The sequence below is a fragment of the Klebsiella oxytoca genome, from assembly GCF_009707385.1.
Classification (GTDB): domain Bacteria; phylum Pseudomonadota; class Gammaproteobacteria; order Enterobacterales; family Enterobacteriaceae; genus Klebsiella; species Klebsiella oxytoca_C.
The window spans coordinates 2,761,074-3,217,245 of sequence record NZ_CP046115.1 but is presented as its reverse complement, the minus strand read 5'-3'; the positions used below and the strand labels follow the sequence as shown (position 1 = coordinate 3,217,245).

Here is a 456,172-nt window from a genome sequence, read left to right as displayed (position 1 = left end):
AAAGTGGTTAGCATTGGTGATATCAACGTAGCAAACGACCTGCCATTCGTTCTGTTTGGCGGCATGAACGTGCTGGAATCCCGCGATCTGGCGATGCGCATCTGCGAACATTACGTGACCGTCACGCAGAAGCTTGGTATTCCTTACGTGTTCAAAGCCTCTTTTGATAAAGCTAACCGTTCTTCCATCCACTCCTATCGCGGGCCAGGTCTGGAAGAAGGGATGAAGATTTTCCAGGAGCTGAAACAGACTTTCGGCGTGAAAATCATCACCGACGTTCACGAAGCCAGCCAGGCTCAGCCGGTTGCCGATGTGGTTGACGTTATTCAGCTGCCAGCGTTCCTTGCTCGCCAGACCGATCTGGTTGAAGCAATGGCGAAAACCGGTGCGGTTATCAACGTGAAAAAACCACAGTTCGTGAGCCCAGGCCAGATGGGCAATATCGTCGACAAGTTTATTGAAGGCGGCAACGACAAAGTGATTCTTTGCGATCGCGGCGCGAACTTCGGCTACGATAACCTGGTTGTCGATATGCTTGGCTTTGGCGTGATGAAGAAAGCTTCTAACAACTCGCCGGTCATCTTCGACGTGACCCACGCCCTGCAGTGCCGCGACCCGTTTGGTGCCGCCTCCGGCGGTCGTCGCGCGCAGGTTGCTGAACTGGCGCGCGCCGGTATGGCCGTCGGTATCGCAGGCCTGTTTATTGAAGCGCATCCGGATCCGGATCACGCGAAGTGCGACGGTCCTTCCGCGCTGCCGCTGGATAAACTGGAACCGTTCCTCAAGCAGATGAAAGCTATCGACGATCTGGTTAAAGGCTTTGATGAGCTGGATACCAGCAAGTAATCGCTTCTGAAATGAAAAAGCCTGCCCGTTGCAAAACCGGCAGGCTTTTTTTACCTCTCCGCCAGGCGGGAGAGGGTCAGGCGAATATGGTCATCAGATAGGCGGCGAACAGTGCCAGGTGCGCCGCGCCGTTCAGCACGTTAGTGCGCCCGGTTGAGAACGATATCTGACACAGCAACAGCGAGGCGACCATCACGACCATTTCCGGTGCGCCAAGACCAAATCGCAGTTCGTTGCCGGTGAGGAAAGCGATAAGCGTGACTACCGGAACGGTCAAAGAAATCGTTGCCAGTACCGAGCCGAAAAACAGGTTCATCGCTCGCTGCACCTGATTGTTCAATACCGCTTTTAGCGCACCAAGGCCTTCAGGCGAGAGGATCAGCAGCGCGACCAGGAAGCCGGTAAAGGCGACGGGAGCGTTCATGCTGGTCAGTAATGTTTCCAGCGGATTCGCGTTCATTTTGGTCACTGCAATAACCGCAATCAGGTGGATCAGCAGCCAGGCGGTGTGCCATTTGCTGCTATGCGCCGACGGTTTGCCGTGATGCGGATCGTCGTCGTCGCCGTCATCCTCATGTTCATAAACAAACAGGCTCTGGTGCGTCTTCGTTTGAATCAGCAGGAACACGCCATACATAGCGGCGGAAATCAGCGCCACCAGCAGCGCCTGGCCGGTAGTAAAGTTCGCGCCGGGCAGCGCCATCGGGAAAACCAGAACGATAATCGCCAGCGGAAAGAGGGCAATAAGGTACTGTTTAATACCGAACAAATTCATATACTGGGTGGCGAATTTTCGTCCGCCCAGCAGTAAAGAGAAGCCAACCAGTCCGCCGGTAACAATCATAATGATTGAATAAAGGGTATCACGCATCAGCGTTGGCGCGGCGTCGCCGGTGGCCATTAATGCGGAAATCAGGCTAACTTCGAGAATAACTACTGAAAGGCTTAAAATTAACGAGCCGTAGGGTTCGCCGAGTCGGTGTGCCAGAACGTCGGCGTGACGAACGACGCTGAATGCGCTACTCAAAATCCCTACCAGCGCCAAAATATTAATAGCGACTACCACTGGCAGTGACTGGCTGCTTCCCCAGAAAAACAGCACCGCCAGCGCCAGAACCGGAAAGGCGAGGGAGGTCTCCTTGTGGCGGGTTTTCACCGCCTCATGTGCTTCGGTCATGAACCATCTCCAATTGTACAGGTGTTATAATTATAGATACCGTAAGTTAATAAAATAACAGACATTGATTAAATAAATTTGTTTTTTTACTTAAATTTACCACTCTGACCCTGTAAAAGGGGTAGAGCGCCATAAACTGTGGTTACCATTGTTTTGTATTTAGTATTCAGATAATTACTAAAACATCTTTCTCATTTATCTATCGCCTTGCCAGCCAGTTAATCCCCTACCAGACTTACTATTCACGCTAAAACTGGAGGTCGTAATGCCCTATAGCAGCAAAAGTGAATTACCCGACAGCGTTCAGCACGTTCTGCCCGCACATGCCCAGGAGATTTATAAAGAAGCGTTTAACAGCGCCTGGGAGCAGTATAAGCATAAAGAAGACCGGCGGGATGATGCCAGCCGTGAAGAAACGGCACATAAAGTGGCATGGGCCGCGGTGAAAAATGATTATGAAAAAGGGGAAGATGATAAGTGGCATAAGAAGAAATAATCGCTTTTGCTACGCTATCTACCGCCTTAATTCTTGCCCGCAGCTCGTTCATTGCTTATTGTCAAATAAAGCTGGATAATAATTCAGCAATACTTTAGGGATGGTGTCAGATAATCGCCGGGAAGCGGGCAGTGGCGGAGGTAGTAGACAGTGTTAACTCGTGATTTCTTACTGAATGCGGATTGTAAAACAGCGTTTGGCGCTATTGAGGAATCGCTTCTTTGGTCGGCAGAGCAACGGGCCGCCTCTTTGGCGGCGACCCTGGCCTGCCGTCCGGATGATGGCTCGGTATGGATTTTTGGCTACGGTTCGCTGATGTGGAACCCGGCACTTGAATATCGGGAATCCTGCACCGGTACCCTACCGGGCTGGCACCGCGCGTTTTGCCTGCGGCTCACGGCAGGACGCGGGAGCGCAAATCAGCCCGGCCGCATGCTGGCGCTGAAGGAGGGCGGGCGAACCACCGGTGTTGCCTACCGCCTGCCCGATGAAACCCTGGAAGAAGAGCTGACCCTGCTGTGGAAACGGGAGATGATCACCGGCTGCTACCTGCCGACGTGGTGCAAGCTGGAGCTTGACGATGGCCGCACCGTCAGCGCGCTGGTCTTTATTATGGATCCGCGCCATCCGCTGTTTGAGGCGGACACCAGCGCCCAGGTCATTGCGCCGCTGATAGCACGCGCCAGCGGCCCGCTCGGTACTAACGCTCAGTATCTTTTCTCGCTCGATCAGGAGCTGCGAAAGCTCGGCATGCATGATGCCTGTCTCGATGATTTAGTCGGCAAGGTGCGCCATCTGCTGGGGGAAAACAGCCAGCCTGGGCTGGCTTGAGAAGAAATCGCCCGGGGAGACCGGGCGTTTGCTATCAGGCGGGAACGTAGCTGATTGAGTGCTCCAGCGACTGGCTGTGGCTGTCGATGAGCACGTTCCAGGTACCGCTATACGGCACCGTCAGATACGCGCTGTCTCTGTCCTGCACGCTCAGAACATCCGCGTGGCTATCACCAGAAACTTTGGCGCTCATCAGGTGAATATGGCAGCGTTCGGAACAACGCACCACTAAAGTATCACCGCCAAATAACGTTAAACTTGCTTTTACCATTGCCATTTAATCTCAACCCCGTTTCAGTCTAAAGCGTCCTGCTGCCCATTTCCATGCGTGATATTGTTCACACTTTGGTCTACGCATAACACCAAAGGGGAGGGCGGCAGATGATGATTTTGATCAAAAAAAAGAATAAAGATTAAACAAAAATGACGTTGTGCCTGAAAGCTTTCAGCTCACGTTGTTTTCGGTTAAAAAATGCTGCCAGCCTGATATTTAATCCCGTTATACCCGCCATACTTCAGATTGCCTGTCGGCTGGTCACGCTCGTTCGCCCGAATCGCTTACCCAAGTAAGCTCATCGGGGTTTTCCATTGCCGCGTGACTCGGCGCCAGCGCAAGCGCAGTTTAAAACGGGAAACCGTTTTGTCCTGCAACTCGAATTATTTGGGAGCCAAAGCGCGTTTAAAAGGTCAGGACTTTATCTGCTGCCAGCGTCCATTGCGCCAGCTCAACGAGGGTGCCAATTTCCACGCCATCAATCAGCGGCAGCGCGCTGATCCCCCGGCCATCGGTACAGGTTTTGCATAGCTTCACCGGCACGTTTTGCGCGGTGAGGATCTCCAGCATTTGCTGAATGTTGTAGCCTTCCGCAGGTTTCTGTCCGCGCAGGCCGGCGGTGACCGCATCGGACATTAAAAACAGCCTGAGTTCGAGGTCGGACTGCTGCTCACGCAGAGCGATTGCCAGACGCAGGCTATTGAACAGAGATTCGCTGCCGTAGGCGGCACCGTTAGCGATAATCACAATACGTTGCATAAGGACTCCTTGTATAAGGTACGGTTATTGCCTGACTGAAGTATAAAGCGTTAACTCATTAGAGAGTGACGAATAATACGCCTTCTGCTTAGCGAACCAACTGAGATTCGGCTAAAGCCTGCCGCTGCAGGGGCAGTCTGGCGCAGGCTGAGATTCAGCATATTCCTGGAATCGTCCTGAAAGCTGCGGGGGAGGGCAAAAAGCGATAAACTTAAACTTTGCCGCTATCACTTCGTGAGTAGACGTAACCGATTTGAGCTTTCTGTCGTTCCGCATCACCCCATATATACCGCTTATCCTGCTGCTGACAGGTCTGCCCGCGCGCGCGTTACAGGATAATCAGGCGTTCTCGGGAGGGGCTGAAACCTTACCCGACCTCGGCCTGGCGCCGCAGGCCGATGATGACGCAAAGCATTTTGCCGAGATGGCGAAAAAATTTGGCGAAGCCAGTATGAGCGATAATGGGCTGACAACCGGCGAGCAGGCGCGTGTATTTGCCATCAGTAAGCTGGGAAGCGAGGTCAGCCATCAGCTGGAGAGCTGGCTTTCGCCGTGGGGTAACGCCAATGTCGATTTGCTGGTCGATAAAGAGGGCAATTTTACCGGCAGCAAGGGAAGCTGGTTCGTCCCTCTGCAGGATAACGGCGACTATCTTACCTGGAATCAGTACTCCGTTACCCAGCGGGATAACGGCCTGGTTGGTAATATTGGCCTGGGCCAGCGCTGGCGGATGGGGACCTGGCTGCTGGGCTACAACTCATTCTACGATAAAGTACTGGATGACCGCCTGGCGCGCGGCAGCGTTGGTGCTGAAGCCTGGGGCGAGTCGATGCGTCTGTCGGCTAACTACTACATCCCGCTCGGCGGCTGGCAGCAGGGGAGTAGCCTGACTCAGCAGCAGCGTATGGCGAGCGGCTACGATGTGACGGCTCAGGCGCGGTTGCCTTTTTATCAGCATATTAATACCAGCGTCAGCGTGGAGCAGTATTTTGGCGATAACGTCGACCTGTTCCATTCGGGGACCGGCTACCATAACCCGGTCGCGGTGTCGGTGGGGCTGAATTACACCCCCGTACCGTTGGTTACGGTCACCGCTAAGCATAAGCAGGGCGAAAGCGGCGTCAGCCAAAATGATGTCGGGTTGAAGCTGAATTATCGCTTTGGCGTGCCTTTAAAACAGCAGCTGGCGGCCGATGAAGTGGCGGTTAGCCGATCGCTGCGCGGTAGCCGCTACGATAGTCCGGAGCGCGATAATCTGCCGGTAGTTGAATATCGCCAGCGCAAAACGCTTTCGGTTTATCTGGCGACTCCGCCCTGGGATCTTCAGCCCGGGGAGACGGTGCAGTTGAAACTACAAATCCGTAGCCTGCATGGGATTAAGTCGCTGAGCTGGCAGGGGGATACCCGGGCTTTAAGCCTCACCTCGCCGATAGAGGCCAACGGTACCGAAGGCTGGAGCGTGATTATGCCACGCTGGAGCAGCGAAGCCGGGGCGAGCAACCGCTGGCATCTTTCGCTGGTGGTGGAGGATAAAACGGGTCAGCGCGTCTCATCCAATGAGATCGCACTGGCGCTGACCGAGCCGTTAGTACGGGTGCCGGCCGATGGCGTTTCGTGGTAGGCATCACCTTAGAATACGCGTTCCTGATGGACCCAGACTGCCGCCTCCACCCGTGATTTTAGCTTCATTTTTTTCAGCATATGCTTGACGTGCACTTTGACGGTGCTTTCGGTGATATCCAGACGGCGGGCGATCATTTTGTTCGGCAGGCCCTGGGCAATCAGCTTGAGAATATCTCTCTCACGCGGGGTCAGCTGGCTGATGTCGCGGTCGGAGGTGGCGCGGTTGGCGCGCAGGCTGGCCGCCAGCACCGGAGTTAACGCTTCGCTGAGGACCATCTCGCCAGCCGCCGCCTGCTGCAGCGCTTTCAGCAGATCTTCCGGCTCCATATCCTTCAACAGATAGCCATCGGCGCCGCGTTTCAGGGCGGTAACCACATCCTCTTCATGATTGGAGACGCTGAACACCACCACGCGCCCGGAAAGCGACTTCTCGCGCAGCTTGTCGAGGGTTTCCAGGCCGTTCATACCCGGCATATTGAGATCCAGCAGAATTAAGTCCGGATCTAAGGATTCCGCCATGGCGATACCCTGCTCGCCGTTGCTGGCTTCGCCGATGACCTGGATATCCGATGCCATGCTGACCAGCTGTTTGACGCCGGTGCGCAGCATCGGATGATCGTCAATGAGAAGGATGGTTGCCCGTTCCTGTTGACTCATGGGGTTCTCCTTATTGGATTGAAAACGATTTTTCGGGGATAAAAGTGACCAGTACTTCGGTACCGCCGGTTTCCCTGCGCCGGACCTGACAGTCCCCGCGCAGGCTCTGCGCTCGATCGCGCATAATAATCAGGCCGTAGTGGTTGCTGCGTTCCGCGTGATCCGGGACGCCGCGGCCGTTATCGGCCACCACCAGCCGGACCTGATTGTCCCGCAGCGTCACGGAGACGCTAACGTCAGTGGCATTTGCGTGCTTTAACGCGTTGCTGAGCGCTTCACGGGCGATTTGCAGTAGGTGAATTGCCTGATGCGACGGGACAAAACGCGGCGGCAGCTGATAATCCAGGCGTACCGTAAAACCAAAGTGGGCGCTGTATTCCTGACAGCTGGCCTCAAGGGCCGGGCGTAATCCCGGTTCGGTAAGCTGCAGACGGAAGGTAGTCAGCAGCTCGCGCAGCTGCGCCCAGGACGTATTCAGTTCATTACGGATTTGCCCCAACAGCTGGCGACTGGCTTCCGGCAGATCGTCGCCCTGCATCTGCAGGCAGCTGACCTGCATCTTCATACAGGAGAGCGACTGGGCGATGGAGTCATGAAGTTCGCGGGCGATGGTGGCGCGTTCCTCCATGACGATAAGCTGCTGCTGGTGCTCCTGATGACGGTCAAGCGCGAGGGTGCCGGTAAGTTGCTCAACCAAAGTATCAACCAACTGCTGCTGATCGTGGCTCAGATGGCGCCCGGCGGGCAGGGTCGCCAGCAGAATACCGTACTGGTTATGGGCATCAGAGAGTCGCCATTTTAGGGTGGTTCCGCTATCGGGCAGCGGCGGTAGATCGCGTGGACACAGGTAGCAGCCCTTATCATCACACTGTATATCAGAGTGGCAGGTGAACTCCTGATGATTGTCTTCGTCCTCAAGATCGTAAACGCGGACTTCGATATCGCGCAGCAGAGTTAAGCCCTGTAGACCGTTAAGGACGGGAGAGATGCGCTCGCAGAGCGGAGCGTTAGAGTGCAGTCGGCGGTTGGCCTGCCAGAGAAAAGCGAGGATCTCGTTTTTTTGCTCCAGACCGGCGGTTTTTTCCTGTACCCGGCGTTCAAGCACCGAATAGCTCTCCGCCAGCTCTTCTGACATGTTGTTCAGCGCCATGCCGAGCGTCGCCATCTCGTTGCGCCCGCTAATCTGAGCCCGTTGGGTAAAATCGCGACGGCTTACCGCGCGTGCCATAGCCAGCAGTTGTTTCCAGGGACGGAGTAAACGCGCGCGCAGCCAGACGATGGTGAATACCAGCAGCAACGCCATTCCTACGGCCATAATGCGCTGGATCCAGACAACGTGCTTAATCCGCTCTTCGGTGGTGTGATCGAAAGCGGTCACCAGCTGGTCTATACGGTCGACAAAACCGGCGACATCCGTTGCTACCGCGGCCTGACTCTGCGCCTTACGCATGCCTGGCGCCAGCTCCAGCTGCCAGTAATGCTGTAGCCCCTGGAGCTGTTTTTGCTGATCGTCGTGGCGAGCGGCGTACTGCAGTTCCGGGCTAAAAACGGTTGCGGTCATTTCATCCAGCAGCCTTTGATCGCTGTCGTGCAGCGGCACTGCCGCCAGTAATCGGTAGCTCTGCATGCGCAGTGAGCCAGCTTTATTAATGGCGTGCGCGCTGCCCTGAACGCCGTGAACCAGGCGAGAAGATATCGCCATTCCGGCGACGCCAATTACCGTCGCCAGTAGAACGATCAAGGCGAGTTGATTAACCAGCGTCAGCGGCGTAAAAAGACGTTTCAACATGGGCTATAGGGCTCCTGACCGGCAAATTATCCGGGAGTGGCGCTTATTCTCGGACATCCCCCGGAGTATACCCATACCCCTAAAGGATTACCCCTTAATTGTCAGCGCTTCCAGGGCTGGTGGCAGGCATTCGGGTAATGACAGCAGTGACGTGAAAAACCACACTTTTTTGCGCAGAAAGCGCTACTCACTTCGGGTAATGAGCATTTTTTCGCCAGATTAATGCCAACTTTTCCTTTGATTTATATCAACTTACCGCTGCCTGTAACCCATAAGGTAGCCATGGTTAATACCAATAATCAGAGGTGTCTATGAGTCACTCTTCTATCCCGGAGAAGACTAACAGCTCAGTCATTAGCGACTGGCGTCCTGAGGATCCTGAATTCTGGCAGCAGCGCGGTCACCGCGTCGCCAGCCGCAATCTGTGGATCTCCGTTCCGTGTCTTTTGCTGGCATTCTGCGTCTGGATGTTGTTTAGCGCCGTCGCCGTAAACCTGAATAAGGTTGGCTTTCAGTTCACTACCGACCAGCTGTTTATGCTGACCGCGCTGCCGGCGCTGTCCGGTGCTCTGCTGCGCGTACCCTACGCGTTTATGGTGCCGCTGTTTGGCGGCCGTCGCTGGACCGCTTTCAGTACCGGGATCATGATCGTACCCTGCGTCTGGTTGGGTTTCGCGGTGCAGGATACCTCAACGCCATTCAGCGTTTTCGTGATTATTTCCCTGCTGTGCGGCTTTGCCGGGGCCAACTTTGCTTCCAGTATGGCTAACATCAGTTTCTTTTTCCCGAAACAGAAGCAGGGCGGTGCTCTGGGCGTCAACGGCGGCCTTGGTAATATGGGCGTTAGCGTAATGCAGCTGGTTGCTCCTCTGGTGGTATCTGTGTCGATTTTCGCGGTCTTCGGCGGAACCGGCAGCGAACAGTCGGATGGTTCCATGCTGTACCTGGAAAACGCCGCGTGGATCTGGGTACCGTTCCTGATTATCTTCACCCTGGCGGCATGGTTCTTTATGAACGATCTGTCGGCATCGAAGGCATCGCTGAGCGAGCAGTTACCGGTACTGAAACGCGCACATCTGTGGATCATGGCGTTGCTTTATCTTGCCACCTTTGGCTCATTTATTGGTTTCTCGGCAGGTTTCGCGATGCTGTCGAAGACCCAGTTCCCGGATGTTCAAATCCTGCACTATGCGTTCTTCGGGCCGTTTATCGGCGCACTGGCGCGTTCTACCGGCGGGGCTATCTCCGACCGTCTGGGCGGGACTCGCGTGACGCTGGTGAACTTTATCGTAATGGCTATCTTCTGCGGTCTGCTGTTCCTGACGTTGCCAACCCGCGGTGAGGGGGGGAACTTTATTGCCTTCTTCGCGGTATTTATGGTGCTGTTCCTGACAGCCGGTCTGGGGAGCGCCTCTACCTTCCAGATGATTTCGGTTATCTTCCGTAAAATGACCATGGATCGCGTGAAGGCGCAGGGCGGCAGCGAAGCGCAGGCGATGCGCGAAGCGGCGACCGATACGGCGGCGGCGCTGGGCTTTATTTCAGCGATTGGCGCTATTGGCGGCTTCTTTATTCCGAAAGCGTTCGGTATTTCGCTGGATCTGACAGGCTCGCCTGCCGGAGCAATGAAAATCTTCCTGATATTCTATATCGCCTGCGTAGTGATTACCTGGGCGGTTTATGGACGTAAGCAAAAATAAGCTTCATTGAGCTGGTATAAGAGAGCGCAGAACTATTTGCGCTCTTTTTTTATTTATAATTTAGTTACAACATACTATTGATTTGGATTATTTCAAAAGGTGCCTTAAGTCACAGAAAAAATTACTCCAGGAGCATCTACCCCTTAATACCATGGCAAATAACAACTCCTGATTGCTCACTGTAATTTATTAAAAAAATTCTTATTAATCATATAAATAAAAAATTAAACTTAATACCACTTTGGTGGTAAATCGCCTTTGAGCTCGTTTTTATAAGCCATATCGTCTTGATCGTTATCAATTCTCGCCCTCTTTCATGGCGTTACCTTCGCTGCAAATCCAGCAATGTCGATTTATCAGAGAGCCGTCAGGCTCCACACAGGAGAAACCCGATGAGTAAATTCCTGGACCGGTTTCGCTACTTCAAACAGAAGGGTGAAACCTTTGCCGATGGGCATGGCCAGCTTCTAAAAACCAACCGGGATTGGGAGGATGGATACCGTCAACGTTGGCAGCACGATAAAGTTGTGCGCTCCACCCACGGTGTAAACTGCACCGGCTCATGCAGCTGGAAGATTTATGTCAAAAATGGCCTCGTCACCTGGGAAACCCAGCAGACCGATTATCCGCGCACCCGTCCGGATATGCCGAACCACGAACCTCGCGGCTGCCCACGCGGCGCCAGCTACTCGTGGTATCTCTACAGCGCCAACCGCCTGAAATATCCACTGATGCGCAAGCGCCTGATGAAAATGTGGCGTGAAGCGAAGGTTCAGCACAGCGATCCGGTGGATGCATGGGCTTCGATTATTGAAGACGCCGACAAAGCGAAAAACTTTAAACAAGCGCGCGGCCGCGGCGGTTTCGTGCGCTCGTCCTGGCAAGAGGTGAACGAGCTGATTGCCGCCTCTAACGTCTATACCGTCAAAACCTACGGCCCGGACCGCGTAGCCGGCTTCTCGCCGATTCCGGCGATGTCGATGGTCTCCTATGCCTCTGGCGCGCGCTATCTGTCGCTGATCGGCGGGACCTGCCTGAGCTTCTATGACTGGTACTGCGACCTGCCGCCGGCATCACCGCAGACCTGGGGTGAACAGACCGATGTGCCGGAATCCGCCGACTGGTATAACTCCAGCTATATTATCGCGTGGGGCTCCAACGTTCCGCAGACCCGTACTCCGGATGCCCACTTCTTTACCGAAGTTCGCTACAAGGGCACCAAAACCGTAGCTATCACCCCTGACTACGCCGAAATCGCCAAGCTTTGCGATCTGTGGCTGGCGCCGAAGCAGGGGACCGATGCGGCGATGGCGCTGGCGATGGGCCACGTGATGCTGCGCGAGTTCCATCTTGATAAGCCAAGCCAGTATTTCACCGATTACGTCCGTCGCTATACCGACATGCCGATGCTGGTGATGCTCGAAGAGCGCGATGGCTATTACGCCGCGGGCCGCATGCTGCGCGCGGCTGACCTGGTTGATGCGTTAGGTCAGGAAACGAATCCAGAATGGAAAACCGTCGCCTTTGATGAGAAGGGCGAAATCACCGTGCCGAACGGTTCCATCGGTTTCCGCTGGGGCGATAAGGGCAAATGGAATCTTGAACAGCGCGACGGCAAAACCGGAGAAGATGTAGAGCTGCGCCTGAGCCTGCTGGGCGGCCACGATGAGATCGCGAACGTCGGTTTCCCTTATTTTGGCGGCGAAGGTACCGAGCACTTTAATAAGGTTGAGCTGGAAAACGTGCTGCTGCACAAACTGCCGGTAAAACGCCTGCAAAAAGCCGACGGCTCTACCGTCCTGGTCACCACCGTATACGACCTCACCCTGGCGAACTACGGCCTGGATCGCGGCCTCGGCGATGAAAACTGCGCCGGCAGCTACGATGATGTTAAAGCGTATACCCCGGCATGGGCGGAGAAAATCACCGGCGTTTCCCGGGCGCAGATTATCCGCACCGCGCGCGAATTTGCCGATAACGCCGATAAGACCCACGGCCGTTCGATGATTATCGTCGGCGCCGGTCTGAACCACTGGTTCCACCTCGATATGAACTATCGCGGCCTGATTAATATGCTGATCTTCTGCGGCTGCGTCGGTCAGAGCGGCGGCGGCTGGGCGCACTATGTCGGCCAGGAAAAACTGCGTCCGCAGACCGGCTGGCAGCCGCTGGCGTTTGCCCTCGACTGGCAGCGTCCGGCGCGTCACATGAACAGTACGTCGTACTTTTATAACCACTCCAGCCAGTGGCGCTATGAAAGCGTAACCGCCCAGGAACTGCTGTCGCCGTTAGCGGATAAATCCCGCTACAGCGGCCACCTGATCGACTTCAACGTGCGCGCTGAACGTATGGGCTGGCTGCCGTCGGCGCCGCAGCTGGGCACTAACCCGCTGCGTATCGCGGAAGAGGCGAAGAAAGCGGGCATGACGCCGGTCGACTACACCGTCAAGTCGCTGAAAGAGGGCTCAATTCGTTTTGCCGCCGAGCAGCCGGAAAATGGCAAGAACCATCCGCGCAACCTGTTTATCTGGCGTTCTAACCTGTTGGGGTCTTCAGGTAAAGGCCATGAATACATGCTGAAATATCTGCTGGGTACGGAAAACGGTATTCAGGGCAAAGATCTTGGCAAGCAGGGCGGCGTGAAGCCGGAAGAAGTGGAATGGAAAGATAACGGTCTCGACGGCAAGCTGGATCTGGTGGTGACTCTGGACTTCCGTCTGTCGAGCACCTGCCTGTACTCCGATATCGTGCTGCCAACCGCGACCTGGTATGAAAAAGACGATATGAATACCTCGGATATGCATCCGTTTATTCATCCGCTTTCTGCCGCAGTGGATCCGGCCTGGGAATCGAAAAGCGACTGGGATATCTACAAAGGTATTGCGAAGACGTTCTCCGAAGTGTGCGTGGGTCACCTGGGTCAGGAAACCGATGTAGTAACGCTGCCTATCCAGCACGATTCCGCCGCCGAACTGGCGCAGCCGCTGGACGTTAAGGACTGGAAAAAAGGCGAATGCGACCTGATTCCAGGCAAAACCGCGCCGCATATTCTGACCGTTGAACGCGACTATCCGGCGACATACGAACGCTTCACTTCCATTGGCCCGCTGATGGAGAAAATCGGCAACGGCGGGAAAGGTATTGCCTGGAATACCCAGAGCGAAATGGACCTGCTGCGCAAGCTCAACTACACCAAAGCGGATGGTCCGGCGAAAGGTCAGCCGATGCTTAATACCGCAATTGACGCGGCGGAAATGATCCTGACCCTTGCCCCGGAAACTAACGGCCACGTGGCGGTGAAAGCCTGGGCGGCGCTCAGCGAGTTTACCGGTCGTGACCATACGCACCTGGCGAAGAATAAAGAGGAAGAGAAAATTCGCTTCCGCGATATTCAGGCCCAGCCGCGCAAAATTATCTCCAGCCCGACCTGGTCCGGCCTCGAAGATGAGCACGTTTCCTATAACGCCGGTTATACCAACGTTCATGAGCTGATCCCGTGGCGCACGCTTTCCGGCCGCCAGCAGCTGTATCAGGATCACCAGTGGATGCGTGACTTCGGCGAAAGCCTGCTGGTTTATCGTCCACCGATTGACACCCGTTCGGTGAAAGCCGTTATGGGGGCGAAATCGAACGGCAACCCGGAGAAGGCGCTGAACTTCCTGACGCCGCACCAGAAGTGGGGGATCCACTCCACCTACAGCGACAACCTGCTGATGCTGACGCTGTCGCGCGGTGGTCCGATTGTGTGGATGAGCGAAGCGGACGCTAAAGATCTGGGTATTGAAGATAACGACTGGATCGAAGTGTTTAACAGCAACGGTGCCCTGACCGCGCGTGCGGTGGTGAGCCAGCGTGTTCCCGCCGGGATGACCATGATGTACCACGCGCAGGAGCGTATCGTGAACCTGCCGGGTTCAGAGGTCACCGAACAGCGCGGCGGTATACATAACTCCGTGACCCGTATTACGCCGAAGCCGACCCATATGATCGGCGGCTATGCGCAGCTGGCCTACGGCTTTAACTATTACGGCACGGTCGGTTCTAACCGCGATGAATTCGTGGTGGTTCGTAAAATGAAGAATATTAACTGGTTAGATGGCGAAGGTAATGACCAGGTACAGGAGAGCGTAAAATGAAAATTCGTTCACAAGTCGGCATGGTGCTGAATCTCGATAAGTGCATCGGCTGTCATACCTGCTCAGTCACCTGTAAAAACGTCTGGACCAGCCGCGAGGGGATGGAGTACGCGTGGTTTAACAACGTTGAAAGTAAACCGGGCGTCGGTTTCCCGAATGATTGGGAAAACCAGGAAAAGTGGAAGGGCGGCTGGATCCGTAAGATCAACGGCAAGCTGCAGCCGCGCATGGGCAACCGCGCGCTGCTGCTGGGTAAAATCTTCGCCAACCCGCATCTGCCGGGCATCGACGATTACTACGAGCCGTTTGATTACGACTATCAAAACCTGCATAACGCGCCGGAAAGCAAACACCAGCCGATCGCGCGTCCGCGCTCGCTGATTACCGGTCAGCGGATGGATAAAATCACCCGTGGTCCGAACTGGGAAGATGATCTGGGCGGTGAGTTTGAGAAGCTGTCGAAAGACCAGAACTTCGAAAACATGCAGAAGGCGATGTATGGCCAGTTTGAAAACACCTTTATGATGTATCTGCCGCGCCTGTGCGAACACTGCCTCAACCCGGCGTGCGTCGCGACCTGCCCGAGCGGCGCCATCTACAAGCGTGAAGAAGACGGCATCGTGCTGATCGACCAGGACAAGTGCCGCGGCTGGCGGATGTGCATCACCGGCTGCCCGTACAAGAAAATCTACTTCAACTGGAAGAGCGGCAAATCTGAGAAGTGTATCTTCTGCTATCCGCGGATCGAATCCGGAATGCCGACGGTCTGCTCGGAGACCTGCGTGGGGCGTATTCGCTACCTCGGCGTGCTGCTGTATGACGCGGATGCCATTGAAAATGCCGCCAGCACGGAGAATGAGACAGACCTGTATCAGCGTCAGCTGGACGTGTTCCTCAACCCGAACGACCCGAAAGTGATTGAGCAGGCGCTGAAAGACGGCGTGCCGCAGGGCGTTATCGAAGCCGCCCAGCAGTCGCCGGTGTACAAAATGGCGATGGACTGGAAGCTGGCGCTGCCGCTGCATCCGGAATATCGCACCCTGCCAATGGTCTGGTACGTGCCGCCTCTGTCACCGATTCAGTCAGCCGCTGATGCGGGGGAACTCGGCAGCAACGGTATTCTGCCGGATGTAGAAAGCCTGCGTATCCCGGTTCAGTATCTGGCAAACCTGCTGACCGCGGGCGATACCCAGCCGGTGTTGCTGGCGCTGAAACGTATGCTGGCGATGCGCCACTTCAAACGCGCGGAAACCGTTGATGGCGTTGTCGATACCCGGGCGCTGGAAGAGGTTGGCCTCACTGAAGCCCAGGCGCAGGAGATGTATCGTTATCTGGCTATCGCCAACTACGAAGACCGTTTCGTGGTGCCGAGCAGCCATCGCGAACAGGCCCGCGACGCTTTCCCGGAGAAAAACGGTTGCGGCTTCACCTTCGGCGACGGCTGCCACGGTTCTGACAGCCAGTTTAATCTGTTTAATAGCCGCCGTATCGATGCTATCGACGTCACCAGCAAAACGGAGCCGCACCCATGATTGAACTCGTAATTGTGTCGCGTCTTCTCGAGTACCCTGACGCTGCCTTATGGCAGCATCAGCAGGAGCTGTTCGACGCGATCGCCTCTTCGGAAAAGCTCGCGCCGGAGGATGCCCATAAGCTGAGCGTTTTCCTGCGCGATCTGACCACCCTTGATCTACTGGATGCCCAGTCTCGCTATAGCGAGCTGTTCGATCGCGGGCGCGCGACCTCGCTGCTGCTGTTTGAGCACGTGCACGGCGAATCCCGCGATCGCGGCCAGGCGATGGTCGACCTGATGACGCAGTATGAGCGCCACGGTCTGCAGCTCGATAGTCGCGAATTACCGGATCATCTGCCGCTGTATCTTGAGTATCTGGCGCAGCTGCCGGAAGCGGAAGCGCTCGGCGGATTGCAGGATGTCGCACCGATTCTTGGCCTGCTCAGCGCTCGTCTGCAGCAGCGCGAAAGCGGCTACGCGGTGCTGTTTGAATTGCTGCTCAAGCTGGCGAACGCCCGGGTCGATAGCCAGAAAGTGGCGGAAAAAATCGCCGATGAAGCTCGTGACGATACGCCGCAGGCGCTGGATGCCGTCTGGGAAGAAGAGCAGGTGAAATTCTTTGCCGATCGGGGTTGCGGCGAGTCGGAGATCGCCGCACACCAGCGTCGTTTTGCCGGAGCCGTTGCCCCGCAATATTTGAATATCTCTAACGGAGGACAGCAATAATGCACTTCCTGAATATGCTCTTCTTTGACATCTATCCGTATATTGCCGGTACGGTATTCCTGGTCGGCAGCTGGCTGCGCTACGACTATGGGCAGTACACCTGGCGTGCGGGTTCCAGCCAGATGCTGGATCGTAAGGGGATGAATCTGGCATCAAATCTGTTTCATATCGGTATTCTGGGGATCTTTGCCGGGCACTTTCTCGGCATGCTGACTCCGCACTGGATGTACGAGTCCTTCCTGCCGATCGACGTGAAGCAGAAGATGGCAATGCTTGCGGGCGGCGCCTGCGGCGTGATGACGCTGGTGGGCGGCCTGCTGCTGCTCAAGCGTCGTCTGTTGAGCCCGCGCGTTCGTGCAACCACCACTAAAGCGGATATTCTGATCCTTACCTTGCTGATGGTGCAGTGCGCTCTGGGTCTGCTGACTATTCCGTTCTCCGCTCAGCATATGGACGGTAGCGAAATGATGAAGCTGGTGGGCTGGGCGCAGTCGGTGGTGACCTTCCACGGCGGCGCTTCGCAGCATCTCGACGGCGTGGCGTTTATTTTCCGCGTACACCTGGTGCTGGGGATGACGCTGTTTGTGCTGTTCCCGTTCTCCCGTCTGGTGCATATCTGGAGCGCGCCGGTCGAGTACCTGACGCGCAAATACCAGATTGTTCGCGCCCGTCGCTAATTCGCTGTTTTGATACCTACCCCGCATTCGCGGGGTTTTTTTTCGCCCCAGCCAAGGTTGTTGCCCGCCGCGGCAAACAGGATCAGCGCGCCGCCCGCCAGCTGCGTAAGATTCAGCGAGTGTCCGAATACCAGATTATCGACAATAATTGCCACTACCGGATAGATAAACGACAGCGAGCCGGTAATGGGCGTAGGCAGCTTCTGAATCGCGCTATAGAGCAGTTGATACATAATGCCGGTATGGACGATGCCCAGCGTTAGCAAGATAGACCATGGAAAATCACCGGAAAATGACGGCATGCGGGCAAGCGGCAGAAGCATCACTACGCCAGTCAGCACCTGAATAAAGGCGATATGCTGCGCCGCGATGGATTTAAGCCTGTGGGCGATCATCGCCGTTAGCGCGTAGAAGAAGGCGGCTCCCAGCGCCAGACCGATACCGGCGAGCCATCCGGCGCGATGTGAGCCCGTCAGCTCGCCGGATAGCAAGATGACCACGCCGGCAAACGCGAGAACCAGCCAGCCCCATTTCATCAGGCTAACGCGTTCACCTAAAAGCATTCCCATCATCACCAGCATAAACGGCTGGGTGTTATACACCACGGTAGAAAGACCAATCGAGAGTCGTTCGTAGGCGGCAAACAACAACAGCCAGTTCACCACCAGAGCTATGCCGCCGAGAATAGCCAGCACCAGGGTGGCGGGAGAGAACGGGCTGAAAGGCTGTTTACTGAACCGAATAAAAATAAACAACGCCATCGCCCCAATCAGACAGCGCCAGAATACAACCTCCGTCACAGGCAGGCCGGAGAGTAAAACAAACGCGCCAATCGAGCCGGAAATTAACATCGCCAGGCACATTTGCCAGACGCCATTTTGTTTTTCACGCATTGCACACCTCCTGAGTGAGAGGTGCTATTTTCGGAAAAGAGTGTCGGGTTTTACAGTACTGAGATAAGGTTGAATGGCTAAATCTCTTATTAAAATTAGGTGAAAGTGATGGATTACCTTATCGATGATATCGACCGACAAATTTTAGCCTGTCTGGTGGAGGATGCTCGCGTATCGCTGAAGGTGCTGAGCGGTCGTATCGGCCTGACATCTCCCAGTACGGCGGAGCGTCTTAAAAGGCTTGAGGAGCGGGGCGTGGTTCAGGGGTACGGTGCGCGCGTGAATCTGGCGGCGCTGGGGTACACCCTCCAGGCGCTGGTGCGCGTGCGTCCGCTGCCCGGGCTGCTGCATAAAGTGGATAAATACATTCAGGCGATGCCGGAGTGTAATGAGAGCGACAAAGTGACCGGAGAGGACTGTTTTGTGATCAGGCTGGTGGTACGTTCGATAGAGCAGTTGGATAGCCTGCTGGACGGTCTGGCGGAGCATGCCCAGTGTAATACCTCTATCGTAAAGAGCTCGCCGGTGAAGCGTCGGCTGCGGCCGATGTAGTTGTGCGCCGCCGGGAAGCTGCCCGCAGTCTGCTGCGGTTATTTCGCCGGGCCGTGCTTCGGGATGAGCCGTTTTGTGGCCCCGATAAACGCGGCGCTATACGGGAAAAAAGCGCTCGAATCGAACCTGGTCGAAGCTTCTCATCCTTCCCCGTACCGGAAGAATATATGGCAGTGTGCTTTGAATGGAAGAGTGTGCAACAGAGAAGTGATGGTGGTGGGGGAAGGATTATTCGTCGCTTCGCTCCTCACCCTTCGGGTCGTTGCCTGCGGCAACGCTTTCTCGCTGGCGCTCGAATCGAACCTTGGTCGAAGTTTCTCATCCTTCCCTGCATCGGAAGAATATAAGGCAATGTACCTATGTGAGAGTCGGTGCGTTCTGGAAGTGATGGTGGTGGGGGAAGGATTATTCGTCGCTTCGCTCCTCACCCTTCGGGTCGTTGCCTGCGGCAACGCTTTCTCGCTGGCGCTCGAATCGAACCTTAGTCGAAGCTTCTCATCCTTCCCTGTACCGGAAGAATATATGGCAGTGTGCTTTGAATGGAAGAGTGTGCAACAGAGAAGCGATGGTGGTGGGGGAAGGATTCGAACCTTCGAAGTCGATGACGGCAGATTTACAGTCTGCTCCCTTTGGCCGCTCGGGAACCCCACCAGGGGTAATTCATATTGTATAGGTAAAGCCTGAAATGGTGGTGGGGGAAGGATTCGAACCTTCGAAGTCGATGACGGCAGATTTACAGTCTGCTCCCTTTGGCCGCTCGGGAACCCCACCACGGGGTAATACTTTGTACAGGCCGGCTTCCTGGTGGAAGCGGGGCGCATCATATCAAATGAGACGCCCCTGTAAAGTATTCCTTTGATAAAAATAAACCGGTTGCCTGATTTTTATGCGCAAAGATGCAAAGCTAACCAGTTAATTTTATTATCGATTAAAGAATAATCGTCCGGTTGCCGTAAACAAATACCCGCTGTGCAAGAACCTGATACAGCGCGCGGCTCAGGACATTCTTCTCGACGTCACGGCCCGCGCGCATCATATCCTCAGCGGTATAGGTATGATCGACGTGAATAACGTCCTGCATAATAATCGGGCCTTCATCCAGATTATCGTTCACGTAGTGGGCGGTGGCGCCAATAATCTTCACCCCGCGGTCGTATGCCTGGTGATACGGGCGCGCGCCGATAAAGGCTGGCAGGAATGAATGGTGAATATTAATAATCTTATTCGGGAAGCGAGAAACAAACTCAGGGGTTAATACCCGCATATATTTCGCCAGCACCACGTAATCCGGCTCATGGGCGGCAATAGCGTCTCCCATTTGTTTATCATGCTCTTCGCGAGTTAAACCCTCATGGCTTACCAGCTGGAAGGGGATATCAAAACGTTCAACCAGCGAGCGCAGCGTTTCGTGATTGCCGATGACGGCGGCAATTTCTACATCCAGTCCGCCATAGTTGGCTTTCATCAGCAGATCGCCGAGGCAGTGCGCCTCTTTGGTTACCAGAATGACTACCCGGCGGCGTCCCGCTGGATTGAGCTCACGGATTGAACCCTCCGGCAGCGCGCTGTCGAGGTCGGCCAGCAGAACAGAGTCATTAAAAATACCCTCAAGCTCGGTGCGCATAAAGAAACGGCCGGTCCGATGGTCAACAAACTCATTGTTTTGCACGATATTCAGTTCATGCTTGTAGCAGATATTAGTGATACGCGCGATGAGGCCTTTCTGATCAGGGCAAATGGTGCGTAGTACTTTTCGTTGTAGTGAGTGCATCGCGGGGAAAATCCTGTAGTGTTTGCTATTCCTGCTGCTGGCTTACTGGCCGCAGCATTTTTTAAATTTTTTACCTGAACCGCAAGGGCAGGGATCGTTACGACCGATTAGCGGTCGCGTGCCGTCAATATAATACCACTGTCCGTTTTCTTTTAAGAATCTGGATCGTTCAATAATGGCCCCGGAGCGGTTATCGTCAGCGTAACGAGCGATAAAACTGACGAAGCCTTCATCAGGGTTCTTGCCCTTATCGGCGGCGAAGACGGTAAGACCATGCCATTGAGTGCGAATAAAACCGTTTTCAAGGTCTGCGCGAAACCGCTGCGCCTGACAGGATGGGTGCCAGGTTTTAATCAGATAGTCGGCGTCCTGCATAACAAATGCGCTATAGCGGGAGCGCATCAGCTGTGAAGGGTCCGGTGCCAGCTGCGCACCCGTCAGATAACGCTGACAACATGAGCTATAATCCAGAGCGCTGCCACAGGGGCATAATGGTGACAAAACGGCCTCCATGGGAAAAAGAAAGACGGCCCTACGCCGCCAGAGCGCAATATGTTAACTGAGGTATGACGATGACGCCATGCCCGGAGTGGAAGGATATGTTTCGGTAATAATGAGAAAGCTCAAAATCGGTCTGGCGTTAGGAGCTGGAGCCGCCCGCGGGTGGTCCCATATCGGCGTGATTAATGCGTTACAGCGAGCGGGCATTGAGGTTGATGTCATCGCAGGATGCTCCATAGGATCGCTGGTGGGGGCGGCCTACGCCTGCAATCGGCTTCCGGCGCTGGAGAAATGGGTATGCTCATTCAGTAACTGGGATGTACTGAAGTTAATGGATCTCTCCTGGCAGCGAGGCGGCCTGCTGCGCGGCGAACGAGTGTTCAGCCAATATCGCAAACTGCTGCCTGTCACCGAGATTGAACGCTGTGAGCGTCGATTTGCCGCAGTGACAACAAATTTAAGTACCGGTCGTGAGCTTTGGTTTACGCAGGGGGATTTGCATCTGGCAATACGCGCCTCTTGCAGTATGCCTGGCCTGATGTCACCGGTGATGCATAATGGTTACTGGCTGGTGGATGGCGCGGTGGTTAATCCCGTGCCAGTGTCTCTGGCCCGCGCGATGGGTGCTGATATCGTCATTGCCGTTGATTTGCAGCACGATGCGCATCTGATGCAGCAGGATTTGTTATCGATGGAGATGCCGCGTCCGGAGAATGATGAAGACTTCTCGTGGCATTCACGCTTGCGTTCCCGTCTGGCGCGCATGACCGCTCGTCGGGCGACAAGAGTGCCAACCGCTATGGAAATTATGTCGACCTCGATTCAGGTTCTGGAGAATCGCCTTAAGCGAAATCGTATGGCGGGAGACCCACCGGATATTCTGATTCAGCCCTTTTGCCCGCAAATATCCACTCTGGATTTTCATCGCGCTGGCGAAGCGATAGCCGCCGGAAATCTGGCAGTTGAAAAGAGAATGGATGAACTATTACCTCTGGTGCGTACCTCCGTGTAGCGCATTTGATGCATACTTAACATACTTAAGTTAATTCTGACAGGCGGTAGAGCGAATAGCATGCCACTATTAAATTATCGTCAGTCAGGGGAGAGATCATGACGCAGCCATTGGCGGGAAAACAGATTCTGATAGTTGAAGACGAACCCGTTTTCCGCTCTCTTATGCATGCCTGGTTATCTTCGCTTGGGGCGACCATCGTCCAGGCGGAAGATGGCGTGGATGCCCTGCAAAAAATGGCCGAGTCAAAACCCGATTTGATGATTTGCGATATCTCAATGCCGCGAATGAACGGACTTGAGCTGGTGGAACACGTACGTAATCAGGGCGAACAGCTGCCGATTCTGATGATTTCAGCTACGGAAAACATGGCGGATATTGCTAAAGCTTTACGTCTTGGGGTCCAGGATATCCTGCTTAAACCGGTAAAAGATTTCGATCGGCTGAGAGAAACGGTTTATGCCTGCCTCTATCCCAATATGTTCAACTCGCGTGTCGAAGAAGAAGAACGCCTGTTTGAGGACTGGGATGCGCTGGTAAGCGATCCGACGGCGGCGTCAAGGCTGCTACAGGAGCTTCAGCCTCCGGTCCAGCAGGAAATGTCGCGTTGTCGCATTCACTATCGCCAGCTTGTCTCGGCCGATAAGCCCGGACTGGTGCTCGATATTGCTCCGCTATCAGAAAATGATTTGGCGTTTTATTGCCTGGACGTCACTCGGGCTGGTGATAATGGGGTTCTTGCGGCCTTATTGCTGCGCGCGCTGTTCAATGGGCTGCTGCAGGAGCAGCTCGCCCATCAGGGACAACGATTGCCGGAAATGGGGAGCCTGCTAAAACAGGTCAATCAATTACTGCGTCAGGCTAACCTGCCTGGGCAATTTCCATTACTGGTCGGCTATTACCATAGTGGCTTGAAAAATTTAATTTTAGTCTCTGCGGGTTTGAACGGCACGCTGAATACGGGAGAACACCAAATTCAGATTAGTAATGGCGTTCCGCTAGGGACATTAGGTAATGCATATCTCAACCAAATAAGTCAACGCTGTTCATCATGGCAGTGCCAAATTTGGGGGGCTGGTGGACGTTTACGCCTTATGTTGTCTGCGGAATGAACGATTATTCTTATTTTTATGCACGCGGGATTACCACGCGATCTTTTGTGGTGATACTATCCTGGGGTTTAATGCGTAAAATTCCTAATTCGAAGATATCCAATCCTTTTCGGAACAGGTTTGACTGAGCAGGCTGATATACTCGAAACTATATTATTAACGAGAAGTTTAAAAAACGAACAGTCCAGGAGATTTCAATGGCTGCGCTTAATTCTAAAGTAAGAAAAGCTGTCATCCCGGTTGCGGGATTAGGCACTAGGATGTTGCCCGCTACTAAGGCTATTCCGAAAGAAATGTTGCCGCTGGTTGATAAGCCATTAATTCAATACGTTGTTAACGAATGTATCGCTGCCGGGATTACTGAAATTGTGCTGGTTACGCACTCTTCAAAAAATTCTATTGAAAACCATTTCGATACCAGTTTTGAACTGGAAGCAATGCTGGAAAAACGTGTTAAACGCCAGCTTCTGGAAGAAGTTCAATCTATTTGTCCGCCACACGTCACTATTATGCAAGTGCGTCAGGGGCTGGCTAAAGGTCTTGGCCACGCTGTGCTTTGCGCTCACCCGGTTGTTGGTGATGAGCCGGTGGCGGTTATTTTACCGGACGTCATTCTGGATGAATATGAATCCGATCTGTCCCGCGATAACCTGGCGGAAATGATCGCTCGCTTCGATGAGACCGGCGCGAGCCAGATAATGGTTGAACCGGTCGAAGATGTGACCGCGTACGGCGTTGTCGATTGTAAGGGGCAGCCTCTGCTGCCGGGTGAGAGCGTGCCGATGGTTGGCGTGGTTGAGAAACCGAAGGCGGACGTTGCACCATCTAATCTGGCGGTTGTCGGTCGTTATGTGCTGAGCGCGGATATTTGGCCGCTGCTGGCAAAAACGCCTCCGGGAGCTGGTGATGAAATTCAGCTGACCGATGCCATTGATATGCTGATCGAAAAAGAAACGGTTGAAGCCTATCATATGAAAGGTAAAAGCCATGACTGCGGCAATAAGCTGGGCTATATGCAGGCTTTTGTTGAATATGGCGTACGTCATAAATCGTTGGGCGCAGAATTTAAAGACTGGCTGGAAAAAGCCGTAGCGAAGTAATCATCCGCTACGCAGTGAAAGGCCGGGGGCGAAATTCGTTTCCCGGCTTTTTTATGCCTGTACGGTGCGGAGTCGATTAACAGATAAAAAAAATCCCGCCGAAGCGGGATTTTTAAACGGATACGATAGCTTATTACAGCAGGAAATCGTCCAGAGATTTACCCTGCTCATCCATCGCTTTCTTGATCACTGCCGGAGTACGGCCCTGACCAGTCCAGGTTTTAGTTTCGCCGTTTTCGTCAACGTAGCTGTATTTAGCCGGACGTGCAGCGCGCTTGGTTTTAGTTCCTGCTTTAACTGCCGCCATGGTGCTCAGCAGTTCATTCGGATCGATACCGTCAGCAATCAGCATTTCACGGTATTGCTGCAGTTTACGAGTACGTTCTTCAATTTCTGCAGCAGCAGCGCTTTCTTCTTCACGACGTTCGTTAACCACAACTTCTAATTTTTCCAGCATTTCTTCGAGCGTTTCAAGGGTGCATTCTCTTGCCTGCGCACGAAGAGTACGGATGTTGTTCAAAATTTTAAGTGCTTCGCTCATTGTAGTAATCTCAAACTTATATTGTGGGGTGGTTTGTTGGACTAATAATAGAGCGATAAATTCAGATGTGCAATAGGGGAGAATGTAAGGAAGTCAAAATAACTTGTTATTTGTCTCGGGAATTAATTCATTTAACTTAAATTTTATGTGCGGGTTCACATCTTTCTCGCTTATACGGAGGTGAGCGACATAAGCTAAAACCCTGAGATAGTATGCTTTTTCCGATGCGTGCTGAGAAAAATTATACTTTGCATGGATAAATATGATTGTCGGTATTAGCACAATGGTCATGATGATGTTTAATATAAAACACTTGTCCGCAGTGGTTATAGCTATCAGAAAAATGCCAGGTAGGCACAAAAGGACAATACTGATGTAAGAAAGCTCCGCTTTGGTCGTACGAATAGCAGGCATTGTGATTGTATTAAGATTCTTAATCTTTCAGGTATCCACAGCCTGAACATTCTTCGCAATACCCATACCGAGAAGGCTGATAGCAGGAGAATATATGATACAATTTTACCGCGAAAAAACACATTGATTGGGGTTACGCGGCCGATGGCACAACTTTATTTCTACTATTCAGCAATGAATGCAGGCAAGTCTACCGCTCTGTTACAGTCTTCATACAATTACCAGGAGCGAGGGATGCGTACCGTGGTTTATACCGCAGAGATCGACGATCGCTTTGGTTCGGGGAAAGTGAGCTCAAGGATTGGCCTCTCTTCGCCTGCCCGGTTATATAATACCCAAACTGCGTTATTTACTGACATTGCCGATGAACATAAGCGCCAACCAATTCACTGCGTGTTAGTTGATGAGAGCCAATTTTTAACTCGTGAACAGGTGCGTGAGCTGTCTGAGGTTGTGGACCAGCTTGATATTCCCGTGTTGTGTTACGGTCTGCGTACAGATTTTCGCGGCGAACTTTTTACCGGCAGTCAATATTTGCTCGCATGGTCCGATAAGCTGGTTGAATTAAAGACTATCTGTTTTTGCGGCCGTAAGGCAAGTATGGTGCTGCGTCTCGATCAGGAGGGGCGCCCTTACAATGAGGGTGAACAGGTAGTGATTGGCGGTAATGAACGTTATGTTTCCGTGTGTCGTAAGCATTATAAAGAGGCGTTAAGCGAAGGTTCACTGGCCTTTGTGCAGAACAAACAGCGCTCCTGCTAATACCTCCCGTTAAATCTTCCCAGGCGCTCTACCGCGCCTTTTTTCCTGGTCACCGTCTCTTCCCCATTGATTACACATTTCGTCCGCCTGAGGTGATTTTTAGGCCGCTGAGCGACAGATATAAAAAAGCCCCATCAAAAGATGGGGCTCATTGTAACGGTGTTAGTTAAGAGCAGATTACGCGGATTTTTTCGCTTTTTTCTCAGCTTTAACCGGGGCTGCGTCTTTTTTCTCTTCCACAGCGCCTTCAACGTAGTTACGTCCGTAGTAGGTATCCAGCAGAATCTGCTTCAGTTCGGCAATCAGCGGGTAGCGCGGGTTAGCGCCGGTGCACTGGTCATCGAATGCATCTTCAGACAGTTTATCTACATGGGCCAGGAAGTCAGCTTCCTGCACGCCAGCTTCGCGGATAGACTTAGGAATACCCAGTTCAGCTTTAATTTCGTCCAGCCAGCCAAGCAGTTTTTCAATTTTAGCTGCGGTACGGTCGCCAGGAGCAGTCAGACCCAGATGGTCAGCGATCTCAGCGTAGCGACGACGGGCCTGCGGGCGGTCGTACTGGCTGAATGCTGTCTGCTTGGTCGGGTTGTCGTTGGCGTTATAGCGAATAACGTTGCTGATCAACAGGGCGTTCGCCAGACCGTGAGGAATGTGGAACTGAGAACCCAGTTTGTGCGCCATTGAGTGACATACGCCGAGGAAGGCGTTTGCAAACGCGATACCGGCGATAGTTGCGGCACTGTGTACACGCTCACGCGCTACCGGGTTTTTAGAACCTTCATGGTAGGACGCCGGCAGGTTTTCTTTCAGCAGTTTCAGCGCCTGCAGAGCCTGACCGTCAGAAAACTCGGAAGCCAGGACGGAAACGTAAGCTTCCAGAGCATGCGTCACCGCATCAAGACCACCAAAAGCGCACAGTGACTTCGGCATTTCCATGACCAGGTTAGCGTCAACAATCGCCATGTCCGGGGTCAGCGCGTAGTCAGCCAGCGGGTATTTCTGACCAGTTGCATCATCGGTAACAACCGCGAATGGCGTAACTTCAGAGCCAGTACCGGAAGTCGTGGTGATTGCCACCATTTTGGCTTTAACGCCCATTTTCGGGAACTTGTAGATACGTTTACGGATATCCATAAAGCGCAGCGCCAGTTCTTCGAAGTGGGTTTCCGGATGCTCATACATCACCCACATAATTTTTGCAGCATCCATCGGGGAGCCGCCGCCCAGCGCGATAATCACGTCTGGTTTGAAAGAGTTGGCCAGCTCAGCGCCTTTACGCACGATGGTCAGAGTCGGGTCAGCTTCTACTTCAAAGAAAACTTCAGTTTCTACGCCAGCAGCTTTCAGCACAGAGGTGATCTGGTCTGCATAGCCGTTGTTGAACAGGAAGCGGTCAGTCACGATCAGCGCGCGTTTGTGACCATCAGTAATCACTTCATCCAGTGCGATTGGCAGTGAGCCACGACGGAAGTAGATAGATTTCGGAAGTTTGTGCCACAACATGTTTTCAGCTCGCTTAGCAACGGTTTTCTTGTTGATCAGGTGCTTAGGACCAACGTTTTCCGAGATGGAGTTACCACCCCATGAACCACAACCCAGAGTCAGGGAAGGTGCGAGTTTGAAGTTATACAGGTCACCGATACCACCCTGAGAAGCAGGGGTGTTGATCAGGATACGCGCGGTTTTCATCAGTTGACCGAAGTAAGCAACGCGCTCTGGCTGGTTATCCTGGTCGGTATACAGGCAGGAGGTATGGCCGATACCGCCCATAGCAACCAGTTTTTCAGCTTTATCAACAGCGTCTTCGAAATTCTTCGCGCGATACATCGCCAGCGTCGGAGACAGTTTTTCGTGTGCGAACGGTTCGCTTTCATCAACGTCAGTCACTTCACCAATCAGAATCTTGGTGGAGACGGGTACGGTGAAGCCAGCCAGCTCAGCGATTTTATACGCCGGTTGACCAACGATAGCCGCGTTCAGGGCACCGTTTTTCAGAATGATATCCTGAACCGCTTTCAGCTCTTTGCCCTGCAGCAGGTAGCCGCCGTGGCTTGCGAAACGTTCGCGAACGGCGTCGTATACTGAGTCAACAACCACAACGGACTGCTCAGAAGCACAAATTACGCCGTTATCGAAGGTTTTAGACATCAGCACGGAAGCAACGGCACGTTTGATATCAGCGGTTTCGTCGATAACAACCGGGGTGTTACCTGCACCTACGCCGATGGCTGGTTTACCGGAGCTGTATGCTGCTTTAACCATGCCCGGACCGCCGGTCGCAAGGATCAGGTTGATATCCGGGTGATGCATCAGCGCATTTGACAGTTCTACAGAAGGCTGGTCAATCCAGCCAATCAGATCTTTCGGCGCACCGGCAGCGATTGCGGCCTGCAGTACGATATCTGCAGCTTTATTGGTCGCATCTTTAGCACGCGGATGCGGAGAGAAGATGATAGCGTTACGGGTCTTCAGGCTAATCAGAGACTTAAAGATAGCGGTTGAAGTCGGGTTAGTTGTTGGCACGATACCGCAAATAATACCAATCGGTTCAGCGATAGTAATGGTACCGAAGGTGTCGTCTTCAGACAGGACGCCACAGGTCTTTTCATCTTTATAAGCGTTATAGATGTATTCAGAAGCAAAGTGGTTTTTGATCACTTTATCTTCGACGATACCCATGCCGGATTCGGCAACGGCCATCTTTGCGAGAGGGATTCGAGCATCTGCGGCGGCCAGAGCGGCGGCGCGGAAGATTTTATCAACTTGTTCTTGAGTGAAACTGGCATATTCACGCTGGGCTTTTTTTACGCGCTCTACGAGTGCGTTAAGTTCAGCGACATTAGTAACAGCCATAATGCTCTCCTGATAATGTTAAACTTTTTTAGTGAATCAGTAGCTCGATTCGACAGTATAGACAGTGTGTTAACGGCTTGCATGTAAATGTTAACGTAAAGAATTTTGTGCTTCTGACTTCACCGATTGACTAAAAAAGCTTTTATTTTTTCGTTCAGGTACCGCTGTTTTTCCTCCCCGTTGTGTGTAAACAAGGTTACTCACTTCTGAGTACAATTTATGTGATCTAAATCAATAATCGTCGAAGCTGATACCTTTCAGCAGGTCATTTTTTGACCTCTTTGATAAAGTGTAATGATTCGGTATGCTAATTAAATGACTAAATAGCATTAAGGAAACAAATAAATAACATCCAGCGCTTATTATGAACCCAAACATGAATAGAGATGAATTATGCTATCAAACAGCGTATCTTCTCGCGGATATTTTATGCTGGTAGCTGTCAACAGCCGTTTTTAATGAAGCCGCGGAGCGCATAGTGACTCAATCGTTGTTTGATTTTTCAGCTTATTTCAAATTTTTCATTGGCTTGTTCGCACTGGTAAACCCCGTCGGTATTATTCCTGTCTTTATTAGTATGACCAGCTATCAAACGGCGGCGGTGCGCAACAAAACCAATCTGACGGCTAACCTGTCAGTCGCCATTATCCTGCTAACGTCTCTGTTTTTAGGTGACGGCATTTTGCAGATCTTTGGTATCTCTATCGATTCTTTCCGAATTGCTGGCGGAATTCTGGTTGTCACTATTGCCATGTCGATGATTAGCGGCAAGCTTGGTGAAGATAAACAGAACAAGCAGGAAAAATCAGAAACGGCAATCCGCGAGAGTATTGGCGTTGTGCCCCTGGCGCTGCCTCTGATGGCGGGGCCTGGCGCCATTAGTTCAACCATTGTCTGGGGAACCCGATATCATAGCGTCGCTCATTTTTTAGGGTTTGCCGTTGCCATTGCTCTTTTCGCTCTGTGCTGTTGGGGAATTTTCCGTATGGCCCCCTGGCTGGTTCGCCTGCTTGGGCAAACGGGTATTAACGTAATCACTCGTATTATGGGGCTGCTGCTGATGGCTCTTGGTATTGAGTTTATTGTTACCGGGATAAAGGCGCTTTTTCCGGGTCTGGTGAATTAAACTCTGCTCCGCGCGCGGGACAGCCTGTTCCGCGTTTGCTCATTATCAGCAAAACCTATTAATAAAAATGATGTATCCGCCAGTGATAATATTTTTCAATATTATGGTATTTCCCTTTATTATCAGATTGTTATGATTTCTCTTCGCGATGTCCTGCGCTTTTTGCCCATCTTAATGACTGTTATTTTCTTCACATCATTCTCTGGCGCTTGCCGTCAGATAATCGAAATGATATTAGTAATTTCTCCAGTGAAGCAGATGAATGTGCTAAATAATAGTCAATTGTTAATTTTTCGTACAAAAAAGCACCGCTTCAGCATTGTCTGGCTCCTGACGGGAGAGAACTGATGTATCTATATGATAAAAAAGATTTTAATCGTTTACGGTTGACGGGGAGGGGACAAATCCTCATCAATTTGAAGGCCACAAAAGAGAAACCGGTAACATATTTGCAAATTGCATTGGCGGATAATAAAGCGTTTTGGTACTTTCCGGCGTTATCTTAAGCCGTATAAACAGGCAAATGAGAATTTTTATTAAATAGCTCTTCGCAATTTAATATCGCCTCCGGACAGGGGGGAAGAATCGACGTCAAGGCTGCCGTCTGAGCGGTCGTAATAAATAAGTCGGTGATAGCAAGCAGTACTCTCTGGCAGCGGCATAAACTCCTGCCCTGTGCAGAATCCAGAAAAGAGAAACAGGCTGGTTAAATAGCCAGTAATTATAATGATTGGAGTAACAAACACATGACCATCATCACGAAAAAAAGCCTGGTAGCTGCAGGAGTCATTTCTGCGCTAATGACTATTAATACCGCCGTGGCGGCAGATGTACCAGCAGGGGTACAGCTAGCGGATAAACAAACGTTAGTTCGTAACAATGGCTCAGAAGTTCAGTCGCTTGACCCGCATAAAATTGAAGGCGTGCCAGAATCCAATATCAGTCGTGATTTATTTGAAGGGCTGCTGGTGAGCGACCTTGACGGCCATCCGGTAGCGGGCGTTGCTGAAAAGTGGGACAACAAAGATTTTAAAGTCTGGACTTTCCATCTGCGTAAAGATGCAAAGTGGTCCGATGGTACGCCGGTCACGGCACAAGATTTTGTTTATAGCTGGCAACGTCTGGCGGATCCGAAAACCGCTTCTCCCTATGCGAGCTATCTGCAGTATGGTCATCTCGCCAACGTTGACGACATCATCAGCGGTAAAAAACCAGCAACGGACCTGGGCGTAAAAGCGCTGGACGATCATACTTTTGAAGTTACTCTCAGCGAGCCGGTGCCATATTTCTATAAACTCCTCGTTCATCCATCGGTTTCTCCGGTTCCTAAATCCGCTATTGAAAAATTTGGTGAGAAGTGGACTCAGCCCGCGAATATCGTCAACAACGGTGCGTATAAACTAAAAGATTGGGTCGTCAACGAGCGCATTGTACTGGAACGTAATACTAACTATTGGGATAACGCTAAAACCGTAATTAATCAGGTCACCTATCTGCCGATTTCTTCTGAAGTCACTGACGTCAACCGCTACCGCAGCGGTGAAATCGATATGACCTATAACAATATGCCGATTGAACTGTTCCAAAAACTGAAAAAAGAGATCCCGCAGGAAGTTCACGTCGATCCGTATCTGTGCACCTATTACTACGAAATCAATAACCAAAAAGCACCGTTTACCGACGTTCGCGTGCGTACTGCACTGAAGATGGCCCTGGACCGCGATATTATCGTTAATAAAGTGAAAAATCAGGGTGACCTGCCGGCCTACAGCTACACTCCACCATATACCGATGGCATGAAACTGATTGAGCCTGAGTGGTTTAAGTGGTCACAGGAAAAACGTAATGAAGAAGCGAAAAAGCTGCTGACCGAAGCGGGGTATACAGCTGATAAGCCGCTGACCTTCAATCTGCTCTATAACACCTCCGATTTACATAAAAAACTGGCCATCGCCGTGGCGTCTATCTGGAAGAAAAACCTGGGCGCAAACGTGAAGCTGGAAAATCAGGAATGGAAAACCTTCCTGGATAATCGCCATCAGGGTACCTTTGATGTCGCGCGCGCAGGTTGGTGTGCCGACTACAATGAACCGACCTCCTTCCTTAACACCATGCTGAGCGGTAGCTCAAACAATACCTCGCATTATAAGAGCCCGGCATTTGATAAAATCATTGCTGAAACGCTGAAAACCAGCGACGAAGCGAAACGTGCAGACCTGTATGCCCAATCTGAGCAGCAGCTGGATAAAGACTCGGTCATCGTTCCGGTCTTCTATTATGTTAACGCCCGTCTGGTTAAGCCGTGGGTAGGTGGATATACCGGCAAAGATCCGCTGGATAATACCTACACAAGAAACATGTACATTGTGAAGCACTAATGGCAATACGTGGGGCAGGCATTATCGCCTGCCTCACGGTGTCTATTTCATCGCACTATTGAAGGCACACGCCAGAAGGTACGGGCAATGTTAAAATTTATCTTTCGTCGCTGTCTGGAAGCGATTCCGACGCTATTTATTCTAATTACCATCTCCTTCTTTATGATGCGTCTTGCGCCTGGTAGCCCTTTTACCGGCGAGCGTACGCTGCCGCCGGAAGTGATGGCGAATATTGAAGCAAAATACCATTTAAACGACCCTATCATGACCCAGTACTTCAATTATCTGAAGCAGCTGGCGCACGGTGATTTCGGTCCTTCCTTTAAGTATAAAGACTATTCAGTTAACGATCTGGTGGCCTCAAGTTTCCCGGTATCTGCCAAATTAGGCATGGCGGCGTTTTTTCTGGCCGTGGTACTCGGCGTGACCGCCGGCGTTATTGCGGCATTGAAGCAAAACACTAAATGGGACTTCGTGGTGATGGGGGTGGCAATGACCGGGGTTGTCATACCCAGTTTCGTCGTCGCACCTTTGCTGGTCATGATTTTTGCAATCACGCTGCACTGGCTACCGGGCGGAGGATGGAACGGCGGGGCGCTGCAGTATATGATTTTGCCGATGGTAGCTCTGTCGCTGGCCTACATCGCCAGCATCGCGCGTATTACCCGCGGCTCCATGATTGAAGTCCTGCACTCCAACTTCATTCGCACAGCACGCGCAAAAGGCTTGCCGATGCGCCGCATCATTCTGCGCCACGCTTTAAAACCCGCGCTGTTGCCGGTGCTGTCCTATATGGGACCCGCTTTTGTCGGCATTATTACCGGCTCGATGGTTATCGAAACCATTTACGGCCTGCCGGGAATTGGTCAACTGTTCGTCAACGGCGCGCTGAACCGTGATTACTCGCTGGTACTCAGTCTGACCATTCTGGTTGGCGCATTGACCATTCTGTTTAACGCGATTGTTGACGTGCTGTATGCCGTTATCGATCCGAAGATCCGTTACTGACGCTGGGGCTCGCCATGATGTTAAGTAAGAAAAACAACGAGGCGCTGGAAAACTTCAGTGAAAAACTGGAAGTCGAGGGACGCAGTCTTTGGCAGGATGCCCGCCGCCGCTTTATGCATAACCGCGCCGCGGTTGCCAGCCTGATAGTGCTGGTGATCATTGCGCTGTTTGTCACCATCGCGCCGATGGTTTCGCAGTTCTCCTATTACGATACCGATTGGGGCATGATGTCCAGCGCGCCTGATATGGAGTCCGCGCATTACTTTGGTACCGATTCTTCAGGACGTGACCTGCTGGTGCGTGTGGCCATTGGCGGGCGTATCTCATTAATGGTCGGCGTAGCTGCTGCGCTGGTGGCGGTGGTGCTGGGGACGCTGTACGGCTCGCTTTCTGGTTATCTCGGCGGCAAAGTGGATTCGGTGATGATGCGTCTGCTGGAAATCCTCAACTCGTTTCCCTTCATGTTCTTCGTCATTCTGCTGGTAACCTTCTTTGGCCAGAACATCTTGTTAATTTTTGTCGCGATTGGGATGGTCTCCTGGCTGGACATGGCGCGTATCGTTCGCGGTCAGACTCTGAGCCTGAAACGTAAGGAATTTATTGAAGCCGCACAGGTCGGTGGCGTTTCAACGGGCAATATCGTGATCCGCCATATCGTACCTAACGTGCTTGGAGTGGTTGTAGTGTACGCCTCACTGCTGGTCCCGAGCATGATTCTGTTCGAGTCTTTCTTAAGCTTCCTCGGCCTGGGTACTCAGGAGCCGTTAAGCAGCTGGGGGGCGCTACTCAGCGATGGCGCGAACTCGATGGAAGTATCGCCGTGGCTGCTGTTATTCCCTGCCGGTTTCCTGGTGGTAACGCTGTTTTGTTTTAACTTTATCGGCGATGGCCTGCGTGATGCCCTCGACCCGAAAGACCGCTAAGGAGCGCCGTCATGACTACGATTGAAACGGCGAAAGCGCCGCAGACAGTACAGCAATCCGGGCTACTTCTGGATGTGAAAGATCTCCGCGTTACCTTTGCCACCCCCGATGGTGATGTGACCGCGGTAAACGATCTCAATTTTAATTTACGGGCTGGGGAAACCCTGGGCATCGTGGGTGAGTCCGGCTCAGGAAAGTCGCAGACCGCTTTTGCGCTGATGGGGTTGCTGGCGGCAAACGGCCGCATCGGCGGATCCGCGACGTTTAACGGCAAAGAGATCCTGAATCTTCCGGAACGTGAACTGAATAAGCTGCGTGCCGAGCAGATCTCCATGATTTTTCAGGACCCGATGACGTCGCTTAACCCCTATATGCGGGTAGGCGAGCAGCTGATGGAAGTCCTGATGCTGCATAAAGCACTGAGTAAAGCCGAAGCCTTCGAAGAGTCGGTGAAAATGCTGGATGCGGTTAAAATGCCGGAAGCGCGCAAGCGGATGAGAATGTATCCGCACGAGTTTTCTGGCGGGATGCGCCAGCGCGTCATGATTGCTATGGCGCTGCTGTGCCGGCCTAAGCTGCTGATCGCTGATGAGCCGACAACCGCGCTGGACGTGACCGTGCAGGCGCAAATTATGACGCTTCTGAATGAACTGAAGCGTGAATTCAATACGGCGATCATTATGATTACCCACGATCTCGGCGTCGTCGCCGGCATCTGCGATAAGGTGCTGGTGATGTACGCCGGGCGTACTATGGAGTATGGCCAGGCGCGCGATGTTTTTTATCATCCGTCGCACCCGTACTCTATTGGTCTGCTTAATGCGGTACCGCGTCTTGATGCGGAAGGGGATGCTCTGTTAACGATTCCAGGCAATCCGCCAAATCTTCTGCGCTTGCCGAAGGGATGTCCGTTCCAGCCGCGCTGTCCGCACGCGATGGAGATTTGCAATAGTGCTCCACCCCTGGAGGAGTTTGCTCCGGGTCGTCTGCGCGCCTGCTTTCAACCGGTGGGGGATTTGCTATGAACGCCGTTACGGAACAAAGAAAAGTCCTGCTCGAAATCGCCGATCTGAAAGTGCACTTTGACATTAAAGACGGTAAACAGTGGTTCTGGCAGCCGTCGAAAACGCTGAAGGCAGTGGATGGCGTGACTCTGCGTCTTTATGAAGGGGAGACGTTGGGGGTCGTCGGGGAGTCCGGATGCGGGAAATCGACATTTGCGCGGGCGATCATCGGTCTGGTGAAAGCCACCGATGGTAAAGTCGCCTGGTTAGGTAAAGATTTACTGGGCATGAAGGCCGAAGAATGGCGCGATGTACGTAGTGATATACAGATGATCTTTCAGGATCCGCTGGCGTCGCTAAACCCGCGCATGACTATCGGGGAAATTATCGCCGAGCCGCTGCGCACCTATCATCCTAAAATGCCGCGTCAGGAAGTTCGCGATCGCGTTAAAGCGATGATGATGAAAGTCGGTCTGTTGCCAAACCTGATTAACCGTTACCCGCATGAGTTTTCCGGCGGCCAGTGTCAGCGAATTGGTATTGCGCGGGCGCTGATCCTCGAACCGAAGCTCATTATCTGTGATGAGCCGGTTTCGGCGCTGGACGTATCTATTCAGGCGCAGGTCGTGAATCTGCTGCAGCAGCTGCAGCGTGAAATGGGGCTGTCGCTAATTTTCATCGCCCACGACCTGGCGGTAGTGAAGCATATTTCCGACCGTGTGCTGGTGATGTACCTTGGGCACGCCGTGGAGCTGGGAACCTACGATGAGGTGTACCATAATCCCCTGCACCCCTACACCAAAGCGCTGATGTCGGCGGTACCGGTTCCGGATCCCGATAAGGAAAGAAACAAAACTATCCAGCTACTGGAGGGGGAATTACCCTCGCCGATTAATCCACCGTCGGGCTGCGTATTCCGTACGCGGTGCCCTATTGCCGGGCCGGAGTGCGCGAAAACGCGACCGGTTCTGGAGGGCAGCTTCCGGCATGCGGTTTCCTGCCTGAAGGTAGACCCGTTATAATCTCCTGGGCTGGCGCGTAAGCCAGCCCTTTTTTTAGCGAGGTTAAGGTGGTTTTAAATATTCATGCCGCTCGTTTGCGGCTGTATCATTTACTCTTCGATCAGAACCGGCGCTCTGGTCGCCATTTCGAAGGGCTGTGCGGCGTTTTTGCACTGCTTAGCGTTCTGGTGATATTTATCGAGTCCGGGCTGGGTACGCAATATCACCTGACCGTCGATGAATGGCATATTTTCGTCTGGCTGGAACTGGTGATTACCGCGGTTTTTACCGTCGAATATTTTTTGCGCATTATCAGCTGGCCTAATCCGCTAAAGTATATTTTCAGCTTTTGGGGAATTATTGACCTGGCGACTATTTTACCGCTTTATGTTATGTGGCTGTGGCCGGAAATCAGTCTTGATTATGTCTTCGCCTGGCGGGCAATGCGCGCCATCCGCGCGTTGCGTATTCTTAAACTACTGCGTTTTATGCCGTCGCTGAATGTTTTCTGGGCCGCTATCGTCAGCGCTCGCCATCAGCTGATCCTTTTCTATTCTTTTATTGCCATCGTGATGGTGATTTTCGGGGCGCTGATGTATCTGGTCGAGGGGCCGCAATATGGTTTTACTACGCTTAATGCGTCGGTGTACTGGGCGATTGTGACGATAACAACAGTGGGATATGGCGATATCACGCCGCATACGCCGCTGGGGCGAATACTGGCCTCGATACTTATCTTAATCGGCTACTCAATTATTGCGATTCCGACCGGCCTGATTACCACCCATATGACCACAGCGTTTCAGAATCGCCGTACTCAGCGTGTATGCCCGAATTGCCAGCATCATTCTCATGAAAAAGACGCTCGTTACTGCAACGCCTGCGGCAGCGTTCTGCCTGAGTAAATAAAAAAGCCTGCCCTGGTTAAAACAGGCAGGCTTCATTTGTCCGACTCTTTACGGCAAAAGACTTATTCGCGCCACAGGATATGGCAGAGCTTGTGGTCTTTTTCGCGGCATAGCAGTACGCGAGCAAAAATATCGTTTATCTCTCCACCATCTTCATCGGCCAGGCCAATAACGACTTCAGCGAAGAAATCAGGGTTTAAATCGAAGTCAACGTGCTCTTCCCAGTCCGGAGCCGGGTCAAACAGTTCAGCGCCGCCGCGTTCTTCAAACTGCAGATTGAACAGAATGACATCTGCCGGGTCGAGGTTGTCGACTGCCAGCTCGAGAAAAATGTCGTATGCCTGTTCAAGCGTTTCGTCTTCGGTCAGGCGATTGTTTAAATCCATATCCATGATTGTTACCCATTAAACATCTGATTGGCACGTTTTACAGCAACGGACTGAAGAAGTAAAACAGTCGCTCGGCGATCCGCTGCCACAGCGGACGTTTTAACCACAGTCTGGCGTCCAGCAGCCGCGAGCGGGAGATATAATCGTCCTGCACAGCCGCCAGATCGCTACCAAATCCGGCATCGTCAATCACCAGCGTAATTTCAAAGTTGAGCCACAGGCTACGCATATCGAGGTTAACGGTTCCCACCAGGCTGAGTTCTCCGTCAACCAGTACACTTTTTGTATGCAACAGGCCACCTTCAAACTGGTAAATTTTCACCCCGGCCGCCAGCAGTTCGGTAAAGAAAGCGCGGCTGGCCCAGCCAACCAGCAGCGAGTCGTTCTTGCGCGGCAAAATAATGCTGACATCGACACCGCGCTGGGCTGCCGTGCAGATAGCATGCAGGAGGTCGTCGCTGGGGACAAAGTAGGGGGTCGTCATGATCAAATGCTCTTTAGCTGCATAGGCGGCAGTTAACAGAGCCTGATGAATCAGATCTTCCGGGAATCCCGGGCCCGAGGCGATGGTATGAATCGTATGCCCGCTGGCCTCTTCGAATGGCATAATGTTCGCGTCCGGAGGTGGCGGCAAAATACGTTTCCCGGTTTCAATCTCCCAGTCGCAGGAGTAGACAATTCCCATCGCGGTCGCGACCGGGCCTTCCATTCGCGCCATCACGTCAACCCACTGCCCAACGCCGGAGTCCTGCTTAAAGAAACGCGGATCGACCAGATTCATACTGCCGGTATAGGCAATATAGTTATCGATCATGACCATTTTGCGATGCTGACGCAGGTCCATGCGGCGCAGGAAGACGCGCATCAGGTTTACCTTTAAAGCCTCGACGACTTCAATTCCGGCATTGCGCATCATGGCGGCCCAGGGGCTGCGGAAGAAGGCTACGCTACCGGCAGAATCGAGCATCAGGCGGCAATGCACGCCGCGCCTGGCCGCTGCCATCAATGACTCGGCGACTTTATCGGCCATCCCTCCGGGCTGCCAGATATAAAACACCATCTCAATATTGTGGCGCGCGAGCTGAATGTCGCGAATGAGCGCCTGCATGACGTCATCGGATTCGGTGAGTAACTGAAGCTGGTTACCTTTGACTCCGCCTATTCCCTGACGGCGTTCGCACAGCTGGAACAATGATTCCGCCACCGGGCTATTTTCATCGGCAAAGATATGCTTACAGGCTTTGAGATCCTTTAACCACTTGGCCGTGGAGGGCCACATTGCTCGCGCACGTTCCGCCCGACGCTTACCCAGATGCAGTTCGCCAAAGGAGAGATAGGCGATAATCCCCACCAGAGGAAGGATATAAATGATTAACAACCACGCCATCGCTGAGGGGACGGCGCGTCTTTTCATTAATATGCGTAATGTTACACCGGCGATAAGTAGCCAGTAACCGAGTATGACCAGCCAGTTCACCACCGTGTAAAAGGTTGTCATAGATGAAAAATCCTTTTGAATGTCTTTATGAGATGAGTTTACGCATCAACATCCATCTGGCAAATAAAAACGCAGCGAAAGCGTTGGTTAGCCAGATTCATCGGTCTATAATGCAGGCTGTTTTCACTCGTAGAGTAGTAGCAATGAAGCGTAGTAGAACGGAAGTAGGGCGCTGGCGCATGCTTAGACAGGTGAGTCGCCGTAAAGCACGCTGGCTCGAAGGGCAATCGCGTCGCAATATGCGCATCCTCTCCATCAGAAAGGGGCTGGTTAAGCGGCAACGTCACTCTCTGCTGTTCACCTTTTCAGAGTTTTGAGAGTCGAAACAAAAGGCACCGCTCGCGGTGCCTCTGCTTTTATGCCAACAATTCGTTTTTAGAATACTTTTTTGAAAGGTTTTACAGATACTTTCTGATAAACCCCAGCGGCAATATACGGGTCGTCATTAGCCCAGGATTGTGCCGCTTCCAGTGATTCAAACTCCGCAATAACCGTTGAACCGGTAAAGCCAGCCGCGCCGGGCTCATTACTGTCTACCGCAGGCATAGGGCCAGCGGTCAGTAAGCGACCTTCATCATGTAATAATTGCAAACGCGCAAGGTGGGCGGGACGTACCGACGTCCGTTTTTCCAGAGAGTCGGCGATATCTTCAGCGTAGATAACGTAAAGCACGGCATGGCTCCTTATCAATAAATTGGCGAATCACGTTAAGTGAAACCGTTGTTGACTGCAATGCAAAGATGCTCACTATCCTCAGCATGCCACGTCCCGAAGGCTTTTTGTCAGAAAAGAGAGCAAATTTTGATACAGGCTAACAACCCTAGTTGAATATGATTGCTATTTGCATTTAAAATCGGGGCATCATTTTTCAACAGAAACGACTATGAGCGCAATGACCTTTGATTTACCTCGCCGCTTTCCGTGGCCTACGCTACTGTCCGTGGTTATTCACGGCGGTGTTGTCGCGGCGTTGCTCTATACATCGGTACATCAGGTTATTGAACGGCCTTCACCATCGCAGCCCATTGAAATTACAATGGTAGCCCCGGCAGATTTGGAACCGCCGCAGGCGGCACAGCCGGTAGTTGAACCCGTTGTTGAACCGGAACCAGAACCTGAGCCGGAAGTGCTCCCGGAACCGCCAAAAGAGGCGCCGGTTGTTATCCACAAACCGAAACCCAAACCGAAGCCAAAGCCTAAACCGAAGCCGGAAAAAAAGGTTGAACAACCGAAGCGTGATGTGAAACCGGCGGAAACGCGCCCGGCTTCGCCGTTTGAAAATTCAAATACCGCCCCCGCGCGCACTGCGCCCACGACTTCGACCGCTACCGCCAGACCAACCGTGACGGCACCCAGCGGGCCTCGGGCGTTAAGTCGCGGAGAGCCGACCTATCCGGCTCGTGCGCAGGCGCTACGTATTGAGGGAAGTGTGCGGGTCAGGTTTGATGTTACGCCAGAGGGGCGCGTGGATAACGTGCAGATCCTCTCTGCCCAGCCTGCCAATATGTTTGAGCGTGAAGTGAAAAGCGCCTTACGTAAATGGCGTTATGAAGCGGGTAAACCGGGGACCGGGATCACTATGACCATTCAGTTCCGTATGAAGGGCGTACAAATCAGCTAATGAGCAAAAGCGAGGCCCCTTACGGGGCCTTCTCCATTAACACATCATCAAGCGCTTTCTGTGCTGTTACCAGGTGTTGCCCACCAAACAATATTGCCCGATTCAACAACGTATATAGTTGGTAAATGGGCTGTCGTTCGAGAAAACCGGCAGGCAGTGGTGAAACCGACTGATAACCATCATAGATTTGCGGCGGCTGTTCCGGATGAAGCGGAAGCATGGCCAGATCGCACTCGCGATCTCCCCAGTAGCAGGCCGGGTCGAAAATGTAAGGCCCTTTTGGCCCGAGAGCGCAGTTTCCCGACCATAAATCACCGTGGAGCAGCGATGGCTGCGGCTGATGGTTGCTCAGTAACTGCTGTACGGTGTCGACAATGCTATCTATATCTCCAAAATGCAGCCCTTTCTCAGCGGCGAGTTCCAGCTGCCAGCCTATACGCTGCTCGGCAAAAAACGTGGACCAGCGTCGCTGCCAGGCATTGGGCTGGGGAGTGGTGGAAAGGTCGTTGTCAAAGTCCAGACCAAACTGCGGTTGATCGCTCCACTGATGCAAATGGGCTATTTGCTGTCCTAGCAAGAAAGCGCTATGCGCATCCAGCGGACGAGGGGGAAGATATTCCATGACCAGAAAACTGTAATCCCGATCGCTACCTACGGCAAAAACCTGGGGTACATTCACAGTCTTGCTTCGTGACAGTAGTTCAAGCTGGTCTGCCTCGGCTGTGAAGATGGGTAAAAGTTCGCGTTCATCGCATTTTACGAAGTAATCCCGCCCGCCATAACGTAAATGCCAGGCCGCGTGGATCTCCCCACCAGGGAGTTCGTTTCGCAGTTCGATTTCAGCGGCTTCGGTATGCCACTCGCTTAACAAATTGCTGATAGCTTGCCACATGCTGTCTCTCCCCATGTTTTCCAACATTTCATAAGGTTAGCGCATAATGCCGGCGTAAAACTCGAACTGACGCACAACTGGAACGTTTTACGTAGCGCTAATCGCACTTATTGAGCGTTTACCCACTCACTGAATCTGCTGACGCTGACTTCGACGGGTCTTCCCAGCGCGGTTTCAGCTAAACCTGTGCTTAAGGCTTTAACTTCTTCTGCATTATGCACAGAAAGAAGACCAAAAGTATTGGTTCCGAGTTCATGGGGAGTCCCTTCGTCGTCATTTAACACAAGGGTAAATCCAGCGCGAGTGAGGTGATTACTGAGTTCGTTAATTTCTGTTAACGTTTCTTCATGAAAACTAACCGTGACGACCCAGGCATTAATTTCGCTACTCATTTTTCACCCCATTGTTATCCATGGCATTTTCAGCATAGACCATCAGGCTGATTTGGCGACTCCCTCTGGAGAGGCAGAGGGAGTGAAGGGGATTAACCACCACGCAGGTAATCGTAAATTTTTTGCGTATTTTCCAGCGAACAAAGGCGGGTGCCCTGGTTTATTGTCGCCGCGCTTCCCGCAGCAACCCCAAAGCGAACCATATCTTCAAGCGAAGCATTTTCCGCCAGCCTTAAGGTCATTGCACCGACCATGCTGTCCCCGGCGCCGACGGTACTCTGACTTTTCATCGGCGGAGGTACGACCTGGATACTGCCACCGGCGTCAACGCCAAGCGCACCCTGGGCGCCCAGGGAGACGACGACGCGCTGGACTTTGCCTGAACGAATTAACTCTTGTGCGGCGCGACGTACATCATTCGGTTGGCTCAGCTCTCTCTTTACCAGCGCACTTAGCTCTTTCTGGTTTGGTTTTACCAGTTCGATATTTCCTACATCAAGCGCAGCGGCGAGAGCATCTCCGGAACTATCAACGATACAGCGTAATCCATGCTGCTGGGCGTTTTTGACCAGCTTTGTCAGGTTATTGACGCTAATGCCCGGCGGCAGGCTTCCGCTAATAACCAGCAACGAGCCGGAGGGGAGGGCGAGGACTTTTTTCTCAAGCAGAAGGAATTCTTCCTGAGTTAAAGCGGCGCCCGGCATAACGAAACGATATTGCTCGCCGCTGGCGTTAACATGAACGTGTAGATTTTGCCGAGTCCAGTCATGGGTCTCTACTGTTTCTACCGGAACATGTTCTTCCGTTAGTAGTGACGTCAGATGTTCACCCGTCGCGCCGCCGACGGGAAATATAGCAGTGGCGCTGCCGCCAAGAAAAGTAATGGCACGCGCGACGTTAATGCCGCCTCCGCCGGGCTCAAATACCGGGGCGCTACAGCGTAGTTTCCCTTCCGGATAGATTTGCGGAGTCTGCGTCGCGCTGTCGAGTGAAGGGGCTAACGTAAGCGTATAGATTTTGGTCATCCAGTTTCCTCCATAATTCGAGTTTAGCTGCTCTGATTTTAAGCATGGCACTTAAAGGTGGGCAGGGGAAGCCGTGAGTAATATTTGCACAGATGTATCTTTATGAAATAAAGATTGTTTTGAGAAGCGTCTTATACAAAAAATGAAATAGTAATTGATTGCTAAGTTATTCGTGCTTTTTTATAATTCACCTCCTTTCCAGGAGCGGCTGTCTGCATTCCTTGCGAAAGCTCCCGGGACTGTCCCGGTCTCCTTTTATGTTGTACGGACTTAAAATTAAATGAAGCTTTTGAAGACAGTACCCGCAGCGGTTATGCTGGCGGGGGGGCTTTTTGCGTCTGCATGCGCAATGGCCGATGATTCCGTTTTTACTGTCATGGATGACCCTTCTTCTGCAAAAAAACCTTTCGAAGGTACTGTTAACGCCGGCTATCTGGCGCAGTCCGGCAATACGAAAAGTTCTTCGATGACCGCTGACTCCACGTTGACCTGGTACGGTAATACAACCGCGTGGTCACTATGGGGAAATGCCAGTAATACGTCATCAAACGATCAGCGATCTTCGGAAAAGTACGCGGTAGGCGGACGCAGTCGTTATAATCTGACCGACCAGAATTATCTTTTTGGTCAGGCGAGCTGGCTGACGGATCGTTACAATGGTTATCAGCAGCGTGATGTTTTCACGGCGGGTTATGGTCGGCAGGTTATGAACGGGCCAGTACACAGCCTGCGTTTTGAATTTGGTCCCGGCGTTCGCTATGACGAGTATACCGATGGGGACAATGACACTCAGCCGTTAGGCTATGCTTCCGGTACCTATGCGTGGCAGATGACCGACAACGCTAAATTCACGCAGGGCGTCTCGGTATTTGGCGCTGAAGATACTACGCTGAACTCAGAAAGTGCGTTAAATGTCGCGATTAATGCGCATTTTGCTCTCAAGGTGGCTTACAACCTGACGTGGAACTCAGAACCGCCGTCATCGGCGCCTGAACATACCGATCGCCGTACTACGCTATCGCTCGGATATAAAATGTAATATTTTCAGGCCGGATATACCGGCCTGATTGTTTTAAATTTAGCAATAAGTGACATTATTATTTTTGGCCTGTCGTTTTGTTTTTTATAAAAAGAAATAGCCTCCATAATTTCCTCATAATTGCTATTTTGCTGACAAATATGCAGTTAATTTGACACGAAATGATAAATATTAAGTCGGACAAAAATGTGATCTGGATCTATACTGTTCAGCACCGGCGGAAGTAACGATTCCGTTCAGTTACCTGAAACAAATAAAGAGAATGACTATTATGAGAAATAGCAAAATCGCACTCGCAGCCGTAATGCTGTGCACGCTGTCTTCTGGCGCATTTGCTGCCGCCTCCGCACCGCAACCGGGCCATAGCGATCGTACGCAAATTGGTATCGCTAAAGCGACCGATGTTGAAGCGGGATCGAACATAGCTCCGGGTTCGCAATCTACCGGGCAATCAATGAACGATGCTTTTGATGTTCATAAACTTGTTGCCGGTGAATGGTCCTGATATTTCAGGGTCATTAATAATTTCTATTTAATTATTATGCAAAGCAGCAAGCCGGGTAATGTTGTACCGGTTTTGCTTAGAGCATTTTTTGTTAAACTTGCCTTGTTTATGTGAAGTTACAAATATTCTTATACGCGTCTTGTCGCGTCGTTAACGTTTCCTTTCCCGTAGAGCGTTGAAGCAATTACGCTGCGTTGTTATCGCATCATCATTTTTCCCCCATTAACAATAACCATTTAGTCTCATGTGACTTTTATCACGCAGTAATGATGTGTAAACTAACAGACGGTGTTATCAACAGGCGGCTGCAGGTGGGCAGGCTTCGGTGAACGGGCGTGCACATATTTTCGCAGAGTGAAGCGGGAACTGGGTCTGAACTTGTTGATAATTATGATTATATTGTTTTGTATGTGCTCTTTCGTGCGGGGCACCACTGCAAATAAGGACATGAAATGCCTGTAATTACGCTTCCTGATGGCAGCCAACGCCATTTTGATCATGCTGTGAGCCCGATGGATGTCGCTCTGGATATTGGCCCCGGTCTGGCGAAAGCTACCATCGCTGGCCGCGTCAACGGTGAGCTGGTCGACGCCTGTGACTTAATTGAAAACGACGCGACGCTCTCTATCATCACCGCGAAAGATGAAGATGGTCTTGAGATTATTCGCCACTCCTGTGCGCACCTTTTGGGACATGCAATTAAACAGCTGTGGCCAAATACCAAAATGGCGATCGGCCCGGTTGTCGACAATGGTTTTTACTATGATGTCGATCTGGACCATACCCTGACCCAGGAAGATATCGACGCGCTCGAAAAACGTATGCACGAGCTCGCCGAAAAGAACTACGACGTCATTAAGAAGAAAGTCAGCTGGCACGAAGCGCGTGAAACCTTCGTGAAGCGCGGTGAAAGCTATAAAGTTTCCATTCTTGATGAAAACATTGCCCATGATGACAAACCCGGTTTGTACCATCATGAAGAATATGTCGACATGTGCCGCGGGCCGCACGTGCCGAATATGCGTTTCTGTCATCACTTCAAACTGATGAAGACCGCTGGCGCCTACTGGCGTGGCGATAGCAACAATAAAATGCTGCAGCGTATTTATGGTACCGCATGGGCGGATAAAAAAGCGCTGAACGCCTATCTGCAGCGTCTGGAAGAAGCCGCTAAGCGCGATCACCGCAAAATCGGTAAACAGCTCGACCTGTATCATATGCAGGAAGAGGCGCCGGGCATGGTATTCTGGCATAACGATGGCTGGACTATCTTCCGCGAACTGGAAACTTTTGTGCGTTCAAAGCTGAAAGAGTACCAGTATCAGGAAGTGAAAGGCCCGTTCATGATGGACCGTGTGCTGTGGGAAAAAACCGGCCACTGGGACAACTATAAAGATGCGATGTTTACCACTTCTTCCGAGAACCGTGAATACTGCATCAAGCCGATGAACTGCCCGGGACACGTGCAGATCTTCAACCAGGGTCTGAAATCTTACCGCGATCTGCCATTACGTATGGCTGAATTCGGTAGCTGTCATCGTAATGAGCCGTCAGGCGCGCTGCATGGCCTGATGCGCGTACGCGGCTTTACTCAGGATGATGCCCATATTTTCTGTACTGAAGATCAGGTTCGCGATGAAGTGAACGCCTGTATTCGTATGGTCTACGATATGTACAGCACCTTTGGCTTCGAGAAAATCGTCGTCAAACTGTCTACTCGCCCGGAAAAACGCATCGGTAGCGATGAGACCTGGGATCGTGCTGAAGCGGATCTGGCCGTTGCGCTGGAAGAGAACAACATCCCGTTTGAGTATCAGCTGGGTGAAGGCGCGTTCTACGGTCCGAAAATTGAATTTACCCTGTATGACTGCCTCGATCGTGCATGGCAGTGCGGTACTGTACAGCTGGACTTCTCTCTGCCGCAGCGTTTAAGCGCCTCCTATGTAGGCGAAAATAACGAACGGCAGGTTCCGGTAATGATTCACCGCGCAATTCTTGGTTCGCTGGAGCGCTTTATTGGCATCCTGACCGAAGAGTTTGCGGGCTTCTTCCCGAGCTGGCTTGCGCCAGTGCAGGTTGTGGTCATGAATATTACTGATTCTCAGGCTGAATACGTTAACGAATTGACGCGTAAACTACAAAATGCGGGCATTCGCGTAAAAGCAGACTTGAGAAATGAGAAGATAGGCTTTAAAATCCGCGAGCACACTTTACGTCGTGTCCCTTACATGTTGGTCTGTGGCGACAAAGAGGTAGAAGCCGGCAAAGTTGCCGTGCGTACCCGTCGTGGCAAAGACTTGGGCAGCCTGGACGTAAATGAAGTTATCGAGAAGCTGCAACAAGAGATTCGCAGCCGCAGTCTAAAACAACTGGAGGAATAAGGTATTAAAGGCGGAAAACGAGTTCAAACGGCACGTCCGAATCGTATTAATGGCGAGATTCGCGCCCTGGAAGTTCGCTTAACTGGTCTGGAAGGCGAAGCTTTGGGTATTGTGAGTCTGAGAGAAGCAATCGAAAAAGCTGAAGAAGCTGGAGTAGATTTAGTTGAAATCAGCCCTAACGCCGAACCGCCAGTTTGTCGTATCATGGACTACGGCAAGTTCCTTTATGAAAAGAGTAAGTCTTCTAAGGAACAGAAGAAAAAGCAAAAAGTTATCCAGGTTAAGGAAATTAAATTCCGCCCCGGTACCGACGATGGCGATTATCAGGTAAAACTCCGCAGCCTGATTCGCTTTCTGGAAGATGGCGATAAGGCCAAGATCACGCTGCGTTTCCGCGGTCGTGAGATGGCCCACCAACAGATCGGTATGGAAGTGCTTACGCGCGTTCGTGACGATCTGAGTGAACTGGCAGTAGTCGAATCCTTCCCAACGAAGATCGAAGGCCGCCAGATGATCATGGTGCTCGCTCCTAAGAAGAAACAGTAAGGCCTTCAAGTAGCAATGTCTGGGGAGCCTGTGGGTTCCACAGATATTGTTCGCCTACGTTTCGTTTATTAACAATGCGAAGTGGAAGTTATTAAAATGCCAAAAATTAAGACCGTACGCGGTGCTGCTAAGCGCTTCAAAAAAACCGGTAAAGGTGGTTTTAAGCACAAGCACGCTAACCTGCGTCACATTCTGACCAAAAAAGCTACTAAGCGTAAACGTCACCTGCGTCCGAAAGCCATGGTTTCCAAAGGCGATCTGGGCCTGGTAATCGCGTGCCTGCCGTACGCATAAGTCGTTAACCCTTTTAACTTTTTAATTAGAATAGATACAGGAGAGCACATATGGCTCGCGTAAAACGTGGTGTAGTTGCCCGTGCACGTCACAAGAAAATTTTGAAACAAGCTAAAGGCTACTACGGTGCGCGTTCTCGCGTATACCGCGTTGCCTTCCAGGCTGTTATCAAAGCTGGTCAGTACGCTTATCGTGACCGTCGTCAGAAAAAGCGTCAGTTCCGTCAACTGTGGATTGCGCGTATCAACGCAGCAGCACGTCAGAACGGTATTTCTTACAGCAAATTCATCAACGGCCTGAAAAAAGCCTCTGTTGAAATCGACCGTAAGATCCTGGCTGACATCGCAGTATTCGACAAATTAGCGTTCACCGCGCTGGTCGAAAAAGCGAAAGCAGCACTGGCATAAGCCAGTTGAAAGAGGGAGCTAGTCTCCCTCTTTTCGTTTCAACACTATCAATACATTGACTTTTATTCGCGTAAGCTTTTCAATATTGTCCTTACGTTTTATACCAGACAAGGTAATGCAAGCATGAATGCTGCTATTTTCCGCTTCTTTTTTTACTTTAGCACCTGAACTCAGGAGGCTAGCGCGTGAAAGAAGAAACGGAAAACAGCGCCAGAAAGCCTCCCACTGTGGAGGCTTTTTTTGTATCTGAACTGGCTCGTTCTATTTCAAGCTCCAGACGAGTGGCTTGACCTGGACATTCCGACAAAGGGCGGATTTCCTGCCGTCTGCGGCTCGAAATAGTGAGAGCAAAATAATAACCATAACCGGTGTCTGCACCGACATAATGAGGAAAACCATGTCACATCTCGCAGAGCTGGTTGCCAGTGCCAAGGCAGCCATTAACGAGGCATCAGATGTTGCTGCGCTGGACAACGTCCGCGTGGAATACCTGGGTAAAAAAGGGCTCCTGACCCTTCAGATGACGACCCTGCGTGAGCTGCCTGCTGAAGAGCGCCCGGCAGCCGGCGCGGTTATCAACGAAGCCAAAGAGCAGGTCCAGCAGGCGCTTAACGCGCGTAAGACCGAGCTCGAAAGCGCAGCGCTTAACGCTCGTCTGGCCTCTGAAACTATTGATGTCTCTCTGCCTGGACGTCGCATCGAGAACGGCGGCCTGCATCCGGTGACCCGTACCATCGACCGTATCGAAAGTTTCTTCGGTGAGCTCGGCTTTACCGTCGCGACCGGCCCGGAAATCGAAGATGACTATCACAACTTCGACGCGCTGAATATTCCTGGCCACCATCCGGCACGCGCTGACCACGACACTTTCTGGTTTGATGCCACGCGCCTCCTGCGTACGCAAACTTCAGGGGTGCAGATCCGCACCATGGCTAACCAGCAACCACCGATCCGTATTATTGCGCCGGGCCGCGTGTATCGTAACGACTACGATCAGACTCACACCCCAATGTTCCACCAGATGGAAGGCCTGATAGTTGATACCAACATCAGCTTCACCAACCTGAAGGGAACCCTGCACGATTTTCTGCGTAACTTCTTTGAAGAAGATCTGCAGATTCGTTTTCGTCCGTCCTATTTCCCGTTCACCGAGCCGTCTGCAGAAGTTGACGTTATGGGGAAAAACGGTAAATGGCTGGAAGTGCTCGGCTGCGGTATGGTGCATCCAAACGTTTTGCGTAACGTGGGTATCGATCCGGAAATCTATTCCGGTTTTGCCTTCGGTATGGGCATGGAGCGTCTCACCATGCTGCGCTACGGCGTGACCGACTTACGCGCATTCTTCGAAAACGATCTGCGTTTCCTCAAACAGTTTAAATAAGGGCAGGACAGAACAATGAAATTCAGTGAACTGTGGTTACGCGAGTGGGTTAACCCGGCTATCGATAGCGAAGCGCTATCGGACCAGATCACCATGGCTGGCCTTGAGGTTGACGGCGTTGAGCCGGTCGCGGGAAGCTTCAACGGTGTTGTCGTGGGTGAAGTCGTAGAGTGCGCTCAGCATCCTAATGCCGACAAACTGCGCGTCACGAAAATCAACATCGGCGGCGAACGCCTGCTCGACATCGTCTGCGGCGCGCCGAACTGCCGCCAGGGCCTGAAAGTTGCGGTTGCAACTATCGGCGCCGTTCTGCCGGGCGATTTTAAAATTAAAGCGGCAAAGCTGCGCGGTGAACCGTCGGAAGGGATGCTGTGTTCTTTCTCTGAACTGGGTATTTCCGACGATCATAGCGGCATTATTGAACTGCCCGCTGACGCGCCGCTGGGTACCGACATCCGTGAATATCTGAAGCTTGACGATAACACCATTGAAATCAGCGTCACGCCGAACCGTGCCGACTGCCTGGGTATTATCGGCGTGGCCCGCGATGTTGCCGTGCTCAATAAGGCTGAACTGAAGGTGCCGGAAATGACCCCGGTTGCCGCGACCATCAATGACGTCCTGCCGATTCAGGTTGATGCGCCGGAAGCCTGCCCGCGCTACCTGGGCCGCGTGGTAAAAGGCATTAATGTTAAAGCGCCGACGCCGCTATGGATGAAAGAGAAGCTGCGTCGCTGCGGTATTCGCTCTATCGACGCGGTGGTTGATGTGACTAACTACGTGCTGCTCGAGCTGGGTCAGCCGATGCACGCATTCGACAAAGACCGCATTGAAGGCGGGATTGTCGTGCGTATGGCCCATGAAGGTGAAACGCTGGTCCTGCTCGACGGCTCCGAGGCGAAGCTGGACACCGATACTCTGGTTATTGCCGATCACCAGAAAGCGCTGGCGATGGGCGGTATTTTCGGCGGCGAGCACTCCGGCGTAAACGATGAAACGCAAAACGTTCTGCTGGAGTGTGCCTTCTTCAGCCCGCTGTCCATTACCGGCCGCGCACGTCGTCATGGCCTGCATACCGATGCTTCTCATCGCTACGAGCGCGGCGTGGACTCAGCGTTGCAGTATCAGGCGATGGAGCGTGCCACTCGACTGCTGATGGATATTTGCGGCGGTGAAGCTGGCCCGATCATTGACGTTACCAACGAAGCGACCCTGCCGAAGCCTGCGACCATTGTGCTTCGCCGCAGCAAACTGGATCGCCTGATTGGCCATCACGTTGAGGATGCGCAGGTTAGCGACATTCTGCGTCGTCTGGGCTGTGACGTTACCGAAGGTCAGGACGAATGGCAGGCCGTGGCGCCGAGCTGGCGTTTCGACATGGAGATCGAAGAAGACCTGGTCGAAGAGGTTGCCCGCGTCTATGGCTATAACAATATCCCTGATGAGCCGGTACAAGCGGGCCTGATTATGGGTTCCCACCGCGAAGCGGATCTGTCGCTTAAGCGCGTAAAAACGCTGCTTAATGATAAAGGCTATCAGGAAGTTATTACCTACAGCTTTGTTGATCCGAAAGTACAGCAGTGGATCCACGCTGGTGAAGAGGCGTTAATTCTGCCGAGCCCAATTTCCAGCGAAATGTCGGCGATGCGCCTGTCGCTGTGGACTGGCCTGCTGGGTACGGTAGTTTACAACCAGAATCGCCAGCAGAGTCGCGTACGTATCTTTGAGAGCGGTTTACGCTTTGTACCAGATACTCAGGCTCCGCTGGGCATTCGTCAGGATCTCATGCTGGCTGGCGTGATTTGCGGTAACCGCTATGATGAACACTGGAACCTGGCAAAAGAGACCGTCGATTTCTATGATTTAAAAGGCGATCTTGAGTCAGTTCTTGACCTGACCGGCAAGCTTTCCGACATCGAATTCCGTATCGAAGCCAATAATGCGCTTCATCCGGGCCAGTCGGCTGCGATTTATCTGAAAGGTGAACGCATTGGTTTTATTGGGGTTGTTCATCCGGAGCTGGAACGTAAACTGGATCTTAATGGTCGCACTTTGGTATTTGAACTGGAGTGGAACAAGCTTGCAGACCGCGTGGTGCCTCAGGCGCGTGAAGTTTCTCGCTTCCCGGCGAACCGTCGCGACATCGCCGTTGTCGTTGCAGAAAACGTTCCCGCAGCCGATGTTTTAGCCGAGTGTAAGAAAGTTGGCGTAAATCAGGTAGTTGGCGTAAACTTATTTGACGTGTACCGCGGTAAAGGCGTGGCGGAAGGCTTCAAGAGCCTTGCGATTAGTCTAATCCTTCAGGATACCAGCCGTACACTCGAAGAAGAGGAGATTGCCGCTACCGTCGCCAAATGTGTAGAGGCATTGAAAGAGCGATTCCAGGCATCATTGAGGGATTGAACCTATGGCGCTTACAAAAGCTGAAATGTCAGAATATCTGTTTGATAAGCTTGGGCTTAGCAAGCGGGATGCCAAAGAGCTGGTAGAGTTGTTTTTCGAAGAGGTCCGTCGCGCTCTGGAAAACGGAGAGCAGGTAAAACTCTCCGGGTTCGGCAACTTCGATTTGCGTGACAAGAACCAACGCCCGGGCCGTAACCCGAAAACGGGAGAGGATATCCCTATTACAGCCCGGCGAGTAGTGACTTTCAGACCAGGCCAGAAGCTAAAAAGCCGTGTCGAAAATGCGTCACCCAAAGATAAATAATCTGAACTAACTAAAAAGGCCGCTATGCGGCCTTTTTTCTTTTCTTTGCCGAATACCGTAAAATCAATGATATCCCTTTCCCGGACTCAGGAATCTATGCTGACCTTTGCTCAAATTCAACGACGTCGTAGCCGGCGCTGGCTGGCGGTATTAACGTTGCTGTTGCTGATCACCTCGACTATCAGCCTGTGCGCTGGCGACCAGTGGATTGGCCCAACAGAATGGTTTAGCGCTAAAGGTGAGCTTTTTATCTGGCAGATTCGGCTGCCGCGCACCCTGGCCGTGCTGCTGGTGGGGGCCGCGCTGGCGCTTTCCGGGGCGATTATGCAGGCGTTGTTTGAAAATCCGCTGGCGGAACCCGGGCTGCTGGGGGTCTCAAACGGCGCTGGAGTCGGCCTGATTGCTGCCGTATTGCTGGGAAAAGGGCTGCTTCCTGGCTGGGCGCTGGGGCTCTGCGCAATCGCTGGCGCGCTGGTCATTACCTTTATTTTGCTACGCTTTGCCCGGCGGCATCTGTCTACCAGCCGTCTGCTGCTGGCGGGCGTGGCGCTCGGTATCATTTGTAGCGCGCTGATGACCTGGGCGGTCTATTTCTCTACCTCTTTCGATCTCCGTCAGCTGATGTACTGGATGATGGGCGGCTTTGGCGGCGTAGACTGGCAGCAGCTGTGGTTGATGCTGGCGCTGTTGCCGGTGCTGGCCTGGGTCTGCCTGCAGTCGCAGCCGCTCAATCTGCTGGCGCTGGGAGAGGTTTCAGCGCGCCAGTTGGGGTTGCCGCTGTGGTTATGGCGAAAAGTGCTGGTGGTCGCTACCGGTTGGCTGGTGGGGGTCAGCGTGGCGCTGGCCGGAGCAATTGGCTTTATCGGCCTGGTTATCCCGCATATTTTGCGTTTATATGGCTTGAGCGATCACCGCGTGCTGCTTCCTGCCTGCCTGTTAGCGGGGGCCAGCGCTCTGCTGGGAGCGGATATCGTCGCGCGTCTGGCGCTCTCGGCGGCTGAATTACCGATTGGGGTAGTTACCGCCACCCTGGGCGCGCCGGTATTTATCTGGTTATTATTGAGATCAGGCCGCCCGCAATGACGGGCGGCTGTAAATGGTCACTGTATTACCAGCCCTTAATCGCATCGCCTTTGTAGACTTCCGCGGCCTTATCGGCAACCTCTTTAGTCTGGAAGGCGTCTTTAAGTTCCTGAACCTTTTTACTGTCTTTATTGTCTTCGCGAGAAACAATAGCGTTGACGTATGGAGAGTCAGGGCCTTCCATAAATAAGCCATCGCGAGCCGCTGACAAACCGGCCTGAGCAGAAAAATTGGTGTTAATGATAGACAGCGCGACATTCGGATCGTCAAGCGTACGGGTCAGCTGCGGAGTGTCGACTTCGACAATTTTCAGCTGTTTCGGGTTATCGATGATATCCAGCGTCGTTGGCAGATAGCCGGTACCATCTTTCAGTTTGATTAAGCCTTGCGCCTGTAGCAGCAGCAGGCTGCGGCCAAGGGTTGTCGTTTCGTTAGAGATAGAAACCGTCGCACCGTCAGGGAGTTCGCTGATATTTTTGATTTTCTTAGAGTAGGCGGCAATCGGGAAGACAAAGGTTTTACCAACGATGGCAAACTTATAGCCGCGCTCTTTTGACTGAGCCTCAAGGTAGGGCAGGGTCTGAAACGCGTTCGCATCAACGTCTTTATTGTTTAAGGCTTCGTTCGGCAGAACATAATCATTAAATGAGATAACCTCTACGTTGAGGTTATATTTCTCTTTGGCCACCTGTTCTACGACTTTCCAGATAGCCTCGTCCGGGCCGGTATTAATCGCGACCTTAATTTTATTATCTTCATCCGGCGAGCACGCTGACAGCAGCGCGACGGAGGCGGCAATTAATACCGTGCTAAACATCTTCTTCATCAATAAAACTCTCTCAGATTAACAATTAACGAAACACTATTACATCCACTCACCACTGTACACTGAATTACCCCGTCCCGGTGTTGAGATGAATTCATGTTGCGCAGTCTGTTACATCAAGAGACACTCCTGGTTGATTCAAAGTACAATGACCCGGTGTGAATCCGCTACAGTAGATAGGGATCACCTGAAGCAGAAACCGGTTTTATTCACTGAGGGAAGGCTATGCAACACGATATTCTCAATACTGAAGTCACCACTATCGAGGGTGAAAAAACGACGCTTGCACCCTGGGCGGGGAAAGTGCTGTTAATTGTTAACGTCGCTTCAAAATGCGGTCTGACGCCGCAATATGAGCAGCTGGAAGCGTTGCAAAAAGATCTCGAAGGCGAAGGTTTCAGCGTACTTGGCTTTCCGTGCAACCAGTTTCTTGGACAGGAGCCCGGCAGCGAAGAAGAGATTAAAACCTTCTGCAGCACCACCTACGGCGTAACCTTCCCTCTGTTCAGCAAAATTGATGTCAACGGTGAACATCGCGCGCCTTTGTATCAAAAGCTGGTTGATGCCGCGCCGCAGGCCGTCGCTCCTGAGGGCAGCGGTTTCTATGAGCGCATGGCCAGTAAAGGCCGCGCGCCGCTGTATGTTGACGACATTTTATGGAACTTTGAAAAATTCCTGATTGGCCGCGACGGCCAGGTTATCGGCCGCTTCTCCCCGGATATGACGCCGGATGATCCGCAGCTGGTGGCCGCAATTAAAGGAGCCTTAGCGCAATAATGCCGTTTTTGATGCAGCTACAGGATGTAGAAGAAGCTGGAAGGCTGGCGCCGTTTTCAGCAGATATCCGGCCGGGAGAGATTATTCATCTGGTGGGGCCAAACGGCGCGGGGAAAAGCACGCTGCTGACGCGTATGGCGGGACTCTCTGGCGGTCCGGGGCTTGTGACGCTGAATGAACGTTCCCTGAGCGACTGGCCGGCGCAGGAGCTGGCGCGCCATCGTGCCTATTTGTGCCAGCACCAGATGCCGCCTTTTGCCATGCCGGTCTGGCATTACCTGTTGCTGCATCTGCAGAATGATGAACAAAACGGACTGTTGAAGAACATCGCGGAGAAACTGGGCCTCGGGGATAAGCTTGGGCGTCAGGTAAACCACATCTCTGGCGGGGAGTGGCAGCGCGTACGCCTGGCGGCGGTGATCCTGCAGATTCATCGCCGGGCGAATCCAGCCGGGCAATTACTTCTGCTGGACGAGCCGATGAATAGCCTTGACGTGGCGCAGCAGGCCGCGCTCGATCGATTATTGAGCGAACTCTGTGCATCCGGAATTGCCATCGTGATGAGCAGCCACGACCTGAATCATACTTTGCGACATGCCCATTGCTCCTGGCTTATCTGTCAGGGAAAGACCGTCGCTTGCGGCAGCACCGTTGAGGTACTGAGTGAAGAGAACTTAACCGCCGCCTACGGGATGGACTTTCAGAGAGTCGAGGTGGCGGGTCATCTTATGCTCGTTGCGTCACAGTAGCACGCAGCAAGCTTGTCAGTGAATTGATAAACAAGCTAAATTATGCTGATAACAGGATAGGGAACAGAGGATTCGTCTGAGATGCGTTTCTGGTTCGTTTTGGTTGTAGCGTTATTTCTCGCAGGATGCAGCAGCCATCGGGCACCGCCGCCAAATCCGCGGCTTGCTGATTCGATTACCGTTGTTGCCAACCTGCATGAGCAATTAAGGAACTGGCGGGGAGCGCCGTACCGCTATGGCGGGATGTCGCCACGCGGCGTTGATTGCTCAGGTTTTGTACTGATGACCTTCCGCGATAAGTTTGCGTTGCAGCTGCCGCGCGAAACCCGCGAGCAGGCGGAAATTGGCACGAAAATCGATAAGAGCGAACTGCTGCCGGGCGATCTGGTGTTTTTCAAGACCGGTTCCGGAGAGAGCGGTCTGCACGTCGGTATTTACGACACTGATAACCAGTTTATTCACGCTTCAACCAGCCAGGGCGTGACGCGTTCATCGCTGAACAATGTGTACTGGCGTAAAAACTTCTGGCAGGCGAGAAGGATCTAGTCCGGCATTTTCTCAGGCGAGGCCTGATATCGAGGCCCGGTCAGGCATTAGTCGCCACCGGGCACCCTTTATTCCCACCGGCTTTTATAGTAATCCCCCTGAAATTCCTCCGTGTTAATAACTTGTTGAAAGCACTACACTGAAGGCAGGAGGAACCATGACCCTGTCTTTTACTACCCACTGGCGTGATGAACTGCCGGATTTTTACACTGCATTAGCCCCCACGCCGCTGGAGAACGCGCGCCTTGCCTGGCATAACGCGTCGCTGGCGCAAGAGCTGGGCATTCCCGAGTCGTTGTTTAACCTCGACAAGGGCGCTGGCGTTTGGGGCGGTGAAACGCTGCTGCCGGGCATGTCGCCGCTGGCGCAGGTCTACAGCGGTCACCAGTTCGGCTCGTGGGCCGGGCAGCTTGGCGATGGACGCGGCATTTTGCTGGGCGAACAGCAGCTGGCGGATGGACGCCGCTTCGACTGGCATCTGAAAGGAGCCGGGCTGACTCCCTATTCGCGAATGGGAGACGGTAGGGCGGTGCTGCGTTCGACCATTCGCGAAGCTCTGGCCTCGGAAGCGATGCATGCGTTGGGTATTCCCACCACTCGCGCGCTGTCGATAGTCGTCAGCGATACGCCGGTATACCGTGAAACCGTTGAACGTGGGGCGATGCTGATGCGCCTCGCGGAAAGCCACGTACGTTTCGGCCATTTTGAGCACTTTTACTACCGCCGTGAGCCGAAAAAGGTACAGGAGCTGGCGGACTATGTAATTCGTCACCATTGGTCGCATCTGCAAGACGAAGCGGATAAATATATTTTATGGTTCAGTGACGTCGTCAAACGAACGGCCGGGATGATTGCCAGCTGGCAAACGGTCGGTTTTGCCCACGGCGTAATGAACACCGATAATATGTCGATCCTTGGGCTGACGATGGACTACGGACCGTACGGTTTTCTCGATGATTTCCAGCCGGGATTTATCTGTAACCATTCTGATTATCAGGGGCGCTACAGCTTTGATAATCAGCCAGCGGTGGGATTGTGGAACCTGCAACGTCTGGCGCAGACCCTCTCGCCTTTTATCAGCGCTGAGGCACTGAACGGCGCGCTGGATAGTTACCAGCATGCGCTGCTGACGGCGTATGGCCGCCGTATGCGCGACAAGCTGGGGCTGTTCACGCAGCGGCAAGGAGATAACGAGCTACTGGACGGCCTGTTTGCTTTGATGGAGCGTGAAGGCTGCGACTACACGCGGACGTTCCGGATGCTGAGCGCCAGCGAGCAGGAGAGCGCCGCCACGCCGTTACGCGATGAATTTATTGACCGCGACACGTTCGATCGCTGGTTTGCCGACTATCGCGCACGCCTGCGTGATGAACAGGTCGACGATGCGCACAGGCAGTCACATATGCGCAGCGTGAATCCGGCGATCGTGCTGCGTAACTGGCTGGCACAGCGGGCGATTGAGCAGGCGGAGCAGGGAGATATGAGCGAGCTGGAGCGTCTGCATAACGCATTATCTCAGCCTTTTGCCGATCGGACGGATGATTATAGTCACCGTCCTCCTGACTGGGGAAGGCGTCTTGAAGTGAGCTGCTCAAGCTAATGATAATGCTCCCTGCCTTTATCGGCGGGGAGCATTATTTGGTCAGGATCAGCTTCCCTGAATGGGTCTGACGCAGCAGATAGCGCTGTCCGCCGTGTTCAATTACCACCCGTCCTTCGCTGCCTAATAACGTTCGGCTGCTTATCTCTTTGTCCGTCGGGACAGGATACGGAGCATTGTCTTTAGTTTTTTCTGCTGTGGCAGTGTTATCCATACGCGTCATAGCACTAAAAATAAAAATCAAGGTAACAATGATAATCATTATCAATAATGTTGTTTTTCACAGCAAGCATTATTTATCGAAATACCAGATTTAGCGGGGGGCGTTAGGACAGTCGGGAAATACCCCCGCCGCTGTTTCGGCGGGGAAGGGAACTACAGGCGGGTGGCGGTTGCGGCGGCTAATTCGTCCAGCAGGCGTTCGCTGTCTTTCCAGCTGAGGCAGGGATCGGTAATCGATTGTCCCCATGTTAACGGCTGGCCTGCGACGACTTTTTGCGTGCCTTCCTCGAGGAAGCTCTCTGCCATAATCCCGGCGATGGCGGTTGAGCCTGCGCGGATCTGCTGGCAGATATCGGCGCAAACATCCAGCTGACGGCGATGCTGTTTTTGGCAATTGCCGTGACTGAAATCAACCACCAGCTGTTCAGGAAGGTCAAACTCAGCCAGTGCGTCCCCGGCAGCCGCGATATCGGCAGCGTGGTAATTCGGCTTTTTACCTCCGCGCATAATAATATGGCCGTATGGGTTACCGCTGGTCTGATAGATAGTCATTTGTCCCTGTTTATCCGGAGACAGGAACATATGGCTGGCGCGGGATGCGCGGATAGCGTCAACGGCAATGCGCGTATTGCCATCGGTACCGTTCTTGAAGCCCACCGGACAGGAGAGCGCGGAGGCCATTTCGCGATGGATTTGGCTTTCTGTGGTGCGCGCGCCGATGGCGCCCCAGCTTATCAGGTCAGCAATAAACTGCCCGGTCACCATATCGAGAAACTCGGTGGCGGTCGGTACGCCAAGCTGGTTCACCTGCAGCAGCAGGCTTCGCGCCAGCTCAAGGCCGTGATTCACCCGATAGCTACCGTTGAGGTCCGGGTCGGAGATTAGCCCCTTCCAGCCGACCACGGTACGCGGCTTCTCAAAATAGGTGCGCATCACGATTTCCAGCTGCGGCTGATAGCGTTCGCGCATTCCCTGCAGGCGGTGCGCATATTCCATCGCCGCATCAATGTCGTGAATGGAACATGGACCGATCACTACCAGCAGGCGGCGATCTTCTCCGTTGAGTATTTTCTCGATTCGGCGGCGTGAGGCGGAGACATGTGCTGCAACATCGGCAGACACAGGGTGGCGTTGCGCCAGTTCCGCAGGCGTTACCAGGCTTTCAATGCGCGCGGTACGCAATTCGTCTGTTCTATTCATTAGGGTCTCAAAAATCTGTTTCTTCCGCGGCGAAAATGCCGGGAAGTGATGCGCATCACGATAAACCAATCCCTGCTTATTGCAAGAGCAGGGCATGATCCTGTAAAGGCCACGGGTGATAGCATAAACAAATTTTTGATATCGTACTAGTGTGTTAGTACATTCTGCGGCTTAATCCCATTATATCCATGATTTTAGTGGCGATCTCTTCGACGGAATAATTGGTGCTGTTCAGGCAGGGTATCTTGTTTTTACGATACAGCGCTTCAACTTCGGTCACTTCCATCCGGCACTGGCGCATGGAAGCGTAGCGGCTGTTTTCCCGTCGTTCTTCGCGGATGGCCGCCAGTCGTTCTGGATTGATAGTTAAGCCGAATAATTTGTGCTGTAGCGGTTTAAGCGATGCCGGAAGAATCAGATTGTCCATATCATCGGCGATAAACGGATAGTTGGCGGCGCGGATCCCATACTGCATCGCCAGGTACAGGCTGGTGGGCGTTTTACCGCAGCGTGAAACGCCGAGCAGGATCACCTGAGCCTGATCGAGGTTACGCAGCGAAATTCCGTCATCGTGGGCAAGGGTGTAATCGATAGCGGCGATGCGCGCGTCGTATTTGTTCAGGTTACCCGGCGTCAGGCCGTGGGTGCGGTGAGCAATAGGCGTCGGATCGAGGCGTAGCTCCTGCTGCAGAGGGGCCACCAGCGCCTGGACGATATCCTGACAAAAGCCCTCGCTTTGTACGATGATATCGCGGATTTCCGGCAGAACGATGGAATAGAACACTAGCGGGCGAATACCGGTTTGCTGGAAAATCGCGTCAATTTGCTCCTTCACGGCGCGCGCGCGGCTGATATTTTCTACAAACGGCAGGGTTACGCTGCTGGTGGCAACCGGGAATTGCGACATGACCGCATGGCCCAGAACCTCTGCCGTAATAGCGGTACCGTCGGATATATAAAATACGTGGCGATCTACAGCACTTTCCATTTTGACCATCCGGTATAATGAGTTTAATTGTCTGAAAGCTGATATTAAATTTAAGCATATCGCTCCAGGCTTTGTCTCAAATTTAAAAAATGAAACGCTATTTTTATTTTTAATGAAAAGGTCAGTTCATTTTTAGCAACTGCGTATCTTTTGTATCAAATTCCAGCAGATTTTAGAAGAATCATTAGCTTAGCTATATCCGGAAAAGAATCCTAAAAAAGAAAAAATAATTTGCTTGAACGATTCACCGTTTCTTTCAGCTGGATAAATATGTCAGGATAAATCTTGTAGTCGATCGTGAATTATTTATCACTGGTATTAAATCACAAAAGGATTGTCTCGATGTCCAACAATGGCTCGTCACCGCTGGTGCTTTGGTATAACCAACTCGGCATGAATGATGTAGACAGGGTTGGGGGCAAAAATGCCTCCCTTGGTGAAATGATTACAAATCTGTCGGGTATGGGTGTTTCCGTACCGAACGGATTTGCCACCACCGCTGATGCCTTTAATCAGTTTTTGGACCAAAGCGGCGTAAACCAGCGCATTTATGAACTGCTGGATGAAACCGACATTGACGACGTTTCCGCATTAGCGAAAGCGGGCGCGCAGATCCGTCAGTGGATCATAGATACGCCGTTCCAGAGCGAACTGGAAAATGCGATTCGCGATGCGTATAACCAGCTGTCGGCCGACGACGCTGAGGCCTCCTTTGCCGTGCGCTCCTCCGCGACGGCGGAAGATATGCCGGACGCCTCCTTCGCCGGTCAGCAAGAGACATTCCTTAACGTGCAGGGCTATGACGCCGTGCTCGTCGCGGTGAAGCACGTGTTTGCTTCGCTGTTTAACGATCGCGCAATTTCCTACCGCGTGCATCAAGGATACGATCACCGCGGCGTGGCGTTATCCGCCGGGGTGCAGCGGATGGTGCGCTCCGATCTGGCATCGTCAGGCGTGATGTTCTCCATCGATACCGAATCCGGTTTTGATCAGGTGGTGTTTATTACCTCCGCCTGGGGCCTCGGCGAGATGGTGGTGCAGGGCGCGGTGAACCCCGATGAGTTCTACGTCCATAAACCGACGCTGGCAGCGGGTCGTCCGGCTATCGTGCGCCGCACCATGGGGTCGAAAAAGATCCGCATGGTTTACGCGCCAACCCAGGAACACGGCAAGCAGGTGCAGATTGAAGATGTGCCGCAGGCGCAGCGTGACGTTTTCTCGTTAACCGATGCGGAAGTGCAGGAGCTGGCTAAGCAAGCGGTACAAATCGAGAAACACTACAAACGCCCGATGGATATCGAATGGGCGAAAGATGGCCATACCGGTAAACTGTTTATTGTGCAGGCGCGTCCGGAAACCGTGCGTTCGCGCGGCCAGGTCATGGAGCGTTATACCCTCCATGCGCAAGGACAGATTATCTCCGAAGGGCGTGCTATCGGTCATCGCATTGGCGCGGGGCCGGTGAAAGTTATTCACGATATCAGCGAAATGAACCGCATTGAACCAGGCGACGTACTGGTTACCGACATGACCGACCCGGACTGGGAACCGATCATGAAGAAAGCGGCGGCGATCGTCACCAACCGCGGCGGGCGTACCTGCCATGCGGCGATTATCGCGCGTGAGCTGGGGATCCCGGCGGTGGTTGGCTGCGGTAACGCAACCGATCGCATCCAGGAAAACCAGAACGTGACCGTCTCCTGCGCCGAGGGCGATACCGGCTACGTATATGCCGAAATCCTCGACTTCAGCGTTAAGAGCTCCACCGTTGGCGATATGCCGGAGCTGCCGCTGAAGATCATGATGAACGTCGGTAACCCGGATCGCGCTTTCGACTTTGCCTGCCTGCCGAACGAAGGTGTGGGCCTGGCGCGCCTGGAGTTCATCATTAACCGCATGATCGGCGTACACCCGCGCGCGTTACTGGAGTTCGACGATCAGGAGCCGGGCTTGCAGAACGAAATTCGCGAGCTGATGAAAGGCTACGACTCGCCGAGAGAGTTTTACGTCGGTCGCCTTACTGAAGGGATCTCAACCCTGGGGGCGGCATTCTTCCCGAAACGGGTGATTGTTCGTCTGTCCGACTTTAAATCGAACGAATACGCCAATCTGGTTGGCGGCGAACGTTATGAGCCGGAAGAAGAGAACCCGATGCTGGGCTTCCGCGGCGCCGGACGCTATGTTTCGGAAAGCTTCCGCGACTGTTTCGCGCTGGAGTGCGAAGCGGTTAAGCGGGTGCGTAACGACATGGGGCTAACTAACGTCGAAATCATGGTGCCGTTTGTCCGTACCGTGGCGCAGGCCAAAGCGGTGGTTGAGGAGCTGGAACGCCAGGGTCTCAAGCGCGGCGAAAACGGCCTGAAGCTGATTATGATGTGTGAAATCCCATCGAATGCGCTGCTGGCTGACCAGTTCCTCGAATACTTCGACGGTTTCTCTATTGGTTCCAACGATATGACTCAGCTGGCGCTGGGGCTGGATCGCGACTCCGGCGTAGTTTCCGAACTGTTCGATGAGCGTAACGAAGCGGTGAAAGCGCTGCTGTCGATGGCTATCCGCGCGGCGAAGAAACAGGGCAAGTACGTGGGTATCTGCGGACAGGGCCCGTCGGACCACGAAGATTTTGCCGCCTGGCTGATGGAAGAGGGGATCGATAGCCTTTCCCTGAACCCGGATACCGTGGTGCAAACCTGGCTGGGTCTGGCGGAACTGAATAAGTAAGTTTTCGCCTAAAAATATTTCATCCCCGTCAGCAGTGGCGGGGATTTTTTGTTTTTGGGGAGGCCGATTTCGGGCAAAAAAAAGCCCATCGTGGGAGATGGGCAAAGACTACACACAGCAATTCGTTGTTTCACTCAGGGGATTTCCATGCTTATAAATCAAGGCGTTGATTTATAACCGTGAGGTAATACTAGGCACTGAGGCTTTTTGCGTCGATCGGATTCCTCTCAATAGTTAAATTGAGGTAAAGAATCTGCGAAGGAAATGTGGTTTCCACCAGCAAGGAAAGGGAGGCATAGTGGAAAATATATTAGTTTTGTTTAAGTGTATGCGGGCCTTCCGTGATAGCGTGCCGTTTGTGCGAAGCGAATAACCTAACTCAATGAAATTGCAGTGTTTGTAGACTAAGCCAGATGCTGGCCGCCTTGCGGCTTTAGCTGGAGCGCAATGTTAAAGGCGGGTTTCCCCGCCTTCTCTTTTACTTCTCCAGCGGGGCTCGGTTATTCAGCTCTCTGAGTTCCTCAAGCACCAGATCGGGATCTTTTGGCGGCGGCGGGGCTTCATTCACCCACGCGTCGTACAGGCGCCACGACACGGCCAGCAGGACCGGACCAATGAACAGCCCAATCATGCCGAATGCCACCAGGCCGCCGATAACGCCGGACAGGATCAGAATCATCGGCAGGTCAGCGCCCATCCGAATCAGCAACGGGCGGATAAAGTTATCCATAGTACCCACCACGCAGCTCCAGACCAGCAGTATGGTCCCCCAGGTCGTGTCGCCGCTCCAGTACAGCCAGATAATCGACGGTACCAGCACCAGTAAAGGCCCCAGCTGGACGAGGCAGGTGAAGATCATCACTACGGTGAGCAGCGCCGCGTAGGGTACGCCGCTGACCGCAAGACCAATACCGCCCAGCACCGCCTGGGCCAGGGCGGTGACGACTACCCCCAGCGCCACGGCGCGAATCGCCTGGCCGGCGAGGATCACCGCCGCGTCGCCGCGTTTGGCAGCCAGACGGGTGGCGAAATGGCGGAACCCGTAGGCAACCTGTTCGCCGCGCCAGTACAGCAGGGCGCTAAATAGCAGCATCAGGCCGCAGTAGACCAGCAGCTTACCGATATGGGCCGCCTGACCAACAAACCAGGTTGTGGTGGTGCCAAGATAGGGGCGAATTTTGGTCATAATTGCCGTTCCGCCCATCTCCAGCAAATTATGCCAGCCGGTATAAAGCTTATCGCCGATTAGCGGAATGGTGTTTAACCACGCCAGATCCGGCGGCGTGAAGTTGCCGCTGGTAATCACTTTTATCAATGGCACGCTATTATCGACCAGGCTGTTGACCAGCAGCGCAATGGGGATGACGAAGAGTAAAAACAGCAGCAGCGTCATCACCAGCACGGCCAGCGCCCGCTTACCAAAAAGCAGGCGCTGCAGGCGCAAAAGTACCGGCCAGGTTGCGATAACAACGGTGCCGGCCCAGGCAAATGACAGGATAAATGGCTGCACAACCCACAGGCAGGAAATAATAATCAGGGACAAAAACAGCACCGACAGCAGAACTTGCGGTATGTCCCGGGGCTGATTGGGGTTAATCATAGTGAAATTTTACCTTTGCAATCGCGTCAAAAGGCTGACGCAGCGTAATTCCATGTACTGATAATAATATCAATAAGTTCGCGCGCCTGATTTTGCGCTTAATTCTGGCGGGCGCATATGAAAAAAATGTGATAAAAAGTTGAGTGCGTCACGCAAACGATTAATCACTTACAACACAACATAGTCAGGCAGGGTCGAGCCTCATGATCCCACAGATTTCTCAAGCGCCAGGTGTCGTTCAGCTGGTGCTGAATTTTTTGCAGGTACTGGAGCAACAGGGTTTTACCGGCGATACCGCCACCAGCTACGCCGACAGGCTGACGATGGCCACTGATAACAGTGTATATCAGCTGCTGCCGGATGCGATTGTATTCCCCCGTTCCACGGCAGATGTGGCTCTGCTGGCAAGACTGGCGGCGGAAGAGCGTTTTAAAACGCTGATCTTTACCCCGCGCGGGGGCGGTACTGGCACTAACGGTCAGGCGCTGAACGCCGGGATCATCGTTGATATGTCCCGCTATATGAACCGCATTATTGAAATCAACCCGGAAGAAGGGTGGGTGCGGGTGGAAGCGGGGGTTATTAAGGATCAGCTCAATCAGTTTCTTAAACCTTACGGCTACTTTTTCGCGCCGGAACTTTCCACCAGTAACCGCGCTACCCTAGGCGGGATGATCAACACCGACGCCTCCGGGCAGGGCTCACTGGTGTATGGTAAAACCTCCGATCACGTACTGGGCGTGCGCTCGGTACTGATCGGCGGCGATATTCTTGATACCCAGCCGATCCCGGCGGCGCTGGCGGAAACGCTTGGCGCAGAGCAGTCGGCCATTGGGCGGATTTACCGCACGGTCTATCAGCGCTGCAAAGCGCAGCGGCAGTTGGTTATCGATAAATTCCCTAAACTTAACCGCTTCCTGACGGGCTACGATATGCGTCACGTCTTTAACGACGAGATGAGCCAGTTCGACCTGACCCGTATCCTTACCGGCTCAGAAGGAACGCTGGCGTTTATCACCGAGGCGCGGCTGGATATCACGCCTTTGCCGAAAGTGCGCCGTCTGGTCAACGTTAAGTACGATTCATTTAACTCCGCGCTGCGCAACGCGCCGTTTATGGTTGAGGCGAAGGCGCTTTCTGTTGAGACCGTCGACTCGAAAGTGTTGAATCTGGCGCGAGAAGATATTGTCTGGCACTCGGTGAGCGAACTTATTACCGACGTTGCGGATAAAGAGATGTTGGGCCTGAATATCGTCGAATTTGCCGGGGACGACGCCGGGCTGATAGACGGTCAGGTGGCGACGCTGTGTCAGCGCCTGGACGAACTGATGTCGCGCAACGAAGCGGGCGTTATCGGCTGGCAGGTATGTAGCGAGCTGGACGGCGTTGAGCGCATTTATGCGATGCGTAAAAAGGCCGTGGGCCTGCTGGGTAATGCCAAAGGCGCTGCCAAGCCGATACCTTTCGCCGAAGATACCTGCGTGCCGCCGGAGCATCTGGCCGACTATATTGTGGAGTTCCGCGCGCTGCTCGACGGCCACGGTCTGAGCTACGGCATGTTTGGCCATGTTGATGCCGGGGTGCTGCACGTACGCCCGGCGCTGGATATGTGCGACCCGCAGCAAGAGATGCTGATGAAGCGCATTTCCGATGAGGTGGTGGCGTTAACCGCTAAGTACGGCGGCCTGCTGTGGGGAGAACACGGCAAGGGATTCCGTGCGGAGTACAGCCCGGCGTTCTTCGGTGAGGAGCTATTTGGCGAACTGCGTAAAATTAAAGCCGCGTTCGACCCTGATAATCGCCTGAATCCGGGCAAAATATGCCCGCCGGAGGGCGTTGATGCCCCGATGATGAAGGTGGATGCGGTGAAGCGCGGAACCTTCGATCGGCAGATCCCTATCGCCGTGCGCAATTCATGGCGCGGCGCGATGGAGTGTAACGGTAACGGTCTGTGCTTTAACTTTGATGCGAAAAGCCCGATGTGCCCTTCAATGAAGGTCAGCAACCACCGTATTCATTCGCCAAAAGGCCGGGCCACGCTGGTGCGAGAGTGGCTACGTCTGCTGGCGGATCGCGGCATCGACCCTAATCAGCTGGAAAAAGATTTGCCGGAAAAACGCGCCAGCCTGCGTACCCTGGTGGAACGTACCCGCAATAGCTGGCACGCGCGTAAGGGAGAGTACGATTTCTCCCATGAGGTCAAAGAAGCGATGTCCGGCTGCCTGGCCTGTAAAGCCTGTTCGACACAGTGCCCGATAAAAATTGACGTGCCGGAGTTCCGTTCGCGTTTCCTCCAGCTCTACCATAGCCGCTATCTGCGGCCGGTTCGTGACCATCTGGTAGCAACGGTTGAATCCTACGCGCCGCTGATGGCGCATGCGCCCAGGACCTTCAACTTCTTTATTAATCAGCCATGGATGCGCAAGCTGTCGGAAAAGCATATCGGTATGGTCGACTTACCGCTGCTCTCGGTTCCATCGCTGAAGCAGCAGATGGTTGGCCACCGTTCCGCCAACACCACGCTGGAGCAGCTGGAAGAGCTGAGCGATGAGCAGAAATCGAAGACGGTGCTGGTGGTTCAGGATCCGTTTACCAGCTACTACGATGCGCAGGTTGTTGCCGATTTTGTTCGCCTGATAGAAAAATTGGGCTATCAGCCGGTTCTGCTGCCATTCTCGCCAAACGGCAAGGCGCAGCATATTAAGGGGTTCCTGACGCGATTTGCGCGCACCGCGCAGAAAACCGCAGATTTTCTTAACCGGGTGGCCCAGCTCGGCATGCCGCTGGTGGGCGTCGATCCGGCGCTGGTGCTCTGCTACCGTGATGAATACAACCAGGTGCTCGGCAACAAGCGCGGCGATTTCCGCGTGATGCTGGTGCACGAATGGCTGCCGCAGGCTTTATCGCAGACCGCTGCGCAGGATAAAGGCGGCGAGTCGTGGTATCTGTTTGGCCACTGTACCGAGGTGACGGCGCTTCCCGCTTCCACCAAACAGTGGGCGGATATTTTCGCTCGTTTTGGCGCGAAGCTGGAGAATATCAACGTGGGCTGCTGCGGCATGGCCGGAACCTATGGTCATGAGGTGAAGAACCACGCCAACTCGCTGGCCATCTACGCGCTTTCCTGGCAGCAGGCGATGCAGCGTTTGCCGCGCAATCGCTGCCTGGTCACCGGCTACTCCTGCCGCAGCCAGGTGAAGCGTATTGAAGGCAGCGGCGTACGCCACCCGCTGCAGGCGCTACTGGAGATTATTGGATGATTTGGAAACGTCACAGCACGCTGGAACAGCTGAATGCAATGGGCGATGGTAATATGGTCGGCCTGCTCGATATTCAGTTTGAGGCAATAACCGGCGATACGATTGAAGCTACCATGCCTGTGGATGGCCGTACCCATCAACCGTTTGGCCTGTTGCACGGCGGCGCATCGGTGGTACTGGCGGAAACGTTAGGTTCAGTGGCCGGTTATCTGTGCAGCGAAGGTGAGCAGAAGGTGGTGGGGCTGGAGGTTAACGCTAACCATATACGCTCGGTGCGCAGCGGCAGAGTTCGCGGCGTGTGCCGGGCGCTACACGTTGGTTCCCGTCATCAGGTGTGGCAGATTGACATCTCTGATGAACAGGGGCGTCTTTGCTGTTCGTCGCGGCTGACGACGGCGGTAATCTAAGTTTACTCAGGGGGAATATCTCCCCCTGAGCGCTATTTAAACCTTATAGCTAATCCTGGCAATAACTTTCTCTGATTAATCACCCAGGCCGTTTTGCAGCGATATCTGGCGCTTATTTGTCCTTTGCGCACTCCGGGTTGACGTTATCTGTTTCCGGGAAATGTTATTGTTTGTCACTCTGGACCGCAGGGCTTTAATAGCCTCATTGATCTTTTGCTTATTAAATAAACTCTCCGGGGCCGTAGACTATTATTGCTAATATGACAAGAGTTTTGCTGTTAAATATAAATTTAGCAATCACCGTTCATATTTATGCTAATCTTTTAAATACCAGAGGTTTACAAGGTAACAAGAGGACGGAGCTAGCTATGGGTATCATTTCATGGATCATTTTTGGGCTTATTGCCGGTATTTTAGCCAAGTGGATTATGCCGGGGAAAGACGGCGGCGGATTTATCGTTACCGTAATTCTGGGTGTTATCGGTGCAGTTGTCGGGGGCTGGATTAGTACTTTCTTCGGCTTTGGCCGCGTTGACGGTTTTAATTTCGGCAGCTTTGTTGTAGCGGTGATTGGTGCGCTGGTAGTACTGTTTATCTACAGGAAGATTAGGAGCTAATACGCTCTGCGCCACAGCTATGGCATAACTGCGATGGCATAAATGAAGAGGCTACCGATATTGTCGGTAGCCTTTTTAATTTATTTAAGCCTGATTGAGCAATTTCGCATCTGTGTCTTAATGGAGGCGAAAGCCCGTTCGACCGCGCGAAGTTCAAGGATTGCGAAGGAGGAGGTGGTTAATCGAGCAAAACGCTAATAATTAACAATACGACCATACACATCGACATGACATCTGTTTCTATATCCATAATTCAGTACTACACACGTTCCCGAACGGCCGCCGCGCGGCATGGCGTTTAAAGATGAAAGAAATCTAGCAGCGCATTTTACATGAGCCAGTCAGCGGTGAATAAATCTTTATTTCTGTGAAATGAACGCACTTATAATGAAAATGAATAGAATTTGTTGCATGAATGCATTCAGCGCAGGAGAAGGGGGTTCTGCCCCTCCCGATGCCCGCCAAAGAGGGGCTCAGGAAGAGAGCAAGCCAGCGCCACAAGACGTTAAGAAGGCGATGCTGAAGATATAGATCCCCGGGATGCCTTATTTGCGTCATGTATCAATGCGCATGCCCGGCATATTGATTGTCGCTGCTGTGGCTGGTGTATTTAGCGAGATTGTCGGGCCGACCGGTGTTCAATGCGCTCGCTCAGGCGCGATGTACACGGGGTCGACCCTCTTAAGACATATAGAAGTAATTGAGAATGGTTTTATCTGCTTAGTCGGTGCGTTTATCTTTGGCGGCGTCCAGTTGATCGACTGCTGCTTGATTGATTTTATCCTCATGGGTATGAATCAATTGAGTGAGCGCAATTTGCTCCTGAAATTTTGCCAGCAAGAGCTCCGCGTCGGATTTAAGCATATCCTCGGATGATTCCAGCACCGAGTTTATCGCTTTTGTGACATTCCCAACCAACTCGGCGACGCCTCCTTCCTCACCCACGGCGAGCATTAATGCGCTTATCAGCAATGACTGCGCTTCAACCTGTGCGGCAAGCTGCTTGTTTTCTGCGTCCATAGAGGAAATTTTCGCAATAATGCTGAGAATGACATTATTCATGATGTTCCTTAAATCAATAAGTTAAGCCGAATTTTATGCTGGCTATCTTCGTTGCAGGATCAGCGAAATATCCATTGATAGTCAATATGCCAGAAAATATATCATCAGCGGTAGTAGGGGATTCTCTATATCTGACGATGGTTGAAAATAGCTGATTATTGACCTGCTTGCGCCGTTGGCCGCGTTTATCCCGTATTGCACATGCCCTCTGGGCGTAACTCGTTGAAAGCTCAGACAAGTAGATCGAAAGTGCTATTTTCGCTGCCTATCTTATAAATCGGTATTTTCGATGCATCTTTTCCATTGCTCCTAACAGCCCGCTATGAAAGAAAATAACTTATTATTTTTCAAAATATTAAAGCATGAATCTGCGGGCTGAAATGACGATAAACAGGGTCTATGCTTATAAAAAGAGCAATAAATGAGCCTGAGGGGAGAATACCCCTTCTCCGGATGGGTTGAAGTGATAATCATTATCACTAACATAACGAGTAAGCCCTGATGGCATCAACCTATGAGGTAGAGCGATGGATTCACAAACAGGAACTTTTAATCCCGACGATTTTAGCTGGCGCGGCCTGGCGATGACCCCTGCCGCCGCCGCCCATATTCGCGAGCTGGTCCACAAGCAGCCTGACATGCAGGGGCTGCGTTTAGGCGTTAAAACCAGCGGCTGCGCCGGTTTTGGCTACGTCCTTGAACTTATTGCCGAACCGGCAAAAGACGATCTGCTCTTTGAGCGCGATGGCGCGAAGCTATGGGCGCCGCTGCAGGCCATGCCGTTTATCGATGGTACCGAGCTCGATTATGTACGCGAAGGCTTAAATCAAATTTTTAAGTTTCATAACCCTAAAGCTCAGCACGAATGCGGCTGCGGCGAGAGTTTTGGCGTTCAGGCGGAGTAACTATGTCTCGTAATACTGAAGCAACTGACGATGTCAAAACCTGGAGCGGCGGGCCACTCAACTATAAAGAGGGCTTTTTCACCCAGCTACAGACCGATGAGCTGGCGAAAGGCATAAACGAAGAGGTGGTTCGGGCGATTTCCGCACGCCGTAATGAGCCAGAATGGATGCTCGAATTTCGTCTGAACGCCTTTAAAGCCTGGCAGGCGATGGAAGAGCCGCACTGGCTGAAGGCGCACTACGACAAGCTAAACTATCAGGATTACAGCTATTACTCAGCGCCCTCCTGCGGCAACTGCGATGATACCTGCGCCTCTGAGCCCGGAGCGCTGCAGCAAACCGGTTCCAGCGCGTTTCTGACCAGTGAAGTTGAAGAGGCATTTAACCTTCTCGGCGTGCCGGTGCGTGAAGGGCGGGAAGTCGCCGTTGATGCCATCTTTGACTCGGTTTCCGTGGCGACCACCTATCGTGAAAAGCTGGCGGAGCAGGGAATTATTTTCTGTTCCTTCGGTGAAGCGATTCACGATCATCCGGAACTGGTGAAGAAATACCTCGGCACCGTGGTACCGGGCAATGATAACTTCTTTGCCGCTCTTAACGCGGCGGTAGCCTCCGACGGCACCTTTATCTATGTGCCCAAAGGCGTGCGCTGCCCGATGGAGCTGTCGACCTATTTCCGCATTAATGCGGAAAAAACCGGCCAGTTTGAACGCACCATTCTGATCGCCGACGAAGGCAGCTACGTGAGCTACATTGAAGGCTGCTCGGCACCGGTGCGCGATAGCTACCAGCTGCACGCGGCGGTAGTCGAAGTGATCATTCATAAAGACGCCGAGGTGAAATACTCCACGGTGCAAAACTGGTTTCCCGGTGACAACAACACCGGCGGGATCCTCAACTTCGTCACCAAGCGCGCCCTCTGCGAAGGCGAGAACAGCAAAATGTCGTGGACCCAGTCGGAAACCGGCTCGGCGATTACCTGGAAGTATCCAAGCTGCATCCTGCGCGGGGATAACTCCATCGGTGAGTTCTTCTCGGTAGCGCTGACCAGCGGCCACCAGCAGGCGGACACCGGCACCAAAATGATTCATATCGGCAAAAACACGCGGTCGACGATTATTTCGAAGGGAATTTCCGCCGGTCACAGCCAGAACAGCTATCGCGGTCTGGTCAAAATCATGCCGACCGCGACCAACGCGCGCAACTTCACCCAGTGTGATTCCATGCTGATTGGCCCGGACAGCGGGGCGCATACCTTTCCGTATGTGGAGTGTCGTAATAACAGCGCTCAGCTGGAACACGAAGCGACCACCTCACGTATTGGTGAAGATCAGCTGTTTTACTGCCTGCAGCGAGGGATCAGCGAAGACGATGCCATTTCAATGATCGTCAACGGTTTCTGTAAAGACGTTTTCTCCGAGCTGCCGCTGGAGTTCGCCGTAGAAGCGCAGAAATTACTGGCGATTAGCCTTGAACACAGCGTCGGCTGATAACAAAGGAAATAAGATGTTAAGTATAAAAAATTTGCAGGTCGCCGTTGAAGACAAAGAGATCCTGCGCGGGCTGAATCTGGAGGTTCGCCCCGGCGAAGTGCACGCCATCATGGGGCCGAACGGCTCCGGGAAAAGTACGCTCTCTGCCACGCTTGCCGGGCGCGAAGACTATGAAGTGACCGGCGGCAGCGTGGAATTCAAAGGCAAAGATCTGCTGGAGCTGGCTCCGGAAGATCGCGCCGGTGAAGGCATCTTTATGGCCTTCCAGTATCCGGTGGAAATTCCCGGCGTCAGCAATCAGTTTTTCCTGCAAACCGCGCTGAATGCCGTTCGCAGCTACCGCGGCCAGGAGCAGCTTGACCGTTTTGACTTCCAGGATCTGATGGAGGACAAAATTAAGCTGCTGAAGATGCCCGAAGATCTGTTGACCCGCTCGGTTAACGTCGGCTTCTCCGGCGGTGAGAAAAAGCGCAACGATATCCTGCAGATGGCGGTGCTGGAGCCCGAGCTGTGCATTCTGGACGAGTCGGACTCCGGGCTGGATATCGACGCGCTGAAGATTGTTTCTGACGGCGTCAACTCGCTGCGCGACGGCAAGCGCTCATTTATTATCGTCACCCACTATCAGCGCATTCTTGACTATATCAAACCTGATTACGTCCACGTGCTGTATCAGGGGCGGATCGTCAAATCCGGCGATTTTACTCTGGTCAAACAACTGGAGGAGCAGGGCTATGGCTGGCTTACCGAACAGCAGTAACGCGCTGCAGCAGTGGCACCATCTGTTTGAGTCGCAAAGCGGTCAGCGCAGTCCGCAGGCGCACCAGCACCTGCAGCAGCTGTTGCGCCTGGGACTGCCGACGCGTAAGCATGAAAACTGGAAATATACGCCGCTGGATGCGTTGCTGAACCAGAGGTTTGTTGTCGCGGAGCCGCAGACGCTGACGGCGGAACAACGCGATGCGCTGGCGCTGAAGCTGGAGGCATGGCGGCTGGTCTTTATTGACGGGCAATATAGCGCAAACCTGAGCGACGATCTGACCTCCAGCGGCTATGAAGTGCGGGTGGATAATGGGCGTCAGCAGCTGCCGGAGGCCGTTCAGCCCGAAGTGTTTCTGCATTTGACGGAAAGCCTTGCCGCCAGCGTCACCCATATTAAGGTCGGGCGTAATCAGCGCCCTGAAAAACCGTTGCTGATTGTTCACATGACGCGCGGGCTGACGAGCGATGAAATGAATACCGCTCACTATCGCCATCATCTGGAGCTGGAGAGCGGCGCAGAGGCAACGATCGTCGAACATTATCTGAGCCTTAACGATGAGCGCCACTTTACCGGCGCAAGGCTGACGATGAGCGTGGCGGATAACGCGCATCTGCAGCATACTAAGCTGGCGTTTGAAAATGCGCAGAGCTACCACTTTGCCCATAACGATCTGGCGCTCGGGCGCGATGCTTCGGCGTTCAGCAGCAGTTTTCTGCTCGGAAGCGCGGTGCTGCGTCACCACACCAGCGCGCAGCTGAACGGTGAAAACAGTAACCTGCGGATTAACTCGCTGGCGATGCCGGTCAACAACGAAGTGTGCGACAGCCGCACCTGGCTCGATCACAAGGTTGGATACTGTAACAGCCGCCAGCTACATAAAACTATCGTCAACGACAAAGGACGTGCGGTGTTTAATGGTCTGATTAACGTCGCGCAACATGCGATCAAAACCGATGGCCAGATGACCAACAACAACCTGCTGCTGGGCCGCTTATCCGAAGTGGATACCAAACCGCAGCTGGAGATTTACGCCGACGACGTTAAGTGCAGCCACGGCGCGACCATCGGGCGCATCGATGATGAGCAGCTGTTTTATCTGCGCTCGCGTGGGATCGCGCAGCAGGCGGCGCAGCACATGATCCTATACGCCTTTGCCGCGGAGCTTACGGAAGCTATCGGCGATGAGGCGCTCAGGCAGCAGATCCTGGCGCGTATCGGCCAGCGTTTGCCGGGAGGTAAAGCATGACATTTTCTGTGGAACGCGTGCGCGCGGATTTTCCGGTTCTCAACCGCGAAGTAAACGGCCAGCCGCTGGCCTACCTCGATAGCGCCGCCAGCGCGCAGAAGCCGGAAGCGGTCATTAACGCCGAGGCGGAGTTTTATCGCCACGGCTATGCGGCGGTACATCGCGGTATTCATACCCTTAGCGCGGAAGCTACGGCGCGCATGGAGCAGGTGCGCCAGCAGGGGGCGACCTTCCTCAATGCCCGTTCGGCGGAGGAGCTGGTTTTTGTTCGCGGCACCACCGAAGGAATCAACCTTGTGGCGAACAGCTGGGGAAACGCTAACGTCGGCGCAGGCGACAACATTATCGTCAGCGCGATGGAGCATCATGCCAATATCGTTCCCTGGCAAATGCTGTGCGCCAGAGTAGGGGCACAGCTGCGGGTGATCCCGCTGAATCAGGACGGTACCCTACAGTTGGATGCGATTCCCGGTCTGTTTGACGAGCGCACTCGTCTGCTGGCTATCACTCAGGTTTCTAACGTACTGGGTACGGAAAACCCAATCGCCGCTCTGGTTGCCTTAGCCCATCAGCATGGCGCAAAAGTGCTGGTGGATGGCGCGCAGGCGGTGATGCACCATCCAGTGGACGTGCAGGCTCTGGACTGCGATTTTTACGCGTTTTCCGCGCACAAGCTGTATGGCCCCACCGGGATCGGCGTGCTCTACGTTAAACAGGAAATCCTGCAGGAGATGGCGCCGTGGGAAGGGGGCGGGTCGATGATCGCCACGGTCAGCCTGACCGCAGGTACGACCTGGGCCAAGGCACCGTGGCGCTTTGAGGCGGGAACGCCAAATACCGGCGGCATTATCGGTTTCGGGGCGGCGCTGGATTACGTTAGCGCGCTGGGGCTGACGCACATCGCGGAATATGAACAAACCCTGATGCGCTATGCGTTACAGGCGCTGGAAAGCGTGGAGGATTTAACCCTTTACGGCCCGCAAAATCGCCTGGGGGTAATCGCGTTTAACCTTGGCAAACATCATGCCTACGATGTCGGTAGCTTCCTTGACAACTACGGTATTGCGGTACGGACCGGGCACCACTGCGCCATGCCGCTCATGGAGTTCTACGGCGTCCCTGCCATGTGTCGGGCATCACTGGCGATGTACAATACCACGGAAGAGGTGGACCGGCTGGTGGCTGGGCTACAGCGGATCCATAAATTATTAAGCTAAGGGAGCGACTATGGCGGCGTTACCGGACAAAGATAAACTGCTGCGCAACTTTAGCCGTTGTGCGAACTGGGAAGAAAAATATCTCTACATTATTGAGCTCGGTCAGCGCCTGGCACCGCTGAGTCCGGAGGAGCATATTGCGGAAAACATCATTCAGGGTTGCCAGAGCCAGGTGTGGATCGTCATGTCGCAGGACCAGAGCGGCGCTATTGCGCTGCGCGGCGACAGCGATGCGGCCATCGTTAAGGGACTTATCGCGGTGGTATTTATCCTTTATGACCGCATGACGGCCAAAGATATCACCGCTTTTGACGTGCGCCCATGGTTTGAAAAAATGGCCCTCACTCAGCATCTCACCCCCTCGCGTTCCCAAGGACTGGAAGCAATGATCCGCGCAATTCGCGCGAAAGCAGCAAATCTTAGCTAGAATAAAACAGTAGATTTCATTCTGTTATGCGCGACGGGAGGTGAGCTTCTCGTCGCGCATAACAGGCCTGGCGTTTTATCAGCGAAAGAAGGAATCTCAGTATGAAACGCGCGTCTCTTTTTACTCTGGCTCTTCTGAGCGCCCTCAGCGCGTCACATGCAGCCTTAGCCGTCGACTACCCGCTTCCCCCTGCCAACAGCCGTCTGATTGGTGAAAACCAGTTTTGGACGGTACAGGAGAGCGACCGCAACCTGCAGGCGATAGCCCGTCGTTTTGATACGGCGGCGATGCTGATCCTTGAGGCTAACGATACCATTGCGCCGGTCCAGCCTAAACCGGGTACCCGGGTGCTGATACCCTCGCAGATGTTGCTCCCGGACGTACCGCGCGAGGGGATCGTCGTTAACCTGGCTGAATTACGCCTTTACTACTTTCCGCCGGGTATGAACCAGGTGCAGGTTTACCCTTTGGGGATTGGTCAGCAGGGGCTTGAAACGCCGGAGATGACCACGCGTATCGGGCAGAAAATCCCTAATCCGACCTGGACGCCGACGGCGGGGATCCGCGCCCGCTCGCTGGAGAAGGGAATTAAGCTGCCGCCGGTGGTGCCCGCAGGGCCAAACAACCCTTTAGGACGCTATGCGCTGCGTCTGGCATACGGTAACGGTGAATATCTCATTCACGGCACCAGTGCGCCCGACAGCGTCGGACTGCGCGTCAGCTCTGGCTGTATGCGCATGAATGCGGCGGATATCCAGGCCTTATTCAATCAGGTGAAAAGCGGAACGCCGGTGAGGATTATCAACCAGCCGGTCAAATTCGCGGTGGAGCCGGACGGCAAACGCTATGTTGAAGTTCATCGTCCGCTGACGTCGGATGAGACCAGCAATGCGCAGACGATGGCCTATACGCTTCCTGCTGAGTTTCACCAGTTTGCCGGTGATAAAGCGGTTGATGAGGCGCTGCTGAAACGCGCGTTGACCAGACGGGCGGGCTATCCGGTTGCGATATCTGCTGGCGGCAGCGCCGGGTCGGATCTGTCGGTGCAGAACACGCCGGTAGATGAAGCGAAAAGAGTACAGTAGGCGGGAGAAGTCAGAGGCAAAAAAAATGGCGCACATTGTGCGCCATTTTTATTACACAGATACTATTACTTACGGTATTTAGTAGCTGCGTTGTCCAGACGCTGGTTAGCGCGAGCTGCGTCATCTTTAGCAGCCTGAACGTCGGAACGCATTGCGTTCACGTCGTTGCTCAGCTGGTCAACTTTAGCGTTCAGAGTCTGAACGTCAGAAGACAGCTGATCGATTTTAGCATTGCTGGAGCAACCAGCCAGCAGAGTAGAACCCAGGATTACCGCGCCCAGTACCAGTTTAGTACGATTCATTATTAATACCCTCTAGATTGAGTTAATCTCCATGTAGCGTTACAAGTATTACACAAACTTTTTTGTGATGAGAATATTTTTTTACCTGAATACGCTTATTTTTGATCGTTCGCTCAAAGAAGCATCGAAATCATCACATAACGTTAAAAAGGCGAGTGAAAACAGCGCGCTTCCATCGGATTCATCTTAGATAATCCTCGCGTTAAATAGTAAATTCCGATTTGCATTTTTATTAATAGTGGCTAGTGCTGGAATAAAAAAAAGCGCTCCGAAGAGCGCTTTTAAAGGAAATTCTAATTAACCTGTAAATTATTACAGCACGTGTACGGAAGCGGTATTGGTGGTTCCGCTCGGTACTAAAGCGCCGGAAACCATAACAACCACATCGCCTTTACGCGCCAGGCCGCTTTGCAGCGCCAGCTCTTTACCCTGGATATAGAACGCATCGGTAGAGGAGATTTCATCGACCAGCTGCGCGACTACGCCTTTGGTCAGCACCAGCTGACGCGCGGTAGTTTCATTGGTCGTCAGTGCCAGGATGGTCGCATCCGGGAAGTATTTACGAACGGCGCGCGCGGATTTACCGCCCTGGGTGGCGACAACGATCAGCGGCGCTTCCAGTTTTTCGGCAGTCTCAACGGCACCGCGGCAAACTGCTTCGGTGATACGCAGCTTACGGTTGTCATTGTTGTACTCGAGACGGCTGGTCATTACGCGGTCGGTACGTTCGCAGATGGTCGCCATGATGGTGACCGCTTCCAGCGGATATTTACCTTTTGCGGATTCGCCGGACAGCATGACTGCGTCGGTGCCGTCGAGGATGGCGTTAGCCACGTCGCCTGCTTCCGCACGGGTCGGACGCGGGTTTTTGATCATGGAATCCAGCATCTGAGTCGCGGTGATAACCACTTTACGCGCGCGGATACATTTTTCGATCATCATCTTCTGCGCGAAGATAACTTCTTCAACCGGGATTTCAACGCCCAGGTCGCCACGCGCAACCATGATGCCGTCAGAGGCTTCGAGGATTTCGTCGAAGTTGTTCAGGCCTTCCTGGTTTTCGATTTTGGAGATGATCTGGATCTTCTCGCCGCCGTGGGCTTTCAGGTGTTCACGGATTTCAACAACGTCGGAACGCTTACGAATAAAGGAAGCCGCCACAAAGTCAACGCCCTGTTCGCAACCGAAGATCAGGTCCTGTTTATCTTTCTCAGCCAGCGCCGGCAGAGCGATAGAAACGCCCGGCAGGTTAACGCCTTTGTTTTCGCCGAGGTCGCCGTTGTTCAGCACTTTACAAACGACTTTATTGCCTTCGATAGCGGTGACTTCCATACCGATCAGGCCATCGTCAACCAGTACCGTGTTGCCAACGCTCAGGTCGCTGGTGAAGCCTTCATAGGTCACCGCAACGATTTCATTATTACCTACCACGGATTTGTCGGTGGTGAAGGTGAAGGTCTGGCCCGCTTTCAGAGAAACGTCGTTGCCGCCTTCCAGCTTGATGGTACGGATTTCCGGACCTTTGGTATCGAGAAGGATTGCCGCTTTCTTACCGGTTTTACTCATCACATTGCGCAGATTCTGGATGCGCTGACCGTGTTCCGCATAGTCACCGTGAGAGAAGTTCAGACGCATAACGTTCATGCCAGCGTCGAGCATTTTGGTCAACATCTCTTCGGATTCGGTTTTAGGACCGATGGTGCATACAATTTTGGTCTTTTTCATGACAGTTTAATCTTTAAGTTGTGAAGGATAGGGATGGGGAATCTGACTTCGCGGGCGCACTGCCGCAAAGTTAAACCTGTATTACGAAAGTTGCTTTGCCACGCTCTAAGGATAGGTGACAACAAAAGAGCGTGCAGAAGAATGTGTGCTGGCGGTTCAGCCCATGAAAAGAGGCAGTGTGTAATGCGTTTAGTCATGCAATCCAATGCGCTGAAACCATTCAATAAGAATTTGCTGGGCATTATACGTTGCCCAATCCAAAAAAGAAAATGAAAACCATGTTTCATTTCTATAGATATATACGTAACAAAATGCAAACTAATCCTATGCTTATGCGCAACACAAATTTTCACCAGCTGACAACATAAAGAGGGCGGGAACGCGGAGTTATTCACAACTTTTGCAGTAAAAAGACGCCACTGAAGCATAAAACGCGCGCTGGTTTGCTATCAGCGAGAAATATACCAATAATAAATTGATTGATAATGAAAAATTAAGAGCCAAATATTATGGGAAATACAGCTAAAGATGAGGCGTTATATCAGGAAATGTGCCGCGTAGTGGGGAAAGTGGTGCTTGAGATGCGCGATCTGGGTCAGGAACCAAAACATATTGTTATCGCCGGCGTTGTGCGTACCGCTCTGGCAAACCCTAAAATCCAGCGTTCCGCGCTGACGCAGGAAGCGATGGAAAAAGTTGTCCATGCGCTTTCCGGAAACTAGCCGCTCCTGAACATGAGTTCAGGCATCAGGAAATGACGAAACGAATAACCGCTTTGACGGCGATATCGCAGTGGTGAGCAACCATGGCTTCATCATCAATTTCTGGCATCGGGTCGTCCAGGTACAGGCTGCTGAAGGTATAAAAGTTTGATACCTGGTAGAAGCTAAAGCTGCTGATCAGTCGGTGTACATCGCGCGCTTCCAGCCCCGCCTGAAACACCCCTTGCCGCTGCCCGCGCTGCAGAATATCTTCCAGGATAGACAGGGCGGTACGGTTTAACGGTTTTAGCTGACCTGAATTTTTCAGCCACTTCCCGCGCTGCATGTTTTCCATACAGATAACCCGCATATAGTCCGCGTGCGTGGCGTGATAGCGCACGCTCCACTTTACCAGCTGCACCAGCGCTTCTACCGGCGGCACGTTTTCCAGTCCCAGCTGCTGCTCGGTTTCACGGATCCGGGCGTAGACGTGCTGAAGCACGGCCTGATAAAGCTGCTCTTTGGTCTTGAAGTAGTAGACCACCATCCTTTTAGTGGTCTGCGCCTCGGTGGCGATTTGCTCCATCCGCGCGCCCGACAGTCCATGCTCGGCAAAAACGGTAATGGCGGCGGCGAAGATCCGCTCTTTCAGAGACTGCGCTTCATCGTGAGCAACGACGGACATAACGACTCCTTTTCTTGAGATGCAAAAAATACACATATTGATCACAATTTTGCAACCAGTCATGGCGCAATTGAACCAATTGATACATATTCAGGTCACTACGTCAGCAAATGACACGAGGATACTATGCTGCGCTCCATCGCCACCGTTTCGATCTCCGGCACCTTACCCGAAAAGCTTCATGCCATTGCCGCTGCGGGCTATCAGGGCGTCGAAATTTTCGAAAACGATCTGCTCTATTATACCGGTACACCGGCCGATATCCGTCATCTGGCGACAGATTTAGGGCTAAAAATCACGCTTTTTCAACCATTTCGTGATTTTGAAGGCGCCAGCCGCAGTCAGTTCGCGGCGAATATGGAACGCGCCAGGCGCAAATTTGCGCTCATGCATGAACTGGGCTGCGACACCATGCTGCTGTGCAGTAACGTCCAGCCGGACTGTTCCGCCGATGTTGAACTGCAGGTCGCCGACCTGCGCGCCCTGGCTGAACTGGCGGAGCAGGAACGCATCACTATCGGCTACGAGGCGCTGGCGTGGGGTACCCACGTTAACCGCTGGCACCAGGCCTGGGAGCGAGTCAAAAGCGTCAACAGTCCTGCGCTGGGCATCGTGCTTGATAGTTTCCACATTCTGGCGCGCGGCGATACCCTGCAGCGGCTGGCGGACGTTCCGCTGGAGAAAATCACTTTTGTCCAGATGGCCGACGCGCCGCTGATGAAAATGGATATCCTCGAATGGAGCCGGCATTTTCGCTGTTTTCCAGGGCAGGGGCAGCTGCCGCTGGTGGATTTTGCCAGCGAACTGACGCGCCGCGGCTATCGCGGGCCATGGTCGCTGGAAATCTTTAACGACAGTTTCCGCGCCTCACCCAACGGAGCGACCGCGAAAGACGGCTATCGCTCGCTGCTGTGGCTGGAAGAGCAGGTCCGTCAGCGGCTGCCGGAAAGCGGCGCGCCGCTGTTTAACCCCGCGCAGCTGCCCGTCTGCGCCGGTCTGGAATTTATCGAGTTTGCCGCCAGTCCGGCGCAAGCCAGCGAGCTTGGGCAAAGACTGACGCAGCTCGGCTTTGCCGAGGAGGGAACGCATCGCACAAAACGCGTTTCACTCTGGCGCAACGGTGGAGCGCGCGTGGTGGTTAACGCCCAGCCGCACAGCTGGGCCGACCATTTTCACCAGCGCCACGGTGTTTCACTCTGCGCCATGGCGCTGCGCGTCAGCCAGAGCGCGGCGATTGTAGAACGCGCCCGCGCATACGGCTACGCCACCTGGCAGGGAGATGCCGGGCCGAACGAAAGCCCAATCCCGGCGATTTGCGCGCCTGACGGCAGCCTTATCTATCTGATTGAGACAGGCGACGATATCTACACCCGCGATTTTAATCTGCGCCCCGATTGTACGCCGCGTGAAGATTATTGGGGAGTCGATCATCTGGCCCTCGGCATGGAAGCGGATAGCCGCGATAACTGGATTATTTTTTTCCGTACCGTATTTGGCTTTACGCTTGAGCATGAGCAAACGCTGCCCGATCCGTATGGGCTGGTGCGCAGCCTGGCGGTACGCAGCCCGCAGGGAGATATTCGCCTCGCGCTCAATATTTCACAAAGTCGCGCCACGCAAATTGCCCGCTCGGTAGCCTGTTACCAGGGGGCCGGTTTACAGCACGCGGCTTTTGCCTGTCACCATTTGCCTTCCGTTGTTGAAAGCCTGCCGCAGGTTGCCGTCGACGCGCTGCCGATCCCGGCGAACTATTATGACGATTTGCTGGCACGTTTTGGCGACGCCGATAGCGTCAATCTGCTGAAAAGTCACCAAATCCTTTACGATCGTGACGGAAACGGCGGTGAGTTCCTGCACCTCTATACCCGGCCATTCTCGGCGGGCCGCTTTTTCTTTGAGTTAACCGAGCGACGCAACGGTTACGCACTTTATGGTGCTGTAAATGCAGCTGTACGCTTGTCAGCAATGCAGTACACCTTGTAATGTAGCAGATGGTTCACAACGCAACGGCGCAATCACAATAACAACGCTTATCTGTACCCTATGACAGGAAACGACTATGAACTCTTATAGCCATAACCAGACGACGGCGGGCGCCGCGTCCGGAGTGCGGCCATCCCGGCGGCGTATCGGTATACTTGCGCTACTGGCCGTCGGCACAATGATCAACTATCTCGACCGTACGGTGCTGGGTATCGCCGCGCCGCAGCTGACCGCTGAGCTGGGGATTGATGCTGCTGTAATGGGCATCGTCTTCTCCGCTTTTGCATGGACCTATGCTCTGGCGCAGATCCCCGGAGGCATCTTTCTTGACCGCTTTGGCAATAAAGTCACCTATTTTCTGGCGCTGACCCTGTGGTCGCTATTTACCATGTTCCACGGGATGGCGGTTGGCCTGAAATCTCTGCTGCTGTGCCGTTTTGGCCTCGGGGTCAGCGAAGCGCCATGTTTCCCGGTGAACAGCAGGGTGGTTAGCGCCTGGTTCCCGCAGCAGGAGCGCGCGAAGGCGACGGCGGTCTATACCGTGGGTGAATATCTCGGACTGGCCTGCTTTTCACCGCTGCTGTTCTGGATAATGGGCAGCTTTGGCTGGCGCGCGCTGTTTATTAGCGTCGGCGCAGCCGGAGTGCTGTTTGCTATCGTCTGGTGGCGCTGCTATCGCGAGCCGCATGAGGATCGGCAGCTCAATCAGCTGGAGCGCGAGCACATTATTAACGGCGGCGGGATGTCGACCGGCGCGGAGCAGCATACCGCCTTTAGCTGGCCGCTGATTCGCCAGCTGCTGGCCAAACGGCAGATCCTCGGCGCCAGCATCGGACAGTTTGCCGGTAATACGGTGCTGGTCTTCTTTCTCACCTGGTTCCCGACCTATCTGGCCACCGAGCGCCATATGCCGTGGATTAAAGTCGGCTTCTTCGCCATTATGCCGTTTCTCGCGGCGGCGGGCGGGGTGATGTTTGGCGGCTGGGTTTCCGATAAGCTGCTGAAAGCCACCGGCTCAGCGAACCTCGGGCGTAAGCTGCCGATTATCGCCGGTCTGCTGATGGCGAGTACGATTATCTCCGCCAACTGGCTGACCAGCGATCTGGCGGTGATTATGGTGATGTCGTTCGCCTTCTTCGGGCAGGGGATGGTGGGTCTGGGCTGGACGTTAATCTCCGATATCGCGCCGAAAGGCCTGGGCGGTCTGACCGGCGGCTTATTCAACTTCTGCGCTAACCTTGCCGGGATCCTGACGCCGCTAATCATTGGTTTCATCGTCGCGGCCTCCGGCAACTTCTTCTATGCGCTTGTTTATATCGGCGGCGCAGCCCTGCTGGGCGTGGCGGCATATGTGTTCATTTTGGGCGACGTAAAGCGTATCGAGCTTTCGCAGTAACAAGGAGCTGGGAATGGTGATTAGTGGGAACACGCGGCTGATAGCGCATCTTGGCTACCCGACCGCAAAATTTAAAGCGCCGATGATCTATAACCCGTGGTTTGTTCATCGGCAGGTGGATGCCAAGGTGGTGCCGATGGGCGTGAAGCCTGAGGATTACGCCACCTTTGTGCCGATGCTGTTTAAGATGACCAATATTATCGGCGCCCTGGTTACCATGCCGCACAAAATCGCCACCTGCGGGCTGGTGCAGCATATTAGTCCGACGGCGGCGATTGCGGGCGCCTGTAACGCAATTCGCCCTGAAGCCGATGGCTCATTAAGCGGCGATATGTTTGACGGCGAAGGTTTTGTCCTTGGGATTAAGCGTAAAGGTTTCGATACACACGGCGCGCGAGCGCTGGTAGTGGGCAGCGGCGGCGTTGGATCGGCCATTGCCGCTTCGCTGGCAGCGGCGGGCGTTAGCGCGCTGACGCTATACGATACCTGCTCACAGACGGCTGAAGCGCTGGCCGGGCGTTTGCTTCAACACTACCCACGACTGAATATCACCCTGATGCAACGCGACCCGCAGGGGCACGATCTGGTCGTCAACGCGACGCCGCTGGGGATGAAAGAGGGCGATCCGCTGCCGCTGGACCCTCAACGCCTGACGCCAGGAACCTTTGTCGGCGAAGTGGTGATGGCTCAGGAGTACACTCCCTTACTGCTGGCGGCACAGGCGGCGGGCTGCCCCATTCAACGCGGTACCGATATGCTGTTTGAAATGATCCCGGCCTACCTGCGTTTCTTTAATCTGCCGGTGGCGACCCCTGAACAGCTACGCGAACTGGCGGAAATTCGCTACTGAGGCGTCCTGGGTCCGGGTCATCGAACGCTATATTGATCGGTTGGTAGCGATTATTTTTATAACCCCTTCTTTTAGCGCTGCTGCGTAGTTTCAGCATCACACCGGGATCCTGGATTGGGGTTCTGCGGGATCGTCGCCGTGGCGCATCGTAGGTGATGAACGCCACGGTCAGCCACCTGTTTACAGGGCTATTCGTAAAAAACCTCTTCGTCAGCCATGCGCTCTTCAAGCTGGCTGGCGACTTTTTGCAGCGAGGCGAGATACTTTTGTACGGCCTGGTCGATGCTCATCGCTTTAGCCATATACACCAGGTTCAGGCAGCCGATAACCCTCTGCTGGCGGCGTACCGGGACGGCGATAGAGGCAATTTTCTCCTCCTGCTGCCAGCCGCGAAAGTTTTCACCGTAGCCATTATGTCGGGTACGTTCGAGGATGGCGGCCAGCTTTTCCGGTTCTCGCGCCAGCTGATACTCCGCTTCCGGCCGCGCGGCCAGCATCTCAATGAGTGAGTTGCGTTCATGTTCTGGGGCGAAGGCCAGCCAGGTTAAACCGCAGGCGGTCAGCAGCAGCGGCAGGCGGCGGCCGACCATCGCCCGGTGGAAGGAGAGACGGCTGAAGCGGTGGGTAGTTTCGCGCACCACCATGGCATCCACATCAAGAGTCGTGATGTCGGTAGGCCACAAAACCTCCCGCAAGAGCTCGCCAAGCAGCGGGGTGGCGAGGGCAGAAATCCAATGTTCGTCACGAAATCCCTCACTTAACTGACGAACTTTAATCGTCAATCGAAAGCTGTCATCCGAGCGGCTGCGGCGTACGTATCCCTCATCCTGCAGCGTTTCCAGTAGCCGCCTGACCGTCGTGCGATGCAGGCCGCTAAACTCGGCCAGAGTCCCAACCGTCGCGCCTCCGTCGAATTTATTTAACAGATTTAATAACATTAAGCCCCGGCTTAACCCACGCACGCTTTTATAATCTGCCGTCCTGTTCGCGTCCATTTTCCCTCGGTAAAAAGTAGTCTAAACAACCATGTGCACCTGGTGCACATTCGATGATGTTTTGATTGTAGCGCAAATTAGCAACTCTATACTGACCTCACTATAAAAATATATTCACATTTAGTTAACAACTGGCCGTATTGAGATTTCCCCATCACGGCAGTTGTCCGCAGCGTGAGGTTTTGAAAATGACAACATCTAATCCTGATATCCAACCCGCCGTACAGCACACCGCTCAGGTCGCGATTGCCGGAGCAGGTCCGGTAGGCCTGACGATTGCCAACTATCTCGGACAGATGGGCGTAAGCGTGCTGTTGATTGAAAAGCTGGAGTCGCTGATCGATTATCCTCGCGCCATCGGGATCGATGATGAAGCGCTGCGGGCGATGCAGGCGGTAGGGCTGGTGGATAACGTGCTGCCGCACACTACGCCGTGGCACGCGATGCGCTTCCTCACTCCGAAAGGGCGCTGTTTTGCCGATATCCAGCCGATGACCGACGAGTTTGGCTGGTCGCGCCGTAACGCGTTCATTCAGCCCCAGGTTGATGGGGTGCTGTACGAAGGCCTTAGCCGCTTCCCCAACGTGCGCTGCCTGTTTTCCCGTGAAGTGGAAGCCTTTACCCAGAGCGGTGACAACGTCACGTTAAACCTTAAAGGTAGCGACGGTGAACATGAAACCGTACGCGCCGACTGGCTGGTGGCCTGCGACGGCGGAGCGAGCCTGATTCGCCGCACGCTGAATATTCCCTTCGAAGGTAAAACCGCGCCGAACCAGTGGATCGTTATCGATATCGCCAACGACCCGCTCGCCACCCCGCACGTCTACCTGTGCTGCGACCCGGTGCGCCCGTATGTCTCCGCCGCGCTGCCGCACGGCGTACGTCGCTTTGAATTTATGGTCATGCCCGGCGAAACCGAGGCCCAGCTTAGCGAGCCGCACAATATGCGCCAGCTGTTGAGCAAAGTGTTGCCGGACCCGGATAACGTCGAGCTGATCCGTCAGCGCGTCTACACCCATAACGCGCGTATCGCCGAACGTTTCCGCGTCGATCGCGTTCTGCTGGCGGGCGACGCCGCGCACATTATGCCGGTCTGGCAGGGACAGGGTTACAACAGCGGCATGCGCGATGCCTTCAACCTGGCGTGGAAACTGGCGCTGGTGGTGAACGGCAAAGCCGGAGAGGGGCTGCTGGACAGCTATCAGCAGGAGCGGCGCGATCATGCTAAAGCGATGATTGATCTGTCGGTGACCGCCGGCAACGTTCTTGCGCCGCCGAAACGCTGGCACGGCGCGGTGCGCGACGGTATCTCATGGATGCTCAACTATCTGCCGCCGGTTAAACGCTACTTCCTTGAAATGCGCTTTAAGCCGATGCCGCAGTACCGCGAGGGCGCGCTGCTGGCGGAAGGAGAAAGCAAAACCTCGCCGGTAGGCAAAATGTTTATTCAGCCGAAGGTCACGCTTGAGAACGGCCGGGTCACGCTGCTGGATGAGGTAATTGGCGCTAATTTTGCCATTATCGCCTGGGGCTGCAATCCGAAGTGGGGACTCAACGATGAGCAGATCGCCCGCTGGAGCGCCGTCGGGGTGCGGTTTATTCAGGTGGTACCGGAGGTACAAATTCATTGCGACCAGGACAACGTGCCTGGGGTGATCCGCGTCGGCGATACGCAAAACCGCCTGAAAAGCTGGTTTGCTCAGCACGATACCGCCATTGCCGTGGTGCGTCCGGACCGTTTCGTCGCCACCGTGGCAATTCCGCAGACGCTGAGCAAAAAGCTCGACGCCCTGGCAAGCAAGATGCAGCTGGCCTCCGCGCAAGTCGCAGAAACTATTGAACAGGTGGCTTGATATGAATGCTTATCTTCATTGTCTCTCGCATACCCCGCTGGTGGGATACGTTGACCCGGAGCAGGCGGTGCTGGACGAAGTTAACGGCACCATCGCCGACGCGCGGGCGCGCATTGCCGCCTTCGACCCGGAGCTGGTGGTGCTGTTCGCTCCAGACCACTACAACGGCTTTTTCTACGACGTGATGCCGTCATTCTGTTTAGGCATCGGGGCGACCTCTATTGGCGACTTCAGCAGCGCCAGCGGCGTTCTGCCGGTGCCGACGGCGCTGGCAGAGGCCTGCGCCCATGCGGTAATGAAGGATGGCATCGATCTGGCGGTTTCTTACTGCATGCAGGTGGACCACGGCTTTGCGCAGCCGCTGGAGTTCCTGCTCGGTGGGCTGGATAAGCTGCCGGTTCTGCCGGTATTTATCAACAGCGTCGCGCTGCCGCTGCCGGGCTTTCAGCGTACCCGCATGCTGGGTGAAGCCATCGGCCGCTTCCTTAGCACCCTCAATAAGCGGGTCTTAATTCTTGGCTCCGGCGGGCTATCGCATCAGCCGCCGGTACCAGAGCTGGCGAAGGCCGATGCGCATATGCGCGACCGGCTGTTGGGCAGCGGCAAACAGCTGCCGCCGGACGAACGCGAACTTCGTCAACAGCGGGTGATTAACGCGGCGAAGCTGTTTACCGAAGACCAGAATTCGCTCTATCCGCTCAACCCCGTCTGGGACAACCGCTTTATGAGCCTGCTGGAGCAGGGGCGGCTGGCGGAGCTGGACGCCGTCAGTAACGAAGAGCTATCGGCAATGGCCGGTAAATCAACGCACGAAATTAAAACCTGGGTGGCCGCCTTTGCCGCGCTATCCGCTTTTGGCAGCTGGCGCTGCGAAGGCCGCTATTACCGACCTATCCCCGAGTGGATCGCCGGATTTGGCTCGCTGAGCGCCGCCTCGCAAAACTGAATAAAAGGGAGAACACAATGAGCTATCAACCACAAACCGAAGCTGCTACCAGCCGTTTTCTCAACGTTGAGGAGAACGGAGAGACATTACGTATCCACTTTAATGACTGCGGCCAGGGTGAGGAAACCGTAGTCATGCTGCACGGTTCAGGTCCCGGCGCGACGGGCTGGGCCAACTTTAGCCGCAATATCGACCCGCTGGTGGAGGCGGGTTATCGGGTTATTCTGCTGGACTGCCCCGGCTGGGGGAAAAGCGATTCTATCGTCAATAGCGGCTCACGTTCCGACCTGAACGCCCGGGTGCTGAAAAGCGTCGTCGACCAGCTGGATATCAGCAAAGTACATCTGCTGGGCAACTCCATGGGCGGTCACAGCGCGGTGGCTTTCACCCTGACCTGGCCGGAGCGCGTCGGCAAACTGGTGCTGATGGGCGGCGGAACCGGCGGTATGAGTCTGTTCACGCCAATGCCGACGGAAGGCATCAAGCTGCTGAACGCTCTGTACCGTGAACCAACCATCGAAAACCTGAAGAAGATGATGAATATCTTTGTTTTCGATACCAGCGATCTGACCGAAGCCCTGTTCGAAGCGCGTCTCAACAATATGTTGTCGCGCCAGGATCACCTGGATAACTTCGTTAAAAGTCTTGAAGCGAACCCGAAACAGTTCCCGGATTTTAGTCCGCGTCTCGGCGAAATCCGCGCCCAAACGCTGATTGTCTGGGGGCGTAACGATCGCTTTGTACCAATGGATACCGGGCTGCGCCTGCTGGCGGGCATTAACGGTTCCGAACTGCATATCTATCGCGACTGCGGCCACTGGGCGCAGTGGGAACACGCGGAGAGCTTCAACCAGCTGGTGCTCGATTTTCTGGCGCGTACCTGAGGAATTACGATGACGACGTTATCTCATGAACAACTGGCACAGCGTCTGCGTGAAGCGGAAGCTGCAGGCCAGGCAATAGAACCGCTGCGCGATATTCTCGGCATTGATAACGCGGAAGCGGCCTACGCTATCCAGCGGATTAACGTGCAGCACCACGTGGCGCATGGTCGCCGGGTGGTAGGGCGTAAGGTGGGGCTGACCCATCCTAAAGTGCAGAAGCAGCTGGGCGTTGACCAGCCGGACTTCGGCACTCTGTTTGCCGATATGTGCTACGGCGATAATGCCGATGTGCCGTTCTCCCGGGTGCTGCAGCCTAAGGTTGAGGCTGAAATCGCGCTAGTGCTTAAACACGATCTGCCGCATGCCGATACCACCTTTGATGAACTGTACGCCGCTATCGACTGGGTGCTGCCCGCGCTGGAGGTTGTCGGCAGCCGTATTCGCGACTGGTCGATTGGCTTTGTCGATACGGTAGCCGATAACGCTTCCTGCGGCGTATACGTGCTTGGTAGTCCGGCGCTGCGTCCGGAGGGGCTGGATCTGAAAAACTGCACCATGCGTATGACCCGTAACCAGGAAGAGGTTTCCAGCGGGCGCGGCAGCGAATGCCTTGGCCATCCGCTGAACGCGGCGGTGTGGCTGGCGCGCAAAATGGCCAGCCTCGGCGAACCGCTGCGGGCGGGCGATATCGTGCTGACCGGGGCGTTAGGCCCAATGGTGGCGATTAACGCCGGCGATCGTTTTGAAGCCCATATCGATGGGTTAGGTTCAGTGGCGGCGACGTTTGTTGCCCAGGGAGAAGGCAGTCATGAGTAAACGTAAAGTCGCCATTATCGGCTCCGGCAATATCGGCACCGATTTAATGATCAAAATTCTGCGCCACGGTCAGCATCTGGAGATGGCGGTAATGGTCGGTATCGACCCTGAATCCGACGGGCTGGCCCGCGCACGGCGCATGGGCGTTGCCACCACTCACGAAGGCGTTGGCGGCCTGATGCAGATGGCCGAATTCGCCGATATCGATTTTGTTTTTGACGCCACCAGCGCCGGGGCGCATGTGAAAAACGACGCCGCGCTGCGCGAAGCTAAACCGGGGATCCGCGTTATTGACCTGACCCCGGCGGCCATCGGTCCGTACTGTGTCCCGGTAGTCAATCTGGAGGCTAACCTTGCCCAGGGCAACGTCAATATGGTGACCTGCGGCGGCCAGGCGACGATCCCGATGGTGGCGGCGGTCTCTCGAGTCGCGAAAGTACACTACGCGGAAATTATCGCCTCGATTGCCAGCAAATCCGCCGGCCCGGGAACGCGCGCCAACATCGATGAGTTCACCGAAACTACCTCGCAGGCTATTGAGAAAGTGGGCGGGGCGGAAAAAGGCAAAGCGATTATTGTGCTCAACCCGGCAGAACCGCCGCTGATGATGCGTGATACCGTTTATGTTCTGAGCGAAGCAGCCTCACAGCAGGAAATTACCGCTTCGATAGAGGAGATGGCGGCGGCGGTGCAGGCCTACGTGCCGGGATATCGCCTGAAACAGCAGGTGCAGTTTGAAGTGATTCCGCAAGATAAACCGGTGAATCTGCCGGGCGTTGGCCGTTTTTCCGGCCTGAAAACGGCGATTTACCTTGAGGTCGAAGGGGCGGCGCACTATCTGCCAGCCTATGCCGGCAACCTCGATATTATGACTTCGGCGGCGCTGGCGACGGCGGAGAAAATGGCCCAGGCGATGAACGGTACGGCGGGAGAAGCAGCATGAACGGCAAAAAACTCTATATCTCAGACGTGACCCTGCGTGACGGGATGCACGCGATTCGCCACCAGTACTCGCTCGACAATGTGCGCCAGATAGCCCGCGCGCTGGACAGCGCTGGCGTCGACTCAATAGAAGTGGCCCACGGCGATGGCCTGCAAGGTTCCAGCTTTAACTACGGCTTCGGCGCGCACAGCGATCTGGAGTGGATTGAAGCGGCGGCGGAGTCGGTCAGCCAGGCGAAAATCGCCACGTTACTGTTGCCCGGCATCGGTACTCTGCACGACCTGAAAAATGCGTATCAGGCCGGGGCGCGGGTAGTGCGGGTGGCGACCCACTGCACCGAGGCGGATGTTTCCGCTCAGCATATTGCCTTTGCCCGCGAGCTGGGAATGAACACCGTTGGCTTCCTGATGATGAGCCATATGACCACCTCTGAACAGCTGGCGCAGCAGGCGCTGAAGATGGAGTCCTACGGCGCGACCTGTATCTACGTGGTCGATTCCGGCGGAGCGATGAATATGAACGATATTCGCGATCGTTTCCGCGCTCTCAAAGCGGTGCTTAAGCCGGAAACCGCCACCGGGATGCACGCGCACCATAACCTGAGCCTCGGCGTTGCCAACTCTATCGCCGCGGTGGAAGAGGGCTGCGACCGTATCGACGCCAGCCTGGCGGGAATGGGGGCCGGTGCGGGCAACGCACCGCTGGAGGTGTTCATCGCCGCCGCTGACAAACTAGGCTGGAACCATGGCACCGACCTTTATGCTCTGATGAACGCCGCCGATGAGCTGGTGCGGCCGCTGCAGGATCGCCCGGTGCGGGTTGACCGTGAAACGCTGGCGCTGGGTTATGCCGGGGTTTACTCCAGCTTCCTCCGTCACAGCGAAGTGGCCGCGGAGCGCTACGGCCTGAGCGCGGTAGATATTCTTGTCGAACTGGGCAAGCGGCGGATGGTTGGGGGTCAGGAGGATATGATCGTCGACGTTGCGCTGGACCTGCTGAATCGTAATAAATAAATCAAAGAAACGCGCGGCTGGCAATGAATCAGCCGCCATTCACCTGCTCCGTTTGTCCGGATATCGCAAAGGTACCCTATGACTAAGACAACTACTGCAAGCAATTCGCGCCTGATGTTAACCGTCGGGCTCTGTTTTATGGTGGCCCTGATGGAAGGGCTGGATCTACAGGCGGCGGGCATCGCCGCCGTCGGCATGGCGCAGGCGTTCGCGCTCGATAAAATGCAGATGGGCTGGATTTTCAGCGCCGGGATCCTCGGCCTGCTGCCCGGTGCGCTGGTGGGCGGCATCCTGGCGGATCGCTACGGGCGCAAGCGTATTCTGCTGGGCTCGGTGATGCTCTTCGGCCTGTTTTCAATTGCCACCGCCCTGGCGTGGAACTACCCGACGCTGCTGCTGGCGCGTCTGCTAACCGGCGTCGGCCTGGGCGCGGCGCTGCCGAATTTGATTGCCTTAACCTCTGAGGCCGCTGGCCATCGCTTTCGCGGCAGGGCGGTGAGCCTGATGTACTGCGGCGTCCCTATCGGCGCGGCGCTGGCGGCGGCGCTGGGATTTTTCGGTCTGGCTACGGCCTGGCAAACGGTGTTCTGGGTCGGCGGTATCGTTCCGCTGCTGCTTGTACCGTTGCTGATGCGCTGGCTGCCGGAATCGCAGGTTTTTCAGCGCAGCGCGCAGGCCGTGCCGCTGCGTATGCTCCTTGCGCCGGGCAACGCTACCGCCACTCTGCTGCTGTGGGTGTGCTACTTCTTCACGCTGCTGGTGGTATATATGCTGATTAACTGGCTGCCGATGCTACTCGTCGGCCAGGGATTCAGCTCCAGCGAGGCGGCGGGAGTGATGTTTGTCCTGCAGTTTGGCGCCGCCTGCGGCACGCTGATGCTGGGTTCCCTGATGGATAAGCTCAGCCCGCTCTGGATGTCGCTGCTGATCTACAGCGGTATGCTGGCGTCTTTGCTGGCGTTAGGCACCGCGACATCGCTGACTACAATGCTCTTCTCCGGCTTTGTCGCCGGGCTGTTTGCCACCGGCGGACAGAGCGTGCTTTATGCGCTGGCCCCGCTGTTCTACCGCACTGAAATCCGCGCTACGGGGGTGGGGACCGCCGTAGCGATTGGTCGTCTCGGCGCGATGAGCGGACCGCTGCTGGCCGGAAAAATGCTGGCGCTGGGCACCGGCACGGTTGGCGTGATGGCCGCTTCCGCGCCCGGCATTTTGCTGGCAGGCGTGGCGGTGTTCTGGCTGATGAACCGCCAAAAGCGCGCCGCGCTGGCCTGAGCATTTTCGTCTATTCCCGGGGGCGGCGCGGTAAACCCGCGCCTTGCCCGGGCTACCGGCCCGCTGGGGATGGAGGCAAATTGTAGCCCGGCTAAGCGCAGCGCGAGCCGGGGAGCCGCCTTGCGCATCTCTCCACTTTGGCATAGGTTAAATCATCATCCACTGATTCTTCCGGGCATCATGTCTTTTACCTCCCGTTTATTAAGCGATATCCCCGGCATCCGCTATGCCTTCCTCGACGTGCATGAAACCGCCGCCTTTCCCTATAGCGAAATGGCGCCGGTTAAACTGGTTCACAGCAACATCGTGCATGAATATCGGGCGCTGCAGGCGGAACGACCCCACGCCGATGCGATGTTTACTGCGATCCGCGGGCAGAAAATGGGCGTGGTGACCGCCGACTGTCTGCCGCTGCTGATGGCTTCGCGGGACGGACGCTATATCTGCAGCGTCCACGCCGGCTGGCGCGGTGCGGCTAGCGGGATCATTGAAAATAGCCTCGCGCTGTTTCAGCGTTATCACGTCGCCCCGCAAGACCTGGTGGTGGTGAGCGGGCCGCATATTCACCCCTGCTGCTATGAAGTCTCCAGCGATTTTTATCATTCACTGCTGGCGATGCCCGCGGGCGAGCTAGTAAAACGCCATCGGGAACAGCTTTTCCTGCCCCGTCAGGCGGCGTCGCAGGGGGAGCAAGCGCAAGCGAGCGGGGGCGACAATGTCTGGTTCGATCTGCGGGCCTTTGCCCATCTCCTGCTGCGCAGCGCGGGGGTGCCGGAGGAAAACATGGAGTGACTGGGGAGCTGCACCTACTGCACGCCGCAGCTGCTGGGGTCTTTTCGCCGGCGTACGCATTTCCCGGCGCCAAAGTCGTTTCAGTACTCATGGATTATGCGCGAGCCTGATGGGCGGACCGATGAGGCGAAATGATGTTTGATGATGTGTAACATCGCCGGGCGCCTGCTATCTCTGCACTCCTTCAAACAAGGAGGAGTGCAAAATGAAATTGAACCCGTTCGCTTTAACTCTCGCGCCGCTGCTGGCTGCCGGCGCGTTTTCAGCTCATGCCGGCCCGCAGGCCCACGTGGTCTGCGCTTATCACCATACGTTGGGCGATGACGCCATTATGATGTTCGGCAAGCCGAATCAGGCTATGTGGCATGATTTTTTTGGCAATACCCATACCGACGCGGTGTCCACCTATCAGACGCTGCGCGACCAGCCGGAAACGACCTGCGATAATAAAGCCGACAGCTCCGCCTACTGGGCTCCGTCGATGAGGTTGCCGGATGGGCAGGTGGTGACACCGGCTTATCAGAAAACCTACTATCAGACGAGCAGCGTGGAGCAGTATCCGCTGCATCCGTTCCCGGCTGGCCTTGAACTGCTGGCGGGCGACCATCACGGCTCGGCTCCCGGCTCGCGGATTACGTTTTTGTGCGCTAACGGCAAGGGCTACACCAATAAAGCCGGCGAAGTCTGCGGAGTGCGTAAAGCGGGAGATGCGGTGCAGTTTAATATCGGTATTCAGTTCCCCGACTGCTGGGATGGCGTCAATCTGAAACCTGGTCACGGACATAGCAACGCGACGTACGATGTGAACGGCGCCTGTCCGGCTGATTATCCGGTAAAAGTTCCAACGGTGAATATGAACATCGCTTACGTTCTGCCGCAGATTCAGTCGTTGGATACCGCGAAAGTTCAGCTGTCGATGGACCCGGTAATGAACGGCGGTGTACGCGAGGAGCGCTGGGGCAGTATCTATACCGCCCATGCGGATTTTATGAATGGCTGGACGGTCGACGGTGCGCGCTATATGACCGAGCGCTGCATGAATAAAGGGATCGACTGCGGTAGCGCGGTACCGTATGGCTTCACAACGGTTGAGGAGAACGCGCTGGTGGACAGCGCCGAGCCGACGGTGACCCATGCCGCCCCGGAAAACCTGACGGTGAGCGACAACTGGAAAAACGGCGGGCGCACGCATAACCCGGAAACCATGACGCTGGTGAAATTCCCGATCCCGCCGCTGCCGCAGGGACAGGACGCTTCGCTGTTTAAATACCAGCTGCGGATCTACGGTGGAAAAGTGGAAACCAACGGCGCGGATCAGATTTTTTTCTACCCGGCGAACAACGACTGGAGCGCCAGCAGCGTGACCTGGAATCATCGTCCGTCCTGCAGCTACAGCGCGGATGCATCGCTATACCTCAACTACAAGCGGGAATACCGGATGGTCGACGTCGATAAAGCAGTACGTAAAGCGCTGGCTGAAGGTAAAACCGAGATTTCGTGGTATATCGGCGGCGACCGCCAGGGTAACCGCTATCATTTCGACCCGGCGGGCACGGCGCAGGAGCCGATGCTGATGCTGATGGGCTTTAAAACCACTCCGGAGCTCTGATTCCGCAGGTGCCGAGAAATTCCCGGGGGCGGCGCGATAAAGCCGCGCCTTGCCCGGGCTACCGGCCCACAAACGGCGGTTATCCTGTAGCCCCGCTAAGCGCAGCGCAAGCGGGGAGTCCTGGTCCGGCACGGTGCCATCCCGGCCCGCAATCGGCGGTGATCCTGTAGCCCCGCTAAGCGCAGCGCAAGCGGGGAGCCCTGGTCCGGCACGGTGCCATCCCGGCCCGCAAACGGCGGTGCTCCTGTAGCCTCGCTAAGCGCAGCGCGAGCGGGGGGAAATCACAATACTTTAAACCCGTGGGTGCCATCGCGCTTCAGCTGTTCAACCAGGCCGAATTCCCAGTCGAGGTAGGCCTGCATTGCCGCCGGAGAGTTATTGGTGCCCTCATACGGACGCTGATAGCGATCGCTGCGCGGCGTCGCCAGATGCGTTTCGCCATGCTCCAGCGCCAGCCCGGCGTCAATCCATGCCAGCGTGCCGCCGCTCAGCAGCTGCACCGGTTTACCGGTTAATGCCGCCACTTCAGGTACCGCGTAGCGGGCCAGCAGGCTGCTGCCGCAGGTGACAACGTAACGTTTGGCGGAGGGAATAACCTCCAGCGCCTCGCGCAGCTGCGAACGTATCAGCCAGTAAGCGCCCGGTATATGCCGGGCGACATAGTTGGCGCTGGTGGTAAAGTCCAGCACCACGGTACCCGCTTCCCGCAGCTGTTCCGCCAGCTGCTGCGCAGATATCTCCTCCACCTGTGGACCCGGCGGTACGCGGCCTGCGGGAGTACCGCGCTCGCTAAAATCTTCCAGGCGCGCGTCGCGCAAAACCGCTACCTCCCAGCCCATCTGCGCCAGCCAGGACGCCGTTATCGGCGCGCGTATCTCGTCATCGGCAATCAGCACGATGCGCGCGCCGCGCACGCTGGCGAAATGGTCGGTTTCCTGCACCAGCTGCCCGCCGGGGGCGCTGACGCTCTGCGGCAGATGGCCTGCGGCGTACTCCTCCGGGCTGCGGACGTCGAACAGGTAAGTGGTGCGTGCGGGCTGCCGCAGCCAGCGCTGAAGGGTCTGGCTATCTATAAAGGCGACGCCGGCGCGCTCCGCCAGCTGTCTCACCGCCGCCGTGCGTTCGGCCGAGGCGCGAGAATCGGCGTCGTAGCGCCGCTGCTGGCCGTGCTCAAGGTCAAGCCCGGCTAAGGTCCAGCCGATGGTGCCGTTGCGCAATGCATAGACCGGATTGGGCAAACCGGCGTTGCGCAGCGACTGCGTGCCGATAATACTGCGCGTGCGCCCCGCGCAGTTGACGATCGCCGGGGTCTGTGGCGAAGGGAGCAGACTCTCAATACGCAGCGCCAGCTCCCCGCCGGGCACGCTGATGCTGCCGGGAATATTCATGGTGTGATACTCATCGAAGCGCCGCGCGTCGACGATAACCACTTCCTGTGGGCTATCGAGCAGCGTCTTCACTTCCTCGGCGCTCAGCGAGGGGGTATGTCGTTCGCTCTCTACCAGCTCGCCGAAGGCTTTGCTCGGCGAATTCACATCCTGAAACAGTTCCCCGCCGCTGCGCTGCCAACCTGAGAGGCCACCTTCCAGCAGCGCGACATCCTGATAACCCCAGCTCAGCAGGCGCTTGACGGCCAGTTCCGCCAGACCTTCGCCGCCGTCATAGACGGTAATCGGCGTCGTCAGGCGCGGTACGCGGCGAAAAATATCCAGCTCCAGCTTGCTGAGCGGCAGATTGGCGGCAAACAGCGGATGGCTGCGGGCAAATTCGGCCTCTTCGCGAACGTCGATCAGCGCCAGCTCCGCGCCGTCGAGCAGCGCCTGGCGCAGCTGGGCGGCAGGGCGATAAGAACAGGTGGGCATATTAATTATCCTTTGAGAGATCCCAGATATTGGGTAAGTGGCGATTGGAGTAGCCGGAGACAAAAGGTTTGACGAGGCCTTCCGGGGTATAAACCGCGCGCCTGACACCGCCGATATTGCCGCCGTAAACGTGAATACTGATTGAGACGCTATCCGCGAGGGCGTTGCTCACCCGGTGAATATCGCCGTCGCGGGAAGAGATTTTTTCCACTTCGCCGGGGGAGAGGCGTTCGGCAACGCCGCTGACCACCGGCTGGCCGCGATCGTCCAGGCGGTAGCGCTGATTCTCCTCCGCGCCGCGCAGCATGCCGATGGCGCCCCACACCCGATGATCGTGAATCGGCGTCGATTGCCCCGGCCCCCAGACGAAGCTGACAATGGAGAATCGCTGTCCGGAATCGGCATGCAGCAGGTACTGCTGATAGTGGTGGGGATGCGGCAGGGTGTACTCCTCCGGCAGCCAGTCATCTTTTTTCACCAGCTCGGCCAGGCGCAGGGTCACGGCATCGAGCAGGGCTGGCTCTTCGGCAAATTCGCGATGCAGGGCATCAAGATCGTGAATAAACTGACGTAATTTTGCCACTCGCGGTACAGTCATGGTCGCTTCCTGTTGTCGGGACTGGTCTTTACGCTAGCAAAGGCGTTAATATAATTAAAATGCAATTTCCGCATATATTAATATGCAAAAATCACATTAAGGATTATATGCGTATCGACGATATCGACGCCCTGCTGGCCACCGTGCAGTTCTCCTCGCTTAATCAGGCGGCAGAATATCTCGGCATCACCCAATCGGCGATAACCCGCCGACTTCAGCGGCTGGAGCAAACCCTCAACGTGACGCTGCTTGAGCGTCAGACCCGGCCGCTCACCCTGACCGCCGCCGGGCATCGGGTTTACGAGCAGTGTCTGAGCATCAAGCGGGAAACCAAAAAGTTATATGGCCTGCTAGATCCTGAGGCGGAGCCGCACGGCATCCTGCGTCTTGGGGTGCCGCAGAGCGTGGCGGAAATTGCGCTACAGCCGGCGCTGGCCGCGCTGCGCCAGCAGTTTCCCTCCCTCCAGCCGCAGGTGACCTGTGGCTGGAGCAGTCTGCTGCAAAAGCGTCTTGAGAGCGTCGAGCTGGACGGCGTGCTGGCGATGGGACCTGAGCTGCAACGCTTTGCTGAGGGCTATAGCGGTCGGCTGCTGTGCCCGCTGGATATCGTGGTGATTGCGGCCAAAAGCTGGCGTCTGCGCGCCGGGGCGCTGCGCGACTGCGCGGAAAAAGGCTGGGTGCTTAATCCCGACGGCTGCGGCCTGCGCGCCGGGCTGATTCGCGAGCTGCAGTCCCAGGGGCTGCGTTTAGCTCTGAACGTTGAGACCGCCGGCGCTCAGCTGCAAATCAGCCTCGTGGCGCAGGGGCTGGGGCTTGGCCTGGTGCCGCGCGCCGCGCTGGCCGCCAGCCCGTGGCGCGATGAGGTGACGGAATTGTCGCTGACGGATTTTCAACCCGCGGTGCATCTGTGGCTGGTTCACGCGCAGAATCTGGCTAATCTAAGCCAGCCGCTGACTTTTTTCGCCGGCAAAGTCGTTCAGCAGCTAAACGTATCTAACTGAAAGAACTAGATAATATTGATAAATGCTAATCTTGCATATTAAGATATGATAAAAATGCATTTTGTTCATTAAGGGCCCGTGTATAGGGTAATGAAAACGCGCCGCCGCGGCGGCCCACTCATTATCCTGCTACAAGGAGTTCTGCATGAGCATTCAGTTTCTCGGCATGATCGGCCACCGCCTGTCGTCGGAAACCATCGCCCCGGTCGGCCCAATTTTTGACCGCGATTACATCGTCCGTTTTGCGCAAACCCACCAGGCCGCCGGGTTTGACCGCCTGCTGGTAGGCCACTGGTCCGATCAACCCGACGGATTTCTGGTAACCGCGCTGGCCGGGCTGTCAACGCAACGTATTAGTTTCCTGCTGGCCCACCGTCCCGGTTTTGTCTCGCCAACTCTCGCCGCGCGTAAGTTCGCCACCCTTGAACATCTGCTGGGGGGACGGCTGGCGGTGCATATCATCAGCGGCGGCAATGACGCCGAGCAGCGCCGCGACGGCGATTATCTCGATCACGACCAGCGCTATGCACGCACCGACGCTTTTCTCGATACCATCCGTAAGATCTGGACCGCCGAACAGCCGGTAGATATCGACAATGATTTTTATCAGGCGCAGCAGGCGTGGTCGGCGATACGCCCGCTGCAAAAACCGCATATCCCTCTCTATTTCGGCGGCTCGTCGGAAGCGGCGATTACGGTTGCCGGTAAACACGCTAACGTCTTCGCGCTATGGGGGGAATCGCTGGCACAGACCGCGGAAACCATCCAGCGCGTGCGGGCCGAGGCGGCGAAACATCAGCGCGAAATCGACTTCAGCGTCTCGTTCCGGCCGATTATCGCCGCCACCGAAGCGGAGGCCTGGGAAAAAGCCGAGCATATCCTGCACGTTGCCACCGAACGGGCGGCGCAGAGCGGAGACGGTTTCAAAGCCAAGCCCGACAGCGTCGGGGCGCAGCGTCTGCAGGCCACCGCAGCGCAGGGCAAGGTGGTAGATAAACGTCTGTGGACCGGAATTGCGCAGCTGGTAGGCGGCGGCCACAACTCTACCGCGCTGGTAGGCACCCCGGAACAGGTTGCCGACGCGCTGCTCGATTATTACGACCTCGGCGTACGCAACTTCCTGATCCGCGGTTTCGATCCGCTCAATGATGCTCAGGAGTACGGGAAAGCGCTGCTGCCGATCGCCCGTGAAAAAGCCACCCTGCGCGCCGCGGCGGAGCGCGTATCGTGACCGAGCCAGCTACCGATGATTGGGCGCGTCGTCTCGCGGATATTCGCCAGCTGATGGCGGAGCAGGCGGCCGGTCTCGACGCCAGCGGCGACTTTCCCCGCGACAATATCGACCGTCTGCGCCAGCGCGGCTTTTTAAGCCTCGCCGTGCCGCAGCAGTACGGCGGGGCGGGGGCCGATCTTCCCAGGCTCCAGCAGGCGATTGCCGCTATTGCCTGGGGCGAACCGGCGACGGCGCTGATTGTCTGCATGCAGTATCTCCACCACCTGCGGCTGGCGGAAAACGAGCGCTGGGCCGAGCCGCTGCGCCAGCGGGTTTTTCAGGATGCGGTGGACAGGGGAGGCTTGATCAACAGCCTGCGCGTGGAGCCGGAACTGGGCTCCCCGGCGCGCGGCGGTCTGCCGCAAACGGTGGCGACCCGCGGCGCGGAAGGGTGGCAGATTAACGGCCATAAAATTTATACCACCGGTATTGAGGGGCTGAGCTGGCTGGCCATCTGGGGCCGTAGCGACGATAGCCCGCCGCTGGTCGGTACCTGGCTGGTTCCTGCCGACAGCGATGGCGTCAGCGTGGTGAAAAGCTGGGAGCACCTGGGGATGCGGGCAACCGGCAGCCATGAAGTGGTGCTCAACAACGTGCAGGTGGCCGCTGATCACGCGGTGGACGTATGGCCCGCTGATGCGCCGCCCGCGCCGGATGCCGAACAGTTTCGCCTGTTTGCTAACCGCCACACGGCGCTGCTGGCGACAATTTACGACAGCATCGCGCGCGCGGCCCGCGACTGGCTGGTGTCGTGGCTGGCTACGCGTATTCCGGGAAACCTTGGACAACCGCTTTCCAGCCTGCCGCGGGTGCAGGAAAAAGTCGGTCAGATTGACGGATGGCTACTGGTCAACCGCAGTCTGCTGGAAAACGCCGCGGCTCTGGGCTTTTCCACCAATGAGGCGAATCTCGCGAAAGTCACGATTACCGACAACGCCATTCAGGCGGTAAACCAGGCGCTGGAGCTGACCGGCAACCATGGCCTGAGTCGACAAAATCCTCTGGAGCGCCACTATCGAAACGTGCTGTGCGGAAGGGTACACACCCCGCAGAACGACAGCGCGTGGCTGGCGGCCGGCAAACACGCTTTTCAAAAATAAGGATAATTCATATGCGCAGACTTCATATTTCCGCTTTAGCCGGGACAGTTTTGCTGCTGGCCCTCAGCGGCTATGCGGCGGCTCAGGAGCGAATCACCCTGCGAATCGCCGATCAAAAAGGCGGTATGCGTTCGCAGCTGGAGGCCGCTAATGCCCTGCAGGATCTCCCTTACGAGATTAAATGGGCCGAGTTTCCGGCCGCCGCGCCGCTGGCGGAAGCGCTCAACGCCGGGGCGGTGGATGCGGGGATCATCGGCGATGCGCCGCTGCTGTTCGCGCTGGCTAACGGCGCGCCGGTCAAAGCCATCGCCGTTGATAAAAGCAATCCGGCCGGTACCGCAGTGCTGGTCTCGCCCGGCAGCGCGTTAAAAAGCGCGGCGGATTTAAAAGGCAAACGCATCGCTACCGGTAAAGGATCGATTGGCCACTTTGTGGCGCTGAAAGCGCTGGAGCAGGCGGGCATTTCGCCAAAGGATGTGCAGTGGGTGTTTCTCGGTCCGGTGGACGCCAAAGTGGCGCTGCTCAACGGTTCGGTTGATGCCTGGGCGACCTGGGAGCCGTACACCACGCAGCTGGTGAAGACCGCCGAGGGGCAGATCCTGGTCAGCGGCAAAGGGTTGCTGCCGGGCAACACCTTCCTGGCGGCAACCGATGATGCCCTGAAAGACCCGCAGAAGCGCGCGGCGCTGCAGGATTACCTCAATCGGCTGGCCGGCGCCGAGCGCTGGGCGTATGCCAATCTCGATAGCTACGGTAAAACCCTGGGGGAGATTATTCGCTTTCCGGCGGATATCGCCCGCGCGCAGTTTGCCAATCGCCAGTCGCAGTGGCAGCCTTTGAACGCGAAGACGGTCGTCCAGCAGCAGTCGACGGCGGATTTTTATCTCGCCAACGGGCTTATCCGCGCGAAGCTGGACGTGACGCCGACCTTTGATAACGGCTTTAGCGTGCCTGCCGCGCAGGCCCATACGGAGGCGACGCCATGATAACCTCCGCTTTTTCCCGTCGTCGTTTCTTACGCTTAACCGGCAGCCTTGCGCTGGCCAGCGCATCCCTGCCGCTTTGGGCTCACGATATGGCGGCCATGACGAGCGGGGAGGAACATCCGGCCCTGCGCCTGGCGCAGCCGTACAAAATCAAGCTGGCGATCAATAAAAGCGCGGTGTGCCTCGCGCCGGTCGCCGTCGCCGAGCAGCAGAAGATCTTCAGTAAATACAATCTCGACGTCGAGTTCGTTAATTTCGGCAACTCGACGGACGTGCTGCTGGAGGCGATTGCCACCGGCAAGGCCGGCGCCGGGGTGGGAATGGCGCTGCGCTGGCTGAAGGCGCTGGAGCAGGGCTTTGACGTCAAGCTGACCGCCGGTACCCACGGCGGCTGTCTGAACCTGCTGACGGCGAAAAATTCGCCGTTCGGCGGCCTGGAGAGCCTGAAAGGGCAAACCATCGGTGTTACCGACATGGCCGGTCCGGATAAAAACTTTTTTGCCATCCTGCTTAAGCGCCACGGCATCGATCCCATCAGCGATGTGCAGTGGAAAGTCTATCCGGCGGATCTGCTCAGCGTGGCGCTGGATAAAGGCGAAATTGCCGCTATTAGCGGCAGCGAACCCTTTAGCTATCGCCTGCTGGAAACCGGTAAGTACCAGCTTATCGCCAGCAATATGACCGGCGATTACGCTAACCTGAGCTGCTGCGTGCTGGGGGTCAGCGGTAGCCTGGCTCGCGATCATAAACCGGCCGCCGCCGCGCTCACTCAGGCGATTCTGGAGGCGCACAGCTATGCCGCCGCGCATCCGGAAAGCGTGGCGCAATCTTTCCTCGCCCATGCGCTGAATACCAATGAGGCTGAAGTGAGCGGCATTCTCCACGGCCAGGGGCACGGCCATCACGCGGTGGGCGAGGCGTTCGTAAAAGAACTGACCCAGTACGCGGTGGATCTTCAGCGGGTGCAGGTCATTAAACCGGGAACCGATCCCCATCAGTTTGCGGAGAGCATTTATGTCAACGTATTCGCCTGACCGGGTGCTGACGCGCCCGACAAGCGGCAAACCTCGATGGATGGAAGGCTGGCTGGCCGCCGCGCTGTGGCTGCTGAGTGGCCTGTATACGCTGGCCTGGCCCGATGCCGGGCGGCGCTGGCCGTTTAGCGAAGGCTGGGCGCTGGCGCAGTTGACTATCGGCGGCGGACTATTGCTGCTGGCGCTGAGCTACCGCTACTGGCGGCAGCGGGGCGCGCGGTTGCAACATGCCGGGAAATGGCTGGCGCTGCTGCCGGTGCTGTTTGCTATATGGGAAGGGCTGACGGCAAAGACGGCGTTTCTGCCGGTGCCGTTTTTCGCGCCGCCGCAGGCACTGATTGAAGTGCTGCACGATGACTGGCCGCGCCTGCTCGATAGTCTTCTGCATTCGCTGGGGCTGCTCGGGCTCGGGGTGCTGCTGGGCACCAGCTGTGGTTTTATCAGCGGGCTGGCGATCGGCTGGTCCCAGCGCATCGGCTACTGGGTGCATCCGGTGTTGCGTCTGCTGGGGCCGGTGCCGTCCACCGCACTGCTGCCGCTGTGCCTGTTTATCTTCCCGTCAAGCTTCGGCGCCAGCGTCTTTTTGATTGCACTCAGCACCTGGTTCCCGGTCACGGTACTGACCTGGTCCGGGGTTATCGGCATCGATAAAGCGTGGTATGACGTGGCGCGCACCCTGGGAGCCAGCCAGCGTTTCCTGATCCTGCGCGTGGCGATCCCCGCCGCGCTGCCGAACGTCTTTGTCGGCCTGTTTATGGGGCTGGGGGCGTCTTTTTCGGTGCTGATCGTCGCCGAAATGGTCGGCGTAAAATCCGGTATTGGTTTTTATCTGCAGTGGGCGCAGGGATGGGCGGCCTATCCCAATATGTACGCGGCGCTGCTGGTGATGGCGCTGCTCTGCTCCGGCCTGATTAGCGGGCTGTTTATGGTCCGCGACCGGCTGCTGAGCTGGCAGCGGGGAGGGATGCAATGGTAACCGCGAACGCCACTTCTCAGGCGGCATCGACCGGCGCAGCGGTGTCGATAAGCCATCTGCATCATGCTTTTGCTCTTGGTAAACAGGCGGTACCGGTGCTGGAGAATATCAGCCTGCAGCTGCGGCCCGGAGAAAGCGTCGCGCTGCTCGGCCCCTCGGGATGCGGTAAATCCACTCTGCTGCGGCTGCTGGCGGGGCTGGAGCCGCAGCAGGCCGGGCAAATTCAGATTGATGGGGCGGCAATGGGTGGGCCGGGGCCCAAACGGATTCTGGTGTTTCAGGATCCAACGCTTTATCCGTGGCTGACGGTACGGCAAAACGTGCTGCTGGGGCCGCAGGCGCAGGGGAAAAAGGGGCTTGAGCCAAAGGCCGATGCGTTGATTTCGCGCATTGGGCTACAGGCGTTTAGCGAGGCGTGGCCGCGCCAGCTTTCCGGCGGCATGGCGCAGCGTGCGGCGCTGGCGCGGGCGCTGCTGAACGAGCCGCGTCTGCTGCTGCTTGACGAGCCGCTGGGTAAGCTGGATTCGCTTACCCGCATCAGCATGCAGCGGGAGCTGATCGCCCTGTGGCAGCAGCAGGGCTATACCAGCCTGCTGGTCACCCACGATATTGAAGAAGCGCTGCTGCTGTGCGAGAAGGTACTGGTGATGTCGCCGCGTCCGGGGCGGATTATCGTCGAGTTTGCGCTGCCGCTGGCGTTTCCTCGCCATCGGGATAACCCGCTGCTGCTGCAGCATCGTCAGGATATTCTGCGTATTCTTGGCCAGGAAGAGGATTGGTAAGCAAAGCGCGTTATCCAGACATTCCCCCGCTCGCGCTGCGCTTCGCGGGGCTACCGGAGCAGAGTAGTCCGACGTGCTGTAGCCCGGATAAGGCGCGGCGCGCCGCGATCCGGGTTGGGGTGGGGTTTAAAAATCCATCTTCAGCGTAAACTGCACTTCACGCGGGTCGCCGATCTGGTTACCGAGATTATTGGTGCCGATAGATGATGTGTAATACGTCTTATCGAACAGGTTCTTCACGTTGACTTGTAGCGTGACCGGATATTGCAGCTTCATTTTATAGGCCGCAAATATATCCGCCACCGCATAGCCCTGCAGATAATAGTCCGCGCCGTTGGTCCCGGAACGTTTGCTCACCGCGCGACCGCCGCCGCCCACCGTCAGCGTATTGCTGTCGTAGACGTTATGAATGTCATAGCTCAGGAACAGCGAACCGGTGTGTTTCGGCACGTTCGGCAGCGGTTTGCCTTTGTAATCCGGATCGTCGGTGACCTTCGCATCGGTATAGCCGTAGCTGGCGATGACGCTCAGGTTATCGGTCAAGGATCCGGCCAAGTCGACTTCGACGCCGCGAGAGCGCACCTTACCGGCGGTTTTCGCCACGGTTTCATCACCCACGGATTCCGTGTAGAGAACGTTGCGCTTATCAATATCAAACAGCGCAATATTGGCGGTGACGCCGTTGAACAGCTCAAACTTTGCGCCCAGCTCGTACGCCGTGGACTCTTCCGGCGGTAGGTTGCCGATATAACTGGCGATCGAGGACTGCGGCATAAACGACCGCGCCACGTTACCGAACAGCGAAACGGACGGCGTCAGCTTATACACCAGGCCCACTTTTGGCGTCCATTTCCGGTCGCTGCTGTCGGTATTGACGTTAAACGGGCGGCCTTTACCCGCGTACTGGGTGTAATACTGGTAGCGTACCCCGGCAACGGCAATCCAGTTATCGGTAAGATAGAGCGCGTCCTGCACGTAGCCCGCGTAGCTCTCCTGTTCAATACGCTGATCGCTGTCGGATGCCGAAACGCTGGAACATTTGCCAACCGTGCCGTAGACCGGATTATAGATATTGAATCCCTTCACGTTTTTACAGCGGATCATATCGGTACGCAGCAGATCGTAATTCTCATAGGCCAGACCGGTGAGGATCTCGTTGTAGAAGCCGCCAATAACCACGTTACCCTGTAAATCCGCTCGCGAAGAGTGCATTTTCTGGGTTGAACCGTGGGTGGCGTCGACGCGGCGGGTCAGGCCTCCAGTCGCCGAATCATAAGCCATCACGCGAGCCTGATTATCATTGTAGTGATCCTGGCTGTAGCTGTAATCAAAGCGGGCGGTCCACGCGTCATTGAGGCGGTATTCGGCATTCAGCTGCGCGAGATCGGAATAACCGTCGGTAATGTTGAACGGTTCATCAAAACGGGTTTTACGATCGACGTTCACCGCATGACCGGTATGCAGATCGAAGATGGTGCCGCGATCGAACGGGGTGCTGTAGTTACGGTGTGAATACGAAACGTTTACCGTCGCCCGCTCGCCGAACCAGCTCAGGGAGGGGTTAATAAAGCTGCTCTTCTCTTTGCCGAAATTACGCCAGTAGTCTTCATGCTGATATTCGCCAATCACCCGGTACGCCAGATGTGTTCCTTCGACTGGGCCGATAACGTCAAACCGGCCGCTGCCGCCGCCAAAGCTGGTGGAGGTGGCGGAGACGGAGCCGCCGAAGCTGCGCTCCGGGCGTTTGGTCACCACGTTGATTAATCCGCCGGGGTCGAGAATACCGTACAGCGTTGAGGCCGGACCTTTAAGCACTTCGACGCGTTCGGCGGCGGCGGTAAAGCTGCGCGGCAGTACGGTACGCAGGCCGTTGGTCATGATTGAGCCGTCGCGGTTAGCGCCAAAGCCGCGGCGGGTGAAGGCGTCCTGGGTTCCGCCGAGGGTATTGGTTTGCACCACGTTGGCGACGTTATACAACGCTTCATCGAGGTTCGTCGCGTGCTGATCCTCGAGCACCTGCTCGCTGACGGTATTGACCACCTGCGGAATATCCAGCAGCGGCATGGAGGTCAACGTGGCGGTCGAAGAATTGAGCGGCTGATAGCCGTTGGTGGCGTTTTGCTGACTGCCGTCGGCCACCACCGTCATGGTTTCATCTGCGCTTTTCTTTGCGCTATCGGCGCTATTTTCCGCAGCCAGCAATCCCGGTGAGGTGAAAAAAATCAGTGAAAAAAGCGCACGCCCTTTTAATGCCGAAAAAGGGACATTTAATGGAATCATTTTTGTTTCTCGTGAACGAACCTCGCCTTTGCGGGAGGTAAAGCCAATAAAATCATTGCCCTGAAAAATAAATCTATCTGTTTTTTACGCCAGAAGGCGCGCAGATATGTAATTGAGAATCATTCAATCACGAAGAAATGTAGTAGTAAACGTTATGTAAGCTAAAAAATCGGCGAGATAAATAATCAAATAATTAGCGCGGAACAGGCAGCGGATTAAGTATCTATTTAATTGTTTTTATTAATGATTAAATCTATTTCAAATTATCCGGTCTTTAGTGGCAGACCGCTAAAACTTACGCAGTGGCGGGGTATTGACTACTACATTCATCCACCGCATGATCAAAAGAGAATGAGATTTATTTTTGTTTGAGTGCGGAACGCGCGGGCATGCAGCCACGCCGTTGCGGCGCGGGAGCGAGTTATGCCACAGCGGGTGTTGCCTGCAGAGCAGGGGATCGTCCTTGATTCCCTGTCGGCCGGATATGGCCAGACGCTAATTGTCGACAATATTCATCTGACTATCCCCCACGGGAAAATGACGGTGCTGGCCGGTGCCAACGGTTCGGGTAAATCGACGCTGCTGTCGACCATCGCCCGGATGCTCAAGCCGCTGGGCGGCTGCGTACGCCTGGACGGTGAAGTGATACATCAGATGCCGACCCGGGAGGTTTCCCGGCGGCTGGGCATTCTGCCGCAATCGCCGCTAACGCCGGAAGGGCTGACGGTGTTTGAACTGGTTTCACGCGGGCGCTACCCGTGGCAGGGGCTGATGCGGCAATGGTCCGAAGCCGATGAACAGGCGGTAGAAGAGGCGCTACGACTCACCGGTACCGCCGAATTTGCCCATTTACCGGTGGATAGCCTCTCCGGCGGCCAGCGCCAGCGCTGTTGGATCGCCATGGCCCTCGCTCAGCAAACGGCGACGATTCTGCTCGATGAACCCACTACATGGCTCGATCTGCGCTATCAGGTCGACATTCTTGAACTGCTGCAAACCCTGACTCGCGATCACGGCCGCACCGTGGTGACCGTCCTGCATGACCTGAACTTCGCGGTGAACTATGCCGACCTGCTGGTGTTTCTCAAAAAAGGACGGATTGCCGGGGTGATTAATGAACAGCAAATTTGCACCCCGGAGTTGATTAAAACCGTCTTTGACGTGGACGTACAGATGTCGCTTAACCCGCAGACCGGCAAGCCCTTTTTTATGCCGTTCCGCGCCCGCGAGGAGAAAGCTTTATGAGCGCCTCCGCGCTGCTGCTGCCGCGCCGACAATCCCGGCCACGGCTGGCGCTGGTACTGTTGAGTTTACTGCTGCTTGGCGGCTCGCTGGTGCATCTTGGTCTTGGCGCGCGCTGGATTGCCCCGCAAACGGTGCTTCAGGCGCTGCTCCATTACGATCCGCGTAACTTCGATCACCGCATTATCGTTGATTTACGTCTGGTACGCCTGGCGGCGGCGCTGCTCACCGGGGCGGCGCTCGGCGTAGCGGGCCTGCTGCTGCAAACGGTGATCCGCAATCCGCTGGGCGAACCGCATATTCTTGGTCTTAACGCCGGCGCTTCGCTGGCGGTGGTGGCGACATCGGCGCTGGGCATTAGCCTCGGCGGCGTGGCGTTAGCCAGACCGCTGACCGCCGCCTGCGGTGCGGCGCTGTTGTTTGGCGGCGTGATGCTGCTGTCGTCATCCGGTCGCGGCGGCGTAACCCCGCTGCGTATTACCCTGTGCGGGGTGGCGCTGTCGGCGTTTGCCTCGGCGGTGACGGCGGCGATTCTGATCCTTGATGAACAAACGCTGCTGGCGATGCGTACCTGGCTGGCGGGCGATCTGGCCGGACTGAACTGGCAAACGCTGCGCGCTGCGCTGGTTCCGGCGCTGGCGGGGCTGACGATCGCGCTGATCATTGCGCCGCGTCTGAACGTGCTGGCGCTGGGCGATAAGGTCGCGCTGGGGCTGGGGGTGAAAATCGTTCAGACCCGCCTGCTGGGGCTGGCCGCCATTGCGCTATTGTGCGGCTCCGCGGTGGCGGTGGCCGGGCCGATCGGCTTTGTCGGTCTGGTGGTCCCCCACGCGGTGCGTCGACTGATTAGCGAAGATATTCGTCTGGCGCTGCCGCTGGCCGCGCCGGTTGGCGCCCTGGTGCTGGTACTGGCGGACATCGCCGCCCGCACCCTGGTGGCACCTCAGGAGCTGGCGACCGGCGCGATGACCGCGCTGGTGGGGGCGCCGGTGTTTATTTTTATCGCCGCGAGATTTTTTAAATGAAAAGCGCCGTTCGTCGCGCCGGTTTTCGCCCGTTTGCCTGCGGCGGTCGGCATCTTTTGCTGCGGCCAGCGGCGTTAAAAATCGCTGCCGGCATGTTGCTCGTTATCCTGCTGCTGGCGCTGTTTAGCCTGACCCGCGGCAGCTTCCCGCTGCCTTCCGGCACTTTATTCCATGCGCTGCTGGGTGGGCAAAACGTGGACGAACAGCAGCGATTTATTCTGTTTGATATCCGCCTGCCGAGGCTGTGTATGGCGCTGCTGTGCGGGGCGATGCTCGGCCTGGCCGGCGCGGCGATGCAGAGCATTACCCGCAACGGTCTGGCGGATCCCGGGCTTATCGGCGTGAAGGAGGGCGCCAGCATTGTCGTCCTGGCGCTGGTGCTGTTCTTCCCGGCGGTGGGCCTGGTCTGGCGGCCGCTGGCGGGAATGCTCGGCGGCGTGCTGGTGGCGCTGATGGTTCTGGCGCTGGCCCGCGATTGTTCGCGCCCGCGCTTTATTCTCATTGGCATCGGCGTGTCGTGGACGCTGGCGGCGGCGGTCGGTATTTTTATGACCACCGCCGACGTGCGCGATGTACAAACGGCGATGATCTGGCTGGCGGGAAGTTTGCACGCGGCGACCTGGCCGCTGCTGGCCGTCGCCTTCTGCTGGGCGCTGCCCGGGGCGCTGATCCTTTTTTTGACCGCCAGGGCCGCCGATGCGGCGCTGCTCGGCGACCGCACGGCCATCGGCCTCGGGGTACGTCTGCAGCAGCTCACCCTGTTGCGCTTTTTCGCGCCGGTGCTGCTCACCTCCGCCAGCGTCTCCTGCGTCGGTAGCCTCGGCTTCGTTGGCCTGATGGCGCCGCATATGGCGCGTTTTCTGCTGCGCGGCGGCCAGGTGGCGCTGCTCTGCGGCAGCGCGTTGATTGGCGCGCTGCTGGTGTTAGTCACCGATACCATTGGCCGACTGGCGTTCGCGCCGCTGCAGATCCCGGCAGGGATCGTCATTGCTCTGGTCGGTTGTCCGTTTTTTATCGTTCTGCTGTGGCGTCGTCGTGACGCCCTGTAAATCAAAAAGGATCGCTATGCGTTGGTTCATTTCTCTGCTGGTGCTGCTGGCGGGCGTCGCCTCGGCCGCCGATACGCAAACCTTTACCGACGACTTAGGTCGCACGGTAACCGTTCCGCTACACCCGCAGCGCATTGTGTCAATGCACGACCTGGATATCACCATTCCGCTGATCGAGCTTGGCGTCCCGCCGGTAGCCAGCCATGGCCGGACCCGCCCGGACGGCAGCCACTTTTTACGCGCCAGCGCGCAGCTAACCGGCGTTGATTTCGATAATAGCTCGATTCAGTTTATCGGCACGGCGGATATCGACCTCGAAGCGGTGGCCGCCGCGAAACCGGATCTGATTATTACCGAGCCCAGCCGCCACGTTTCGGTGGAGCAGCTGGAGAAGATTGCGCCAACGGTCAGCATCGACCACCTGCAGGGTAGCGCGCCGCGCATCTATAGCAAGCTGGCGCAGCTCACCGGCACCCAGCCGCGGCTATTGATTCTCGAACGCCGCTATCAGGCGCAGATAGCCCAACTGAAGTCGATGGTGGACACGCAAAAAATCGTTGTTTCGGTGATTCAGGCCAACAACGGCAAGGTTACCGTGCATCACGCCTATCATGCGCTGGGCCGCGTGCTGCGCGATGCCGGATTTCGTTTTCCGCCGCTGATCGACAACATCCCCGATGGCCAGCGTATTGACGTCAGCGCCGAGCAGCTGCCGGCGCTGGACGCCGATTTCGTGTTTGCCACCTGGCGTTCCGATACCGGCGGCAGGCCGCAGGATGAGCTGCAGGCGATGGAGGGCGTGATGCCCGGCTGGTGCGACTTTATGCGCGCCTGCCGCACCGGGCGCTATATTTTGCTGCCGCGCGAGGAGGTTATCTCTAACTCCTACGCCGCGCTGTCGCTGATGGTCGCCCAGGTGCAGTCGCATATTGCCGGTCGGCCTTTGCCCGAGGGGCTGAAATGAAAACGGTGATCAAAAGAGAGAAGGGGCGGGTTGACCTGTTCGGCGAACGTTTTCGCGCCCGCGCGCACCAGCTGTCGCCGCGTTTGCTGGCGGTGGTGACCTATATCAATGATAACCGCGAAGCGGTGCTGGAGCGTACGGCTATGGAGATAGCGAACGCGACCAATACTTCGGACGCCACGGTGGTACGCGCAATCCAGGCGCTCGGTTTCGCCGGACTACGTGAACTGAAGCAGACTATGGAGCGCTGGTTTGGCCCGTCGGTGACTTCGTCGGAAAAGATGATCTCGACGGTTGGTGCGCTCTCCAGCGATGTCGATTCGAGCATCAATTTCGTGCTTGAAGGGCACCAGCGCGCCTGCGAAGTGCTGTCGCGCCCCGACAACCGCGCGGCGGTGGCCCAGGCGGTGGCGCTGCTCACCGACGCCCGTCAGGTGGGGATTTTCGGGATCGGCGCCTCGGGTATTCTGGCGGAATATACCGCCAGGCTGCTGAACCGCATCGGCCTCCCTTCGTACGTAATGAATCGCACCGGCTTTAGCCTCGCCGAGCAGCTGATTGGCCTGCAGCGCGGCGATGTGCTGATTATGATGGGGCAAAAGTCGCCGCACCGGGAGGGAATGACCACCTTACGCGAGGCCCGGCGTCTGGGGATCCCGGCGATTTTGCTCACGCAGGCGCTGGACTCTCGCTTTAGCCAGGAGGCGCAGGTGGTGATAAACGTGCCGCGCGGCGGCGATAACGGGCGGGTGCCGCTGCACGGGACGGTGCTGGTTTGCCTGGAGATGATCGTGCTGTCGGTGGCCTCCACCGCGCCGCAAAAAACGGTGAAATCGATGAAGCGGATCGATGAATTACATCGGGCTATTGGTAAGTCAGGCGGTAAAAGAAGCTAAACGGCAGATAATTTACCGACGGAACGGTTTCCGGTTGCATGCTATGCTGACTGTGTGTATTTTTATGCAAAATTAATGCATAAAACGGAGTTGTCATGGTTAAGAATTTGATGAAAGCATGCTGCCTGGTCGCGGCAATGATCGGCACCGCCCACGCGGCACAACAAACTTACGTGGTGGGCTCCGGCGGAACCTATCGCCCGTTTGAGTTCGAGAACAGCCAGAAACAGCTGGAAGGTTTTGATATCGATATCATCAAAGCGATCGCTAAAGCGGAAAACTTTGATATCAAACTGGTTAATACCCCGTGGGAAGGGATTTTCGCCACCCTCGGCACCGGCGATCGCGACATTATTATCTCCGGGATCACCATCACCGATAAACGTAAGCAAATGGTTGACTTCTCTGCCCCTTATTTCCCGGCCGAACAGTCAATTGTCGTGCCGGCGGATTCGAAAGTGGCCTCTCTTGAAGCGCTGAAAAGCGAGAAAGTCGGCGTGGTGAACTCCAGCACCGGCGATATTGTGGTTTCCGAGGTGCTCGGCAAGAACAGCACCTCAATCAAGCGTTTTGATAATACCCCGCTGATGCTGCAGGAGCTGTTTGAAGACGGCGTGAGCGCGGCGGTAGGCGACGTCGGCGTGGTGAAATATTACATCAAGCAGCACCCGGAGAAGCAGTTCAAGCTGGTGCCGGATGCCAAATTTGAGCGTCAGTATTTCGGTATTGCGGTCGCCAAAGGCAACAGCGAACTACAGGCGAAAATCAACGCCGGGTTACAGAAAATCATCGCTGACGGCACCTACGCCAAAATCTATAAAACCTGGTTTGACGAGAACGTCCCGACGCTGCCAGCGCAGTAATTCGCATTGTTGTTTACATCACGGCTATCGACTCTGACGATAGCCGTATTTTTTAGGGAAGGGCTATGACGGGATTCCGTTGGGAGATCATTGAGGAGTACGGTCCGCTGTTTATGGACGGTGCCCTGATGACCATTAAATGTACCATTATCTGCGTGATCCTTGGCACCCTGTGGGGGTTAACCCTCGGGCTGGGGCGAATGGCGAAAGCCGAGCACGGGGTATGGAAATACGTTCTGCGTTACCTGGTACAGTTTCCGGTGCGCTTTTACGTCAGCGCGTTCCGCGGCACGCCGCTGTTCGTGCAAATTATGGTGGTGCACTTTGCGCTGGTGCCGCTGTTTATCAACCCCCGCGACGGACTGCTGGTCACCAGCGGCATGATGAGCGCCGATTTTGCCCGCGAGCTGCGCTCTAACTACGGCGCGTTTCTCTCCTGCATCGTGGCGATTACGCTGAACGCCGGGGCCTACGTATCGGAGATTTTCCGCGCCGGGATCCAGTCGATCGATAAGGGGCAAATGGAAGCCTCCCGCGCGCTGGGAATGCCGTGGTGGAAAACCATGCGTCAGGTGATTCTGCCGCAGGCGTTTCGCCGCATTCTGCCGCCGCTGGGCAACAACGCTATCGCCATCGTTAAAGATTCCTCGCTGGCGTCGGCCATCGGCCTGGCGGACCTGGCCTACGCCGCGCGCACCGTTTCCGGCGCTTATGCCACCTACTGGGAACCCTACCTGACCATCTCTCTGGTGTACTGGGTTATTACTTTCCTGCTGGCGCAGCTGGTTAACCGTCTGGAAAAGAGGTTTGGCAAAAGTGATTCACATTAACAATCTGCACAAGCGCTTCGGCGACAGCCACGTTCTGCGCGGCATCAGCTGCGACATCAAGCCGCAGGAAGTGGTTTGCATTATTGGCCCGTCCGGTTCCGGAAAAAGCACCTTTCTGCGCTGCATGAACGCGCTGGAAACCGTCAGCGAAGGCGAGGTTGAGGTGAACGGCTTTGCCGTCCACGATCGCGCCACCAACCTTAATAAGATGCGGGAAAGCGTCGGTATGGTTTTTCAGCGTTTTAATCTGTTTCCGCATAAAACGGTGCTGGAAAACCTGATTATGGCCCCGATGAGCCTGCGCGGTATGCCGCGAGCGGAGGCGACGCATCTGGCGGAAGAGCTGCTGGCGAAGGTTGGGCTGAGCGACAAGCGTGACGCCTGGCCCTCCAGCCTCTCAGGCGGCCAGCAGCAGCGCGTGGCCATCGCGCGGGCGCTGGCGATGAAGCCATCGATTATGCTGTTCGATGAGCCCACCTCGGCGCTCGATCCTGAGCTGGTGGGCGACGTGCTGGAGGTGATGAAAAATCTCGCCAGCGAAGGGATGACGATGGTTATTGTGACCCACGAAATGGGCTTTGCCCGCGAAGTGGCCGACCGGGTTATTTTTATCGACCAGGGCATCATTCAGGAAGAGGGTAAACCGGCGCAGATCTTTGGCGCGCCGACTAACCCGCGTACCGCCGAGTTTTTGAGTAAAGTGCTGTAATCGACAACGACCCCGGCGCGCGGCTGCGCCGCCGGGGAGAAGATCTTACGGAAGGTGAAAGCGCTTTCGTCCTCTTAAAGCGTGACTACCGGACCCTTAAGCGCTACTGCGCCGCCTCGCTAATATCGTCCATCTCTTCTTCGCGCTCGCGTTCGTTGGCCAGCAGCGCTTTTTCGTTTTTACCCAGGCACTGAATCAGCAGGAACAGCGCGCCGCTGGCAAACAGCGTAATCAGCAGGCCGTCATAGCCCGAAACGCTGATTAGCAAACCGCTGACCACCGGGCCAGCCACGCTGCCCGCAGACCAAAAGAACCCCAGCAGGGCGTTGATCATAATCAGCTTCTGCCCGGAGAAGGTTTTCCCGGCGCGAACCAGCGACAGAGTATAGAGCGCCCCCGCCGCGGCGCCGAGAAGCAGGCAGCCGACAATCAGCTGGATATGCGACGCCAGTAGAAACGGCAGGGCCAGCAGGGCGAGGCAGAAGACCACCGCGCAGGTCAGATGTACGCGGCGGATGCCGAAGCGGTCGGCAATCCAGCCCAGCGGCGCCTGGAATACGGCGTCGCCGGTCAATACCACCGTTACCAGCAGCACCGCCGTGACTTCACTTAGCCCTTTATCCATCCCATACAACGGCAGCAGCGCCAGAATGCTGGCATCAAAAAAGGCAAAACAGAAGACGCCGGAAGCCAGCACCGGTAAAAAGGCGCCGAGGCTGCGCCAGCTGGCGCGCTCAGCAAGCCGCTCGCGGCTGCCGGAAGGCAGATGACGCAGCATCAGCAGGCAGGCGAGGGTCACCAGCCCGACAAGCAGCAGGGTCCAGGATTGATACGCCTCTCCGGCGGAGATCAGCAGCGGCCCCGCCAGCTGGCAGCCGGTAAAGGCGGAAGCATAAATACCGGTCAGCGTTGCCCGATTCTTACCCGCCGCGCCGCCGGTAATCCAGCTTTCGTCAATAACAATAATCATCCCCGAAGCCAGGCCGGTAACCAGACGCGGTAGCAGGAGATGAATCATATCAAACGACAGGCAGGAGGCGATCGTAGCCGCCGCCAGCGCCACCAGGCTAACGGAGAGCAGAAGCCCCATCTCGAAGCGCCGGCACAGCGCAGGTGAGAGGAAGGAGGAGATCATCATCCCCGCTGGCGGTAGCGCGGCCAGCAGGCCGACGTAAATGGTATCTATTTGCTGTTGGGCCAGCTCAAGACTGATTAAAGGCACCGTGTATCCGGTGATAAATCCCACTAATGAAGCCGCCATGATCATCGCCAGCGTGGGGGCAAGGCGATTCTGCTCTGGGTTGAACATTTTATTTCCGGTTAAGGAGGTCTGAAGAGTGAATTGTTCGGCAAAATGCCAGTATAGCTGCATAATAATTAATCGCACGCCTTATGTCACCGTTGATATGACTACAAAAAAACGCAGTGCAGGCGGGATGCCGCGCGCGGGCGCGCTGGCGCTGGGTTTGGCGGAAGTTGTCAGCGAGCGGGCGACAGGATATAACCAATAGGCTAGCGGGTTACCCGTAGTGCCAAAGAATTGCATAAAACACTGGTTCAGCGCTGATGCTGTGCAGGAAAGGAGTAAGACATGGCAGTATCCTCTTCACTGATCGCTGAGGCCATTCGCTGGCGACGTGATTTTCATGCTTGCCCTGAGCTGGGGTATCAGGAACAGGAAACCTCGCGCCGGGTGGCTGAGCTGCTCGCCTCATTTGGGCTTCCGGTGTATCGCGGGCTGGCGGGTACCGGGGTGGTGGCGACGCTGGAGAACGGCCCAGGTCCGGTGATTGGCCTGCGGGCCGATATGGACGCGCTGCCGATAACTGAACTGGGCGATGTCAGCTATAAATCGCGAAATCCGGGCGTGATGCACGCCTGCGGCCATGATGGTCACAGCGCGATGCTGCTGGCGACAGCGGCGCATCTGGCACAAACCCGCCGCTTTCGCGGCACCGTTCACTTTATCTTTCAGCCCGCCGAGGAGAACCTGGGCGGCGCGCGCAAAATGGTGGAGGACGGGCTGTTTGAGCGCTTCCCGATGGATGCCATTTACGCGCTGCATAACTGGCCGGGTATGCCGCTGGGCCAGGTGGCGATTAACAGCGGGGCAATGATGGCCTCTCTCGATGCGTTTGAAATCACTCTGACCGGCAAGAGCTGCCACGCGGCGATGCCGGAGCGCGGAGCCGATCCGATTGTCGCCGCGGCGCAGCTGATTATGGCGTTGCAAACCATACCTTCCCGCCGCCTGTCGCCGCAGGAGTCAACGGTGGTGAGCATTACCCAGATTGTCGGCGGCGAGGCGATTAACGTGCTGCCGGACAAAGTCGTGCTGCGCGGAACCTTCCGCTGCCTCAACAACCAGGTGCGGGATCGGGTGAGGGGGCTTATTGAGAGCTATGTCGCCGCCCAGCCGCAGGTGTCGGACGTGGAAGGCAAAATCTCCTGGTATCCCGGTTATCCGGTGACCACTAACCACCCGGCAGAAGCGCAAAAGGTTCGCGACGTGGCGCGCGAGCTGCTGGGTGAGTCGGCGGTGATATGGAACGGTAATCCGTCCATGGCGTCGGAAGATTTCGCCTGCATGCTGGAGGTCTGCCCGGGCGCCTATTTCTGGATCGGCACCGATGGCGAGACGCCTTCAAAGCCGCTGCATAATGCTGGCTATGATTTTAACGATGAACTGATTCCGCACGGCGTGGCGCTGTGGACGGCGCTGGTGGAAAAGCTGCTGGCGTAAGAGACCGATCCCGGAGGCGATGCTGCGCATCTGTCCGGACTACCGATCCGCAGACGGCACTGAACCTGTAGCCCGGGCAAGGCGCGTTGAGCGCCGCCCCCGGGAGCCGCGCGCAGAGTGGCAGAGTTTCCCGGAGGCGATGCTGCGCATCTGTCCGGGCTACCGACCCGCAGACGGCGATGAACCGAGCCCGGGCAAGGCGCGTTGAGCACCGCCGCCGGGAGCAGCGCGCAGAGTGGGTGAATTTCCCGGAGGCGATGTTGCGCATCTGTCCGGGCTACCGGCCCGCAGACGGCGGTGAAACTGAGCCCGGGCAAGGCGCGTTGAGCGCCGCCGCCGGGAGCAGCGCGCAGAGTGGGTGAATTTCCCGGAGGCGATGCTGCGCATCTGTCCGGGCTACCGGCCCGCAGACGGCACTGAACCTGTAGCCCGGGCAAGGCGCGTTAAGCGCCGCCCTCGGAAGCAGCGCGAAGAGTGGGGGAATTTCCCGGAGGCGATGCTGCGCATCTGTCCGGGCTACCGGCCCGCAGACGGCGATGAACCGAGCCCGGGCAAGGCGCGTTGAGCGCCGCCCCCGGGAGCAAAAGTGGATAGGGAGGGAGACGCGCGCATCTCCCTCCGGTGTTTTACCCGTGCACCGCCGCTTTCAGGCGGGCTTTCATCTCGCTGTAGCTGTTCCACGCGTACTGCTCGGCCCAGCGCTGATCGGCAATCGCCTCTACCTTCACCGCGCAGTATTTGGTTTCCGGCGTTTTTGAAATCGGATCGAGGTTATCCTGCGTCAGCTCGTTACAGGCGCCTATCCACCACTGATAGGTCATATACACTGCGCCTGGGTTAATACGATCGCTGATGTCGGCTCGGCTGATCACCTTCCCGCGCCGCGAGCTGACCCACACCAGCTGCTGGTCGGCGATACCGAGGCGCTGCGCGTCGGTACGATTGATTTGCACCCGGCCCGGTTCATCGGCCAGCGACTGCAGAGCCGCGCAGTTACCGGTCATTGAACGACACGAGTAGTGGCCGACTTCGCGCACGGTACACAGCACCAGCGGATACGTCTCATCCGGCATTTCGGCCTGCGCGCGCCACGGGGCGGCGAACAGCTGGCCTTTGCCGGTCGGCGTGTCGAAGAGATTATCTTTATACAGCCACGGGGTACCGGGATGATCCAGCGTCGGACACGGCCACTGTACGTGGTTCATATCGCCCATTTTTTCATAAGTGACGCCGTAGAACAGCGGGCAGAGCTCGCGCATTTCGTCCCAGATCTGCTGGTTGTTGTCGTAATGCATCGGATAGCCCATCTCGCTGGCCAGCAGGCTGATGATTTCCCAGTCGCGCTTAACGTTGCCGGTAGCGATAACCGCCTGTTCGAAGCGCTGGAATCCGCGGTCGGCGCAGGTAAACACGCCGCCGTGTTCGCCCCAGGAGGTGGCGGGCAGCAGCACATCGGCGATTTCTGCGGTTTTGGTCATAAAGATATCCTGCACCACCACAAAATCGAGCGCTGCTATTCCCTTGCGCACCAGGCCAAGGTCAGCTTCGGTCTGCAGCGGATCTTCGCCCATAATGTAGTAGGCTTTGATCTCGCCGCTCAGCGCTTTATGCGGCACTTCGGTGATGCGGGTTCCGACCTTGTCGTCCATAAGCGCCGGGTCAATGCCCCAGGCTTTGGCGAATTTGGCGCGTACGCTGGCGTCGGTGACGTCCTGGTAGCCGGGGAACATATTCGGCAGCACGCCCATATCGCAGGCGCCCTGGACGTTGTTTTGCCCGCGCACCGGGCCGACGCCGACGTTGGCGCGTCCCAGATTGCCGGTTAACAGCGCCAGACTTGCCAGCCCTCTGACCACATCCACCGCCTGACCGAACTGGGTCACCCCCATGCCCCACATAATGGTGGCGGAAGGCGCGGCGGCAAACATGCGCATCGCCTGGCGAATTTCAGCGGCCGGCACGCCGACTATCTCTTCGACGGCTTCCGGCGCATAGTCTTTAACCATCTCACGATAGGCATCCAGCCCTTCGGTAAAGCGCTCGACGTAAGCGTGGTTATATAATTCTTCCTCCAGCAGGACGTGGGCGAAGGCGTTGACCAGCGCCATATTGCTGCCGTTGTTGAGCTGTAAATGGCGATCGGCGATGCGGGCGGTTTCGATACGGCGCGGATCGCAGACGATGATTTTCGCGCCGTTTTCCCGGGCTTTAATCACCCGGCGGGCAACGATAGGGTGGGAGTCGGCGCAGTTATAGCCGAAGACCAGCAGGCATTTTGAGTTTTCAATATCGCTAATCGAGTTGCTCATCGCGCCGTTACCAAGCGTCAGCTGCAGACCGGCCACCGACGGGCCGTGGCAGACGCGGGCGCAGCAGTCGACGTTATTGGTGTGGAGCACGCCGCGAGCGAACTTCTGCATCACATAGTTGGTTTCATTGCCGGTGCCGCGGGATGAACCGGTGGTCATAATGGCGCGCGGGCCATATTTCTCCTTTATTTCACGCAGTTTTTTCGCCGTATAGCGGATAGCTTCATCCCAGCTGACCGGGGTGAATTTACCGCCTTTCTGATAGCGAATCATCGGTTGCCGCAGGCGGGGCGTCAGCAACTGGGTGTCGTTGAGAAAATCCCAGCCGTAATAGCCTTTCAGACACAGCTGATTCTGGTTGGTGACGCCATCAGCGGCTTCGGCACGAATAATTTTATTGTTCTCAACGACCAGCTTAAGTTTGCAACCGGCCCCGCAATAAGGGCAAACGCTCGTGATTTTTTTCATCAGTAACAGACCTGTTAACAGAGGATAAACAACAACGGACAGGCCGGACGCGGCCCGCCTTTGTCAGGGCGTCATAAGCCAGCGTACCGGCAGATGACGGGAGCGTAATGCACAGGCTGTGCCAAAAAAACAACTCTTTGAATTGGAAGTGAATATTGATCCGGAAACCGCGAGCGGCAGGGATATCGACACTATTGACGATGACATGACGCCCGGGCGGGCGTCATCAAGAGAAAATCAGGCCAGCTTATGGCGAAGCTGCGCGAGGGTGTCGGCGGGCAGGCCCACCTCCTCGGCGGCGGCGCAAATCGCCTGCCAGCTTCCGGCGTCCAGCGGTATGCCCTCCGCCAGACGCTGCTGACGGTTAGCCTCCTCCCACTCACCCGGGGCGAGGATCGGCGCGTCCGGCTCGTGCGGCGACTGTTTGCACCATTCGATAAACGCTTCGGTCTCGCGCTGCATATCCGGCGCGTCGAACGCTTCCGGGCTAAGAATAATGGTGGTCATACAGTTGAAAATGGCGTCAACGCTGCCCTGCAGAGTCTCTTTGTGGGAGGTTTTCCCGCCGGATACCGCGCCGCCGATAACTTCGCACAGCGCCGCCAGCGCGTAGCCTTTGTGTTCAGCAAAGGTCAGCAGCGCGCCCAGCGGTGAAGTCTGCATCACCGCTGGATCGGTGGTGGGGACGCCGTGAGCGTCGATCAGCGAACCCGGCGGTACCGGGACGCCTTTGTGCCAGGCGACGCGGGTTTTACCGAAAGCGATGGCGCTGGTAGCGTAATCCAGCAGCAGCGGCGGATGGCCTGCGCGCGGGAAAACCACGCATAGCGGGTTAGTACCGAAGCGGCTGTCTTTACCGCGGAACGGGGCGACCATAAGGTTGCCGACGACGTTAACGAAGTGGATAGAGATCATCCCGGCGGCGGCACATTGTTCCGCCCAGTAGCCGATGCGGCCAATATGGTGCGCATTGCGCAGCGCGACGGCGGCCATACCGTGCTGTTTCGCTTTCTCGATGCCTGTCTGCATCGCTTCATGGGCCACAACCTGGCCGAATCCGCCGTTGCCGTCGAGGGTCACTACCGCTCCGGCGTCCTTCATCACCGTGGCGTGCTGGTTAAGCTGGAGGTAGCCGAGGGCGTGAGAGCGGACGTAGCTTGGGATCATGCCGACGCCGTGGGAATCGTGTCCGGCCAGGTTGGCGGCAATCAGATGGTCGGCGATAAGCGACGCTTCGGTGGGAGAACTTCCCATATGGGTAAAAAGAGTTTTAACAAATTGATGCAGATCCGTGGCCTGGAAGCGATGTCCTGTTTGCACTGATTCTCTCCTGTTATTGGGTTGCGATTTATTGTTGTAGTGTGTTTGCGTTTCCATGCTGCTCCGGGCAACGAAGAAGATCAAGGCTTTGCACTATACATGTAAGGTTTTTCTCTGGCGGCCACGGCGATGAGGCGCAGTAAAAGAAGATCTTGAAGCCGGAGCAATGTGGGTGATGTGATGATGGTCCAGGCCCGGCGTTTGCGAATTAAATTAAACGCGATATACCGCTCTTTTCAGGCAGTCTTTTTTATATTTGTATTAAATCACCGCCGTTATTCAGCGAATCCTGAGTCCGAAAAACTTAATCTTTTCTTAATATTTCCGCGCGCCAACGTTTATCACTTTGGCTTTATCTCACCAATCTCCATTTAAATTACGCCAGCGTCACAAAAGCCGTAAAAAAACCAACCTCCGGCGTTGCAAGGCTCCGTCGTCCCGCTATATGTTAAATTTACGTTTAATAATTGATGCTAAAAGGTTGATTTTATGTGTATGAAAATTAATGGTCTGGTGATTTCACTGACGGCATTATTCTCCGGTCAGGCCTTTGCTGCGGTTCCTCAGGGCTATCCGGCGGATTATCAAAAAGTGGTGGACGCCGGGATTAAAGAGGGCAAAGTCGTTATCTATTCAACGACTGATACCAAGGCCGCAGGCCTGTTAATTAAAGGCTTCGAAGAGCAATATCCCGGCATTAAAGTTGAATATAACGATATGAACAGTACTGAATTGTACAACCGTTATATCAGCGAGCAGGCTGCGGGCGGCGGTAGCGGCGATGTGGTCTGGAGTTCTTCCATGGATACGGCGCTGAAGCTTGCCACCGACTACGCTGAGGAGTACGCCTCGCCGGAGATGGATAAGCTGCCGAAATGGGCGGTCTGGCAGCAAAAAGCCTACGGTACCACCTATGAGCCGGTGGTCTTTATCTACAATAAACGACTGATCCCGCAGGGGGATGTGCCGGATTCCCATACTGCGCTGGCGAAGCTTATCACCGGCCAGGCCGATAAGTTTAAAGGTAAGGTCACCACCTACGATATCGAAAAATCGGGGCTGGGGTTTATGCTGGCGGTACAGGACAGCAAAGCCGATGCCAACTACTTTACCGATTTAGCTGGAATAGCTAAAGGCGGGCTGACCGTGCAATCGTCTACCGGGACCATGATGGAACGCGTCTCCTCCGGTGAAAACCTGATTGGTTACAACATTCTCGGCTCATACGCCGAAGCGCGGGCAAAAAACGATCCTTCGCTCGGGATCTCCTATCCGAAGGATTATGTGCTGGTGCTCTCAAGGGTCTCTTTCATTACCGCAGAAGCCGGACATCTGAATGCGGCGAAGCTGTGGTTGGATTACGTGTTGTCGGAAAAGGGGCAAAGTATCCTGGCAAATCAGGCCGATATTCCCTCGCTGCGTAATGATATCGAAGGGAAAAATGATATCGACGGTATGACCAAAATGCTCGGTAGCGCGCTGAAGCCAATTCCGGTCGATGAAACGCTGCTGGAATATCTTGAGCCGAAACAGCGTCTGGAATTTATCAAACAGTGGCGCACAGCCGCGGCGAAATAACCTTTTGACGCTGTGCATCCGGGGATGCGCAGCGCTTTTCATGCCCGGCAGGTTTACAGGGATCGCTTATGAATGTTTTGCGTCGAAAATGGCAGGGTTTGCCGCGCGGTATCGTGGTATTGATTACGGCGCTGGCGATATATGTCCCGCTGTTATTTATTGTGGTGCAGAGTTTTCTCTCGGCACCTTTTTTTGCCCGCTCGAAGTCATTCAGCCTTGAAGCCTTCGAATTTATTTTTACCGATCCGGATTTTTATCTGGCGCTAAAGTCCGGCTTTATTCTCGCCTTCGGGTTGGTGGCGATTGCCATTCCCCTCGGTGGGATCCTCGCTTTTTTGATGGTGCGCACCGACTTACCGGGACGGCGGTTTATTGAGCCGCTGATTCTGGTGCCGATTTTTGTTTCGCCGATGGTACTGGGCTTTGGTTATGTGGTGGCTGCGGGGCCGGTGGGCTTCTTTTCACAATGGGCTGAACAGCTGATCGGTTTTGTGCCATGGAATATCTATTCGATGTTCAGCATCGTGGTCATTGCCGGACTGACGCACGTCCCTCATGCCTATCTCTATATCTCTTCCGCGCTGCGCAGCGTCGGATCCGATGTCGAGGAGGCGGCGCGGACGGTGGGCGCATCGCCGCTGCAGGTGATGACGTCGGTAAGTCTGCCGATGGTGCGTCCATCAATACTCTATGCCTGCGTGCTGCTGTTTTTCCTCGGTCTGGAAGTATTTGGCCTGATGCTGGTGCTGGGGGATCCGGAAGGCAATATGGTGCTGGCGACCTACCTTTATAAACTCACCAACAAGCTGGGTACGCCTTCCTATCACCTGATGGCGGCGGTGGCGGTAGTACTGATTTGCATCACCATTCCGCTGGTGATGCTCCAGCGTCGTCTGATGCGCACCGCAAACCGGTTTGTCACCATGAAGGGTAAAGCATCCCAGGCCCGGGCGCTGCCGCTGGGGAAATGGCGCTGGGTGGCCGGGCTAGTTGTGGTGGCATGGTTAACCGTTACCATCGGCGTGCCGCTGATTGGCGTAGCGCTGCGGGCTTTTATTTCGAACTGGGGGGTGGGCGTTCCGCTGTGGGATGAGCTTTCGCTGGCGACGTTCCGCAACATCTGGCAGCAGCCGAATTTGCTGCGCGCTATCGTCAACTCCATGGCGATCGGGGTGATAGGCGGCGCGCTGGCGGTGGTCTGCTATCTGTTCGTGGGTATCGCAATGCATCGCAAGCCGGACAACGTCACGCGCTTTCTTGACTACAGCGTGCTGGTACCGCGCGCGGTACCGGGACTGCTGGCCGGGCTGGCGTTTTTGTGGGTGTTTCTGTTTTTGCCGATGTGGCTGGATCAGTCGCTGAAAAACGGCTGGCTCTCGGCGCTGCCGGTAGCCGACTGGCTGCGTGAGCATCTGATTGTTCAGCTGCGCGCGCTGCGCAATACCATTTTTAGCGTCTGGCTGGCCTATACCGTGGTGTGGATGGCCTACGGCCTGCGGCTTATCTCCTCGACGCTGCTGCAGGTGGCGCCGGAGCTGGAGGAAGCCGCGCGCAGTACCGGCGCATCGCGAGGGCAGATAACCCGCCATGTTACGGTGCCGCTGTCGCGCTACGGCCTGATTGGTTCATGGCTGCTGATGTTTCTTATCTTCGAGCGCGAATATTCCACCGGGGTGTATCTGCTCTCACCGGGAACGGAAACGATCGGTTCGATGCTGGTGTCGCTGTGGGCGGCGGGGGCTATCGATATCGTTGCCGCGCTCTCTTTTATCAATATCCTGCTGGTGGTCGTCGGCCTGGGTATCGCCCTGCGCTTTGGAGTGAAATTACATGATTGAATTAGCGGTAGAAAACCTGCATCTGACCTACGGGGACAATCCGGTGCTGAAGGGCGTTTCCATGGAGCTCCGGCGCGGAGAAGTGGTTTCGCTGCTCGGGCCGTCGGGCAGCGGAAAAACCACGCTGCTGCGGGCGGTCGCCGGTCTGGAGAAGCCGACCAGCGGCAATATCACCATTGGCAAAACCCGCGTTTATGACGGCAATCCGCGTAGCGAAATTCCGGCGGAGGAGCGCAACCTGGGGCTGGTGTTTCAATCCTATGCGCTGTGGCCGCATAAAACGGTATTTGATAACGTCGCTTACCCGCTGAAGCTGCGCAATGTTGCCTCCGCGGAGATTAAGCAGCGGGTGCAGACCGTACTTGACCAACTGGGGCTGGGACACCTTGGCAATCGCCATCCGCACCAGCTCTCCGGCGGGCAGCAGCAGCGCGTGGCCATCGGTCGGGCGCTGGTTTATAACCCGCCGGTGATTCTGCTGGATGAGCCGCTGTCGAACCTTGATGCTAAGCTGCGGGAAGAGGCGCGGGTCTTTTTGCGCGAGCTGATCGTTAAGCTGGGGCTGTCGGCGCTGATGGTGACGCACGATCAGAATGAAGCGATGGCGATTTCCGACCGCATTCTGCTGCTCAATAACGGGGTGATTGAACAGCAGGGAACGCCGCAGGAGATGTACGGCAGCCCGAGAACGCTGTTCGCCGCCGAGTTTATGGGCAGTAATAATCGTCTGCATGGTACCGTGACTACCCTGGAGAACGGTCGGGCGCGAATAGAAGGTGCCAGCTGGGCGCTGTGGGGAATGGCCGGGGAAGGGGTCAGCGTAGGGGAAGAGGCGACGGCGGTGATCCGCGTTGAACGCCTGCGTCTGGCGACCTCGCCCGATGACAATACGCTGGAGCTACCGCTGCTGACCAGTATGTACCTTGGCGACCGCTGGGAATACCTGTTCCGCACCAAAGGCGATGATTTCGCCATTCGCGCGTACGGCAGCGCGCTGCGCGATGCTGAACATTGCTATCTTTCATTACCCGTCAGCGATCTGTGGATCTTCCCTAAACGCTAAAAAAAAGCCCCGGCGTCAAGGCCGGGGCAAACCATGTCAGAGCTTATCTATTATTTGTTTCTTAGTTAAAAACCATGCCGCCATCGATCAGCAGCGATTGGCCGGTCATATAGTTGGAATCGGGACTGGCGAGATAAGAGACGCAGGCCGCGACATCTTCCGGCTTGGAAAGCCGTCCCAGGGTAATGCGTTTAGCGAACTCCTGCGTTCCGTAGCCCAGCGGTTTACCCGCCGCTTCGGACACCTGACGGTCGATTTCCGCCCACATAGGCGTTTTGACGATCCCCGGGCAGTAGCCGTTAACGGTTATCCCCAGATGAGCCAGATCGCGGGCGGCGGTTTGCGTCAGGCCGCGGACGGCAAATTTACTCGAGCTGTAGACCGCCAGCTCCGGGTTACCTACATGGCCGGCCTGGGAGCAGGCGTTGATAATTTTGCCGCCGTGGCCCTCTTTCCTGAATGCCTCTACCGCGGCCTGAATGCCCCAGATAACGCCTTTGACGTTGATATTGTAAACTTTATCGATGACCTCCTCGCGAATCTCTTCGATAGGCGTGGAGGGCGCGACCCCGGCGTTGTTAACGATCACGTCAAAACCGCCTAGGCCCTGACGCGCCCGTTCAACGGCGGCAAAAACCTGATCGCGTTTTGACACATCGACCTTCACCGCCAGCGCCTTGCCGCCGTGCTGGTTAATTTCGTCAGCGACCGCCTGGGCGGTGACGTCGTTATAATCGGCGATAGCCACGGCAAAACCATCTTTTACCAGGCGAAGGGCGATAGCTTTACCGATGCCCTGGCCCGCGCCGGTGACGAGTGCGACTTTTTTCATTTTCTGGATCCCTTTTGTGATGAATTAAAGTATTTGGCTGAGATGGAGCTGGCCCATCAGCAGCGGGTTATCGCGGTAATCCACGGGGATGGCGACCACGGCGGGGCCATCGACGTCCATCGCCGCCCGCAGCGTTGGCTCAAGGGCAGCGGCGCTCTCTACCGCAAAACCTTTCGCGCCAAAGGCCTCGGCGTAGACTTTAAAATCCACCGGGCCGAACTCGACGCCGGATAGCCGCTGGTATTTTTTCTCCTCCTGAATCGCCACCATGTTGTAGCCGTTATCGACCCAGATGATATGCAGGACGTTCGCTTTCAGCCGTACGGCGGTTTCCAGCTCCATGCTGGATTGCAAAAAACCGCCGTCGCCGGAAACGGAAACCACTTTGCGCTGCGGGTTGACCAGCCAGGCGCCAATCGCCCACGGCAGCGCCACGCCCATGGTCTGCTGACCGTTGGAGATCATCACCTGACGGGCGCGGAAGCTGTAGAGATAGCGGGCGATCCAGATGTGAAAACTCCCCATATCGACGGTCAGGGTTACGTCGCTATTGACGATATCCTGCATGGCGCGAACGATGCGCAGCGGATGGAGCGCAAACTGATTCAACTGCGAGCCGCGGCGATCGAGCAGTTCCCGCTGATGCTGGCGGTCAACAAGGATCTCGGCGGCCTGCGGCGACAGCACCAGCTGATGGTCAATACGCTGAGAGAGTTTGTTCAGAGTGGCGGCAATATTGCCGACCAGCTCGATGTCGGGGGTATAGTTACGCTCTTCGTAAGCGGGCAGCACGTCAATATGCACCAGCGTGGCGTTGCCGTTATTCCACATCGCCGGTTCGTACTCCACCGGGCTGTAGCCAATGCAGATAACCAGGTCAGCGAGATGCAGCAGCCGATCTCCGGCCTGGTTATTGAACAGCCCAACCCGCCCGGCGAAGCGGGTAAAGTGGTCCTGATTCACCGCGCCAGCGGCCTGATAGGTGCTGGTGACCGGGATATGGCTTTTTTTCAGTAATTCACGCAGCGCCGCGCTGTTTTCCGTCTGGCTGGCCATCAGACCGAGCAGGAATACCGGGTTTTTCGCTCGGGCAATCATCTTCGCCACTCGCTCGATGGCTTCGTCCGGCGCCGCGCCGGTCTGCGGCGCTTCGCTTGCGGGCAGTACTCTGGCGTGCACCGGTTCATCGACCACATCCTGCGGCAGGCTGACGAATGCGCTCCCCGGGCGCCCCTGTTCGGCGGCGCGAAACGCGTTAGAGACCACTTCCGCCAGCGCATCTGCGGCGGTCACTTCTACCGAATATTTGGTCACGGGGCTAAACATGGCCACCGTATCCATACTCTGATGCACCTGTTTGGCTTTATCGGCCCGTTTTACCGCGCCGCCCAGCGCCACCACCGGATCGCCTTCGCTGTTGGCGGTGGCCATGCCGGTAATCAGGTTGGAGCAGCCGGGGCCGGAGGTGACCAGCGCGACCCCCGCTTTACCGGTGATACGGCCAACCGCGGCGGCCATAAAGGCAGCGTTGGCTTCGTGGCGCACCGGGATAATACGAATGGTTGAATCGAGCAGCGAATCGAAGACTTTATCGATTTTTGCCCCCGGAATGCCGAACACCTGGCGGACGCCCTGAGCTTCTAGCTGGCTGACTATTAAATCGGCGCCGTGCGCCCACTGGCGCGGTTGATGTTGATTATCCAAGAGAATCTCCTTAGTTTTCCACTGAGCGAATGGCGGCATCAAGATTATCCGGATGCAAATTGGCCTGCAGAAAAGCGCTATCGGCCGGCAGGTCAATCATCAGTTTGTGGATCTCGCCAAAGGTCAGCACGCCGTGGTCGAGCTGGTAATCCAGCAGATGACCGCCGCCCTGACGGTCATCGGTGATGAAGTGTTCGTGGTAGCCGGCGACGTTAATGCCCTGCATATGCTGCGGCGTTCTGAACCCCACCAGCACGCCTTCGCGCTGGTTAAAACGGAAAACCGGCTGATCGTCGAGCACATCGGTCATCGCCCGATAGGGGGGCGCCTGGCGCGGTACGGTACGAGTGTGGGCATGGCGAAAATGACCGTTAATGTGCAGGGCGCAGAACAGGTTATCGGAAGGGATTTGCCGGTCGATTATCGCGTGTAGCTGCTCGCGGCTGACCGGCTTATCAAATGTCTTGCGGTACTGCGGCTGAAACCAGGTCATCACCGCGAACGGCGTACGCTGATCCATTCGGGCTTTACGGGCGCTACCGTCGGCGCGCAGCTGGTAAACCTCGCTGCTAAACGCGATCATCTCGCCGTCGAGTTCATTAAAGGTTCCAAGGCCGAAATCACCGTGGGTGAGTAAATCGGCGATGGTCGTGTTGCCTTCATAAACGCCGCTTAACAGCGCGCTCATCAGAGAGGTCTGATAGATGACGCTATCGGGATGTTGCGCGGAAAATCCTCGTAGCGTTTCGCACAGGCTCTCTTCACAAGAGCATTCAGCAGAATGGTTCATTACCCGCTTCCTCGTTCAACAAATATCAGAAAGGTTAAATTAATGTTGACGCGATTCAGCTCACAGTTCCAATATAGAAACCATGTCTGTTTGAGACGTATTCGATATGGAACTTCGCTATCTGCGTTACTTTGTCGCCGTCGCCGAGGCGCGACACTTTACTAAAGCGGCAAAAGAGCTTGGCATGTCGCAACCACCATTAAGCCAGCAAATTCAGCGGCTTGAACGGGAGATTGGTACGCCTCTTTTCCGCCGTTTAACCCGGGGCGTTGAGCTGACGGAAGCGGGGGAGTCGTTTTACGAGGATGCCTGTCAGATCCTGGCGTTAAGCGATGCGGCGTTAGAAAAAACCAAAGGGATTGCCCGCGGGGTGAACGGCCGGCTATCGCTGGGCATCACCAGTTCTGATGCTTTTCACCCGCAGATCTTTAGCCTGCTGCGGCAGTTTCAGCAGAGCTACCCGGCGGTAACCTTGCATCAGGTCGAGGGCAATATGGCGACGCTGATGGGGGCGCTTGGCGAAGCGGAGCTGGATATCGCTTTTGTACGTCTGCCCTGTGAGAGCAGTAAAGCGTTCAACCTGAGGATTATCGATCAAGAGCCGATGGTGATTGCGCTGGCGCGTACGCATCCGCTGTCGTCACGTAGCGAGCTAGCCCTTGAACAGCTTAGCGACGTGGCGCCGATCCTGTTCCCACGCGAAGTCGCGCCTGGACTGTATGAACTGGTCTATAACAGCTATCTGCGCGCCGGTATTGACGTGCAGCAAGCCAGGCAGTCATCGCAAATATCATCGTCGCTCAGTATGGTGGAGGCCGGATTCGGCTTTGCGCTGGTGCCGCAGTCGATGACCTGCATCACTCTGCCTAATGTTAGCTATCACCCCTTGCAGGGCACGCCGTTAAAAACCGACATTGCTATCGCCTGGCGGCGCTATGAGCGCTCGCGCACGGTGAAGCATTTTCTGGCGATGTTTTAAGCCCCGGGATGCTGCGATGAAGCAATATTCGGAGTTTTTTGATCTTTTTAAGAAAGATAGACGTTGGCGGCGGTGGGGCCACGTAGTCCATTTACCCGACGAAATTCTACGCGGATTCCGGGGCTGATTGTGCTGGGTTCACCGGGGGATAATGCGGAAATATGCACCTGAACATCTTTACGGCCATCGGAGGGAATTATCAGGCCTTTGCCTGTTTTATTATCAAATGTTTTGACAATACCTGTCATTTTTTGGAACAAATAAATACCTTTTAAATATAAAAACCGCTTCGACTATACAGTAAGCGGGCGGGAAGTCTATTCAAATCGAAATAAAACCCGCGCAGGCGGGCTTTTCCTGGTCAGAAAAACCATCGGCGTTAGCCGACTATTGCTCACAGAGGTGGGCAATCGGTATCTGGCAAGTGATAATTAAGCTGCGGAGCGTGACGAAGACTGGAAAAGTTTATGGCAGTAGGGGCAAATGAGTTGCGCACCTTTTTGGACCCGGCTGAAGCTGTGTTCTGAATCCTGAGAGCAGTTAGGGCAGGAACATTTTACGAGATAATTACGGCGAGTTTTAGCGTCTTTGCGTTCTGACATATGATATTTCCTGATTTAAGGGCTTATGACCATACAGCATTCCGCAACAAATAGCTCGAACTCATTTACCGAAGATTATTTTCCAAAGATGGTGGCCGGGTGGTTTGCGGGCGAAATCCGAAGATCGTCTTTAACGAACGCCGCAAAAGAGTCATTTTTCCCCAGAGTTTTGTGATTCACATTACCCATTTAAAATGAAATCTTTATTAGTCAATCATGAAGGTTTTGCTGATTAATTCAGAGAATAGTTTTCTCCATAAATAGCCAGATATTTTTTTTGCTATCAAACGACGTTTTGCCGGTTTTTTTATTAAACCGCCTGGCTAACTCTGTCAATAAAAATCACGGCATTTTACGCTTGATAATAGTTTGAGTGCACCCTGTGAAAACCAGGAATATAGATTTTTTCACCCAGGCTATTCATGCAGGAAATTAATGTGGCCCGGTAAATAACACTATATTTAACCCGGTCGTCATTGCCTGCTCGTCTATCCAACCCTTGCTAAAGAACAGGCTATGACTACCACAGCGAGGGACGAAAGCGTCTTATGAAAATAGAGGAGGGGCGCAAGGTTAAAAAAAACCGGCGCAGTCGCCGGTTTGGTCATTAGATTTTACATGCGTCGCCGCAATCATCATCGGCAACGATGGCCTGCGCTTTTTTATCGGCATCTTCAAGGCGTTCAGCGTTGCGCTCCTGCGCTTCTTCCAGCCCGCTAAAAACCAGATTATCGAGATCAATTTCCATGAGTTACCCATTTAAGTTCTGTTTTGACCGACAACAAGTATAGGCAAAACGCCAGGGGGATGCATCCGGCATGAGCCCGGTTAGCACATAGCGATAAGCGGGAAGAGAGGTTCAAACCGTTTATCATCAGCTTAGCCAGCTCCGGGCAGGCGTTAAACCGCATGACAGGCGACGTAATGACCGTCGGCAGCTTCTCTTAAAAGCGGAATATCGCGATGGCAGCGGTCGCTGGCCTGCGGGCAACGGGAGGAAAAGCGGCACCCGGAAGGCGGCCGGGACGGGTCGGGGATTTCACCTTGTACTACAGCTACCGGTTCGCTGTTCGGGTCGAGGGTTGGTACCGCCGCCAGCAGTGCCCGGGTGTAAGGATGCAGAGGCCGACTGAATAGCGCATCGCGGCTGGCGGTCTCCACCAGCTGCCCGAGATACATCACCGCTACGTCATCGCACAGATGCTCTACCACGCCAAGGTCGTGGGAGATAAACAAAAACGTTACCCCGTGGTCGTCGCGCAGGTCGGAAAACAGATTAATAATCTGCGCCTGAATCGACACATCGAGGGCCGAAATCGGCTCATCGGCAATAATAAAATCCGGGTTTAAGATAAGCGCCCGGGCAATACCGATGCGTTGACGCTGGCCGCCGGAAAACTCGTGCGGGAAGCGGTTGTAATGCTGTGGCGACAGCCCGCAGATGCGCATCACCTCAATGGTTTTGTCATACAGCTCTGCCCGGCGGCAGAGCTTGTGCTCCAGCATCGCCTCGCCGATGGCGTCACCGATGCGGATACGCGGGTTTAACGAACTGTAGGGATCCTGAAAGACCAGCTGCATTTTCGGGCGCAGCGCGCGCATCGCCTGCGGCGACAGTTCAGCAAGCTCCTGACCGCAAAATTTTACGCTGCCTGCGGTTTTCTCGTACAGCCCCAGCAGCGTGCGGCCAACGGTGGTCTTACCGCTGCCGGATTCGCCCACCAGGCCAAAAATCGTTCCCCGGCGGATCTTAAAACTCACGCCATCCACCGCCCGCAGCTCGCCGGTCTGCTGGCCGAATAGCCCATCGCGCAGCGGGAAATGTTTTTTCAGCCCATCCACTTCAATCACGTATTCATGACTCATACTCTCGACTCCGCGAGTTCACTGTAAAAGCAGGCTGCCTGCTGGATTTGTCCCACCAGTGGCGGAACACTCTGGCGGCAGCGCGCGGTCGCTTTTGCGCAGCGCCCGGCGAAGGCGCATCCGGCGGGCAGGGCGGCGAGGTCCGGTACCTGACCGGGGATCGAGTAAAGGCGTCGGCGGCGTTCCCCCGCTACCGGACGCGAGGCAATCAGCCCCTGGGTGTAGGGATGCTGCGGGTTGCGCAGAATAGCGGCGGTCGCGCCCTGTTCGACGATGCGTCCGGCGTACATCACCACAACGCGTTCGGCCATCTGCGCGATAACCCCGAGATCGTGGGTTATCAACATCAGCGCCATCCGGTGGGCCCGCGCTCGTTCGCGCAGCAGGCGCAGGATCTGCGCCTGCACGGTGACGTCCAGGGCGGTGGTCGGCTCGTCGGCAATCAGCAGCTTCGGCCGGCAGCTCAGCGCCATGGCGATCATTACCCGCTGCAGCATGCCGCCGGAAAGCTGATGCGGATAGCTGGTCATCAGGCTTTCCGCCCGCGCCAGCCCGACATGGGTGATTAACTGGATAGCGTGCTGCCATGCGGCCCTCGGCGATTCACCGCGGTGGCGAATCAGCGGTTCGCACAGCTGCTCGCCGACGGTGAGTACCGGATTGAGGGCGGTCATCGGCTCCTGGAAAATCATCGCCAGCTGATTGCCGCGCAGATCCGCCATACGGGCGTTGTTCAGCCGCAGGAGGTTCTGTCCTTCGAAAAGAATTTCCCCGCCGTCAATGCGCGCCGCCTGCGGCGGCAGAAGGCCCATTAACGACATGGCGGTGACGCTTTTACCGCAGCCGGACTCGCCGACCACGCCAACGGTCTGCCCGGCGTGGATAGTGAACGATACCTCCTGTACCGCGCGTACCCGGCTTTTTTCGGCGGCAAAAGAGACCGAAAGCTGATTAAACGTGATTAACGGGCTGCTCATTTCAGCCTCTGCTTCATTTTGGGATCCATGGCGTCGCGCAGGCCGTCGCCCAGCACGTTAATGGCAATGACGGTGATAAAAATGGCGATCCCCGGCGGCATCCACAGCCAGGGTCGGCGTTGAAAATCGATCAGGCTGTTGGCGGCGTCCATCATATTGCCCCACGATGGCGTCGGCGGCACGACCCCAAGCCCGAGGTAGCTGAGCGCCGACTCGCTGAGGATGGCGTTAGCGACCGCCATAGTCGCCATCACCACCAGAATCGGTATGGTGTTGGGCAGCAGATGACCAAACAGGCGTCGTCGCGCCGACAGTCCCAGCACCTGGGTCGCCAGCATAAAGTCGCGCTCGCGCAGGGAGAGACACTGCCCGCGCACCAGCCGCGCCAGCTTCGGCCACTCCAGCAGGCTCAGCATGATTACCACCATATAAATGCGTGAATCCGGAGAAAAATCGAGCTCTGAGAGCATCGCGCCCGCCACTATCAGCAGCGGCAGGCCGGGAATGGTCATCACCAGAGCGGCAAAACGCATAATGAGTTTATCGGTCAGGCCGCCTGCGTACCCCGCCAGCGCCCCGAGCAGATAGCCAAGGGCGACCGACAGCAGCATGGTCAGCAGACCAATAATCAGCGAAATACGTCCGGCCAGCAGCAGGCGGGTATAGATATCGCGGCCGAGAAAATCGGTGCCCAGCCAGTGCTCCGCGCCGGGCGGTTTGTTGATCATTAGCGCATCGGTGGCATCGTCTTGCCACGGCGACCACAGCGGACCCAGTACGCACCACAGCGCCATCGCTGACAGCAGCAGCAGGCACAGCATCGCCAGACGGTTGCGGCGCAGCGCCCGCCAGGCCTGATGCCAGGGGGACGGGGTCACTTGGGCCAGCGCCGGGATTTCCGCCTTGCGCAGGCGTCGGCTGGAAGAAAACAGAGAGCTGAGCATCAGGACCTCACGCGAATGCGCGGGTCGGCCCACGCGTAGAGCACATCGGCAATCAGGTTGCCAAGAATGGTCAGCACCGCCAGAAACAGGGTGAAGCCCATTAAAACCGGGTAGTCGCGGGCGGCCAGCGAATCAATGTGAATATGTCCGGCGCCCGGCCAGTTAAACACTTTTTCAGTGATGATCGCCCCGGAGAACAGACCCGGCAGCTCGAAGCCAAGCAGGGTAATTATCGGCAGTAGGGCGTTACGCAGTGCGTGCTTCAGGATAACCGTGCGTTCGCGCAAACCTTTGGCGCGTGCGGTACGGATGAAGTCCATTTTCACCACATCGAGCATGCTGGCGCGAAAATAGCGGGTCAGGCTACCCGCCTGCAGCATCACCAGCGCCAGAACCGGTAGCACCAGATGGGCGGCGACCTGCAATACATAATTCCAGCCGCTATCGTCGCTGCCGGTATTGGTCATGCCGCCCACCGGCAGCCAGTGCAGATCGACGGCGAACCACTTGATCAGCAGCAGACAAAGGAAAAAGGTCGGGAACGACATGGCGGCGAAAACCGCGACGCTCACCAGATGATCGAACAGCGAGTCAGGCTTCAGCGCCGAGACCACGCCCACCGTCAGGCCAATCCCCCAGTAGAACACCAGCGCCACGCTTGCCAGCAGAAAGGAGTTCCAGATGTACTGGTTGAGCAGCTGGCTGACGGGGATCTGGTACTGCAGCGAGAACCCGAGATCGCCGCGCAGCAGCTGGCCAAGCCAGCGGAAATAGCGGGTGAGCAGCGGCTGATCCAGACCGTAAATCGCTTTCAGCTCGGCGGCGCGGGCGGCGGTCAGATTGATATTACCGTCGATAAAGTCGCCCGGCGTTTTGGCGAACAGCATAAAAATAATAAAGGAAGCCAGCAGCAGCATCGGCAGCGTTTGCAGCAGCCTTCTCAGGATGAAATTTCTCATGACATTCTCGCGTCAGCCGCCGGGAGACCCGGCGGCCGGGGATTTACTTAACGATTTTGACATCCGGCAGGCTGCCGGTCAGGCCGTTGTAGATATCCGGTTTGAAGCCGGTGACCCGGGCGCTGCTGGCGGAGAGAATTTCGCGATAGCCGAGCAGGATAACCGGTGGGTCCTGCGCCAGCACCTGATACAGCTGATGATAGATAGGCTTACGTTTCTCGACGTCGAGCACCGAGTTGCCTTCGGTAATCAGCTTATCGACCTGCGGATTGCTATAGCCGGACTCTTTCGCTTCCGTACTGTAAAAATCCCAGACGCCATCGTGCGGGTCGTTAAGGGTGCTGGTGCTGAACGACGCCAGGTCGTAATTACCTGATTTACGCTGCGCCATCAGGGCGTTGAAATCGACGACCTGCGGCTTTAACAGGACGCCAATCTGCTGCCAGTTCTCTTTGGCGATGGGGATCAGCGCATCGTTGAGCACTTTCTTGCTGGCCAGCAGGGTTAACTCCAGACGTTTGCCATCTTTGACACGGATACCGTCCGGCCCCGGTTTCCAGCCGGCTTCGTCAAGCAGCTTTTTCGCCTGCTCCGGGTCATATTTATACGGGTTCACCCCGTCGGGGTTGTAAGCCCAGGAGATCGGCGCGATAGGCTCGATCGCCACTTTACCGTAGCCCTGGTAGACCACATCAATCAGCTTCTGGCGATCGAGGCCGTATATCAGCGCCTGGCGCACCTTTACGTCCTGTAATGCCGGGCGGCGGACGTTGAATTCGACCTGGCTGTAGTCGCTGGAGCCGTAGAGGTTGATGTTGGCAAAACCGAGCATTTTTAGCTGTTCAATATCATCAGGACGCGAGGTAAAGGCGTCGTAGTCGGTTTCACCCGTCTGGAATAGCTGAAAGTTAGTCGACGGATTCGTCACGCGATAAATAAAGCGCGGAGTGGGCGGGGTTCCGCGATAAAAATGGCTATTGGCGTGGAAACGAATCTCCTGACCGGGAATATATTTGTCGTAAACGTAAGGGCCGTTGCCCAGCGGTTTACCGTGCAGGGTGCGCAGATAGTCAAGATTGCCGCGCTGGTAGCCTTTACCGTAATAGGCTCTGGAGAGGACCGGACCGCCAATTTTTGCCAGCGTCGTCGCGCCCGGCTGGCTGGTGGTGACCTGCAGCGTTAAGGGGTCAAGCACTTTCAGACCGCTGACGCTATCGGCTTTTCCCGCTTTGTACTCCGCGCCGCCGGCGATATTGGCGAGGGTGATATCGGTATCGCCGTCGTATTTCGGGTCCAGCAGCACGGTGAGGGTAAAGGCGACATCCTCGGCGGTCAGCGGCGAACCGTCGCTAAAGGTCAGGTTGGGGCGCAGCCTGATGGTGTATACCTTGTAGTCCGGGCTCACCGTCCAGCTTTCGGCGAGGCCCGGCACCAGTTTGCCATGGCTGTCCCAGTCGATCAGGCGTGAGAAAATCACGTTGGTGACGTTCTCATCCCAGCCGTTGACGAAAAAGTAAGGGTTAAAAATACCCTGCGGCTCGGAAATACCTGCCACAACGGTATCTTTACGCAGCTTCGCGGCCGCGGGGATCTGGCTGGCATCGCTGGCCGGGGTAATCCCCTCCTTTAAAATATCGTCGGCGATGGCGACGGAAGAAAATGCCACCGCGCCGCCGAGAAACGCGATTTTCAGAGCAAGCGCGAACCGCGTTTGTTTGGTTTTTAACCCGTGCAGTAGTCTGGACAAAAGTGCTCCCTCATCAAATGATTGCGTGAGATATTTACAAATCATGACGCAAGATAAGAGGCGCATCGCGGCCTGTCTAACACCGAAAGGCTATGGCTTATAGCGATTTAGCATTAGTAATAATCCAGCATTAATCTGCCATTTTTGTGCTAAGCGCCAGCATTCTCTGCTGTGCGCTCGTCGGATAAGGTTAAGCGGTCCGCCACCCAGCCGGATTGCTGCTGGAGGCCGGGGTCAGCCAGCGGTTTCGCGAGGCGTACCCGCAGTTGACCGATAACCCGTCCCTGAATCTGCTCGCAGCTACCGTACAGCAGTCGCGCGTCGTCGCCCAGCAGGGCGGCGATATGCTGTAAGTTGGGTTCATGCCCGCTGCTGCCGTCAAAATGCAGCGTGACCAGCTGCTGACTGCCGGTTAGCGGCGAACGCTCATCCGCGCGATCGTGATGCAGCGTGCCGAGCATACTTTGCGTGACTTCATGCCGGGGATGGCCAAATACGCGCCACACCTCGCCCTGTTCGATAATTTCTCCGCGCTCGAGCACGGCGACCCGATCGCAGAGGGTGCGAATGACGTCCATCTCGTGGGTGATCAGTACGATAGTGAGTCCGAGGCGCTGATTAATCTCTTTCAGCAGCTTCAGCACCGCCAGGGTATTTTCCGGGTCGAGGGCGGAAGTGGCTTCGTCACACAGCAGGATCTCCGGCTGTGTGACCAGCGCGCGGGCGATGCCGGTACGCTGCTTCTGACCGCCGGAAAGCTTCGCCGGCCAGCTGTCGCGCAGGGCGTTGAGTCCGACCAGTTCGAGGATCTCCGCAACCCGTTTCTGCCTTTCCGCACGCGGCACTCCGGCCATTTTCAGCGGCAGTTCAACGTTTTGCGCCACCGTTTTGGTGGCCATTAAATTAAAGTGCTGGAAAATCATCGCCACCCGGCGGCGCAGATCGCGAAGATGGCTGCGGGAGTAGCGCCGCGTGGGTTCGCCGTGAATGATAATCTCGCCGCTATCGGCGTTTTCCAGGCGATTGAACAGGCGCAGCAGGGTTGATTTTCCGGCGCCGCTGCGCCCGATAATGCCAAAGATCTCTCCCTGATTGATCTCGAGGTTAATATTGCGTAGCGCCTGCACGCCGTTGGGGTAGGCTTTACTTATCTGGCTTAACTGTATATGCGTTCTGGCGGTGAGTTTTTGCGTCACGGTAGCGTACCCGGTTAACGGAATTAAACGGCAGCCCGAAAGCTGCCAACGGAGAGTGAACGGTTAAAAACCGGGCAAAATTTTGCCTTTATAGCGGGTGAGGATGAAGTTACGCACGCTATCTGAATGCAGGGCTTTCGCCAGTTTCTGAATGCCTGGGTCGTTGATGTTGTCCGGGCGCGCCACCAGATACTCGACGTAAAGATCGCTGCCTTTTTCCACCAGCAGCGCCTTGTCGGTATCAATCCCGGCCTCCAGCGCATAGTTGGCGAAGATAAACGCCAGATCGACCTGATTTACCGCCCGCGCCAGCATCGCCCCTTCCAGTTCGCGAATTTTAAAATGGTGCGGATTGGCAATAATATCTTTGGTCGCCGACTGCGGATCCTGCGGGTTTTTCAGGGTAATCAGCCCGGCGTTGCTGAGCATTACCAGCGCGCGTCCGGTATTCACCGGATCGTTCGGAATAGCAACGGTAGCGCCATCCGGCACCTCTTTGATGCTGTTATATTTACCCGAATAAGCGCCAAAGGGTTCAATATGCACGCCGACCACCGGCAGCAGAGTGGTGTGGCGGGTCTGGTTGTAGTTATCGAGGAACGGGCGGTACTGGTAGTAGTTGGCATCAAGGTTTTTTTCCGCCAGCTGCTGGTTTGGCTGGATAAAGTCGTTGAAGACTTTGATTTTCAGGTCGACCCCCTGTTTCGCCAGCTCCGGCTTCACAAATTCGAGAATTTCGGCATGGGGAACCGGCGTTGCGCCCACGGTCAGCGTCTCGCTGGCGCTGACGGATAAAGAGAAGAGGGCCAGAAGCCCGGCTGCGATAGTCGTTTTTTTCATTGTCTTATTCCTGAATCTGTCGTTATTTACGGCTCATCGCCTTTACCAGACGATCGCCGCTCATTTGTAGTATCTGCACCAGCGCAACCAGCAGCAGGACGGTTATCACCATCACATCCGTTTGAAAGCGCTGATAGCCAAAGCGAATGGCCAGGTCGCCCAGTCCGCCGCCGCCGATCACTCCGGCCATTGAGGTGTAATCAACCAGTAAAATCGCGGTCACGGTAACGGCGGCAATGAGCCCGGAGCGGGATTCCGGCAGCAGGGTGTGCCAGATGAGCTGCCAGGTATTACCGCCCATCGACCAGCTGGCCTCTACCAGCCCGTGCTCTACTTCCCGCAGCGCGGTTTCCACCAGCCGGGCAAAGAAGGGCGCGCAGCCAACCACCAGCGGCGGAATGGTGCCTTCAACCCCGAGCGAGGTACCGGTAATCAGCGTTGTCACCGGGATCATCACGATTAATAAAATGATAAACGGCAGCGAGCGCAGAACGTTGACTCCCAGCGACAGCAGGCGATAGAGGCGCGGAGCGTGCAGTAGACGCGGCTGGCCGCTGAGATAGAGCACGATCCCCAGCGGCAGACCAATCAATACGGTAAAGCTCAGCGACCAGCCCAGCATAGTGAGGGTGTCGAGGCTGGCCTGCGCCACGTCCTCCCAGTCAATATCAGCGAAAAAAGCCAGCGCGCTGTTCATCTCAGTTCCAGTCATGACGTTGCGGAGGAATGCCGTTAAGTACCCAGTTGCCCAGCAGCTGATATTTCCAGCGCACCGGATCGTGCAGGGTATGGACGCGCCCGTTGCGCCAGTGGCGATCGAGGTTCAGGCTGTTGCTGGTTGAGCGGGTGCCGCTAAGTTCGAACAGGCGGCTGGCGGCCTCCAGCGCCGCTTCGGTGGTAAAGACCTTAGCGCGCGCCACGGCGACAGACGCCTGCGCGACGTTCTCCTCGCTCAGATCGTATTTGTAGCGATCGAGCACTTTTCCGGCCCGCTCCAGCAGCGCATCGGCGGCGGCCAGTCGGCTATCGAGCTGGCCGATGTGATAGATAGTCAGCGGGTCTTCGCTGGCGCGCTCGACGCCGGCATCAATCCACGGGCGGGCGAATTCGCTGACAAAGCTCACCGTGTCGTTAAGCGCCGCCCGGGCGATACCCAGATCGATGGCGGCGGTAGTGAGCTGGGCAAATGGCCCGGCAAGGGTTGGGGTGGCGTAGGATTTCCACGTCGGGAACAGATGAAAAGGCTGCACGGCAAGATCTTCCGCCAGTACCGTCCCGCTGGCGGTGGTACGCTGCCCGAGGCAGGCCCAGTCATCGACCACGGTAAGCCCGGCGGAGTCGCGCGGAACAAACGCCAGCTGGGCGTTATTCTCAGCATCCAGCGCCAGAATGCCAATCCAGTGGGCATAGAGTGAACCGGTGCAATAGCCCTTACGACCGGAGATCCGCAGACCTCGGTCGCTGGCCTCAAGACGAGTGCGAATATCGAGCACCGTCTTGCCGCCGGTTTCCGAAAGCGCGTTGGCAAAGCGATAGCCTTTCAGCACCTGAGCGAAGAAGAATGCCTGCTGCTCCTGGCTCCCCTGCAGACGAATATCCTCCAGCAGGCAGTAATGGTTCTGCGGTATCTGTCCCAGCGACGGGTCGGCGGCGGAAATAATTGCAATCACCTGGGCCAGCGTCGCGGCGGAAACTTCGGCTCCGCCCCATTGCCTCGGGACGGTGATCCCCCACAGGCCGCTGTTGGAATAGGTGTCGATAATTTCCGCCGGTACGATGCCGCTGCGATCGCGTTGTGCCGCGCCGGGCTGCAGCACCGCGGCAATCTCATGGGCGATAGCGATAGCTTCGTCATCGCTGCGAATAACGTGCGCCTTTGGAAGCTGGCGGGTGTAATGAATGATTGGTTTATCGTCGGGCATAGTCACTTCTCATGGTTAAACAAACGGCATATGCAAAAATTAGCTAACTAAATACTTAATGATTCCAGTGGGTTATATGACAGCTGAAGCAAAGGCTATGCCAGAACGTTTTTGAGATTTAAAATTTTAATAATCAATGAGATAGGTTTTTATCTTGGCTGAGATGCTGCTGCAATTGCAACCTGAATTCACCAGGGTGTTGGATTTGCAACAGCGTGGAAATGAGGGGCGCGCCTATCGCCCCGGAAGACCGGGGCAGGATGTGGATGAAAGAGGAAGTGATGCCGTGCTGGCGTAAGCGGTTTGTCTAGCGCGAATGCCAGAGGGTATCGGGCTCGGCAAAAGCCTCTTCGACGAGGGCGAAAAAGCGGCTGGCGTGCAGGCCATCGACAAAGGCATGATTAAATTTCCCGGCAACCGGGACAATACCGTTTTTAAGCTTGCCCCAGGTGAGCGCAGGTACCGCTGCGCCGACGAAATATTCGGCGTGGGTGATCGCGCTGAAGTGCAGCCACGGCAGGCAGCTGGCGCAGATAAAATTTTCGCCGTCGACGATCAGCGGCGCCGGCGCGGTGCGTTTTGCCGCTTCAATATTTGGCGTAGCGGCACGGCTAAAGGCGGCAAAATCGGCGGCATTGTCGCACCAGACCTGGCGAAAACCTTCCTGCCCGGTCATCACCGGCGTCATCACCGCCAGCTGGTCATATTCGATAATATCGTCATCCAGCAGCCGCTGTTTAAGCTGCGGCACGCCGTTAGCCGCGCGAACCAGCGCATAGAGCGCCAGCTGGAAAAAAGAGACATCGCGGTCCTTCGCACATTCGTATAGCCGCTGCGCTTCTATGGGAACGCAAAGATTAAAGCTGGGGTTGGCAAAACCGCGATAGAAATCAAAATGATCTTTTCGCGGCCAGTTTTGTTTATCGATTACGCGATAGTTGGCCACCGGTGTCTCCTGTCTACAGAATTTCTTTAACTATGCGATGATTTCAACCAGGTTGCCATCCGGGTCTTTAATCACCGCCTCATAGTAGCCGTCTCCGCTGGTTCGCGGCGGAGAAACCAGAATCCCCTGCGCAGCGGCGCGTTTCGCCAGCATATCCACGTTTTCAGCGCCACCAACCGCGATCGCCAGATGAACCCAGCCAGTATGGTTATTATCCACCGTCTGGTCGACAAGTCCCGGTTTGGTCATCAGCTCAATGGAAATGTCCTCGCCAATTTTGACAAAAAAGGACTCAAAGCCGGGGTTGTTTTTGCTGCAGTACTTTTCATTAATTTCGCCGTCGAAAAACGAAACCCAAAAACGGGCCTGCAGGTCAAGCTGGCGGGTCCACAGGGCGATGTGACCAATTTTCATAGTAAACCTCTTCATATTCATAGGGTATGTTGACAGTCAGGGTAATAATGCACGATTATGCACTTTGTTGCTCGTTGAAGATTTCATCAGGAGTTATTTGTGCTCGATTATGCAGCTTTCCCCAAACAACGACAAGCGCTTATTTGCCAGATCTTGCAGGAGAACGGCAGAGTGGTTTGCGCAGAACTGGCCAGCCGTCTGAACGTCTCTGAGCATACGATTCGTCGTGATTTACATGAGCTTAGCCGCGAAGGCTACTGCAAAAAGGTCTACGGTGGCGCGGTGATGACCCTGCCTGAGGCGGGTGACTACAGCGCGCGGAAAGAGAAGAATACGGCGACAAAAAGCAGAATCGCGCAGAAATGCGCAAAGCTGGTGAAGCCCGGCGGCTGCATTTTTATCGACACCGGTACCACCAACCTGGCGATGGCGGAGGCGCTGCCAACCGAGCTGGCGTTAACGGTGGTAACCAATTCCCCCGAGATTGCCGCGGTATTGTTAAAAAAGCCGCTCTATGACGTGGTGATGCTTGGCGGCCAGATCCAGCGTGGCAGCGGCGGCTGCGTGGGAGCCTCGGCCGTCGCGCAGATTCAGGGCATGCTCTTCGATCAGGGCTTTATCGGCGGCTGTGCGATGGCGCCGGAATCCGGGCTGACGGGGTTCGACTATCCCGACTGCGAATTTAAAAAAGCGGTGATAAAACAGTGCAGCGAGATTATTGTTGGTCTGACTTCCGATAAGATCCCGGCGGTGGCGCGCTTCGTGGTGGTCGACAGCAGCGCCATTGATGTGCTGGTGGTTGAGGAGAACATCAGTCGGGAATATCGCGACGCTTTTAGCGAACACGATATTCGTATTTATACCGTTTAGCGGGGAAATCAGAGCCGTGGGCTTACTTTGACCACGATGTGAAAATCAGGCGCAGGCCGAGCGCGCCAAGCACCGTGGCGGTGACGATATCAATCTTATGCTTCATGCGCAGATAAACGCTACGCGGTCTGGCGGAAGAGAGCACCAGGGCCACCAGCGAATACCAGCTGACATCAATCAGAAAGCTCATCAGCGGCACGATATAGTAGAAGGACAGCGGAATGCGTTCCGGCAGCAGAGCGGTAAAAATTGAGGCGAACACCAGCGCCGTTTTGGGGTTGCTGAGCTGGGTATAGAGGCCATCGCGGAACGTTTTGAATAGCGAATGTTCCGCCGCCATGCCGCCTGCGGCAAAATCCATCGGCTGCGCCGCGCCGCGATAAATTTTATAGCCCAGCCATAACAGATACAGGCCGCCTGCGACCTTCAGGCCGATAAACATCTCCGGCACCGCCGTCAGGATTTTTTGCAACCCCATCATCGCCATGATTGAAAAAATGGCGGCCCCCATACCGGTTCCCAGAGCGGTGACCAGGCCATGGAGCCTTGAGCGCGCGACGGCATTGCGGGCGACGTAAATAAAGCTCGGGCCGGGACTGATAACGCCCATAATGAGTACTGCGGCAATAGCCATCAGGCTGGATAAGTACATAAACGCTCCTGGTTGATGTTGAGCGCTAAGTCGTCTCTGGCTCCCGCTCATGATGGTTTTCTCAAGCAAAAAATAAACAATATTGAACGCTCTGTCACCTGGCTTTGTGGGGCGATGGTTAAGCTGATATTCGAATAACGATTCCCATTTCGCGCGTCGGTGATAAACTGGCTAAATGTGATCTTTGTCATATCGTCATTAAAACAGAGAAAAGAGACACTGCTATGCAACATATCATTGAGGGTTTCCTCAACTTCCAGAAAGAGATCTTCCCGCAACGTAAAGAGCTCTTCCGCAGCCTCGCATCCAGCCAGAACCCCAAAGCGCTGTTTATCTCTTGTTCAGATAGCCGCCTGGTGCCGGAACTGGTGACCCAGCAGGAGCCGGGACAGCTGTTTGTTATTCGTAACGCCGGGAATATCGTGCCCTCTTTTGGCCCAGAGCCGGGCGGGGTTTCCGCAACCATTGAGTACGCCGTTGTCGCCCTCGGCGTGAGCGATATCGTGATTTGCGGCCACTCAAACTGCGGCGCGATGAAAGCGATTGCTACCTGCCAGTGTCTGGATCCGATGCCTGCCGTTTCCCACTGGCTGCGCTACGCTGATGCGGCGAAGGCTGTCGTTGAGAAGAAAACCTGGGCCAACGAGACCGACAAAGTAAACGGCATGGTGCAGGAGAACGTCATCGCCCAGCTCAATAATATCAAAACCCACCCGTCGGTGGCGGTTGGCCTGCGCGATAGCACGTTGCGTCTGCACGGCTGGTTCTACGATATTGAAAGCGGTGATATTCGCGCGCTGGATAAAAACAGCAAAACCTTCGTGTCGCTGTCGGAAAACCCGGACGTCTATTTCGAATAACCCTCTTTCAGGGCACGGAAGCCCTGCGAATTTCCTCCTTTCTGCCATACATCTCTTATCTGCCATACTCATGACTCCCGCATAATCGATTTCTGAAGGAGAAGTGATGATTAAGCTGTGCGCAACCTGCGGTACTTCATATGCTGACGATAATAAAACCGCTGGAGAGTGTAAGATTTGTCAGGATGAACGCCAGTACGTGCCGGTCAGCGGCCAGATATGGATGGAATTAGAGGCTCTGGTTCGCACCCATGTGAATAAATGGCAGCAGCATGACCGCCAGCTATTAAGTATCAAAACGGTACCGAAATTTGCCATCGATCAGCGTGCATTTCTGCTGCTCACTCCGCAGGGCAACATTTTATGGGACTGCATCGCTAATCTTGATGCGGCCACAAAAACGCTGATAACCGCGCTGGGTGGGATAAAGGCGATTGCTATCTCCCATCCACATTACTACTCGACCATGCAGGATTGGGCGGAAGCCTTCAATGCGCCAGTTTATCTCCACGCCAGCGATCGCGAATGGATTATGCGCGACAGTCCGGCGATTACGCTGTGGGAAGGGGATGAGCTGGAGATCCTGCCAGAGGTGCGGCTGCTGAGGCTTGGCGGACACTTTGCCGGGGGAACCGTGCTGCACTGGGCAAAAGATGAAGGCATTATTCTGGCGGGCGATATCATCCAGGTGACTCCTGGCGCGAACGCCGTCTCGTTTATGTGGAGCTATCCGAATATGCTGCCGTTGGCTGCCGCCAGCGTGGAGAAAATCGTTGACCGCCTGGAGGACGTCCGTTTTGAGAAGCTGTACGGCGCTTTCGAGGGGCTGAATATTACCGAAAATGCCCGGCAGATAGTGATGAGTTCGGCGCAGAAATATCTTTCCTGTCTGAAGACGACGGCGGGCCGCTAAGGCGTACCGCATCATGTGGTTTAAAGCACGCTGTCGTCGGAGCACCAGGCCTGGCCGCGTCCCGTTAAAAGCATAAGATTAGTTGGTGAGGCAGCTTCTCCGGGTTACTGACGAATGGGTGAACGGATTTAAGTTTTTAATTGCCAATATTTAACTGCCATTTTCCCGATAATTAACTGCTTTCCGGGAGTCTTTTTTGCAATACATAGGTGAGTAAGCTCCGCGTACTTCAGGACTATTCTATCGCTATCGAACGGGTATATTCCGGAGCGTGTTAACTCTGCGCAGCGGGAGTATTTATGCTTTTACTTAGCGGCAGCGGAAATAATTTCTCGGAGAATTCGTAAACGATCGCGCTTGTGAAAGTAAGCATCCGCAACCAGACTTATTATAACCACAGAAGAATTTTCCGGAGGTGTTGATGAAAAAGCTACTGCTTTGTATTTTCTGTTCCTTGATGGTCCCCGGGGTATATGCCGCGGATGAAGGGGGCTTTCAAAAAGATGCCGCACCGCCTCCGCCGCACAAGATTGATGACGGCTATCGCGGGACCGAAGATGCCCGCATCATGACCGTACGCCAGGCTCAGGAAATGCACGACGGCGCAACCATTTCACTACGCGGTAATCTTATTGAACAGCACGGCGAAGATCGCTATCGCTTTCGCGATAAAACCGGCACCATTTCAGTCATTATTCCCGCCGCGGTATTTAATGGCCGGGAAGTGAAGCCCGATCGGATGATCGGTATTAACGGTAGTCTGGACAAAAAAATGACGCCGCCGGTGGTGCGGGTGGACAGAATAGAAAAATAACCGCTGACTGAGGAGGAAACTATGTCCGTAAACAATCCCGCTGACCCGGATAAACGTGGGCGTCATCCCTCGAAAGAGGACCCGCGTGAGCAGGGCGAAGTCCCGAGAAAAAGAGACGACAGTGAAGACCATAAACAAGATCCCTGGCACCCGCAGCCGCAAAAACGCTAGAAACGCCGCCCGTCAGGGCGGCGCAGGCTTAGAGGTCGAGCGGCGATAAACGTCTGCGGGAGCGGCTCGCCGGCTGGGTTATCGCTCTGGCTATCGCGGTGCCAATTTCCGCGCAGGCGGTGATCCCCTGCACAAACGGCTGGTCATGCATCAGCCATGGGATCGCGGCAAAAGCGATGCGTCCACGTACTTCAGAAGGCTCCAGCAACGTATAGTCATCCCCGACCTCCGGAATGTCTTCGCCTGTCGCCAGCAGCTGCTCTTTGAGATGCGGGAAGGGCAGGTCCTTATTTTTCAGCGGTTTTTGCCCTCGGGCATCAATAAACACGTCAAACGTATATTGATTCTCCTGATTGCGAATCACCGTTCTGGCCTCCTGAACGTCCATCTCATAATCATGGCCTAAAGCGAGAATGCTTATAACCCCGGCTTCGCGCAGCGCCAGCAACCGGCGAATAGACTCAGAGGGAATAGCGGCGTAGCAATCGATAAATACCCGGGCAAGGCCGCCTTTAAAACGCTCCCGGTCAACGTCGTTAAAGTGGGGAACCGCTGCCTGCACGGCTTCATGTAGCCGCAGAATGACGTAGCGCCATGCAATCGTATATTGTGCGCGTTTGTTACGCTCCACTTCCTCAAGGTTAGCCAGCGCCCAGTGGAAAGGGTTGTGCTGCTGGCGTTTGCGAAACCACGCCTCGCTGAAGCTGTCGGCATTAAGGTTACGAAGGGCAATGTTTTCGCTCCATCTGGGGTCGGCGAGCTCGATTTCTTGCGCCACCAAATCGAATATCCGGTCAAGGAGGCCGTCGCTCCCTTCGACGATGGCTTTTTCCACCGCGCTTTCGGTGACGATGCTGAGCGGCTCCCAGGGAATAGGGCAGTAAAAATCGGCTTCGGGAAGGATGCCGGAGCGCGACATCAGCACTATTTTTAGCGCCTTGCTGGCATCGTCCAGCTCAAAGGCGAGCGCGTCGTCGTCAGAGCCGATAAAACGGCCGTGCTGAACGGCGACCGCCATTGCGGCGTCAATTCCGCTCAGCGAGGTACCCATAATACCCACCCGGCAGGGTGGGATTCTGGCCTCCATCAGACCTGACCACGGGCTGGGAAACCAGGTCCGGGTAGACTCCTCTTCATCAGGCCAGACGTGACCGGTGGCGATGACCGCGAGGTTAAAGGCTTTCGCTATCGGTTCATCTTCTACCCACAGTCTGACGCCTTCTTCGGTGGCCTGCAGGTCGGTGACCCGGCATGACTCATTGACCTGTATCTGAAAGCCCTTGGCTTTAGCTCGGGCGACCAGCTGCTGAAAACGATCGCGAAAATATTCCCCCAGCAGAATGCGCGGCAAAAACTGGCGATCGTGTAAAGCGTCATAATCCACCCCGTAGCGCGCAAGATGCGCCGGGCTCTGGGTTTTTAGCCAATCGAGATAGGTACACAGAAGGGGAGGAATTTCAATGCTGGCGATGTTTGCCAGCATCATGCGTGAATTTTCTTCGTCGCTATAAGGCATCCCTACGCCGGCTTCCGCGGCCTGCTCGTAAATTGACACGTCCAGCGGTTCTCCATGCTGAAGTAGTGAGAACAGGGTATAAATCCCGGTTGGACCTGCGCCGATAATGGCAATTTTCTTCATTTAGACTGACCCGCCGTTGTTGTTATCACCTTTGTTGTCGGAGGTCTTCCGCCAGTTGAGAAGCTCCACGATAAATCATTTCCGGGTTAGGGAAATCTGGCACAGTAATTGTGGTTCAAAATGGCGAAGTGGGCCAATCGCTGGCGTCCATCTTTCAGGTGTTGTCGATAGAAGCGTGGTCTTTACATCTGATTACCCGCCGGGCGCGCCAAAATATCCGCCGCCTGTTGCGCCTTACGAGCAATACCCGATCGAAATAATCAGCGGCGATATGGCGGGGTGGTACAGGTGCTGGAAAGCGTCCCGGGTGGTCATAGCAGAAGAGATTCGCTTTATTAAATAGCCGGGCAGATATGAATTTGACATCTTAGGTACCGTCTGGTTCGCATGGAACTTTCGCGGTGAAATCGGCGCGCATAAGGTGCTATTTTCCGGCGAGTGTCAGGATGTGGTCGAAAAAGCGGTGCGTTATTCGCTGGCGCTTCTCCTGGAGAAGCTGCCTGGCTGGAAGAGTGGATAATCCCCCCTTAACAGCAGACAACCCTAATTCAGATTACCCTGCGTGGGCCAGCTGCAGCAACTCTCAGGGTTCGGTCTGGAGCTTATATAGTTGTCATTTTTTTGCTTCAACGCCCGCGGTATCAGAGCGCAGGAGGAACTGCTCCGTGGTTTGCGGGATATGCTTCAGCAGCCAGTCGGCCATGGCTCGTTCCTCTGCCAGAATCGATTCGATAGCGGGGATTGCGGCGCTGTCGCCAGCTTGATTTGCGGCGGCCAGCAGAGAGGTATAGCAGGCAATTTCAAATTGCTCGAAAACATAGCCGCTGATGGACCCTTTAACGATTTCATCAGAAGGAAACATGCCGCCAATGGATTGACCTAATGCGGCTATCTTGCTCATCGAATCCTTCAGTACCGAGCGGGAAATATGGTTACGGTCGAGTATTTCTTCCAGTACCGTAATCTGGCGTTTCGTTTCACTAAGATGTTGTTCAATTCTGCTGCGCAGGTCAGGGTAGTTATCAATTCGACCCGCCATGGATTCCAGCATAGATTCTGCCTGCTTTTCCATAGCATGCGCATCGCGCAGCCAGTCGTGATAATGTTCAACATGAGTCATTATGGGCTCCTCAATATTAGATTATTTTCTGGCTATTTATTTTGTGCGTTTTGATTAATATTACCTGACGCCAGATCGGTTAATTTAAGATCGGTGGCTTTTTCTTCCTCTAACGTTGCCGCTAAAATTTTTACCGCTTTTTTATATCCAAGCTGTTCTGCGAGCGAGGCGAGCGTGCCATAGCTGGCGATTTCATAATGTTCAACTTTTTGCGCCGCGGCAATCAACGCAACATCACGCACTTCATTTTTCTCAGTACTCTCAATGACCTCGTTAGCTTCTTCAATAAGACCCTCCATGGCCACGCATTTTATGCGTTTAATTTTTATATTTTCCTCTTGCTCCACAATTTGGTCGATACGCTCAATTTGTCCGTGGGTCTCCTCCAGGTGGGCCCTGAACGCAGCGCTAAGCTTTTCGCTTGATGCCGCTCTGGCCAACTTAGCCAGTCCGCGGATTAATTGTTTTTCCGCACTATATGTATCCGATAGCAGATGAATAAAAACGTCTTCTATGCTCTTCATATTCATATAAAACACCTTTACAAAAGAAAATAACTGCGAGCCCGCAGACCCGCAGGATATTCATTTTTTAATGACCCGAGATTAAAGCAATTAATAATCAGGAGTTGTCAGATTTACGTCCGCCGCCATGACTATTTTGGCCGCCTTTTTTTCCGGCCTCAGATGCACGTTGCGGATCGTTTTTAAAGTTCCCGCCGCTGTGCTGGCCGCCTTTACGTCCAGCTTCAGATGCTTTATCACGGTCTTCAGCGAAATTACCGGAACCACCACGATGTTCTGCCATATTTAACACCTCTGTTGTTGCGTTAATGTCAGGGAGATACGATTTAATTACGTATCCGTTGTCGTTCAGAAATTAAATTTAGTCGTTATTTTTGAACAGTCAAAGCGGTTTGTATTGATATTTTTTGAAATACTTTTCTTAATGCCATCGTTGCCGTTTCGCTTATCTTTAATGAAATGCAGAGGTAACGGGTTATTATCTAACGAAAGATTTTTACAAATGAGAGAATATAATTCAGAGCACTGCGTTAATAAAATAACAGAAAAGAGAGAGGGGAGATTTACTTCAATTTACATAACCAGCAGAAGTCATTTACTGCGCGGCGGAGTCAGAACGCAAAGAGCAGCAATGTACCTGACAGAATTAAATAGCGCTGAGGGTGATTTTCGGATATTTCAACAGGAAAGGTAAACCGGCACCAAATCACGAGGCTGTGAAATGGTGCGTCCGAGTGGACTCGAACCACCGACCCCCACCATGTCAAGGTGGTGCTCTAACCAACTGAGCTACGGACGCATTATGGTGCGTTTAATTGGACTCGAACCAACGACCCCCACCATGTCAAGGTGGTGCTCTAACCAACTGAGCTATAAACGCATTATGGTGCGTTCAATTGGACTCGAACCAACGACCCCCACCATGTCAAGGTGGTGCTCTAACCAACTGAGCTATGAACGCAATGTTGCAGCGGCAACGGGGACGCATATTAGCGGCAGGGAGGGTTTGTGGCAAGAGGCAAACGTCACTTTTCTTTCAGTTTTCTCGCAATCGCAGAAGTTTTATCCATATTGCTTATATTTTACTGATGCAAAAGAATATTTCTTCATCATCAATAGATAACGGCGCTTAATCAGCGCCGTTGGATCGTTAAAAAACCTCTGTGCTTACTAGCGAGCCGCCCGTTGCAAAATAATGCTGGAAGGCTGGCGCTGGAGGAATCGCATGCGCAGCATCATCATAATAGCCGCGGAGGTCAGGCCGATAATAAATCCGCACCAGAAACCGGCGGGCCCCATGCGCGGGACCACAATATCGGTAAGAGCCAGCAGATAGCCGCTCGGCAATCCCAGTACCCAATAGGCGGTAAAGGTAATAAAAAAGATAGAGCGCGTATCCTTATAGCCGCGCAGGATCCCGCTGCCGATAACCTGGATGGAATCCGAAATCTGGTAGATAGCCGCGAGCAGCATCAGCTGCGACGCCAGCGTCACCACCTCGGGGTTGTCGTTGTACAGTAGCGCGATTTGCTTGCGCATCAGAATAGTGAAAACCGCGGTGATAACGGCCATACAAACTCCGACGCCCACGCCGGTTCTGGCTGAGGTTTGCGCTTCCAGGGTCGACCCCTGACCGAGACGGAAACCGACGCGAATCGTCACCGCAGCCGCCAGAGAGAGCGGCAACACGAACATCAGCGAGCTGAAGTTGAGAGCGATCTGGTGGCCAGCTACGTCGACGATCCCCAAAGGGGAGACCAGCAGCGCCACGACGGCGAACAGAGTCACCTCAAAAAACAGCGCCAGCGCAATGGGCAGGCCCAGCTGTACCAGGCGCTGGATGACGGCAAAATCCGGTTTGCTGAAGCGTTGAGTATGATGAATATCGCGCATCGAGCGCGCGTGGCGAACCCAGTAGAGCATGCTGAAAAACATGACCCAATAAACCGCTGCCGTTGCCACGCCGCAGCCAATTCCCCCGAGCTCCGGCATTCCGAAGTGACCGTAGATAAAAATGTAGTTCACCGGAATATTGACCAGCAGGCCAATAAATCCCATTACCATTCCTGGCTTGGTTTTCGCGAGGCCTTCACACTGGTTGCGGGCTACCTGGAAGAAGAGGTAGCCAGGGGCGCCCCACAGCAGCGCACGCAGGTAGCCAACGGCTTTATCGGCCATTGCCGGATCGATGTTATGCATTGAGCTGATGATGTAACCGGCGTTCCACAGGACGACCATCACCAGGATGGAAACGAAGCCAGCCAGCCAGAATCCCTGACGCACCTGATGGGCAATACGGTCGCGACGGCCGGAACCATTCAATTGGGCAATAACCGGCGTCAGAGCCAACAGCAGGCCGTGGCCAAAAAGGATGGCCGGTAGCCAGATGGAGGTGCCGATAGCGACCGCCGCCATATCCGTGGCGCTGTAGCCTCCCGCCATCACGGTATCGACGAAGCCCATGGCAGTTTGGGCGACCTGGGCGAGAATAACCGGTATAGCCAGTGCTAATAACTGACGCGCTTCAATAAAATACTTCTGCACGTGAACACCTATATATTGTTGTTATTTGGGGACTAAAAAAGCCGCCATCTTTAGCAGCAAGAAGAAAAAGCAGAGGGATTTGCCAGACTATTGTAGCGAGGATTGGCTATTTAGCCAGTGAAAAAAATCCACTGCACGTTGTGCGCTGGCAACCTGTTTTGCCAGCTGTTATTGTTCGTCATAGCCTAAAACGGTACTGATACCGTCACGAATTCATACAGGAGCAAAATATGTTTACCGGTATTGTGCAGGGGACCGCGAAAGTGGTGTCTATTGATGAAAAACCCAATTTTCGCACCCACGTCGTGGAACTGCCTGAGCATATGCTGGCGGGTCTTGAAACCGGGGCTTCGGTAGCGCACAACGGCTGCTGTTTAACCGTCACGGATATCGATGGCGCGCGAGTGAGTTTTGACTTGATGAAAGAGACCTTGCGCATAACCAATCTGGGCGCGCTTCGCGAGGGCGATAGCGTTAACGTCGAGCGTGCGGCGAAATTCAGCGATGAAATTGGCGGACACCTGATGTCAGGCCACATCATGACTACCGCCGAAGTGGTGAAGATCCTCACCTCGGAAAATAATCGCCAGATTTGGTTTAAGGTTCAGGACGCGACGCTGATGAAATATATCCTTTATAAAGGCTATATCGGCGTGGATGGCATCAGCCTGACGGTGGGTGAAGTGACGCCAACCCGGTTTTGCGTCCATTTAATCCCGGAAACGCTGCAGCGCACCACGCTTGGCGGGAAAAAACTGGGCGACCGGGTCAATATTGAAATCGATCCGCAGACTCAGGCGGTTATTGACACCGTCGAACGTGTCCTGGCGGCGAAAGAAGCGGAAGCGGCGTTGAAAAAAGCGGCTGAATAAAAATATCCCCCGCCGAAGCGGGGGATATTTTTAGCGGGCGACGCGCAGACCGTGTTCGGCCCCGCGGGAAAAAACCACCTGCCAGAGCTGAATATCACGCGCGCGGAAAGCGCCAGCGCAGGCATTCAAATAGTAGCTAAACATACGTTTGAAGCGCTCTGAATAGTTGTCGGCAATTTCCGGCCAGCTATTAAGAAAACGCTCATACCAGGCCATAAGCGTAGTATCGTAGTCGGCCCCAAAATTATGCCAGTCTTCCATAACAAAATGCGCTTCGCTGGACTCGGCAATATGACGCACCGACGGCAGACAGCCGTTAGGGAAGATATATTTGTTGATCCACGGGTCGACGCTAACATCGGTTTTATTAGAACCAATGGTATGCAGCAGGAAACGACCATCCGCCTTGAGGTTACGATCGACCACGTCAAAATAAGTCGCGTAATTTTTCGGTCCGACGTGTTCAAACATACCTACAGAGACGATACGGTCGAAGCTCTCGTGCAGGTCGCGATAGTCCTGGAGCAGGATCGTGACGTCGAGATCGGCGCAACGCTGCTGCGCCATTTTCTGCTGCTCAGCTGAAATCGTGACGCCTACAACGCTGACCTGATAATTTTTGGCCATATAGTAAGCCAGCCCGCCCCAGCCGCAGCCAATATCCAGTACCCGCATGCCGGGCTCAAGCTGAAGTTTGCGGCAGATGAGGTCCAATTTTGCCCGCTGTGCTTCTTCAAGATTCTGCGCGTCTTTCCAGTAAGCGCAGGAGTACTGCATAAAAGGGTCGAGCATCCGGCTGAACAGATCGTTACCTAAATCGTAGTGTTCTTTACCGACTATCCAGGAGCGTTTTTTACTTTGCAGATTGAATAAGCGAGCGCTGGCGATACGCAGGGTATCTTTGAAATGATGGGGGAGTTGATTTTCCAGACCTGCGCGCAGAACTTTATGGAAAAATATATCCAGCCGTTCGCAATCCCACCAGCCGTCCATATAACTCTCACCTAACCCCAGCGACCCTTCCTGCAACACGCGCTTAAAAAAGTGGGGGTTTTTGATCCGCAGATCGGAGGGCGCAGGGCCATTAATTTGAATGCCCGCGCGGCTTAATAATTCAGCTGCAATTCGGTACCAGTCATCATTCGGTACACTGACTTCTTCTATACACGATGAACTCATAGCTTCTCCATCACGCCCAAGTGATCAGAACCTTAAAACAGCGTAGACGCTTTTTTGGCTTTGTGAGAAATCTCACGGATAATCCGTGAGGCTGCTATCCGACGTAGAACAGAGGAAGGGAGATAACCCTTGCCGAAAGGCCTTCCATGGGGAAACGGGATGCATCCTGCTCCCGTTAAAATCAACTAATCCTTCTAATTATGTGATGCGGGATCCAGTATAGGCCGCTAAAAACAGGCTTTCAATAAAAATATCTTAGCAAGCTAATTACTGGATCTTAACACCAATGCGTAGTTTACCTTATGCGTGTGACGATTCTGTTGTCACCGAACCTGCCCGATACTGCATGCGGTAGCCAATTCCGGCCAGCACAATGGAGACAAGCATCGCGCTGGTGGTGGTTTGCAGCGGAGTGGCAATCAGCGCGGAAACCACCAGACTGGTGAGGAAGCACAGGCCGAGCTGTAAGGTATTTTGTAACGCTGCGGCGCGGCCGGTTGCCTGTGGGAACGGCTTCAGCGCCTGGGCGACGACGATAGGATAAATACCGCCATTCACGGTTGCCATTGCGCAGAACGGAATCATTAAGCCAACGAGCGATGCATTCTCCTGCAGACCAACCAGCCAGGTGGCGGCTACGCTGATGGCGAAAATCACCAGTAGCCAGGGAAGAATTTGCTGTCCCTGCCATTTTTGCAGCGCCGCGCGGCAACCATAACCGCCCACCAGAAACGCGATAGTTTGCGGCACGTAGCTCAGGCCGATAACGGTAGGACCATAGCCCATCTCATGCAGAATAAACGGCGAGCCGGTCAGCCATGCAAAAAAGCTGGCGGAGCAGGCGGCGTATATCAGGACGTTACCGCTATATTCGCGCGAACGCAGCAGCGTAAAGAACGTCAGCTTTTGCTGCACGTCAGCAATCGGCTTATTTGCCGGTTTCAGTCGCAGCGCGGGCAGCATCAGCAGCAGAGTAATGGCGAACAGAACGGCAAAAATAGCCTGCCATTCGAAGTGGACCAGCAGCCAGCTGCCGAGCAGCGGCGCCAGCGCCGGGGATAAACCTACCAGCGGCATAATGGCGGCGAAAATTCGGTTGGTTTTTTGCGCAGGATAATAATCGGTTACCATCGCCTGCCAGGTCACCGCGGCGGCACAAACCCCCAGGGCCTGAATAAAACGCAGCGCCAGCATCAGCGTGGCATCGCGAACCCATAGCATCCCCAGACAGCCAATAGCGAATATGGCCAGGCCGCTCAACAGCACCGGTTTACGACCATAACGATCGGAGAGCGGTCCCCAGAAAAGCTGCCCAAGCGCAAAGCCCGCAAGGAATAAGCTCAGGCTGGCGCTGATGGAGGCGGCGGAAGTATTCAGATCCTGCTGCATGGCGGCGAATGCCGGTAAATACATATCGGTTGCCAGAAAGCCCAGCACGCTCAATCCGGCCAGCCAGACTAAAAATCCTTTTCGAGGTTGTTGCATAATCTTCTCTTTTTAGTGATGCAGGTACGATGGCGCAGAGTGTAGGGAGTGCATAACGTCTTGTGAAACGCTAATATTTGTCAGGTGAATTCAAAAATTTTGCAGGCAGAAAATGTGGTCTGAATACTCTCTTGAAGTTGTCGATGCTGTCGCCCGCAACGGCAGCTTTAGCGCCGCCGCGCAGGAGCTGCACCGCGTCCCCTCGGCGGTCAGCTATACCGTACGCCAGCTGGAGGAGTGGCTGGCGGTACCGCTATTTGAACGTCGCCACCGGGATGTGGAATTAACGCCTGCCGGGGTCTGGTTTTTACAAGAGGGGCGCTCTGTTATCAAAAAAATGCAGATCACCCGCCAGCAGTGCCAGCAGATAGCTAACGGCTGGCGCGGGCAGCTCTCTATCGCGGTGGATAACATCGTCAAGCCCACGCGTATGCGCCAGATGATCGTTGATTTCTATCGTCATTTTGATGACGTAGAACTGATCGTTTTTCAGGAGGTGTTTAACGGCGTCTGGGATGCGTTGGCCGACGGGCGCGTGGAGTTAGCCATCGGCGCGACGCGCTCAATTCCGGTCGGTGGACGCTATGCCTTTCGCGATATGGGGATGCTGAGCTGGGACTGCGTTGTCGCGAGCCACCATCCTCTGGCAAAAATGGCCGGGCCACTGAGCGATGATCTGTTGCGCAACTGGCCGTCGTTGGTGAGAGAGGATACTTCACGCTCGCTGCCGAAGCGAACCACCTGGCTGTTGGATAACCAGAAGAGGGTGGTTGTGCCGGACTGGGATGCCTCCGAGACCTGCCTCTCCGCCGGACTGTGCATCGGAATGGTGCCCGGGCATTTAGCGCGTCCGTGGCTTGATAGCGGCGAATGGACGGCTCTGGAACTGGAAAATCCTTTCCCGGATGCCGCGTGCTGCCTGACGTGGCAGCAAAGCGATGCCTCTCCGGCTCTATTATGGTTGCTGGATTATCTTGGTGATAGCGAAACGTTAAATCGGGAGTGGCTGCGGGCGCCGGAATAACCGGCGCCGCGGGAAGGACTAACGGCGGTAATCAACAAACGGACCATCGGCCACAGAACGGCGCTCGACCAGACGCGGATGAACCTCAATCGACTGAGAAACTTCACGCTTATTGACGATTCTGTCCAGCAGCATATTGAAGGCCGCTTCGCCCAGAGAGTCTTTAGGCTGATGGATAGTGGTCAGCGCCGGGCTGAAGTAGCGGGCGTTGCGCACGTTATCATACCCGATCAGCGAAATATCCTGCGGTACGCGCAGACCCATTTCATCCGCCGCGCAGATTGCGCCCATCGCCATGATATCCCCGCCGCAGAAAATTGCCGTAGGGCGATGATGCTGGCTGAGAATTTGCTGCATGGCGCGGTAGCCGGATTCCGGTTCAAAATCACCCTGTACAATCCAGTGCTCCGGGATCTTAATCTGCGCTTCTTCCATCGCTTTCATAAAGCCGGCCAGTCGACCTGCGCCGGTATTACGTTCCAGAGGTCCAGGAATGGCGCCGATCTCGCGATGTCCGCGCTCAACAAGGTAGCGACCGGCGATATAGCCGCCTTCAAAGGCGTTATCAATCACCGCATCGGTAAAGTCGGCTTTCGCTTCGCCCCAGTCCATGACGACCATCGGAATGTGGCGATACTCTTCCAGCATGCTTAACACCGATTCCGGGTACTCGGAACACATCACCAGCAGGCCATCTACGCGTTTTTGCGCCATCATTGAAAGGTAAGCGCGCTGTTTCTCCGGATCGTTCCAGGCATTGCCAAGAATCAGGGTATAACCCTTCTGAAAGCAGCTTTTCTCAACGGATTCAATTATTTCAGCAAAATAGGCCGCTTCGCTGCTGGTCGCCAGCAGGCCAATAGATTTGGTGTGATTCACCTTCAGGCTGCGGGCGACGGCGCTGGGGGAGTAATGCAGCTCTTTGATTGCCGCCCATACCGCATTGCGCGTCTCTTCCGCAACGAATCGGGTTTTGTTAATCACATGTGACACTGTTGTAGTGGAAACGTTTGCGCGTTTCGCTACATCTTTAATAGTTGCCATTACTTCTCACTCCAGACCTTGACCTGAACGTCTGTTTATCGGTACGTAAACGTTTGCCTGTACACACCCTGACGCCAAAATTATTCATGGCATCACGTCGGGAAAACGACACAGAACGACAGGAAGGGGTCAATGGCCGATACGCTTTCAAATTAGCGTGGGATTTTGTCCGATCTTGGGGCAAAGGGGAAGAGCAAAAATGTGCATCACCCTAAATCCAGGAAGATTTTTACGCTAATCTGTGTAAAAATGAGCAAGCTCACTTTTCATGTGGGGATAATCAGGGGGAAAAATTGATGGATACAGATTTAAAGTTTTCGCTGACAACAACGATTATTGTTCTGGGTTTGATTGTCGCTTCAGGTTTGGTCGCCGTACTGCACTAATTTCACAATAAGGGAGAGGTCGCTCTCCCTTTTTCATTGCGCATTATTATCAATTTCGCAAAAATCTTTTGCCATTTCGTTTACTTTTGTTTTTCTGTGATTGATGTCATGCTTTTGACTTCTGATGAGATGCCGTCGCGAAAGGCGGCCTGATGGAGTTCTTGCATGAAAATCAATTTTCCCCTGCTCGCGCTGGCGGTCGGTGCTTTTGGCATCGGTACGACCGAGTTCTCCCCGATGGGGTTATTACCGGTTATCGCAAAAGGCGTGGATGTTTCAATTCCGGCCGCGGGAATGCTGATCAGCGCCTATGCAATCGGTGTCATGGTTGGCGCGCCGCTGATGACTCTGCTGCTCTCCCACCGCGCCCGCAGAAATGCGCTGATCTTTTTGATGGCGATTTTTACTCTCGGCAATGTGCTCTCTTCAATCGCACCTGATTACACCACGCTACTGCTGTCGCGTATCATTACCAGCCTTAATCACGGCGCATTCTTCGGCTTAGGATCGGTGGTTGCGGCAAGCGTGGTGCCAAAACATAAGCAGGCCAGCGCCGTGGCAACGATGTTTATGGGGCTGACCATTGCTAATATCGGCGGCGTTCCCGCAGCGACCTGGCTTGGCGAAACTATCGGCTGGCGCATGTCGTTTCTCGCAACCGCGGGGCTGGGCGTAGTGGCAATGATCGGCCTTTGGTTCTCTTTACCGAAGGGCAGCGCCGGCGAGCGCCCGAACGTGAAACAGGAGCTGTCGGTGCTGATGCGCCCGCAGGTACTGTCGGCGCTGCTGACGACCGTGCTGGGGGCAGGGGCGATGTTCACGCTGTATACCTACATTTCCCCCGTACTGCATACAATCACTCATGCCTCGCCGCTGTTTGTTACCGCGATGCTGGTGCTGATTGGCGTAGGCTTCTCGCTGGGTAACTACCTTGGCGGCAAGTTTGCCGACCGTTCCGTTTCCGGCACGCTGAAGGGCTTTCTTCTGCTTTTGATGGTTATCATGCTGGCGATACCGCTGTTAGCTCAGTCACAGGCGGGCGCGGCCATCAGCATGGTTGTGTGGGGCGCGGCGACCTTTGCGGTAGTTCCGCCTTTGCAGATGCGCGTGATGCGCGTCGCTCATGAAGCGCCGGGGCTCTCATCTTCGGTGAATATCGGCGCTTTCAATCTTGGGAACGCGCTGGGCGCGGCAGCGGGAGGAGCGGTAATTTCCGGAGGACTGGGATATGCGTTTGTGCCGGTGATGGGGGCGATAATTGCCGGCGTGGCGCTGCTGCTGGTGTTGTTCAGCGGCCGGTCGCAGCCGAAAGAGGCGTTCGCCAATCAATAATATTCTAAGGTGAGAAAAATAACCGCAGAAGCAGCAATGCCTCTGCGGTTCGCTTTTATGCTGCCAGATTAGCCGCCACAAACTTCCAGTTTACCAGCGCCCAGAAGTGCTCCAGATAGTTTGGACGAGCGTTGCGGTAGTCGATGTAGTAGGCATGCTCCCAGACATCCACGGTCAGCAGCGGAGTAGCGTCGCTGGTCAGCGGCGTGCCCGCGTTGCTGGTGGAGACAATCGCCAGGCTGCCATCGGCATTTTTCACCAGCCAGGTCCAGCCAGCGCCGAAGTTTTTTGCTGCCGCATCGGTAAATTTGGCTTTGAAATCAGCAAAGCTGCCGAAGGATTTAGCGATAGCTGCCGCCAGTTCACCTTGCGGCTCGCCGCCCGCGTTTGGCGCGAGGCAGTTCCAGTAGAAAGTGTGGTTCCAGACCTGTGCGGCGTTATTGAAGATACCACCGTCAGAGGAACGCACGATCTCTTCTAAGGTTTTACCTTCAAACGCGGTGCCTTTGATCAGGTTATTCAGGTTGGTGACATATGCCTGGTGGTGTTTACCGTAATGGTATTCCAGGGTTTCTGCGGAAATGTGCGGCGCCAGGGCGTCTTTTGCATATGGTAATGCAGGTAATTCGAACGACATTGCTACTCTCCTTTTTATCGTTATACCCGTCATATTTCCTGCTGCATCCTGGTCGGCTGTCTGCGCTTATCCGGTCTACCGGTTGGGCGTGCAGGCGCCGTTCCAGGCGCAAGAGCGCCTTGTGATGCGGCGGAATGATTTTGGGCATAGTACGCGCAATAACCCTGTATTGCGCAAGGTAATAGTAGCAAATTAAAAGATGTGGTAAAAGAGAGAGTTACCCTGTCGCCAAAGCAACAGGGCGCGATTAGCGAATGGTTTTCGGCGTCATGACCCGGCGCGCGCCGACGTAGTGGCGAACCCAGTAGTCTTCACTTAAGGAAGTTATCTGAATATCGCGGCCGGTGCGCGGCGACTGGATAAACTTGCCGTTGCCGACATAGACGCCAACGTGATCGGCGGTACCGCGGCCGCGGGTACGGAAGAAGACCAAATCACCGCTTTGCAGTTCGCCGCGATCGACAGGACGGGCGTCGCGCAGGTGATACATCTCATTCGCCGTGCGCGGAATACGAATTTTGACCAGATCTTTATAGGCGTAATAAACCAGACCGCTGCAATCGAAGCCGGTGCGCGGGGAGGTGCCACCCCAGCGATAAGGCTTGCCAATCTGATCCATCAGCTTCGACATGGCGGTCGTTTGCGCTTTTTGTACCCTGGCCTTATGCGCATCGGCGATGGTCAGCAGAGGTTCGTCGACAACAGGTTTGCAGCGGGTTTTATAGCCTTTACGCACCACGCACTTTTTCTGCACGCTCGCCGTTGCCATCCTGCTTTCCGCTATCGACTTTGTCGAGCTGGCGCACAGCTTTTTATAGCCCTTACGCAGGACGCATTTTTTGGCGGCGCTGGCGGTCTGGCGTGACGCGGTTAATTTAGTGCGGCTGGAGGTCGACGTTTTCTTGCTGGCGGTTTTGGCGGTGGTTTTGCTTTTGGAACTGACTGCTTTTTTCTTCCGCTCTGCGGTAGTGCCCTTAGCTGGATGCGCTTTAGGCTTAGAAGAAGCGTGCGTATGCCCTGTAGCATGCGCTAATGGCGGAAGTGAAATAGTTGTAAAAAGTAATGCACAGAGCGAAATCGCAATTTTGTTAAGACGCGCCACTGAGCAATCCCCTGATTAAATTACAGACATATACCTATGCCTGACGATGATTGACAAAACGCATCGATTCTAAAGCATAAAAACGCGGAGAGTTAATACTCTTTTGTATCAAAAGACTCGTTTGGTTAACATTTGCAAAAAAATGCGTCCGCGAGCCGTTTCCGTGTATGAAAAATGCGCAACGCGTTGCTGCGTATAATAATGAAATGATATTTTTGAGGCAACTTTTGCCTACAGAAGATAAAATGTGGCAAGTGAAAAAAATGTTATTATCGGTCCTGCGTTCAGAGCGCTACAATGACAAATAACTGCCGTAGAGATGTTTAAGGAAGCACGACAATGAGCACCACTTTAGAAAAAATCCAACGTCAAATCGCTGAAAACCCAATCCTGCTGTATATGAAAGGGTCTCCAAAACTGCCGAGCTGCGGTTTCTCCGCTCAGGCCGTTCAGGCGCTCTCCGCCTGTGGCGAACGTTTTGCCTACGTCGATATCCTGCAAAACCCGGACATCCGCGCAGAGCTGCCGAAATACGCTAACTGGCCGACCTTTCCGCAGCTGTGGGTTGACGGCGAGCTGGTCGGCGGCTGTGACATCGTGATTGAAATGTATCAGCGCGGCGAGCTGCAGCAGCTGATCAAAGAAACGGCGGCGAAGTATAATACTGACGAGCCGAAAGCAGAGTAATTTTGCTTCCCATAAAAAAGCGACTTCAGATGAAGTCGCTTTTTTTTATCTCTTATTCTTCGGCTACGGGCAGCGGCCAGCCGCCAAGACGCTTCCAGCGGTTGACAATTTCGCAGAACAGCTGGGCGGTTTGTTCGGTATCGTAAAGGGCCGAATGTGCCTGCGTACCATCAAATTCCATCCCTGCGGCAATGCAGGCTTTTGAAAGCACCGTTTGACCGAGCGCAAGTCCGCTCAGGGCAGCGGTATCGAAAGTAACGAACGGATGGAATGGATTGCGTTTCAGACCGGCGCGCTCGGCCGCCGCCATCGTAAAGCCGTGATCGAACGTGGCGTTATGCGCGACCATAATAGCGCGGCTGCAGTCGCTCTCTTTCATTCCCTTACGCACCATTTTGAATATCGCGTGCAGCGCATCGTATTCGCTTACCGCGCCGCGCTCGGGATCGTTGGGATTAATACCGTTAAAAGCCAGGGCTTCAGGCTGCAGGTTTGCGCCTTCAAAAGGTTCAACATGAAAATGCAGCGTTTCGTCCAGCATCAGCCAGCCTTCCTCGTCCATTTTCAACGTAATAGCGGCGATCTCCAGCAGGGCGTCGGTTTTGGCATTAAATCCGGCAGTTTCAACATCAATTACCACTGGATAAAAACCGCGAAAACGGTCGCACAGACCATTAAGTTGAGCGTTCTCGGACATCAGATTCTCTTAGCTGGAAAAAAGTAGCGCGCATTATGGCAAATTTTACCGCGCCTTGCAGCAGGCAGGGGGGATAAAACAGCGGGCACCGCAGGTGCCCGAAGCGGATTAGTTGCCGAGGCCTTTACCGGCGTCTTTCTCTTCAATCAGTTCGATTTTATAGCCATCCGGATCTTCGACGAAAGCGATGACCGTGGTACCGCCTTTGACCGGACCTGCTTCACGCGTCACGTTACCGCCGTTCTGGCGGATGCGCTCGCAGGCTTCAGCAGCGTTTTCAACGCTCAGCGCGATATGGCCATAGGCGCTGCCGAGGTCGTACTTATCAACGCCCCAGTTGTAGGTCAGCTCAATAACGGCGGTATCGCTTTCTTCGCCGTAACCCACGAATGCCAGCGAGTATTTATACTCAGTGTTTTCGCTGGTGCGCAGCAGTTTCATGCCCAGCACGTTGGTGTAAAACTCGATAGAACGTTGCAGGTCGCCGACGCGCAGCATGGTGTGAAGTAAGCGCATAATGTCCCCTATGCAGTTTATTTTGATACATCAGAGCGTTGAGTATAGCGGCGATAACCCGCCGCTATCAATGGAGGGATTACAGCGTTGGGTAGTCGGTATAGCCTTCAGCACCGCCGCCGTAGAAGCTTTCCGGACGCTGCGGGTTGAGTGGGGCCTTTTTCTGCAGGCGCGCCACCAGATCCGGGTTGGCAATATAGTCGCGACCGAAGGCAACGGCATCAATCAGCCCTTTACCAATCAGGTCATTTGCCTTTTCGACCGTATAGGCGCCAGCGCCGATAATCGCTCCAGGGAAACGGTCGCGCACTTTCTGGCGGAACTCATCGCTATACGGCTGGCCGCCAGCCCAGTCCGGTTCAGACATGTGCAGATAGGCGATCCCGCGTTTGGCCAGCTGTTCGATCAAATAGAGCGCATCGGCTTCTTCATTCGGACCATTATCGACGTTCTGGAAGCTGCCGATTGGCGAAACGCGAATACCGATACGGTCGGCGCTCCACTCTTTACTTACCGCATCAACCACTTCCAGCACGAGGCGGGCGCGATTTTCCACGCTGCCGCCGTACTCATCGGTACGATGGTTAGAAGAAGGGGACAGGAACTGGTGCAGCAGGTAGCCGTGCGCGGAGTGCAGTTCGACGAGGTCGAATCCAGCATCGCGAGCGTTGCCTACCGCCTGACGGAAATCGTCAACGATCCCCGGGATCTCTTCGGTTTCGAGCGCGCGCGGCATCGACGTATCGACGCGAATAGCATGGCCGTTTTCATCGCGCAGCGAGGTGCGGGTACCTGCGCTTATCGCCGATGGCGCAACCGGTGCGGCACCGCCGGGCTGGAGGCTGCTATGGGAAATACGCCCGGTGTGCCACAGCTGAACGGCAATACGCCCGTTTTCCGCATGAACGCCAGCGGTGATTTTTTGCCACGCGGCAATCTGTTCCGGGCTGTGCAGGCCAGGCGCTCCCGCGTAGCCTTTAGCCTGAGCGGAAATCTGCGTGGCTTCGGTAATAATCAGGCCGGAGCTGGCGCGCTGACGATAGTATTCGCCCATCAGCGGAGTAGGAATATCGCCCGGCTCAATGCTGCGCAGACGGGTCAGCGGAGCCATAAACACGCGATTCGGTACGGTTACCGCACCCACTTTCAACGGGGTAAACAACTTTGATTCTGACATACTGACTCCTGAGTAGACCGGTCGTCTTGTGGCTGGTGAAATAAAAACGCCTGTTAAACGGCAGGCGCGGCAATAATATTTTTAACATGAGCAAGGGCGCTTTCCAGCGGCGCGGCGTTACGCGTGATCTTGGCCTGCAGATTGGCCCCGAGCCACAGGGAGTAAAGCACCTGGGAGAGCGTTAATGCGTCGCCGTCAAATGCCAGGCAGCCTTCTTGCCGGCCCTTTTCAAGAGCGTCGCCGAGCAGGATGATAATCTGGCTGGCGCCTTTATCCATTGCGGTGCGCATATCTTCCGACAAATCGCACACCTCGGCCGACAGCTTAACCGTCAGGCAACCGCTGATAATACCCCGCTGGCAAAACTGCGTCAGCGTATGCTGATAGTAGGCTAACAGGCGATCGCGATAGTTTCCTTCGCCGTGTTCAAAATGCTCCACCAGGCGCTGAAGATATCCGGCGTAATGATGGTCGAGCAGCTCAACGCCGAAGGCCTCTTTAGAGCGAAAGTAGTGATAAAAAGAACCTTTCGGCACTTCCGCTGTTTTCAGCAGTTCGCTCAGACCCATACCGGTAAATCCCCGATGCATGCAGAGCTTCTCGCCGGTGGCAAGGATATGTTCGCGGGTGTTGCATTCACTGTGCTTGTTCATGGCGCCCACTGTAATAGACCGATTGGTCTAATGCAAGTCATAATTAAAAATGCTGCCTGGCGCAGAGGGTGATGAACAAAATTTGCTTACGGCGAGTGAAACGTCTTCAATAAAGAAAGAGATCGGTGCAGGAGAGGCGAAGTGGCTGAACAACTTGAGTTCTTCCCGGTACAAAGTCCGTGCCGGGGAATTTGTCAGTCTGATGAACGCGGCTACTGCCGGGGTTGCTTGCGTAGTCGCGACGAACGTTTTAACTGGCAGAAAATGAGCGATGCGCAAAAGCAGGAGGTTCTGCGTCTGTGCCGCCAGCGGCTGCTGCGTAAATTACGCGCAGCTAAACAGGAGAGTCCGGAAGAACCGCAGCAACCTTCACTGTTTTAAGCATAAAATTGCGTATACTCAGGACACTTTTTTGTTGAGGAAGCTGTTATGGTTCAGCGTATTGCTATGGCTCCGCAGGGGCCGGAATTCTCTCGTTTTGTGATGGGCTACTGGCGTCTGATGGACTGGAATATGTCCGCTCAAGAGCTGGTGAGCTTTGTTGAGCAGCACCTGGATCTGGGCGTTACCACCGTCGATCATGCCGACATCTATGGCGATTATCGCTGTGAAGCGACGTTTGGTGAAGCGCTGAAGCTGGCGCCGCACCTGCGCAGCCGTATGGAAATTGTAACCAAATGCGGGATTGCGACCAAAGCACGGCGTGAAAATACCATAGGCCACTATATTACCGACCGCGACCACATTGTGCAGAGCGCGGAGCAGTCGCTGCGTAATCTGGCCACCGATCGTCTTGACCTGCTGCTGATTCATCGCCCGGACCCGCTGATGGATGCTGATGAAGTCGCGGAAGCTTTTATGGCGTTACATCACAGCGGCAAAGTGCGCCACTTCGGCGTATCTAACTTCACGCCTGCTCAGTTTACTCTGCTGCAGTCGCGTCTGCCGTTTACCCTCGCGACCAACCAGGTGGAAATTTCCCCGGTCCATCAGCCGCTGCTGCTTGACGGCACGCTCGATCAGCTTCAGCAGCTACGTATTCGCCCGATGGCCTGGTCCTGCCTCGGCGGTGGTCGTTTGTTTAATGACGACAGCTTCCAGCCGCTGCGCGATGAACTGGCCCGCATCGCTCAGGAGCTGAATGCCGAGAGCATTGAGCAGGTGGTATACGCGTGGATCCTGCGTCTGCCTTCGCGGCCGCTGCCCATTATCGGCTCTGGTAAAATTGAGCGCGTGCGCTCCGCGGTTGTGGCTGAGAAGCTGAACATGTCCCGCCAGCAGTGGTTCCGAATTCGCAAAGCGGCTTTAGGGTACGACGTTCCGTAACCCTTCATCGCCTCCTTAATGGCCTACACTTAGTAGCGATAGAGCCATTAAGGAGGTGCTATGCAACGATGTATTCTTGCCATATTTACCCTTACCGTATGCGCCGGCGCACAGGCGGCAAGCGAAAGTGTTGATATCAATCTGGTGACCAATCAGAGCGTTGGTCAGCACATAGGTAGCGTTAAAATCAGTGAAACCGCTAAAGGTCTGGAGTTTACCCCTGATCTGAAAGCGCTTCCTCCTGGTGAACACGGCTTTCATATTCATGCCAACGGCAGCTGCCAGCCGGCCATTAAAGAAGGCAAAGCCGTCGCCGCTGGCGCAGCCGGCGGGCATTATGATCCACATAACACCGGAAAACATGCAGGGCCTGACGGTGCCGGTCACCTCGGCGATCTGCCATTTCTGGTGGTCAATAACGACGGTAAAGCCACCCAGCCGGTGGTGGCTCCACGTTTAAAAAACCTGGATGAGATTAAAGGGAAAGCGCTGATGATTCACGTGGGGGGCGATAATATGTCCGACAGCCCTCAGCCTCTGGGAGGCGGCGGCGAGCGGTTCGCCTGCGGCGTGATTAAGTAGTCCTTTCGGTCAGCGTTCCGGCAATCGGCGCTTGTTCCAGCTGCGACAGCGCGCACCACAGTCGCCAGATGACCGCCGCCAGCTCTTTGGCCGCGGGCTGGTGATGGTGATTAAGCGTGTCGCAGATTCGCTGCAGCTCCTGCAAAGTCGAGGCGAGAGGGCGCTGCTGTACGCCGCGCTCGCTCATGACGTCCCGCAGCAGGCTAATACATAGATCCCGTACCTGTGAGAGCGGGTCGGAGCGGGTTTCCCATTCCCGCAGCTGCCACACCACATGGGAGCAATTGAGCAACACCACGCCCCAGCGCAGCAGCCAGCGGCGAGCCTGCGCATCCTGACTATTACTTAACTGACTAATATGGTGATAAACCAGCGATTCAAATTCGTGCTCGCTGTGCTGCGGACGACGGCTGAGCTGGTCGACAAAGTGACGCCGTAACGCCCGGATGTGACGGCGGCTTTTGCGGGCGTCTGAACCCGGGCTAATAATAGCGAATGCCAGCCATGCAAGGCCTACACCAATGATTTTCCCCAAATTGTCGTTCAGGAACGAGGCGTAATCATAGACCGGAGGATTGGTGACCGATATAAATGACCCCATAAATACAATCAGCTGTCCCCACAGTCCGGCCAGCTTAGGCATTTGCAGTTTGAGCAGCTGCATGGTGGTCAGCAGGGGAAAAAGGAACAGTAAAAACTGCCACAGATCGGTTATCTGCACCATCAGGCCAAACTTCACCACAAAGCTAAATAGGGAAAGCAGGATCAGGGTGCGCATCAACAGCGTTAACGACTTGAACGGTGAGGATGAGATTGAATAGAGCACGCAGCAGATTGCCGCCAGAGTCAGCGCCGCCGCGCAGGACTGCCATTGGGTGCTAATTCCCCAGGCACCGAGCATTACCAGCGCGCAAAAGGCGCGTACGCCGTTCCACAAGGCTTCGGTCTGGTCTGTATGGCGGGCCAGCGCGGGGGCTGAAGGCACGTTAAATTCCGTTATCGCAGAAGCGTTTTCGATGCGTTTGATCCAGCGGCTATTGTCCAGATAGAGACGACAAAAGTAGCGCAGGCGCTTCCAGAAGGCGATGTATCGGTAGTCCGCATCCGATGGTGGAGCCAGCGGAGCGATAATGCGGGCCACGCTCCAGACGTCAGCGTTTGACTTGGCTAATTCGCTGAGCAAAGACTCCAGTATTTCGCGGGTATTGGCGGGCGCGGTGGGCCAGTTGAGCAGCATTCTCCGCAGGCTTGAAATCACGCTGGTCATTCGCAGCTGCTGGTGAAGCAGGTAGTTCAGCAGCGGGTTTTGCCGACGAAAGCGATAGTGGCTCCAGAAGGCCTGGATGCGCAGCAGATTCATGGTCAGGATCTGCCCAATCACGCTTTCGTGTGCGGAACGGATTGCATCGGTAGTTTCCGGTACCCACAGCAGGCTGGCGTGTTCCAGCAGGCGCGCATGCATGTTTTTCAGCGCAGTTAGCAGCGTGGCACCATCGGAGGTACTCGGTAAGATCATCATCATTAGCCCGCCGCACAAGATGCCGACGATGACTTCGCAGACCCGCGACTGCGCAATGGTCCACAGTTCGTTAGCGTCAGTGATGTTGATAACCGGGAAAGCAATAATCGCACAGGTGTAGCCTGCCAGCTGGAAAGCGTAGGCGACATTGTTGGTGAACATCGCGCAGGCCCAGGTGCAGAGCGCTATCCACGCTGAAATACTGAAAAGAAACAGCCACGGATCGTTAAGCGTGTGCCCGGCCAGCAGCAGCGCCGCGCAGGCGCCAAGCAGGCTACCGGCAATACGTCCGAAGCTTTTGCTGATGACGCCGCCGACGGTAGGAAAACTGACCACCGCGGCAGAGGTCATCGCCCAGTAGGGTTCATCAAGATTCAGCCAGTAGGCGACGCTTAGCGCGAGGCACATCGCAATCCCATTGCGCAGGGCATAGCGCCACTGCGGACGGCTGGCCTTAATCCAGGGGAGTGAACGCCAGGTCAGGGCCTGCAGCTTCATCACTGAGGGCCAATGGCAACGGTGCAGGTGGTACCGGAGACCAGCGTGACATCCGGCGGCAGATTGTCAAACTCAATGCGTACCGGTACGCGCTGGGCAAGACGTACCCATGGAATATTGGGTTTAATATTGGCGACCAGCTCGCCGCCGCCCTCTACGCTCTGGTCAACGATCGCACGTCCAATGCTGCCTACGTGACCCTGTAACTTTTGCTTGCTGCTGTACAGGATTATTTGTGCGCTATCGCCGGGGCGGATATTGCGCAGTTTAGTTTCTTCGAAATAACCCACCACGTAAAACGAGTGGCTGTCGACAAGAGCAAAAACCGGATGACCGACGGCAGCGTAGTCGCCAACTCGGGTGGAGAGATTGGTGACCCAGCCGTCAACCGGCGCTTTGATCTCCGTTTGCGTCAGCTGCCACTGGGCATGAGCGAGGGTGGCCTGCGCCGCGCCAACTACCGCCTTTGCGGCTTCAAGATTAGTATTTGCGGTATTAAGCGCGGTATTGGCGCTTTCCAGGTCTTCAGCGGAAATGAAGTTTTGCGAAAGACTGCGCCTGCGGCTGGCATCGCTGGCGGCTTTTTTCTGTTCTGCCTGCGATCGGGCTACTTCAGCTTTGGCTCTGGCGAGCTGCGCCTGAGCGTTGAGCAGGGCAATTTTATAAGGCGTATCATCAATGCGGAACAGCACATCCCCGGCCTTGACTAACTGATTATCGCGAACGTTGAGCTCCAGGATGCTGCCGGAAACCTGCGGCGTAACGCCAACCTGTTCGGCGCGTACCTTACCGTCGCGGGTCCATGGAGATTGAGTGTAGTAATTCCAGACCAGCCAGGCGGCAATAATGGCCAGCGCGGCAACCAGCAGCGTGGATAAGTATTTTAGTTTCTTCATGAAATGAACATTACCAGATAGTCAGTAAAGCCAGCGCCAGACAGACGGAGAGCGCAAACAACGACAGGTCCATCAGCAGGGGATGCCAGATCTCCCCCGCGTACATCCAGTCCCGAAGCTGACGATGAACGATTAGCCAGATAAAAAAGCCTAACAGGACGGCTTTAAAGATAGGAGGGAAATAGACAGACGCGCCGAACACCAGGTCCTGAAGCGACAATCCGGCAGTGTTAAGACTCAGTTTCACAAGCAAAAATCCTCTGCCGTTGCAGGAAGAATGTTCAGGTGATGCAATTATTCACATTGTAAATCATTGTCTTGATTTTAGTGAATCAGGTAATTCATTTGTTTTGGTAATTTAAATGCTGCACACTATTCTAAAATCAGTATAATAACTTAGCAAGCTAATTATAAGGAGATGAAATTGGAATCGCCACTTGGTTCTGATCTGGCACGTTTGGTGCGCGTATGGCGCGCGCTAATCGACCATCGCCTGAAACCTCTGGAGTTAACGCAGACGCACTGGGTCACGCTGCATAACATTCACCAGCTGCCGCCTGAACAGTCGCAGATTCAGCTGGCGAAAGCCATTGGTATTGAGCAGCCTTCGCTGGTACGCACGCTCGACCAACTGGAGGAGAAAGGGCTTATTTCTCGCCAGACCTGTGCAAACGACCGGCGAGCAAAACGTATCAAGCTTACGGAAAAAGCCGAGCCCCTGATCAATGAAATGGAAGAGGTTATCGGCAAAACGCGTGATGAGATTCTGGCAGGCGTTTCTAAAGAAGAGGTGGAAACTCTGCTTAATTTGATTCGTAAACTTGAACACAACATCCTCGATCTCCAGGCAAAAGATTGACCTTCCTGAGGCCCCGGATATTCCCGGGGCCTCTTTTTAACTTACTCCTGCCAGACCACCACGCGATTACGACCGGTATTTTTGGCTTCGTACATCGCTGCATCCGCGCGCTTCACGCACTCTTCTGCAGAAACATGCGCATCGTGAGTGGTAAACACGCCCATACTGATAGTCATTCTTTCGGGCAGTCCTTCCTCTCGATCGCTCACGGTAAGGCGAACACGTTCGGCGATTGCCAGCGCTTCTTTTGCTCCAATGTTGACCAGCAGCAAGGCAAACTCTTCACCGCCGATACGCGCTGCCGCGTCGTCCTGGCGCACATTGCTTTGTAACACGCTGGCGGCGAACTGAATCACCTTATCGCCCTGTACGTGGCCGTAGGTGTCGTTTATACGCTTAAAGCGATCGAGGTCGCAGACAATCACCGACAGCGGCTGTGAGGCAGACACCTTCGGCAATTGTTCATTCAAAGCGTCATAAAAATAGCTGCGGTTATACAGCCGGGTAAGGGGATCGCGTATGGAGTTTTGGTAAGAGTGGACGTACTTGTTGTGCGATTCACGGTAGAGCATAAAAACGTCGCAAAGTAGTACTAAAACCAAAAACAGGGTGCTCAGCGTTTCAAAGAGCCGAGCCTGGTTCCAGGCGCGTCCGCTATCATTACCCGCGAAGAGCAGAACCATCAGCGTAAATATATAGGCCGTACAAAAAAAAGCGCCGCTGTACCAGAATATATTGCGCAGCTTAGTCAGGCTAATAAGTAAGATTAGCGTCAATGACCAGATGGTAATTAATAACCAGCCAACTCGGTTATGCCATAACGGAGTAAAAGTAAACGTTAAGTTGTCAATAAATTCAATGCTTAACCATGGAGAATTGCTGGAATGAATCCACGATAATATGAGTATTGCCGTGATGAAAATAAAACAGCTGGACAGCACCGCGCCGTGGATTTTCCATGCGCTAATAGTACTATGGCGAATGCGATATAAAATTATCGAAGTCATAAATAAAATAGCCATCATGACGTTACGGAAAAAATAAAAAATAAACGCGTCATTCTGATTGATGACGCGGCCCTGACCGCACATCAGCCAGTCCGGGTAGCTGCTGATAGTCCCCAGCATCAGCAGGGCTGAACAGGCAAATGCGAAGGCAATCGGCGCCAGGTACAGCCTTTTTTTATCACACAGATACTTCATTCCCATAAAGCAGGCGACCATGATATGGAAGCCCATCAGGGAAATAGTCAACACCGGAAAAAGCATAGATGACGTTGCAGAAATACGATGAATTAATGAGCCGCTAAGGAAATTAATCGTAACAATAGAAAAACCGCATACGGTAACGTAAAGAAATATCCGGTGGAGTAAGCATTTAAGATTTAAAAACATAGTCAGCATCCCTCAATAAAAGGGCAAAAGTAAAACGACGCAAACGTCGTAAATGATTTGGGTATTACTGACTGAAGACTACTTGATGATGATGGGGAGAATATTGCGCAGGCGCAAATAGTAGACGCGCGAGAGCGAATTTAAATATATTTGGATTATCTATTTATATTACTGAGTAATACATATTTTATATAAATAAGCGGCCCGTGAGGGCCGCATCAATAAGGTTTAGCGAGGGGATACCGTCACCTGGCTGCCGCTGCCGGCAATGGCCACGCGCTGGCCAACAGAGAACGGCGTGCTGCCCTGTTTCTGCACAACCATAATGGTGTTGCCGTCATCTTTGCGGATTTCCAGCTCAACGCCCTGGGTTTTGTTCATCGCACCCTGTACGCCCTGGCCGGCTACGCCACCTGCAACTGCGCCTGCCGCGGTTGCCAGTGAGCGACCGGTGCCACCGCCGATGGTGTTGCCCAGGAAGCCGCCGAGTACCGCGCCGCCGATGGCGCCGATAGCGTTGCTGTCATCGCCGCCCTGAATCTGAACCGCACGGGTATGGACAATGGTGCCGTAGGTCACGCTTTGGACCTGTTTGGCTTCAGATGCGGAGTAAACATCGCCGGACAGGCCGCTGCTGCTGACGCATCCTGCAAGCGTAAAACCAATCATCGAGACAGCCAAAACACGTAAAATCATTTATGAATCTCCTGTTCACCAAGAAGCGTTCTATTGAACTTCCTTGTAGCCAATTATATGGCATTTAAGCGTCTACTGGCATAGTAGATGCTGTGACTATACTAAAAATAATAATCAGAGTCGTCTCAACCTAAACTAAACACAATTTCTTTACGCTAAGCAGGCTAGTGCTGCTTGTATTGTTAAAAAGTATTATAGCAGCATAGCATTGCCCCCTCGTTTATGATGGAGTGTGGGGATATACGAGAGTCATGGAATGAAGGAAAGCGTATGAAATCAGGTCGCTTTATCGGCGTAATGTCCGGCACCAGCCTCGATGGTGTCGATGTTGTTCTCGCAACTATTAATGAAACGATGGTCGCTCAGCAGGCCAGCCTGACATTCCCCATCCCCATTGCTATTAAAGAAGAGATTCTGGCTATTTGTCAGGGGCAACAGCTCACGCTGGCGCAGCTGGGGAGGCTTGATACACGTCTGGGGCGGCTGTTTGCCGATGCGGTTCTGGCGCTGATGGCGCAGGAGAAGCTACAGGCATCAGAAATCGTGGCCATCGGCTGCCATGGCCAAACGGTCTGGCATGAGCCTGCGGGCGATGCGCCGCATACCATGCAGATTGGCGACAATAACCAGATTGCCGCGCGCACCGGCGTAACGGTGGTCGGTGATTTTCGCCGTCGCGATATGGCGCTCGGTGGTCAAGGCGCGCCGCTGGTTCCGGCGTTCCACCATGCGCTGCTGGCGCATCCTGTTGAACGTCGAATGATTCTCAATATTGGCGGCATAGCCAACCTCTCGTTGCTGGTGCCGGGTCAGCCGGTGCGCGGCTACGATACCGGGCCTGGTAACATGCTGATGGATGCGTGGATCTGGCGTCAGTGCGGCAAACCCTATGATAAAGACGCCCGTTGGGCCAGCGAGGGCAAAGTTGTGCTGCCGCTGCTGCAGGATATGTTAAGCGACCCGTGGTTTGCGCTACCCGCGCCGAAGAGCACCGGTCGTGAGTACTTTAACTACGGCTGGCTGGCGCAGCATCTGGCGCGTTATCCGGGGCTACGCGCCCAGGACGTGCAGGCAACGCTGACCGAACTGACCGCCGTCAGCATCAGCGAACAGGTGTTGCTGAGCGGCGGCTGTGAACGTTTGCTGGTATGCGGCGGCGGCGCGCGTAACCCGCTGGTGATGGCGCGTCTGGCGGCTCTGCTGCCGGGGACGGAAGTGTCGACCACCGATGAGGCCGGTATCAGCGGCGACGATATGGAGGCGCTGGCGTTTGCATGGCTGGCGTGGCGTACGCTCGCGGGACTACCGGGAAATCTTCCGTCGGTCACCGGTGCCTCAGAGGCTTCGGTGCTGGGGGCGATTTTCCCGGCAAATCCGCGGCAAAATCAGAGTTAACTGAAATCACCCGCGCTGGTTTATCCGTAAACTGGACATCGTTGAGGGAGGGCGTAAGGCCTTCCCGGACCGGGAAAGTCGAAGGCAAACCGATGAAAAAAATTCTTATTCTTGCTGTACCTTTTATGCTCGCTGGCTGTAGCTACTACAACCAGTTCGTCGAGCGGATGAATACTGACACGCTGGAATACCAGTGTGACCAGAAACCGTTGACCGTCCATCTTAATAATACTCGCCAGCAGGTCAGCTTTATTTACGATAACCAACAGCTTAACTTGTCGCAGGGACTTTCGGCATCTGGTGCTCGTTATACCGACGGCGTTTATGTTTTCTGGTCAAAAGGCGACAGCGCCACCGTCTATAAACGCGACCGTATTGTGCTGGAAAACTGTCAGCTGCAAACCGCCAAACGTTGAGATTTCAGTCATGGGGGCGCACAATAACGCTACCCTTTGCTTATTTTCTCTAATGCCATGTCTGATAACGACGAATTGCAGCAAATCGCGCATCTGCGCCGTGAGTATACCCGTGGTGGCCTGCGCCGCCACGATCTTCCCGCCGAACCTCTGGCATTATTCGAACGCTGGCTGCGTCAGGCCTGTGACGCCAAGCTCGCTGACCCAACGGCGATGGTCGTCGCCACCGTCGATGAAAACTCGCAGCCTTACCAGCGCATCGTTCTGCTCAAGCATTACGATGAGAAAGGCCTGGTGTTTTATACCAATCTCGGCAGCCGTAAGGCCCATCAGATAGAAAAAAATCCTCGCATCAGCCTGCTGTTCCCATGGCATATGCTGGAGCGCCAGGTAATGGTTATCGGTAAAGCGGAACGCCTTTCGACGCTGGAGGTCGTGAAGTATTTCCATAGCCGACCGCGCGATAGCCAGATTGGCGCCTGGGTATCACAGCAATCCAGCCGCATCTCGGCTCGCGGTATTCTTGAAAGTAAGTTCCTTGAGCTAAAGCAAAAATTCCAGCAGGGCGAAGTTCCGCTGCCGAGCTTCTGGGGCGGATTCCGCGTCAGCATTGAACAGATGGAGTTCTGGCAGGGCGGTGAGCACCGTCTGCACGATCGGTTTCTCTATCAGCGGCAAAACAGCGGCTGGCAAATCGACCGCCTCGCGCCATAAAGGACATAAAAATGTTGCGTTAAGCGCTGGTGCATCGTGGCCCGGCGCTTTATTCTATATGCTTCATTTTTCAAGCTGCATCTTAGTTAGCTGCGCCTGCCTGGCTCTGTTGCACATCTGAGTAAATTTCCGGGGCTTTTACATGCTTGCCGCCGCGATGCAGTTTGAATAATTTTTGCGTAGATATTTTTTCGCGTCTGGCGAAAAGTCGTGTACCGGCAGAGGTGCAGTCGTTTTATAGATGGAGAATTTGATGGCAAGCAGTAACTTGATTAAACAATTGCAGGAGCGGGGGCTGGTAGCCCAGGTGACGGACGAGGAAGCGTTAGCAGAGCGACTGGCGCAAGGCCCGATCGCGCTCTATTGCGGCTTCGACCCTACCGCCGACAGCTTGCACTTGGGGCATCTTGTTCCATTGTTATGCCTGAAACGCTTTCAGCAGGCAGGCCACAAACCTGTTGCGCTGGTAGGCGGCGCGACGGGGTTGATTGGCGATCCGAGCTTTAAAGCCGCTGAGCGTAAACTGAACACCGAAGATACCGTGCAGGAGTGGGTAGATAAAATTCGCAAACAGGTCGCGCCTTTCCTCGACTTTGATTGCGGCGACAACTCTGCCATTGCCGCGAATAATTACGACTGGTTCGGCGGTATGAACGTGCTGACCTTCCTGCGTGATATCGGCAAGCACTTCTCTGTAAACCAGATGATTAACAAAGAAGCGGTGAAGCAGCGCCTGAACCGCGACGATCAGGGCATCTCTTTTACCGAGTTCTCCTATAACCTGCTGCAGGGTTACGATTTTGCCTGCCTGAACAAACTGCACGGCGTCGCGCTGCAAATCGGCGGTTCTGACCAGTGGGGTAACATTACTTCCGGTATCGATCTGACCCGTCGTTTGCATCAGAACCAGGTCTTCGGCCTGACCGTCCCGCTGATAACCAAAGCCGATGGTACGAAATTTGGTAAAACCGAGGGTGGCGCAGTATGGCTGGATCCGAAGAAAACCAGTCCGTACAAGTTCTACCAGTTCTGGATCAACACCGCCGATGCCGACGTATATCGTTTCCTGAAGTTCTTCACCTTTATGGATATTGCGGAAATCAATGCCCTGGAAGAAGAAGACAAAAATAGCGGTAAGGCGCCTCGCGCCCAGTATGTGCTCGCCGAGCAGGTGACCCGTCTGGTTCACGGTGAGGAAGGCCTGGTAGCAGCTAAACGTATCACCGAGAGTCTGTTCAACGGCAATTTAAGCGATCTGAGCGAGGCTGATTTTGAACAGCTGGCGCAGGATGGCGTGCCGATGATTGAAATGGAAAAGGGCGCCGATCTGATGCAGGCGCTGGTGGATTCCGAGCTGCAGCCGTCACGCGGCCAGGCGCGTAAAACCATCGCTTCCAATGCGGTGACCATCAACGGCGAAAAACAGTCCGATCCGGAATACGTATTTGTCGATGCCGACCGCCTCTTCGGTCGCTACACCTTACTGCGTCGCGGTAAGAAAAATTACTGTCTGGTCTGCTGGAAGTAATTGCGTAAAGGCAGGGGCGTGGGAAACCACGCCCCTTATTTTTTGCTCTCAGGTAATCAAGATGAAGAATATCCTCGCCATCCAGTCCCACGTTGTGTTTGGCCATGCGGGCAATAGCGCCGCTGAGTTTCCAATGCGCCGTCTTGGCGCCAACGTCTGGCCGCTTAACACCGTACAATTCTCCAATCATACTCAATACGGAAAATGGACCGGTTGCGTCATGCCGCCTGCGCATCTCACGGAAATCGTTCAGGGGATTGCCGATATTAATCAGCTACAGCGCTGTGATGCAGTGTTAAGCGGATACCTGGGGTCGGCTGAACAGGGCGAACATATTCTTGGTATTGTGCGCCAGGTTAAAGCCGCTAATCCGGCAGCGAAATATTTCTGCGACCCGGTGATGGGACACCCTGAAAAAGGATGCATCGTTGCGCCTGGCGTTGCAGAGTTTCATGTGCGCTATGCGCTGCCGGCGAGCGATATTATTGCGCCAAATCTGGTTGAGCTGGAAATCCTCTGCGGGCATCCGGTAGCCAACGTTAACGAAGCGGTATTAGCCGCGCGGGAGCTGATTGAGCAGGGGCCTGAAGTGGTGCTGGTTAAGCATCTATCGCGCGCCGGGCTTAGCATGGACCGTTTTGAGATGCTGCTGGTTACCGCGCAAGAAGCCTGGCATATCAGCCGTCCGCTGGTGGATTTTGGCATGCGCCAGCCGGTGGGCGTCGGTGATGTTACCAGCGGCCTGCTGTTGGTTAAGCTGCTGCAGGGCGCGACTCTGCGCGATGCGCTGGAGCACGTTACCGCTGCGGTATATGAAATCATGCTGGCGACAAAAAATATGCAGGAGTATGAGCTACAGGTTGTCGCGGCTCAGGATCGTATTGCACAGCCGGAGCACTATTTCAGCGCCACTCAGCTTTAGAAGATGTTCACGCTTGCCCGACAGCCGCCGGGCAAGCGTCAGCCTTACTTAAGCCCTTCGGCCTCAAGAGCGGCAGCGACCGCAGGACGGGCGGCAACGTGCTTCATCCAGGCCGCAATATTGTTATAGCCTTCCATATCCAGCTTCACGGCGTAGGCCCAGCGCAGCACGGTGAACAGATAGCCATCGGCGATGGTGAAACGGTGCCCGTTCAGCCACTCTTTATCCTGCAGACACGCATCGACATACTGCATTTTTTTATCCAGCTGCGCGCGAGCAATAGGTTTGAAATCCTCCGGCGTGTCCGGGCGGAACAGTGGAGTAAAGCCTTTATGTAGCTCTGTCGCCACGTAGTTTAGCCATTCCAGCGTCTGATAGCGGGCGATGCTTCCCACCGGAGCCAGCAGCTGGCGATCGGGCACGAGATCGGCGATATATTGCATAATGGCCACACCTTCCGTCAGCAGCACATCATCATCCAGCAGCAGCGCCGGTACCTGGCCCTTCGGGTTGATCGGCAGATAATCATCCCCGTTTTCGAGGCGTTTTTTCATTACGTCAACGCCTTGTAGGGTGAAGTCCAGCCCGCTTTCGCGTAGCGCAATATGCGAAGCAAGTGAACAAGCGCCGGATTTGTAGAACAGTTTCATCGATAACTCCTCGTGGCTGCGGTTTTCTGTATGTTAGTCCGCCCCGGGGCAAAAAAAAACCGCTAACAGAACGTTAGCGGTTTAAATTTATGGGTTTTCCCGAAGAGCTTAAGCCGTTGCGGTATCGCTGGCTTTTGCTGCTTTATCATCGTCCTGGGTCATGCGGTTCAGCTTCGGCGCCGTCAGCAGCATCAGGATGGCGATAACGCCGGTGGCAATACCGATGTTGAGGAAGACGCGACCGTAGACTTCCAGCGACATCAGCGGGTCTGTTACGTTTTCTGGTACTGCCATCATATTCGCAACATAGCCGCCGATCAGGTTAGCGCCAGCGGTGGTCAGGAACCAGCTGCCCATGATGAAGCCCATCAGTCGCTGAGGAACCAGCTGAGCAACCATTGCCAGGCCCAGACCAGAGATCATCAGTTCGCCAATGCTCTGCAGGCCATAGCTCATAACCAGCCAGCTCACGTTCACAATACCGGCATCGCTGGCGAACTTAGCGCCCAGCGGTAGTACGAGAAACGCGCCTGAACACAGAACCATACCAATAGCGAACTTCATCGGCATCGGCAGAGTATCGCCCATTTTGTTATAAATGGCGGCGAGAATCGGGCTACCGATAATGATCCAGAACGGGTTCAGCGCCTGATACTGCTCGGGTTCGAAAGCAATGCCCAGCAGAGAGTGTTCAACGTTGCGAATAGCAAAGAAGTTCAACGAGGTTGGCATCTGGCTATACAGTACGAAGAAGATAATCGCCTGCAGCATCAGAATGAACGCTACGATCATTTTACGACGCGCAGCGCCCTGCATCGCAAAGGCTTCTTTAGCGAAAATAATGATGATACCTAGCGCCACTACGCCCAGCGCCATGCGTGCGATGCCCTGGTTGTGCAGCAGCCAGGTGGCAATTGCTATCAGAACCACTACGCCGACGATAGTGGCCAGCAGTTTGCCGACATGCACCGGTGCGAAGTCTGGTTTGGAACCGTACTGTTTAACCCAGCGCTGGCAGAAAGCAAAGTTGACGATGGTGATCAGCAGGCCGACAAAGCTCAGCGCGAACGCCACGCTCCAGCCGAATTTGGCGGCCAGCCACGGCGTAGCCAGCATTGAGAAGAATGAGCCGATATTGACGGACATGTAGTACATGGTAAATGCACCGTCCAGACGCGGATCGTTCTTTTCATAGCAGGTTGAGAGCAGAGAAGAGGGGTTTGCCTTAAAAAGGCCGTTACCGACGGCGATAGTCGCCATACCCATATACACGATGCCCGCATCGTGACCGGACCACGCTACCAGAGCATAGCCGATAGCAAGGACGATGGCGCCGAGCATAATAACGCGTTTGGTACCCAGCACCTTGTCGCCCAGCCAGCCGCCAATCGCTACAAGACCGTAAACCAGGGCGCTGAAGGAAGAGAACAGGGTGATAGAGTCCGCTTCTGACATACCCAGCTGTTTAACCAGGTAAACGGCCATAATCCCTTGCAGGCCGTAGAAACCAAAACGTTCCCAGAGCTCAATAGAGAAGATGAGATAGAACGAACGTGGTTGTTTGAAAGCGTTCAAACTGACGCTTTCTGTTGGTTTATTGTTTGCAGTCGACACAAATACCTCTTTTTTTACATCCCATATTAACGGGGAGTGCTCGGGGCGCAATCTTCTCAGACCGCTGCCTTTATAGTTATTCTGGAGGGAAAACGGCAGGTAATGTTCACTATCCTGCCCCTTCAGGCAATAGCTTTGTAATAATCTGTTACACATATTCGGTGCGTTATAATACACCGCTCTTTCAAATGTTATGCAGAGTTAAATTTCAATGTTTGTTAAATGGAAGAATTTTTATCTGCCAGAATCCGAATTTTTACGCATAATGGCAATATGTTCTGCTGTTTGCGCTTGAATCCAGTGATATAGCCCATAATCCTAAAAATTGATGGGGTATTGTTTTGGTATTTAAAGCAGGGGTATTTGAATGAGCGGATTTACGTATTAATACATTAACAATAAATCAACAAGAAATAGACTGAGTGATCTAGCTCACAAATGTATAGAAAATTTATCTCTGAAAAAAATGAATAACCTGACTGGTGGTTATATAACCGAATAATCACCCGCCTTAAGGCCGATAATATGGCGTTAACGTCGGGAGAGAAGGGGATTAAACAGAGCCATGATCCTGCATAAGACGATGGCTCTGAATTTTGTCAGGAGTAGACCTTCTCTTTGAACTCGCAGAGGTCTTCAATCAGGCAGGAGCCGCAGCGCGGTTTGCGGGCAATACAGGTATAACGACCGTGCAGGATTAGCCAGTGATGGCAATCCACTTTAAATTCGGCGGGAACGACCTTTAACAGCTTTTCTTCGACCTGTTCAACGTTCTTGCCGGGGGCAAATTGCGTCCGGTTACACACGCGGAAAATATGCGTATCAACGGCGATGGTTGGCCAGCCGAAGGCCGTATTCAGCACCACGTTAGCGGTTTTGCGACCGACGCCGGGAAGCGCCTCAAGGGCAGCCCTGTCCTCCGGGACCTCGCCATTGTGCTGTTCTAGCAGGATCCGGCAGGTCTTAATGACATTTTCAGCTTTGCTGTTAAACAGGCCGATGGTTTTAATATATGACTTCACGCCTTCAACGCCCAGCTCCAGCATGGCGGCAGGGGTGTTGGCTACCGGGTAGAGCTTCGCCGTGGCTTTGTTGACGCTGACGTCGGTTGCCTGCGCCGAGAGCAGTACGGCGATTAATAACTCAAACGGTGAGTTAAAATTCAGTTCCGTGGTGGGGTGCGGGTCGTTATCCCTGAGCCTGGTGAGGATCTCCAGGCGTTTACTTTTATTCATCCTATGCTTTTCCCGTCACATCAGAGGGCGCAATGATATCGGCTTGCGCCGCTTTGGCTTTGCGCTGTTTGCTACGTTCATCAATCAGGTATTTTACCGCTAACATCATGCCGAGGCCAATAAATGCGCCGGGCGGCAGCATGGCCAGCAGGAACGGCGTATCGGTATGGAAAACTTCTATTCGCAGAACTTTCGCCCAGCTGCCGAGCAGGCTGTCGGCGCCATCAAACAGGGTGCCGTTACCGAGAATTTCACGCATCGAACCGAGGACAAACATCGCGCATGTCGCCCCCATACCGATGGAAAACCCGTCCAGCGCCGAAAGCGCCGGGCCTTTTTTAGCAGCGAAAGCTTCCGCGCGGCCAACCACGATGCAGTTGGTAACGATCAGCGGGATAAAAATACCCAGAGACTGATAAAGACCAAAAGCGTAGGCGTTGATCAGCATCTGCACGACGCTGACGACCGATGCAATGATCATCACGTAAATCGGGATACGGATTTCCGCAGGGGTCCAGCGTCGCAGGCTGGAAATGGTCAGGTTAGTTAGGGTGAGTACCAGCGTCGTCGCCAGCCCAAGCCCAAGGGCATTGGTGGCGGTTGAGGTTACGGCGAGCAGGGGACACATCCCCAGCAGCTGAACCAGCGCGGAGTTGTTTTTCCACAACCCCTGAACTATGACATCTTTTACTTCGCTCATGGTCTAGCCTCCACAGGGAGTGAATGCGGAAATCTGCGCGGGCAGCGTTTGTGCGTACAGGCCCGCACGCTTGACGGCATTGACCACCGCGCGCGGGGTAATCGTAGCGCCGGTAAACTGGTCGAAATCTCCGCCGTCTTTTTTCACCGCCCAGCCGCTGTCGCTTTGTCCGTGAATAACTTTACCGGCAAAGAGGGTGATCCAGTCAGAAATTCTGAGCTCAATTTTGTCACCCAGTCCGGGCGTTTCATGATGTTCGGTGACGCGGGTGCCCAGTACGGTTCCTTTAAAATCAGCGGCGACAAGCAGGTGAATAGCCCCGGAATAACCGTCCGGCGCGGTGACTTCCATCACGGCGGCCACCGGGCTCTCCTGGTTTTGCGCAATCCATACCTTATGCGGGCCTTGACCCAGCGCCGGGGCGTTAACCAGATAACAGTTTTTCAGCAAATCATTATTATAGAGATTCGCGGGCATAACCTGGTCGAATAGGGCTTTTTGCTGCAGGGCGGCCTGGTCTTCAATGGTGCTTTTGGTCAGTTCGTTGATCGCTGCCGTCAGGCCGGTAGAACCCGCAGCAAAGAGTGCCAGCGTGATGCCGTGTTTGCGCATGCTTTGTAACATCTTCGGGTCCTCAGCGGTGGCCGTACGCGCGCGGGCGCGTGTAGTAATCGATCAACGGAACGGTAATGTTGGCCAGCAGGACGGCAAAGGCCACACCATCCGGATAACCGCCGAAGCTGCGAATTAACCATACCAGTAAGCCCGCCAGCGCGCCGAAGATCAGGCGACCTCGGTTGGTAGTGGAAGCGGTCACCGGATCCGTCAGGATAAAGAAGGCTCCCAGCATGGTCGCGCCGGAAAACAGATGAATCTGCGGTGAGGCGAGGGTTGCCGGGGCCAATATCCAGCCGAGGGTGGCGCAAACGGCAAGGCTCAGCAGGAAGCTGACCGGGATATGCCAGCGAATGGTCTTTTGCCACAGCAGGAACAGACCGCCTGCCAGATAAGCTACGTTGACCCACTGCCAGCCGAGGCCGGCGAGTTCGCCGCCGTAAACAGGATACCGCAGGATCTCTTCTACCGAATGACCAGCATGAAGCGAGGTTTTAAAGGTATCCAGCGGCGTTGCCTGGCTGACACCGTCAATGCCGATCCGCAGGCTATTCATATCGCCACCGGTAGCGGTATGGCCGCTAAAAATGACCTGTAGCGCATCGCTGAAGCCGGGTACCGTGGCGGCTATCTCATGCGGCGGGAGCCAGGAAGTCATCTGAACCGGGAAGGAGATCAGCAGCACCACGTAGCCAATCATCGCCGGGTTGAAAGGGTTATGGCCCAGACCACCGTAAAGCTGTTTAGCAATAATGACGGCGAAAGCGGTACCTGACACCACCATCCACCATGGGGCGAAAGGCGGAATACTGATGGCTAACAGCAGACCGGTTAACAGCGCTGAGTTATCGGCGAGGGTTGCGGGAATATTCTGTTTGCGCAGTTTAAGGATAGCCGCTTCGGCTCCCCATGCCGTGAAGGCGGCAAGGGCTATTTGCACCACGGTACCCCAGCCGAAAAACCAGCTCTGAACCACGATGCCGGGTACGGCGGCGAGCAGTACCAGCAGCATAATCCGTGAAGTCTGGCGCTGATTATGGGTATAGGGGGAACTTGCGATTCTGAAAACCATTTAATCCTCGTTAACTGCCTGCCGGGATGCTTTCCGGGCCTGAACGCGGGCGATTGCTTCAGCGACTGCCGCTTTGCGGGCGTCGTCATTGGCTGCCGACGGGGGAACTGTTGGTTGCTGCTGAGTTTTACGCGCTTTTGCCCGGGCGATCGCCGCTTCGACGGCGGCTTTGCGCGGGTCAACGGCTGCGGGCTGCTCTGCGGCGGCAGCTTCAGCCGGGGCGCTCTGCTGTTCGGCTTTACGCGCTTTTGCTCGGGCGATCGCGGCTTCGACGGCGGCTTTGCGCGGGTCAACGGCTGCGGGCTGCTCTGCGGCGGCAGCTTCAGCCGGGGCGCTCTGCTGTTCGGCTTTGCGCGCTTTCGCCCGGCCAATCGCGGCTTCGACGGCGGCTTTGCGCGGGTCAACGGCTGCGGGCTGTTCTGCGGCGACAGTTTCAGCCGGGGCGCTCTGCTGTTCGGCTTTACGCGCTTTCGCCCGGGCGATCGCGGCCTCCACGGCGGCTTTGCGCGGGTCTGCGCTAATTTCAGCTGGTTGTCCGGCGGCGTTGTTTTCCGCTGTTTGCTCCGCCTTACGCGCTCGCGCCTCGGCTTTACGCGCCTCACGAGCGGCGATAGCCTCACTGTTGTCAGGTTTTGCGCCTGCGAGCACGATAATTGGCTGCGCGGCCTCACGCTGTTTCTCACGTACCCGGGCAAGCGCGGCGTTAATAGCGTCCTGATCTTTCGCCGCTGGCTGTACCGCAGCCTGCTTATGGCGTTCCAGACGAGCGGCTTTATCGCGCTCCAGTCGAGCCTGACGCGCCTCAAAGCGAACTTTAGCTTCCGCGGCGCGTTTCTCTTCTTGCGCAATAGCGTAAATCTCGGCTTTCTCCTGGCGGAAGTACTGCACCAGCGGGATATTGCTTGGGCAGACCCAGGCGCAGGCTCCGCACTCTATACAATCGGCGAGGTTATGGCTGGTAGCTTTGTCGTGCTGCTGTCCTTTGCTGAACCAATAAAGCTGCTGCGGCAGGAGATCGGCCGGGCAGGCGTCGGCGCAGGCGCTACAGCGGATACAACCTTTTTCTTCTTCAGGCTCGCCCATTTCGCTCGCCGATGGTGCCAGCAGGCAGTTAGTGATTTTGACTACCGGCACATCAAGCCATGGCAGGGTGAAGCCCATCAGCGGGCCGCCCATAATCACCATCGGCTCTGCGCCGGGGCAGAAACCGGCATCCTTCAGCAGATGGTTTACCGGCGTACCGAGCCGGGCCCAGACGTTACCCGGACGCGCGACCGCTTCGCCAGTCAGGGTTACGACGCGCTCCGTCAGCGGCTCACCGTCAATTACCGCGCGTTTTACCGCATAGGCAGTACCCACGTTTTGCATTAAGACGCCGATATCCGATGAGCGGCCATCGTGAGGCACCTGCTTGCCGGTGAGGATTTGCGTTAACTGTTTCGCGCCGCCGGAGGGATATTTCGTGGGGATTACGCGCAGCGAAATACCGTGCGTACCGGCTAATACCGCACGCAGCATTGAAATTGCCTGCGGTTTATTATCCTCGATGCCGATCAGTACCTGTTCAGGCTGCAGAATGTGGGCAAGGATACGAATACCTTCCACAATTTGCGCCGCGCAATCCTGCATCAGCCGGTCATCGGCGGTGATATAGGGTTCGCACTCTGCCGCGTTGATAATCAATGTTTCGATTTTATCCCCGCCGCCGCGCAGTTTGCTTCCGGTCGGGAAACCCGCGCCGCCCAGTCCGGCCACGCCGAACTGGTGGATACGTTCGATCAGCTCTTCGCGTGATTTGTTGTGGTAATCGCTCCAGCCATCGCGTTCTATCCAGCGATCTTCACCATCGGCATCAATAATGACGCTCATTTCCGCCAGCGCGGATGGATGTGCGGTGGAATGGGGGGCGATGGCCGTCACGATGCCGGAGGTTGGCGCGTGCACTGGCAGCATTCTGCCCCAGCCGCGGGTCAGCGGCTGGCCGCGCAGAACGCGATCGCCCGGCTTAACGCAGAGTTCACCTTCAGCGCCGATATGCTGTTTTAGCGGGATGACAAAACGCTGCGGCAGTGAAACCTGGCGCAGCGGGGTACCGTTGGACTGGGTTTTCATTTCTGGCGGATGAATACCGCCGTTGAAGTCCCAGACTTTGTCTTTGCGAAAAGCGGAAAATAACTTAAACATGTTGTTCCACGGGAATAATGCGTACCGGGATGGTTTGAAGATCCCACTTCCAGGTTGCTGTCGTTGTCGCCACCGGGCGTAGCTCAATACATTGCGTCGGGCAAGGCGCGACGCAAAGATTACAGCCGGTACACAGATCGCTTATGACCGTGTGCATCGCACGGGTTGCCCCTACGATGGCGTCGACCGGACAGGCCTGAATGCACTTGGTGCAGCCAATGCAGTTCGCTTCATCGATTATTGCCAGCATCCGCACCGGCTCCGCCTCTTGCGGATCGCCATCTACCGGCTGGGGATCGACGTTTAACAGCTCGGCGATTTTAAGCATTACTGCCTCACCGCCGGGGGCGCAGCAGTTGATTTTCTCTCCCTGGATTCCTACCGCTTCCGCGTACGGACGGCAGCCAGGATAGCCGCACTGGCCGCACTGGCTTTGGGGAAGCAGGGCATCAATTTTTTCCACCACCGGGTCGTCTTCCACCTCAAAACGGCGGGAGGCATACCCCAGAATTAAGCCGAATATCAGCCCCAACAGGCTAATGGCGACTACGGCTATCCAGACAGCGTTCATTACAACTTCACCAAACCACTAAAGCCCATGAAGGCAAGAGACATTAAACCTGCGGTGACCAGCGCAATAGCGTTCCCGCGAAACGGCGCCGGAACATCCGCTACGACCAGACGCTCACGAATGGAGGCGAAAAGCACCATCACTAACGAAAAACCGACCGCGGCGGCAAAACCGTACAGGGCGGATTGCAGGAAATTGTGCCCGAGGTTTATGTTCAACAGCGCTACGCCCAGCACCGCGCAGTTGGTGGTAATCAGCGGCAGAAAGATACCCAGCAGGCGATACAGCGCCGGGCTGGTTTTACGCACCACCATTTCGGTAAATTGCACCACTACGGCGATGACCAGGATAAAGGCCAGCGTACGTAAATAGACGAGGTCCAGCGGGATGAGGATCCAGGTATCAATCAGCCAGGCGCAGATAGAGGCTAGCGTCATCACAAAAGTGGTCGCGAGCCCCATCCCCATTGCGGCTTCCAGCTTTTTGGAAACCCCCATAAACGGGCACAGTCCAAGAAACTTCACCAGCACGAAGTTGTTAACAAGAACGGTGCCAACAAAGAGCAGTAAATAATCAGCCATCATTCGACCTGAAATAGAAAAAGCCGTCTATTATCGAATAAATCGATACCGGCGACAACAGGTTAACTGTGTGGTTATTACGGATTCACAAAGGTCCGTTTTACCCGCTCAGAACGCCTGAAGTAGGGCGCAAACAGGGCTGCTGCGAGAAGTGGGAACAGAAGCTGGCGCAGCGCCAGCGCGTCTGAAATGGGGGAAAAGGCAAAAGCTTTTACCGCCAGCAGAAGCGTAATCAGCAGCCAGATAATGTAGTGTTTTGGTACGCCTTTGCGCCGCTTAAAAAAGGCGATAGTCAACCATAGCGTGTAGTACCACATGGCGACGGCGAAGGCCAGAGAAGCAATCCACAGGGCGAGATGACCGGCACTCATATTGCTCAGCAATGTATAGGTCTGCGAAGACATCAGGGCATCAGCAAAAAACAGTAGCGACAATGAGGCGCTAAGCAGGGCTACGAGGAGCCATGCCAGCGGCGCCAGAAGCCATCCGCCAATACGTTCCACAGAGTCAGAGGACATTATTACTCCTGAATTCAACGCCAGTTATAAATAAAAACAGGGCGGAAGTATAAGCAACTGGCGTGAATGATTACAGTATTTATTGCACGTAGCGCCAGACCGATTTAGGAACTTCGCCGATGTTGAACAATTTCCCGCCAGACACCAGCTCCGCCCGGCGATGATCCGCGGCTCGATACATGTTGACGATCTCTTCGTTATCGGTCAGGGAATAGTTGAGGTGATCAAAAAGTTTTTCCAGCGTTTCCAGCGAACTGATTTTACGAAATTTTAATAAGTAGTCCTGAACGGTCATTTGCGTATCCATTTTATAATCGGAATAAATTGAGTTGAATATACCAATTCTTAGTAAACCTGTTCTCAACCAGCAGTTACTTTTTGGGAACAACTGTATGGAATTATTTCGGTTGTAAATACTTAATACAAGAACAGATGATGTTTCCGCTCCGGTAAAAAGAAATTTAAGAATATTCCAGAGCTTAATCAGGCGCCGGCTGGCGCCTGGGAGAGAAGATTAACGCTGTTCGCCTCGGCTGGCAATAACGTTTTGGTACCAGAAAAAACTCTTTTTACGTTTTCGCGCCAGATTTCGCTGGTGATCAACATAAACAAACCCGTATTGTTTTTTATATCCATTAAGCCAGCTTAAAAGATCAATAAAAGACCACGGGTAATAGCCGCGAACGTCAGCGCCCAGTTCCAGCGCTTTTTCCAGAGCAGTAATATGACTACTGAGATAGTCAATGCGCGGATCGTCGATAATTTCGCCATCGATAATCGGGTCTACTGCCCCCAGTCCGTTTTCGGTGATATAGATCGGAATATCACCATAGCGCTCTTTAATCATCATAATCCCATCAGTTAACCCCTGAGGCCAAATTTCCCAGCCCCATTCGGTGTAGGTACTCTGCGGATTACGCACGAAGTAAAAGAGCCCCTCAACCCCCGGCTCACCCCCGGTCGGTATCTCAGGCGGCAGCGCCGATACGGTTTCGCGACGGTAGTAGTTCAGGCCGATAAAATCACAGCGATTCTCGCGCAGTAGCGCATCGTCGCCTTCGGCAAAAACCGGAACTCCCCACAGCGCTTGCGTCTGCTGCAATAGCTCTTCGGGATAGCCGCTTTTTAACACCGGATCGTAAAGCCAGTGGGTGTGGATTGCGTCCGCCATCTCCGTAGCGCGCCTGTCTTCCGGGCTGTCGGTCAATGGGGTATGCGGCTGAAGGACGTTAACAAAGCCAATCTTTCCTTCGATGCCCATTTCACGAAACGTTTTCACCGCCAGAGCGTGGGCGATGAAGACGTGATGGCAGGCTTGAATGGCGCGAGCAGGGTCGCGCACCGCCGGTGGATGAATGCCGCTAATGTATCCATGCCCAATAAAGACAATAGTTTCATTAAAGGTTGCCCACAGTTTGACGCGAGAACCAAAACGTTGATAACAAAGTCGTGCGTATTCAGCGAAGGCTTCGGCCGTGGTGCGCGCCTCCCAACCGCCTTCATCCTGTAGCGCCTGCGGGAGGTCCCAGTGGTAGAGGGTTATCATCGGTTCAATATTATGCGCCAGCAGTTCATCGATCAGGTCGCTATAGAATTGAATACCCGCTTCGTTCACTTCGCCGCGGCCATTCGGCAGCAGACGAGGCCATGAAATAGAAAAGCGATAGCTTTGCAGGCCCATTTCCGCCATCAAGGCTACGTCTTCGCGAAAACGATGGTAATGATCAACGGCGATATCACCGGTTGTGCCCTGATAGGTGGTGCCTGGGAGGTGAGAATAAATATCCCAGATGGAAGGGCCTTTACCGTCGGCATCGTGTCCGCCTTCAACCTGCCAGGCGGCAGTAGCGGCTCCCCATAAAAAGTGCTGTGGAAATCCGGACATGAAGAAACTCCTTATCAATTGATAAGGTGAGTGTAATAAAAGTATGAGCAACCATGCAACCGGTTTCAGAAACCGGTTGCATGGTTGCGAAGCAGGTCACTGTTTATTTCGACAGCGGCTTCGTCTTAACAACATCAATGGAGGGCGGCGACTGGTAGTTATCAATATGATGAGCGATAACTAAAAGCAGGGCCGAAACGCCCAAAACAATCCAGCCAATAAGTTCTACAATACGATTAAAAACGTTTTCCATAACTCTACTGCAAATTGTGAAACCAGACTGAAATGGTACTTAACGATTGAGGTAACGCAAGTATTACCTGGCGTGAGTTGCGCAACTGGCGTAATGCTGAGCAATTATGCACGGGAAAACTCGTGGAGGGGCAGAGAAATGAGTGACGCTATCCGGGTAGGGCTAATTGGCTACGGCTATGCCAGTAAAACTTTTCATGCGCCGCTAATTAGCGGTACGCCGGGGATGACCCTGGCCGCAGTGGCGAGCAGCGATGAGAATAAAGTGCTGAGCGACTGGCCTGCGATGAAAGTAGTTCCGCAGCCTGAGCCGCTTTTTAACGACCCGAACATCGATCTGATTGTGATCCCAACCCCGAACGATACCCATTACCCGCTGGCAAAAGCCGCGCTGGAAGCGGGTAAACATGTGGTGGTGGATAAACCCTTTACCGTGACGCTAGCGCAGGCGCGCGAGCTGGAAGCGATAGCGAAAAGCACGGGGCGTCTGTTATCCGTATTCCATAACCGACGCTGGGACAGCGATTTTCTCACCGTAAAATCGTTGATTAATGAAGGAGTACTGGGCGAGGTCGGCTATTTTGAGTCGCACTTCGATCGCTATCGACCGCAGGTTCGTCATCGCTGGCGTGAACAAGGTGGGCCGGGTAGCGGTATCTGGTACGATCTTGGCCCGCATCTGCTCGACCAGGTAGTCAACCTCTTTGGATTACCGGTCAGCATGCACGTCGATCTGGCGCAACTTCGTCCAGGCTCGCAGGCCATCGACTATTTCCATGCGGTTTTAGCTTATCCGCAGCGTCGCGTAGTGCTGCACGGCACGCTGCTGGCCGTTGCGGAAACGGCGCGCTTTATTATCCACGGCTCGCGGGCAAGCTATGTGAAATATGGTCTTGACCCGCAGGAGGAGCGGCTAAAAAGCGGCGCACGTTTGCCGCAGGAGGACTGGGGATATGATATGCGTGACGGGCTGCTGACGCGGGCCGATGGTGAAGCGATCGCTGAAGAGTCGTGGCTCACTCAGCCGGGTAACTATCCAGCCTATTATGCCGCCATTCGCGATGCGCTCAACGGCGCTGGAGATAACCCGGTTCCGGCAAGTCAGGCGATTCAAATAATGGAACTAATTGAACTTGGGCTGGAGTCGGCCAGGCATCGGGCGACGCTGTGCGTTAATTAGAACGAGCTGGCACTGTTTCGGTTTAATAAAACCCCCGTTTATCACGGGGGGAGATGGTTAAGCCTGCTGAACGCGCTGTATTAGCGCGGCTTTATCCTGAGCGTTTAAAAAGGCGAGTTCGAGGCCATTTATCTGCGCCTGACGAATTTGTTCGCGGCTCAAGCCGGCAGCCGGGGCGGCAACGGTATATTCGTGAATAATATCCACGCCCTGAACGGCGGGATCGTCGGTATTGATACAGGCCATTACGCCGTGCTCGAGGAAGGTTTTCAGCGGATGCTGATCCAGCGATGGCACGGTGCTGGTCTGAATGTTAGAGGTCAGGCAGGACTCAATGCCAATACGGTTGGCCGCAAGATAATCCATCAATGCAGGATCCTGTACCGCCTTCACGCCGTGACCGATACGTTCCGCTCCCAGTTCGCGGATCGCCTGCCAGATGCTTTCCGGGCCAGCGGCTTCACCCGCATGTACCGTGATGCGCCAGCCTGCATCGCGCGCGCGGGTGAAGTGCTCCATAAACAGCTCCCCCGGGAAACCGAGCTCATCTCCGGCCAGGTCAAGAGCGGTGATGCCGTCACGATGAGCGAGCAGGGCCTCCAGCTCTTCTGTGCAGGCCGCTTCACCAAAGGTACGGCTCAGTATACCGATCAAACGAGCCTCAACGTTAAAGTCGCGGCTGCCTTCTTTCACTCCGGCGATTACCGCTTCGACAACTCCGGCGACCGGCAATTGATGAGTCATCGCCATATAACGCGGAGAAAAACGGAGTTCAACGTAATGCAGGCCGTTTCGTGCCGCATCTTCGAGATTTTCGTAAGCGACGCGGCGGCAGGCTTCGAGTGAGGCCAGCACTTTTACCCCCCAATCGAGCTTTGAAAGGAAGCTGACCAGATCAGGTTCATTGCTGGTGACCTGGACGTGCGGGCGCAGGGTTTCCAGGGTGTCTGCCGGAAGCGCAAGATTGAACTGGCGGCCAAGATCGAGAATAGTTTGGGCCCGGATATTACCATCCAGGTGGCGATGGATGTCTGTTAATGGCAGCGTTATATCAATCATGGTCGCACTCATTTTTTAGCTAAAGTGCGCGTCATTGTACATCAGAACGATAAATGGTTAAAAGAGGATAAAAATACCGAACAATACAATGGAAATGAGGGATGCGACGGCGGATTCCCCTTCAGCTGGTCGAACGAAAAACGCTCATAGCAAAACGCTATTAATCATAGTGAATCAGTATTTAATTTCGAACGGGTGATTTTCTATAGTCTCTGGTGCTGATTTTCCTGCGATGAATGGCAGGCTATTTTAAAAAGGACCCTGGGAAATGGTATTTACGTTAAAAAAATTCGCTGTACCGCTGGTTGTCGTGGGCTCACTGCTGCTGGCGGCGTGTAAACCTGGAGAGCAGGACCCCAATCACATTAAGGTGGGTATTAGCGCAGGTGTCGATCAGGACGTGTGGGCGGTAGCGCAAAAAGTGGCCAAGGAGAAGTACAACCTCGACGTGGAGGTGGTGACATTTAATGATTTCGTTCTGCCCAACGAGGCGCTGAACAACGGCGATCTTGATGCCAACGCATTCCAGCACAGACCTTATCTGGACAAACAGATTCAGGAGCGTGGCTACAAGCTGGTTCAGGTTGGCACGACATTCGTCTATCCGATAGCGGCCTATTCGAAGAAAATTAGCTCGGTGGCACAACTGCCTGACGGGGCTCAGGTTGCGGTTCCGAACGATCCGACTAACCTTGGCCGCTCGCTGCTGCTGTTACAAAAACAGGGGCTGATTACCCTGAAGGATGGCGTTGGTTTGCTGCCAACTTCGCTGGATATTATCAATAACCCGAAACATCTAAAAATCGTCGAGATCGAAGCGCCGCAGCTTACCCGCGCGCTGGACGACCAGCAGATAACCATGGCGATTATCAATACCACTTTCTCAAGCCAGGTGGGGCTGTCGCCATCGCGTAACGGCCTGTTTGTTGAAAGCAAAGATTCTCCTTACGTTAATATTTTCGCCAGTCGTATCGAGAACCAGGATAGCGAAAAGGTGAAAAATCTGGTCAAGGCTTATCAGAGCGACGAAGTCGCCGCTGCGGCAGAAGAACTGTATAAAGGCGATGCGGTGAAGGGCTGGTAGTCGGTAAAAAAGTCCCGGTCCGCAGTTGGGGTCGATTTCTTCGCGCGAAGTTGCGGTTATTGCAGCCGGTAGCTCATCACTACCGGCTTTCACTTAGCTATTTTTGGATCAAATAGCGGATGGTTGGCCCATCCTGCTGAATGTCGAGCACGGTGTAACCGTGATTTTTGGCATCCAGCGGGATATTGTTAATCGACTGCGGACAGTCGCTGACCACTTCAAGAATCTCGCCTTTCTTCAGTGAAGGCATCGCTTCAAGCGTAGCGATGGCCGGATAGGGGCAGGGTTCGCCAACCATATCGAGGCGATAATCGGGAACGAGATTTTTCATGCGCTTTCCTTAACGGGCGTGGTGGCGAGAGATTTGCGGCGGAAAAAGCGTTTTTCCCACGCAATAACCAGGGCCAGCGCCAGCAGCAGCAGGAGATAGGTCACCAGCAGGCCACCGAAAGGTCCAAACGTTGCCAGCAGGTTGATCTTGTCCCAGCTGGTGGCGAGGGCAGGAGAAAGGTCATCCCAGTACCACGCAAGGATGGTGGAACCAATAACGTTACCCAGGCCAACCCACCAGTAGTGCACCTGACCTTCTACCGCCCGGTACATCCAGCCGGTTTCACAACCGCCCGCCAGTACGATGCCAAAGCCAAATAGCAGTCCGCCAATAACCGCGTTAGGCCCCGCCCACATAATTTTCGGCTCCATACCCAGCTGCACATAGCTGAAAATCCCAATGGCGCTGACGGCCATGCCGAAAATTATCGCTTTTGCCATATTGGTGCGCCCGGTGATCCACATATCGCGAAAGGCAGAGGTAAAGCAAATTTGCGCGCGTTCGATAAGCAGACCGAATCCCACGCCAAACAGCAGCGCCATGCCAAGCTTTGGCTGGTTAGCCGCGGTGAGCAGACCCCAGGCTATCATTGCGAAAAAGACGATCATTCCCAGACGGAAACGGCGCTTTGCCTGGTCAGGTTTTTGCGTGAGCGGCGACGCCTGCGACACTTTCTCCATTTTTACCGGAATTCGGAAGACAGGCAGTAAGGTAAAGCGCGCGCCGAACCATGTACCGATAGCGGTAGCGATGGCAAAGAACCAGGCATGCAGAGAGAACTGCGGGATACCGGTGAAGAACGCCGCCAGATTGCAGCCCATCGCCAGCCGCGCGCCGAAACCGGCAATAATTCCCCCGGTGATGGCCTGAAGTATGCGGATTCGGCTCCGGGGAAAACGTAGCTTAACGTTATTGGCCCACAGCGCGGCGGCGAAACAGCCGCCGAACATGCCGATAATCATCATGCCGTCGATGCGGGTGAGCGGAGAGCCGTCGAGATGAATCAGTTTATAATAACCCCACTCTTCGCTGTGGACGCCGACCAGCTGCAGCAGTTGCCCTCCCCAGCGGGTAAACTCGCCGGTGACGGCCCAGAAGGTGCCGGTGATTCCGAAGTAGTAGGTTGAGAGAATGCCCGCAGCGATAACGGCGGGAACGGGGGACCAGAATTTAATCAGCCACGTTTGTTTGAACTGTTGCCATGTCATGAAGATGCCTCTGAACTCAGAAGGTATTTAACCCGTCACGGGTTGGAAGGGCGCGATAATACACCGCTAATAAACTGAAAACGCTCGGTGGGATCAAATTGAACGAGTAACAAAATCCGAAAGGCCACATTTTGGTGGCCTTTCACTAGCCGCTCATTCGCGGTCTGAGGTCGGTAAATATTGTTGAGACTAGTTAAAGCCGAGACGAATAAGGTTCAGTGGGCAATATAGCCTTTGCTGTCCGTCTATTTCCACACAATCAGCACGGCGGGTCTGTTCTGCCGTTTTACCGTCAGCATGGATGGCTTTAATGACGCCCGTCGCGCCGGTGTCTGCCACCATAACCATGCTGCCGGTAGAGATAGCGTTGCGGTTACGATCGTAGGTTTTCATGTTTTGTCCTCCAGATTAATGCTTTGACGGGAATTTAAAACGGCCTTTAAATACATCTTTGTAGGGCATTATTTTTTGAGCATAATCAAAATAATGTCTATTTATCCTCAGAGAACGGATGGAAGCTCGGGCGCGAAGTTTTCGAAGATGAGATGCGGCGATAATTAAGTCTGATGCTATTCGGGGCGCAGGGGGATCAATGTTAACGGTAGCGGACCTGCCGCTACCGGGTTCTTGGCTTGCGCCGTCTTTAGCGCAACGAGGTCAGGGCGGCAATTAATCCTTGTACACCCTTTTCCAGCTTCTCGCGCGGACAACCGGCGTTCAGACGGATAAAACCGTTCCCTTCTTCGCCGTAGGTATAGCCGGGCATAATGGCGACCTTCTGCTCCTCGATTAACGCTTTTTGCAGGGCGCGGTCATCAACGCCCAGCGGCCGCAGGTCAATCCATGCAAGGTAAGTTGCCTGCGGCGGCTGCCAGTTGAGTTCGGGAAATGCCTGGTTTAGCTCGCGAGCGATATAGCGCATATTGTCCTGCAGATATTTGCGCAGGGCATCCAGCCAGGGGGCGCCATCTCGATAGGCAGCAATATGCGCAACCAGGGCGGGTACCGAAGGGGAAGAGAGGCCGTCGCGGCTCTTGAGCGCATGCAAATAGCTTTCACGTGCGGCGGCGTTGTCAATAAGCCCATATGCCCCGGTAAACGCCGGAATGTTGAAGCTTTTTGACCCGGAGGTAAAGAGCGCCCACGGGCTGCGGGCCACGTCACACCACGGCGTGTGCCGATACTCGTCCCACACCATATCCATATGGATCTCGTCGCTGATCACCTTCACGCCGTGCTTCTCACACAATTTCGACATGGTTTCCAGCTCTTCGCGGGTCCACACCTTGCCGGTGGGGTTGTGTGGGCTACACAGCAGCAAAACGGTATTGCGCGGGTGAGCCAGTACCTGTTCAAGCTGCGCCATATCGCAGCGCCACTGGTTATCGTTGAGGGTGAGTGGAACCGGAGCGACGCGCCGTTGATTGCCTTCGATGGTTTTAAAAAAGGCATCGTAGGCCGGAGTGTGTACCACGATGCCGTCACCCGTAGCCGACCACTGGCGAATCATCTCCGCTACCATATAGATAACCGATGGCCCATAAACAATGGATTCTCTGTCTATCTGGCTGTGAAAACGGCTGGCGAACCAGTGGCTCACCGCGCCGAGAAACTCATCATTTTTCCAGCGGCTATAGCCAAAAACGCCGTGCGTCAGGCGTTGGCTGACGGCGTCCAGAATGCAGGGCGCGGTGGCGAAATCCATATCTGAGATTGTAAAAGGCAGCAGATCGGCTGCGCCAAAGCGGTCGGCAACGTAATCCCACTGCGTACACCAGGTGCCATGGCGATCGATCGGCGTTGAAAAATTAAACATCTATACTTCCTTAATCATGCCCCCTCCAGAACGGAGGGGGAGCGGAGCTTATGCCTCAACGGTATTCATCAGTACGGCCATTTCATCTTTCACCGACTGTACCTGCGGGCCAATCACCACCTGCAGGTTGTGCTGGTTGAGCTGAACCACGCCGATGGCGCGGTTGGCTTTCAGCGCGGCGCTATCGACTTTGCTCATGTCGTTAACCGACAGGCGCAGGCGGGTAATGCAGTTATCGAGCGAAACGATATTTTCCGCACCGCCGAGTGCCGCCAGAATCGCCGGAACGTTATAACCCGATTTTCCGGTAACGCCGGTGACGGCTTTCTCAAATGCGGTATTGGTTTCAATATCGCGTCCCGGGGTTTTCAGGTTAAAGCGCGTAATTGCGAAACGGAAAATAGCGTAGTAAACCGCAAACCAGATTGCCGCGACTACCGGCACCATGTACCACTTGGTGGACAGGCCGTGCAGAATACCGAATACCACAAAGTCGATAACGTTACCGTCGGTGTTGCCGATGGTCACCCCGAGGATAGCCATCACGGTGAAGCCCAGACCGGTCAGTAAAGCGTGGATAACGTACAGCACCGGCGCGACGAACAGGAACAGGAATTCCAGCGGCTCCGTGGTGCCGCCGACCACGCAGGCGATAACGCCGGAAATCAACAGCCCTTTAATTTTATGGCGATTTTCCGGACGGGCACAGTGATACATCGCCAGCGCCGCACCCGGCAGGCCGCCGAGAAACGCCGGCATTTTGCCCTGCGAAAGGAAACGGGTCGCGCTTTCAGAGAAGCCGTGGGTGGTCGGGCAGCTAAGCTGGGCCTGGAAAATAGTCAGCGCGCCGCTGACGCTATGACCGCAAACGTCCATGGTACCGCCCGCTTCGGTAAAGCGGATCAGCGCAACCAGAATATGGTGCAGGCCGAAAGGCAGCAGCAGGCGCTCTCCGGTGCCGAAAATCATCGGTCCGAAATCCCCTGCGCTATTAATGACATGACCGAGGGCATTAATACCCATAGCGAAAACTGGCCATATCAGCGGGATAACCAGGCCGACCAGGCCGAGAACCACAGTCGTGATGATCGGTACAAAACGGGTGCCGCCAAAAAACGCCAGCGCATCAGGTAGACGGATATTGTGAAAACGCTCATGTAGCATCCAGACAACAATCCCGGCGATCACTGCGCCGAGGATCCCGGTGTCGATGGATTGAATGCCGATAACGTTCTGAATGTTATTCGCTTTGAGGACCGCGGCATCGGTGGTTGGCAAAATACCTTTTGCCGTCAGCCAGAAATTGACCGCCAGATTCATTACCGCGTAACCCACGAAACCGGCAAACGCGGCGACGCCTTTATTTTCACGCGCCAGCCCTAACGGGATGGCGATACAAAACATCACCGGCAGGAAGCTGAAGGCAAAGGAGCCGACTTTGCCCATCCAGACGAAAACGGCCTGCAGCAGCGGCACGTCCAGCCAGGGCAGGAGAGTAAGGACATCATGGCTGCTTAGAGAACTGCCGATTCCCAGCATGATCCCACAAAAGGAGAGTAACGCTACAGGTAACATGAAGGTTTTCCCTAACTGCTGGAAAAACTCCCACAAGGTAATTTTGGTTGCTGTTTTCGCCGTCATAACACGAATCCTGGTTCTTTAAGTTATCGGTAGGATGTAACGCCACGGAAAGATAAAACGTTTTATCAAATTTTAGTGCGATAAAAATCACATATTCGGGCGATAATAAGGTTTATAAATAGGGCACCTTGATAAATCGTTTTATCGAAAGCCAAAGGGAGTCGGCCTGCAGTTATGGCTATCGCGAAAAAAATAACCATTAATGATGTCGCGCAGGCGGCGGGAGTTTCGGTCAGCACGGTATCGCTGGTGCTGAGCGGCAAAGGGCGCATTTCGTCGGCAACCGGCGAGAGAGTCAATCACGCAATCGAGCAACTGGGCTTTGTGCGTAACCGCCAGGCGGCGTCTCTGCGCGGCGGTCAGAGCGGGGTCATTGGTCTGATTGTCAGCGACTTATCGAAGCCATTCTACGCGGAAATGACCGCCGGATTGACCGATGCGCTGGAGTCGCAGGGCAGAATGGTATTCCTGACCCAGGGGGGACACAGCGGTGAAAAAATGCTCCAGCGTTTTGATACCCTGATTGCGCAAGGGGTCGATGGCGTGGTGATTGCCGGAGCGATCGACCAGGGAGCAGAGCTGCGCGATCGCGCTGCGCAGGCCGGAATGCCGCTGGTTTTTGCTTCCCGCGCCAGCTATCTCGACGATGTCGACCTGATCCGTCCGGATAATATGCAGGCGGCGCAGATTGTCACCGAACACCTTATCCGCCGCGGCCATCAGCGCATCGCCTGGCTGGGAGGGCAGAGCTCGTCCCTCACGCGCGCTGAACGGGTCGGCGGCTACTGCGCCACCTTGCTGAAATATGGCCTGCCGTTCCATAGCGAATGGGTGCTGGAGTGCGAGTCGAGCCAGAAACAGGCGGCAGAGGCAATGACCGCTCTGCTGCGGCAAAACCCAACGATTAGCGCCGTTCTGTGCTACAACAGCGTGATTGCCACCGGCGCCTGGTTTGGCCTGATGCGCGCCGGGCGGCAGAGCGGGGAAGATGGCGTGGAAAGCTACTTTGAGCAGCGGGTAGCGCTGGCGGCGTTTGCTGAATTACCTGAAGATGCGCTGGACGATCTGCCTTTGACCTGGGTGACGACACCGGCCCGGGAGATGGGGCAAAGCCTGGCGGACTGCATTTTACGCCGGATGGAAGAGGGCCAGGGCGCGGCGAGAAACCAGATAATTTCTCCCCGGCTGATTACCCGAAAATAGCCCCCTGGCAGGGGCTATTATCGTTTACTGCTGCGGAGCGGCTGGCGGAACCACCTCCTGCGGCGTGGTTTCTTGCGGCAGAGTTTCCTGCGGCGCTGCGGGTTCAGCGACGTCCGGAAGCGCTAAACCGAACATACCGGCAAACTCGTCCAGCGGCATTTTCTGCCCGTTCAGCGTTACCTGGCCGTCAGCATACTGCAGGCTGGAGGTAATGGCGTTTTCTTCCATGGTGGTAATACGGAACATTTGCCCCATTGCCGCCAGCCCTTTCACCTGCTGATCCGCCAGCTTAGCGGCGTCTTCGGGCTGGTAGCCTTCAAGCGCGGCGATCTGGGTCATAAACGCCGTCGCCATATCAACCGGGATCACCAGCTTGCCGTCGAGAGATTTGACGCTGCGATCGACCTCATCCGCCAGGGTTTGCGGCGGGGTAGTGGTCAGCGACGGATCTTTCAGCAGAATCGACAGATTAAAGGTGGTTTCGCCTTTCGCATTGCGCCAGCTCAGCGGCGAGATGGTCAGGGACGGGCTGCCTTTCAGCATCACTGGCAGCGAGCTGAAGAAGGTTTGCGTCAGCGCCTGCTGATAGAGCTCGGGGTTTTGCGCCAGCTGCGGATCGGCCATCAGCGCCTGCGCTTCGGCATTGTATTTTTGACTGAACTGATGGAAGGCTTCGCCATCAATATTATCCAGCTTCAGCGTTAGTCGGCCGCTGCCGATATCCTGATTTTGCAGTTTCACGCTGTTGACGGTGTAGTCCAGCTGGCTATTAATGCCTTTACCGTCGGCGGTCAGCGCAGAATTACCATCGATTTTCATTCCTTCAAACAGCGCCAGCTCTTTACCTTCAACGCCAATCGACATTTTCTCCAGCGAGATAGCCTGTTTGCCGATTCGCTCGTTGAAGCTGGCCATTTCGGTTGAACCATCGGTTTTCAGGTTATCAAAGGTGAGCTGAACTTTCTGATTATACTGGTTGACCGCGTTAACCTGCCCGCTACCCGCTTCGCCGGTCAGGCTCAGGGTTTTCCCCTCGCGATCGGCGTTGAGCTGAAACTGACCGCCGCTGAAGGTTACTTTCTCATCGCCTTTAGCGTAATCAAGCGGATTGAGCACAATAGCGGACTGATTATCGCCGCTATAAGCGATACGGGTATCAATAGTAAATGGCGCTTCGCCTTTCGCTATTTCGAATAGCGCCTTACTGGCATCATTATTGACCAGGATGGTTTTGACGGACGCCATGGCGGGGGCGAGGTTAAAGGATTTCAGCGACGCCAGCGGGAAAGGGCCGTGATCGACAACTTCATCAAAGACCAAAGATTGTCCGGCGGCAAGCCAGCGGGGCGCTTTACCGGCGATGGGTTTCACCACCAGCTGCAAATGGCTGCTAAACAGACCACGCTGATAGTCCTGATACGTCAGCTCCACGCCAGCCTGCGGCGCGCTGCTTTGCAGCTGAGCATTCGCCTGCTGCACCATATCGGCAATGCGGCTTTCCAGCTGCTTCCCTGTGTACCAGGCGCCGCCTGTCCAGACGACGCCCAGCGCGATGATAACTCCTGCTGCGACCAGCGATTTTTTCATAGCATTTGTCCATAAATGAAACCAGGCGGATTGGGCCGCCTGGTTGTGTTGTCATGATGGGTGAAAGTCTAGCAACTGTCGCTAAAAAGTTCAGTAAGTTACTGGGCCTTATTAAAAACGCGCGCGATACGACCTTTACCGCTTACCTGTACCGGAGATTCATTACAGCCGATAAACGCTGATTCTCCGGGCTGCAGTGTCAGACTCTGCGCACCTTTGTTAATCACCGCTTCGCCCTCGACGCAGAACAGAATCGCCGCGCTATCCTGGGCGATAGTTGATGCCTGCGCTGACAGATCGTGCAGGGAGAAGGCAAAATCATCAACCGGGATCGGGAAGTCCAGCTCGGCGCCGTTAATCACCGGCTGGGTCAGCAGTTCACCCGCGGGTTTTGGTTCAAATTTGACGTTCGCCACCAGCTCAGGAATATCAATGTACTTCGGCGTCAGGCCCGCGCGAAGAACGTTGTCCGAGTTGGCCATGACTTCCAGCGCCACCCCTTGCAGATAAGCGTGCGGGGTTTCGGCAAACAGGAACATCGCTTCGCCCGGATTCAGTTTTACCACATTAAGCAGCAGCGGAGAAAAGAGTCCGCTATCGTCCGGATAGAACTCGGCTATCAGGCGGATTGTCTGCCACGGTTCGCCCTGCTCGCTGTTCAGCGCCGACTGCAGAACGCTTAAGGCATGCGCTTTTTCATCGCCCTTCATATTCAGCAGGCTGGCAAACAGCTGGCTCAGATGCGCGCCGTTCGGCTGTGCGAGAAATTGCGCAATCGCCGGATGGGCATCGGCGACCGGCCGCAGCAGGTTGACGATATCGGTGAACTCGCGGAAGGCGTTCATCGCGAGGAACGGCGTTAGCGCGAACACCAGCTCCGGCTTGTGGTTCGGATCTTTATAGTTACGTTCAGCGGCATCAAGCGGGATCCCGGCAGCATTCTCTTTGGCAAAACCGATTTCTGAAGCCTGCTTGTTCGGGTGAACCTGGATAGACAGCGGCTGCGCGGCGCACAGCACTTTGAACAGGAACGGCAGTTCACCGAAACGCTCGGCAACTTTCGCGCCAAGCAGGTTGGTTTTATCGCTGTCAATAGCGTCGCGCAGAGAACGCGGCGCTCCGTCATTATCCAGAATCTGCGAGCTGCTCTTCGGATGGGCGCCCATCCACAGCTCCGCCATCGGCAGGTTGTTCGGGTTGGCAATCCCATAAAGTTCGGTTAAAGCAGTATGACTTCCCCAGGCGTAGTTCTGCACTGAGTTAATGAGCTTTTGCATTCTCAATCCCTGTTTCCACTTGATAGTAATGGCACTATTAAACCAGCAATCGACCGATAAGCAACCGGCGCGAAGAAAAAGTCGTCCTTGTCTCAGTTTTTGTTAAAAAATTGTGTAAAATCGATCGACTCGCTTTTCCACGGGCAAATGGAGTGTCTGCCTGAAATATAATCAGCTAAGCAGTAAGTGAGAGCACAATGTCGAATAAACCGTTTGTATATCAGGATCCTTTTCCACTAAAAAAGGATGATACCGAGTATTACCTCCTCAGCAGTGATTACGTCTCCGTCGCCGAATTCGCCGGCCAGGAAGTTCTGAAAGTTGAACCTCAGGCGCTAACTTTACTGGCACAACACGCTTTCCACGACGCCTCCTTTATGCTTCGCCCGGCGCACCAGCAGCAGGTCGCCGATATCCTCAACGATCCGGAAGCCAGCGAAAACGACAAATACGTCGCGCTGCAGTTCCTGCGTAACTCCGACATCGCCGCCAAAGGCGTGCTGCCGACCTGTCAGGATACCGGTACCGCGATTATCACCGGTAAAAAAGGCCAGCGCGTGTGGACCGGCGGCGGCGATGAGGCCGCGCTGGCGCAGGGCGTTTATAACACTTATATCCAGGATAACCTGCGCTATTCGCAAAACGCGCCGCTGGATATGTATAAAGAGGTCAATACCGGCACTAACCTGCCAGCGCAAATTGACCTCTACGCCACCGACGGCGAGGAGTACAAATTCCTCTGCATCGCCAAGGGCGGCGGCTCGGCGAATAAAACCTATCTGTACCAGGAAACCAAAGCGCTAATTACTCCGGCGAAGCTGAAAAACTATCTCGTCGAGAAGATGCGCACCCTGGGTACCGCCGCCTGCCCGCCGTACCATATTGCTTTCGTCATTGGCGGCACTTCGGCGGAATCAACCCTGAAAACCGTTAAGCTGGCCTCAACCAAGTACTACGACGGTCTGCCGACCGAAGGTAACGAGCACGGTCAGGCCTTCCGCGATATTCAGCTCGAACAGGAGCTGCTGCTGGAGGCGCAAAATCTCGGCCTCGGCGCGCAGTTCGGCGGCAAATACTTCGCTCATGATATCCGCGTTGTTCGTCTGCCGCGCCACGGCGCATCGTGCCCGGTGGGCATGGGCGTCTCCTGCTCGGCGGATCGTAATATCAAAGCGAAGATCAACCGCGAAGGGATCTGGCTGGAGAAACTGGAGAGCAACCCGGGCAAGTATATTCCCGAGCATCTGCGCCAGGCCGGTGAGGGCGAGGCGGTCAAGGTCAATCTCAACCAGCCGATGAGCGATATTCTGGCGCTGCTGTCGCAGTACCCGGTGTCGACCCGCCTGTCGCTGAGCGGCACAATTATCGTGGCGCGCGATATCGCCCACGCGAAGCTGAAAGAGCTAATTGATAGCGGTGAAGAATTGCCGCAGTACGTCAAAGATCACCCGATCTACTACGCGGGTCCGGCAAAAACGCCTGACGGCTACGCTTCCGGTTCTCTCGGCCCAACTACCGCGGGTCGTATGGACTCCTACGTTGACCTGCTGCAGGCGCACGGGGCGAGTAAAATCATGTTAGCCAAAGGCAACCGCAGCCAGCAGGTGACCGACGCCTGCCATAAGCACGGCGGTTTCTATCTCGGCAGCATCGGTGGCCCGGCGGCGGTACTGGCGCAGCAAAGCATCCGTAGCCTGGAGTGCGTGGCGTACCCGGAACTGGGGATGGAGGCTATCTGGAAAATTGAAGTAGAGGACTTCCCGGCGTTTATCCTCGTGGATGACAAAGGCAACGATTTCTTCCAACAAATCCAAAGCTCACAATGCGCCCGCTGCGTGAAATAACATCAGCCGCCCTCCGGGGCGGTTTTTTTTGCCCCTTAGCGGCACGATCGACTAAAACAACTTATCAATCTGGCCAATACTTAACGCTTTTAAGCAGGTGAGCTTTGTCGCTGTTACGCACTTTGAATCTAGGGGAGACAGTAATGACAACGCATCGCAGTGAAAAAGACTCTATGGGCGCAATCGATGTGCCTGCTGACAAGCTATGGGGCGCGCAAACCCAGCGCTCGCTGGAACACTTCCGCATCTCGACGGAAAAAATGCCGGTTGAACTCATCCACGCGCTGGCGCTGACCAAGCGTGCGGCGGCGCAGGTGAATAACGATCTCGGCCTGCTGACCGCCGAGAAAGCGCAGGCGATTATCCAGGCTGCGGATGAAGTGCTGGCCGGTAAACATCCGCACGAGTTTCCGCTGGCTATCTGGCAAACCGGCTCCGGCACGCAAAGTAATATGAATATGAACGAGGTGCTGGCGAACCGCTCCAGTGAACTGCTGGGCGGGGTACGCGGGATGGAACGTAAGGTTCATCCTAACGATGATGTCAACAAGAGCCAGAGCTCTAACGACGTTTTCCCGACGGCGATGCACGTAGCTGCGGTTATTGCCCTGCGGGAAAAGCTGATTCCACAGCTTGAGGTACTGAAAAAGACCCTTAATGATAAGTCCGCTGCCTTCAGGGATATCGTTAAAATCGGCCGCACCCACCTGCAGGACGCAACGCCGCTGACGCTCGGCCAGGAGATCTCCGGCTGGGTGGCAATGCTTGAGCATAATCTCAAACATATTGACCATAGCCTGCCGCATCTGGCGGAGCTGGCGCTGGGCGGCACGGCGGTGGGCACCGGGCTGAACACGCATCCGGAATACGCGGTGCGCGTCGCCGCCGAGCTGGCGGCCCTTAGCGGCCAGCCGTTTGTTACCGCGCCGAATAAGTTTGAAGCGCTGGCCACCGTTGATGCTCTGGTACACGCGCACGGGGCGCTAAAAGGACTGGCCGCTTCGTTAATGAAAATCGCCAACGATGTGCGCTGGCTGGCTTCCGGACCGCGCTGCGGGATAGGCGAAATCGCGATCCCGGAAAACGAACCCGGTTCGTCGATTATGCCCGGTAAGGTCAATCCGACCCAGTGCGAAGCCCTGACCATGCTGTGCTGTCAGATCATGGGTAACGATGTGGCGATAAATATCGGCGGCGCGTCGGGTAACTTTGAGCTTAACGTCTATCGTCCGATGGTGATCCACAATTTCCTGCAGTCGGTGCGGCTGCTGGCTGACGGAATGGAGAGCTTTAACGAGCACTGCGCGGTGGGGATTGAACCGAATCGTGAACGCATCAGCCAGCTGCTCAATGAGTCGCTGATGCTGGTCACCGCGCTGAATACCCATATTGGCTATGACAAAGCGGCGGAAATTGCCAAAAAGGCGCATAAAGAGGGGCTAACCCTGAAGGCGTCCGCGCTGGCTCTCGGCTACCTGACGGAAGCCGAGTTTGACAGCTGGGTACGCCCGGAAGAGATGGTGGGCAGTATGGCTACTCGCTAGCCAGCCAAAGGTGCAGCCGCGGGATCAGAAGCCTGAGCGACTGCGCCTGTGGTTTATATCGATACTGTACGTTTTCGGCGTCATAGTTCAGCAACTCGCCGATATCCGGTACGCTAACGCCTTTCGTACCGGATATCAGCGCAATCATCGGTCCCGGGCAGGCGTACTGCACCTGTTTCTGCTCCCCGCTGTACCAGACCCTGGCAATAGGCTGCACTTTTACCGGCCGCTTAATCTTCAGCTTTGCCCGCTGCGGCAGGGCGGCAATATCCTGATACTCTCGCTCCAGCTTGCTCTGCCACTGTTCGCGCGTCCATGGCGGAACCGCGCGCGGCGACTGAAGGCTTTTTTCCAGCTGCATCAGCACCTGGTCGCGGGTAAGATTTTTTATCACATGCTTATTGGCCCAGCCGAAGCGGATGGTGCTCGGGTCAAACAGCGGCGTCAGCGTGCGATAGGCGCTAAGAGTAATCAGTCCAGGCAGATGGCGATGAACCCACTCAAACCGCGCGGCGGCAGGCAGGCCGGAATCGACGGTAATAATCTTCTCAAAGGTCGCTTTGAGGGCATTAATATGGGCAATTTTGCCTGATAATGCAGTTTGCTCTTTAGCGTCGGCCTGCAAACAAATTGCGCCCGGTAAACGCACGGCGGCTTTACTGCTACGGGTCTCCGACTGCTGCTGGATAAACAGATGACTGTAGTGCTTCAGCGCCATTTCCAGCGCGGTTTTGCCGGTATGCTGCACCACATTAATGCTGTCCAGCGGCTGATGTTCGGCATCCTTATTGACCGGCGGCAGCTCAAATACCCGAGCGGCCAGCAGACGGCATTGGCTCAGGGCGCGTTTCAGCTCTTGCAGTTCATGCTCGAGCTGGCGAAAGGTGTCGTTCAGACGTTCAACGAGGTCATAGCTGGCCATATTTCTCCGCCTTAGTTACAACATACTTATGGTTTTTTAAACTATACGCAGACCTCAACATCTGCGCAAGAGCTCATCAGGACGAGGTAAAACTCGGCAGCTGATGATAAACAGGCCAGCTAAAACAAAAACAGGCACCGCCCAGTGAACTCTCTTCGCAATGGACTTCTCCGGCCATCGCCTGAGCGATGCTGTGGACGATAGCCAGGCCAAGACCGCAGCCGCCGGTGGCGCGATCGCGGCTGGGATCGAGGCGGACGAAAGGCTCGAAAATGCGTTCGCGTTCGTCAGGGGCAATTCCCGGGCCATCGTCTTCAACCCGCAGCGTCGCGCGTGAGCCCTGCAGCGTCAGGCCTATCTGAATGCGCTGGTTACTGTAGCGCAGAGCGTTATTCACCAGATTATCCAGCACGCGCTCCATTAAGCGCATATCGAGCGCGCCGTAATTACCGGTTACGACTTCACCTGGCGCTACCTCGCGCTGAGGATTCACCGCCTGGATATCTTCCACATGGTCGCTGATCCACGCCGGAAAATTGGGCGTCGTCAGCTTAAGTTCATTCTGCGGGCGGTCAAGTCGCGCGTAGGTCAGCAGCTCTTCAATCAGCGCTTCCAGCTGGCTGATATCGCGATTTAACGCCTGTGTTTCAGCTTCGGTAAGATTCTCGCTCATTTCCAGCCGATAGCGCAGGCGAACCAGCGGTGTACGCAGCTCATGGGCGATACCGTCAATCAGCTGTTTTTTGCTGGCGATAAGCGCGTTGATATTATCGGCCATCTGATTAAACGCTATCCCCAGCCGCTCAAAGCTGGACGTGCTGTCGAAATGAATGCGTTCGGTAAGATGTCCGTCGCCGAAACGCTGGGCGGCGGTCTCAATACGCAGCATGTCCTGCCAGTGCGGACGCATCCAGATAAATACCGGGAAGGCCAGCGAGATGGCGATAAACGCCATCAGCGCCAGATCGAGCAGGCGCATCTCATGCAAAAAATAGAGATACGGCACCGGGCCGACGGAAAGGACGTAGTGGCTGCGCGGGATCCGCTGGATAAAGGTGTACTGATCGTCGAGAGCGACAATATCCCCGGCACGCAGATGCTGCATCGAGTTTTCTGAGAGTTTGAATTTACCGATCGGTTCGATATGCAGATCGAAAGAAAGGTTAAGGTCCAGCTCTTTGAGCGTCTTACTCCAGTCGCGCGGCGGGATCTCCCGCAGTTCGCTGCGCATCAGATAAAGCGAACTTTTCATTAAATCGTCCAGAGACTGACGCCCTGCGCGTTCGGCGGTGAATTTGTATACCAGACCCACCATCATAGTCATGACCAGAAAACAGACGAACAGCAGCAGGTAGAACTGGACAAACAGCTTTTTCATATACACCACCGAAACGACAATAAGTTATCTACGCTGCGTTATCGCGCAGGGGTAAAAAAGTTGGTGTTGTCATCGTCAATCTTCTGGTGCAAAGGATAACGGGACCCATAGAGCGTCTGTATCCGGGTAGAAAGAACGAGATCAATCATAACTACCTTTAATACCTTGTTCAGGTTGCTATGAAAGCAGGGTTTGCTCCCGCTAACAACTACGTCAGGCGCTTATATTTTTAGCGTCGGGAGCGGGCAGGCCGCAAGGCGTGCGTAACGGAGCGTGTCGCAAAAGTACCCGTGAAATAATATAAAGTTAATGGGGTATTGGTGGTGAGTATCTTTGAGCGCCACATTTGCCCGTCGTCGGGGGGCTGTTTCATCAAGTCTGCTTTGTGCAACAAACAGACCCGATGACTGGCGTCCTGTCTCTGTGCTGGCGTGGCGATTTTCCTGTCAGCTTTGGCCTGACGTACCGTTTCGTCCAGCCGAGTATGAGCACATAAACACCTCTATTGCGTGCGTTACCCGGCGTTCAATTTCCCGATCGGTTAATGTCTGCCTCGCCCCGAGTTTTATCTCAATACTTGTCATCCCTAACCAGAGACCGGCCAGATCGTCTGCGGCTTCACGGGGATCGCATGGCTTTAAAGCCCCTGCGGCGATAGCTTCAGTAATGATCGCTTCCAGCATTTGCTGGGCCCTGCCCGGGCCGGCAGCATAAAATCGTCGCGGTAAATCCGGATGACGAATTGAGGCGGATGCAATCAATCGATCCCAGCCGGTTAGCTCGCGCTGGTTGATGAAACGGACAAATCGATTGCCAAAGGCCGTCAGAACTTCAGTCAGCGGCAGCCGGTGACGTTCAGAAAAATCACGATCGCTGATTGTTAAATCCGATTCCTGACGCAAAACCGCCTCAATAAGCAGCTCCTTATCAGCAAAATTGGAGTAGAGCGTTGCTTTTGCTACCCCGGCGACGCGGGCAATCTCTTCGGTTGTGACCTCCAGACCTTTTTCGAGAAATAATTTACGGGCGGCCTGTAGTATCGCCTGCTCTTTGAGCGGATCTTTAGGCCGACCCTTCCGCCGGATATTATCCTTCATCGTTTATAGCCCGAAAGAATAGCGCTCATCATTAATCCTCCAACCACGGTAATATGCTCAAGAACGATGTGGAATTCTTTTGTACGTTCCGGCTCGCTAAATGCCCAGAAGGGATGCCCCAGCGGAATAGTGAGTAATGTAAACACAATCAGCATTATCGATCCAATCCATCCTGACCCTGCAAAGTTGAATATGACTACAGCCGATCCTGTGAGCTGGCATAAGATTGTCCCGATAGCGAATAAAACAGGCCATGGCAGACCAACGGCCATCATTTCGTCAACGATGACATTAAAATTAAAAATACCAAACAGACCTGCCATCCAGAAGAAAAAAGTCAGAAAAACACGGGATAAACATAGAGTTATAAAAAGAGACTTTTGGGTTAGCATTTGATTTTTCACCAGCTTATTAAACAGACTGGCAAGTCTACATATAATTAGTAGACTATCAAGTCTACTAATTGTGCGGATATTAATATGCCCTTTAATACCCATGAAGTCAGAGTGGTTAAAGGATCCTGGATAAAGGCAGGAGTTTTAGCTTTTAGCAACAATGAATTAGCGAGTAAAGCAGGAGAAACTGACCACTCGTATTTAAGATCAGCTGACTTTTATTTAGTCACCTCCTGTTTTTACAAAGATTATCTTTAACAGGAGGTTGCGTTTATTTTGCTGGTTAAACCCGCGCTGGCGATTTTTTCAACGACAGAGTGATTAATTAATTGTCCCAGGCGTGCGGGGCAAACAGATAGCCTTTGTTACGTACCGTCTTAATACGGTAAGGTTCTGTTGCGTTATCGAGAAGCTTCTTGCGCAGGCGGGAAATGGCAACATCGACGCTGCGATCCATACCATCGTAGCTGACGCCGCGCAGATTTTTTAATAAAGCATCCCGATCCATAATCTGACCGGCATGGGTTGCTAACTCCCAGAGCAGGTCGAAATCCGCCGTGGACAGCGCAATGCTTTCACCGCTAAGCATTACCTGCCGATTAACCGGATCGATGCTCAGGGAGCCAAAGGTTATCGCTTTATGCGGTGTGAGTGAGGAGGGGGTAGCGCTGCCAGGAACCGCATTATGCTGGCGCAGATGCAAACGCAAACGAGCTAACAGTACCGCAGGCGGCGTCGTTTTCAGGATATAGTCGCTGGCGCCCATTTCAAGGGACAGAATATGGTTCATGTCGCTGTCCAGGGAGGTCAGCAGCACGATAGGACCCTGCCACTGACCGCGTAAATCCCGACACAGCGTCATACCATCTTTACCCGGTAACATGATATCCAGCAGCACCAGATCGGGTTTCTCGCGTGCAATAACTTCCTCAGCCCGATCGCCGCGCGGTTCGACGACAACGTCCATATCGTGTTTACCAAGATAGGCCGCAATCAGAGCACCGACCTCCGCATCATCCTCAACGAAAACAATTTTATTCATATCGTGTATGCTTGCACCCATCTATAACCGTTTGAAACGCCTGATCAGGATCGTGGCTTATACCGCGCATGAGGGCAGGAGCCAATGTATACGCTGTTGGCATTGTAAACCATTCGGGCATTAATATGAGCTATGAGTTAGCCAGTAAATTCGCCATCCATTTGCGCGATGGAGAGGCGGGGAGAAGACCGGTGTTTTGCATAAACCGACATTGGATTCAGATATGCTCAGGAGCGTTGCGCGCTACGGGCACAGGAACAATATGATGTGGGCCAGATCCGCCGGAACAGACTCTGCCCGCAGAGAAACGGGCGACCGAGTATAAAGCGCAAATCAGAGAGCACTTATTCAAGACTCTTGTGCCTCGCGCCATACGGGCATAAGGCGAATTTGCAGATATTTCTTCGATTGCAGATCGCCAACATTGGATTCTGATTACCCGGACATTGAATATACCTGGCAAGCATTGACCATAAACTCTCCGTGTAGGGGAAGGCATGAATGATCTGCAGCTCTCCAGGCTCACCGTTAAGCAGAGTTTCACGTTGTGAGATGTTAATAACCGAGCCGATGTTCAAAAAATAATCACCATTATACCAGATGATTAATTTCAGATTTCTCGCACTAGACGCAACGGAAAATCCGGTTCCTGTTACAGGACATACAAGACTATTTTCGATATTCCACTCCATGCTTGATGCTCTCCATAAATTTATGCACATGCGACAACTGATAAATATTTTTCGACCAGGTTCGGATGATTTGAGGGTGAGGGGAAGGCAGGCTTGAACATTAAATTTCCTTTAGCTTTTTCTTATACAGAATAATATCGATGCTTACGAAGGTATGAGTACCTAACACTGCTAATGATAATAGCAACAAGTTAATGATTCGAAAAACACACTGGCAATGAACTAATGAACTGCATTGGCATTAATTAACAGAATAAAACACTGAAATTAACAATTGGTTTAGATCGAAAGATCGCGAAATCAGATAATTACGATCATATTCACTGGCATGCATTTAATTACTGGCAAAGTATGCTTTCGGATGAAATCGGTTTTATATTGATTTCAATCAAAAAATAACGCCTTATTGTACTTTTTTCCTAAGAAAGTTCTATGCCTTTTTATTTTTGTGCTACTCAGGGAAATAATATAAAAATAATTAAAAAAGGCAATAATGTGTCTAAATCAATAATCAGTATTCTCAAGAACGATCCAGGTATTGATTTGTATCATTTCTCCAGATTCAATAGTCATATTTTTTATAAAATATAAATAAACTATTTTTTAAATGCTGATTAATAGCTTATATCCATGGCGGGTTTTATTTATAAATTTGCTGTTCTTGTTTGCAGAGTAAATATATTGAACTGATTTTTGTGCAAAAGTGCGATAAATCGTAAGTTATACGTATAACCGGAAAATAACCAATGCGCGTCTCTTCCGGTTGTGAAAAAAAAGCAGGGTTCGAGGAGCCGTTAGCCGGGCCTGAAACAGCGCGTTGCGTTGGCCTGGCAGGATATTCTCATAGCAAAAACTAACCGGCGCTCCTTGCAGGGAGAGCAGTCTCAGGAGGTGTGGAAAATCTGTCGTTGCGGCTATGCCAGTTTGCCATTTTTACGCATTTATAAATATCGGCTGTTCCGCTATGCTGCGGGCTCTGGTTGTTCAAATGTTAAGGCAAAAGGAATGGGGCTGTTGATAAAAGCGCTGCTTGGGGCGCTGGTAGTTGTCCTGATTGGCGTGCTGTCCAAAACGAAAAATTACTATATCGCCGGATTAATTCCGCTCTTTCCCACCTTCGCGCTGATTGCGCACTACATCGTTGCCAGCGAACGGGGTATCGAAGCGCTGCGGACTACCATCGTCTTCGGTATGTGGTCGATCATACCGTACTTTATCTATTTGCTTTCGCTATGGTATTTCACCGGAATCATGCGCCTGCCGTTTGCCCTGGCAGGCGCAGTGGTGTGCTGGAGCTTATGCGCGTGGCTGCTGATTATTGGCTGGAGTCGTTTCCATTAACGCAGGTGGCGGCCGCCATCGACGGCAAATGAGCGACCGGTCACGTAGTGACTGCTGAACAGATATTCAATCAGCTCAATAATCTCTTTTTCACCTGGGGCGATTTTCATCAGCGATTTATCGAGCGCCTGCCTGCGGTACTCTGCGTCATCGCCTTCATTAAATATGATCAGCGATGGGGCAATGGCGTTGACCTTAATTTCCGGCGCCAGCTTGCGGGCAAACGATCGGCTCATATTATCCAGTGCCGCCTTACTGGCGGCGTAGGCAATATGCTTATCGCTGCCGCGCTCAACCACGTAGTCGGTAATATGGATAATGTCGCTGGCGGCGTGGCCGTGGCCGCGCAGCAGGCTTTCCAGCGCATGGTTGAGCAGGTAGGGGGCGTTGACGTGAATTTGCATCATGCTGGCAAGTACGGTGGTTAACGGAATACCCGGCTTTTCCGCCATCCAGCCGCTGGCGTTATGGATGATTGCGCGCAGGCCATTGCCGGCTTGCGTTTTAACCTCTTCGGCAAATGCCAGAATGCTGTCGTCCGTACTGAAATCCGCATGCAGGCAGACGGCGCCCGCTTCTCGCAACGCGTCGATGGAGGGATACCAGGTGCGGTAGCTGATGATAACGGGCTGCCGCTGCGCCAGAAAATGGCGGGCCAGGGCGAGTCCGATACGACGGCCCCCGCCGGTAATCAGGATCGGATGAGGCTGGATGTCAGCCATGGGTATCTCCTTTGAGTTCAGCGGTAGGGCAACCGCTTACCCTACCAACATCCACGTTGCCGGTACGGCGGCAACCAGCAAAAAACCAATTAATGCCAGATCACGGCGTTTGAGCGGGCGGTCGTGCTGGTGTGTACGACGGGCATACAGAAAAACCAGCAGACCTGGAGCGTAAAGTATCACTGACAATAATAAATGCACAGGGCCGGAAGCATATAATAACCATAAGCCATAAATGCAGGCTCCGACACCTACCGCCTTGTGCAGCGGCTTCCGGGCAATTTTCAACAGAAATGCGCCGACCAGGAAGTACGGGACCAGAATCATCTCCGAGGCGATGGTCAGCAGCGTGTTGTAATCTGAGCCGGTAAGCCAGATCAGCACCAGTGAAGCCTGCACGCTGATATTGGTGAGCCATAGAGAAGACGAAGGGGCATTGTTTTTATTTGTTCGCGCGAACAGACGGGGGAATGCTTTGTGCGTCGCGGCCAGATAAGGTACTTCGGCCGCCATAATCGTCCAGCTCAGGTATGCGCCGCAAACGGAGATAATCAGCCCGGCGGCGATAACGATTTCGCCCCAGGAACCCATCATTTTGACCATCAGCCCGGCCATTGACGGGTTTCGTATTTCCGCCAGTTCGCTTCGCGGGACGACGCCTAAAGAGAGCAGCGTCACCAGCAGATAGACCGCCAGCGCAGAGAGTACCGCCAGCAGCGTCGCGCGCCCTACGTCCCGTTTATGGCGCGCGCGGGCGGAAACAACGACCGCCCCCTCGACGCCGATAAATACCCATAGGGTGATCAGCATGGTGTTTTTCACCTGCTCCCATACCGGCACGCCCAGCGCCAGGCCGCTGAAATCCAGGCGGAATGTCTCCATGCGAAACGCAACGGCGGCCAGTGCGACGAACGCGCCAAGCGGCAGCAGCTTCGCAAGCGTCGCTGCAAGGTTGATACCCGCCGCCGTTTGTACGCCGCGCAAAACCAGAAAGTGCACAATCCACAACAGCACGGATGCGCCAACGATGGATTGCCAGGTGTTACCGTCGCCAAACAGGCGCAGCTCAGGGGTATCGGTAAAGAAACTCAGCGCCGAGAACACGATCACCAGATAGGAGACATTGGCGATAACCGCGCACAGCCAGTAGCCCCAGGCCGAGCAGAAACCAATCAGCTCGCCGAAGCCTTCCCGGGCGTAGGTAAAAATACCGCCGTCGAGCTCCGGACGAATACGGGTGAGCAGCAGCATGGCAAAGGCGAGGAACAGGATCCCTACGCCGGTGATGCCCCAGCCGATAAGCAGTGCGGAAGGGCTGGCGACGGCGGCCATGTTTTGCGGCAGACTGAATACACCGGCACCCAGCATTGAGCTGAGTACCAGCGCGGTCAGGGCGCTAAGCCCCAATTTCTTTTCCATTGCATTCCCGAGGTGACAATGAGCAAACAAAGAATATTTATTTTGCGAAATCGCATAAAAATGGAAGATTGCGCTAAGGCGCGGGATTTTACGGAGTGTTTTGTAGGCATGCAATGGCGGAAATGAAAAAAAGAAAAAAGGCGGCAAATCGCCGCCTTTTTGTTCAGCTTAAAGGCTGTTATTTATACAGATCCGCGCTGATAGTGATGTTGCCACCGCGCTCTTGCCACTGACGGGTAATGTGATAGTACTTCGCGCCTTTTTTAGCGGCGCGCTTAGCCGTCTGGTAGGAGATTTCCGTCATGTTACCGTAGTTACCGGTAAACTTGATGCTGTCGTAAGGAACCATCTGCGCGGCGGTGATTTTATTCACTTCCTCAACTTTTGTGCCGTCCGGAAGAGTGACAGTGTAACGTCCGCCTTTAGACGATTGCGTTTCGAAGAATCGACCTACGCCAGTACCGGATCCAACAGCGGCAGTGGTCGCAACCCCTGGAATTTCAACTTTTTTGGCCGCTTCTCCGCCTTCAGCCAGCGCCGCGCGACCGGCTTCTGAATCAGCAGGTATAGCGTCAGGGCTTTGCAGAACGCGTTTTTTGGCATCCGCTTTGTAGATATAGGCGGTGATTCGCTGGTTGCCGCCCTGGTTGGCATCAACCTGGCGCACGATAAAGAAAGAGGCTGCGCCCTTGGTCCTTGCCGCTTTAGTGATGGCGTCGTTAACTTCCGGCTGGCTGCGGAAGAAACCCTGGACGGTGACGGTATCGAAAGGTTCCAGCTCAACGGCCTGGTCTTTCGGTAATTCCATTATGCCGTTGATAATACGATTTTTCGGCGCGTCTGCCTGCGGGGCGTTTTCTTTATAAAAGTCGGCCGTTACGCGCAAGTTGCCGCCGCTGCCAAAATCAGACGTGTCGACAACATAAAAGGAAGCCGCGCCTTCTTTGTCTGCTTTACGGGAAACTGCCTGCACCGCGTCGCCAATGGCGTTAAAACGCCCGGTGACCACCACGCGATCGTAGGGCTTCAGCGCTGCCGCCTGCTCCGGAGTCAGCTCTTTAGCTGCATGGGCAGACAACGCGGTGGTAGCCAGAAGAGCAGACGCGAGGAGTGAGTTCTTAAGCTTCATAAAAATAATCCTTTGCCTTGCGCAAACCATGTACTGGTATTGTTGTTGACTGAAAACGTTTGATTATTGCATTTATCGTGAGTGACTGTCTGCGTCAATTTTCAGTTGTCGCCCTAATCGTATACTACGGAAATATAGCATTTTTCGATATGTTGAAAAAACAGCCGCTTGACCAGCAAAATCGATAATCGATATCACTTTCATAAGTTAACGTAATGTTAATTTAATGATCCGGACGGCGATAAATGGTGAATTAACCTATCAGCCAAGCGGATTATCAGGCGCTGGCAGAAAAATCAGGTAAATATTGCTGCCTGACGCGGTTGGCCGTGCATTTTACCAATAAAATCAAAATTTCTGTTTTATTGCTGTAGATCACAATCGGTATTTTCAGTAGGTTATAAAAAGTTTGTTACTGTTTTATTTTTTCAGACACATGTTGGAGGCGTGTTCATCCGCCTGCACGACGATTGTTTGTAAGAAAAGTAAACCATCATCAAAAACCGATGGAAGGGAAAACTATGCGTATTGGTGTACCAAAAGAGAGACTAGCCCTGGAAACCCGGGCTGCTGCCACGCCGAAGACGGTGGAGCAGCTGCTGAAACTCGGGTTCAGCGTCGCGGTAGAGAGCGGTGCGGGTAAGCTGGCCAGTTTCGACGACGAAGCCTTCGTTGAGGCTGGAGCGGAGATCGTTAGCGGTAATGACGTATGGCAGTCTGATGTCATTCTGAAAGTCAACGCGCCCGATGACGATGAAATCCAGCTGCTTAACCCGGGCACGACCCTGATCAGTTTTATCTGGCCGGCGCAAAATCCGCAGCTGATGGAAAAGCTGGCGGCACGTAACATTAACGTGATGGCGATGGATTCGGTGCCTCGTATTTCGCGCGCCCAGTCGCTGGATGCGTTAAGTTCGATGGCTAACATCGCCGGCTATCGCGCGATCGTTGAGGCCGCACACGAATTCGGCCGCTTCTTTACCGGCCAGATCACCGCGGCAGGTAAAGTTCCACCGGCGAAGGTGATGGTTATTGGGGCTGGGGTTGCCGGTCTGGCGGCCATCGGCGCGGCGAACAGCCTCGGCGCGATCGTCCGCGCGTTCGACACCCGCCCGGAAGTTAAAGAACAGGTGCAGAGTATGGGCGCCGAGTTCCTTGAGCTTGACTTTAAAGAGGAAGCGGGCAGCGGCGACGGCTATGCCAAAGTCATGTCTGAAGCCTTCATCAAAGCCGAGATGGCGCTGTTCGCGGCGCAGGCTAAAGATGTCGATATTATCGTCACCACGGCTCTGATCCCGGGTAAACCGGCGCCGAAGCTGATTACTCGCGAAATGGTCGACTCCATGAAGCCTGGCAGCGTGGTGGTGGATCTGGCGGCGCAAAACGGCGGCAACTGTGAATACACCGTGCCGGGTGAGGTTGTCACCACCTCAAACGGCGTGAAGATTATCGGTTATACCGACCTGCCAGGTCGTCTGCCAACGCAGTCCTCGCAGCTGTATGGCACCAACCTGGTCAACCTGCTTAAACTGCTGTGCAAAGAGAAAGACGGCAATGTCGTTATCGATTTTGATGATGTCGTTATCCGCGGCGTTACCGTGGTTCGCGAAGGGGAAATCACCTGGCCCGCTCCACCCATTCAGGTTTCTGCTCAGCCGCAGGCGGCAGCGAAAAAGGTTGAAGCGCCAAAAGCAGAAGCGAAACCGAGCTCGCCGCTGCGCAAATATGCGCTGATGGCGCTGGCGATTATTCTGTTCGGCTGGCTGGCAAGCGTGGCGCCGAAAGAGTTCCTCGGCCACTTTACCGTCTTTGCGCTCTCCTGCGTGGTGGGCTACTACGTCGTATGGAACGTATCCCATGCGCTGCATACGCCGCTGATGTCGGTGACTAACGCTATTTCCGGCATTATCGTGGTAGGGGCATTGTTACAGATAGGTCACGGTGGCTGGGTTAGCTTCCTGAGCTTTATCGCGGTGCTGATCGCCAGCATTAATATTTTTGGTGGTTTCACCGTCACTCAGCGCATGCTGAAAATGTTCCGCAAAGGATAAGGGGTAACAAATGTCTGGTGGATTAGTTACAGCTGCATACATTGTTGCCGCGATTCTGTTTATTTTTAGCCTGGCGGGGCTTTCCAAACACGAGACCTCCCAGCAGGGCAACTACTACGGTATTGCCGGGATGGCGATTGCGCTGGTGGCGACCATTCTGGGGCCGGATAGCAGCAACGTCGCGTGGATCCTGCTGGCGATGGTGATCGGCGGCGCTATCGGTATTCGTCTGGCGAAGAAAGTTGAAATGACCGAGATGCCGGAGCTGGTGGCGATTCTGCACAGCTTCGTGGGTCTGGCGGCGGTGCTGGTTGGCTTTAACAGCTACCTGCAGCATGAAACCGGTATGGAACAGATTCTGGTCAATATTCATCTGACCGAAGTGTTCCTCGGCATCTTCATCGGTGCGGTCACCTTCACGGGTTCCGTGGTGGCGTTTGGTAAACTGTGCGGCAAAATGTCCTCTAAGCCGCTGATGCTGCCGAACCGCCACAAGCTGAACCTGGCGGCGCTGGTCGTATCCTTCCTGCTGATGATCGTGTTTGTTCGTACCGATAGCATCGGTATGCAGGTGCTTTGCCTGCTGGTGATGACCGTTATTGCCCTGGCGTTTGGCTGGCATCTGGTGGCCTCAATCGGCGGCGCGGATATGCCGGTCGTGGTATCAATGCTGAACTCCTATTCAGGTTGGGCGGCGGCGGCGGCGGGCTTTATGCTCAGCAACGATCTGTTGATCGTGACCGGTGCGCTGGTGGGTTCTTCCGGTGCGATTCTGTCCTACATCATGTGTAAGGCGATGAACCGTTCGTTCTTCAGCGTTATTGCCGGTGGTTTTGGTAGCGACGGTACGGCTTCCACGGGCGATGAAGAAGTTGGCGAGCATCGCGAAATCAGCGCTGAAGAAACCGCTGAAATGCTGAAAAGCTCTCAGTCGGTCATCATCACCCCGGGCTACGGCATGGCGGTTGCGCAGGCGCAGTATCCGGTCGCAGAAATCACTGAGAGACTGCGCGCGCGCGGCATCAAGGTGCGTTTCGGCATTCACCCGGTTGCCGGGCGTCTGCCGGGCCATATGAACGTCCTGCTGGCGGAGGCGAAAGTGCCTTATGACATCGTGCTGGAGATGGATGAGATCAACGATGATTTCTCCGATACCGACACCGTACTGGTCATCGGCGCTAATGATACCGTTAACCCGGCCGCACAGGACGATCCGGGCAGCCCGATCGCCGGTATGCCGGTACTGGAAGTGTGGAAAGCGCAGAACGTCATCGTATTCAAGCGTTCGATGAACACCGGTTATGCTGGTGTACAGAACCCGCTGTTCTTCAAAGAGAACACCCACATGCTGTTTGGCGATGCTAAAGCCAGCGTCGATGCTATTCTGAAAGCCTTATAAGGTTGATTGTTTAAAACCTTTACTTCTTAAGCCGTCTCTTCTGAGACGGCTTTTTTATATATCCAGTGAAGTCATCATTTGCTCATAAAATCATCAGTTCAGGGTGTTATAATACGTACGTTTTTCACCCAAACAGAGGATATTATGGATACCGAGTTAACCCCCACGCAACTGGCCATCGAATTTCTGCGCCGTGACCCCGCTGCTTTAACCCCCGCGCAGTATCTGAAAAAGCTGAAACTGCTGGAACTTGAGTTCGCTGATTTAATGGCGCTCTCCTCCATGGAGCTTAGAGAAGAGATCGATCACGCCTGGCGTTTAGGTATCCACTAACGTTTTAGTCACGATAAACCGTTGCAGCAGGGCCGAATGGCCCTTTATTTTTACTAAATTGAAAATAAAAAAATCCCCCGCACGGGCAGGGGATTTTGTACAGCGGATGCGGGAGAGCGACGCTAATCGTCTTCTTCGTCATCCAGCTCCACCGGCGTCTGATACTCATCCGGCTTCAGCGCCAGCAGGTCGCAGCGCAGGTGATCGATAACCTGCTCGGCGGTATTGCCGAGGAAGGCCGCCGACAGGCCGGTACGACCGATAGTCCCCAGCACCACGATCCCCGCCTGCAGATGCTCTGACAGGTCCGGAATGACCTCTTCAGGTAATCCTTTTTCGACATGCGTCCGGTTTTCATCAATACCGAATTTCTGCCGCAGGGCTTTCATCGCCAGCAGATGCTGACCGCGAATGGCATCGTTGTAAACGCTGGGGTCAAAATCAGGTAGCTCAATCGCGATATTGATGGGCGTTACCGGATAAGCGCCTACCAGATGAACCTCGGTGTGGTTTACCTGCTCCGCCAGCTCAATGGTTTCGCGTACCAGTTTCTCATTGAGGGCGTTATGGTAGTTTTCTTCACTGGCGAGATTAACCGCCACCAGCGCTTTACCGCCTTCCGGCCACGGCTGATCTTTGACCATCCATACCGGGCAGGGACACTTACGCAGCAGGTGCCAGTCCGTAGGCGTGAAAATGACCGCTTCCAGCTTGTCGTGCTGGTGTGCCATCTTCAGGACTAAATCATGCTTTTCGCTGATGATTTCCTGGATAATGGCTTCGAAGGGACGATTGTGCCACACCACTTTAATATCAATGGGCACGCCGGATTCAAGGTAAAATTTAGCCTGCTCGCGGATCCAGGCGGTACGCTGTCCGATGACGCCCTGGCGCATGGCCGTGCGCTCATCGGGCGAGAGCAGAGTGGTCATTTCATAGGAAAAATCATAGATCGGCAAAAAGGCTTTGATGCGGCCACCAATCCTTTGGTGCAGATACACCGCGCGCCGCAATGCAGGCTGGTCGTCCTGATTGGGGTCGATTACTACCAGCATGTTCTGATACTTCGCCATACAGGGTCTCCTTACAACTGTAACTACAGTTTGTAATTAAAAAGATAACCTATATGGATGAAATGAAACAGGGGAGGAGCCTGGCCAGATCAACAAATTAGAAAAAAATTCGCGATCTGGCCGGATAATGAAGTGCTATCAGGCGACGTTACGGGCCTGACCAGCAAGCTGCGCCAGCAGGTCGCTGTTTTCGATAGTGATATATTTACCTTTAACCGCCAGCATACCGCTTTTCTGGAAACGACCCAGCAGGCGGCTGATGGTTTCAACCGTCAGACCAAGATAGTTGCCGATATCGCCGCGAGTCATGGTGAGGCGGAACTCGCGCGGGGAGAAACCGCGCTGCGCAAAACGGCGGGACAGGTTGTAAATAAAGGCCGCCAGACGCTCTTCTGCGTTCTTTTTGGAAAGCAGTAGAATCATATCCTGATCGCCTTTAATCTCACCGCTCATCAGACGCATCATCTGCTGACGCAGATTCGGCATCTTGCCGGAAAGATCGTCCAGCGTTTCAAACGGAATTTCGCAGACCATTGAAGTTTCCAGCGCCTGAGCAAAGCTCGGGTGGTGGCCGGTACCAATGGCGTCAAAGCCAACCAGGTCGCCCGCCAGATGAAAACCGGTGATTTGCTCATCGCCCTGTTCGGTGATGGTGTAACTTTTAATGGTGCCAGAACGAATGGCATACAGCGATTTCAGTTCATCACCGGCTTTGAACAAGGTTTGGCCTTTCTGGATAGGCTTTTTCCGCTCGATGATATTATCAAGCTGATCAAGCTCATGCTCGTTCAGAGTGAAAGGGATGCAAAGCTGGCTAATGCTGCAATCCTGGCAATGGATTGCACAACCGCCAGACTGAATGCGTCGTATAATTCGCTTTTCCGGGATCATAAGTCTGCTCAGGCTTTAATTGATATTGGTCAATTTTAACATCTTTTTGGTGCGCAGGTAAGCCTCGAACCTCTGAAACACGTAATATTAAGAGGGTAAATCAGTTACCCTCTTTATCTGATTGATTGTGAATGATTTATCGGGTGGGATTCGATTGTAAAATTACCGGAAGATTCCAAAAAAGCACATACAGTCAAAGAAGAAGATACCCCTCGTGACGCAAGAGCCACTCTTTTCGCTGCACGCCTCCGGCATAGCCAGTCATCGTACCGTTGCGGCCGATTACGCGGTGGCAGGGCACGACAATACTGAGCGGGTTTGAACCATTGGCTGCCCCCACCGCACGCGCTGCGCCGGGTCGCCCCAGCATTTGTGCCAGCTGACCGTAGTGCATGACCTGACCGCAGGGGATTGTGCGCAGCGTTTTCCAGACTTCTCGTTGGAACGGCGTGCCCGCGGTTGCGGTGGGGAGGGTATCGATAATGGCGAGATCGCCGGCGAAGTAATCTTTGAGCTTACTGCTTAATTTACCCGGATCGCGGGAATCAACCCGTTGGTAACCTTCACGCCGATAATGAACATTCAGCAGTTGCTCCATGCGGTCGCGGTGCTGATCCCACTCAACGGCCCGCAGGTTAAACTGCTCATCACAAATCACCCACAGTGGCCCCAGCGGTGTGTCAATTTTATCTTGCAGCAGCGTCAGCATCGGTAATCCTTCATCGAGATTTTGGCAGGGCATCACCATAGCACGACGCGATGCCGGCAAACTATACCCCGAAAAGATCATCAAATAAGCTCAGCTCCGACTATTCATTATGGCTTTATTTTCGCCTTCACCGGCCAGCCGCGCTAACGCTTTTATGGCCTTCCCTGGCCAACCTTGATGTTAAGGTAATCGCGGATAAATACCCGGTCCGATGGGGAGCCCTGCGAGGTACCAGCCCACCAGCAACAGTAGCCAGACGGCAAGGAATATTAATGGATAAGGCAAGACCAGCGAGTAGTAGGTCCCCAGTTTAGCCTCGGGCCGGTAGCGCTGTAAGAAGCCGAGAAATAGCGGCACAAACGGCGATACCGGCGCCAGCGGCAGCACCGATGAGTCGGCAATGCGAAACAGAATCTGCGCGAATGCCGGGTGAAAGCCCAGTAGCATAAACATCGGCACGAATATCGGCGCCAGAATTGACCAGATTGCCGAACCGCTGGCGATAAACATACATAAAAAGGCGGAGAGCAGCGCCAGGCCGACAAACGCCGGAACGCCATTCATTCCCGCGCTCTCCAGCAGGTCCGTTAAACCGACGGCCATAAATTTCCCCATATTGCTCCAGTTAAACATGGCGACGAACTGGGCCAACGGGAAGACCATCACGATAAAACCTGCCATCTCTTTCATCGGCTCAATCATCAGCGGAGGCAGGTCGGCCTGACGGCGAATTTTGCCGGTGGCAATGCCGTAAGCCAGGGAAACAACGAAGAAGAAAAAGATGATTAACGGTACGATCCCTTTTATAAACGGTGAAGGCATCACGGTATGCTTGATGGGATCGCGCAGGATACCGTTTTCCGGTATGACCATCAGCGCGATGACCGCCACGAATATCAGCGCAGCAACACCGGCCACGCGCAGGCCGAAACGCTGTTCGGGCGTCAGCGACTTAAGCGTTTCATCGCTCTTGCCCTGCCATTGACCCAACCGCGGTTCAACCAGTTTATCGGTAATCAAGCCGCCAACCAGAGTGAGAACGATCACCGAGGTTGCCATAAAGTACCAGTTATCAATCACGCTGACGTGTAGTGAGGCGTCAATGGTTTTTGCCGCTTCGGTACTGATTCCTGAGAGCAGGACATCGGTGGTAACGATGAGCAGATTGGCAGTGAAGCCGCAGCCGACGCCGGCGATTGCCGCCAGCAGTCCAGCAACCGGGTGGCGGCCAACGGCGAGAAACATCAGGGCGCCTAACGGCGGCATAATTACCAGCGCGGCATCGGAAGAGATATGGCTAAAGAAGGCGATAAACAACACCATATAGCTGGCGTAACGGGCGCTTACGTGTGATGACATTTTCGCCATCAGCGAAGGCAGCAGGCCGACCCGTTCAGCAAATCCTGCCCCCAGCACCAGAGCCAGAATGGCCCCCAGCGGCGCGAAACCGCTAAAGTTCTTAATCACGTTCGGCAAAAACCAGTGTAACCCCTCAACGCTGAGCAGGTTTTTCACCACGACTCGCGAGCCGTCGGTGGGGTTCTGTACGCCGACGTTCAGCGCCGACAGGATGGCGGTGGCGACCATCAACACCACGATCAGATAGATAAACAGTAAAAACGGATGTGGAACCTTGTTACCAATTTTTTCAACCCAGCCATAGAGCTTACCGGTGGGGGAAGGCGACGGTATGGAAGACATACTCATGGGCGTTCCTCAGTTGTCATTGTTGTGTTTGTTGTCTTTCTACCCCAGGCTGTGTCAGCAGTTGTTTTTTAGCGATTACCGCGTTGCTGTACTCCATCCGAAGGGCTTTTTATTATTTTAAAATTGAAGGCTCGACGCCCTGTGGGATCGGGCACCGGTAGGGCCTTTCGGCTAAGACCTGTGCCAGCTCCTGCTGGCTGGTGGTAAGTAACGACCTGTCGCTGAACAAACGAATGGCCGTCGCCCCCAGTACTTTTCCTGCCAGAAGCATCCCTTTATGGGCAATGGAGGTTCTGCCCTGGCTGACCAGTTGCCAGGTGTGCAACGGCGTCCCGACGGCAAAGCAGGGGCTGAAGCACTGGGCTACGGGGGTTTTCCAGCTCACGTCGCCGACGTCGGTAGAGCCCGCAAGGATATTATCGGTAGCCGCCCACGGTGCCACCTCGTCGATAAGGATCGTCTCGCGGTGGCGGCGGGCGAATGCTTTTCCCTCGTCGCCGCTGGTGCCGGCAATGTTTTTCAGGCTGTTATTAATATCGTTCTCGCTTAAGGTCGCGCGAATTTCGGCGGCGAAAGCGCGCTCTTCTGCGCTCCAGTGCGGCGTGCCGTAATGGCATACCGCCTGATACATTGCCGCTTCCAGCGTGCGGTTGGGCAGATAGCTGGAACAGGCTTTTTCGAAGCGGCAACTGACGCTGGTCTGGGTCATCAACGCGGCACCCTGGGCGATTTTCTCGATCCGCGCGAAGATTTGCTGCGCGTCGGCCATTTCCGGCGCGCGAATGAGATACAGCACCTCCGCCTGCGCCTGAACTACATTGGGGGAGACGCCGCCGGTATCGGTGATGGCGTAGTGCACCCGCGCCTTTTCGATAATGTGTTCGTTAAGGAAGTTGCTGCCGGTGGTCATCAGCGTCACGGCGTCCAGCGCGCTGCGGCCAAGATGCGGCGAGTTTGCCGCATGCGCCGCGGTGCCGGTAAACCGCCACGCCGCCTGAATGTTGGCAAGGGTGCTGGTGCTGAACATCCCGGCCCAGGCTTCCGGGTGCCAGGTCAGGGCGGCATCGACGTCATCGAACAAACCCTCACGGACCATAAAGGTCTTTCCGGAACCGCCTTCCTCGCCGGGACAGCCATAAAAGCGTAGGGTACCGGTGCCGCCTTGCTGCTGCAGCCAGTTCCTGGCGGCGACCGCGGCGGCGAAAGCCGCCGTACCAAGCAGATTATGCCCGCACCCATGGCCGTTTTCCCCCGGCGTTGAAGACGCGGGCGCTGCGCAGTGTGCCTGTTGGCTGAGCCCCGCCAGGGCGTCAAATTCACCGAGCACGGCAATCACCGGTTGGCCTTCGCCATAGCTGGCGATAAAGGCGTTGGGGATCCCACCCGCATTGCGGGTCAATTGAAAACCTTCCGCTTCCAGCGCATCGGCCAGACGCGCAGCGGACCAGAACTCCTGAAAGCGGGTTTCCGGATGATCCCAGATATCATCGGCTATGGCGCAAAAATCGTTGCGTCGCCCCTCAATGACGTCATCGACAAATTGATAAACCTGTTCCATCACACACCTCGCTGCCAGGGAAAGTTCAGGGCGACGCGTGCTAACGTGGCGACGGCCAGGGTCATCACGCTTTCGTCGAAATCGAATTTTTCGTTGTGGTGGCCAGCGCTTAGTTCCGTGCCGAATATCATGTATGAGGCGAGACCGCCGCGCTCCTGGACCCGGGCCATCATCAGGGTGGCATCCTCGGAACCCGCCGGGGCTGCAATACGATCGACGGCCTGTTTAACACCGGGGACCTGCGTTGTCTGCTGACGCAGATAGTCCACCCACGCCGGCGAGGGGGCGCTGGAGGTGGCCGCGCCCATCAGCTGTAACTGATAGCTGGCTTCATACATCATCGCCGCGCCGGCGATCGCCTGTTTGGCCCGCTCAAATACGTACTGGTTAATGGCTTCGGTTTCGCCACGGGTTTCGATTTTTAAGAGGGCGGAAGAGGGCACGACGTTACGCCCGGTACCGGCCTGCATGACGCCGACGTTAACCCTTGACGCCCCGGCGCTATGTGGCGCGATGGCATGTAAGGCAAGGGTGGCCTGGGCCGCCGCCAGCAGCGCATTACGGCCATCTTCGGGTTTTCCGCCGGCGTGGGCGGCGACGCCGCTGAACTGCACATCGAATTTGGTGGTGGCCATAAAGTTATCGCCACCGCAAACGACGGTGCCGGAAGGGACGCCGGTACCGATATGAATGGCGGTGAAATAGTCCACGTTATCCACCACGCCCGCCGCTACCATGGCGCGCGCGCCGCGGGTACCTTCTTCCGCCGGTTGGAAAATCAGCTTGATCGTTCCGTTGAGCTGCTCGGCGTATTCCTTCAGCACGTGCGCCAGCCCCAGACCGATTGCGGTATGACCGTCATGGCCGCAGGCATGCATCATGCCTTCGTTGCAGGAGGCAAAACGATCGCGGTGCGGGCGGTGACTATCATCGTGCTGCTCGTTGAGATCGAGCGCATCCATATCGACGCGAAACGCCAGCGTCGGCCCCGGCCGTCCTGTGTCGAGGGTTGCCACTACTCCGGCGAAGCCGCCTTCAAACGCCGGCAGCCAGCGTTCCGGCGCACCCTGTGAGCGGGCGCGCTGGAATGCCTGCGCCAGCGTCTCTTCATCAGGCAGACCCATACGGCTCTCGGCGTCGATAACGTCTCGCCCCAGCGCCAGCTGATAGCCCAGACCGTCTAAGACCTCCGCCACCTTGCTGGCGGTGCGGAACTCCAGCCAGCCGGATTCTGCATGCAGGTGAAAATCGCGACGCCAATCGGCCATTTTGGGCGCCAGCTGGTTGATGAAATCATAAAGTTGCGGCATAACCTTTCCTGTCATAATCAAAAACTGTGATGGCGTTCACGAAGTGATAGTGTTTGCTTATCGCCAACCCCTTTCATGCACTCTCATCCTTAACCTGCCACAGGATGATCGATTACAGTAGATGTCATTTTCTTCTGTCTGATACATATTGGTTATCACTTGCGAGATGTCATTCCAGATTAAATTTCATCAGATTCGCGCCTTCGTTGAGGTCGCGCGCCAGGGAAGTATTCGCGGCGCCAGCCGGACGCTGGCGATTTCACAACCGGCGTTGACCAAAGCGATTAAAGAGCTGGAAGAAGGGCTCTCTACGCAGCTGTTTGTGCGCCGTAGCCGGGGGGTGGCGCTGACCGAAAGCGGCGAAAGCTTCTATCAGCATGCGAGCCTGATCCTGGAAGAGCTGCGGGCGGCGCAGGATGAATTGCTACAACGTCAGGGTGCGCAGGCCGGGCAGATAAATATCGGCCTTGGCGCCAGCGTAGCGCGTTCGCTGATGCCTTCGGTCATTTGCCGCTTTCATCAGCAGCATCCGCTGGTGAAGGTGCGAATTATGGAAGGTCAGCTGCTGGCGATGATTAACGAACTGCGGCAGGGTGAGCTGGATTTCACCATCAATACTTACTATCCCGGCCCGTACGATCATGAATTCAGCTTTGAGAAGCTATTTGAGAAACCCTTTGCGGTATTCGCCCGCGCCGGTCATCCGGCGGCACAAGCCACTTCACTTCAGGCGTTGCTCGAACATCACTGGACGATGCCGACGCCGCGCGGCAGCTACTTCAAACAGCTGCAGGAGATGTTTAATCAGGCTGGACTGGCACTCAAGGTGGATATCGTCTGTGAGACCTTCTCTTCGTGCATTAGCCTGGTAGTGAAAAGCGATTTTCTCAGCATTCTGCCGGTCGAGCTTGGCAACGATCCGATGATGGCGGATAAGCTGGTGATGCTCCCTATCCGTGAAGCGCTACCTAAAGCCACCTATTATCTGATTCAGCGCCGCGATACGCGGCAGACACCCTTAACGGCGTCATTAATCACGCTGTTTCGTCGTCAAAGCCGCCAGCTGTTTCCCTAGGTCAATTTACCCGCAGAGGTGTTTAAACGCGTTGAGGAGGCGTCGCGAGGCGGCTATAGTACCTTCCCAGTAGTAGCTGGAGGAACGCGCATGAACCTTGACGACAAATCCCTTTTTCTTGGCGCCATGGAGGACGTTCAACCGCTGAAGCGCAATAACGACGTTCTCTGGCACCCCGAGCGCAATACCCGCGCCGTGCAGCGAATTGACACCCTGCAGCTTGATAACTTTCTGACCACCGGCTATCTCGATATCGTACCGCTGGAGACCGCGCTGGAGTTTAAGCGCGAAGGTTTGCAAAGCGGCGTGCTGGAAAAGCTCCGTCGCGGCAAGTACAGCCAGCAGGCCAGCCTCAATCTGCTGCGCCAGCCGGTGGAAAAGTGCCGACAAATGCTGTTTGCTTTTGTCGTAGAGGCGCAACAGCAGGGGCTGCGTAATCTGCTGATCGTTCATGGTAAGGGGCGCGACGACGACGCGCACGCCAATATTATTCGTAGCTACCTGGCGCGCTGGCTGGTGGAACTCCCGGAGGTGCAGGCGTTCTGTGCTGCGTTACCGCACCACGGCGGCAGCGGAGCCTGCTACGTGGCGCTGCGAAAATCGGCTGAAGCTAAGCAGGAAAACTGGGAACGCCACGCTAAACATAGCCGTTAGCGCATCAGAAGCGTTAATTCCCGGGCTGCTTTCTGTAGCTCTGGTAGCACCCGCTCCAGCATTTCGTGTGCGGAAACCTGCCCGGCGTGCACGCCGACGTTAAGCGCCGCCTGAATCTGTCCCTGAGGATTAAACAGCGGGACCGCCAGGGAGCGCAATCCCATCTCCAGCTCCTGATCGTTAAGCGCGTAACCCTGCTGATGCACCCGTTTGAGCTCGGCGCGCAGCTTCGCGACCGAATCAACGGTTTGCGGGGTATAGCGAATCATCGTTACCCGACCCAGCATATCGTTCAGCTTCTCTTCCGGCTGATAGCTCAGTAACACGCGCCCCATTGATGTCGCCCAGGCGGGCAGGCGGCTGCCAATATCCAGATCGATGGTCATAATTCGTGAACTGGAGGCGCGGGCGATATAGAGAATATCGTCGCCGTCGAGAGTCGCAATTGAGCATGACTCGTTAAGCATTTCGCTTAAATGTTTCAGCACAGGCTGCGCCGAGCGCGCCAGCGGCGTCGATGCCAGCCAGGCGTGGCCCAGTGACAGAATACGCGGACGTAGCTGGAAATTTTTACCATCCTCGGCATAAACAAACCCCAGTTTGCTCAGCGTATAGAGACAGCGGCGCACCGCCGCGCGCGGAATACCGGTCTTCTGGCTGATTTGCGAAATAGAGAGCAGCGGGCGCTGCGGAGTAAAGGCCTGGATCACCTCCAGTCCGCGCGCCAGCGAGGCCATAAAGTTGGGATCGCCCTTAAACGCATCGCTTTCGCCCGTCAGTAAATCGTCTGGATGTTTCTCCATTTTTTTCTCCGTATTTGCCATCGATCACATTCTTTCGTTAAACATACATGATGTTCGATTATCGCACCATATTTCGATTATCGCCCTTGACCAGCATCGTTAAGCGGGTCACATTTTGTGCGAACAACGAATAAAAGTGCGATTACCGCACATACAGGAGCGACCTGATGATTGATAAAAGCGTATCGACGCTAAATGATGCCATCGCTGGGATTCACGACGGGGCGACCATTATGATTGGCGGATTTGGTCCCGCCGGGCAGCCGACGTATCTGATAGATGCTCTGATAGAACAGGGGGCTCGTGATTTAACCATTATTAACAACAATGCAGGCAATGGTGAAGTGGGTCTGGCGGCGCTGCTGAAAGCCGGACGGGTGCGCAAAATGATCTGTTCGTTCCCGCGTCAGGTCGACTCACAGATTTTTGACGACCTCTACCGTCGCGGCAAAGTTGAACTGGAGCTGGTGCCGCAGGGGAATCTCGCCGCACGTATCCAGGCGGCAGGCGCCGGCCTCGGCGCGGTATTCACGCCAACCGGCTACGGTACGCCGCTGGCCGAGGGAAAAGAGACTCGCGAAATCGACGGGCGTCATTACGTTCTTGAATATCCCATCAAGGCCGACTTTGCGTTGATCAAAGCTCACCAGGGCGATCGCTGGGGAAATCTGGTTTATCGCAAAGCGGCGCGCAATTTCGGCCCGATTATGGCCACTGCCGCGAAAACAACCATTGTAGAAGTCTCGCAGCTGGTGGCTCTTGGCGACCTTGACCCGGAAAATATTATTACCCCGGGCATTTTTGTGCAGCGCGTCTACTCCCTGGAAAACCTGACTGCCGCTAAGAGCGCCTGAGGAAACCGTAATGCAAAAACTGACACGTGATGAAATGGCCCAGCGCGTAGCCCGCGATATCCCCGAAGGCGCTTACGTCAACCTGGGGATCGGTTTACCTACCCGTATCGCCAACTATCTTCCTGCGGATAAGGAAATTTTTCTGCACAGCGAAAATGGCCTGCTGGGGATGGGGCCGAAACCGCTGCCGGGGGAAGAGGATCCGGAATTGATTAACGCCGGGAAAGAGTATGTGACTTTGCTTGAGGGCGGCTGCTATTTCCATCACGGCGACTCTTTCGCCATGATGCGCGGCGGTCATCTTGATATCTGCGTGCTGGGAGCCTATCAGGTTTCCGCCAGCGGCGACCTGGCAAACTGGAGTACCGGCGCGCCCGATGCCATCCCGGCAGTCGGCGGAGCGATGGATCTGGCCATCGGCGCTCGTCAGGTATTTGTGATGATGGATCACCTGACCCGCGACGGCGAATGCAAGCTGGTCGAGCACTGCACCTATCCGCTGACCGGCGTCGCCTGCGTGAGCCGGATTTATACCGATCTGGCGGTCATCGATATTAGCGAAAGCGGCCCGGTGGTGCGGGAAATCTTCAACGGCCTCTCTTTTGAGGAACTGCAGCGTATCACTCCGGTGGCGCTGACTTTCGAACAACTGGCGGAAAGCGCGTAAGGAACCTATGATGAATCAGGCATTTATCTGTGATGCGGTACGTACCCCGTTCGGTCGTTTTGGCGGAACCCTGGCGACTATGCGCGCCGACGATCTGGCAGCGCTGCCGCTGAAAGCGCTGCTGGAGCGTAATCCGGGTCTCGATCCGGCGCGTATTGACGATGTGATTTACGGCTGCGCCAACCAGGCGGGGGAAGATAACCGCAACGTCGCGCGAATGGCGCTGCTGCTGGCTGGTTTGCCGGAAAGCGTGCCGGGCAGTACCGTTAATCGCCTGTGCGGTTCCAGCCTTGATGCGATCGGCATCGCAGCGCGCGCGATTAAAAGCGGCGAAACTGAACTGATGATTGCCGGCGGCGTGGAAAGCATGTCGCGCGCGCCCTTTGTGATGGGCAAGGCTGAAAGCGCCTTTAGCCGCACGATGAAGATGGAAGATACGACCATTGGCTGGCGTTTTATCAATCCGCAAATGAAAGCGCTGTACGGCGTTGATTCGATGCCGGAAACGGCGGAAAACGTGGCGGGGGATTTTACCGTGTCGCGCGCCGACCAGGATGCGTTTGCGCTGCGCAGCCAGCAGCGTACGGCGGCGGCGCAGGAGGCAGGACGTTTTGCCGACGAGCTGATCGCCGTTTCGGTGCCGCAGCGTAAGGGCGAAGCGCTGCTCTTTACCCGCGATGAGCATCCGCGCAGCACGACGGCGGAAGCGCTGGCGAAGCTACGCGGCGTGGTGCGTGCTGATGGCACGGTTACCGCGGGTAATGCTTCCGGGGTTAACGACGGCGCTTGCGCCCTGTTGTTAGCCAGCGAGCAGGCGCTGGCCGTCAATGATTTACAGCCGCTGGCCCGCGTAGTGGGTGTCGCCACGGCAGGCGTTGCGCCGCGTATTATGGGATTTGGCCCGGCGCCGGCGGTACGTAAGGTGCTGGCGCAAACCGGGCTGACGCTTGGGCAAATGGACGTTATTGAACTGAATGAAGCCTTTGCCGCCCAGGCGCTGGCGGTAACGCGCGATCTTGGACTGCCCGACGATGCGGCGCACGTCAATCCTAACGGCGGCGCGATTGCCCTCGGTCATCCGCTGGGGGCCTCCGGCGGGCGTCTGGCAATGACCGCGGCCTATCAGCTGCGTCGTACCGGAGGACGCTATGCGCTGTGCACCATGTGCATTGGCGTGGGTCAGGGGATCGCGCTAATTATTGAACGCGTTTAAGGAGCCACGATGAGTTTGTTGACCCCGATGATGCGCACCAGTCCGCTGACCGCCTGGTTCAGCGATGCGCAGCGGGTACAGGGGATGCTGGATTTTGAAGCCGGGCTGGTTCGCGCTCAGGTCGAATGCGGCCTGGTGCCGCAGGCGGCGCTCAATCCCATCGTCGAGGCCTGCCAGCATGAAAAAATCGACTTTACCACGCTGGGGCAGGCCGCTACCAGCGCGGGGAATCTGGCTATCCCGCTGGTAAAACAGCTGACTGCGCAAGTTAAACAACGCGACGAAGCGGCGGCGCGCTATGTTCATTGGGGGGCGACCAGCCAGGATGCCATCGATAGCGGATTTATCCTGCAGCTACGCGGCGCGTTAACGGATACAGAGTCATTACTGCAGGGGGTACTCGACGCTTTGGCCGCTCAGGCCGAGCGCCACCAGGATACGGTGATGCCTGGCCGCACCTGGATGCAGCATGCGCTGCCGGTGACCTTTGGCCTTAAGCTTGCCGGGACGCTGGATGCGCTACTGCGCTGGCAGGCGCGTCTGCGCGAGATGCGCCCAAGAATCCTGGCGCTGCAGTTTGGCGGCGCAGCGGGGACTCTTGATTCGCTCAAGTCGCAGGCTCCGCAGGTTGCCATCGCGCTGGCGAAAACGCTCGAACTGCAGCTTCCTGACACGCCGTGGCACAGCCAGCGCGACCGCATGCTGGAGGTGGGGGCGTGGTACGCTGGGGTTTGCGGTACTCTTGGCAAATTCGCCAATGATTTTTCTCTGCTGATGCAAACCGAAGTCGCGGAGGTGGCAGAACCTATTGCTGAAGGGCGCGGCGGTTCGTCAACCATGCCGCACAAGCGTAACCCCATCTCCTGCGCCGCTATTTTAACCGCCGCTCAGCGAACGCCGGGGCTGGTGGCGACGCTTTACGCCGGCCAGATCCAGCAGCATGAGCGGGCCCTGGGCGGCTGGCAGGCAGAGTGGGAAACCCTGCCGGAGCTGATTACTCTCGTTGGTGGCGCGCTGGCGCAGAGCGAAGCGCTGGTGCGCGACATGCAGGTATTCCCGCATAAGATGCGCGCCGACCTGGATATCACCCATGGCCTGATTATGGCAGAGGCCGTTACCCTGGCGCTGGCGGAATTTATCGGTAAGGCCGAGGCTCATCACCGGATTGAGGCGCTGTGTCGTCAGGCGCTGGATACCTCAAGTTCGCTGCTGAGCGTGCTGGAAAGCGATCCGCTGGTCAGCGGGCATCTTTCCGCCAGCCGCTTAACCCAACTGCTGGATCCGACAACGGCGACCGGCAGTTCAGCACTCTTCGTGCGCCAGGTTGTGGCGCGCTATAAGGAGCAACGTCATGAATGTTGATTATAAGATTGATGGACCGCAAGATGCGCCGGTCATTGTTCTCTCCAACTCGCTGGGGACCACCCGGGCGATGTGGCAGCCGCAGATTGAAGCGTTAACGCAGCATTTTCGCGTCCTGCGCTACGATACCCATGGTCATGGAGCCACTCATAAAAGCGGCAAAGTCACCCTGACTCAGCTCGGCGAGGATGTGATTGCGCTGCTCGATCATCTTAATATCGCCAAAGCCTGGTTCTGCGGAATTTCAATGGGCGGGCTTACCGGCCTGTGGCTGGGGCGTTTTGCCCCTGAGCGCTTTTACGGTCTGATCGTCGCCAACACCGCGGCGCGGATTGGCGACCAGGCGGGCTGGCTGTCGCGCGCCCGTACGGTTCGTCAGGAAGGGATGGATGTGGTCGCCGCGGGCGCGGCGGATCGCTGGTTCACCCACGGTTTTCGTCAGAAGTCTCCGGAAGCGGTGGAAGCGTTATGCCATCAGCTGACCCACAGCGACGCTGAAGGTTATGCCGCCTGCTGCGAAGCGCTGGCGGCTGCCGACCTGCGCGCGGAAGTCGCGCAGATCCCGGTTCCGGTGCTGATTATTGCCGGTGAAAGTGACCCTGTCACTACCGTTGCGGACGCTGACTTTCTGCAACAGCAGATCCCCGCCTCAGAAGTCGTGGTACTGGCTGCCTCTCATTTATCGAATATCGAAGCGCCGCAGGCGTTTAACGCGGCGCTACTGGACTTCGCTCAAGGAGAGAACCATGGAGGATAAACAGCGTTATCAGCAAGGAATGGCGGTACGGCGCAAGGTACTTGGCGACGACCACGTCGATAAAACTCTGCAAAAGCTGACGCCGCTTAACGAAGAATTTCAGGACTTTATCACCCGCTACGCCTGGGGAGAGACCTGGACTCGTCCGGGGCTCAGTCACCATACCCGCAGCATGATAACTATTGCCATGCTGATCGCCCTCAATCGCGAAGCTGAGCTGAAAATGCATCTGCGCGCGGCGTTTAATAACGGCGTCACCCGCGATGAACTCAAAGAGCTGATCATGCACTCCGCGCTCTATTGCGGCCTGCCTGCCGCTAACGCCACGATGCATCTGGCGCAGCAGGTGTTTGACGAAATGGAAGGATAAATTCCCGGTAGGGTGTGTGCTACCGGGAGTGGGCGTTAATTTACCGGTGCCGGGCGCGCGTCAGCGTTCGGCTCATCGGCTGTGGCCTCTGAGCTCTGGCGGCGCAGCGCCAGTAGCCGACAAATCTCCGCGTGCTTGTCTTCGGTGAAGGTGAAGCGCGACATGCAGAGCAGGCGAATCAACGATCCTATAGCCGGAAGCAGACAGATGCCAAAAAACAGGCCGCTCAGTACGCCATCGCTCTGGCTTTGCGCCTGTGGAACGTAGCCTACCATCGTTAACCAGATGCCAATCAGCCCACCGCCCACGGCGACTGACATTTTACCGGTGAACGTCTGTCCGGAGAAGGTGATGGCCGCGCAGCGACGATGCGTGTGGTATTCGGCATACTCAATGGTATCGGCAATCATCGACGACGTCAGGATATTGCTCATCATGACAAACAGCGTACTCAGACCCAGCAGCAGGAACAGCACCGCTACGTGTTGATAGCCGATAAACCACATCAGCAGACGAACCACGATATCCAGCGCGCACAGGATCATAAACAGCCGGCGTTTCTGCATATGCCGGGTAAGAAGCGGGGCAATCAGGCAGATAACGGCGGCGACGATCCCCATTATGCCGATCGCCATCTGCAGGCTGGCGTCGCCAAGGTTGTAGATAAAGAAGTAGATATAAATGCCGTTCGCCACGTTGTGAAAGACGCAAAAGAAAAACGACAGCAGGATAATAAACAACGGCTTATTGTGGCGCAGATTGCGGAAAGTATCGCGAATGGTGACTTTTTCCGGGCTGGGCGGCACGCGCTCTTTAATCTGTATAAATCCGTTGAGCATTAGCGGCAATCCCACCAGCATCATCACCAGCGCGGCCATAAAATAGCCTTTATCATCACTATACTGGGCGAAAAAGGCCGCCAGTTTAGGGAAAAATATATTGGCGCAGGCTATACCGGCGTTAACCCCGAGCATCGCCGCGGTTACCGCGCGGGTACGCTGGCCAGAGTCGTTGGTCATTACCGATGACATTGACCAGAAAGGAATATCGGAAATCGCGTACAGAGTGCCCCACAGAATATAGGTGACTCCGGCATAAAGTATTTTCGTGGTGAGATCGGCCTCAATTTTGTAAAACGCCAGGAGCGTGACGCCGGTGATCAGCAGCGGCGCGATCAGCAGAAAGTGGCGAAACTTACCGAAACGGCTGTTCAGGGTATCCATAATACTGGCGAAGAGCGGGTCGTGGATCGCGTCCCAGGCGCGGGCGATCAAAAAGATGGTGCTCGCCGCCAGGGCGGAGATCCCCAGCACATCGGTATAAAAATAGTTGATAAACGAACCCACTAAACCAAAGCTAAAACACTGACCTAAACCATAGCCAAAATAGGACCATAACTCGCGAGAAGGTATTTTCATGGTGCTTGCCATCGTGTGTTCCCTCAAGCTCCGACCGTGTCCGGTCGGAGCATCTGTAGAGATAATGTTTTTATGCGTTAGTGGGGTGCAGGCCAATCTGGCTTAATTTACGCACCAGCGCCATTTCGCTTTTAGCAAACGGAATGCCGTTTTCATCAAATACGTCGTGAAACCACAGGCGGCAGTAATCCGGAGCGTTTTTCATAATCACCGGCCAGGGCAGCCAGGTCTGGGTTTTGCCGCGTACCAGCCCCCACTGGTAAGGCGCGACGTTGGCGGCATGCATCAGCGGAAGCTGTTCCTCAATCAGGCTGCCGACATGGCGCGCCAGCCACTCGGTACAGAATAAAGGCCGCCCAAGCTGCTGAAGCTGATGGATAATGGCGACCATCCGGGCGGTATTGGTGTAGGCGTGAAAGCTAATGACATCGGAGAGCGCCAGCGCCGCCTGATCTAAGGGATGCTGATAGAACACTTCGTTTGCCGTTTCTTCAGGTAATTTCCACGCGCAAACGGTTAGCGGCTGCGTCGGATCCTCTTCGCGTACCCAGCGAAACGCCGACTTCATCAGCTCCAGGGCATAGTGCTCCAGCTTTTCGTCGTACAGCACTTCAACGGTGCCGCTGGAAAAGATGCCGCGATTGCCCGGTTCGTTATACAGGTCCCAGAGCAGCACGCGGCGATCGTCGCGGAACTGACGCACGATATCGCGTAGATAGCGCTCAACCTCCGGCCAGGCGTCGCGGTTGCAGACGATTTCCCTGCCCGGACTGGCGGCAGCCTGGCTGTTGTGTTTTCCCGGGACCGGCGCTTTTTGCGCTCCGAGATAGGGCTCATCGCCGGAGAATCCACAATCATCCATCAGCGTCAGCATTGTGCGAAAACCGCGGTTATCGGCCAGAGTCAGAAACTGGTCGATACGGGCGATTAGCCCATCGCGATCGTGCTGCCAGACAATAAACGGCAGGTTGATACGCAAGGAGTTGTAGCCAACCTCTGCCGCCCAGCCAAGTTCGCGGTCGATCGTTTGCGCATCAAAGGTTTCCGCCTGCCAGATATCGGTCCAGTTCACCGCCGTTGACGGAAGGTAGTTAAAGCCGCATAGCCATCCCTGCTGTTGGTACCACGTTTGCGCCTGTTCTGATGTCCACTGCTGTTTCATGGTTCTCTCTCCAGCTGATAATAATTAGCTAATAAATATTAGTTGGCGTATATATGAGCAAATGGTGAAGCGGAAAAAAGCGAAGAAGGTCACAATCCTGGCGGCAGTAAAGCAAAGAAATGTGAGCAAGGGCGCGAGCGTAGCAAACTGCGGTTATGATGTGGGTTCCTCGAGCGAAGGGAAGTGATGATGAAACGTAAAACCAAAGTGACAATGAACGATATTGCCAGAGCCGCGGGGGTCTCGCAGGCGACGGTGTCGCTGGTGCTGAATCAGTCACGTAATATTAAACTCAGCGAAGAGACGCGCCAGAGAGTCATCGAGGTGGCGACAACGCTGGGTTATGACCGTTTGCCCGCCATCCATTCGCCGCGTAATCAGCAAGAGATTGCCTTGTTGATTAGCTCCTTACAGAGCTACGATCCGTTTATCGACGCTATCAGCCAGGCCCGCGAGGCGGCGTGGCGCAATGAAATTCTGTTGACGGTCTATGAATATGGCGATGATGCAGAGCTGGCGATCAACATCATTCGTCAGCTGGAAAAGCGTAACTGTGTGGGAATAATTCTGGCTTCGCCGGTGACGACCATTAGCGATATGTCGCAGTTTCGCGATTGTACCGAGCTGCCGCTGGTGCTGCTCAACCAGCGCGATCCGGATTCGCCGCTGCTACCGTCTTTTGTTCCGGATGACTATGCCAACGCCTTCCAGGTTACCCGCCATCTGATACAGCAGGGCGCGAGCCGGGTGGCGCATATTACCGGCGAAACGTGGATGGAAGCCACCAGGCAGCGTCTGGCAGGGTGGCGCGCGGCGCTGGAGCAGGCGGAAATCACCGTGCAGGAGGAGTGGGTTTATGAGACCAACTGGCAGTTTAGCGAGTCCCATCAGGCCACGGTAAAGCTGCTCACGCTGGAGCCGCGTCCCGATGCTATTTTTTGCGCCAGCGACTGGCTGACGATTGGCTGCTATCAGGCGCTGGCGATGCACGGCCTCGCGATCCCTGACGATATTCTGGTGGCGGGCTACGACGATCAAAAGATTTCTGAGCAGCTTACGCCGCCGTTGACCAGTATCCAGCTCCCGTACAGCGAGCTGGGCAGGCTGGCGGTTGAGTATCTGTGCAATGAAGAAGATGCGGCCACCCACGTGACGCTTGCCGGACGGCTGCAAACGCGCAAATCGAGCCAGCGGTGATAAAAAAAGGCCGCCATTCGGCGGCCCTGAGGGTCAGGCCGATCTTTTATTAGCGCTGCGAACAGCCTGCGCACTGCTTATTCTGGATCTGCTGGAAGAAATCGTTACCTTTGTCATCTACCAGAATAAACGCCGGGAAGTTTTCCACCTCAATTTTCCAGATAGCTTCCATCCCCAGTTCCGGGTACGCCACGCACTCCAGGCTCTTGATGCTCTGCTGCGCCAGTACCGCCGCCGGGCCGCCGATGCTGCCAAGATAGAAACCGCCGTGCTTATGACAGGCGTCGGTGACCTGCTGGCTGCGGTTGCCTTTAGCCAGCATCACCATGCTTGCGCCGTGGGATTGCAGCAGATCGACGTAAGAATCCATGCGGCCAGCGGTCGTAGGACCAAGGGAGCCTGACGCATAGCCCTCCGGGGTTTTCGCCGGACCCGCGTAGTAGATCGGATGATCTTTGACGTACTGCGGCAGTTCCTCTCCGCTATCGATCAGCTCTTTGAGTTTCGCATGGGCGATATCGCGCGCCACGATAATGGTGCCGTTGAGGGTCAGGCGCGTTGATACAGGGTGGGCGGAAAGCTGAGCCAGAATCTCGTTCATCGGCTGATTCAGGTTAATGCTAACCACATTACCTTCACCCTGCTGGCGCAGATACTCGGGAATATACTGGCCCGGATTGCTCTCCAGTTTCTCAATCCAGATGCCGTGGCGGTTGATTTTAGCTTTGATATTACGATCCGCCGAGCAGGAGACGCCCATGCCCACCGGGCACGATGCGCCGTGGCGCGGCAGGCGGATGACGCGAATATCGTGAGCGAAGTATTTGCCGCCGAACTGGGCGCCGAGGCCAAGGTTTTGCGCCTCAAGCTGCAGCTCCTGTTCCAGCTGAAGATCGCGGAAGGCCTGACCGTGCTCGTTGCCTTCGGTCGGCAGACCGTCATAGTAGTGGGTTGAGGCCAGCTTGACCGTTTTCAGGGTCGCTTCTGCCGAGGTACCACCAATCACAAAGGCGATATGGTACGGCGGGCAGGCGGCGGTGCCGAGAGTGCGCATCTTCTCGACAAGATAGTTTTTCAGCTTCGCCGGGGTGATTAACGCTTTGGTTTCCTGGTACAGATAGGTTTTATTCGCCGAGCCGCCGCCTTTGGCCATGCACAAAAACTTATATTCGTCGCCGTCGACGCTGTACAGGTCGATTTGAGCGGGCAGGTTGGTGCCGGTATTGACCTCTTTATACATATCCAGCGCGGCGTTCTGCGAATAGCGCAGATTGTCTTCGGTATAGGCGTTATAGACGCCGCGGGCGAGGGCGGCTTCATCGCCGCCGCCGGTCCACACGCGCTGGCCTTTCTTACCCATAATAATCGCCGTACCGGTGTCCTGACAGGTGGGCAGCACGCCTTTGGCGGCGATGTCGGAGTTACGCAGGAACTGCAGCGCCACGTATTTATCGTTGTCGCTGGCCTCTGGATCGAGAAGGATCTGCGCGACCTGTTTCTGGTGGGATACGCGCAGCATAAACGCTGCGTCGTGAAACGCCTGCTGCGCCAGCAGAGTCAGAGCCTGTGGTTCCACTTTGAGGATCTCCTGGCCTTCGAATTCAGCCATCGAGACGTACTCTTTGCTCAGCAGATAGTATTCAGTTTCATCTTTCGCTAACGGAAATGCTTCCTGATAGACAAACGGTTTAGTCGACATTGCTTTGCTCCCTAAGAGTAAAACCGCCGGGGTTTAACGCCCGACGGTTATGAATCAGAACATCATGGACATCCACGGATAGCCAATCAGCAGCAGGGCGGCCAGGAAGATGGCGCCGAAGATAGTACCGAGACGCCAGTAGTCTTTGGTCGGCAGATAGCCGCTGCCGTAGTAAATTGGGCTGGGGCCGGTACCGTAGGGGGTGATAATCCCCATCACGCCGAGCGAGGTCACCATCAGCAGTACGAACACCTGCATATTCATCCCCGGAATGGTGGAGGCGATAGTCAGCATCGCCGGCAGCAGCGCGGTGGTGTGCGCAGTGGTGCTGGCAAACAGATAGTGCAGCAGATAGAACGCCAGCAGCAGTACCACGGTGGCAACGCCCGGGGAGATACCGCTCATCAGCGCGCCGCCTTCTTTACCCAGCCAGGCGATAAAACCGGTGGAGGAGAGGCCGTCGGCCAGCGCCACCAGGGTGGCGAACCAGGCGAAGGTGTTCCACGCCGCTTTGTTGCTGGTGATATCGTTCCACGAGAGGACGCCGGTCCACAGCATCAGCACGATGACCAGCAGTGCGGCCAGCGCCGGTTCAATCCATTCGGCGGCGAAGATCCACATCATCAGCGCGAAGCAGACAAAGACCAGCAGCAGAATTTCGTTACGTGACAGGCGGCCAAGTTTTTCCAGCTCGCGCGCGGCCCACAGCGGCACTTCATCGTTTACTTTCACTTCCGGCGGATAGAGCCAGTAGGCCAGCAGCGGCATGGCCAGAATCAACAGAATACCCAGCGGCAGGAAGGCAATAAACCAGGTGCCCCAGGAGATATTAATGCCGACGATGCTTTTCACCAGCGCCAGAGCCAGCAGGTTTGGCGCGAGGGCGGAAAGGAACATGGAGCTGGTGATACAGGCCGCGGTGATCGCCACCCACATCAGATAAGAGCCAATGCGGCGCGCGCTTGGGTCGTTAGGTTTAGAACCGTACAGCGGCGGCAGGTTTGCGATGATCGGGTAGATGGTCCCCCCGCTGCGCGCGGTATTGGATGGCGTAAACGGCGCCAGCAGCAGGTCGGCGAAGGTGATAGCGTAGCCCAGCGTCAGGCTGCGGCGGCCGAGATATTTCACCAGAATCAGCGCCAGACGGCGGCCGAACTGGGTTTTATCGTAACCGGCGGCAAACATGAAAGCGCCGAAGATAAGCCACACGGTCGAGTTACCAAAACCGCTCACCGCCCATTTAAAAGAGGCGCCGGCAAGCCTGAAGTTTGGCGCGGACAGCTGTTCAGGACTGAAGAGGAGCCATTGGCTGCACAAGGCAATGACCACAACGCCGGTGAGCCCAATCACTGCCCCCGGCAGCGGTTCGAAGATCAGACCGACGATCACGCCGACGAAAATAGCAAAGTAGTGCCAGGCGTAAGGGGGCAGGCCATCGGGCACCGGGACAAATAGCAGGAGTACGGCGACGATAATGGGCATCGCCATCATCAGCAGACGTTTAGAAGCAGCCTTTGTTGCTGCACCGGCAGGCGGTATGGTTGTCTTTTTCTCTTTCATAATGAGTATCTGCAAGTAGTTAAAAATAGAGTTTTGTCGCCGAATAGCCGTCCGGTTTTTTTAGTTGCAAAACTTTCTTTAATTATTAATTACCGGCTCTGGTTATTACGCTGACAGTTAATTAACGCTTTTCTTTGGGCGTTAAAATAAAATATTGGGTTATTTATATATTGCGCTTTCATACGCCGTTGCAATTGATTGAGATCAAGAAAAACGGCTTGCCGGTCACTTTTTTTATCAATCATAATAACCCTAAAGGATGTGGTTTTTATTTGGTAGAAATACGTATAAATGTTAAATTTAAAATTCACCCTGGCTTTTAATTTGTTTTTAAATACATGATTTTAATTTTATTTTTTATTTATATGATTAATATTTGACCTTAACAAAGGTTTCCGTTTTGTTATCGTTTATCTCGATTGTGTGAAAGAATTATTTTTATTTAATAATACAATGGAGGTATGGATGTTATTGTTGGTATTAAATAGTTTTTTAACTAATGTAATTTCTTTAGTAACTAAAAATAGCGCTATATTATTACCATGACTTAAGGGGTTACCAACGACAATAAAAATAATCCTGTCACCCAATTCTGAATTTTATATTTAAAGTCTGGAGCGTCATTATGACCAGTAACCAACGAATTCTGCGTCCTTTTACTTTACCCAACGGTACTGAACTGAAAAACCGCCTGTTAATGGCGCCGATGACCACCTGCACGGGTTATTTTGACGGTACCGTGACCAGTGAGCTGGTGGAGTACTACCGCGCTCGCGCCGGCAGTATCGGCGCCATCATCGTGGAGTGCTGCTTTGTCGATAATTACGGTCTGGCGTTTCCGGGCGCTATCGGTATCGATAACGACGAAAAAATAGCCGGCCTGGCGAAAATCGCCGCGGCTATCAAAGCGGAAGGCTCTAAAGCAATTCTGCAGATTTATCACGGTGGCCGGATGGTCGACCCGCAGCTGATTGGCGGACGCCAGCCGGTCGCCCCCAGCGCAATTGCCGCACCGCGCGATGGCGCCGCGACGCCGCGTGCGCTGAGCGGGGAAGAAGTTGAAGGTATGATCGCGAAGTTTGGTGAAGGCGTACGCCGCGCTATTCAGGCGGGTTTCGACGGCGTTGAAATTCACGGCGCGAACACCTACCTGATCCAACAATTTTATTCGCCAAACTCTAACCAGCGCGACGACGAGTGGGGCGGTAGCCGGGATAACCGCGCAAAATTTCCGCTGGCGGTGCTGGATATCACGCACAAAATGGCTCGTCAGTACGCCGATGACGCTTTCATTATTGGCTATCGTTTCTCTCCTGAAGAGATGGAAGTCCCCGGTATCCGTTTTGCTGACACCATGTATCTGCTGGAAAAACTGGCCGCCCGCGGCGTGGACTATCTGCACTTTTCAGTTGGCGCCACGCTGCGTCCCTCAATTGTCGATACCCGCGATCCAACGCCGCTGATTGAAAAATATTGCGCTATGCGCTCTGAAACCTTAGCTCAGGTACCGGTGATGGGCGTGGGCGGCGTGGTTAACGCGGCCGATGCCGAACAGGGACTGGATCACGGCTACGATCTGCTGGCGGTGGGGCGCGCCTGTATCGCTTATCCTGACTGGACGGCGCGCATCGCCGCCGGCGAAGAGCTGGAGCTGTTCATCGACAGCACCCAGCGAGAAGCGCTGAACATTCCGGAACCGCTGTGGCGCTTCTCGCTGGTAGAAGCGATGATCCGCGATATGAGCATGGGCGACGCGAAATTTAAACCGGGTATGTTCGTCGAAACCGTTCAGGAAGACGCTAACGAGCTGGTTATCAACGTTAGCCTGGAAAACGACCGCATTGCCGATATCGCACTGGCGGCAGGCCCGGTGCAGACCGTCGAGTTCACCACCAGCTTTGAAGAGATCCGCGAACGTATTCTCAGCGCCAACACTCCGCACGTGGATGCGATTTCCGGGGCGACCAGCCAGAGCGAAGCGGTGAAAAAAGCGGTCTCTAAAGCGATGCTGAAGTCCAGCAAAGCGCTGGCCGCCGAAGAGGGCGAAGGCGATGCCGGGCCGAAAAGCTACGATGTGGTGGTGGTCGGCAGCGGCGGTGCCGGTCTGGCGGCAGCGATCCAGGCGCACGATGAAGGAGCGAGCGTGCTGATCGTTGAAAAAATGCCAACTATCGGCGGCAACACGATCAAAGCCTCTGCCGGGATGAACGCCGCGGAGACGCGCTTCCAGCGCGCGAAAGGCATTGAGGACAGCAAAGAGCTGTTCTATCAAGAAACGCTGAAAGGCGGTAAGAACAAAAACAACCCGCAGCTGCTGCGCTGCTTCGTGGAGAATGCGCCGGAGGCCATTGAGTGGCTGGCGCGTCGCGGCATTATGCTCAACGATATCACCACCACCGGCGGGATGAGCATTGACCGCACCCACCGTCCGCGCGACGGGTCGGCGGTAGGTGGCTACCTGATCAGCGGCCTGGTACGTAATATCACCAAACGCGGCATTGATGTCCTGCTGGATACATCGGTTGAAGAGATCCTGATGACCAACGATGAGGTAAGCGGCGTACGTCTGCTTAACGATGAACAAGAAACCGTTGTGGTACAGACGAAGAGTATTGTGGTGGCTACCGGCGGTTTCAGCGCCAACAGCGCGATGGTAGTGAAATACCGCCCGGATCTGGCGGGCTTTGTGACCACCAACCATAAAGGAGCGACCGGCGGCGGTATCGCGCTGTTGGAACATATCGGCGCGGGCACGGTTGATATGGGCGAAATCCAGATTCACCCGACCGTCGAACAGCAGACCTCGTATCTTATTTCCGAGTCGATCCGCGGCGGCGGGGCGATTCTGGTGAATCAGCAGGGCAACCGCTTCTTCAACGAGATGGAAACCCGCGATAAAGTTTCGGCATCGATTATTGCGCTACCGGAGCACTTCGCTTATATCGTCTTTGACGAGCACGTGAGAGCGAAAAACAAAGCCGCCGACGAGTACATCGCCAAAGGTTTTGTCACCAGCGCCAGCTCGCCGCGCGAACTGGCGGACAAACTGGGGATGGATTACCATGCTTTCCTCAATACGCTGGAGCGCTACAACGGCTTTGTTGAAAAACAGCATGACGCTGTCTTCGGCCGTACGACCGCGCTGCGCGCGCCGATTAATGAGGGCCCGTACCATGCGATTCGTATCGCGCCGGGGATTCACCACACCATGGGTGGCGTGACCATCAATACGGACACCGCGGTGCTGAACGCCAGCGAACAGGTGATTCCGGGCGCTTTTGCCGCGGGGGAAGTGGTCGGCGGCATTCACGGCGGTAACCGCATCGGCGGCAACGCGGTGGCCGACATTATCATCTTCGGCACCCTCGCAGGCCATCAGGCGGCGACACGTGCCAGAGGTTAATGCGTAAGCAATCCCGCCGGGCAGGCCAATATGCGGCCCGGCGTATTTACCTCTCTTTGGGAGTGCGTTATGTCCGACAACCGCGTCTACAGCTACTCCGCCGTGCTGATGGGATCCCCCATCCTGCTTAAGCTCTATGTTCACGATGAACCTCTCGCGTCCCGCGTTTTTCAACTGATTAAAGGCTATGAAGATCTTTTCACCGTTAACCGCGCGCACTCTCAGGTGATGGATATCAACCAGGCCGCCGGGCGGCATCCGGTGACGGTAAGCCGTCCGGTCTACGCGCTGATCAAATGCGCCAAAGCCGCCAGCATGGTGCGCGACAGCGCGTTTAACCTCGCGATTGGTCCGCTGGTGAAGCTGTGGCGCATTGGCTTTCAGGGCCATCGCGTACCCGCAGCGCAGGATATTGCCGCCCGGCTGACGCTAACGCGACCGCAGGATGTGATCCTCGATGACGCCGCCTGCAGCGTCTATCTCGCCCAGGCGGGAATGGAGATCGATCTTGGTGCCATCGCCAAAGGATATATCGCCGATCGGGTGCGTGACTATCTGCAGCAGCAGGGGATTAACGCCGCGCTGATTAACCTTGGCGGTAACGTCCACATCCTCGGCGAGTGGTCCATAGGGCTGAAAAAACCGTACTCCGCGGCGGATGCGCTGATTGGCAGTATTGAAGTGGTGGGGCAGTCGGTGGTGACCTCGGGCATTTACGAGCGTTATTTCGAGCAGGATGGTAAACGCTGGCACCATATTCTCGACCCGCGCAGCGGCTATCCGCTGGATAATGAACTGGAGAGCGTAACGATTATTTCCGCCGACTCGCTGGACGGCGATATCTGGAGCACCCTGATTTACGGCCTTGGCGTGGAGAAAGGCTGCGCGGCGCTGCGCCAGCGCGAGGATATCGAAGCGATTTTGGTCACCAAAAACCGCGACGTTATCCTCTCTTCCCGGCGCCGTTTCCGCTTTCAGCTGCTGGATGACGGCTACCGGCTTACTGGCAGTACTGCTTAAGCAGCCCGTACTGCTCGGCTATCAGGTGATAGCGATACACCGGACGTCCGGTGGCGCCGTAATGAATGCTGGTGTAAAGAATGTTAATTTGCGCCAGCCAAATTAAATATTTACGGCAAGATACCCGGGAGATATTTACCGCCGCCGCCAGTTCGTCGGTTGAGAACTCGATGTCCGGATGGGCATCAATCCACTGGCAAAGAGTGCGCAGCGTCTGTGGGGTTAAGCCTTTCGGCAGTTTGCGTGAATCAGCGGTCTCCGGCACGCCGCCGTGCAAAAGCCGGTCGACGTCCGCTTGTTCATAATAGGGCTGACCGGTCATCAGCTTACGTTTTTCGCGCCAGGCGGTCAGCGCCTCTTCAAACCGCGGGAACTGGAAGGGTTTAATCAAATAATCCACCACGCCGTAGCGCATAGAGGCCTGAACCGTCGCGGCGTCGGCGGCAGAAGTGATCATAATGACGTCGATGGCCCGCCCGGAAGCGCGAATGGCAGGCAGCAGATCCAGACCGCTATCCTGCTGCATATAGACATCCAGCAGGACCAGATCTATCTCCAGACCCTTATCGTTAATCATCTCCCTGGCTTTACTCAGCGTAGACGCCGTGCCGCTACAGCGGAAGCCGCTGACGCGCGCCACGTACAGGCGGTTCAGTTCGGCAACCATGGCATCATCGTCAACAATTAAGACATTTATCACGTACTTTTCCTTTTACTATCCCAGGGGAGATGAACAAAAAATTGGGTAAACACGCCGGGTTCGGACTCGACGGACAGCGACCCGCCCAGCTCGCGAAGCTGCTGGCTGGCGAGAAATAGCCCGACGCCGCGATTTTCGCCTTTAGTGGAAAATCCTTTATTAAAAATATCATCGATGAACGCTTCCGGGATCCCGGGACCATCATCGCTGACTTCACCGCTCAGCCAGCCGTTCTGATAATGCAGTAGCAGGCTGACTTCGCCTTCAGCCTGGCCGTTCATGGCATCCAGCGCGTTCTCGATTAAATTGCCCAGTACCGTGACCAGTATGGTGACCTGCTTTTCGTTCGGGCAGTCCGGAACCTGGCTCTCTTCCGCGAGGGTAAGGGTAAAACCGCGCTCCCTGGCATGCTGAATTTTGCCGATTAAAAAGCCCGCCACTACCGGTGATTTAATTCGGTGCTGGATCTCGCCGATATCCGCCTGATAAGTGTGGGCGGTCTGTAAGACGTACGCTTCAAGCTGGCTGTAGCTTTTCATATTCAACAGGCCGAGGATCACGTGCAGCTTGTTCATGAATTCATGGGAGGTGGTGCGCAGGGCGTCGACATAGTTCACCATTCCGTCGAGCCGCTGTAGCAGCTGGCTGACTTCCGTTTTATCCCGGAAGGTGCTGATCGCGCCAACCACGTCATCCTGGCTGCGGACGGGAACCGTATTGCTAATAAGCAAAAGACCGTTGCAGCCCAGCTCCCGATCGTAAATCGGCTCTCCGGTGTGCAGAACTTCCTGCAAATCCGCCAGGAGCGGGGTTTGCGCGATGTCGTTATCGGGCCCGCTAAACAGCATATCGCGCGCGGCGGGGTTAATCAGCGTCACCTGCCCGTCGGCATCTACCGCCACGACGCCTTCTTTTAAGGAATGCAGCATCGCCTGGCGCTGCTGGAACTGAGTTGAGATCTCCTGCGGCTCAAGGCCCAGCAGGACGCGTTTGAGGCCGCGAACCAGGCTCCAGGTGCCAACAGCGCAAACGACGGCGCTGAACAGCACGGTCAGAATCACATCCCAGCGGCTGGCGGCGATCTGGGTATCCACTTTGCTTAACGAAATGCCAATCGCCACCACGCCGATTTGCCGGCGATTATCGTCAAAAACCGGAGTAAATATCCGCAGGGCCTGGGCCAGCACGCCGTGGTTGACGGCAACGTTCTCTTTGCCCTGCAGCGTCGGCTGAATATCGTCGCCAATAAAGGGTTTACCGATAATCTGACTGTTGGGATGCGAAAACCGAATGCCGTCCATATTGGTAACGACCGCAAACAGCAGGCCATTGCGTTTGGCGGCGGCCAGCGCCAACGGCTGAATAATACCGCTGTCCGGCGGCAGCGTCAGACCGCGCTTGACTTCCGGGGTGTCGGCGAGCGTTCGTGCTACCGCCAGGGCTGTATCTTTCACGCCCTCGCGGGTGGCGCTGCCGATCTGCATAAACCACAGGGCATAAACCAGAATCAGTACCGAGCCGATGACGCTGCCAATCATCAAGGTGACGGCGGTACTTAGCTTCATACTCATCGGGCGTTTACGCGCGGGGGACGCCTGCGGCGCTAATTGCTTCATACCAATCCCAGAAAAAACTCATAGATATGTATTATCGCTGAATGGGCGGCTTTCATAAAGCCGTGTAAAAAAAGCAAATAAGACGGATGAAAAGCCGTCTTAACTGCTGTTTTTTTATCTGCCGCAGGGACCGGTAAGCGACGCGTCACAATATGCCTCATGCAAGTTTCGTAGGGCTAATGCATATACTGCCTGAATAACGACCAATAGACAGCTGAATGGCTTCAGGGGGCGAAAACTGTGACTTCCGTGGCGGTAAACCGCGTCATTAAAGCTTTACACTGCTATTAATAAACGTGGTCAATGAAAGGGTTTTCCTCACGCTAGCGCTTTCGCCCCTGTAGGTTCTTTCGGTTTTAAATGGAGGTTTTTATGAGCTGTAAGCCAACCGCTTCAATGATGGAACGACGCCACCCCGAAACCACCCATATCGATAGTCTCGCCACTCTCGATATGCTGACGCTGCTGCATAAGGATGATAAGCAGATTGCCGAAGCCGTTGGGGCCTGTTTACCGGAAATAGCACGACTGCTTGATAACGCGACGGCGACGCTGAGTCGGGGAGGACGGCTGGTGATTATCGGCGCCGGTGCGTCAGGCCGCGCCGCCGTGCAGACGGTGAGCGAGTTTACCCCCGATGGCAAGCATTCACTGGTCGCGCTTATCGCCGGAGGGCCAGCCGCCGCGCTGCAGGAGATGGAAACCGCAGCGAGTAATTACGATCTTGGGGCGTTTGAACTGGAGGCGTTGCAGTTCAGTAATCAGGATATGCTACTGGCGTTGACGGTAAGCGGCAAAACGCCGTGGGTCTGGGGAGCGATGCGTCACGCGTGGTCGCTTGGCGCGCCAATTGCGGTGCTTACCCAGCAGACCAGCAGTGAAGCCGCGCAGCTGGCGGATATCATTATTGCCCCGCCAACAGGCCCGGAGGCGGTGGCGGGCTTTGGTAATCCAAAAGCACAAATTGCCCAGCGGCAGATCCTCAATATGCTGACTACCGGACTGGCTATTCGCGCAGGGCGGGTGTATGAAAATCTGCGCGTCGATCTGCAGGCCAGTACCCCGCGCTGGGCCGAGCGGCAGATAGCTATCGTAATGGCGGCGACGGAGTGTTCGCGTAGCGAGGCCAAAGCGGCGTTGGCCAACTGCAACCAGCACTGCCGGACGGCGATATTAATGATCCTCAGCGGGCTTGATGCCTGGCAGGCGCGCGAGCTGCTGGCGGAGCACAACGACCATCTGCGGATTGCGCTGCGTGCGGCGCAGCCGGTTGCCTGAAGTTAACCCTGGGGCGCGTATTTCCGCGATACGCGCCGTATAATTTGAAATATCCCGCAGGTAAATATTTTAGTTATTCCATACGGTTTAGCTGCTTTTTCAGGGTGTTATTTATTCTGCCGTTAAATATTCATCATAGGTTTATTTCTTCGCTGCAGATTTATTTTACTTTTTTAAGTTAAAAAACCAGGTTAATGATAATTAGCTGCCTGTGCGAAAGTGTAAATGATATTTTAAAATAAAGTAAAAGTGCGTTAATATGCAGGCTCTTAATACACTTGTGCTATGTGATATTTCTATTATGCCTGCAATTAAAAATACGATTATATCTATGACCGCATTAGCGATGTTCGTCAGTACGGCGACCTTCGCAAATGACGATGCCGCGAAAAAAACCGATTTCCTGCTGATTGGCGGCGGTATTATGAGCGCGTCGCTGGGGACCTGGCTGCATGAACTACAGCCGGACTGGAAACAGGTAATGGTTGAGAAACTCGATGGCGTCGCGCTGGAGTCCTCCAACGGCTGGAACAACGCCGGAACCGGACACTCCGCTAATATGGAGCTGAACTACACGCCGGAACGCCCGGACGGCACCATCGACGTCAGCAAGGCGCTGGATATAAACGAACAATTTATGATCTCCCGCCAGTTCTGGACGGCGCAGGTCAAACGCGGCGTGTTGCACGATCCGCACTCCTTTATTAATTCCACCCCGCATATGAGTTTTGTCTGGGGTGATAACGTCGATTATCTGCAAAAGCGTTATACCGCGCTGCAGCAAACGACCTTATTCCAGGGCATGAAATTCTCTACCGATCACCAGCAAATAAAACAGTGGGCTCCGCTGGTGATGGAAGGACGCGATCCGCAGCAGCGCGTTGCGGCGACCTGGACGCCGGTGGGTACTGACGTTAACTATGGGGAAATAACCCGCCAGCTGATTGCCAGCCTGAAGAAAAATAATAACTTCACGCTGCAAACTTCTTCTGAAGTGACCGATTTTAAACGTAACGCCGATAATTCCTGGCACGTGACGATTAAAAACGTTAATAGCGGCGAAGAGCAGGCGATCGATGCGAAATACGTATTTATCGGCGCCGGCGGTGGTGCCCTGAAATTACTGCAAAAAACCGGTATTCCTGAAGCGGATAACTACGCCGGATTCCCGGTTGGCGGCTCCTTCCTGATGACCGAAAACCCGGCGGTGACCAACGAGCATCAGCAAAAAGTTTACGGTCAGGCCTCGGTGGGCGCACCGCCGATGTCGGTACCGCACCTGGATGCCCGTTACCTTGACGGCAAGCGCGTGGTACTGTTTGGGCCATTTGCGACCTTCTCGACTAAGTTCCTCAAAAATGGTTCATTCCTCGACCTGCTGAGCACCACGACTACCAGCAACGTGCTGCCGATGACCCACGTTGGTCTGGATAACTTTGACCTGGTGAAATACCTCATCAGCCAGGTCATGCTCAGCGACGATGACCGCTTTGCGGCGTTGAAAGAGTATTACCCGGGCGCGCGTAAAGAGGACTGGAAGCTGATTCAGGCCGGACAGCGCGTACAGATCATCAAAAAAGATGCCGAGAAGGGCGGCGTACTGAAGCTGGGCACCGAAGTCGTTGTTGACCAGCAGAAAACTATCTCCGCGCTGCTTGGCGCTTCGCCGGGTGCTTCCACCGCCGCGCCTATTACGCTCAACGTGATTAAGCAGATGTTCCCTGAACAGTTTAACTCGCCGCAATGGCAGAGCCGCATTCACGAGATCGTACCGAGCTATGGCCAGAAGCTGAACGGCAACGTCGCGCTGACCCAGCAGGTTTGGGATGATACCGCGGCTGCGCTCCAGCTCACCAAACCGCCGGTGATTGAGATGAACGCCTCCGCTCCGGTTATGACCGCCAAACCGGCAGAGCCGAAGGCGGAAGCTTCGCCGCAGCACGATATGGCGCTATAAGTTCACACCCGATGAAATTGCCCGGTGGCGGCTGACGCCTCACCGGGTCTACTGGCCTCTGTTCGCTGCCTGGCGAAAACGCTAAATTGCTAAAATCTCTTCCCCCCGGCGATATCCCCCTTCCGGCCAATCCTTCACTCGTTGATTATGGTTATACTGTCTTGAAATCCCGAAAGAAAATGCTAATCAAGACCGAAATGCGGAGCGCAGGGCCATGAAAGACGACATTAATCAGGACATCACCTTCCGCAAGCTGTCGGTATTTATGATGTTTATGGCGAAGGGCAATATCGCCAGAACCGCAGAGGCAATGCAGCTAAGCGGCGTTAGCGTCCACCGCGCCCTGCATACGCTGGAAGAGGGGGTCGGCTGCCCGCTGTTTATTCATAAAGGGCGTAATCTGCTGCCGCTGCCGGCGGCGTGGACGCTGCTGGAGTACTGTCAGGACGTCATGAGCCTGATGACACGCGGGCTGGAGGCGACGCGCAAAGTAGCGGGCGTCGGGCAGGGGCGGCTGCGCATCGGTACGCTTTACTCCCTGACCCTTGAAACCGTGCCGCGTATTATCATGGGTATGAAGCTGCGCCGTCCTGAACTGGAGCTGGATCTCACCATGGGCTCCAATCAGATGCTGCTGGATATGCTCGAAGATGACGTGCTGGATGCGATTCTGATCGCCACCAATGAAGGTGAATTCAATGATTCCTCTTTCGATGTGGTTCCGCTGTTTGAGGATGATATTTTTCTTGCCGCCCCGGCTGCGGAGCGGCTGGAGGCCAGCAAACCTGCTGAACTACGCGATTATGCCGATCGCAAATTTGTTTCGCTGGCGGAAGGGTTCGCTACCTATGCGGGCTTTCAGGATGCGTTTCAGATAGCCGGTTTTCAGCCGGAGATCGTCACCCGGGTTAACGATATCTTTTCGATGATTAGCCTGGTACAGGCGGGGGTGGGCTTTGCGCTGCTGCCGGGACGAATGAAAAAGGTGTATGAAAACGATGTACAGCTGTTGAAGCTGGCGGAGCCTTATCAGATGCGCCAGCTGATCTCTATTGTCTATTCGCACCATCGCGAGCGCGACGCCGACCTGCTGGCGCTGGCGGCAGAAGGGCGGATGTACGCCCGTAGCCTTAATCGATAAGTCGGGAAGCCAGGTGGCGTGCGACGTCGATACCGCTGCGTTCCAGCGAAATAGACTCTCCCTGCCAGCCTGCCTGGCGGGTGAGGCAGGTCAGGACGCCGCCGGGCGGCATTTCGATTGCCAGCCGCGCCTCCCGCTCGTCGGCGGCGATCATCGCTTCCTGCCAGCGCACGGTGCGCGCCATATTCAGCGCCAGGTCGTCGGCTATTCTTATCGGGTCCCATAACACCCGCGCCGTGGAGCCGCTCAGATACGCGCGGCGCGGCCGTTGGAGCGTGACGCCCGCGAAGGCTTTTGCCAGCTCCGCAGCGGGTTTATTCAAAAGCGCGCAGTGCGAAGGGACGCTAACCGCCAGCCGCTGCGCTTTGCTGGCGCCAGCGGAGAGCGCCAGCTGCGCCACGCGGGCCATTTCGTCATCGCGCCCGGCAATGACAATCTGCGTTTCCGCGTTGAGGTTGGCAATATAGAGGTCGCTGTCGGCAATCAGCTTCTCCACGCGGTCGAGCGTCAGGCCCATAATCGCGGTAAGCCCATAGCCGTGAGGATAGGCCCGCTCCATTAAATCGCCGCGTAGCGCTACCAGCCGCAGCGCGTCGGCGAAGTCCAGCGCGCCGGCAATGACCGCCGCCGGGAAAGCCCCTATCGACAGGCCGCTGACCATATCCGGAGTCACCCCCTGACGCTCCAGCTCCCGCGCCCAGGCGACGCCGGCGATTAGCAGGCACAGCTGCACCGCACGGGTGTGTTTTAACGCCGCGGCGGTATCTAAATGGTCGACTTCATCGCCGAGCACGGTCCGCGCCTCGGCAAGGATGTTCTGGCGGTCGGGAAGGTCGGCGAGCATATCCGGCCGCTGGTTTCCCTGACCGGGAAAGGTAAAAAGAATTTTCATGCTTCCTCCCTGAGCCACGGTTCGGCGGTTAGGCGCGGGCCGCGGGACGTTTTCAGCAGGACGCGACCATCGCGCAGCCACTCGTTTAGCGCGAAAGCCCCGGTGGGGGTTTCAATCTGGGTGTCCGCCCGGCAGGGTAGCTGCGCGACCCGGGTCTGCCAGGCGAGCAGCGCTTCGCGGGCAAGCGGCTGCGGGGCGCGGATCAGCAGATCCAGATCGCTGTTGGCGTGCAGCACGGGGATTTCGGTGGCCAGCGCGTAGCCGGTGCTGCCGGTAATGCCCCAGCGCCACGGCCAGTCGTGCAAGGTCAGTGATATAGCCGCCTGTACCGGCGGCTGAGAGACAAACGGCGATCGCAGAAGCTGCTGACGATCGGCGAGCGTTTCCGGAGTAATGGCACGGACGATATTCTCCATCCGTACCCAGCCCGCGGCGCGCTGCTCGCGCTTCATGCCCCGCACGCCCACTGGAATGCGGGCGCAGGCGTCAACGTCGCGTCGTACCACCACCGGCAGGCTGGTGCGCCAGTGCCGGGCGACCCAATGTTCCTCAATCGCCTCCAGCGCGGCGGCACTATTCAACCAGACTAAATCGTGAGGACGCGGCGTTGATAGCATCGTTAGATCCCTGAAGTTAAAGTGATAAACAGCGGCAGCGACAGGATACACAGAACCGAGCTTAACAGCAGCACCGCTTCCGCATCCGGCGACTGTACGCCAAAGCGGTTACCGAAGACCACGCCGAAGAAACCGGCCGCCAGGGCAATCATCAGAATGGCGGTAATGGCGATAGAACCGTGCAGTCCCAGCAGCATCACCAGACCCCAGGCGATAAACGGCTGTACCAGCAGTTTAGCGATGGTAGATGTGGCAATCAGCGCATTGAGCTGCAGCTTACGCGCTGACAGAATCACACCGGTCAGGAACAGCGCCGCAGCGGTCGCCGCCAGGCCCAGCGGTTTGATAGAGGCCAGCAGCAGATCCGGCATTTTGATACCGATTGCCGAAAGCACAACCCCCAGCAGCGGTCCCCAGACGATCGGTTTTTTCACCGAACGCCACATCAGTACCGGCAGCATCGCCAGCGTCGAGCCGCTGTTCTCACCGGAGGCGAGCGCTTTTTCACGTTCCAGAATCAGCAGGCAGAACGGCGTCATCAGTACCGAGCCGCAGGCAATGGAGACAGCCACGGAGAGAGGGGTCGATGCGCCTTCGCCGAGCACGCTGCCCAGAATCGGCAGTCCGAGAGCGGCGTAGTTAGGCAACGCTACGGTCAGGGTCAGCACGGCGGCATCCTGCGGTGAACGCTTAAACACGCGGGTGGCGAGAAAGTAGATGGCCGCATAGGTAATCCACATCGCCCCGGTCAGTACCAGCACCAGCGGCGATTGGGCGACGATACCGTTCCATGGAGTTTGCACCGTGGCGCTAAACAGCGTCGCGGGCAGGGCAAAATCCATCACGAAGATGTTGAGTAAAGAGACGTTCTTGTTATCGACCATTTTGGCCTTACCGGCCCAGAAGCCCAGCAGCATGATGACAAAAATCGGGGCGAGAGCATGGATAATCACATAAGTCATAAATCACCTGTAAATGAGAAAGAGTACTGACGCGATTGTTATTATTTCTAAAAGCGGTTCCTTCCCGGGGCGCTTGATGGCGCCCCGGGTGGCCGCTTCCGGCAGGTTTTCTTCTGGTTAGGGACTGACTACCAGCTGGCGCGCATGCGATCGCGTACCAGTTGGGAACTACGGCGGTTCTCCGCGCCAAGGCGGCATTTCAGTGAGGCATCCCGGCGGGCGTCAGCGATGGCGTCGCGCAGGGTGTCGGTGACCAGCGTCAGGTCATGGGCGCTCGGCGCATCAGGATTACTGATATCCAGCAGGGCGGAGAGCAGGCCGAGCGTCGCGTAGTTGCTGACGTCATAGGCCATCGGCGGAATGGTTGCCGCCAGTTTCTCCAGCGCCTCAACGGTGCGCAGGGTGATCCGCGCGGCGGACTCTTTACCCATCGCATGCACCAGTACCCCGGCGTCGTTAAACGCGATCAGACGATTGGCCTGGTAGCCGTGGGCGAGAAACGCCCCGGACATCGCTTTGCCAACGATCAGGCCAATCACCGGGTGCCCGGCAAGACGCGCCTTCGTGTATGCGCCTGCCGCCCCGGCCAGCGCCTGATGAATACCAAACGCTTCTTCGCGACGGCCATAGGCCTGGCTGGGGACATCGATAACCGCGATAATCGGGCGCTTCACCGTCTTATCGGCATCGGCGTCAATGGTTTCGTTGACCACTTTTGCCAGCGTCCAGCCTTCCAGCAGGCCGACTTCACCCTGAGCGGCGCGTGGGTAATGGTTATTAGCATCCGGTACCACGGCGATAAAACGGGCGCTTTCACCGTTAAAATCGGCGTCGGCAACCTGCACCGATGGGCACAGACCGGTCATTAGCGGGGCGTTTGGCGCCAGCTGATTTAGCCACAGCGCGGCGCGATTAGTGAACTGGCTCATTATTTCACCTCCCGGGCGAATAGCTGTTTGATCTGCGCGGTGTCCGCCTGCTGGCGGGTATCGAATCGGGTCAAACGGGTCAGGAAATCCTCATATTTGTCGCTGCGATGCTGTGCGGGTACGCCTTTGGCAATCGCGTCGTTCATCGCGGTTTTTACGGCGCTGATGCCGTCGCCCACCAGGGCGTCCACCAGGCCGCTGGCGTAGCGAATTTCGCCGCCGGTCATGCTCCAGATAAACGGACGGTCGCGGGAATCGTACTCTTCTATCCCCGCTTCCTGCTCGATAACCTGCGGTCCGTTAAGGCCCAGACGCGCTTCGCGGGTGACAATCAGGTAGCTGCACAGCGCCGCGGCGATGGACATGCCGCCGAAGCAGCCGACGGTACCGGCGACAATGCCGATCACCGGAGTGTATTGGCGCAGGTCGACAATCGCGGCATGAATATCGGCGATGGCGGCAAGGCCCAGATTGGCTTCCTGCAGGCGCACGCCGCCGGTTTCCAGGCACAGCACCGCCTGGGTTGGAATACCGTTGCGGTTATCTTCCGCCGCCAGTTCAAGGGCGGCGGCCATTTTCGCGCCGGAGACCTCACCCATGCTGCCGCCCTGGAAGGTACCTTCAATGGCAATCACCACCGCCGGCTGGCCGTTAATGGTGCCTTTTGCGACCACCATACCGTCATCGGACTGCGGAACGATGCCCTGCGCGCCCAGCCAAGGCGACATAATGCCTTCGAACGGATCCAACAGTTCGCGATAGCTGCCGTCATCCAGCAGCATGCGGGCGCGTTCACGAGCGCGGAGTTCAATAAAGCTGCGATCGTTACGCATGGGCCACCTCCTCAAAAACCTGTTCAATACGGATCCGCGCGACGCCGGGCGTGGCGCCGAAGTCGTGAATAATCAACTGACCGCCGGGCAGGCCGTTAATCAGGCTCAGCCGTTCGAACAGCGCGTTCCAGCGCGCCTGGCTGTTATCCACCGAGGTGGTGATTTCTACGTTGAGCGTATCGCTCTGCCCGGCGGTATACAGCACTTCCATATCGCCGGAGCCTACAACGCCTGCCAGCGCTTTGCCGCTGAGGCCGCGAGTGGCAGGGAATGACAATTTAATCTGTTCCATAACATCCTCTGAATGCGTTAAGCGGAAACCCGGTCGAGAAACAGGGTGGCGGCAAGAAGATCCGCCGCGCCACCCGGCGAGGCGTTATGCGCCAGCATCTGCGCATCAAGACGCGCCAGCGCGGCGCGTCCTCTGGCTGTCGCACATCCTCCTGCCGCCAGCACCTCGCCAGCGCCTTGCCGCATCGCTTCAAGGCCCGCCATTCCGGCGCGGGAGAGCACGCAGGTATCGCTAAGCGACGTCATAATCGCCATCAGCGCGTCGAGCCGGGCCTGTTCTTCGCTGGCTCCCTCGGCCCGGCTGCGCAACAGCTGCGGCAGCGCCAGAGTGGTGACGTGCGGAAAAGCGCGCTGCGCTTCTTCCCGCGCGCCCGGAACCTGCCAGCGGCGGCTGGCGCGCAGACCTTTACTAAAGGTCCTGGGCGCGCAGGCGTCCGGCAGACGGGCGAGGGCGGCGGCGGTTTCCGTAATCTTCTGTGCATGACTTTCTCCCCCCAGCATCGCCGTCGCGCTGACCAGCAGGCCCAACGCCCAGATAGCGCCGCGATGGGTGTTGACCCCCTCGGTCGCCAGCATCATCCGCGCTTCGCCTTCGCGACCCAGACGGCCGACGGTTTCGCGCAGGGCGATATCGGCTGGACGCCGCCAGCTCTGCAGGGCCAGCGCGTGAAACGTTGGCTGCAGGCTGCGGGCAGAGCGCTCCATCAGCGCCAGACTCAAATCGTGATGCGCGCCGCTGCCGCGGCTGTCGACCAGCCCCGGCTTGGGGCTCAGCCGCGCTTCGTCAATCAGGCAGGCGCTGGCGGTCTGGGCCAGCCAGCGGCCCCGGCTTTCAGCAAATTGGGGGGAGAGTTTTTTCATTACCAGCTCCGGAATTTTGCCGGTGGGTTGTACAGACCGTCGGACCACTCAACCAGGTCGGCTACGCTGCCGGCGGCGAGCAGGGAACGGGTGGCGTCGCTGCGGCGAATACCGATATCTTCCGGATACACGACTTTGCCGCTTTGACGCAGTGCGGCCACGCGCCTGGCGTCGACGCCGAGACCAATATCGGTGATCCCGGCTACGGCAGCTACCATTGCCCGGCGTTCTTCAAGGCTTTCTGCCCGATAGAGATAGGCGATGCCTTCTTCGGTCAGCACGTGGGTGACGTCATCGCCGTAAATCATCACCGGCGCCAGCGGCATCCCGGAGGTTTTGGCGACTTCAACGGCGTCGAGTTTCTCCACGAAGGTCGGTTTAACGCCCGCCTGGAAGGTTTCCACCATCTGTACCACCAGCTTTTTACCGCGCTGCATCGGGTCCGGTTCGGTAATCATGTTAAGCCATGCCGGCGTGGCGTGGCGGCGACCGTGCGGGTCGTGACCCATATTCGGCGCGCCGCCGAAGCCGGAGAGGCGGCCGCGGGTTACCGTCGAGGAGTTGGCCAGACCATCAACCTGTAGGGTCGAACCGATAAACATATCTACCGCATACTGGCCCGCCAGCTGGCAGAAGGCGCGGTTGGAGCGCATGGAGCCGTCGGCGCCGGTAAAGAAGATATCCGGACGCGCGCGAATGTACTCTTCCATCCCCAGCTCGCCGCCGAAGCAGTGCACGCTCTCTACCCAGCCGCTTTCAATCGCCGGAATCAGAGTGGGATGCGGGTTCAGCGTCCAGTGTTTACAGATCTTACCCTTCAGACCGAGCTGTTCGCCGTAGGTCGGTAGCAGCAGTTCGATGGCGGCGGTATTAAAACCGATCCCGTGGTTGAGGGATTGCACCTGATGCTCGGCGTAGATGCCTTTAATCGCCATCATCGCCATCAGGATATGCTCCTGTTTAATCAGGCGCGGATCGCGGGTAAACAGCGGCTCGATAAAGAACGGCTTGTCTGCGACAACAATATAGTCAATCCACGAGCCGGGGATATCCACGCGCGGCAGATCGCATTCGTCATCAACCAGTTCGTTAACCTGGGCAATAACGATGCCGTCATGAAACGCGGCGGCTTCCACCAGCGCCGGAGTGTCTTCGGTACTTGGCCCGGTGTACAGGTTGCCCTTGCGGTCGGCCTTATAACCGGCGATCAGCGCGACGTTCGGCGACAGGTCAACGTAAAGGCGAGAGTAAAGCTCGATGTAGGTGTGGATAGCGCCGATTTCCAGCAGGCCATCTTCCAGCAGCTGCGAAATACGCAGGCTCTGGGTGCCGGAGAAGGAGAAATCGAGCTTGCGGGCGATACCTTTTTCGAAGAGGTCCAGGTGCTCGCTTCGCCCGACGCTCGGCATAATCATATGCAGGTCGTGAATTTTTTGCGGATTAACTTCCGCCAGCATCCGCGAAAGGAAATCGGCCTGTTTCTGGTTGTTGCCTTCCAGCACCACGCGGTCGCCGGGGGCCAGCAGCTGCTCAAGAACCGCAACCAGCCGGTCGGTGGGGATTACTTTGCCTGAGACTTTGGCCTCGGCCAGTCGCCGCTGTTTTTCCGTACGGCGACGGTTCCAGACGCGTCCCGTCGTTTGTTCGGCACTCATTATTAACCTCCTGATTCGACGAATCGTTTTGATTGTCCTGGTGTGGGAATAAGTGTGCGTCTGAGCGAGCCGGGCATCAATTAAGGCAGGTGATGAATTGTTAGCATAAGAGTAATAATTAGCAGGCTAGATATGTGATGGCGATCAATAATGAAGGTGAATGATTGGTCTACAAGGAGGCGACGTAGATATAAAAGTGACAAGTGGGGGAATTTTCCGGTGGCGCAGCTTCTCCCCGGCTCGCACTGCATTTAGCCGGGCTACGGGTTCACAGCTGTTTGTAGGTGGTAGTCCGGACAGATGCGTCAGCATCACCTCCGGGAAGTTTTGCCACTCCGCACTCAGTCCCCCGGGGGGGTGCAAAGCGCCTGCCCGGGCTACAGGTTAACAGCCGTCTGCGAACAAGTAGCCCGGACAAGGCGCATCATGCGCCGCCTCCGGGAGAACCGCGCGCAATGTCGTTAGTTTTTACTCAAATCGCTAAGCAGAAAGGCGATACTTTGCCCGGCAACCGTCTGTTCGAGGGCGATTTTGACGATAATCGTCAACGGAACTGAGAGCAGCATGCCAACCGGGCCCAGCAGCCAGCCCCAGAAAATTAATGACAGAAACACCACCAGCGTCGATAGCCCCAGGCCGCGGCCCATAATGCGCGGTTCAAGGATGTTGCCAAACACCAGGTTAACGAGCAGATAGCCCGCCAGAACCACCAGCGCTTCGTACAAACCGCCAAACACCAGCACCTGCAGAATCGGCGGGATGGCGGCGAGAACCGAGCCGATATTGGGAATATAGTTGAGCGCAAAAGCCAGCAGCCCCCACATAAAGGCAAAGCGAACGTCCAGCACCACCAGCATTCCCCAAACCACCAGCCCGGTCACCAGGCTGATGGCGGTTTTTAACACCAGGTAATGAGAGACGCTATCCAGCGCGCGCTGAATCGCGCCCATGCCTTCAACCGGCCGCGACATCAGCTGCTGCAGCTTTGCCGGAAGCTGCGGCACTTCAAGCAGCATAAACACCACCGTGAGCAGCAGCAGGAAGATGGAGGACATGGCGTTTGAAAGCTGGGTGAGCAGGCTGGTCACCATCGTCATCACCGCGTTGGGGTCTATATATTTATTCAGCTCAACCACCGACACGGTGAAGCCGAAACGCTGTAACCACGGCGCAACGGTTTGCATCGGTTCATACAGGTAATTGCGATATTGCGGCAGGGTACGCGCGAGTTCGTTGAGCGAGGTGCCCAGCGAGGCCAGAAGTATTACGGCCAGCAGGACAATAACGCCCACCAGCAGCGAAATGGCCAGCACCCGCGGCACCCGGCAGCGTACCATCAGCTGAACCAGCGGGTTAATCACTACCGCCAGGAAAAGCGCCAATATGAAAGGAACGATAATATCCGCCGCGAAGCGAATGCCCGTAAGGATGATAACCATCATGCCGAGCATGATGACTATTTTTAAGCCGTTAAGCGTGATAATGGGTTTGGCCATACCGCTCCCTGCGAGAAAGCACTGAGTCTGTTGTGAGTTCATTGTAGACGCTGGCAAAGTCGGCGTCTCAACGCTGCGTGTCTGCTAAAAAGAAAAATGCCCGTTTATTTATAATTGACGAAGTGAAATCATAATGGCAATCGCGATTGGAAAAAGCTAATCCAAATCAAATATTAGAGGTAAAGAACTGCAAAGGCTTTGAGTTAAATGTGGCGTTATGGTACAAATCTGCTGGTGTATAACTACAGAGGACAATTTTCATCCGCAAATGACGAGAAGCAATACCGCGGATAATTGTAATTTTATGGACAATCGGTTCAGGATGTATATTTCTCATCACCCTGCAGTATCCCACTTAAACTCCCGCTTCCTTGGCGAGCAGCACTGGCGCTCGGCGCTTTAGTCTTCTTCTCTCTGCCTGAGCTGGCGCGCTGCGCACGGCTAAAATAACGTCAGAATTTTTCCGGTTTATCTTACGGTAAGCCGCGGTGGATTATATTCTCAAGCAGGAGAAGGGATCATGTTTTATTGGATTTTATTAGCTCTAGCTATCGTTGCCGAAATTACCGGCACTCTGTCGATGAAATGGGCAAGCGTAAGCGGCGGCCAGACTGGCTTTATTTTAATGCTGGTGATGATCGCGCTTTCATATATTTTTCTGGCATTCGCAGTGAAAAAAATTGCCCTCGGCGTCGCCTACGCCTTGTGGGAAGGGATCGGCATTTTACTGATCACCATCTTCAGCGTCCTGCTGTTTGACGAGACGCTGTCGACGATAAAAATTGCCGGGCTGGTTACCCTGGTTGCCGGGATTGTACTGATCAAATCCGGGACGCAGAAAGCGGCAAAATCAGGTAAGGAGAGCGCTCATGCAACAGTTTGAGTGGGTCCATGCCGCATGGCTGGCGCTGGCTATCGTGCTGGAAATCGTCGCTAACGTTTTTTTGAAGTTTTCCGATGGTTTTCGACGGAAGTTTTTCGGCGTGATGTCGCTGGCTGCGGTTCTTGGCGCCTTCAGCGCGCTCTCGCAGGCGGTGAAAGGAATTGACCTGTCAGTGGCCTATGCGCTGTGGGGCGGTTTCGGTATCGCCGCGACCATGGCCGCCGGCTGGGTGCTGTTTGGCCAGCGTTTGAACTATAAAGGGTGGGCCGGGCTGCTCCTGCTGGTGGCAGGCATGGTGTTAATAAAACTCGCTTAATATGATGCCGCCGGCGAACGCGGGCGGCAAATTCTGTGTCAGCGAGCCTGGGCCCGTCGCATTATTGCCGCTACGCCAGCAGCAGGGCAGACCGCTTACTGAGCGGCCAGCGCTTCCAGCTTATCGCGAAAACCGGTCACCGATATGGCGCGGTTGTCCGCCCGCCAGCGATCTTGTGGGCCAGGAGCTGAACTTTGTACCGCTATCACCTGCCAGCCATTATCGGTTTTTAGCAGCAGCGGGGAGCCGCTATCGCCCGGCAGTGTATCGCATTGATGGGAGAGCACCGAGGTTTGCGCCCAGCCGGTAACCACGCAATCTTCGTGAGTGTAGAGGTTATCCAGATGATCTTCCGGATAGCCTGACTGGGTTACTTTGCGCTCTGCGGTTTTAAGCGCCGCGGTCAGGTCGGCTTTACTGCCGCTGAAAATGGGCACCGGCGCGATCCCTGAGGGGGCATAGCGCAGAACGATAAGACCAAAATCCCACGGTGCAGCGGCGCTCGGAACAATCCAGCCGTCGCCGTCGGCCTTGAGCCGTTTCCCCAGCGAAGGATCAACGCGGCCTTCAATACCGTGGATTTCATACACCCAGCTGCCTTTGCGCGAGATAAAGCGTAGCGCGACGGGTTTATCCGGCTTGCCCTTGGGCGGCATAAGCAGACAGTGTCCGGCGGTGAGCGCCAGATTGGGGGTGATTAGCGTCGCGGTGCAAAGATTGCCGCTGGCGGTTTCCAGCTGCCCGATGGCATCCCAGGGGGCTTCTGTGGGATTGCTTACTGGTTTACGGTCATCATGACCAAAAAACAGCGTCTTAATATCCCTGGCGCTCATACCTTCATCATCGGCATGGACAAGCGCAGGAAAAAGATAAATGGAACACAGTAATAACAATACGTCTCTACGCATATCACTCTCTGGGGAGATAATTATGTATATTGAAAGTAGCAGCAGATTTAAGTTTATGAAAGTTAACAATAATTTTAATTAAGCCAGACGGCAGGCAAAACCGAGCCAAAACGCTGGTTACCGGCGGATGAATGGCGTGAATTCAATGCCTTAACGCCGTTTTCCTGCGGCGCTATTTCCGCAGAAAAAAGCGACGGAAGCAACATAAATCGTGTATCCGAACGTACATCGGAATGATGCGATAAATTGCTTTTCATTTTTGCGCTTCGCCAATATTGCTCTTCGGATAAAACCACCAATATCGGCGAAAATTGAGAAATCATCACAGGAAAAACGCACTTCTTTACCTGATTATTACTTATTTTCAAAGCGAAACATTTTCTCACCGTAAACGTTGTTATTGCTACTACCTTGTTGAGCAAATAGAGATGTTATCCCGGCAATGATATCTGCAATTTCTAACACCCGATGTATGGGAGGGGCTATGTCTAAACAAGGTATTCGCGCATTAGTTTATGTGTCGCTGGTTTCTGCGCTGATCTGGGGCGCTACGGGCTATCTGCTGGTGACTGCAGTCCATATTCTGTAATACAGGTTTCTCTTCCCGCAGGACGATTCCAACGGCAAGCGAAGCGGAAACAGTCAGGTTAAACAATATCAAGTAGGGCGATGGGCTATGGCAGAAGAACGTTTTTCGGTCAGAGCTGATAATCATCGCTGGTTCCGACGACCAGCTAAAGGGTAATGCTAAAAGCCCCGCACGGAACGCGGGCGGCTTTCGCAGGCGAGCGGAATGATGACCGTGCTGGTGACGGTTAAGCCATCTCCAGAATATTTTCTTTTTTCCGCAGATTATTCATATTCCTGACGGCCTCAGGTTGAATCCGGGACTATTCATAGCGACGTGAGCGAGCTTTCGTTTTATATCCCGGCGGTTGGTTGCGGGATAACGGTGCGGTACGCCCAAAAAATTGGCGACAATCCCGGCGCTTTTTCTGACGATTTACGGCCCGGGCTTAACATCTGGCAGCGAAGTTTTTAGTAGAGGAAAAAGCGGCTGGCGACCAGCGCGCAGATTATCAGCAGGATCAGGATGAGCTCAAAACGATAGCGCCGCAGCATGGTGCTCTCCAGAAAAAAACGGCGCTGAATCCAGCGCCGGTATCATATTAAACAGCCTTAACCGGGGAGATTAAGCAGCCGGTTGTGCAGCTGGTTTAGCGGTATGATGCTTTGTGGTTTTATGGTGTTTTTTAGCAGCCTGCGCTTTTTGAGCTACTGGTTTAGTGGCTGCTTTTTTGTGTTTCTTAGCGGCCTGCGCCTTCTGGGCTGCGGCTGGTTTAGCTTCAGCTTTTTTGTGTTTCTTGGCGGCCTGAGCCTTCTGGGCTACAGCCGTTTTAGCGGCCGATTTTTTGTGCTTTTTAGCCGCCTGAGCTTTCTGCTCTGCGGCCGGTTTGGCAGCGGCAGCATGATGTTTCTTGTGGTGGGTCGCTTTAGCGGTGGTGCTGTGAGTTGCCGCAGCCGGAGTGGTAGTCGCGGCAGCATCGGCTGCGAAAGCAACAGAAGACAGACCCATAGCAGCGGCAACGACCAGAGCTAATACTTTTTTCATTCTGATATCCTCGAAAAGGTTTCTTGTTTCAACCCCACTGCGGGGCCGTTGAAAGAACTATATGCTGGTCTTCTCGAGGTTTCCGTGAGTGTTTGGTATCGGCGTGTAACCGTATGTACAACGGATAAATACAAAGCAGGACAGGGCGTCGGGCAGGCCCGACGCCGGTGATTTACAGATAACGCGAGGTCAGGTGCTGGCGGAAAAAGTCGCTGTTAAGGTCTTCCCCGGTCGCGTGCTGAATCAGCTGCGAGGTAGGGAAACGGCTGCCGTGCTGCCAGATATTCTGCCGCAGCCAGTCGAACAGGGCGCTGAAGTTACCGCCAGCGATGTCGCTTTCTAACTGCGGTAGCGCTCTTCTGGCGGAAGCCATCAGCTGAGCCGCGTACATTGCGCCCAGCGTGTAGGATGGAAAATAGCCAAACCCGCCGTCGGTCCAGTGGATATCCTGCATACAGCCGTCGCGGTAGTTACCGGTAGTGGAAAGTCCCAACCAGAGCTGCATTTTTTCGTCCCACAGCGCCGGAATATCATCGACCTCAATATCGCCATCAATCAGCGCGCGTTCAATCTCGTAGCGCAGAATTACGTGAGCCGGATAGCTCACTTCGTCAGCATCGACGCGGATAAAGCCCGGTTTGACGCGCTGATTCCATGCGATAAAGTTTTCGTGGCTGAATGCCGGCTGATCGCCAAAGTACTGGCGTATCGTCGGCAACAGGCGCTGTAGAAATGCGTCGCTGCGGCCAAGCTGCATTTCGAAAAACAGGCTTTGCGACTCGTGGATTGCCGTTGAACGGGCGAGGGCGACGGGCTGATCCAGCCAGTTACGCGGTAAATTTTGCTCGTAGCGCGCGTGGCCGGTTTCATGAATCACGCCAAACAGCGCGCTGAGCAGGTCGTTTTCGTTATAGCGTGTGGTGATACGAACATCCTGAGGCACGCCGCCGCAGAACGGATGGGCGCTGATATCCAGACGCCCGCCGTCGAAATCAAAACCCAGCACGCGCATCGCTTCCAGACCCAGTTCGCGCTGAGCGGCAATTGGAAACGGCCCCTGAGGTTCAATAAGCGGCGACCGGGACTGTTTTTCAACGACTTTCTCCAGCAGAGCGGGAAGCCATGACTTTAGATCGGCGAATAGCACGTCCAGACGCGCGCTGGTCATATCGGGTTCAAAAATATCCAGCAGGGCATCATAGCGGGAGCAGCCTTTTGCCGCCGCCCGGATCTGCGCCTCTTCGCGGCTCAGTTTGACCACTTCCCGCAGATTTTCGGCAAACCCCAGCCAGTCATTGGCGGGCCTCTGGCTGCGCCAGGCGTGTTCGCAACGGCTTCCTGCCAGTGATTTAGCTTCCACCAGGCTTTCCGGCAGCAGCGCCGCCTGCTCATACTGGCGGGCCATTTCGCGCAGGTTGGCCTGCTCAACATCGTTCAGCTCTTCCTGAAGAGCATTGCGCAGCCATTCCCCCACTTTTTTATCGGTCAGAATTTGATGCTGCAGAACGCCGAGCTCCGCCAGGGCTTCACCGCGTGCGGCGCTGCCGCCGGGGGGCATCATGGCGAACATATCCCAGCCGGCGATGGCGGAGAGATGCGAAAAGCGGGACAGACGCTGGAAGGTGCGGGTAAGCTGATGATAGTTCTTGTTTTCCGTCATGATTACGCTCTGGCTGTTGCAAGTGAACAAAAGTGCTATTCGTGGTCCCTACACTAACCTGATACGCCGTTGGGGTCGAGGAGTGCGATTTTTTCGCCGCATAAATCTTCTCGCCGCTTGTGCAGACAGCCGCTCGGCGTATCAGAACCCTTCATTAGCATAATGTAGTGGTTAATCGATTGCGTATTTTATGTTTAGCTCGAAATAATCCAGATGTGCGCAAAGTAGCAGATTCTTTCTCTGCGCGGCGGCTAAACTCAATACAAGAACAGGCCGCGATGCGAGGTGAATTATGAATCCGTTTACCTGGCTGTTTTTTGCTCTACTTTCTCTTGATGCCGTCAGAGAACTGATGGGAATGTCGTCGGTATTAGGGATGTGGTGAATGAATAACGTGGCCTGCAACAGGCCACGTTAACTGCGTTATTTCAGACGCTTGTGCAGACAAGCGCCGGTGAGCAGTGCCGCTATTAACAACAGAGCGATAAACCCGCCTACGCCGTTCCAGCCGTAGTTATGCCAGAAAATACCGCCAAATGTTCCCGCCATGCTCGAACCCAGGTAGTAACTGAATAAATAGAGCGACGAGGCCTGGCCGCGTGCGCGACGGGCTCGTGGGCCAATCCAACTGCTGGCTACCGAGTGTGCCGCGAAAAAACCCGCCGAGAACAGCAGCATGCCGAGAAAAATCAGCCACAGCGAAGAGAACAGGGTCAACAGGAGGCCGCCGAGCATCACCGCCGTCGAGAACAGCATCACCGGACCGCGTCCGTAGCGAACGGTCATCGCGCCGGCTTTTGGCGAACTCCAGGTTCCGGTCAAATAGGCTACCGAAAGCAGGCCGACCACCGCCTGGCTAAGCGACCACGGCGAGAGCATCAGACGATAACCGATATAGTTAAACAGAGTGACGAATGCCCCCATTAACAAAAAACCTTCGAGAAACAGCAACGGCAGTCCGCGATCGCGCCAGTGCAGGCGAAAGTTGATCAGCAACGATTTTGGCCGCAGCGAGGTCGGACGAAAGTGGCGCGATTCCGGCAAAATACGCCAGAACATCAGCGCTGCGGCGAGGGCAAAGCCGCTAATGACCGCCAGCGCAATTCGCCAGCCGAAAAAATCAGTGAATACCCCGGTCAGCAGACGGCCGCTCATACCGCCAATAGAGTTACCGCTGATATACAGCCCCATGGAGAAAGCCACTACGCTGGGGTGGATCTCTTCGCTCAGGTAGGTCATACCGACCGCCGCCACGCCGCTTAATGACAGGCCAATCAGGGCTCGCATAATCAGGATCCCATGCCAGCTGGACATCATCGTCGACAGCAGGGAGCAGCAGGAAGCCAGCATTAGCGCGGTAACCATCACCTGCTTGCGGCCAATAGCGTCGGATAATGGCCCGGTAAACAGCAGGCCCACCGCCAGCATGGCCGTGGAAATCGACAGGGAAATACTACTGCTGGCCGGTGAGACGCCAAATTCGCTGGAGAGCACCGGCAGGATCGGCTGCACACAATAAAGCAGCGCGAAGGTCGCCAGTCCGGCAGAAAAGAGGGCGAGAGTAACGCGAATAAATTGCGGAGTACCGCGTTTAATAAACTGATTTGGCTGCGGTGCAATCATGTCGCTGATGTCGTGTGCCGGGACGGTATCAGCGGTAGTTGTACGACTCACGGAAAATCCTTGCTGTTTAACAGAGAGTTGAGCGGCGCATTGGCCCCTTATTCAGAGTATGAAAAGGTAAATATTCTGTCTAATATATTAATAATCTCAAATAAGATGTTTTAAATATGAATATTGAACTGCGCCATCTGCGTTACTTTATTGCGGTAGCTGAAGAGCTGCATTTCGGCCATGCGGCGGCGCGGCTGAACATCTCTCAGCCGCCGCTCAGCCAGCAGATTCAAATCCTCGAACAGCAAATTGGCGCCCGTCTTTTTGCCCGAACTAACCGTAGCGTCAGCCTGACCGAGGCAGGAAGGCAGTTTTTGGCCGACAGCCGACAGATCCTCGCTCAGGTAGACGATGCCGCCGCGCGCGCCGCGCGTCTGCATCAGGGGGAAACCGGCGAGCTGCGCATCGGGTTTACCTCTTCGGCGCCCTTTATCAAGGCGGTATCTGACACGCTGTCGACTTTTCGCCGCCGTTACCCTGATGTGCATATTCAGACTCGGGAAACCAATACCCGTGAGCAAATCGTCCCGCTGAACGAAGGCGCGCTGGATCTGGGGCTAATGCGTAATACGCAACTGCCGGATACGCTGCTCTGGGAGAGAGTGCTGCGTGAGCCGCTGCTGGCGATGGTACCGAGGGATCACCCGCTGGCGACTCAGCCTGCCGTTAGCCTGCGAGAACTGGCGCGGGAGCCGTTCGTGTTTTTCGATCCCCATGTCGGTACCGGCCTGTATGACGATATTCTGGGCTTGATGCGCCGCTACGGGCTGACGCCGGTCATTACTCAGGAGGTGGGGGAAGCGATGACTATCATCGGCCTGGTTGCCGCCGGGCTGGGGGTGTCGATATTGCCGGCGTCGTTCAGGCGGGTTCAGCTGTCGGATATGTGTTGGCTGCCCATCGAAGAACAGGACGCGATATCGGAAATGTGGCTGGTGTGGTCTAAGCATCGCGAACAGGGGCAGGCGGCCCGACGTTTTCGTGAATCGCTGCTTGCCAGCGTTACGTGAGATTTTTAAGACAAATAAGGGCTAAAAATGTGCGGTAAATCACAAGGCTAAGCAAAAATTTGACGAGTACCGTTGAAGTGTTTCACCATAGCCCTCAGTTTATTTCGAAGCGCGAAAATAAAGGGAGTCAACGGTGGTAGCGGACAGTCAGCCAGGCCATATCGATCAAATAAAGCAGACCAACGCGGGCGCGGTTTATCGCCTGATTGATCAGCTTGGCCCGGTATCGCGCATCGACCTTTCGCGCTTCGCGCAGCTGGCCCCCGCCAGTATCACCAAAATTGTCCGCGAAATGCTGGAAGCTCATCTGGTCCAGGAAACGGAAATACAGGAACCCGGAAGCCGGGGACGACCTGCCGTTGGGTTAATGGTGGAAACCGAAGCCTGGCATTATCTCTCTGTGCGTATCAGCCGCGGCGAAATCCATCTCGCGCTTCGGGATTTAAGCAGCGCGCTGGTAGTGGAAGAGCAGCTGGAACTGGAAATACAGCACGTTCAGCCTTTCGCGACCCGCTTGCTCGATCACGTTGATCAGTTTTTTATTCGTCACCAAAAGAAGCTGGAACGTTTAACCGCCATCGCCGTCACCATGCCGGGGATTATTGATACTGAGAACGGTATCATTCATCGGATGCCTTTTTATGAAGACGTTAAGGATATGCCGCTTGGCGAGATTTTAGCTAACCATACCGGCGTGTCGGTTTACATTCAGCACGATATCAGCGCGTGGACCATGGCCGAATCGTTGTTTGGCGCGTCAAGAGGCGCGCGGGACGTGGTTCAGGTGGTGATTGACCATAACGTGGGCGCAGGCGTGATCACCGATGGACGCCTGCTGCATGCCGGCAGCAGTAGCCTGGTGGAAATTGGACACACCCAGGTCGATCCTTATGGTAAGCGCTGTTACTGTGGCAACCACGGCTGTCTGGAGACCATCGCCAGCGTGGAGAGCGTGCTGGAGCTGGCGCAGGTGCGAATGGCTAAATCGATGAGTTCGATGCTGCACCAGCAGCCGCTAAGCGTGGAGTGGCTGTGTCAGGCCGCGCTGCAGGGAGATTTACTGGCGCGCGACATTATCAGCGGCGTAGGGAACCATGTCGGGCGAATTCTGGCAATTATGGTGAACCTCTTCAATCCGCAAAAAATCCTCATTGGCTCTCCTTTTAACCAGGCGTCGGACATCCTGTTTCCGGCAATATCTGATTGTATTCGGCAACAATCGTTACCGGCTTACAGCCGACATATCGCGGTAGAAAGCACTCAATTTTCTAACCGGGGAACGATGGCTGGCGCGGCCTTAGTCAAGGATGCCCTCTATAACGGATCGCTGCTGATACGACTGTTACAGGGTTAACATTTTTTCGTATTCACACCAAAAATTGCGCTATCTCAAGCCGGCCTTGGGCCGCTTCGCGTAGACTTTTTCCACAGTTGATTATTTCTCTCCCGTATATTTCATCAACATAACTGTGGGGTTAGTGATGTTTAAGCGTTTCTTCATAACAGGTACTGACACTGCTGTCGGAAAGACAGTGGTTTCCCGTGCGCTGTTGCAGGCACTGGCTGCCAGCGGCAAAAGCGTCGCCGGGTACAAGCCTGTGGCGAAGGGTAGTAAAGAGACGCCTGACGGACTGCGGAACAAAGATGCGCTGGTCTTACAGAGCGTGTCTTCGCTGGTGTTACCGTATGATGCTGTCAATCCCATCGCGTTAAGCGAAGATGAAAGCAGCGTGGCGCACAGCTGCCCGATCAACTACGGACTGCTTTCGGATGGCCTGCAGCGTCTCAGCGGCCAGGTGGAACATGTGGTGGTTGAAGGCACCGGCGGCTGGCGTAGCCTGATGAACGACCTGCGTCCGCTTTCAGAATGGGTGGTGCAGGAACAGCTGCCGGTATTAATGGTGGTTGGTATTCAGGAGGGCTGTATCAACCATGCCCTGCTTACCGCGCAGGCGATTGCCAACGATGGCCTGCCGCTGATTGGCTGGGTAGCTAACCGCATTAACCCGGGTCTGGCGCACTACGCTGAAATCATCGATGTGCTGAGTAAAAAATTGCCGGCGCCGCTTATCGGCGAATTACCCTATTTACCGCGCGCAGAACAGCGTGAGCTGAGCCAGTATATCGACTTATCGATGCTCGGCGAGATGATGGCGGTAGATCGAATCCCGGCGTAACGTCCGCGATATCACCGATGCCAGCACGCTGGCAATCAGTAAACCGGGCAGTAAAACGTACTGTCCGGTCATTTCACAAATCATCAGCGTTGACATAATCGGCGCATGGGTTGTGGCAGCCAGAAATGCCGCCATCCCGGTTAATCCCATCATTATCGCAATCCCCTGATAATCAGGCAGCCATAGCCCCGTCAGGTTCGCGAATAGCATACCGACGCCGAGACCGACAAATAGCGTTGGCGTAAACACGCCGCCCGGGGCGCCGGAGCCGCTGCTGGCCAGTACAGCGAATAGCTTGCAGACAAACACCATAAATACTGAGCTAAACAGGGGCGGCGACAGAAGATAGCTTTGTACAACGCTATAGCCATTTCCCCATACTGCCGGAACCATCAGCGACAGCAGGCCGACGATAAGGCCGCCGAGGGCCAGCTGCCACGGCGATGAAAGTTGGAGCCGGACAAAGCACCGATGGCTATAGCCCATCAGCCAGATAAATAACGGGCCGCATAGCCCGGCCAGCAGAGCCGTAGCCAGCATCAGCGCATAGTGCATTGCGCCCATGGTTTCGTGAAATTCAACGTGGTAGAGCGGAGCTGAGCCGCCGTTGAGCAAATTGGTCAGCAGCAGGGCGACCACCGCGGCAATCACCACCGGGCCAAGCGAGGCCAGCATCAGGGTGCCAAATAAGATCTCAGCAATAAACAGACTTCCGGCAAGCGGAGCGTGATAGGCGCTGGCCATACCGGCAGCGGCTCCGCAGGCGACCCACAGTTTCCACTCGTTTTTCGGCGTAAAGCGGCGGGCAAACCATGATGCTGCCAGCGCGGCCAGCAGGATCATCGCTCCCTCGCGGCCAATGGCGCTGCCTGTTGTCACCACCAACAGAGAAGCCAGTGATTTAACGAGGCTGGCGGGCGTATCAAACATGCCGTCGCCAGTCTCAAGGGCCTCCATATAATCTGTTGCCGCTCGCGGACGTTCGTTCATGCGGCACTGCCAGATCCAAAGCAGCCCCCCCGCCGCCAGGCCGCCAAGCGCGGGCGTTAGCAAGCGACGCCACCCTGGCATCGATGCGGCGGCATTGACCAGGCTGCCGCTGGTATTGCTGAGAAACAGGATTTCCAGGCCGGTCATCGCATGACGAAAGAGGGCGACCGCGAGAGCGGCGAAGATGCCGACCAGTATAGCGATTGCCAGGCGGCGAAACATAACCTGAAGATCGGGATAAGCATGAAGTTGATGCATCTGCGGATACGGTGGCGTAAAGAAGAGCCTTATTTTCACCCGGAATAAAGATATGCGCAAAAGCGATAAGTGCGAATGATTACAGAGGTGACGTTGTCACAAAAAGATTATGCCCGACCAGCGGGCATAATTAAGAGGATTAACGGTAGAGAGGTTTTTCGACGACCGCACAGGGCAGCAGTGCCTGCCATTGCGCCAGCGTCCCCTGCGCCAGCTCACCCAGCGCCTGATAAAAAGGGTTGCCGGCGTCGGCGATAAATACGCTCAGGAAGCGGCCTGACCACGGCAGAAGATGCCAGGCCAGAAGCTGGTTGAATGCCTCATCCTGGCCGGACTCGCAGAGCCATGCCGCCAGTAGCAGCAGAGTACCGAAGTGGTCTTCCGGCTCAGCGCGCTGCTCAGACAGCGCGATGCCGTTTGCCCGCATCCATTCGCGCAGCGCCAGCGTCGAGTCGCCGAACAGCACGCTTTCTTTATCCAGCCAGACGGAGCCCCACGGCGGCGCAGGGAGAGCCCATGGCCCGATAAACAACCGCTGCCAGGCCTCAGGTAAGGGTTCATCACTATCGGTGGCGAACCGTGCCGCCAGGCCATCAGCTATCGGCCAGGGCCACTGGCTTTGCCAGCTACCATCGCGCAGGGCCGCAACCAGCGGAGCGGCCTGCTCGCTGTGTGGCGAAAAAGAAAACAGAGCGCCCAGCGTACGGGCGCTGAGTGCGATGGCGTCGCGTTCTTGCGGTTGCATCATACCTATTCCTTAGAGCACAGGGTGCGAGGCACCCCTACATACATTAACCGGCAATCGCCGTACCAACGGTCATATGGAGACCATAAAACAGTCCGCGACCAATAAACTCGCCGAAAAATACCAGCAGCAGGCCGAGCAGCAAGCTGGCGATATGCGGGTTTTGCTTTCTTGCCAACGGGCAGATCCAGCAGCCAAGCCCCAGCGTTAAAAGTACCAGGCGCAGGATTTGTAGCCAGCCATAGTTTGGCAGCAGGGTGCTGGCCTGCTGAACGGAGCTGTGGATCTCCGCCAGTTCACTATTCTGCAAAATGACTACCGCCAGGCTTGCCAGGAGTGCAAGTACGCTCATCGAGGCGAAGACTCTGCCTTTAAAAGGCACATTGGCGATACGCAGCAGCAGGGCGGCGAAAAGCGGCCCGCACAGCACCATAGTCAGGAAAAAGGCGGCGGTGGTGTAGACATTGTACCAGGTCGGTACGGTATCGATTTGATATACAAAGGTCATCTCGAGGACGAACAGGCAGCCGAGAAGCATGGTGAGCAGGAGCCAGGCTTTCGCCAGAATCCGCGGCATTTTGCCGAGAAACGTGATGAGCCACCAGAAACCGCCGACGGTGAAAAATAGTGCGCCGCTGGCGATTTCATTACTTAACGCCGATGATCCTATCCGATTGAGGGAGTTAAATGCCCGCAGCGGCGAGCCAAGGTGGATGATTGATGCCAGAAAACCGACTCCCATTACCAGCCAGACAAAAAACATGCAACGCACCAGACGTTGTCGGGCTTCGGAGTTGTTATTCAGCGAAAGCCAGCCGAGCCCGCTGACGATAATCGCTCCTGCAACGCTTTGGCCCAGTACCGTAAACAGTACCAGCGGCCATTCATGCCATCCATTTCCCATTTTATACCTCCTTCGGATTGGCCAGATAGCCGGTGGTATCGCCGCACGGACGTGCGTTAGCGTTCGGTTTGATTACGATACTCGGCCTGGTAAAGTGCGCTGACGGCAGCGGCGCGACGGCGGCAAGCTGCCCGTGCTTTTCGCGAAGCTCTTCGATGGGGCCAAAGTCCAGCGCCCGCAGCGGGCAGGACTCGACGCAAATCGGTTTTTTACCCTCAGCAACGCGGTCGTAGCAGCCGTCGCACTTGGTCATATGGCCTTTTGCCGCGTTGTACTGCGGGGCGCCGTACGGGCAGGCCATATGGCAGTATCGGCAACCGATGCAGACCTCTTCGTCTACCACCACGAAACCATCTTCGCGCTTGTGCATTGCGCCACTGGGGCACACTTTAGTACAGGCCGGATCTGCGCAGTGGTTACAGGCGATGGACAGATAGTAGGCGAAGACGTTTTGATTCCAGACGCCGTTATCCTCCTGCCAGTCTCCGCCGGCGTATTCGTAAATACGGCGAAAGCTGACGTCAGGCGTTAAGTTTTTATAGTCTTTACAGGCCAGCTCGCAGGTTTTACAGCCGGTGCAGCGGGCGGAATCGATAAAAAATCCATACTGAGCGCTCATGGTTTACTCCTTAAACCTTCTCGATTTCAACCAGATTGGTGTGCTGCGGATTGCCTTTCGCCAGCGGTGAAGGGCGATGCGTGGTCAACGTATTGATACAGGCGCCGTGATCGACGCGATCGCCGTTCATATTCGCGTCATGCCAGGCGCCCTGGCCCATCGCCGATACGCCTGGCATGATACGCGGAGTCACCCTGGCCGCAATGCGTAGCTCACCGCGGGCGTTAAATACGCGCACCATATCGCCGTTTTTAATCCCGCGTTTCCCGGCATCCACAGGGTTAATCCACACCTCCTGACGGCAGGCCGCCTGCAAAACATCAACGTTGCCGTAGGTTGAATGGGTGCGAGCCTTATAGTGGAAACCGAACATTTGCAGCGGGTATTGATCGCGCAGAGGATCGTCCCAGCCTTCGAAAGTCGAAGCATAAACCGGTAATGGGCTGATGGTTTCGTCTTTTTCCAGCTGCCATGTTGCCGCAATGTCGGCCAGACGGCTGGAGTATATTTCAATTTTACCCGACGGAGTTTTTAACGGATTGGCGAGTGGATCTTCGCGGAAGTCACGATAGGCGACAAAGTGGCCGTTGGGGTCTTTACGCTTATAGATCCCCATCTTTTTCAGTTCGTCATAACTCGGCAGCGCCGGATCTTTCGCCAGCATTTTCGCGTACAGATGCTGTAGCCACTGTTCCTGGGTACGGCCTTCGGTAAACTTCTGATGAACATCATCGCCAAGGCGTTTTGCCACTTCGCTGAGGATCCAGTAGATAGGCTTGCGTTCGAATTTAGCGGAGGTGACCGGTTGAATAAAAATGAGATATCCCATATTGCCGGCGTAGTCGTTGGGAATGATATCTTCCTGCTCGACGGTCATCAGGTCCGGCAGCAGAATGTCGGCATATTTGGCCGATGAGGTCATAAAGTTTTCGATAACCACGATCATTTCGCACTTGCTGTCGTCCTGCAGGATTTCGTGGGTTTTATTGATATCGGAGTGCTGATTGATGATGGTATTACCGGCATAGTTCCAGAAGAATTTAATCGGCACATCCAGCTTCTCTTTGCCGCGTACGCCGTCGCGGGTGGCGGTCATTTCCGGGCCGAGAGCGATGGCGTCGGTCCAGCTAAAGCAGGAGATGGCGGTTTTTACCGGGTTGGTTAACACCGGCAGGCGTTCAATGGTGATGGTATAGGTAGATTCGCGCGCGCCGCTGTTGCCGCCGCTGATGCCGACGTTACCGGTAAGTATTGGCAGCATAGCGATAGCGCGCGCCGCCAGTTCGCCATTAGCCTGGCGCTGCGGCCCCCATCCCTGGCAAATATAAGCGGGTTTGGTACTGCCGATTTCCCGGGCCAGCTTGATAATGCGATCGACGGGAATGCCCGTAATCCGCGAGGCCCACTGTGGCGTTTTAGCCGTGCCGTCATCGCCCTGGCCAAGAATATAGGCTTTATAATGGCCGTTTGCCGGGGCATCCGGCGGGAGCGTTTTTTCATCGTAACCGACGCAATACTTATCAAGAAACGCCTGATCGACCAGGTTTTCGTTAATTAATACCCAGGCGATACCCGCGACCAGAGCGGCGTCAGTGCCGGGACGAATAGGGAGCCACTCATCTTCACGCCCGGCTGCGGTATCGGTGTAGCGCGGGTCGATAACGATCATCCGCGCATTGGAGCGCTCGCGCGCCTGCTCCAGGTAATAAGTAATGCCGCCACCGCTCATACGGGTTTCCGCCGGGTTATTGCCGAACATCACCACCAGCTTGCTGTTTTCAATATCGGAGGTGCTGTTACCGTCATTGCTGCCGTAGGTATAAGGCATAGCGCAGGCGATTTGCGCGGTGCTATAGGTTCCATATTGATTTAACGAACCGCCGTAGCAGTTCATCAGGCGCATAACCGGTGAGGCGGTAGGCGATGAGCGGGTCATGTTGCCGCCGACAATCCCGGAGGAGTAGTTAATGTAAACAGCTTCATTGCCGTAATCTTTGACGATTCTTTTGAGATTGTCGGCAATCGTATCCAGCGCTTCTTCCCAGCTAATGCGGACAAATTTGCCTTCGCCGCGTTTGCCGACGCGTTTCATGGGGTAATTCAGGCGGTCGGGATGATTAATGCGTCGGCGTATGGAGCGGCCGCGCAGGCAGGCGCGCACCTGGTGGTCGCCATAAATATCCGCGCCGGTATTGTCGGTTTCGACCCAGACCACTTCGTCGTCGCGCACGTGAGAGCGCAGAGCGCAACGGCTGCCGCAGTTGACCGAGCAGGCGCCCCAGACAATACGTTCCTCGCCCTGAGTGGCTTCTTGCACTGCGGCGGCGGCATGACGCAGGCTAAAGGGTAACGATAACCCGCCGGCCGCGAGGGCCAGAGAGCCTAGAGCGGAAGATTTGATTAGCGTTCGACGGCTAAGACCGCCAGGATGTTCCTGGTTAGACATTGCTCACCCCATGATTTTGTTATAATAACGTAATGCCGACGCCAGCTTAATAACGGCGCGGAGAGTGAGAAATAATACTTAAAGCGGGGTAGAGAGATCTTATCCCCGGTCAACCGAGGGATAAGACGTCTCTCTAAAGTGGCGAGATTACTGCGCTTCGCTGTCGCGCGTGTAGATTATCTTAAAGGTGTCGTTGGCGCAGTGGCCGACAACCTGTGCGCCGGGCCGATCCGGCTGATCGTTCGGGACGATGGTCAGGCTAAAGCCCGATTCGGGAACGCCGTTGTTAATGATTTTTTGCTGAATATCGCTTTTAACCCGCTCGCAAGAGTCGGGCGCGGCTAAAGCGGATACCGAACCCAGCAGCAGAGCGGTGCTTAGCCAGGGTAATAGTTTCATCATAAACTCCTTATTGACGTTATCCAGAGTTAAGCATAGCAGAAGTGGTGTAAACAATTGTATTTGCTAATATGATTGCACTATGCACAAAAGGAATCGGGTGTGAAAAAACTGTTTTTGCTGATATTGGCAGTAGGAGGACTTAGCGCTTGTGATGAAAAGGGTGCGCCGCAGGCTTATACGCCGGAAATGGCGAGTTTCTCCAACGAATTTGAGTTCGATCCGCTGCGTGGGCCAGTGAAGGAGTTTAGCCAGACGCTGTATGATGAGCACGATGAAGTGGTGAAGTGGGTTAAAGGACGTTTGTCCAGCGAAGGGTGCTTTGACCTGCTGGCATTTGAGGATCTGGAGAACAAAACCGGCGCGGCTTTGGTTCTGGACGCTAACTATTATCTCGATGCGCAAAGTCACGAAAAGCGCCTGCGTTTACAGGGAAAATGCCAGCTGGCGGAGATGCCCTCAACGGGCGTGTCGTGGGAGACCGATGATAACGGATTTGTCGTCACCGCCCGCGGTAAGGAGAGCACCGCTACCTACCGCTACGATAGCGAAGGCTATCCGCTTGGCAAAACGACGACCGCTAAAGGTGAACGTTTTACGGTGAGCTCAACGCCATCAGCGGATCCACGCAAAAAAATGGACTATACCGCCGTGAGCATCTTCAACGACCGCACGCTGGGCAACGTAAGTCAGACCTGCGATTACGATAGCCATGATAACCCGGTTAGCTGCGAGCTACAGGTGGTCGACGACAGCGTGCAGCCTTCGCTGACGCGCCACTACACTATTAAAAGCACCATCGAGTATTACTGAGCCGTTGGTTTTAATAGCGTCTGGCCCGGCGTTTTATGCTCGGCCAGATACTGGTGCTGGAACAGGCACATGCGGATGGTATTGCGGTATTCGCCGTTAATAAAGAATTCATGAATCAGCTCGCCCTCAACCATAAAACCAAGCTTGCGGTAGATGTGAATCGCTTTTTCGTTGTCTTTATCAACAATCAGGTACAGCTTATAAAGGTTGAGTACCATAAAGCCGTAGTCCATCGCGAGCTTAGCCGCACGGGTTGCCAGGCCTTTTCCCTGGTAATCAGGGGAGATAATTATCTGAAACTCAGCGCGGCGGTGCACGTGGTTGATTTCAACGAGCTCAACCAGCCCGGCCTTTTCTTCATTGTATTCGACAACAAAGCGGCGTTCGCTCTGATCGTGAATATGTTTGTCGTACAGGTCGGAAAGTTCGACAAAGGCTTCGTAGGGTTCTTCAAACCAGTAGCGCATGACGTTGGCGTTGTTGTCCAGCTGGTGCACAAAGCGTAGATCTTCGCGCTCAAGCGGGCGAAGTTTGACGTGAGAAGCGTCAGTCATGGAAATACCTGTGAGTTATTGCGGAGGTTTAGTGATTGTGGCGCCCGCAGGCGCCATATATTACGGAGTAATGGTACGGCCGGTACGGCGGTCAAGGCAGCGCAGGGTGTTAGGTTCCCAGTAAGCGTTGACGTTCGCGCTCTTCTGGCAGTTATCCTGGGCATCAAATGCCACATCGGCTTTATCCCACTCTTTTTCGGCCCGCTTATTGACCTTCTGGCGTAAAGAGCGGGTATCGTTCCACTGCTCTTTTTCCATCGCGGCGTGCTGACGGCTCTGGGCGCTGTCGCCGGACTCGATCACCAGCCGGTCAGTTTTAGCAAATGACGATGCGGTAAAGACCATCGCGCTCAGCGCCAGCAGAGCGGTCAGGCACCAGCGTTTATTCAGTGTTGTATTCATCACGATTTCCTTTAAGTGATCTCCCTGATTTGAGTTTACTACATCTCCTTACGGCGTCATACCCGACAAAACAGAGTAAACGGCGTCCATTATTGCGTAGAATGAGTTAACGCTTGCTCAACTCACGATATTTGGGATGTTAAAAACAACGCTGCTTTTTTTTGCTACCGCGCTGTGTGAAATCATTGGTTGCTACTTACCCTGGCTGTGGCTAAAGCGTGGGGCGACGCCTTTATTATTGATCCCCACGGGCATTGCTTTGGCGCTTTTTGTCTGGCTACTGACGCTGCACCCGGAGGCCAGCGGGCGGGTATATGCCGCTTACGGTGGGGTTTATGTTTGTACCGCGCTGCTCTGGCTGCGCTTCGTCGATGGGGTAAAACTTACCCACTATGATTGGGCCGGGGCGCTGATTGCGCTGTGCGGCATGCTGATTATTGTCGCTGGCTGGGGGCGCGCTTAGCCCCTCTTAACCGCGATGAAAGGTACAGGCGATGCCATTCCGGCACCGTTCTGTACTGATTTTCTTACCGCTTTTTCTCATTAATTCCCCATTTTCCCCGTTGCAATAATGTGATCTTTAGCGTCTTTTTCGATCATTATACTTGTATGGTAGTAGGTCTGATGTTTTAATTTTCTGCACTAACCGCCTGGAAGTAAGGAATAAGAAATGAAGATCGTTGCCGCTGAAGTTTTCGTCTGCTGTCCTGGACGTAACTTTGTCACTCTTAAGATCACCACTGATGACGGTATTGTCGGTTTAGGTGACGCTACGCTGAACGGGCGCGAACTGTCCGTCGCATCGTATTTGCGGGATCACCTTTGCCCGCAGCTGATTGGCCGTGACGCCCATCGCATTGAGGATATCTGGCAATTTTTTTACAAGGGCGCCTACTGGCGCCGCGGCCCGGTAACGATGTCGGCTATTTCTGCCATCGATATGGCGCTATGGGATATCAAGGCGAAAGCGGCGGGCATGCCGCTGTACCAGCTGCTGGGCGGGGCGTCGCGAGAAGGGGTGATGGTTTATTGCCATACCACCGGCCATTCCATTGATGAAGTGCTGGAAGATTACGCTCGTCATAAAGAGATGGGATTTAAAGCGATTCGCGTGCAGTGCGGCGTGCCGGGCATGAAAACCACCTACGGGATGGCGAAAGGAAAAGGCCAGGCCTACGAACCGGCAACGAAAGGCCAGTGGCCGGAGGAGCAGCTCTGGTCCACCGAAAAATATCTTGATTTTACTCCGCAGCTGTTTGCCGCCGTGCGTGAAAAATTTGGCTTTGAGGAACATCTGCTGCACGACATGCACCACCGCCTGACGCCGATTGAAGCGGCGCGTTTTGGCAAGAGCATTGAAGATTACCGTCTGTTCTGGATGGAAGATCCTACCCCGGCGGAAAATCAAGAGTGCTTCCGCCTGATTCGTCAGCATACCGTCACGCCGATTGCGGTCGGTGAAGTGTTTAACAGCATTTGGGACTGTAAGCAGCTTATCGAAGAGCAGCTGATTGACTATATCCGCACCACCATCACCCACGCGGGCGGAATTACGGGGATGCGTCGTATCGCTGACTTTGCCGCGCTTTACCAGGTTCGTACTGGTTCACACGGCCCCTCCGATCTCTCTCCGGTCTGCATGGCTGCCGCTTTGCATTTTGACCTGTGGGTGCCGAATTTCGGCGTGCAGGAATATATGGGTTATTCCGGGCAGATGCTGGAGGTTTTCCCCCATAGCTGGACGTTCGATAACGGCTATATGCACCCGGGCGATAAACCGGGCCTGGGAATTGAGTTTGATGAAAAACTGGCCGCGAAATATCCCTATGAACCGGCCTATTTGCCTGTCGCACGTCTGGAAGACGGCACGCTGTGGAACTGGTAAGGAAGGAGACAAAAATGAAAAGCATTGTGATTCAGCAGCCCGATGAGCTGGTGATTGAAGAGCGTTCGCTCCCGCAACCTGCTGCGGGAGAAGTGCGGGTTAAAGTGAAGCTGGCGGGAATATGCGGTTCCGATAGCCATATCTATCGCGGGCACAATCCGTTTGCCAAATATCCGCGCGTGATTGGGCATGAGTTTTTCGGCGTCATCGACGCCGTAGGTGAGGGGGTGACGGACAAAACCGTTGGCCAGCGCGTTAGCGTTGATCCGGTGATTAGCTGCGGTCATTGCTACCCCTGTTCCGTGGGTAAGCCAAACGTTTGTACCTCTTTAGTCGTCCTTGGCGTGCATCGGGACGGCGGGTTTAGCGAGTATGCGGTGGTGCCCGCTAAAAATGCCTGGACGGTTCCTGACAACGTTTCAGACAGGCATGCGGTCATGATTGAACCTTTTACCATCGCGGCTAACGTTACCGGGCAGGTCTCGCCAACCGAGCAGGATATTGCGCTGGTATACGGCGCCGGGCCGATGGGGCTGACGACGATTCAGGTGCTGAAACGGGTATATCGCGTGAAGCAGGTGATAGTGGTCGATCGCATTGATGAACGTCTGCAGATGGCCCAACGTAACGGCGCTGACTGGATCATCAACAACGGCGACCAACCGCTGGCAGAGATTCTGAAGGAGAAAGGAATATTACCGACGCTGATCGTTGATGCCGCCTGCCATCCTTCTATTTTGCAAGAAGCGGTAACCCTGGCTTCGCCGGCGGCGAGAATTGTCTTGATGGGATTCTCGACGGAGCCATCCCAGGTGATACAGCAGGGGATTACGGGTAAGGAGCTGTCCATTTTTTCCTCGCGACTTAACGCTAATAAATTCCCCGTGGTTATCGCCTGGTTAGAGCAAGGGTTAATTAATCCGGATGAATTGATTACTCACCAATTTGCCTGGCAACAGGTTGCTGATGCTCTTGAACTTTTTGAAAATGACAGAAAACGTTGCTGTAAGGTTTTATTAACCTTCGGGCAATAATAACAAGTGCGGACTTTGTACCCTACAATTAGAGATAATCATTATGACTACCGTTAAAAATGAGAGAACGACTACCGATCTCATTCGCGCAGCCGTATCTGGTTGGTTAGGAACTGCGCTGGAGTTTATGGATTTCCAGCTTTATTCGCTGGGCGCAGCGCTGGTTTTTCATGAGATATTTTTCCCGGAACAATCTGCCGCCATGGCGCTTATATTAGCGATGGGGACCTACGGTGCGGGGTATATAGCACGAATCGTCGGTGCCTTTATTTTCGGCAAGATGGGGGACAGTATCGGGCGTAAAAAAGTTCTGTTTATTACTATTACGATGATGGGGATTTGTACCACGCTCATTGGCGTTTTGCCGACCTATGCTCAGGTGGGCATTTTAGCGCCGGTGTTACTTGTCACATTACGTATTATTCAGGGACTGGGCGCAGGTGCAGAGATATCTGGAGCCGGCACCATGCTGGCGGAATACGCGCCGAAAGGTAAACGCGGCATCATTTCTTCGCTGGTGGCGATGGGAACCAACTGCGGTACTTTAAGCGCCACGGCTATCTGGGCGGTAATGTTTTTCGTGCTGGACCGCGAGCAGCTGGTTGCGTGGGGATGGCGTATTCCGTTCCTCGCCAGCGTAGTCGTAATGATTTTTGCCATCTGGCTGCGCCTCAACCTGAAAGAGAGCCCTGTATTTGAAAAGGTAAGCGAAGACGACAGCCTGCAGCAAGAAATTGCCACCCAGGAAGGCACCTTCAGCTCAATGTTGAAAAGCAAATCCTTCTGGCTGGCGACAGGGCTACGCTTCGGGCAGGCCGGCAACTCAGGGCTATTGCAAACGTTCCTTGCGGGCTATCTGGTTCAAACCTTAATGTTTGATAAAGGTATACCCACCGATGCGCTCATGATCAGCTCCGTTATTGGCTTTATCACTATTCCATTCCTCGGATGGTTGTCGGATAAAGTGGGACGGCGTATACCTTATATTATCATTAATATTTCCGCTATTATTCTGGCTTATCCGATGCTGTCGATAATTGTGGATAAGAGCCACAGCGCGAGCACCATTATGGCGTCATTAATTGTCATTCATAATATTGCGGTGTTAGGGCTGTTTGCGCTGGAAAATATCACCATGGCTGAAATTTTTGGTTCACGTAACCGCTTCACCCGCATGGCAATCTCAAAAGAGGCAGGGGGCTTAGTTGCCGTAGGTTTTGGTCCCGTGCTGGCCGGTATTTTCTGTAATATGACTGGTTCATGGATGCCGATTGTTATTATGCTGGTGTGCTATTCAATCATAGGCTTAATTTCTGCCATTCTGATGCCTGAAGTCCGCGACCGCGACCTGAGCTTGCTTAATGATGCCGCAGATTGCGTACCGCAGAATAAAGCAGTGGGTAACGGGCAATATATTTAAAGATCTAAAGTCCGCACCTTATGATGATAGCCATAAATCACTATCTGCCGGGCTTATAGCCCGGCATTTTTAAATCCTTTAATACCTGAAGCGGCGAAAATATAACCGTTCAGTGTTCTTGTATGGTAGTTGATGAAAGTCAAAGATGTCATACTAATTGCATGAGATGGTTTACATCGCCGCGCATTCTCACGCACCGTGGGGATACAGAAATCAAAAATATGAGAGCTAACATGGAAAACATGCTTTTAACCGCTAACGCCACGCGACCATCTTACGATCGTCACCGTCTTGTGCCACGTATCGTCCATCTGGGCTTTGGCGCATTTCATCGCGCCCATCAGGCAGTATATGCCGATATTCTGGCGACAGAACACGGCAGCGACTGGGGTTATACCGAGGTGAACCTGATTGGCGGTGAACAGCAAATCGCCGATTTACAGCAGCAGGATTTACTTTACACCGTTGCCGAAATGTCGGCAGATGCCTGGACCGCCCGCGTCGTCGGAGTGGTTAAGCAGGCGATGCATGCCCAGGTGGATGGTCTGGAAAGCGTGCTGGCAAAAATGTGCGAGCCTCAGGTGGCGATTGTTTCCTTGACCATTACCGAGAAGGGCTACTGCCACTCTCCGGCCAGCGGTGAGCTGCAGCTGGATCATCCGTTAATTGTTGCCGATTTACAAAATCCCCATCAGCCAAAATCTGCTCCGGGCGTAGTGGTAGAAGCGCTTGCGCGGCGCAAGGCAGCAGGGCTGCCGGCATTCAGCGTAATGTCCTGCGACAATATGCCGGAAAACGGTCACGTTATGCGTAATGTCGTTTGCGCCTACGCACGTGAAGTTGATGCTGATTTAGCCGAGTGGATTGCGGGTAATGTGACTTTCCCGTCCACCATGGTTGATCGTATCGTACCGGCGGTGACTACCGATACGCTGGACAAGATAGAACAGCTCACCGGCGTTCGCGATCCGGCGGGCGTTGCCTGCGAGCCGTTCCGTCAGTGGGTTATTGAAGATAACTTTGTCGCTGGCCGCCCGGAATGGGAAAAGGCGGGGGCAGAGCTGGTTGCCGACGTGCTGCCGTTTGAAGAGATGAAGCTGCGTATGCTGAACGGCAGCCACTCTTTCCTGGCTTATCTGGGCTATCTGGCTGGATACCAGCATATCAATGACTGTATGCAGGACGAGAACTATCGCCGCGCCGCACACGCGCTGATGCTGGAGGAACAGGCGCCGACGCTGAGCGTGCAGGGCGTTGATTTTGGTCGCTATGCCGGGCTTCTGATCGAGCGCTACAGTAATCCGGCGCTGAAGCACCGGACCTGGCAAATCGCTATGGACGGTAGCCAGAAGCTGCCCCAGAGAATGCTGGATTCTATCCGCTGGCACCTGGCGCATAACAGCAGCTTTCCTCTGCTGGCTATGGGGGTTGCCGGTTGGATGCGCTATGTCAGCGGGACGGACGATCGGGGGCAGGCAATTGAAATTTCAGATCCTCTGCTGCCGGTGATTACGCAAACCGTACAGAGCAGTAAAGACGGCGAAGAACGAGTGAGGGCGCTGCTGGGTATTGAAGCTATTTTCGGCTTGAATCTGCCGCAGGAAAAGTGCTTTGTCGATGCGGTAGTTGGCGCTTATTTGTCACTGCAAGAGCACGGTGCAAAAGCCACCGTTGCCGCCTGGGCTCGGGCGAACTAATTGCATCGTTAACGCGTGCCGCCGATACCTGGCGGCATGATTATCTCACTTGATTCCCAAACGATATTTCCGCTTTAAAAATATTTCTGACATGTATGAAATTTTGATCCAGATCGTTGAATATACATAACTTTATCTTACAACAGTTAAATATAAATTAGTGGTATTTATTTTAATAGATTAAATATTTATCTGCGTGATTATTCATTCTCCTGCTGAAGTAAATATGGCATGATGAGTTAACTTATTAAGTTTCTTCAAAAAAAGGAGAACGGACTATGTACAAAAAAATTTTGCTACCCGTAGACGTTTTTGACATGGATTTAAGTGACAAAGCGGTTCGCCATGCTGAGTTTCTGGCATCGGCGGATGAAGGGGAGATAACTTTGCTTAACGTTCTGCCAAACAGCAGCAGCTCGGTGTTACGCGGTTTTGCGGAGGATATACGCAAGTTTGAGGCCTATATGCGGGAGGAGTCAGAGAAAAAAATGAAGACGATATCGCGTCTGTTCTCAATTCCCGCCGAACGTATTCACGCCAGGGTTGTTTTCGGCAACGTGCGTGATGAAATTCTGGCCGTAAGCGGTAATGAGAATTTTGACGTTATTGTTATTGGCTCCCGTAAACCGGGTATTACTACTCATCTTCTTGGTTCTAACGCTGAGTCGGTTTTACGTCATGCCAAAATACCGGTTCTGGTTGTCAGATAATCCTCATAGAAAATATATCGCGGCAGAGAATCCATTCTGCCGCGACTTATTTACTCTTCGCTGAACCAGTCGCTGTTTTCCTGGCGCACGAGCAGCACGGATTCACTTATTTCTTGCAGATGTAAGCTCATCGCTTTTTCCACGGCATCCGGGTTACGGGCGACCAGAGGCTGGAAAATATCATAATGCTGGCGCAGCATCATATCGGGGGGAGTCACATGATCGAGACTCATATAGCGCACCCGGTCAATGGTCGCTTTTATGTTTTCGACGGTGTCCCAGGCCAGCTGACAGTCGGCAATTTGCGAAAGCTTCTGGTGAAATTCATCATCCAGCTGGAAAAAATCAGTTAACTGCTGGCGCTCGACCGCCGTTCGCTGCTGATTCAGGTTTTGCTCAAGCAGGTAGAGCTGTTCATCATTCACCATCCCGGCTGCGCGTCGCACTACGGCGCATTCAATGGCCTGGCGGACAAAACAACCGTTACGTACCTGAGAAAGCGAAATCTTATTCACGTAGCTGCCGCGCTGCGGCCGGATTTGGATCAAACCGTTCTCGGCCAGTTTAATAAAAGCTTCGCGAACCGGCTGACGAGAAACGTCAAAGCGCACGGAAACTTCTTTCTCTGAAAGGGGGGTACCAGGCGGAATCAGACAATGGACGATATCCCGACGAAGGATACGATAGATTTGCTGATTTACGGGCTGTGTCGGATTCAGTTGCGGTTCTGCGGCCATTGATGATTACTTTTTATGAGGTATTTGCGCCATTTTACGTGTTTTTTACCTTCCAGCCCAGACCCGGCCAGCTGGCCGGGTCACTGAGCTTAGCCCTGGCGATGAACGTTCAGCCCGGCAAAACTTTGGCTGACCGGCATCATTTCCAGCGTGTTGATATTGACGTGTTCTGGCAGAGTCGCGACCCACCAGACCGCTTCGGTGACGTCTTCCGGCGTCAGGGCCTGAGTATTCTCGTAGGTTTTACCCGCTTTAGCGTCGTCGCCTTTAAAGCGCACGTTAGAGAATTCGGTTCCGCCAACCAGACCCGGTTCAATATCGGTCACGCGGAGGGCTGTACCATGAAGGTCGGAGCGCAGGTTAAGGCTGAACTGGCGTACAAAGGCTTTGGTTGCCCCGTAGACGTTGCCGCCGGCATAAGGCCAGGCGCCGGCAACTGAACCAATATTAATGATGTGGCCGCGATTACGTTCAACCATACCCGGCAGGACGGCGCGAGTCATATACACCAGCCCTTTATTATTGGTATCAATCATATCTTCCCAGTCTTCAACGCTGGCCTTGTGCGCGGGTTCAAGACCCAGCGCAAGCCCGGCATTATTGACCAGAATATCAATTGCTTGCCATTCGGCGGGCAGTCCGGCAATCATCTCTTCAATGGCCGCGCGATTGCGCACGTCCAGCTGTGCGGTATAAAGGTTTTCACCCAGTTCATCTTTCAACGTTTTCAGGCGTTCTTCGCGACGCCCGGTGGCAATCACTTTGTGACCGTTAGCGACAAAACGGCGAGTAATACTTTCACCAAAACCTGCTGTTGCTCCGGTAACCAGGATAATCATCTTACTGTTCCTCAACGCTTTTTGTGTCTTCATAACATAGCACGCGATTCCGACGACGGGTAATGGAAATCGTCAGACAAATATTGTCGGTCGCGGCGGTAAACAGAGTATTCATTGCTATCAATCAATGAGTTGCCTAATCTTACAGGATAATCGTGTTCAGGAGATGAAGATGTCGGTAAACAATCCTCTTTTAAGCGTTAGCCTGTTGCCCTATCAGGCGCCGCCTTTCGATCTCATCGACGTGAATCATTACCGTCCCGCCTTTGATGAAGGCGTACGGCGTCAGCGTGAAGAGATTGCCGCAATTGTGAATAATCCGCAGCCGGCGGATTTTGCCAATACGCTGGTGGCTCTGGAACAGAGCGGTCAGCTGCTGGCACGGGTAACCAATATCTTTTTCGCAATGGCAGGGGCGGATACCAACCCAACCATTCAGGTGCTTGATGAGCAATTCTCCGCCGAGCTGGCTGAACTGGCTAATGATATCTGGCTCAATGATGCCTTGTTTCAGCGGGTGAAACAGGTGTGGGAGCAGCGTGAATCGCTGGCTCTGGACGACGAGTCACAGCGTTTGCTGGAGGTAACCTGGCAACGGTTTACCCTCGCTGGCGCGGTGCTCGACGGCGAGCAAAAAACGGCGCTTCGCACGCTGAACACCGAAGCGGCATCGCTACAAAGCCAGTTTCAGCAGCGCCTGCTGGCAGCGGTAAAATCGGGCGGTCTGGTGGTGGATTATGCGCACCAGCTCGCTGGTCTCAGCGACGATGAGATAAGCGCGGCGGCAGAAGCCGCGCAGGAGAAGGGATTAAGCGATCGCTGGCTGCTCTCTTTACTCAATACCACCCAGCAGTCCGCGCTGCTTGCGTTGCAGGATCGGCAGACGCGAGAAAATCTGTTTGCTGCCGGCTGGACGCGAAATCAGAAAGGCGATGCTAACGACACCCGCGAGCTGGTGCTGCGGTTAGCGGAAATTCGCGCACGCAAAGCGCAGCTGTTGGGCGCCGATGACTTTGCCAGCTGGTCGATGGCCGATCAGATGGCGGGGGCCCCGGCGGAGGCGTTTGCGTTTATGCGGCGCATCGCCCCGGCGGCGCGGACTCGCGCCGAGCAGGAGCTGGCCGACATTCAGCAGGTTATTGATAGTGAAGGCGGGGATTTCCGTGCGCAGGCGTGGGACTGGCTCTATTATGCTGAACAGGTGCGCAGGGCGAAATTTGCCATTGATGAAGCACAGTTAAAACCCTATTTTGCCCTCGATCGAGTTCTGCGCGATGGCGTGTTCTGGACCGCAACGCAGCTGTTTGGTATTCGTTTTGTCGAGCGATTTGATATTCCGGTTTATCATCCTGACGTACGGGTGTGGGAAATTATCGACGCCAACGGAGAGGGTATTGCGCTGTTTTATGGCGACTATTTTTCGCGCGATAGCAAAAGCGGCGGAGCATGGATGGGGGTATTTGTCGAGCAATCCACCCTGCGTGCGCAGCATCCGGTTATCTACAACGTGTGTAACTATCAGAAACCGAAAGCCGGGCACAGCGCGTTGCTTTCCTGGGATGAAGTTATCACTTTATTTCACGAGTTTGGCCATACCCTGCACGGTCTGTTTGCCAGCCAGAAGTACGCCAGCCTGTCGGGAACCAATACGCCACGCGATTTTGTTGAGTTTCCTTCGCAGATTTATGAGCACTGGGCCAGCGAGCCGCAGGTGTTTGCCCACTATGCGCGGCATCATGTCACCGGCGAGGCCATGCCGGAAGCGCTGCGCGATAGTATGTTCCGCGCATCGAAGTTTAATAAAGGCTACGACATGAGCGAGCTGCTCGCGGCGGCGCTCCTCGATATGCACTGGCATAGCGTCAAGGTGGATAAACTGCCGCAGGACGTTGATGCTTTTGAAGCTGCGGCCCTGCGTGCTGAGAGGATGGATCTTGCCGCGGTGCCGCCGCGCTATCGTAGCAGCTATTTCTCGCATATTTTCGGCGGCGGCTATGCCGCAGGATATTACGCCTATCTGTGGACGCAGATGCTGGCGGACGACGGCTACCAGTGGTTCGTCGAACAGGGCGGTTTAACCCGTAAAAACGGCCAGCGCTTCCGTGAGGCGATTTTATCTCGCGGCAATAGCACTGATTTAGCAGAACTTTATCGCCAGTGGCGCGGACACGATCCGAAGATTGAGCCGATGCTGGAAAACCGTGGGCTGAGCGAGTAGAGCGATTGTAACGGACGAGAGGACCGGGCGCAGAGCCCGGTTTTTTGTCCGGTTTTTCTTCCCCAAAAGTCTGCGTCAGCTGTGTATTTGTCCCGATAACCAAACCTGGATCTTCGTTCTTCTTGTAGAAGCCAGAGTTTTAGCCCGCAGTGCCAACTGGCGGACAGGTTACTAAGGGAAACTTTGCGCTCTCTGGGTCGTCAATAAAGAGCCAATCATGATAGCTGAAATGGATGAGGCATCTGTCATAGGATGACTCAGTAATGAACTCATCGTGCAAGAAATTATTCCACACCGGTGGAGTGGTGGTGATGAGATAGAACAGTGCATTTCCGGTCATTTCAGTGAGCTCATCACTAAAAACGGCTAGTAGATGCAGCTTGAGCTGCTGGCACCCGGCCGCCATCCGGAATTCCTGATCCGCTATGAGCGAAGAGCGGCAGTTGGCGCTATGTAGTGAGCAACAGGTGAGGCGCCCTCCCTGAAAACAGAACCTCTCGTTTCATTAACGTGCTTCCTCAATACCAATTTCAGACCCGCGCCCTCTGTATCAAGGGGAACCAGATTCTTTTTCAAGCTCGATCATGCTCGATTTTGCAGTTTACAGGTTTAATCATTGCTCGATAATGGTACCTTATGAGAAGTACAATATGAGCTGGCCGTAGTTTCATGATTAGGAAGCTGGTCACTTCGCAGGATATGTTCTGGCCTACTGGTATGAAGCGCTTGTTCACAAAGCACTGCTCGTCGAGGCAGAAATTCACAGCAGAAGCATGCTAACAGTGCAACATTCAGCATGACGGGACCGGTAAAAAGAACAATACACGTTGAATTCAGAGGAAACAGAATTAATGATCGAAAAATTATCCCCCCGCACTGACACTGGCCTTGAACGAGTGCATCTAAAAGACGGGGAGTATTTTTTCCCTTCCGAGCCAGCTATAAAAGCGGATTCTCTGCGGACAAAATCGCTCCTTCATCGTTTTAACCACACCGATCCTGCTGATACTGATTCCCGACTGCAACTGATGAAAGCGTTGTTGCCTGAATGTGGGGAAGGTGTATCTGTCACCACGCCTTTCCATTGCAGCAGAGGGTATAACATCCGGGCGGGTAAGAATTTTTACTGTAACTTTGACTGCGTTATCCTTGATCTCACTGACGTTATCATCGGGAATGATGTTCAGTTGGGTCCGCAGGTGAATATATATACCGTCAGCCATCCCGTTGATCCCGGTCAGCGGAGTACCGGGATCGAATATGTCCGACCGGTCACCATCGGTGACCGCGTCTGGATAGGAGGTAAATCGGTCATACTGCCGGGGGTAAAGATCGGCAGTGATGTTGTTATTGCTGCCGGGAGCGTCGTGACCCGTGATATTCCGGACAGGGTTGTAGCCGGTGGGGTGCCTGCCAGAGTGTTAAAACAGATTAAGTAAAGGGAAGTAACTAAAATGAACCATTCACATGCTGGAAAAATTATTCTCGACGAATCCACAATCGCGGAAGGTGTCAATCTTGTTGCCGACAGGCTAAATTCTGACTTCAGCAATGCGGTGATTATTACCGTCGTACCGGGCGGTATATTTTTCACCGCAGACTTAACCAGAAAGCTGAACTTTGATGTTGAAATGGATTATATTTCTTGTCCGCACACACCTGGTGAACGCAATAACGCGTCAGAGATTGTCTTCCATAATAACATTGGCATTGAGGGACGACATGTGATTATTATCGATGATGCCATTGAGTCTGGGGGGACAATGAAACGACTGGTGGAACATCTTATCGAAAAATATAACCCACGGTCAGTCTCGGTTTCCGTCCTTTTCGTTAAGCCCGGACGCGTATCCATTCCGGCACACTGTTATTACGCTTATGAAATGGAGAATGACGATCTGCTGATAGGGTACGGCATGCCCTGGCAGAACAAGTTCCGCAATTTACCCTGTGTGTCTCAGTTGATCAAAGGCAGCTGACCGGCTTCAGGTTAAAAACGAGCGTTCTCCGCTTCTGGCAAGAGCAGGCGAGCTAACTGAGCTAAAGGGGCGCTGAGAGCGAGGAATGGCCGCCCCGTTCAGCGAAGAACGTAAAAAAAACGCCTCACGGCGGTTTAGCTGTCCAGTCAGGAAGTTGCGTTTGCGAGTCGTGCTGCAAATCCAATGAAGAACATACCTACCAGCGCGTTTCCAATGGTTGATAACCTACGGTTGCCTTTCAGACGGCTGAGCAAATAAGAGCCGCAGAAAACGAGGAAGCCGAAATAAACGAGAGTAATTGCGAACATTACTGCAGCAAGAATGATGAACGCCATCCAGGAGTGTTCAGCCTGAACATTGATGAACTGGGCGAAGAAAGAGATATAGAATAGCAGCGTCTTTGGATTGAGTAGAGTAACCAGCATTCCGCGCCCGATGATCCCCCTGGCGTCAGCTGAAGATTTCTTTTCCTCACTCGTTTCAACTGTTGGTTTAAAGATAGCGCGTATCGTCTGGACACCGAGATAGAAAAGATAGGCAGCACCTGCGTATTTGATGGCGTTAAACAAGGCAGGGGTTGAGCTTATGACCGCAGCCAGCCCACACCATGCCAGCAGGACCAGAAGTACGTCACTCAAGAGAATGGAAAATATTGCAGCAAAGCCTCGTTTGATGCCGCTCGTAATGCTTGTTTTAATCACGAACTTGGTTTCAGGGCCAGGAGCAAGGACTATCAGTGTCGCACCAATCAGATACGTCCAGAAATTCACGATACCAAAATCAGCAAACATTTTTACTCCAGTTCTCTCGTTTTCAACGTGGCTATTCTAACGTAACCAGCGTTAATGAAAACACATCACGGTCGCCTCTATTCAGCCTATGTCCGCTTCTGGCACAGAGCGGACGAACCCACTGAGTTTAAGATCCAGTCTGAGCGAGAAGCGGACACCGGGTTTACCGGTTCTGTATAACTTAACGGGCAGATTTCGATACTATGCCGGACCCGCTAAACAACATGCGGATACCCAGGCCAATCATGACAACGCCTGTAAATCGTTCCTGCCATTTGATAACGCCTGGGTGTTTACCTAGCCAGTTTCCAAATGTCCCTGATGCCATCGCGACTGACCCCAGGGAAACAATTCCAGCCAGCTTTTGGATACAGCCCAGGACAAGTAATTGCAGCCAGACAGGACCAGCGGCAGGATCGACAAACTGAGGAAGAAAAGCAAACATGAACAGCAGGGATTTTGGGTTAGTCAGGCTGTTCAGAGCGCCTTCCTTAACGGCATTCCAGTCAGAAATTTTTGCCGTTTTTCGCAGTCGCGTATCAGTGCCTGAAGTCGCAATCATTTTTATGCCCAACCACATCAGATAAGCCGCACCAGCCCACCTTAGCAGATCCAGCGCTACTGGCCAGGCATGAACAACGGTTACCAGCCCCAGGACAAGAAAAGAAACTTGCACAAAACCAGCTACAAATACATTACCCAGTACCGTAAGCAGCGCAATACGTCTTCCCTGGCCGACTCCTCGGGCGATAGTCAGCATCATGTCTGGCCCCGGAGAAATCTCCAGAAGCGTCAGCGCCAGAAGGAAAGTCATAAACGTTTCGATGGAAGGCATTCAGGTAGAGTCCGGAAAAATATTTCCGTTACGTTACCTCAGTCCGATTCGAGCCGAAAGCGGAATGTACTGCAACGTCCGTTCCTGGCATAGAGCTTGCAAGCTAATTGAGCAAAAGGTCCGCCATGAGTAATGAGCGGGCGTCGTGCTTAAATCATGATGGCTCAGGCAGAATGGGCCTTGAATAATTGAAAATTAACGACTAATCCAGGTGGCGTAAATGTGTAGCGATCCCCCATCTGAGAGTGGAGCACCTTCCATTAATCAGGTCGAAAACGGAGTAACTCGCGTTAGGTTGTGCATACCTGGGGAAATCATCGACAGCTCCACTTTTTAGAATCGAAAGAACGCCCTGAGTGACGTGCCCGTGAGATACAAGACATATTGTTTGATGATGTCGTTTTTTTTCCAGATTGTATAAAAAATGCATCATTCGCTGAGAAGCATGAGAGAGAGACTCTCCTCCAGGGGGACAATACTCTGCATCTGATTTGAATAACGCCTTTGCAGCGTCCGGAGAGTGCTGCAGGAGCTGTGCTGTTGTCATGCCTTCAAACTGACCAAATGCCTGCTCTTTCAGGGCAGGTACAGCTATTAGTGAGCAACAAAAGCTCTCAGCCAGACTCTGTCCCATTTGCCAGGCGCGGCCAAGTGGGGAAGCGTAAACACATTCTACCCGCAAATCACTCTCTGCAAACGCTGCAAGCAAGGCTGATGTTTGGCGCTCTCCTCGAGGGGTCCACGCGCTATCACTATGTCCCTGAATAATACCTCTTACATTCCACTCTGTTTCCGCGTGTCTAACAAGTATCACTTGCATCATTAAAGGGCCATATATGTTATTGATTTAAATACTACAGACAAAATATATCCCTTAACGATGGGATGCTTTCTACTCTGGACAAAAAACCGAAACAAGTGTAGCTGAACATTGTTATGTTCAGTCTCAGAAGTGATGCATTGAACATAGTTAACATTCGTTTCGGGCACGAAACGAACGACTTAAATGAACTGAAGGTCCGCGGTGAGCGAAAAATGGACCTTCAGACTATTTATTCAACATCAGTATGGGGATAGGTAATCGCCCGCACTTATAGTAACTGTCAAGTACTTCCAGCCATTGACTCGACGTAAAAAGCTGATACTCGTTCTTATAAAAATTTTAAGGGAAGTTATTATGCTTCCCCTAATACACACTTTAAAAAGTTGCAAACTATTCATATAAAATATATATGAATTTTATTCAATAGGTAAATTGTGTTGTTTTAAGAAAGATAGCTTATCCCAATAGCCTCTTTGAAAAATAATTTTATTATTTACTATTTGAAAAAAACCGCAACCCCTCAAACCTAATGGGGCACGCCACTCTAAAATTGCCCATTGTCCATCTTCGAAAATGTTTTCAACGATACAAACCATTTCTGGAATAGAAAAATCTTGTTCAAACATTTTCTTTATAGCCTCTTTCCCAATAACTGGCTCATTGGCTACCTGATGGTTTATTGCATTATCATCATATAATTCTGAAATAGTTTCTACATCTGCATTATTAAATGCGTCAACCCATTGGCAAAGTATTTCTTTTGGCTTCATATAAATTACCTCCAGACCTGTAAATATTTCCTTTCCACAGCATAACATCAAAATCTTATCAAGCTCAAAATTTATTTAAAGCATAGGAAAACTTTTAAAGTGCAATAATAACTCTGACCTGCTCCCCACAAAATGATGCAAACGTCAGCTTCTGGCACAGTGCGGACTTTACTTCCATAGATGATGAGTCAGGCTGCTAGTCACAAAAGTTGTAACAGGCGCTAATTCTTAAGGACTGCAAATAAACATCGTATGACATCACCCGTCCCGAAAGCCACCAGCTCACCACCACCATTCTTGCGAATGACATAAAAGGCGAATATATCTGGAAGAGTAACCGGAGACCGTTTTCCGGTCAGTTTCATCTGCTGAGGCCAGCGAAAGTAGAAAGGTCAAAAATAACCTTGTCGTACAATAGCTTTCGATGTCCAGACTGACCTCTTAATCAGTTCGGTGCATGGCAGACCGCCTCAATATTATGGCCATCAGGCGCAATGACAAATGCGGCATAGTAGTTTTTACTGTAGGAACGTAAGCCAGGTGCTCCGTTATCCCGGGCACCCGCACGCAAAGCAGCATTGTAAAATTCATCAACTTGCTGCCGGGTTTTCGCGACAAATGCCAGATGCAGAGGAGCCGGTTTGTCAGTCGTTTGGAACAGGCAAAGTGAAACATCGTCGGAACTCATTTCCAGACCGTAGGTTGGTGTGCCTTCATCGATGAGTTTCACGCCAAGCGGCTGAAGCGCGTTAAGGAAGAAAGTTTTACTTTTTTCGTAATCACTTACGCCGAATTTCACATGATCGAACATTATTTATTCCTTTAAAGATATGAACAAATAAAGAGTATAGTTGATGTCCGGATGCTTGCGTGTCGACAACGTCCTGAATGATATTGAGTCGGTTAACCGCGTCCAAAGGGAAAAAACCGCCGTATGAGTTGTCACCAGATTCCCTCGATGATGAGTCCAGATGACGGATATCTCAATTTAGCTACCAGAACAGGGCTGCCGGTTTTCTGCTGCAACCTCGTTGCTCTGCTTGAAACAGAGCGGCCATATGCAACATCAGATACTTTATGTTTTACCAGGCGCAGCCTCGTAGCTTATTGTTCCGGGCCATCTTGAAGAGAGCCAAATCGCGCGTCTTACCTTCCGGTTCAAGCTTGATTCGGATCTCCCAAATATGAGATATCTGTTTTGCTCAGGTGAGTTCTTGTATCCGTTCTGACCCCCCGATTCTGCACTTGTGTTACCTGCCTGGCGGGAAACAGGGGGGCGATGTGCACACAGCACTCTCTAGAATTTATAATTACCCGCTGTGTTTAAGCCTTAGTCAATCCAAGAAGCCAGTCCAGCAGTCCGGCTTGTGGGCTGTTGGGTAAGAAGGGTTGTGGTGATAACAAGTAATAGCATGAGCCGTCCTCTTTAAAGCCCAGCGGAGCCGCAAGTACACCGCTATTGAGATCATCACAAACCTGATACCAGGAGCCGATAGCCACGCCAAGGCCGGCAACAGCAGCCTGTAGACTGAAGTAAAAATGGTCGAAAATTTGCCCGCTGCTATTGATAGTTTTCACCCCTGCGGCATTGGCCCATTCCGTCCAGGCGCCGGGACGTGTACGCGTGTGCAAACATTCTGCCTTTTGAGAAAGTTGCAAACCGGATTCTGTGCTGATAAACCACTGGGAAATTTTGTCGGGGCGGCACACCGGCCCGACCTTTTCTCTAAATAAGGGTTCGGCATAGTAGTTATCTGGCCAGTCAAAATCGTCACGACGGATAGCCAGATCAACGCCACTCGCAAATGAGAATTCCCCGCCTCCAGCGGCCAGATGTATTTCCGGGCCAGAATATTGCGTCTGGAAACCAGGCCAGCGTGGTATCAGCCAGCGCATGAGTAGGGTGGGTTCGCAAGAGAGAATCAGCCGCTGGCGCTGACGTGCGCTGACGCGCAGGTCATTAACGGCTTTCTGCATTATATGCAGCCCCTCACCAACCGCTCTGGCAAGAGTCTGTCCGGCGTCAGTAAGAAAGACGCGCCGGTTGCGTCTCTCAAACAAAATAACGTCCAGCTCGTTTTCCAGCTGCCGCACAGCCCGGCTGACGGCGCCATGGGTGATATGTAACTCATCGGCTGCGCGGCTAAAGTTCTCTAAGCGAGCTGCCGCTTCAAAGCTGCGTAGCGCAAGTAACGAGGGTAATCGTGAAGAAATTAACTGTGACTTTAATTCACTAATTTTGTCAGAAAACATCGTTATTAACCTTCCCATACTGAATTTAAAATCAAGGGGAATTATTGAATAATACAGGATGTTATTATGACTGAATTGTTAGCTGTGATCACCATTACTCTACTTGCAGTTATCAGTCCCGGGCCCGATTTTGCGCTGGTCTCGCGCAACAGCCTGGTGCTGTCGCGTCGTGCCGGGCTGCTTACTGCCTGCGGTATTGGATTAGGTGTTATTGTTCATGTTTCCTATACATTGCTCGGTCTGGGATTGTTGCTCCAGCAGTCGCTTTGGCTATTCAATGGCATAAAGTTTATCGGGGCGGTGTATTTGATTTATCTGGGTATTAAGATGTTACGCACCAGGGGCGGGGAAGCGATTTCTTACAACGGTGTATCACCTCTGTCAGATTTAGCTGCTCTGCGAGCGGGGTTTCTGACAAATGTGCTCAATCCTAAAACGTTAATTTTCATTGTCAGCTTGTTTATGCAGGTGATAAAGCCCGAAACGAGCCTGATAATACAGATCTGTTATGGACTCATTATCTCGCTGGCTCATATAGTCTGGTTTACTCTGATCGCAGTTTTTTTCTCCTCAGGAGTTATACGAGCGCGATTCCTTTCGATGAGGCACTGGATAGACAGAACTTGCGGCAGCATGTTGATTATCTTTGGTGCGTTACTCGCCGCATCTGGTCGGGCGCGTTGATATTCGCTGCCGTTGAGTCTGGTTTAATAAGACTACCGATCACGCGCATAACTCAAGTGAACGGGGCCGAGACTGAAAACCCTGGGCTGAGTGAACAGAAGAGGTTATCGAATAAAAAACCGGGCGCAGAGCCCGGCTATTTATTTTCAATATCTTGCGACCACCGTTTCAAACCTTAAGCAGTTTCACCGTGGCGTCGATGTCTATCTCATCTTCGGAGAAAATTAGCGTGGTGCCCTGGAAAGTGGTGATAGCCAACTTTTTCACCGAGCGCATTTCACCGGGCTTAGCCGTAGATTTTGGTCTGATATTGCCCATTAACAGGCCCACGGAAAGTACCGCATTCTCTTTATCGATGCGGGCATCAGCAGGTTCTTCCTCGCTGTATACCAGGAAAGATTTGATCGACGTGAGCTTAATTCGTTCGCCGGCGATATAAATATATTTGCTCTCAGGCAGGACCTTTACCGCATAAGCCGACAGGCCCTTGTTATTGGTGGTAGGTTCGAAAGTGACTGCCGCATCTTTTTTAATCAGTTCAGGGTTGGCAACCTTAATCACATGAAAATAGCGATTATCGCCATTTTCATCTTTGATAAAGCCAAAACCTTTATCCTTAAACCATGTTGTGATCGTTCCGTTCATCGCCGTTACCGCCTGGTTAATCGTTTATCTACTCAATTTTTGCCGCGCGCAGTATAAAGCCCGTTCTCCGCGCAGACTACGTCTGGATATCAGGTCTGCGGGGAAGGCTTACCACATCAAATCATCGGGCACTTTAAAATCAGCATACGGATCGTCTTCATCCTGCTCTTCGGCGCTCAGGGCGCTGTTTAAGACGATGCTGCTGGCATCCCGTTGGGCGATTTTATCGGCGACGCTCGCCGGGATAATCGCATATTTACTCTCGCCGTCATTATCGCCAGCCAGACGCGCAATCGCGAGACGACCGCTAATTAGCTGAGCCTGAGTCAGCTTATCCACGGCGATTTTTTTAATGAAATTATTATCCGTGAAGTTAAAATCAATATTGCCTTTTGAAATATCGATTTTATTCATCTCAATAAGCTGCTTGACCTGCGCTTTGTACTCTTTTGATAAAGCCGCTTGTTTTTGCTGTTCGCTTAGCTGCTTGTCCCGTTCCAGCTGCGCCTTTTTATTCTCTTCTACCGCTTCTCTGGCTTCACGAGCCTGAATGCGTGACTTTTTCGCCGTTCTCTGAACTTTAGCCATTTTTTTGCTGGTCACTAGCCCGGCTTTTAGCATCTGCTCTTGTAAGGTGAGTTTTGTCATTTTGCTGTCTGAATCCGCTGAATAATGGATGCGATTATACCTATAAATGTCGGTGATGTACCAGGCGGTATGGCCACGTTGATCTTTCTTGCATAAAAAATCACTTCTGTTGGGTTTAATTTGCTATAAATGCATTATTAGTGATTTTTTATTGGGGTTGATGATGATAGTCAGAACATGGCATGGTTGTGTGCCCGTAGAGTTTGGTGAGGCATTTGCGGTTCATCTGCAGAATACCGGGGTTAAACATTCGCAGAGCATTGCCGGAAACGCGGGAGCGTTTGTCAGGCGAGAAACGCAGGGGCAATGGGAACACTTCTTTCTGGCAACGTACTGGCACGATCTGGAGGCCGTCATCGCTTTCGCCGGTGAAGACTACCATGTCGCAGTGACCTATGCGGATGATGAGCAATTCCAGCTGCTGTCAGACCCGTACGTTTTTCAGTTTGAAGTTGCGGCGGTAGTGGGTATCTGAGTGAGATGGACTGAACGTTTCCAGACCAGGCAAAAAATTAAGGCCCGAAGGGCCTTATCATTATTTTCGTCCTGCCAGCAGGCCAATAACCAACCCGATGGCACCGGCTGCCAGTAACCCGGTCAGCGGATTTTCTCTGACGCGCTCTGAGACCTCTGACACCGCATCTGAAGCCTGAGCGGCGTATTTACGGGCTGCGCCTTTGAGCTGGTGTTTTGGCGAATCTACCGCGTCACCAAACTGCTGCTGGGCTTCCCCGGCAAATTCATTGACTTTATTACCGATTTTATCCGCCAGGTTCTGCGCGTCGTTTTCATAATCTTGTGATGACATGGGAGTCTCCTTTCGTTTGACTCATTTAAGTCTAGTGGCTGACAGGCGAAGTACAAATTCTCACCCTGTAGTGAACGCCACTCCAGGATTTTTCCACATCGCCTCGGATATAAACCAGACGGTTGTTTCTGCCTTAAGAACGGTAAGCATCTTGCGTAAAAAACAGGTCGGGATAGTGGATATTCCTGTTATTTCAATTGATTAAGACAGGGGCAGGATATAAGATCCTGCCGGTGCTGTAGCGTACGGCGCGGCGATGTATAAATAAGAGCTATTGATATTCACAATTGCTCTTTTTTCCTTCATCATTTGTCAGCTTTTGCTACTAATAATCAGCGCTTAGCTCAGCATAAGAAATAAATTTTTTACTCAAGGCCGGTATGAACTATAAGAATGTACTGAAGAAAACGTTACTGCTTGCCCCTGTGGCGCTCCTGAGTCTGCAAATGCCCGCCTGGGGCACGGAAGTAACGAAAGCGGCAACCTGTCAGAAAGCCCCGCCGGCGGTGGATAAAGACGGCGTGCCGTTACCGCCCGTTGTTGGCAAAGAGGGAGCTCAGCCGGTTTCGGCTAATGGCAAGAGCAGCCATGGTGACGTAATCGCTGACTGTCTGCCTGTGGCCAGCGAAAATTAATCATTGACCTCAACCCGGGAGGGACATGGTGCACCCATTCATTAAGGTGATGCTGGTAGGGGGAAAGGGCGACGGCCTGATGGTCAGCGTTGCCGATAACGCCACGGAAGTTTCTGTTACCCCAGCACAATATGGCGCGAAATCCGGTCAGCCACTGCACTACAGAATTGTGTCCCGGACGATTGACGATGAGCGCTATTTTTTCGGCGTCTTCAACGACAGCCATGAGGACACGGATAAACTTAAAAGGGTCGCGCTGACCCGTGGCATGAAAAAATTCTTCAGTTAATCTGCGTCCGGGCGGCTCTCTGTCGCCCGGTCAGTTAATTTTCGTTTTCTTCCCGCCTCCGATACAGTAGGGCAAAACGTTTTGTCAGTTGCGGGAATCTATGATCAACCATATCCGGATAAAGAACTTCAGATCGGTCAGAGATCTTGAGCTGGAGCTCGGGGCGCTGAATATTGTCTTCGGCCCCAACGGCTGCGGTAAGTCTAATATCTATAAAGCCATCCATCTGCTAACCGCCTGCGCCGATGGCAAGTTCTCGGGCTATATCAGCGATGAGGGCGGCCTGGAAAATATCATGTGGTCCGGAGCGAGCGCGCCGACCGATCGCTTTCCGCGTCGCCTGCAGATTGCCTGCCTGACCGATGAGTTTGACTACCAGCTGCAGGTCGGCTTTCCGGAAAAACTGCCTTATCCCACTCAGTTCCAGCTGGATCCGCTAGTGAAAGAAGAGTCTATCTGGCTGGCGGGATTTTCCCGTCGTCCTTCATCGAGAGTACTGGAGCGAAAAAATCAGACAGCGTTCCTGGTTGACGTCAATGGCGAAAGAAGCACCTTTACCGATACCATCTATGAGAACGAATCGATTTTTGGTCAACTCGGCGAACCGCATCGCTTTCCGGAAGTCTCCAGGGTCAGGGAAACCATGCGGCACTGGCGCTTTTATCACGAATTTAACATTGGCAGGCACTCGCCCCTGCGGTATCCCACGGTAGGCTACCGTTCACCGGTGCTGGACAGCGATGGGCACAACCTTGCCGCCGCTTTTCAGACTATCGTCGAGATTGGTGCCGAAGAACTGCTGCATGAAATCCTCGCGGAGGCGTTTCCGGCCTGTACATTTTACTGTGAAAACGAAAACTCGCGCTTTTCGATGAAAATGCGCCGCAACGGCGTCTGGCGGCCTTTGCTGGCTGCGGAAATGTCCGACGGTACGCTACGCTTCCTGTGCCTGGCGGTAGCGTTGCTGAGCCCACGCCCTCCGGCTTTTCTGGCTATTAACGAGCCGGAAAACAGCCTGCATCGCCAGATGTTTCCCGCGCTTGCCCGGCTTATTGTTGAAGCGTCACGCTATAGCCAAATCTGGTTAACCAGTCATTCGGCCGAGCTGGCTGAGCTTATTTCGTCGATGGCAGAAGCACGAATTTATGGGCTGGAAAATAGCGATGGGGAAACGCGGATTATCAGCTAAAAGCCGTCGCTTACGCTGGCCGGAGTCTTTCTCATCGTCAAAATAATCTGATGAGAAGCCGAGCTAAGCCGCCGGATTGTTGCCGGCGGCATGGCTTTATGCCGCCGCCGGGAGCAGCGTTTTGCTGCCTTTCAAAGTGAACAGCGAGAGCAGGGTAAAGCTCAGGGTAATACTGCCCAGGATCAGATAGGCCTGATGAAAGCCGACGGTATCATACATCCGTCCAACCCACGCTGAGAGCACAACGCCCGATAGCTGTTTTGATAAATTAAAACCAATCAGGAACAGAGTAGCCGAAAGCTTCGGGTTAAACGCTGAGGAGATATATTTGAAGGTGCCGACCAGCAGGAACGGGATCTCAAACATATGCAGCATTTTTAATATGATGACTTCCAGCGCCGAGCCAGCGAAAGATGAACCTAAAATACGCACTGACATAATCATCCCGGCGATTAACAGGGCATTCTTAGCGCCAATTCGGTTAACTATTGCCGGCGCGCAGAACATGATTAGCGCATTGAGTAATTCCCCTCCGGTAGTGACGAAGCCAAAGACTTCGGTTCCGCGCTGCGGGCTGGAAAAGAAGCCTTTAAAGAAGTTGGCGAACTGCTGGTCAAAAACATCATAGACGCTGGCGACGCCAACGACATAGATAATAAAGCCCCAGAAGCGCGGCATTCGCAAAAGCTCGGCGGCGGTGCGCATCGAGAAAGCCTGACGGTTGGCGCCGAGGGCATCAATCACTTCTGCGCTATTACTGCTTTCCGGCTTTGATACCCACAGCAGTACTCCGAGGATCAGGGCAAAACCGGAGGCGATCCAGAAGGTGATATTAGGGTTGATGCTAAATAAAATACCGGTAATGGAGGCGCACAGCGCCCAGCCGATACATCCGGAGACGCGAACTTTACCGTATTCAAAACGGTTGGCGCGACTGACGCGCTCAATATAGGCTTCCACCGCCCCGGAGCCGCTGGAAAAAACGATCCCCAGATAGATCCCACCGACCAGCGCGCCGGCGATAATATTCATCTGTAGCAGCGGCGAAAAAACGAAAATAAAGAAGGGGGCAAACAGGATTAACAGGATTGTAATGGTCCACAGCAGGTGTTTGCGCAGCCCAAGCTTATCGGAAATCAGACCAAAAACGGGCTGGAAGATTATCGCGAATAGCGAAATCGAGGAGAAAACGATCCCCGTCTCGGTTTTGGTTAAATGATTAACTTCCGCCAGCCAGACCGGGAAGAAGGGGAAGTAGGCTGACATAATGAAATAGTAGAAGAAAAAGAACAGCATGAAATAAATAAAATTATGCCGTTCTCGTGGTGAGAGTTCAGAGAGTTTCATTGTGAATATTCCCTATTATACACGCCACCATTCAGGTCATCTCTGTGCAGGCTGAGGCCAGCCTGCGAATGACAAATTCGTTGCCGATGAGTTTGTCATTCGCTTACCGCCGTCAGGTGGCCGGAATGATATTGTGTACTGGTTTATTTTTAAGGGCTTACGCCGCCAATTATTATTGGAAGTAAATCGTTAATCGATATTGCCACTGTGTCTCAAGCAACAGCCATTGCTGCAGGACGCTGGGTGTCCAGGAGTCATCGCCGCCGATGCCCATGTGCCGGCCATCGAGGGTGATCCAGACGCCATTTTCCGGCTTCATCCAGTGCCAGTGGTCGGTCTCCGTTAACTGCGTGGTGCTATAGGGTTGAACTGAGAAGTGGAAGTCACCCGCCACGTGCCAGCGCCCCCAGTCCAGCGCTTTGTTATCGCAGCGCAGGCCGTTCTCCGTCGGGAATATGTACGGGGTGGTCATCTCGTCCATTGGCAGCTGCCAGCGGGAGAAACAGGCGCTGGTACGGCGGTCCGGATAGTTTTCATGCGGGCCGAAACCAAGCCATGAGATTGGTTGATGCTGATCCGGTACCTGGAAATGCAGCCCGATGCGCGGCAGCGGCGGCAGGGTACCCGCGCGCTCGCCATTAATCGCCAGATTCAGCTTACCTTCGCTATCAAACGTCATCCGCCAGTGGCTGACAATTACCGCTTCGTCGCCGCGCAGATAGTGCCAGCGACTATCGATAACGACCTCATGGGCGAGGCGCTGAGCGTCGCACTGTACGCAGCGGGCGTCGAGGTTGTAGAGCCCGGCGCTTTTCCAGCGTTCAACCCAGGCGTTAGGATCGATGCGCTCCACTTCGCTGACGCCAATATCGTTATCCAGCGGCGCACGTACAAACTGATCGCGCAGCGGCGTTAGCAGCTGTTCCACGCCGTCCACCTGCCAGTGGGTAAGAAGACCGCTTTCACGGTCGATGATCCATTGCTGTGAACCGCTGCGGACGGTCCAGGCGCTGTCGCTGCTTTCCAGTACCGGTGCGGCGCCGGCGGGCGCGGGATTGCGCAGAGCCAGCGGAGCGGCGAGGGGAAACTGCTGCCAGGCAACGCGGTGTCCGGCCTCAGACCAGGCGGTGGCCAGCGGCTGAATAACCTCCAGCGTTAGCCACACCTCCTCAGCACCGGCGGGCAGCACCAGCGCTTCGCATAGCGTTAATTCGCACCGACCTTCAGGGCGAAGCGCAAGCTTCAGGCTTCCTTCGGCAAAGGTTTCACCGGCGGCCTGAACCTGCCAGCGCAGCTCTTCGTTATCGGTAGCGCGGAACAGATATTCGCTGGTGATGCTGATACGTAACGGTGATTGCGCAAGCAGGGCAAACTGGAAATACTGCTGAGCGTGTTTAGCCTCGATCAATGAAGGGTGAGCGCGACGGTCGGGAAAGACCAGACCGTTCATACAGAACTGGCGATCGTTAGGCTTATCGCCGAAATCACCGCCATAGGCCCAGCCAACGCTGCCGTCGTCGAAGGTTTTTGTAATAGCCTGATCCGCCCAGTCCCAGATAAACCCGCCCTGCAGGCGAGGATAGTCGCGAAATGCCTGCCAGTAATCAGCAAAATTACCGAGACTGTTGCCCATCGCATGGGCGTACTCGCAGAGGATCAGCGGTCGTTGTTCGCCCGGCATACTGATCCACTTTTTGATCCCCCATTTCGGTACCGCCGGAATGAGCTGGTCGCGCTCTACGCGGGCGTACATCGGGCAGATAATATCGGTGGTGGTGCTGTCGCCGCCGCCGCCCTCATACTGCACCGGGCGCGAAGGATCGTTGCGCTTGAGCCAGTGATACATGGCTTCATGGTTGCCGCCGCCGCCGGATTCATTCCCCAGCGACCAGATAATAATCGACGGATGGTTGCGGTTGCTTTGCAGCATTCGGCTGACGCGGGCGCTGAAAGCCGGTAGCCAGGCCGGATCGTCGGAAATACGATTCATGGGCACCATACCGTGGGTTTCAATATTGGCTTCGTCGACAACGTACAGACCATAGCGGTTGCATAGCTCGTACCAGCGCGGGGCGTTAGGGTAGTGGGAGCAGCGCGCGGCGTTAAAGTTGTTCTGCTTCATCAGCAGAATGTCCTGCACCATATCCTCTTCGGTGACCACCTGGCCGCGCAGGTGATGATGCTCATGGCGATTGACGCCGCGGATCAGCAGCGGTTTACCGTTCAGCAGCAGCAGGCCGTTTTTAATTTCAACGCGGCGAAAGCCAATATCCCAGGCTTCAGCTTCGATCGTTTCATCGCCGCGCCACAAGGAGACTACAGCCCGGTAGCAGTTTGGCGTTTCGGCGCTCCACAGCGCCGGTTTTTCTACCGGCAGACGAATCATCGCGCGCTCGGCATAGTTTCCGCGCTCGTCAATAATCGGCGAACCTGGCGCCTGCTGGTGACTGGCTACCAGGGTCTCCCCATCCCACAGCTCAACTTTTACCGCCAGCTCCTCCAGCAGCTCCGCCGGGGCGGCGACGCTTAAATTCACCAGCAGTTCACCATCGCGGTAGAGCGCATCCAGCTGCGGCGTCAGCTGGACGTCGCAGAGGTGCAGCGTCGGTTTATTCAACAGCCAGACCGAGCGGAAGATCCCGCTCATTCGCCACATATCCTGATCTTCAAGCCAGGTTCCCGCGCTCCAGCGCATCACCATCACGCAAATTCGGTTATCGCCCGGCTGAAGACAGGAGGTGAGATCGAAGGCCGCGGGCAGGCGGCTGTCCTGCGAGTAGCCGACCCATTTACCGTTGCACCACAGATGAAACGCGGAGTTAACGCCATCAAAAATAATCTGCGTCTCGCCGTCGGCCTGCCACTCCTCATCGACGCTAAAGGTCAGCGAGTAGCAGCCGGTTGGGTTCTCCTCAGGGACGCGCGGCGGCGTGGTGTCGATAGGGTAGCGAACGTTGGTATAGACAGGGGCGTCGTAACCCTCCATTTGCCAGTTTGATGGTACCGGCGTACTGCGGCTGTCCGGCAGATCGTCCTCCAGCCAGCGGGCATCAACGTCAAACGGACTGCGGGCGTATGAAAACCGCCACTGGCCGTCAAGAAGACGACGGTAGGGTGAAGGCTGGTTTTCCCGAGCGGCGGCGGTATCGCGCCAGCTGGCAAACGTCGGATGAGCCGGTAAACGGTTGAGATGGGTAATAGTCTGGTTTTGCCAGTCTTCGCGGGCGAGAACTTGCAGAAAATTCGCTTCTGCGGCAGAGAGAGAGTCGTGTTGTTGCATACGCATACCTGACGGATAAGTGGAAAATGTCATTCGTTAGACAATATAATTTTGTTATCAGGTATTTTCTTTTAAGCCGCAATATTCAAGAAAATGAAACCCATCTACGATCACGAAAAGCTGTAAAAACGGCTGATCTTTGTCGTGATTTAAACATAAAATGTTAGCGGACGACATTGACGTTATTGATAGTGAAGGAGAGGGCTATGCCGCGCCGTTTGGCAACGTTAGAAGATGTGGCTCGTGAAGCTGGAGTGTCTCAGCAAACGGTCTCCCGGGTGCTGAATAACCCGGACGTGGTGTCTGAACGAACCCGCGATAAAGTCATCCGTGCGATGCAAACGCTGCGCTATGTGCCAAACCGCTCCGCTCAGCTGCTGGCGGGTAAGTCCGCGCCGTCGATTGGGCTGATTACCGCCTCGCTTACTCTGCACGCGCCTTCGCAAATCGCGGCGGCGGTGAAAAGCTACGCCGGTTTGCACCAGCTTGAGGTGTCGATTGCGATGCCGGCGCAGGTCGACTATTCATCGCTGCAGGCCAGGTTAAATGAATTCCGCGCCCAGCATATTCGCGGGGCGATTATCAGTTTACCGCTGGAAAGCAGCCTCGCGGAGCGGCTGGTGGTGGAGAACCCCGATATTGCCTGTATGTTTCTTGATGTCTCTCCGGAGGCCGATGTGTGCTGCGTGCGTTTCGATCATCGCGACGGCTGCGGGGCATGTATACGCCACCTCTGGGAGGCAGGGCATCGCGAGTTTGGATTACTGGCCGGGCCGGAGAGCTCCGTCTCTGCCCGTCTGCGGTTGAGCAGCTGGCGCGAGGCGCTGCACCGGCTGGGGGTGAGTAATGCGGTGACGGTCTTTGGTGACTGGAGCGCCGCCAGCGGCTGGAGCAAAACTTTCGAACTTTTGCATCAACATCCGCGTATTAGCGCGATCGTGGTGGCAAATGACCAGATGGCGCTCGGCGTGCTTAGCGCGCTGGCGCAGCTTAATCGCAGCGGTAGCCAGGCTATCTCTGTCACCGGATATGACGATACGGCGGACAGCCTCTACTTCCAGCCGCCGTTAACCACCGTTGCCCAGGATTTTAATGTGTTGGGGAAAAGGGCGGTTGAGCTGCTGATCCGGCTTATGGCGGCGCCACAGATAAAAATTCGAGAGCTGTTGCCCACGCGCCTGATTATCCGCCAGTCCACCTGGCCCTGTACGGGGGCCCGAGATAATGATAACGGCGAATTAATTGCGCAGCTCAAAGCGCTGGTGGAAAAACTATGAGCAACGCGGTCGTTTAGCTTTCATTTATGTTTCGTGTGCTAGCGTAATGTACAGACGTAGATAGGGTTGTTATACCCTCGACGTAAAAATGCAAAATACAATCTATCCATGCAAGCATTAATTCACCGCCAGTCATATGGCGGTTTTTTTTGCTCTTAGTTTTACCAAACGGGAATAGTGTTATTTTATTTAATTCTGCTATCCGGGCGTTTAATCGCCTGGTGATAGCATGAATGCTCTGTTTTCCTGGCTGCGTGTCAAAAAATTTCCCGAGGTTATACTTTTTGAAGCAGCATAAAATGCTGCGAGGCAGCCGACATCATAACACCTCTTTTTTACATCATCGCTTATGCTCTGAGTTAACGCTGACGAGTCGGAGGCCATGTCATGATGGTATTAAAAGATAAAGAGTATATAGATTCCGTGGGCTGGCAGAGGGTTGCGGAGATCGTTGCTGATGCAGGACTCAATCAGCGTGATGTGGTGCTGATTGAGCGTGCATTTCGTCATAGTACTTTTTGCTGGTTTGGCTATGAAAACGGTCAGCTTGTCGCCGTTGCTCGCGCGATTAGCGACCTGACCTGGTGCAGCTATCTGGCGGATGTTGCGGTGGCTCCGCATTGTCAGGGCAAAGGTTACGGGCAGCAGCTGATGCAGGCGGTCAGCGAGCAGTTACGGCCGTTCGGTAAAACCTTTATCTATTCCGTTGCAGATAAAATAGATTTCTATCGCCGCTTTGGTTTTGAACTGCTGGCAACGGGGATGGTGTGTACCAGCCAGGAGGGGATGGTACGTATGCGTGAGCAGGGATATATTCGCAATGAAAGCCTGAACCGCAATGAGTAAAAATGCGTTGTCAGGTTTTTATTAAGGGATTTATTCATTATGCCAGATTAGCTTATTTAACGAATATGTTTGTGGAATATAAGGCGCGGAGATAAATATAATAAATAAGCTGTGTTTAAACGTGAAAATGTGTTACATAGTGTCTTTTTTACCGGTAACAATCTGGACGGGTTTATGCTGACCACCCTGATTTACAGAAGTCAGATACATTTAACTCATGAAGCTAATCTCCCGCTACTGGTTGAAAAAGCGAATGCCTATAACATGGTGCATGAAGTTTCAGGTATTCTGCTTTTAAAAGATAATTTTATTCTTCAGATACTTGAAGGTGATGAAAGCGTTCTTGAGCAGCTTTTCAGTAAGATAAAACTCGACCCTCGTCATTTTGGGGTCGTAGAACTGATGCGTGATTATGCCCCGCGCAGGCGTTTCGAAAACGTTGGAATGATGTATTTTAACCTTAATCAGTTAGAAGGTGACACTGTGCTGAAAGCCGTCCGCCAGCTTAGCCAGCTGAAAGGATATCTTTCTACGGAAGAGCGCATCTATAAATTCATTCATACTTTTATAACGCAAAAGCGACATATTCCGGTTTCACACCGCTTCCAGCCTGAAAAATGGTCTGTTATCCCGCAAAATGCTCCATTTCATCAGCCACAAATATCCGCCATAGAGGGGCGGTGCTGCCAGTTTGCTTTCCAGCCAATAATCGAGCCGCTGGCCGGTAAAATAACTTCGCTGGAGGCGCTTATTCGCGATAAAGATGGCGGAAGCCCGGCGAGCTTTTTTGCTTCCATTCCGCCAGATAAACGTTATGAAATGGATCTAAAGTCTAAGTCCGTTGCTTTTGCCCTGGCGAAAGACATTAATATCGGTGACCATAAAATATCTATTAATATTCTTCCAATGTCCCTGGTTGTTATCCCTGAGGCCGTTGAATTTCTACTGCAGGAGATAAAAAAACAGGGGCTGGAGCCTGAACAGGTTATCGTTGAGGTGACCGAAGATGAAATGATCTCCGGTTTTAGTCAGTTCCGCAGCGCGATAAAAAAGCTGCGCGTCTCAGGTATGGGGCTGGCGATTGATGATTTTGGCGCCGGGTATGCTGGACTTTCGTTGTTAACAAAAATTCAGCCCGATAAAGTAAAAATCGATCGCGAGATTATTACCAATATCCACCTGAGTGGCCCTAAACAGGCAGTGGTACGTTCTATCATCGGCTGCTGCCAGGAGCTTGAGATTGCGGTGGTTGCCGAGGGGATTGAACGTCTTGAAGAGTGGTGTTGGCTGGAGTCCGCAGGCATTAAGCGTTTCCAGGGATTTTTGTTTGCATTACCTCAGCTGAATGGTGTAGGTGAAATTCGCTGGCCGAGGGAAAGTGCCTGATAACCGCTTACAGGCGTAAAGTTTTGCTATAACCGGATGTTTCCCTGCCTGCCGTTAATTTTCGCGGCAGGTCACTTGCGCAGACGATAAGCGCTTTCCTCTCTTCAACGAGACACCTCCACGGATACACGCTACGAATCTGGTTGATTGCCTTCCCACTGCGTCAGCAAATCCAGCTCTGCGTAAGATCATGAAAATGACTCATGTCGCGATGAAATTAAGTCGCTTTCACTCATTCCCGGGCTCTGGCATAAATTAGTCAAAATTAACTTATTGGCAACATGAAGACGATTGTAGAGCACACCGTTTAATGCTGTATGCCAGCACCGCGCTCAGTTTTCATTGCAAAATCAGGATGCAAGATCGCCATGAATACAGATTTTACATTTACTATTAAACGCACTCTTTTTGATGAAAACTATAACCCTTCGGAAAGCACGCGTATTACCACGAACTTTGCAAATCTCGCCCGCGGGAAAAATCGCCAGCAAAATTTGCGTAACACCCTGGCCATGATTGATAACCGTTTCAATAATCTGGCACATTGGGATAACCCGAACAGCGCGCGCTATTCCGTTACGCTGGAAATTATTACCGTGGAAATGAAAATTGAGGCTACCGGCGATACTTTCCCGGTAATTGAGATATTGCAAACCAGCATTATTGACAAAAAAATCAATAAGCGTATTGAAGGGATCGTCGGCAATAATTTCTCCTCATATGTTCGGGACTATGATTTTAGCGTGCTGTTGCCAGAGCACAATAAACAACGTGCAGGCTTCAGCATTCCAGACGATTTTGGCGGTTTACATGGCAATATATTCAAACATTTTGTGAACTCTGCGGAATACCAGGCCCATTTCAAAAAATCACCGGTAATCTGCCTTAGTGTATCCAGCAAAGACACCTATCATCAGACCGGGAATCAGCATCCGGTATTGGGCATCGAATACCGGCCAAATGCTTCATCTTTGACTGAGCAATATTTTGGCAAAATGGGCCTGCAGGTTCGCTATTTTATGCCGAAAAACAGCGTAGCGCCTTTGGCATTTTATTTTACCGGTGATTTACTCAGCGACTACACCAGCCTTGAATTGATAAGCACCATCAGCACGATGGAGACGTTCCAGAAGATCTACCGCCCAGAGATCTACAATGCGAACTCTGCCGCCGGACTCTGCTATCAGCCCGATCTTAATCATCAGGATCATTCGTTGACAAAAATCGTTTATGACCGGGAAGAGCGCAGCCAGTTGGCTATTGAGCAGGGTAAATTTACTGAAGAGCACTTTATTAAACCGTATAAAAATATTCTTGCGCAATGGTCGGCTCAGAACGCTCTTTAATACATCGCATATACAAGGCTATCTATTATGAAAAAATTATTACCGACATCAACGGCTGGCAGTTTACCTAAACCATCCTGGCTTGCCGAACCAGAGAAACTATGGTCCCCCTGGAAACTCGAGAACGACGAATTAATTGAGGGGAAACGGGATGCGCTGAGTTTATCCTTATTCGATCAGCTACGCGCCGGTATTGATATTGTCAGCGATGGTGAGCAAACCCGTCAGCACTTTGTTACGACTTTTATTGAGCACCTTAGCGGCGTTGATTTTGCAAAGCGTGAGGTGGTGAAAATACGCAATCGTTATGAAGCGAGCGTCCCTACCGTCGTCGGTGCCGTTGAGCGTCAAAAACCAGTGTTCGTCGAAGATGCCCGTTTTTTACGCCAGCTCACCAGACAGCCTATTAAGTGGGCTCTGCCGGGTCCGATGACCATGATTGATACGCTTTATGACGCTCACTACAAAAGTCGCGAAAAACTGGCGTGGGAATTTGCGAAAATACTTAATCAGGAAGCCAGAGAGTTAGAGGCGGCCGGCGTCGATATTATTCAGTTTGATGAACCGGCTTTTAACGTATTTTTCGATGAGGTCAATGATTGGGGTATCGCGGCGCTAGAGAGAGCCATTGAAGGACTCAAATGCGAAACTGCGGTTCATATCTGTTATGGATATGGCATTAAAGCCAATACCGACTGGAAAAAAACGTTGGGCACAGAGTGGCGCCAATATGAGGAAGCGTTTCCCAAACTGCAAACCTCGAATATCGATATCATCTCGCTGGAATGCCATAACTCGCGCGTGCCGATGGATTTGCTGGAACTGATTCGCGGTAAAAAAGTAATGGTCGGAGCTATCGATGTAGCGACCAATACGATCGAAACGCCGGAGGAAGTCGCCGCGACTTTACGTAAAGCGCTGCAGTTTGTTGATGCCGATAAGCTTTATCCTTCAACCAACTGCGGCATGGCTCCATTATCTCGCCGGGTGGCAACGGGTAAGCTTAACGCGTTAAGCGCCGGGGCAGAGCTTATCCGCCAGGAGTTGCAGGCTAAGTAAAGCGAGTTATTCATTATGGCTCCTGGGGGCAATAAACTCCAGGGGCGACGTTTTTTCAGAATCTTCCCCTGACTACATTTCAATTCCCGAACAATGTCAAATTCCCCCCTCTAAAACACTTTCAGAATATTAGCAAACCTCCGGCTGGCGGCCGTTGTTGAGTAAAGCAACCAAACCGCAAGCGGAGAGGTTTCTTCAAATTACGGCTGTTAATGTCTGGTACAACTATCAAACAACCTTGAAAAATAAATGGACATTTAATTACATATCATTACATTAAATTTCACAACATTTCAGAAAATGGAGTTTTTGATGTCGTGTTTGTCTTGTCTCAGGCATGGATTTCTGTTGACTGGCTTTTTATCAACCGCTGTGTCGGGAGCGCCACTTAGCCCTGTCGATCAGAATGTCATTGAGCAACAGCAAAAGGCGTTACTGGAAAATTCGCAGCAGCAGCGCGATATACTCCGCAATTCCACGCCAGCACCATTACTTCCCGAAACTCTCCTTCCTGAATCGACAGGGCAATGCTTTAAAGTCCAACACATCCAGCTAGAAAACGTCACGGTTCTCCCGCTATCCGCGCAGCGAAAATTAACGACAATCCCAATGGAAGGGTGCATGACTCTCCAGCAAATAGAGCTGCGGGTACGGGATATTACTCAGGATTACCTTTCCCGAGGATTTATAACCTCACGCGCCTGGTTGCCGGAACAGGATATTTCAGCAGGGAACCTGATCATCGCCGTAACTGAAGGGAAGGTGGAGACCATCACTCTGGATGGTTCTCAGGAAAATGCTCTGAAAATGGCTTTTCCGCAGGTTGAAGGGCAGATACTGAATCTCCGCGACATTGAACAGGGGCTGGAACAGCTGAATCGCCTGAATTCTCGTTCGCTGACAGTTGATATTGTGCCGGGACAAAGGGAGGGATATTCCCGTTTAGAACTGGTATCGCTCAGCCGGCGTTTTCCCGCGAGCCTGGATGTTAGCGCCGATAACAGCGGGCAGAAAAGTACCGGCAGCGGACAGATGAATACACGCCTGATTGTGGATAATCCACTCAGGCTGGCAGAACAATGGACGCTGTCAGCAGGAAGGGATAGCGAGTTTCATCACGACAGGCGCAGCCGCAGCATTCAGGGTGGCGTATCGGTTCCTTACGGATATTGGTTGTTCAGCGCACAGTATGCGTGGTCTGATTTTTATCAGACCCTGTCTGTCGGAGATACCGCCCTCCGCTGGCGATATGAAGGTCATGTGCAGTCACACCAACTGGCCGCCAGCCGGACATTGCTGCGAGATGGTAAACAACGCCTGGCGCTGGATATGGCTCTTTCCCGCAGGGAGACAGAAAATCGGCTTGGGGGCGTGCTCCTTGACGTTAGTAGTCCGACCCTCAGCAGCGTGGCTGTCGGTTTAAGCTATAGCCGGAATATTGGCGGCGGCTATCTTACAGTCGGTCCGTCTTTAACACATGGACTCTCTTTAGCCGGAGCAACACGAGATGACCCTGCTCACCCCGATCTGCCCTGCAGCGAATTTCGCCGCTTCAGCGCCAGTACAAGCTGGTTTTACCCACTGAATCCCTCACTGTACTGGCTCACATCCGCCTATGGGCAGACCACTTCAGACAACCTTTATGCCAGTGAACGATTGTCAGTCGGTGGACAGTATTCGGTCAGGGGTTTTAAAGAGCAGTATCTGTCAGGTAATCGGGGAGGTTACTGGCGGAATGAACTAACTAGCCAGTTGCTTACGCTGCCGTTTACAGGTGGAAAGCTGTCAGCGACGGGGGCCCTGGATATCGGTCATGTAGTGCGTCAGAGAGGAATAACCGAAGGTGGCACGCTGACTGGGACATCGATTGGGCTGGAGCTCACGGACAAATGGTTCTCTCAGTCATTGACTGTAGGTGTCCCGTTGTCCTGGCCGGACTCCATTACTCCGGATAAACACGTGGTTTACTGGCAGGCCACGGTTTCACTTTAACTGCCAGCACACAGCAGGGGCCATGACGGCCCCGTCATACAGGATGTTCAGATATGGATAAACTTGCTCATCCGCTGGCCCGAGGGGCCAGCTGGCTATTGATATACCTCACAGCCGTTCAGCCTTTGCATCCCGCTATTGCGGCGGGTATTACCGCTGCTAATGGAAATACTCAAGTGGTGATTAAACCGGGAAATGTTCCGGTGGTGAATATCGCCACGCCCAACGCAGCTGGAATATCACACAACACCTATAAGGATTTTAATATTGGCGCCCCTGGTGCGATATTAAATAACGCAACGCAAGGTGGGAAGACCCAGTCAGGGGTGACCCTTGATAACGGTAATTCCAGACTCAAGGGAAAACCGGCCGAACTCATTATTAACGAGGTGACCAGCGGTAACCGTTCTGAACTGAAAGGAAAGCTGGAAGTTTTTGGCAACAAAGCCGGCGTGATGATTGCCAATCCAAACGGTATTACCTGCGACGGTTGCGGTTTCATCAATACTCCTTCAGTGACTCTGACAACCGGCAAGCCGCAGTTTAACAAAAAAGGAGCGCTTGAGGCGCTCGATGTTAAAAAAGGCGCGGTGATTATCGGCGGCAACGGTCTCGACGGAACCCGAGCGGAATATGTTGATGTTATCAGTCGGGCAACCGAACTGAATGGCAAAATTAACGCTAAAACGCTTACCCTGACCCAGGGAGCGAACCGGGTTAGCTTTAAAGATGGCACGATAAAGACCATTACCGGCGATGGAGCAAAACCTCAGCTTGCCGTTGACACTAAGGCTCTGGGCGGCATGTATGCCGGTAAAATCCGCCTTGTTGCCACCGAGGCTGGAGTAGGAGTTAACCTGAAAAACGTTACCTCTACCCAGCGTGATATTTCCCTGACGACTGCCGGAAAAATCACCCTCAGTAACGTCAAAGCGCAAACCGATCTTAATGTCAGTGGGAAGGAAATTGTCACGCCCGCCGGAAGCAGCGTGCGTGCAGAACGTGATATGACGCTGGCAGCCACAACCGTGGACAACAGAAGTAGTACCACTTCCCGCGGGGATATGCGAGTTTTCGCTTCCACGGTGCGCAATACTGGTAATGGTGCGGCGCTGCATAGTAATAATAATCTTTGGATTCAGAAAGATGCTCAGGGTAATAAAGCCACCCTGGTGGAGAATCGTTCTGCGCGTATTCAGACCAATACTGGTGATCTGGTAATACGTGCAGAACGGCTGGAAAATACTATCAATAAGGCTAACACCAAGATCATTACAGAGCGCCCCAAGACAGCACTGGTATCAAACTCCCGCTTGGGTTGGCATCCTGTGTTTGTGGGAAATCTTGGTCAGGGAATAGGGCATGTCGTAGGTGAGATGGATAAGGGGGAACCAGATAAGTGGTTCGGTAGTGTTGATTTCAAAAAAATGACCTTCCTGCAGACAGAAAAGCAACATTATACCGTGCTTATTGAAGGTACCCGTCCAGTTATTAATGCGGGTAACAATCTTTATATTAATGCTGGAGAGCTGATTAATCGTTTGGGAGATATTTCAGCAGGCCGCAATGCAGTGCTTACCGGTCGTAGATTTATTAATGAAAATCGTTTTGAAGGTACAATGGGTAAGTATTTTATCTATGAAAAAAATCCCTATGTTGATAGCCTCGCCCCGGAGCCTGAGGGCGGAGTGTCAGGTGGTGGGGCGTTTCACCGCAAGGAAGTGCTGAAATTCCGCCATACCGGAGAGACAACAGACTGGACGCCAGGCCGATTGCTGGTTTCTCGACTTAATGCTGTCGGGAATCTGGTCGCTGATTTTTCAGAGCGAATAGAAAGTAATGAGCCATGGGTCACAAATGTGCCCTATTCCAGTGTCGCAGCCCGACCGGATACAATTACGGCCAAAAATATTCTGCTGAGAGCAGGAAGTATTATTAGCACCGATGTGATGAAAGCTGCTGGAGATATTACGCTTCAGACAGATTCGTTCGCTACATTGTCTCTGGCAATGATGAACGCCGGGAAAGATATTTCAGTGCTAGCTGGAGGTAATATCGATTTCTGGCAGAGCGAACTGAAGGGACAGGATATTACGCTTGTAAGTCGTACAGGTGAAATAAAAGTGCACTCCAGCGAGCGGCCTAATTATTATCACACTGATGGCGTTCGGTGGCTCGGGAAGCTACAAGCCTCTCGTGACCTTGCATTAACCTCAGGCAGCGCCATTACGCTGAATAATATCTTACTGGCACCACAGAGTCGCAATATCAGTCTGACATCTTCTGGCAGCATTTCGATAAACAGGACTGATACCATCCTTACGCGTCACCGTCCGGGAGAAAATCTTTCGGCAGATCAGCAGATGAAATATTTCAGTAATCTGCTCCATGCTGGTGCTCTAAACGCGACGGATTCCGTCACGTTGAGCAGCGGTGGCTATCTTGCGTTGCATGGCATCAGGATTAATGCGGGCAAAGATATCACCCTGTTAGCCGGTCACAATGTTGACCTGAATTACAGAGCGTTGGACCTTAATTATGGCCATCCGTTTGCTGGCTCCCGGACTCCGGAGCTTGGAAGTCAGGTACATGCGGGCGGTAATCTTCTGATCAACTCTGCCCGTGACGTAGGGACACAGGGCGGAACGCTTTCCGCAAAAGGAAATATCAATCTTCTGCCGGGCAGAATCTTTGGTTATCAAATGTAGCTTACTCCACAATCGATAATGCCAATGATAATAACAAGGACGACCGTCATGCAGTGACGACACTCACTGCCGGGAAAAATCTGACTGCTGCAGCTAACAATCAGCTACTAACCTACGGATCAAAATTTTCCTCCGGCGGTAACATGGTCCTGAGTTCAGGGCGGGATATGCGATTCGAAGCTGTGCGAAATCACACTTACCGTGAAGGCGGTAACGCATTTACCGAAACTGTGACCCAGCAGGGCACTGTGTTTAATGCTGGCGGTCTGATGACCCTTGTATCAGGCGGTAGTATTCTTTTTCAGGCATCTCGCCTGCTAGCGAAGGGGTCAATGGATGTGGCGGCCAAAGGGAGTTGGCTCTATGCCCAGGCAATGGAGGAAACAAGCCATTATGAGAAAAAAAACACGAAGAGGAAATGGTGGGGTAAAAAAACCACTATCAAACAAACAAAACACAGCACTACCAATCGGGTAACCGAGTTTATCGCGGGAGGGAACCTCAGCCTGCTGAGCCGCGATGATAGTACCTATGAAGCCAGTAAAATCGAGGCGAAAAAGAACGCCAAGCTGACCAGTACAAACGGAAAAATCAATTTCCGTGCTGTAAAAAATACCACCTTCGAGCAGACTGTCAGCACCTCGAAAGGTTTCTATATCAAACAGGCAAATAAGGGCTACAGCGAAGGGAAATGGGTGCTTCCATCTGTTTATGCCGGTGGAAAATTGACAGTTAATGCCGCGAGTGGCATCAGCGCCGATGTTAAAACGAAAAATAGTCAGGCTTTGAAGGGGGCGGTCACTGCTCTGGGTGCACTCCCAGGTACGGAGTGGTTAAAGGGACTGAACACACGCAGCGATGTTCAGTGGAATACGGTTAAGGATGCTTACGACAGCTGGAATTATAAAAGTCAGAGCCTGAATCCGGCAGTGGCGGCGGTAATCGCTATAGCTGCTGCTGCGGCCACGGCAGGTAGCTCACTGTCGGCGACAGTTGCATCTTCAGTAACTTCTTCCGTTGGTGGTGGCGCAGTAACGACCGGTGCAGTCACCGCCGGGATGTCTTCGCTGGCGGCACAGGCCGCCGTGGCTTTGGTTGAAAATCAGGGAAATCTGTCAAAAACGTTGTCGGCACTGGGAAGCAGTAGCTCGGTTAAATCGCTGGCAACCTCTATGGTCATCGGCGGTGCTCTGGCGGGCTTTGATAAAGTCATGAATATTGATGTTCCGCCCGATAAAGCAAGATTGCCAGCTCTGGTCAGAAACGAAGGATGGGGAAAAATTGTCCAGCGCGTGGCCGGTCAGTCGGTTATCAGCTCCAGTCTGAATACCACCATCAATGGCGGCAGTTTTAAGAACAACCTGACTAACGCTTTGTTGGCGAATATTGGCAACCAGATTAATGCCGAAGGGGCCGGGCTGATTGGCGATAACGGTGAGGTACTGGGTATACCGGGTAAATTACTGAGTCATGCTGTAGTTGCGGGTATCAGCGCAGAAATTGGTCGTGGTGACGGGAAAGGGGCCGCTGCCGGAGCTCTGGCTGCAGAGCTGGCAGGGGTCATTATGCAAAGCTCGATGTTTGAACCAGCTAATCTGAATGAACGGGAACGTCAGCTAGTACGGTTGCAGGAGGCCTTAAATGGTAACGCAGCAAAAGAGCAGACGGCACGCGTTATTGGCGCGTTGACTGGTGCGCTGATTACGCACACACCAGAAGGTGTATACAGCGGTGCGGATAGTGCTCAGAACGTATACCGCTACAACATGACGGAACATATGTTGCAGCAGTATGCACTGGACAATCAGCGGGATATTCTGGCGGCAGATAAAGGGGATAAGGAAGCAGCTAAACGTGTTCAAGCCCGGCGGGAAGCGGCGATTATTGTGGCTGCTGCCAGCGGCGGAGGGATGGCGCTGACGGCAGGTGGTATGACTCTGGTTGGTGCGGCACCCGAGCTGGTTCTGGCGGCAAAACTGGTTATCGCAGGTTGTAAAACAAATCCTGCGCTCTGCCTGAATCAGGCGGGTATTTATGCGGCAGATATTGTGGCACCAGAAGCACTTATCGGTACCGGGGCCATTACCACTACCAGTACGCTGATTGTCGGGAAAACCGCAGACAGCGTGAAGAAGCTTTCACAGCAGTTGGTGAAGGCCTATGATGAGCTGAATATAACAAAGACATTAAACCTTCAGCCTGTTGCTGGTTTTATTAAAGGCGAAACAGCAGCTGGAGCTAATTTGTCGACGAAAACGGCCGATTATGTCAAAAGCCTACAGAAAGATAACATTGACAAATTAGTAAGTATTTTTAACAAACAAAACCCTAAAGCTGAACTAAATGTTTTTGGGAAACCTTTGCAACAAGTTTTGGGGCCTGGAGGTAGTGATACCAGAGGTAAAACTAAAGTTTTTGCTGCAGAAAAGTTAACTGAAGATGAAATTATTAGCTTTGCTACCTCTCTAACTGGTGGTGTACCATTTAAAGAGCAGATTCTTCCAGACGGAAGACTGATGTATGCAAAAATAAATGATAATCAAACAATCAATCTTCGAAATTTTTCCGCTTCAGCAGAGAAAACCGGAGCAAGGTGGACAATTGAAATTATTGGGAACGCCGATATTAAAGCTGCCTCCAAAACATCATTAAATAGATTTGAAGTAAAATTTAGATAGTAGAAGAGGTGAGTGATGTATTTAACCGAAAAACAATATCAGGAAAGGAAAGAGTTTCTTCGAGGGGCTTCTACTACCATGTTATGGAAAAATATCGACCCAGCAAGTGTAGATGGTATCTATAAGCTATCTTATAAAGAAGAGAAAGCGCTTTATATCTGGTTTATTGGGCGTTTGCTAGAGGATGGTGAGATAAAACTTGCTCGCCATGGTAAGTTTCTTTCAGGAAGCATCGACGAGCAGATAGAGGCTTTTGAAGTAGCATTTCCCAAAAATGAAGATGATATGGACTGTGATGCTTTTGAAGGGTTTTGGTTTTTAAGTGAAGCTTGCCCGGCAGGTATTGTCTGGGTGAAGAGAGATGGAAGCCTTGACTGGACCTGATCGAACCTGCTGAAACTTCATTCACAAATGAAGGTTTCAGGAGTCTTGTGAGGTTTGATCAGTAGGCCAAAATAGAACGCCCCCTGGTGCATCTGCAGCAGGGGGCGTTTACGGGTGGGGATTAGCGTCGTTCATCAGTCATCCCATTTGTGGCTTAGATACGCGGCAAGAAATCCAAAGAACACGATGGTTCCCAGAACTGCCATAAATACATGCATATTTCCCAGCATGATTAACCTCCATTAGTTTTGCTATGCGCTATGTTGTCCTCATTGAACAGGTTTACGGTTGTTGGATAGATTTTAACTCGAGAAATCTAAACAAATGCTTAACAAATTGCCTGAAGTGATTATTTATCTGATCAATTACACCGCGTTTTTATCAACCTGCATTCTCTTGCGATACTGCAACGGACTAAGCGCAAACTGCTGGCGAAAGTGGTGGCGCAGGGTGCTGGCGTTTGAGAAACCGCAAAGCTCGGCAATCTGCTCAACGCTCAGTCGGCTATGGATTAAGTGCTGAGTAGCGCGCAGCAGGCGCTCATCAAGCAGCCAGCGGGCGGGAGTTTTGCCGGTGGCGTCTTCAAAACGGCGCAAAAACGTCCGTGGCCCCATGCCGGCTCTTGCCGCCAGCGATGCGACGGTGTGGCTGGCGGCGAGGTTCTGGTGCAGAAAATCAAATAATTGCCCCAGCCGCTGGCTCTCCCGCGCTTTGGCCACCGGGCGAACAATCTGCTGCGCCTGAGCGCCGTCGCGATGGGGGGAAACCACTAAACGCCTGGCGACGAGATTCGCCGCGTCGATACCGAAGTCCTCACGCACCAGATGCAGGCATAAATCGATGCCTGCCGCGCTGCCCGCGGAGGTCATCACGCCTCCGGCACCGACGTACAGCACATCATCAATCACTTCTATCAGCGGAAACCGCACCCGTAGCTGGTCGGTATAGCGCCAGTGGGTTGTTGCCTGGCGACCGTTCAGCAGCCCGGCGGCAGCAAGTACGAACACTCCGGAACAGATAGATATTATCCGGCAGCCTCGCGCATGTGCGGCAACGAGCGCTTCGCAAAGCGCAGGGGGCACAGGAGAGTCAATACCGCGCCAGCCGGGCACCACGATGGTATCCGCTTCTTGTAACAACGCCATACCACCGTCGGTCATCAAACGGATCCCGCCGGTTGCCTGCAGTTCGCCTTCATCGACGGCGGCCACCGCAAAGTGATACCAGCGGTCGCCCATTTCCGGACGCGGCAGGCCGAAAATCTCCACGGCGACGCCAAATTCAAAAGTACAGAGGCCATCATAGGCGAGGGCGATGACCCGGTGTCGCGGCAGCGTCACGGATGAAATTGTCATCATTTCAGCGTTTTCAGTCATGGTTATCGGCAGATGTTGTGCAGGCGGTTAATTAAAGTAGTGGTATCACAGACAAGGAGAAGATGCCATGAGTGTTGTAACCACAATTGCCCCCGCCAGTTCATCCGACGCTGCCGCCTGGTTCCGTCATAAGCTCAGCCTCGAGACCGACTGCGCCGATGTGTACAGCGCAATGCGTGAAGGGGACACAGATTTCGTTCTGCTGCACGTCGTCGGTAGTGAAGAAACTTTTGCCCGTCGTCATATTCCGGGAGCCCTGCATTTACCGCATCGGCAAATAGATGAAGCCAGAATGGCGCAGTGGCCTCTGGATACGCTGTTTGTTGTTTACTGCGCCGGGCCGCACTGCAATGGAGCGGACGTTGCCGCGATGAAGCTAGCCCTGCTTGGACGGCCGGTAAAAATGATGCTCGGCGGTCTGACCGGCTGGGAAGATGAAGGATTGCCTTTCGCAAAATGAATTTATTTCATATGCCATGAAATATTCTCGTTTGCCGATGCATCGTCTGCATGACAATATCTGGATATATAGCCATCCAGAAGTCTAAAAATTCAAATAATGAACTATCACGGTGGGCAATTAACCTTGCCCGCCGCTAAGGAGACACCATGCAACGTCATCAGGCCCCGTTCCGCGCAGATATCGTCGGCAGTTTTTTACGTCCGGACGCCATAAAACAGGCCCGTCAGCAGCTGGCCGCAGGCGCTATTGACGCGCAGCAGCTGCGGCAGATAGAAAATGAGGCGATACGTCATCTGGTCCAGCAGCAGTGCGAATGCGGACTACACGTGGTGACCGACGGGGAATTTCGCCGCGCCTGGTGGCACTTTGATTTCTTTGATGGTTTGCAGGGCGTAGAACGCTACGACTCTGAAAAGGGTATTCAATTCAACGGAGTACAGACTAAAGCGCACGGAGTTCGCGTCACCGGCAAACTGGCCTTTGGCGATCATCCGATGCTGGAAGATTTCCGCTATCTGAAGAGCATCAGCGGTAATGCGCAGCCGAAAATGACCATTCCCAGCCCGAGCGTGCTGCACTTCCGCGGCGGGCGGAAAGATATCGATGCGACCGTTTATCCAGACCTTGCCGACTATTTCGATGATCTCGCGACCACATGGCGCGATACCATCCGTGCCTTCTACGATGCAGGCTGCCGCTATTTACAGCTGGATGATACCGTCTGGGCCTATCTGTGTTCCGATGAACAGCGCCAGCAGGTGCGCGATCGCGGCGAAGATCCGGATGAGCTGGCGCGCATTTATGCCAGCGTGCTGAATAAAGCCCTTGAAGGGAAACCGAACGATCTGACCGTCGGCCTGCACGTTTGCCGCGGCAACTTCCGCTCAACCTGGATATCCGAAGGCGGCTACGAGCCGGTCGCTGAAGTCCTGTTCGGCGGCGTTAATGTCGATGCGTTCTTCCTCGAATATGATAACGACCGCTCCGGCGACTTCGCGCCGCTGCGCTTTATTCGCCCCGGTCAGCAGCAGGTAGTACTGGGTCTGATCACCACCAAAAATGGCGAGCTGGAAAACCCGGAAGGCGTGAAGGCGCGTCTGCTGGAGGCGGCGCAGTACGTTCCGCTGGCGCAAATTTGCCTCAGCCCGCAGTGCGGTTTTGCCTCCACCGAAGAGGGGAACTCGCTGACGGAAGCCCAGCAGTGGGATAAAGTCCGTCTGGTCACCGGCATCGCCGCCCAGGTCTGGTAATTCTTTATAGCGCAGCGTTGCACTATTTTAAGGCAACGCTGCGCGCGACCCTTTCGTTCTCTCGTATCCCATCGCGCTTTCAGGCTACTTTGCAACCTGGCACCGTTTTTGCCTTATCACTTCCGGTTAGTCGTTAATTCATTTTTGTTTTTGCGCTATTCAGGAGTGACACACATGCAGCGTCGAACACTATTAAAAGCTTTTGCTCTCTCCGCCTCTGTCATCAGCATGGGCTTCTCCTTGCCGGTTTATGCCGCCGATACCATTAAAGTCGGGATTATGCATTCACTTTCCGGAACGATGGCGATTTCCGAAACCCCGCTCAAAGATGTCGCCCTGATGGCTATCGACGATATCAACGCCAAAGGCGGTGTGCTGGGTAAAAAACTCGAGCCGGTGGTGGTGGACCCGGCCTCAAACTGGCCGCTGTTTGCCGAAAAAGCGCGTCAGCTGCTGACGCAGGATAAAGTCGCGGCGGTGTTCGGCTGCTGGACTTCGGTGTCGCGAAAATCGGTTCTCCCGGTATTCGAAGAGTTAAACGGTCTGCTGTTCTATCCGGTGCAGTATGAAGGTGAAGAGATGTCGCCCAACGTTTTCTACACCGGCGCGGCGCCAAACCAGCAGGCGATCCCGGCGGTGGAATATCTGCTGAGCGAAGACGGTGGCGGGGCGAAACGCTTCTTCCTGCTGGGCACCGATTATGTCTACCCGCGCACTACCAACAAAATTCTCCGCGCTTTCCTGCACGGCAAAGGCATTCAGGACAAAGACATCGAAGAGGTTTACACCCCATTCGGCTATAGCGACTACCAGACTATCGTCGCTAACATCAAGAAATTCTCCGCAGGTGGCAAAACGGCGGTGGTTTCCACCATTAACGGCGATTCCAACGTCCCCTTCTATAAGGAGCTGGCCAACCAGGGCCTGAAGGCAACCGATGTACCGGTGGTGGCATTCTCCGTCGGTGAGGAAGAGCTGCGCGGTATTGATACGAAACCGCTGGTCGGCAATCTGGCGGCGTGGAACTACTTTGAATCCGTTGATAACCCAACCAACCAACAGTTTGTCGCCGATTATCGCGCGTACGCCAAAGCCCACAAGCTACCGAATGCCGATACCGTGGTGACCAATGACCCGATGGAAGCCACCTGGGTTGGCCTGCATATGTGGGCGCAGGCGGTGACTAAAGCGGGCACCACCGACGTTGACAAGGTGCGCGCAGCGATGGCCGGGCAGACCTTTAAAGCGCCGTCGGGCTTTACCCTGACGATGGATGCGACTAACCATCATCTGCACAAGCCGGTAATGATCGGCGAAATCGAAAACAACGGTCAGTTCAACGTGGTCTGGCAGACCGAAGAGCCGGTACGCGCCCAGCCGTGGAGCCCGTGGATTGCCGGTAACGACAAAAAACCGGATAGCCCGGTAAAAACCGCCAGTAACTAAGCGTTATCCCCGGCATAGCGCCGGGGCTATTGATTCTGTCTTGCGGGCCCAGGGCCCGAATTTCCCTGAAAAGGAGAACGACCATGAACGCATTGCGCCTCATGTGTTATTTCGCGCTGTTAATGGTATTGATGCCGTGGCGAGCGCAGGCAGCGGACGCCGACGATTTCGTGGCCGCCAGCCGCAGCCAGCAGGCTCAGCTGCTTGAGCAGTGGGCCAGCGCGCCCCAGGCGTCGCGTTTACCGCTGCTGCGGGCGCTAAAAGATGAAACATTACAATTGGATAACGGCGGTCATGCCTTCAGCAAGCAGGGTGAAAATTTGCTGGCGCTGGGGGCGGTTTCGGCACCTGAAGGGGGGACAAAACCGGTGCGCCTGACCAATCGCCTGCGCAACCTGGCGGCAGGCGCGCTGGCAAGTCATCTGCTTTTAAGTGACAACGTCACGGAAAGGGCCGCGGCGGCGAAAACGCTCCAGAGGGAAGCGACGCCGGAGATGGCGGGCCTGCTACAGCAGCGGCTGGCGGAGGAGAACGACGACGCGGTGAAATCACAGCTGGAAATTGCGCTTGCTCGCCTGCAGCTCGCCAGTCCCCGGCCCGCACAGCGGCTGGCGGCCATAGAACTGCTCGGTCATTCCGCCGAGCCGGCAACGCAGGCGCTGCTGTCGCCCTATACCGATGCGCAACATGAGCCGGATCCGGCGATCCGTGCCGCGGCCCGGGAGAGCCTGAACAAAATTGAACACCGACTCCGGCTGGGTGAGCTTCTTGGCCAGGCGTTTACGGGGCTATCGCTCGGCTCCGTCCTGTTGCTTGCCGCGCTTGGTCTGGCAATTACCTACGGTCTGTTAGGCGTTATCAATATGGCCCACGGCGAGATGCTGATGATCGGCGCCTACAGCTGCTGGATGGTTCAGCAGGCGCTGGCGCAGCTGGCTCCGCAGTGGCTGGCTTTCTACCCGCTGATTGCGCTGCCTGTGGCGTTTCTGATAACCGGCGGCATCGGTATGGCGCTGGAGCGCACCGTGATTCGTCATCTCTATGGCCGTCCGCTGGAGACGCTGCTGGCGACCTGGGGCATCAGCCTGATGCTGATCCAGCTGGTGCGGATGCTGTTTGGCGCACAGAACGTTGAGGTGGCCAATCCGGCATGGCTCTCCGGCGGCGTGCAGGTCCTGCCGAATCTTATTCTGCCGTGGAACCGTCTGGCGGTGCTGGCCTTTGTGCTGCTGGTGCTGCTTTTCACCTGGCTGACGCTGAACAAAACCCGCCTGGGGATGAACGTGCGGGCGGTGACGCAAAACCGCGCGATGGCCGCCTGCTGCGGCGTTCCTACCGGGCGGGTCGATATGCTGGCATTTGGTCTTGGCTCCGGGATTGCCGGACTCGGCGGCGTCGCGCTGTCGCAGCTCGGCAACGTCGGTCCGGAACTGGGCCAGGGCTACATCATCGACTCCTTCCTCGTGGTGGTACTGGGCGGCGTCGGTCAGCTGGCCGGCAGCGTGGCGGCGGCGTTTGGTCTCGGCATTTTTAACAAAATTCTTGAACCGCAAATGGGGGCCGTGCTGGGCAAGATCCTTATCCTGGTGCTGATTATCCTGTTTATTCAGAAACGTCCCCAGGGACTGTTCGCTCTCAAAGGGAGGGTTATTGACTGATGAGCCAGCCCATTACCTTAACGCTGGCGCGTAAAGCGCCGCGTCCGCTGCAGTGGCTCGGCGTCCTGCTGCTGCTCGCTCTATTGAGTATGCCGTTTCTGGCGCTCCTGCCCGCCACGCATCCGCTGGCGGTCTCCGCCTGGCTGCTGACGCTCATCGGCAAGATCCTTTGCTACGCCATTGTTGCCGTGGCGCTGGATCTGGTCTGGGGGTATGCCGGGATGCTCTCGCTCGGCCACGGGATATTTTTTGCCCTCGGCGGCTACGCCATGGGCATGTACCTGATGCGTCAGGCGGCGGGAGATGGGCTACCGGCCTTTATGTCGTTTCTGTCGTGGAGCGAGCTGCCCTGGTTCTGGTGGGGCACCCAGCATTTCGCCTGGGCGATGCTGCTGGTGGTGCTGGTGCCCGGTCTGCTGGCGCTGTTTTTCGGTTGGTTCGCTTTCCGCTCGAAAATCAAAGGCGTCTATTTTTCGATTATGACCCAGGCGCTGACCTACGCCGGCATGCTGCTGTTTTTCCGCAACGAAACCGGCTTTGGCGGTAACAACGGATTTACCGGCTTTACCACGCTGCTCGGTTTCCCCGTTACCGCTATTGGCACGCGTGCGGCGCTGTTTATGGCAACGGTGCTGCTGCTGTTGCTTACTCTGTGGATTGGCTATTTTCTGGCGCAAAGTAAATTTGGCCGCGTGCTGACGGCGGTGCGTGATGCTGAAAACCGCCTGATGTTCTGCGGCTACGATCCGCGTGGATTTAAGCTGCTGGTCTGGACGCTTTCCGCCGTGCTGTGCGGCCTGGCGGGGGCGCTGTACGTGCCGCAGGTCGGGATTATCAACCCCAGCGAAATGTCGCCGACCAACTCTATCGAAGCGGCAATCTGGGTGGCGCTGGGCGGTCGTGGAACCCTAATCGGCCCGGTGCTTGGCGCGGGTCTGGTCAACGGCGCGAAAAGCTACTTTACCATGGCTATGCCGGAATACTGGCAGCTGTTTCTCGGGCTGATCTTTATCATCGTGACGCTGTTTTTACCGCGAGGGGTTATCGGCCTGCTGCGTAAGGGAGATCGCTGATGCAACCGAATGAAGAACTCTTTACCCGTCAGCTGCCCACGGACCGTTTTCGCGAGCAGACCGACCCGGTGCTGCAGCTGGAGGAAATTAACGTTAATTTTGACGGTTTTCAGGCGCTGACCAATCTGTCGTTGCAGATTGGCGTCGGCGAACTGCGCTGCGTGATTGGCCCCAACGGCGCCGGTAAAACCACCCTGATGGATGTCATTACCGGCAAAACCCGGCCGCAGAGCGGCAGGGCGCTTTACGATCAGTCGGTAGACTTAATGACCCTGGATCCCATCGCCATCGCCCGGCAGGGTATCGGGCGCAAGTTTCAAAAACCAACGGTATTTGAGGCGCTGACGGTAACGGAAAATCTCGAACTGGCGATGAAAGGCGATAAGTCGGTGTGGGCCAGCCTGCGGGCGCGCCTCAACGGCGAGCAAACCGACCGAATTAGTGAAATCCTGCTCCTGCTGCGGCTGGAGGCTGAGCGTTATCGTCCGGCTGGGCTTCTCTCGCATGGGCAAAAGCAGTTTCTGGAAATCGGTATGCTGCTGGTGCAGGAGCCGCACCTGCTGCTGCTGGACGAGCCCGCCGCCGGAATGACCGACGCTGAAACGGAGTACACCGCCGAGCTGTTTCGCACCCTGGCCGGGCGGCATTCGCTGATGGTGGTCGAGCATGATATGGGATTTGTCGAGACCATCGCCGACCGGGTAACGGTGCTGCATCAGGGGCAGGTGCTGGCGGAAGGATCGTTGCGTGAGGTGCAGGCCAATGAGCAGGTGATTGAAGTTTATCTCGGACGCTAAGGAGCGCGGATGCTACAGGTTAATCAGTTACATCAATACTATGGCGGCAGCCACATTCTGCGCGGGGTGGATTTTACCGCCCGCCAGGGGGAGGTCACCTGTCTGCTCGGGCGCAATGGGGTGGGCAAAACCACCTTACTGAAATGTCTGATGGGGCTTATTCCGGCGCGCAGCGGCAAGGTGCTGTGGCAGGAGAAGAATATCACGCATCGTAAGCCGCACCAGCGGGTGCAGTCGGGGATTGCCTACGTGCCGCAGGGGCGCGAAATTTTTCCCCGGCTGACGGTCGAGGAGAATCTGCTGATGGGGCTGTCGCGCTTTCCCGCCCGCGACGCGCGGTCGGTGCCGGAGGAGATTTATCAGCTGTTTCCGGTGCTGAAAACCATGAAGCAGCGGCGCGGGGGCGATCTTTCCGGTGGGCAACAGCAGCAGCTGGCGATCGGCCGCGCGCTGGCCAGCCGTCCGCAGCTGTTGATTCTTGATGAGCCGACGGAGGGGATCCAGCCGTCGGTGATTAAAGAGATTGGCGAGGTTATTCGTCAGCTGGCGAACCGCGGAGATATGGCGATCCTGCTGGTCGAGCAGTTCTATGATTTTGCCGCCGGGCTGGCGGACCGCTACCTGGTGATGTCGCGCGGCGCGATTATTCAGCAGGGCAGCGGGGGTGATATGGAAGCCGAAGGGGTCCGCGGGATGGTCGCCATATAAGCCCTTCCCGGATGGCGGCCTCTCCCCGGCTCGCGCTGCGCTTAGCCGGGCTACAGGTCCCGTCCGGGCTACCGCTCGCAGACGGCAATGGATCCGTAGCCCGGGCAAGGCGCTTTGCGCCGCCCCCGGGAGAAGCGCGCACCATAGTTCAGCGGATTACTTGCGCAGCAGCCGCTGCAGGCGCGCCTGACGCCAGCTATTGATCCATTCGCCAAACACAAACAAGCGCAATCCCTTAACCGCCAGCAGCGCTCCCCAGATAATCGCCACCCAGACGGACCAGTAGCTCCCGGAACCGGTCAGCCAGTTCAGCACTGCCAGCAGGGCGCAAACCACTACGGCCACGGACAAAGAACGGAAAAAACGGCTTTCTTGTTCGACGCGCGCTTTGGCCTGCTCAATGCGTAAATCCAGCGACTCTTCATGACCCTCCGGTGAATCGCCGCTAATCTCAGCGACGTTAACTTCAAACACCGCCGCCAGCGCGCTAAGCGTCTCCAGGGCAGGCCGGTCGCCATTTTCAATGCGCTGAATGGTCCGCACGCTCACGCCCGCCAGTTCGGCCAGCTGTTCCTGCGACCAGGCGCGCTGTAAACGTAATTGTTTAACCTGATTACTACTGTTCATTGTTTCTCTCTCCGGGTAAAACCTGAGATCGAGTATTACTTCACTGGCTGTCAGGCACCACGATCGAAACCCGACAGGGAGACGACAGCAGCCTGACAGCCATACGGCGCCCGGGCTCAGGCACGGACGACCGCCCCATCATTCCACGGACGAACGTTCATTCCACGGAAAATCATCAGCCATGCGGCAATAATAGCCAGCATCAGTATCACAAACAGCGACCAGTGCGGCAGATGGGTCAAAATCGTTCCGGTCAGCATCGGGTTAAACGCCGCCCCCAGCCAGCCCAGCGACTGGGCGGAAAAGTAGCTGGCCTTCATGCCAGGCGGCGCTATGTTATCGATCAGCATGTATTCACCCGGTGCGTAGATAACCTCTCCGAGGGTAAAGATTGCGGCGGAAACGCCCCACAGCAGCAGGCTATTATCGGAAATAACGAAACCGCCCAGCCCCAGCACGAAGCAAACTGTTCCGAAGGTCATCAGTGGCCGAATATTGCGCGCGGTAAGACGACGACCGACGGCGTACTGCAGCGCCACCACCACGGCGGCGTTGACCGGCAGCACCACCGCAACCACTTTCTCGGCAAAATCGCTATCGGCCACTACCAGCACGTACTGGGAAATACAGGATGCAAAAGAGCCGCCGACAAAGGAGGCCAGCAGGCCGGAGAGGGTAAACCACAGCAGTGCGCGATCGCGAAGCAGCACCGAAGGCGACCACTGAACAGCGTTATCCTGAGCAATCGCGGCGCTGGTACGTTGCACAAACAGCTGAATAAATACCAGCGGCAGCGCGGCGCAGCCGGCCGCCAGCCAGAACGGCAGGTTAATGCTGTGCATCACCAGCAGGGTGCCGAGAGGCGGCCCGACGGTCCAGCCAATATTGAGAAAGGTATAATTGAGGGAAAATATCTGCGCCTTCTTTTCAGGTGTCAGCACGTCGGCGAACCACGCTTTCAGTACGGTTGAGAACACCGAATAGGCGCAGTTAATCAGGGCGAAGAAAAACACCACCAGCGCGACGCTATTAACCAGCGGAATAGCGATAAAACCGCCAATAAACGCCAGCACGGCGAGGGTCATATAGCGCTTTTTGTCGAACTTATCGGCGAGAATGCCAAAACCCATGCTGAACAGTACGCCAACGATCAGCGCCGCCGACAGGGCGTAGCCGATTTTATCCACCTCCAGCTGGTACTGGCGGGTGAGGTAGATAGTCATAAATGGCAATGTTGCGCCACGGCCAATAGTTAACAGCAACGACGAAGCCAGCAGCGCTGCGGTTGAGCGCCTGAGTGTCGGTATCATTTTTTCCTTGCCTGATGTGATGTTATTTTTGTTGTCCCGATCACAAATAGCACGCTATTCAGGCCTTGTATAGCTCCCGTCGGTGATGAAATGGGGCTGCATGCCCTACTGAAAATAGTGATCTCTATCCTGAATAATTCGAGTCTCAGGGCAAGGCACCGTGTCCTGAACCGCGCTTGCGCTGCCCCCGCAGGAGCGAGGCTCTGGGATGAGCTGAGTAAGAACGTCAACGCAGATGCAACTTGAAGTAAGGCGGGGATAGGCGTCAGGCGAATTATTCGGTATGTTGATTTTGTTCACAAAAATTCTAATAACAACCGAGGCAGGGTATGACGCGTAAAGATGGGCTGCTGGCATTGCTGGTAGTAGTTGTATGGGGGCTGAATTTTGTCGTCATCAAGGTGGGATTACATAATATGCCACCGTTGATGCTCGCCGGGCTGCGTTTTTTACTGGTGGCTTTTCCGGCGCTGCTCTTCGTGGCGCGGCCAAAAATTCCGCTAAGCCTGCTGCTGGGGTACGGCCTGACGATTAGCTTCGGGCAATTTGCGTTTCTGTTTTGCGCCATAAGTCTGGGGATGCCCGCAGGCCTGGCCTCGCTGGTTCTCCAGGCCCAGGCCTTTTTCACTATTATCCTCGGGGCGTTTATCTTCGGCGAGCGTTTACAGGGTAAACAGCTGGCCGGGATCGCCCTGGCTATCTTTGGCGTAGTGGTGCTGGTGGAAGCCAGCCTCGGCGGTCAGCATGTGCCGCTGGTGGGCTTTATGCTGACGCTGGCGGCGGCGCTTAGCTGGGCATGCGGAAATATCTTTAATAAGAAAATCATGTCGCATGCGAGCCAGCCGCCGATTATGTCTCTGGTCGTGTGGAGCGCGCTGATCCCGGTGTTGCCGTTTATGCTGGCGTCGTGGATCCTCGACGGTCCGCAGGCTATGGCGGCCAGTTTACGGGATATCGATTTGCTGACGATCCTGTCGCTACTGTATCTGGCTTTTGTTGCCACCATTGTTGGCTATGGGATTTGGGGGACGCTGCTGGGACGCTATGAGACATGGCGCGTGGCGCCGCTATCGCTGCTGGTTCCGGTCGTCGGAATGGCCAGCGCCGCTCTGTTGCTGGGCGAAACGCTAAATAGCCTGCAGCTGCTGGGGGCGGTCCTGATTATGGCCGGGCTGTATATCAACGTATTTGGCCTGAAGCTTGTACGTCCCGGCATGGCGCGGGGATAAAAAAGCCCCGGTGACGGGGCTAAAGGGAATATTACAGGTCTTGCTGGTTGTAATACGGCACACCGAGTTCATCTGATTTATCACTGCCCGAAGCCATGTGATTGAAATCAAACGGCGAATCATTATGTTCGGAAGGAATAATCATCGCATCCCGGTTATTGTGACGAACCGGAGTGGTGGGTTGCTCCGCGTAACTCTGGCCAGAGACCAGCGCCAATAGCACGATGGCGGCGGAAGCGAATTGTTTCATGATTTCCTCAATACGTCTTTTGCAGGCGATTAACAACAGTTGTTCAGTGGGAGCAGGTAGCGCGACTCGCCCGGCACGTTAGTAATGCGGTACTGGTGCGGCGGAACATCGAAGTAGTTTTTGAACGTTCGAGTCAGCGTTTGCTGTGATTCAAAACCATAGCGCTCGGCCAGGTATAAAATAGGTTCATTACTCTGCTTTAGCTTTTGCGCGATCTCGGTCAGCTTGCGGCTGCGAATATATTGTCCCAGCGAGTGACCGGTCTCTTTCTTGAACATTCTTTGCAGGTGCCACTTGGAATAACCTGAGCGTTCTGAAACCTTCTCCAGCGACAGCGGCGATTCCAGGTTATCCTCGATCCACGACAAAATACTATGGATAGTGATGGCGTCATTATTACGTCTGGACATCATCTTACCTCTTCTTATTACGACAGAACTTTTTTGAGTAAACACTCAAGAGTGCCTACTTCATCCGTCGACAGGTTTTTTGTTAATTCCTGGTGCAGTTTCTGACCCACAACCTGGTGACATTGCTCGCAAAGGGCTGCGCCGTCCGGTGTTAGCTGCACCAGTACGCCACGCTTGTCAGTCGGGTTGGGTAACCGTTCAATCCAGCCTTTACAGACCAGACGGTCGAGCATGCGCGTCATTGCGCCCGGGTCGACCGAAAGCACGGTTTTCAGCTCAACGGGGGTAATACACACTTCGCAACGAATAGAACAGAGCACCCGAAACTGGGTGGAAGTAATGTCCATCGGTGAGAGGTAGTCGTTGAGCAGGCGATCTTTTTTCTGGTTAACCATCTGGATCAGGCGACCAAGAGGGATCATTTCGTTAAACAGGTCGCTGGTGTTTTTCACAGTGGTTGCCCAGGCAATGACTTAGTTGCGGGAGATATTATTGCCTAGGCAAATATAAGTCAACCTGATGAATTTGCCGATGACACGATTTGCTAAAACGAATTGTTGTGATGCAGGTCACTCTATTTCGCTTTCTTGTCTTATGATTTGACTGAATGATGAATGCATCAGGCGGGGAACGGGTACAATCCGGCCACAGACGATATGCTCCGCGTGCGTTATTTTTTTGATAATCCAATATTTACAGGACCTTAACTCATTATGATGGATCTTTTAAAAGCGATTGGCCTGGGTCTGGTGGTCATTCTGCCGCTGGCTAACCCGCTGACTACCGTGGCGCTGTTCCTTGGCCTTGCCGGCAACATGAACAACGCCGAGCGTAACCGCCAGTCGTTGATGGCCTCGGTCTATGTCTTTGCCATCCTGATGGTCGCGTGGTATGCGGGTCAGGTGGTGATGAACACCTTTGGCATATCGATTCCCGGCCTGCGTATCGCAGGGGGGCTGATCGTCGCCTTTATCGGCTTCCGCATGCTCTTTCCGCAGCAAAAAGCCCATGATTCGATGGAAGCTAAGCTGAAATCAGAGGAGCTTGAGGATGAACCGACGGCCAATATCGCATTCGTTCCCCTGGCGATGCCCAGCACCGCAGGGCCGGGAACGATCGCGATGATTATCAGCTCCGCCTCGACGGTAAAGCACAGCGCGAGCTTTCCTGAGTGGGTGATACTGGTTGCACCGCCGATTATTTTTGCCCTGGTCGGAATTATTCTGTGGGGCTGTCTGCGCAGCTCCGGGGCGATTATGCGTCTGGTCGGCAAGGGCGGCATTGAAGCAATTTCACGGCTGATGGGTTTTCTGCTGGTCTGTATGGGCGTGCAGTTTATTATTAACGGCGTGCTGGAGATCATTTCTACCTATCACGCCTGACCTGAAATATGATGTAAAAAAGCCTGCCGATCTCTCGACCGGCAGGCTTTTTTCGAACGATCAGGAGTGATGCGGCTGCTGATCCTCCAGGGAACCAGGCCAGCGGCGAAAAATCATCACCGCCCACATTAGCGCGACGACGGCAGGAATGGCGCCGACATAGCCAATAGACGCCATCGAAAGATGGGTGCTGACCTGGCTGCCGACCAGCGCGCCCGCGCCGATACCGATATTAAATATCCCTGAGAATAACGACATCGCCACGTCGGTGGCGTCCGGCGCCAGCGCCAGCACTTTCACCTGCATGCCGAGCCCGATAATCATGATGGCTATGCCCCAGAAGACGCTCAGCAGCATCAGGTGGTTGGCGTTATGCGAGGCAGGCAACAGCAGCAGTAAACACGCCAGCAGCAGGCCAATGGCGGCGTTAATTAAGCCAGAGGCATGAAGGTTGCCGAGCCTACCGAACAGGATGCTGCCGACGATACCCGCGCCGCCCAGGGTCAGCAGCAGCAAGGTGGCAAAGTTGCCGCTCAGCCCGGCCACCGTCTGTACGAACGGCTCAATATAGCTGTAGGCGGTATAGTGCGCGGTCACCACAATCACCGTCAGCAAATAGATGCTCAGCAGCGCCGGACGGCGGAACAGCACCGGCAGGCTTTTTAACGAACCTGAGTGTTCGCTCGGGAGCTTCGGCAGCAGTTTGATCAGGCAAACCATAGTGATCAGCGCGCCGAGACCAATGACCAGGAAAGTAGTGCGCCAGCCAAAATATTGCCCGACGATACGGCCAATCGGGATCCCGAAGACCATCGCCAGCGCGGTACCGGTGGCAATCAGGCTCAGCGCCTGGGCGCGTTTACCCGGAGGCGCCATCCGAATAGCCAGCGCCGAGGTGATTGACCAGAACACCGCATGGGCGAAAGCGATGCCGATGCGGCTGATCACCAGCACGTTGAAGTTCCAGGCCAGGAATGACAGCACGTGGCTGGCGATAAACAGAATAAACAGTCCCACCAGCAGGCGCCGGCGTTCCATCTTGCTGGTCAGCAGCATAAAGGGCAGCGACATCAGGGCGACAACCCAGGCGTAGATTGTCAGCATGATCCCGACCTGCGCGGTTTCCATGCCAAAGCTGTCGGCGATGTCCGACAGCAGGCCTACGGGCGCAAATTCGGTGGTGTTAAAGATAAATGCCGCAATCGCAAGCGTGACTACGCGCAGCCACGCGACCTTGCGTGAAACCGTATTTGTCATCATAAGTTCAGGGCTGGTTAAAAAGAGGAAAGAAGTGGGACGATCTTAAAACGATTGCTGCTGAAAATACAATCGTTTTGTGATCTGCATCTCATTTTTGTTTAGGCTGGGTTTGAGTAACTAACTGATTAATTTTCCAGTTAAACGTGTGCATTTATCGTCTTTATGTCATGTTATCGATAAGTAAAGGAAATAGAAGGGCAGAACTATGCTGGAAATTGACTTTTATCTGGTAGACGCATTCAGCGATCGTAACTTCGGCGGCAACACGGCGGCTGTTTGCCCGCTCACTGAATGGCTACCTGACGAAACGCTGCTGAAAATGGCCCAGCAGCATAATCAGTCAGAGACGGCGTTTTTCGTGCGCACGGATGAAGGATATGAGCTGCGTTGGTTTACCACGCTTGCTGAGATAAACCTTTGCGGTCACGCGACGCTGGCGGCTTCGCACGTCATTTTTGAATACTTCGATCATCCCTCATCGACGATCGTATTTAGTACCCGCTTCGTCGGCGAGCTTCGCGTCACGCGCAGCGGCGACTGGCTGACCCTGGATTTACCGGCGTGGGAAACGAGGAGCATTGAGCAGCCGCCTGCGGAGCTGCTTGCCGGGCTCGGGGTGAGCGAAGCGGTGGAGGTTCGCATGGCGCGCGATTATCTGGTGGTATTAAGGGATCGCCGCCAGGTGGAAGCCGTGCGTCCGGATATGCATATGCTCCAGCGCCTTGGCAAAATGATCTGTATCAGCGCAGCGGATGAAGAGTATGACTTTGTCAGCCGCTTCTTCTGCCCGGGCGAGCCGGTAGCGGAAGATCCGGTCACCGGATCTACCCACAGCATGCTGATCCCCTACTGGGGCGCAAAGTTCGGCAAAACGGAGATGCGGGCGCGACAGCTTTCGTCCCGCGGCGGCGAGCTGCTCTGCCGCTGGCGGGGTGAGCGAATTCTTATTGGCGGTCAGGCAACGACCTATTTGATTGGCACAATTACGTTACGTTAAGGAGTCCCGGTGACTGAAATTCCTGTGTATCTGGTGGCGGCTTTTAGCGACCAGCCTTTTGCCGGTAATCCGGCGGCGGTTTGCCTTCTCAAAGAATGGTTACCGGATGAAGTACTGCTCAAAATGGCCCAGCAGCACAACCAGTCGGAAACCGCATTTGTGGTGCCTGAGAGCGATGGCTTTGCTTTGCGCTGGTTTACCACCTGCAACGAGGTCAATCTCTGCGGTCACGCCACGCTTGCCAGCGCGCACGTCATTTTTCATCACCTGGATTTCCCCGAGGCGGTGATTCACTTTGCCACCGCTTCCGGCAGGCTGAGCGTGAGCCGCGAAGGCGACTGGCTGACGCTGGATTTTCCTGTCGGGGAAACCGAAGAGTGCGAACCGCCTGCGGCGATGCTTTCCGCGCTGGGAATCGATAGCTATCTGCATGTCCGTAAGGGGCGCGCCTGGCTTATCGAACTGGCAACTCGTGACCAGGTCGAAGCCGTGCGGCCCAATATTTCTGCGATGAATCCAGGCGAGCATAAAGTCACCATTACTGCCGCAGGCCAGGGTGAATATGACTTTGTCAGCCGCTTTTTTTCACCCGGAGAAGCCGTCTGGGAAGATCCGGTAACCGGTTCGGCACATACCATGCTGATCCCTTACTGGAGCGCAAAGCTCGGCAAAAACCGTATGCTGGCACGGCAGGTTTCCGCGCGCGGAGGCGATATTCGCTGTGAGCTGAAGGGAGAAAGAGTATTGATGAGCGGCCAGGCGGTGACCTATTTAAATGGCGTAATAATGCTGCGCGACACCACGTCTGGCGAGTAAGCAAAATAAAGAGGGAGCGGCAATCAAACTGCGCTCCCTGATATGTTGTGCACTCTACGAACAGCCGGGAACTCAAGGTATAAATTAATACTATGGCGGAGCTGTCTGAGCTCCGCGCTACAGTAGGCTCAAAAAGGAGCCTGTATATGTACACCATTGCCGCCACCCCGCCAGACCATCCGGAACTGACCGCTTTAATTGCCCAGCTGGATGCTTATCAGCAGACGCTTTATCCGGCAGAAAGTAATCATTTGCTTGACCTCGGCGCGCTAGCGGAAAATTCGGTCATCGCGCTGCTGATCCGCGATGCGCGGCAGCAGGCCGTCGGCTGTGGGGCGATAGTGCTCACAGAGGAGGGGATTGGCGAGATGAAAAGAGTGTTTATTCTCCCGGCGCATCGCGGCCAGCAGCTGGGAGAAAAACTGCTGGCGGCGCTGGAGAGAGAAGCATTGCGCCGTGACTGTCATACCGTGCGCCTGGAAACCGGCATCCATCAACACGCCGCCGTTGCGCTCTATACCCGCAATGGCTACCAGACCCGCAGCGCCTTTGCGCCGTATCAGCCGGATCCGTTAAGCATCTTCATGGAGAAGATGCTGCTTGCCGATCTTCGTTCAGCAGCGCTATAAATGCATCAAGCTGGCGGGTTTTCGCCCCGCGCCGCCAGACCAGCCAGGTAGTCAGCCAGCACCACTCTTCCGCCAGCGGCCAAGCGGAAACCTGTTGATGACCCGGCATGCTCTCCAGCATGCTGCGCGGGATTAGCGCCAGCCCGGCACCGGCAATCACGCAGGCCAGCATTCCATGGTAGGACTCCATCTCATGGATCCGCCCCGGCGTGGCACGATCGGCGTGGAACCAGCTCTCAAAGTGACGACGGTAGGAACAGTTGGCGCGAAATGCGTAGACGCTGGCGCCGTTCACTTCGCTGGCGCGCGCAATGGGCGGGTGGCCAAAGGGCGCGACGATCATCATCTCTTCCGGGAAGACCGGTAACCCCTCAAGTCCCGGATGCACTATCGGGCCGTCAACGAATGCTGCGCTCAGATTGCCCTCGAGTACGCCGTCGATCATGGTGCCGGAAGGGCCGGTGGAGAGGGCCAGATGAATCTTCGGATAGCGCTGATTAAAATGCGCCAGGGTAGGGGAAATCCTCACGGCGGCAGTACTCTCCAGCGAGCCGAGCGAAAACAGCCCCTGAGGCTCATCACCCGCGACGACCATGCGCGCTTCGTCGACAAGGGCCAGGATCTGCTGGCTATAGCGTAAAAAACTGTGTCCGGCGGGCGACAGGCGCAGGCGCTGGTTTTCACGAATAAACAGCTCCACGCCGAGATCCGCCTCCAGCTGGCGAATACGCGTGGTCAGGTTCGACGGCACCCGATGCACCTTTTGTGCGGCCTGGGTAATACTGCCGGTGCTGGCGACGGCGTTAAACATCTCAAGCTGGGTCAAATCCATAGTGTTCTTCTTTTGTGAAAAGGTTGCTTAATATTATTCATTTTTAATGAAGGGTAGGGTAAGCCAGAATAAGCTCACTTCGCAATCAACACAGAGAGAAAAACGATGAATTTATCTGCTACTCATGCGGTTTCCGTGAACCCGACCACAGGTGAAACGCTGTCATCTCTGGCCTGGGCGAGCGAACAACAGGTCGATTCTGCCATCGCCCTCGCAGAACAGGGCTATCGCCAGTGGCGCAACGTTAGCGTGGCTGACCGCGCGGCGGCGTTGCGTAACGTTGGTAGCGCGATGCGCGCCCGTGGTGAAGAGCTGGCGCAGATGATCAGCCTTGAGATGGGCAAACCAATTGCTCAGGCGCGCGGCGAAGTGGCTAAATCAGCCAATCTTTGCGACTGGTATGCCGAGCACGGTCCGGCGATGCTGAATACCGAAGCGACTCTGGTTGAAGATAATAAAGCGGTGATTGAGTACCGCCCGATGGGCGCGATCCTCGCCATCATGCCGTGGAATTTCCCGGTGTGGCAGGTGCTGCGCGGAGCGGTGCCGATTCTGCTGGCGGGAAACAGCTATCTGCTTAAACATGCGCCAAACGTACTGGGCAGCGCGGCGATGATTGGCGAAATTTTTGCCGCTGCGGGCGTGCCGGCCGGCGTGTTCGGCTGGGTTAACGCCACTAACGACGGCGTTTCGCAAATTATTAACGATTCACGCATCGCTGCGGTGACCGTCACCGGTAGCGTGCGCGCCGGAAAGGCGATTGGCGCACAGGCGGGCGCGGCGTTGAAAAAATGCGTGCTGGAGCTGGGCGGTTCCGATCCGTTTATTGTTCTTAACGATGCTGACCTCGATGAGGCCGTCAAGGCGGCAGTAATTGGCCGTTATCAGAATACCGGGCAGGTGTGCGCCGCCGCGAAGCGTTTTATCGTTGAGGCGGGCATTGCCGATGCCTTTACGCACAAGTTTGTTGCCGCGGTGGCCGCGCTGAAAATGGGCGATCCGCGCGATGAACAGAACTACATCGGTCCGATGGCGCGTTTCGACCTGCGCGATGAGCTACACGAGCAGGTGCTGGCAACCTTAAAAGAGGGGGCAACCCTGCTGCTGGGCGCGGAAAAAATCGAAGGCGTGGGCAACTATTATGCGCCGACGGTACTGGGCAACGTTACCGCTGAGATGACCGGTTTCCGCCAGGAACTGTTTGGCCCGGTGGCGACAATAACCCGGGCCCGCGATGCTGAGCATGCGCTGGCGCTGGCTAACGATAGCGAGTTTGGCCTTTCCGCGACGGTTTATACCACCAGCGAAGAGCAGGCCCGTCGTTTCGCCAATGAACTGGAGTGCGGCGGGGTATTCATCAACGGCTACTGCGCCAGCGACGCTCGCGTGGCGTTCGGCGGCGTGAAGAAAAGCGGATTTGGCCGCGAGCTGTCTCACTTCGGCCTGCATGAATTCTGCAACGTACAGACCGTCTGGAAAGATCGCCGCTAGGCTGCGCAAAATCCCCGGGCTGCGGGTTCACAACCGTCTGTGGGCCGGGTAGCCCGGGCAAGGCGCAACGCGCCGCCCCCAAGAAATGTGCCGGGGCGGAGGCGTCGGCGCTGCCGCTTCCCGGCTCGCGCTGCGCTTAGCCGGGCATCATCATCTGCGATCGAGTAGCCCGGAAAAGGCGCGTCAGGCGCCGCCTCCGGGATGGTCCCATGAGGCAATAAATTTTGCCGGCACCGCTGCTGTTAACCAAACCCCATTATCCGCCTGATAGAACGCAATATTCTGCTCGTGCATTAATAAGGCATTAATTTTCAACACCACGGGCTTACCGTAGCGTTTTCCCACTTCAGCCGCGGTTGTCTCGTTGTCCGATAAATGCACGTATTGCCTCGATCCTGGGAGCAAACCCTGCTCCTGGATCGCCGCAATAAAGCGCGTTGCGGTTCCATGGAATAAAAACTCAGGCGGCGCTGTGGCGATAAACGCGATGTCAACCTGCCGGGAAGAGTGCCCCTGAACGGCACGGATTCGCTGGCCATCGGCCGAGATGGCAAAACGTTTTTTATCGCTACTCGCAACCACTGACTGAATCAGCGGCCTGTCGAGCGCGACGCCTTCTCCTCCCGCGCAGGCCATCAATTCATCGATATCTGCCCAGCCTTCGCTATCGAGTACCAGACCGATGGCCTCTGGCTGGTGGCGCAGGACATAGCTTAAAAATTTGCTGACTTCCGTAGGCGATTTACCCATTAAATTTACCCTTTGCTTCCTTGTTAAGGTTGAGTTCTCTCCGTGCTTTTATATCACTCATAACGCTGACCCAGCGTACTTTTTATTCAGGGGTAGCAGAAGAGATTGAAATGGGCTGTTGCTTATCATGGAGGGCGCCTATAATTACCGCCCGAATTTTGTTGTTGGCAAGGAGCCTCGCGTGGCGACGGTAATTAATAACGCAATGCTCGATGCCATTTTGGCTGAAGTCAGGCCGCTGATTGGGCGCGGTAAGGTGGCGGATTATATACCGGCGCTGGCCAGCGTCAGCGGTGATAAGCTCGGCGTTGCCATCTGTACGGTGGACGGCCAGCACTACAGCGCTGGCGACGCGCACGAGCGTTTCTCTATTCAATCTATTTCGAAAGTCCTCAGTCTGGTGGTGGCGATGAACCACTATCAGGAAGAGGAGATCTGGCTGCGGGTGGGGAAAGATCCCTCCGGACAGCCTTTTAACTCGCTACTGCAGCTGGAAATTGAACAAGGCAAGCCGCGCAACCCGTTTATTAACGCCGGGGCGCTGGTGGTCTGCGATATGCTGCAAAGCCGTCTTAGCGCGCCCCGCCAGCGAATGCTGGAAATCGTACGGCGCCTCAGCGGAGTCGGCGATATCGCTTACGATCCGGTGGTTGCCCGTTCAGAGTTCGAGCATTCCGCGCGTAACGCCGCAATCGCCTGGCTGATGAAATCTTTCGGTAACTTTCATAACGATGTCGCCACGGTGCTGCAAAACTATTTCCACTACTGTTCGCTGGAGATGAGCTGCGTAGAGCTGGCGCGTACTTTTCTGTTCCTGGCCGACAGAGGTATCGCTCCGCACCTTGAGACGCAGGTTATCGCGCCGATTCAGTCACGGCAGGTTAATGCTCTGATGATGACCAGCGGCATGTACCAGAACGCCGGAGAATTTGCATGGCGCGTCGGCTTACCGGCAAAATCCGGCGTTGGCGGCGGGATTGTGGCTATTGTTCCGCAGGAGATGGCGATTGCGTTATGGAGCCCGGAGCTTGATGAAGCGGGAAACTCGCTGGCCGGAATCGCTTTACTGGAAAAACTTACCCAGAAATTGGGAAGGTCGGTGTTCTGATGGTGCCAATAGAAAACCTGTTCGCCCGCCTGCGGCGCTCTACTTTTCGCTCGCGGTTTCACCTCGGCGTTAAAGAGAGGCAGTACTGTTATGACAAGGGGGCGGAAGTTATCGACCAGCATGCGGCTGATTTTATCGCCAGGCGGCTGGCTCCTGCGCAAATTCCTAACGATGGTAAACAGACGCCGATGCGCGGGCATCCGGTGTTTATCGCGCAGCATGCGACGGCAACCTGCTGCCGCGGCTGCCTGGAAAAGTGGCATGCCATCCCCCGCGGGCGCGGGCTGAGCGAAGAAGAGCAGCGTTACGTGGTGCAGGTCATTCACCACTGGCTGGTTATTGAGATGAATACGCCGAACCGCAGCCGACCGTAATTCATCAGGCGGCGGTATATGCCTGATAATTATTCTCATGATATGATGAACTGCTAACTAATTATTAACATAATAATTACCTGAAACAATTAGACGGATAATCATGAATGTCTTCACTGTCGATTCGGTCATTCTCGCTGTTTCGTGAGGAACATCCCGTGCGCGATGCGCTGGTGTTGTTCACTTTAACGCTATTGCTGCATTTTCTGGGCGCGATGCTGCGCCTGGTGCAGGAACTGTCGTTTTTCTGGCCGCTTAATGCGGTGATGGCAGGGGTTTTTGCGCGTTATGTCTGGCTAAATCGCAGTTATTTTTATGCCGTCTGTTTTGCCGCTATGCTGGTTTATGACGGATTAACTTCGCGTTGGGGAATGGGGTTTGCCTCCTTCCTGATTAATTTCTCCAATATTGTTTTTATCGTGACCCTGGCGCAGCTTATTTTGTGGGATAAGCGCCGGACGGATTCGATGCCGGGACCGATTAACGCCCTGAGTCTGTTTTGCTACTGCCTGCTGGCGGCGCTGCTGTGCGCAGCCGTAGGCGCGCTGGGATCGGTAGACGTTGAACGCGCTACCTTTGTTTCCCAACTGGCTGACTGGTTCAGCGAACAGTTCTCGACCGCGGTGCTGATCCTGCCGTTTATTTTGACCCTGACGCTCCCTTCGGCGTTCGGGCGTTTCCGTCTGCGTCAGCTATTACCGGCCATTGCATTAGTGCTGTCGCTTGTGCTCGGGGTGGCGGTTGGCGGAGCCGGAAGCATCACGTTTCCTTTACCGGCGCTGATCTGGTGCGCGATTCGTTATCCGCTACCGCTCACCTGCCTGTTGACCTTTATTACCGGAATTAGCGAAATACTGCTGGTGGCCAACTCGCTTATCCACCTCACGACCGATGTCCGGATGCAGTCGTGGCAGCTGTTTTCAACGCGTCTGGGGATTGCCGCGATGCTGATAAGCCCAATCATCGTCGCTTCCAGCGTTGAGGCGATAAATAACCTCGTTAAACAGCTGGCGCTGCGGGCTGATTTCGACTTCCAGACTCGGGTTTATTCGCGCTCGGGGCTAAGCGAAGCCCTGAAACGTCAGACGTTCGAGGATGAAAAATGGTTGACGGTTATGGTACTGGATATCGACGGCTTTAAGCAGGTTAATGACCGCTGGGGCCATGAGTGCGGTGACAGCGTTCTGGTTCAGTTTGCGCAGCAGGTGCGCCAGCTGGTGGGCGACGAGGGGATGGTGGCTCGTATCGGCGGGGAAGAGTTTGCCGTCGCGGCGCTGAGCGCATCAGAGCAGGACGGACAGGCGCTGGCGGAAAAAATTCGCCAGGGCATTGAATCCCAGACCTTCAGCTGGGGACAAAACCACATTCAGCTGACTATCAGTATGGGGCTGGAGAGCCAACCGCTCGGCGCGGTAAGAGTCACCGATCTGTTTAATCAGCTGCTGATGGAGGCCGACGATTATATGATCCAGGCCAAGAAAGCGGGCCGCAATCGTATTTTTACGCAAAGACTGGCCTGAAGCGTGACATAAGAAAACGCGATGATAATTTTGCTTGTGTTAAATTTAAGTTAAAAACATAGTGATGTGGTCAAGCTACGGAGTTACCTATGACCACATCATTTTCTCTGCGCACGCTCTCGCGCGACGATATTCTTGAACACTTGCCACAATTAACCGACATCCTCGTCAGCTGCGTCAACGGCGGGGCATCGGTGAGTTTTATGCAGCCCTTTGCACCGGAAACCGCGACGGCATTCTGGCGGCGAATGGCGCAAAGCGTTGCCGCCGGGGAACGCGTGATCCTTGCCGCGGCGGATGCGCAGCAGCGGCTGGTTGGTACGGTGCAGCTGGTTATCGACCAGCCGGAAAACCAACCGCACCGGGCTGACGTTGCCAAGCTTCTGGTTCACCAAAATGCGCGTCGTCAGGGACTGGCAAATGCGCTGATGACCAGGCTGGAAGAGATTGCGCGCGAGCAGGGTAAAAGCGTTCTGGTGCTGGATACGGCGACCGGCAGCGGAGCGGAAAACTTCTACGTCCAGTGCGGCTGGGAAAAGGCCGGAGAAATCCCGCGCTATGCCCTGATGCCGGACGGCGAGCTGACCGCGACATCTCTGTTCTATAAATTCCTCTGATATCCCCGTCATACTGCAGGCCGCAGCGGCGGTGGCTTTCTTAGCCTGGTTATCCAGTAGCCACGCCGTTAGCTGCCGTTGCTTAATGGCGCCTGAATCCGTTGCGGATCGTCCCCGGTCATTCTGCTGAACAGGCGACTGGGGATTACCCGTTTGCCGCGAAATTTACGTCTTCAGAGTCAGCGCCAGGCGTTGTTCAACCGTTTAATGGTCTGTCCCGCAGCTGGAATTATTTTGGCTACAAATTTGATATTGCATACAGCTTTGATCAAAACAGGGTTTCACCTGGCTAAAAAGCTGATAACTTATTGGACCAATCAATCAGGTTGTATGACTACTCTATGAGGGAACCTTTGTGAAAACATTAAACCGTCGCGATTTCCCGGGCGCGCAGTACCCTGAACGCATCATTCAGTTTGGTGAAGGCAACTTCCTGCGCGCGTTTATCGACTGGCAGATCGATCTCCTTAACGAGCATACCGACCTGAATTCCGGGGTGGTGATCGTGCGTCCGATTGAGAGTGCTTTTCCGCCGTCGCTCAGCACCCAGGATGGTCTCTATACCACGATAATTCGCGGTCTGAATGAGAAGGGCGAAGCGGTCAGCGACGCGCGCCTGATTCGCTCCGTTAATCGCGAAATCAGCGCCTATGCAGATTACGCTGAGCTGCTGCGTCTGGCGCATAATCCGGATATGCGGTTTGTGTTTTCCAATACCACCGAAGCCGGGATTAGTTATCACGCGGGAGATCGTTTCGACGATGCGCCTGCGGTAAGCTATCCGGCCAAATTGACCCGCCTGCTGTTTGAACGCTACAGCCATTTTTCTGGCGCGGCGGATAAAGGTTGGGTCATCGTTCCCTGCGAGCTGATTGATTATAACGGTGAAGCGCTACGTGAACTGGTCCTGCGCTATGCGCAGGAGTGGGCGCTTCCGCAAGCCTTTATCACCTGGCTGGATGAGGCCAACGCCTTCTGCTCCACGCTGGTAGACCGGATAGTCACCGGCTATCCGCGCGATGAAGCCGCGCAGATTGAAGAACAGTTAGGCTATAAAGATGGTTTCCTCGATACCGCAGAACACTTCTACCTGTTTGTTATTCAGGGGCCAAAATCTCTGGCCACCGAGCTGCGTCTCGACAGATTCCCGCTTAACGTGCTAATCGTTGACGATATTAAGCCGTATAAAGAGCGCAAAGTGGCGATTCTGAACGGGGCGCACACCGCGCTGGTGCCGGTAGCTTTTCAGGCGGGCCTGGACACCGTGGGTGAGGCGATGAACGATGCGGAAATCTGTTCTTTTGTTGAAAAGGCGATTTATGAAGAGATTATTCCGGTACTCGATCTGCCGCGAGATGAGCTTGAATCTTTCGCCAGCGCGGTAACCGGCCGTTTCCGTAACCCGTATATCAAGCATCAGCTGCTGTCTATTGCCCTGAACGGTATGACTAAATACCGTACCCGCATTCTCCCGCAGCTGCTGGCGGGGCAGAAAAAAGAGGGCCGGCTTCCGCCGCGCCTGACCTTTGCCCTGGCGGCGTTGATTGCGTTTTATCGCGGGGAGCGTAACGGCGAGAGCTATCCGGTACAGGATGACGCCGAATGGATGGAGAGCTATCAGGCGCTGTGGGCCCGGCATCGGGATGCGCAAATCAGTACCAGCGAACTGGTAAAAGCGGTGCTGTCCGTGGAGTCCCACTGGGAGCAGGACCTGACCAAAGTCTCCGGCCTGGTGGAACAGGTGACGCTGGATCTGGACGCAATCCTGCACGACGGCATGCGCGCTGCCGTTAAGCCGTTGTGCTGATATCCTGAATCCCGCCTCTGGACGGTAGATATCAAGAGTAACCCGACATTCAGCCGGGTACTCTTTGCCCCTTAATTAGTTACAACATACTTATTTTTTTTTCCAATCACGCAGGTCTGTAAGAACCTGCCAATGGCGTCCATCAGTAAAAAAAGGGCAATTGTGAGAAAACGATGAATTGTGTCCTGGTCGCTTGAACAAATTATCTCACCGGAAAATAATGGCTTATCCAAATGAGGAGTTGGACCAATGGTCATTGAAATTCGTGAAGTGAGTCTGCAGGACAAAGCGCAGTGGCTACAGCTTTGGGAAGGCTATACCCATTTCTACGATAGCCCGCAGCTGCCGGACGTCACCGAACATACCTGGCAACGCATGCTTGATTCCGCATCGCCCGTATTAGGCCGCGTGGCCCTTGCAGATGGCAATGTGGCGGGGTTTGCGATTTGCGTGCTCCATGAAGGAACGTGGGTCAAGACGCCTGTTTGCTATCTGGAGGATCTGTTTGTCGACCCCCAGGTTCGGGGGCGGGGCATCGCCAGAACATTAATGCAGGCGCTCCAGAGGGAAGGGAAAGAGAAAGGGTGGTCGCGCATGTACTGGCATACCCGGACTGACAACCCGGCGCGACGTCTCTATGATGAATTTACGCCCGCTGATGACTATGTTCGTTACCGCGTGACGCTCTGACAGTCTGAGATTAAGAAGTTGTTAAGATTTTCCCTGTAAACCTGGGGAAACGACTCAGGAGAAATAAAATGGAAAAACGCATAGAGACGGTTGTAAATGTCATCATGTTTCTTTCGCTGTTGGCTACCGCGTGGGATCTTTCTCTGGTCCATCATCTTTCCTGGTAAATCAGACCATACGGCGTCGGTTTACGGCGCCGCCGCTAGTCAACTCCCCTCGGATTAACGACGTGCGACGATAAACAGACGCGGAAATAGTAATAATACCTTTCCGTTACACTGTAACGGATAGTGCTGTTTTAGCCGTTCCAGATAACATGCAAGAAACGTTTCACGCTGTTGTGCATCAAGCCGTTGTAAATATGGCCGCAGCCCGGTGGACTGTAGCCATTCAATAATGGCCTGATGCGATGCCAGCGGGTGATAGTAGGTTGTGCGCCAGATGTCCACCTCACAGCCGCTGGCGGTCAGAATATCGTAGTACTCCTGCGCCTGCGGTAAAGGATGCCGCCCGCTGGCAGGGTGCCCCAGTTCTTCCGCGATCTGACGCATCAGGGTATGAGAAGGCTCCTGCCAGTTATCGGGCATTTGCACAGCCAGAACGCCATTTGCCGCGAGATTGCTTATCAGACGAGGAAATAGCCGCTGATGGTTCGTTAGCCATTGCAGCGATGCATTAGCGTAAATTAAGTCAACCGGCCGCTCAGGGCGGTATTCGGCGATATCCGCTTCGATAAACCGGCAGTCCGGTAGCGTCTGTGCGGCCTCTTCGAGCATCGCGGGAGAGTTATCAACACCCATTATCGTCGCTTCAGGCCAGGCATCACGTAGCAGAGCGGTACTGTTGCCGGGACCACAGCCTAAATCAACGGCCAGGGTTACAGGATGATGGGCGACGCGGGAGAGAAGCTCGGCGGCGGGCCGCGTGCGCTCAGCGCCAAATTTCATATACAGGGAAGGATTCCAGTCTGCCATAGTGCGCTCCGATTATGAGAAACCTGCCCATCATCATAGATGGCAATGTTTATCTGGCAAAGGACGAGAGCCTTTTGTCGGGCTTTAAGTGACAACGTCACGTTTTTAGTTGAGGATTGGTCACGGCATGCCTGCCGGGTTTGGGTTAGAGTAGACGAGGTATTTATTTGCTAATGGAAATAAAATGGCTTTACTCGTTAAGGTATTGCTCGAAAACCGCCTCGGCGAGGGACAGGATAACACGCTGAAGGTCAAACCCGGTTTAAGCCTGCTTTTAGAGGATGAAACCAGCCGCGTGCTATTTGATACAGGTCCTGACGACAGCTTTATGCAAAATGCGCGGCGGATGGGCGTTTCGTTAAGCGACCTGACCGCTACGGTGCTCTCACACGGTCATTACGATCACTGCGGCGGCGTGTCATGGCTGCCGGATAATAGCCGTATTATTTGCCATCCACAGGTCGGACAAAGCCGTTACTCGGCGCTAACCGCTGTCGGGCGCAGCTGGAAAATCAAAAAGCTATCGCGAGAAATTGACTATTCCCGCCACCGCATGGAGTACAGCCGCCAGCCGCTGATAATCGGCGAACGGTTCATGTGGTCCGGTGAGATAGACGTGGCTCACCCGCGAGCATATGGCGTTCTTGAGGGGGAGCGTCAGCAGACGGATTATATTGCCGATGAAGGCGTGTTGATTTACCGCTCGCCGCGAGGATTAGTTATCATTTGCGGATGCGGGCATCGCGGACTCATCGACACCATCAGCCATTGCCAAAAGATAACCGGCGTCCGCCAGATACACGCCATAATCGGCGGCCTTCATCTGCGTACCGCGCCCCCTTGGGAGATACGTCGCCTCAAGCAGTTTTTACACCAGCAGAAAGTGGAAAAAGTGCTGGCCTGTCACTGTACTGGTTCGTGGGGGCGCTGGTGGTTGTCTGCAGATTCGGCTCCGGCAACCGGCGATACGATAGTGCTGGAATAACAGTAGATTTGATTTCTGAAATTACATATAAATAACATTTTTGCTATTTATTAAATACATTGGCTTTCTCTATACACCTTCCCCCAGGGGGAAGGTCAAATCATTATTTAGCCATACGGTGTAAATATTTATAGAGAAACTTCATTCTATTTAACTTGTGGTTTTCTGTTTGCAATATCGTTTAATTCTGCTGATGAGTGTGATTTAATTCAGCGGTCTTTTCATTGTGAATATCTCTATGACTCGGTCACTACAGGCATTTTTTAAACAAGTCACCCGGCGCCGTTTGCGGATCCGCGCCGGGCTTGTTGTCGCCTGTTGGTTACTGCTCAACCTGCAGCTGGCCGTTGCCGCGCACCACGGCGGCCAGCAGCAGCCGGTTACATCCCAGGTCCAGATTCATCATATTGTCGATGGCATGATGAGCATGCCCGGTATGGAAAACGTCGGCCAGAAAGCAATCTGCGAGAAGCACTGCGATCCGGATACCGCGCAGCCGAACCCATCTACTTCTTTACAGCTAAATGCGCTTCCTTCCGAAACCACGCTATTAGTGGTTTCCCCGCAGCAGGAGAACTGCGCTGAACGTATGGACTGGCACACGCCGCCGGTCACCGGTCCGCCGGCTGAAATACGCTTCTGTCGTTTCAGAGAATAAAACGCCGTTAAAAACATTCATCAGACCTGCCCGGTTTGCGGGCGACTTTATGTTTTTTTCGGAGATTTTATTATGCGTTCGACCTCTATTTTTCTGCTTATTACCAGCCTTCTGACCTTTGCCTTCGCTTCATTTAACGCCAGCGCTGAAGATGGCGCTATGCATCACCATAATATGTCCAGCATGGCAGCAATGCCGGAAATGAATCAGCCGGATGATTCCGCCACGCTTTATTCGGCCAGCGGCGTGATTAAGGCCTGGCGCGATAATGCTGTCGTAATTGCCCACGATCCGATAGCCCGGCTGAGCTGGCCGGCGATGACTATGAGTTTTGCGCTCGGTAATAACCAGGAGAGAAAGCTGGCGGTAGGGCAAAAGGTCGATTTTACCTTCCGCCAGACGGATTCCGGCTACGCGCTCGTTTCTATAACCGCGCAATAACTCCGGAGTCATTATGCACATTTTAAACAAGGCGGCCTGCGGGCTGCCGCTCTTGCTGTCGCTGGTTTCCACCCACGGTTGGGCGACAACGTTGGCTGAGGCCTTGTCGGCTGCGGAAAGCTATTCTGCCGAGCTCTCCGCCAACGACCATCAGGTTAATGCATTAAAAAACATGGCGGACTCCGCTATGCAGCTGCCCGATCCGAAGCTGAAATTTGGTATCGAAAACGTCCCTCTGGGTGGGAATAACGCCAGACGCCTGACCCGCGAGGGAATGACCATGCAACGGGTTGGCGTGATGCAGGACTATGTCAGCAGCACCAAGCGCGAACGTAAGGCCGACTCGATAACCGCCGAGGCGCGCCGTACAGCCGCCAGTACCGATGTTATTCGCGCCCGATTACAGCGGGAAACCGCCCAGGCGTGGCTGGCGCTGGCGGTGGCGCAGAAATCGCTGCGTTCGGTACAGGCGTTGATTAGCGAAACCTCCCGACACATCGGCGTACAGACGGCGGGCATCAGCAGCGCCAGCGCCAGTCCCGGCAGCGTGCTTGACGTTCAGCTGGCGCTGAATGCCATGAAAAATGAACAGGATAATGCCCGCCGCGATGTTCAGGTCGCTCAGGCGCGTCTGATGCAGCTTACCGGTAAGGATGTCGAGGATATCTCCGGACCGCTGCCGCGAATTGAACGTTTGCCGGCCGACGAAGCCGCCTTGATTGAGGGAATAAAGCTACATCCGGAAGTGATTCAGGCCGCGCGCGAGGCGGATCTGGCAAAAGCGAAATCAGGCCAGTCGGCGGTGGCGGCGATCCCGGACGTTGGCGTCGAGGTCTATTACGCCAGGCGCGGGGATGATTACGACGACATGGTCGGGGTCATGTTTACCGTCGATATGCCCGTTTTTCAGGGCAAACGTCAGGATAAAGACCACGCGGCCGATGTTTCACGTAGCTATGAAGCTAACGATCGGCTGACGTTATTGATGCGCGAGCATCAGGCGCAGCAGTATCAGCTGATCTCGCAATATAACGCCGCGAAAGCCATTTATGACCGCCAGCAGGACGAGGTTCTGCCGCTGCTGCGCAAAAAGGTGAGCCTCGTCAACGCCCAGTATCGTGCCGGCAGCTCTGCTCTGGCGGAGCTGCTCTCTGCCCGCCGCGACCTGCTGAGCGGAGAAATTGCCCGCAACAATGCTGAAAAAGCCCTCGCCGACGCGTGGGTCGCCATTCGCTACCTTATTCCACAGGATGTTAAATAATGAAGCTTAAAACTGCTTTTTCCCTTGTGGTGCTGGCTGTCGCCCTTGCCGCCGCGGGCGGATACTGGCTGGGCACGCGCCATGCATCGACGCTCTCCGCTGGCGAAGCGCAGGCGGAACCCGGCGGCAAAGTGCTGTACTGGTACGATCCGATGGTCCCCGGCACCCGTTTTGATAAACCGGGAAAATCGCCGTTTATGGATATGGAGCTGGTGCCGCGCTACGCCGATGAAGGCGCGAACGACGATGCCGGGGGCGTACAAATTAGCGCCCGTCAGCAGCAAAATCTGGGCGTACGCACCGCCGAGGTCACCCGGCAGACGCTGGCGCAGACGGTCAGCGCTTTTGGCACCGTCGCCGCAGACGAGCGTCAAGTAGAAACGGTTCCGGCGCTGGCCAACGGCCTGATTGAGAAACTTTACGTTAACGCTTCTCAGCAATTTGTGAAAAAGAATGAGGCGCTGGCAGAACTATGGCTCCCGCAGTGGGCGGCGGCGCAGCAGGAGTATCTGGCGGTGAGGGGGCTGGGCGATAGCGGGCTGACCGCCGCCGCCCGCGCCCGTCTGCAGCTGCAGTTTATGCCGGAGTCGATTATCCGCAGCGTCGAGCGTAGCGGTAAACCACAAACTCGTATGACGGTGCGCGCCCCTCATGACGGCTATGTCAGTAAGCTGGACGTGCGTACCGGCGCGCAGGTGACGGCTACCCAGCCGCTGTTCGAGCTGGCCAGCCTCGATCCGGTATGGATAGTGATTGATTATCCGCAAAGCCAGGCCAGCCTGCTGCACGTAGGCAGTCCCGTGACGGCGACCACCAGCAGCTGGCCGGGTAGCGAATTTCAGGGGACCGTCAGCGAGCTGCTTGCCGATCTCGACGCGACAACTCGTACGCTAAAAGCCCGCGTGGTGCTGAATAATCCGCAGCATCAGCTCAGGCCAGGGATGTATTTGAACGTGCAGCTGGCTGAGGCAGGCCAGAGGAATTCGGTTCTGACCATTCCGGAAGAGGCGCTGATCGCGACGGGTGCCAGCAATCGCGTGCTGATTGCTGACGGTGCGGGCTATTTCCGTCCGGTTGAAGTGGTCGCAGGGCGTACGCAAAATGGCCTGGTCGAGATTAAATCCGGGCTTGAAGAGGGCCAGAAGGTGGTGACTTCTGGACAGTTCCTGATTGACTCTGAAGCCAGCCTGCGCAGCGCGCTGCCGCAAATCGCCGGCCAGCAAGAAGAGATAAAAAGCTACTCGGCCCATGGCGTCATTAAGGCGGTGAGCGATGAGGCGGTGACCATCGCGCATCAGCCGGTCCCGGAGCTGAAGTGGCCGGCAATGATCATGGACTTCGCCATTAGCTCGCAGCAGCGGCAACAAATGCGACCCGGGGAGTCGGTCATGTTTAGTTTCGTCCTGACCGACGAAGGGGCGCGCGTCACCTCTGTAGTGCCGATGAACGGCGCTAAGGAGCAGCCATGATTGCCGCCGTTATCCGCTGGTCGTTGCGCAACCGCCTGCTGGTGCTGTTGGCAACGCTAATTATGGCCGCCTGGGGCGTCTGGTCGATACAGCAGGCGCCGCTCGATGCGCTGCCGGATCTCTCCGATACCCAGGTGATTATTCGCGTGAGCTATCCGGGCAAAGCGCCGCAGATTGTTGAAGATCAGGTGACCTACCCGCTAACCACTACCATGCTGTCGGTGCCGGGGGCAAAAACCGTGCGCGGCTTTTCCATGTTCGGCGATTCCTACGTTTACGTACTGTTCGATGACGATACCGACCCTTACTGGGCGCGCTCCCGGGTGCTGGAGTACCTGAGTCAGATCCAGAGCAGCCTGCCGCCGGAGGCGAAAGCTTCGCTGGGCCCGGATGCCACCGGCGTCGGCTGGGTGTTTGAATATGTGCTCACTGATAAAAGCGGCCAGCATAGCCTCGGCGACCTGCGGGCGATTCAGGACTGGATCCTCAAATATGAACTGAAAACCGTGGCGGATGTTTCAGAGGTCGCCAGCGTCGGCGGGATGGTGAAAGAGTATCAGATTGTCCTTAATCCTGACCGGCTGCGGGCGCTGAACGTGACTCACGAACAGGTGATTAGCGCGATTCAGAGCGCTAACCAGGAAGGGGGCGGCTCGGTGCTTGAGCTGGGCGAAGCCGAATATATGGTGCGCACCACCGGCTACCTGAAGTCTATTGAGGACTTTAATCAGGTCGTTATCGCTGCGCGCAGCGGCGTGCCGGTACTGCTTTCCGATGTCGCCAGCGTGCGACGCGGCCCGGCAATCCGGCGCGGCGTCGCCGAGCTGAACGGCGAAGGAGAAGTGGCGGGTGGGATTATCATTATGCGCTCGGGTAAAAACGCCCTGACCACGATTAATGCGGTGAAGACCAAACTGGCGGAAGTGCAAAAAAGTCTGCCCGCCGGGGTAGAGATTGTCCCGGTCTATGACCGTTCGCAGCTGATAAAAAACTCGGTCGAAACCCTGAGTCATAAACTTATTGAGGAGTTTATCGTCGTTGCGGTGGTCTGCTCGCTATTTCTGTTCCACTTCCGCAGCGCGCTGGTGGCGATGATCACGCTGCCGCTGGGTATCCTCGGCGCCTTTATCGTGATGCACTATCAGGGCGTCAGCGCCAATATGATGTCGCTCGGCGGGATTGCGATTGCCATCGGGGCGATGGTCGATGCGGCGATCGTGATGATTGAAAATATGCACAAGGTACTGGAGCAGTGGCGGCATGAGCATCCCGAGCGCCAGCCATCCTCCGCCGATTACTGGCAGATAACCCAGCACGCGGCGTCGGAAGTGGGGCCCGCGCTGTTTTGCAGCCTGCTGATTATCACCCTGTCGTTTATCCCGGTCTTCACCCTTGAAGCGCAGGAAGGCAAGATGTTCTCGCCGCTGGCCTTCACCAAAACCTGGTCGATGGCGGTGGCCGCTGGTCTTGGAATTACGCTGGTTCCAGTACTGATGGGCTACTTTATTCGCGGAAAAATTCCCGATGAAACCGCCAATCCCCTTAACCGCTGGCTGATTCGCGCCTACGAACCGCTGCTGGATAAGGTTCTGCAGTGGCCGAAGGCGACGTTGGCGGCGGCAGGCCTGCTGCTGGTCGCCACGCTGTGGCCGCTGGCGCAGCTCGGCAGCGAATTTTTGCCGCAAATTGACGAAGGCGACCTGCTGTATATGCCGTCCACGCTACCAGGGATCTCCAGCCGTGAAGCCGGACGTCTGCTGCAGCAGACCGATCGTCTGATTAAGACCATCCCTGAAGTACAAAGCGTGTTCGGTAAGGCCGGGCGGGCGGAGAGCGCCACCGACCCGGCACCGCTGACGATGCTGGAAACCACCATCAGGTTCAAACCGAAAAGTCAATGGCGGCCCGGCATGACCATGGATAAGCTTATCAGCGAACTGGACAATGCGGTGAAAGTGCCGGGGATTGCCAACGTCTGGGTACCGCCGATTCGTAACCGCCTGGATATGCTGGCGACCGGTATCAAAAGCCCGGTCGGCATCAAAGTGAACGGTAACAATCTGGCGGAGATTGAAAAAACCGCCGGGGAAATTGAACGTATCGTGCGTAACGTACCGGGCGTGACGTCGGCGCTGGCGGAACGTCTCGATGGCGGCCGCTATATTGATATCACTATCGATCGGGTGAAAGCCGCTCGTTACGGCGTGTCGGTGAAGGAACTGCAGTCGGTAGTCGCCAGCGTCGTCGGCGGCGATAACATTGGCGAAACCATTGAGGGGCGCGAACGCTACCCGATAAGCGTTCGCTATCCGCGCGAAATGCGCGATTCGCTGCAAAAGCTGCGTGAACTGCCGGTGGTGACCAGCAGCGGGGCGCAGGTGGCGCTGTCCGAGCTGGCGGATATCGCCATTACCGACGGCCCGCCGATGCTTAAAAGCGAAAATGCGCGCCTGTCTGACTGGATCTACGTGGATATTCGCGGGCGCGACCTGAAGTCCGCGGTTGATGAAATGCAGAGCGAAGTCAACAAACAGGTCAAGCTGCCGGAAGGTATCTCACTGACTTGGTCAGGGCAGTATGAGTACCTGGAACGCGCGACGGCGAAGCTGAAAATCGTACTGCCGTTCACCCTGCTGATTATCTTTATTCTGCTTTACGTCACCTTCAGTGGGGTTAAAGACGCGCTGTTGATTATGGGCACTTTGCCGTTTTCGCTGGTAGGCGGCGTCTGGCTGCTCTGGCTGCTGGACTATAACCTGTCGGTGGCTGCCGCCGTTGGCTTTATTGCGCTCGCCGGCGTGGCGGCGGAGTTTGGGGTCATCATGGTGCTCTATTTAAACCAGGCGATTGCCAAACGCCGAGGACAGCTGGATGAGCGGGTTCTCAACGAGGCGATTCATGAAGGGGCGGTGCTGCGCGTGCGTCCGAAAGTGATGACCGTCGCGACGATTATGGCGGGTCTGTTGCCAATTATGTGGGGCGGCGGCACCGGTTCAGAGGTGATGCAGCGTATTGCCGCGCCGATGATCGGCGGAATGATCACCGCGCCGCTGCTGTCGATGCTGGTGATCCCGGCAGTCTACCTGTTGACGCACCGCAACAAGCGTTAATACTTACTGAATACCCGGGCCCGACGGCTCGGGTAAAACTCAGTCGGTATTTTTGAGATCTTCCGCGCGTTTAGCGGTGGCATAGACAAAATCCAGCATCGGTTCGAGATCGGTGTCGTAGCCGGCCTGAATGATTTTCCCGCGCAGCCATTCGATTTCGCTGGTGATATCCGGGTGGAATATATTGTTGTCCTGAGCTCTGCGTAGCCACTTTAGCAGGAAGTTATTTTTCCCGCGAACACCGCCCGATTTCTTCGATTTTGCATGTATTTTCAGCGCCACCAGAATGCAGTAATAGAAATGTACGCGCTGATTAAAACTTTGGTGCATGTCTTTGTATCCCGCCAGAATCAGGTTGCGGACGGGCATGAACCTTAAATATGAGGTCTCTGATATTCACCCGTACCACCATCGCGCCGCTTGCCGGACGCCGGGGCGATGGTGGCATGGAAGCCGAATTGCAGTCAAATATTGATTAGTTTTTTACCAATATTTTGCGTCAAACCTCGCTTGAAGAATGCGGCTGAGGTTAGCTGTAAATCCGCCTAATCAAGAGCTGCCGCCAGCGCAGGGAGAGCAGAGGTAGCTGGGCAAGGCGTACGCAACAGAGTATAAAATTGGTTAACTGAACATGGACAATGACAGGAGAGAGTATGGAATACGATTTAGCCGGAATGGATGTATTGTTTATCGCGGGCTTTGGGCCGATCGCGCAGTCCACTGCAGCCAGCCGGGAATTTTATGCCGCTGCGCTGGGTCTCCCGCTAAAACCAATGCCCGGCAATGAAGAGTATCTGCTGACCGAACATGGTGCGCTCGACGGGGTCAAACATTTTGCCCTGTGGCCTCTGGCTCAGGCGGCACGCTCCTGTTTTGACGCTGATATCTGGCCCGATTATTTGCCGGTGCCTCAGGCATGGATCGAGTTTGAAGTGCGCGATATCGACTCGGCAACCGATGTGCTGAAAGCCAGAGGCTATCGCCTGCTGGTGGATAATCGGATGGAGCCATGGGGACAAACCGTTACGCGACTGCTTAGCCCGGAAGGTTTGCTGGCAGGAATTACCGTAACCCCGTGGCTGCGTGAGGGTTAAGCATAAGGGCAAAGGGGACGGGAAGGCTATCGCAGTCCCCTCCTGGCGCAGATGAGAGGCGTCTTAAAATATCCTCTCCCGGTGGTGAGGAGAGGCGCTTAAGGCCAGCTTCTGTTTTGCAGAACCACACGATAGCCATCGTGGTCGATAAACGTTTTACCGCTTACGTTCCAGTACGGATTAAATGCGCTGACCGACAAAAAACCGGCGGTCAGCATTCTCTCACACTGTTCCTGCCATTCAGCGATTTGCGGGTAATAGAGCACCAGCAAATCTTCTTCGCTCGGGGTGGGGGTCACCGGATGATGATGACAGAGGGTGAATTCAAGGTGCCAGCCGAGATCGCGGCGGCCCACCATAACTCCGCTAAAGCCATCATGATCGACAAACTGTGCAATTTGTTCCAGGCCCAGCCCGTCGCAGTACATTTTGCTACTGAGTAGAGGATCGGTGACCGGTCTGGCGATGCGCATTTGGTGAGTTGTCATAAAAACCTGCATTGATAGTCGTTAGGCTGAATGACTGTATCCGGTTTTGCGACGGGCGTTTGTCGTGAAGAGCTCTCCGAACCCGTATATTCTTCACGTAATTCTGTTCCCGGTCATCGATAACCGCTTTTTTGTACCAATATCCTGCAGTTGAATATAAAAAGCGTGCTATTTATTTTCGCAGATAAATAAAAATAACTGCTCTTTTTTTGTGCTGAACTTAAACGAATCATAAACGAGAGTTTTAGGTGAGATAGGACTTTTCTCGTGTAACACAATGTTTCTAATGTTGAGGAAAGGTGTTTTCATGCAAAATGAAAACAACATATCCATGTAAATCATATGGATATATTATTGCCATAACCAAAAAGAACGGTTTCAGCGATCAATTTAATATTTATTGATAAGCGTTAGCGATTAAATATTTGTCATTGATCGTTGGTTTCGATGTATGTATCGTTTTGCACGTATTTCACAGGTAGCACAAAATTATTAGATCTCATTTGCGAAAAATAATGATGCAGATTGCTTTTTAATTAGATGACGCAATTTACTTGTTTTGAAAATTATATCGCATGTAGATCGGTGCTGCTTATTGATGCCTGATAATCGTGGTGAAATATATAAACGACTATGACTTCTCTCAGGTTATTTCCTGAATGTGTAGTATGGGCCTGGTGCCTTTTTTAATTTCCACCATTATTCATAAATGGAGTTTTTTATGAGCATTAAACGCGTTTTTCTTTCTGCTGCCATTTCCTGTGCCTTAGTTTCAGGCGGCGTCATGGCGGCCGAGTCCGGTACTGTGAGCTTCAGTGGACTGATTACCGGCGCCACCTGTGATGTCAACATCGGTGGTGCTGGCGCAAATGCGGCAGTAGTGCTGCCAACCGTAAGCGCAAATACGCTTGATGGCGCCACTAAAACAAATGGTAAAACTCGTTTCAGCTTTGAGCTGAGCGGCTGTACTGGCGCATTAACTCAGGCAAAAGCTTTTTTTGAAGGTGGTAATACCGTAGATAGCGCCACCGGTCGTCTGATTAATACTGATGCTACCGGTGCAGAGAATGTTTCCCTGCAACTGCGCGATGGCCAAAATAATAGCGTGATTAATGTCGGTGATGCCGTACAGTCTGCCCCCTCTGCTATTGGATATGTTGATATCTCTTCAGGTACCGCTTCACTTCCGTACTACGTGGAATATTACGCTGAAGATGCCGCAGTAGCCGGTACCGTCGCCTCTCAGGTGACCTATAGCCTCATCTATAAGTAATGTTTCTCCGGGAAGGGAATTTATTCTCTTCCCGATTATTTCTGGAGACATCACATGGATGTTAGGAAACTTATTTTCTCGCCGGTTGCGGCAGCTTGTCTTATTAGTTCATTGTGTTCTTTTCAGGTTCAGGCCGGGGTCGTTATTAATGGTACTCGTGTGATATATCCCGGCAATGAAAAAGAAATTACCGTTCAGGTTAGTAATAACGGCCAGCGCCCGGTTCTGGTTCAGAGTTGGCTGGATTCCGGCGATAGCGGGGCGACCCCGGATGAAATTACCACCCCCTTTATTTTAACGCCGCCAATCAATCGTCTTGATGCAGGCAAGGCCCAGTCTTTACGCATAAGCGGCGTGAGTACATCTGCACTGCCGCAGGATCGTGAATCTCTGTTCTGGCTTAACGTGCTGGAAATTCCCGGGCGTCCCGGCAGCGAGATGAAAAATGAAAACTATTTGCAGCTGGCGGTGCGCTCGCGCATCAAGTTGTTCTGGCGTCCCGCTGCGCTGAGAGAGGGCGCAGCCGGTGCGCCGCAGGCGCTGGGCTGGTCCGTCACGGAACAGGGGCTGAAAGCGATTAATCCAACGCCGTACTTTATTTCACTCGCGACCATCACCGTGGGAGGAAAGACCATGGATGTGGATATGGTCGACCCGTTCAGTCACCGTACTTTCCCTCACGTGAAAGCCTCCCGGGGGAGCACGGTACAGGCCGAATGGATTGATGATTACGGTGCCATTCGTTCACAGAATTTTACCGTTAAGTAGCTCGTTCGATATCTGTCTGTCCTGGAGAAGTCATCATGCAGGGAATTGCACTGCCCGGTAAAGCGGCGCTGCTGTCCGTTTCTGTATTATCTGCCCTTGCGCTTAACGCTGCGGCTGAAGAAAACGCTGAAATTAATTTTGACCCTTCATTCCTGCGTCTGGGCAAGGGGCCTGCGCCAGATTTAACGCGTTTTACTCATGGCGCCAGCCTGTCACCCGGAACGCACCGTCTGCGGATACTGTTCAACGAACAGCCGATAGTGAACCAGGATGTCCTTTATGTCGCCGAAGGGACTGGTTCTACACCTTGTCTGACCTCTGAACTGATTACTCAGCTGCCGCTTCGCCACAATATGCTGTCTGACAGGGCGTGGAGCGCTGAGGGTGGCGAGTGTAACGATCTGTCGGCGCTAATCCCCGGGGCGACGGTAACCACGGACAGTAACGCGCAGACGCTCAGTATCAAGGTGCCGCAGATCTGGGAAAATCGCAGCGCCCGGGACACGGTTCCGTCCGCTTTGTGGGACAGCGGTATTCCCGCAGCGCTACTGGGCTATAGCGTTAGCGCATATAGCAGTGACAACAACGGCTATAGCCATGACAGTCTCTATGCCAGCATTAATGGCGGCATTAACGTTAGCAGCTGGTATCTGCGTCACAACGGCAACTGGAGCCGGGATAACCATGGCGGCAGCCGTTATCAGACGCAGAATACCTATATTCAGCGCGACCTTCCTTCTCTGAAGGGGCGTGTCTCTTTCGGCCAAATTAACACTTCGGGACAGCTTTTCGACACGCTGGCGTTTTCAGGCTTAAAGCTGGAGAGCGATGAGCGTATGGAGCCGCTCTCCCGTCGCGGCTACGCGCCGGAAATTCGCGGAATTGCCCGGACCAGCGCCCGGGTAGCTGTCCGCCAAAACGGCAGCCTGATTTATGAAACTACCGTCAGCCCTGGGGCATTTGTGATAGACGATCTCTATCCCACCGGCTATGGCGGCGATCTGCACGTAACCGTTTATGAGGCTGACGGGAGCGAACAGCATTTTCAGGTGCCATTTGCTTCCGTCACGCAGCTATTACGTCCGGGACAGTCGCGGTATGAACTGGCGATTGGCGAACTCAATAACCGCTCGCTGCCCGCCGATCCTTCACTCTGGCAGGGGACCTGGCAGCAGGGCCTAACCAACTGGCTTACGGTTTATGGCGGAATACAGGCCAGCGATCGCTATCGGGCGGGCCAGGGCGGGATCGGTATTGCGACCCCCGCAGGTGCGGTGAGCGCTGATGTAACCCATGCCCGCACGGAGTTAGCGAATCGCGGCCAGGGAGACGAGACGCGCAGCGGCGAGAGCTATCGGCTCAGCTACAGCAAAAATATCAGCGAAACGGCCAGTAATTTTTCACTGGCAGCCTACCGTTTCTCCACCAGCGGATATATGGACTATCTGACTGCGATGCAGACGCGGGAGGCGATTTTTCAGGGGGAGCGCGCTGATAGCGTCCGCCGCAACAAAAGCCGCTATACGCTGACGGCCAGTCAGGGATTGCCGGACGGGTGGGGCCAGTTTTACCTGAGTTCATCGGTACAGAACTACTGGAACGCCAGTGGTACCGACAAACAGTATCAGTTTGGCTACAGCAGCAACTATGGTCGATTCAGCTATGGGGTAAACGCTGGTCGCAGCTGGAGCGCCTATGGTCGTTCCCAGGACACCCTTTCCGTTAACCTCAGTTTCCCGTTAGGCAGCGCCCGGCGGGCTCCAGTCGCCCGACTTAGCTATGACCATACCCGTCATGGTGAGAATAGCGTGCGAACCGGTATTAATGGCTCCCTGGGCGAAGATAATCGCTTTAGCTATGGCCTGTCCGGCACGACAAGCAGCCAGGGGATAGGCAGCAGCGCGGCCGCGAGTGCTCAATATCAGGCGAATTTTGCGTCGCTCAATGCGGCGCTCGGCAGCGGGCGAAATTACCGTAGCGTGTCTGGTGGGGTAAGCGGAACCCTAATCGGCCACAGCGGTGGTGTCACGCTGAGTCCGTATCAGGGCGATACCTTCGCTCTGGTAGAGGCTAAAGGCGCCGAGGGCGCTGGCGTCAATGGCTATAGCGGCATTCAGGTTGATAGCCGGGGCTATGCGGCGGTGCCGTATCTCAGCCCCTATCAGCTGAACGATATTCGACTCGATCCTAAGGGCACCGCCAGCGGCGTGGAACTGGATAGCACCTCGCAAAAAGTCGCACCGCTTGACGGCGCGGTAGTGAAGGTCAGCTATCGGGCACGTCAGGGGTATCCGTTATTGATTACCGTGACAGGGGCAACCCCTTCGCTGCCTTTCGGTACGGAGGTCCATGATGCTGCCGGACGCGCGGTGGGGTATGTGGGCCAGGGTGGACAAATCTATGCTCGGGTGGAGCAGGTGAGTGGAGTATTAACCGTTCGTGCCGATGGAAAGTCCTGTCGACTGCCTTATGCCCTGGCGCAAGCAAAAGCGGCGGTGCTGGAAGAGATCTCTCTACGTTGTGAATATCCTTGAGGGAATAGATTATATGTTATTTAAAATTAGCAAAAAAAATAGCCTGTCGGTCAGTGTACTTTCGGGGCTGGGTTTCTTTTTTTCTGTTACTACGGATGCCAAAGCGGCCTGCATAATAACCAGTACGCCACTCCCGCCAGTGCTGCAAACGTATCCATTACCCATTAGCCGTATATCGCCAAACGTACATAACAATAATGTTTTATTAAGCGTGAAGAAGTACTTTGACAGCGCAGCGGTGAAATGCGCTACCGGCACTATTTACTGGACTTATAAAATTGAAAATACATCCGGTACTACCGGTGTTTTTATTGATGGTTCTCCTGTTTATAAAACCAATATTGAAGGGCTTGGAGTTTATTATACTAATGTAAAATCAAACGGTATGCAGGTTGAATCAACAAATGCCGGGGTAGTATTAGTTCCTCAAGTCGATATGAACTTGATAAAATTAAATAACGCAACGGTTAGCGGAGTTTTAGATGCATCGACGCTGCCGGTTGTGAGTTTTTACGCCACTGAATCCAGCAGCGGTGTTTTTAACAGCAGCGCGGTGCAGATTACTAAAATGACGTTCAGCGGCACCGTGAGTTATGTGGTACCCAGCTGTAGCGCACAGGATAAAGATATCTGGCTGGGCGAGTATACTACCGGCGATTTCACTGGCACTTCGGCGACGCCGTGGGTCGATGCCAGTATTGTTCTGACCTGCGATACGGTTTTCCGCAATGCCTATAACAACGTTTCAGAGTTCTTTATTACAGGCAATATTACTACTACCACCAGACCAGATAATTATTATTCGGTATCACTGGATTCCGTTAATGGCTTTATTGACAGTTCCCGAGGCATTATGGCGCTGGACAGCGGCGGCGCCTCAGGGCTTGGGGTGCAGATTTCCCGTACTCAGTCTGAACAGGAATGGTCTTCTCTGGCATGGATAGATGAAAATAAAGCGGCAGCAAATACAATTAAGATCCCGCTCTATGCGCGTTATATCCAGACTGAAAGCAACGTCACCGCGGGTCAGGCAAACAGCAAACTTCTGTATACCGTTCAGTATAAATAACCACTTTTCCAGGAAGGTAATATGCAGACAGAAAGGGAAGTAAGCCCGCTGGTACTGATTGGTCTGAAATTTATGGAACGCAAACTTGATAAGTATTTCCGTGGCAGAGCATTTGTTTATCTACCGGCGATGCGTTTACAGTCAGAATGCTGTTGCCACTTAACGCGTAAATATATCGTTATAGGTGTTTCACCTCCGGCGGAGAATATTTTTCTGAAGCGCCATATCAGCCTCGATGACTCTCTTGAAACTATTATTAAAAAGTTGAATTTTTATCGCAGCAGCCGTCAGCAGGATACCTGTGAGTTTTGCCATTTCATACAGGGTTTGAAAACAGATGATCAACGCGTTTTCGATGCGCTATCCGAAAGCAATAATTATCGAATAGCTGCCCGGCAGCTCAATATTCAGGAAAAGCGCCTGCGCCGAAAAGTTTATACCTTCACGCAAAAGATGAGTATTCCAAATCGTCGCTGGTTTCTCTGGTGGATTACCTATATGAGCCGGAGTCACCCCAATTTTTTTCATGTGAGTGCGGATTAATGGCAGCATTTTATCCGGGGGCAGTAATTGCCAGCGGCCGCTGCTATGGCTATCTGCATTAACGCTGGGTCAGCGTCTGGCAGCCGCGGGTTTGTATTCATCGCAGACGCTAGTCAAGCGTAAAAATAAGTAAGAATGGAGTTTTTGTCTGAATTTATGATGATTGTGATAATTCTCATAAATTAATAATAATCCTGCCGCCGCCTGTAGTTATTGCACGCTTAATATGTTTCATTGTTACCGATAACAAACACCCCTGATTTGAACGCTGACGAAAATTTTTTGCCAGCAAATGTTACCGGTAACTAAGGAGGAAAAATGGCATTAAGAACAGCAATTATAGGGTGCGGAAAAGTGGGGCATTTCCATGCCAGAGGCTTTGCTCAGCTGGAAAACTCGCTATTTTGCGCCGTGTTTGACCGTGATATCAGGCGTGCGGAAGCTTTCGCCAGTGAGTATGGCGTCAGGGCATACGACGATATCGCGGAGATGATAAAAAGCGAAAAAATCGATGTAGTCAGTATCTGTACGCCGCACCCGGTTCATGCGGCGGTGGCTATTGAAGCTGCGCAGAATGGTTGTCATATCCTGGTTGAGAAACCGTTGGCCAGTAATCTGAAAGATTGCGATGCGATATTGAAAGCGGCGGCTGAAAATAACGTTAAAGTGGGAACTGTCTGCCAGCGTCGTTTTTATCGGCCATGCATGAGAATAAAGCAGGCTATAGATAGCGGTAAACTGGGGCGTCCGGTTTTAGGCACCGTAAATATGCTGGGCTGGCGCGATAAATCTTATTACGAGAGCGATCCCTGGCGTGGTACCTGGGAAGGTGAAGGTGGCGGCGTTCTGGTTAACCAGGCTCCTCATCAGATTGATCTTCTGCTCTGGTATATGGGCGACATTGAAGAAGTTTATGGTCTCTGGCGTAACCTTAATCATCCGTATATTGAAGTGGAAGATACGGCTGTCGCCGTCATTAAATTTAAAAACGGCGGTATTGGCAACGTCCTGGTGAGCAACTCACAGAATCCTGCGCTCTATGGAAAAGTGCATATTCATGGTGAAAACGGTTCAACGGTAGGTGTACAAACCGACGGGGGAGCCATGTTTATTGCCGGTGTTTCGTCAATTACCGAACCGCCCTATAACGATATCTGGACTATTCCACAGGAGGCTGAACAGCTCGCGCAGTGGCAAAGCGAAGATCGTGATTTTTTCAATAGTCAGGATTCAATGTACTACTACCATCAGGTACAGATTGACGACTTCATTAATTCCATTATCACCGGGAAACCTTCACTCATTGACGGGATGGCCGGCAGAAAAACCGTCGAGCTTATTGAAGCTATATACCGGAGTACCGAAAGCGGGCAGCCCATAAAATTTCCTTTATGATCTGAGGCACGCATGAAGACTGGTTTTAATCAGGCGACATCAATGCACTGTTCAACGCTGGAAAAAGATGTGCAGCTTTGTGAAGCTCAGGGATTTGATTTTATCGAGTTCAGACTTGATAAGCTCAAGGAGTATTTTGCGAAGAACAGTATTGATGATTTAAAAGCGCTCCTGGCGGGTAAGAGAATTAAACCCCACGCGTTCAATGCGTTGTATACCTGGGATGAGTTGTTCCTCGAACCTGACAGCATTAAAGATGCTCAGTTGCTTGACGATTTTAAATGGGGTCTTGAGATAGCCAAAGAGATTGGCTCACAGGATTTCATTATCGTTCCGCCACTACAACGCGACCCCAACGGGGGCCCCTATAACGGTACCGAGCAACAAACACATGAGAACTGCGTCAGAATTCTGAATAAGCTGGGCGCAATTGCTGAGGCCTATCATGTTCGGCTCTGCTTTGAAATTGTGGGCTTTAACCGCAGTTCAGTGCGTAGCGTAGAGCAGGCATGGAAAATCATTCAGGAGGTCAACAGAGAGAATGTCGGCCTGGTGCTGGATGCTTACAACCTGTATCTGTATGAGCAGCTGAATGATTTTTCGGTCATTAAGCAGATAGACCCTAAAAAGATATTCTGTGTGCATATTAATAATTGTGACGACACGGATGGCGCACCGGCCACGCAGGAAAAAAGATGTTTCTGCGATGCCGGAGTAATAAATATCAATAACTTTCTTCAGAATTTAAAAGAGGTGGGTTACGACGGTATTATCTCTGTGGAAATATTCAGGCCGGAATATTGGCAAAAGCCCGCAGAATGGGTTATTTCCTCGGCATGGAAAACAACTAAAAAAGTAATGGAAATTAATAGGATCTGATTGCCGGTCAACGCACCGGCGTCTTGTAATATCTAAGGAAGCACAAATGAAAGCAACAAGATCAAGATTTTTTGTTCTACTACTGCTATTTATTGTCACTGCGATTAACTATATGGACAGGGCGAATCTGTCGGTAGCAGGAACCAGTATTCAGGGGGAGTTTGACCTCTCTCCGGCGCACTTAGGGCTATTATTCTCCATGTTCACCTGGACCTATGTGCTAAGCCAAATTCCGGTGGGCTATATTCTTGACCGTATCGGCGTGAGAAAGCTCTACGGCGCTGCGGTTATTATCTGGAGTATTTTCACCTGTTTAATGGGGCTGGCGTCGCACCACCTTTTCACTACCGCTGCGGCATCATTTGCGTTTCTTTTGCTGTGTCGTGCCCTTATCGGTATTGCTGAAGCCCCCTCATTTCCGGCCAATGCCAAGATTATTTCAACATGGTTTCCAACCCAGGAGCGAGCCAGCGCCACGGCGGTATATGCCTGCGCCCAGTATATCGGATTGGCTCTGCTCACTCCTGTGCTGGCGTTTATTGTTGCCAACTACGGTTGGGAGATGTCGTTCTATGCCTCCGGCGGCGTAGGGATCGTTTTTGGAACCTACTGGCTGTTCAAATACCGTGACCCGCTGGACAACAAAGCGACCAATGCCGCAGAGCTTGAGCATATCCGCAAGGGCGGTGGCCTGGGCCAGATGTCTGCTGATAAAAAAGTCGTGAATGAAAAAGTTGAATGGAGCGATGTGGCCCATGTTTTAAAGCAGCGTAATATCTGGGGGCTGTTTATTGCTCAGTTTGCAATGAACTCAACGCTTTATTTCTTTCTGACATGGTTCATTGTATATCTGGAGAAAGGTCTGAATTTGTCTATCTCCAAAGCGGGTATTGGCGCAGCCTTCCCCTATATGATGGCGATGCTCGGCCTGCTGTGCAGCGGTTTTGTCAGCGATGCGCTGATGAAAAGAGGTATTTCCCGCACGGTATCGCGTAAGCTTCCGGCTATTCTTGGGTTGGGACTGGCGGGCACGATGTGCTTTGTCAATTTCTTTGAGGACAAGCCGGTTATTGCGATTGCGATTCTGTCATTTGCTTTTTTTGCCAACGCTTTCTCGAATATTGGCTGGGTTATCTTAAGCGATATTGTCCCATCGAAAGTCATCGGTACCGTAGGGGGATTCTTTAACGTTTCCGGCAACCTTGCGGGGATCGCAACTCCTATCATCATGGGCGTTATCCTGCAGACAACGAACAGTTTCGCTTACGCGATGTACTATATCTCCTTTGTTTCCGTACTCGGCGCGTTGTCCCATATCTTCATCATCAGAAAACTCGACACGATCCAACTGCCGGGAAGCGGTAAAAAAGTTGAAGAGGCCCAGGCCAGTTAATCTTGCCAGGATTTGCGGAGTTATTTCCGGCTAGCCGTAGCAAAGGGGCGTGACTGACGCCCCTTATTACTGTGGTTTTCTTCTGAAGCGAATCCCGCCTTTTTTATCAATACGCGACTATTTGAGCTTTAACCAAGCGCTAAAATATCCCGGCCCATGATCTCCGACCTGCGCTTCACTCCATACTTCGTCCTTCAGCGAAGCATTGCTGACTGCTTCCCGTAAAGTTTCTCGCCAGGCGCTGCTGCACAGCGCTGCTTTAAGTAGAAATATAATAAAAAGAGCATAAAAGGAGGTGAGGGTGAACGTTTTGCAAAGAAGGCCGGAGTTAAAGGCCTTTCTCCTGGCGCTGGCCGGTTCAGTGGTGCTGATAGCGGGAATGGGCTATGGCCGTTTTGCCTATACCGGGATCCTGCCGCTGATGATCGATGAACAGGTGCTATCGCTACGTGAAGGTAATATTGCTGCTTCGGCAAACTATGCCGGCTATCTCGCCGGCGCGCTGCTGCTGACGAAAGCCAGGCCTTCAGACGCCCGATTTTTAAATCTGCTTTCCGTACTGTTGACGCTGCTCTGCCTGGCCTTGCTTGCCTTCCTGGTTTCACCGCTGGCCATCATCGTGGTACGCGGTATTGCCGGGCTGCTAAGCGCGGTCACGTTGATTGCCGCCTCCCTGTGGCTGTTGCAGCATATGAAGCATCATAACGGCGCGCCGGTGCTGTTTTCTGGCGTCGGTATGGGAATATTTTTGTCGGCGGAGTTTATCTCACTGGGTAAGGCGCTTGCGCTCTCCAGCCAGCAAATATGGCTGATATGCGCGGTAAGCGCAGGCGTGCTTTTTTTACTTGCTCTGCGCCTGTTGCTGAGCCCGGCTGATTATCTCATCGCGTATAAAGCTTCCGATAATCTACACCACCAGCAGACCGAAGATAAGCCGCGTGAGGCATGGAAACTGCTACTGATTTATGGTCTGGCCGGCTTTGGCTACATTATTACCGCCACCTATCTGCCGCTATTTCTCAGCGGATCGCTGAACGCCATCGATCCGGTGCAAATCTGGGCTATTTTCGGGCTTGCCGCGGTACCGTCCTGTTTTATCTGGCATCGGCTGGTGATGAAAGCAGGCTACCGTCGCGCCTTCACCCTTAATTTGCTGATTCAGGCCGTTGGCGTGATTCTCCCGGCGTGGAGTCATTCGTTACCGTTTTGTATATTGAGCGCGCTGCTGGTGGGCTTTACCTTCCTGGGCACGGTAACTATCGCGCTGTCGCAGGGACGGCGGCTGAACCATTTGGTTTCGTTTAATATGATTGCCGCAATGACCGCAACCTACGGTATCGGGCAAATTGTCGGCCCGCTGGTCGCCGGGGCGCTGTATGCTCGCAGCGGTTCGTTTAATCCTTCGCTCGGCGCGGCGGCAATCGCGCTGCTGGCCGCCGCTGCGCTGGTAGCGACAGGCGCGCGGCGGCGCTCAAAGATCGGCGGCTGATTCAAGAAGCTGACGCATTTGTTCGAGGGCGGGAGAGGCATAATCCTTGCGCCAGATAAGCTGCGTCAGCGCCTGGCCTGCTGGCCGCAGCTGGTACGCTGCAGGCAGCGTCAGGGTGTCGAGCACGCTCTGCGGTAAAATACCGGCGTAGCCGCCGGAGGTGACGCAGGCGAGCATCGAATGGTAGGAATTGACGTCCTGGATTTCAATCTCAGCGTCCCCGGACTGCGCCAGAAACGCCTCCCCCAGCGTCCGGTAAGTACAGCCATCGGCAAAGGCGGCGAAGCGCAAGCGCCGCCGGTCGTCGGGAAGCACCATTACCAGCTGTTCTTGAAAGATCGGCACCCAGGCAAGATTATCGGGCGTGCTGGCGTTCTCTGGCAGGCTCACCAGCGCACAATCGAGCGCGGCGTTCAGAACCTGATGAGTAAGCTGGCGGGTTGGCTGGGTGATGAGGGTGAGACTGACTTCCGGGCATTGGGCATGAAACCGGGGAAGCAGCTGGGGGAGGCGGCTGGCGGCGGTGGCCTCCATCGCTCCCATTCGTAAAATGCCGCCCGGTTTCGCCGGATGGAGCGCCTGTCGCGCCTCCTCGGCCAGGCTGAGGATTTTCAGCGCATAGCCCAAAAAATTCTCTCCGGCGGGAGACAGCAGCATCTTCTTATTGCTGCGGGCAAACAGCTCAACGCCGAGCTCTTCTTCCAGCTGGTGAATGCGGGTGGTGATATTGGACTGCGCCCGGCCCAGCAGCTTCGCCGCCCGGGTAACGCTCTGCGTTTCCGCCACCGTCCGGAAAATCTGTAATGTGGTGTGGTTCATATTTTTATTCTTAATTTGAAAATAATGTTGATCTTATCATCTCTAAAAGAGATTTTATTGGTCCGCACGCACAAATTCTGACAGGGCAAATATGAGCAACCGGCTTACGCAGCAGCTTGATATTGATTATCCACTTATCCAGGCGCCGATGGCGGGCGTTTCGACGCCAGAGCTGGCGGCGGCGGTCAGCGAAGCCGGCGCGCTTGGCTCGCTGGGGCTGGGCTCGTCCACCGTGGCGCAGGCTGAAGCGTTGATTAAGCGAACCCGTGGCTTAACGACTCATCCGTTTAACGTCAATCTGTTTTGCCACCTCCCGGCGATGAGAAACCCGCAGCGTGAAGCGCAGTGGCTGGCGCGGCTGGGCCCTGAATTTGCGCGTTTCGACAGCCATCCGCCGGAAACGCTGGCGGAAATTTACCTCAGCTTTCAGCAGCAGCCACAAATGGTTGAGCTGCTACTCGATCTTATTCCGGCGGCGGTGAGCTTTCACTTTGGCGTTCCGGATCGGGAAGTCGTTTTCCGTCTGCGTGAAAAGGGCATCGTTACCCTGGCGAGCGCCACCAGCGTCGAAGAGGCGCTACTGGTTGCGGCGCAGGGGATTGATATGGTGGTGGCTCAGGGCTACGAGGCCGGCGGCCATCGCGGTATGTTTGACCCACAGGCGTTCGATGGGCAGATGAGCACCTTTACCCTGGTTCAGGTGCTCAAACGGCGCGTTGATATCCCCGTTATCGCCGCAGGCGGCATTATGGATGGGGCCGGAATTAACAGCATGATGGCCATCGGCGCCGATGGCGTACAGCTGGGAACGGCGTTCCTCCTGTGTCCGGAATCGGCGGCGGATACCGGCTACCGCGAGGCCATAAAAGGCAGCCCTGACGGACAGACCATTTTAACCTCAGCGATTTCCGGGCGTCCGGCGAGATGCATTGTTAACGGCTGGCGAGAGATAAACGAGCCGCATCTCGTTCCGGCCTATCCGGTGGCTTACGATGCCGGGAAAGCGCTGGCCGCAGCGGCAAAAGCGCGGGGAGACCATCGGTATGGCGCTCACTGGGCCGGGCAGGGAGTGAACCTGATTCGCGAGCTTCCGGCGGCGGAACTGATACAAATTCTGGTGAACGAAAGCGGGTTTTAGTCGCGGATGGCGCGCAGCCATCCGCCCGTTATGCTAACGCCGGTGGGCGAGGCTGCGTACCAGACGATCGCCCGCCATCTGTACGCCCTGCACGAGAGCGACCAGAATCAGCACCGTACCGACCATCACCTCGTTATTAAAGCGCTGATAGCCATAGCGAATAGCGAGGTCGCCGAGTCCGCCGCCACCAATGACTCCCGCCATCGAAGAGAAGCCGATCAGCATGACGATCGTCAGCGTGACGCCGGCCAGCAGCGTCGGCAGGGCTTCCGGCAGTAGTGATTTAAAGATTACGTGCCAGACATTGCCGCCCATCGATAAAATCGCCTCGATACGCCCATAATCCACTTCATCCAGCGCGTTCTCGGTGAGACGCGCGAAGAAGGGAAAAGCGCCGATAGTGATCGGCACCACCGCGGCGGTACTGCCGAGCGTGGTGCCGATAATCAGGCGGGTGAAAGGGATCAGCGCAATCAGTAAAACGATAAACGGCAGCGAACGGCCAAAGTTGATAACCGCGCCTAAGATCGCGTTGAGCTTCGGCATTGGCGCCAGGCCATCGCGTCGTGAAACAAACAGTAGTACACCGGTGGGCAGCCCGAGCAGCACGGTAAACAGCGCCGCCAGGCTGACCATATAGACGGTATCCGTCGTGCCCTGTAGCAACAGCGGCCAGAGATCTTCCCAACTCATGCTACTGTGCATAACGGCCTCCCGTGAAATCCGTGGCGCGCGAGAAAATCCCGCTCCGCCTGCGGGTCGTGGAGCAGCGACTGGCGCAGCTGCGACCACGGCGCCGCCAGCAGATCGGCAATTCTGCCGCTTTCAATAATTTCACCGTGCTCCAGCAGCGCCGCGTGATCGCAAAGGGTTTTCACTACCTCGAGTTCATGGGTAATCAGCACGATGGTGAGGTTCAGCTTTTGATTAATGTCCGCCAGCAGGCCGAGCACTGAGGCCGTGGTCTCGGGATCGAGCGCGCTGGTGGCCTCATCGCACAGCAGAACGTCCGGGTGCGCGGCCAGCGCGCGGGCGATTCCCACGCGCTGTTTTTGCCCGCCGGAAAGCTGGGACGGAAAGGCGGCGGCTTTGTCCGCCAGTCCCACCAGCTCCAGCAGCTCCGCAACCCGCGCCTGTCGGGCGGTTTTCGGCACTTTGGCGATTTCCAGCGGCACCGCCACGTTGTCGGCGACGCTGCGGGCGTGAAGTAAATTAAAGTGCTGAAAGATCATGCCGGTACGTAGCCGGTACTCGCGCAGCGCGGTTTTATCCATCCGGGTAATATCGTTCCCGTTGACAATAATGCGGCCCGTAGTGGGCCGCTCCAGCAAATTCAGGCAGCGTATCAGCGTACTTTTGCCCGCACCGCTGCGGCCAAGGATGCCGTAAACGGCTCCTCTCGGCACCTGCAGAGAGACATCGTTTAGCGCCGGTCGGCCTGTTCCGGCATAAGTCTTACTCAGCCCGACAATCTCAATCATGACTGAGGGGCAACCGGGATCACCGAGCCGTTATACTGTTTACGGATAAATTCGGCGACCTGCGGCGAAGTCAGATCCTTCGCCAGCGCCTTGATACGCGGATCGTTCGCCAGCTCCGGGGTGGTGACCAGAATATTGGCGTACGGATTGTTGGCAGAGCTTTCCAGGCCCAGCGCGTCTTTTGCCGGAACCAGCCCGGCTTCCAGCGCGTAGTTGCCGTTGATCACCGCCAGATCGACATCGTCCAGCGAGCGTGGAATCTGCGGTGATTCAATTTCAAGAATTTTAAGGTGCTTTGGGTTTTCCACGATATCTTTCGGCGTTGCCAGGGTGGTCGCCGGGTCGGTGAATTTCGCCGCCAGCTTAATCAGTCCCTGATTTTGCAACAGGAACAGCGCGCGGCTCAGGTTGGTGGTGTTATTCGGTACCGCCACGGTGGCGTTTTCGGGCAGCGATTTAAAATCTTTATATTTGTGCGAGTAGATCCCCAGGGGTTCAATATGCACGGTAGCCGCGACGGCAAAGGTCTTACCCAGCGCTTTCTCCTGATCTTTCAGGTAGGGCACATGCTGGAAATAGTTGGCATCGACATCGCCGTTGGCCAGCAGCTCGTTGGCGTTAACGCCGCTGGTTAATTCGACAACTTTCAGATCGAGGCTGGGATCGATCTTCTTAATATAGTTAAGAATTTCGGCGTGCGGCACCGGGTCCGCGGCAACGCGCAGCGCGGCGGCCTGGGCGGAAGTCCATGCCAGAGAGAGAGACAGTGCGACCCCTGCCAGTTTAAATGCGGCATATTTCATTATCTTAATTCCTTGCGTTTGTTGTTATGTTTAAACGATCAATTGCTCGGCGCGTTCGCGAAAAACATCCTGGTAGTAGCGTTCAGCGACATCAGGATGCGAGCGCAGACGCCCTTTCAGGTAATTCCAGCCCACTTCGCGCAGCAGCGGATTCTGCGGGTCGCTATCCGGTCCGAGGGCTTCGCGGGCCAGCTCGTCGGGCAGCGTGTAGACGGGGACCATGGCGTCGAGCTGCGCGCCGAGGAAAAAGGCTATCGACAGTCGCTGCTGTTCGGCGGGCGGCGAAACCACTCTGTGCACCGTCGCGCGCAGATAGCCGTTGGTCGCCAGCTCAAGCAGTTCGCCAATATTCACCACAAAGCTTCCGGCCAGCGGAGTCGCGTCAATCCAGCGGTCCGGGGACACTTCGACCTGCAATCCTTTCTGCTCGTCCTGCAACAGGAAGCTGAGAAAACCGGAGTCCTTGTGCGCGCCAACGCCCTGGGCGCTCTGGGTCTCCTGCTGGCCCGGATAACGGATCAGCTTGATATGTTCGTTAGGTTTATCGCCATACAGGCCATCAAAAGCATCCCGCGGCAGGCGCAGCGCTTCGGCAAAGGCGCGCAGCAGGGCGATCCCGACCTGGGTCATCTGCCATTGCCAGGCCAACAATGTCGATTTAAGCGCTGGAAGAGATTCAGGCCACAAATTAGGCCCCTGCAGACGCTGCCAGCGCGGAGCGCTTTCGCTAAGCGACAAGGCCGGACGCTCGGCGCCGATGTCAAACTGTTCGCGCCAGTCGGGCTGGCCGCGGGTTAATTCCGAAGCGGCGCGGTTGTAGCCGCGAAAATGCGGAGAGTGGATCATCGCCACCTTCTGCTTTTGTTCATCGGGGAGGGCAAAAAAAGCGCGGGACTGCCGCTGCACTTCCTGCTGAAGCGTCTCATCAACGCCGTGGTTGATGAGATAAAAGAAACCGATATCTCGCGCAGCGTGGCGCAGGTCGGCAAGAAACGCCGCTTTTTCAGCGGGGTCCGCGTAGCGGGCAAGATCCAGTATTGGTAAGGTTGTCGCGTTCATTGTCTTCTCCGAAGATGGCATGCAGGTATTTTCGTGTATAGAAGCTTAGGGTTCGGGGACAACAACAGCGCATGATCGATTCCTCAGTCAGGTGGTTGCAGTCAGCTTGCCTCAAGCGAAAATAATCAACCAATAACGTTCTTTTCTAATTTATGACTGTGCAGGGTTCAGTGCTTTTGCGAATTTTGGATAAGGGGAGGCGGGCCGGTTGCACATGGCGTCGGGAGTCAGTATGGTGGGCAAAATTTACATTCAGGTAGAGACGCAATGGAGCACCCGAACGATCCTCTGCACGGCATTACGCTGGAAGCGCTGCTGAACGCGCTGGTGGCGCAATATGGCTGGGCCGAGCTGGCAAAACGTATCAATATCAATTGTTTTAAAAGCGACCCGAGTATTAAGTCGAGCCTGAAGTTTTTACGCCGTACGCCGTGGGCGCGCAAAGAGGTGGAGGAGTTGTATATCGATTCGCTGGCGGATGTGAAGTCAGCTATTACGGATGCCCCGACGGAGAGTCCGTGGGCGAACTGGCAGAAAAAATAAGGAGCGCAGCGGATATTTCCGCACGCTCCTTTTGCTGTGGTTTACTGAAGATTACCCGCCGTCAGGGTTTCTTTGTCGAACGCATGGCTCACATCGATATGGTTCTGGTGCACAGAGGTATCGATATTTGAACCTGCCTCCGGGCGCGCAAAGCTATTCTCTGCGGCCATCGCGCCGGACGATAGTGTAGCGGCCAAAAGCAGTGCGGTGACTACGCCGATATTTTTCATGATCCGTTCCTTATTGCATCGTGTTGTCGCTGTCGCCTGTTTTTTGGCGGCCCGGCAATGACGTCGAGTGTATTTATTTTGTTAATTCAGCGGTCATATACACGCGGTTATTGAACTGAGCGCTGGTGATTTTGTAAGAAGCGCCTTGTTCTGCAGCCTGCGCGGCAATTTTGGCTTCCGCGCGGTCCAGCGTTGAAGCGCTGGCGCTGATGCTCTGGGCAAAAGTACCGAAAGAGATCATTGAAAGGGCGGCAACTGCAACGAAAGTTTTGATGGATTTCATGGTCGTATTCCTTTTGTGTTTTATCAGTGTTGAAGCGATGTTGCTTCGATGTGATAAATAATAGGCCGACCATGGGATGATTAAAATCGAAACAATTTGCGCATCTTATTCATAAAAATTGAATAATATTCAGGCTGGCAAAACTATTGCGCTTCTTCCCGCGCCAGCTCGCGCAGCGCACCCGGCGCTTTGCCGGTGATACGTTTGAAGGCGCGGCTAAAGGCAGCATGCGAGCTGTAGCCGAGCCTGAAGGCCACGGTCTCCAGCGCTTGCCCCTCATGGGAAATGTACTGTATCGCCAGGCGCATGCGCAGCTCGGTCAGGTAACGGGCAGGCGTGGTGCCGGTGGCGGAGAGAAAGCGTTCGGCAAATACCGAACGGGAGGTTCCCGCCTCGCGAGCCAGATCTTCAACTTTCCAGTTAATGCCGGGCCGCTGATGCATGACGTAGATGGCCTTAGCCAGTTTAGGATCGCGCAGTACCTGAACCCAGCCGGTGGCGTTACCGCAGCCGCACTCCACCCAGCCGCGGACGATCAGCGCGGCGACGACATCGGCAAGCCGCGCCAGAATACCGGCGTAGCCCGCCTGTCGGGTAAGACTTTCGCGCTCCATGGCCGCCAGCATCGGCTGGATCTCCGGGCGGCTGGTCAGCAGGCTGCTCACCAGCATCACTTCCGGCATTGCTTTGACCAACGGTTGCATGCCGCCCAGCTCAAAGTCCATGCAGGCGCTGAAGATAATAGCGCTGTCGCTTTGCGCATCGTCGCAGGCGTTTTTGACGCAGCTGACCGAGTCGCAGACCGGTTCGCTGGGAAGCCGGGAAACGTTGACCACCGATGCCTGATCATCCGAGAGCAGCACGTGACCATCGCCGTTGGGAATAAACAGCGCATCTCCGCTTTGCAGCAGTAAACGCTGACCGCTGACCATGCGCAGCAGTACCGGTCCCCGGCTAATAAAGTGAAACTGCGCTTTACCCGGCACAAAGCCAAATTCGACCCCAAACGGGCGAGAGGTTTCGATGCGTCGGTAGTTGACGCCGGAAAGGCGCATCCCGCGCAGCAGTTCGCTGGTGAGATCGAGAGTTTGCTGGGTCATCACATCATTCCCGGACGAATTATCAATAATCACGGAGTATGCATCATAGATCGTCCGAGCAGAAGCTCCTAATCTTAACGAAATGTTAATTAATCTGGAGAGATGTTTATGAGTTCCTGCATTGCAGCTGAAGAGAGTCTGGCAAACGCCAGACCCGCATGGCGCGCCGTCTATGCGCTGGCGCTGGGGGTGTTTGGCCTGATTGTTGCCGAGTTTCTGCCTGCCAGTTTATTAACGCCAATGGCGGCAAGCCTCGGCGTGAGCGAAGGCATGGCAGGGCAGGCGGTGACCGCGACGGCGCTGGTGGCGCTCTTTACCGGGCTGTTAATCACCACCGCGACGAGAAATATCGACCGCCGATGGGTGCTGATGTTCTTCTCCGTTTTACAAATCATCTCCAGCATCATGGTGGCTTTTGCCGGATCGCTTGAGTTTTTATTGCTTGGGCGTCTGCTGCTGGGAATAGCCATCGGCGGCTTCTGGGCGATGTCGACGGCGACCGCCATGCGTCTGGTGCCGCCGGCCATGGTTCCCAGGGCGCTGGCAATTATTTTTTCTGCCGTATCAATCGCTACCGTCGTTGCCGCGCCGCTGGGTAGCTATTTCGGCGCGCTGATAGGCTGGCGTAACGTATTTTTGATCTGTGCGCTACCGAGCGTGGTGGCACTGTTCTGGCAGCTGTGGGTATTGCCTTCTATGCGCCCGGAGAGCGCGGGCAGCTTCGCGACGCTGTTTAAGGTGCTGCGCCGACCTGGCATGATTGGCGGACTGCTGGCGACTATCCTGATATTCAGCGGCCATTTCGCCTTCTTCACCTATTTGCGACCGTTTCTGGAGACCGTGGCCCAGGCCAGCGTTGAGGGCGTCTCCCTGATTCTGTTGGGCTTTGGTATTGCAAACTTTATTGGTACCTCGATTGCCGGACATTTTCTTTCCAGAAGCCTGCGCCTGACGCTGGCGCTGGTACCGCTGGCGATGAGCGTGCTGGCGCTGATGATGGTGGCGTTTGGCCACTTTGCGCTGCTGGATGGCTTGCTGGTAGCGATGTGGGGTTTTGCCTTTGGCCTGGTGCCGGTGGGCTGGTCGACCTGGCTTGCCACCACGGTGCCGGATGAAGCGGAAAGCGCGGGTGGTCTACTGGTGGCATCTATTCAGCTGGCGATTAGCGCCGGTGCAGCGGGCGGCGGGGCGGTATTCGATCTTAACGGTGCCAGCGGCGTCTTTGTCGGCAGCGGGATGCTGCTGGTTAGCGCGATGGTGATTGTGCTGTTTGCGGTGAGAGTGAAACCGGTGGCGAGCGAAGAGTAGGAAAACTCCCGGCTCGCGCTGCGCTTAGCCGGGCTACAGGTCCATCGCCTTCTGCGAGCGGTAGCCCGGACAGATGCGCAGCATCGCCTCCGGGAAAGCGGCCACTGATGAGCCCCGGGTAAGGCGTTTACGCCGCAACCCGGGATTGTGCGTCAGCACCGCCGCCGGGGTGGGGTTAACTCTCCCCGATATCGTCAAGCAGATGCTGAATCAGCAGTGGGATCGGCCTGCCGGAGGATACGCTTTTACCCCCTTCGCGCCACAGCGCCGTACCGCTGACGTCGAGATGGGCCCAGGGGATTTCCGGCGGACAGAAGTACTGCAAAAGCCAGGCTGCGGAAGCGCTGATCGCCGCATTGTTGCCCGGCGTGTTGCATAGATCGGCAATAGCGCTTTCGGTCTGTTTCTTCAGCCGATTATCCAACGGCAGGGACCAGACTTCATCACCGCTCTTAAGTCCTGCCTGCGTGAGCGCCGCCCGCAGCGGTTCGTTTTGCGTCATCAGACCGCTCAATTCGTAGCCCAGCGCCTTCACCACCGCGCCGGTGAGCGTTGCCATATCAATAATATAGCGCGCCCGCGGATGACGCTGGCTGGCCCAGGCGATGGCGTCGGAAAGTACCAGCCGGCCTTCGGCGTCGGTATTGTTGATTTCTACCGTTAAGCCATTGCAGGCCCGGGCGACGCTGCCCGGCTGCATGGCGTTTGGACCAATTGCGTTTTCCGCCAGCGCCAGTACGCCCATGGCCCGAACCGGTAACGCAAGCCTGGCAATGCACAGCATCAGGCCGAGGACGTTGGCCGCGCCGCACATATCGTACTTCATGGTGTACATTCCGGCGCCTTCCTTCAGCCATAGCCCGCCGGTATCAAAGGTCACGCCTTTCCCTACGTAGCAGCGAACCGGACCATCGCTGACGCCATCATAATGAATCGCCAGCAGGCGCGGCGGGCGCTCAGATCCTTTACCTACCGCATGCAGCAGCCCGAGTCCTTGTTCAACGATCGCCTTTTCATCAAGCGCTTCGCAGCGCAGAGCAGGGATATTAGCGCACAGACGCTGGGCCTCTTCCACCACATACTGTGGCGTACACTGCTCGGAAGGCAGGTCAGCCAGTCGTCGTGCGGCCATCATGCCGTGCGCGATAGCCTGCTGCTGGTGAGCGAGGGCCTCCAGCTCCATTGTCTGCCCAGGCAAAACGTAAAGCGTCAGCTGGCGCAGGCGAGTTCTGACGGTTTTGTCCTGGTGCAGGCCTAAATCATCCAGCTGCCAGTCGAGATTGAACAAATAGCGCAGCGTTTTCGTCAATGCGCCACTGGCCTCTTTCTGTGAGCAATCGAGGATAATGGAGTCGCTTACCGGCTTTTTGCACAGCGGCCTCAGCGCGGCGGTCAGGCCGTCGTTAAGCGTATCCTGCCATAGCGCCTGCGGAACAATGGTTATACGGGCGAAAGGCGAGCAGCCGAAACGGGTATCCGCGATTTCACCACCGATGGCCTGTGCTTTCATTTCCGCCAGCAGGGGGCTGGCGCTAAGAGGCGACTCAGATAACAGAGTGCTGTCGGGCCAGGTCACCAGATGTGCGCCTTTGCAGGCGCTGTCCAGCTGATTAATTAAGCGATAAAGCATAATTACTCCTCGATGGGGGCGCGAATGCGCGCGGCGTAGGCCTGCATCCATTCGTCATCCACCGGACGGTAGTGGGTTTTTTCCTGTACGCGCTCGGCGCAAAATACGGTGAGCGGCTGCGCTGCGCTGGCGACGACAAAGGAGAAGGTTTTGATATTGGTGGCGGCGCCGAATTCGCCGTGGCGGTTCATGCATACCACCGAAAGATCGCCCGCGCGACCAAAGCGCGACATGAGTTTGTCCTCCAGTTCGTAAACCACCGAGTCCGCCGCCTGCTGCGGGCTCATCCCTTGAGCCATTCGCCGGACAATTTCATAGCTGGTGCAGCCTTTCATCAGATCTTCGCCGACGCCGGTCGCCGTAGCGGCGCCGGTTTCGCTATCGCAGTAGAAGCCGGAGCCGATAATCGGCGAATCGCCGAGCCGCCCGCGCTTTTTCATAAACAGGCCGCTGGTAGAGGTGGCGACGCTCATCGACCCCTGCTTGTCGAGACCGATGATTCCGACGGTGTCGTGGCCATCATAGGGGCTGAGGCCTTTATCCAGCGTTTCGCGACAGCGCTTCCGGTAGTGCTGCATAGCGCGCTCGGTGAGCATCGGTTTGGTGGCGAAACCCTGACTGATGGCCCACTCTCTGGCTCCCTGACCGACCAGCAGGCTGTTATAGCGCTGGCGGCTCAGGGCGTGGGCTACTCTCACCGGGTTGGCAATATCCACCAGGTTGCCGACTGCCCCGAAGGCCAGAGTATCACCATTCATATAGGCGGCATCCAGTTCGACTTCACCGTTTTCCGTTGGCAGGCCGCCGTAGCCTACCGATTTGTACAGCGGAAAATCTTCTACCGCCGCCACCGCATTAACCACGGCGGTAGTGGTGTCAGCACCGGCTGCCAGCGCCGTTGCCGCTTCCGTCACGCCTTCCAGCGCCATTCGCCAGGTGGCAATCATTCCCCACATTGGTTTACTCCTGTTTAGCAAGCGTGTTGTCCGTTTCGGCCCGGGCGGTGATTTCCGCCGCGCGATACTGCTTATCGACGATGCGCATGAAGGGCAGATACAGCATGGCGCCAATCAGTAAATTGAGGATCTGCATCACGCTACCGCTAAGATGACCGGTGACAATAAATCCGCTGATCACCGGCGGCAGCGTCCAGGGAATAAATACCCCGGTGGTGACGGCCACCGCGCCGATCTTCATCGCCGCGTACTGGACCGTGACCAGTACCAGCGGCACGAGATTAAACGGGATCAGCATGACTGGATTCATGATCACCGGCAGGCCGAACAGAATCGGTTCGTTGATATTAAAGATTGAGGCACCTGCACCAAGGCGAGCCACTTCGCGCATGTTCTTACTGCGGGCGAAAATCAACATGGCGATCACCAGCGACAGCGTCGCACCCGCGCCGCCCATCCAGATCATATCGAAGAACTGCTCGGTAATGATGTGCGGAGGGGTGACGCCAGCCTGGATGGCGGCGATATTATCGGTCTGGTTTTCCATCCACAGCGGACGAATAATACCGTTGATCATTGAACCCGAGTTGATGCCGACCGACCACAGAATGGTAATGCTGAAAACGGTCATCAGCGCGCCGAAATAGGAGGTACCGTAATGGCGTACCGGCGAGGCGACAACCTCATAAATAAACTGGTGAATGGTGGCGTAGTGGGTATGCTCGAAACCGATGCGAATTGCCAGTATCAGAATCATAACCATCAGCGCCGGAATCAGCGCGGCGAAGGACTCCTGAACCGCAGGTGGAACGCCGTCCGGCATCTTGATAACCAGTTTTTTACGTTTTAACCAGCAGAAGAGCTCGGTCCACAGCAGTGAACCAATCATGGCGACGAATAACCCTTTAGTGCCGATCCATTCCACCGGGATCACCGTGATGCCGCCGTTCTCTGCGACCTTGATAAAAGGGGTGAGGATAAGAAATCCCACCAGCGAGAGAATTCCGCATGAGATGCGGTCCTCACCGTAGTGCTCCGCCAGACGATAGGCGACCAGGAAGCTGATAAATAGCGACATTGTCGAAAATACCGCGTTAAACGGGATTTCGACGATCGCGCTCCAGCTGGCGCCAAAGGTGCTGGCCATAAATTGCTGGTAGCCCTGATTAGGGAATGACGAAATCACCAGCAGTATTGAACCGACAATAATAAAAGGCATGAATGAAACGTAGGCGCCGCGAATCGCGCCGAGGTGACGCTGCTGGGCGGTTTTCGCCGCCAGCGGCATCAGTTTGGCTTCAAGAAATCCCAGAACATTGTTCATTGTGAACTCCGTACAAGATCGACAGTGGCTGTGTGTGTTATCTATGGCGGATTATGAGAGAAAGCGGTGGATTGAAAGGTGAAGCGGTTCACATTGTATTCTCTGTAATTATATATATCTCATATGATTGGTTATATTTCCTGGAGAGGAATGTATGGAAATTAAGCTGCACGCTAACGCAACCACGACCCCAAGAACGCGAAAATATCTCCAGGAATCGACGAAAAGTGACCGTGAACTGGCGCAGGAACTGGGGATTTCTATTACTACGGTTCGCCGCTGGCGCAATCGTAGCCAGATTTCAGACAACCACACCACGCCGCATTTGATACACAAAGTGTTGAGACAAAATCAGGAGATACTGATTAATGCCCTGCGCGATATACTGCGCGCTCCGCTGGACGAACTGCTGTTTATGGTTAATGAAGGTTTAGGCATCGTCATTTCCCGGGCTACGCTGAACCGCTATCTGCGTCCGGCGCATGCAGGGCGGAAAAACGCCGCGCCGCAGGGAAAGAAAGCGTTAAAGGCCGGAATGCGCGCGGATACGCTAACGCTGCATTACCGCCAGCTGGCGCTGTCGATGGACGACGGCGGCGAGCATCATCTGCTCTGGGCCCAGGAGCCAGTCAGCGGCTGGTGCTATGGGCGCATCTATTCCGGAATCTCTCCCGCGCTGATTGACAGCTGGCTGGGACAGGTGCTTGATGCCTGTCCTGCTCGGATACAATGTCTTGAGACTTATGCTCATCAAGGCTTTCAACCCGCACGCGCGGGTTTGGTATGCAGAACGGTGGCGACAGAGGAGAGCGGGGCGGTGCAGCTCAGTGAACGCCTGGCTGATATCATCCCGGCGCTGGATGAACCGGACGCGACGCTGCAGAGGCTATGCTCGTTGTGGAACCAGGGACGGAGGCAAAAAAAGCTTGGCGACAGCACACCGCAGGGTTTCCTGCAGTCGTTGAATCAAGGCTAAATACAAGATGGTTTCAACTATGGCGCTGCCATTTTGTTGGGTGAAGGCTTGCCCCGCAGGCCGATCCCAGCTAAGCGCAGGGTGAGCCGACCGGGTCAGCCGGAGCGCAGACTATCAATAGCGCTTTCGCTGAGAACCATTACCGTTTTACGCTAACGCTGATTTTATCGATAATGGCCTGACGCGGGCCTTCACGCCACGCGGAGCTGCTGTAGAAATGCTCCTGCGAAGTTTTTAAATGCGCCAGATCGTCATAGGCTCGGATCAGATAATAAGCATCGTTGTCATCAATGGAGTTGCCGAAAGAGACGATATCCATACCGGCGTCACGGTGGCAGGGGACGCTTTGTTCTTCCATTATCCTGTGAAAATCGCTGCCGGTACCCGGTTTCAGGGTATAGAGCAAAAACTCAACCGTTTTCATGCAGAAGTTTCCTTTTCAAATTAACTGAGTGCTGTCGCAAAGAATCACGCTGCGAGCCCACAGGCGTAGCAGAATGTCATCATTTCGAGCCAATATGGGGACTGTTTATTATTATTCTGCTTGTCACAAGCCAGGGTGAAACTTTCCGCCTCCGGCCGTGACTGCCATTTCCACGTGATGCCGCTTAAACGAATGGCAAACAAACATTTAGAAGATTGATATCATGTTAACCTGTTTTGCGAGCAACAATTCTATTGTTGGTATGATATTTTAATAAAACCATTTTTATGGTTTTATTAATTGAATATTATTTATTTTGTGGAGGTTTGTGCTGAAAACTTCTTTTTTTCTCTTTTAAATTAAGAAAAATCCTAAAGTAATGGATGGCAAGGTCGCTGTACGTAAGGTTGCGCAAAGTTTCAACGTGAATTTATCGCGGGATTTTTCTGAAAATCGATCGTCTGGACAATAATTATTAAACAAACTTATAATTTCCGGACTTCACTCATGGGTATATCCCCATGGAGCGTATTATACGCATTTCTATAAAGGATTATCGAACTTTCGTGAGGGAAAGGAATGTTGACTATTTTCAGCCATAATCATTTTTTTAAAAAAGCAATGCGTGTGAAAATAAATGACATAAAAACGGCGAGGCAAGCCAATCTGGTCGATTTACGTTTAACAAACTACACCTCAAGCAGCGACGCACAGTTTCATTTCTTGATTAATAGCTTTGAAATGAAAAAGAATTTTGTCTGTTTCAAAGTGGAAAGAAATATCATTTGTTTGATAAATAAAAGACGTACCGCGCATATTGCTAACATAATCGCAAGAGTGACGGATGGCATTCCCGTAGGTGAAGATATCTCTCTGACTGAGAGGGAGTTTCAGTATATTTTCGTTATGAAGTTTAACGTGCTGGCAAAAGATTATCCGGAACTATTGGGTCTCTCACCGAAAGCTTATAGCAGTTATAAAAGAAAACTAATTGATAAATTTGGATTTAACTCATTTCATGCGCTGCTGGCGCTCTCTAATTATTTACACGCTTCTTCAATGATCGATAGATTCACACCGGATTAGCTATCGTAAGGATCCTGGTTTCGTCGCTATATAGCGCTATTCTCTTTCGCCGTTTTAAACGTGGTTTCATAGGTGATATCAGCCGTATTTATAGTTCTGCTAATTAATTACACTACTGCAAAGATAATTATTCTGGCTCGCCATTGCTGATGGCGAGTTCCCGCTCACATCGTGTTCTTTATTTAATAATCTGGCCGATCGTCTGAATAAAACGCAGGTGCTTAGCTATCTCTTCGTCCCTGAAGACGGTATCGGCAACGGCAAATTCATTTTCACACTCTTGCCACTCAAGCCATGACTGACGACCTGAAGTCATATGGCGGCACTGACTCACCTCAAGATGCTGGCTTCTGGACCAGATTGAGCGCCAATGGTCGGTAGTGAAAAGGTTCATACCACCCTCAATCAGCGAACGAATTTCAGGAGGCGTTTCCGCGTCGCTGTTGCGCAGGCCAGGAACGACGATAGCAACGGTACCGCCGTTTTTTATATACGGGGCGATGCACCGATCAAAGAAATGTATATCGCTACCAAAATAGTGCCACGCATTGACGCTGACTATCGCGTCGAAGGCGTCACGGGCGAAGAAACCCAGTCCAGGTGAGGTGCTGATATCAAGATTAATCGGCGTGAGCTTGTTATCCATGCCCGCTGCCGCAAAACGGAGGGCATTATCATCAGCCTGGATCCACAGGTCAGCGGCAACCACTTCCACAGCAAACTCGCTAGCCAGATACATCGAAGACAGCCCCGTTCCGCAGCCCAGATCGAGAATTCGCATGCCCGGCCAAAGCTCCAGGGAACGACTAAGTTCTTCTGTCAGCCTTAACACATTCGGCCCCATCATATTCTGATAGACATAATCCTTCGGGCAATTTTCTGGGCTAAATTTATTCATTACTAAAGCTATCCCTTGAAAATACTGTGGTTGTAATCCCTTCCACAGAAAAGCTAAACAAAATCTAAACGCCAGAGGTATACTTTGCTTGAGTTTTGTAAAAAAACTTCAATAACAAAAATGGCGTAAGAAGAAAGCTCTGAATATACCTATGGAACCGGGATCTGGCGAATTGATTCGTTTATGTATAAGAATTTTCCATTGAGAATTTTAATTTTAATGCATTGATTTTATTAACTTTTAACATATTGAAATGTTTAATTTCTCTTATCATTAGAATTTACTTATAAGAATTTATTTATTTTGGTTGAATATTCTGGTTTTGTTGCTTGCGGTGAGATCGCTTCAGAATAATTGGCGGTGTTGGTTGGTTTTTATTGATCCAGGTCAATTAACAACTGCGTGTGATATCACATTTATAGTATTTGGTATAAAAATCCGGAACTTTTAATTACAAGTCTCTTTGCGAATTATCGCATAATAGGCTCGCTCAGAAGGTATCTGAGATTTGATATTCTATTAATAGTTAGGGACGAAATAATATGAAATTAAAATTACTAACAGTGGCCGTCTCTACACTTCTTGCTGCAGGAACCGTGCAGGCAGCTGAGGTGTATAACAAGGACGGAAACAAACTCGACCTCTATGGGAAAGTGACCGGCCTGCATTATTTCTCCAACGATGATGGCGAAGATGGCGACCAGACCTATGCACGTCTGGGCTTTAAAGGTGAAACACAAATCACCGATCAGCTGACCGGTTACGGCCAGTGGGAATATAACTTCAGCGCCAATAACGTTGAAGGCGACAATTCCGGAGACAAAACGCGTCTCGCGTTCGCCGGCCTGAAGTTTGGCGAGTATGGTTCTCTGGACTATGGTCGTAACTATGGCGTTGCTTATGACATCGGCGGCTGGACCGATATGCTGCCTGAGTTCGGTGGTGACACCTGGACGCAGACTGACGTCTTCGCAACCGCTCGTACCACCGGCGTGGCTACCTACCGTAACAATGGCTTCTTCGGCCTGGTTGACGGTCTGAACTTTGCCGTACAGTACCAGGGTAAGGAAGAAGGCAAGCGCGACCTGGCTAAACAGCACGGCGATGGCTGGGGCATGTCCTCTTCCTATGAGTACGAAGGATTCAGCGTAGGCGCGGCCTATGCGGCTTCCGATCGTACGAATACTCAGGTTAATGCTGGTCGTGCTAATCCGGATCTCCAGGCTCGTGGCGAAAAAGCAGAACTGTGGGCAGCCGGCCTGAAGTACGACGCCAACAACATCTACCTGGCGACCACCTATGCTGAAACCCACAATATGACCAAGTTCGGCAAAGACAATACCGCCAATACTACGCAAAACTTTGAAGTGGTTGCCCAGTATCAGTTCGATTTCGGCCTGCGTCCGTCCATCGCCTACCTGAAATCAAAAGGCAAAGATCTGGGCCGCTACGGCGACCAGGATCTGGTTGAATACGTTGATGTAGGCGCGACTTACTACTTCAATAAAAACATGTCTACCTACGTAGACTATAAAATCAACATGCTGGATGACAATACGTTCACCAAAGCTGTTGGTATCAGCACCGACAACATCGTTGCCGTGGGCATGACCTATCAGTTCTAAGTAACGCGTTTCATAGTACGATGCCTGCCAGATAACCCTCCTGGCAGGCATTTTTATTTCTGGGGCAGGGCAAAAAGCCCGATACTTCTACCCGCACCGGGGAATTAAGGCGCCGTACTAAAAAACTCGCCGAATTTCACCGCCAGCCAGCCAACCGGAGTGGTCGCTCCGCCGACGATATTGGTGATTTCCGACATCCCTTCCGGTACCGGGATATTAGAGTTAACTGCCGCCTGAGTGTACTCTTGCGAGATATCCGTCCCGACATACAAAATGCAGGTGACCACCAGCGTGCCGGTAACAAACATGCGGAACATATTGCGTTTACAGAACGGCGTGACCATCGCTAACAGAAACATTAGCGAAGCCAGATCGACAAACGGCAGCACGCGGTTGCCGGGCAGAACGATCGCCAGCACTACCGCCATGGGGATCAGCAGCAGTCCGGTCGCCAGTACCGAAGGTTCGCCAATAAGCAGCGCGGTATCCATCCCGATATAGAAATCGCGATTGGGGAATTTTTCCTTCAGCTTCGCTTCGGCAGCATCACGAACAATCAGTAAGCCCTGGACTAAAATTTCGATCATTTTCGGCAGCAGCAGCATGGCGGCGGAAACCTTAATTGCCAGCGATACCGCAGCCGAAACATCGTACCCGGCCAGGAAAGCCAGCAGCAGCCCCAGTACGAAGCCCAGAGTCAGCGGTTCGCCAAAAACGCCGAATTTTTTATTAATACTCTCCGGGTCGAAATTAATTTTATTGATCAGCGGAATCTTATCAATAATATAGTTACAGGCAATGCCAAACGGTACGTAGGTTATACAGGTAAGATGGGGAAATGAAATTCCCTTGAGATTATAGTTTTTTTGCAAATACGGTGCGGTTAAATCTGCCGCCAGCAGGGTTAAAATGAATATACCGAAGGTAATGCCGACGGAGAGCCAGTAATTACCGGTTCCGGCATACACCACCGAACCCATAATCAGAAATATCCAGTAGTTAAATATATCAATATTCACCGTTTTGGTTAATTTGAACAGCAGCATGGCGATATTGATAACGATAAAACCTACCACTACCGGCAGCATCAACGGCGAGCCCCAGCCTATCGTGGAGGCCGTTGGCCAGCCTGTATCCACAACCGTCAGATGCAGGCCAATACGCTCGACCATTGCCTGTGAAGCAGGACCGAGATTGGTTAACAACAGACCAATAACCAGGCCAACCCCTTCAAAGCCAATTCCTACCAGCATTCCGGCTTTAAAGGCGGTGCCAATTTTTACCCCAAAGCAAAGTGCGATAATAAAGAATATTACTGGCATCATCACTGATGCCCCCAGACTAATAATGCTGTTGATAATATCCATAATATTTCCTTTAACGGGCGGCTGAATTGGGCGCGAGCGAACCCGCGCCCAATTGGCCGTATAAAAAACCTTAACTGTTTCTTTTAATATTTAACCGAGTTTCTTCAGTAAGATCTCAGAAAAAAGTTTTGGTGAATTACTGAACGCGTCAATAGTACTTCCGGCAATATGCGGCGTAATCGTGACGTTGTTCAACGAATAAAACGGGCTGTCGTCCGGTAGCGGTTCATCATCAAAGGTGTCGAGGGCGGCGCCCATGATTTTCCCCGCCCGCAGCGCGGCGATCAGATCGCTTTCGTTAATGAGCCCGGAGCGTGCCGTGTTAACAATAATGGCGCTTTCCTTCATTAGCTCGAAATGATGGGCGTTGATCAGATTTTCGGTTTCCGGGGTCATACGGGCATGAAGAGAGACCACATCCGCACGGCGAACCAGTTCATCCAGCGAATCCACTTTTTCATAGCACTCATGACCGGAGACGTATTTATCGTAAAAGATAATGTCGCTGCCAAAACCGCGCAGAAAACCTGCTACCAGCTGGGCGATATGCCCCAGCCCAACCAGTCCTACAACTTTACCGCCCAATTCGGGTATGGCCTGGTGGTTAGGGCTGTCTTTGCGCCAGAGCTTATCGCGCAGCGCATCGTGCGAGCGGGCGATGTTACGCATTTCTGCGAGGATCATTCCGACGGTAAACTCCGCCACGCTGCGGGCGTTGCGTCCAGGGGTATTGATGACTTCCACCCCGCGTGCCTTTGCCTGTGCCTGGTTAACGTTTTCAATTCCGCCGCGCAGCACCCCGACGTACTTGAGAGCGGGCAGTTTTTCAAATACCGCGGCGTTAACGGGCGCAAACTGGGTAATCAGGATCTCAACGTCTTCCGCGTCCTGAAGCAGGGCGTCAGGTAATGCCACCGCTTCAGAACCTTGTTGCTCGACCAGTAAATTATCCTCCTGCAGCTTTTCAATCGATTCGTGCGCCCACTCGCGCACCTCAACTTCAATACCTTTATCTTTCAGCGCCTTCAGACCTGCGTCCATCATCGCTGGGTTGATAAAAAGATCGGCAATCGCCAGACATTTCATAATGATTCTCCATCAATTAACGCATCAACATACCGCCGGTGACATCCAGAGTCGCTCCCGTCATATAGCTGGTTTTAGGAGAGACCATGAAGACTCCGATGTCGGCAATTTCGTGCGGCTGGGCCACCCGGCCAACCGGAATTCGGCTGACGTAATAGTCAGGATTTTGTTCAATGTTTTTACGGATCATCGCGGTGTCCATAATGCCGACGGCGATGTTGTTAACATTGATTTTCTGTTTTGCTACCTCACGCGCCAGCGAGATAGAGAAGGCGACCAGACCCGCTTTACTGGCCGCATAGTGGGCATGACCGGTTGTCGAGCCGTGGAAGGCTGCCTGAGAAGTTATATTCAGAATGCTGCCGGGCTGCTCTTTCGCCAGACAGTGGTTAACGAACAGCTGGCACAGGTGGAAGACCGCTTTCAGATTGACGTTCATCACTTTATCCCAGTCCTGCTGGGTGATTTCAGTGACGTAGCCGCTCAGCCAGATCCCGGCGTTATTGACCAGAATATCGGCGTTCCCCAGGCGGTCGATACAGGTCGTGAACAGATTCTCCCGGCTTTGCTCGTCGGAAAGATCGGCTTTCACCGCCACTATTTCGACGTTGGCGCTACTTTTCACCGCGTCGATTAGCCGCTCTGGATGCTCTTCATCACGCATATACGTGAAGCAGATGTTGACTCCTTCTTTGGCCAGAGAAAGGACAAACTCTTTGCCCAGCCCGGTTGCGCCGCCGGTTACGATAGCTGTGCGGTGATGTAAATTCAGATCCATACTTTCCTCACTTAATGCGTGATGTAGTTACTGCAGCTTTTCCACGGAGACTGCATTTCCGATAACAGGTTTTTGTAGAGCTGATACTTATCCTGATAGACCTTGTTGTTGTCCGGGTTCGGTATGACGGTTCGCGATACGTGAACCATCTCATTGGAGGCGGCGAAGACGTCATCAAACCAGCCAGCCATTACTGCCGCCGTCATCGCGGTGCCCAGCGTGCCGTGCTCTTTGACGTCGACAATCTCCAGAGTGGACTGGAAAATATCGGCAAATACCTGTAGCCAGACCGGAGAGTTGGTGACCCCTCCCGCAATACGTATGGTGCGGCTTAGCTCGGGGTTGATATGGCGCAAGCGTTCGGTGTGATAAAGATGGCTGAAGGCGACGCCTTCATAGATAGCGCGCAGAAAATGCGCTTTTTTATGGAAACTGTTCAGACCGATAAAGCCCGCAGAGGCGTCGGGAATAGTGTTGGAGCCAAACACAAACGGGAAGAACAGCAGGTGGCTTTCTGCCGGCGTCGTGGTGGACACCAGCTCATTGCACAGATCGTAAACCGACGCTCCCTGCGCCGAGGCGGCCGCGCGATCGCCCTCCATAAAGTTATTGATAAACCACTCCAGATTGCTGGCGGAAGTGGGGCTGGCCTCGGTGATTAGCCATTTACCCTCAATGGGATAGATGGAAGTCATAAACAAATCCCGGTCGATAACCGGATGGTCGGTCACGTATTCGTTGATACTCCAGGTGCCGGTAATGATGGCCAGCTTATTTAGCGTATTGATCCCCGAAGCCACCGATGATGCCGAAATATCAAAGACGCCGCCGGAGACCGGCGTTCCGGCACATAACCCGGTCAGCTGCGCGACTTCGTCGGTAATGTAGCCGCAGCAATCGGTGGAGAGTTTAATCGGCGGGAGCTTGTCGCGCAGATCGCCAAGTCCCCACCAGGCCAGCAGCGATGAATCATAGTCGCGGTCGCGCACGTTGATCAGGTTGGTTCCTGAGATATCGGTCAGCTCAAGGAAGGCTTCGCCGGTCAGATAAAAACGAATCAGATCTTTGACCATAAAAATGTAGCGCGCTTTGTCCAGCGCTTCAGGCTCGTTATCTTGCAGCCAGGCGAGGAGGGCAACGGGCTGGCCGGCCCAGATGGACTGCATGGTTTTGGGTAAAATGTCGCGACTAAAGGTCGGGTCGTTGTACCACTTTTCAACGTACGCTTTCGCCCGGCTATCGGTAGAAATAATTCCGTTGCGTACCGGGGTACCGGCTTCATCAACCATATACAGTCCGTTACCGTGGCCGGTCACCGCCACGCCTTTGATCTGACTGGCGTCAATCCCCGACTGCGCAATAGCCGTTTTAATCACTTCGACGTTGGCCGCCCAGAGCTCGTTGATATCACGCTCGGTATGAAATTCTTTTGGCGTCAGCATTTGCGTTGACTTCGACGCGATGGCCACTACGCTGCCGGCACGATCGTAAATCGCCGCTTTGGTTACGGTTCCGCCATTATCGATGCCCATGACATATTGTTCTTTCATTCGCGTGAACTCCTTATGAGTTACCATAAACCGGGTTCGCTGGTGGTGATCCCTTTAAATCCGGCATGGAATATTTTATCTACAAGGTATTTCCGCTTAACAAAGCCTCCGGCGATGAATATCACGTCAAAGCCTTTTAAATTCCGGCTAATCAATTCCAGACACTGGCAGGCATATTCAGCAGGTAAGATTTCAATTGCATCCGGCGGGTTATGCTTAACAATATCGATGGACTGATCCAGCGAACGCGAGTCGATCAGCAATACCCGAAAGATAGTTAACAATCCCTCTTTTTTGGCAGAGCGTAGGGCCGAGAGATTGGACGAAATAACACCATCAACCTTGTAGTAATTTTTTAGCAGACCGATCCCCGCCTGGTCGGGTTTAAAACCACCCAGTAACTCCAGATGAATAAGGACTTTTTTGCCGCTTTGATGACATTTGCCAATCAGCGACTGCAAATTACCGATATTCGCTTCGGATAACAGTACGTATTCAGATGCGCAGGCCAGCGCCTGTTCAAAATGTTTATATTTTCTGACTGAAGGAATGATGGTGTTATTTAAGAGCATATGTATATCCGTTGTTATTTAGCCATGTAGAGGCTGTAGGCATCTTCCGCGGTGGCGTTTTCATGGATGATGGCATTCAGACCTGCTACCACTTTTGCTGGCTGTGGGTCCTGCGTGATATTGCGGCCCACCGCCACGCCTTTAGCACCCATCTGCATGCAGTGCTGCACAAATTTAAAATAGCCGTCAATACCGGTTTTGGGCCCGCCCAGCGCCAGTACCGGTACGCCGGCCGCTTCGACGATAAGTCTGTCATCATCGGTGCCGGTAAAGCGGGTTTTGATGACGTCGGCGCCGAGCTCAACGGCGATGCGGGCGGAGGCGGCGATGATAGCCGGGTTATTAGAATCGTCGCTGGTGACGGGATAGCCGTATGGCAGGGATTCAACGATCAGCGGTACGTTCCAGCGATCGGCCGCCTGCGCCAGCTGCATGGCCATGATATGCGTTTTCTCTTCGTTGAACGCGCCGGGAAAGGTCATGCACACAACGCCATCGGCAGCCACTTTCAGCGCATCTTCGATGGAAAAAACCGGGGTGGTATCGGGAACGGTATTATCAAAAATACTCACTGTGCTATCGACGCGTAATACCACGGGAACGCTATTGAAAACTTCGCGGAAATTTTTCAACATCCCATAAGTCACCAGCGCACAGTCCAGGCCACTTTCGACCAGCGCCGGGAGCTGGTTTATCGTATTATCAATACCATTTGTTTTGTTTGAAAAATAGTAGCCATCCAGCGCCAGAGTGACTGATTTACCATCTTTTGCGAAAATGCGTGAGAGACGACGTTCTTTAGACATTTTTTTACTCCTGAGATAGAAAAAACAAAAAGGCCCTCAGAGACTTTCGTCTCTGAGGGCCTTCGATTCACTTACCCTTTTGATAATCGTTCAGCAATCCAAACCATTATCAATTCAATTTTTCAGCCTGTCGGAAAGGGGTTTAAATTCGTTTCATTTAAATCCGTTCCCTTGCTTGAATAAATTACTAGCATGCCATGGTTCTTTCTGTCCAGCCGTTATTGATAAATTGCGATTCTCATCACAAATTTAATCTGAGTTTAATCTTAATGGAATTTTTTAATTTTGAACGGACTCAGTACCAATCGATGAACATTTGTGATTGTCCTGCATGCAGAAAAATATTCAAGCTAAATATTTCCCATGGGAAATGTTAACCTGTTTTACCATTCGGTTTTTCCTGTGTTTTTTTCTACCAAAATCATCTTCTGATTCATCGCTGCACGCTTTATCTCGCCGGTGCCGCAGGCTTTTATCCCACGAAATTGAATTAATCGAAATGTTGGTTGAGAAAATTCCTAATGGCGGCGATGGCAAGGGGGGGGGCTTTATCAGGTTTTTCTATTTTCATCACTGATGGTGAGGGCGATTTTTCTTAAAGTTACAGGTAATAGACAGCAGATATTCGTAAACTTATACTGCGCCGTATTCATATTTGAATATACATTTAGCCAGGCTGTTTTTTAGGGCTGTAAAGTCTTTCTGGTAACCCGTAATTAATATTATTCTGCTCTTCGGCAGAATATCTCTGTGGCGGCAACGCCAAAGCAATACATCTGGAAATTTTTATTAAGGATATATAATGAAAAAGTCTCTTTTGGCAGCATGCGCTTCTTCTATTCTTTTTTGCTCCGGCGCGATGGCCGCTGACGTTACGGCATCAGCCACGGCAAGCTGGGATGCCTCTGCAACAAAAGATACCACCAGTCTGCTGGTTGTTACGCCGCTGCGTTCTGTGTCTTTTGAATATGCTCAAGGCCTGAAAGCGTTTAATACTCAGGATGGTGCGTTTGATATCACTATTCAGGGCCAGGAAAATGCGACTGACTTCGTCTTAACCTCCCAGCTGGTTACCAGCACGCTGAACCGCGCGGCGGATGGTTCGACGCTGGAAATCGGTGTGGCATGGAACGGTGAGAAGCTGTCTAAGACCGCGCCGGTAACCATGATTAATATCGGCAGCAATATTAGCGCTGGCCTGGAAAACCTGGCCGCTGGTTTTGATGATCACGTTAACCGCACCAGCACCCAGAGCGCGTTCCTGTTTAGCGTAGACTCCGCAACTTCTGACGGTACCGCACCGGCGACTTTTGCTTCTTTAGCCGACGGTTACTGGAGCGGTGACGTGAAAGTTCAGTTCACCGCCGAGTGGACCCTGTAATTTCCCCATAGCCAAATTCTGACCTGCAAAAAGGAGGGGTAGCCCTCCTTTATTTTAATAATGAAAAAATCACATATCTTTTTATTTCTGACGCTGTTTATCAGCGGTAGCGCGGCGGGCATTGGCGTCGGGGAAGTCACCTCAATAATGTTTGCCAACGATCAAATGCTGGCCAAAGAGATCGATAACGCCAGCGATACGGCACGCTTCGTCAGCGTGAGCGCGCATCGAATCTCTACGCCAATGTCGGGCGGAAAAATTATCCCGATGGAGCAGAACGGAGAGCTGCTCTCTACGCCGGCCAATATGATTTTACCTGCCGGGGCCAGAGAACATTTTCGTTTTATTTATCATGGTCCGCAGGATGATAAGGAGCGCTATTACCGCCTGTCCTGGCTCGATGAGCCGGTGAGCGATCATCAGGTCAGCAGTAATTCACGCCACGGTCTGGCGACCACGTCGGCGCAAATAAATACCATTCTGGTGGTGGCTCCCCGCAAAGCGAAATTTAATTACCAGCATAGCGGCGATACGGTGACAAATACCGGCAACGTGACCTTCAGGGTTATTTCATATGGCCCGTGTCAGGACCCTGCAAAAGATAAAGGCGAGGGCTGCCGCGAACGTTATTATGTGATGCCCGGGCTTAGCGCAAAAATAAAGCAGACGCAGGTTACAAATAAACAGACGCGAATTGGCATCTGGCACGAAGGTAAATATATCCACGTCAAATAGAGAATTACAGATGTCAGGATTGTTATTCAGAAAAGGAATGCTGCTGTCCGGAATATGTCTCGTCTGTACGGTGGATGCATCTGCAAGCGATAACGCGGGCAGGGCGACGCTGCTGCGCGTGGGTGATTATGTTATTCCTCCCGTATTTGCCGATGCGCTTAAGCAAGGCATGCGGGTACCGGTTTTTATTCGCTATAAAGAGACGGAGCAGCCGACGCGAAGCCGACAAAAAATTGCCGACGCGCTGATTGCTACCGAAGACGGCGCGCTGACGATCCGCGAACTCACTCTGGTCTCCACGGCGGATAACCTTTCGCTTTCTGCGCCGGTGGAAGAGATAGTTAATGGCCTGAAGGACCGCCAGTTTTCCTCCGACATGACGCTTCATCTTTCCGAAGCCGCGCAGATAACCTTCGATGTCAGGGCCTTCTACCTGGAAATGACCGTCGACCGCAGCGCGCTGGCGACGACGACGCTCCCCCGACATAGCGCTTTAGGGGATTCCACCGCCAGCGCGCCATCGAACGTGCTTAACTACTCTTTTGGCTCCTATCACCATCGCTACAACGGCTATGACGGTACCAGCAGCTATCTGACCCTGGATAACACCACGGCGTTGCGTGAGCACCACGTTAATCTCAACGGTTCTTTCTACGGGATCGGCTCATCCAACAGCAGCGGTAATCTCTACCGGGCGATGTATGAACGCGATGTCAAAGGTAATCGACTGGCGCTGGGTATGGTGGATACCTGGAATCTACAGTCCATCGCCAGCATGACCGCCCTTAACTCCAGCCGCATCTACGGCGTCAGCTATGGCAACAAGAGCAACTCGCATCTTGAAGATACCACGCTGTCCCTGACGCCGATCACCGTATTTTTACCGGCGGCGGGCGAGGTGCATATTTTGCGCGACGGCAAATTGTTGAGCATCCAGAACTTTGCCATGGGTAGCTATGAAGTAAATACCGCGACGCTGCCGTTCGGGATTTACAACGTTGAGGTTCAGGTGGTGATTAACGGCAAAGTTGCCAGCAGCCGCAACGAGCAGATCAACAAAACCTACTCCCGTCGTTCAAGCGTGACTGAACGCTGGTCGTGGCAGGTATTTGGCGGAATGCTGGAATATCACAAAACCGATTATCGGCCGAAAAACGCGCTGCGCGAAGGGAAGCAGGACACCTGGCTGAGCGGCGGATCGGCGGCGGTCACGTTTCCCTGGCTTGCCGGAACATCGTTTAAATCTACGCTGTACGGCTTCGACAGCAACGCCGTCAACGAAAGCGAAGTTGACGTAATGTTCAACGAACGCCTGCGGGCCAACCAGCAAATACTGCTGGCCAACGATGGCAGCAGAAAAAGCATCACCACCCTCAATCTGAGTCTTCCTGCGGGCTATGGTTCATTTTGGGGCTCCCGCGAATTTACCCATATCGGCAATCATTTGCCGTTACGTAATGGGGATTATTTCACCTGGGGCGCGACGCTGCCCCTGCAGTCGCTGACGCCTTATCTTGGTTCTTTGACCTTTAGCCGGACGGAAAACTACAGCAACAAAACGCGCTATAACAACCTCGACTACTCCCAGACGCTGGCCTCGGGGCGCTATGGCACGGTCACCCTGAGAACCGGAGTGCAGAATTATCATTATCAGCGCAACCAGGACACCACCCGGGATAAATACGTCAATCTTGAATTCTCGCTGCCGTTGGCGGCCTGGTTTAGCGCAGGCGTCTCCAGTGAAAATGGCAATATGCTGGCGAATATGGCGCTCAGGAAGCGTTTTACCGACAGTACCATTACCCAGGCGGGACTATCGGCTTCTCAGCGGTTGAAGAGCAAAGAGAGTGAGAGCCACCGCAGCGATAAGCGCGCCATCAACGGTTTTGTCAGCTACGACAGCAAATACAGCAGCGGCACGCTATCCGCCACTCATGCTTCGGATAACAGCACCAATGTCAATTTCAGCACCCTGGGAAGCGTTGCCTGGGCCGGACGCGACGTGGTTGCGGCGAAAGGTAGCCACGCTTCCGGCGTGCTGATCCATACCGATTTCAACGATAACGCGACTATGACCGCCAAAATTAACGGCCAGCATTATCCGCTCAGCGGCAAGAAAAACTTTATTCCGCTACCTGCCTACGCGCGCTACAGCGTGGAGCTGATGAATGACAAACGCAGCGTTGATAGCGTGGATATTGTCAGCGGCAGAAGCCACCAGTCAGTGCTTTATCCCGGCAACGTTGAGGTGATACGTCCCGAGATAAAACAGCTGGTTACGGTCTTTGGCCGTATTCGCCGCGATAACGGCAGCGTCGCCGCGCACCTCGATATTCATAACCACATTGGTAAAGGGCGTACTGATGGACAAGGAGAATTCGCGATGGATGTAGATAAACGTTACCCGACCATCACCCTGGTGGAAAAAAACGGCCAGCGTTGCGAACTGGAGCTGGATTTACAGGAAGCGCGCGGCGCCGTGTGGATGGGGGATTTACAGTGTGAATCACAAACCCGAATGGCCGCACAAGGGGAGGCTCTGCGTGGGACGCTGTAAATTTTTTTTCGGTCTGGCGCTGGGCGCTTGCCTGAGCGTGACATCATTTCACTGCTGGGCGGTCAACGCCAGCAGTAGCGGCTCGGGGAAAAATGATTACCTGTTTATTGAAAACCACGTCGATAACGAGTATTTCGTCACCCCCGGTAGCCTGGATCCGCGTTTTTCCGGCGCGAACGTCTGGACCCGCTATTCAACGAAGCAGCGTAGTCTGGGCTATATGGGCTACGTTAGCTGGAGCTATCGTTCCTATTATTATGATATGTGGCTCTCCAACTCGCCGGTAAATACGCCGTTTGTCGGCATTCGCTGCATGACGACCGGTACCAGCTGTCCGTCGCAGGGCTATCTTTCCGGTGAGGTTATTGATAGTGAGGGTTTTTACCATACGATGGCCGGTAGCACTCTGGAAAACGGCGGTACAGGATACGCGACGTTCTCTCCGGCGATGTATGAATATCTGCGTAATCGACAGCCGGGTGAGACCGACGCTTTTGTGCTGAATCTGTGTTATACCAAAACCGATTATGATGCCGCGTCGGGACAGCGCTGTCGGGACCTGGCCTCAGGAGCGACGTGGCGTTATTACACTATCAATGCCACCAAGGTGGGGCACCTGACGCTGAACAGCACCGGCGCGCTGGCGGAAATCTGGATTGCCAGCGATGGCACGCCCAGCGTCAACGTTGGCAGCGAGCACTGCGAAGTCAGCATTGTCGGCGGCGAGAGCGGGATGACCTGCAAGATGGTCTCGTACCGCTATCGGGAAACCAAGCGCGTAACCTCGTCATTGTCTTTTGAAATGGTGGTCGATACCGCGACGCTCGGCTTCAGTCCGGCAGCGAAAACCATTAAATACAGCGGCAATGGCTCAAACTGGTATAACTGGAGCGCTTCCACCACCTACTCCAATGTATTTACCACCGAGGGTCAGTACGTTTATGTGTTCCTGTCGAAAACTTTCTTTCAAAATCTGATCCAGCGCGGGATCAGCATTACCAATAACGATGAGCTGTTCACCTTTTTCTTTGATAACGGCAATACCTCGCAGTCCGGTTATTACCAGTTTACGGCGTCGAGCATGATCAACATTCTGCCGAAAGAGTATGGGATCAGTATCGTTTCATCGGATGGAAACTCTGCGCCCAAAGAGTCTGGCAATATCGGCGACCCGACGCCGATTGAGTTTGACTATCAGGTCACGGTCTCTTCGTCGCGTATGGCGGATGCGGTGACGGCGGAGGTAACCGGAGCAGGAACCTCTATTGATGGCGTTTCTTACTGCCTCTTCACCTCGCAGGAGGGCGGCTGGCAGGTACCGATCCCGGCATTTCTCTCCTGGACGGCAGCGGGCGGGGAAACGGTCAAAACCCGCAACAGCTGTATTGACACCCCGGTAGATATGACCGGCGCGCGCTGGACGCAGACGCCGTGGAATGCGGCCATTGATGACGGATACTATTTTTCTACCCGCCTGAAGCTGCTGTTTCCGATGGACGATCCGCGTTCACGGCGCACTCTGGACGGTAGCGACTGGATGGGAACCGTCAACGCCAGCGGTGAGGTAAAGGTTACCGCCAAATGGCTGGGTGTCGATTAATGGTCAGCAGAATCAAGGCCATGACAACGTTGCTGGCCGCCGCGCCGCTGGCGGCGGTAGCGGCGTTTTTTAATGCGGTGATTTATGAGATGCCCTCTGACCAGGCGTTTATCTCGCAGCCGCTGTATAACGATACGCCGCGCAATAACATGTATACCATCTCCGCGTGGAAAATCGCTAAACCCGGGGCGGGAAACGAAACGGTTTTGCCCAATCAGGGCGAACTGCTGTATGCCCCGCTGCGTTTTAATTTACAGCCGCGAAGCAGTGAATATTTTCGCCTTTACTACAAAGGCCCTGAAGATAGTCAGGAGCGTTATTACCGGGTGGTTTTTAAAGAGACGCCGGTTACATTGTTGCCGTTCAGGGCGGCGGCGCAGCAGATGGATGTTCTGCCGGTGGTGGCGATGAGCACGATTCTGGTGGTCAGGCCGCGTAAGCAGCGCCTGGAGTGGCAGATTGACGAGCGTACAGGAGAGATTCGCAATAGCGGGAATACCTTTTTCCGGGTAATTATTCATCAGGGGTGCGCGGGAGATGATGAACGATCCACCCAGTTCTATATGCTGCCCGGAGAAAGCTATCGCGACGCATCGTTAAGCGGGGAAAACCGAAAATTTGTGGTGGCCAACCAGCGTTATTTCACGTTGGGAAAAGCCTGCTCTGAGATCCGATAACAGCAGATTATTCAGACAGCAGCAGCGATTCCACCGTCAGCTGTACCAGTAAAAGTAGTAAGGCCAGAAACGCAAGCCATTTCGCCGGCTGAAGCTTATGCTGTGGAATCGTTGTATCACGTAACCGGGTGAGCCATTCGCACTTTTTCATTGATGACATCCTGTCGACAGACAAATGAATACAATCCAATGACCTGATACTAATGTATTAGAGGACAATAGCCATCAATAAATCAGGCTGGTTGAGGTTTCATTCAATAAGTGAGCTTTAAGTGATATGCGCAACGAATAATATTGATGGTCTGAAATAAAAACTCTTTCAGACCATCATTCACTGCCAATACTTGCTGGGGTAAAGCCTAATCAGGACTCAAAGCTCATGCTGCCACGGTGGATTAGCGCCGGCTCTTGAAACCGTCGCCGCCGCGGCGCCGACGCAGGGGAGGAAGGCGGAGGCGTTTTTCCGTATCTGGCAGGGCAGCATATCAATGAGCGCTTCTCCGCAGCACAGGATCACAGGCTATCTCCTTTATTTACCGCTACCAGCGGCGGAGTTTCCAGCTGGTTGGCTATCAGCGTCCAGCGATCGGCATACGGTCCGCAGGCGGTCTTGATATCGACGCCGACCGGGAGTTCAGGGCATTCGTTTTCACCGTTGCTGCCCCAGTTAACCCATCCGGACTGACGGCGCTGGACAATCTGAAACGCGCCGGAGGGACGGGAAGTCCACCAGATCATCGCCCGGCCGCTAGCCGAGTCATATTCGACGGTTTTACTGGCCGGGCCGGGGAAAATGGTTTCATCGGCCACGGAGGAAACGTCCACGGGGGAGTCGGTCAGCAGCCATTGCCGTTCGGGCAGATCGGCCCTGAGATGCGCCCGGGTGCGAACCTGGCTCAGCCGCTGGCGAATTTCCGCCTCATCAAGCACGTTCTCCCAGCGGCAGAACATCCGCCAGTAAAGATCCCAGTGAGCGGAAGCCATATCGGCAAGCTGTTCGCGGAATTCAGCAAATTTCGGACCAGCATTCTCCGAGGTGGCGACGGTATCGGCGACCATGGCGACCAGCTCTTCGGCATAGGGATCGCCCGCGCGGTAGCGGGTACCGCCATAGGCCGCGAAGCGGTCGAACAGCAGTTTTCCCGGGCCGCTTTCAAACTCGTCGCCGACGGTTATTTTGTTGGTGACCGAACGTCCGTTAATGACCGTTGAAAAGTCATCCACGCAGTATCGCCGCTGAAACCACGGGGTGCCCCAGCTAAATTTCCAGTCGATAGCGAAACCTTTACCGCGTAGCTCCGGTAATAAGCCATCGGGGATTTCGCCGCGCATGCGGTAATGATGGTAGACCGGACCTTGTTCAATAATGTCTATGTCGACAACAGTATGTTCCGGTGGGTTAATCAGCCCATTTTCCGGAGTAAAGAAGGGGCCGTAAAAACCCCCGATGGCGTTATTGCCGGAAGGAAGCAGCTCGACGTCGTCTGCCAGACAGCGGAAATGGCGCAAACCCCATTTGGATGAGCCGACGCCCTGAGCGGTTCCCCGACACATTTCCAGATCGAAACAGCCGGTGTTAAGGCGAACGAAGCAATCACTCTCCCGTCCCGGCAGCGTTTTGATGCCGGAAATTTCCCCGACTTCCGCCGCCGTGAGCGGGCGTTCGAGCCGCATGTTCAGCGTTCCGCAGAAGCTGATCGTAGCGATAAAAGCGGTGCTGTCTTGCGTCGACTGATGATTGAGGCGCTGGCAGAGGATCCGTTCTCCGTTTTCGGTGATAGCCCACCACAGGGATCCTGACAACGGCTCCGGGAGCGTAAACGTAATCGGTTCGCCTTCCCGAGTGCCGTTCATCGGGTCCGTCAGCGTAATAAGATATGTCATCGGCGTGTACTCCATTCAAATTTAAGCAAGCGAAAACCCGCCGCCAGAGCGGCGGATAAACAAATCGTCAGGGAAAGCTAGCGGGGACGGGCGATCTCTTTTTTCCGCCAGAAGGTGAACAGCTCCGGATGCTGCTTTAGTCCGTCTATAGCTACGGCGAGAATAATGACGATGCCTTTAATTAATAGCTGGGTGAAAAAGGGCACGCTCAGCAGTATCAGGCCGGTGCTGAGTACCCCAAGAATAATCGAGCCAATCAGGGTGCCGATAATTCGTCCGCGGCCACCGGCAAGGCTGGTGCCTCCCAGAACCACCGCCGCAATGGCATCCAGTTCATAACCTGTACCCGCCGTAGGCTGGGCGGAAATAACCCTGGCAGCGAAAATCATTCCCGCCAGACCCGCGCAGACGCCGGCAATCATATACACTGCCGCCAGCACGCGTTTTACCCTGACGCCGGCCAGACGGGCAGCCTGAGCGTTGCCGCCGACGGCGTAGATGTGACGACCAAATCGCGTACGTTCAAGGATGAACCACGCCAGCAAGTACACCACCAGCATGATGATCACCGGAATGGGAATACCGGCAAGATAGCCGTTTCCCAGCTCGCGAAAGCTAAGACTGCTCGAAACAATGGGTTGCCCTTCGGTAATGGTGTAGGCCATCCCGCGAAGAAACGTCATCGTGCCCAGGGTGACGATAAACGGCGCAAGAGCGAGATAAGCGGTAAGCACGCCGTTCAGCAGACCGCAGAGCGCGCCCACACCCACGCCGGCCAGTAGCGCCAGCGGTGCAGGGATCCCGGCCATCGCCGCAACCACCGAGACCACGCCGGAGACGGCGACGATAGACCCGACGGACAAATCAATACCGCTGGTTAAAATGACGAAGGTCATGCCCGCCGCCAGAATAGCGTTGACGGAAATCGAGCGGGCGATATTCAGCAGATTATCGACGCGGTTAAAGTTCGGGGCAAAGGTCGACATCAGGATCAGCAGAACCAGCAGAACGATTAAAATTCCCACCCGATCCCACCATTTGGCAAAATCAAACGGCGCTTTGACCGCCAGCTCCGTCACAGGTTTATTGTTGTCCATGGCATTCTCCGGATTGACTGGTATAGGTTCCTGTTGCATGCAGCATCACTTCTTCTTCCGTTGCTGAAAATGAGGGTAACTGGTGAACGATTCGCCCGCCGCGCATCACCAGCACGCGGTCGCTGATGCCGATGGCCTCCGGTAAATCTGAGGAGATAACCAGAATGGCTTTCCCGGCGCGGGCGAGCTTATCGATCAGTTCATAGATTTCCCTTTTGGCGCCGATATCCACGCCGCGGGTAGGTTCATCGAGAATCAGTAGCCTGGAGTCGCGCAGTAGCCAGCGCGCCAGCGCCGCTTTTTGCTGATTACCGCCGGACAGGGCGCCGACGGGCAGTTCGACCGCATTTTCCCGCAGCCGAAGCCTGCGCATCTGCTCAAGAACGGCGGCGCGGATCGTCTTGCGCTTTACCACGCCGCCGGCGACAAAGTTATCCAGCGAGCTGATATCGATGTTGTGCTCAACCGAATGAACAAGAAACAGCCCCTGAGTTTTGCGATCTTCGGTCACCATCCCGATACCGTCGGCGATGGCGGCGGTAGGATCTGCCGGATGGCTGGCTTTACCGTCAATACGCACGCTGCCCTGGAGCCGCACGTCGGCGCCAAACAGCAGGCGGGCGACTTCGGTTCGACCCGAGCCCACCAGCCCGGACATGCTGACCACTTCGCCAGCCCTGACCTCAAAAGAGACCGGACCGGTAGCGTTTCCCGCCAGATCCCTGACCTCCAGCAATACGCCACCGGGCGTACGCGGTTCATGTTGATAAAGATCGACAATTTGCCTGCCAACCATCATGCGCACGATATCAGTGGTCGTGACGCTGCCCATGGTTTCTGTGCCGATCCAGGTGCCGTCCCGGAACACCGTGACCCGATTTGCCAGCCGCCATACCTCTTCCATACGGTGCGAGATATAGACCATTCCGACGCCCTCCTTGCGCATCTGTTCTATCAGCTGGAATAACTGCAGCGTCTCCGCCCGCGACAGGGCGGCGGTCGGCTCGTCAAGCACCAGAACTTTCGCGTTTTCGCTCACGGCGCGGGCGATCTCCACCATTTGCTGACGGCCGATGCTCAGCGAGCCGAGCGGCGCCTGCGGATCGATGTCGGCGTTAATCCGCTCCAGTTTCTCTCTGGCTTCCCGCTGCATCCGTTTGCGATCGAGAATACCGCCGAAAACGGTCGGTTCCTGGCCGAGAAACAGGTTTTCCGCCACCGTCATATCGGGAACCGTATTCAGCTCCTGGTGGATAATGGCGATGCCATATTTGCGGGCATCCCTTGGCGTGCGAATATCAATCTCCTGCCCGTTGATAAAAATCGCGCCGCTATCGCGCTGCTCGTTTCCGGAGAGGATTTTCATCAACGTGGATTTTCCCGCGCCGTTTTCCCCCATCAGGGCATGGACCTCTCCGGCGAATAAATCAAAGCGCACGTTGTTCAGCGCCAGCGTCGCGCCGTAGCGTTTTGAGATCCCTTCCAGCCTGAGTAAGGGGTGTGATGATCTGTCGGCCATTGTCTTTGCCCTCCGGGATGAAGCTGTGCGTCATCCCGTTTGTTGCCTCTTGAAGTGATGATGTGATTACCAGCCCGGATAGCTTTCGACGCTATCGCGGGTTACCAGCACGCTGGGGATCAAGACGGTACGGGAGGCGAGAGGTTTGCCGTCGACCATCTCCTGAGCAAGAGTGATGGCCTGGCGTACCATTTCCCCCGGGTTCTGGGTTGCGGTGCCGATAAACGGTGAGCCGCTGTGCTTGAGTTCTTCAACCGCTTCCGGGCTACCGTCTACGCCGGTGACTTTGATAGCGCCGGCTTTGCCTGCCTGTTCAACGGCCAGCACCGCGCCGAGAGCCGAAGGATCGTTCATGCCGAAAATACCGGAAACGTCCGGATTGGCAGTGAGCATATCGGTGGTAACCATCAGGCCGGAGGCGCGGTCGTTGCGCGATGCCTGCTGGCCGACAATTTTGATATCCGGGTATTTTTGCGCGACGTTTTTGCACCCTTTGATACGATCGATAATGGTCTGAATCGGCGTACCATCGACCAACAGCACTTTGCCTTTACCGCCCATCTGGTTGAACAGATATTCGCAGGAGGTTTCTCCGGCCTGAACGGCGTTTGTCATGATGGCTGCATCAGCGCCTTTGGCTGGCGTATCGACCGCGATAACAATGATCCCGGCGGCTTTGGCTCTTTGAATAGCTGGTTCGATCCCGGACTCATCAACGGCGGAAATAATAATGAGATCCACTTTCTGCTGAATAAACGCGTCAATCTGCGTGTTCTGATTAGCCAAATCGACTTGAGCATCCTGGACGTTAAGGGTTGCGCCGATTTTTGCCGCGGCCTGTTTTGCGTTTCTTTCCATTGCCGAGAAGAAGGGGTTAGACATGTCCTGCACCATTAATCCGATGCGGGAGATTTTTTTATTTTCCTGTGGCACCGCACCGGCGGCGGGAATAAATCCTGTCATGGTGGTTATAACCGCGGTAACAGCGACAGCCAGCCATGCTTTGCGAAGTTTGGTCATATTGTGCTCCTTTCATTTTCTCGTGTTATGACTTACCGCCAGGTGTGGGGAACCCTCAGAAATAATCCTCTGATATTGTTTGGCGTTAGCGACTGAAAAGCTCAGCCGGGATTTAAATAGATAAATCAGTTGAGATTGCTGAACAGTGGACAGGCGCAGGGCAACTCCCCAAAACGCGCTTTGTCAGCAATCTCAACGCTGTTTTTAGTCGTTATTAACTTTTCTACAGCCGCAGGACTGGCGAATAACCAGTTCGGCGGGAACTGTAAGCTGCGTGTTTATTTCTCCTTTTCCTTCCTGATTAATTAAGCGGATAAGCATTGCAGCCGACTGCCTGCCGATCTCTTCGCTGTTTTCATTCAGGACCGTGAGCGGCGGGTTTAACAGCGGCGCCCAGTCAAATTCGTCATAGGCAATAAGGGCCATCTCGTCAGGTATAGCTATCTGACGCTGCTGGAGCTGCTTGAGAGAACCCAGCAGAATAGGGTTGTTACCGGCGATGAGCACATCCGGCAGGGGGTTCTGACAATCCAGATATTGGTTTAATTTAGCCGCGGCAGATAGCGCGTCGTTTTCTGTCTCCAGTACCTGGAGCGTCGCGCCGCAGCGTTCTGCCGCTTCGCGGATCCCGCGTTCGCGTTCAAAACGCGTCGTCCAGCGGTCCGGATAGATCAGCAGTAGCCAGTTCTTATAGCCATGCTGCGCCAGATGATTTCCCACCAGCAGGCTGGCGTGGTAATTGTCGGTAGTGACGCTGGGAAAATTGTGTTCGCCGCGGGGAGGTGAGTCGACAAAAACCACCGGAATGTCCCATTTGGCCAGCAGACTCAGGCTTTCCGGCTGCAGCGTGACCGTTGAAATGATCCCGGCCATACGCGACTCGATCAGCCGGTTAATCATGCGATCCTCCTGCGCCCGGTCATAGATGCCGTTCACCGCAATATCGCCAAGAACGACGGTCCATTGCGAAGGCGGCAGCATTTGCTGAATACCGGACATCAGGTTGAGATAATAAGAGTTTGAGGCATGGGCGGTAATAACCGCCACCGAGTCTCTGCTGGAGCGCCGAAGCGCCTGAGCCGCGCGGTTGGGGACATAGCCAAGCTCCCGCGCCACTTTTAAAATCAGCTCGCGGCTATCCTCAGCAACGCCATCACCACCGTTTAGCGCACGTGAGACGGTGAACATTGAAAATCCCGTCGCCTCACTGACATCCCTCATCGTTGCTTTTCGCATTTTCCGCTCTCTGAATTGATGAAAATACCCATGACATAAACGGTTATTAGCTCAACCTAAACGTTTATGAAGCAAAACATAAACGTTTAGGTTTGTTTGATCAGTGAGCCGCTTCTCGTTTTGTGAACAGGGCGTAAACAAGACTATCTGTGAATGAATTACAACGATTTATTGATTTGATACAGATGTAGAGCCTGAGGCGCTTTGTTATCCTTGGCTCATTCATTGGCGATCAGACAGGGCAGTCGTGTTGGAAATCTTTTTTTAACCCACTGAAAAGTATTCTCTAAATATTTTTCACATCGCAAAAATCACGGTCCGTTAAGCACGGATCCGCTTTTGTATGGGTTAAAAAAGGTTCACCATGAAAGTCACATGGAACATCAGCCCTGTGGGCTACCAGCTGATTTGCAAACGCTGTCCCTCATGTCACGGGCAGCAGGATTTCATCCCATCCGGTGCTTTCCGGATCAATTCACAAAAAAAACGGCTTGATGTCTGGAGCATTTATAAGTGCGTGCGCTGCGCTTATACCTGGAATATCAGCCTGTTCTCTCGATTGCCTGTCAGCAAAATCAAGCCGCAACTTTACGCGCGACTTATCGCTAACGATAAGTCCGCCGTCCTGGCGTATTCACACGATCTGCAGATTTTACGACGTAATGGCGCGTTGCTGTCCGGCTCGCCCGAATTTGTTGTAGACGAACACTGGCGAAGCAGCCTTATCCGCTCGGCCTGGGTTTGGGTACATATCAAACCGGAACGAGCCTTTCACGCCAGCTTGCTGGCGGTGCTGCGACAACAGCTGCGGCTCAGCGGCTGTGAGATCCGTAAGCGGATTGATGCGGGCGAAATCGCCGGTATCACGCCGAAGGAATTGCGCTCGCCAGGGCTCAGAGCGGAAGGATACAGGCTTTACATCAGCGTAGAGCTGCTCCTGGCGCGCAGGCGCATTCTGCTGTCTGCGGGTCAAGATCCAGAGAGGAGATAATCACCGCCCCGGACAGGGCTTCTGTCCGGGGAGCTGACTCGCAAAAATGAATACTCGTCGAAAATAGCCTTGCCTTTAGTACTGTGTATTTATACAGTTTTGGGTATTTCAGCAACACGGCGCTGGTGTCCCGGGAATAGCCCACGCTGAATGTTGCGCCGACGGGTTTTGAACTACTCAAGGAGAGAATGATGTCTACGGATACCAAAAATGAAGTGCTGTTTGTGCTGATCCAGGAGTATGCCGACTGGGAGTTTGCCCTGCTGGCACCGGGGCTGCGCCGGGGATTTGGCGTTTGGCAGCCGAAATATGCAGTCAAAACTGTTGCTGCGGATGAAGGGCCTGTGATGTCCATCGGTGGAGTTCGTTGTCTGCCGGATTATACCTTCCAGACGGTACCTGAAGAATACGCTGCGCTGATTCTGGTGGGGGGCATGAACTGGTGGGGCGAGGAAGCTCAGCGGGTAGTTCCGCTGGTGCAACGGGCATTGGCAAGGCAGGTCGTTGTCGGCGCAATATGCGATGCTTCGGCATTCCTGGGGGCCAAAGGATTTCTCAATAATGCCGAGCACACCTCGAACGGACTGGCCTATCTGCAGAGCAGAGCGGGGGAAGTTTACACCGGCTCGGCCCGTTACCGGAACGTTCCTTCCGTGCGCGATGGCAACCTGGTGACCGCCAACGGCGTCGGCTTTGTCGACTTTACCTGTCATGTGCTGGCGGCACTCAACGCGGCGGAGGAAAAAGAGATCGAGGCAATGAGAACAGCGTTTACGTCAGGAATGTTTACCGAGGGTTGATGTGGAAAAATAACTATCCATTTATAACCAATTGAATAATACCGTTTTATTTTCGGCGTTGTGCAATGTGGACATTTTTTGCCCCAGGTCATCATCATGCGTTAGCATAAAAGGCAAAATCGGCGAGGTTTGATACGGTGAAATATCACTCGCGATGTGAACATATCTATAAGGATCCGGCTCTATGTTCAGAACCCAATTTGCCGTTAACGGGATACCCTGTACCCTCTGGGGCGAGCAACCCAGCGGGAAAGTTGTTCTTGCGGTGCACGGCAACTTTTCGCACAAAGAAGATACCTGCATCGCGATCCTCGCCGAAGAGGCCGCCGCGGAGGGATATCAGGTACTGAGCTTCGATCTTCCCGCGCATGGCGATCGTATCCGCAATGAAAAAGAGTGCCATATCATTCAGGCGGTGAGCGACATTCAGTGTATCCATGCCTACGCGCGGGGGCACTTCAGCGAAGTGGCTCTCTTCGCCTGTAGTATGGGGGCCAGTTTCAGCCTTTTTGCCTTTCAGCCCGGCGACTTCAGCCAGGTCCTGTTTCTTTCGCCGGTGGTCGATCTGCTGGCGCTGCTCAGGAAAATGCTGGCCCACGCCGGGATTGATGAAGAGCAGCTATCGCGCGAAAAGGTGATGACTACCGGCAGCGGAATGGTGTTTCGCGCGGACTATCTCGATTATCTCAAGCAGCGCTCGCCCGTCGTCTGGGAGGGCTCCATGGGGATTCTTATTGGCCGCAACGATAGCGTGGCGGATTATGCCGCCGTAAGCGCTTTTTCCCGTCAGTATGGCGGCGTTCTGGAGGTCGTTGAGGGAGCGGAACACTATTTTCATGAACCCGAAGAACTACAAACGATACGCGAATGGCTTCGTCACTCCCTGACCGCGAAATAACCCTCTGTCCGTCGGTTTTAATGGTCGTTTGCGTAATAAACAAATGCCAGTTTATTGCCGTCCGGATCTCTGACATAGGCGCTGTGGAAGCCTTCACCGTACTGCGGACGATGCCCTGGAGCGCCTTCATCAATCCCACCCAGACTTAACGCCAGCTCATGCAGCTGCTGAATGTGCTCAACGGAGCGCGCATTCAGCGCAACCATCACGCCGTTTCCTGTCGTTGCCTGCTGCTGATTGAACGGCCTGCCAACGCACAGTCCGCTGGTGCTGTTTCCGCTGAATGTTCCCCAGGATGCGCCTTCATCGCTGCGTCCGCTCTGGGGATGTCCCAACATTTCCATCAGCGGATCGTAAAAACGAATGGCGCGGGGCAAATCGTTGGTACCGAGCATGATGTAGGAAAACATGGTTGCTCCTCATTGATTACCTGAATGGATATACCACTCTAGCAGCAAGGAGTTGGCGCCTGTAGCCCGGCTGGGCAGAAATCATACATTCCTCGCTATTATTAGCCGTTTTCTCACGTGACGATTTATAAAATGATTTTTTATAACCCTATGAAATTTATAGATAATTAATTATTTAACGCTTGAGTTTTATTGTAAAACAATAAACTATTATTGTTTTACAATAATTTTGTGTATTCTGTCACCAGCGGCACGGATAAAATTACAGAGGAATGTATGACTACTGATGCACTCGCGCAGTTCTGCCAAAAGATGGTCAGCATCACCATGCTGTTGATGGTGGCAATAATTATGATGAATACGGTTGTTCTGTTTTTTCCATCCTGGTCATTGAGCAATGAGCGGTTGGGAATCGATATCTCGCTTTCGAATCGACTATTGTCGACGCTTGATATCAGCCTGGAGGGACTCCCGTGGTGGCAGGCGGCAGGGGCCGGGCTCATTAGCTTTCTGGTTCTGATACCGCTTTGTTACAGTCTGTTCCATCTGCGCGCTCTGTTCTGTACCTATGCGCGCAGAGACTACTTCTCTGCCAGCGCGGCGCGGCATATGCACAAAATCGGTATCTCTCTTGGTTTCTGGGTTGTAATGACAATCGCCGCCGATCCGCTGCTCAGCTACTGGCTCACGATGCTAAAACCTGACGGCGAGCGTGAAATACTTTTTGGGTTTGAACTGCAATCAGTCGCCTGGCTTTTTATTGCTGCGTGCGTTGTGGCGGTGGCCAGGATCCTTGAAAAGGCCACCTTAATTAATGAAGAGAATAAACTCTTCCTCTAATACTGCCGCATTTCTGGCCATTATTTTTTCACTGGGTGCTAATCGGCATCCTGGTATTTCACAGCCAGTGGTTTCACTCGCCTGAAAAAATAAACACCTCAGTTAATCATACATTTTAAATAAACATTGCCGTTTTGATACCACAATTTTCGATTCTATTATTTGTTGTCCGGAGGAGTAAAGTGTTTATAAAATTACGAGGGTCATCTGTTTTTATTCTGCTGGTGGTTTGTACATTTGCCACAGTAGCCGCCTCCGGGTCTCAGGTTTTTCATCCGCCAGAACCGGAGAAAAGCGCTGTATTGCATCGTGGGGATTATGCTCAGATCATTGCCGAAAAACAGGCTCGTCTGACTGAGGAGCCGCAGAACCACGCTCTACGCTGGGAGCTGGCTCAGGATGAACTCATGAGCGGAAACCTGACGGCGGCGGAAAACAGTCTGCTACCGCTCCTCACGGTTCCCGCCTGGCAGGAGCGCTCATCCTGGTCTTTGGGGCTTATCCACTATTTACGTGGACAATATGCCAGGGCCGAAAAATATTACGCCAGCGTTAATCGCGATTCTTTCTATTATCAGAAAAGCCGTGCCGGGCTACTGTATGTCTATTATCAGACGGGACAGTTTTCTAAAGCTAAAACGTTATTTAACAGCGATGAGGAATTACAGCAATTTTCCGAAAACGAACAAGCGCTGCTTGCCCTGATGAACGATTTTGGCGATAGCCAACCCTATCGACCACAATGGCGAGAGAATAAATCAGTACTGCCGTTTATTGCGATGAATAATCTGCCGGTTGTTTCCGTAAGCGTAAACGGAAAGCCTATTAACGTTTTTATTGATACCGGGGCCGATCTTCTGGTCCTGAAATCTGCGACCGCTAAACAAATGGGAATTAAGCCCGTTGCCAGCTATACCGGCATTTATGCCGGAGGGAAAACGGCTGAGACAACCTATTCGCGGCTGGCGCGCCTGGATTTGGCTGCCGTGACGCTGCATGACGTACCGATTGATTTAGTGGAGTTTCCTCCAGAGTGGGTTTTTACCGATGAAAAAACCGGCAAGACCATTGAGGTTGATGGCATTTTATCGACCGGCGTTTTCCATCAGTTTCTCACGACCCTGGACTATCCGGGAAGACAGCTGATACTGAAACCCAGAGGAGACGCGGTCAGTACAGCTAAGGCCGCAGCCGCTGAAATTCCGTTTATTCTCGATGGTACCCATTTCATGATTGTTCAGGGGGCGGTTAACGGCAAAGAGGGCATGACCTTTTTTCTCGACTCCGGCCTGGATGATGCTGAAGCGTCCATCCTCCTGCAACAGGGAGCCCTGGATTATGCCGGAATCAAACGCGACGAACGGGACGCTTTTACACCGGAAAACAGCAAAGGAGGGCTGGGCGGCGGTGGATTTGCGATAACCCGCTTGCGTATTGACAGCGTGGCTCTGGGGGCGTTGAAGCAGACGGCGTTAATCGGTTTATTTGGCGTTTTACCTGAAGCGCTTTACCACACGGAGTCAGGAATGATCCTCGACGGTTTTCTCAGCCATCAGTTTCTCAGACACTATAAATGGACAATTGATTTTGACTCAATGACCATGACATTCCAGTAATGGTAAAGCTCGGGAGGAGAGCGCCTCCCGAGATCTTAGCTCAGGTCATGCAGATCTTTATCGTTCGGCGGCAGCAGAGACATATCGTGAAAATTGACCTGCAGACCGCTGCGCTGCGGCGTACAGCACATGACTCCTACTTTCACTGCGCCAAGTGGAAAGGGGCACAGCCGCAGCAGCGGCCATTGGCGACCATCTGAAGAGTACTGCAGCCGCAGCGCGTCTCCACGGCGGGTCAGCCGCAGCCAGAACTCACCGGCGTCACCCGGAAAAATACCGGTCGCCCAGTCTGATTTCTCCAGCGTCAAGACGCTGCCGATGGCGGGCGCTCCGTCGTTATATTCAATACCGGCCTTGAGCCAATGGCGGGCATCCTGCATCAGCATGATACCCGCCTGATCGTAGAGAGTGCTGAAGTCGGCGCGTACTCTAACCTGAAAGGTAAAATCTCCGGCAATATTCGTTGCGTATATATGCCCGCTGAAACGCTCAAAACCGTACCAGGTTTCTTGCCAGAAGTCGGTTTGCGCATCGGTTACCACGCGGAGCGCGTCGTCTTGATGAGTCCAGGTCGCCGGTTCGTTAATCCAGTGAAATGCCTGTTCCATTATGCCTCCTGTTGCTGCTGAATAAGGGAGATAAAGCGGTCCGCGATCTCCGCTACCTGTCGCGCAAGTCGGGAGTTCCACGCCTGGCTATCCGCATCGCAAAAACCGTGCCGCGCATGAAACATGCGGCAGATCACGGTCGGTTGTTTTTTCAGTTCATCTTGCAGAGCGCGGGGATCGAATGCGGGCTCATCGCTGGCGAGAATCACCAGCGTCAGGCAGGGCGGCGCTATGTTGCTGTATTGACGGATCCGCGAACCATAATGGCAAATCACGCCGTCGCAGAGCCCGCTTCTGGCGGCCAGCCAGGCTAACGTTGCGCCCGTACTGTAGCCGATGATCAATACCGTGGCATATTTTGCTCTCAGCTCAGCCAGCAGGGAGACGATCGCGGTGGGATCAAATCCGACCTTATCGCAAAAGTGGCGATAGGCTTTGTCCTGCTGATGATAAGCAAAAGGCGCCGCGTGAGGGAAGAGCGCCGGGGTATAAACATCGAAGCCGCGGGTTTTCCACCGGTCAGCGGTTCGCTGAATATGCGCGTTAAGGCCGTAGATCTCATGCAGCAGAACGATGGCTTTATTGCAGTCAGGTAACATAAACGCGCCTCTGTTGGAAACCATGGACCGGTTGCGAGTCGAATACCTCCCCGGAAGCGCCAGTTTATCAGGGCTGAAGTCCGGAGTATAAGCTTGCTCTCTGGCGCCGCGAATTACCTGTGCGGCGCTACCGTGCGGGACATACCGGCTACGAAAAGCATCAGGACGGTGATAAAAATAAAGGCATTGGTTAATGAGCTCAGATGCGCGACGTAACCAATCAGCGCGGGCCCGGCCAGCACGCCCAGATAACCCATGGTCGTAATCGCAGGAACCGCGACTGACTGTGGCATTAATTGCTGGCGCCCGACGGCGGAGAACATCGCCGGTACTATATTGGCGCAGCCCGCGCCGACCAGGGCATAGCCAAACAGGGATAGCGGCCAGGCCGTGATAAAGATCACCAGACAAAAACCGACCGCGGCCAGAAGAGCGCCGCCAAAAACCACCGGAATAAAGCCCATTCGCGTCATCATACGATCGCCGCTTAGCCGAACCGCGGTCATCGCTACGGCAAAAAAGGCGAATCCGAGCCCACCCAAATTCTCTGGCATCTCGCGAACTTCGGTTAAAAAGACGGCGCTCCAGTCAAGAACCGTTCCTTCGGCCAGAAATACCGCAAAGCAGATAATACCGATCAGCAGCACAATACCCCGAGGCATTGCCAGAGCGGGTCCGCTGGATGGATTGGCCCAGGGCAGCAGCCCCTTAATGCTGATAAGCATGAGTCCTGCCACTATCAGTACGACCAGCAGCGTTGCGATAAAAGCGCTTAGCCCAAAGGTAAGAAAGAGGGTCATCACCCCGGCGCCAGCGATGCCGCCCACGCTATACATACCGTGGAACCCGGACATTAAAGGCCTGCTTGCCTGGCGTTCGACGATGATAGCCTGAATATTCATCGCGCAGTCCGTTACGCCGATACCTACGCCAAATATCAGCAGAGCGATGCTGAGCAGCCACGCATCGTTGATGCTGGCCAGCAGTGGCAGGGAAATGATGACAATCGCCACCGATGAGACGATTACCCGACGGCAGCCATAGCGGCTGGTGAGTATGCCGGTAAGCGGCATGGCGATAAGCGCGCCCATTCCCAGGCACAGCAGCAGGGTTCCCAGCATGGCATCGTTAACCGCGGTGTTGTTTTTAGCGAAGGGGACCAGCACGGCCCAGGTGGCGGTCGCGAATCCGGAAATAAAAAAAGCGATGCGCGTGGCTAACGGTTGGCTGGCGTCTGATGCGGGTTCGTGCATGATTCTCCCTTTTCTTAAGATTGTAAGATTTCCCTGTACCCGGCAGGCACCACGCCCATACCGGGGAGTGGCTATCATTCACTTGCTCAATAATGCTCGAATGATGTTTTCAGACTGCGGTATTCGCTCGATTTTGCAGTATTTACTTCAGACCAGCAAGCCTTGATAGGGCGAAAAGACGGGTTAAGATGTCCGTAGCGTCACAGTCCGCAGGCGACTAAACGGGTATCATCATAAGCGTGAGTAATCCGTTCCGGTACTTTGTCGTGCAGGGATATATGCGTCATTTTTCAGGGAGAAATGTATGTTCGATCATACCGGTATTACAGTCACTGATTTTGAACGCAGTCAGATTTTCTATGTCGCCACGCTCGCTGCGTTGGGAATCGGAGCCAGTAAGTCGCCACCGGGGGAGCGATTAGGATTCGGCAACCTGAGTAAGACCGGGCTGGAGCTGGCGGCAGAAACGTTCTGGATCACCGCCGGCATACCCTATGTACCACGCACCCACATCGCCTTTCGCGCGCGTTCACAAGCGGAGGTCGAGGCATTTCATCAGGCGGCTCTGCAGTCCGGAGGACGTGACAACGGTTTGCCCGGACTGCGGCCCCAATATGGTGACGGCTACTATGCTGCCTATGTTCTTGATCCTGATGGTTATAATATCGAAGCCGTATATCGTTACTAATATGCCAGGATTTCAGTGAACGCCGGTATGGAAAAGCATGTTGTGAATCAACAGGAACTCTTTAATTTATTCAATGAACTCGATATTGATTATCGCTACATTGAACATCCGGCCATGCATAGCGTTCGTGACAAAGCGCACCATGCAGTCAGTCTGCCCGCGCAATTGCTCAAAAATATGCTTTTAAAGAACAGCAGCGGACGTCATTTCTATCTTTATATCCTTGACGGCGAGAAAAGAGCTGATTTAAAAGCATTGGCCAGCGAAATTGGCGAAAGCCGACTTTCGCTGGCCACGGCTGGCGAGCTGAAGCTGCTGATGAGTCTGCAGCCAGGCGAAGTGACGCCCTTCGCGCTGTTAAACGATACCGAGCAGAAAATACAGGTACTGTTAGATATCTCGGTGGACGAACAGAAGTTATTAGGCTTTCATCCGTTGATAAATACCGCCACGGTCTGTATCTCACCGGCGGATCTCCAGCAGTTTCTGCGCTATTCCAGGCATCTATCCAGGCGGGTAGGCGATATTGCCGGCAATTGATGCTAACCATTACCGGCATTATCCTGTTTTCACTTCACGCTATACGGGCCTGAGTGTTGCTGCTTTCAGGCGCTGGGCGAAGGCTTTCAGCTGCTCCAGCATGACTTGCGGATCGTTAACGTGCTGCTCGATAATTTTCACAACGGCTGAACCGCATATTACCCCGATGGCTCCCGCTTTCAGGGCATCCTCAACCTGTTGCACGGTAGAAATACCAAAGCCCTGTAGCGCCGGTGGCGCCTGATACTCATTGAGCTTTGCGACCAGATGATGCAGCGGCAGCGCGCCGCGGTTTTCCGCTCCGGTTACTCCCGCGCGCGATAGCAGGTAGGTATAACCGCGGCCATGAGCGGCAATTTGCCGCAGTAGCGCATCGTCAGCGTTCGGCGGACAGATAAAAATTGGCGCAATATGGTGACGCATCGCCGCTTCGCGGAACGGGGCAGATTCCTGGAACGGGACGTCTGCCACCAGCAACGAATCGACTCCGACGCGGGCGCAATCGGCATAAAACGTATCGATTCCCCGGTTGTATACCAGGTTGGCGTACATCAGCAGGCCAATTGGGATAGTCGGATACTTCTCGCGGATAGCTGCCAGCATGTCAAAGCAGCGGTCTGGGGTGACGCCGGAGGAAAAAGCGCGGAGAGTGGAATTTTGTATCGTCGGGCCATCAGCCAGCGGATCGGAAAACGGGATCCCCAGCTCCAGCGCATCGGCTCCGCCAGCAATCAGCGCGTCAATTATCTGCAAAGAGAGCTCCGGATGCGGATCGCCGAGCATCACGAAGGGAACGAAGGCGCCTTCTCCACGGTTTTTCAGCTGAGAAAATAACTCGGTATAGCGTTCCATTAGATTTCTCCTCGCGCTTGCAGAATGTCGTGTACGGTAAAAATGTCTTTGTCGCCGCGGCCGGAAAGATTCACCACCAGAAGCTGCTCTTTCTCCGGGTTTTCACGCATCATTCTCAAGGCGTGCGCGAGGGCGTGGGAGGACTCAAGTGCCGGAATAATTCCTTCGGCGCGGCTCAGCGTTTTAAAGGCTGCCAGCGCTTCTTCGTCGGTTGCCGAAACATAGTCTGCGCGACCAATGCTGTTCAGATACGCATGCTGTGGCCCGACGGCCGGGAAATCGAGACCCGCGGAAATAGAACAGGACTCTTTAATTTGTCCGTCATCGGTTTGCATCAGAGGCGTTTTCATCCCGAAATAGATGCCGGTTCGTCCGTGCTTTAGCGGTGCGCCATGCTCGCCGGTCTCAATACCGTGGCCCGCAGGCTCGACGCCAATCAGTCCCACTTCCGGGATATCGATAAAGTCAGCAAACATGCCGATGGCGTTAGAGCCGCCGCCGACGCAGGCGATAACCGCGTCCGGCATCCGCCCCTCTTGTTCCTGTATCTGCGCCCTGGTTTCCTCACCGATGATGCGCTGGAATTCTCGCACGATAGTTGGAAACGGATGCGGTCCGGCGGCGGTACCCAGCATAAAGTGGGACGTTTCATAGCTGCCGGACCAGTCGCGCAGCGCCTCGTTTGAGGCATCTTTCAGCGTCGAGGAACCGCTATGAACGGGGATGACTTCTGCTCCCATCAGACGCATCCGAAAGACGTTTGGCGACTGACGTTCGATATCTTTGGCCCCCATATAGATACGGCATTTCAGACCCAGTAGCGCACTGGCCAGCGCTGACGCCACGCCGTGCTGGCCTGCGCCAGTTTCGGCAATAATTTCGCTTTTCCCCATGCGCTTAGCCAGTAGCGCCTGGCCGAGCACCTGGTTAGTCTTGTGCGCGCCGCCGTGCAGCAAATCCTCACGTTTGAGGTACAGGGTGGTGCGGGTTCCTTGCGTGAGGTTGCGGCATTTTGTCAGCGCCGTTGGGCGACCGGCATAGTTTTTCAGCAGCTGGGTTAGTTCAGCCTGAAACGTCGGATCTTTGCGTGCGCTGACAAAGGCTTCTTCCAGCTGGCGTAGGGCCGGAATAAGGACCTCTGGTACATAGGTTCCGCCGAATTCGCCGAAGTAAGGGTTGAGTAATGTACTCATTAATTGCTCCTTGATGTATGCGCAGTGCCTGATAGCCCGGAAACATCGTTTCCGGGAGGACTCTGCACGTGAAATGAAATCAGGTACTGCGCAGCCGTTCCTGACTGCTTTTTACGCCCGGGTTTACTGTTTAGGTAAAATCTGGACGAAAAAAAGCCCGCTCATTGGCGGGCCGGGTATCGGTATGCAAACTGCAGACGTGACGATACTGCCCGTTATCGGGAAGTGCGCCACCAGCCGTGCAGAGTCATCATGATTACGTGTTGCATTGTAGCGATACCTTAAAATTGATTTTGTACTAGTAAACTAGTGTTGGGGTTTAATGTCAACCGTTGAATGCCTGGCGACTGGAATTCATTATTACAGTAGTTCTGACTGATGCGACGGATTGCTTTAAAGCATCAAATCAAGGTACCGTTGTTTTTTTAGCTTATTTTTTCCCACGTTAGCGAGGCCGTATGAATCTGAACCGTGCTGATATGGCCGATCTCATCTATTTTTGCGCCATCGCGCGCCATCACAGTTTTAGCAAAGCCGCCGTCGAGCTTGGCGTAAGCGCATCGACGTTAAGCCACGCCCTGAAAGGGTTTGAGGCGCGTCTTGGCGTGCGTCTGCTGAACCGAACAACAAAAAGCGTCACCCTGACGGCGCCAGGCGAGAGCCTGGCTCGTGCGGTAAGCGAACCCGTCGCCTCAATCGATGCTGCCATTGAACAGCTTAATCAGTTTCGCGATTCGCCTGCGGGACATATTCGGCTTAACGTCGCCGTTGAGGCGGCCACGCTGCTGCTGGCTCCGGTTTTACCGATTTTTGCTGAACGTTACCCCAATATTGAGCTCGATATCGCGGCCAGTAACCGCATAATTGATGTGACGGAGCAGCGATTTGACGCCGGGATCCGCTACGGTGGAACCGTGCCTGAAGACATGGTGGCGCAGCGGCTGTCCGCCGACGTGCGCTGGGTCGTTGCCGCATCACCGGAATATCTGGCCCGCTTTGGCGTGCCGCAGCATCCCAACGATCTTCATCAGCACCGCTGCGTCAGCAATCGTCTGGGAAATAATCGGATTTATAAATGGGAGTTCGAGCGCGGCGACGAGCAGATCGCCGTAAAAGTTCCCCCTTTGCTTACCGTCGATCAGGCCGAAACCGGGGTGGTGGCGATTTTGCAGGGGTTTGGCCTGATGTATCTGCCTGAACCGCTGATTGCAGAGCACGTCAGCAAAGGGCGCCTGCGCCTGGTGCTGACCGACTGGGCCTCCTACGGACCGGGGTTCTATATCTATTATTCCAGCCGTCATCAAATCCCGACCGGGCTGCGCTTATTAATCTCTCTTGTCCGCGAGATAAAGCCGTTAGGTCTGTAAGCTGATTGATGAAAATTATTCACAACGCCATTCGACGCTGAGGGCTGGTTCCTTCTTATTGCTCACCTTACCCTTGAGGCAAAAGAGAAGGAGACCTCGATGAAACACCCAATCCGTTATATCCCCGGTCTGTTTTGCCTGTTGACCGCAGCCGTGTTTTTTATTTGTTCTACCAGCGCCAGCATTGCTGCCCAGCATAAAACGCTGGTTATTGTTTCTCATCCTTATCCGCAACAATCCGTCATGACCAAAGGTCTGGAGGGCGCAGCGCAAAGCGTACCCGGCGTAACGGTGCGCAATCTGGAAGCGATTTATGGTTATGACACGCAGAAAATCAATGCTGAAGAAGAGCGTCGCTTTATGCGTGAAAGCTCGCGTATCGTTTTTATTTTCCCTACCCACTGGTTCAACATCACACCCATGATGAAAGCCTGGCTTAACGATACCTGGGGGAGCGTGGGGCCTGGAGTCTGGCAGGGCAAAGAGATGCTGATTGTTACCACGGCAGCCGGCGGAGAGTCGACATACGGCGAGTCCGGGCGAGTCGGTATCAGTCTGGCAGAGGTGTTTACGCCGATGAAGGCCAGCGCGCTGCATGCAGGAATGACCTGGCTCCCCCCGCTGGTTTTTCAGAGCGCCAGCCGCAGCCAGTTACCTGAATATCAGCGTCAGCTGGTGGCAAGGCTGACGAACTAGTTCACCAATAAGGAGTTTATCGTGAAAGCATTGATTGCCGCTGCTGCCATGACATTGATTCTGGGCGTTCCTGTCCAGGCGGAAGAAAAAAAAGGTGAAAAAATGGCTCAACCACTTAGCCCTACAGCATTATCCGTTGAGGATATTCAGTCCGTCGCGCCCGCGCTGGTGCGTTTTGGCAGCGAGGTGCTGGAAGAAGACCTCTGGCAGAGAAACGAATTATCGCGCCGTGACCGCAGTATCGTAACCGTGGCGATGCTTATCGCCCGTCATCAGCCTGATGAGCTTAAGCATTATGTTGCTGTTGCTTTGAATAATCAGGTCACTCCGGCTGAGATCTCTGAGATTATCACCCATCTGGCTTTCTATTCCGGCTGGCCAAACGCGATGTCCGCTATCGCGGTGACGAAAGAGATATTCGTCGCGCGCGGTGTTAGCCGTGAACAGCTGGCTTCAGTTTCACCGGAGCTTCTTCCACTTAATCAAGAGGCGGAAAGCCAGCGTTCGACAACGGTAGAGCAGAACTTCGGCGCAATTTCTCCTGGACTGGTGATATTCACCACTAGCCCGCTGTTTCTGGATCTGTGGCAAAGACCGGGACTGAAACCGCGCGACCGTAGCCTGGTTACGGTCAGTGCGCTGATTGCCGCCGGGCAGAGCGCGCAGATTGGCTATCACCTCAACCGGGCGATGGATAATGGTCTGAGCGCGCAAGAGGCGGGGGAAATCGTGGCCCATGCCGCTTTTTATGCCGGATGGCCAAATGCGTTTTCCGCAGTGGCGGTGGTTGGTGAAGTGCTGCGAGCTCGCGGTCTGGTTGGATGAGCCGATGCTTAAAACACTTAGCGCGACGCTATTTTTGATCGCCATGATGAACGCGGCGTCAGCTGCCGAACGGGAGAGTGCGGTGAAAATTAAGTTTGAGTTTAACGGAACCAGGGTGGTGGGTGTACTGGAGCCGAGCGCTGCGACAAAAGCGTTTCTGGCGCAGCTGCCAATCACGGTAAAGCTGGAGGATTACGGTACGACCGAAAAAATCGCCTGGCTGCCGGCTAAATTGCGTCTGGCGGACGCAGATGCAGCAATGACCCCAAAGCGCGGCGATATCGCCTATTACGCCCCGTGGGGTAATCTGGCGATTTTTCGCGAAGATTTCCGCTACTCGCCGGGATTGATAAAACTCGGTCGGGTAGAGGAGGGGCTCACGTCTCTCGACCAGCCAGGCGCGGCAACGGTGACAATCGAGCGTGATGATTAATTAACCTTACCGGTTATAAACTGTCCAGAATCTGGACAGTTTACTCAGCCGCAATATCCCATTCTTGCGTCACTATTGCTGCCAGCTCATTATTATCAGTAACAAGAATTAATCGATTATTATGATCGCTATACTGTACGGAAATATTAATTCCGTGTGACGCAAGCGCATTGGCTATTCTTCCCAGCTCTCCCGGCCGTTCCTGTTTTAATTTTCTGATAAGAGGTTTAGTCACATCCCGGACATCGAGACCTGCATGGGTTAAGACCTCACGGGCTCGTGCGCCGTCTTCAACCAAAAAGTGCGCATGACTTTCGTTACCGGTAGTAAAAACGCCGCCGCCCTCCAGACTCACGCCATGTTGTCCAGCGAGAGTACCCAGCGATGCCAGTGACCCCGGCGTATTGTCGAGAATAATGTGAATATCATACATAGCGATAGTTTCCTCTACGGGATTAAATGATAAAGACCCGGTCTTCGTCTGTTTGCGCTGACAGCGCTGACTCAGGATTACCGCGCTTACTATAGGGTCTGATATTCATCATGCTTCGTTGGGAAACGAAAGATGGAATGTGTGGAATATCATTTCATTTATTAAATTGAGCAAAAAATATACTTTTCAAGGCCTTTTCGCCCCTGAACTATTAGTAAAAATATCATTTTCACCTCCCGCATCGGCAAAAATCATCTACACTTTTTCAGCCGGGTCATTTTCAAGCCGAACGAGGAACGATCGTCGACAGACAGAACATCTACCTTTATACCCGACTAACTGCAGGCGTCAGGCCCGCAGCCTTGTTTTCTCAATAGAGGAGTTTGTAACATGGCATTTGTGACAACCAAAGACGGCGTCAATATCTATTTCAAAGACTGGGGCCCGAAAGAGGCGCAGCCTATCGTATTTCATCATGGCTGGCCTTTAAGCGCTGATGATTGGGATAACCAGATGCTTTTTTTCCTGGCAGAAGGCTTCCGGGTTATAGCGATTGACCGTCGCGGTCACGGTCGTTCAGATCAGGTGAGTGAAGGTCACGATATGGATCATTATGCCGCCGACGCGTCCGCGGTCGTAGAGCACCTGGATCTGCATAATGCCGTTCATGTCGGGCATTCTACCGGCGGCGGACAGGTAGCGCGCTACGTTGCCAAATATGGTCAACCGCAGGGGCGCGTGGCCAAAGCGGTACTCATTAGCTCGGTTCCGCCGTTGATGATAAAAACAGCAAACAATCCGGGCGGTACGCCGGTTGAAGTCTTCGATGGTTTTCGTAAAGCGCTGGCCGCCAACCGCTCGCAGTTTTATCTCGACGTAGCGTCCGGTCCGTTCTATGGCTTTAATCGCGATGGCGCAGAAGTTTCGCAGGGTACCATTCAGAACTGGTGGCGTCAGGGCATGACCGGCAGCGCGAAGGCGCATTATGAAGGGATTAAGGCATTTTCTGAAACCGACCAGACCGAGGATTTAAAAGCGATTACGCTACCGGTGCTGGTCATGCAGGGCGATGACGATCAGGTTGTTCCCTATAAAAACGCGGCAATACTGCAGGACAAGCTGCTGCAAAATAGCCAGCTAAAAATTTACCCGGGCTATCCACACGGTATGCATACCTCGCACGCTGATGTGATTAACGCAGACCTGCTGGCGTTTATTCGCTCGTAGTCGTCTGAAATAGTCGTGTGAAATAAGAGAGGCCGCCATCTGGCGGCCTTTTCACCAGCGTCAGGCCTTGTTCAGGCTTTCATGCTGGAGGATTTTAAGCATTTCATCCTTCAACAGAAGTTTCTCTTTCTTCATATGTACAAGCTCGAGACTGTATCCTTTGCCATCGTCTCCTTCTATGCGTGAAATATCGTGATCGAGTGCATTATGTTTTTCGAATAGCGACTGAAAGCGCGGATGCGTGGTCTTCAATCGAGAAATCAACTCTCTGTATTCTGGAAACATGTACCTTCCTTGTTAATGGAGAAAAGTGTGTACGCTGACACACAGGTTCAGATTACCCATATGAATAAAATGGTAATGAGAACAAAGTCGCGTTTATGTTATGTTGCGATGAAATCTCAGAAGCCGGGGACCGGCCTGGAGGCATAGATGACAGTTGAAGAGCCCACCATAGCGCTGATCGGTCCTGGCGCAATCGGAACGACCATCGCCGCTGCGCTGCATGAGGTAGGGCGAACGCCTCTGGTGTGCGGCCGTAGCGCTCATCGGCAGCTACTCCTGCGCTTCGACGGCGGAAGCATTGTGGTTCCGGGGCCGGTGGTGACCGATCCCGGGACGGTCGCCAGGCCGTTTGACCTGGTTTTTGTAGCGGTAAAAGCAACGCAAATTGCGGCTATTGCGCCCTGGCTGAAAGCGCTATGCCACGATAAAACGGTGGTTTGCGTCTTACAGAACGGCGTAGAACAAAAAACGCTGTTCGCCGCGCACCTGCCGGAAGCCGCTATACTACCGTCGGTCGTCTGGTTTCCCGCACAACGCGAACCAGAGGCTTCCGTCTGGCTACGGGCGAAACCGCGACTTACGTTGCCCGACGAGCGGGGGGCTGACCTGGTGCAGCGCGCGCTGCGGGGCACCCGCTGCGAAGTAGACATTAGCGCCGATTTTACGGCAGTCGCGTGGCGTAAACTGCTGCAAAACGCGGTCGCGGGTTTGATGGTGCTGGCGGGGAGAAGAGCGGGGATGTTTGCGCGTGAAGATATCACGCAGCTGGCCTTAGCTTATTTAAAAGAGTGTCTTGCGGTAGCCCGCGCCGCTGGCGCCAGCCTGGACGATGGCGTATTGCAGGAAATTATCGACGGTTTCCATCGGGCCCCTCCAGATCTGAGTACTTCCATACTCACCGATCGACAGGCCGGACTGCCGCTTGAATGGGATATACGTAACGGAGTCGTGCAGCGATACGGCAGGATTTATCACATTGCCACGCCGTTAAGCGATGTGATAGTGCCGCTGCTGGCCGCCGCCAGTGACGGGCCGGGATAAAAAACATCGATCGGTCCGGAGTCACCGGGCCGGTCGTTATTAGAGCGTCATCCGATTGCTTTAGGGAATGGCGACAAATGTGCGTTAATCCATCCCGGGTTTGCCGTGATTAAAGAGATTCCGCTAACCGGTCTACCACCACTTTTCCGCTGTTATCAAATTGTGTGATCCGATAATTCACGCAATATGAACGGCGGGTGCTAAATTGGTTAAATAAGGCTACGCGGCCTTTTTTATCACCATTTTTATTCACAATAATCCATTCAGTAACATCCGTTGAATTGATTTTACCGTCGCTGGCGCCTTGTTGTTCTACCAGACGGTCTTCTTTCTCTACTTTTAAAAAATCACGTAACATTTATTTATCTCCTATCATCAACATTTTTAACAATACTCCTTTCATCGATTCATTCAATTAAACTTTTTAATCAATGAATGGGATTATTAGGCTGAGATGGTTTTCGTTTTATATCTTCTACTTTATTGTTTTAAAAGGCTAAATTTAATTTTATGGCGGGCAGGGAACGGATTTCTAACATCAGTAATCGTTTAGTAAGGCTATATTATTATATGTGACAACGTCACGTTTTTGTCAGCATCAGTATTGAGCTAATCACGCCTTATCACCATGCGGTATGAAAACTGATGGTCAGATTTTCTGCACAATTATTTCACTTGTTAATGTTTAACCGCCGGTCCGGAAATATCGACGCGCCTCACAGATAAGAATTTAATATAATTGATGCGAACTTGATCACTTGACTGGTCAAGTGGCGCTCACCTATGTTGAAAGTACCTTCTTATCCGTTCCAGGGAGCAAGAAACATGGGCAGCATTCGTACGTTAAACGGGGATATTTCTGCTAATCAGCTGGGCGTAACCTATAGCCACGACCACATCTACTGTATTCCGCCATATTGGGCCGAGCGTCGGGATGACGATCTTTTACTCGACGATCCGCTGGCTTCAGAACGTGAGTTAAGCGACTTCCGCCAGGCCGGGGGGAACGCAATCTACGACGCCACCGCGCCGGATTATGGCCGTCAGGCCGCAGCCGTCGCTGCCATGGCGCAGCGCCAGCAGCTGCACATTATCGCTACCGCGGGTTTTAACAAAGGCTTTCTGTGGAGCAGCCCGCGGCCAGGGCTGACGCAGACTTTTGCCGAATGGATTGCAAACTCAGACATTGATGAGCTGGTTGAACATGTATGCCGTGAGGTTACCGAAGGGATTGAAGGTACGGTCCATCGCGCTGGCGTAGTGAAGTGCGGCACCGGCTACAACGCCATTTCCCCACTGGAACAAAAGACCATGGAGGTTATCGTTCGCGCCCAGCAGCGTACCGGAGCGCCGATGCACAGCCATACGGAAATGGGAACGATGGGGTTAGAACAGGCGCAGATCTTTAAAAAATTGGGGCTGGATTTGTCCCGCTTATGTTTTGCTCATATGGATCGCAACCCCGATCCGTGGCTGCACCGTCAGATCGCCAACACCGGGGCGTTTCTCTCTTTTGACGGTATCAGCCGCATCAAATACCACCCTGAACATATTCGCACCCAGGCGATTCTGGCGCTGTGCCAGCGAGGTTATCAAAAACAAATCTTAATTGGCGGCGATTTTGCCCGTAAATCAATGAGCGCGCACTATGGCAAAGGCGGGCTGGGGCTGAAGTTCATCCTTAGCGACTGGCGGCCAAGATTCATTGAAGAGGCGCATGAGGCCGGGTTTGATGGTGAAGCGTTGCTGCATGATTTCTTTGTCGAAAACCCGGCGCGCTACTTCGCTTTCGAGTAGAGAGGACGCTATGAAGCTGCATCATTTAAATGAACGTGAGGCCCGACAGGCGCTGGAGAAGGCGAAAATCGCGCTGTTGCCGCTCGGCGCCGTCGAACCCCACGGTGACCACCTGCCGCTGGATACCGATAATCTGCTGGCCGAGCGGTTTTGCGCACTACTCGATGAGCAATTGGGCGACTGCGCCTTGAGCCTGCCGGTCGTCTCCTACAGCCAGGTCTGGTCACTGCGCGGCCACGCGGGCGCGATTGACATCGGTAATGAGCGGCTGACCTCGCTGCTGGTATCGCTGGCGGAAAACATGGCCAGCTACGGTATTACCACCACGGCGGTGATCAACGCGCATTACGGAAATTTTGACGCCATGAAAGCCGCTTCCCGCCAGCTTAAAGAGCAGGGCATCACGCTGCTTAGCTATAGCTGGGCGGGCATGGATGAGGAGGTAAAAAAACGGCAGGTTTCGGCGGTGGCTTATCCTGGCTATATGCACGCCGACGAGGTCGAAACGTCGCTGATGCTGGCGCTGGCGCCGGAGTTTGTCTCCATGGCCAACGCCCGCGCGCACTATCCGCATTTTCCACAGAACTTTCGCTATCAGCCGGTACCCTGGACCGAGTTTTCGGATTATGCGGTGCTGGGCGATCCCGCTCAGGCCAGTGAAGAGAAGGGACGCGCGTTCGTCCAGCTGGCGCTGGAAACCACGCTGGCCTCTATCCGCCATCATTTAACGCAAGGAGTCAGTCATGATTGAACGTCAGGCGATAACCGTCGACTGTTCCGCCGCTACGCCGGAGGAGGCAATTCGCGTAGCGGGAAACGCGCTTTGCCGAACGGGAGCCTGTAGTCCGGAGTACGTTCAGGCCATGGTCGATAGCTACCACGAACTGGGCCCCTATTTTGTGATTGCGCCGGGGCTTGCTATGCCGCATGCCCGTCCTGAGCAAGGGGCGATGAAAGCGCAAATCAGTGCCGTCAGGCTGCGCGAGCCGCTGGTCTTCGGTCATGCAGACAACGACCCGGTGCAGGTGGTGCTGGGCCTGTCGGCAACCAGTAGCGATGCGCACATCCAGCTTATTCAGCATATCGTCACCGTTCTAAGCGATGAAAATAACCTGCATACCCTGATGCATTCTCACGATCCTGAACAACTTTATCGGCTGTTAGCCAGCGCGTCATAGCCTGCTCGCAGCGTTTGTAGCTTGATTAACACGGAGTGAATCGCGATGAAAATTCTGACAGTCTGTGGTTTAGGTATGGGCTCCAGCCTGATTTTAAAAATGAACGTTGAAGCAGTGTTAAAACAACACGGTATCCAGGCCTCCGTAGAACATATGGACGTCTCGTCCGCCGCTTCAGCCAATGCCGATGTGGTGATAACCAACGCGGAACTGGTTGATAACCTCAGGCATTTGTCCTGTCCGGTGGTGGTGGTGAATAACTATATCGATAACGGCGAAATTACCGCGGCGCTGGCGCAGGCGAAAATACTGCATACGGGAGAGACGTCATGAACGAATTTCTTGGCGTGCTGCGCTGGATAACCATCAATATATTTGGTGAGGCGTCGATTTTAATCGGTCTGATTGTGCTGCTGGGCCTGGTGCTGCAAAAGAAATCGCTGGCGGAAATTGTTTCCGGCACACTCAAGGGGATCCTGGGTTTTCTGATTATCGGTGCGGGGGCGGGGATTATCGTGTCCGCGCTGCTGATATTTCAGCCGATCTGGACCGAAGTATTTGGCCTCAGCTCGATGAATCTGACCAATATTATCGGCCAGGCGCGCTTCAGCGAGCGCTATGGAAGTTGCGTGACTATCGCTATTGCCGGTGGGTTCGCCATTAACTTATTGCTGGCCCGGCTGACGCGATTTAAATACATCTACCTGACCGGACATATGATGTTCTGGACCACGATGATCTTTGCCGGAGTGATGGTGAACACCGATCCCGGTATTTCAGCTATCCAGCTGACGCTAATGCTGACGGTCATTATGGGACTGTACTGGACCTTACAGCCAGCGCTGGTTCAGCCATGGGTACGGAAAATCACCGGCAATGATAACGTAGCGCTGGGCCATACTTCCGCCTCGGTCGCGCTGCTGGGGGCGATTTTCGGCCAGATATTCGCCCGCAATAAAATCAGCTCCGAGGATATCAAAGTTCCTAAAAAGCTCGGTTTTCTGCGCGATTCCAATGTGGTAACGGCATTGACCATGGCGCTGCTGTTCTTTATTGGCACCTTTATTTTGCAGATCAAAGGCACGCCGAAAGCTGCTGAAATTCTTGCCCAATCCGGCGATCTGAGCTTCTACATCTACGCCCTGAAACAATCGCTGATGTTTACCGGCGGTATCGCCGTGGTGCTCCTCGGCGTGAGGATGTTTATTGGCGAAATGGTACCGGCGTTTAACGGCATTGGCTCGCGGCTGGTTCCCGGCGCAAAGCCTGCGCTGGACTGCCCGATACTGTTTAACTTTGCCCCCAACGCGGTGGTGCTGGGCTTCGTCGGCGCGTTTGTTGGTTCTCTGCTATGGCTGACTCTTATTGGCCGCTATACCGGCTACGTCTTTATTCCCAGCATGATCGTGATTTTCTTTCACGCCGGTACGGCAGGCGTTTTCGGCAATATTACCGGAGGCTATAAAGGCGCGCTGCTGGCGGGATTTATCACCTCGACCGTGGTCGCATGGGGGCAGTATTTCTGCGTCACCGGCTTCATCAACAGCACAATTCCGGATACCGCGCTATGGGCTGGCGATAGCGATATGTTTGTACTCGCGCCAGTCATTCATCTTTTGACCCGCTTGCTGACGTTCTGATATCAGGAGGAAGTCTATGAGTCAGGCACTGAAAGAGTATTACGGCCAGATCCGCCAGAAGCTGGCATGTCTTGAGCAGCGCGCAGGGGAGTTAACCCGGGCGGCGGAAATGATGACCCGGAGCATTGTGGAACAGCGCAATATCTTCGTCTTTGGCGCCAGCCACGCCGGGATTCTGGCGGAAGAGATGAGCTATCGGGCAGGGGGGCTGGCGGTGGTTAATCCGCTTTTTACTCCGGCGCTGATGCTTAACGTCAGGCCGTTAACCCTCACCAGCGCGGTGGAAAATGTGGAAAATCTCGGTCGTGTTCTGGTGGAGCAGTCCCCGCTGCGGGCCGGGGATACGCTGTTGATCCACTCGGTTTCAGGAAGGAACGCGATTAACATTGATGTCGCGCTGGCGGCAAAATCCTGTTGCGCGAAGGTCATTGCCATTACCAGCCTTGCAACGGCTGCGCGCGTGACGTCGCGCCACTCCAGCGGCAAGCTGCTGGTCGATATAGCCGATATCACCCTCGATAATCACTGCGAGTATGGCGATGCGGCGGTTAGTCTGCCGGGGCTGGCGCAGAAAGCCGCGCCGCTCTCTACCATTATGGGCGCGGCGATTGCGAATAGCCTGGTGCTACGCGTCTGCGAAATGATGCTGGAAAATGCGCACACCCCGCCGATCCTTGCCAGCGCAAACATAGACGGCAATCAGGCGATAAATCAGGATATACTGAGCAGATACAGGAGCCAAATACACTATCTCTGAGTGGAGCACAAGTATGTTTGAGTCGGATGGACTCCCTCTCTATTTAAGGATAAAAGACGTTATCCTGCAGCGGATCCTCTCTTTTACCTACGACGATAAACTGCCGGGCGAGCTGCTGCTCGCCGGGGAGTTCAAGGTCGCGCGCGGAACAATTAAGCAGGCGATCGATTCGCTGGCCAGCATTGGCATGGTTTACCGCGAGCAGGGTAAAGGGACCTTTATCAACCGCGATGCGCTGCAGAGATATTACACCGATCTGCCGGACGTGCTGACGACCTTTGCCGGGCCGGGGGCGGTAGAAGTGGAGGTCTTGTCGCTGATTTCAACGATGGCTGACCGCCAGGTTGCCGGGCAAATGGGGCTGGATTTGGGCAGCCAGCTGATGCGACTGGAGCGGTTATTAGTGCAGGAGGAACGGCCGGTCGGTCATGTGCTGACCTGGCTTAATGGCCGTATTTACAACGATCTGAGCCATGTGGACGGCAGCCGCTCGCTGTATAAGCAGCTGCGGGAAACCTTCGGCTACTCTCCGGCTAACGCCACGGAGCGCTATACGCCGGTCTGTTGCGATGCCCGCACGGCAGGATTGTTAAATATTGAGCCGGGTCTCCCGCTGTTTCGGATTGAGCGGGTGGCCCGCGATTTGGATGACGTAGTGCTTGAATACAGCATTGCGCATACCCTGGACGCAAGCCTGTCGCTACAGATAGCCACCAGCCAGAGCAGCGTGAGCCAGCAGTGGAACTGTACTATCGAGAAGGGTACCTAATCCGCCTCCCAGGCGAGAATATCGCCTGGTTGACACTCCAGCGCCTGACAGATTTTGGCCAACGTATCGAAGCGAATACCTTTTACCTTTCCCGATTTGAGCAAAGACAGATTCTGCTCGGTGATCCCGACATAGGCCGCCAGCGCCCTGGACGTCATTTTTCTTTCCACCAGCAATTTGTCCAGATTAACCACCACCGCCATAGTCAGATGAACTCCTTATTCTCATTTTCCGCTCTGATCCCTTCGAGCATGGAGTGAAACGTCACAAATAACAAGCCGCCCGTCAGCAGCAGTATGAAATCGCTGAGCAAAAGAACGATCTGCGCGTAGGGATGCGGCCAGTAAAAAACCAGCGGAACCATGAAGCGAAATAGCGGCAGCAGAATGCCCATTCCCAGCATCGCCAGCGCTATTTTTCGTACCCTCAGGGCGAGGTCGAGGCTCAGAATAGTGCGTTGTCTGACGTATTGAGTGATGCGAATTCCCTGCCAGATGGCCCAGGCGAAAAGTCCGGCAGGTAAATAAAGCAGCGCCAGCAGTAACAGCAGCTTATAGGTGGGGGCAGACAAAGTATGTTCATTGCCGAAGGGCACCTCGGCAAATTTCAGCATATTAGCGAGAAAAAACGTCTCGCCGGTAAAATAGATCCACACTGGCGTAATTAACGCCAGGATAAAAAACAGCGGCAATATTCCAGCCATTAAGAACAAACTCAGCTTATTTTGCGCTTTTTTCACCTTTCACCTTCCACCTTCCTGAAATAAACACCACGATCGACAGAAACGTCAATACCGCCCACAAAATATCAATCCAGTTCATTGTTTGCCTCTCCCGGCAAATTAAGCGATGAAATTGCGCGCAGAATATCCTGATATTTATCGTTTTACAATAAAGTTTTATTGTTTTGTATTTAACATTGATGGTGAGTGTGGCTGAAGATAAAGAGCGAGGACGCGCGAAAACAGGCGTATAAACCCGATCGCGCGGCCCTTGCTTATAGGCATGTCCGGGAACGCGCCCTATCAGGGGATAACGCGTGCGGCTCGTAGCTGAGAGAACAGGCGGAAAAACATGTCGTCGGTTGCCTGCATGCGGGTGAAGCCTGCCCGGCGCAGCTTGCTACCATCGGCAAACATGTCGTAGTTCCAGCCAAAGACGAAATCGGCAAAATTCCCGTCGCTTAGCTGCAGGAGATCGGGCTCTATCAAATGCTGCCCGGCCATCTCGCGCCACAGCGCACGGTAGTCGAGAAACAGTTGCTGGAATGACCGCCTGACCGGCGGGGCGCATTCCAGAGCAAACCAGTTTGCGATGCGCGGCCACAGCTCGTACCAGCGCCAGATATCACCGTTGTTGACGTTAAAAGCCTCATTTTCTGCCATCGATGAGGTTGCGGCCCAAATCGTCGCCTCGGCCAATAATTCCCCATCCGTGTGGTCGACAATGCTATGCCAGGTTTTTTCCGAACCGGGAAAGCGCAGCGGTAAATCCAGCGCCTTGCACAGTGAAGCATAGAGCGCAATGCTCAGTGCGAGATTCATCGTGTTGCCGGGTACCGCGCTGCCCACCACTCCCGGTCTGATAGCATTCCAGCGCCATGCCTTTCCTCGCTGAAAATGGTTGAGCCAGTTGAGCTGGGCGGCGTTGAATTCTGCGCCGGGTACGCCCGGATCGCTTTCCCGCGCCGGCGTTTTGAAGGGGCCAAGGTGCGCGCCATAGACTTTATATCCCTGCATCAGGCTTACCGTTCGTAGCGGTGAGGTTTTCTCAAGGTTGCTGACCAGGTTGCGCAGCATGGCGACGTTTGGTTCGACCATTTCTGCCCAGTTTGCAGCGTTCAGCCATGCGCTGTAAAAAATATGGCTAATGCCGTTGAGTGATTGCAGCTTTTGCGCGCTGTCCTGGGTATCCAGTAAATCGACGTTGAGTAGCAAAATGTTAGCAGGGTGAGCTATGGCACGGTGGCTGAGGCCAATAACCTCCCAGTCATTGTGTAAAAGCGTTTTGACAAGCTGTGTGCCAACAATGCCGCTGGCGCCAGCGACCAGCGCGACTTTTTGGTGCGGTCTCGTGTTCACGTTATTTCTCCGACAGGGTGACAGAGACAGTGTGATATATTATTTTTTTTAAACATATCCCGTATAACTGATGGTACTTATAAGCAGAATCATTAAATGAATAATAAGCTCAATGCCATCGCCACCTTCCTGCGCGTGGTTGAAGCAGGATCCTTTTCTGCGGCCGCCCGCCAGATAGGTATGAAACAATCCGCCGTCAGTCAGCAAATTGCGGCCCTTGAAGAGGAGCTCGGCGTAGTGCTGCTGCATCGCACTACGCGAGCGATGGTGCTGACCGAACAGGGGGAAAGCTATCGACGAGATATGCAGCTTGTACTTGATGCCATGCGCGAAGCGGAGAGGCGCCTGAATCCTGACGATCGTCCATGGCAGGGTAAGGTACATATGCAGCTGCCGGGCGGTTTAGGGCGGATATTTTTACCGCATTTACTGGCGCTGCAGAAAATGAATCCCGAACTACACCTTACGCTGTCACTTGATGATCGTATCGCCGATCTTGTCACTGAAGGCGTCGATGTCGCGCTGCGGTTGAGTAGTGAACCTCCGCAACTGCACGCGGCACGCGCGCTGGGGCGCATTGAAACGGCGCTTTATGCCGCGCCTGATTTTCCACCGGTACAAACCATCGGCGAATTAGCTACCCATCCTTATGTACGATTTAGCGGCATCCCGCACGATGCACCGCTGCGCCTGGTTTCTGCAGATGAAACGATTGATGTGAAGGTGAACACCGTGTTCCGCGCGAACACGAGCGAGGCATTACTGCAGGCGCTGGAGTCCGGCATCGGTGTTGGCGGCATGCAGATCCCGCTGGTAGCCAGGGCGTTACAGTCCGCCCGGCTGGTCCGAATATTACCCGCATGGCGATTACCGGATCGCTTTCTCTACGCTGTTTATCCTGACGCCCGTTTTATCCCGCCGCGGGTCAGAAGCATTATTCGCGTGATTGAACAGTTGCTGCCTGGGGTCACGCAGAGCATTTAAAACTGAAACGTCCGCTCTGGCAGAGAGCGGACGCCGGTGTTAAAGGAAAACGAATCCCTCTGAGCAGACCCTAAACGCTCAGCAACAATTCAGCATCAATGCAGTTCCTGCGCGATCGCGCTGAACATCAGCGATGCTTCCAGCGGCTGGGCGCTAAAAGAGGGCTCCGCCTGCGGCCAGGTTGACCACTGAACGATCGTCAGATTTTCTGCCTGATTGACCATAATCATTTGACCAAAAATTCCCAGAGCCCATAGCGAATTCTTCAGGGATGCCTGCGGCGTCGGTTCAACGTTTGTCGAATTGGCCGGCACTTCGTTATTCCACCACTGGTAGCCATAAATGCCCTTTGGATGTGCCGCTGACACCGACCCGGCCGCCTGGGTCCAGCTGGCAGACTGGGCAACCCAGTTTTCCGGCAAAATCTGCTCGCCGTTCGGCAACACGCCATGATGAAGAATAAATTCCCCAAAGCGTCCCCAATCTTCTAGCGTAGCGTTAAAGCCATGGGCACCCACATCGTGCTGACCTTTGGTATAGGCATGCCACACGCCGTCGCTCGCCATACCGTATGGCTGCCAGATACTTTTCTCCAGGTACGCCGCCAGGGTCATGCCGGTAGCGCGTTCCAGCACATCTCCCAGCAGCCACGCGCCGCCGGATGAGTAAGACCAGTGCTCTCCGGCCGGGTGTTCACGGCGCAGGCCGGATACCAGCTTACGAACGCAGTCGTAAGCGCCGGGCCTGGCTTCACACTCGGTAAGCTGTGCAAAGTCCGATTTCGGGTCGGTGTAGTCCTCATTCCACGCCACGCCGGAAGTGTGGGTGATCAGCTGTTTGAGCGTTACACCTTCCCAGGCGGTGCCTTTCAGGTCGGGTTCATATTGTGTGATGAGATCGTCAAGCGAGTGAATTTTACCTTGTTTAATCGCCACCCCCGTCAGCGTAGCAACAACGGATTTGCCCACCGAGCGGGACGTCCAGAGGGTGGCGTCGGTATTGCCTTCACCCAGATATTTCCAGGCGACTTTGCCATCTTTCAGCACCAGCATGCCGCTAACGTTCTGGCGCCGCAGGTAATCCTGCAGGTTATAGGTTTTGCCATTTACCCGATAGCTAGCGTCGGTTAGCTGTTTCGGCGCGGTCAGCAGAGGAACGGCGTTACCGTGATGAAAAACATCTCCTGCATAATTGCGGTAGTCGTTGCGAAAACCGATTACCCGTTCGCGCTGGCTCCAGGTGAGCATTTTGTGCGTATCCGGAAGCCGGGCATCAAAGGGGGCAGGGCACGCGCTCAGTTCGGTTCCGGCACAGGCGGCCTGGGCGACGGGGGCCAGCAGGCCGCCGCAGAGACTGATAACAATGCCCGCCAGCAGGCGACGTTGAAACACTTTGCTGTTCATATTTTTTCTCTTTCAGGTCAGGAAGGCATTTAGCTTAAAAAAAGTCGGCTGATGATAAAAAGCGCATAATGGGGGAAAATCCCCCTGAAAAACCGGATGGAGGGCCACATGTCGAGCCTGATTTATTCATTTGCCCAGCTGGAAGCTTTCACCGCCGTCGTGGAGTGCAACAGTCTGGCGGAAGCCGCGCGCAAACTGGGCAAAGATCGCACGACGCTGCGCGATTTGATTGATTTCCTTGAGGATGGGCTGGGATATCCGCTGTTCCTGCGCGAAGGACGTAGCCTGCACCTGACGCCGGAAGGCGAGCAGTTACAACGCCAGGCGCACCTGCTGATGCGTCAGGTGAAGGCATTTGAAGCGTTTGCCAAAGAAGTGCCGAAGCGCGCGGCCCAGGAAATTTCCCTGGTCTACGATCCTTTTACCCCCAGAGCGTTGCTGCAATCGCTGATAGTTACGATGGCCGAGCGCAATACCCGTCTGAGCTTGATTAACGCGTCGCGTGATGAGGCGGAAAAGCTGCTGATGAGCGGACAAGCCGATTTGGGCATTTGCCAGGCGCGCCATCGCAGCGTAGGCGATGCCATGGAGTGGCGTGCCTTAGGAGCAATAGAGATGGATTTTTACGCCTCTCAAGCGCTTTTCCCCGACGCTAAAGCACCGCTTTCGCTGCTGGAGCTGTCGCTGGCGCCGCAGGTGATTATGCATCCGGATACCGACGAACCGGTGGCGCGCCGGCTGCAAATTTCAGGTCATACCATTTTTACTAATGAGCAGGAGATGCTGCGTGGTCTGATTGAACAGGGATGCGGCTGGGGATTTTTGCCGACGCATATGAATGCCGCACGATGGAAAAACGTCAAAACACTGTGTACTGAAGTCGGTAATCAGGGGATTGGCCAAACGATGGTGACCATCTGGAAGCCCGGCAATGATAGACGCCCGTTGATTGCTGACGCGCTCGCATTACTGCCGGAGCTGTGGAGAAAGCTATGATGGCGGGACATTGCGTACGCTACGGCGGCTGGGTGAAAAGGATGACGTAGCGGAAGCGAGAAGCGGACAGTATTATTGTCCGCTGATGGGGCACTGTTTAATCATACTGTCGTGAATATCGCCGCCGGAATTAATCAGGAGCGCTGCGGTGACGAAAATTTAGCCGCAATAGCTTCAGATGTTGGCTGAATTCCTCCCAGGCTCCACTGTTCAGGTTCATGTTCATCAATTCGAATCCAGACTGAACGTCGAAACTCTGGATCGCCTTTCCCCTCAATCTCGACAATAAGGTCTGTCATACGGCGTAATAGCTCTTTTTTTTGCTCCGAATTCATAATTCCTTTAATGGTTTGCACATTAACGAAGGGCATTGTATTCTCCTTAAATATCTGGGTCTAAAATTAATACTCAGGTTAGGGGGAAATAGTTCAGATGTCAAAAGAGAATTCATTACCGTATCTGTTACCTGAGCTTTGTGGGCTTTCCGCAGCAGCAGAACTTTTGGGAGATCAATGGGTTTTATTGATCCTGAGAGAGGCTTTATATGGAGTTACTCGCTTTGAAACGATACGTACGCATACCAAAATCCCAAAGCAGACGTTGGCAAACCGGTTAAAAAAAATGACTGAACTCGGATTGCTCAGCAAAATACCATATCAAGAGGCAGGCGCTCGCGAACGCTATGAGTATGTCCTTACGTCAAAAAGTCGCAGTCTGGCGCCGATCCTTTTTTCATTAATGGAATGGGGTCACAAGAATATTTTGCACGATGAGCCTCACATCGCTTTGGTTGATAAAGAGAGCGGGGACCTGATACACCACGCATTTGTGTCAACTAATGGGGGAGTCGTTGAATCAAAGAATATTCAGATCGTGGCGCTTAAACGCTGATCTCTGTTACCCCTGGGGCCCGGTCACATAACAAAGTTAACTCAACAATAAACAGACAAAAAACTGGACGCTGAACCGCTGAGGGTTAATATACGGAACGTATATAAATCGTAATGGTATGTATCAATGGGAATCGTAAAAATTTCAGACCTGTTGCACGTCGATATTCGTGATGCCAGCAAGGCGATGTCGCGTTCGGTCAATGCACAGGCGGAATACTGGATCCGCCTGGGGATGATGAGTGAACTTTATCCGGAGCTCAACCATCAACAAATCAAGCTGTTAATGCTAAAGTCTGGATCCGATCGTTTGCTGGAGGTGATCAATGCTATCAATTCCCATTAAGACCGCGGACGAACTGGCCAGACAACGTCAAGCAGGAGCGCTGCTGGCCTCGGTGTTCGATATGCTGGATACCTTTATGCAGCCCGGCGTTACCACCATGGACATCAATAATCGCGTTGAGGATTTTATCGTCAACGAGTTGCACGCACGTCCGGCCAGCAAAGGCCAGTATGATTTTCCCTATGTCTTGAATACTTCTATTGATGAAGTGGTTTGTCACGGCATGCCTAAGGAAAGTGAACATCTGAAGCCCGGCATGATCATCAATGTTGATATTACTCTGGAAAAAAATGGCCTGATTGCCGATTCCAGCAAAATGTATCTGATTGGCGACGTTTCTCCGCTGGCCCGTCGACTGGTAGAGAAAACCTATGAAGCGATGTGGAAGGGGATCAACGTTGTCAGGCCCGGCGCGACGCTCGGTGACATTGGCCATGCCATTCAGTCCCATGTCGAAGCGAACGGTTACAGCGTGGTCAGGGAGTACTGCGGGCATGGGGTGGGAACAGAAATGCATGAAGATCCCCAGGTGCTGCATTACGGCAAACCCGGTACCGGCGCGGTCCTTAAAGAAGGGATGGTATTTACTATCGAACCGATGGTTAATCAGGGAGACAGGCGGATAAAAACCAAAAAAGATGGCTGGACGGTAGTTACCCGTGACAAGAAACTGTCCGCGCAGTGGGAGCATACCATCGCGGTTACCGCGGAGGGATTTGAAGTACTGACGTTGCGTAGAGGTGAAATCATTCCAGCGTGATTCTGTTAACAGGTTTCAATCCTGCGGACTGAAACCTGCTTTCTCTTACCGGGACTACAGCGCCATTTCTTTACGTCCCATATAGCGCTCTTTCCATAGTGCACCAGCAACCCCGATATCGAGGAATGGGGAAGGCGGCATAAAGTTAGCCTCGCCAAGTGACCGCATGGCCGCAATCAGCGGATTGTCCTGCCCCATAGCCAAATCGGCAAGAAGCGTCCCGGCGATAGTCTGTTTGGATATACCCGCGCCATTACAGCCGCCGGCGGTCCAGATCTGCGGCGCGAGACGCCCCCATACCGGCGCGCCATTACGGGTGACGCTGATGGTCCCGGACCAGGTGCGCTCCAGCGGTACATCTTGTAGCTGCGGGTAGGCATTGCGGAACAACGTCAGATGCTGTCGCGCGGCGTTGGCGGTCTGTCCGGCGGTAATCACGCCGCGTAATGCCGGGTCGACGTGCTGACGCACCAGAAAACGATGGTCGTGGGTATAGCGTAGCGTTGCCCCAGCGATAGCATTAACCGGCGTGAGTCCCCAGCTAGTCATCTCCGGCAGGCGCTGACGCTGCTCGGGCGTCAGCGGGGCCGTTATGCTGGCATAGGTCGCCATAGATGCCTGACGAGCAGTTACCGGTGAGAGCTCCCGGGACAGCGCATTGGTAGCCAGCATAACCTGAGCGGCGCGGATCGTACCCTGCAGCGTGGTTACTCTGATACCGCCGCCTTCACTGTGCACGGCCAGGGCCGGAGTCTGGTGATAAACCGTGATATTTTCCGGCAGATGACGTTCAAGACCCGCTATCAGTTTCGCCGGGTTCACCAGAATACAGCCGGGAGTATAGATACCTTTACTATAGAGGCGGGTTCCCAGCTTCTGGTACAGCTCTTCGCTGTTCAGCAGGCTGTAGGGCTCCTGCATAAGCTGCAGATTATCCATGTACTCCTGCATGATGGCTTCGCTGGACGGGTCTATCTGGCAGTGGTATTTGCCGACATTTTCCCACTCGCAGTCAATCTGCCGCGCGTTGACCGTTTCCTCAAGCAGCCGGATGCCTTCCTGCAGCAGAGTGCGATAGTCCTGCGCCTTTTTCAGCTCGGCGGTAGAGCTGCCGATATTATGCGGCAGGCCAATAATAAAGCCCGAATTTCTTGCGGAAGAGCTGCTGGCGGCGCATTCGGCGTCGATAAGTACAATATTTAGCTGCGGGTCGAGGCTGGCAAGCCTGCGGGCAAAGCTTACGCCAGCATAGCCAGCACCGATAACCACCCAGTCAGCTTTGATATCTCCACTGAGTGAGGGCTGTCGGTGACGGTCTGCTTCGTTAAGCGGCCATCCTACCTGATTCTGGTTGAAAGGGACTGATGCAAATTTCACGATAATTCTCCCTGTAGAAAAAAACACCTGCACGTCAGGTGTGAATAAGCTCGCCGTTCTTCCTTTTATTGGTTTCAATATTGAGCTGGCAAGAATAGCGCCGTGGCCAGGAGAGTTTCTGCAGCAGCGAAATGCTGAATGATAATCACCTGGACAACAATTCAGCAGAATAACAAGGAACGGGCAAAATAACACCTCTTGATGTATGGGTTTAACTTTGTCTTCTGCTTGCGATTTAACCTGGAGCGGTTAGTCGGTTCCATCCGCTGCCGCGATAGGGCAACAGTTCATATCTTGTCGCTTCCTGTGCGAAATTCTGCAGCAATTTTTGCTGTGGATCATGATCGCCCTGACCACATATCTATAATGTAGCCTCGTCTACAAGGCGTATTTTTGACCAGGAGGTAAAAATAACGCTCCTTCTTGCTCTTCTCTATATAGAACGCCCATCCATTTCATAGGATTTTTCGTCTTTTGAACCCCCTTTTTTGCTTTATGTATTAGGAATTTTCTCATGGAAAAATCCTAATGTTCTTAAATTTCTGGGCGTTTGTCCAAGTCACTGAAAAATAACAGTTTTTATTTTTGTGTAACTATGCGTGCGATCTTTTTAAATTATACAAATAGTTTATTTTAAATTATTAGTAATATTTTCACATGTGTTGTCGTATTACCTTACACGCACAGGATTTTATCCTGTTAGATATTTTTTTATAAAATTATTAGCTCGTAATGATCGTTTCAGCAGGTACATATATTTTATTGTAAGATTTTTCGCGTTAGTATGACTTCGCTGTCAGGAAATAAACGTAACTCAAGAAGATAAATAGAGGTTTTTATCCCTCTCAATATGAGCTGTTTTCTTCGAGAGTTATTTTCAGGATGGTTATCCAGTAACTTTTAATATAACGGAATGTATTATGAAAATTAGCAAAATTGCATCTGCTGTTGTTCTTACTATGGGTGTTGCCTCTTTCGCAGCTCAGGCCGATCAGGGAAGCGGCAAGATCAAGTTCTGGGGTTCGATTATTGATGCTCCATGCTCAATTAAAAATGGCTACGGCGATCAGAGTATCGAACTGGGACAGATTTCCAATACGCATTTAGATAACGGCGGTATCTCTACTCCTCGTCCGTTCAGCATTGAGCTGGAAAACTGTTCCTTCGCGAAGGATTCAAACGGCGACCCGATGTATAACACCGTAACTGTCACCTTCAATGGCGGTAACGTTCCTAACGACATGACCATGCTGGCTATTACCGGTCAGGCTGCTGGCGCTGGTGTTCGTATCGAAGATTACTCTGGCACGATGGTCACTTTAGATAAGCCGACTGCAGGTCGTATTCTCGGCATTGGTAACAACTCTCTGAGCTTTAGCGCTTACCTGGAAAAAATCGCTTCAGTTACTAACGTAACTCCGGGTGAGTTTGAAGCGGTTACTAACTTTACCTTGGCTTATCAATAAGTCGTAGCCTGTTCTCAAGTAGTTTTATTCGGGCTGCGTCTGCAGCCCGATATTCAGGAGCACAGTCATGGTAAAAATTACGCGTTTCCTGACATCGAGTCTTTTATTGGGAATATCTTCTGTTTCTGTGGCATCCGAGCAGGGCAAGGGACTCGTCACAATGAATGGTCAGATTCAGGAATCAGCCTGCTCTATTCATACTGATGATATCTGGCAGGAAATACCATTTGGGGTGATTTCTTATAATGACCTTGACCAGGAAGGCAAAGCAATTATTAAACCCTTCGCTGTTCGTCTGGTGAACTGTTCACTGGAAAGAAGTCATGGCGGTTTATGGCAAAGCGTGAATATCACTTTTAGTGGGGAAACGGACGTATTTCGTCGCGATATTTTTAAAGTTTATGGCGATGCTCAGGGGCTTGGCCTACGTATTCACAGCCAGGTCGGCGATGTGGCACAAGACGGAATTCCGATGCCGGCCGTCATGTTACAAAATGATAATAATGAATTGCGTTATTTATTATCGCTGGTGCGCGGCGGAAAATCGTTGTCGGAAGGTGACTGGTACGGAATTATTCGCTTTATGGTGACTTATCAGTAACTTAAAGCGTTATTAAATGGCTGGGACCTTTATTCCTCCTCATCCATTTTCCCCGTAGTAGAAACTTTCCCACTGGTGAATTCTGGTAGGCAATAAATGGATTTTAAAAAATGAAAAAAAGCAGACCACCAGCTTATTACCTGCGGCGTCTGGGTGTTTACATTGCTATTGCCATTTTTGGTTCTACATCACCAGTTGTGGCGGTAGAGTTTAATGTGGATATTCTGGATTCTGAGGACCGTGAGAATATCGATTTATCCCGCTTTTCTCGGGCCGGATATATTATGCCCGGGACCTACACGTTGAGCATGCGTCTTAACGATCACGGCATTTCCGATCAGGATATCACTTTCGTTGAAAGAACACGCGACGATCAACTGGTTGTCGAAGCCTGCCTGACGCCTGAGCAAGTCGATTTACTCGGGCTGCGTGAAGATGCGCTCAAAATGATTCAGTGGCTTGAAGGCGGTCGTTGTGCTGATTTCTCCGCGCTTGAAGGTATGGTGTTGCGCGGCGATCTGTCCGAATCCTCCTTACAGGTTTCCGTTCCGCAAGCGTGGCTGGAGTATCAGGATGCTTCCTGGTTGCCTATTTCCCGCTGGGAAGATGGTATTCCTGGTCTGCTGTTTGATTACAACCTCAACACCAATGTCACGTTTCCTCGGCGCGGCAATCAGAGCCAGAGTGCCAGCGTTAGCGGTACCACCGGGGTTAACCTTGGCCCATGGCGTTTAAGAGGGGATTACCAGGGAAGCTATTACAACACCACTGGACGCCCGAACAGCACCACTCGTGAGTTTGACTGGAGCCGGTTCTACGCCTACCGCGCGCTGCCTGGCATTATGTCAAAGCTTACCGTCGGTGAGGATTATCTTACTTCCGATCTTTTCGATTCGTGGCGCTATACCGGGTTATCGCTGGTCAGCGATGAAAGCCAGCTGCCGCCAAAACTGCGCGGCTACGCTCCTGAAGTTTCGGGGATCGCGCGGACGAACGCTAAGGTTACGGTCACCCAGCAGGGGCGAGTGATCTATGAGAGTACCGTCGCGGCGGGACCGTTCCGTATTCATGAGCTGAGCAGCGCCCTGACCGGAAGACTGGATGTGCGGGTTGAAGAACAGGATGGTTCGGTTCAGACATTTTCCGTGGATACGGCCCAGGTTCCTTACCTGACGCGTCCCGGCCAGCTTCGTTACAAGCTGACCACCGGTCGTCCAAGGGATTATCGCCACAGTACCCAGGGACCTTATTTTGCTACCGGTGAACTCTCCTGGGGCCTGACGAATGCCTGGTCGGTGTACGGCGGCGGTATTTTCTCGCAGGACTACAACAGCGTGGCGCTCGGGGCAGGCCGTGATATGAGCATTTACGGCACATTGTCCGCTGACGTTACTCATGCCAGCGCCCGCTTCCCGGGGGACAAAAACCGTAACGGAAGATCCTGGCGACTCAGTTATTCCAAACGCTTTGATGAACTTAACAGTGAAGTCACTTTTGCAGGCTATCGCTTCTCCGAGCGCGATTATCTCACCATGGGTGAATATTTAGATATTCGCTACCGGGAAGGTTACATCGGTAACAGTAAAGAGCTGTATACCATCCAGGCGACCAAGAATTTCGAAGATTTGCGCCTCTCCACCAGTATTAACTGGTCGCACCAGACTTACTGGAACCGCCCGGCGACCGATCGCTACAGCGTTTCTCTTAACAAATATTTTGATCTCGGCGACTGGCGGCATCTGTCGGTATCGCTCAACGCAGCGCGCAGCGAATTTAACGGACGTAAGGACGATACTGCCTACCTTTCGCTCTCGATGCCATTTGGTTCGGGCACGGTTGGCTACAACGGAAGCATAAACCGCGACCGCTATACGCAAAACGCCAGCTGGAGCGATCGTCTTGAAAATAATGACTATTATCGCATCAACGCCGGTAACAGCATGGGCGGTGGACAGGGAACGCGTAGCCAGATGAGCGGCTATTACTCGCACCTTGGCAGTATGGCCGATGTCACTACCAACTTTAACTGGGCGCAAAGCCAGTTTACCTCCTTTGGTATCTCTGCCAGCGGCGGTATGACCGCAACGGCTGAAGGCGTGGCGCTGCATTCCGGCGGTGTTCAGGGCGGTACCCGCCTGATGATCAGCACGGATGGGGTGAGCGGGGTGCCTGTAGGCTATCAGGGCTATAGCAACGCCTTTGGTATTGCGGTGATCCCGGGTGTACCGAACTATTTCCGCACCAGTGCCGAAATCGATGTTAACCGTTTACCAGACGACGTAGAGACTTCCGGTTCACCGATTGCTGAGCTGGCGCTCACCGAAGGCGCCATCGGATTCCGCCGTTTCGATGTGTTAAAGGGCTCGAAAGTGGTGGCTATTCTCAGCCAGGAAGATGGTCGTCATCCACCGTTTGGCGCGACGGTTCATAACGCCAAAGAGCGAGAGCTGGGAATGGTCAGCGACGGCGGACTGGCCTGGTTGAGCGGCGTTAATCCGGATGAACATTTAACCGTGCACTGGGGCGGTTCCGCCCGGTGTGAAGTCGTACTGCCACGAGTCATCCCTGCACAGCAGCTGTTGCTGCCATGCAAACCGATATCTCGCGGCTGAGAAAGTGAATGGTGATGGAATGAAAGTAAATAAAACTGCGATGGCTATTCTGCTGGGAACGCTGACATCAGGTCTGCTGAATGATGCAGAAGCGGCGATTGCCCTGGACAGAACGCGGGCGATTTTCCCCGGCTCGGAGAAGAGTATTACCCTGAATATTACTAACGACAGTACGTCCATGCCGTACCTGGCCCAGGGATGGATTGAGGATGCGCAGGGGAACAAAATAAGCGGTCCTTTGGTCGTGGTGCCACCGCTACAGCGTCTTGAGGCAAAGAGTAAAAGCGTTATGCGCATCAATGCAATGCCGGATGCAGCAATGTTACCTCAGGATAAAGAGAGCCTGTTTTATTTTAACGTGCGCGAAGTTCCGCCGAAAAGCGAGCGGCCGAATGTGATGCAGCTGGCGCTGCATACCAAAATAAAGTTGTTCTATCGGCCAAAAGCCATCCTGCCGGAGAAGTATAGCCGCTGGGATAACCAACTGGTGCTGCAGAAGGTGAACGGCGGATATCGGGTGGAGAATCCGACGCCTTATTACGTGACGGTGATTGGTATTACTCCAGCGCCGAACATGGCCGTGGCGAAGGGATTTGAGTCGGTAATGGTCGCGCCAAAATCGACGGCGATGGTGAATAGTTCACACTTTACGACGCCGCACGTCACCACGATTAACGATTTCGGCGGTAAACCCACTTTGCCGTTTAGCTGCAACGGTAATGTCTGCCGTGCGGCAGCCAAACCAGCATCCTGATGGAAGCTGGTGTTGTACACAGGAGATGCCTGATGAAACATGGATTCGGTCGTACCACCTTGATTCTTTGGCTATTAACAGCCGGGGTCGTTTCTGTGGCTAGCGCCGCAAACTGGGACACTGACGGCCTCAATGGTGGAATTCGCGCCACGGGCACGCTGGTTGCGTCTCCGTGTGTACTGTTGCCGGAATCGGCGGAACAAGAGATCGATTTGGGCAGTACCGTCGCCTGGGGACTGGATCAGCCAGGTTCGGTTACGACGCCGGTAGCGATATATATCAAATTAGATCGCTGTCCCGGAGAGTATCAGTTTATGCGAGACCATCAGTTGATGCGGGGTTCGCTGATGCTTAACGGGCAGTCCGCCGTAAGAATGACTATTTACGGAGAAGTAGAACCTACGGATGGTCGGTTCTTCAGGGTACATGGAGGCGTGACAGGGGTAGCGCTGCGATTGAGCGACCAGCGGGGCGAGCTCCTGCGTCCTGGTATGTCAAGCCGGCCGCAGATCCTTACTCCCGGACGCAACGATCTGGTGTTTCAGGCGCAGCTATGGCGTCTTCCTGCTCCGCTGATGGCCAACGAATGGCGCAGCGTAGTGAATGTCGGGTTGGAGTACGAATAATGAAAAGACACATAGCGCGAGCGCTAAGCCTGGTGGGCATTCCCATGCTGCTGCTGGTCAGTATATCGGCCACTCATGCTGATACGGATGTCTACTTCACCGGTAATCTGGTAGCTGACCCGTGTGAACTGCACGTGGATTCAGAAGATCAGATTGTTGATTTCAGGAACATACCGTCAAAAACGTTTATTAAATATCACCTGAGTGAACGTGAGCGCTTCACCATCATGCTCATTAACTGCGACCTCTCTTTGGGGAGCACGGTGAAGGTCACTTTCATGGGGGCCGAGGATGTCGATCAACCCGGACTTTTCGCGGTTACGGGGACGGCTGGCGGGATCGCCATCGCCATTGAAGATGCCGATGGTACTCCGGTGTTGCCTAATACCACAATGCGGCCGACCGCGTTGACAACAGGTGACACCAATTTAAATTTCCAGGCTTTTGTTTCCGCGCCGGTCCATAGCCGGGTGCGCGAAGGGGATTTCGAATGCGTGACAACATTTTTGCTTGAGTACGACTAGAGGTAGCTCGTTATGAAGAAAACACTCGTTTTTGCCACGGTTGCAGTGTTATCGGCGAGTTCTTTGTTACCCGCTGAGGCGGCATTAACGGTTAGCCGTTCGCGGGTGATCGTTAATGAAGGGGACAAAAGCGTCAGTATGAGCGTGACGAATCGGAATACTCAGGAACCCTATCTGGCGCAGACCTGGATAGAAGATGAAACAGAGGCCAAAATCACGAGCCCATTGATGGTATTGCCGCCGGTGCAGCGCATCGAAGCCGGTTCCAAAAGCGCGGTGCGGGTTCAGGTTCTACCGGATATCGGCAAGCTGCCGAAAGACAGAGAGAGCGTGTTTTGGTTCAACCTGCGTGAAATTCCGCCGCGTAGCGATAAGCCAAACGTCTTAACGCTGGCGCTGCAGACCCGGCTGAAAATTTTCTGGCGTCCGGCCGCCATAAAGGTTGATTCGAAATACGATTCCTTTCCCGGCATTCAGAACGTGACGCTGGCTAAAAATGGCAATAGCTACACGCTGAATAACCCGACGCCGTACCATCTGACGTTTGTTGAAGGTCGTAGCAGCGTGAAGGGAAAGGGCAAGGAAGGATTTGAACCGATAATGGTAGCGCCAAAGGCCCAGACGGCGCTGAACGTGGGCGCAGCTGACCTGGGCGCAACGCCAGTTCTGGTTTTTGTGAATGATTACGGTAGCTTACGTTTGCTGCCATTCCAGTGTACCGGTTCCGCCTGTAAGGCGCAGCCGGTTATCACGCCTGAAAGCTGACGGGAGGCAGAAAGTGAAAACATGGAAATTAGGGCGCCTTGCCGTTCTTTGCTGCCTGATAGCCGCATCACCATACGGCCTGGCATCAGACGGTGGAACAACCACGTTGACTATCACCGGCAATATTGTCGAACCTGAATGTGAAATCAATGACAATCAACAGATTGTGGTCAATTTTGGTGAAGTACTGACCACCCGAATTGATGGTGCGAACTACGAAACGCCGATTGTCTATACGCTGAAATGCACAAACCTGCTTCGTAATACGTTAAAAATTAATCTCAAAGGTAACGGCGCGTCATTTAACGGCCAGCTGTTTACCACCGATGTAACGGGCCTTGGGATAAAAGTGTACGACGCGAGTAAAGCGACCATCGCTCCCAATAGCGGAGTGCTGAATTTTACCTATGCCGATAATAACCCTCCGGCTCTGTATGCGGTTCCGGTCATGCAGACCAACGCCTCGCTACCAGACGGGGCGTTTAACGGTTCAGCGACTATGGTGTTTAGCTATCAATGAGGATTATCTAATGCGTCAGCTAACAACAGCCGCGCTTTTACTCAACATCCTTTTCGTTGGCGTTAGTCCGGCGATGGCCGCCAATGAAGCCGACGTCATCTTTAAAGGGATGCTGGTCAATCCGCCGCCGTGCTCGATAGACAACGATAAAACTATTCACGTGCCGTTTGGCGATCGTCTGTCGATCAAAAAGGTCAGTGACGGTGTTTATCGTCAGGATGTGCCGTACAACCTGGTATGCGACAGCACTGCCGGCAGAGACTGGAAACTGATGCTTAGCGTACGGGGAACTCTGGCGACATTTGATACTACCGATCGCGCGACGGTTGCCACATCGATGGGCAATATTGGCAATCTTGGGGTGAAGATCCTGCGTGACGGCCAGCCTTTTAAGTTTGATACACCGGTAGAAATTAGCCTTTCGGCGATACCCAAGATTGAAGCATTGCTGGTGCAAAGGCCGAACATTGAGCTGGCTGAAGGGCCGTTCGAGGCGACGGTGACCTTGAAGGCGGAATATTTGTAACGGAATCCCGTGGTCGGAATACTATTTAACGCGGTAGGGTGCTTATGGAAAAGAGAAAGTTAAAAAGATTGATACTGACGGCGGGGATCGTACTGGGCAATGCTCTGCTATGGTCTGAGTCAGCATCGGCGGCGAATTGTAATGCCTTTGGCAATCAGGGGGGAGGATGCCCGACGGTACAGTCTCTCACGGTGAGCGGAGGTTCCGTCGCGGTCAACTGGGCTTTAGATTTAAATGCGCAGTCTTTCGCCTCGATAGAAACTACCAGGGCCGCAACCTGGGGGCTATATATGATTTATGGCTGGGGGACGTCGATGAACGGTCACTGGTTTGGCGGGGGAACCAAGCAACCAATTATGACCGTAAGCAATACCGATCCTGTGCGTAAATCTGATGGTAGCACTACAACAGATTATTGTACTGATAATCCGTTTTATTGTACGCATCAGATGATGGCCGCTCGCTTCTATCAGAAATATGGCTTCTCCGGTACCGCCAGCGTCGCATTGCCCCCATCGTCATCGTACCCTGCTCACGCACCGCCGTGCCTGATTTTTGGGGCGATGAACCCATCGACCGGAGACTTCTATACAGTTTTTGCTCCAGGACTGGCGGAACCTTGCCAGCCAGGATTCCCTGGGACGGTTGATCCTGAACCCGATCCGGAGTGGTGTGGCATGAGCACCAGCGCGCTGTCCTTTCCATTTGACGATATGGCGCCGGGGGCAGTATCAGGGCAATCGCTGACAAGAAGCGCAACCATGGCCTGCAGCGATGCAGGGGTGGTTTACAGCTTATATCTGAGTAACGTTTCTACCACCGGCAGGGACACCGTTGATTTAGGGCGTGGCGTTACCGCAAAGGTTACTGTTAATAGTCAGGCGCTACAAACAAACAGAGTTTCAGCCGGTAAAACGAATAACTTAAATGTTACGGTAACCCTGAATGGTACGCCGACCAGTACCGGTCCAATTAGCGGAACCGGGATACTGGCTGTAAATTATTTATAATTGAAATCGCCCTGAAGGTGTTTCAGGGCGGTATTGAATGGCATATTCTTCACCGTCGCAATCTTCATAATATTCATTGTCATGCTGACGATGAAGAAATAGCGATGAATATTAATTCTGGAGTTAAGAAAATAATGATTAAATCAGGCGTTGTCGCAGTTATCATTGCGGGATTTTTTTTAACCGGCTGTGTTCCTAAAAAAGCACCATCGCTGGTGACTTCCTCAGGGGAAGCGGTTGCGCCGCCGACAAATCCGGAAGGAGAAGTCGATATGGTACAGTGCGAAAAAGAGTTAAACGCATTGGGAACTGTTAATCAACTCAGATATGCCGAATTAAAAGCTCGGTTTGAGCGTGTTATGCACGGAGCTTCCGGATATACCACCGTGCGTAACTCCGTAAATCCAGAAACTCGCAATGCCATTGATGCTTTGTATAAGTTTCAGGCGGTAAAACTATGTTCAGAGATCCGTGGGGAAATGCTTAATAGTCTGGCAGTCAAACCAACAGGAGATAAGGTCGAATGAATCATCGGGCAGGGAATGCTATAGTCTTCATTCTCAGTATCACGATGATTCCATGCGTTCAGGCCGACGTTTTAAATTATGCCAGGGATTGGACGCAGCGCGAAGGGGAAAATAAAACCGTCGAGCAGCCGCAAGCGCAGGAAAAGAAACGTCCTGCGCCGCGTCCAAAATCCGAGACGCAGAGAAAAGCACCTGCTAAAGAAAAGATTAGCGCCAAACCATCAGCCGAAGTAAAGGCCAAAACGGTTCCGGCGAAAATTAAAACGACTGATGAAAAGCCCAAAAAAGCGCCCGAGGTCCAGCCTGCTGAATCTAAAAGCGTCTCGGGCGTGACGATGGTGCCAAAAACAGGCGGCGAGGCTAAAATTGAGACTAAAAAGGAGGTGTCGCTTCCTGACTCACGTATTTTAGGTCGCTGGATGAAATCGTTGATACAACATATTTCCGCTACTCCTTCAGAGAAGGAAATAAAGGAAATGTATCTCAAGCAAAAAGACGAAATAAAAAGCATTAATGATAAGTTAACCCAGCGTGAAAGCGAGGTGGTGAGCTTGAAAAATAATGACAAAGAACGTCTTTCACTTATTTTCAAGGTCAGTCAGCTTGAGGAGAAGAATGCACAGTGGCAACTTTTGACACAGAAAATACAGAAAAACCTGAAGGAAGTTAAATATCCTTCACTGCCTACAAATGAACATGATTTAGAGGATTTTGCTGCCGGGATGGCAATGGGTGTAGATATTATTGACCTGCTTGAACAGCGTAATGAACAAGGTATTCAAATTGACCGCAAATTTTTTCTGGCGGGGATAACCGAAACGTTACGCGGGGAACGGCGCCTGTCTCAGGAAGAGTTTGAGCGCCATCTTGCCCGGGCCAATCAGCGGGTTAATGACGCTATTCAGCAAACCCTTAAAAATAAGGAGGTTCGCGATAGTGAATGGCTACAAAACTTTATTAAACAACAGGATACTCTAGCTGCCGGGAAAGAAGCCTGGTACCGGGTTATTTATACCGGTAACGAGTTATTACCAGAAGATGATTCGACAACCGAATTAACAATTTCGCTGGTACGTCGTCTCACTGACGGAACGTTGATTGCAGATTCCGATCTTTCTGGCCTGGTGCTGCAAGAAAAAATTATCGATTTGCCGGCCTGGCTGCAGGTGGTGGTAAAAAAAATCCGCCTGAATGGCGAGGCAGAATTAGCTGTAAAAGTAAATGAATATGGAGATCCCTGGGAACAGGGAACATATGTCGAGCATTGGAAAGTTCGAGTGGTTAAACAACAATCAATGTAAATGTAAAGGTTAAAGATTTACTATTCTTTTAATATATAATCCGTATACCCGAGAGTATTTGTACTAATACAATTGTATAATTAACTTAAGCTCATATATTTAAACAGGACGAGCTGAATCAAAACTGAAGGAGGTTCATTATGGTATCTGCTGTTAAAAATATATACTTGCCGGTGCATATTGCAACTGAGAATAATTATTTTTCCATGGGGCTGATATTCCTTTTAAAGGAGCTGTTTGAAGAGGAGTATCAGAGCGGAGTGATCGTTTCTAAGGTTAGCGAGCCTAAGGATGCCGATCTGGTTGTGAAATTCCACTCTCCGGGAGAAAAAGTTTTTGATTGGGTGGGGTGCCATGAGTTCCAAACACAAAATGATTATAAGTTCAATATGTTGGGTAAAAAGTGGCTAAGCGTTTACCCTCGTACCGAACATTACGATCGCAATATCAATTGCCCGGTAGTGAACTCGGTTATCACGATGAGAAACTCGGTGGCCACGATTCGCCGAAAATTGTTTTCGTTATTTTTCGCCGATTCGATGAGTGGCCCTCCGGACTTGCGTAAGCCAAATTGTTCAAAATGCCCTGGGCCATACCAGCTGGCATGGCGAGAACAGTTGATGTTAGGGTATTTAAGTCAGGGATTAGGGCATTATGAAATTTCGCAAAAAATGGGTTGTACAATAAAAGCCCTGAGCAGCTACCGTCGTTCAATTATGCGAAAAATCAATATAAAAAGGTATAGCGACTTCGTACTCTGGTTAGGCACCAGGTCAGTGTCGGAAAAATATGCGGAAATCGTTAAGCATCACGTTGAGGAGTACGCTGACGACCGGCTCATATGGAAAACAAAAGTTGTCAGCGAGGTTGACGGTGAGTCAGATGATAAATACCGTGTATTACAAAGTATGAAACGCCTGACCAGCAGTCGTTTACATTTAAGATCGCCTGAAAATGAAATCTGGCTGACAACGAGAGAAATCGCAAACGAAATGGATATCAGTATTTACAGTATGCGTTACTTATTATGCCAGATGGAAAATACGGGTGCCGTGATAAGTATTAAAACCGGGAGCGGGAGAAGTAATACTCTGCGATGGAAATTAGCAAGTTAGTTGTAAATTAAGCATATAAATCTTGTCACAATTTTATAAAGTATTTAACTTGTTCACCTGTGAATAAAAATGAATACATATCCTGACGTTAATATCCTGCGTCATCACAGTAAGCGGCACACCATGTTTTTAAGGTTATAAATCAGTAAGCCTCTTAAAAGAGCCTAGTTCTTAGGCTCTATCTGCATATCATTATATCGAGTCGATAATCAGGAAATGCTCAGGCTGGCGGGGTTGAGTACAGTCCAAATGTTTTCACTCATGCCTCGCTGGCCGCTAAAAAGCATCGCCGCATTTACACCTGGCCTGACCCTCAGCGAGCAGATGTCAAAATTATGCCTAAATCAGAACAGCAAGTAGCGGTCGAAAGCACCTGGATTAACAAGCCAGCTATCCGAAGAGGTGGGAAGGGATTTAAATCTGGGAAGGCTTTGTGCCTGAATCAGCAACACCCAGTGCAGCGCCATTGCGCTCAGGGCCAACACGGCGCGAACCGGCAGCCTCAGCAGATTGTGGAGCGCGTAAATGCCAAAACAGATGGAAATGAACCACAACGCCAGCAGACCGATGACGTAATAGAGTGCCGAAGATGACGTTTCCAGCCACTGACGAATCGCCGTGCCTGATAAAGAGTCGCTGCTTACCCACACCGTTACCAGCAAAGCCAGGACGATCAGCGTCAGGGACTGCCACTGCACCATTCTACGCTGCTGCGGCAGGGTAATGCGCGTAGAGGCAAGCATCAGCGCGAAAAAGGTTTGCAGCGCGCTCAAGAACATCATCAGCGTGAAGGCATAGCTAAACCAGACCGGATGCGACAGCGTCAGGGAAATCTCCAGCCCGCTATAGACCAGCAGGCCGGGCGCTAAAATAGCGCAAATCACAGCCAGCCATTTAGTGACGGCGTAACGTTTATTAAAAAACCGCGTTGCCCATTGTGCCGCTCCCCACAGGCTTAAGAACAGGGCGAATAGCGGCAAAAGCGACGCTCCCCATGACATCCACGACGGCGGTGCGGGATGCGTATACAACTGCCAGATGCTGGCGGATTGATGCGACTCCACCAGGAGCGCCAGCAGTGCGGCTATCGCGCAGAGCAGGGCAATCAGCAGCGCCGCGTCCTTACGTTGCGGATGGGGTGTTTTGCTCCAGTGGAGGGCGGAGGCAAACAGTGCGGCGCAGGCGGCTACGCTGATAGAAAAATAATACAGCATCGCCCACGGTAGCCAACTGACCTCCTGCGGGCGAGAAATTACCTCTTCGACATGCGCATGGGATAGCGGAACCAGAAAAGCGCCGGCGCTCGCAAAGCTCAACAGCACCAGAAAAAGTCGTTTACGCTTATCCATATTTTCTCCCTCACGCGGCAACTACAAAATATTTGTCATACCGTTGACTTGCACGTGATACATAAACAAAGTTGATGATTCTCAGTGTAAAAATCGAGGCGGGGTTATCTCTATTGTGGTTAACCACATACCCGTCGAAAAATTGATCCAGAACAATATAATGAAAGGGTTTATCAGGTGGGAGCGAAAACTGTAGGGCGTCTGGCGCTGCTGATATCGACATTGCTGCTTATCTGTCCAGTACGGGCGGATTCATGGCATATCGGTATTTTGTCGATTCGCGGCGATGTTTTTGCTCGCAGCAGCTGGCAGCCGCTGGAATCATTTCTTAATGAGCAGTTGCCCGATCAGCAGTTTCATATTCGTCCGCTGGATTTGCATCAGATGCAGGAAGCGGTCAAAAACGGTAGCGTCCAGTTTGTCGTGACTCATCCGGGACAGTTTGTTCAATTAAATAACCATTTTCCCCTACGCTGGCTGGCTTCATTGCGTGCTTCCCATGGCATAGAAAACGTTACAGGCAGCGCGATCCTGACCCGTCGCGACAGCGAAATTAAGACGCCTGAGGATCTGATTGGCAAAACGGTCGGGGCCGTCGATCCGATGGCATTTGGCGGTTATCTGCTGGGATACAAAGCTCTGAGCGATGCCGGATTGATGCCAGACCGCGATCTTCATCTGCGCTTCACCGGATTTCCCGCCGATGCGCTTATATATCTGCTGCGCGAAAATGCCGTGCAGGCAGCGATTGTACCGGTCTGTCTGCTGGAAATGATGGATGAAAAGGGACTGATCCATAAAGACGACTTTGTTGCGCTGATAAAGCGCCCTTCATCCATACCCTGCGTAACCAGTACTCGTCTTTACCGGGACTGGTCGTTTGCCGCGCTGCCTGCTGTCAGCGATGAGCTCGCCGATCGCGTGACCCGGGCGTTATTTAATGCGCCTGCTGATGCAGTCTTTCAATGGGGGGCGCCAGACTCCACTAACCAGGCTGAGGCGCTGATGCGTGAGCTGAAACAGCATCCTCAGCAGCGAGAGCTGTGGATGGATGTGACGAGCTGGTTTGTGCAAAATCGCCTGGTGATGGCCGCAGCCGGGCTGGTGCTGATGCTGCTGATAGTGAACTATATCTGGGTCATGATACAGGTTCAGCGGCGCGGGAAACTACTTGAGCGCAATGCCGTGCAGCTGCGTAAGCAGGAGCAGGACCTGCAAACCGCCCGGCAAATAAGCGTACTGGGCGAAATGACTTCAGGCTTCGCTCATGAACTTAACCAGCCGCTAGCTGCAATCCGCCACTACGCCCAGGGCTGCGCGATCCGTCTGCGCAAGCTGGATCCGCAGCACCCACTACTACCCGCCCTGGAGAATATCGATCTTCAGGCTCAGCTCGGGGCTGAGACATTACGTAATCTGCGGCTGTGGGTGAATCAGGCGCAGGGAAAACACGTTACGGCAGAGAAATGGGAGTGCATCAGCATTGTCCAGGCCATTGAAAATGTCTGGCAGTGGCTGCACGTACCGCGACAGTTTCCTGAGCTACGCATTATTGGCAGTATCGACCACACGCTAACCGTCATATTGCCGCCGGTTCTGCTTGAGCAGGTATTGGCTAATTTAATTCTCAATGCGGCTCAGGCAGGAGCGAACAGGCTATGGATAAACGCCAGTCGTGCAGCCGGAGAGGTAGAGATTACGCTACAGGACAACGGCGGGGGAATTGATGACGCCATAATGAAGCAGGCATTCGAGCCTTTTAAAAGCGGTAGAAAGGATGGCATGGGTTTGGGGCTGGTTATCTGCCGGCGGCTGGCGCGCTACGCCAGAGGTGAGATAAGCATTGCCAATAAAACGGCGCCTGACGGCAAAAAAGGATTAACTGTGAGCATCAATTTTTCGCAACAGGAGGATAACAGCGCTCATGGCAATTATTCATCTGCTGGATGACGATCTGCAAGTTACCAGGGCATGCGCCTTTTTACTGG

At 54.2% G+C, this 456,172-nt stretch carries 441 protein-coding genes, 5 tRNA genes, 3 other RNA genes, 5 pseudogenes and 2 other annotated features (2 of these 456 only partly in view); of the genes and pseudogenes, 243 read left to right on the top strand and 211 right to left on the bottom strand.

Annotated elements, in window-relative coordinates; translation table 11 throughout:
- Positions 1–846, top strand: partial view of a 3-deoxy-8-phosphooctulonate synthase gene (kdsA, locus tag GJ746_RS15005; protein ID WP_154680926.1) — the 3' portion only. Its footprint begins 9 nt before the window's first position; 846 of the gene's 855 nt are visible here — the last part of the coding sequence; its start codon lies beyond the left edge, outside the window; its stop codon occupies positions 844–846.
- Positions 847–922: 76 nt separating this feature from the next.
- Here kdsA and chaA read toward each other — a convergent pair whose 3' ends face one another.
- Positions 923–2,023: a sodium-potassium/proton antiporter ChaA gene (gene chaA, locus GJ746_RS15000; RefSeq protein WP_154680925.1), complete on the bottom strand. Its 1,101-nt coding sequence runs from the start codon at positions 2,021–2,023 to the stop codon at positions 923–925.
- 265 nt (positions 2,024–2,288) lie between these two features.
- Between chaA and chaB the strand changes: the two genes are divergently transcribed.
- Positions 2,289–2,519, top strand: a complete 231-nt coding sequence (gene chaB / locus GJ746_RS14995; protein WP_154680924.1) for a putative cation transport regulator ChaB — start codon at positions 2,289–2,291, stop codon at positions 2,517–2,519.
- A gap of 150 nt (positions 2,520–2,669) precedes the next feature.
- Positions 2,670–3,350 (top strand): gamma-glutamylcyclotransferase, encoded by a 681-nt coding sequence (locus tag GJ746_RS14990; RefSeq protein ID WP_154680923.1) that lies wholly within the window; start codon positions 2,670–2,672, stop codon positions 3,348–3,350.
- Positions 3,351–3,384: 34 nt separating this feature from the next.
- Here the strand turns inward: GJ746_RS14990 and GJ746_RS14985 are convergent, their stop codons facing one another.
- Positions 3,385–3,627 (bottom strand): DUF1883 domain-containing protein, encoded by a 243-nt coding sequence (locus tag GJ746_RS14985; protein WP_154680922.1) that lies wholly within the window; start codon positions 3,625–3,627, stop codon positions 3,385–3,387.
- A gap of 402 nt (positions 3,628–4,029) precedes the next feature.
- Positions 4,030–4,383, bottom strand: a complete 354-nt coding sequence (locus tag GJ746_RS14980; protein ID WP_154680921.1) for a DsrE/DsrF/TusD sulfur relay family protein — start codon at positions 4,381–4,383, stop codon at positions 4,030–4,032.
- Positions 4,384–4,636: 253 nt separating this feature from the next.
- Here GJ746_RS14980 and GJ746_RS14975 point away from each other — a divergent pair, with 253 nt between their 5' ends.
- Positions 4,637–6,004, top strand: a complete 1,368-nt coding sequence (locus tag GJ746_RS14975) for a YchO/YchP family invasin (protein WP_154680920.1) — start codon at positions 4,637–4,639, stop codon at positions 6,002–6,004.
- Positions 6,005–6,012: 8 nt separating this feature from the next.
- Here the strand turns inward: GJ746_RS14975 and narL are convergent, their stop codons facing one another.
- Both narL and narX read right to left on the bottom strand, forming a co-directional pair.
- Complete coding sequence (gene narL / locus GJ746_RS14970; RefSeq protein WP_154680919.1) at positions 6,013–6,663, bottom strand: two-component system response regulator NarL; 651 nt, start codon at positions 6,661–6,663, stop codon at positions 6,013–6,015.
- A 10-nt stretch (positions 6,664–6,673) separates the two neighbouring features.
- Positions 6,674–8,452, bottom strand: a complete 1,779-nt coding sequence (gene narX / locus GJ746_RS14965; RefSeq protein WP_154680918.1) for a nitrate/nitrite two-component system sensor histidine kinase NarX — start codon at positions 8,450–8,452, stop codon at positions 6,674–6,676.
- 311 nt (positions 8,453–8,763) lie between these two features.
- Here narX and GJ746_RS14960 point away from each other — a divergent pair, with 311 nt between their 5' ends.
- From GJ746_RS14960 to narI, 5 genes are all read left to right on the top strand, one after another.
- Positions 8,764–10,152 carry a NarK family nitrate/nitrite MFS transporter gene (locus GJ746_RS14960; protein ID WP_154680917.1) on the top strand — a complete coding sequence of 463 codons (1,389 nt, stop codon included), beginning with the start codon at positions 8,764–8,766 and terminating at the stop codon, positions 10,150–10,152.
- A gap of 392 nt (positions 10,153–10,544) precedes the next feature.
- Complete coding sequence (locus tag GJ746_RS14955) at positions 10,545–14,288, top strand: nitrate reductase subunit alpha (protein WP_154680916.1); 3,744 nt, start codon at positions 10,545–10,547, stop codon at positions 14,286–14,288.
- The gene (gene narH / locus GJ746_RS14950) at positions 14,285–15,820 is read left to right on the top strand and encodes a nitrate reductase subunit beta (protein ID WP_154680915.1); all 1,536 of its coding nucleotides are present in this window, start codon (positions 14,285–14,287) and stop codon (positions 15,818–15,820) included. The genes GJ746_RS14955 and narH overlap by 4 nt, the downstream gene beginning before the upstream one ends.
- A complete protein-coding gene (gene narJ, locus GJ746_RS14945) occupies positions 15,817–16,527 on the top strand; it encodes a nitrate reductase molybdenum cofactor assembly chaperone (protein WP_154680914.1) in 711 nt (236 codons plus the stop codon). Before narH ends, narJ begins: the two co-directional genes overlap by 4 nt.
- Entirely contained in the window at positions 16,527–17,204 is a 678-nt protein-coding gene (gene narI, locus GJ746_RS14940) for a respiratory nitrate reductase subunit gamma (protein WP_154680913.1), read from the top strand. Before narJ ends, narI begins: the two co-directional genes overlap by 1 nt.
- Here the strand turns inward: narI and GJ746_RS14935 are convergent.
- Positions 17,201–18,097 (bottom strand): DMT family transporter, encoded by an 897-nt coding sequence (locus GJ746_RS14935; RefSeq protein ID WP_154680912.1) that lies wholly within the window; start codon positions 18,095–18,097, stop codon positions 17,201–17,203. The two genes, narI and GJ746_RS14935, sit on opposite strands and share 4 nt — an antisense overlap.
- Positions 18,098–18,205: 108 nt before the next feature.
- Between GJ746_RS14935 and GJ746_RS14930 the strand changes: the two genes are divergently transcribed.
- On the top strand, positions 18,206–18,649 hold the full coding sequence (locus tag GJ746_RS14930; RefSeq protein ID WP_154680911.1) for an Lrp/AsnC family transcriptional regulator: 444 nt from the start codon (positions 18,206–18,208) through the stop codon (positions 18,647–18,649).
- Between the two features lie 211 nt (positions 18,650–18,860).
- On the opposite strand, the gene GJ746_RS14925 is transcribed toward GJ746_RS14930, so the two are convergent.
- The 6 genes from GJ746_RS14925 to GJ746_RS14900 all read right to left on the bottom strand — a co-directional run bounded on the left by GJ746_RS14925 (position 18,861) and on the right by GJ746_RS14900 (position 20,921).
- Positions 18,861–18,992: non-coding RNA, RtT sRNA (locus GJ746_RS14925), on the bottom strand.
- 45 nt (positions 18,993–19,037) lie between these two features.
- Positions 19,038–19,169: non-coding RNA, RtT sRNA (locus GJ746_RS14920), on the bottom strand.
- 46 nt (positions 19,170–19,215) lie between these two features.
- Positions 19,216–19,300 (bottom strand) — tRNA-Tyr (locus tag GJ746_RS14915).
- Positions 19,301–19,335: 35 nt separating this feature from the next.
- A tRNA-Tyr gene (locus GJ746_RS14910) sits at positions 19,336–19,420 on the bottom strand.
- A 157-nt stretch (positions 19,421–19,577) separates the two neighbouring features.
- On the bottom strand, positions 19,578–20,420 hold the full coding sequence (gene purU / locus GJ746_RS14905) for a formyltetrahydrofolate deformylase (RefSeq protein WP_004103121.1): 843 nt from the start codon (positions 20,418–20,420) through the stop codon (positions 19,578–19,580).
- A gap of 42 nt (positions 20,421–20,462) precedes the next feature.
- Positions 20,463–20,921 (bottom strand): YchJ family protein, encoded by a 459-nt coding sequence (locus GJ746_RS14900; RefSeq protein ID WP_154680910.1) that lies wholly within the window; start codon positions 20,919–20,921, stop codon positions 20,463–20,465.
- 112 nt (positions 20,922–21,033) lie between these two features.
- Here GJ746_RS14900 and rssA point away from each other — a divergent pair, with 112 nt between their 5' ends.
- The 3 genes from rssA (at position 21,034) to galU (ending at position 24,145) form a co-directional block, all read left to right on the top strand.
- Complete coding sequence (gene rssA / locus GJ746_RS14895) at positions 21,034–21,933, top strand: patatin-like phospholipase RssA (protein WP_154680909.1); 900 nt, start codon at positions 21,034–21,036, stop codon at positions 21,931–21,933.
- A 98-nt stretch (positions 21,934–22,031) separates the two neighbouring features.
- Positions 22,032–23,045 (top strand): two-component system response regulator RssB, encoded by a 1,014-nt coding sequence (gene rssB, locus GJ746_RS14890; RefSeq protein ID WP_154680908.1) that lies wholly within the window; start codon positions 22,032–22,034, stop codon positions 23,043–23,045.
- A 197-nt stretch (positions 23,046–23,242) separates the two neighbouring features.
- Complete coding sequence (galU, locus tag GJ746_RS14885) at positions 23,243–24,145, top strand: UTP--glucose-1-phosphate uridylyltransferase GalU (RefSeq protein ID WP_154680907.1); 903 nt, start codon at positions 23,243–23,245, stop codon at positions 24,143–24,145.
- 133 nt (positions 24,146–24,278) lie between these two features.
- Here galU and hns read toward each other — a convergent pair whose 3' ends face one another.
- Positions 24,279–24,686 carry a histone-like nucleoid-structuring protein H-NS gene (hns, locus tag GJ746_RS14880; protein WP_004121719.1) on the bottom strand — a complete coding sequence of 136 codons (408 nt, stop codon included), beginning with the start codon at positions 24,684–24,686 and terminating at the stop codon, positions 24,279–24,281.
- Between the two features lie 558 nt (positions 24,687–25,244).
- On the opposite strand from hns, the gene tdk reads away from it, so the two are divergent.
- The gene (gene tdk, locus GJ746_RS14875; protein ID WP_154680906.1) at positions 25,245–25,862 is read left to right on the top strand and encodes a thymidine kinase; all 618 of its coding nucleotides are present in this window, start codon (positions 25,245–25,247) and stop codon (positions 25,860–25,862) included.
- A gap of 177 nt (positions 25,863–26,039) precedes the next feature.
- Here the strand turns inward: tdk and adhE are convergent, their stop codons facing one another.
- Complete coding sequence (gene adhE / locus GJ746_RS14870; RefSeq protein WP_154680905.1) at positions 26,040–28,715, bottom strand: bifunctional acetaldehyde-CoA/alcohol dehydrogenase; 2,676 nt, start codon at positions 28,713–28,715, stop codon at positions 26,040–26,042.
- 478 nt (positions 28,716–29,193) lie between these two features.
- Here adhE and GJ746_RS14865 point away from each other — a divergent pair, with 478 nt between their 5' ends.
- From GJ746_RS14865 to GJ746_RS14835, 7 genes are all read left to right on the top strand, one after another.
- Positions 29,194–29,841, top strand: coding sequence for a YchE family NAAT transporter (locus GJ746_RS14865; protein ID WP_154680904.1), 648 nt, complete (start codon positions 29,194–29,196; stop codon positions 29,839–29,841).
- A gap of 746 nt (positions 29,842–30,587) precedes the next feature.
- Complete coding sequence (gene oppA / locus GJ746_RS14860; protein ID WP_154680903.1) at positions 30,588–32,219, top strand: oligopeptide ABC transporter substrate-binding protein OppA; 1,632 nt, start codon at positions 30,588–30,590, stop codon at positions 32,217–32,219.
- A gap of 87 nt (positions 32,220–32,306) precedes the next feature.
- Positions 32,307–33,227 (top strand): oligopeptide ABC transporter permease OppB, encoded by a 921-nt coding sequence (gene oppB, locus GJ746_RS14855; protein ID WP_154680902.1) that lies wholly within the window; start codon positions 32,307–32,309, stop codon positions 33,225–33,227.
- 14 nt (positions 33,228–33,241) lie between these two features.
- Positions 33,242–34,150, top strand: a complete 909-nt coding sequence (gene oppC, locus GJ746_RS14850; RefSeq protein ID WP_154680901.1) for an oligopeptide ABC transporter permease OppC — start codon at positions 33,242–33,244, stop codon at positions 34,148–34,150.
- Positions 34,151–34,161: 11 nt separating this feature from the next.
- Positions 34,162–35,175, top strand: coding sequence for an ABC transporter ATP-binding protein (locus GJ746_RS14845; protein ID WP_154680900.1), 1,014 nt, complete (start codon positions 34,162–34,164; stop codon positions 35,173–35,175).
- On the top strand, positions 35,172–36,176 hold the full coding sequence (oppF, locus tag GJ746_RS14840) for a murein tripeptide/oligopeptide ABC transporter ATP-binding protein OppF (protein ID WP_154680899.1): 1,005 nt from the start codon (positions 35,172–35,174) through the stop codon (positions 36,174–36,176). Before GJ746_RS14845 ends, oppF begins: the two co-directional genes overlap by 4 nt.
- A 47-nt stretch (positions 36,177–36,223) precedes the next feature.
- Positions 36,224–37,060 carry an ion transporter gene (locus tag GJ746_RS14835; RefSeq protein ID WP_154680898.1) on the top strand — a complete coding sequence of 279 codons (837 nt, stop codon included), beginning with the start codon at positions 36,224–36,226 and terminating at the stop codon, positions 37,058–37,060.
- A gap of 65 nt (positions 37,061–37,125) precedes the next feature.
- Here the strand turns inward: GJ746_RS14835 and GJ746_RS14830 are convergent, their stop codons facing one another.
- Both GJ746_RS14830 and cls read right to left on the bottom strand, forming a co-directional pair.
- The gene (locus tag GJ746_RS14830; protein WP_004103097.1) at positions 37,126–37,455 is read right to left on the bottom strand and encodes an HI1450 family dsDNA-mimic protein; all 330 of its coding nucleotides are present in this window, start codon (positions 37,453–37,455) and stop codon (positions 37,126–37,128) included.
- Between the two features lie 34 nt (positions 37,456–37,489).
- Positions 37,490–38,950: a cardiolipin synthase gene (cls, locus tag GJ746_RS14825; RefSeq protein WP_154680897.1), complete on the bottom strand. Its 1,461-nt coding sequence runs from the start codon at positions 38,948–38,950 to the stop codon at positions 37,490–37,492.
- Positions 38,951–39,093: 143 nt separating this feature from the next.
- Between cls and GJ746_RS14820 the strand changes: the two genes are divergently transcribed.
- Complete coding sequence (locus tag GJ746_RS14820) at positions 39,094–39,267, top strand: YciY family protein (protein ID WP_154682734.1); 174 nt, start codon at positions 39,094–39,096, stop codon at positions 39,265–39,267.
- A gap of 58 nt (positions 39,268–39,325) precedes the next feature.
- Here GJ746_RS14820 and GJ746_RS14815 read toward each other — a convergent pair whose 3' ends face one another.
- Positions 39,326–39,622, bottom strand: a complete 297-nt coding sequence (locus tag GJ746_RS14815) for a YciI family protein (RefSeq protein WP_154680896.1) — start codon at positions 39,620–39,622, stop codon at positions 39,326–39,328.
- Between the two features lie 220 nt (positions 39,623–39,842).
- Here GJ746_RS14815 and tonB point away from each other — a divergent pair, with 220 nt between their 5' ends.
- Positions 39,843–40,571 (top strand): TonB system transport protein TonB, encoded by a 729-nt coding sequence (tonB, locus tag GJ746_RS14810; RefSeq protein ID WP_195908865.1) that lies wholly within the window; start codon positions 39,843–39,845, stop codon positions 40,569–40,571.
- Between the two features lie 19 nt (positions 40,572–40,590).
- On the opposite strand, the gene GJ746_RS14805 is transcribed toward tonB, so the two are convergent.
- The 3 genes from GJ746_RS14805 to pfkB all read right to left on the bottom strand — a co-directional run bounded on the left by GJ746_RS14805 (position 40,591) and on the right by pfkB (position 42,880).
- A complete protein-coding gene (locus tag GJ746_RS14805) occupies positions 40,591–41,463 on the bottom strand; it encodes a fructosamine kinase family protein (protein WP_154680894.1) in 873 nt (290 codons plus the stop codon).
- 107 nt (positions 41,464–41,570) lie between these two features.
- Entirely contained in the window at positions 41,571–41,855 is a 285-nt protein-coding gene (gene ghoS, locus GJ746_RS14800) for a type V toxin-antitoxin system endoribonuclease antitoxin GhoS (protein ID WP_154680893.1), read from the bottom strand.
- A 92-nt stretch (positions 41,856–41,947) separates the two neighbouring features.
- A complete protein-coding gene (pfkB, locus tag GJ746_RS14795; protein ID WP_154680892.1) occupies positions 41,948–42,880 on the bottom strand; it encodes a 6-phosphofructokinase II in 933 nt (310 codons plus the stop codon).
- 280 nt (positions 42,881–43,160) lie between these two features.
- Here pfkB and GJ746_RS14790 point away from each other — a divergent pair, with 280 nt between their 5' ends.
- The 11 genes from GJ746_RS14790 to btuC all read left to right on the top strand — a co-directional run bounded on the left by GJ746_RS14790 (position 43,161) and on the right by btuC (position 53,223).
- Complete coding sequence (locus GJ746_RS14790; RefSeq protein WP_154680891.1) at positions 43,161–43,919, top strand: YdiY family protein; 759 nt, start codon at positions 43,161–43,163, stop codon at positions 43,917–43,919.
- A 271-nt stretch (positions 43,920–44,190) separates the two neighbouring features.
- Positions 44,191–44,424: a hypothetical protein gene (locus tag GJ746_RS14785; protein ID WP_154680890.1), complete on the top strand. Its 234-nt coding sequence runs from the start codon at positions 44,191–44,193 to the stop codon at positions 44,422–44,424.
- 452 nt (positions 44,425–44,876) lie between these two features.
- Complete coding sequence (gene thrS, locus GJ746_RS14780; RefSeq protein ID WP_004102966.1) at positions 44,877–46,805, top strand: threonine--tRNA ligase; 1,929 nt, start codon at positions 44,877–44,879, stop codon at positions 46,803–46,805.
- A 3-nt stretch (positions 46,806–46,808) separates the two neighbouring features.
- Positions 46,809–47,351 (top strand): translation initiation factor IF-3, encoded by a 543-nt coding sequence (gene infC / locus GJ746_RS14775; RefSeq protein ID WP_052746887.1) that lies wholly within the window; start codon positions 46,809–46,811, stop codon positions 47,349–47,351.
- Between the two features lie 96 nt (positions 47,352–47,447).
- Positions 47,448–47,645 (top strand): 50S ribosomal protein L35, encoded by a 198-nt coding sequence (rpmI, locus tag GJ746_RS14770; RefSeq protein WP_001124225.1) that lies wholly within the window; start codon positions 47,448–47,450, stop codon positions 47,643–47,645.
- Positions 47,646–47,695: 50 nt separating this feature from the next.
- Entirely contained in the window at positions 47,696–48,052 is a 357-nt protein-coding gene (gene rplT, locus GJ746_RS14765; RefSeq protein WP_004102963.1) for a 50S ribosomal protein L20, read from the top strand.
- Between the two features lie 118 nt (positions 48,053–48,170).
- Positions 48,171–48,296 (top strand) — a sequence feature (Phe leader region).
- The gene (pheM, locus tag GJ746_RS14760; protein WP_001386830.1) at positions 48,176–48,220 is read left to right on the top strand and encodes a pheST operon leader peptide PheM; all 45 of its coding nucleotides are present in this window, start codon (positions 48,176–48,178) and stop codon (positions 48,218–48,220) included. It overlaps the preceding feature by 45 nt.
- Before the next feature lie 153 nt (positions 48,297–48,449).
- Positions 48,450–49,433 carry a phenylalanine--tRNA ligase subunit alpha gene (pheS, locus tag GJ746_RS14755; RefSeq protein WP_004134066.1) on the top strand — a complete coding sequence of 328 codons (984 nt, stop codon included), beginning with the start codon at positions 48,450–48,452 and terminating at the stop codon, positions 49,431–49,433.
- 15 nt (positions 49,434–49,448) lie between these two features.
- Positions 49,449–51,836, top strand: a complete 2,388-nt coding sequence (pheT, locus tag GJ746_RS14750; protein WP_154680889.1) for a phenylalanine--tRNA ligase subunit beta — start codon at positions 49,449–49,451, stop codon at positions 51,834–51,836.
- A 4-nt stretch (positions 51,837–51,840) separates the two neighbouring features.
- Complete coding sequence (gene ihfA, locus GJ746_RS14745) at positions 51,841–52,140, top strand: integration host factor subunit alpha (protein ID WP_154680888.1); 300 nt, start codon at positions 51,841–51,843, stop codon at positions 52,138–52,140.
- Between the two features lie 96 nt (positions 52,141–52,236).
- On the top strand, positions 52,237–53,223 hold the full coding sequence (gene btuC / locus GJ746_RS14740) for a vitamin B12 ABC transporter permease BtuC (RefSeq protein WP_154680887.1): 987 nt from the start codon (positions 52,237–52,239) through the stop codon (positions 53,221–53,223).
- Between the two features lie 25 nt (positions 53,224–53,248).
- Here btuC and GJ746_RS14735 read toward each other — a convergent pair whose 3' ends face one another.
- Entirely contained in the window at positions 53,249–54,049 is an 801-nt protein-coding gene (locus GJ746_RS14735) for a MetQ/NlpA family ABC transporter substrate-binding protein (RefSeq protein WP_154680886.1), read from the bottom strand.
- Between the two features lie 225 nt (positions 54,050–54,274).
- Here GJ746_RS14735 and GJ746_RS14730 point away from each other — a divergent pair, with 225 nt between their 5' ends.
- The 4 genes from GJ746_RS14730 (at position 54,275) to selO (ending at position 57,721) form a co-directional block, all read left to right on the top strand.
- A complete protein-coding gene (locus tag GJ746_RS14730; protein WP_154680885.1) occupies positions 54,275–54,826 on the top strand; it encodes a glutathione peroxidase in 552 nt (183 codons plus the stop codon).
- The gene (gene btuD, locus GJ746_RS14725; RefSeq protein WP_154680884.1) at positions 54,826–55,575 is read left to right on the top strand and encodes a vitamin B12 ABC transporter ATP-binding protein BtuD; all 750 of its coding nucleotides are present in this window, start codon (positions 54,826–54,828) and stop codon (positions 55,573–55,575) included. Before GJ746_RS14730 ends, btuD begins: the two co-directional genes overlap by 1 nt.
- Before the next feature lie 81 nt (positions 55,576–55,656).
- Positions 55,657–56,121: an NlpC/P60 family protein gene (locus GJ746_RS14720; RefSeq protein WP_154680883.1), complete on the top strand. Its 465-nt coding sequence runs from the start codon at positions 55,657–55,659 to the stop codon at positions 56,119–56,121.
- A 157-nt stretch (positions 56,122–56,278) separates the two neighbouring features.
- Positions 56,279–57,721, top strand: coding sequence for a protein adenylyltransferase SelO (gene selO / locus GJ746_RS14715; RefSeq protein WP_154680882.1), 1,443 nt, complete (start codon positions 56,279–56,281; stop codon positions 57,719–57,721).
- A 34-nt stretch (positions 57,722–57,755) separates the two neighbouring features.
- On the opposite strand, the gene hemP is transcribed toward selO, so the two are convergent.
- From hemP to GJ746_RS14700, 3 genes are all read right to left on the bottom strand, one after another.
- On the bottom strand, positions 57,756–57,935 hold the full coding sequence (hemP, locus tag GJ746_RS14710) for a hemin uptake protein HemP (protein WP_160886036.1): 180 nt from the start codon (positions 57,933–57,935) through the stop codon (positions 57,756–57,758).
- A gap of 161 nt (positions 57,936–58,096) precedes the next feature.
- Positions 58,097–59,143, bottom strand: coding sequence for a 3-deoxy-7-phosphoheptulonate synthase AroH (aroH, locus tag GJ746_RS14705; protein WP_154680880.1), 1,047 nt, complete (start codon positions 59,141–59,143; stop codon positions 58,097–58,099).
- 154 nt (positions 59,144–59,297) lie between these two features.
- Positions 59,298–60,131 (bottom strand): pyruvate, water dikinase regulatory protein, encoded by an 834-nt coding sequence (locus GJ746_RS14700; protein WP_004102943.1) that lies wholly within the window; start codon positions 60,129–60,131, stop codon positions 59,298–59,300.
- A 342-nt stretch (positions 60,132–60,473) separates the two neighbouring features.
- On the opposite strand from GJ746_RS14700, the gene ppsA reads away from it, so the two are divergent.
- Positions 60,474–62,852 carry a phosphoenolpyruvate synthase gene (ppsA, locus tag GJ746_RS14695; RefSeq protein WP_154680879.1) on the top strand — a complete coding sequence of 793 codons (2,379 nt, stop codon included), beginning with the start codon at positions 60,474–60,476 and terminating at the stop codon, positions 62,850–62,852.
- A 73-nt stretch (positions 62,853–62,925) separates the two neighbouring features.
- On the opposite strand, the gene rprA is transcribed toward ppsA, so the two are convergent.
- Positions 62,926–63,033, bottom strand: an RNA gene (gene rprA, locus GJ746_RS14690) — antisense sRNA RprA.
- 297 nt (positions 63,034–63,330) lie between these two features.
- Entirely contained in the window at positions 63,331–64,452 is a 1,122-nt protein-coding gene (gene ydiK, locus GJ746_RS14685; protein WP_154680878.1) for an AI-2E family transporter YdiK, read from the bottom strand.
- A gap of 203 nt (positions 64,453–64,655) precedes the next feature.
- On the opposite strand from ydiK, the gene GJ746_RS14680 reads away from it, so the two are divergent.
- From GJ746_RS14680 to GJ746_RS14670, 3 genes are all read left to right on the top strand, one after another.
- A complete protein-coding gene (locus GJ746_RS14680; protein ID WP_154680877.1) occupies positions 64,656–67,712 on the top strand; it encodes an FAD-binding and (Fe-S)-binding domain-containing protein in 3,057 nt (1,018 codons plus the stop codon).
- Entirely contained in the window at positions 67,709–68,119 is a 411-nt protein-coding gene (menI, locus tag GJ746_RS14675; RefSeq protein ID WP_154680876.1) for a 1,4-dihydroxy-2-naphthoyl-CoA hydrolase, read from the top strand. Before GJ746_RS14680 ends, menI begins: the two co-directional genes overlap by 4 nt.
- A gap of 368 nt (positions 68,120–68,487) precedes the next feature.
- Positions 68,488–68,736 carry a GlsB/YeaQ/YmgE family stress response membrane protein gene (locus GJ746_RS14670; RefSeq protein WP_004102935.1) on the top strand — a complete coding sequence of 83 codons (249 nt, stop codon included), beginning with the start codon at positions 68,488–68,490 and terminating at the stop codon, positions 68,734–68,736.
- Between the two features lie 720 nt (positions 68,737–69,456).
- On the opposite strand, the gene iraP is transcribed toward GJ746_RS14670, so the two are convergent.
- Positions 69,457–69,798, bottom strand: a complete 342-nt coding sequence (iraP, locus tag GJ746_RS14665; RefSeq protein ID WP_154680875.1) for an anti-adapter protein IraP — start codon at positions 69,796–69,798, stop codon at positions 69,457–69,459.
- 527 nt (positions 69,799–70,325) lie between these two features.
- Between iraP and sufA the strand changes: the two genes are divergently transcribed.
- The 7 genes from sufA to ldtE all read left to right on the top strand — a co-directional run bounded on the left by sufA (position 70,326) and on the right by ldtE (position 76,934).
- Positions 70,326–70,703, top strand: coding sequence for a Fe-S cluster assembly scaffold SufA (gene sufA, locus GJ746_RS14660; protein WP_154680874.1), 378 nt, complete (start codon positions 70,326–70,328; stop codon positions 70,701–70,703).
- 2 nt (positions 70,704–70,705) lie between these two features.
- Positions 70,706–72,193: a Fe-S cluster assembly protein SufB gene (gene sufB, locus GJ746_RS14655; protein WP_154680873.1), complete on the top strand. Its 1,488-nt coding sequence runs from the start codon at positions 70,706–70,708 to the stop codon at positions 72,191–72,193.
- 16 nt (positions 72,194–72,209) lie between these two features.
- Entirely contained in the window at positions 72,210–72,956 is a 747-nt protein-coding gene (gene sufC, locus GJ746_RS14650; protein WP_154680872.1) for a Fe-S cluster assembly ATPase SufC, read from the top strand.
- Positions 72,931–74,205, top strand: coding sequence for a Fe-S cluster assembly protein SufD (sufD, locus tag GJ746_RS14645; protein ID WP_154680871.1), 1,275 nt, complete (start codon positions 72,931–72,933; stop codon positions 74,203–74,205). Before sufC ends, sufD begins: the two co-directional genes overlap by 26 nt.
- Positions 74,202–75,422, top strand: coding sequence for a cysteine desulfurase SufS (gene sufS / locus GJ746_RS14640; protein WP_154680870.1), 1,221 nt, complete (start codon positions 74,202–74,204; stop codon positions 75,420–75,422). Before sufD ends, sufS begins: the two co-directional genes overlap by 4 nt.
- Positions 75,423–75,432: 10 nt before the next feature.
- On the top strand, positions 75,433–75,849 hold the full coding sequence (sufE, locus tag GJ746_RS14635; RefSeq protein ID WP_154680869.1) for a cysteine desulfuration protein SufE: 417 nt from the start codon (positions 75,433–75,435) through the stop codon (positions 75,847–75,849).
- Positions 75,850–75,950: 101 nt separating this feature from the next.
- On the top strand, positions 75,951–76,934 hold the full coding sequence (gene ldtE, locus GJ746_RS14630; RefSeq protein WP_154680868.1) for a L,D-transpeptidase LdtE: 984 nt from the start codon (positions 75,951–75,953) through the stop codon (positions 76,932–76,934).
- Positions 76,935–76,999: 65 nt separating this feature from the next.
- Here ldtE and lpp read toward each other — a convergent pair whose 3' ends face one another.
- Together lpp and pykF are read right to left on the bottom strand one after the other, a co-directional pair.
- Entirely contained in the window at positions 77,000–77,236 is a 237-nt protein-coding gene (gene lpp / locus GJ746_RS14625) for a murein lipoprotein Lpp (RefSeq protein WP_003029373.1), read from the bottom strand.
- A 312-nt stretch (positions 77,237–77,548) separates the two neighbouring features.
- The gene (gene pykF / locus GJ746_RS14620; RefSeq protein ID WP_154680867.1) at positions 77,549–78,961 is read right to left on the bottom strand and encodes a pyruvate kinase PykF; all 1,413 of its coding nucleotides are present in this window, start codon (positions 78,959–78,961) and stop codon (positions 77,549–77,551) included.
- A 509-nt stretch (positions 78,962–79,470) separates the two neighbouring features.
- Between pykF and fumD the strand changes: the two genes are divergently transcribed.
- Positions 79,471–79,683, top strand: coding sequence for a fumarate hydratase FumD (gene fumD, locus GJ746_RS14615; RefSeq protein ID WP_154680866.1), 213 nt, complete (start codon positions 79,471–79,473; stop codon positions 79,681–79,683).
- A gap of 25 nt (positions 79,684–79,708) precedes the next feature.
- Here fumD and GJ746_RS14610 read toward each other — a convergent pair whose 3' ends face one another.
- The gene (locus tag GJ746_RS14610) at positions 79,709–80,347 is read right to left on the bottom strand and encodes a TetR/AcrR family transcriptional regulator (protein ID WP_154680865.1); all 639 of its coding nucleotides are present in this window, start codon (positions 80,345–80,347) and stop codon (positions 79,709–79,711) included.
- 126 nt (positions 80,348–80,473) lie between these two features.
- Here GJ746_RS14610 and GJ746_RS14605 point away from each other — a divergent pair, with 126 nt between their 5' ends.
- From GJ746_RS14605 to GJ746_RS14595, 3 genes are all read left to right on the top strand, one after another.
- A complete protein-coding gene (locus tag GJ746_RS14605; protein WP_154680864.1) occupies positions 80,474–82,330 on the top strand; it encodes a bifunctional sugar phosphate isomerase/epimerase/4-hydroxyphenylpyruvate dioxygenase family protein in 1,857 nt (618 codons plus the stop codon).
- Positions 82,331–82,406: 76 nt separating this feature from the next.
- Positions 82,407–83,726, top strand: coding sequence for an MFS transporter (locus GJ746_RS14600; RefSeq protein WP_154680863.1), 1,320 nt, complete (start codon positions 82,407–82,409; stop codon positions 83,724–83,726).
- A gap of 13 nt (positions 83,727–83,739) precedes the next feature.
- Complete coding sequence (locus GJ746_RS14595; protein WP_154680862.1) at positions 83,740–84,576, top strand: shikimate dehydrogenase family protein; 837 nt, start codon at positions 83,740–83,742, stop codon at positions 84,574–84,576.
- Between the two features lie 188 nt (positions 84,577–84,764).
- Here GJ746_RS14595 and GJ746_RS14590 read toward each other — a convergent pair whose 3' ends face one another.
- Positions 84,765–85,571: a DNA-binding transcriptional regulator gene (locus tag GJ746_RS14590; protein ID WP_154680861.1), complete on the bottom strand. Its 807-nt coding sequence runs from the start codon at positions 85,569–85,571 to the stop codon at positions 84,765–84,767.
- A gap of 188 nt (positions 85,572–85,759) precedes the next feature.
- Here GJ746_RS14590 and GJ746_RS14585 point away from each other — a divergent pair, with 188 nt between their 5' ends.
- From GJ746_RS14585 to GJ746_RS14545, 9 genes and pseudogenes are all read left to right on the top strand, one after another.
- Entirely contained in the window at positions 85,760–87,424 is a 1,665-nt protein-coding gene (locus GJ746_RS14585; protein WP_154680860.1) for a bifunctional 3-(3-hydroxy-phenyl)propionate/3-hydroxycinnamic acid hydroxylase, read from the top strand.
- Between the two features lies 1 nt (position 87,425).
- Entirely contained in the window at positions 87,426–88,370 is a 945-nt protein-coding gene (mhpB, locus tag GJ746_RS14580) for a 2,3-dihydroxyphenylpropionate/2,3-dihydroxicinnamic acid 1,2-dioxygenase (RefSeq protein ID WP_154680859.1), read from the top strand.
- Between the two features lie 17 nt (positions 88,371–88,387).
- Complete coding sequence (gene mhpC / locus GJ746_RS14575) at positions 88,388–89,254, top strand: 2-hydroxy-6-oxonona-2,4-dienedioate hydrolase (protein WP_154680858.1); 867 nt, start codon at positions 88,388–88,390, stop codon at positions 89,252–89,254.
- A 9-nt stretch (positions 89,255–89,263) separates the two neighbouring features.
- The gene (gene mhpD / locus GJ746_RS14570) at positions 89,264–90,070 is read left to right on the top strand and encodes a 2-keto-4-pentenoate hydratase (protein WP_154680857.1); all 807 of its coding nucleotides are present in this window, start codon (positions 89,264–89,266) and stop codon (positions 90,068–90,070) included.
- Positions 90,063–91,013, top strand: coding sequence for an acetaldehyde dehydrogenase (gene mhpF, locus GJ746_RS14565; RefSeq protein WP_154680856.1), 951 nt, complete (start codon positions 90,063–90,065; stop codon positions 91,011–91,013). The genes mhpD and mhpF overlap by 8 nt, the downstream gene beginning before the upstream one ends.
- Positions 91,010–92,026, top strand: a complete 1,017-nt coding sequence (gene mhpE, locus GJ746_RS14560) for a 4-hydroxy-2-oxovalerate aldolase (protein ID WP_154680855.1) — start codon at positions 91,010–91,012, stop codon at positions 92,024–92,026. The genes mhpF and mhpE overlap by 4 nt, the downstream gene beginning before the upstream one ends.
- 78 nt (positions 92,027–92,104) lie before the next feature.
- Complete coding sequence (gene mhpT, locus GJ746_RS14555; RefSeq protein ID WP_154680854.1) at positions 92,105–93,301, top strand: 3-(3-hydroxy-phenyl)propionate transporter MhpT; 1,197 nt, start codon at positions 92,105–92,107, stop codon at positions 93,299–93,301.
- Between the two features lie 180 nt (positions 93,302–93,481).
- Positions 93,482–94,228: pseudogene (locus GJ746_RS14550) on the top strand (polyphenol oxidase family protein).
- A 70-nt stretch (positions 94,229–94,298) separates the two neighbouring features.
- Entirely contained in the window at positions 94,299–95,702 is a 1,404-nt protein-coding gene (locus tag GJ746_RS14545; protein WP_154680853.1) for a DUF1996 domain-containing protein, read from the top strand.
- 281 nt (positions 95,703–95,983) lie between these two features.
- Here the strand turns inward: GJ746_RS14545 and GJ746_RS14540 are convergent, their stop codons facing one another.
- Together GJ746_RS14540 and GJ746_RS14535 are read right to left on the bottom strand one after the other, a co-directional pair.
- A complete protein-coding gene (locus tag GJ746_RS14540; RefSeq protein WP_154680852.1) occupies positions 95,984–97,564 on the bottom strand; it encodes a rhodanese homology domain-containing protein in 1,581 nt (526 codons plus the stop codon).
- A gap of 1 nt (position 97,565) precedes the next feature.
- Entirely contained in the window at positions 97,566–98,162 is a 597-nt protein-coding gene (locus tag GJ746_RS14535; RefSeq protein ID WP_154680851.1) for a cysteine dioxygenase, read from the bottom strand.
- Positions 98,163–98,269: 107 nt separating this feature from the next.
- Between GJ746_RS14535 and GJ746_RS14530 the strand changes: the two genes are divergently transcribed.
- The 7 genes and pseudogenes from GJ746_RS14530 to GJ746_RS14500 all read left to right on the top strand — a co-directional run bounded on the left by GJ746_RS14530 (position 98,270) and on the right by GJ746_RS14500 (position 105,314).
- Positions 98,270–99,163 (top strand): LysR family transcriptional regulator, encoded by an 894-nt coding sequence (locus GJ746_RS14530; RefSeq protein WP_154680850.1) that lies wholly within the window; start codon positions 98,270–98,272, stop codon positions 99,161–99,163.
- Positions 99,164–99,308: 145 nt separating this feature from the next.
- A pseudogene (locus GJ746_RS14525) lies at positions 99,309–100,413 on the top strand (LLM class flavin-dependent oxidoreductase).
- Between the two features lie 34 nt (positions 100,414–100,447).
- A complete protein-coding gene (locus tag GJ746_RS14520) occupies positions 100,448–101,536 on the top strand; it encodes an acyl-CoA dehydrogenase family protein (RefSeq protein ID WP_227852813.1) in 1,089 nt (362 codons plus the stop codon).
- A gap of 11 nt (positions 101,537–101,547) precedes the next feature.
- Positions 101,548–102,522: an ABC transporter substrate-binding protein gene (locus tag GJ746_RS14515; protein WP_154680847.1), complete on the top strand. Its 975-nt coding sequence runs from the start codon at positions 101,548–101,550 to the stop codon at positions 102,520–102,522.
- Positions 102,519–103,556 (top strand): ABC transporter substrate-binding protein, encoded by a 1,038-nt coding sequence (locus GJ746_RS14510; RefSeq protein WP_154680846.1) that lies wholly within the window; start codon positions 102,519–102,521, stop codon positions 103,554–103,556. Before GJ746_RS14515 ends, GJ746_RS14510 begins: the two co-directional genes overlap by 4 nt.
- Positions 103,537–104,532 carry an ABC transporter permease gene (locus GJ746_RS14505; protein ID WP_154680845.1) on the top strand — a complete coding sequence of 332 codons (996 nt, stop codon included), beginning with the start codon at positions 103,537–103,539 and terminating at the stop codon, positions 104,530–104,532. The genes GJ746_RS14510 and GJ746_RS14505 overlap by 20 nt, the downstream gene beginning before the upstream one ends.
- Positions 104,526–105,314 (top strand): ABC transporter ATP-binding protein, encoded by a 789-nt coding sequence (locus GJ746_RS14500; RefSeq protein WP_154680844.1) that lies wholly within the window; start codon positions 104,526–104,528, stop codon positions 105,312–105,314. Before GJ746_RS14505 ends, GJ746_RS14500 begins: the two co-directional genes overlap by 7 nt.
- A gap of 126 nt (positions 105,315–105,440) precedes the next feature.
- Here the strand turns inward: GJ746_RS14500 and GJ746_RS14495 are convergent, their stop codons facing one another.
- Positions 105,441–107,462, bottom strand: a complete 2,022-nt coding sequence (locus GJ746_RS14495) for a TonB-dependent siderophore receptor (RefSeq protein WP_154682733.1) — start codon at positions 107,460–107,462, stop codon at positions 105,441–105,443.
- A gap of 555 nt (positions 107,463–108,017) precedes the next feature.
- On the opposite strand from GJ746_RS14495, the gene GJ746_RS14490 reads away from it, so the two are divergent.
- The 8 genes and pseudogenes from GJ746_RS14490 (at position 108,018) to GJ746_RS14455 (ending at position 115,172) form a co-directional block, all read left to right on the top strand.
- Entirely contained in the window at positions 108,018–108,839 is an 822-nt protein-coding gene (locus GJ746_RS14490) for an ABC transporter ATP-binding protein (protein ID WP_154680843.1), read from the top strand.
- On the top strand, positions 108,836–109,861 hold the full coding sequence (locus tag GJ746_RS14485) for a FecCD family ABC transporter permease (protein WP_154680842.1): 1,026 nt from the start codon (positions 108,836–108,838) through the stop codon (positions 109,859–109,861). Before GJ746_RS14490 ends, GJ746_RS14485 begins: the two co-directional genes overlap by 4 nt.
- The gene (locus GJ746_RS14480) at positions 109,858–110,910 is read left to right on the top strand and encodes a FecCD family ABC transporter permease (RefSeq protein ID WP_154680841.1); all 1,053 of its coding nucleotides are present in this window, start codon (positions 109,858–109,860) and stop codon (positions 110,908–110,910) included. Before GJ746_RS14485 ends, GJ746_RS14480 begins: the two co-directional genes overlap by 4 nt.
- A pseudogene (locus GJ746_RS14475) lies at positions 110,901–111,874 on the top strand (ABC transporter substrate-binding protein); the annotation flags it as partial. The gene GJ746_RS14480 and the pseudogene GJ746_RS14475, both read left to right, overlap by 10 nt.
- Positions 111,871–112,770 (top strand): MurR/RpiR family transcriptional regulator, encoded by a 900-nt coding sequence (locus GJ746_RS14470; protein WP_154680839.1) that lies wholly within the window; start codon positions 111,871–111,873, stop codon positions 112,768–112,770. The pseudogene GJ746_RS14475 and the gene GJ746_RS14470, both read left to right, overlap by 4 nt.
- Before the next feature lie 95 nt (positions 112,771–112,865).
- On the top strand, positions 112,866–113,633 hold the full coding sequence (locus GJ746_RS14465; RefSeq protein ID WP_154680838.1) for a basic amino acid ABC transporter substrate-binding protein: 768 nt from the start codon (positions 112,866–112,868) through the stop codon (positions 113,631–113,633).
- 65 nt (positions 113,634–113,698) lie between these two features.
- Positions 113,699–114,463 (top strand): amino acid ABC transporter permease, encoded by a 765-nt coding sequence (locus GJ746_RS14460; protein WP_004113535.1) that lies wholly within the window; start codon positions 113,699–113,701, stop codon positions 114,461–114,463.
- Positions 114,450–115,172, top strand: coding sequence for an amino acid ABC transporter ATP-binding protein (locus GJ746_RS14455; RefSeq protein WP_154682732.1), 723 nt, complete (start codon positions 114,450–114,452; stop codon positions 115,170–115,172). The genes GJ746_RS14460 and GJ746_RS14455 overlap by 14 nt, the downstream gene beginning before the upstream one ends.
- A 103-nt stretch (positions 115,173–115,275) precedes the next feature.
- Here the strand turns inward: GJ746_RS14455 and GJ746_RS14450 are convergent, their stop codons facing one another.
- Positions 115,276–116,481 (bottom strand): MFS transporter, encoded by a 1,206-nt coding sequence (locus GJ746_RS14450; RefSeq protein WP_154680837.1) that lies wholly within the window; start codon positions 116,479–116,481, stop codon positions 115,276–115,278.
- Positions 116,482–116,763: 282 nt separating this feature from the next.
- On the opposite strand from GJ746_RS14450, the gene GJ746_RS14445 reads away from it, so the two are divergent.
- Both GJ746_RS14445 and GJ746_RS14440 read left to right on the top strand, forming a co-directional pair.
- Complete coding sequence (locus tag GJ746_RS14445; protein WP_154680836.1) at positions 116,764–117,915, top strand: M20 aminoacylase family protein; 1,152 nt, start codon at positions 116,764–116,766, stop codon at positions 117,913–117,915.
- A 179-nt stretch (positions 117,916–118,094) separates the two neighbouring features.
- On the top strand, positions 118,095–118,277 hold the full coding sequence (locus GJ746_RS14440; RefSeq protein ID WP_154680835.1) for a hypothetical protein: 183 nt from the start codon (positions 118,095–118,097) through the stop codon (positions 118,275–118,277).
- A gap of 264 nt (positions 118,278–118,541) precedes the next feature.
- Here GJ746_RS14440 and fdhF read toward each other — a convergent pair whose 3' ends face one another.
- A complete protein-coding gene (gene fdhF / locus GJ746_RS14435; protein ID WP_154680834.1) occupies positions 118,542–120,692 on the bottom strand; it encodes a formate dehydrogenase subunit alpha in 2,151 nt (716 codons plus the stop codon).
- A gap of 237 nt (positions 120,693–120,929) precedes the next feature.
- Positions 120,930–122,012 (bottom strand): malate/lactate/ureidoglycolate dehydrogenase, encoded by a 1,083-nt coding sequence (locus tag GJ746_RS14430; protein ID WP_154680833.1) that lies wholly within the window; start codon positions 122,010–122,012, stop codon positions 120,930–120,932.
- Positions 122,013–122,501: 489 nt separating this feature from the next.
- Here GJ746_RS14430 and GJ746_RS14425 point away from each other — a divergent pair, with 489 nt between their 5' ends.
- The 3 genes from GJ746_RS14425 to GJ746_RS14415 all read left to right on the top strand — a co-directional run bounded on the left by GJ746_RS14425 (position 122,502) and on the right by GJ746_RS14415 (position 126,491).
- Positions 122,502–123,590 (top strand): ABC transporter substrate-binding protein, encoded by a 1,089-nt coding sequence (locus GJ746_RS14425; RefSeq protein WP_154680832.1) that lies wholly within the window; start codon positions 122,502–122,504, stop codon positions 123,588–123,590.
- Positions 123,591–123,658: 68 nt separating this feature from the next.
- A complete protein-coding gene (locus GJ746_RS14420) occupies positions 123,659–125,428 on the top strand; it encodes an ABC transporter permease (RefSeq protein ID WP_154680831.1) in 1,770 nt (589 codons plus the stop codon).
- The gene (locus GJ746_RS14415) at positions 125,421–126,491 is read left to right on the top strand and encodes an ABC transporter ATP-binding protein (RefSeq protein WP_154680830.1); all 1,071 of its coding nucleotides are present in this window, start codon (positions 125,421–125,423) and stop codon (positions 126,489–126,491) included. The genes GJ746_RS14420 and GJ746_RS14415 overlap by 8 nt, the downstream gene beginning before the upstream one ends.
- Positions 126,492–126,552: 61 nt before the next feature.
- Here the strand turns inward: GJ746_RS14415 and GJ746_RS14410 are convergent, their stop codons facing one another.
- Genes GJ746_RS14410 through budA form a run of 3 tightly spaced genes read right to left on the bottom strand, consistent with a single transcriptional unit; the run spans position 126,553 to position 129,817 of the window.
- On the bottom strand, positions 126,553–127,323 hold the full coding sequence (locus GJ746_RS14410) for a (S)-acetoin forming diacetyl reductase (protein ID WP_154680829.1): 771 nt from the start codon (positions 127,321–127,323) through the stop codon (positions 126,553–126,555).
- 24 nt (positions 127,324–127,347) lie between these two features.
- Entirely contained in the window at positions 127,348–129,066 is a 1,719-nt protein-coding gene (alsS, locus tag GJ746_RS14405) for an acetolactate synthase AlsS (protein WP_413773405.1), read from the bottom strand.
- On the bottom strand, positions 129,038–129,817 hold the full coding sequence (gene budA, locus GJ746_RS14400; RefSeq protein WP_154680827.1) for an acetolactate decarboxylase: 780 nt from the start codon (positions 129,815–129,817) through the stop codon (positions 129,038–129,040). The genes alsS and budA overlap by 29 nt, the downstream gene beginning before the upstream one ends.
- A 106-nt stretch (positions 129,818–129,923) precedes the next feature.
- Between budA and GJ746_RS14395 the strand changes: the two genes are divergently transcribed.
- Entirely contained in the window at positions 129,924–130,796 is an 873-nt protein-coding gene (locus GJ746_RS14395; protein ID WP_154680826.1) for a LysR substrate-binding domain-containing protein, read from the top strand.
- A 47-nt stretch (positions 130,797–130,843) separates the two neighbouring features.
- On the opposite strand, the gene cspF is transcribed toward GJ746_RS14395, so the two are convergent.
- The 12 genes from cspF to GJ746_RS14340 all read right to left on the bottom strand — a co-directional run bounded on the left by cspF (position 130,844) and on the right by GJ746_RS14340 (position 141,849).
- Positions 130,844–131,056 carry a cold shock-like protein CspF gene (gene cspF, locus GJ746_RS14390; protein ID WP_154680825.1) on the bottom strand — a complete coding sequence of 71 codons (213 nt, stop codon included), beginning with the start codon at positions 131,054–131,056 and terminating at the stop codon, positions 130,844–130,846.
- A gap of 171 nt (positions 131,057–131,227) precedes the next feature.
- A complete protein-coding gene (locus tag GJ746_RS25420) occupies positions 131,228–131,398 on the bottom strand; it encodes a YnfU family zinc-binding protein (RefSeq protein ID WP_216356110.1) in 171 nt (56 codons plus the stop codon).
- 607 nt (positions 131,399–132,005) lie between these two features.
- Positions 132,006–132,146, bottom strand: a complete 141-nt coding sequence (locus GJ746_RS14385) for a hypothetical protein (RefSeq protein WP_004102786.1) — start codon at positions 132,144–132,146, stop codon at positions 132,006–132,008.
- Positions 132,147–132,298: 152 nt separating this feature from the next.
- Positions 132,299–133,264: an ABC transporter ATP-binding protein gene (locus GJ746_RS14380; protein ID WP_154680824.1), complete on the bottom strand. Its 966-nt coding sequence runs from the start codon at positions 133,262–133,264 to the stop codon at positions 132,299–132,301.
- Positions 133,261–134,241, bottom strand: coding sequence for an ABC transporter ATP-binding protein (locus GJ746_RS14375; protein ID WP_154680823.1), 981 nt, complete (start codon positions 134,239–134,241; stop codon positions 133,261–133,263). The genes GJ746_RS14380 and GJ746_RS14375 overlap by 4 nt, the downstream gene beginning before the upstream one ends.
- Entirely contained in the window at positions 134,238–135,185 is a 948-nt protein-coding gene (gene opp4C, locus GJ746_RS14370; RefSeq protein WP_413773404.1) for an oligopeptide ABC transporter permease, read from the bottom strand. The genes GJ746_RS14375 and opp4C overlap by 4 nt, the downstream gene beginning before the upstream one ends.
- Positions 135,185–136,144 (bottom strand): ABC transporter permease, encoded by a 960-nt coding sequence (locus GJ746_RS14365; RefSeq protein ID WP_154680822.1) that lies wholly within the window; start codon positions 136,142–136,144, stop codon positions 135,185–135,187. The genes opp4C and GJ746_RS14365 overlap by 1 nt, the downstream gene beginning before the upstream one ends.
- Before the next feature lie 43 nt (positions 136,145–136,187).
- Positions 136,188–137,891 (bottom strand): ABC transporter substrate-binding protein, encoded by a 1,704-nt coding sequence (locus GJ746_RS14360; RefSeq protein WP_154680821.1) that lies wholly within the window; start codon positions 137,889–137,891, stop codon positions 136,188–136,190.
- Positions 137,892–138,040: 149 nt separating this feature from the next.
- Complete coding sequence (locus GJ746_RS14355; protein WP_154680820.1) at positions 138,041–139,087, bottom strand: methionine ABC transporter ATP-binding protein; 1,047 nt, start codon at positions 139,085–139,087, stop codon at positions 138,041–138,043.
- Between the two features lie 63 nt (positions 139,088–139,150).
- Complete coding sequence (locus GJ746_RS14350; protein ID WP_154680819.1) at positions 139,151–139,927, bottom strand: MetQ/NlpA family ABC transporter substrate-binding protein; 777 nt, start codon at positions 139,925–139,927, stop codon at positions 139,151–139,153.
- A 22-nt stretch (positions 139,928–139,949) separates the two neighbouring features.
- On the bottom strand, positions 139,950–140,624 hold the full coding sequence (locus tag GJ746_RS14345) for a methionine ABC transporter permease (protein WP_154680818.1): 675 nt from the start codon (positions 140,622–140,624) through the stop codon (positions 139,950–139,952).
- Between the two features lies 1 nt (position 140,625).
- A complete protein-coding gene (locus GJ746_RS14340) occupies positions 140,626–141,849 on the bottom strand; it encodes an SfnB family sulfur acquisition oxidoreductase (protein WP_154680817.1) in 1,224 nt (407 codons plus the stop codon).
- A gap of 154 nt (positions 141,850–142,003) precedes the next feature.
- Between GJ746_RS14340 and GJ746_RS14335 the strand changes: the two genes are divergently transcribed.
- Positions 142,004–142,147, top strand: a complete 144-nt coding sequence (locus tag GJ746_RS14335; RefSeq protein WP_154680816.1) for a hypothetical protein — start codon at positions 142,004–142,006, stop codon at positions 142,145–142,147.
- 9 nt (positions 142,148–142,156) lie between these two features.
- On the opposite strand, the gene GJ746_RS14330 is transcribed toward GJ746_RS14335, so the two are convergent.
- Positions 142,157–142,795, bottom strand: a complete 639-nt coding sequence (locus GJ746_RS14330) for a CatA-like O-acetyltransferase, family 1 (protein WP_154680815.1) — start codon at positions 142,793–142,795, stop codon at positions 142,157–142,159.
- A 30-nt stretch (positions 142,796–142,825) separates the two neighbouring features.
- Positions 142,826–143,209 carry a VOC family protein gene (locus GJ746_RS14325; RefSeq protein ID WP_154680814.1) on the bottom strand — a complete coding sequence of 128 codons (384 nt, stop codon included), beginning with the start codon at positions 143,207–143,209 and terminating at the stop codon, positions 142,826–142,828.
- A 99-nt stretch (positions 143,210–143,308) separates the two neighbouring features.
- On the opposite strand from GJ746_RS14325, the gene GJ746_RS14320 reads away from it, so the two are divergent.
- On the top strand, positions 143,309–144,079 hold the full coding sequence (locus tag GJ746_RS14320; protein WP_154680813.1) for a DeoR/GlpR family DNA-binding transcription regulator: 771 nt from the start codon (positions 143,309–143,311) through the stop codon (positions 144,077–144,079).
- A 22-nt stretch (positions 144,080–144,101) separates the two neighbouring features.
- Here GJ746_RS14320 and GJ746_RS14315 read toward each other — a convergent pair whose 3' ends face one another.
- The gene (locus GJ746_RS14315; protein WP_154680812.1) at positions 144,102–144,731 is read right to left on the bottom strand and encodes a LysE family translocator; all 630 of its coding nucleotides are present in this window, start codon (positions 144,729–144,731) and stop codon (positions 144,102–144,104) included.
- 224 nt (positions 144,732–144,955) lie between these two features.
- Between GJ746_RS14315 and GJ746_RS14310 the strand changes: the two genes are divergently transcribed.
- From GJ746_RS14310 to GJ746_RS25240, 4 genes are all read left to right on the top strand, one after another.
- Positions 144,956–145,591: a carbonic anhydrase gene (locus GJ746_RS14310; RefSeq protein ID WP_154680811.1), complete on the top strand. Its 636-nt coding sequence runs from the start codon at positions 144,956–144,958 to the stop codon at positions 145,589–145,591.
- A 106-nt stretch (positions 145,592–145,697) separates the two neighbouring features.
- Complete coding sequence (locus GJ746_RS14305) at positions 145,698–146,504, top strand: MBL fold metallo-hydrolase (RefSeq protein WP_154680810.1); 807 nt, start codon at positions 145,698–145,700, stop codon at positions 146,502–146,504.
- A 421-nt stretch (positions 146,505–146,925) separates the two neighbouring features.
- On the top strand, positions 146,926–147,318 hold the full coding sequence (locus tag GJ746_RS14300; protein WP_154680809.1) for a YdeI family stress tolerance OB fold protein: 393 nt from the start codon (positions 146,926–146,928) through the stop codon (positions 147,316–147,318).
- Between the two features lie 21 nt (positions 147,319–147,339).
- The gene (locus GJ746_RS25240) at positions 147,340–147,489 is read left to right on the top strand and encodes a hypothetical protein (RefSeq protein WP_195908736.1); all 150 of its coding nucleotides are present in this window, start codon (positions 147,340–147,342) and stop codon (positions 147,487–147,489) included.
- 28 nt (positions 147,490–147,517) lie between these two features.
- Here the strand turns inward: GJ746_RS25240 and GJ746_RS14295 are convergent, their stop codons facing one another.
- Entirely contained in the window at positions 147,518–149,128 is a 1,611-nt protein-coding gene (locus GJ746_RS14295; protein WP_154680808.1) for an FAD-NAD(P)-binding protein, read from the bottom strand.
- Between the two features lie 370 nt (positions 149,129–149,498).
- Here GJ746_RS14295 and GJ746_RS14290 point away from each other — a divergent pair.
- Positions 149,499–149,648: pseudogene (locus GJ746_RS14290) on the top strand (CinA family protein); the annotation flags it as partial.
- Positions 149,649–149,741: 93 nt separating this feature from the next.
- On the opposite strand, the gene GJ746_RS14285 reads toward GJ746_RS14290, so the two are convergent.
- The 7 genes from GJ746_RS14285 to mdtK all read right to left on the bottom strand — a co-directional run bounded on the left by GJ746_RS14285 (position 149,742) and on the right by mdtK (position 153,316).
- Positions 149,742–150,248, bottom strand: coding sequence for a ferritin-like domain-containing protein (locus GJ746_RS14285; RefSeq protein WP_154680807.1), 507 nt, complete (start codon positions 150,246–150,248; stop codon positions 149,742–149,744).
- Between the two features lie 32 nt (positions 150,249–150,280).
- Positions 150,281–150,778, bottom strand: coding sequence for a ferritin-like domain-containing protein (locus GJ746_RS14280; protein ID WP_154680806.1), 498 nt, complete (start codon positions 150,776–150,778; stop codon positions 150,281–150,283).
- A 91-nt stretch (positions 150,779–150,869) separates the two neighbouring features.
- Positions 150,870–151,055, bottom strand: a complete 186-nt coding sequence (locus GJ746_RS14275) for a general stress protein (protein WP_004136767.1) — start codon at positions 151,053–151,055, stop codon at positions 150,870–150,872.
- Between the two features lie 439 nt (positions 151,056–151,494).
- Positions 151,495–151,571: transfer RNA gene (locus GJ746_RS14270), tRNA-Val, on the bottom strand.
- Between the two features lie 4 nt (positions 151,572–151,575).
- Positions 151,576–151,652: transfer RNA gene (locus GJ746_RS14265), tRNA-Val, on the bottom strand.
- Between the two features lie 4 nt (positions 151,653–151,656).
- Positions 151,657–151,733, bottom strand: a tRNA-Val gene (locus GJ746_RS14260).
- A gap of 209 nt (positions 151,734–151,942) precedes the next feature.
- The gene (gene mdtK / locus GJ746_RS14255; protein ID WP_154680805.1) at positions 151,943–153,316 is read right to left on the bottom strand and encodes an MdtK family multidrug efflux MATE transporter; all 1,374 of its coding nucleotides are present in this window, start codon (positions 153,314–153,316) and stop codon (positions 151,943–151,945) included.
- A 230-nt stretch (positions 153,317–153,546) separates the two neighbouring features.
- Here mdtK and GJ746_RS14250 point away from each other — a divergent pair, with 230 nt between their 5' ends.
- Entirely contained in the window at positions 153,547–154,188 is a 642-nt protein-coding gene (locus GJ746_RS14250; RefSeq protein WP_154680804.1) for a riboflavin synthase subunit alpha, read from the top strand.
- Positions 154,189–154,218: 30 nt separating this feature from the next.
- Here GJ746_RS14250 and cfa read toward each other — a convergent pair whose 3' ends face one another.
- On the bottom strand, positions 154,219–155,367 hold the full coding sequence (gene cfa, locus GJ746_RS14245) for a cyclopropane fatty acyl phospholipid synthase (RefSeq protein ID WP_154680803.1): 1,149 nt from the start codon (positions 155,365–155,367) through the stop codon (positions 154,219–154,221).
- Positions 155,368–155,667: 300 nt separating this feature from the next.
- Entirely contained in the window at positions 155,668–156,852 is a 1,185-nt protein-coding gene (gene punC / locus GJ746_RS14240; protein ID WP_154680802.1) for a purine nucleoside transporter PunC, read from the bottom strand.
- Between the two features lie 112 nt (positions 156,853–156,964).
- On the opposite strand from punC, the gene punR reads away from it, so the two are divergent.
- Complete coding sequence (punR, locus tag GJ746_RS14235; RefSeq protein WP_154680801.1) at positions 156,965–157,876, top strand: DNA-binding transcriptional activator PunR; 912 nt, start codon at positions 156,965–156,967, stop codon at positions 157,874–157,876.
- Positions 157,877–157,894: 18 nt separating this feature from the next.
- Here the strand turns inward: punR and purR are convergent, their stop codons facing one another.
- The gene (gene purR / locus GJ746_RS14230; RefSeq protein WP_154680800.1) at positions 157,895–158,920 is read right to left on the bottom strand and encodes an HTH-type transcriptional repressor PurR; all 1,026 of its coding nucleotides are present in this window, start codon (positions 158,918–158,920) and stop codon (positions 157,895–157,897) included.
- A 296-nt stretch (positions 158,921–159,216) separates the two neighbouring features.
- Here purR and GJ746_RS14225 point away from each other — a divergent pair, with 296 nt between their 5' ends.
- Entirely contained in the window at positions 159,217–159,306 is a 90-nt protein-coding gene (locus GJ746_RS14225; RefSeq protein WP_154680799.1) for a YnhF family membrane protein, read from the top strand.
- Between the two features lie 165 nt (positions 159,307–159,471).
- Positions 159,472–160,638 (top strand): MFS transporter, encoded by a 1,167-nt coding sequence (locus GJ746_RS14220; protein ID WP_154680798.1) that lies wholly within the window; start codon positions 159,472–159,474, stop codon positions 160,636–160,638.
- Between the two features lie 55 nt (positions 160,639–160,693).
- Here GJ746_RS14220 and sodB read toward each other — a convergent pair whose 3' ends face one another.
- Both sodB and GJ746_RS14210 read right to left on the bottom strand, forming a co-directional pair.
- Complete coding sequence (sodB, locus tag GJ746_RS14215) at positions 160,694–161,275, bottom strand: superoxide dismutase [Fe] (RefSeq protein WP_154680797.1); 582 nt, start codon at positions 161,273–161,275, stop codon at positions 160,694–160,696.
- 247 nt (positions 161,276–161,522) lie between these two features.
- Entirely contained in the window at positions 161,523–162,377 is an 855-nt protein-coding gene (locus GJ746_RS14210; protein ID WP_154680796.1) for a C40 family peptidase, read from the bottom strand.
- A 339-nt stretch (positions 162,378–162,716) separates the two neighbouring features.
- On the opposite strand from GJ746_RS14210, the gene grxD reads away from it, so the two are divergent.
- Positions 162,717–163,064: a monothiol glutaredoxin 4 gene (grxD, locus tag GJ746_RS14205; protein WP_154680795.1), complete on the top strand. Its 348-nt coding sequence runs from the start codon at positions 162,717–162,719 to the stop codon at positions 163,062–163,064.
- Between the two features lie 52 nt (positions 163,065–163,116).
- Here the strand turns inward: grxD and rnt are convergent, their stop codons facing one another.
- The 4 genes from rnt to GJ746_RS14185 form a co-directional block, all read right to left on the bottom strand.
- Positions 163,117–163,761, bottom strand: coding sequence for a ribonuclease T (gene rnt, locus GJ746_RS14200; protein ID WP_154680794.1), 645 nt, complete (start codon positions 163,759–163,761; stop codon positions 163,117–163,119).
- Between the two features lie 108 nt (positions 163,762–163,869).
- Complete coding sequence (gene gloA, locus GJ746_RS14195; RefSeq protein ID WP_004119471.1) at positions 163,870–164,277, bottom strand: lactoylglutathione lyase; 408 nt, start codon at positions 164,275–164,277, stop codon at positions 163,870–163,872.
- Between the two features lie 79 nt (positions 164,278–164,356).
- Positions 164,357–165,454 (bottom strand): alkene reductase, encoded by a 1,098-nt coding sequence (locus GJ746_RS14190; protein ID WP_154680793.1) that lies wholly within the window; start codon positions 165,452–165,454, stop codon positions 164,357–164,359.
- Positions 165,455–165,507: 53 nt separating this feature from the next.
- Positions 165,508–166,107: a TetR/AcrR family transcriptional regulator gene (locus tag GJ746_RS14185; protein WP_154680792.1), complete on the bottom strand. Its 600-nt coding sequence runs from the start codon at positions 166,105–166,107 to the stop codon at positions 165,508–165,510.
- Between the two features lie 141 nt (positions 166,108–166,248).
- Between GJ746_RS14185 and GJ746_RS14180 the strand changes: the two genes are divergently transcribed.
- Genes GJ746_RS14180 through sodC form a run of 3 tightly spaced genes read left to right on the top strand, consistent with a single transcriptional unit; the run spans position 166,249 to position 168,015 of the window.
- Positions 166,249–166,488 carry a DUF1289 domain-containing protein gene (locus tag GJ746_RS14180; protein ID WP_154680791.1) on the top strand — a complete coding sequence of 80 codons (240 nt, stop codon included), beginning with the start codon at positions 166,249–166,251 and terminating at the stop codon, positions 166,486–166,488.
- Between the two features lie 48 nt (positions 166,489–166,536).
- Entirely contained in the window at positions 166,537–167,433 is an 897-nt protein-coding gene (locus tag GJ746_RS14175; protein ID WP_154680790.1) for an aldo/keto reductase, read from the top strand.
- A 60-nt stretch (positions 167,434–167,493) separates the two neighbouring features.
- Positions 167,494–168,015: a superoxide dismutase [Cu-Zn] SodC gene (sodC, locus tag GJ746_RS14170; protein WP_154680789.1), complete on the top strand. Its 522-nt coding sequence runs from the start codon at positions 167,494–167,496 to the stop codon at positions 168,013–168,015.
- On the opposite strand, the gene GJ746_RS14165 is transcribed toward sodC, so the two are convergent.
- From GJ746_RS14165 to GJ746_RS14155, 3 genes are read right to left on the bottom strand one after another with little or no spacing between them, the layout of a single operon-like run.
- Positions 168,008–170,032: an FUSC family protein gene (locus GJ746_RS14165; RefSeq protein WP_154680788.1), complete on the bottom strand. Its 2,025-nt coding sequence runs from the start codon at positions 170,030–170,032 to the stop codon at positions 168,008–168,010. The two genes, sodC and GJ746_RS14165, sit on opposite strands and share 8 nt — an antisense overlap.
- Positions 170,032–170,928, bottom strand: a complete 897-nt coding sequence (locus tag GJ746_RS14160) for an HlyD family secretion protein (protein WP_154680787.1) — start codon at positions 170,926–170,928, stop codon at positions 170,032–170,034. Before GJ746_RS14160 ends, GJ746_RS14165 begins: the two co-directional genes overlap by 1 nt.
- 10 nt (positions 170,929–170,938) lie before the next feature.
- On the bottom strand, positions 170,939–171,175 hold the full coding sequence (locus GJ746_RS14155; RefSeq protein ID WP_154680786.1) for a DUF1656 domain-containing protein: 237 nt from the start codon (positions 171,173–171,175) through the stop codon (positions 170,939–170,941).
- A 171-nt stretch (positions 171,176–171,346) separates the two neighbouring features.
- Between GJ746_RS14155 and slyA the strand changes: the two genes are divergently transcribed.
- The gene (gene slyA / locus GJ746_RS14150) at positions 171,347–171,787 is read left to right on the top strand and encodes a transcriptional regulator SlyA (protein ID WP_016810099.1); all 441 of its coding nucleotides are present in this window, start codon (positions 171,347–171,349) and stop codon (positions 171,785–171,787) included.
- 41 nt (positions 171,788–171,828) lie between these two features.
- On the opposite strand, the gene GJ746_RS14145 is transcribed toward slyA, so the two are convergent.
- Together GJ746_RS14145 and slyB are read right to left on the bottom strand one after the other, a co-directional pair.
- Positions 171,829–173,181 (bottom strand): GGDEF domain-containing protein, encoded by a 1,353-nt coding sequence (locus GJ746_RS14145; RefSeq protein WP_154680785.1) that lies wholly within the window; start codon positions 173,179–173,181, stop codon positions 171,829–171,831.
- Positions 173,182–173,409: 228 nt separating this feature from the next.
- Complete coding sequence (gene slyB, locus GJ746_RS14140) at positions 173,410–173,877, bottom strand: outer membrane lipoprotein SlyB (RefSeq protein ID WP_004851450.1); 468 nt, start codon at positions 173,875–173,877, stop codon at positions 173,410–173,412.
- A gap of 270 nt (positions 173,878–174,147) precedes the next feature.
- Between slyB and anmK the strand changes: the two genes are divergently transcribed.
- From anmK to pdxY, 5 genes are all read left to right on the top strand, one after another.
- On the top strand, positions 174,148–175,272 hold the full coding sequence (gene anmK, locus GJ746_RS14135) for an anhydro-N-acetylmuramic acid kinase (protein ID WP_154680784.1): 1,125 nt from the start codon (positions 174,148–174,150) through the stop codon (positions 175,270–175,272).
- A gap of 92 nt (positions 175,273–175,364) precedes the next feature.
- Positions 175,365–175,688, top strand: a complete 324-nt coding sequence (mliC, locus tag GJ746_RS14130; RefSeq protein ID WP_154680783.1) for a C-type lysozyme inhibitor — start codon at positions 175,365–175,367, stop codon at positions 175,686–175,688.
- Positions 175,689–175,745: 57 nt separating this feature from the next.
- Positions 175,746–176,402 (top strand): pyridoxamine 5'-phosphate oxidase, encoded by a 657-nt coding sequence (gene pdxH / locus GJ746_RS14125; protein ID WP_024274268.1) that lies wholly within the window; start codon positions 175,746–175,748, stop codon positions 176,400–176,402.
- A gap of 253 nt (positions 176,403–176,655) precedes the next feature.
- Positions 176,656–177,930 carry a tyrosine--tRNA ligase gene (gene tyrS / locus GJ746_RS14120; protein ID WP_154680782.1) on the top strand — a complete coding sequence of 425 codons (1,275 nt, stop codon included), beginning with the start codon at positions 176,656–176,658 and terminating at the stop codon, positions 177,928–177,930.
- 61 nt (positions 177,931–177,991) lie between these two features.
- Complete coding sequence (pdxY, locus tag GJ746_RS14115; protein ID WP_154680781.1) at positions 177,992–178,852, top strand: pyridoxal kinase PdxY; 861 nt, start codon at positions 177,992–177,994, stop codon at positions 178,850–178,852.
- A 44-nt stretch (positions 178,853–178,896) separates the two neighbouring features.
- Here pdxY and gstA read toward each other — a convergent pair whose 3' ends face one another.
- The 13 genes from gstA to blr all read right to left on the bottom strand — a co-directional run bounded on the left by gstA (position 178,897) and on the right by blr (position 190,730).
- Positions 178,897–179,502, bottom strand: a complete 606-nt coding sequence (gstA, locus tag GJ746_RS14110) for a glutathione transferase GstA (protein ID WP_154680780.1) — start codon at positions 179,500–179,502, stop codon at positions 178,897–178,899.
- 108 nt (positions 179,503–179,610) lie between these two features.
- Complete coding sequence (dtpA, locus tag GJ746_RS14105; RefSeq protein WP_154680779.1) at positions 179,611–181,116, bottom strand: dipeptide/tripeptide permease DtpA; 1,506 nt, start codon at positions 181,114–181,116, stop codon at positions 179,611–179,613.
- A gap of 599 nt (positions 181,117–181,715) precedes the next feature.
- Positions 181,716–182,351, bottom strand: coding sequence for an endonuclease III (nth, locus tag GJ746_RS14100; RefSeq protein WP_154680778.1), 636 nt, complete (start codon positions 182,349–182,351; stop codon positions 181,716–181,718).
- A gap of 1 nt (position 182,352) precedes the next feature.
- On the bottom strand, positions 182,353–183,051 hold the full coding sequence (locus GJ746_RS14095) for an electron transport complex subunit E (RefSeq protein ID WP_154680777.1): 699 nt from the start codon (positions 183,049–183,051) through the stop codon (positions 182,353–182,355).
- A gap of 3 nt (positions 183,052–183,054) precedes the next feature.
- Entirely contained in the window at positions 183,055–183,675 is a 621-nt protein-coding gene (rsxG, locus tag GJ746_RS14090) for an electron transport complex subunit RsxG (RefSeq protein WP_154680776.1), read from the bottom strand.
- Positions 183,676–183,685: 10 nt separating this feature from the next.
- Positions 183,686–184,738 carry an electron transport complex subunit RsxD gene (rsxD, locus tag GJ746_RS14085; protein ID WP_154680775.1) on the bottom strand — a complete coding sequence of 351 codons (1,053 nt, stop codon included), beginning with the start codon at positions 184,736–184,738 and terminating at the stop codon, positions 183,686–183,688.
- Complete coding sequence (gene rsxC / locus GJ746_RS14080) at positions 184,739–186,922, bottom strand: electron transport complex subunit RsxC (protein ID WP_154680774.1); 2,184 nt, start codon at positions 186,920–186,922, stop codon at positions 184,739–184,741. It abuts the gene before it with no gap.
- Positions 186,915–187,493, bottom strand: a complete 579-nt coding sequence (gene rsxB / locus GJ746_RS14075; RefSeq protein WP_154680773.1) for an electron transport complex subunit RsxB — start codon at positions 187,491–187,493, stop codon at positions 186,915–186,917. The genes rsxC and rsxB overlap by 8 nt, the downstream gene beginning before the upstream one ends.
- Complete coding sequence (gene rsxA / locus GJ746_RS14070) at positions 187,493–188,074, bottom strand: electron transport complex subunit RsxA (protein ID WP_004102633.1); 582 nt, start codon at positions 188,072–188,074, stop codon at positions 187,493–187,495. The genes rsxB and rsxA overlap by 1 nt, the downstream gene beginning before the upstream one ends.
- Positions 188,075–188,151: 77 nt before the next feature.
- Positions 188,152–188,592: a DUF2569 domain-containing protein gene (locus tag GJ746_RS14065; RefSeq protein ID WP_154680772.1), complete on the bottom strand. Its 441-nt coding sequence runs from the start codon at positions 188,590–188,592 to the stop codon at positions 188,152–188,154.
- A 79-nt stretch (positions 188,593–188,671) separates the two neighbouring features.
- Positions 188,672–188,887 (bottom strand): transcription modulator YdgT, encoded by a 216-nt coding sequence (gene ydgT / locus GJ746_RS14060; RefSeq protein ID WP_154680771.1) that lies wholly within the window; start codon positions 188,885–188,887, stop codon positions 188,672–188,674.
- 219 nt (positions 188,888–189,106) lie between these two features.
- A complete protein-coding gene (locus GJ746_RS14055) occupies positions 189,107–190,477 on the bottom strand; it encodes a GH1 family beta-glucosidase (RefSeq protein ID WP_154680770.1) in 1,371 nt (456 codons plus the stop codon).
- 103 nt (positions 190,478–190,580) lie between these two features.
- Positions 190,581–190,730 carry a division septum protein Blr gene (gene blr / locus GJ746_RS14050; RefSeq protein WP_154680769.1) on the bottom strand — a complete coding sequence of 50 codons (150 nt, stop codon included), beginning with the start codon at positions 190,728–190,730 and terminating at the stop codon, positions 190,581–190,583.
- Between the two features lie 138 nt (positions 190,731–190,868).
- Here blr and GJ746_RS14045 point away from each other — a divergent pair, with 138 nt between their 5' ends.
- Positions 190,869–191,909 carry an oxidoreductase gene (locus GJ746_RS14045; RefSeq protein ID WP_154680768.1) on the top strand — a complete coding sequence of 347 codons (1,041 nt, stop codon included), beginning with the start codon at positions 190,869–190,871 and terminating at the stop codon, positions 191,907–191,909.
- Between the two features lie 57 nt (positions 191,910–191,966).
- Here the strand turns inward: GJ746_RS14045 and add are convergent, their stop codons facing one another.
- Positions 191,967–192,968 (bottom strand): adenosine deaminase, encoded by a 1,002-nt coding sequence (gene add / locus GJ746_RS14040; RefSeq protein WP_154680767.1) that lies wholly within the window; start codon positions 192,966–192,968, stop codon positions 191,967–191,969.
- 268 nt (positions 192,969–193,236) lie between these two features.
- Here add and metQ point away from each other — a divergent pair, with 268 nt between their 5' ends.
- Entirely contained in the window at positions 193,237–194,052 is an 816-nt protein-coding gene (gene metQ, locus GJ746_RS14035) for a methionine ABC transporter substrate-binding lipoprotein MetQ (RefSeq protein WP_154680766.1), read from the top strand.
- Between the two features lie 97 nt (positions 194,053–194,149).
- On the opposite strand, the gene yedF is transcribed toward metQ, so the two are convergent.
- From yedF to malX, 5 genes are all read right to left on the bottom strand, one after another.
- Complete coding sequence (yedF, locus tag GJ746_RS14030; protein WP_154680765.1) at positions 194,150–194,383, bottom strand: sulfurtransferase-like selenium metabolism protein YedF; 234 nt, start codon at positions 194,381–194,383, stop codon at positions 194,150–194,152.
- Positions 194,380–195,591, bottom strand: coding sequence for a selenium metabolism membrane protein YedE/FdhT (gene yedE / locus GJ746_RS14025; RefSeq protein ID WP_154680764.1), 1,212 nt, complete (start codon positions 195,589–195,591; stop codon positions 194,380–194,382). Before yedE ends, yedF begins: the two co-directional genes overlap by 4 nt.
- Before the next feature lie 189 nt (positions 195,592–195,780).
- Positions 195,781–195,984 (bottom strand): putative selenium delivery protein YdfZ, encoded by a 204-nt coding sequence (gene ydfZ, locus GJ746_RS14020; protein ID WP_154680763.1) that lies wholly within the window; start codon positions 195,982–195,984, stop codon positions 195,781–195,783.
- Between the two features lie 250 nt (positions 195,985–196,234).
- Entirely contained in the window at positions 196,235–197,407 is a 1,173-nt protein-coding gene (locus tag GJ746_RS14015) for a MalY/PatB family protein (protein ID WP_154680762.1), read from the bottom strand.
- A 48-nt stretch (positions 197,408–197,455) separates the two neighbouring features.
- Positions 197,456–199,048, bottom strand: coding sequence for a maltose/glucose-specific PTS transporter subunit IIBC (malX, locus tag GJ746_RS14010; protein ID WP_154680761.1), 1,593 nt, complete (start codon positions 199,046–199,048; stop codon positions 197,456–197,458).
- Positions 199,049–199,222: 174 nt separating this feature from the next.
- Between malX and GJ746_RS14005 the strand changes: the two genes are divergently transcribed.
- A complete protein-coding gene (locus tag GJ746_RS14005) occupies positions 199,223–200,251 on the top strand; it encodes a Mal regulon transcriptional regulator MalI (RefSeq protein ID WP_154680760.1) in 1,029 nt (342 codons plus the stop codon).
- 24 nt (positions 200,252–200,275) lie between these two features.
- On the opposite strand, the gene GJ746_RS14000 is transcribed toward GJ746_RS14005, so the two are convergent.
- Together GJ746_RS14000 and manA are read right to left on the bottom strand one after the other, a co-directional pair.
- Positions 200,276–201,838: a YdgA family protein gene (locus GJ746_RS14000; protein WP_154680759.1), complete on the bottom strand. Its 1,563-nt coding sequence runs from the start codon at positions 201,836–201,838 to the stop codon at positions 200,276–200,278.
- Between the two features lie 98 nt (positions 201,839–201,936).
- Positions 201,937–203,115, bottom strand: a complete 1,179-nt coding sequence (gene manA / locus GJ746_RS13995) for a mannose-6-phosphate isomerase (protein ID WP_154680758.1) — start codon at positions 203,113–203,115, stop codon at positions 201,937–201,939.
- Between the two features lie 197 nt (positions 203,116–203,312).
- Between manA and fumA (GJ746_RS13990) the strand changes: the two genes are divergently transcribed.
- Both fumA (GJ746_RS13990) and fumC read left to right on the top strand, forming a co-directional pair.
- The gene (gene fumA / locus GJ746_RS13990; protein WP_154680757.1) at positions 203,313–204,959 is read left to right on the top strand and encodes a class I fumarate hydratase FumA; all 1,647 of its coding nucleotides are present in this window, start codon (positions 203,313–203,315) and stop codon (positions 204,957–204,959) included.
- A gap of 143 nt (positions 204,960–205,102) precedes the next feature.
- Positions 205,103–206,503: a class II fumarate hydratase gene (gene fumC, locus GJ746_RS13985; RefSeq protein WP_154680756.1), complete on the top strand. Its 1,401-nt coding sequence runs from the start codon at positions 205,103–205,105 to the stop codon at positions 206,501–206,503.
- Here the strand turns inward: fumC and tus are convergent.
- From tus to iraM, 6 genes are all read right to left on the bottom strand, one after another.
- On the bottom strand, positions 206,493–207,425 hold the full coding sequence (tus, locus tag GJ746_RS13980) for a DNA replication terminus site-binding protein (protein ID WP_154680755.1): 933 nt from the start codon (positions 207,423–207,425) through the stop codon (positions 206,493–206,495). The two genes, fumC and tus, sit on opposite strands and share 11 nt — an antisense overlap.
- Before the next feature lie 76 nt (positions 207,426–207,501).
- Positions 207,502–208,803, bottom strand: coding sequence for a two-component system sensor histidine kinase RstB (rstB, locus tag GJ746_RS13975; RefSeq protein ID WP_154680754.1), 1,302 nt, complete (start codon positions 208,801–208,803; stop codon positions 207,502–207,504).
- A gap of 446 nt (positions 208,804–209,249) precedes the next feature.
- Entirely contained in the window at positions 209,250–209,900 is a 651-nt protein-coding gene (locus tag GJ746_RS13970) for a TetR/AcrR family transcriptional regulator (protein ID WP_154680753.1), read from the bottom strand.
- The gene (locus GJ746_RS13965; protein ID WP_154680752.1) at positions 209,897–210,292 is read right to left on the bottom strand and encodes a DoxX family protein; all 396 of its coding nucleotides are present in this window, start codon (positions 210,290–210,292) and stop codon (positions 209,897–209,899) included. The genes GJ746_RS13970 and GJ746_RS13965 overlap by 4 nt, the downstream gene beginning before the upstream one ends.
- A 328-nt stretch (positions 210,293–210,620) precedes the next feature.
- Positions 210,621–211,337, bottom strand: a complete 717-nt coding sequence (gene rstA, locus GJ746_RS13960; RefSeq protein WP_154680751.1) for a two-component system response regulator RstA — start codon at positions 211,335–211,337, stop codon at positions 210,621–210,623.
- Positions 211,338–211,681: 344 nt separating this feature from the next.
- Positions 211,682–212,029, bottom strand: coding sequence for an anti-adapter protein IraM (gene iraM / locus GJ746_RS25415; RefSeq protein ID WP_227852672.1), 348 nt, complete (start codon positions 212,027–212,029; stop codon positions 211,682–211,684).
- 1,005 nt (positions 212,030–213,034) lie between these two features.
- On the opposite strand from iraM, the gene GJ746_RS13955 reads away from it, so the two are divergent.
- A complete protein-coding gene (locus GJ746_RS13955) occupies positions 213,035–213,370 on the top strand; it encodes a GlpM family protein (protein WP_004102593.1) in 336 nt (111 codons plus the stop codon).
- Here GJ746_RS13955 and folM read toward each other — a convergent pair.
- The 3 genes from folM to ydgH form a co-directional block, all read right to left on the bottom strand.
- The gene (folM, locus tag GJ746_RS13950) at positions 213,367–214,092 is read right to left on the bottom strand and encodes a dihydromonapterin reductase (RefSeq protein ID WP_154680750.1); all 726 of its coding nucleotides are present in this window, start codon (positions 214,090–214,092) and stop codon (positions 213,367–213,369) included. The two genes, GJ746_RS13955 and folM, sit on opposite strands and share 4 nt — an antisense overlap.
- Before the next feature lie 36 nt (positions 214,093–214,128).
- On the bottom strand, positions 214,129–215,511 hold the full coding sequence (locus GJ746_RS13945) for an amino acid permease (RefSeq protein WP_154680749.1): 1,383 nt from the start codon (positions 215,509–215,511) through the stop codon (positions 214,129–214,131).
- 178 nt (positions 215,512–215,689) lie between these two features.
- The gene (gene ydgH / locus GJ746_RS13940; RefSeq protein WP_154680748.1) at positions 215,690–216,640 is read right to left on the bottom strand and encodes a DUF1471 family protein YdgH; all 951 of its coding nucleotides are present in this window, start codon (positions 216,638–216,640) and stop codon (positions 215,690–215,692) included.
- Positions 216,641–217,161: 521 nt separating this feature from the next.
- Between ydgH and pntA the strand changes: the two genes are divergently transcribed.
- The 3 genes from pntA to GJ746_RS13925 all read left to right on the top strand — a co-directional run bounded on the left by pntA (position 217,162) and on the right by GJ746_RS13925 (position 220,423).
- On the top strand, positions 217,162–218,691 hold the full coding sequence (pntA, locus tag GJ746_RS13935; protein ID WP_154680747.1) for a Re/Si-specific NAD(P)(+) transhydrogenase subunit alpha: 1,530 nt from the start codon (positions 217,162–217,164) through the stop codon (positions 218,689–218,691).
- 10 nt (positions 218,692–218,701) lie between these two features.
- Positions 218,702–220,090 (top strand): Re/Si-specific NAD(P)(+) transhydrogenase subunit beta, encoded by a 1,389-nt coding sequence (gene pntB / locus GJ746_RS13930; protein WP_154680746.1) that lies wholly within the window; start codon positions 218,702–218,704, stop codon positions 220,088–220,090.
- A gap of 144 nt (positions 220,091–220,234) precedes the next feature.
- Positions 220,235–220,423 (top strand): YdiH family protein, encoded by a 189-nt coding sequence (locus GJ746_RS13925; RefSeq protein ID WP_154680745.1) that lies wholly within the window; start codon positions 220,235–220,237, stop codon positions 220,421–220,423.
- A 122-nt stretch (positions 220,424–220,545) separates the two neighbouring features.
- On the opposite strand, the gene uspE is transcribed toward GJ746_RS13925, so the two are convergent.
- From uspE to GJ746_RS13895, 6 genes are all read right to left on the bottom strand, one after another.
- Entirely contained in the window at positions 220,546–221,496 is a 951-nt protein-coding gene (gene uspE / locus GJ746_RS13920; protein ID WP_154680744.1) for a universal stress protein UspE, read from the bottom strand.
- 138 nt (positions 221,497–221,634) lie between these two features.
- A complete protein-coding gene (gene fnr / locus GJ746_RS13915; RefSeq protein WP_004102577.1) occupies positions 221,635–222,387 on the bottom strand; it encodes a fumarate/nitrate reduction transcriptional regulator Fnr in 753 nt (250 codons plus the stop codon).
- Positions 222,388–222,580: 193 nt separating this feature from the next.
- Positions 222,581–223,096 (bottom strand): methylated-DNA--[protein]-cysteine S-methyltransferase, encoded by a 516-nt coding sequence (gene ogt / locus GJ746_RS13910; RefSeq protein WP_154680743.1) that lies wholly within the window; start codon positions 223,094–223,096, stop codon positions 222,581–222,583.
- Between the two features lie 180 nt (positions 223,097–223,276).
- Positions 223,277–224,803 (bottom strand): p-aminobenzoyl-glutamate transporter, encoded by a 1,527-nt coding sequence (gene abgT / locus GJ746_RS13905; RefSeq protein WP_154680742.1) that lies wholly within the window; start codon positions 224,801–224,803, stop codon positions 223,277–223,279.
- A 112-nt stretch (positions 224,804–224,915) separates the two neighbouring features.
- On the bottom strand, positions 224,916–226,361 hold the full coding sequence (locus GJ746_RS13900) for a M20 family metallopeptidase (protein ID WP_154680741.1): 1,446 nt from the start codon (positions 226,359–226,361) through the stop codon (positions 224,916–224,918).
- Positions 226,361–227,671: a M20 family metallo-hydrolase gene (locus tag GJ746_RS13895; RefSeq protein ID WP_154680740.1), complete on the bottom strand. Its 1,311-nt coding sequence runs from the start codon at positions 227,669–227,671 to the stop codon at positions 226,361–226,363. The genes GJ746_RS13900 and GJ746_RS13895 overlap by 1 nt, the downstream gene beginning before the upstream one ends.
- Before the next feature lie 166 nt (positions 227,672–227,837).
- Here GJ746_RS13895 and GJ746_RS13890 point away from each other — a divergent pair, with 166 nt between their 5' ends.
- Both GJ746_RS13890 and smrA read left to right on the top strand, forming a co-directional pair.
- Positions 227,838–228,746, top strand: a complete 909-nt coding sequence (locus GJ746_RS13890) for a LysR family transcriptional regulator (protein ID WP_154680739.1) — start codon at positions 227,838–227,840, stop codon at positions 228,744–228,746.
- A 90-nt stretch (positions 228,747–228,836) separates the two neighbouring features.
- Positions 228,837–229,400 carry a DNA endonuclease SmrA gene (gene smrA / locus GJ746_RS13885; RefSeq protein WP_154680738.1) on the top strand — a complete coding sequence of 188 codons (564 nt, stop codon included), beginning with the start codon at positions 228,837–228,839 and terminating at the stop codon, positions 229,398–229,400.
- Here the strand turns inward: smrA and GJ746_RS13880 are convergent.
- Positions 229,397–230,203 (bottom strand): IclR family transcriptional regulator C-terminal domain-containing protein, encoded by an 807-nt coding sequence (locus GJ746_RS13880; protein ID WP_154680737.1) that lies wholly within the window; start codon positions 230,201–230,203, stop codon positions 229,397–229,399. The two genes, smrA and GJ746_RS13880, sit on opposite strands and share 4 nt — an antisense overlap.
- A gap of 167 nt (positions 230,204–230,370) precedes the next feature.
- Between GJ746_RS13880 and GJ746_RS13875 the strand changes: the two genes are divergently transcribed.
- Genes GJ746_RS13875 through pcaC form a run of 6 tightly spaced genes read left to right on the top strand, consistent with a single transcriptional unit; the run spans position 230,371 to position 235,426 of the window.
- Positions 230,371–231,057: a 3-oxoacid CoA-transferase subunit A gene (locus tag GJ746_RS13875; protein ID WP_154680736.1), complete on the top strand. Its 687-nt coding sequence runs from the start codon at positions 230,371–230,373 to the stop codon at positions 231,055–231,057.
- 10 nt (positions 231,058–231,067) lie between these two features.
- Positions 231,068–231,724 (top strand): 3-oxoacid CoA-transferase subunit B, encoded by a 657-nt coding sequence (locus GJ746_RS13870; RefSeq protein ID WP_154680735.1) that lies wholly within the window; start codon positions 231,068–231,070, stop codon positions 231,722–231,724.
- A 10-nt stretch (positions 231,725–231,734) separates the two neighbouring features.
- Positions 231,735–232,937, top strand: coding sequence for a 3-oxoadipyl-CoA thiolase (gene pcaF / locus GJ746_RS13865; RefSeq protein ID WP_154682730.1), 1,203 nt, complete (start codon positions 231,735–231,737; stop codon positions 232,935–232,937).
- 9 nt (positions 232,938–232,946) lie between these two features.
- A complete protein-coding gene (locus GJ746_RS13860; protein ID WP_154680734.1) occupies positions 232,947–234,299 on the top strand; it encodes a 3-carboxy-cis,cis-muconate cycloisomerase in 1,353 nt (450 codons plus the stop codon).
- Positions 234,289–235,056 (top strand): 3-oxoadipate enol-lactonase, encoded by a 768-nt coding sequence (pcaD, locus tag GJ746_RS13855; protein WP_154680733.1) that lies wholly within the window; start codon positions 234,289–234,291, stop codon positions 235,054–235,056. Before GJ746_RS13860 ends, pcaD begins: the two co-directional genes overlap by 11 nt.
- Entirely contained in the window at positions 235,046–235,426 is a 381-nt protein-coding gene (pcaC, locus tag GJ746_RS13850; RefSeq protein ID WP_154680732.1) for a 4-carboxymuconolactone decarboxylase, read from the top strand. The genes pcaD and pcaC overlap by 11 nt, the downstream gene beginning before the upstream one ends.
- A 35-nt stretch (positions 235,427–235,461) precedes the next feature.
- Here pcaC and GJ746_RS13845 read toward each other — a convergent pair whose 3' ends face one another.
- Positions 235,462–236,856, bottom strand: coding sequence for an MFS transporter (locus GJ746_RS13845; RefSeq protein WP_154680731.1), 1,395 nt, complete (start codon positions 236,854–236,856; stop codon positions 235,462–235,464).
- 58 nt (positions 236,857–236,914) lie between these two features.
- Complete coding sequence (locus GJ746_RS13840; protein WP_154680730.1) at positions 236,915–238,006, bottom strand: cellulase family glycosylhydrolase; 1,092 nt, start codon at positions 238,004–238,006, stop codon at positions 236,915–236,917.
- A 189-nt stretch (positions 238,007–238,195) separates the two neighbouring features.
- Here GJ746_RS13840 and GJ746_RS13835 point away from each other — a divergent pair, with 189 nt between their 5' ends.
- The gene (locus tag GJ746_RS13835) at positions 238,196–239,203 is read left to right on the top strand and encodes a LacI family DNA-binding transcriptional regulator (RefSeq protein ID WP_154682729.1); all 1,008 of its coding nucleotides are present in this window, start codon (positions 238,196–238,198) and stop codon (positions 239,201–239,203) included.
- 49 nt (positions 239,204–239,252) lie between these two features.
- On the opposite strand, the gene fumA (GJ746_RS13830) is transcribed toward GJ746_RS13835, so the two are convergent.
- Together fumA (GJ746_RS13830) and GJ746_RS13825 are read right to left on the bottom strand one after the other, a co-directional pair.
- Entirely contained in the window at positions 239,253–240,902 is a 1,650-nt protein-coding gene (gene fumA / locus GJ746_RS13830; protein ID WP_154680729.1) for a class I fumarate hydratase FumA, read from the bottom strand.
- Positions 240,903–240,956: 54 nt separating this feature from the next.
- Complete coding sequence (locus tag GJ746_RS13825) at positions 240,957–242,462, bottom strand: anion permease (RefSeq protein ID WP_154680728.1); 1,506 nt, start codon at positions 242,460–242,462, stop codon at positions 240,957–240,959.
- A gap of 625 nt (positions 242,463–243,087) precedes the next feature.
- Here GJ746_RS13825 and GJ746_RS13820 point away from each other — a divergent pair.
- Both GJ746_RS13820 and GJ746_RS13815 read left to right on the top strand, forming a co-directional pair.
- Complete coding sequence (locus GJ746_RS13820; RefSeq protein WP_154680727.1) at positions 243,088–245,865, top strand: flavocytochrome c; 2,778 nt, start codon at positions 243,088–243,090, stop codon at positions 245,863–245,865.
- A gap of 69 nt (positions 245,866–245,934) precedes the next feature.
- Positions 245,935–246,885 carry an FAD:protein FMN transferase gene (locus tag GJ746_RS13815; protein ID WP_154680726.1) on the top strand — a complete coding sequence of 317 codons (951 nt, stop codon included), beginning with the start codon at positions 245,935–245,937 and terminating at the stop codon, positions 246,883–246,885.
- Here GJ746_RS13815 and dcuR read toward each other — a convergent pair.
- Both dcuR and GJ746_RS13805 read right to left on the bottom strand, forming a co-directional pair.
- Entirely contained in the window at positions 246,866–247,585 is a 720-nt protein-coding gene (gene dcuR / locus GJ746_RS13810) for a two-component system response regulator DcuR (RefSeq protein WP_154680725.1), read from the bottom strand. The two genes, GJ746_RS13815 and dcuR, sit on opposite strands and share 20 nt — an antisense overlap.
- The gene (locus GJ746_RS13805) at positions 247,582–249,201 is read right to left on the bottom strand and encodes a sensor histidine kinase (protein ID WP_154680724.1); all 1,620 of its coding nucleotides are present in this window, start codon (positions 249,199–249,201) and stop codon (positions 247,582–247,584) included. Before GJ746_RS13805 ends, dcuR begins: the two co-directional genes overlap by 4 nt.
- Positions 249,202–249,573: 372 nt before the next feature.
- On the opposite strand from GJ746_RS13805, the gene GJ746_RS13800 reads away from it, so the two are divergent.
- The 3 genes from GJ746_RS13800 (at position 249,574) to GJ746_RS13790 (ending at position 253,577) form a co-directional block, all read left to right on the top strand.
- Positions 249,574–250,479 (top strand): N-acetylmuramic acid 6-phosphate etherase, encoded by a 906-nt coding sequence (locus GJ746_RS13800; RefSeq protein WP_154680723.1) that lies wholly within the window; start codon positions 249,574–249,576, stop codon positions 250,477–250,479.
- Positions 250,480–250,780: 301 nt separating this feature from the next.
- On the top strand, positions 250,781–252,436 hold the full coding sequence (mqo, locus tag GJ746_RS13795) for a malate dehydrogenase (quinone) (protein WP_154680722.1): 1,656 nt from the start codon (positions 250,781–250,783) through the stop codon (positions 252,434–252,436).
- 214 nt (positions 252,437–252,650) lie between these two features.
- Positions 252,651–253,577, top strand: a complete 927-nt coding sequence (locus tag GJ746_RS13790) for a LysR substrate-binding domain-containing protein (RefSeq protein WP_154680721.1) — start codon at positions 252,651–252,653, stop codon at positions 253,575–253,577.
- On the opposite strand, the gene mdcH is transcribed toward GJ746_RS13790, so the two are convergent.
- The 9 genes from mdcH to GJ746_RS13745 form a co-directional block, all read right to left on the bottom strand.
- Positions 253,567–254,469 carry a malonate decarboxylase subunit epsilon gene (gene mdcH / locus GJ746_RS13785; protein ID WP_154680720.1) on the bottom strand — a complete coding sequence of 301 codons (903 nt, stop codon included), beginning with the start codon at positions 254,467–254,469 and terminating at the stop codon, positions 253,567–253,569. The genes GJ746_RS13790 and mdcH overlap by 11 nt on opposite strands.
- Positions 254,466–255,086 carry a malonate decarboxylase holo-ACP synthase gene (locus GJ746_RS13780; RefSeq protein ID WP_154680719.1) on the bottom strand — a complete coding sequence of 207 codons (621 nt, stop codon included), beginning with the start codon at positions 255,084–255,086 and terminating at the stop codon, positions 254,466–254,468. Before GJ746_RS13780 ends, mdcH begins: the two co-directional genes overlap by 4 nt.
- A 2-nt stretch (positions 255,087–255,088) precedes the next feature.
- A complete protein-coding gene (locus tag GJ746_RS13775) occupies positions 255,089–256,048 on the bottom strand; it encodes an AEC family transporter (RefSeq protein WP_154680718.1) in 960 nt (319 codons plus the stop codon).
- Positions 256,049–256,176: 128 nt separating this feature from the next.
- Entirely contained in the window at positions 256,177–256,977 is an 801-nt protein-coding gene (mdcE, locus tag GJ746_RS13770; protein ID WP_154680717.1) for a biotin-independent malonate decarboxylase subunit gamma, read from the bottom strand.
- Positions 256,977–257,810: a biotin-independent malonate decarboxylase subunit beta gene (locus GJ746_RS13765; protein ID WP_154680716.1), complete on the bottom strand. Its 834-nt coding sequence runs from the start codon at positions 257,808–257,810 to the stop codon at positions 256,977–256,979. Before GJ746_RS13765 ends, mdcE begins: the two co-directional genes overlap by 1 nt.
- On the bottom strand, positions 257,803–258,102 hold the full coding sequence (gene mdcC, locus GJ746_RS13760; RefSeq protein ID WP_109213141.1) for a malonate decarboxylase acyl carrier protein: 300 nt from the start codon (positions 258,100–258,102) through the stop codon (positions 257,803–257,805). The genes GJ746_RS13765 and mdcC overlap by 8 nt, the downstream gene beginning before the upstream one ends.
- A gap of 17 nt (positions 258,103–258,119) precedes the next feature.
- Positions 258,120–258,962, bottom strand: coding sequence for a triphosphoribosyl-dephospho-CoA synthase (locus GJ746_RS13755; RefSeq protein WP_154680715.1), 843 nt, complete (start codon positions 258,960–258,962; stop codon positions 258,120–258,122).
- Entirely contained in the window at positions 258,962–260,617 is a 1,656-nt protein-coding gene (gene mdcA / locus GJ746_RS13750; RefSeq protein ID WP_154680714.1) for a malonate decarboxylase subunit alpha, read from the bottom strand. Before mdcA ends, GJ746_RS13755 begins: the two co-directional genes overlap by 1 nt.
- 461 nt (positions 260,618–261,078) lie before the next feature.
- Positions 261,079–262,113 (bottom strand): AI-2E family transporter, encoded by a 1,035-nt coding sequence (locus GJ746_RS13745; protein WP_154680713.1) that lies wholly within the window; start codon positions 262,111–262,113, stop codon positions 261,079–261,081.
- Positions 262,114–262,633: 520 nt separating this feature from the next.
- On the opposite strand from GJ746_RS13745, the gene mdtJ reads away from it, so the two are divergent.
- Both mdtJ and mdtI read left to right on the top strand, forming a co-directional pair.
- Complete coding sequence (gene mdtJ / locus GJ746_RS13740; RefSeq protein WP_154680712.1) at positions 262,634–262,996, top strand: multidrug/spermidine efflux SMR transporter subunit MdtJ; 363 nt, start codon at positions 262,634–262,636, stop codon at positions 262,994–262,996.
- Complete coding sequence (mdtI, locus tag GJ746_RS13735) at positions 262,983–263,312, top strand: multidrug/spermidine efflux SMR transporter subunit MdtI (RefSeq protein ID WP_154680711.1); 330 nt, start codon at positions 262,983–262,985, stop codon at positions 263,310–263,312. Before mdtJ ends, mdtI begins: the two co-directional genes overlap by 14 nt.
- A gap of 95 nt (positions 263,313–263,407) precedes the next feature.
- Here the strand turns inward: mdtI and GJ746_RS13730 are convergent, their stop codons facing one another.
- The 4 genes from GJ746_RS13730 to GJ746_RS13710 all read right to left on the bottom strand — a co-directional run bounded on the left by GJ746_RS13730 (position 263,408) and on the right by GJ746_RS13710 (position 267,492).
- Positions 263,408–264,220, bottom strand: coding sequence for a trypsin-like serine peptidase (locus GJ746_RS13730; RefSeq protein WP_154680710.1), 813 nt, complete (start codon positions 264,218–264,220; stop codon positions 263,408–263,410).
- Between the two features lie 74 nt (positions 264,221–264,294).
- Positions 264,295–264,546 carry a hypothetical protein gene (locus tag GJ746_RS13725; RefSeq protein WP_154680709.1) on the bottom strand — a complete coding sequence of 84 codons (252 nt, stop codon included), beginning with the start codon at positions 264,544–264,546 and terminating at the stop codon, positions 264,295–264,297.
- Between the two features lie 866 nt (positions 264,547–265,412).
- Positions 265,413–265,832 carry an acid resistance repetitive basic protein Asr gene (gene asr, locus GJ746_RS13715; protein ID WP_154680708.1) on the bottom strand — a complete coding sequence of 140 codons (420 nt, stop codon included), beginning with the start codon at positions 265,830–265,832 and terminating at the stop codon, positions 265,413–265,415.
- Between the two features lie 172 nt (positions 265,833–266,004).
- On the bottom strand, positions 266,005–267,492 hold the full coding sequence (locus GJ746_RS13710) for a carboxypeptidase M32 (RefSeq protein ID WP_154680707.1): 1,488 nt from the start codon (positions 267,490–267,492) through the stop codon (positions 266,005–266,007).
- Between the two features lie 292 nt (positions 267,493–267,784).
- Here GJ746_RS13710 and GJ746_RS25410 point away from each other — a divergent pair, with 292 nt between their 5' ends.
- Positions 267,785–267,877, top strand: coding sequence for a KPN_01571 family protein (locus GJ746_RS25410; protein ID WP_227852670.1), 93 nt, complete (start codon positions 267,785–267,787; stop codon positions 267,875–267,877).
- A gap of 38 nt (positions 267,878–267,915) precedes the next feature.
- Here the strand turns inward: GJ746_RS25410 and GJ746_RS13705 are convergent, their stop codons facing one another.
- On the bottom strand, positions 267,916–269,166 hold the full coding sequence (locus GJ746_RS13705) for an MFS transporter (protein WP_154680706.1): 1,251 nt from the start codon (positions 269,164–269,166) through the stop codon (positions 267,916–267,918).
- 116 nt (positions 269,167–269,282) lie between these two features.
- On the opposite strand from GJ746_RS13705, the gene GJ746_RS13700 reads away from it, so the two are divergent.
- From GJ746_RS13700 to bioD, 3 genes are all read left to right on the top strand, one after another.
- Positions 269,283–270,176 (top strand): LysR family transcriptional regulator, encoded by an 894-nt coding sequence (locus tag GJ746_RS13700; protein ID WP_154680705.1) that lies wholly within the window; start codon positions 269,283–269,285, stop codon positions 270,174–270,176.
- 133 nt (positions 270,177–270,309) lie between these two features.
- A complete protein-coding gene (gene mlc / locus GJ746_RS13695) occupies positions 270,310–271,530 on the top strand; it encodes a sugar metabolism global transcriptional regulator Mlc (protein WP_154680704.1) in 1,221 nt (406 codons plus the stop codon).
- A 127-nt stretch (positions 271,531–271,657) separates the two neighbouring features.
- Positions 271,658–272,353 carry a dethiobiotin synthase gene (gene bioD, locus GJ746_RS13690; protein WP_154680703.1) on the top strand — a complete coding sequence of 232 codons (696 nt, stop codon included), beginning with the start codon at positions 271,658–271,660 and terminating at the stop codon, positions 272,351–272,353.
- Here the strand turns inward: bioD and clcB are convergent.
- From clcB to GJ746_RS13660, 6 genes are all read right to left on the bottom strand, one after another.
- Complete coding sequence (clcB, locus tag GJ746_RS13685; RefSeq protein WP_154680702.1) at positions 272,306–273,601, bottom strand: voltage-gated ClC-type chloride channel ClcB; 1,296 nt, start codon at positions 273,599–273,601, stop codon at positions 272,306–272,308. The genes bioD and clcB overlap by 48 nt on opposite strands.
- 139 nt (positions 273,602–273,740) lie before the next feature.
- Positions 273,741–274,349 (bottom strand): Tat proofreading chaperone DmsD, encoded by a 609-nt coding sequence (gene dmsD / locus GJ746_RS13680; protein WP_154680701.1) that lies wholly within the window; start codon positions 274,347–274,349, stop codon positions 273,741–273,743.
- Positions 274,350–274,392: 43 nt separating this feature from the next.
- Positions 274,393–275,250, bottom strand: coding sequence for a DmsC/YnfH family molybdoenzyme membrane anchor subunit (locus tag GJ746_RS13675; protein WP_154680700.1), 858 nt, complete (start codon positions 275,248–275,250; stop codon positions 274,393–274,395).
- A 1-nt stretch (position 275,251) separates the two neighbouring features.
- Positions 275,252–275,869 (bottom strand): DMSO/selenate family reductase complex B subunit, encoded by a 618-nt coding sequence (locus GJ746_RS13670; protein WP_154680699.1) that lies wholly within the window; start codon positions 275,867–275,869, stop codon positions 275,252–275,254.
- Between the two features lie 10 nt (positions 275,870–275,879).
- Positions 275,880–278,315 (bottom strand): selenate/tellurate reductase subunit YnfE, encoded by a 2,436-nt coding sequence (gene ynfE / locus GJ746_RS13665; protein WP_154680698.1) that lies wholly within the window; start codon positions 278,313–278,315, stop codon positions 275,880–275,882.
- A gap of 147 nt (positions 278,316–278,462) precedes the next feature.
- Complete coding sequence (locus GJ746_RS13660) at positions 278,463–278,714, bottom strand: DUF1161 domain-containing protein (RefSeq protein WP_154682727.1); 252 nt, start codon at positions 278,712–278,714, stop codon at positions 278,463–278,465.
- A gap of 102 nt (positions 278,715–278,816) precedes the next feature.
- Here GJ746_RS13660 and GJ746_RS13655 point away from each other — a divergent pair, with 102 nt between their 5' ends.
- Positions 278,817–279,527, top strand: coding sequence for a YnfC family lipoprotein (locus GJ746_RS13655; protein ID WP_154680697.1), 711 nt, complete (start codon positions 278,817–278,819; stop codon positions 279,525–279,527).
- Here GJ746_RS13655 and speG read toward each other — a convergent pair.
- Together speG and GJ746_RS13645 are read right to left on the bottom strand one after the other, a co-directional pair.
- On the bottom strand, positions 279,521–280,081 hold the full coding sequence (speG, locus tag GJ746_RS13650; RefSeq protein WP_154680696.1) for a spermidine N1-acetyltransferase: 561 nt from the start codon (positions 280,079–280,081) through the stop codon (positions 279,521–279,523). The genes GJ746_RS13655 and speG overlap by 7 nt on opposite strands.
- A 60-nt stretch (positions 280,082–280,141) precedes the next feature.
- Positions 280,142–280,483, bottom strand: coding sequence for a DUF1283 family protein (locus GJ746_RS13645; RefSeq protein WP_154680695.1), 342 nt, complete (start codon positions 280,481–280,483; stop codon positions 280,142–280,144).
- Positions 280,484–280,619: 136 nt separating this feature from the next.
- Between GJ746_RS13645 and GJ746_RS13640 the strand changes: the two genes are divergently transcribed.
- The 6 genes from GJ746_RS13640 (at position 280,620) to GJ746_RS13615 (ending at position 287,229) form a co-directional block, all read left to right on the top strand.
- Positions 280,620–280,946: a YnfA family protein gene (locus tag GJ746_RS13640; protein WP_154680694.1), complete on the top strand. Its 327-nt coding sequence runs from the start codon at positions 280,620–280,622 to the stop codon at positions 280,944–280,946.
- A gap of 207 nt (positions 280,947–281,153) precedes the next feature.
- On the top strand, positions 281,154–282,368 hold the full coding sequence (gene rspA, locus GJ746_RS13635) for a starvation-sensing protein RspA (RefSeq protein WP_154680693.1): 1,215 nt from the start codon (positions 281,154–281,156) through the stop codon (positions 282,366–282,368).
- A 14-nt stretch (positions 282,369–282,382) separates the two neighbouring features.
- On the top strand, positions 282,383–283,402 hold the full coding sequence (locus GJ746_RS13630) for a Zn-dependent oxidoreductase (protein ID WP_154680692.1): 1,020 nt from the start codon (positions 282,383–282,385) through the stop codon (positions 283,400–283,402).
- A 43-nt stretch (positions 283,403–283,445) separates the two neighbouring features.
- Positions 283,446–284,822, top strand: coding sequence for an MFS transporter (locus GJ746_RS13625; protein WP_154680691.1), 1,377 nt, complete (start codon positions 283,446–283,448; stop codon positions 284,820–284,822).
- Positions 284,823–285,055: 233 nt separating this feature from the next.
- Entirely contained in the window at positions 285,056–286,519 is a 1,464-nt protein-coding gene (locus GJ746_RS13620; RefSeq protein ID WP_154680690.1) for a mannitol dehydrogenase family protein, read from the top strand.
- 278 nt (positions 286,520–286,797) lie between these two features.
- Positions 286,798–287,229 carry a universal stress protein gene (locus tag GJ746_RS13615; protein ID WP_154680689.1) on the top strand — a complete coding sequence of 144 codons (432 nt, stop codon included), beginning with the start codon at positions 286,798–286,800 and terminating at the stop codon, positions 287,227–287,229.
- A gap of 50 nt (positions 287,230–287,279) precedes the next feature.
- Here GJ746_RS13615 and GJ746_RS13610 read toward each other — a convergent pair whose 3' ends face one another.
- Both GJ746_RS13610 and ydfG read right to left on the bottom strand, forming a co-directional pair.
- Complete coding sequence (locus tag GJ746_RS13610; RefSeq protein WP_154680688.1) at positions 287,280–287,966, bottom strand: GntR family transcriptional regulator; 687 nt, start codon at positions 287,964–287,966, stop codon at positions 287,280–287,282.
- Between the two features lie 89 nt (positions 287,967–288,055).
- Positions 288,056–288,805: a bifunctional NADP-dependent 3-hydroxy acid dehydrogenase/3-hydroxypropionate dehydrogenase YdfG gene (gene ydfG, locus GJ746_RS13605; RefSeq protein WP_154680687.1), complete on the bottom strand. Its 750-nt coding sequence runs from the start codon at positions 288,803–288,805 to the stop codon at positions 288,056–288,058.
- Positions 288,806–288,977: 172 nt separating this feature from the next.
- Between ydfG and dcp the strand changes: the two genes are divergently transcribed.
- The 3 genes from dcp to GJ746_RS13590 all read left to right on the top strand — a co-directional run bounded on the left by dcp (position 288,978) and on the right by GJ746_RS13590 (position 293,002).
- Positions 288,978–291,023, top strand: coding sequence for a peptidyl-dipeptidase Dcp (gene dcp / locus GJ746_RS13600; protein WP_154680686.1), 2,046 nt, complete (start codon positions 288,978–288,980; stop codon positions 291,021–291,023).
- Between the two features lie 851 nt (positions 291,024–291,874).
- Positions 291,875–292,462 (top strand): sugar O-acetyltransferase, encoded by a 588-nt coding sequence (locus GJ746_RS13595; RefSeq protein WP_154680685.1) that lies wholly within the window; start codon positions 291,875–291,877, stop codon positions 292,460–292,462.
- Positions 292,463–292,477: 15 nt separating this feature from the next.
- The gene (locus tag GJ746_RS13590) at positions 292,478–293,002 is read left to right on the top strand and encodes a phosphoribosyltransferase (RefSeq protein WP_154680684.1); all 525 of its coding nucleotides are present in this window, start codon (positions 292,478–292,480) and stop codon (positions 293,000–293,002) included.
- 146 nt (positions 293,003–293,148) lie between these two features.
- Here the strand turns inward: GJ746_RS13590 and leuE are convergent, their stop codons facing one another.
- The 7 genes and pseudogenes from leuE to GJ746_RS13555 form a co-directional block, all read right to left on the bottom strand.
- On the bottom strand, positions 293,149–293,793 hold the full coding sequence (gene leuE / locus GJ746_RS13585; RefSeq protein ID WP_154680683.1) for a leucine efflux protein LeuE: 645 nt from the start codon (positions 293,791–293,793) through the stop codon (positions 293,149–293,151).
- A gap of 181 nt (positions 293,794–293,974) precedes the next feature.
- The gene (locus tag GJ746_RS13580; RefSeq protein ID WP_154680682.1) at positions 293,975–294,628 is read right to left on the bottom strand and encodes a LysE family translocator; all 654 of its coding nucleotides are present in this window, start codon (positions 294,626–294,628) and stop codon (positions 293,975–293,977) included.
- Between the two features lie 202 nt (positions 294,629–294,830).
- Positions 294,831–295,451, bottom strand: coding sequence for a histidine phosphatase family protein (locus tag GJ746_RS13575; RefSeq protein WP_154680681.1), 621 nt, complete (start codon positions 295,449–295,451; stop codon positions 294,831–294,833).
- Positions 295,452–295,867: 416 nt separating this feature from the next.
- Complete coding sequence (locus tag GJ746_RS13570) at positions 295,868–296,221, bottom strand: nuclear transport factor 2 family protein (protein WP_077203057.1); 354 nt, start codon at positions 296,219–296,221, stop codon at positions 295,868–295,870.
- 445 nt (positions 296,222–296,666) lie between these two features.
- Positions 296,667–297,032, bottom strand: a complete 366-nt coding sequence (locus GJ746_RS13565) for a VOC family protein (RefSeq protein WP_154680680.1) — start codon at positions 297,030–297,032, stop codon at positions 296,667–296,669.
- 188 nt (positions 297,033–297,220) lie between these two features.
- Positions 297,221–297,414, bottom strand: a pseudogene (locus tag GJ746_RS25405) (integrase); the annotation flags it as partial.
- A gap of 130 nt (positions 297,415–297,544) precedes the next feature.
- Positions 297,545–298,474 carry a LysR family transcriptional regulator gene (locus GJ746_RS13555; protein WP_154680679.1) on the bottom strand — a complete coding sequence of 310 codons (930 nt, stop codon included), beginning with the start codon at positions 298,472–298,474 and terminating at the stop codon, positions 297,545–297,547.
- Positions 298,475–298,540: 66 nt separating this feature from the next.
- Here GJ746_RS13555 and GJ746_RS13550 point away from each other — a divergent pair, with 66 nt between their 5' ends.
- Complete coding sequence (locus GJ746_RS13550) at positions 298,541–299,158, top strand: LysE family translocator (protein WP_154680678.1); 618 nt, start codon at positions 298,541–298,543, stop codon at positions 299,156–299,158.
- A gap of 168 nt (positions 299,159–299,326) precedes the next feature.
- Here the strand turns inward: GJ746_RS13550 and GJ746_RS13545 are convergent, their stop codons facing one another.
- Positions 299,327–299,803: a cold-shock protein gene (locus tag GJ746_RS13545; RefSeq protein WP_154680677.1), complete on the bottom strand. Its 477-nt coding sequence runs from the start codon at positions 299,801–299,803 to the stop codon at positions 299,327–299,329.
- Positions 299,804–299,911: 108 nt separating this feature from the next.
- Positions 299,912–300,451 (bottom strand): DUF2058 domain-containing protein, encoded by a 540-nt coding sequence (locus GJ746_RS13540; protein WP_154680676.1) that lies wholly within the window; start codon positions 300,449–300,451, stop codon positions 299,912–299,914.
- A gap of 163 nt (positions 300,452–300,614) precedes the next feature.
- Between GJ746_RS13540 and GJ746_RS13535 the strand changes: the two genes are divergently transcribed.
- Positions 300,615–300,926 (top strand): hypothetical protein, encoded by a 312-nt coding sequence (locus GJ746_RS13535; RefSeq protein WP_154682726.1) that lies wholly within the window; start codon positions 300,615–300,617, stop codon positions 300,924–300,926.
- A 60-nt stretch (positions 300,927–300,986) separates the two neighbouring features.
- Here GJ746_RS13535 and GJ746_RS13530 read toward each other — a convergent pair whose 3' ends face one another.
- Positions 300,987–301,259 (bottom strand): DUF883 family protein, encoded by a 273-nt coding sequence (locus GJ746_RS13530; protein ID WP_154680675.1) that lies wholly within the window; start codon positions 301,257–301,259, stop codon positions 300,987–300,989.
- Positions 301,260–301,639: 380 nt separating this feature from the next.
- Between GJ746_RS13530 and GJ746_RS13525 the strand changes: the two genes are divergently transcribed.
- From GJ746_RS13525 to GJ746_RS13515, 3 genes are all read left to right on the top strand, one after another.
- Positions 301,640–301,894: a hypothetical protein gene (locus tag GJ746_RS13525; RefSeq protein WP_154680674.1), complete on the top strand. Its 255-nt coding sequence runs from the start codon at positions 301,640–301,642 to the stop codon at positions 301,892–301,894.
- Positions 301,895–301,922: 28 nt separating this feature from the next.
- Positions 301,923–302,183 carry a hypothetical protein gene (locus GJ746_RS13520; protein WP_195908864.1) on the top strand — a complete coding sequence of 87 codons (261 nt, stop codon included), beginning with the start codon at positions 301,923–301,925 and terminating at the stop codon, positions 302,181–302,183.
- A gap of 100 nt (positions 302,184–302,283) precedes the next feature.
- A complete protein-coding gene (locus tag GJ746_RS13515) occupies positions 302,284–303,372 on the top strand; it encodes an AAA family ATPase (RefSeq protein ID WP_154680672.1) in 1,089 nt (362 codons plus the stop codon).
- Between the two features lie 96 nt (positions 303,373–303,468).
- On the opposite strand, the gene GJ746_RS13510 is transcribed toward GJ746_RS13515, so the two are convergent.
- Both GJ746_RS13510 and GJ746_RS13505 read right to left on the bottom strand, forming a co-directional pair.
- Positions 303,469–304,719 (bottom strand): MFS transporter, encoded by a 1,251-nt coding sequence (locus GJ746_RS13510; protein WP_154680671.1) that lies wholly within the window; start codon positions 304,717–304,719, stop codon positions 303,469–303,471.
- 172 nt (positions 304,720–304,891) lie between these two features.
- On the bottom strand, positions 304,892–307,999 hold the full coding sequence (locus tag GJ746_RS13505; RefSeq protein WP_154680670.1) for a beta-galactosidase: 3,108 nt from the start codon (positions 307,997–307,999) through the stop codon (positions 304,892–304,894).
- Between the two features lie 206 nt (positions 308,000–308,205).
- Here GJ746_RS13505 and GJ746_RS13500 point away from each other — a divergent pair, with 206 nt between their 5' ends.
- The 9 genes from GJ746_RS13500 (at position 308,206) to GJ746_RS13465 (ending at position 321,675) form a co-directional block, all read left to right on the top strand.
- Positions 308,206–309,276: a LacI family DNA-binding transcriptional regulator gene (locus tag GJ746_RS13500; RefSeq protein WP_154680669.1), complete on the top strand. Its 1,071-nt coding sequence runs from the start codon at positions 308,206–308,208 to the stop codon at positions 309,274–309,276.
- A 387-nt stretch (positions 309,277–309,663) separates the two neighbouring features.
- Complete coding sequence (locus GJ746_RS13495; protein ID WP_154680668.1) at positions 309,664–310,122, top strand: GNAT family N-acetyltransferase; 459 nt, start codon at positions 309,664–309,666, stop codon at positions 310,120–310,122.
- A 174-nt stretch (positions 310,123–310,296) separates the two neighbouring features.
- The gene (locus tag GJ746_RS13490) at positions 310,297–311,508 is read left to right on the top strand and encodes a diguanylate phosphodiesterase (protein ID WP_154680667.1); all 1,212 of its coding nucleotides are present in this window, start codon (positions 310,297–310,299) and stop codon (positions 311,506–311,508) included.
- Positions 311,509–311,876: 368 nt separating this feature from the next.
- The gene (locus GJ746_RS13485; RefSeq protein ID WP_154682725.1) at positions 311,877–312,854 is read left to right on the top strand and encodes a DUF1852 domain-containing protein; all 978 of its coding nucleotides are present in this window, start codon (positions 311,877–311,879) and stop codon (positions 312,852–312,854) included.
- Between the two features lie 27 nt (positions 312,855–312,881).
- Positions 312,882–313,913 carry a methionine synthase gene (locus GJ746_RS13480; protein WP_154680666.1) on the top strand — a complete coding sequence of 344 codons (1,032 nt, stop codon included), beginning with the start codon at positions 312,882–312,884 and terminating at the stop codon, positions 313,911–313,913.
- A gap of 348 nt (positions 313,914–314,261) precedes the next feature.
- A complete protein-coding gene (locus GJ746_RS13475) occupies positions 314,262–315,905 on the top strand; it encodes a ShlB/FhaC/HecB family hemolysin secretion/activation protein (RefSeq protein ID WP_227852668.1) in 1,644 nt (547 codons plus the stop codon).
- A gap of 53 nt (positions 315,906–315,958) precedes the next feature.
- Positions 315,959–318,613: a filamentous hemagglutinin N-terminal domain-containing protein gene (locus tag GJ746_RS25635; RefSeq protein ID WP_413773403.1), complete on the top strand. Its 2,655-nt coding sequence runs from the start codon at positions 315,959–315,961 to the stop codon at positions 318,611–318,613.
- 53 nt (positions 318,614–318,666) lie between these two features.
- Positions 318,667–321,291, top strand: coding sequence for a DUF637 domain-containing protein (locus GJ746_RS25630; protein ID WP_413773402.1), 2,625 nt, complete (start codon positions 318,667–318,669; stop codon positions 321,289–321,291).
- 15 nt (positions 321,292–321,306) lie between these two features.
- A complete protein-coding gene (locus tag GJ746_RS13465; RefSeq protein WP_227852651.1) occupies positions 321,307–321,675 on the top strand; it encodes a DUF596 domain-containing protein in 369 nt (122 codons plus the stop codon).
- 134 nt (positions 321,676–321,809) lie between these two features.
- On the opposite strand, the gene mgtS is transcribed toward GJ746_RS13465, so the two are convergent.
- Positions 321,810–321,905 (bottom strand): protein MgtS, encoded by a 96-nt coding sequence (gene mgtS, locus GJ746_RS13460; RefSeq protein WP_049089018.1) that lies wholly within the window; start codon positions 321,903–321,905, stop codon positions 321,810–321,812.
- A 135-nt stretch (positions 321,906–322,040) separates the two neighbouring features.
- Positions 322,041–323,051 carry a transcriptional regulator FtrA gene (gene ftrA / locus GJ746_RS13455; protein WP_154680664.1) on the bottom strand — a complete coding sequence of 337 codons (1,011 nt, stop codon included), beginning with the start codon at positions 323,049–323,051 and terminating at the stop codon, positions 322,041–322,043.
- Positions 323,052–323,118: 67 nt separating this feature from the next.
- On the opposite strand from ftrA, the gene GJ746_RS13450 reads away from it, so the two are divergent.
- From GJ746_RS13450 to urtE, 7 genes are all read left to right on the top strand, one after another.
- Positions 323,119–323,511, top strand: coding sequence for a rhodanese-like domain-containing protein (locus GJ746_RS13450; protein ID WP_154680663.1), 393 nt, complete (start codon positions 323,119–323,121; stop codon positions 323,509–323,511).
- 149 nt (positions 323,512–323,660) lie between these two features.
- Positions 323,661–324,764 carry a cobalamin-independent methionine synthase II family protein gene (locus GJ746_RS13445; RefSeq protein WP_154680662.1) on the top strand — a complete coding sequence of 368 codons (1,104 nt, stop codon included), beginning with the start codon at positions 323,661–323,663 and terminating at the stop codon, positions 324,762–324,764.
- Between the two features lie 174 nt (positions 324,765–324,938).
- On the top strand, positions 324,939–326,210 hold the full coding sequence (gene urtA / locus GJ746_RS13440) for an urea ABC transporter substrate-binding protein (RefSeq protein ID WP_154680661.1): 1,272 nt from the start codon (positions 324,939–324,941) through the stop codon (positions 326,208–326,210).
- A gap of 83 nt (positions 326,211–326,293) precedes the next feature.
- Positions 326,294–327,868, top strand: a complete 1,575-nt coding sequence (gene urtB, locus GJ746_RS13435; protein WP_154680660.1) for an urea ABC transporter permease subunit UrtB — start codon at positions 326,294–326,296, stop codon at positions 327,866–327,868.
- Positions 327,868–328,941, top strand: coding sequence for an urea ABC transporter permease subunit UrtC (gene urtC, locus GJ746_RS13430; RefSeq protein WP_154680659.1), 1,074 nt, complete (start codon positions 327,868–327,870; stop codon positions 328,939–328,941). Before urtB ends, urtC begins: the two co-directional genes overlap by 1 nt.
- Positions 328,941–329,738, top strand: coding sequence for an urea ABC transporter ATP-binding protein UrtD (gene urtD / locus GJ746_RS13425; protein WP_154680658.1), 798 nt, complete (start codon positions 328,941–328,943; stop codon positions 329,736–329,738). Before urtC ends, urtD begins: the two co-directional genes overlap by 1 nt.
- A gap of 9 nt (positions 329,739–329,747) precedes the next feature.
- Positions 329,748–330,446, top strand: coding sequence for an urea ABC transporter ATP-binding subunit UrtE (urtE, locus tag GJ746_RS13420; protein ID WP_154680657.1), 699 nt, complete (start codon positions 329,748–329,750; stop codon positions 330,444–330,446).
- Between the two features lie 156 nt (positions 330,447–330,602).
- On the opposite strand, the gene GJ746_RS13415 is transcribed toward urtE, so the two are convergent.
- Positions 330,603–331,073: a helix-turn-helix domain-containing protein gene (locus GJ746_RS13415; RefSeq protein ID WP_154680656.1), complete on the bottom strand. Its 471-nt coding sequence runs from the start codon at positions 331,071–331,073 to the stop codon at positions 330,603–330,605.
- Between the two features lie 116 nt (positions 331,074–331,189).
- Positions 331,190–332,383, bottom strand: a complete 1,194-nt coding sequence (ydeE, locus tag GJ746_RS13410) for an efflux MFS transporter YdeE (protein ID WP_154680655.1) — start codon at positions 332,381–332,383, stop codon at positions 331,190–331,192.
- 329 nt (positions 332,384–332,712) lie between these two features.
- Here ydeE and eamA point away from each other — a divergent pair, with 329 nt between their 5' ends.
- Positions 332,713–333,612: an O-acetylserine/cysteine exporter gene (eamA, locus tag GJ746_RS13405; RefSeq protein ID WP_154680654.1), complete on the top strand. Its 900-nt coding sequence runs from the start codon at positions 332,713–332,715 to the stop codon at positions 333,610–333,612.
- 31 nt (positions 333,613–333,643) lie between these two features.
- Here eamA and marB read toward each other — a convergent pair whose 3' ends face one another.
- Genes marB through marR form a run of 3 tightly spaced genes read right to left on the bottom strand, consistent with a single transcriptional unit; the run spans position 333,644 to position 334,724 of the window.
- Positions 333,644–333,862 carry a multiple antibiotic resistance protein MarB gene (gene marB / locus GJ746_RS13400; RefSeq protein ID WP_154680653.1) on the bottom strand — a complete coding sequence of 73 codons (219 nt, stop codon included), beginning with the start codon at positions 333,860–333,862 and terminating at the stop codon, positions 333,644–333,646.
- Positions 333,863–333,891: 29 nt separating this feature from the next.
- Positions 333,892–334,272 carry an MDR efflux pump AcrAB transcriptional activator MarA gene (marA, locus tag GJ746_RS13395; protein WP_004102351.1) on the bottom strand — a complete coding sequence of 127 codons (381 nt, stop codon included), beginning with the start codon at positions 334,270–334,272 and terminating at the stop codon, positions 333,892–333,894.
- Positions 334,273–334,289: 17 nt separating this feature from the next.
- Positions 334,290–334,724 (bottom strand): multiple antibiotic resistance transcriptional regulator MarR, encoded by a 435-nt coding sequence (gene marR / locus GJ746_RS13390; RefSeq protein ID WP_154680652.1) that lies wholly within the window; start codon positions 334,722–334,724, stop codon positions 334,290–334,292.
- 261 nt (positions 334,725–334,985) lie between these two features.
- On the opposite strand from marR, the gene GJ746_RS13385 reads away from it, so the two are divergent.
- Positions 334,986–335,654 (top strand): MarC family NAAT transporter, encoded by a 669-nt coding sequence (locus GJ746_RS13385; protein ID WP_154680651.1) that lies wholly within the window; start codon positions 334,986–334,988, stop codon positions 335,652–335,654.
- Between the two features lie 60 nt (positions 335,655–335,714).
- Here GJ746_RS13385 and GJ746_RS13380 read toward each other — a convergent pair whose 3' ends face one another.
- Positions 335,715–336,914, bottom strand: coding sequence for a sugar transporter (locus tag GJ746_RS13380; protein WP_154680650.1), 1,200 nt, complete (start codon positions 336,912–336,914; stop codon positions 335,715–335,717).
- A 205-nt stretch (positions 336,915–337,119) separates the two neighbouring features.
- Between GJ746_RS13380 and GJ746_RS13375 the strand changes: the two genes are divergently transcribed.
- The 3 genes from GJ746_RS13375 to GJ746_RS13365 all read left to right on the top strand — a co-directional run bounded on the left by GJ746_RS13375 (position 337,120) and on the right by GJ746_RS13365 (position 339,356).
- Complete coding sequence (locus tag GJ746_RS13375) at positions 337,120–337,911, top strand: PhzF family phenazine biosynthesis protein (RefSeq protein ID WP_154680649.1); 792 nt, start codon at positions 337,120–337,122, stop codon at positions 337,909–337,911.
- Positions 337,912–337,920: 9 nt separating this feature from the next.
- The gene (locus GJ746_RS13370; RefSeq protein WP_154680648.1) at positions 337,921–338,727 is read left to right on the top strand and encodes a PhzF family phenazine biosynthesis protein; all 807 of its coding nucleotides are present in this window, start codon (positions 337,921–337,923) and stop codon (positions 338,725–338,727) included.
- 146 nt (positions 338,728–338,873) lie between these two features.
- On the top strand, positions 338,874–339,356 hold the full coding sequence (locus GJ746_RS13365; protein WP_154680647.1) for a GNAT family N-acetyltransferase: 483 nt from the start codon (positions 338,874–338,876) through the stop codon (positions 339,354–339,356).
- Here GJ746_RS13365 and ptrR read toward each other — a convergent pair.
- Positions 339,310–340,188, bottom strand: a complete 879-nt coding sequence (ptrR, locus tag GJ746_RS13360; protein ID WP_154680646.1) for a putrescine utilization regulator PtrR — start codon at positions 340,186–340,188, stop codon at positions 339,310–339,312. The two genes, GJ746_RS13365 and ptrR, sit on opposite strands and share 47 nt — an antisense overlap.
- Before the next feature lie 105 nt (positions 340,189–340,293).
- On the opposite strand from ptrR, the gene sad reads away from it, so the two are divergent.
- On the top strand, positions 340,294–341,679 hold the full coding sequence (sad, locus tag GJ746_RS13355) for a succinate-semialdehyde dehydrogenase (protein ID WP_154680645.1): 1,386 nt from the start codon (positions 340,294–340,296) through the stop codon (positions 341,677–341,679).
- A 183-nt stretch (positions 341,680–341,862) separates the two neighbouring features.
- On the opposite strand, the gene GJ746_RS13350 is transcribed toward sad, so the two are convergent.
- Complete coding sequence (locus tag GJ746_RS13350) at positions 341,863–342,429, bottom strand: RNA 2'-phosphotransferase (RefSeq protein WP_154680644.1); 567 nt, start codon at positions 342,427–342,429, stop codon at positions 341,863–341,865.
- 181 nt (positions 342,430–342,610) lie between these two features.
- Between GJ746_RS13350 and glsB the strand changes: the two genes are divergently transcribed.
- The 6 genes from glsB to GJ746_RS13320 all read left to right on the top strand — a co-directional run bounded on the left by glsB (position 342,611) and on the right by GJ746_RS13320 (position 348,545).
- Complete coding sequence (glsB, locus tag GJ746_RS13345) at positions 342,611–343,537, top strand: glutaminase B (RefSeq protein WP_154680643.1); 927 nt, start codon at positions 342,611–342,613, stop codon at positions 343,535–343,537.
- Positions 343,537–343,911, top strand: a complete 375-nt coding sequence (locus GJ746_RS13340; RefSeq protein ID WP_154680642.1) for a DUF4186 domain-containing protein — start codon at positions 343,537–343,539, stop codon at positions 343,909–343,911. Before glsB ends, GJ746_RS13340 begins: the two co-directional genes overlap by 1 nt.
- Before the next feature lie 107 nt (positions 343,912–344,018).
- Positions 344,019–345,431, top strand: a complete 1,413-nt coding sequence (locus GJ746_RS13335) for a GGDEF domain-containing protein (RefSeq protein WP_195908735.1) — start codon at positions 344,019–344,021, stop codon at positions 345,429–345,431.
- Between the two features lie 89 nt (positions 345,432–345,520).
- On the top strand, positions 345,521–346,048 hold the full coding sequence (locus GJ746_RS13330) for a GNAT family N-acetyltransferase (protein ID WP_154680641.1): 528 nt from the start codon (positions 345,521–345,523) through the stop codon (positions 346,046–346,048).
- Between the two features lie 355 nt (positions 346,049–346,403).
- Entirely contained in the window at positions 346,404–347,855 is a 1,452-nt protein-coding gene (locus GJ746_RS13325) for a tagaturonate reductase (RefSeq protein WP_154680640.1), read from the top strand.
- 249 nt (positions 347,856–348,104) lie between these two features.
- Positions 348,105–348,545 (top strand): GNAT family N-acetyltransferase, encoded by a 441-nt coding sequence (locus GJ746_RS13320; protein WP_154680639.1) that lies wholly within the window; start codon positions 348,105–348,107, stop codon positions 348,543–348,545.
- Positions 348,546–348,766: 221 nt separating this feature from the next.
- Here the strand turns inward: GJ746_RS13320 and tam are convergent, their stop codons facing one another.
- Positions 348,767–349,519 carry a trans-aconitate 2-methyltransferase gene (gene tam, locus GJ746_RS13310; RefSeq protein ID WP_154680637.1) on the bottom strand — a complete coding sequence of 251 codons (753 nt, stop codon included), beginning with the start codon at positions 349,517–349,519 and terminating at the stop codon, positions 348,767–348,769.
- 184 nt (positions 349,520–349,703) lie between these two features.
- Here tam and GJ746_RS13305 point away from each other — a divergent pair, with 184 nt between their 5' ends.
- From GJ746_RS13305 to GJ746_RS13280, 6 genes are all read left to right on the top strand, one after another.
- Complete coding sequence (locus tag GJ746_RS13305; protein ID WP_154680636.1) at positions 349,704–350,504, top strand: MBL fold metallo-hydrolase; 801 nt, start codon at positions 349,704–349,706, stop codon at positions 350,502–350,504.
- 238 nt (positions 350,505–350,742) lie between these two features.
- Positions 350,743–351,162, top strand: a complete 420-nt coding sequence (locus GJ746_RS13300) for a hypothetical protein (protein ID WP_154680635.1) — start codon at positions 350,743–350,745, stop codon at positions 351,160–351,162.
- 72 nt (positions 351,163–351,234) lie between these two features.
- A complete protein-coding gene (locus tag GJ746_RS13295; protein WP_154680634.1) occupies positions 351,235–351,603 on the top strand; it encodes a copper-binding protein in 369 nt (122 codons plus the stop codon).
- Positions 351,604–351,616: 13 nt separating this feature from the next.
- The gene (locus GJ746_RS13290; RefSeq protein ID WP_154680633.1) at positions 351,617–352,864 is read left to right on the top strand and encodes a TolC family protein; all 1,248 of its coding nucleotides are present in this window, start codon (positions 351,617–351,619) and stop codon (positions 352,862–352,864) included.
- Entirely contained in the window at positions 352,864–354,333 is a 1,470-nt protein-coding gene (locus GJ746_RS13285; protein WP_154680632.1) for an efflux RND transporter periplasmic adaptor subunit, read from the top strand. The genes GJ746_RS13290 and GJ746_RS13285 overlap by 1 nt, the downstream gene beginning before the upstream one ends.
- On the top strand, positions 354,330–357,443 hold the full coding sequence (locus tag GJ746_RS13280) for an efflux RND transporter permease subunit (RefSeq protein WP_154680631.1): 3,114 nt from the start codon (positions 354,330–354,332) through the stop codon (positions 357,441–357,443). The genes GJ746_RS13285 and GJ746_RS13280 overlap by 4 nt, the downstream gene beginning before the upstream one ends.
- Positions 357,444–357,482: 39 nt before the next feature.
- Here the strand turns inward: GJ746_RS13280 and GJ746_RS13275 are convergent, their stop codons facing one another.
- Positions 357,483–357,773: a hypothetical protein gene (locus GJ746_RS13275; protein ID WP_154680630.1), complete on the bottom strand. Its 291-nt coding sequence runs from the start codon at positions 357,771–357,773 to the stop codon at positions 357,483–357,485.
- 323 nt (positions 357,774–358,096) lie between these two features.
- On the opposite strand from GJ746_RS13275, the gene GJ746_RS13270 reads away from it, so the two are divergent.
- Positions 358,097–358,537 carry a VOC family protein gene (locus GJ746_RS13270; RefSeq protein WP_154680629.1) on the top strand — a complete coding sequence of 147 codons (441 nt, stop codon included), beginning with the start codon at positions 358,097–358,099 and terminating at the stop codon, positions 358,535–358,537.
- Between the two features lie 98 nt (positions 358,538–358,635).
- Here GJ746_RS13270 and GJ746_RS13265 read toward each other — a convergent pair whose 3' ends face one another.
- The gene (locus tag GJ746_RS13265) at positions 358,636–359,025 is read right to left on the bottom strand and encodes a VOC family protein (protein WP_154680628.1); all 390 of its coding nucleotides are present in this window, start codon (positions 359,023–359,025) and stop codon (positions 358,636–358,638) included.
- A gap of 721 nt (positions 359,026–359,746) precedes the next feature.
- Between GJ746_RS13265 and GJ746_RS13260 the strand changes: the two genes are divergently transcribed.
- The 9 genes from GJ746_RS13260 (at position 359,747) to GJ746_RS13220 (ending at position 370,368) form a co-directional block, all read left to right on the top strand.
- Positions 359,747–360,298, top strand: a complete 552-nt coding sequence (locus GJ746_RS13260) for a fimbrial protein (protein ID WP_154680627.1) — start codon at positions 359,747–359,749, stop codon at positions 360,296–360,298.
- A gap of 54 nt (positions 360,299–360,352) precedes the next feature.
- Positions 360,353–361,066: a molecular chaperone gene (locus GJ746_RS13255; RefSeq protein ID WP_154680626.1), complete on the top strand. Its 714-nt coding sequence runs from the start codon at positions 360,353–360,355 to the stop codon at positions 361,064–361,066.
- A 35-nt stretch (positions 361,067–361,101) separates the two neighbouring features.
- Positions 361,102–363,600, top strand: coding sequence for a fimbria/pilus outer membrane usher protein (locus GJ746_RS13250; protein WP_154680625.1), 2,499 nt, complete (start codon positions 361,102–361,104; stop codon positions 363,598–363,600).
- A 13-nt stretch (positions 363,601–363,613) separates the two neighbouring features.
- The gene (locus tag GJ746_RS13245; RefSeq protein ID WP_154680624.1) at positions 363,614–364,669 is read left to right on the top strand and encodes a fimbrial protein; all 1,056 of its coding nucleotides are present in this window, start codon (positions 363,614–363,616) and stop codon (positions 364,667–364,669) included.
- Between the two features lie 21 nt (positions 364,670–364,690).
- Positions 364,691–365,212 carry a hypothetical protein gene (locus tag GJ746_RS13240; RefSeq protein ID WP_154680623.1) on the top strand — a complete coding sequence of 174 codons (522 nt, stop codon included), beginning with the start codon at positions 364,691–364,693 and terminating at the stop codon, positions 365,210–365,212.
- Between the two features lie 318 nt (positions 365,213–365,530).
- Positions 365,531–366,607, top strand: coding sequence for a Gfo/Idh/MocA family protein (locus tag GJ746_RS13235; RefSeq protein WP_154680622.1), 1,077 nt, complete (start codon positions 365,531–365,533; stop codon positions 366,605–366,607).
- A gap of 12 nt (positions 366,608–366,619) precedes the next feature.
- The gene (locus GJ746_RS13230) at positions 366,620–367,486 is read left to right on the top strand and encodes a sugar phosphate isomerase/epimerase family protein (RefSeq protein WP_154680621.1); all 867 of its coding nucleotides are present in this window, start codon (positions 366,620–366,622) and stop codon (positions 367,484–367,486) included.
- 46 nt (positions 367,487–367,532) lie between these two features.
- Positions 367,533–368,879: an MFS transporter gene (locus tag GJ746_RS13225; protein ID WP_154680620.1), complete on the top strand. Its 1,347-nt coding sequence runs from the start codon at positions 367,533–367,535 to the stop codon at positions 368,877–368,879.
- Positions 368,880–369,180: 301 nt separating this feature from the next.
- On the top strand, positions 369,181–370,368 hold the full coding sequence (locus GJ746_RS13220) for a YbfB/YjiJ family MFS transporter (protein WP_154680619.1): 1,188 nt from the start codon (positions 369,181–369,183) through the stop codon (positions 370,366–370,368).
- Here GJ746_RS13220 and GJ746_RS13215 read toward each other — a convergent pair.
- Entirely contained in the window at positions 370,351–371,187 is an 837-nt protein-coding gene (locus GJ746_RS13215; RefSeq protein ID WP_154680618.1) for a LysR family transcriptional regulator, read from the bottom strand. The two genes, GJ746_RS13220 and GJ746_RS13215, sit on opposite strands and share 18 nt — an antisense overlap.
- Positions 371,188–371,278: 91 nt before the next feature.
- Between GJ746_RS13215 and GJ746_RS13210 the strand changes: the two genes are divergently transcribed.
- Entirely contained in the window at positions 371,279–372,325 is a 1,047-nt protein-coding gene (locus tag GJ746_RS13210) for an NAD(P)H-dependent flavin oxidoreductase (RefSeq protein WP_154680617.1), read from the top strand.
- Between the two features lie 33 nt (positions 372,326–372,358).
- On the opposite strand, the gene GJ746_RS13205 is transcribed toward GJ746_RS13210, so the two are convergent.
- Genes GJ746_RS13205 through GJ746_RS13190 form a run of 4 tightly spaced genes read right to left on the bottom strand, consistent with a single transcriptional unit; the run spans position 372,359 to position 375,668 of the window.
- A complete protein-coding gene (locus tag GJ746_RS13205; RefSeq protein WP_195908863.1) occupies positions 372,359–373,018 on the bottom strand; it encodes a methionine ABC transporter permease in 660 nt (219 codons plus the stop codon).
- Positions 373,015–373,806 carry a methionine ABC transporter ATP-binding protein gene (locus tag GJ746_RS13200; protein WP_154680615.1) on the bottom strand — a complete coding sequence of 264 codons (792 nt, stop codon included), beginning with the start codon at positions 373,804–373,806 and terminating at the stop codon, positions 373,015–373,017. The genes GJ746_RS13205 and GJ746_RS13200 overlap by 4 nt, the downstream gene beginning before the upstream one ends.
- Positions 373,803–374,609 (bottom strand): MetQ/NlpA family ABC transporter substrate-binding protein, encoded by an 807-nt coding sequence (locus GJ746_RS13195; protein WP_154680614.1) that lies wholly within the window; start codon positions 374,607–374,609, stop codon positions 373,803–373,805. Before GJ746_RS13195 ends, GJ746_RS13200 begins: the two co-directional genes overlap by 4 nt.
- 30 nt (positions 374,610–374,639) lie before the next feature.
- Positions 374,640–375,668: an isopenicillin N synthase family dioxygenase gene (locus GJ746_RS13190; RefSeq protein WP_154680613.1), complete on the bottom strand. Its 1,029-nt coding sequence runs from the start codon at positions 375,666–375,668 to the stop codon at positions 374,640–374,642.
- A gap of 267 nt (positions 375,669–375,935) precedes the next feature.
- Here GJ746_RS13190 and GJ746_RS13185 point away from each other — a divergent pair, with 267 nt between their 5' ends.
- Positions 375,936–376,211: a VF530 family DNA-binding protein gene (locus GJ746_RS13185; protein ID WP_154680612.1), complete on the top strand. Its 276-nt coding sequence runs from the start codon at positions 375,936–375,938 to the stop codon at positions 376,209–376,211.
- Positions 376,212–376,252: 41 nt separating this feature from the next.
- On the opposite strand, the gene GJ746_RS13180 is transcribed toward GJ746_RS13185, so the two are convergent.
- The 3 genes from GJ746_RS13180 to GJ746_RS13170 all read right to left on the bottom strand — a co-directional run bounded on the left by GJ746_RS13180 (position 376,253) and on the right by GJ746_RS13170 (position 377,824).
- Positions 376,253–376,441 (bottom strand): hypothetical protein, encoded by a 189-nt coding sequence (locus tag GJ746_RS13180; protein ID WP_154680611.1) that lies wholly within the window; start codon positions 376,439–376,441, stop codon positions 376,253–376,255.
- A gap of 73 nt (positions 376,442–376,514) precedes the next feature.
- Positions 376,515–376,724 carry a YdgH/BhsA/McbA-like domain containing protein gene (locus GJ746_RS13175; protein ID WP_154680610.1) on the bottom strand — a complete coding sequence of 70 codons (210 nt, stop codon included), beginning with the start codon at positions 376,722–376,724 and terminating at the stop codon, positions 376,515–376,517.
- Positions 376,725–376,867: 143 nt separating this feature from the next.
- Positions 376,868–377,824: an AraC family transcriptional regulator gene (locus tag GJ746_RS13170; protein WP_154680609.1), complete on the bottom strand. Its 957-nt coding sequence runs from the start codon at positions 377,822–377,824 to the stop codon at positions 376,868–376,870.
- Between the two features lie 108 nt (positions 377,825–377,932).
- Between GJ746_RS13170 and GJ746_RS13165 the strand changes: the two genes are divergently transcribed.
- A complete protein-coding gene (locus GJ746_RS13165) occupies positions 377,933–379,132 on the top strand; it encodes an MFS transporter (RefSeq protein ID WP_154680608.1) in 1,200 nt (399 codons plus the stop codon).
- Between the two features lie 175 nt (positions 379,133–379,307).
- Here GJ746_RS13165 and GJ746_RS13160 read toward each other — a convergent pair whose 3' ends face one another.
- The 3 genes from GJ746_RS13160 to celB are packed head-to-tail and all read right to left on the bottom strand — an operon-like array spanning position 379,308 to position 383,042.
- On the bottom strand, positions 379,308–380,765 hold the full coding sequence (locus GJ746_RS13160) for a leucyl aminopeptidase family protein (protein WP_154682722.1): 1,458 nt from the start codon (positions 380,763–380,765) through the stop codon (positions 379,308–379,310).
- Positions 380,765–381,718 (bottom strand): N(4)-(beta-N-acetylglucosaminyl)-L-asparaginase, encoded by a 954-nt coding sequence (locus GJ746_RS13155; RefSeq protein WP_154680607.1) that lies wholly within the window; start codon positions 381,716–381,718, stop codon positions 380,765–380,767. The genes GJ746_RS13160 and GJ746_RS13155 overlap by 1 nt, the downstream gene beginning before the upstream one ends.
- A gap of 4 nt (positions 381,719–381,722) precedes the next feature.
- Positions 381,723–383,042: a PTS cellobiose transporter subunit IIC gene (gene celB, locus GJ746_RS13150; protein WP_154680606.1), complete on the bottom strand. Its 1,320-nt coding sequence runs from the start codon at positions 383,040–383,042 to the stop codon at positions 381,723–381,725.
- A gap of 154 nt (positions 383,043–383,196) precedes the next feature.
- On the opposite strand from celB, the gene GJ746_RS13145 reads away from it, so the two are divergent.
- A complete protein-coding gene (locus GJ746_RS13145) occupies positions 383,197–384,018 on the top strand; it encodes an XRE family transcriptional regulator (protein ID WP_154680605.1) in 822 nt (273 codons plus the stop codon).
- 139 nt (positions 384,019–384,157) lie between these two features.
- Here the strand turns inward: GJ746_RS13145 and GJ746_RS13140 are convergent, their stop codons facing one another.
- On the bottom strand, positions 384,158–384,442 hold the full coding sequence (locus GJ746_RS13140) for an NIPSNAP family protein (RefSeq protein WP_413773401.1): 285 nt from the start codon (positions 384,440–384,442) through the stop codon (positions 384,158–384,160).
- A 579-nt stretch (positions 384,443–385,021) separates the two neighbouring features.
- On the opposite strand from GJ746_RS13140, the gene GJ746_RS13135 reads away from it, so the two are divergent.
- Positions 385,022–385,528 (top strand): hypothetical protein, encoded by a 507-nt coding sequence (locus tag GJ746_RS13135; RefSeq protein WP_154680604.1) that lies wholly within the window; start codon positions 385,022–385,024, stop codon positions 385,526–385,528.
- Positions 385,529–385,706: 178 nt separating this feature from the next.
- Here the strand turns inward: GJ746_RS13135 and GJ746_RS13130 are convergent, their stop codons facing one another.
- Complete coding sequence (locus GJ746_RS13130) at positions 385,707–386,372, bottom strand: SAM-dependent methyltransferase (protein ID WP_227852811.1); 666 nt, start codon at positions 386,370–386,372, stop codon at positions 385,707–385,709.
- A 596-nt stretch (positions 386,373–386,968) separates the two neighbouring features.
- On the opposite strand from GJ746_RS13130, the gene ompC reads away from it, so the two are divergent.
- Entirely contained in the window at positions 386,969–388,051 is a 1,083-nt protein-coding gene (gene ompC / locus GJ746_RS13125; protein WP_154680602.1) for a porin OmpC, read from the top strand.
- Between the two features lie 104 nt (positions 388,052–388,155).
- On the opposite strand, the gene GJ746_RS13120 is transcribed toward ompC, so the two are convergent.
- From GJ746_RS13120 to GJ746_RS13095, 6 genes are all read right to left on the bottom strand, one after another.
- Positions 388,156–389,418: a PTS galactitol transporter subunit IIC gene (locus tag GJ746_RS13120; protein ID WP_154680601.1), complete on the bottom strand. Its 1,263-nt coding sequence runs from the start codon at positions 389,416–389,418 to the stop codon at positions 388,156–388,158.
- Positions 389,419–389,508: 90 nt separating this feature from the next.
- On the bottom strand, positions 389,509–390,504 hold the full coding sequence (locus GJ746_RS13115; protein WP_154680600.1) for a 2-hydroxyacid dehydrogenase: 996 nt from the start codon (positions 390,502–390,504) through the stop codon (positions 389,509–389,511).
- 16 nt (positions 390,505–390,520) lie between these two features.
- Positions 390,521–391,282, bottom strand: a complete 762-nt coding sequence (locus GJ746_RS13110) for an SDR family NAD(P)-dependent oxidoreductase (protein WP_154680599.1) — start codon at positions 391,280–391,282, stop codon at positions 390,521–390,523.
- Positions 391,283–391,293: 11 nt separating this feature from the next.
- A complete protein-coding gene (locus GJ746_RS13105; protein WP_154680598.1) occupies positions 391,294–392,832 on the bottom strand; it encodes an FGGY-family carbohydrate kinase in 1,539 nt (512 codons plus the stop codon).
- Between the two features lie 20 nt (positions 392,833–392,852).
- Positions 392,853–393,404 carry a glycerol-3-phosphate responsive antiterminator gene (locus tag GJ746_RS13100; RefSeq protein ID WP_154680597.1) on the bottom strand — a complete coding sequence of 184 codons (552 nt, stop codon included), beginning with the start codon at positions 393,402–393,404 and terminating at the stop codon, positions 392,853–392,855.
- Positions 393,405–393,418: 14 nt separating this feature from the next.
- On the bottom strand, positions 393,419–394,210 hold the full coding sequence (locus GJ746_RS13095; RefSeq protein WP_154680596.1) for a class I fructose-bisphosphate aldolase: 792 nt from the start codon (positions 394,208–394,210) through the stop codon (positions 393,419–393,421).
- 802 nt (positions 394,211–395,012) lie between these two features.
- Here GJ746_RS13095 and ecpA point away from each other — a divergent pair.
- From ecpA to GJ746_RS13070, 5 genes are read left to right on the top strand one after another with little or no spacing between them, the layout of a single operon-like run.
- The gene (ecpA, locus tag GJ746_RS13090; protein WP_154680595.1) at positions 395,013–395,591 is read left to right on the top strand and encodes a common pilus major fimbrillin subunit EcpA; all 579 of its coding nucleotides are present in this window, start codon (positions 395,013–395,015) and stop codon (positions 395,589–395,591) included.
- A gap of 60 nt (positions 395,592–395,651) precedes the next feature.
- Complete coding sequence (locus tag GJ746_RS13085; protein WP_227852649.1) at positions 395,652–396,326, top strand: hypothetical protein; 675 nt, start codon at positions 395,652–395,654, stop codon at positions 396,324–396,326.
- Positions 396,327–396,336: 10 nt separating this feature from the next.
- Positions 396,337–398,883 (top strand): TcfC E-set like domain-containing protein, encoded by a 2,547-nt coding sequence (locus GJ746_RS13080; RefSeq protein WP_154680593.1) that lies wholly within the window; start codon positions 396,337–396,339, stop codon positions 398,881–398,883.
- Positions 398,870–400,483: a fimbrial protein gene (locus GJ746_RS13075; RefSeq protein WP_154680592.1), complete on the top strand. Its 1,614-nt coding sequence runs from the start codon at positions 398,870–398,872 to the stop codon at positions 400,481–400,483. Before GJ746_RS13080 ends, GJ746_RS13075 begins: the two co-directional genes overlap by 14 nt.
- Positions 400,484–400,503: 20 nt before the next feature.
- Positions 400,504–401,160 carry a molecular chaperone gene (locus GJ746_RS13070; RefSeq protein ID WP_227852647.1) on the top strand — a complete coding sequence of 219 codons (657 nt, stop codon included), beginning with the start codon at positions 400,504–400,506 and terminating at the stop codon, positions 401,158–401,160.
- A gap of 7 nt (positions 401,161–401,167) precedes the next feature.
- Here the strand turns inward: GJ746_RS13070 and GJ746_RS25230 are convergent, their stop codons facing one another.
- The 7 genes from GJ746_RS25230 to GJ746_RS13040 form a co-directional block, all read right to left on the bottom strand.
- Complete coding sequence (locus GJ746_RS25230; protein ID WP_195908734.1) at positions 401,168–401,311, bottom strand: hypothetical protein; 144 nt, start codon at positions 401,309–401,311, stop codon at positions 401,168–401,170.
- 219 nt (positions 401,312–401,530) lie between these two features.
- A complete protein-coding gene (locus GJ746_RS13065) occupies positions 401,531–401,677 on the bottom strand; it encodes a hypothetical protein (RefSeq protein WP_227852645.1) in 147 nt (48 codons plus the stop codon).
- Positions 401,674–403,044 (bottom strand): hypothetical protein, encoded by a 1,371-nt coding sequence (locus tag GJ746_RS13060; protein WP_154680591.1) that lies wholly within the window; start codon positions 403,042–403,044, stop codon positions 401,674–401,676. Before GJ746_RS13060 ends, GJ746_RS13065 begins: the two co-directional genes overlap by 4 nt.
- A 77-nt stretch (positions 403,045–403,121) precedes the next feature.
- Positions 403,122–404,141 (bottom strand): ABC transporter permease subunit, encoded by a 1,020-nt coding sequence (locus GJ746_RS13055; RefSeq protein WP_154680590.1) that lies wholly within the window; start codon positions 404,139–404,141, stop codon positions 403,122–403,124.
- Complete coding sequence (locus tag GJ746_RS13050; RefSeq protein WP_154680589.1) at positions 404,128–405,660, bottom strand: sugar ABC transporter ATP-binding protein; 1,533 nt, start codon at positions 405,658–405,660, stop codon at positions 404,128–404,130. The genes GJ746_RS13055 and GJ746_RS13050 overlap by 14 nt, the downstream gene beginning before the upstream one ends.
- A 66-nt stretch (positions 405,661–405,726) precedes the next feature.
- Positions 405,727–406,680 carry an ABC transporter substrate-binding protein gene (locus tag GJ746_RS13045; RefSeq protein WP_154680588.1) on the bottom strand — a complete coding sequence of 318 codons (954 nt, stop codon included), beginning with the start codon at positions 406,678–406,680 and terminating at the stop codon, positions 405,727–405,729.
- Positions 406,681–406,884: 204 nt separating this feature from the next.
- Positions 406,885–407,916 (bottom strand): LacI family DNA-binding transcriptional regulator, encoded by a 1,032-nt coding sequence (locus GJ746_RS13040; RefSeq protein WP_154680587.1) that lies wholly within the window; start codon positions 407,914–407,916, stop codon positions 406,885–406,887.
- 364 nt (positions 407,917–408,280) lie between these two features.
- On the opposite strand from GJ746_RS13040, the gene GJ746_RS13035 reads away from it, so the two are divergent.
- From GJ746_RS13035 to GJ746_RS13025, 3 genes are all read left to right on the top strand, one after another.
- The gene (locus GJ746_RS13035) at positions 408,281–408,907 is read left to right on the top strand and encodes a DUF1062 domain-containing protein (protein ID WP_154680586.1); all 627 of its coding nucleotides are present in this window, start codon (positions 408,281–408,283) and stop codon (positions 408,905–408,907) included.
- Between the two features lie 188 nt (positions 408,908–409,095).
- The gene (locus tag GJ746_RS13030) at positions 409,096–409,707 is read left to right on the top strand and encodes a DJ-1/PfpI family protein (protein ID WP_227852643.1); all 612 of its coding nucleotides are present in this window, start codon (positions 409,096–409,098) and stop codon (positions 409,705–409,707) included.
- Positions 409,708–409,891: 184 nt separating this feature from the next.
- Entirely contained in the window at positions 409,892–410,605 is a 714-nt protein-coding gene (locus tag GJ746_RS13025; RefSeq protein ID WP_154680585.1) for an alpha/beta hydrolase, read from the top strand.
- 17 nt (positions 410,606–410,622) lie between these two features.
- On the opposite strand, the gene GJ746_RS13020 is transcribed toward GJ746_RS13025, so the two are convergent.
- Positions 410,623–411,015 carry a VOC family protein gene (locus tag GJ746_RS13020; RefSeq protein WP_154680584.1) on the bottom strand — a complete coding sequence of 131 codons (393 nt, stop codon included), beginning with the start codon at positions 411,013–411,015 and terminating at the stop codon, positions 410,623–410,625.
- Positions 411,016–411,291: 276 nt separating this feature from the next.
- Between GJ746_RS13020 and GJ746_RS13015 the strand changes: the two genes are divergently transcribed.
- Both GJ746_RS13015 and GJ746_RS13010 read left to right on the top strand, forming a co-directional pair.
- A complete protein-coding gene (locus tag GJ746_RS13015) occupies positions 411,292–411,855 on the top strand; it encodes a DUF2975 domain-containing protein (protein WP_154680583.1) in 564 nt (187 codons plus the stop codon).
- Positions 411,856–412,037: 182 nt separating this feature from the next.
- Complete coding sequence (locus tag GJ746_RS13010) at positions 412,038–413,471, top strand: retropepsin-like aspartic protease (protein WP_195908733.1); 1,434 nt, start codon at positions 412,038–412,040, stop codon at positions 413,469–413,471.
- 35 nt (positions 413,472–413,506) lie between these two features.
- On the opposite strand, the gene GJ746_RS13005 is transcribed toward GJ746_RS13010, so the two are convergent.
- The 3 genes from GJ746_RS13005 to GJ746_RS12995 all read right to left on the bottom strand — a co-directional run bounded on the left by GJ746_RS13005 (position 413,507) and on the right by GJ746_RS12995 (position 415,931).
- Positions 413,507–414,079: a DUF1349 domain-containing protein gene (locus GJ746_RS13005; protein WP_154680581.1), complete on the bottom strand. Its 573-nt coding sequence runs from the start codon at positions 414,077–414,079 to the stop codon at positions 413,507–413,509.
- Positions 414,079–414,678: a dienelactone hydrolase family protein gene (locus GJ746_RS13000; protein WP_154680580.1), complete on the bottom strand. Its 600-nt coding sequence runs from the start codon at positions 414,676–414,678 to the stop codon at positions 414,079–414,081. Before GJ746_RS13000 ends, GJ746_RS13005 begins: the two co-directional genes overlap by 1 nt.
- Positions 414,679–414,791: 113 nt before the next feature.
- Entirely contained in the window at positions 414,792–415,931 is a 1,140-nt protein-coding gene (locus GJ746_RS12995) for an MFS transporter (protein ID WP_154680579.1), read from the bottom strand.
- A gap of 304 nt (positions 415,932–416,235) precedes the next feature.
- Between GJ746_RS12995 and GJ746_RS12990 the strand changes: the two genes are divergently transcribed.
- Both GJ746_RS12990 and GJ746_RS12985 read left to right on the top strand, forming a co-directional pair.
- On the top strand, positions 416,236–416,619 hold the full coding sequence (locus tag GJ746_RS12990) for a VOC family protein (protein ID WP_154680578.1): 384 nt from the start codon (positions 416,236–416,238) through the stop codon (positions 416,617–416,619).
- A gap of 27 nt (positions 416,620–416,646) precedes the next feature.
- On the top strand, positions 416,647–417,159 hold the full coding sequence (locus tag GJ746_RS12985; RefSeq protein ID WP_154680577.1) for a prolyl-tRNA synthetase associated domain-containing protein: 513 nt from the start codon (positions 416,647–416,649) through the stop codon (positions 417,157–417,159).
- A 39-nt stretch (positions 417,160–417,198) separates the two neighbouring features.
- On the opposite strand, the gene trpA is transcribed toward GJ746_RS12985, so the two are convergent.
- Positions 417,199–418,011: a tryptophan synthase subunit alpha gene (gene trpA, locus GJ746_RS12980; RefSeq protein WP_154680576.1), complete on the bottom strand. Its 813-nt coding sequence runs from the start codon at positions 418,009–418,011 to the stop codon at positions 417,199–417,201.
- Positions 418,011–419,204, bottom strand: coding sequence for a tryptophan synthase subunit beta (gene trpB / locus GJ746_RS12975; protein WP_154680575.1), 1,194 nt, complete (start codon positions 419,202–419,204; stop codon positions 418,011–418,013). Before trpB ends, trpA begins: the two co-directional genes overlap by 1 nt.
- Before the next feature lie 147 nt (positions 419,205–419,351).
- Positions 419,352–419,446, bottom strand: a sequence feature (Trp leader region).
- Positions 419,447–419,662: 216 nt separating this feature from the next.
- Between trpB and GJ746_RS12970 the strand changes: the two genes are divergently transcribed.
- The 4 genes from GJ746_RS12970 to GJ746_RS12955 all read left to right on the top strand — a co-directional run bounded on the left by GJ746_RS12970 (position 419,663) and on the right by GJ746_RS12955 (position 422,525).
- Positions 419,663–420,571 carry a LysR family transcriptional regulator gene (locus GJ746_RS12970; protein WP_154680574.1) on the top strand — a complete coding sequence of 303 codons (909 nt, stop codon included), beginning with the start codon at positions 419,663–419,665 and terminating at the stop codon, positions 420,569–420,571.
- 99 nt (positions 420,572–420,670) lie between these two features.
- Positions 420,671–421,267, top strand: coding sequence for an NAD(P)H-dependent oxidoreductase (locus tag GJ746_RS12965; protein ID WP_154680573.1), 597 nt, complete (start codon positions 420,671–420,673; stop codon positions 421,265–421,267).
- Between the two features lie 21 nt (positions 421,268–421,288).
- Complete coding sequence (locus tag GJ746_RS12960) at positions 421,289–422,092, top strand: carboxymuconolactone decarboxylase family protein (RefSeq protein WP_154680572.1); 804 nt, start codon at positions 421,289–421,291, stop codon at positions 422,090–422,092.
- A gap of 4 nt (positions 422,093–422,096) precedes the next feature.
- Entirely contained in the window at positions 422,097–422,525 is a 429-nt protein-coding gene (locus tag GJ746_RS12955; protein ID WP_154680571.1) for a cyclophilin-like fold protein, read from the top strand.
- A gap of 40 nt (positions 422,526–422,565) precedes the next feature.
- Here GJ746_RS12955 and GJ746_RS12950 read toward each other — a convergent pair whose 3' ends face one another.
- Positions 422,566–422,958 carry an amino acid-binding protein gene (locus GJ746_RS12950; protein WP_154680570.1) on the bottom strand — a complete coding sequence of 131 codons (393 nt, stop codon included), beginning with the start codon at positions 422,956–422,958 and terminating at the stop codon, positions 422,566–422,568.
- Between the two features lie 390 nt (positions 422,959–423,348).
- Between GJ746_RS12950 and GJ746_RS12945 the strand changes: the two genes are divergently transcribed.
- Positions 423,349–424,185 carry an alpha/beta fold hydrolase gene (locus GJ746_RS12945; protein ID WP_154680569.1) on the top strand — a complete coding sequence of 279 codons (837 nt, stop codon included), beginning with the start codon at positions 423,349–423,351 and terminating at the stop codon, positions 424,183–424,185.
- 60 nt (positions 424,186–424,245) lie between these two features.
- Here GJ746_RS12945 and GJ746_RS12940 read toward each other — a convergent pair whose 3' ends face one another.
- Positions 424,246–424,470, bottom strand: coding sequence for a YdcH family protein (locus tag GJ746_RS12940; RefSeq protein ID WP_154680568.1), 225 nt, complete (start codon positions 424,468–424,470; stop codon positions 424,246–424,248).
- A 147-nt stretch (positions 424,471–424,617) separates the two neighbouring features.
- Between GJ746_RS12940 and GJ746_RS12935 the strand changes: the two genes are divergently transcribed.
- The gene (locus GJ746_RS12935) at positions 424,618–425,511 is read left to right on the top strand and encodes an oxidoreductase (RefSeq protein ID WP_154680567.1); all 894 of its coding nucleotides are present in this window, start codon (positions 424,618–424,620) and stop codon (positions 425,509–425,511) included.
- A 109-nt stretch (positions 425,512–425,620) separates the two neighbouring features.
- On the opposite strand, the gene GJ746_RS12930 is transcribed toward GJ746_RS12935, so the two are convergent.
- The gene (locus GJ746_RS12930) at positions 425,621–425,869 is read right to left on the bottom strand and encodes a hypothetical protein (protein ID WP_154680566.1); all 249 of its coding nucleotides are present in this window, start codon (positions 425,867–425,869) and stop codon (positions 425,621–425,623) included.
- A gap of 467 nt (positions 425,870–426,336) precedes the next feature.
- Between GJ746_RS12930 and GJ746_RS12925 the strand changes: the two genes are divergently transcribed.
- From GJ746_RS12925 to GJ746_RS12895, 7 genes are read left to right on the top strand one after another with little or no spacing between them, the layout of a single operon-like run.
- Positions 426,337–427,308, top strand: coding sequence for a phosphotriesterase (locus tag GJ746_RS12925; RefSeq protein ID WP_154682719.1), 972 nt, complete (start codon positions 426,337–426,339; stop codon positions 427,306–427,308).
- A 10-nt stretch (positions 427,309–427,318) separates the two neighbouring features.
- Complete coding sequence (locus GJ746_RS12920; RefSeq protein ID WP_154680565.1) at positions 427,319–428,059, top strand: creatininase family protein; 741 nt, start codon at positions 427,319–427,321, stop codon at positions 428,057–428,059.
- Positions 428,052–428,486 carry a PTS sugar transporter subunit IIA gene (locus GJ746_RS12915; RefSeq protein ID WP_154680564.1) on the top strand — a complete coding sequence of 145 codons (435 nt, stop codon included), beginning with the start codon at positions 428,052–428,054 and terminating at the stop codon, positions 428,484–428,486. Before GJ746_RS12920 ends, GJ746_RS12915 begins: the two co-directional genes overlap by 8 nt.
- A 45-nt stretch (positions 428,487–428,531) precedes the next feature.
- On the top strand, positions 428,532–428,819 hold the full coding sequence (locus tag GJ746_RS12910; RefSeq protein WP_154680563.1) for a PTS sugar transporter subunit IIB: 288 nt from the start codon (positions 428,532–428,534) through the stop codon (positions 428,817–428,819).
- Positions 428,816–430,126 carry a PTS ascorbate transporter subunit IIC gene (locus GJ746_RS12905; RefSeq protein ID WP_154680562.1) on the top strand — a complete coding sequence of 437 codons (1,311 nt, stop codon included), beginning with the start codon at positions 428,816–428,818 and terminating at the stop codon, positions 430,124–430,126. The genes GJ746_RS12910 and GJ746_RS12905 overlap by 4 nt, the downstream gene beginning before the upstream one ends.
- 16 nt (positions 430,127–430,142) lie before the next feature.
- Positions 430,143–430,883, top strand: coding sequence for a sugar isomerase domain-containing protein (locus tag GJ746_RS12900; protein WP_154680561.1), 741 nt, complete (start codon positions 430,143–430,145; stop codon positions 430,881–430,883).
- Between the two features lie 13 nt (positions 430,884–430,896).
- On the top strand, positions 430,897–431,652 hold the full coding sequence (locus GJ746_RS12895) for a GntR family transcriptional regulator (RefSeq protein ID WP_154680560.1): 756 nt from the start codon (positions 430,897–430,899) through the stop codon (positions 431,650–431,652).
- Here GJ746_RS12895 and GJ746_RS12890 read toward each other — a convergent pair.
- From GJ746_RS12890 to GJ746_RS12880, 3 genes are all read right to left on the bottom strand, one after another.
- Positions 431,649–431,855, bottom strand: coding sequence for a helix-turn-helix domain-containing protein (locus GJ746_RS12890; protein WP_004120193.1), 207 nt, complete (start codon positions 431,853–431,855; stop codon positions 431,649–431,651). The two genes, GJ746_RS12895 and GJ746_RS12890, sit on opposite strands and share 4 nt — an antisense overlap.
- A 2-nt stretch (positions 431,856–431,857) precedes the next feature.
- A complete protein-coding gene (locus GJ746_RS12885) occupies positions 431,858–432,355 on the bottom strand; it encodes a DUF2975 domain-containing protein (protein ID WP_227852640.1) in 498 nt (165 codons plus the stop codon).
- Between the two features lie 321 nt (positions 432,356–432,676).
- The gene (locus tag GJ746_RS12880; protein ID WP_154680558.1) at positions 432,677–433,732 is read right to left on the bottom strand and encodes an SDR family oxidoreductase; all 1,056 of its coding nucleotides are present in this window, start codon (positions 433,730–433,732) and stop codon (positions 432,677–432,679) included.
- A gap of 96 nt (positions 433,733–433,828) precedes the next feature.
- Here GJ746_RS12880 and GJ746_RS12875 point away from each other — a divergent pair, with 96 nt between their 5' ends.
- The gene (locus GJ746_RS12875) at positions 433,829–434,716 is read left to right on the top strand and encodes a LysR family transcriptional regulator (RefSeq protein ID WP_154680557.1); all 888 of its coding nucleotides are present in this window, start codon (positions 433,829–433,831) and stop codon (positions 434,714–434,716) included.
- 95 nt (positions 434,717–434,811) lie between these two features.
- Here GJ746_RS12875 and GJ746_RS12870 read toward each other — a convergent pair whose 3' ends face one another.
- A complete protein-coding gene (locus tag GJ746_RS12870; RefSeq protein ID WP_154680556.1) occupies positions 434,812–436,119 on the bottom strand; it encodes a serine hydrolase domain-containing protein in 1,308 nt (435 codons plus the stop codon).
- Between the two features lie 108 nt (positions 436,120–436,227).
- On the opposite strand from GJ746_RS12870, the gene GJ746_RS12865 reads away from it, so the two are divergent.
- Positions 436,228–437,115 carry a LysR family transcriptional regulator gene (locus GJ746_RS12865; RefSeq protein WP_154680555.1) on the top strand — a complete coding sequence of 296 codons (888 nt, stop codon included), beginning with the start codon at positions 436,228–436,230 and terminating at the stop codon, positions 437,113–437,115.
- 134 nt (positions 437,116–437,249) lie between these two features.
- Here GJ746_RS12865 and GJ746_RS12860 read toward each other — a convergent pair whose 3' ends face one another.
- Positions 437,250–437,486 carry a tautomerase family protein gene (locus GJ746_RS12860; RefSeq protein WP_154680554.1) on the bottom strand — a complete coding sequence of 79 codons (237 nt, stop codon included), beginning with the start codon at positions 437,484–437,486 and terminating at the stop codon, positions 437,250–437,252.
- 61 nt (positions 437,487–437,547) lie between these two features.
- Between GJ746_RS12860 and GJ746_RS12855 the strand changes: the two genes are divergently transcribed.
- The 3 genes from GJ746_RS12855 to map all read left to right on the top strand — a co-directional run bounded on the left by GJ746_RS12855 (position 437,548) and on the right by map (position 439,111).
- On the top strand, positions 437,548–438,006 hold the full coding sequence (locus tag GJ746_RS12855; protein ID WP_154680553.1) for a winged helix-turn-helix transcriptional regulator: 459 nt from the start codon (positions 437,548–437,550) through the stop codon (positions 438,004–438,006).
- Between the two features lie 126 nt (positions 438,007–438,132).
- Positions 438,133–438,351 (top strand): ParD-like family protein, encoded by a 219-nt coding sequence (locus tag GJ746_RS12850; protein WP_154680552.1) that lies wholly within the window; start codon positions 438,133–438,135, stop codon positions 438,349–438,351.
- Entirely contained in the window at positions 438,332–439,111 is a 780-nt protein-coding gene (gene map / locus GJ746_RS12845) for a type I methionyl aminopeptidase (RefSeq protein ID WP_154680551.1), read from the top strand. The genes GJ746_RS12850 and map overlap by 20 nt, the downstream gene beginning before the upstream one ends.
- 54 nt (positions 439,112–439,165) lie before the next feature.
- On the opposite strand, the gene GJ746_RS12840 is transcribed toward map, so the two are convergent.
- A complete protein-coding gene (locus GJ746_RS12840; protein ID WP_154680550.1) occupies positions 439,166–440,488 on the bottom strand; it encodes an NAD(P)/FAD-dependent oxidoreductase in 1,323 nt (440 codons plus the stop codon).
- Positions 440,489–441,408: 920 nt separating this feature from the next.
- Between GJ746_RS12840 and GJ746_RS12835 the strand changes: the two genes are divergently transcribed.
- The 13 genes from GJ746_RS12835 to GJ746_RS12775 all read left to right on the top strand — a co-directional run bounded on the left by GJ746_RS12835 (position 441,409) and on the right by GJ746_RS12775 (position 452,835).
- Entirely contained in the window at positions 441,409–441,954 is a 546-nt protein-coding gene (locus GJ746_RS12835; RefSeq protein WP_154680549.1) for a fimbrial protein, read from the top strand.
- A 67-nt stretch (positions 441,955–442,021) separates the two neighbouring features.
- Positions 442,022–442,555 carry a fimbrial protein gene (locus GJ746_RS12830; protein ID WP_154680548.1) on the top strand — a complete coding sequence of 178 codons (534 nt, stop codon included), beginning with the start codon at positions 442,022–442,024 and terminating at the stop codon, positions 442,553–442,555.
- Between the two features lie 110 nt (positions 442,556–442,665).
- Positions 442,666–445,167, top strand: a complete 2,502-nt coding sequence (locus tag GJ746_RS12825) for a fimbria/pilus outer membrane usher protein (RefSeq protein WP_154680547.1) — start codon at positions 442,666–442,668, stop codon at positions 445,165–445,167.
- Positions 445,168–445,186: 19 nt separating this feature from the next.
- Complete coding sequence (locus GJ746_RS12820; protein ID WP_154680546.1) at positions 445,187–445,921, top strand: fimbria/pilus periplasmic chaperone; 735 nt, start codon at positions 445,187–445,189, stop codon at positions 445,919–445,921.
- Between the two features lie 32 nt (positions 445,922–445,953).
- Positions 445,954–446,547 carry a fimbrial protein gene (locus tag GJ746_RS12815; RefSeq protein ID WP_154680545.1) on the top strand — a complete coding sequence of 198 codons (594 nt, stop codon included), beginning with the start codon at positions 445,954–445,956 and terminating at the stop codon, positions 446,545–446,547.
- Positions 446,547–447,071 (top strand): fimbrial protein, encoded by a 525-nt coding sequence (locus tag GJ746_RS12810; protein ID WP_154680544.1) that lies wholly within the window; start codon positions 446,547–446,549, stop codon positions 447,069–447,071. The genes GJ746_RS12815 and GJ746_RS12810 overlap by 1 nt, the downstream gene beginning before the upstream one ends.
- A 12-nt stretch (positions 447,072–447,083) precedes the next feature.
- The gene (locus GJ746_RS12805) at positions 447,084–447,836 is read left to right on the top strand and encodes a fimbria/pilus periplasmic chaperone (RefSeq protein WP_154680543.1); all 753 of its coding nucleotides are present in this window, start codon (positions 447,084–447,086) and stop codon (positions 447,834–447,836) included.
- A gap of 13 nt (positions 447,837–447,849) precedes the next feature.
- A complete protein-coding gene (locus tag GJ746_RS12800; RefSeq protein ID WP_227852638.1) occupies positions 447,850–448,356 on the top strand; it encodes a fimbrial protein in 507 nt (168 codons plus the stop codon).
- Positions 448,357–448,366: 10 nt separating this feature from the next.
- On the top strand, positions 448,367–448,882 hold the full coding sequence (locus GJ746_RS12795) for a fimbrial protein (RefSeq protein WP_154680542.1): 516 nt from the start codon (positions 448,367–448,369) through the stop codon (positions 448,880–448,882).
- A gap of 44 nt (positions 448,883–448,926) precedes the next feature.
- Positions 448,927–449,892, top strand: a complete 966-nt coding sequence (locus GJ746_RS12790) for a hypothetical protein (RefSeq protein WP_154680541.1) — start codon at positions 448,927–448,929, stop codon at positions 449,890–449,892.
- Positions 449,893–449,996: 104 nt separating this feature from the next.
- Entirely contained in the window at positions 449,997–450,419 is a 423-nt protein-coding gene (locus GJ746_RS12785) for a hypothetical protein (RefSeq protein WP_227852636.1), read from the top strand.
- Positions 450,416–451,720: an FKBP-type peptidyl-prolyl cis-trans isomerase N-terminal domain-containing protein gene (locus GJ746_RS12780; protein ID WP_154680540.1), complete on the top strand. Its 1,305-nt coding sequence runs from the start codon at positions 450,416–450,418 to the stop codon at positions 451,718–451,720. The genes GJ746_RS12785 and GJ746_RS12780 overlap by 4 nt, the downstream gene beginning before the upstream one ends.
- 140 nt (positions 451,721–451,860) lie before the next feature.
- Entirely contained in the window at positions 451,861–452,835 is a 975-nt protein-coding gene (locus GJ746_RS12775; RefSeq protein WP_154680539.1) for a LuxR C-terminal-related transcriptional regulator, read from the top strand.
- Positions 452,836–453,179: 344 nt separating this feature from the next.
- On the opposite strand, the gene nrfD is transcribed toward GJ746_RS12775, so the two are convergent.
- A complete protein-coding gene (gene nrfD / locus GJ746_RS12770; protein WP_154680538.1) occupies positions 453,180–454,184 on the bottom strand; it encodes an NrfD/PsrC family molybdoenzyme membrane anchor subunit in 1,005 nt (334 codons plus the stop codon).
- Positions 454,185–454,361: 177 nt separating this feature from the next.
- On the opposite strand from nrfD, the gene ttrS reads away from it, so the two are divergent.
- A complete protein-coding gene (gene ttrS / locus GJ746_RS12765) occupies positions 454,362–456,134 on the top strand; it encodes a tetrathionate respiration histidine kinase TtrS (protein WP_154680537.1) in 1,773 nt (590 codons plus the stop codon).
- Positions 456,109–456,172 carry the 5' end (the start) of a tetrathionate respiration response regulator TtrR gene (gene ttrR, locus GJ746_RS12760; RefSeq protein WP_154680536.1) on the top strand. It continues 527 nt past the right edge of the window, so the window shows 64 of its 591 coding nt (coding positions 1–64); it begins with the start codon at positions 456,109–456,111; the stop codon falls past the right edge of the window. Before ttrS ends, ttrR begins: the two co-directional genes overlap by 26 nt.

Bases quoted from the DNA above. Each gene is read 5' to 3' on its own strand.
- chaA (WP_154680925.1), bottom strand. From the start codon at position 2,023: ATGACCGAAGCACATGAGGCGGTGAAAACCCGCCACAAGGAGACCTCC.
- chaB (WP_154680924.1), top strand. From the start codon at position 2,289: ATGCCCTATAGCAGCAAAAGTGAATTACCCGACAGCGTTCAGCACGTT.
- GJ746_RS14985 (WP_154680922.1), bottom strand. From the start codon at position 3,627: ATGGCAATGGTAAAAGCAAGTTTAACGTTATTTGGCGGTGATACTTTA.
- GJ746_RS14980 (WP_154680921.1), bottom strand. From the start codon at position 4,383: ATGCAACGTATTGTGATTATCGCTAACGGTGCCGCCTACGGCAGCGAA.
- narL (WP_154680919.1), bottom strand. From the start codon at position 6,663: ATGAGTCAACAGGAACGGGCAACCATCCTTCTCATTGACGATCATCCG.
- narX (WP_154680918.1), bottom strand. From the start codon at position 8,452: ATGTTGAAACGTCTTTTTACGCCGCTGACGCTGGTTAATCAACTCGCC.
- GJ746_RS14960 (WP_154680917.1), top strand. From the start codon at position 8,764: ATGAGTCACTCTTCTATCCCGGAGAAGACTAACAGCTCAGTCATTAGC.
- GJ746_RS14955 (WP_154680916.1), top strand. From the start codon at position 10,545: ATGAGTAAATTCCTGGACCGGTTTCGCTACTTCAAACAGAAGGGTGAA.
- narH (WP_154680915.1), top strand. From the start codon at position 14,285: ATGAAAATTCGTTCACAAGTCGGCATGGTGCTGAATCTCGATAAGTGC.
- narJ (WP_154680914.1), top strand. From the start codon at position 15,817: ATGATTGAACTCGTAATTGTGTCGCGTCTTCTCGAGTACCCTGACGCT.
- narI (WP_154680913.1), top strand. From the start codon at position 16,527: ATGCACTTCCTGAATATGCTCTTCTTTGACATCTATCCGTATATTGCC.
- GJ746_RS14935 (WP_154680912.1), bottom strand. From the start codon at position 18,097: ATGCGTGAAAAACAAAATGGCGTCTGGCAAATGTGCCTGGCGATGTTA.
- GJ746_RS14930 (WP_154680911.1), top strand. From the start codon at position 18,206: ATGGATTACCTTATCGATGATATCGACCGACAAATTTTAGCCTGTCTG.
- purU (WP_004103121.1), bottom strand. From the start codon at position 20,420: ATGCACTCACTACAACGAAAAGTACTACGCACCATTTGCCCTGATCAG.
- rssA (WP_154680909.1), top strand. From the start codon at position 21,034: ATGAGAAAGCTCAAAATCGGTCTGGCGTTAGGAGCTGGAGCCGCCCGC.
- rssB (WP_154680908.1), top strand. From the start codon at position 22,032: ATGACGCAGCCATTGGCGGGAAAACAGATTCTGATAGTTGAAGACGAA.
- galU (WP_154680907.1), top strand. From the start codon at position 23,243: ATGGCTGCGCTTAATTCTAAAGTAAGAAAAGCTGTCATCCCGGTTGCG.
- hns (WP_004121719.1), bottom strand. From the start codon at position 24,686: ATGAGCGAAGCACTTAAAATTTTGAACAACATCCGTACTCTTCGTGCG.
- tdk (WP_154680906.1), top strand. From the start codon at position 25,245: ATGGCACAACTTTATTTCTACTATTCAGCAATGAATGCAGGCAAGTCT.
- adhE (WP_154680905.1), bottom strand. From the start codon at position 28,715: ATGGCTGTTACTAATGTCGCTGAACTTAACGCACTCGTAGAGCGCGTA.
- oppA (WP_154680903.1), top strand. From the start codon at position 30,588: ATGACCATCATCACGAAAAAAAGCCTGGTAGCTGCAGGAGTCATTTCT.
- oppB (WP_154680902.1), top strand. From the start codon at position 32,307: ATGTTAAAATTTATCTTTCGTCGCTGTCTGGAAGCGATTCCGACGCTA.
- oppC (WP_154680901.1), top strand. From the start codon at position 33,242: ATGATGTTAAGTAAGAAAAACAACGAGGCGCTGGAAAACTTCAGTGAA.
- GJ746_RS14845 (WP_154680900.1), top strand. From the start codon at position 34,162: ATGACTACGATTGAAACGGCGAAAGCGCCGCAGACAGTACAGCAATCC.
- oppF (WP_154680899.1), top strand. From the start codon at position 35,172: ATGAACGCCGTTACGGAACAAAGAAAAGTCCTGCTCGAAATCGCCGAT.
- GJ746_RS14830 (WP_004103097.1), bottom strand. From the start codon at position 37,455: ATGGATATGGATTTAAACAATCGCCTGACCGAAGACGAAACGCTTGAA.
- cls (WP_154680897.1), bottom strand. From the start codon at position 38,950: ATGACAACCTTTTACACGGTGGTGAACTGGCTGGTCATACTCGGTTAC.
- GJ746_RS14820 (WP_154682734.1), top strand. From the start codon at position 39,094: ATGAAGCGTAGTAGAACGGAAGTAGGGCGCTGGCGCATGCTTAGACAG.
- tonB (WP_195908865.1), top strand. From the start codon at position 39,843: ATGACCTTTGATTTACCTCGCCGCTTTCCGTGGCCTACGCTACTGTCC.
- GJ746_RS14805 (WP_154680894.1), bottom strand. From the start codon at position 41,463: ATGTGGCAAGCTATCAGCAATTTGTTAAGCGAGTGGCATACCGAAGCC.
- ghoS (WP_154680893.1), bottom strand. From the start codon at position 41,855: ATGAGTAGCGAAATTAATGCCTGGGTCGTCACGGTTAGTTTTCATGAA.
- pfkB (WP_154680892.1), bottom strand. From the start codon at position 42,880: ATGACCAAAATCTATACGCTTACGTTAGCCCCTTCACTCGACAGCGCG.
- GJ746_RS14790 (WP_154680891.1), top strand. From the start codon at position 43,161: ATGAAGCTTTTGAAGACAGTACCCGCAGCGGTTATGCTGGCGGGGGGG.
- GJ746_RS14785 (WP_154680890.1), top strand. From the start codon at position 44,191: ATGAGAAATAGCAAAATCGCACTCGCAGCCGTAATGCTGTGCACGCTG.
- thrS (WP_004102966.1), top strand. From the start codon at position 44,877: ATGCCTGTAATTACGCTTCCTGATGGCAGCCAACGCCATTTTGATCAT.
- rpmI (WP_001124225.1), top strand. From the start codon at position 47,448: ATGCCAAAAATTAAGACCGTACGCGGTGCTGCTAAGCGCTTCAAAAAA.
- rplT (WP_004102963.1), top strand. From the start codon at position 47,696: ATGGCTCGCGTAAAACGTGGTGTAGTTGCCCGTGCACGTCACAAGAAA.
- pheS (WP_004134066.1), top strand. From the start codon at position 48,450: ATGTCACATCTCGCAGAGCTGGTTGCCAGTGCCAAGGCAGCCATTAAC.
- pheT (WP_154680889.1), top strand. From the start codon at position 49,449: ATGAAATTCAGTGAACTGTGGTTACGCGAGTGGGTTAACCCGGCTATC.
- ihfA (WP_154680888.1), top strand. From the start codon at position 51,841: ATGGCGCTTACAAAAGCTGAAATGTCAGAATATCTGTTTGATAAGCTT.
- btuC (WP_154680887.1), top strand. From the start codon at position 52,237: ATGCTGACCTTTGCTCAAATTCAACGACGTCGTAGCCGGCGCTGGCTG.
- GJ746_RS14735 (WP_154680886.1), bottom strand. From the start codon at position 54,049: ATGAAGAAGATGTTTAGCACGGTATTAATTGCCGCCTCCGTCGCGCTG.
- GJ746_RS14730 (WP_154680885.1), top strand. From the start codon at position 54,275: ATGCAACACGATATTCTCAATACTGAAGTCACCACTATCGAGGGTGAA.
- btuD (WP_154680884.1), top strand. From the start codon at position 54,826: ATGCCGTTTTTGATGCAGCTACAGGATGTAGAAGAAGCTGGAAGGCTG.
- GJ746_RS14720 (WP_154680883.1), top strand. From the start codon at position 55,657: ATGCGTTTCTGGTTCGTTTTGGTTGTAGCGTTATTTCTCGCAGGATGC.
- selO (WP_154680882.1), top strand. From the start codon at position 56,279: ATGACCCTGTCTTTTACTACCCACTGGCGTGATGAACTGCCGGATTTT.
- hemP (WP_160886036.1), bottom strand. From the start codon at position 57,935: ATGGATAACACTGCCACAGCAGAAAAAACTAAAGACAATGCTCCGTAT.
- aroH (WP_154680880.1), bottom strand. From the start codon at position 59,143: ATGAATAGAACAGACGAATTGCGTACCGCGCGCATTGAAAGCCTGGTA.
- GJ746_RS14700 (WP_004102943.1), bottom strand. From the start codon at position 60,131: ATGGAAAGTGCTGTAGATCGCCACGTATTTTATATATCCGACGGTACC.
- ppsA (WP_154680879.1), top strand. From the start codon at position 60,474: ATGTCCAACAATGGCTCGTCACCGCTGGTGCTTTGGTATAACCAACTC.
- ydiK (WP_154680878.1), bottom strand. From the start codon at position 64,452: ATGATTAACCCCAATCAGCCCCGGGACATACCGCAAGTTCTGCTGTCG.
- GJ746_RS14680 (WP_154680877.1), top strand. From the start codon at position 64,656: ATGATCCCACAGATTTCTCAAGCGCCAGGTGTCGTTCAGCTGGTGCTG.
- menI (WP_154680876.1), top strand. From the start codon at position 67,709: ATGATTTGGAAACGTCACAGCACGCTGGAACAGCTGAATGCAATGGGC.
- GJ746_RS14670 (WP_004102935.1), top strand. From the start codon at position 68,488: ATGGGTATCATTTCATGGATCATTTTTGGGCTTATTGCCGGTATTTTA.
- iraP (WP_154680875.1), bottom strand. From the start codon at position 69,798: ATGAATAATGTCATTCTCAGCATTATTGCGAAAATTTCCTCTATGGAC.
- sufA (WP_154680874.1), top strand. From the start codon at position 70,326: ATGGATTCACAAACAGGAACTTTTAATCCCGACGATTTTAGCTGGCGC.
- sufB (WP_154680873.1), top strand. From the start codon at position 70,706: ATGTCTCGTAATACTGAAGCAACTGACGATGTCAAAACCTGGAGCGGC.
- sufC (WP_154680872.1), top strand. From the start codon at position 72,210: ATGTTAAGTATAAAAAATTTGCAGGTCGCCGTTGAAGACAAAGAGATC.
- sufD (WP_154680871.1), top strand. From the start codon at position 72,931: ATGGCTGGCTTACCGAACAGCAGTAACGCGCTGCAGCAGTGGCACCAT.
- sufS (WP_154680870.1), top strand. From the start codon at position 74,202: ATGACATTTTCTGTGGAACGCGTGCGCGCGGATTTTCCGGTTCTCAAC.
- sufE (WP_154680869.1), top strand. From the start codon at position 75,433: ATGGCGGCGTTACCGGACAAAGATAAACTGCTGCGCAACTTTAGCCGT.
- ldtE (WP_154680868.1), top strand. From the start codon at position 75,951: ATGAAACGCGCGTCTCTTTTTACTCTGGCTCTTCTGAGCGCCCTCAGC.
- lpp (WP_003029373.1), bottom strand. From the start codon at position 77,236: ATGAATCGTACTAAACTGGTACTGGGCGCGGTAATCCTGGGTTCTACT.
- pykF (WP_154680867.1), bottom strand. From the start codon at position 78,961: ATGAAAAAGACCAAAATTGTATGCACCATCGGTCCTAAAACCGAATCC.
- fumD (WP_154680866.1), top strand. From the start codon at position 79,471: ATGGGAAATACAGCTAAAGATGAGGCGTTATATCAGGAAATGTGCCGC.
- GJ746_RS14610 (WP_154680865.1), bottom strand. From the start codon at position 80,347: ATGTCCGTCGTTGCTCACGATGAAGCGCAGTCTCTGAAAGAGCGGATC.
- GJ746_RS14605 (WP_154680864.1), top strand. From the start codon at position 80,474: ATGCTGCGCTCCATCGCCACCGTTTCGATCTCCGGCACCTTACCCGAA.
- GJ746_RS14600 (WP_154680863.1), top strand. From the start codon at position 82,407: ATGAACTCTTATAGCCATAACCAGACGACGGCGGGCGCCGCGTCCGGA.
- GJ746_RS14595 (WP_154680862.1), top strand. From the start codon at position 83,740: ATGGTGATTAGTGGGAACACGCGGCTGATAGCGCATCTTGGCTACCCG.
- GJ746_RS14590 (WP_154680861.1), bottom strand. From the start codon at position 85,571: ATGGACGCGAACAGGACGGCAGATTATAAAAGCGTGCGTGGGTTAAGC.
- GJ746_RS14585 (WP_154680860.1), top strand. From the start codon at position 85,760: ATGACAACATCTAATCCTGATATCCAACCCGCCGTACAGCACACCGCT.
- mhpB (WP_154680859.1), top strand. From the start codon at position 87,426: ATGAATGCTTATCTTCATTGTCTCTCGCATACCCCGCTGGTGGGATAC.
- mhpC (WP_154680858.1), top strand. From the start codon at position 88,388: ATGAGCTATCAACCACAAACCGAAGCTGCTACCAGCCGTTTTCTCAAC.
- mhpD (WP_154680857.1), top strand. From the start codon at position 89,264: ATGACGACGTTATCTCATGAACAACTGGCACAGCGTCTGCGTGAAGCG.
- mhpF (WP_154680856.1), top strand. From the start codon at position 90,063: ATGAGTAAACGTAAAGTCGCCATTATCGGCTCCGGCAATATCGGCACC.
- mhpE (WP_154680855.1), top strand. From the start codon at position 91,010: ATGAACGGCAAAAAACTCTATATCTCAGACGTGACCCTGCGTGACGGG.
- mhpT (WP_154680854.1), top strand. From the start codon at position 92,105: ATGACTAAGACAACTACTGCAAGCAATTCGCGCCTGATGTTAACCGTC.
- GJ746_RS14545 (WP_154680853.1), top strand. From the start codon at position 94,299: ATGAAATTGAACCCGTTCGCTTTAACTCTCGCGCCGCTGCTGGCTGCC.
- GJ746_RS14540 (WP_154680852.1), bottom strand. From the start codon at position 97,564: ATGCCCACCTGTTCTTATCGCCCTGCCGCCCAGCTGCGCCAGGCGCTG.
- GJ746_RS14535 (WP_154680851.1), bottom strand. From the start codon at position 98,162: ATGACTGTACCGCGAGTGGCAAAATTACGTCAGTTTATTCACGATCTT.
- GJ746_RS14530 (WP_154680850.1), top strand. From the start codon at position 98,270: ATGCGTATCGACGATATCGACGCCCTGCTGGCCACCGTGCAGTTCTCC.
- GJ746_RS14520 (WP_227852813.1), top strand. From the start codon at position 100,448: ATGGCGGAGCAGGCGGCCGGTCTCGACGCCAGCGGCGACTTTCCCCGC.
- GJ746_RS14515 (WP_154680847.1), top strand. From the start codon at position 101,548: ATGCGCAGACTTCATATTTCCGCTTTAGCCGGGACAGTTTTGCTGCTG.
- GJ746_RS14510 (WP_154680846.1), top strand. From the start codon at position 102,519: ATGATAACCTCCGCTTTTTCCCGTCGTCGTTTCTTACGCTTAACCGGC.
- GJ746_RS14505 (WP_154680845.1), top strand. From the start codon at position 103,537: ATGTCAACGTATTCGCCTGACCGGGTGCTGACGCGCCCGACAAGCGGC.
- GJ746_RS14500 (WP_154680844.1), top strand. From the start codon at position 104,526: ATGGTAACCGCGAACGCCACTTCTCAGGCGGCATCGACCGGCGCAGCG.
- GJ746_RS14495 (WP_154682733.1), bottom strand. From the start codon at position 107,462: ATGACGGTGGTGGCCGACGGCAGTCAGCAAAACGCCACCAACGGCTAT.
- GJ746_RS14490 (WP_154680843.1), top strand. From the start codon at position 108,018: ATGCCACAGCGGGTGTTGCCTGCAGAGCAGGGGATCGTCCTTGATTCC.
- GJ746_RS14485 (WP_154680842.1), top strand. From the start codon at position 108,836: ATGAGCGCCTCCGCGCTGCTGCTGCCGCGCCGACAATCCCGGCCACGG.
- GJ746_RS14480 (WP_154680841.1), top strand. From the start codon at position 109,858: ATGAAAAGCGCCGTTCGTCGCGCCGGTTTTCGCCCGTTTGCCTGCGGC.
- GJ746_RS14470 (WP_154680839.1), top strand. From the start codon at position 111,871: ATGAAAACGGTGATCAAAAGAGAGAAGGGGCGGGTTGACCTGTTCGGC.
- GJ746_RS14465 (WP_154680838.1), top strand. From the start codon at position 112,866: ATGGTTAAGAATTTGATGAAAGCATGCTGCCTGGTCGCGGCAATGATC.
- GJ746_RS14460 (WP_004113535.1), top strand. From the start codon at position 113,699: ATGACGGGATTCCGTTGGGAGATCATTGAGGAGTACGGTCCGCTGTTT.
- GJ746_RS14450 (WP_154680837.1), bottom strand. From the start codon at position 116,481: ATGTTCAACCCAGAGCAGAATCGCCTTGCCCCCACGCTGGCGATGATC.
- GJ746_RS14445 (WP_154680836.1), top strand. From the start codon at position 116,764: ATGGCAGTATCCTCTTCACTGATCGCTGAGGCCATTCGCTGGCGACGT.
- GJ746_RS14440 (WP_154680835.1), top strand. From the start codon at position 118,095: ATGAACCGAGCCCGGGCAAGGCGCGTTGAGCACCGCCGCCGGGAGCAG.
- fdhF (WP_154680834.1), bottom strand. From the start codon at position 120,692: ATGAAAAAAATCACGAGCGTTTGCCCTTATTGCGGGGCCGGTTGCAAA.
- GJ746_RS14425 (WP_154680832.1), top strand. From the start codon at position 122,502: ATGTGTATGAAAATTAATGGTCTGGTGATTTCACTGACGGCATTATTC.
- GJ746_RS14420 (WP_154680831.1), top strand. From the start codon at position 123,659: ATGAATGTTTTGCGTCGAAAATGGCAGGGTTTGCCGCGCGGTATCGTG.
- GJ746_RS14415 (WP_154680830.1), top strand. From the start codon at position 125,421: ATGATTGAATTAGCGGTAGAAAACCTGCATCTGACCTACGGGGACAAT.
- GJ746_RS14410 (WP_154680829.1), bottom strand. From the start codon at position 127,323: ATGAAAAAAGTCGCACTCGTCACCGGCGCGGGCCAGGGCATCGGTAAA.
- alsS (WP_413773405.1), bottom strand. From the start codon at position 129,066: ATGCCGCCATTCGCTCAGTGGAAAACTAAGGAGATTCTCTTGGATAAT.
- budA (WP_154680827.1), bottom strand. From the start codon at position 129,817: ATGAACCATTCTGCTGAATGCTCTTGTGAAGAGAGCCTGTGCGAAACG.
- GJ746_RS14395 (WP_154680826.1), top strand. From the start codon at position 129,924: ATGGAACTTCGCTATCTGCGTTACTTTGTCGCCGTCGCCGAGGCGCGA.
- GJ746_RS25420 (WP_216356110.1), bottom strand. From the start codon at position 131,398: ATGTCAGAACGCAAAGACGCTAAAACTCGCCGTAATTATCTCGTAAAA.
- GJ746_RS14385 (WP_004102786.1), bottom strand. From the start codon at position 132,146: ATGGAAATTGATCTCGATAATCTGGTTTTTAGCGGGCTGGAAGAAGCG.
- GJ746_RS14380 (WP_154680824.1), bottom strand. From the start codon at position 133,264: ATGAGTCATGAATACGTGATTGAAGTGGATGGGCTGAAAAAACATTTC.
- GJ746_RS14375 (WP_154680823.1), bottom strand. From the start codon at position 134,241: ATGAGCAGCCCGTTAATCACGTTTAATCAGCTTTCGGTCTCTTTTGCC.
- opp4C (WP_413773404.1), bottom strand. From the start codon at position 135,185: ATGCTCAGCTCTCTGTTTTCTTCCAGCCGACGCCTGCGCAAGGCGGAA.
- GJ746_RS14365 (WP_154680822.1), bottom strand. From the start codon at position 136,144: ATGAGAAATTTCATCCTGAGAAGGCTGCTGCAAACGCTGCCGATGCTG.
- GJ746_RS14350 (WP_154680819.1), bottom strand. From the start codon at position 139,927: ATGAAAAAAACGACTATCGCAGCCGGGCTTCTGGCCCTCTTCTCTTTA.
- GJ746_RS14345 (WP_154680818.1), bottom strand. From the start codon at position 140,624: ATGAACAGCGCGCTGGCTTTTTTCGCTGATATTGACTGGGAGGACGTG.
- GJ746_RS14340 (WP_154680817.1), bottom strand. From the start codon at position 141,849: ATGCCCGACGATAAACCAATCATTCATTACACCCGCCAGCTTCCAAAG.
- GJ746_RS14325 (WP_154680814.1), bottom strand. From the start codon at position 143,209: ATGAAAATTGGTCACATCGCCCTGTGGACCCGCCAGCTTGACCTGCAG.
- GJ746_RS14315 (WP_154680812.1), bottom strand. From the start codon at position 144,731: ATGTACTTATCCAGCCTGATGGCTATTGCCGCAGTACTCATTATGGGC.
- GJ746_RS14310 (WP_154680811.1), top strand. From the start codon at position 144,956: ATGCAACATATCATTGAGGGTTTCCTCAACTTCCAGAAAGAGATCTTC.
- GJ746_RS14305 (WP_154680810.1), top strand. From the start codon at position 145,698: ATGATTAAGCTGTGCGCAACCTGCGGTACTTCATATGCTGACGATAAT.
- GJ746_RS14300 (WP_154680809.1), top strand. From the start codon at position 146,926: ATGAAAAAGCTACTGCTTTGTATTTTCTGTTCCTTGATGGTCCCCGGG.
- GJ746_RS25240 (WP_195908736.1), top strand. From the start codon at position 147,340: ATGTCCGTAAACAATCCCGCTGACCCGGATAAACGTGGGCGTCATCCC.
- GJ746_RS14295 (WP_154680808.1), bottom strand. From the start codon at position 149,128: ATGAAGAAAATTGCCATTATCGGCGCAGGTCCAACCGGGATTTATACC.
- GJ746_RS14285 (WP_154680807.1), bottom strand. From the start codon at position 150,248: ATGACTCATGTTGAACATTATCACGACTGGCTGCGCGATGCGCATGCT.
- GJ746_RS14280 (WP_154680806.1), bottom strand. From the start codon at position 150,778: ATGAATATGAAGAGCATAGAAGACGTTTTTATTCATCTGCTATCGGAT.
- GJ746_RS14275 (WP_004136767.1), bottom strand. From the start codon at position 151,055: ATGGCAGAACATCGTGGTGGTTCCGGTAATTTCGCTGAAGACCGTGAT.
- GJ746_RS14250 (WP_154680804.1), top strand. From the start codon at position 153,547: ATGTTTACCGGTATTGTGCAGGGGACCGCGAAAGTGGTGTCTATTGAT.
- cfa (WP_154680803.1), bottom strand. From the start codon at position 155,367: ATGAGTTCATCGTGTATAGAAGAAGTCAGTGTACCGAATGATGACTGG.
- punC (WP_154680802.1), bottom strand. From the start codon at position 156,852: ATGCAACAACCTCGAAAAGGATTTTTAGTCTGGCTGGCCGGATTGAGC.
- punR (WP_154680801.1), top strand. From the start codon at position 156,965: ATGTGGTCTGAATACTCTCTTGAAGTTGTCGATGCTGTCGCCCGCAAC.
- purR (WP_154680800.1), bottom strand. From the start codon at position 158,920: ATGGCAACTATTAAAGATGTAGCGAAACGCGCAAACGTTTCCACTACA.
- GJ746_RS14225 (WP_154680799.1), top strand. From the start codon at position 159,217: ATGGATACAGATTTAAAGTTTTCGCTGACAACAACGATTATTGTTCTG.
- GJ746_RS14220 (WP_154680798.1), top strand. From the start codon at position 159,472: ATGAAAATCAATTTTCCCCTGCTCGCGCTGGCGGTCGGTGCTTTTGGC.
- sodB (WP_154680797.1), bottom strand. From the start codon at position 161,275: ATGTCGTTCGAATTACCTGCATTACCATATGCAAAAGACGCCCTGGCG.
- grxD (WP_154680795.1), top strand. From the start codon at position 162,717: ATGAGCACCACTTTAGAAAAAATCCAACGTCAAATCGCTGAAAACCCA.
- rnt (WP_154680794.1), bottom strand. From the start codon at position 163,761: ATGTCCGAGAACGCTCAACTTAATGGTCTGTGCGACCGTTTTCGCGGT.
- gloA (WP_004119471.1), bottom strand. From the start codon at position 164,277: ATGCGCTTACTTCACACCATGCTGCGCGTCGGCGACCTGCAACGTTCT.
- GJ746_RS14190 (WP_154680793.1), bottom strand. From the start codon at position 165,454: ATGTCAGAATCAAAGTTGTTTACCCCGTTGAAAGTGGGTGCGGTAACC.
- GJ746_RS14185 (WP_154680792.1), bottom strand. From the start codon at position 166,107: ATGAACAAGCACAGTGAATGCAACACCCGCGAACATATCCTTGCCACC.
- GJ746_RS14175 (WP_154680790.1), top strand. From the start codon at position 166,537: ATGGTTCAGCGTATTGCTATGGCTCCGCAGGGGCCGGAATTCTCTCGT.
- sodC (WP_154680789.1), top strand. From the start codon at position 167,494: ATGCAACGATGTATTCTTGCCATATTTACCCTTACCGTATGCGCCGGC.
- GJ746_RS14165 (WP_154680788.1), bottom strand. From the start codon at position 170,032: ATGAAGCTGCAGGCCCTGACCTGGCGTTCACTCCCCTGGATTAAGGCC.
- GJ746_RS14160 (WP_154680787.1), bottom strand. From the start codon at position 170,928: ATGAAGAAACTAAAATACTTATCCACGCTGCTGGTTGCCGCGCTGGCC.
- slyA (WP_016810099.1), top strand. From the start codon at position 171,347: ATGAAATTGGAATCGCCACTTGGTTCTGATCTGGCACGTTTGGTGCGC.
- GJ746_RS14145 (WP_154680785.1), bottom strand. From the start codon at position 173,181: ATGTTTTTAAATCTTAAATGCTTACTCCACCGGATATTTCTTTACGTT.
- slyB (WP_004851450.1), bottom strand. From the start codon at position 173,877: ATGATTTTACGTGTTTTGGCTGTCTCGATGATTGGTTTTACGCTTGCA.
- anmK (WP_154680784.1), top strand. From the start codon at position 174,148: ATGAAATCAGGTCGCTTTATCGGCGTAATGTCCGGCACCAGCCTCGAT.
- mliC (WP_154680783.1), top strand. From the start codon at position 175,365: ATGAAAAAAATTCTTATTCTTGCTGTACCTTTTATGCTCGCTGGCTGT.
- pdxH (WP_024274268.1), top strand. From the start codon at position 175,746: ATGTCTGATAACGACGAATTGCAGCAAATCGCGCATCTGCGCCGTGAG.
- tyrS (WP_154680782.1), top strand. From the start codon at position 176,656: ATGGCAAGCAGTAACTTGATTAAACAATTGCAGGAGCGGGGGCTGGTA.
- pdxY (WP_154680781.1), top strand. From the start codon at position 177,992: ATGAAGAATATCCTCGCCATCCAGTCCCACGTTGTGTTTGGCCATGCG.
- gstA (WP_154680780.1), bottom strand. From the start codon at position 179,502: ATGAAACTGTTCTACAAATCCGGCGCTTGTTCACTTGCTTCGCATATT.
- nth (WP_154680778.1), bottom strand. From the start codon at position 182,351: ATGAATAAAAGTAAACGCCTGGAGATCCTCACCAGGCTCAGGGATAAC.
- GJ746_RS14095 (WP_154680777.1), bottom strand. From the start codon at position 183,051: ATGAGCGAAGTAAAAGATGTCATAGTTCAGGGGTTGTGGAAAAACAAC.
- rsxG (WP_154680776.1), bottom strand. From the start codon at position 183,675: ATGTTACAAAGCATGCGCAAACACGGCATCACGCTGGCACTCTTTGCT.
- rsxD (WP_154680775.1), bottom strand. From the start codon at position 184,738: ATGGTTTTCAGAATCGCAAGTTCCCCCTATACCCATAATCAGCGCCAG.
- rsxC (WP_154680774.1), bottom strand. From the start codon at position 186,922: ATGTTTAAGTTATTTTCCGCTTTTCGCAAAGACAAAGTCTGGGACTTC.
- rsxB (WP_154680773.1), bottom strand. From the start codon at position 187,493: ATGAACGCTGTCTGGATAGCCGTAGTCGCCATTAGCCTGTTGGGGCTG.
- rsxA (WP_004102633.1), bottom strand. From the start codon at position 188,074: ATGGCTGATTATTTACTGCTCTTTGTTGGCACCGTTCTTGTTAACAAC.
- GJ746_RS14065 (WP_154680772.1), bottom strand. From the start codon at position 188,592: ATGTCCTCTGACTCTGTGGAACGTATTGGCGGATGGCTTCTGGCGCCG.
- ydgT (WP_154680771.1), bottom strand. From the start codon at position 188,887: ATGACCGTTCAGGACTACTTATTAAAATTTCGTAAAATCAGTTCGCTG.
- GJ746_RS14055 (WP_154680770.1), bottom strand. From the start codon at position 190,477: ATGTCCGGATTTCCACAGCACTTTTTATGGGGAGCCGCTACTGCCGCC.
- blr (WP_154680769.1), bottom strand. From the start codon at position 190,730: ATGGAAAACGTTTTTAATCGTATTGTAGAACTTATTGGCTGGATTGTT.
- GJ746_RS14045 (WP_154680768.1), top strand. From the start codon at position 190,869: ATGAGTGACGCTATCCGGGTAGGGCTAATTGGCTACGGCTATGCCAGT.
- add (WP_154680767.1), bottom strand. From the start codon at position 192,968: ATGATTGATATAACGCTGCCATTAACAGACATCCATCGCCACCTGGAT.
- metQ (WP_154680766.1), top strand. From the start codon at position 193,237: ATGGTATTTACGTTAAAAAAATTCGCTGTACCGCTGGTTGTCGTGGGC.
- yedF (WP_154680765.1), bottom strand. From the start codon at position 194,383: ATGAAAAATCTCGTTCCCGATTATCGCCTCGATATGGTTGGCGAACCC.
- yedE (WP_154680764.1), bottom strand. From the start codon at position 195,591: ATGACATGGCAACAGTTCAAACAAACGTGGCTGATTAAATTCTGGTCC.
- ydfZ (WP_154680763.1), bottom strand. From the start codon at position 195,984: ATGAAAACCTACGATCGTAACCGCAACGCTATCTCTACCGGCAGCATG.
- GJ746_RS14015 (WP_154680762.1), bottom strand. From the start codon at position 197,407: ATGTTTAATTTTTCAACGCCGATCGATCGCCATGGCACCTGGTGTACG.
- malX (WP_154680761.1), bottom strand. From the start codon at position 199,048: ATGACGGCGAAAACAGCAACCAAAATTACCTTGTGGGAGTTTTTCCAG.
- GJ746_RS14005 (WP_154680760.1), top strand. From the start codon at position 199,223: ATGGCTATCGCGAAAAAAATAACCATTAATGATGTCGCGCAGGCGGCG.
- GJ746_RS14000 (WP_154680759.1), bottom strand. From the start codon at position 201,838: ATGAAAAAATCGCTGGTCGCAGCAGGAGTTATCATCGCGCTGGGCGTC.
- manA (WP_154680758.1), bottom strand. From the start codon at position 203,115: ATGCAAAAGCTCATTAACTCAGTGCAGAACTACGCCTGGGGAAGTCAT.
- fumA (WP_154680757.1), top strand. From the start codon at position 203,313: ATGTCGAATAAACCGTTTGTATATCAGGATCCTTTTCCACTAAAAAAG.
- fumC (WP_154680756.1), top strand. From the start codon at position 205,103: ATGACAACGCATCGCAGTGAAAAAGACTCTATGGGCGCAATCGATGTG.
- tus (WP_154680755.1), bottom strand. From the start codon at position 207,425: ATGGCCAGCTATGACCTCGTTGAACGTCTGAACGACACCTTTCGCCAG.
- rstB (WP_154680754.1), bottom strand. From the start codon at position 208,803: ATGAAAAAGCTGTTTGTCCAGTTCTACCTGCTGCTGTTCGTCTGTTTT.
- GJ746_RS13970 (WP_154680753.1), bottom strand. From the start codon at position 209,900: ATGAAGGATAATATCCGGCGGAAGGGTCGGCCTAAAGATCCGCTCAAA.
- GJ746_RS13965 (WP_154680752.1), bottom strand. From the start codon at position 210,292: ATGCTAACCCAAAAGTCTCTTTTTATAACTCTATGTTTATCCCGTGTT.
- rstA (WP_154680751.1), bottom strand. From the start codon at position 211,337: ATGAATAAAATTGTTTTCGTTGAGGATGATGCGGAGGTCGGTGCTCTG.
- iraM (WP_227852672.1), bottom strand. From the start codon at position 212,029: ATGGAGTGGAATATCGAAAATAGTCTTGTATGTCCTGTAACAGGAACC.
- GJ746_RS13955 (WP_004102593.1), top strand. From the start codon at position 213,035: ATGGGGCTGTTGATAAAAGCGCTGCTTGGGGCGCTGGTAGTTGTCCTG.
- folM (WP_154680750.1), bottom strand. From the start codon at position 214,092: ATGGCTGACATCCAGCCTCATCCGATCCTGATTACCGGCGGGGGCCGT.
- GJ746_RS13945 (WP_154680749.1), bottom strand. From the start codon at position 215,511: ATGGAAAAGAAATTGGGGCTTAGCGCCCTGACCGCGCTGGTACTCAGC.
- ydgH (WP_154680748.1), bottom strand. From the start codon at position 216,640: ATGAAGCTTAAGAACTCACTCCTCGCGTCTGCTCTTCTGGCTACCACC.
- pntA (WP_154680747.1), top strand. From the start codon at position 217,162: ATGCGTATTGGTGTACCAAAAGAGAGACTAGCCCTGGAAACCCGGGCT.
- pntB (WP_154680746.1), top strand. From the start codon at position 218,702: ATGTCTGGTGGATTAGTTACAGCTGCATACATTGTTGCCGCGATTCTG.
- GJ746_RS13925 (WP_154680745.1), top strand. From the start codon at position 220,235: ATGGATACCGAGTTAACCCCCACGCAACTGGCCATCGAATTTCTGCGC.
- uspE (WP_154680744.1), bottom strand. From the start codon at position 221,496: ATGGCGAAGTATCAGAACATGCTGGTAGTAATCGACCCCAATCAGGAC.
- fnr (WP_004102577.1), bottom strand. From the start codon at position 222,387: ATGATCCCGGAAAAGCGAATTATACGACGCATTCAGTCTGGCGGTTGT.
- ogt (WP_154680743.1), bottom strand. From the start codon at position 223,096: ATGCTGACGCTGCTGCAAGATAAAATTGACACACCGCTGGGGCCACTG.
- abgT (WP_154680742.1), bottom strand. From the start codon at position 224,803: ATGAGTATGTCTTCCATACCGTCGCCTTCCCCCACCGGTAAGCTCTAT.
- GJ746_RS13900 (WP_154680741.1), bottom strand. From the start codon at position 226,361: ATGGAACAGGTTTATCAATTTGTCGATGACGTCATTGAGGGGCGACGC.
- GJ746_RS13895 (WP_154680740.1), bottom strand. From the start codon at position 227,671: ATGCCGCAACTTTATGATTTCATCAACCAGCTGGCGCCCAAAATGGCC.
- GJ746_RS13890 (WP_154680739.1), top strand. From the start codon at position 227,838: ATGTCATTCCAGATTAAATTTCATCAGATTCGCGCCTTCGTTGAGGTC.
- smrA (WP_154680738.1), top strand. From the start codon at position 228,837: ATGAACCTTGACGACAAATCCCTTTTTCTTGGCGCCATGGAGGACGTT.
- GJ746_RS13880 (WP_154680737.1), bottom strand. From the start codon at position 230,203: ATGGAGAAACATCCAGACGATTTACTGACGGGCGAAAGCGATGCGTTT.
- GJ746_RS13875 (WP_154680736.1), top strand. From the start codon at position 230,371: ATGATTGATAAAAGCGTATCGACGCTAAATGATGCCATCGCTGGGATT.
- GJ746_RS13870 (WP_154680735.1), top strand. From the start codon at position 231,068: ATGCAAAAACTGACACGTGATGAAATGGCCCAGCGCGTAGCCCGCGAT.
- pcaF (WP_154682730.1), top strand. From the start codon at position 231,735: ATGAATCAGGCATTTATCTGTGATGCGGTACGTACCCCGTTCGGTCGT.
- GJ746_RS13860 (WP_154680734.1), top strand. From the start codon at position 232,947: ATGAGTTTGTTGACCCCGATGATGCGCACCAGTCCGCTGACCGCCTGG.
- pcaD (WP_154680733.1), top strand. From the start codon at position 234,289: ATGAATGTTGATTATAAGATTGATGGACCGCAAGATGCGCCGGTCATT.
- pcaC (WP_154680732.1), top strand. From the start codon at position 235,046: ATGGAGGATAAACAGCGTTATCAGCAAGGAATGGCGGTACGGCGCAAG.
- GJ746_RS13845 (WP_154680731.1), bottom strand. From the start codon at position 236,856: ATGGCAAGCACCATGAAAATACCTTCTCGCGAGTTATGGTCCTATTTT.
- GJ746_RS13840 (WP_154680730.1), bottom strand. From the start codon at position 238,006: ATGAAACAGCAGTGGACATCAGAACAGGCGCAAACGTGGTACCAACAG.
- GJ746_RS13835 (WP_154682729.1), top strand. From the start codon at position 238,196: ATGAAACGTAAAACCAAAGTGACAATGAACGATATTGCCAGAGCCGCG.
- fumA (WP_154680729.1), bottom strand. From the start codon at position 240,902: ATGTCGACTAAACCGTTTGTCTATCAGGAAGCATTTCCGTTAGCGAAA.
- GJ746_RS13825 (WP_154680728.1), bottom strand. From the start codon at position 242,462: ATGAAAGAGAAAAAGACAACCATACCGCCTGCCGGTGCAGCAACAAAG.
- GJ746_RS13820 (WP_154680727.1), top strand. From the start codon at position 243,088: ATGACCAGTAACCAACGAATTCTGCGTCCTTTTACTTTACCCAACGGT.
- GJ746_RS13815 (WP_154680726.1), top strand. From the start codon at position 245,935: ATGTCCGACAACCGCGTCTACAGCTACTCCGCCGTGCTGATGGGATCC.
- GJ746_RS13805 (WP_154680724.1), bottom strand. From the start codon at position 249,201: ATGAAGCAATTAGCGCCGCAGGCGTCCCCCGCGCGTAAACGCCCGATG.
- GJ746_RS13800 (WP_154680723.1), top strand. From the start codon at position 249,574: ATGAGCTGTAAGCCAACCGCTTCAATGATGGAACGACGCCACCCCGAA.
- mqo (WP_154680722.1), top strand. From the start codon at position 250,781: ATGCCTGCAATTAAAAATACGATTATATCTATGACCGCATTAGCGATG.
- GJ746_RS13790 (WP_154680721.1), top strand. From the start codon at position 252,651: ATGAAAGACGACATTAATCAGGACATCACCTTCCGCAAGCTGTCGGTA.
- mdcH (WP_154680720.1), bottom strand. From the start codon at position 254,469: ATGAAAATTCTTTTTACCTTTCCCGGTCAGGGAAACCAGCGGCCGGAT.
- GJ746_RS13780 (WP_154680719.1), bottom strand. From the start codon at position 255,086: ATGCTATCAACGCCGCGTCCTCACGATTTAGTCTGGTTGAATAGTGCC.
- GJ746_RS13775 (WP_154680718.1), bottom strand. From the start codon at position 256,048: ATGACTTATGTGATTATCCATGCTCTCGCCCCGATTTTTGTCATCATG.
- mdcE (WP_154680717.1), bottom strand. From the start codon at position 256,977: ATGAGCCAGTTCACTAATCGCGCCGCGCTGTGGCTAAATCAGCTGGCG.
- GJ746_RS13765 (WP_154680716.1), bottom strand. From the start codon at position 257,810: ATGCGTAACGATCGCAGCTTTATTGAACTCCGCGCTCGTGAACGCGCC.
- mdcC (WP_109213141.1), bottom strand. From the start codon at position 258,102: ATGGAACAGATTAAATTGTCATTCCCTGCCACTCGCGGCCTCAGCGGC.
- GJ746_RS13755 (WP_154680715.1), bottom strand. From the start codon at position 258,962: ATGAAAAAACTCTCCCCCCAATTTGCTGAAAGCCGGGGCCGCTGGCTG.
- mdcA (WP_154680714.1), bottom strand. From the start codon at position 260,617: ATGAGTGCCGAACAAACGACGGGACGCGTCTGGAACCGTCGCCGTACG.
- GJ746_RS13745 (WP_154680713.1), bottom strand. From the start codon at position 262,113: ATGGCCAAACCCATTATCACGCTTAACGGCTTAAAAATAGTCATCATG.
- mdtJ (WP_154680712.1), top strand. From the start codon at position 262,634: ATGTTTTATTGGATTTTATTAGCTCTAGCTATCGTTGCCGAAATTACC.
- mdtI (WP_154680711.1), top strand. From the start codon at position 262,983: ATGCAACAGTTTGAGTGGGTCCATGCCGCATGGCTGGCGCTGGCTATC.
- GJ746_RS13730 (WP_154680710.1), bottom strand. From the start codon at position 264,220: ATGCGTAGAGACGTATTGTTATTACTGTGTTCCATTTATCTTTTTCCT.
- asr (WP_154680708.1), bottom strand. From the start codon at position 265,832: ATGAAAAAAGTATTAGCTCTGGTCGTTGCCGCTGCTATGGGTCTGTCT.
- GJ746_RS13710 (WP_154680707.1), bottom strand. From the start codon at position 267,492: ATGACGGAAAACAAGAACTATCATCAGCTTACCCGCACCTTCCAGCGT.
- GJ746_RS25410 (WP_227852670.1), top strand. From the start codon at position 267,785: ATGAATCCGTTTACCTGGCTGTTTTTTGCTCTACTTTCTCTTGATGCC.
- GJ746_RS13700 (WP_154680705.1), top strand. From the start codon at position 269,283: ATGAATATTGAACTGCGCCATCTGCGTTACTTTATTGCGGTAGCTGAA.
- bioD (WP_154680703.1), top strand. From the start codon at position 271,658: ATGTTTAAGCGTTTCTTCATAACAGGTACTGACACTGCTGTCGGAAAG.
- clcB (WP_154680702.1), bottom strand. From the start codon at position 273,601: ATGCATCAACTTCATGCTTATCCCGATCTTCAGGTTATGTTTCGCCGC.
- dmsD (WP_154680701.1), bottom strand. From the start codon at position 274,349: ATGATGCAACCGCAAGAACGCGACGCCATCGCACTCAGCGCCCGTACG.
- GJ746_RS13675 (WP_154680700.1), bottom strand. From the start codon at position 275,250: ATGGGAAATGGATGGCATGAATGGCCGCTGGTACTGTTTACGGTACTG.
- GJ746_RS13670 (WP_154680699.1), bottom strand. From the start codon at position 275,869: ATGAGCGCTCAGTATGGATTTTTTATCGATTCCGCCCGCTGCACCGGC.
- ynfE (WP_154680698.1), bottom strand. From the start codon at position 278,315: ATGTCTAACCAGGAACATCCTGGCGGTCTTAGCCGTCGAACGCTAATC.
- GJ746_RS13660 (WP_154682727.1), bottom strand. From the start codon at position 278,714: ATGAAACTATTACCCTGGCTAAGCACCGCTCTGCTGCTGGGTTCGGTA.
- speG (WP_154680696.1), bottom strand. From the start codon at position 280,081: ATGACTGACGCTTCTCACGTCAAACTTCGCCCGCTTGAGCGCGAAGAT.
- GJ746_RS13645 (WP_154680695.1), bottom strand. From the start codon at position 280,483: ATGAATACAACACTGAATAAACGCTGGTGCCTGACCGCTCTGCTGGCG.
- GJ746_RS13640 (WP_154680694.1), top strand. From the start codon at position 280,620: ATGTTAAAAACAACGCTGCTTTTTTTTGCTACCGCGCTGTGTGAAATC.
- rspA (WP_154680693.1), top strand. From the start codon at position 281,154: ATGAAGATCGTTGCCGCTGAAGTTTTCGTCTGCTGTCCTGGACGTAAC.
- GJ746_RS13630 (WP_154680692.1), top strand. From the start codon at position 282,383: ATGAAAAGCATTGTGATTCAGCAGCCCGATGAGCTGGTGATTGAAGAG.
- GJ746_RS13625 (WP_154680691.1), top strand. From the start codon at position 283,446: ATGACTACCGTTAAAAATGAGAGAACGACTACCGATCTCATTCGCGCA.
- GJ746_RS13620 (WP_154680690.1), top strand. From the start codon at position 285,056: ATGGAAAACATGCTTTTAACCGCTAACGCCACGCGACCATCTTACGAT.
- GJ746_RS13615 (WP_154680689.1), top strand. From the start codon at position 286,798: ATGTACAAAAAAATTTTGCTACCCGTAGACGTTTTTGACATGGATTTA.
- GJ746_RS13610 (WP_154680688.1), bottom strand. From the start codon at position 287,966: ATGGCCGCAGAACCGCAACTGAATCCGACACAGCCCGTAAATCAGCAA.
- ydfG (WP_154680687.1), bottom strand. From the start codon at position 288,805: ATGATTATCCTGGTTACCGGAGCAACAGCAGGTTTTGGTGAAAGTATT.
- dcp (WP_154680686.1), top strand. From the start codon at position 288,978: ATGTCGGTAAACAATCCTCTTTTAAGCGTTAGCCTGTTGCCCTATCAG.
- GJ746_RS13595 (WP_154680685.1), top strand. From the start codon at position 291,875: ATGATCGAAAAATTATCCCCCCGCACTGACACTGGCCTTGAACGAGTG.
- GJ746_RS13590 (WP_154680684.1), top strand. From the start codon at position 292,478: ATGAACCATTCACATGCTGGAAAAATTATTCTCGACGAATCCACAATC.
- leuE (WP_154680683.1), bottom strand. From the start codon at position 293,793: ATGTTTGCTGATTTTGGTATCGTGAATTTCTGGACGTATCTGATTGGT.
- GJ746_RS13580 (WP_154680682.1), bottom strand. From the start codon at position 294,628: ATGCCTTCCATCGAAACGTTTATGACTTTCCTTCTGGCGCTGACGCTT.
- GJ746_RS13575 (WP_154680681.1), bottom strand. From the start codon at position 295,451: ATGATGCAAGTGATACTTGTTAGACACGCGGAAACAGAGTGGAATGTA.
- GJ746_RS13570 (WP_077203057.1), bottom strand. From the start codon at position 296,221: ATGAAGCCAAAAGAAATACTTTGCCAATGGGTTGACGCATTTAATAAT.
- GJ746_RS13565 (WP_154680680.1), bottom strand. From the start codon at position 297,032: ATGTTCGATCATGTGAAATTCGGCGTAAGTGATTACGAAAAAAGTAAA.
- GJ746_RS13555 (WP_154680679.1), bottom strand. From the start codon at position 298,474: ATGTTTTCTGACAAAATTAGTGAATTAAAGTCACAGTTAATTTCTTCA.
- GJ746_RS13550 (WP_154680678.1), top strand. From the start codon at position 298,541: ATGACTGAATTGTTAGCTGTGATCACCATTACTCTACTTGCAGTTATC.
- GJ746_RS13545 (WP_154680677.1), bottom strand. From the start codon at position 299,803: ATGAACGGAACGATCACAACATGGTTTAAGGATAAAGGTTTTGGCTTT.
- GJ746_RS13540 (WP_154680676.1), bottom strand. From the start codon at position 300,451: ATGACAAAACTCACCTTACAAGAGCAGATGCTAAAAGCCGGGCTAGTG.
- GJ746_RS13535 (WP_154682726.1), top strand. From the start codon at position 300,615: ATGATAGTCAGAACATGGCATGGTTGTGTGCCCGTAGAGTTTGGTGAG.
- GJ746_RS13530 (WP_154680675.1), bottom strand. From the start codon at position 301,259: ATGTCATCACAAGATTATGAAAACGACGCGCAGAACCTGGCGGATAAA.
- GJ746_RS13525 (WP_154680674.1), top strand. From the start codon at position 301,640: ATGAACTATAAGAATGTACTGAAGAAAACGTTACTGCTTGCCCCTGTG.
- GJ746_RS13515 (WP_154680672.1), top strand. From the start codon at position 302,284: ATGATCAACCATATCCGGATAAAGAACTTCAGATCGGTCAGAGATCTT.
- GJ746_RS13510 (WP_154680671.1), bottom strand. From the start codon at position 304,719: ATGAAACTCTCTGAACTCTCACCACGAGAACGGCATAATTTTATTTAT.
- GJ746_RS13505 (WP_154680670.1), bottom strand. From the start codon at position 307,999: ATGCAACAACACGACTCTCTCTCTGCCGCAGAAGCGAATTTTCTGCAA.
- GJ746_RS13500 (WP_154680669.1), top strand. From the start codon at position 308,206: ATGCCGCGCCGTTTGGCAACGTTAGAAGATGTGGCTCGTGAAGCTGGA.
- GJ746_RS13495 (WP_154680668.1), top strand. From the start codon at position 309,664: ATGATGGTATTAAAAGATAAAGAGTATATAGATTCCGTGGGCTGGCAG.
- GJ746_RS13490 (WP_154680667.1), top strand. From the start codon at position 310,297: ATGCTGACCACCCTGATTTACAGAAGTCAGATACATTTAACTCATGAA.
- GJ746_RS13485 (WP_154682725.1), top strand. From the start codon at position 311,877: ATGAATACAGATTTTACATTTACTATTAAACGCACTCTTTTTGATGAA.
- GJ746_RS13480 (WP_154680666.1), top strand. From the start codon at position 312,882: ATGAAAAAATTATTACCGACATCAACGGCTGGCAGTTTACCTAAACCA.
- GJ746_RS25635 (WP_413773403.1), top strand. From the start codon at position 315,959: ATGGATAAACTTGCTCATCCGCTGGCCCGAGGGGCCAGCTGGCTATTG.
- GJ746_RS13465 (WP_227852651.1), top strand. From the start codon at position 321,307: ATGTATTTAACCGAAAAACAATATCAGGAAAGGAAAGAGTTTCTTCGA.
- mgtS (WP_049089018.1), bottom strand. From the start codon at position 321,905: ATGCTGGGAAATATGCATGTATTTATGGCAGTTCTGGGAACCATCGTG.
- ftrA (WP_154680664.1), bottom strand. From the start codon at position 323,051: ATGACTGAAAACGCTGAAATGATGACAATTTCATCCGTGACGCTGCCG.
- GJ746_RS13450 (WP_154680663.1), top strand. From the start codon at position 323,119: ATGAGTGTTGTAACCACAATTGCCCCCGCCAGTTCATCCGACGCTGCC.
- GJ746_RS13445 (WP_154680662.1), top strand. From the start codon at position 323,661: ATGCAACGTCATCAGGCCCCGTTCCGCGCAGATATCGTCGGCAGTTTT.
- urtA (WP_154680661.1), top strand. From the start codon at position 324,939: ATGCAGCGTCGAACACTATTAAAAGCTTTTGCTCTCTCCGCCTCTGTC.
- urtB (WP_154680660.1), top strand. From the start codon at position 326,294: ATGAACGCATTGCGCCTCATGTGTTATTTCGCGCTGTTAATGGTATTG.
- urtC (WP_154680659.1), top strand. From the start codon at position 327,868: ATGAGCCAGCCCATTACCTTAACGCTGGCGCGTAAAGCGCCGCGTCCG.
- urtD (WP_154680658.1), top strand. From the start codon at position 328,941: ATGCAACCGAATGAAGAACTCTTTACCCGTCAGCTGCCCACGGACCGT.
- urtE (WP_154680657.1), top strand. From the start codon at position 329,748: ATGCTACAGGTTAATCAGTTACATCAATACTATGGCGGCAGCCACATT.
- GJ746_RS13415 (WP_154680656.1), bottom strand. From the start codon at position 331,073: ATGAACAGTAGTAATCAGGTTAAACAATTACGTTTACAGCGCGCCTGG.
- ydeE (WP_154680655.1), bottom strand. From the start codon at position 332,383: ATGATACCGACACTCAGGCGCTCAACCGCAGCGCTGCTGGCTTCGTCG.
- eamA (WP_154680654.1), top strand. From the start codon at position 332,713: ATGACGCGTAAAGATGGGCTGCTGGCATTGCTGGTAGTAGTTGTATGG.
- marB (WP_154680653.1), bottom strand. From the start codon at position 333,862: ATGAAACAATTCGCTTCCGCCGCCATCGTGCTATTGGCGCTGGTCTCT.
- marA (WP_004102351.1), bottom strand. From the start codon at position 334,272: ATGTCCAGACGTAATAATGACGCCATCACTATCCATAGTATTTTGTCG.
- GJ746_RS13385 (WP_154680651.1), top strand. From the start codon at position 334,986: ATGATGGATCTTTTAAAAGCGATTGGCCTGGGTCTGGTGGTCATTCTG.
- GJ746_RS13380 (WP_154680650.1), bottom strand. From the start codon at position 336,914: ATGATGACAAATACGGTTTCACGCAAGGTCGCGTGGCTGCGCGTAGTC.
- GJ746_RS13375 (WP_154680649.1), top strand. From the start codon at position 337,120: ATGCTGGAAATTGACTTTTATCTGGTAGACGCATTCAGCGATCGTAAC.
- GJ746_RS13365 (WP_154680647.1), top strand. From the start codon at position 338,874: ATGTACACCATTGCCGCCACCCCGCCAGACCATCCGGAACTGACCGCT.
- ptrR (WP_154680646.1), bottom strand. From the start codon at position 340,188: ATGGATTTGACCCAGCTTGAGATGTTTAACGCCGTCGCCAGCACCGGC.
- sad (WP_154680645.1), top strand. From the start codon at position 340,294: ATGAATTTATCTGCTACTCATGCGGTTTCCGTGAACCCGACCACAGGT.
- GJ746_RS13350 (WP_154680644.1), bottom strand. From the start codon at position 342,429: ATGGGTAAATCGCCTACGGAAGTCAGCAAATTTTTAAGCTATGTCCTG.
- GJ746_RS13340 (WP_154680642.1), top strand. From the start codon at position 343,537: ATGGTGCCAATAGAAAACCTGTTCGCCCGCCTGCGGCGCTCTACTTTT.
- GJ746_RS13335 (WP_195908735.1), top strand. From the start codon at position 344,019: ATGTCTTCACTGTCGATTCGGTCATTCTCGCTGTTTCGTGAGGAACAT.
- GJ746_RS13330 (WP_154680641.1), top strand. From the start codon at position 345,521: ATGACCACATCATTTTCTCTGCGCACGCTCTCGCGCGACGATATTCTT.
- GJ746_RS13320 (WP_154680639.1), top strand. From the start codon at position 348,105: ATGGTCATTGAAATTCGTGAAGTGAGTCTGCAGGACAAAGCGCAGTGG.
- tam (WP_154680637.1), bottom strand. From the start codon at position 349,519: ATGGCAGACTGGAATCCTTCCCTGTATATGAAATTTGGCGCTGAGCGC.
- GJ746_RS13305 (WP_154680636.1), top strand. From the start codon at position 349,704: ATGGCTTTACTCGTTAAGGTATTGCTCGAAAACCGCCTCGGCGAGGGA.
- GJ746_RS13300 (WP_154680635.1), top strand. From the start codon at position 350,743: ATGACTCGGTCACTACAGGCATTTTTTAAACAAGTCACCCGGCGCCGT.
- GJ746_RS13295 (WP_154680634.1), top strand. From the start codon at position 351,235: ATGCGTTCGACCTCTATTTTTCTGCTTATTACCAGCCTTCTGACCTTT.
- GJ746_RS13290 (WP_154680633.1), top strand. From the start codon at position 351,617: ATGCACATTTTAAACAAGGCGGCCTGCGGGCTGCCGCTCTTGCTGTCG.
- GJ746_RS13285 (WP_154680632.1), top strand. From the start codon at position 352,864: ATGAAGCTTAAAACTGCTTTTTCCCTTGTGGTGCTGGCTGTCGCCCTT.
- GJ746_RS13280 (WP_154680631.1), top strand. From the start codon at position 354,330: ATGATTGCCGCCGTTATCCGCTGGTCGTTGCGCAACCGCCTGCTGGTG.
- GJ746_RS13275 (WP_154680630.1), bottom strand. From the start codon at position 357,773: ATGCACCAAAGTTTTAATCAGCGCGTACATTTCTATTACTGCATTCTG.
- GJ746_RS13270 (WP_154680629.1), top strand. From the start codon at position 358,097: ATGGAATACGATTTAGCCGGAATGGATGTATTGTTTATCGCGGGCTTT.
- GJ746_RS13265 (WP_154680628.1), bottom strand. From the start codon at position 359,025: ATGACAACTCACCAAATGCGCATCGCCAGACCGGTCACCGATCCTCTA.
- GJ746_RS13260 (WP_154680627.1), top strand. From the start codon at position 359,747: ATGAGCATTAAACGCGTTTTTCTTTCTGCTGCCATTTCCTGTGCCTTA.
- GJ746_RS13255 (WP_154680626.1), top strand. From the start codon at position 360,353: ATGGATGTTAGGAAACTTATTTTCTCGCCGGTTGCGGCAGCTTGTCTT.
- GJ746_RS13250 (WP_154680625.1), top strand. From the start codon at position 361,102: ATGCAGGGAATTGCACTGCCCGGTAAAGCGGCGCTGCTGTCCGTTTCT.
- GJ746_RS13245 (WP_154680624.1), top strand. From the start codon at position 363,614: ATGTTATTTAAAATTAGCAAAAAAAATAGCCTGTCGGTCAGTGTACTT.
- GJ746_RS13240 (WP_154680623.1), top strand. From the start codon at position 364,691: ATGCAGACAGAAAGGGAAGTAAGCCCGCTGGTACTGATTGGTCTGAAA.
- GJ746_RS13235 (WP_154680622.1), top strand. From the start codon at position 365,531: ATGGCATTAAGAACAGCAATTATAGGGTGCGGAAAAGTGGGGCATTTC.
- GJ746_RS13230 (WP_154680621.1), top strand. From the start codon at position 366,620: ATGAAGACTGGTTTTAATCAGGCGACATCAATGCACTGTTCAACGCTG.
- GJ746_RS13225 (WP_154680620.1), top strand. From the start codon at position 367,533: ATGAAAGCAACAAGATCAAGATTTTTTGTTCTACTACTGCTATTTATT.
- GJ746_RS13215 (WP_154680618.1), bottom strand. From the start codon at position 371,187: ATGAACCACACCACATTACAGATTTTCCGGACGGTGGCGGAAACGCAG.
- GJ746_RS13210 (WP_154680617.1), top strand. From the start codon at position 371,279: ATGAGCAACCGGCTTACGCAGCAGCTTGATATTGATTATCCACTTATC.
- GJ746_RS13205 (WP_195908863.1), bottom strand. From the start codon at position 373,018: ATGAGTTGGGAAGATCTCTGGCCGCTGTTGCTACAGGGCACGACGGAT.
- GJ746_RS13200 (WP_154680615.1), bottom strand. From the start codon at position 373,806: ATGATTGAGATTGTCGGGCTGAGTAAGACTTATGCCGGAACAGGCCGA.
- GJ746_RS13195 (WP_154680614.1), bottom strand. From the start codon at position 374,609: ATGAAATATGCCGCATTTAAACTGGCAGGGGTCGCACTGTCTCTCTCT.
- GJ746_RS13190 (WP_154680613.1), bottom strand. From the start codon at position 375,668: ATGAACGCGACAACCTTACCAATACTGGATCTTGCCCGCTACGCGGAC.
- GJ746_RS13185 (WP_154680612.1), top strand. From the start codon at position 375,936: ATGGAGCACCCGAACGATCCTCTGCACGGCATTACGCTGGAAGCGCTG.
- GJ746_RS13180 (WP_154680611.1), bottom strand. From the start codon at position 376,441: ATGAAAAATATCGGCGTAGTCACCGCACTGCTTTTGGCCGCTACACTA.
- GJ746_RS13175 (WP_154680610.1), bottom strand. From the start codon at position 376,724: ATGAAATCCATCAAAACTTTCGTTGCAGTTGCCGCCCTTTCAATGATC.
- GJ746_RS13170 (WP_154680609.1), bottom strand. From the start codon at position 377,824: ATGACCCAGCAAACTCTCGATCTCACCAGCGAACTGCTGCGCGGGATG.
- GJ746_RS13165 (WP_154680608.1), top strand. From the start codon at position 377,933: ATGAGTTCCTGCATTGCAGCTGAAGAGAGTCTGGCAAACGCCAGACCC.
- GJ746_RS13155 (WP_154680607.1), bottom strand. From the start codon at position 381,718: ATGTGGGGAATGATTGCCACCTGGCGAATGGCGCTGGAAGGCGTGACG.
- celB (WP_154680606.1), bottom strand. From the start codon at position 383,042: ATGAACAATGTTCTGGGATTTCTTGAAGCCAAACTGATGCCGCTGGCG.
- GJ746_RS13145 (WP_154680605.1), top strand. From the start codon at position 383,197: ATGGAAATTAAGCTGCACGCTAACGCAACCACGACCCCAAGAACGCGA.
- GJ746_RS13140 (WP_413773401.1), bottom strand. From the start codon at position 384,442: ATGAAAACGGTTGAGTTTTTGCTCTATACCCTGAAACCGGGTACCGGC.
- GJ746_RS13135 (WP_154680604.1), top strand. From the start codon at position 385,022: ATGTTGACTATTTTCAGCCATAATCATTTTTTTAAAAAAGCAATGCGT.
- GJ746_RS13130 (WP_227852811.1), bottom strand. From the start codon at position 386,372: ATGGGGCCGAATGTGTTAAGGCTGACAGAAGAACTTAGTCGTTCCCTG.
- ompC (WP_154680602.1), top strand. From the start codon at position 386,969: ATGAAATTAAAATTACTAACAGTGGCCGTCTCTACACTTCTTGCTGCA.
- GJ746_RS13120 (WP_154680601.1), bottom strand. From the start codon at position 389,418: ATGGATATTATCAACAGCATTATTAGTCTGGGGGCATCAGTGATGATG.
- GJ746_RS13115 (WP_154680600.1), bottom strand. From the start codon at position 390,504: ATGAAATGTCTGGCGATTGCCGATCTTTTTATCAACCCAGCGATGATG.
- GJ746_RS13110 (WP_154680599.1), bottom strand. From the start codon at position 391,282: ATGGATCTGAATTTACATCACCGCACAGCTATCGTAACCGGCGGCGCA.
- GJ746_RS13105 (WP_154680598.1), bottom strand. From the start codon at position 392,832: ATGAAAGAACAATATGTCATGGGCATCGATAATGGCGGAACCGTAACC.
- GJ746_RS13100 (WP_154680597.1), bottom strand. From the start codon at position 393,404: ATGCTCTTAAATAACACCATCATTCCTTCAGTCAGAAAATATAAACAT.
- GJ746_RS13095 (WP_154680596.1), bottom strand. From the start codon at position 394,210: ATGTCTAAAGAACGTCGTCTCTCACGCATTTTCGCAAAAGATGGTAAA.
- ecpA (WP_154680595.1), top strand. From the start codon at position 395,013: ATGAAAAAGTCTCTTTTGGCAGCATGCGCTTCTTCTATTCTTTTTTGC.
- GJ746_RS13085 (WP_227852649.1), top strand. From the start codon at position 395,652: ATGAAAAAATCACATATCTTTTTATTTCTGACGCTGTTTATCAGCGGT.
- GJ746_RS13080 (WP_154680593.1), top strand. From the start codon at position 396,337: ATGTCAGGATTGTTATTCAGAAAAGGAATGCTGCTGTCCGGAATATGT.
- GJ746_RS13070 (WP_227852647.1), top strand. From the start codon at position 400,504: ATGACAACGTTGCTGGCCGCCGCGCCGCTGGCGGCGGTAGCGGCGTTT.
- GJ746_RS25230 (WP_195908734.1), bottom strand. From the start codon at position 401,311: ATGAAAAAGTGCGAATGGCTCACCCGGTTACGTGATACAACGATTCCA.
- GJ746_RS13060 (WP_154680591.1), bottom strand. From the start codon at position 403,044: ATGACATATCTTATTACGCTGACGGACCCGATGAACGGCACTCGGGAA.
- GJ746_RS13055 (WP_154680590.1), bottom strand. From the start codon at position 404,141: ATGGACAACAATAAACCTGTGACGGAGCTGGCGGTCAAAGCGCCGTTT.
- GJ746_RS13050 (WP_154680589.1), bottom strand. From the start codon at position 405,660: ATGGCCGACAGATCATCACACCCCTTACTCAGGCTGGAAGGGATCTCA.
- GJ746_RS13045 (WP_154680588.1), bottom strand. From the start codon at position 406,680: ATGACCAAACTTCGCAAAGCATGGCTGGCTGTCGCTGTTACCGCGGTT.
- GJ746_RS13040 (WP_154680587.1), bottom strand. From the start codon at position 407,916: ATGCGAAAAGCAACGATGAGGGATGTCAGTGAGGCGACGGGATTTTCA.
- GJ746_RS13035 (WP_154680586.1), top strand. From the start codon at position 408,281: ATGAAAGTCACATGGAACATCAGCCCTGTGGGCTACCAGCTGATTTGC.
- GJ746_RS13030 (WP_227852643.1), top strand. From the start codon at position 409,096: ATGATGTCTACGGATACCAAAAATGAAGTGCTGTTTGTGCTGATCCAG.
- GJ746_RS13025 (WP_154680585.1), top strand. From the start codon at position 409,892: ATGTTCAGAACCCAATTTGCCGTTAACGGGATACCCTGTACCCTCTGG.
- GJ746_RS13020 (WP_154680584.1), bottom strand. From the start codon at position 411,015: ATGTTTTCCTACATCATGCTCGGTACCAACGATTTGCCCCGCGCCATT.
- GJ746_RS13015 (WP_154680583.1), top strand. From the start codon at position 411,292: ATGACTACTGATGCACTCGCGCAGTTCTGCCAAAAGATGGTCAGCATC.
- GJ746_RS13005 (WP_154680581.1), bottom strand. From the start codon at position 414,079: ATGGAACAGGCATTTCACTGGATTAACGAACCGGCGACCTGGACTCAT.
- GJ746_RS13000 (WP_154680580.1), bottom strand. From the start codon at position 414,678: ATGTTACCTGACTGCAATAAAGCCATCGTTCTGCTGCATGAGATCTAC.
- GJ746_RS12995 (WP_154680579.1), bottom strand. From the start codon at position 415,931: ATGCACGAACCCGCATCAGACGCCAGCCAACCGTTAGCCACGCGCATC.
- GJ746_RS12990 (WP_154680578.1), top strand. From the start codon at position 416,236: ATGTTCGATCATACCGGTATTACAGTCACTGATTTTGAACGCAGTCAG.
- GJ746_RS12985 (WP_154680577.1), top strand. From the start codon at position 416,647: ATGGAAAAGCATGTTGTGAATCAACAGGAACTCTTTAATTTATTCAAT.
- trpA (WP_154680576.1), bottom strand. From the start codon at position 418,011: ATGGAACGCTATACCGAGTTATTTTCTCAGCTGAAAAACCGTGGAGAA.
- trpB (WP_154680575.1), bottom strand. From the start codon at position 419,204: ATGAGTACATTACTCAACCCTTACTTCGGCGAATTCGGCGGAACCTAT.
- GJ746_RS12970 (WP_154680574.1), top strand. From the start codon at position 419,663: ATGAATCTGAACCGTGCTGATATGGCCGATCTCATCTATTTTTGCGCC.
- GJ746_RS12965 (WP_154680573.1), top strand. From the start codon at position 420,671: ATGAAACACCCAATCCGTTATATCCCCGGTCTGTTTTGCCTGTTGACC.
- GJ746_RS12955 (WP_154680571.1), top strand. From the start codon at position 422,097: ATGCTTAAAACACTTAGCGCGACGCTATTTTTGATCGCCATGATGAAC.
- GJ746_RS12950 (WP_154680570.1), bottom strand. From the start codon at position 422,958: ATGTATGATATTCACATTATTCTCGACAATACGCCGGGGTCACTGGCA.
- GJ746_RS12945 (WP_154680569.1), top strand. From the start codon at position 423,349: ATGGCATTTGTGACAACCAAAGACGGCGTCAATATCTATTTCAAAGAC.
- GJ746_RS12940 (WP_154680568.1), bottom strand. From the start codon at position 424,470: ATGTTTCCAGAATACAGAGAGTTGATTTCTCGATTGAAGACCACGCAT.
- GJ746_RS12935 (WP_154680567.1), top strand. From the start codon at position 424,618: ATGACAGTTGAAGAGCCCACCATAGCGCTGATCGGTCCTGGCGCAATC.
- GJ746_RS12930 (WP_154680566.1), bottom strand. From the start codon at position 425,869: ATGTTACGTGATTTTTTAAAAGTAGAGAAAGAAGACCGTCTGGTAGAA.
- GJ746_RS12925 (WP_154682719.1), top strand. From the start codon at position 426,337: ATGGGCAGCATTCGTACGTTAAACGGGGATATTTCTGCTAATCAGCTG.
- GJ746_RS12920 (WP_154680565.1), top strand. From the start codon at position 427,319: ATGAAGCTGCATCATTTAAATGAACGTGAGGCCCGACAGGCGCTGGAG.
- GJ746_RS12915 (WP_154680564.1), top strand. From the start codon at position 428,052: ATGATTGAACGTCAGGCGATAACCGTCGACTGTTCCGCCGCTACGCCG.
- GJ746_RS12910 (WP_154680563.1), top strand. From the start codon at position 428,532: ATGAAAATTCTGACAGTCTGTGGTTTAGGTATGGGCTCCAGCCTGATT.
- GJ746_RS12905 (WP_154680562.1), top strand. From the start codon at position 428,816: ATGAACGAATTTCTTGGCGTGCTGCGCTGGATAACCATCAATATATTT.
- GJ746_RS12900 (WP_154680561.1), top strand. From the start codon at position 430,143: ATGAGTCAGGCACTGAAAGAGTATTACGGCCAGATCCGCCAGAAGCTG.
- GJ746_RS12895 (WP_154680560.1), top strand. From the start codon at position 430,897: ATGTTTGAGTCGGATGGACTCCCTCTCTATTTAAGGATAAAAGACGTT.
- GJ746_RS12890 (WP_004120193.1), bottom strand. From the start codon at position 431,855: ATGGCGGTGGTGGTTAATCTGGACAAATTGCTGGTGGAAAGAAAAATG.
- GJ746_RS12885 (WP_227852640.1), bottom strand. From the start codon at position 432,355: ATGGCTGGAATATTGCCGCTGTTTTTTATCCTGGCGTTAATTACGCCA.
- GJ746_RS12875 (WP_154680557.1), top strand. From the start codon at position 433,829: ATGAATAATAAGCTCAATGCCATCGCCACCTTCCTGCGCGTGGTTGAA.
- GJ746_RS12870 (WP_154680556.1), bottom strand. From the start codon at position 436,119: ATGAACAGCAAAGTGTTTCAACGTCGCCTGCTGGCGGGCATTGTTATC.
- GJ746_RS12865 (WP_154680555.1), top strand. From the start codon at position 436,228: ATGTCGAGCCTGATTTATTCATTTGCCCAGCTGGAAGCTTTCACCGCC.
- GJ746_RS12860 (WP_154680554.1), bottom strand. From the start codon at position 437,486: ATGCCCTTCGTTAATGTGCAAACCATTAAAGGAATTATGAATTCGGAG.
- GJ746_RS12855 (WP_154680553.1), top strand. From the start codon at position 437,548: ATGTCAAAAGAGAATTCATTACCGTATCTGTTACCTGAGCTTTGTGGG.
- GJ746_RS12850 (WP_154680552.1), top strand. From the start codon at position 438,133: ATGGGAATCGTAAAAATTTCAGACCTGTTGCACGTCGATATTCGTGAT.
- map (WP_154680551.1), top strand. From the start codon at position 438,332: ATGCTATCAATTCCCATTAAGACCGCGGACGAACTGGCCAGACAACGT.
- GJ746_RS12835 (WP_154680549.1), top strand. From the start codon at position 441,409: ATGAAAATTAGCAAAATTGCATCTGCTGTTGTTCTTACTATGGGTGTT.
- GJ746_RS12830 (WP_154680548.1), top strand. From the start codon at position 442,022: ATGGTAAAAATTACGCGTTTCCTGACATCGAGTCTTTTATTGGGAATA.
- GJ746_RS12825 (WP_154680547.1), top strand. From the start codon at position 442,666: ATGAAAAAAAGCAGACCACCAGCTTATTACCTGCGGCGTCTGGGTGTT.
- GJ746_RS12820 (WP_154680546.1), top strand. From the start codon at position 445,187: ATGAAAGTAAATAAAACTGCGATGGCTATTCTGCTGGGAACGCTGACA.
- GJ746_RS12815 (WP_154680545.1), top strand. From the start codon at position 445,954: ATGAAACATGGATTCGGTCGTACCACCTTGATTCTTTGGCTATTAACA.
- GJ746_RS12810 (WP_154680544.1), top strand. From the start codon at position 446,547: ATGAAAAGACACATAGCGCGAGCGCTAAGCCTGGTGGGCATTCCCATG.
- GJ746_RS12805 (WP_154680543.1), top strand. From the start codon at position 447,084: ATGAAGAAAACACTCGTTTTTGCCACGGTTGCAGTGTTATCGGCGAGT.
- GJ746_RS12795 (WP_154680542.1), top strand. From the start codon at position 448,367: ATGCGTCAGCTAACAACAGCCGCGCTTTTACTCAACATCCTTTTCGTT.
- GJ746_RS12790 (WP_154680541.1), top strand. From the start codon at position 448,927: ATGGAAAAGAGAAAGTTAAAAAGATTGATACTGACGGCGGGGATCGTA.
- GJ746_RS12785 (WP_227852636.1), top strand. From the start codon at position 449,997: ATGAATATTAATTCTGGAGTTAAGAAAATAATGATTAAATCAGGCGTT.
- GJ746_RS12780 (WP_154680540.1), top strand. From the start codon at position 450,416: ATGAATCATCGGGCAGGGAATGCTATAGTCTTCATTCTCAGTATCACG.
- GJ746_RS12775 (WP_154680539.1), top strand. From the start codon at position 451,861: ATGGTATCTGCTGTTAAAAATATATACTTGCCGGTGCATATTGCAACT.
- nrfD (WP_154680538.1), bottom strand. From the start codon at position 454,184: ATGGATAAGCGTAAACGACTTTTTCTGGTGCTGTTGAGCTTTGCGAGC.